The organism is Acinetobacter sp. ESL0695 (genome assembly GCF_029392135.1).
Lineage (GTDB): Bacteria > Pseudomonadota > Gammaproteobacteria > Pseudomonadales > Moraxellaceae > Acinetobacter > Acinetobacter pollinis.
On record NZ_CP113932.1, the window covers coordinates 1,211,100 to 1,672,472 of the forward strand.

The following is a 461,373-nucleotide window of genomic DNA, read 5'->3' on the forward strand; positions in this document are numbered from 1 at the left end:
CACTAAGCTTAATCGTTTTAGAGCTGACAGCATAAATGAGCCTTTTAAAGTCTTCAGTGTTTTAGCGATTTAAAACAGGTATTGATGACTTCTATCTAACGGTAAACGGAGAAGAGTTGTAGGGGGAATACTTTTACTTAGAAAAAAGAGATATTTCAATTAAATTAGAACGATTTGATTATTATGTATTCTATTTTAGGTAAAAAAAGTGAAATTTGACGCTTTTATGTGCTAGATATCATTTTTATAAATACTGGTATAAAAAATAAAAATGATATAGCCATGAGAGAAATTATTGTCTAATTTCTCTCATGGTTTAGGTATGAATTATTGATAGAATTGTGAAAAACGATTCAAAATAGTATTGAAGCGTTGATCTTTGATTGAGTAGTAAATCTGTTTTCCTGCACGTCTTGTTGATACAACGCCGTTTTTACGAAGAATCATCAATTGTTGTGACAACGTAGGTTGTAATATTTTTGTTTTTTCCTCTATTTCAGAAACATTTAATTCTTCTATAAGTAGATGGCTTAAAATGACTAAGCGATCTTTGTTCGCTAAGGACTTTAACATTACAACGATATCGTCTGATTGATCACGAATAACATTCATGCTCATGTCAAGAGTTGCTTCCATTTTTTAATCCTTTTTCTAGTGTATTTGAATATGAGAACAATATACAAAAGATCTATGTATAAAAAATGGATTTAATGCATAAGTTGTAAGATAACTATGGTTTTATAATATATATATTATTTATTTTATGTGAAAGGGTTTTTTATTTTTCTATAAATAATTGATAATATTAAAATATTAACTTATATGTGCTTTTTTTTTAGATTTTTTTTATATAAATATTTTAAAAATATAATAAATTTCACGTTTATTTTTTAAGTTATTGATAATTATATTTAAATTTGTTTATTTTCTCTTTTTTAGTGATAATGTTTCTCATCTTTTGTTTAAAATATAATCTTTTTTATGAATTTTTTTTTACAAAAAGATATATAAAATGATTTGACTAATTTTGAATATTTTTCTGAGAAATAGAGATGAGTGGTTTTGGATAGGCTTTTTTGATCATATATCTCTATAATTCACCGTGTGGTGATAGGATGTTAATTTTAAATTCAAAAATATCTCAGATTTAAATAAACTGATTATAAGCATATATAACAACTGTTTATGTTTTGATGATACGTGCTATGGAGAATAAATTTTAATAAACCATTATTAAAACTGAATTTGTATATTATTAAGGCAAATATCTCTTTTTTTTTTAATATTTAAATGCTTGATGGCATATATTTTGCATTACATATTCAATACCAGAAATTTTTAACCTATACGATAAATGTATAAGGGGCAATATTATGAATAAAGATACAGATAAGTCCATAAATGTTAAAGGTGATCTATTTGGGGGGCATCTTGATAACGATGAAGAAAAACTACAACGATCATTAACCAATCGCCATATTCAATTGCTTGCTATTGGTGGTGCAATTGGTACCGGACTCTTCATGGGTACAGGAAAAACCCTGAGTCTATCTGGAACATCTATTGTTCTAACTTATATGATTATTGGTTTTTTCTTTTATTTTATTATGAGAGCAATGGGTGAGTTATTGCTTTCGAATTCTAACTATAAGTCATTTGCAGATTTTGCTACGGCTTATTTAGGTCCTTGGGCAGGTTTCTTCCTTGGCTGGTCTTATTGGATGCTTTGGATTATCGTAGCGATTACAGATATTATTGTGATTGGTGGGTACTTCCAGTTTTGGTTCCCCGACATATCTCAATGGATTCCTGCATTCATTACAGTTGTTACACTGACGACATTAAATCTGCTTACAGTTAAATTATTTGGTGAAACAGAGTTTTGGTTTGCGCTGATTAAAATTGTTGCCATTATTGCATTCTTATTGGTCGGTATTTATTTGATCGCAACTGGCTTTACATCGCCAAATGGTGTGAAAGCATCACTTTCACATATTGTTGAGGCTGGATCTATTTTTCCACATGGTTTTTCAGGATTCCTTGCTGGTTTCCAAATTGCTGTATTTGCGTTTGTTGGTATTGAGCTGATTGGAACAACAGCAGCAGAAACTAAAGATCCGAACAAAACGTTACCTAAAGCAATTAACTCTATACCACTACGAATTTTATTGTTCTATGTGGGTGCTTTGATTTGCATTATCTCTGTGACTTCGTGGGCAAAAGTAAGTCCAAGTCAAAGTCCATTTGTGCATATGTTTACATTAATTGGGTTACCAATTGCGGCAACTTTGGTCAATTTTGTGGTTACTACCTCTGCTATGTCATCTGCAAACAGTGGTATTTTCGCAACCAGTCGTATGATGTATGGTTTAGCTGTTGAAAAAGATGCACCAAAATACTTTAAAAAGTTATCTAAAGGCAGAGTACCTGTAAATAGCCTCTTATTTTCTATGGGGTGTATTGTTATTGGTACAAGTATGCTTTTCATTATTCCAAACGTAATGACTGCTTTTACAATCTTTTCTTCTTTAACTACTGTACTTATTCTTTTTGTCTATGGAATGATGTTAATTTCATATCTTGCATACCGTAAGAAAGCACCAGAACTTCATAAGAGCTCTGTGTATAAAATGCCAATGGGTGTAGTTATGTCATGGGTATGTCTTGCATTTTTAGTGTTTGTTGCAGTGGTATTAAGTTTAGATCATGATACTCGTATTGCAATTTATTTCTCTCCAATTTGGTTTGGTGGACTTTATATTGCATATCGTTATCGTGCTAAAAGAAACGCCGAACGTTCATGGATTCTTCAACACGGTAAGCGTATTGAACGTGAATAATTCGAGATTTAATCGTATTTAATAATAAGGTCAACATTTGTTGGCCTTTTTTTAATAATTTTTTTTTAAATTTTAACTAAAATTAATAAGAAAATAAGCTTAAAAACTAACTTATGGAAAAAAATACAGATAATTATTTTTTTTGTAGAAAATTTTTTAAAAATACGTCAAAATTTATTTTATTTAGGAAAATAATTCGATTCGGTTAGCGCTATATTATAAATCAGGGTGTGATGGGGATCGAGAAGAAAGTCAGTTAGATTGGGAGATTGCTGACATAACTCAAAAGGTTTATTCTCGGCTTTAAACACAGTAAACCAAAAGTTGATCTGCAACAGCAATATGTTAACCATATATTGCCGTTTAAAGTAAACAATATGTTTTCCCTTGACCCTTAAAATTTATGCCTACCTCGATATATTTTCCAAAAAAAACTTAACTATAAGGGAAAATATGCAACTTGATCGTTTTGATAAACAGATTCTTGAAATTCTAACTCACGAAGATTTAAATTTAAATGAGCTCTCAGAGCGCATTAATTTATCTGTCAGTTCTGTGCATCGCCGTATTAAACTATTAATCGAAGCAAATGTAATGACAAGTCTTAAACGAGAAATTAATTACGCAAAGTTAGGTTTTAAATTACATATTCTTCTACAAGTTTCTCTAAGCAAGCATGACAGTGAGACATTTGATGTGTTTCTGGCAGAAATTGAATCAATTGCAGAAGTGATTAACGCATATTTAGTGACAGGCCAAAGTGCAGATTTTATTGTAGAAATGGTTGCAAAGGATATGGAAAATTATAGTGAGATTTTATTACGCCGAATTGCAAAAATTGATAATGTAACCGCACTTCACTCAAGTTTTGTCATTAAGAAATATGATGTATTTAACTGTCATAGTATGTTAAGCCATATTTAATTTTAATAAAAATGGGGAGAGATTCTCCCCATTATATGACTATAAAATATTTTTCAATCTTCGAGCTACTTCTTCACATTGCTGTATGTCGGCTACAAGTGCCATACGAACATGATTTTCGCCTGGATTTCCTTCTTTTGTATCTCTAGATAGATAACGTCCCGGAAGGACTTTTATGTTTGCTTCCTTAAGAAGTTTTTTTGCAAAAGCTTCATCATTATCTACTTTCAGCCAGTAGTAAAATCCAGCATCTGGTTTCTCAAGTGGTAAGAGGTGGCCGAGCTCATTTTGGAACAGGTCAAACTTTTGACGATATTGCTTTCTGTTTTCTTCTACATGGCACTCATCATTCCACGCCACAATGGAGGCCAATTGGTGCTGTACAGGCATTGCTGCACCATGATAGGTCCTATACTTCAAATATGGTGCAAGTAAGGTTGAATCGCCCGCAATAAAGCCAGAACGCATGCCTGGCAAGTTAGAACGCTTCGAAAGTGAATGAAATACAACACAGTTCTTATAATCATTTCGCCCCATTTTGGCGCATGCTTCAAGTAATCCTACAGGAGGCTGTTCAAACCAAAGCTCTGAATAGCACTCATCTGATGCAATAATAAAATTATATTGATCAGAAAGTTGAATAAGCTGTTGTAGTTGTTCTGTTGTGAACGTTGCTCCTGTTGGATTACCCGGTGTACAGATAAATAATAGAGAAGTCTTTTCCCAAACTTCAGCAGGAACACGGTCAAAATCACCTAAGTAATTGTTTTCAGCAGTACAGTTTATAAAATAAGGTGTACCTCCCGCGAGGATGGTTGCACCTTCATAGATTTGGTAAAACGGATTTGGCATAACAACGTAAGGGTTTTCCTCACGATTTATGACGGCTTGAACGAATGAAAAAATGGCTTCTCGTGTACCAGACACAGGAAGCACTTCTGATTCGGCGCTGAGTTCATTTAGGTGGAATCTTTGAATTAACCAATTCGAGATCGCCTGACGTAATTCTGGTAAACCTTTACTACTTGGGTAAGTTGAGAGATGTTTAAAGTTTTGTTGTAAAGCATCTATTACAATTTGTGGCGCAGGGTGTTTAGGTTCACCAATTGAAAGTGGAATAAGTGGTAAATCTATAGGCTGAATGCCTGAAAAAAGCTGATTTAGCTTTTCAAATGGATAAGGATGTAATTGTGTTAAATGATGATTCATAAATATGATTACCGATGTTGAATAGTCACTTGATTAGATGCTTCATCTAAAGCAGCTTTTAACTGTTGAGTAAGAAGAAGAGATTCTTCTTCAGAAAGTGGAATGTCATCTTTTTTAGTGACGAAGAAAATATCTTCAGCCTTCTCGCCAAGTGTGACAATTTTTGCAGAATGAATATCTAAGCCTTGCATCATGAATAAACCGCCAATTTTGGCAAGTAGTCCAGGATGATCGAGTGTAGAAATCTCGACAATATTTTTTTGTAAAGATGTATCAAAACGAATAGATACCTTATTTTCTATATTGAAGTGTCTTAATTGTCGAGGAATACGCCGTTGCATAAGATTTGGATACTGGTCTAAATGACTTAAAGCTTCTAAGAGTGCATTTTTTACAGTATTTTGTCGTTCGGGATCATTCAATAATGTACCAAATCGATCTAATACAATGTAAGTATCTAAACTAAAATCTGTATTTGCTGTAATAATACGTGCATTTTGCACATCAAGATTCATTCGATCGAGTACAGCAACAGTAGTTGCAAATAAGTTTGGTTTATCTTGTGTATAAATAAAGACTTGAACGGCATCTTGAGCGGCTTGTCGTTGCGCTCTTAACAAGATTAGTGGAGCAGAGTTATTTCCATGTTCTAGTATTGCTTTCGTATGCCAAACAATTTCATCTGCAGATTCTTTAATGAAATACTCATCTCCAAGAGCTTGCCATACTTGCTCAACTTCACTTAAAGAGAATTCATGTACTAATTTTTCACTTGCTGTAAATTTAGTGTCTTCAATGAGCATTTGATAATCTACAGGGCGATCTAAACCATGGCGAATGACTTCTCGTGTTTGGGTATAGAGTTGGCGCATAAGAGAAGCACGCCATGTATTCCATAGTTTTGGATTAGTTGCGTTGATGTCTGCAACTGTAAGCGTATATAGATAATTCAGATAATCCATATCTCCAAGCTGATCGGCGAACGCTTTAATAATATCTGGATCTGAGATATCTTTCTTTTGCGCTGTAAGTGACATTAAGAGATGGTTTTGTATAAGCCAGACAATCAATTTTGTATCTGATTCTGAAATTCCATGAGCCTCACAAAAATCATATGCATCTTTTGCACCAAGCTCACTATGATCGCCACCGCGTCCTTTGGCAATGTCGTGAAATAGTGCTGCAATCATAATAATTTCTTTACGTTGCAGACGTTGATATACCGAGCTGACGACTGAAAAAGATTTTGCAAACTCTGGTTCTTGGAATCGTTCAAGATTTCTTAAGAGAAGGAGTGTATGTTGATCCACCGTGTAAATATGAAATAAGTCATATTGCATGAGACCCATAATTTGTCCAAAGGCAGGCAAGTAATTACCTAAAATGCCGTAGCGTCGCATATGAGAAAGCGTTTCATAGAGACGATTTGATGAACGAATAATTTGAATGAAAATTTCACGATGGGCTGGATTATCCCTAAAATTCTGATCAATACTCTTGGCTGCTAACACCAATAAGCGTAATGTACGTGCTCGAATACCTGTAATTTCAGGATGTATACCAATTAAATAAAATATTTCTAAAATTGCACTTGGGTGTTCTGCAAATACTTTGTGATGCTGAACGGCAATCTTTCCATCAATAAGTTTGAATCGCTCATTCAGTACAGTGGTATGTTTTTGTATTTCATCTTTTGGCTGAATTGCAACTTGATTAAAGTAATCAAGGAGAATTTCATTGAGCGTAAAAACTTGTTGCGCCATTCTATAATAGCGCTTCATGAATTGTTCAATCGGATAGTTATGATGCTGATCTATGTCATTAGAATATCCAAACTTTGCAGCAATCTCTCGTTGATAGTCAAATAAAAGTCGATTTTCATCTCGTTTGGTAAGTTTGTGCAGATAGTGTCGAATTTCCCAATAAAATGTTTCTGCTTGCTCTAGCATTTCTAGCTCAAATTCGGAAATAAAACCCAAATGAACTAAATCATAAATACGATTCACTCTAAAATGTCTTTTGGCAATCCAACCGATTTGATTCATATCTCGAATGCCGCCCGGCGCATTCTTGATATCAGGTTCTAAGTTGCTCTCAGTATTATTATGTTGTGCATGTCTATTTTTTTGTTCTTTCATCTTTGCATCAAAGAAATCTCGATCTGTCCATACTTCATTTACAGTACGCCGTGGCCATTTGGCCAGCGTCTCATTACCAATAATAAGTCGAGCCTCTATAAGCGAGGTTGCAATAGTAAGATCTGATTTGGCTTGTTCTACACACGATTGGAGTGTTCGTACGCTAACACCAGGTTTAAAGTTAATATCCCATAAAAGAGCAATAAACTTAGATACTTTTTCTTCTTGTATTATATTTAGGTCAGATGTAGATAAAATCATAATATCTACATCTGAGTAAGGAAGCATTTCTTTGCGACCATAGCCACCCACAGCAAATAATGATATTTCACTTTCTTCAGACAGTTTGGTCATATGCCATAAGAATGTTAAAGCATCATCAATTGCATTTGATCGAGCCAATACAATGTCACGTATGCTATAACCATATTTTTCAAAATTTTGATCAAGCTGATTTTCTATATCATTTCGCCATTGTTGTAATGATGAAATATCTTGGTCATGTTGAATATATTCAGTTAAAGCGCGCATTTCTACCATTGTATTTGCCTTTTTAATTATACGGTTACATTCACTTGTTGTGCAGATTCTCTTGCGATTTTGCGTGCTTCATCCGTCGTTGATGCACGTGCAGTAATGACACCCATACGACGTTTATCAAATCCTTCAGGTTTGCCAAAGAGTCTTAAATCTGTAGTTGGGTTTGCTAGAGCAGTTTCTAAATGTGTAAATGAAAGATTTTTACTATTTACTCCTGCGTAAATAACAGCACTTGCGGCTGTACTGTGTTGTTGTGTATTTACGGGTAAGCCAAGAATAGCACGTGCATGCAGTTCAAACTCATTTTGAAATTGAGATGCAAGAGTAACTAAGCCTGTATCATGCGGACGAGGAGAAACCTCGCTAAACCATACTTGATCACCTTTTACAAACAGCTCTACACCAAAAATACCGCAACCACCAAGCGCCGTAGTAATTTTATCTGCAATGTCCTGTGCTGTCTTTAATGCTTTAGGTGACATGGGTTGTGGTTGCCAGCTTTCAATATAATCGCCGTTTTCTTGTTGGTGACCAATTGGATTGCAGAAATGGGTTTCGATTTGACCCGTTTTGGGGTGTTTTGCACGAACAGTGAGTAATGTAATTTCAAAGTCAAAATCGATTTGAGATTCAATAATGACTTTACCTTGATTGACACGTGCAGATTGTAAAGCGTATTCCCAAGCAGCATCAACTTCATCAAAACTTTTTATGTGTGATTGTCCTTTACCTGAAGATGACATAACCGGTTTAACAAAGTTTGGGTAACCAATATCATCACACGCTGAACGAAATGCAGATAGGTTGTCTGCAAAGCGGAAATTTGAAGTGGGGAGGCCTAACTTATCTGCTGCTAAGGTACGAATACCTTCACGATTCATTGTTAAATTAACTGCCTTTGCTGATGGGATAATTGTTGTTGTATTTTGTTCTTCTATATGGACTAAAAGCTCAGTAGCAATAGCTTCAATTTCAGGCACGATTAAATTTGGTTTAACTTGATCTATGAGTTCTTGTAGTGCTGTTGGATCCGCCATGTTTAAAGTATAGGAAAAATGGGCAACTTGCATTGCGGGCGCATCTTTGTAGCGATCTGCTGCATGAACTTCAACGCCTAAACGCTGTAAGGAGATTACAACTTCTTTTCCTAGTTCGCCTGAACCTAATAATAATACTTTGAATGCGGATGGTTGCAGTGGTGTACCAATGGTAATAGTCATGTCTTATTCCTTATTTCAGGTTATTTTAGAATAACAGAACTCAGAATAGTGTTAAGTACGTCAGCGTATATTTTTTGAATAAAATGACCAATTTAGTAAGATTTTTTCAAATTGTATTCATTTGATGTATCTTATACTGTCGTGTATTGCATGACTAAGAAGTGAAGTGGACATGATCTTGTATAAAAAACAGTATATGGTTTTAACCTTGATGGGTGTTATGTTGGCTTTAAGCGCATGTAACAATAACAATGGGCAGAAAGTTGAAATTAAACCTGCACCAAAACTGAGTAAAGATGCGACAGCATATGCCAAAAAATCTTGGGAGCTCATGAATCAGGTTGAACCCTTGGTTGAAAATCGTGCATTGGCTCAAATTGACAATGAGGTACGTAGACCCTTACGTGAATTAGGGAGTCAATGGATGATTAATGTAAAAATGGGTGATTCAGTTGCTGAGGGAAACTTTGCCTTATGTAGAAAGGCAATGGTAAGTTTAGATACTTGGGCACGTGCTGTGCAAGCAAAGAGTAATTCAGAAAATGAGGATAAGCTTAACTATCTTCATAATAAACAGTTATGTAAAGATGCTTTGGATCATCCTGCTTTAGGCAATAGTTAAAAAAAAGAAGGTGATTATCACCTTCTTTTTTGTCTGTTATGATTTTTTTGGCATTGACATATTTGACATTGAGTCATGACTCATTTTTTTCTCTGTTTTTGCTGTTGAACCTGATTTAGTAGCAACGCATTTTCCACCTTTATGATGTGGTCCAGTACCACCTTGTAAAGATGTACCTTTAGGACATGCCATAGCGCCAGCACTTACAGCAGCTAAACTTAAAGCGATAATAGATGTAGAGAGGAGTTTTTTCATTGTATTTTCCTTATATAGGATAGTAAATATTTAAACAATATAAGGATAATCAATTAAAAATGTGAACTGCAAGCAATTATTGGTTTTTTTCTTGAGATTTTTTGAACTTAATTTGTTATTTTTAATGTGGTTTTAAAAGAACTAGATAAATCTAGTTCTTTTTTATTTTATTTCAACTTGGCGAAATTTAGCATCAATCATTGCCCATACAGAGAATGCAACAGATACCGCAATGGCATATAAGAATTGTTCAGCTTTTAAATTCCCATTGATAACACCTTGAACACTGAGTGTAGCTAGAAGTGCTATCGTCATCATCATATAAATGGCAATGTTTGGATTGAATCTAATATTTTTATTCATGTGACCTCCAAAACAGTAGTTAAATAATGCACTTATCATGAAGTGCAGACTAATAATTATACATTATAATTTTAAAAGGTCAAATTTTCTAGCAAATTTATATTACTGTTTTATGACAATATGAATAAAACTAAAAAAATACCTGCATTAATTGCAGGTATTTGTATTTTATATCAATTTTTTTATTGTCTTATTTTATCGATAACAACACATAAAACTAAGAGTATCAAACATGGAATGATCCAGTCTAAATTTTGTGCTGCAAGTGGAAGTTGATTAATAATATCTGGCACAAATGACTTTAACTCTGATGATCTTAAACCTTCAAATATACCGATGAAGAATGCCAGTGCTGCAACAGGGAGAACAACTTGTTTTGGTTTATTTAACTTTTGAATAAATAACCCAGATAAAATAACAACAATCGCAGGTGGGTAAATGGCAGTAAGGATAGGTACAGAAATAGAAATTAGTTTAGTTAAACCAAAATTAGCAAATACTAGAGAAAATAGTACGAAAACAACCACTAATATTTTGTATGGAATCTTTGTCATTTTATGAAAGTATTCAGCACACGAACACGTTAAACCAATCGCTGTTACGATACATGCTAAGAAGATGAGTAAGCTTAAAAACCAAGATCCTGTTTGACCTAGTGTGTTAAATACATACGCATGTAAAATTTCCGCACCGTTGGTTGCATTTGGTAAAAATGCATGGCTTTGTACACCAAGTCTGAATAGACATAGGTATAAAATAGTTAAGCCTATACCAGAAATGATGCTAGATATAATTGCATAGCGTGTAATTAATTTATGATCCGTCACACCACGTGATTTAATGGCTTGAACAATTAGGATACCAAAAACCAAAGCTGAAAGTGTATCTAGTGTGAGATAACCATTCACTAAACCCTCAGAAACAGGATGCTCTATATAGTTGGCTACAGGAGCAGGAACATGAATAAAGGGAACGAATAAAGTAACTATACATAAAACAGCAAGTGCAAAGATTTTTACTGGTGCCAATACATGTCCAATACTATCTAGAAGCTTATTAGGGTTCATTGAAACTAATGTGACAATAACAAAATAGATTAAGCTATAGATGAGGAGTGGTGTTTGTGGATTCTGAAAATGTGAAGATAAACCAATTTCATACGAAACAGAAGCCGTTCTTGGAATACCGAAAAGTGGTCCTACAGATAAATAGCATGCAACAGCCAAAGCAATACTTGCAAATTTTCCAATAGATGATCCTAACGTTTCAATAGAACCTTGTACTCGGCCGAGCATAATAATACTTAGAACGGGTAAACCAACAGCAGTGACTAAAAAGCCCAAAGCGGCTAGCCAAACGTGTTCGCCTGCCTGATATGCAACAATCGGTGGAAAAATAATATTTCCTGCCCCAATAAACAATGCAAAGGTCATAAAACCTAATGCAAATGTATCTCGAACATTTAGCTTAGTCATAGAAAATTAACGGTATGTAAAACTAGAAAGAGAGGATTCTAAGACAAAAATAGAAATTTAAGAAATATTCTTATTAAATTTATTTGTTTTTTGAAAAAATGGCTCAGAATTTATGTTCTGAGCCAAATATTTATATCTTTAAACTGTTTTTTTCAGTTTATCTACAATAGCTGTAATCAGAAGTACGATAACACATGGGATAACCCAAGCTAAGTTTTGCTCAGCTAATGGAAGTGTTTGTAAAAATGAAGGTACAATGCTTGCAAATGAAGATGCTTTTATTCCTTCAACAACACCAAAGATAAGTGCAACACCTGTTACTGGAATAAGAATAACAGATGGTTTATTAAAGAACTTCCAAAAGAAACTTAAAACAATAACAACAATCGCAGGTGGGTAAATTGCAGTTAAGACTGGTACAGAGAATGCGATAAGTTTAGTTAAGCCTAAATTTGAAATAATAAATGCAAATCCAACCAAAAGTAAGACGAGCAATTTATATGGTAACTTAGTTAAGCCATGGAAGTATTCAGCACATGAACACGTTAAGCCAATTGCTGTTACTACGCAGGCTAAGAAAATTAAAATACTTAAGAAAATTGAACCAAGGTCACCAAATGAGTGTTGTACAAAAGCGTGTAGAATAACCGCGCCGTTGCTTGCATTTGGAATAAATGAATGGCTCTGTATACCTAAGCGGAATAAGCATAAATAAAGGGCTGTTAAACCTACACCTGCCATAATACTTGCGATGATAGCGTAACGTGTAATTAACTTACTGTCGGTTACACCACGAGAAGCAATAGCTTGTGTAATCACAATACCAAAAACAAGTGCACCTAATGTATCCATTGTTAAATAACCATTTACAAGGCCTTCTGAGACAGGTCGTGTAACATAGTTATTAATGGGTTGTGCTGCAAAAATAATAGGTAGTACTAATGTTGTAATACATAAAATTGCCAAAGCTGCAATTTTTAAAGGTGCAAGAACTTTACCAATTGTATCGAGTAATTTAGTTGGATAAAGTGAAACAATCCCTACAATGACGAAATAAATAGCGCTATATGCTAATAACGCCGTAGATGAGCTTCCAAAATACGGAGAAAGACCAATTTCATAAGAAACTGTAGCTGTACGTGGTGTTGCAAATAAAGGGCCTACAGCAAGATAACACACGACAGTTAAAATAAGACTCGCCATTCTTCCGATAGGCGCACTTAAAGTTTCTATTGATCCACCAACACGTGCAAGTGCAATAATCGTTAGAACGGGCAGACCAACACCTGTAATTAAGAAGCCAAATGCAGCCAGCCAAACGTGTTCGCCAGCTTGCTGAGCAACAATTGGCGGGAAAATAATATTACCCGCACCAATAAACAGTGCAAAGGTCATAAAACCTAACGCAATGATATCCCGAATACTAAGTTTAGTCATAACATCTAACTAGAATAAAAATTAATGTTATATTTTAGTGCAAAAGTGTATTTTTTGAAATTATTCTTTAATTCTTTAAAAAAAAAGGGAAATATTTTACTATAGGAAGATAAAATTCATATTTTCTACCAAATAGCCTAAGTATTTTCTTTTTTTAAGAAATAATTTTCACGATATTGAAGGTTAATTACATGTATAACCCAAAAGTAGGCATTAAAACTGCTGAAGAAATTGAAAAATTACGTATAGCAGGCCGTCTAGCTGCTGAAGTTTTATACATGATAAAGAAACATGTAAAAGCGGGTGTAACAACAGAGTATTTAGATGATATCTGCAATGATTTTATTATAAATACTTTAAAAGTTGTACCTGCAAATGTTGGATATCATGGTTATACAAAAACGACATGTATTTCTAAAAACGAAGTCGTATGTCATGGTATCCCATCAAATTCAGAAGTATTAAAAGATGGGGATATCATTAATATCGATGTGGCGATTATTAAAGACGGTTATCATGGGGATACCAGTCGTATGTACGCCGTAGGTGATATTAAGCCTGAAGCAAAAAAATTGATAGATGTTACTTACGATGCAATGAGAGCGGGAATTTATCAAGTCAAACCAGGTGCAACACTTGGAGATATTGGCCACGCTATACAATCTCTCGCACAAAGCCATGGATATAGTATTGTAAGAGAATACTGTGGGCATGGAATAGGTAAGGTTTATCATGAACAGCCAAACGTACTACACTATGGTCAAAAGGGTCATGGCTTAAAATTAAAAGAGGGAATGGTTTTTACTATAGAGCCAATGGTAAATTTGGGCAAATCAGGCGTAAAAGAACTGTCTGATGGTTGGACAGTAGTTACAAAAGATCGTTCATTATCTGCTCAGTGGGAACATATGGTTGCTGTCACCAAAGATGGATTTGAGCTCTTAACACCATGGCCAGAAGGCACAGGCGAATACGCCGAAATTTAGCACTGAATAATTCGAGGACAATATTAATATTGTCCTTTTCTTTCAAAATAGCCTAAGTAAATTTATTATGAGTTATAAAAACAACGACCTTAAAAAATTAAGAGAAAACTACTGGAAAAAAAATTCAGAAAGAAATAAAAAAGAGAAGCTCTTCTTAAAAGAGCTTCTATTAGAACATCAAGTTTTTTTAGAAATAAATGAAGTAAATTTAAAAATTTTTTTCGATAGTTTACCCAGTGAAATCATTCTTAAAGCATATGGCTTAGGATTTAAAAATAATCTAATAAAAAGACTTTTAATCACACATATTGAAAAAAATAAAAATGCTTTAAAAGAAGGAAAATTAATAAAAACAGAATATAAAATAAAGGATTAATACTTTAAGTTTTTGAATACTGCCTGTAAGTTACCCATAGTTTTTTCTATTTGTAACGGCGTAAGGCCATCAAATGTTCTTGAAAGAATTGCATTAGTTAAATCATTCGTTTTTTTCAATAACGTTAATCCTTGTTCAGTAATTTTAACACGCGTAATTCGACCATCTTCTTTACAAGAGTAAGTTTCTACTAGACCTTCATCTTTAAGGCGATAAATGATTTTTGTCGTTGTAGACATCTTTAAAATAAGAGTATCTGAAATTTCAGAAATGCTAGAGCAGGGGTTAATAAGTAAAATATTAAGAATACGTTGTCTAGAATGATCGATTCCATGCTTTTTAAGCACATTGTCGACGCCTTGTACATACTGTGCATGTACCTGAGTAACCCAGTGAAAAAATAAAGAGTCCTGATTTTCCATAGTGGATGAAGGGAGAAATTTCAAATATTTTCTAGACATTTAAGATACCAGAATAAAATAAAAAGCACCCTTTAATTGTGAACTATTTCACAAAAAAATACAAATATGTAGTTTAATTTTATTTAAAATAAAATGGCCCTGATTTAGTCAGAGCCATTTCATAGAAATTGAGTATTGATTTATACATTGAAGCGGAAGTGCATTACATCCCCATCTTGCACAATATAACTTTTTCCTTCAAGACGCCATTTACCTGCATCTTTTGCACCAGCTTCGCCATTGCAATGAATAAAATCTTGATAAGCGATGACTTCAGCTCGAATAAAACCCTTTTCGAAATCTGTATGAATTACCCCAGCAGCTTGTGGAGCAGATGCACCTACTTTTACTGTCCATGCTCTTACTTCTTGAACCCCAGCAGTAAAATAGGTTTGTAATCCTAATAGACTGTATCCTGCACGAATAACAACATTTAGGCCTGGTTCTTCCATTCCCATAGCTTCTAAGAACTCTGCACGGTCTTCATCATCTAATAATGAAATTTCAGCTTCGATTTGGTTACATAGAGGGACAACAATCGCATTTTCTTCTTTTGCTAATGCTCTTACGGCGTCAAGATGTGGGTTATTATCAAAACCGTCTTCTGCCACATTCGCAATATACATCGTAGGCTTTAATGTTAACAAGCCGTATCCACGAAGTAGTTTTCTATCATCATCAGATAGGTCGGCTGCACGAGCAGGACGACCTTCATCTAGCAAAGGTAATATTTTTTCTAAAACAGCTTTGGTAGCAATCGCTTCTTTATCGCCACCTTTTGCAACCTTAGTTAGTCGAACAAGAGATTTATTCACAGTCTCTAAATCTGAAAGTGCAAGCTCTGTATTAATTGTAGCAATATCATCTAAAGGATCAATTTTTCCATTTACATGAATAACATTTTCATCTTCAAAACAACGAACTACATGTGCAATTGCATCAGTTTCTCTAATATTTGCTAAGAACTGGTTACCTAGACCTTCGCCTTTAGACGCACCTGCAACTAAACCTGCGATATCTACAAATTCCATCGTTGTTGGTAAAACACGTTGTGGATTTACAATCGCTGAGAGTTTATCTAAGCGCTCATCTGGTACTGGAACAATGCCAGTATTTGGCTCAATTGTACAAAAAGGAAAGTTTTCAGCAGCAATCGCAGCTTTTGTTAACGCATTAAATAACGTTGATTTGCCAACATTTGGTAGACCAACAATACCGCAATTAAAACCCATGCAATACTCACAAAGATGTTATATAAAATTATTGCAGATTTTACATTAAAGTTTAATTAAAGTCAGTCTATCCTTAAAATTAACAAAATTTAAAAATGAAATAGGACGAAAAGATCATTGTATTTTATAAGGTTGATTACTAAAGTAGTAAAAATTAATTATAAAGGACGTTGATATCTTATGCGTATACTTTACCAGTTTCCACTATCTCATTTCTGCGAGAAAGCGCGCTGGTTACTTGATCATAAAGAAATAGATTATGTTGCGCAAAATTTAACCCCAATTGTTCATCGAGCTTTTTCAAGAATTAAAACAAATCAAAATACTTTACCTATATTCAGAGATCATGAGGAATGGATCAGTGACTCAACAAAGATTGCTGAATATCTAGATATAAAATATCCAGAAAAGGGACTTATTCCTAAAAATACAGCAATGCGTATTTCTGTTTATGATTTGAATGATATTGCAAATAAATTAGGAGAGCATGTACGGCGTTGGGCACTTTATCATATGATTTTAAGAAATGATGAATCTATAGACACCATGATTAGAGAAAGAGGCTATTTTAGAAAATTTAGTAAATATTCAAAACCTATATTAAAAAAATTTATTACTCAAAATTTATATTTAGATCAGCACAGCGTAGATTATGACTATAAATGTATTCTTGAGATTGTGAATACACTCAGTGCTCAGATAAAGCAAAATCAAAGCTATTTAGTGGGTGACCGTTTAACACTCGCAGATATTTCAATTTGCTCGATGCTTGCACCATTGATGAATATTTATGGTACTCCATGGGAGATAGAGAGCTATAAATATGATGAACATGTATATCATATGCAAAAATTGATTAATGAAAGTAATATTGGTCAATACGTTAACCGAATATATCATACAGAAAGAAATGCGCGTGTAGACTGGCGAGGAATATAATTGAATTCAATCCAACTATATTCCAATAACCTAAAAAATTATTGCTTGTATATCTGATCGAAAATGCCACCATTTGAAAAATGAATTTTTTGAGCATTTTCCCAACCACCGAATGTAGCATCTATCGTAAATAACTGTATTTTAGGAAACTTATAAGCATATTTTTGAGCTACAGTTGTATTTCTTGGTCTAAAGTTATATTTAGCAGCAAGATCTTGACCAATCGGTGAATAGAGGAAGTTTAGATAGCCTCTAGCAATAGTTCGATTACCATCTTGATCTACCGTCCTATCGACAATAGCGACTGAAGGCTCAGCTAAAATTGATACTGACGGATATACTATTTGAAAATCTGCTTTAGGGTCTTCTTTTTGGGCAAGGAGAGCTTCATTTTCCCATGTAAGTAATACATCTCCAATTCCTCTTTCTGCAAATGTTGTTAGGGAGCCTCTAGCACCTGAATCTAGGACTTTCACATTACGGTACATTTTAGACACTAAATCTTTTGCAGTTGCATCATTACCATGAGGTTGTTTTAGTGCATAACCCCAAGCAGATAAGTAAATCCATCGTGGTGCACCACCTGTTTTAGGATTTGGTGTAATAATTTCTATACCTGGTTTCGTTAAATCATTCCAATCTTTAATATGCTTAGGATTTCCTTTACGTACAAGAAAAACGACTGTAGATGTATACGGCGCAGAATTATCTGGAAACTGTTTTTGCCAGTCCTTTCTAATAAAACCAGCTTTTGCAATCTCATCAATATCATTAGAAAGTGCTAATGTGACAACATCTGCTTTTAGACCTGTTGCAACTGCACGTGCTTGTTTTCCCGAACCTGCGTGAGATTGTTTAAAATCAATTTTCTGTCCTGTTTTACTTAACCAATATTGACCAAACTTTTCATTAAACTCCTTATAAAACTCTCGAGTAGGATCATAAGAAACATTTAAAAAAGCTTTATCTTCTGCTAATGCAAGACTAGGCGCAACAACGGAAAGACTAAGTAGTGCTGTAATAAGTATCTTTTTCATTCTTTATTCACGCTTTTAAATTTATAGGTTCATTTGAAAGTTTTATTGAATATAGCGCTAAAATAGTGATCTGTGAAATCACAATAAAGAATAAATATATTAAATTTGAACAATGGTATAAGAAAAATATATTTATAAAATTTGAATAAGCAATAAAGATTTTCTTATTTTTATCTCCTTTTTGAGAATCATACTATATATTTAATATTCATAAGTCACTGCCATTCTAATGCGTAAACAATATAAGAAGCCCCTGATTACGACATTGATAGTTTTATCATTACTTACTATTTTTTTGATATCTCAAACACGTGATGATCAAGAGACACGTATTCATAATAACAATGAAAAACCCGTTGTCATTGCTTATCAAACTGGAGTGGATCCAAGTAAAGTTGCACAAGCCAATCAAAGTTATGAAAAAGACAGTAAGCAAGCAATTGAATGGAAAAAATTTGATACAGGATCGGATGTTGTAAATGCTTTAGCATCAGGTGATGTAGATATTGGAAATATTGGATCAAGCCCTTTTGCAGCAGCAACCAGTAGAGGAGTGCCAATTACTGCATTTTTAATTACAGCAAAACTTGGCAGTTCAGAAGCTCTGGTAGTTCATGAAGGATCAGAAATAAAACAACCAAGTGACTTAATTGGTAAAACCATTGCTGTACCGTTTGTTTCGACGACTCATTATAGTCTTTTGTCCGCATTGAAACATTGGAATATTCCCGAAAATAAAGTCAAAATTATTAATTTAAGACCACCTGAAATTATCGCCGCATGGAATCGGGGGGATATTGATGCCGCATATGTTTGGGAGCCAGCCTTAAGTAAGATTAAAACGACTGGTCATGTATTTGTTGATTCTCATCAAGTAGGTGAGTGGGGAGCACCAACCTATGATTTATGGGTTGTGCGAAAAGATTTTGCAGAAAAAAATCCTGAATTTCTCAAATCATTTGTGAATACGACACTCAATCAGCTCAACAAATATAATCAAAGCCCTCAACATTTTGTAAGTGATAAAAATAATCTTAGCAAAATAGCGAATATTACAGGCTCAAAACCTGAAGAAATTCCATTATTACTTGCTGGAAATATTTATTTAGACCGAAGAGGTCAGGTGGATACATTATCAAATGAATTTGCACAAAATATTTTAGATACAGCAAAGTTTTTAAAAGGACAAGGAAAGGTCGACACAGTGAAGGACAATTATCATGACAATGTTGCAACACAATTTTTAAATAATTAGGTGGCTAGTATGAGCGTATTAACAGCTGAAAATATTGGAATAACCTTTTCACAAAGATCTCATCCTATCCTTGAGAATATTAATTTAAATCTTACAAGCGGTTCTATAACCGTTATTTTAGGGGAGTCTGGATGTGGAAAGACGACCTTACTTAATATTTTGGCAGGTTTTCAAAAACCAACAAACGGCCTGATTAAACTTAATCATATGCCACTTCATGGCCCAGATGAAACACGTGCTGTTGTATTTCAGGAGCATGCATTATTTCCTTGGTTAAATGTAGAAGAGAATATTGCATTTTCTTTAGAAATAAAAAAAGTACCTAAAGCACTGATTGCATCTCAAGTAGAACGCATTCTAAAAATAGTGGGCTTAAGTCATGCTGCACAGTTAAATATTTGGGAACTTTCTGGAGGCATGAAACAAAGAGTAGGTATTGCGCGTGCTTTAATTAGTACGGCGGAATTCATTTTATTAGATGAACCCTTTGCAGCCTTAGATGCCTTTACTCGCGAAAATATGCAAAAGTTGGTTTTAGATTTATGGATTGAGGAAAATAGAAGCTTTTTTTTAATTACACATGACATTGAAGAAGCTCTATTGTTAAGTGAACAGCTTATTATTATGCAGGCAAATCCTGGTCGTATTTCACAACGTTTAGAGTTAAATTTCTCAAAACGCTATCGCAATGGTGAGAATATTCGTTCAATCAAATCTGATCCAGAGTTCATTGAATTAAGAGAAAAGCTCTTTGCACAATTAAGCCATAATATTGAAGAGGGTTATAACGCATGACAAGCATAATAAGTAAAAAAAATACCTCCTTCACTGAGTCGAATGCTATTAAAAATAAGCCTGAACTGAAAAAGAATGAAAAATGGAAAATGTTAGCTGTCAGTCTTCTGAGTGTCGGCTTAGTATTACTCATTTGGTTTATTATTACAGCGCTTCAATGGGTGTCACCACTTTTTTTACCTAGTCCTCAAGCCGTATTTCATAAATTTATTGAAGTTAGCCAACAGGGGTTTATGAAGGCAACTTTATGGCAACATTTAGCGTCAAGTATGAGTCGCGTATTAATTGCATTATTTGCAGCAATTATCGTTGGTGTACCCATAGGATTATGGATGGGTTTGAATAAATGGGCTAGAGCAGTCATAGATCCATTGGTTGAATTATTAAGACCCATTCCACCATTGGCTTATTTACCCTTACTGGTTATTTGGTTTGGCATTGGTGAAACTACAAAAATTTTACTGATCTTCTTCTCTATTTTAGCCCCTGTTATTATTAGTAGTACGCATGGTGTACTAAGCCATCAAATTAATAGGGAAAGAGCAGCGTTATCCCTTGGCGCAAGTAAAAGTCAAATTTTTTGGCATGTCATTCTACCTACGGCGTTACCACACATTATTACTGGCATTCGTATTGGCTTAGGTGTGGGATGGTCTACACTCGTTGCTGCTGAACTCGTTGCTGCCGATCGCGGTATTGGATTTATGGTTCAATCTGCAGCACAGTTTCTGATTACAGATACTGTTATTTTAGGAATTATTGTAATTGCTATCGTTGCAGTGAGTTTTGAACTTTATTTAAGATGGCTACAAAAACAGCTATCTCCTTGGTATAGCAAACAATTGTAGGAGAAATATGAAATGGCGTTAAATATAGAAAAAATTAAACCTGCAATTGGTGCAGTCATTCATGATATTGATCTCAATACGATAAATCATGCTGACTTGAACGAGGTTCATCATGCATTAATAGAAAATGAAGTCATATTTTTTAGAAAGCAGTCTCTCACACCCGAAAAGCAAGCAGAATTAGCAAGAAGTTTTGGATCTTTGCACATTCACCCCATTTTCCCGAATGTAAAAAATGTGCCTGAAATCCTTATTCTAGATAGCCTTAAACAAGACCTAAGAGACAATGAACTTTGGCATACCGATGTCACTTTTAGTAAAACACCTCCTTTAGGCTGTGTTTTACAGGCAAAAAAAGTACCTTCTCAGGGAGGTGATACCTTTTGGTCAAGTGGAACAGAGGCTTTTGCGACACTTCCTAAACATATTAAAGAAAAAATTTGGGGGCTTACAGCAGTACATGATATTCGTCAATCATTCCCATTAGAACGCTATGCAAGTAATATTGATGAACAACAGAAATTACTACAAGTTTTTAAAAAAAATCCACCTGTTACTCATCCAGTGGTACGCACACACCCCATCACAGGGAAACCAATACTATTTGTGAGTGAAGGGTTTACAACAAAAATTAATGAACTTTCTGAAACTGAAAGTAGTGAACTACTTCAATTTTTATTTAAGCATTCAGTACAAGAAAGTTTACATATTCGTTGGCAATGGGAAGTTGGCGATGTTGCAATTTGGGATAATCGTTGCACACAGCATAAAGCATTATTTGATTATGGTGATGCTCATCGTATTATGCATAGAGCTACAATTAATGGTGATACTCCTTTTTTCATTTCTGCAGCATAAAAAAAGAAGGTCGAAAGACCTTCTTTTTTTTATTTATGTGTTTATGCAAAACTGATAAATTGCGTTGACTGATATTCTGTTTGTAAATGTTGAATCAGTCGATCTATATCTGCTTCTGTCGTATATTTACCAAAGCTAAATCGAACAGCATTTCTTGCTGTCGTTTCGTCACGTCCAAGAGCAACCAGTACATGTGAAGGGCCACCATGTCCTGAATTACATGCAGATCCACTTGAAACGGCTGCCAATGTTTTAATAGCATTGATTAAAATAAATGCGTCTTCATTAAGAAAAGATACATTTAAATAGTTTGCAACCCGATGTTGTTCATCGCCATTTAAAACAATCTCTGTAAGCTCATTTAGTGCATTAAAAAGTTTTGTTTGTAATATTTTTAATCTTGCTTGTTCAGCGCTCAGATTTGTTTTTGCGATACGAAAAGCTTCACCCATACCTACAATTTGATGCGTTGCTAACGTACCAGAACGACATCCCTGTTCATGGCCGCCTCCATGAATTTGAGGTTCAATTTCAAAACTATTTTCATGGTTTACATATAAAGCACCGATGCCTTTAGGGCCATAGACTTTATGTGCAGAAAGACTAAGTAGATCTATACCCAATTGATGTACATTAATATCGAGTTTACCAGCTGCTTGGGCAGCATCGACATGAAAGAAAATATCATGCTTACGTGTAATTTTTCCAATTGCTTCAATATCAGTAATCGTACCTATTTCATTATTTACCATCATCAATGAAACAAGCACAGTATCAGGACGAATAGCTTCTTGAACAGAAGCTGGAGAAATAAGACCTGTATTTCTTTCTGGTGCTAAATAGGTAACTTCAAAACCTAAACTTTCTAATTTACAACAACTATCTAAGATTGCTTTATGTTCAATTTGACTTGTAATAATGTGTTTACCACGCTCTGCATATCGTTCTGCAATCCCTTTTAATGCAAGGTTATTCGATTCTGTAGCACCAGATGTCCAAATAATTTCATCTGCTTTTGCCCCAATTAGATTCGCAACATTTTTTCTTGCTTCTTCAATTTCATTTTTTGCATCTGCACCAAAACAGTGTCCATTTGAGGCAGGATTTCCAAAGAGACCATCAAAGGATAAACAATCTGCCATTTTTTTTATAATTTCAGGATAAACTGGCGTTGTCGCAGCATAATCTAAGTAAATTTGCTGTTTCATTTCCTTAATGTCTCCATATATATTTTAACGATTTCTATATAAGAAAAAGTTCTAAAGTACTAAGAATATATCTCACAGCTCAATAGATCAACATAATTTTTCAATGATTTATAAAATTATATTTTGCTGTGTAATGTATTTATAAAAGAATTTATAAAGAATTAAAATGAATAAAAGAACATATATTAATGAATAATAGTGATATAAATGAATGTACGATAGGCATTTTATTGAAATAGTCATCACATATTTTAAAATACAAATAATATTCAATCATTTATACTCACAATGAAAATATTTTATTTTAGATTTCAACTAGGTAAGCGTGTATGTACCCACAAGAAAGTTTGAAAGAACTCGAAGAACAAATAAGAATAGATTTTGAAAATGCTAACTTTCCACCTAAAAACTGGATTATTGAAGAAACTAATCATGAGATTCCAATTGCAATTATTGGTGCAGGAATGTCTGCTTTATGCTTATCACTTGCTTTAAAAGCACAAGGCATCCCTTCAATCTTATTTGAGAAAAAGAAAGAAGGTGATGAAGGTCCATGGAAAGAACCTGCTTTAATGCAAACATTACGCTCTCCAAAAAATTTAACAGGTCCTGCACTCATTTCACCATCACTTACTTTTCAAGCTTGGTTTAAAGCACAATTTGGTCATCAAGCGTGGGAAAGTTTGGATAAAATTCCAAGATTGCAGTGGGATGAATATTTAAAATGGTTTAAAAAAATAACTCAACCCACAGTTTATTATGAAAGTGAGTTAGTTGATCTTCATATCGCAGATCAATTGACAGAGATTACGATTCGTCATTCAGATCAAGATAAAATATATCATGTCGTCCATTGTGTACTTGCAATGGGTATAGATAGCTTCAGCTCCCCAAATATTCCAGAATTGGTACAAAATATTCCTAACTATTTATGGCAGCATAATTATGACACTACAAATTACGAGTGTTTTAAAGGTTTAAATATTGCTGTAATAGGTGCGAGTGCGGGAGCAATGGATAGTGCTGCAACTGCTTTAGAACATGGTGCAAAAAGCGTTGAGATTATTTGTCGCTGTAATGACTTTCCTCGTGTAAATAGAAGTAAGAGTGCATCGAATGTAGGTTATTTTGCTTTTTATCCAGAATGGAGTGATCAAGAAAAATGGGATTTCCAAACTTATTTACGTAAGGAAGGAACACCTGCACCACATAGAAGTGTATTAAGAGTGGCTAAGCATAAAAATGCATACTTTAATTTTTCTGAAACTCTTCAAAATATAACGTTTGAAAACCAAAAATTATATCTTTCCACTAAAAATAGTCGTTTTGTGGTGGATCGTTTGATCTTTGCAACGGGATTTAAAATAAATTGGCATAAACATGAATGGTTATATCGGTTTTCACAGCACATCAAAATATGGAGAGATATAAATATTCAACAAGAAAAAAATTTAGATCTAGAAAATTATCCATATCTCACAAAAGATTTTGAATTTATTCATAAGAATTCTAATGAATCTTATAGTATCTATTGCTTTAACTATGCTTCAGCTCTAAGCCAAGGACCTTTGGTGGGAATGATAAGTGGATTATCTCATGGAGCGATGATATTGGCAGAAGCAATTACGAGAAAATATTACAAACGACAGTTAAAAGAACAAATTCAGCTCATAAAAGAGAGTAGGGACTTCGAGTTAAATGGAGATGAGTGGTGCATAGATCAGAAATATCGTGAGACTAAAATCTGCAAATAATAACTATAAGCTTATCTACAATGCCATATTTATATTAATTATGGCATTTTTTTAGTTTAATTTAAAAAAAATGAAATATATCACATAAAATAAATTTAGAAAAATTAACTATATATCTATTATTTTCATTTAAATGATAATTATATGTTGATATTTATAAATATGTGATGCACAATTATCACAATTTATTTTAATGTGCTTTAAGTATCAATATATTAATTAATTTTTAATCCTATCGAATTATTAAAAATATTTAACAATGTTAAATTTTAGATAAATTTCAGGATTTTTGTCGCACAAACTTATTGATTTTGTATATTTGTATATGATTTAAATATAAGTATTAAAAACAATTACTTATATTAATACAAAATACCTATATATGATTGATTAATATATTATTTTTATTCAATTTGAAATTGTTTTTTTTAATTTTAAATATAATTTATATTGGGTTTTATCTAACATCAAAGTAATAGTTTAGATTCTATGAAAAAAATTATAAAATTATTAAAAATAAGATATTGATAAATATAGTTTTAATTTAAAAAAAAGCTTTGGTTGTTTTTATATTATTGATATAAATATAAATAATATTTTTTATGTAAAATTGAACATTTTATGTATTGAATAGGAAGAGATTAAGTAGAAAAATTATTACTTAAAAATAAAAAACAAATTTATATAAAATAACACATATTTATATTTAAAAAAAATATTTATCATATATTATTACTTATTTATTACTAAAAATTATCTTAAGTGATTAATATTTATAATCTATATTATAAAAACAATTGTAATTATTCATTATTCCTGCTTATTAAGAAAGAAAAACAATATTAAAAATAATACGAGTTTTGTATTTTTACACACTTATTATTTTGGTTAAATTATCTCTATTTGATAAAAAACCTTATTTATTATTTATTATTTGTATATTTTAGTAATTCTTGTATACAAAAGTTACCGATCATAAAAAAAGCAAAAACATATACTCCGAAAATATACAAAAAGTATCTTGTGCGGAGAGAGCTATGAACAAAGTGTATAAAATTGTATGGAATACAATGCTAAATAGTTGGGTTGTTGTTTCAGAGCTTGCAAAAGGAAAAACAAAAGGATCTTCAAAAAATAAAAGTCTTACAAATATATCTTTGTTAACTTTTGCTGTATCAATAAGTGCTGTAAGTAATCATTTATACGCAGATGGGGGATTATATGTAAATGATGGTACAGATACTTCATGTTTAAAAATTATTGACAGAGGTGCTAACTCTAGTGGGGTGGAGAACGTTTCAAATGATTCCTCTGTATGTACTGCATCTGTAAATTCACAAACTAAACAGTCATTATTTTTTGGTCCAACTGGCTCTGCAAATACTGGAGATAACTCATCTTCAAGCTTAAGTTTAGGACAATTTTTATATGTAAATGGCGGTAGAATAGGTGTAACAGATGTTCTAGGTGGTACTTATTCTATGCGTTTAGGGAGTCAAGCTACTTTAGATGCATCTGCCGGACAAAATGCGATAGCAATTGGTTCTGATCAATCCTCAACTTCTAATGGCGCATCTTCTACAGCAACTAAAGCAAGTGGCGAAGAGTCAATTGCTGTAGGTAGTAGAGCAGATGCAACATATTATCATTCAATAGCACTAGGATCAGATGCTTCGGCAACAAACTCTAGTACTATTGCTATTGGAGATGGGGCTAGCTCTACTGGAAATAGAGCAACTGCTTTAGGGTATCAAACAAGTGCTGCAGGTAACTTTGCGACAGCATTAGGTAACGAGACCAATGCTTCTGGTCGAGTATCAGTGTCTGTTGGTTCTGGTGCTGCAAGTAGTGGAGATGCTGCAGTTTCCGTAGGAAATAATACAATAGGAAGTGGCAGTGCTGCAGTTGCTATAGGTGTATATTCAAAAGCCAGTGGAGATAATTCAATTGCTTTAGGTGGAAAGTCGGGTGGTGGTGGAGCACAGGCAACTGCTGATGGCTCAACTGCAATTGGCAACGGAACTGTAGCTAGTGGAGCTAATTCATTTGCTCAGGGAACAAACTCTACTGCAAGTGCTGGAAGCTCAACAGCGATTGGTAATGGAGCAACAGCAAATAGTGTTAATAGTATTGCTCAAGGTACATCATCTTCTATTGGTACTAACTCAGCCCAAGCTGTAGCTCAAGGTGCTAACACTTCTATTACATATGCACAAAATGCGTTGGCTTTGGGGAATAATGCCGCAGTAAATGGTACATCAGCAAATGTATCTACAGGTTCAATGGCAATTGGTAACAGCGCGGCTGTTGCTGCTGGAGCAACAAATGCAATTGCTCAAGGTGCAAATGCTAGTGCAAATAATGTAAGTGCAACAGCAATTGGTTACAGTGCAACAGCGAATAGCGTTAATAGTATTGCGCAAGGTACTTCATCTTCTGTGGGTACAAGTTCAGCACAATCTGTTGCTTTAGGTAATTCAACTGCTATTACTTATGCGTCTGGTGCATTAGCACTTGGTAATAATGCTGCTGTTAATGGTGCATCGGGAAATACTTCAAATAATTCTATGGCAATTGGTAATAGTGCAACAATTGCGGCTGGTGCAAAAAATTCTATCGCTCAAGGTACCAGTGCAAGTGTATCCGCAATCAATGCAATTGCTTTAGGAAGTAATACAACAGCAAGTGCAGAAAATGCAATCGCACAAGGTAATAGTTCAACAGCAAGTGGTATGAGCGCAACTGCTATAGGCTATACTTCTACAGCAAGTGGGCAAAGTGCTATATCTTTGGGTAATACTTCAAATGCATCAGGTATGAACAGCATAGCTCAAGGAACTAGTGCAGCAGCAAGTGGTTCAGGTGCAACCGCGATTGGTAATTCATCAAAATCTTCAGCTACAAACAGTTTAGCTGTAGGCAGTAGTGCAAATGCAAGTGCAGAAAATGCGATTGCTCAAGGTAATAGCTCAACCGCATCTGGCGTAGATTCAATGTCATTAGGCTATAACTCAAAAGCCAGTGCTCTTAGATCAAATGCTATTGGTAATAATGCGACTACAGCTTCATCTGATACCGTTGCACTAGGTACATCTGCAACCATAGATGCCAATTCAGCACAAGCGATTTCACAAGGTGCGAATACTTCTATTACGTATGCACAAAATGCAATTGCTTTAGGTAATAATTCAAAAGTAAATGGTACCTCTTCTAGCTTGTCAACAAACTCTATGGCTTTAGGAGCAAGTGCGACCATTGCAGCAGGTGCAACAAATGCAATTGCTCAAGGGACAAATGCTACTGCAAGTGGTGTAAGCGCAACTGCTATAGGTTATACGGCAAGTGCAAGTGCCGCAAATACAATCGCACAAGGCACAAAGGCAACTGCAAGTGGTTCAGGTGCAACAGCTATCGGTAACACTGCAAGTGCAACTGGTTCTGACTCAATTGCTCAAGGGTCTACTTCTACTGCAAGTGCTGCAAATACTATTGCACAAGGTACAAAAGCAGCAGCAAGTGGTTCAGGTGCAACAGCGATTGGTAATAGTGCCAAAGCCAGTGGTTCCGACTCAATTGCTGAAGGTACAAGCGCTACAGCAAGCGCATCTAACACAATTGCTCAAGGTATAAATGCAACTGCAAGTGGTTCAGGTGCAACTGCTATCGGTAATACTGCAAACGCGAGTGGCTCTGACTCAATTGCCCAAGGCACAAACTCTATAGCAAGTGCAACAAATACAACAGCCATTGGTAATACTGCAAATGCAAGCGGTACAAGTGCTATTGCTATGGGCACATCTACAACCGCATCAGGAAGTAAATCGATTGCTATCGGTGATAGCTCTGAAGCAACATCTGCAGAATCTGTTGCAATTGGTTCAGCAGCAGTAGCAAAAGATGGTAAGGCAGTTTCAATCGGTGCTGGAAATACAGCAAGTGGTGATGGTGCTGTAGCAATTGGTGACCCAAATAGTGCAACAGGTGCAGGTGCAGTTGCAACTGGTAAAGATAATACCTCAAATGGTGATGGTGCAATTGCCATGGGTAATACAAACACCTCAACTGGAGAAGGTTCTGTTGCATTAGGCTATAAATCAAATGTAGATGTCGCGGGTGGTATTGCTATTGGTGATACAGCTCATGCTGCTGCTGCTAATGCGATTGCTCAGGGGACTAACTCTACCGCAAGTGGTTCAAGTTCGACTGCGATTGGTAATGCTGCAAATGCAACTGCTGCAAATACAACAGCAATTGGTACAAGTGCTGGAGCAAACTCTGCATCGTCACTTGCTTTAGGCAATACAGCAAATGTAGATGCGAATTCGGCACAATCTATTGCACAAGGTAATGGTAGTAGTGTTACTTACGCACAAAATGCTTTAGCATTGGGTAGTGGAGCCGCAGTAAAAGGGACATCAAGCAGTCTTTCTACAGGTTCTATGGCAATTGGTAATAGCGCAACAATTGCAGCTGGTGCAGTTAATTCAATTGCTCAAGGGACATCAGCAAATGCAACATCAACAAATGCAATTGCTCAAGGGACATTAGCAAGTGCAACTTCGAATAACACTATTGCAGTAGGTGCAAGTGCGGCAGCAAGTGCTTCTAATGCCATTGCTCAAGGCACTGGTGCAACAGCAAGTGATGTGAATACAATTGCTCAAGGGACATCAGCAAATGCATCAGCAAATGCTGCAATTGCATCAGGCTATGCTGCTGCTGCAACCAATGACCATGCAATGGCCGTAGGAAGTAATTCAACAGCATCTGGCATTAATTCAATGTCACTAGGCTATAACTCAAAAGCTAGTGCTCTTAGATCGAATGCTATTGGTAATAATGCGACTGCAGCTTCATCTGATACTGTTGCACTGGGTACATCTGCAACTATAGATGCCAATTCGGCACAAGCGATTTCACAAGGTGCAAATACCTCTGTTACCTATGCACAAAATGCTTTAGCTTTAGGAAACAATGCAACAGTCAAAGGGACTTCTAGTAGTTTGTCTACAGGTTCTATGGCAATTGGTAATAGTGCAACAATCGCAGCTGGTGCAACCAACGCGATTGCTCAAGGATCAAGCGCTAGTGCAAGTGGTGTAAATGCAACTGCCGTTGGTAATAGTGCAAATGCAAGTGCTGCAAATACGATTGCTCAAGGAACAAGTGCTGCAGCAAGTGCATCGGGTGCAACAGCCATCGGAAATACTGCAAATGCGAGTGGTACAGATTCATTTGCACAAGGTACAAGTTCTGTTGCAAGTGGTTCGAATTCTACCGCGATTGGTAATACAGCTAATGCAACATCTGCAGGTACTATTGCATTAGGCAATAACTCTAAAGCAACTGCAAGTAATGCAGCAGCAATTGGCACGAGTTCTAGTGCAAATTCTGCAAATTCAATAGCATTAGGTAATACAACAAGCGTAGATGCAAACTCTGCACAATCTATTGCTCAAGGTAATGGCAGTAGTGTTACTTACGCACAGAATGCTTTAGCATTGGGTAGTGGAGCCACAGTAAAAGGGACATCAAGTAGTCTTTCTACAGGTTCAATGGCAATTGGTAATAGCGCAACAGTAGCAGCTGGTGCAACCAACGCGATTGCTCAAGGTACAAATGCAACTGCAAGTGCTTTAAGTGCGACTGCGATTGGTAATACTGCAACAGCAAGTGGTACAAACTCATTTGCACAAGGTACAAACTCGCTAGCTAGTGGTATAAGTGCTGTAGCAATTGGCAATACCTCAATTGCAAGCGGTGCAAACTCATTTGCACAAGGTATAAATTCAGTCGCAAGTGGCTTGAACTCAATTGCGGTTGGGAATGCAGCAAATGCAACTGCAGCAAATACGATTGCTCAAGGTACAAATTCAGTTGCAGGTGCATCAGGTGCAACAGCAATTGGTAACACAGCAAATGCGACAGGTACAAACTCTCTAGCACAAGGTACAGGTGCCATGGCAACTGGTACTAACTCTATCTCTGTAGGTAATACAGCAAATGCAACTGCAGCAAGTACAATTGCGCAAGGTACAAGTGCAAATGCAACAGCAGCAAATGCAATTGCACAAGGTAATACATCAAATGCAACAGCAGCAAATACCATTGCTCAAGGTACAGGTGCAAATGCAACAGCAGCAAACGCAGTTGCACAAGGTAATGGTGCAAATGCAACAGCAGTAAATACAGTTGCACAAGGCAATGGCGCAAATGCAACAGGCGCAAATGCAACAGCAATTGGTTATACATCAAATGCAAATGCAGCAAATACCATTGCTTTAGGTAATACATCAAATGCAAGTGCAGCAAACGCGACAGCAATTGGCTATACATCAAATGCGAATGCAGCAAACGCGACAGCAATTGGTAATACATCGAATGCAACTGGCTCTGCTGCGATTGCTTTCGGTTATGGAGCTAATGCAAGTCAAATAAATACGATTGCACAAGGTACAAACTCTGCGGCAACTGCGACAAGTGCAATTGCTTTAGGAACGACAACAACTGCATCAGGAAATAAATCCATTGCTATCGGCGATAGCTCTGAAGCGACATCTGCAGAATCTGTTGCAATTGGTTCTGCAGCAGTGGCAAAAAATGGTAAGGCAGTTTCAATAGGTGCTGGAAACACAGCAAGTGGTGATGGTGCTGTAGCAATTGGTGATCCAAATAATGCAACAGGTGCAGGTGCTGTTGCGGCAGGTAAAGATAATACAGCAAATGGCGATGGTGCTGTTGCTATGGGTAATACTAATACAGCAACTGGACAAGGTTCTGTTGCCTTAGGATATGAGTCAAATGTAGATGCTGCTGGCGGTGTAGCATTAGGTAATAGCGCACATAGTGCTGCAACAAATGGCTTAGCTTTAGGTTCTAGTAGTGTTGCAAATAATGCGAACGATGTTGCTTTAGGTTCTAATTCAAGTACAGCTGCAACGGTAGCGACCTCAAGTGGTACAGTAGCAGGAACGACATATACATATGCAGGAACGAGTCCTACAAGTACCGTATCTATAGGTAGTTCAGGTAATGAACGTACATTAACTAATCTTGCTGCTGGACGTGTTAGCTCAACCAGTACAGATGCAATTAATGGAAGTCAGCTTTATGCAACAAATCAAGCTGTAGATACCTTAAATACAACTGTAAATAAAGGTTTAAATTTCGCAGCAAATTCAGGGAATACCATTAATAAGCAAATGGGTGAAACCCTGACTATTAAAGGAACAGGAACTAAGGATGATAGTGAATACGACAGCTCGAACATTAAAACCACAACTGATAGTGATGGCAACCTAATTGTCAATTTTGCTAAAGATGCAACCTTTACTAGTGTAACTACTGGCAACACAACGATTAATAATGATGGTTTAACCATCTTAAATGGTCCAAGCGTTACATCTTCAGGAATTGACGCTGGCAGTAAAACCATTACCAATGTCGCAGATGGCGTAAACTCTACGGATGCTGTAAATAAAGGACAGTTAGATACAACCGCAACTAATCTAACTAATGCAGGGTTAAACTTTGCAGCGAACTCTGGTAGTACAATTCATAAGAACTTAGGTGAAACCTTGACCATTAAAGGAACAGGAACTAAGGATGATAGTGAATACGATAGTTCGAACATCAAAACCACAACTGACAGTGATGGCAACCTAATTGTTGGTCTTGCTAAAGATGCAACCTTTACTAGTGTAACTACTGGCAACACGACGATTAATAATGATGGTTTGACCATCTTAAATGGTCCAAGCGTTACGTCTTCAGGAATTGATGCTGGCAGTAAAACCATTACCAATGTCGCAGATGGCGTAAATTCTACGGATGCTGTAAATAAAGGACAGCTAGATACAGCAACCACCAACTTAACGAATGCAGGGTTAAACTTTGCAGCGAACTCTGGTAGTACAATTCATAAGAACTTAGGTGAAACCTTAACCATTAAAGGAACGGGAACTAAGGATGATAGTGAATACGACAGCTCGAACATTAAAACTACAACTGACAGTGATGGTAATTTAATTGTTGGTCTTGCTAAAGATGCAACCTTTACTAGTGTAACTACTGGCAACACGACGATTAATAATGATGGTTTAACTATCTTAAACGGTCCAAGTGTTACATCTTCAGGAATTGACGCTGGCAGTAAAACTATTACCAATGTCGCAGATGCTGTTAATGGAACAGATGCTGTTAACAAAAATCAGTTAGACGATGCAACAAGTAGCTTAACTAGTACTGGTCTCAACTTTGCAGCGAACTCTGGTAGTACAATTCATAAGAACTTAGGTGAAACCTTAACCATTAAAGGAACAGGAACTAAGGATGATAGTGAATACGACAGCTCGAACATTAAAACCACAACTGACAGTGATGGTAATTTAATTGTTGGTCTTGCTAAAGATGCAACCTTTACTAGTGTAACTACAGGAAATACAACACTAAATAGCAATGGCTTAACCATCGTAAATGGTCCAAGCGTTACATCTTCAGGGATTGATGCAGGTAGTAAAACCATTACTAATGTGGCAGATGCTGTTAATGGAACAGATGCTGTTAACAAAAATCAGTTAGACGATGCAACAAGTGGTTTAACCAGTACTGGTCTCAACTTTGCAGCGAACTCTGGCAGTACAATTCATAAAAACTTAGGTGAAACCTTGACCATTAAAGGAACAGGAACTAAGGATGATAGTGAATATGACAGCTCGAACATTAAAACCACAACTGACAGTGATGGTAATTTAATTGTTGGTCTTGCTAAAGATGCAACCTTTACTAGCGTAACTACTGGCAACACGACGATTAATAATGATGGTTTAACCATCTTAAACGGTCCAAGTGTTACATCTTCAGGGATTGATGCAGGTAGTAAAACCATTACCAATGTCGCAGATGGCGTAAACTCTACGGATGCTGTAAATAAAGGGCAAGTAGATAGTGCAACAAGTGGTTTAACTAGTGCAGGTCTGAACTTTGCAGCAAACTCTGGCAGTACAATTCATAAAAACTTAGGTGAAACCTTGACCATTAAAGGAACAGGCACTAAGGATGATAGTGAATACGATAGCTCGAACATTAAAACCACAACTGACAGTGATGGTAACTTAATCATTGGTCTTGCTAAAGATGCAACCTTTACCAGTGTGACTACAGGAAATACAACACTTAATAGCAATGGCCTAACCATTGTAAATGGTCCAAGCGTTACATCTTCAGGGATTGATGCAGGTGGTAAAGCAATTACAAATGTAGGTGATGGGGTTAATGCAACAGATGCAGCAACTAAAGGGCAACTTGATACAGCAATTAGTAATGTAACGAACAATATTAATGCGCTTTCTGATAATGCAGTGAAATATGACAAGAATGCAGATGGCACTGTAAATAAAGATAAAGTGACATTAGAAGGCGGTACAAATGGTACAACCTTAACAAATGTTGCAGATGGTACTGTTGCTACAGGATCTAAAGATGCTGTTAACGGCGGACAATTAGCAGGTGTATCTAATAGTGTTGCAAATGCGATAGGTGGTTCAACAACAGTAAATGCAGATGGTACAATTTCAACAAGTAACATTGGCGGTACTGGAAAAGACAATATTAATGATGCAATTGCAAGTGTGAGCCAAGCTGCTACTCAAGCAAAAACAACAGTAAGCCAAGGAGATAATATTGTTGTTACCCAAACAACAAATACCGATGGAAGTACCAATTATCAGGTGGCTACATCAAAAGATCTAAATGTAAATAGTATAGCTGTTGGATCAGTCGATATTACTGGCTCAGGAATAAACGCAGGTAGCCAGAAAGTAACAAATGTTGCAGATGGTGGTGTCTCAAGCACAAGTAAAGATGCTGTAAATGGGTCTCAGCTTTATACAGCAAATAGTAATACTGCTACATATTTAGGAGGCGGTTCTACAGTTGGCTCAGACGGTCAAGTCACAGCACCAACATATAGCGTTGCAGGTTCAACCTATAATAATGTTGGTAGTGCACTTACCGCTGTAGACAATAGAATTGGCAATGTTGAAAATAATTTAAATCAAGCATTTACATATACAAACAACCGTATTAATAAACTTGAAGATAGATTATCTGCAGGTATTGCAGCAACTGCAGCCTTAGAACAAGCACCATTTATCGCAGGAAAATGGACTTATGCAGTAGGGGCTTCTTACTACAATAGCCAAAGTGCACTAGGTGCGACATTACGTCGTACAGCAGATAATGGTCGTTGGTCTGTAACAGGTGGTGTAGCAGGAGGAACAGAAGGATCACCTCTATTCCGTGTCGGTGTAACCGGTGTAATTAACTAATTATTCAGCATTCAATCGGAGAAGAAATTCTATTTCCTCTCCGAAGCTTCTAATATTAATTTTGAGAGTACATCAACATGAAAAAAACAAATCTAACAACTTTAGTAGCCAGCACAGTCCTATTATTTACTGCAGCAACCACATACGTACATGCCGAAGACCAACAACCTGAAATAGAAGTTAAATTTCCAAAAATTTCAGATAGTTATCTTAAGCAAGTACCAAGATATGAATATGGAACTGTTGCTAATTTAGATGTAGGCTTAACAAAAGACCAATATAGACATCTTTTAGGAAATCCGCAGTTCAGCGAAGGAATCTTATTCGTTCATACTTGGAATTATGTTCTCGATATTCGTGTACCGAATACCCATACTTATAAACGATGCCAACTAAGAATTGACTTTGACAAAAAATATATTGGACAAAGACTTTCATGGAAAGGTGAAGAGTGCCAAGGATTAATGGATTGGGGGGTGAACAATACTGTAGTCGCACCAATTCCTGTTCCTGTACCTACGCCGGCAGGACCAACAGAAGCAAATGTGCTATTTGATTTTGATCGTTCTGATGTATCCTCTATTGTGGCAGGGTCTACACCAATTCCACAAATTGCTCAAAATATCCAAAAATCGAATCCAACGCATGTCAATGTAATTGGTTATACTGATAAAATTGGTTCTTACAGTTACAATAGTAAACTCTCTCAAAGTAGAGCCAATACAGTCGCTCAACAATTGGTACGCTTTGGTATTCCAGCATCTATTATTCAAGTTGTAGGGGCAAATGAAACCCAACAATTTGAAGAATGTAAAGGCACTCAGAGAACAGCTATTAATATTAAGTGTCAGGCACCTAACCGTCGAGTAGTTATTGCTTGGTAATAAATCCCATATAGTGAAAAAAGCCATTTTATTAATGGCTTTTTTGTGACTAAATATTCATAAAATGAATTAAATAAAAAATTAAATAACATAAAATATAAAAATAAAATCAATATCAACATATATAAAAATAAAAATAATACTGACAATAATTATAATAAAATAATGAAATAATCTACTCACATAATTGACGTTGGTAATAAGAAGATAAAAATAAATTTATAAAACCCATAAAATAAATAAAAATAAAATATGATTTTTCAATTAAAATTATCTTATAAATTATATATTTAGTTTTTATGTATAATATTTAAGAGAGAAATATGGAAGAAATCAAACAAGACGTCTTAGATCTATTTCGATCTGGTAAGACCTATCATTTTATTTCAAAGCATTTAAACGTACCTATAGTTATTATAGTATTAATTATAGAGCAATTTGAAAAAAATATATTAAGAAGCTATAGAGTATATCCTGATATGAAAATATCAGTAAAACAGTTATTAAAAGATATATACTTATATCCAAATTCTTTTCAGCATCAGCGCGCAATGCGTTTCAATTGCTCTCAACAAGCTATACAAAAAGCAATGATCAAACTTGGAATAACTCAAAAAAATAAATGGTTGATTATCTCCATGTTAAAAATGGGAGATTTTGAAGAATATATAAACAATACGTCAGTTATGAATTAAAAAATTGAATTATATGTTAAGTTATTTGGATTGAATAAATTAAAATAAAAAAGGGGAGTCATCATGTCAAAAAACTATGGGTTTAAGTATGTTAGTTTTTTATATAAAAAAGACCATCAAACGTTTGATGAGTTTGTAACTTATTGGACCGAAGTTCATGCTCAAATTGCAATTAAATTGCCAAAATTAAGAAAATATGTAATTAATCCTATTGACCGTCGTCAAAATCCTGAATCTCCAGTAGATGGATTTTGTGAACTATGGTTTGATTCTTTAGAAGACGCCAAAGAAGCCCTATCTTCAAGTACTGGGCTAGAAGGATTTGAAGACACTATTAATTTCGTTGAAAAGGCGATAGGGGTTAATATTATTGAAATTGAAAAATCTATTTAAAGTTAGCTGTAAATATAGCTAGCTTCATGCTAGCTATAACGCTAAGATTTAATCTCTTAAAATTAACTGCATTTCATACCATGTTTCATTACCGTGAGAAGATGCCGAGATCTGAGTAAATTTAAATCCAAATTTTTCATAAAATTTAAGGTATTCTTCTTTACACATTAAATAAATTGATTCTTTATTTAATATTTTAGCCCTCTGAATAAAATCTTTCATCATATGGCTAGCATAGCCTTTTCCTTGAAATTGAGGATCTACAACAACTGACATAATAACTAAATGTGCCCCAAGAGGATTATGTCCTATAAGCTCTTTAAAACAATCGTCTGACATAACGATTTGATCTGCGCAACCACTGTTAATAAAACCAATAATTTGTTGATCTTCTTCTAAAACAATAAATCCTTTCTGATATTTCTCAGCACGAATTTTAATTTTTTCTTTAGTTGCAGCTTCTTCAAGAGGGTAGGCGCGTATTTCTATTTCATAGCATCTTTGTATATCGTCTAAAGCCACTTGTCTAATTTTATAACACATTGAATATACCTCAAAAATTTTAGAAATATTTTAAATCAAAAATAAAGTGTATATACTGCATTTTTTACATTTCTAAAGTGAATTATATGCATTTTATTCCACATGAATTTGATCTAAATTTACTTATAGTCTTTGATGCACTATATCGAAATAAGACGGTATCAAAATCTGCAGATGCAATTCATATTAGTCCATCAGCCTTTAGTCATGCATTAAACCGACTAAGAGTAATCTTAGATGATCCGCTATTTGTTCGTATGGGAGGTGAAATGCAGCCAACGAAAAGGGCAGATGATATTGCTCCATTTATTTCCGAGATGTTGATAAATCTTTCTAGCCAAGTATTTGAGAAAAAGAAGTTTGATCCATTAACAAGCTCTCAATCATTTACGATATCTGCAACTGACTATACCGCTTTTTGTGTAATACCATCTTTGATAAAGAAATTAAAAAGTAGTGCGCCAAATATTAAATTAAAAATTATATTTCAAGATATGGCATTGTCTTTTGAGGATTTAAAACTTGGCAAAATTGATTTAATTCTCGGTTACTCAGAACAACTTGATTCTAGCTCTGGGATCAATATAACAACATGCTTTACAGATAAATATATTGTTGTTGCGCCTAAAAATAAATATGCAGCCATGAATTTACATCATTATGCTAATGCCAATCATATTAAAATAAGTGCTTGGGATGATCATGATGGAATAATTGATAACTTACTCAAAAGCAGAAATATTCACCGTAAAATTTCTTTAGAGGTTCCCAATATGATGATTGTACCTTATTTGATTGAATCAAATGATTGTATTATTACATTACCATTAAGAGCAATTTCTATTTTAAATAGCTCGGAGTTTGATATTTTTGACTTACCATTTCCAGAAATTAAATATACTGTGAATGTCTACGCTACAAAAGAAGATCCTCAGCAGTGGCTAAAACATCAAATCATTTCATTATTCGAGTAGGCTGTGAGAGATTGCAGTACACCTTATTTAACATAATATTGATTATACGAACTGCATGGTATGTAAGACAACACATAACTTATGTGTTGTCTAGACTAAATTATTCTTTAGCTATTGGTGTTTCAACTTGTTTTATTAATTGATTACCTTGAATCTGACTCACTTTTTTCTCAACTTTCTCAATCTGTGAGCGATCGCTTAATAATGAATATGTTAAATCAAAATTTACGCTTTGGCCTGGCGCAAGTTGTTTAACTCTTTTTTGTTCTCGTTCTATATTTACAGGATATGCATAGCTTGTCCCAGGCTCAATTCCTGTCACATAACCTTGCTTTAAAGTATCTGTATTTTTCCACAATGTGAGTACAGGAAGTTGTTGTGTATTAAACTCAATAGCAACACCTTTACTACTATCTTTATTTAACAATGCTGCAATGGTGTTACCATTTTGATCAGCCAATGGCTTCAGATTAAATACCATTTCATCAAAATCTTTAGTTGGTCCTAGATAGCTTTGCCAATCTTTTAATCCTTTTTTTGCATAGTCATTAAAAGGACTAACTTCGCTGACAGGCGCTATAAATTTCGCACCTTCTTCAAGTATAGGCTGTGAGAAGTTGCTGTGATAAATAATTTGATAATCATGAGCATAATCTGCATGATTCGTTAATACATCATGTAGCTTAAAAGAACTATCACCTGGCACATAAGTCAGCTGAGTCATTGTTTGTAAATCAGCTTTTTTAAAGGTACTTTCTTTAATAAGTCCTTTGACATGTATTGCAAAAGGTGGCTTATCATCAACCTCTACTGCTACATAAGACGCTGGTGTATTCTGCGCTTTACCATGTAATGAGTATATTTGACCATCAATAGTGGTTGGATGCCCCGTCCATTCATAGCCACAACGCACAATCATTTCATTAAAACCTTCAAGCCAACCAAGCCCATTTCGACTCTCTAGATTAATATAAGCAGGGTTCACTACCTCTTTGACTGGAGAGTTCCATCCAAGTCGAACCCCTTTTCCTTCAGCATGTAGTAATCCCATACCTCGGGTTGGCGATAAAGCGATCGTTAAACCTGTAGGACTAGTAATGGTAATGACTTTACTTCCCTCTTGTTTTCCTCCATGCAATACTTTTTGTTCTATAGTATAGTTTTGACCAGTAGTCTTCCAATTACCAACTTCAACGCCGTTTTCAGTATCTGTTAGAATATATGTTTTTGCATGGATACTCATTGCACTTAGTCCAATCATTGCACCAAAAATTACACTGTAATATTTTTTCATTTCATATTCCTTATGATTTTGTATGATGCCTTACAGTACATCACTTTGATATATTATTTGATCCTACCGAATTAATATATATAGCCAATTGTCTTATATCCTAAAATAAGTGAAACAAAAATGAGTGTAGAAGAGAAAATAGTTTTTAAGATATGACTCGGAATATATTTACATAATAAACGCCCTAGCATTAGACCGAATATACATGTGATTGTAAAAGCAATTGTTTCAGCATGAGGATATTTGTATCCCTCAGTAATACGTAAAAATACAGTTGATGAACCAATCAGAAAGATCACCATTAAAGAAGTGTTTGTAATGCTATAAAACTTCAAATTTGTCATTTTTTGTAATGACGGTGTAATGACAAAACCACCACCAACACCTAACAAACCTGTGAGAAACCCAGAAAAGATACCAATTGTTCCAAGAGATAGTCTTGTCTTGGTACACCAAATAAAACGACCGGTTTCTTCATTTACTGGACATAAGACTTTATGATGATGACTACAGTTTTGAGAAAATATTGACCTTAATCCGATAAATAACATGACTATACAAAGTAATATAGTCAGAATATGGACAGGTAATATTTTGCTTAAATAGATACCTAGATATATTGAAGGCAAAGATAAAATAGCAATCCACATTGCTGCTTTATAACGTACAGTCTTTTCAATCAGCCCTTGAAATGTCGCAATGCCTGACGAAATAGTAATGGCAACCAATGCTACAGGTGCGGCTTGAGTAACATTCCAATCTTGGGACCACATCAGAATTGGTATTGCCAATATTCCCCCACCTGCACCTGTAAGCCCCAATAAAGTACCTATAAATAGACCTTCAATGGCCAACAAAACTGTCATTATTTTTTCTGACCACATGCTTGGTTCATTGGCAATGCAGTATCTATCTTTTTAGGATAAGGTAAATTGAGATTACCCATAATATCAATAAACTCAGCTTCAGTTTTACCCTGTCCTAACCTGACATTTTGCTCTTTTTCTTCCTTTATGGTTGAGAACTTTTTCCCATGATAATCATGTGCAGGATAAACTATTGTTTGCTCTGGAAGTGTAAAAATCTTGGTATGAATACTTTCGTAAAGCTGCTTAGAACTACCATGTTGAAAATCAGTTCGCCCACACCCATTAATTAGTAAAGTATCTCCTGTAAAAACTATATTTTCTTCTTTTAAATAATAACTCATACATGCATTTGTATGGCCAGGTGTAAATATTGCTTCAATGCTATATTTTCCCAATTGGAAAATACAACCATCTGTAATCAATAGATCGGCACAAGTTACATTAGAGTTTCTATGTACGACAGATTTTGCTTGTGTTTTTTCTCTAAGCGGTGCTGCAGCTGTAATATGATCAGCATGTATATGTGTTTCAAAAATATAAAGAAGTTTCAAATCATAATCTTGAATCGTTTTTAAATAAATATCGAGTTCCGATTCCACAGGGTCAATAATAACTGCATGATTTTTTTCATCAGCGATAAGATATGTATAGGTACAACTCTCAGGTTCAAAAAACTGTTTTAAAAACATAAGACCTCACTTATCATAATTATTCATATATTAATCATTATATTGCATATATCATGCCACAAAACCATTTAACAAAAAAATTATATTTATCAAAAACTTATAAAATATTTGTAAAATGTGGTGTCAAAATATATGATAATATTGAAACATGAAACAAAAATTATGAAACATGAAACGTCTAAATTTTTCTACAGAGTCAAATTTTAAAAACTTTATTGATCAATATCTTGTACTCAATGCTCACCTATATAGTCATACTTATATTAAAAACGGCCATCACTTTTATATTTTTTCTCCTCACAAAATAAGTGGCCTTCCATCTAATTTTTTAAAAAATATCAATTTAATGCATTACATCGAAGCTGAAATTTATGTACAAGCATCCAATATTGGCTATTTTTGTATTATTGAAGATAATTTAGATAACAAGCATGATGAAGATGAGCTTTTTAAATATTTAACTAGTCAATCATCTAAAATGGCACAAGTATTTAATATTTTAAAGAAAGTTGCCAAAACTTCTTTTCCTGTATTGGTTCGCGGAGAATCTGGAGCAGGTAAAGAAAGAATCGCTCAACTAGTTCATCAGTTTGGTAAACGATCAACTCATCCTTTTATTAGCATTAATTGTGCCTCTCTTCATTCCAATATCTTAGAAAGTGAGCTTTTTGGGCATGTAAAAGGCGCTTTTACAGGTGCTATTCGTGACCATAAAGGTGTATTTGAACGCGCAAATCATGGCACCTTATTTTTAGATGAAATTGCTGAATTGCCTTTAAGTTTACAAGCAAAGCTTTTACGTGTTTTAGAAACTGGGGAATTTACACCTTTAGGGGGAGAAAAAACTATAGTGACAGATGTTCGTATTGTTACTGCGACACATCGTGCGCTTAGAGAAGAAGCAAAGCATGGACGTTTTCGTTATGATTTGCTTTACCGTCTGCGTGTCATCCCTATTTTTATACCGCCGTTACGTGAAAGAAAAATAGATATTCCATATTTAGTAGAAAAAATTATTAATGAATATTCAAGGGATTATCTAACACAGCCTAAAATAGATCGTGAAGTATTTAAAATTTTTGACACTTATGATTGGCCAGGTAATATTAGAGAGCTGAAAAATACATTACTTTATGCACTCACCATGGCATATGATCGTCCTTCTATTACGGTTGAAGATTTGCCTCAAGAGTTAATTTTTGAATCACTACAGCAATCTTCTGTACAGGTAAATAAATATGTAAATATTACGAAGGAACGACTTACTCAAGTGCTTCAAGAATCGGAATATGATTTAAGCCAAACATTAGATAAGTTAAATATTAGCCGAAGTACATTGTGGCGTTACCGTAAAAAATGGAATATTTAATTAAAAAATAAATGAATTAATGTTGGCCCTAAAATAACCATGAGAATGCCTGAGATTACCATCGTTAAACTGGCAATTACACCTTCTTCATTGTTTCTTTGTTGTGCACGTACCGTACCAAAGCCATGAGCACCACTTCCAAGAGCCGCTCCATTGGCAATATTAGATTTAATACGTGTAAGGGCAAGTATAAAATCACCAAAGATCATTCCAATAAGCCCTGTTAATGCTGTAAATAATGAAACTAATGTTGCAGAGCCATGAATATTTTCTGCAAGTACAATTGCAAATGGTGTAGAGATCGATCTTGCCATGAGACTATGTGTAACCTCACTATCAAATCCAAAAAGTTTGGCCATTTGATATGCACTAAACACACCTACACTCATTCCAACAATAATGGCAACGCTTAGAACAACAATATGATTTTTAATGGTTTCTCGGTATCTATATATTGGTACTGCAAAAGCAACAGTAGCGGGCCCAAGTAAATTAACAATCCACTGTGTATCTTGTGCATATGTTTGATATGAAATACCAAAAATAACCATCAATATAATAGTCACTGTAGGTACAGTAATTGCTGGAGATAACCAAGCTTTAGGATGTTTCTTATAAGTTTGTTTGGCAAATAGATATGCTACGACTGTCCAAACAAGACAAATGATTGACCATATATTCATTAACTCATCCTCTCTTATTTTATAGCATTCAATGTATTTGCAGATTTTTTCTTATTTTTGTGTTTCCATTCTTTAAAGCGATACAGAAAGTGAATGGTTAGGCTCGTACTTAACATCACTAACGCCGTTCCAACGATAATGCATATTGCCAGTTGCCAACCTTGACTGATAAAAAGCGATTTATATTGAACAACAGCAACAATAATGGGTAAAAAGAAAAGTACCAATTCTCGCAGAGCAGCATTTGCGCCTGATTCAACATGTTCAATCTTTATAATCTTAAAAAATAAGCAGAATAGTAAAAGAAATAGACCCAATATTCCTGGAGAAATTGGAAGTTGGAGTTTTTTTTGTATTATTCCACCAATAAACCAAAAGCTAAGTAACCCTAAAAGTTGTAGAAAGGTCATAAGTAAACTTTTTATATTCATCTATCTACCTAGTAATTTATCGATTAGCTTTATTTTAATGTAAGTTATATATAGACAATATGATTTATCTCATAGAAAATTATTCTAAAATGGCATAATAAAATAATTGAGTGGTGTATGGTTTCGCTAAAATTATTACAAAGTTTTGTGACTCTTGTGAAAACTAAAAGTTTTACACGTACTGCTGAAACATTACATATTACACAGCCCACTGTTAGTAAAAATATTGACCAACTTGAAAATGAGCTTCATGTAACTTTATTTGTTAAAGCAGAATTAGCAAAAAAAAGAACCATTAAACTTACAGAAATTGGTCAACGAGTTTATATTCATGCAATTAAAATTTTAAATAATCAGCAAGATTTATTAATAGATATCCAAAATTATCGAGATTTAAAAGTAGGTACATTACGCATGGGTGTTCCTCCTTTAGGCGCTCAATTATTAACATCGACCTTATTCGACTTTCATCAAAAATGGTCTAATATTGAATTGTCATTTCTAGAGGTTGGCTCTAAGGGTATAGAACAAGCACTCATTAATCATCAATTAGATGTCGGTGTTTTACTTGCTCCTATTGATGAAGAGAAGTTTTATAAAATGGAGATATGCAATTATCCACTGATGGTTGTTGTCCGAAGTGACTCTGAATGGGCAAAAAAATCAATCATTTCGCTTGAAGAATTAAAATACCAATCTTTCCTTTTATTTCAGGAAAACTTTTCATTAAATCAGCGCATTTTAGATGCATGTAAATTACATGATTTTGTACCGAGCATCGTCTGTAGAAGTAGTCAATGGAACTTATTGGCCGATATGGTATTTGCACGTATGGGAATTACATTATTACCAAAATATTATACAGATTTATTAGATCATAGATTCTCTGCAATACCACTGCATCGACCGAATATTGAATGGCATTTAGTTATGGCATGGCGTAAGGATATCTTACCCTCACCCGCCGTTAATGCATGGCTTGAAAGTATGAGACAGAATTTCTAAAAAAAGGGCAATAATTTGCCCTTTTTTATAAGTAAAATATCAATTATGCAATAGCATCTTTATAACGTCGTGCAACCTCATCCCAATTTACAACATTGTAAAAAGCAGAAATATACTCAGGACGACGGTTTTGATATTTTAAATAGTAAGCATGTTCCCAAACATCTAGACCAAGAATCGGTGTATTACCACTCATTAATGGAGAATCTTGGTTTCCACTACTTTCTACAATAAGTTTTTTCTCGGGTGTTACACTTAACCATGCCCAACCACTACCAAAACGGCTTAAGGCTGCTTTGGTAAATTTATCTTTAAAAGCTTCTAGACCACCTAGGTCGGTTTCAATTGCTTGTGCCAATTCAGCTTTAGGCTCGCCACCACCTTGAGGACTCATTACTGTCCAAAATAATGAGTGGTTTGCATGGCCACCGCCGTTATTAATAACAACATTCTTAATATCTTCAGGAACTTCATTTACCTTAGAAACAAGTTCTTCAACACTAAGCTTTTCCCACTCGGTACCTTCAATTGCGGCATTGATATTATTGATATAGGTTTGATGATGCTTTGTATGATGAATTTCCATTGTTTTTGTATCAATGTTTGGTTCTAGTGCATCATATGCATACGGTAATTGCGGTAATGTATAAGCCATTTTTCTATATCCTTGAATATAAATAATAATTACTATCAATTACAGTACGACATTTTTTTAACAAAGACAATCCGTCCATTTATAAATTATGTATGTTTTTCTGTAAATCTAAATTACATTGTCTTGTAAAACCCATGCTATCATTATTCATAAATCTTATTCAGCATCGATAATCGGTGCATCAGAATGTCTCTTATAACCTTTCGGTTAGAACTTAATTTTCAGAAATTTAAATGTACTCAAGTAAATTCTTTGCTAGGGTACGATTATGGATTTGTATATGCTCGCAAATTATAAAAAAGAATGGTTCTCTAATATTAGAGGAGATGTACTTGCAGGTCTGGTTGTTGGACTTGCACTTATTCCAGAAGCAATTGCCTTTTCCATTATTGCAGGTGTAGATCCGAGTGTTGGTTTATATGCTTCGTTTTCTATGGCTGTTGTCATTGCATTTGTTGGTGGACGACCAGCTATGATTTCTGCTGCCACTGGGGCAATGGCCTTGTTGATGGTGACTTTGGTCAAAGAACACGGATTACAATACCTTTTTGCAACAACGATTCTTACAGGTATTTTTCAAATTATTATTGGAAAAATTAAACTTGCTAAACTCATGCGGTTTGTATCGAAGTCTGTTGTTATTGGTTTTGTTAATGCATTAGCAATATTAATATTTACAGCACAATTACCTGAACTAACACATGTTCCTTACTTAGTGTATGGGCTCGTTGCTTTAGGACTCGCGATTATTTATCTATTCCCCAGAATTCCAAAAGTAGGTTCACTACTACCCTCACCTTTGGTTTGTATTGTTGTAATTACTTTAATATCTCTTCTTTTCGGTTTTCATATTAGAACTGTTGGGGATATGGGGCATCTTCCAAATAGTCTACCTATTTTCCTAATCCCTAATATTCCTCTAAATTTTGAAACATTCACTATTATATTTCCTTATGCGATTGCAATGTCATTTGTTGGATTATTAGAGTCTATGATGACTTCTACAATTATTGATGAAATGACAGAAACACATAGTAATAAACATCAAGAATGTATAGGACAAGGTATTGCTAATATAACTACTGGTTTTATGGGAGGCATGGCTGGCTGTGCCATGATTGGTCAGTCAATGATTAATGTTAAATCTGGTGGACGTGGTCGACTATCTACATTTATTGCTGGTATCTTTTTACTTATTTTGGTCGTTTTTATTAGTAGTTGGCTGAAAGTCATTCCAATGGCTGCTTTAGTCGCCGTGATGATTATGGTTTCTATAAGTACATTTGAATGGAAATCCCTTACTCAATTTACAAGAAATCCTAAGAGCAGCAATATCGTAATGATAGCAACAGTAATTGTTGTGCTATTTACACATAACCTTGCTTTAGGTGTATTAACGGGTGTACTCCTCTCCGCACTTTTCTTGGTAAAAAAACTAGAAAATCAAATGAGTGTAAATCATTTCATTCAAGACAATACGATCATCTATGAAATTAAAGGGCAAATATTTTTTAGCTCCTCAGAAAAATTTCTTAAGTTCTTTAATTTTGATGAGAAAAAAGTAAAGAATATTGTTATTGATCTAACACATGCTCAAGTTTGGGATATTACTTCTGTTTCTGTTTTAGACTTAGTGGTTGATAAGTTTAAGAAGAACGGTTTTTCCTGTTCTATTGTTGGTTTAAATGATGATACCTTATTGATTATACATAAGTATGGTAGTCATTCTAAATTATAAATTTAATTTGCTTAGGCTATTTAAATTGTTATAGAAGTTTAACTGAGGTTTTTTAATACGGATATATCGGTTATTTTCCGATACAATATAAGAAAATATATGTATTGATATATCCGTAAATCAATTCAGTGCACCCAACTAAAGGATTTTCACTATGTCTGATCAAAAAGATATATTAAAAAACTTAAAAACATCTTCTATTGATCGACGATTATCTATCGCGAAAGCATCATTTCTTGCGGGGACACGTTGGGCAACTTCAAATGCAACTTCCTTTTTCTCAAGTGAAAAGGAAAAAGAAAAAAAGAGAAAACAAGTTCTCCGAGAACAAGCACGATACCTTGTTTCTGAAATTGGTAAATTAAAAGGCTCTATTGTAAAAATAGGTCAAATGATGGCGCTATATGGCGAGCATTTCTTACCTCGTGAAGTAACAGAAGAATTAAATACATTAAATAACCAGACAATTGCATTAGACTGGTCGTCTATTTACCCTCACGTTCAAAATGAGCTAGGTAACAAGATTTCCGATTTAGAGATTGACCCCCACCCTATTGGCACCGCTTCACTTGCACAAGTACATCGTGCCAAAAGAAAATCAGATAATTTAGATGTTGTATTAAAAATACAATACCCAGGAGTGGCGAATGCAATAGATTCAGACATGAATCTATTCAAACAGATGCTAAAACTTACACATCTTCTTCCTCAGACTAGAGAGTTTGATCAATGGTTTGAAGAAGTACGTGAAATGATGCATCGTGAAGTCGATTACCAGTTAGAAGCAGCAACAACGAAACGCTTTTCGGAATATCTAAAAGATGATCATCGCTATATTGTTCCGACTGTCATTGATGAGTATTGTACAAGCCAAGTATTATGCATGACTTACGAAAGTGGTATTTCTGTGAATAATCCAGAAGTACTCTCTCTTTCACAAGAACGGCGCAATTTAATTGGTGAAGCAGCTTTAGAAGTAGCTGTAAATGAACTCTTCGTTTGGGGAGAAATGCAAACTGACCCTAATTTCGGTAATTACTTGGTTCGATTAGCCAAAGCAGATGATGAAATTGATCGTATTGTATTACTCGACTTTGGCGCTATAAGACAGTTTGATAAAAACCTTCTTTCTGTTGCACACGACTTGATCCTTGCAGGATACCATCATGATCTTGATAAGATGGTCTTAGCCATGCGTGGTTACTCGTTCTTTGAACAAATTCCAGTAAATATTAAACCAGACATGGCTAAAGTCTTTTTAGTAGCAACAGAACCATTTAGCTCTATACAAAATAATCCTGACCTACCTGAAGGTGTCATGGATACAGAAAATAGATACGATTGGAAGCGTAGCCATTTGCACAATAGAGTAATGCAACGTGCAAGTAAATCTATGGCTTCACGTTATTTTAGTATCCCTCCTAAAGAGTTTATGTTTATCAGTCGAAAGTTCATTGGTGCATATACTTTTATGACAGTGATTGAAGCTAAAACTAATCTTCGTAAAATGATACGCGTTTAATAACTGAGCCCAGAGTTAATTCTGGGTTTTTTATGTCTTTCGCTTAAATGCTTAGGCTATTTTAGGTAATTCGACTAAAGTATATGGCCATCATTATTCGCTATAAAAACGCATTAATTTTAATTTAAGTGCATGAATTACATAAAATAAATTAAAAAAACCAGCTAATTAATCTGTTTTTTCTCTTTATATCATTTCTTTTTTGAATAATGAACATTTCGACTTGTAATAGTTTTTTGAGTAAAATCCGAATTAATTGATATTTTAAGTTTTAGAGTAAAAGGATGATTCAATAATGGACGTTCACGATCACCATACTTCTGGTAAAAAACCTAAATTTTACCAGATTCTATATGTCCAAGTTATCTTCGCAATTACGATAGGTATCTTACTTGGTCACTTTTATCCTGCGGTTGGTGAAAGCTTTAAACCTCTAGGTGATGCTTTTATTAATATCGTGAAAATGATTATTGCACCTGTAATTTTCCTCACAGTCGTTACGGGTATTGCAGGCATGAATAATATGGGAAGTGTAGGACGTGTGACTGGTAAAGCAATGCTTTACTTTGTGACGTTCTCTACTCTCGCTTTGTTTGTGGGTATGATCGTAGCAAATATTGTTCAACCTGGTCATGGCCTTAATATTGACCCCGCTTCACTTCAAGGCGATAAAGTTGCCCAATATGTAGAAAAAGCACATGATTCTACAATTGTTGGCTTCTTAATGGGAATTATTCCAAAAACACTCATTAGTCCGCTTGTTGGTGGAGATATTTTACAAGTTCTTGTCGTTGCAGTTTTATTTGGTATTGCACTTGCTTCTACAAGTAAGCAATCACAGCCGATTATTGACTTTTTAAATACCTTAACCGTACCAGTATTTAAACTCGTGGGCATGCTAATGAAGCTTGCACCAATTGGTGCATTTGGTGCAATGGCTTTCACTATTGGTAAATACGGCGTAGGTTCAATTGGTAACCTTGCATTGCTCATTGCAACGTTCTATATCACATCATTATTATTCATACTTATTATTTTAGGGGCTGTCGCTAAGTATAACGGCTTCTCTATTATTAATCTGATTCGCTATATCAAAGATGAACTTTGGTTAGTATTGGGCACAAGCTCTTCTGAAGCTGCTTTACCTAATTTAATGAAAAAAATGGAAAAAGCAGGTTGTGAAAAATCGATTGTTGGTCTAGTTATTCCAACAGGTTATTCATTCAACTTAGATGGTACAAATATTTATATGACCATGGCGGCGTTATTTATTGCTCAGGCATGTAATATTGACTTAACCATTGGTCAACAATTAACACTACTCCTCGTTGCTATGATTAGTTCTAAAGGGGCTGCAGGCGTTACTGGTGCAGGATTTATTACACTTGCTGCCACTTTGTCGGTAGTACCAGACGTTCCTGTTGCAGGTATGGCACTTATATTAGGAATTGACCGTTTCATGTCTGAATGCCGTGCATTAACCAACATTATTGGTAATGCTTGTGCAACAATTGTTGTGGCACGTTGGGACAATGCTTTAGACAAAGAAACATGTGATCGTGTTTTAAAGCAACATCATGCAGATTAATACAGCCAATTAAAAAAACCGCCTGAATGGCGGTTTTTTTATGATGATAATACCCGTAATTATAAAGTGGCATTTAATATTTTTGATGATACATAGTTTTTCCATAAACCGTGTAAAGTTGGTAGATAGAATTTTTCACCTACCTCTATTAGATCAGCATCAATAAGGGCATGTAAATTTTGCAAAAAGAGATAATCTAGTTCAACAGTTTTTAGCTGAGGATGTTTCTTACTATATTCTTGTCTTTTCGCTTTTGCTTGTTTAACGAGCTTATCGGCATACGGTCTATTTTTAAATTGTGCAAGTGCAGTTAAACGTAACTCTACAACTCCCCATCCACTGACAAGCAGTTGGAAAATTTTAAAATCAACCTCTTTAGACTCCCACTGCATTTTTTCCAAGTCATTATCTTCAGGTAATACAGGAAGTAGAAGCTCCATAACACTTGGAAAGATTTTTTTAAAATTTAAGATAAATTTGACAGGATGATCACCTGGATAATCTTGAAATTGAATATGTTGTTTTGCATCTGTTAAATAAATATCAAGCATAAAATGATCATCAGCACTTAAAAATTATTACTATTGTAAAACATAAGCATAACGATTCAAAATAGCTGATGATCTTAGTGTCTATTTCACATTCGGTGAAACCATATTCTCAGGTTTGACAACTTCATCGAATTGTTCTTCTGTTACCAAATTTAATGCTACAGCAACTTCTTTAAGTGTTTTACCTTCCTTATAAGCAGTCTTTGCCACTTTTGCTGCATTCTCATAACCAATCACAGGGTTTAAAGCAGTCACTAACATGAGAGAGTTGTGTAAAAAATAATCAATCTTTTCATGATTTGCCTCTATACCCACGGCGCAATTTTCATTAAAACTATTACATGCATCGCCTAAGAGACGAATTGACTGCAATAAGTTAAATGCAATCACGGGCATAAATACATTCAGTTCAAAATTACCAGATGCGCCAGCAACATTAATTGTTGTATCGTTTCCTAACACCTGTGCAACAACCATCGTCATTGCTTCACTCTGCGTTGGATTAACCTTACCTGGCATGATACTTGAACCAGGTTCATTTTCAGGAATTCTAATTTCCCCAAACCCACACCTTGGCCCACTTGCCAACCAACGTATATCGTTTGCAATTTTATTTAGACTAACTGCCAAGGTTTTTAAAGCACCAGAGGCAAAAACTGCCGCATCTCGGCCTGCAAGCGCTTCAAATTTATTCGGAGCTGTCACAAATGGAAGGCCTGTTAGTTCAGCCAATACGTCTGCAGACTTCTGCGCATATTGAGGATGTGCATTTAAGCCTGTACCTACAGCTGTACCACCTAATGGCAGTTCATATAAACCCTGTAGAGCCTGATCTATACGTACCAATGCATGATCAAGTTGCGATACATAACCACTAAACTCTTGACCAAGTGTTAACGGCGTAGCATCTTGCAAATGAGTCCGTCCAATTTTCACAATATCACTAAAGTACTCTGATTTTTTTGCAAGTGTTTCTCTTAGAGCTTTTACTGCAGGAATTAAAAGTTCATTGATATGTAAGCTAGCCGCAACATGAATTGCTGTAGGAAAAGAATCATTTGTAGATTGCGCACGGTTTACATGATCATTTGGATGAACTGGCTTTTGGGAACCAAGTGCATTACCAAGTTTTTGATTTGCAATATTGGCAATTACCTCATTACAATTCATATTACTTTGTGTACCTGACCCTGTTTGCCATACGACAAGTGGAAATTGATTATCCCATTGGCCGTCGATAACTTCTTCAGCAGCTACAACAATATGGGAAGCCAACTCATGAGGAATCTGTTCAAGCGTTGCATTTGTTAAAGCAGCAGCTTTCTTTACAAGTCCCATACCTTTAATCATTATTCGAGGTAAGTGCTCTTGACCAATCTTAAAGTTTTGTAAACTTCTTTGTGTTTGAGCCCCCCATAAAGCATGCTCAGGAACTTCTACCTCACCCATTGTGTCATGTTCTATACGTACACTCATTGATGTTCTCACCGTTTAGTTATATCCATATGTCATTATTTTATGATAAACAATCGAATCACCATAGTAAATAATAATAATTATCATTTATTTAAATCTAAGTCGTATAAAATGCCCATTGATGTTGAATAATATCACCTATCCCTCTGTGAGGAGTCCAATCTAAAATCTGAGTAGCCCTCTGGATACTCCCATTTACTCTTTCGAGTCCATGATAATGATTAGCTTCATAAGGATGTTTCACAATAGGAATATCTACCTGTAGTGTATTTTTAACATGTTCAATAAGCTCCAAAATACTATAAATTTGAGGGTGTGTAATATTAAAAACTTCGAAAGTATGATGTCGTTTATTTGTATAAAGCCAATGAATCGCAGAGATTACAGCATCACACACATCTAAAATATGAATAAAACTTCGCTCATCTGAACCATCACTCGTTATTTTATTTTCATATAAATCGATATGAGTACGTTCATGATTTGCTACTTGCAGTAATAGACCTAAAATTGTTTTAGGGACGGGTGGAATAAACTCACCTAAAAAACCTTCCTGAAAAGCCCCTGCAACGTTTGACAAGCGAAGTACCATGACCTGCCATTCCACATCTGTTGTAACTAGATCTTTAAACATTGTTTCAATCATTTGCTGAGATTTAAGATACGGATTATTCGATATATAATTTAAAGATGTTTCTTCTGTAAACTCAGTACCAGAACTTCCATAGACCATCACACTCGATAGAAAAATAATTTTTCGAATACCAGCACGTTGCATGGCACGAATTAAACTGATAGATGAACTGAGATTATTATTATAATATTCCACAGGCTTCAGATGAGATTCTGAAACTGACTTAAACCCTGCACAGTGAATGACTAAATCAACTACATATTGTTCTATAAATTTGTTCAACGCAGGCGTATTACGCAAATCGCCATCAAAAAAAGGAATTGTATGGCCTGAAATTTGTTGCAGACGCTCTAACATATGTATATTACTATTGACCAAATTATCAACAATAATGATCTCTTTGCCCTGTTTTAATAAAGATAAGGCAAGATGTGAACCAATAAACCCAAGACCACCTGTAATTAGAATCATTATTTATTACTCCTTTGATTATTTGGTATTTATTTAATGCAAATATTCAAGGTTAGATACGGTATAAAAATATCTATACTTGTTCAGTTTGAATTTATAGATGTAATAATTTCTTTCATTTCATTTTTACACAGCTATTGATTGCTTTTCAGTCATTTTAATGATGCTTTTGGTTATAAAAACCATCGAAATGTTGAATTCACTAAAAAATTACTATCTTTACAAAATTAAATTAAATAATTATATATTATATTTTTTAAATATATAATATGTGTATTAGATGAAGTGCGCTTTATCTTTTTTGGCTGTATTTTTTATCTTTTTTTATTTATTTTTTTCAAATGGAATTTTTATGAAATCTTTCTTTATTTTTAGTATATTTGGCTTAACATCAATGACCTATGCTTATGCACAAGCACCATCATCTCTCACATCAAATATAACAATTGAAGATATCAATCACCATCAAACCAAATGGTGCGATGCGCTTATAAATATAAGTAAAACCTATCAAGACAATGGCTTGGCCGAAGCAAAAAAACAAGCATCTCAAATGATTGATGAACAATACTTAATTACAGACGGAGATCTATTATTTAAACCCACTTTATCTCAAACACCACAGACTTTTAGAACAACGAAAGAAGGTGCACTGGCCTATTTTGTAGGTGATAATCCAAACTTTCCAAACGACAAGGGATTCGCCTTAAAAGGTTGGAAAAAATGTAATATCGAAAATTATGTTGTAAAGAACTTAGGTAATACGGCGCTAGTTATGGGGAAAACACACTTAGAAGATAAATATGGAAAAACCACAAATGTAGATAAAACTTGGGGATTTGTAAAAGATCAAGCTGGCAATCTTAGAGTATTTTTACATCATTCATCTTTAGAATATCAACCTCAAAAATAATATATCGCCATACATCCTGATCATTTAAGTATTTTTAAATGATCAGGCCTTTAAAAACTTAACTTTCGCTATAAAGCTGACCACCTTGTTTTAGACGATGATTAAGATTGATCAGATTCATTGTATACTAATTACAATAGGATAATTACGGGTGAATAATTAATGAGTACACTCATTTTAATGACAACTGCACCGACTTCTTCAATTTCATGGCATGCTCTGGGACTTGCGCAATCATTAGAAAAACAAGGTCTACCATTGAGTGTATTTTTCTATCAAGATGCCGTACATATTGCAAATGCATTGAATTGGATGCCAGATGATCAACGTAACCTAACACAAGAGTGGCAAAAACTTAAAGTTCGACTTCCTGTATGCGTGAGTGCCGCACTTAATAGAGGTATTACAGACCAAGAAAATGCAATACGCCACCAACTCTCACAATCTAACCTTGCAGAGCGATTTGAGCTGGTTGGCCTTGGAGAACTTGCAGACGCCATACAATCGAGTGAACGTGTCATTCAGTTCTAAATGTATATAGATTCAAAAAAAGAGGGATTGATGTGAAAAGTGTACTTATTGTTTTAACACAACCCAATATTACGCAGTTACAAACCAATGAAAGTTTATCTGCTGCACTGGTCATGGCAAGTTTTGGATGTCAAACTACGATACTCCTCAAAGATGCAGCACTTTCATTATTGCAAGATGGCCTAACATTTAATAAAAATGAAAATATTGTGAAACCTGCTTCTGCAATGAGAGAAAGTTTGGAATTCTACGATATAGAAACAATCTATATCCAAAAACAAGATAGCAGTCATCCCTACGTTCTTCATTCAAAACAGCACATGACCTACATCGACTTCAATGTGAGTTTTCTTCAAACATTCGATCATATCTTATATTGGTAATTTTATGACGCATCGTATTTATTTAATACAAAGTGAATATATAAAGACAGCCACCCATCTATTGTCTTTAAAGGATATCGCAGAACCAAGCGACCCTATTATTTTAATGGGCGATGCTGTACTTCACATTCATTCGCCCTTGCTCGCAATGTTTGAAAATGTATATATCATTAAAACAGATCAGCCCTTAGTTGCGCATCTGCCATGCCCTAAAAATGTAGAAATTATTGACTATGATCATTTTGCTGAACTGGTTATTCACACCAAGCAATGTATTCGAATGAACTAATAGGATAGATATGAAGTTAGAGCTCGACCAAGATGGTCATTTAGTAAACTATACCGACTGGAATGAATCCGTTGCCCAGCAATTGGCAGAAAGTTTAGATCTCCATTTAACAGCATGGCATTTCAAAGTGTTAAACGGCGTTCGTCAGTTTTACCAACAGTTTGGTTATGCACCTGCAACTCGTCCGCTTATTAAATTCCTCATGAAAACGGTAGATGGTGAAATCACTAATATGATCTTACAACAACAATTCAATACAGGCTTAGTTGCACGTCAACTGAGCAGACTTGCGGGAGTGCCGAAGCCTGCAAATTGTTTGTAACCCATTAAGGTAAAATGCGCTTTAGATTTACAAAACATTGATTACCATCGGCAGAAGTACAAAATTGTAGATTATTTTGATCTTTCCAATGGACATAGTACTGTGCTACATCTGTATTCACTTCTGTTCTTTGTCCTGAACAATCTGGTTGATTGTTATCGAACTTCATTTGAATAGCTAAAGCGCCAACTTTTACATTATTGTCAGGAGACGGCTGATAGTCATATACACCCGTTGCCCACTCTGAAGCACTGTTAATGACCAAACGATTACCTGTCTTAAAGTTATAAAACTCCATACATTTTTTATTATTTGGAAGTTCAATTCCCCATAAACCATAGATTACTGGTCTAGGTACAATCGTAATATCATCAGCAGTCACATTTGGAGTGGCTTTAGGTTGTGTTGTTGCAAAAACAATTGTCGAGCTTATAAGCAATAAACTTGCTGTGAATAATTGCTTCATATTCGCCTTTTATTAAGTATTTATATAACTTTGTTTAAATTAACACAAAAACATGAAATTCCAACAAAAGATACCCGACCTTTTTGTTCTATTTTTTTAACCCTTTAAGATTGCTGTTCATCGATAAATATTAGTGCACGTTCAGCAAGTCGCGCCAAATAGATACTGCTAGGCAAAATAATATTTGTATCAATTTTAAACTTCGGGTGATGCAATGGATAAGGACCACCAGAGCCAATCATAATAAAAGCACCATCCATTTTTTCTTGATAAAAAGAGAAATCTTCTCCAATTGGACTTTTTTCAATGGTCTGACAGTCGAACTGATGATCCTGTGCAACCTCTAATGCAAAACTCGACCAATTTGCATCATTCATTACAGAAGGCGGCCCTGCTTGCCAGTCTAAATGAATATTTACAGCAAATGTTTTTTCAATACCTTCTAATATTTGCCTTATTTCATGTGCTATCTGTTCACGTACATGCGTATTAAAAGTTCGAACAGTTCCCTCTAAAAAAGCAGTATCTGGAATAATATTCCATGTTGTTCCACTATGTACCTGCGTTAAAGAAACCACTGCATTTTCACTAGAGTTAATTCTTCTACTAATAATGGTTTGAAATACCTGAATAATATGTGCAAGAACAATTAAAGGATCATTGCCATCTTGTGGTCTTGCAGCATGGGTACCTTTAGCCTGTATATGAATTGAAAATCGATCTACGCCCGCAGTTAATGCACCTGCTTTACATCCGATTATTCCAGCCGCTAAAGTTGGATCATTATGAATCCCAAAAATAGCTTGTATATTCTCTAAAACACCTGTTTGAATAATTTCCAGTGCACCCGTACCCACTTCTTCGGCAGGCTGAAAAATAATACGCACGCGCCCTTTGAGCTTATGCTCACTCTCTTTTAATAATATTGCCGCTCCCAACATTGCCGTTGCATGAAAATCATGGCCACATGCATGCATAACACCATCTTCTTGAGAGTGATAATGAACATCGACTTGTTCTTGAATCGGCAATGCATCTATATCTCCACGTAATGCAATACTATGCTCCCCCTGACCAATCTCTACCACGATACCTGTTTTTAAAGGTAAATCTAAAACGTTAATATGATGTTTTTCCAGTTCATCTTTCAGTTTTTTAGTGGTTTTAAATTCATGATTCGACAGTTCTGGATATTGGTGCAGTTCATGAAAAACTTGATGTAGATAGCTTTCTAAATGGTGTGACATAATCAACTCTCTAAGACAATACACTGGCCAAAAACTTTTGTGTTCTCATTTCAGATGGTGCAAGTAAGACCGAATCTGCTGTTCCCTTTTCTACAATCTGTCCTCGATCCATAAAAATAACGTAATCTGCAACTTCTTTTGCAAATGCAATTTCATGCGTCACCACAACCATCGTTTTTCCTAATTTTGCTAAGTTTTTAATGACATTCAACACTTCACCTACAAGCTCGGGATCTAAAGCAGATGTTGGCTCATCAAATAAAATGACTTTAGGGTCAAGTGCCAATGCTCGAGCAATCGCAACACGTTGTTGCTGGCCTCCAGACAATTGCGTTGGCCATGCATGAATCTTTTCTTTTAGTCCTACCAATGTCAGTAAATCCTCTGCTTTTTGAATAGCCCTAGATTTACTATAGAGTTTATGAGCAACTGGAGCTTCAATAATATTTTGCAATACGCTTAAATGTGGAAATAAATTGAAATTTTGAAATACAAATCCTATTGCTTTACGTTGTTTTAAAACTTCCTTTTCCTTTAGCTCATAGAGTTTATTATTTTTCTCACGATAACCGATAAATTCACCATCAATCTGAATATAACCTGCATCTAATTTTTCTAAATGATTCAAGGTACGGAGTAATGTTGATTTACCTGATCCTGAAGGCCCAATAATAACAGTAACCGATCCTGCAGGAATATCTAAGGAAACATCATTCAAAGCCACATGCTGTCCATACTGTTTAACAACATGTGTAACCTTTATATGTCCCTGAGAAGTTGGCTTATAATGGTCTTTCATACTTTTTCTCTCAGGATCGCAGACTGAATTGGCGAAGATTTTTTAAATGATAAAAGATGACTCATCGTTAAATGCGGTACGCTAGCTGTAATAGGCTGTCTTAGTTTTCTTTCAAGGGCATACTGTAAAATAGAAAAAAAGCTCGTAATAACGGTATACCAAACGGCGGCAACCATAAGTAACGGAATAACCTCTTGGTTACGGTTATAAATCATTTGTACTGTGTAAAAAAGCTCTGGCATTGCCAATACATAAACGATAGCCGTTCCTTTAGATAAATTAATACATTCATTAATCATTGCAGGTAAAATGCTACGAATCGCCTGAGGCAAAATAATACGTGTGGTTCGGTGCCACCATGAAAGTCCTAGTGCCGTAGAAGCTTCAATTTGGCCACGATCAACAGCCTGTATACCACCTCGAATAACCTCTGCAGTATATGCACTTTGTACTATGGTTAATCCAACCAATGCCGTCATAAACTGATCAAGTACATTTACAGTTTTATATTCACCATAAGACAGGTGTGTAAAAGGTATGCTTAGCGAAATATTCTCATACAAGTATGAAAAATTATATAAAATAATGAGAACCACCAATAAAGGTAACGAACGAAAAATCCAAATATACCCCCATGCCAAACTACGAATAAACCATGATGAAGATAACCGCATCATTGCAACCACACCACCTAAAATAAAACTAAGGATCATGGCAAAAAATGTCAGTTTCAATGTAATGAATAAACCATCTAAAATGGCTCGATCAAAAAACCAATGTTTAAAAACAGTCCATCCCCATTTTTCATTAAAAAAAATGGAATGTAGTATGGTCACTATGACAAAGAGCGAAAGGATTATCCCGACCCATTGCCAAGGCTTTTTATGAGGGACAATTTGATATTGTGATTGATTCATACGATGTCCCCATAAGTTAATTGTTTTTCGAATGGTAAGCTTCCGTCATAAGGGTCTTGACCATAATGATCAAAATTAAACTCACTATTGACTTCAAATAAAGGCCGATACGCTAAAGCTAAATATAATTTGACAGCTGGAATTTGCTTAAAACCTGTTGTGAGATAGATTCTTTTATATCCTGCGATTTTTGCTTGTTTTTCTAATTCCAAAACCACTTTTTCCGCAATACCTTGCTTTCTAAAGTCTGGATGTGTCCATATGCGCTTTAACTCGGCTGTTTCATGGTCATAACGTTTATATGCTCCCATAGCTATAACCTTGTCTTCATTTTTTAGTGTAATAAATAAACCATGAGGAGGCTGATAAAGCACAGCGGGTTCATATCGTTCTTGATGTTGTTTATCTTGATATATTGCTAATTTGCCATGCTTTGATAAAACATGATGATATATTTCAAAATATTCTTGAAACAGCCCATCTAACAATGGTTGTACGTGATCTGCGGCAATTGATGTCGGAATAAATTGAGTATTCATATGCTGATCTCCTTTTATTGGTCGCCCAAACCCGGTGGATTAATTTCCGAATCAGATACAGCCTCTGTTTTAACTCCCCAACGATCTAATATCTGTGAATATTTTCCATTTTGAATCACACCATTGAGTGCAATTTGAATTGGCTCTGCAAGACCACTACCTTTTTTCACAGTGACGGCAATATCTGCACGGCGTGGCCACCCCCCTTTAATTAATCCCGCCAAGTGAATTTTAGCGCCGTTTAATGCTTGCCATGCATAAATAGCATTTGGCCCCAAAATAGCATCTGCCCGCCCCGATTGAAGGGCTAAACTTGCGGATGCATTATCGTTATAGTAAAGCGCTTGAGCAGGCTTTAACCCTTTTTTCTTATTGTCCTCTATCCAAGTTAATAAAACTTTTTCCTGATTTGTGCCTGCCCCTACAATAACTTTAAGTCCTGCAATATCATCAGCGTTTTCAATTTTTTTAACCTGACTCTTATCTGAAACATAAATACCCAAAACATCTTGACGATATGTCGCAAAATCAAATTTCTCTTTTCGTTCTTTAGTTACAGTAATATTAGCCAAAACAGCATCGTATTTACCACTACTCAGTCCTAGTGGCCAATCTTCCCAAGAACTCACCACAAGTTTAAGTTTTAATCCCAAACTGTCTGCAATTAAACGTGCAATATCTGCTTCTGTTCCAATCACAGTTTTATTATCTGGCGCCATAACAGCAATTGGAGGTGATCCAGCATAAGTACCGACTGTAAAATAGCCTGCTTCGACAAAGTGATAATTCTTAGGAATTTTTGCAATCGCATTTTGGTTTATATCGGTATCGATTGGAGTCGTATTTTCCAGTAATATTTTTTGCTCGGATGTAGAGGGTGTATTTGTAGAGCTGACAGGTGATGAGACTGCAATGTCAGAAGATACTTTTTCATTTTGGATATTGTCATGATTACACCCTGTTAAATACAGACTAGTTGTAAGAATGCTTAGTGTTAAAAAGTTTTTATATAATTTCATTTTAAATTCTCTTAGGCTATTTTTTCTTTTTGTTGAATGGTTTGAAACTGATTATTAGGCCTAGACAACTGTAAATTTTCACGTAATGTTGTGCCTAAATATTCTGTTCTATAAAGCCCCTTTTTTTGTAAAATCGGTATAACTTGTTGAATAAACTGCGTTAAGGTATTTGGTGTTGCACCTTGAATAATAAATCCATCTGCTGCATTTTCCTCAAACCACTCTTCTAGCTGATTTGCAATTTCTAACGGCGTGCCAGTAAATGGAGGCTTCGGTGTCGCCCATGCCAATGCTGTCTGACGCAAAGAATATCCATTTTCCTTAGCCACGCGTTTAATTTCATCCGTAGTACTTCTAAAACTATTTTCCCCAAGCGTACCTAAGTCTGGAAATGGGGCATCAAGTTCATATCTTGAAAAATCATGATGTTCAAAAAAACGTCCCAGATAATCTAAAGCATTTTCAATCGACACCAACGTTGTCATTTGTTGGTACTGCCGTTCAATATCAGATTGATCTTGACCAATAAGCACACCAATGCCTTGGAAAATTAATAAATCATTTTCGTGTCGCCCGTAACTCTTTAATTTTTCTTTTACACTACGATAAAAGGCTTTGGCCTCTACTCGATTATGCTGATGGGTAAAAATTGCATCTGCATGTTTAGCAGCAAGGTCTTGACCACTTATTGATGCACCAGCTTGAAAAACAATAGGTCTATCTTGAGGTGTACGCTCAATGTTTAATGGGCCATGTACTTGAAAATACTTTCCTGTATGTTGAATGGCATGTAACTTGTTTGGATCAAAGAATTTTCCCGTTTCTTTATTACGAACAAAAGCATGATCTTCCCAAGAATCCCATAATCCTTTCACTACATCTAAATATTCATCTGCAATTTCGTAGCGCTGTTGATGGGCAGGATGCGGTTTATTATTGAAATTTTTAGATGTCCCTTCCAAAGGTGTGGTGACAACATTCCAACCTGCTCTTCCACCGCTAATATGGTCTAAACTTGCAAACTGACGAGCAACATTAAAGGGTTCACTATAAGATGTAGAGACCGTACCAACCAAGCCTATTTTTTGTGTAACACTTGCAAGGGCAGATAATAAAGTGATTGGTTCAAAACGATTCAAAAAATGTGGAATTGATTTTTCATTGATATATAAACCATCTGCAATAAAGACAAAATCAAACTTTGCTTGTTCTGCTTGTATCGCAATATTTTTAACAAAATCTAAATTAATACTGGCATTGGCAATCGCATCAGGGTGTCGCCATGCAGACATATTTCCACCTGCACCTTGTAGTATTGTTCCAAAATGAATTTGCCTACTATACGTATTGATAGTCATTTTATTTTCCTTATTACGATGCAACGGCATGCTTTATCTGAGTTAAATGTTGTATGAGCAAATCTAAAATATGTTGTCTTTGTTTATGATCTGCCAATGGAATATCCAGAATGAACTCATCAACTGGAAAGTTTTGATAATATTGATCAAGAGCGGATATGACTTGTTGAGCAGTTCCTTTTAAAACAGTTAAAGGTTCTTTTACTAAAGAAATTATTTTCTTATTTGCTTGTTGTGCGAAAGTATCTGCCATAGCTTTATTAAGTACTTTAAAGCGTTGACCATCTTCTAATTCAAGTGTCCAAACCTCTAAGTCTTTTGCCAATTCATTCGCATGCTTTTCTGTCTCTGCAATAATAATTTGTAATGCAATAATGGCTGTACGTTGAGGTGCTTTCTGTTTAAAAACCTGCAAAGATTTTCTGAGCTTTTCAATATCACCATTCAAATGCGCTGCAAACACAAAATTCCAATTTAGCTTTGCAGCAAGTAATGCACTTTCTTCACTGCCTCCTAGTAAAAAATACTCTGCTGGATGTTCTACTTTCGGATACACGGTTAAAGATGATTTTCCCTGAAGATAATCATTTAAAAGTGTCAACTGATCTTGAAATGTCCCTTTTTGACTCGGATTCACCGCATATTGCAATGCTTTAGTAGAAACTGGCATACCACCTGGTGCTTTTCCAACACCTAAGTCCACACGATTTTTTCCCAAAGTTGCTAAAAGGTTAAAGTTTTCTGCAACTTTATAAGGACTATAATGTTGTAGCATTACCCCCCCAGACCCCAGTCGAATAGTATGAGTTTGAGGCAATAGCCATGCTATTAATAACTCTGGTGATGTACTGGCGTATTGCTCAGAAGCATGATGTTCTGCAAGCCAATAACGTGAAAAACCTAATATTTCGAGTTTTTTAACTAACTCCAGTGTATGTTTAAATGCCTGTTCACTAGACTCATTATTTGCAATCGGACATTTATCTAAAAAACTTATATTATATTTAAGTGACATATTTATTTAAGAATAAAAATAATTTCCATTATTTAAATGGATTTTAATTAAAAACATAAATAATAAAATAATGACTTCTTATATTTAAAAATAAAATAGAACACTATTCTTATAAATAGATATATTAATAATTTATTCATATTTAACAAATAAAAATATTAAATCTAGATTGTAAATTCGAAATTATATACTGGACTCAAACTATAATGTATCTACAAAAAAATAGATTATCTCATCTTATTTACTATTCTTTATTTTTATTTAGTTCAAATATTTATGCAGAAAAAATAATTTATAATAAAAACGATGTTTTTAAAAAAAATGATACGCTTACAATAGCTTCTTCTGGTTCATTTAGATTACAGAGTCTCATTTTTGATGAATATAACAGCACCAATGATGCATTAAAATCCAGACGCGATGGATATAACTCGTTTAGTAAAATTAGCCTTTCATCTGACTACAAGTTTGCCAATGATTGGCATTTTATTATTGGCAGTGAAACCTATATTAATTATCCAAAAATTTTAAGATGGCATGGCCGTTATCAAAAATCTGATTCAACTTTAACAGCAAATCAGCTTTATACAGGGTTCAAAAATAATCGAATTGGTACTTTTAAATTCGGCAAAATCAATGATTTATTCTACGATATAGTAGGAGTAAAAACTGATTTAGCAGATTATACTCCTATTGCCCAACCACTAGATTATTCAAACCAATCTGCATTTGATGGTACTGGGTCTGCAAATAAGACGCTTCGTTATGAGACATCTTATAAAAAGCTAGATTTTTATAGTGCTTACTTATTTCAAGATACCAATACGAATTATTCTACAACCACATTTAAACGAAAATATGGTCTGCAAGTTGCAACTGAATACCATTTTACACCTAAATTTTCTTGGGCTAATGCTTATCAATATAACAATGGTAATCTTAGTAGTAATAGCTCAGGTGAACAAAAGAAATATAATGGCCATGTATTAGGGTCATCACTGTTTTATATTGATGACAAATGGTTACTCAGTCTTGGAATTAATTATACAAAGAATATATTACCAACAAAGAGCGGTATTATTCAAACAGCTTATAATAGTGAAACATTTGGTATCGAAAGCTATGCAGGATATAAATTCAACATTAACCAATATTCAGTTCAAAATATACGTCCTTATATTTTAGAAACACACTTTAGGTATATTAATGGTAGAAACTTTAAACAAAATAATTTTGGTATTGGAACAGCAGTCAAATTTAAATATGGCATAGGCTTAGATATAGAGCATTATTTTACATCTGATACAGTAAATACCCCAGACCTTACGTTACTTCGACTTAGATTCGATTATTAGGAAATAAAATGACAATTAAAATTTATGGAAGACCAAACTCTCTTAATGTACAAAAAGTCTTATGGCTTGCACATGAACTTGAGTTATCTTTTGAACATATTCTGGCAGGTAAAGAGTTTGGTATTGTGCATACCGAAGCCTTCTTACAACTTAATCCCAATGGACTCATTCCCGTTTTACAAGATGAATATACATCAATTTGGGAATCTCAAATTATTCTCCGCTACCTTGCCGAAGTATATGGGAAAGAGAAAATATGGATTTCCCATCCACAAAAGCGCTTTCAAGCAGAACAATGGTTAGATTGGTATATCACTACCTTTCTACCTCAATTTAGTATTATTTTCTATGAACTGGTACGAACACCTCATGATAAACAAAGGTTAGATATTTTACCGCCAATTATTGAAACGATTGAAAAACAACTTCTCATTTTAGAGGAGCTTCTATCCAAACAACCTTATATTTCAGGACAGCAATTTGGTATTGCAGACATTCCTCTTGGATTAGCACTACACCATTGGTTTAATTTCGACATACAACGCAAAACACACCCACATATCGAGGCATGGATTCAAAACATTCGTGAGCGATCTAGTTTTAAAAAAGTTGCTTATATTCTATAAATTAAAAATCCTAGTTTAATCGTGTTTTAAACTAGGATAGTTCTTTTGGTCTATACTTTTCTTTTATCTAATTGCTGTGAAATTTGATCGCCAATGTATTGTATAGAAACCACTAATATTACCAATAAAACAATAACTGCCAACATGATTTGTATATCGAAACGTTGATAACCATAACGATATGCAACGTCTCCTAAACCACCTGCACCAATAGCACCTGCAACCGCTGAAGAGTTTATCATCGTTACTAATGTTACAGTAAAACCAGATACAATACCTGAAAGTGCCTCAGGTAATAAAACGTGCCAAACAATTTGTTTCCGACTACATCCCATAGCTTGTGCCGCTTCAATTAAGCCAAAATCGACTTCACGCAAGCTTACCTCGGCAATACGTGCAAAGAACGGCGTTGCGGCTAAAGTTAATGGCACAACCGCAGCCCATAAGCCGTAACTTGTACCTACAATCCAACGTGTAATTGGAATAAGTGCCACCATAAGAATGAGAAAAGGAATAGCTCGTGTAATATTAACGATTGTACCTATACAACGATTAATATAGTAAGAAGGATAAATACCATTTCTTTCTGTACATACCAAAATAAGTGCCAAAGGAAGGCCAAAACAAAAAGCCAAACCAGCAGAAACCCCAACCATCACTAGTGTATCTAATAGGCCTGTCAGCAAAATATCAAACAATAGATTCGACATAACCTATCTCCTGTATATCCAATATTTCCAGTCCCAATTCTTGTTTAAGATGATGAGGAATTGTGTAATGGATTGGATAAGCTAACTGTAGCTCGCCCACATAATATTCTTGAATTTGATCAATACGGCTATAAAACAAAGCAACTGAAGACAAACGTTGTAATAAGTTTTGTAAATTAAACAATTTTCCAATAGCGTATGCATAGCGAATATTTACTACTTGATATTGATGATTATTTTGTAACTCCACATCTAGAGGTAAAGAGACAATATTATCTTCAGGATACAACAATTCCTTGGTTATCATTTTTTGAGGCGATGAAAACACTTTCCACACCGCTCCCTTTTCTATAATCTCACCTTGATCAATCACAACCACTTCATCGCAAAGATCACGAATGACTTGCATTTCATGAGTAATCAAAATAATGGTAATGCCCAATTGTTTATTTACTTTTTTCAATAATTTTAAAATCATTTGTGTGCTTTCTGGGTCTAGTGCCGAGGTTGCTTCATCACACAATAAAATTTCAGGATTATGAATCAAGGCTCTTGCAATACCTACTCGTTGTTTTTGACCACCTGAAAGTTGTGAAGGATAGCTCTCTTTCTTATTTTCTAAGCCTACCAATGCTAAAATTTTTTCAACACGTGATATAATTTCTTGAGTTTTCACACCTGCCACAATTAAGGGCAACGCCACATTCTCCCAAACGGTTTTTGTAGACATTAAGTTAAAGTGTTGAAAAATCATACCTACACGTTGTCTAAGGCGAATTAAATCGGTGTAATTTAATTCCGAAATAGTCTCACCAAGTACATGAAGCTGACCTGTACTAATAGATTCCAATCCATTTAAAGTGCGTAAAAGCGATGATTTTCCCGCACCACTTCTACCAATAACACCACAAATGACGCCCTGTTTAACTTCTAAATGAATATCTTTCAGAGCATGCACTTGGTTAGCATAATACTTATTTACGCCTTTAATACTGACATCTAAAACGGCGTTCTGATGTATTTGTGCATTCATATTATGACCACCCTCGATACCATAAAGATTGACCTAACTGTTGATCAAGTGCAGCTTTTACTTCAGGAGATTGTTGATAAATTTCGACAAATCGTTTTAATTTATCATTGTCATCTTGATAGTTATCTTTTACAGCAAAAACAATGGCATAACGTTTATCTTCATCTTTATTCAAATATAATGCTTTTTGCGGATCAATTGTCTTTGCCAGTTTCAAATATTGTGGATAGGTAAATGTAAGATCAACATCGTCTACAGCTCTTGCTGTCTGCGGTCCTTCCATTTCTATAAATTGTAAATTTTTTGGATTACTTACAATATCTTGTAAAGTGGCTAAATGATTATTGGGATCTTTAAGTTGAATTAACTTCGCTTCTTGTAATAACAATAATGCACGACCCTCATTCACAGGATCATTTGGAATAGCAACCCGAGCTTTTTGCGGAAGACTTTCTAAAGATGTGTATTTTTTAGAATATAGCCCCACACGTGAGGCCGCACCCACAGCAAATATTTTTAGATGATAACCACCTTCTTTAATTGCATTATTTAAAAAAGGCTGGTGCTGAAAGAAATTTGCCTGAATATCACCATTATTTAAAGCAATATTTGGCATTTTCCAGTCTGAAAACTCAACGAGTTTGATATGTAAACCTTGTTTTTCTGCTTGTGTAACAGCAACTTGTAGTATGGGTGTAAATGCAGGGGTAATGCCAACAACTAACTCATCTGATTTTTTGTGTCGTTGCGCATTCCAAATAAATAGGCCGGCCACCAATAGCACAAAAACACCAAGAGAGATAAATATATTTTTATTTTTCATTATTTTATACCAAAATTAAACCGCTCTTGCAGGGTGTTGAATATTTAAAAACTGACCTTTTTCAAAAAACTTATGACGTAAAGTGCCCGATATATATGTTTTTTTATAGCGATCTTGCTGTTGCCATTCAGGAATAACCCAACGAATAAAATCTTCATAAGATTCAGGTGTAACCGTCCGAGTTAAATTAAAACCATCAATTCCTGTCTCATCAAAAAAATGAATAAGTTGTTTTGCAACATTTTTACCACTACCCACAAATAATGGATAGCGTCCTCCCAACACATGCTGTTCTTTCAATGAATTAAGCGTAATTTCTTGATGTTTAAATTTTTCATTTACAGATGTAATGCTATTACTTTTTTCATAAGGAATTCGCTCGTGTTCATCGTATACAGATAAATCCTTACCCACCGAACTTGAATAGTGGGCAATGCCTGCTTCGGGACTGGCATACTGCCGATACTCTATTAATTTTTGTTGAGCTTGCAAGTCTGATTCTGCGGTCACGACTGTAATACCTACAAAAATTTTAATACTTTCAGGTTCACGTCCATGTTTAAGTGCTTTTTTTCGTATACGCTGAACATTCTTGCGAACCTCTGCAATATTCCCACCCCCAATAAAAATACACTCTGCATGTCTTGTTGCAAATGTCACTCCACGTTCAGAAGTACCTGCCTGAAATAACAGAGGTGTTCGTTGTGGTGATGGCGAAACTTGAAAAACTCCCTGACTTTCAAAAAAAGAGCCCTGATGGTCAATCGCATGTACTTTTTTAGGGTCTGTAAAAATACGAGATTTCTTATCTTGAATAACAGCGCCATTTTCCCATGAGTGCTCCCAATACTTATAACAAAGTGCTAAGAAGTCTTCTGCTTTATCATAACGTTGATCATGTTCTGCCAATGCCTTTCGACCAAATAATTTTTCCGCACTATCTAAATATCCTGTCACAATATTCCATCCAACACGCCCTTGGGTTAAATGGTCTAAACTTGCAAAACGACGTGCCAAAGGATATGGATGCTCATAGCTTAAATTGACCGTCACACCAAAACCTAAATGTGTCGTTACAGATGCCATTGCAGAAATTAATGTCATTGGATCATGGCTGGGTAATTGAACAGACTCTTTCAACGTTACATCTAAATTATTTTGATAAACATCATAGACCCCCGTGATATCTGCCAAAAAAATTCCATCGAATAACCCTTTTTCTAAGATTTTTGCCAAATTTAACCAATATTTCAGCCCATTAAACGTTATAGATTCATCACGTGGATGTGTCCATAGGCCATGATTGATATGTCCCACACAACTCATATCGAAGGCATTTAGTAAAATTTTCTTCGCCATTACAATGTTCCTCGACGTGGTGGAAGGATATGATTCAACCGATAATTTCCTAAAAAATAATACTTCCAACGCACTGGATCATGTAAAGTATGCACGCGTGCATTACGCCAATAGCGATCTAATCCCGTTTTACGTTGACTTCCTCGACTACCTGCCAATTCAATTAATTTAGACGCTGCTTGAAGTGCTGTTTCTGTACTATGTGCGCGTACTCTTGCTACATGAATAGATGCTTCAGCAATATTCTCTTTAGTTACCTTAGTTTTAATAAAATCTATAAAATGTGCTGCTTTTTTAAGGAGTAACTCGCTGGCTTTTACATCAACGGCGATTTGACCCAATTCGTATAAAGTAAGAGGATCTTGCGTCGCATACTCTATTTCTGCATCAATCCATGGGCGTGCATTTTCAACTTGGATCAATGTTTCTTCAAATGAAGCTCGTGCAATTCCCACTTCAATAGATGCATGCATAAGCTGTGCATACGGCCCAACTAAACTCGGCTTAGAAAATACAGTGCTAAAAGGAACGATATCTTCGGCATCGACATACACTTGGTCAAACTTTACAGTACCACTACCTGTTAATCGTTGACCAAAACCACTCCAGTCATCAATAACCGTTACACCTTCAGCATCTCTAGGCACAAAAGCTAAATACTCAAGGCCATTATCATCTTTTACCAAGGTAGGAATACGATGTGCGTAAATACTTCCAGTACAATAAAATTTTTCGCCTTGAATAAGATAACCATGCTGATATGGCATTAAGTAAGTATTTTTTTGACTAGCAGTTTTTGACTTAAACTCTGCCAATGCATTTCCAAAACGGCGCCCTTCTAATACCTCTTGGTAGAGCTTTTTTTTCTGTGCTTCCGTTCCAGTCGTACGCAATACTTCAAGTGCATAAAAGTGATTTTGAGGAATTTGCCCAATTGACCCATCAGTTCCGCTAAAAAGTGCAATAATTTGTGCCACCGTCCAACTTGAAACCTCTGCACCACCGTATTGTTTAGGTACAGTAATTGCCCATAAACCCGATTGGCTAAAAGCATCTATTTCTGCAAAAGGAAGCGTTCTTGTTTGATCACGATGTACTGCATCTTCTCTAAACTGCTGAGATAAAGCTTTTGCAATACTCAATGCCTCCTCATCAGATTGAATAACATGCGCAGGCTGAGTATTTACAAAAATATGTTTATAAGATGTCATAACTTCACCTAAATCCAAGCATGTGATGCAGGAAGTTTATGGTTTAAATAATAATTACCTAATGCATGATATTTCCATCTCACAGGGTCGTGTAATGTATGCACCCTTGCATTACGCCAATGCTGATCTAAATTATGCTTTGCAAGTGAAGAACGACTACCGCTAAGCTCAATCAGCTTTTCAGAAATGGTTAATGCCGCACGATGTGCATAAATTTTAGCTTCAGCAACAGCAATCGAAGCTTCTGCTGCTTGTATATCTTTCAATGTTTTTGTTTTTTCTAATTTATCTAATACATCAGATGCCTCTTCCAAAAGCAAAATGCTCGCTTCTAGAAGTACATCTAACCGACCTACTTCCTGAATTAAATAAGGTTCTTGAGTTGCCTCCGCTACATTTGCATCGGCAATTGGCCTCGCCTTTTTTACATAAGTGATTAAATCTTGAAAAGCTGCTTCTGCAATTCCTACATCAATCGCAACTTGTATTAATTGAGAGTACGCACCTCTAAAATGTGTTGTTTCTGCAAGAAGTCTTTCATCAAAAATTAAAAATGGATCTATCTCTACATTATTTAATCTAACTGTACCGCTTGAAGTTGTTCTTTGACCAAAACCATCCCAGTCATCCACAATATCAATACCTTTAGTCGTTCGATCTACCAATATCAAAGCAATATAGCCATCGGGATGCTGAGCTTTAATTGCAAGCCAATCTGCAAATGCACTACCTGTAGAATAAAACTTCTCACCATTAAGAATATATCTTTCATTGGCACGTGTTAGTGTCGTTTGAATTGTCTGAGTATCTTTTGTATTTCTTTCAGGCCCGCCATTGGCTAAAAACTTACCTGCCAATATTTCATTAAAGACAAATGCTTTTTGTTCTTCAGAACCAATAAGCAAAATAGTATTTAAAATGCCAAACTGATTTTGTGGAATCTGCCCTACATTCGCATCTGCTTTCGCTAATATACGAATCACTTGGCTTAAAGTACGGTTTGAAACTTCAGCACCGCCATATTTTTTAGGAATTCGAATTGCCGTTAATCCCTTATTTACCAAACGTCGAATAACATCCGTCGGTAAGATACGTTCTTGATCACGTAAATTTCTTTCTTCTAATGCAAAATCTGCAACATGATATGCCGCATTAATCGCTTCGATATCATTATCTATTATTCTTTGAGAATGGCTCATAGCAATCACCTATATTTTAAAAATAAGGTATGGCTTTTAGCTAAAATTTAGAAATAAAAAATATAGGAATCCTTATCAGAAAATATGCAGGAACAATCTTTCACACGTAGTATTTCAATATTAAAAATGAAAACAAACAATACATTATTATTTTTATGCGCTAAACTAGTTATTCTTTGATGCTGATAAGAGACTCAAGTGCCTACGCCTGATCACACCAATAACAACACTCAAGCAGCTACCTTAAATGAGCAATTTAAACAACAACAAGCTGCTTACCAAAATGAAACTTACCCTACCTATGACGTACGTAAATCTCGACTCAATCAGCTTTATACACTTATTTTAGATCATCAAGAACAGATTGCCGATGCTATTTCTAAAGACTTTTCAAATCGAAATCCGGACGAAACACGTCTTGTGGAAATTGTACCTAGCCTTTCAGGTATTAAATATTGCTTAAAGCACTTAAAAAAGTGGATGCAGCCCGAGTATCGTGATATCTCAGTAATTTTCCAACCTGCAAAAGCATATGTCATTGCACAACCACTTGGTGTGATTGGTATTATGGTACCGTGGAATTATCCTTTATTTCTTGCAGTTGGCCCAATGTGTCAGGCGCTTGCTGCAGGAAACCGCGTCATGTTAAAGCTAAGTGAATTCACTCCTCATTTTTCATCTTACTTTCAGCAACTTATTGAAAATAACTTTTCATCTAATCTTATTAGTGTAACTTTAGGTGATGCCGAAATTGCACAACAGTTTTCATCATTGCCTTTTCACCACTTACTTTTTACAGGCTCAACCCAAGTCGGAAAACATATATTACGTGCAGCCGCTGAAAACTTAACACCAGTTACACTTGAACTCGGTGGAAAATCACCTGCTTTGATTGCAAAAGATGCCGATTTGTTCGAAAGTGCACAACGGATTGCTTTTGGAAAAAGTGTTAACTCAGGACAAACATGCGTAGCACCCGACTACGCATTAATTCCAGCCGAACTGCAAGATAACTTTATTGAGTCTTATTTTTCTGCACTAAAAACCTTTTACCCAACCATTAAAAACAATTCCGACTACACTGCAATTATTAATGAAAAACAGCTTAATCGTTTAAAGTCATATCTAGAAGAAGCCGAAAGCCAAGGTGCAAAAATACATTATCTCTCTCATGAGATAGATGGAAGAAAACTACCACATTGTGTCATTACACACACCCATGCTTCTTTGAAAGTATGCCAAGATGAAATTTTTGGACCAATTTTGCCAATTATCCCTTACCAATCTTTAGATGATGCGATTCAATACATTAATGAAAGACCAAGACCGTTGGCTCTATACTTTTTTGGCTATAAACATGACGAACAACAAAAAGTACTTCTAAATACTCATAGTGGTGGCGTCTGCATTAATGAAACACTCATTCATGTTGGACAAGAAGACTTACCGTTCGGAGGCATAGGTATGTCTGGTATGGGAAATTATCACGCTCATGAAGGTTTTAAAACTTTTAGCCATGCAAAAGCAGTATTTGCAAGACCAAAAATTAGCTTCATGAAGTTGGTCTATCCGCCTTATGGGAAATGGCTTCAGAAAACATTATTAAAAATGTTTATAAAGTAAAGCTCATAAAAAGTCATTTTTTCTAAGATACTTGTTCAAAAAGACCAAATAAACTGAGAAAAATGGCACTTTTTAACATTGTCAATTGAAGCAAAAATTTACAAGATATACGCACTTTTTAGCTACGACTATTTGCAGTTTTTTATAAAACTTCTTCGAAATTGTAGGTTTCTAATCGTATAGTAGAATAATTTTGCAGATATCTTGCAAAACTTTAATGTCTTTTCACTGGAGCAAGTTACATGACTTCTCATATTTTGGTTATTCATGGACCAAATTTAAATTTGCTAGGAAAGCGAGAACCTGAAATATACGGTCATCAAACCTTAGAAGACATCAATCAAAGTTTGATACAAGATGCAAAAGCAAATGAATATACATTAGATGTATTTCAAAGCAATATCGAAGGTGAAATTATTCAACGAATTCACCAAGCATACGCTGAAAATATTAAATTCATTATTATTAATCCTGCAGCATTTACACATACATCTGTTGCAATACGTGATGCATTACTTGGTGTAAATATTCCATTTATAGAGGTGCATTTATCTAATGTGCATGCTCGTGAGCCTTTTAGACACCACTCTTACCTTAGTGATAAAGCACAAGGCGTAATTTGTGGTTTAGGCGCATATGGTTATCAAGCTGCCCTCCTTTATGCTATTCAAAAACTTCAATCTTCTCATTAATTTTCATAAGGAATATTAATACTATGGATATTCGTAAAATCAAGAAACTTATTGATTTAATGATCGAATCTGATCTTCAAGGTATTGAAGTAAAAGAAGGCGATCAATCCATTGCATTGACTCGTCGTAATCCAGAACCTGTTGCTGTTGCATCTATGCCAGCTGCAGCACCTGCAAGTACTCCTGTTGCCGTTGCTAAAACACCACGTGGTAGCGTAGAAACTGCACCTATGGTTGGTGTATTTTATGCAGCTGCCAGCCCTGGTGAAGCACCATTTGTACAAGTTGGTCAAACAATTTCAGCAGGTGAAACTTTAGGTATCATCGAAGCAATGAAGATTATGAACCCAATTGAGGCAACTCAAAGTGGTGTCATTGAAGAAATCCTTGTGAAAAATGGCGAAGTTATTGAATTCGGTCAACCATTATTCCGTTACCGCGCATAAGCACGGAGTGTCATAATGTTGCAAAAAGTATTAATTGCAAACCGTGGTGAAATTGCATTACGCATTACACGGGCTTGTAAAACGCTTGGAATAAAAACTGTTGGTGTTTATTCGAGTGCAGACAAAGATCTGATGCATCTACGATTTGTTGATGAAGCTGTATGTATTGGTCCAGGTGCAACGAGTGAAAGTTATTTAAACATTCCTGCACTACTTACAGCGGCTGAAGTGACAGGTGCAGATGCAATTCACCCAGGCTATGGCTTTTTATCTGAAAATGCAGAATTTGCAGAAATGGTTGAAAGCTCAGGATATATTTTTATTGGTCCTCGACCTGAACATATTCGCCTTATGGGGAATAAGGTTTCTGCAATCGCTGCAATGCGTAAAGCTGGCGTACCGACAGTACCTGGCTCACAGCATGCTGTTACACCTGCAAATGCAAAAGAAGAAGCTGCAAAAATTGGCTTTCCACTTATTGTAAAAGCTGCTGCTGGTGGTGGTGGTCGTGGTATGCGTATTGTAGAACGCATCGATACACTTTTAGAGTCTGTACAAGCTGCACAGCGTGATGCTGAAATGTGGTTTGGTGATGATACTGTGTATATGGAACGTTTTCTTCAAAAACCACGCCATGTAGAAGTACAAGTGCTTGCAGATGGAAATGGTCATGCAATTCACTTATACGATCGTGACTGTTCATTACAACGCCGTCATCAGAAAGTTTTAGAAGAAGCTCCCGCACCTGGATTACCAGAAGAAGCACGTGCAGATATTCTAAAAGCATGTGTAAATGCTTGTGAACTTATGCAATATCGTGGTGCAGGTACATTTGAGTTTCTTTTCGAAGATGACGAGTTCTTCTTTATTGAAATGAATACTCGTGTTCAAGTAGAACATCCCGTCACTGAAATGGTTACAGGTGTTGATATTATTGAACAACAATTGCGTGTTGCTGCAGGATTGGGTTTAAGCATTCAGCAAGAAGATGTTGAAGTGAAAGGTCACGCAATCGAATGTCGTATTAATGCAGAAGACCCAACAACATTTATGCCGTCTCCAGGCAAAATTGAAACATTTTATGCACCAGGTGGTGCAGGTATCCGTTTAGATTCTCATATCTATCCAGGCTACAGCATCCCTCCATACTATGATTCAATGATCGCTAAACTCATTTCACATGGTAAAGATCGTGCAACTTCTCTTGCACGTATGCGCCAAGCACTTGATGAAATGATTTTGACAGGTGTAAAAACAAATATCCCACTTCACAAAGATCTTATTCTACAAGATAAAGCCTTTTGTGAAAATGCAATGGATATTCACTATCTCGAAAAGTACCTTCTCAAACAATTAGAAGTACCTGAAACTGATAAAAAGTCTGATTAAAATTAGAAAAAGAAGTGGTAAGCCACTTCTTTTTTTATGTCTCAAGTGCAACCATTTTTACAATAATATGCTGTATCTCTTCAATCTCATCTTCAAATATTTTTTTACGGTTTAACTCTTTCGAGAGTACCTTAAACTTATGATTTTGATGCTCAACCACATCGGGAATTTCATCGAAATAATTTGCTGATGCTTTTAATTCTACTTCGTGTAGAGGGCTACCAAGTTGATATTCTTTACTTTTCAAAACAATATATTTCACAACTGTCTTCACTATTGGCTCCATTTTTTCAGTACACTTTATTTTTATATTTAACAGCTTTTATCTACAATTAAAACCATAATTTAAAATAAAAGCCTCACATAGAGGCTTTTATATCGCATCATATCTATTCAATAGGTTCAAATGGTGCTTGAACATCTGCATTTTGTGCCCGATGGCGCAAAAAATGATCCATAAGAACAATTGCCATCATTGCCTCTGCAATAGGGGTTGCACGAACACCTACACAAGGATCATGGCGTCCTTTAGTTAATACATCTGTATCTTCTCGTTGCAGCGTAATAGTTTTACCTTCTGTAGTAATACTCGCCGTTGGTTTTAATGCGATCGCTGCACGGATGGTTTGCCCAGAAGAGATTCCTCCAAGTATCCCACCTGCATGGTTCGCAAGAAAACCTTTAGAGGTCAATTCATCGCGACTTTCATGCCCAAATTGCCCAGCAACGGCGAAACCATCACCAATTTCTACACCCTTAACTGCATTAATACTCATTAAAGCATGTGCTAAGTCTGCATCTAGACGGTCAAAAACAGGCTCACCCCAACCTACTGGTACATTTTCTGCAATAATTTCTAGTTTGGCACCACAGCTTGTACCTTGCTCACGCAAAGAAGTCACAAGCTTTTCAAATCTCGGAACCGCATCGACATCTCCACAAAAAAATGGATTATTTCCGACTTCTTCCCAATTTAAGTGATGTGCCAACTCATTCCCAATTTGAGTTACATGCCCACGAATCAGAACACCAAACTTTTCTGCAAGATATTTTTTTGCAATCGCACCTGCCGCAACGCGCATTGCTGTTTCACGTGCGCTTGATCTCCCACCGCCACGATAGTCTCTAAAACCATACTTTTGTGTATATGTATAATCCGCATGGCCTGGTCTAAATGTTTGTGCAATATTTCCATAATCTTTTGACTTTTGGTCTGTATTTTCAATGAGTAGACCAATAGATGTACCTGTAGTTTTACCTTCAAATACACCAGAAATAATTTTAACCTGATCAGGTTCTTTACGCTGTGTAGCAAACTTCGAGGTTCCTGGTTTACGGCGATCTAAGTCTTTTTGTAAATCTGCTTCACTTAATTCAATTCCAGGTGGCACACCATCTACAATTGCCATTAAGCCTAAACCATGTGACTCACCACATGTAGTAACACGAAAGAGCTGTCCTATTGAATTTCCAGCCATAACCGTCTTCCTTTTAATCCTTCACTGAATCTTGAAAAATCGTTTTGTAACGACGACATTGTTCAGCAGTTAATGCGAAAATTCCTGATCCACCTTTTTGGAATTTTAACCAATGAAAATCAACAGTATTAAAGTTTTGACGCATTGCCCATTCAGAGTTTCCAACTTCAATCACAATTAATCCATCTTCAGAAAGATAATCTGCTGCCTCAGCAAGCATTTTACGCACTAAATCCAATCCATCTTGTCCTGCTGCCAATGCAAGTTCAGGTTCATGCAGAAACTCTTCAGGTAAATCTGCCATGTCTTCCGCATCAACATATGGAGGATTCGTTACAATTAAATCATATTGATTTTCAGCAGGAAGTTTACTAAATAAGTCAGACTCTAATAATGCAACCTGATATTGCATATTATGATGTTCAACATTTAAAGCAGCCACTTCTAATGCATCTCTTGAGATATCAGTCGCATCTACATCTGCTTCAGGGTAAGCATACGCCAGTGCAATGGCGATACAACCAGATCCTGTACACATATCTAAAATACGCTGAGGAGTTTTCGGTACGTCTATTTTAGGGAGTGCATTTAAGTCTTCACGCATATTTCCTGTTTCATCTAAGAAATAAGGTGCAAAACGCTGATGAATTAATTCTGCGATTGGTGAGCGCGGAATGAGTACTCGTTCATCGACGTAAAAAGGTTTATTGCAGAAATAAGCCAAATTTAGAAGATAAGATGTTGGAATTCGCTCATTAATACGGCGTGCCAGTAGGTCTAAAAACTGTGTCTTTTCACTTGGTAAAAGTTTTGCATCTAAAATTTCCTCATTTGCCTCCCAATCTAAGGCAAGTGTTTGTAAAACCAGTGCAGAACTTTCGGCAAAAAAGTCTTCTGTACCCTGTCCTAAATGCGCATCGTATTGACGTAAAGCTGTCACTCCAAAACGGATAAAATCTCGAATTGTTGTTAGATTTTCAGCAGCTTCTGTTAAATTTTCAGGATGAATTGTCAATCGCTCCACGCATTACTCCAAGTAATTATCATAATTAAAACTATATCTGCTCTATTTTATCCTGTTTTTCATCATATTGATAATCTCTAAAGCCATAATAAAAAAAGATTCAAGCATAGACAAATTACAACAAAAAATGAGCATGTTTTCACACAACTTAATTTTAGGAGATGTTAGATTATATTTTCATCAAAACCAGAGAAATATAAAAATGGCTGATATTATTAAAAAAGGTTCTGCACACTGGGAAGGATCAATTAAAGAAGGTAAAGGCACTATTTCCACAGAAAGTGGTGCACTTTCTCAGCAACCTTATGGGTTTAATACACGCTTTGAAGACAAAGTGGGTACAAATCCTGAAGAAATTATAGGAGCTGCACATTCAGCATGTTTTTCAATGGCACTTTCTTTACAACTGGGCGAAGCTGGCTTTACAGCAGATGCCATTGATACTGAAGCCGCGGTGACACTTTCGAAAGATGAGAAAGGCTTTTTTATTCGCCAAGTACATCTAACCAGTCGTGTTAAAGTAAAAGATATTGATGATGAAACCTTCCAAAAAATTGCAACAGCAACAAAAGAAGGTTGTCCTGTATCAAGACTTTTAAATGCAGAAATTTTACTAGATGCAAAATTAGTCTAACTTTACTGCCCAATGTTGTAGAGCTTCCACTCTACAACATTCATTTTAGTCATTATAAAAACCAATATAGCGCTTATAGTTCTCTACACCTAATGGCATATCATAAATAGTCACAGGTATCTTACTAGAACAGATCGCTTCAAAAACATTTAAAGATTGATCATGAATCTCATCCACTGAGTATTTCATTTTATCTTCAAAAATATCTGAAACAAATTCAAAACCTAAATCTAATGCAATAAATGCTGTATGTTCACATGGTTGAATATATTGTTCTTGAGACCAATCCAAAACAATATGTTCACAGTAAGGACAAGAAACCATGTCATGTGCATTATTTAAGTGAATGATTTTAAAACTCATTTATAAATTCCCCATATTCTCTGTAAAATATTGTAAAATATTTCTAGGCTCGTCGCATTGCTTTTATAAAAAATCGGGTATAGATTCTTATAAAAATTAACCCAAGTTTTCACTTTCATTTGATAAGGAATGTTTATGGCTAATCTTGAAAAAGCAATTGCTCTGGCAAGTAAAAAACATGCTGGGCAAGTGGATAAAGCAGGACAAGCATACATTCTCCATCCTTTACGCATTATGTTAAAAATGAAAAATGACGATCAGCGTATTGTGGCCGTATTACATGACGTACTAGAAGACACAGATACAACAGTTGTTGATCTAATTTCTTTAGGTTTTGCACCTCATATTATTGATGCATTACTGGCATTAACCAAAAAACAAAATGAAAGCCGTATTGAAGCTGCGTTTCGAGCTGTAAAAAATAGCCTAGCTAGAGAAGTTAAACTAGCAGATATTGCAGACAATATGGATCTCTCCCGCATACAAAGCCCAACCATAAGAGACAAAATGCGCTTACAAGAATATAAACAAGTACAAAAGATATTACTTACAGGTAGTTAAGCAAAGCTTGTATTTATTGTATTTAAGATTTATGGTGCTGATTTATATAAAGACAATTATAGGAACATCAAACAGTGCTAAGCGACTTAGATGATTTTTACTGTTTTGCAGTTGTAGTAGAACATGGGGGTTTCAGTGCTGCAGAACGTGCAACAGATATTCCGAAATCAAAATTAAGCCGTCGTGTTTATAATCTTGAAGAAAAGCTTGGGGTACGCCTTATTCAGCGGAGTTCTCGACAGTTTGCAGTTACCGAGATTGGTTTGAATGTGTACCATCATGCCCAGATTATGCAAAATGCCGCACAAGCAGCACATGATATGGTAGATCATTTAAGTGCAACACCTCGTGGTATTGTGCGAGTAAGCGTCCCTGTTTCTATTGCGCAAAATAGCTTTTCGAAACTTTTACCCGACTTTTTAAAAAAATATCCTGAAATTCGTCTACAAATGGTCGTCAGTAACCGCCGTGTCGATATTGTTAATGAAAATATTGATGTAGCTTTACGAGTAAGAACCAAAATAGATGATGACCCAAATTTAATTGCACGCCAAATTGGTAAAGAAGAACTTCATCTGTTTGCTAGTCAAGCCTATTTAAATGAATACGGCGAAGTGAAAAAACCTGAAGAGCTAAGTCAGCATAAAGTTTTAAGCATGTCGAATGAACATGCCGATCAGCATATGGTGTTATATAACGATCAGCAGATTCCTATAAAAATTAAAATAAATCCTACAGTTATGGCATCCGACTTACTTTTGCTCAGAGAACTCACACGTCAGGGTTGTGGAATTGCGCTTTTACCAGGATCGATCACTCAAGAATATATTCAAAATGGCGAACTTGTGCGCTTACTGTGTGACTGGAAAGTACCGCATGGTGTACTCCATGCGGTTTATGCTTCGAGAAAAGGAATGCTCCCTGCTGTTCGCGTTTTTATCGACTATCTTGTCGATCACTTACATCTGGACACAACCAGTAAAACTATTTAATTTTTACTGGTTTTAATTGCTGTAATAATACCTGATCAAGCAACATCGGTAGTTTAAGTGTCATTAAAAATGCATGGTATAAGTCTGGTTTACCATTCCAAATGAGATTAGAAATATTATTTCGTTTATCTAAGTCTTGGAACCAACTGCCATGCTTTTTATCTACCAATGAATGATGAATATATCCTATTATCTTGCGATAATAGATTTCATATTTTTCATCATTCAAACGCTTCATAAGGGTTGCCGAAGCCACAGCCGCCTCTGCATGCACCCAATGTAAGCGCTCTTTTACAACAGGCTCATTTTTCCAATCATAGGTATAAATAATGCCGCGATAAGGTTTTTCCTGCCAACCGTTTTTCCATGCTGTGTCAAAAAGCCCTTGAGCATCCTCAAGAAGCCATTTAGGAACATCAAGTCCCATCACTTGTAATTCTTGCTCTAAATTAATTAATAAATGACACCACTCAAAACCATGACCCGGCGTTACACCATACGGTCTAAAATCATCAATTAAATTATTTTTGTTAAACTCATAATCGGGCTGCCAATGTTGATCAAAATGTTCTACAACACTATAGTCATGGTTTTTTGCATGCTCGTGAATGATACGCTCAACAATAGCAAGCGATTTTTTTAACCAGCTCGAATCTTGGGTCGTTATGGCAAGTTGCATGAACATTTCTAAAGAATGCATATTACAATTTGCACCACGGTATGCTTCTAAATCTGTCCAATCAGGCGCATAACTTTCTAAAACACAATTTTCTTCTTCTGACCAAAAGTACTCATTAAATATATTTACAGCTTTATCAAATAACGCATCTGCACCCGCAATATTTGCCTGTTTTGCACTATTTGCTGCCAATAAAACGAACGCATGAAGGTAAGACTTTTTTCGATCATTGGGGCTGTCATCTACTAAAGATGAGAGCCATCCTCCATGCTTATGGTCAAATAAATGTTCGTTTAAACTTTTTACTCCCCACTCTGCAAGCTCTACACTACCTGCATAACCTCGAATAGCAGCAAGCGAATAACAGTACGTAAATCTCGCTGTATTTAAGGTATTTGGTCGCTGGTGTAGAGGTAGGCCATAACGATCTAAATCAATAAATCCGCCATACTGACACTGAGCAGCTTGATAAAAGTCTAGTAAATTTAAAGTCTGGGTTTTTAACCAGTCAATATGTGCTGTTTGATTTAACCAGCTATGTCTTACTTTTGTGAGGAGTTTCATAGATTTATCCTTTTTATGATTATTGATCTATTTAACCACCAACCATCATACCGCCATTTGGATGAATAGTTTGACCTGAAATGAAAGAAGAGTCTTGGCTAGCTAAAAATACATAAGCAGGGCCTAATTCACTTGGTTGCCCACAACGACCCAATGGTGTATCTGAACCAAAATTTTCCATACTTTCTGGGTCAACTTTACCCCAAGTCGCAGGTTGTAAAGGAGTCCACACAGGGCCGGGTGCAACTGCATTTACACGAATACCCTGACTAATAAGTTGATTTGATAAAGCACGTGTAAATGAAATAATTGCGCCTTTTGTTGCTGAATAATCAATAAGTGCTTTAGGGCCCACATATGCATTTACAGAAGCCGTATTAATAATCACATCTCCAGATGAAAACTGAGGAAGGACAGCCTTACTTAAATAAAATATAGAGTGAATATTTACTGCAAAAGTATTTAACCATTGTTCATCAGTTAATGTCGCAAAGTCTTCATTTGGAAACTGCGTACCTGCGTTATTAACTAATATATTAATTCTTTTGAAGTCTTCTAACACATGATGTACTAAGTCTTTACAGTTTTGACTTTCTCTTAAATCGACTGGATAGATCTTACAAACACCACCTTCTTTTTCAATCCAATCTTTTACCCACTCAGCATCTGCAAGTTCAACTTCAGTATCTAAACAAGTAATTGCAACTTGAGCACCTTCTTTTGCGAAATGCAGTGCCACTGAACGTCCAATACCACTATCGCCACCTGTAATAAGTGCTACTTTTCCTTTTAATTTATGACTGCCTGTATAGTTTTTATGAATAAATTCTGCGTGAGGTTTTAATTGTTCATCACTACCTGGTAAATCTTGTTCTTGTGCATGAATATTGAAATAGTTCATTTTGGATTCCATTTTTTTATTTTGTGTATAAAGAATATCCGAAAGATCATCTCGTAATGCATGGAATATGTTTTATAATTTTACCAAGTTGTAATTTTTATGATGTTTATGTTGGTGTTTAGCCATACTACATATGACTTTTTTATCTATAAAATCATAGAATAAGCTTATTTCTAATTTTAAATCATGCTATATATATAGATGTTCAACACTATGTCAAATACTCAAAAAACCATTCGAGTAGTATAAAAAGCGTACTACTCAAATGGACTATTTTATTGTTCTTCTAGTTCACGTACTAAAGGTAAAACGTGTTTGCCAAAATATTCGATTTCCTCAATGAAATGTAGAAATCCAGATAAAATTAAATCTACCCCTACATGTTTTAAATCTATTATTCTTTGCGCTATTTGTTGTGGTGTACCAATCAAGTTAGTTTTAAAACCGTCATTATATTGTACCAAGTCTTCAAAAGAAGATTTAGCCCAATTGCCTTCCCCTTCTTTACTTGCCGCACCCGCCTCTTTAGTAGCATCACCAAAAGCATGTACCGCTTCAATATTGGCTTTATAAATAATTTCTTGTAATACGGCTTGCGCTTCCTCCTCTGTATCTCTTGCAATAATAAACGCATTTACCCCTATTTTTACTTCATGATTATGCTGTTTTGCTTTTTCTTTAATATCATCAATTTGCTTTTTAATTTCTTCAACAGTATTTCCATTGGTAAAATACCAGTCGGATACTCGTGAAGCCATATCTCTTGCTGCACGTGAACTTCCCCCCTGAAAAACTTCGATCGTGGGCTTTTGTATAGGTTTTGGCTTCAATGTATAGTTATTAAAAGTATAATATTTTCCTTGAAAAGAAAAATTATCCTGCGTCCAAATACCTTTTAATGTTTTTATAAACTCTTCTGATCTAACATATCGTTCATCGTGTTCTGGCCATTCTTCACCAATGGCATCGAACTCACCTTTGAACCAACCACTAACTACATTAACGGCGATCCTTCCCTCTGTTAAGTAATCGATCGTTGCCAATTGCTTAGCTGCCAGTGCAGGTTTCCAAGGCCCAGGTAAAATAGCTGCAATCACTTTTAACTTTTCAGTTTTAGCCAATAAAGCATGACTAAAACTGACAGACTCATGTTGATTTTCCGCACCATATCCTGCTGTAAATCTAATTTGGGTTAATGCATAATCAAACCCATTTTTCTCAGCCGTTTGCGCCAGCTTTACATTATAGTCGTAGCTCCAGTCGGTACGCTGCTCGATTGTACTTACGACCAATCCACCACTCACGTTGGGTACCCAATATGCAAATTTCAGTGTATTACGGTGCGTCATCATCATTTCCCTAAGCAACAGATTGTTTTTTCTTATGAATACGAGACTCAGCCGCCGTTAAATCTGGTACAGAGATTGAAGGCAACACTTCATCTTGCTCAATTTGTTTATTAATTCCTAAACTTTCATTGGCTTGTGCTGATTTTTTCTTCGATGGTTCTTCTCTTAAGCCTTTTGCAGGTGCCCATTCTAAAATAGGTAATGCTCTTGCAACCGCCAATGTAATACGTGCTTTTAGTTCTTCACTTTTGACAGTATATTCAGGCGTAAAATCTTTATCTGTTGCATAAACACCAATAGGTAGAGTCTGTGCTTGGAAAAAACTAAACAATGGGCGTAATTGATGCTCTAAAACCAGTGCGTGTCGTTCACTTCCTCCAGACGCAGCCAACAACACAGGTACATCGACCAATGCTGTTTGCTCAACAAAATCAAAAAGATGTTTAAATAACCCCGTAAACGAAGCGCGATATACAGGCGTACCAACAATGAGTGCATCAGCAGCTTCTATTTTTGCCAAGTCATCTTGTACACGCTGTGGCAGTTGGTGACGATAAATTGCACCACCTAATAAGTGCCCAATTTCGCTAAGTTTAATGAAGTGTACTTTAATAGGCGTAGCATCTGCTAACTCATCTAAAATATTTTGAATAAGGCTTTCTGTTTTAGAGGGTGTATTTAAACCACCTGATACTGCAACTATATTAAGAACGTCATTATTGTGTTTGTAGGACATGATGATAATTACCTTTAGGATTAGAATCTAATACCTATTAAGGTTTAAAATACATGTCTTGTAAAATAAGAAAATAAATATAAGTTATATAGATTTTACATAATGAATCTTACTCATATACTTATACAATAATATTATCTATATCTTGTCTATTTTGACTTTCATTAAAATCGATATCATTACGTGTGGGTTCAAATTTAATAATAAATCCAATAATAACGATTGGAACAAAAGCAAATATTGCAATAATACTAAATACATCAGTTTGATATTTTGTCATCCATAATGGCAGAATAAACAGTGCAATTGCTTGTGCAACGCCTGTTACTGCTCGATTAAAACCAACACCAATACCACGAATTTCTGCAGGATATGCCATTGTTGGATACACCATCATTTGTGCCCCAGGACCAAATCCTTCAGCAAATAGCCAAATACCCAATAAAATAATTGCCGTATATAAGAAGAAAGTACTATGCGGATGTCCAATTAAACTCAATAAAATTAAAGCCAAAAATTGTAGTAAGAACCCTGCTAAGAGCACATGCCTAGATGCAAAACGACGAGCAAGATAGACTCCCAATAGCCCACCAGTAAATGCAAATAACAGATTTAATGCCAGTGTAGTGGTAATCGTATTTAACGTGGTGGTGTGAAAGAACCTTGTAAGAATAGAGGGAAGAAAAAAAGCAATTGTCGTGTATTGAAAAGCAACTGAAATATGAATGGTAATTGCGACAATAGTTCGTGACAAGTAGGTTGAGTTAAACAAAACTAAAAAGTTTGGCTGTGTCTTTTGTTGTTTTTTAAAATTTTTATTTTCATCTGCAACAACAGTTGTTGCAATATCGTAAGATGTACTCAATATTTTAGAGGCTTCTTTTAATCGTCCCTGATTGGCTAACCAAATTGGCGACTCTGTAAGATATTTACCACGAATAAAAATAATTAGTAATGCAGGAACTGCACCAAATACTAAAGAAGTTCTCCAGAGCCAATGACTATATTCAGGTGGTAATAGAAAATATAAAGCCAACACTAATCCAAAACATGCAGATGAAGCCGCATACCACATTGGGCACCATGCTGCGAGTCTTGAGGCTTTATTACTTTTTCCAGAAAATTTTGAGAACTCAGATAAATAGGACATTGCAACAGGTAAATCTACACCAACACTAATTCCCATAACAAAACGTGCAATAATAAGAACCCATACATTTGGAGCAAATCCTGCAACAATTGCGGCAATGACAAAAAGCACCATATCGGCCATAAATACACGATAACGTCCTATTTTATCAGTAAGAAATCCACCTACTAAATTACCAACAATCGTTCCACAGACAATTGCCGATGCAACTACACCTGTCATAATTGGTGTCAGAGAAAACTCATGAATGACTTGTTCTATACCAAATGAGAGTGTTGTTAAATCATAAGCATCAATAAATACACCTATTAATGCTAACCAAATCACTTTGTTTGTTTTACCCTTTCCAGCATGCTCAGAAATAATCCGACTTACATCTTCAGGATAACGTATTTCATAATTCTTATTAGACATTATATTTACTCAAAAATTAAGTAAATATAATGTAGTTTTTATTTTATATTTTTTGAAATACCTTATTATTATTTACAAATACTTATATATGATTTTATTTTCAATAAAATATTTAAATCTATTTTAAATTATCTTCTATACAATATACCTCTATGATTATCTGGCAAATAATCCCCTTTATTAAATAATTTTTCTCTTAATGTACCTGAGGAATATTCTTTTTGATAAACTCCACGGCGTTGCAGTTCAGGTACAATCCAATTTACTGTATCTTGAAACGATTGATGTGCAAGAATATATGCTAGATTAAAGCCATCTATTCCTGTGTCTTCTATCCACTCTTGTAGTTTATCTGCAACTGTTGTAGCAGAACCAACAAATACAGGCCCATTTCCACCCAAACTATTCCAGCGTGCAATTTCATCAACAGTCCAAACCTTGCTCGGATCTGCATTCACATAAGCATCTAGTAATGATTGTATCGCATTGGTTTTAATATATTCGACATGATCTGTTGCTTGATATTGTGAAAAATCAACACCAGACCAGCCTGAAAGTAATGTCAATGCGCCATCATAACTTCCATAAGATTGGTATTCTTCAAACTTTTTCTGAGCTTTTTCATCAGTATCATCTGTCACAATAGACACCAATGCATATATTTTTATATCGTTTGGAGAGCGTCCAGTTTGTAGAAGTTTCTCTTTTATGCCATCAACAAACTTTTTGGTAACTGCTTTAGAGGGTGCAGCTAAAAAAATACATTCAGCATTTTGACTGGCAAAAGTTTGTCCGCGAGATGATGCACCTGCCTGATATAAAACAGGTGTTCGTTGTGGTGAAGGCTCACATAAGTGAATACCTGGCACAGAAAAATACTCACCTTCGTGTGAAATTGCATGTACCTTGCTAGGGTCTGCAAAAATCCCCTGTGTTTTATCTCTTAAAACAGCATCATTTTGCCAAGATCCCTCCCAGAGTTTATATAACACTTCCAAATATTCATCGGCAATATCGTAACGATTATCATGATTTAATTGTGTTTTTAAACCAATATTTTTAGAACCACTGTCGAGATAAGAGGTAACAATATTCCATCCTAACCGCCCTTTGGTAAGATGATCGAGTGTACTTATTCGACGTGCAAATGGATAAGGATGTTCAAAAGAAATTGAGGTGGTTAAACCAAAGCCAAGATGTTTCGTTACAGCTGCCATTGCAGGAATAATTTGCAATGGATCATTCACTGGAATTTGTATAGCACCACGAAGTGCTGCATCTGCACTGTGATGATATACATCATAGATGCCTAGAACATCAGCAATGAAAATACCATCGAATTTTCCTTCCTCCAAAATCTTAGCTAAATCCGTCCAATACTCAATCTCTTTATATTCCATAGATCGGTCTTTAGGATGTCGCCATAATCCAGGAGACTGATGTGCTATACAATTCATTTCAAATGCATTAAAGCTAATTCTCTTGGTCATTTTTAATAGCTCACCCTTAGCTTGCTTTTAATGCATCGACATGACCAATACGCCACTGATACGGCGGCAATGTTCCATTGACACTAAAGTCTCCTACAATACGATCTTTATAGATTCTAGGATTATGAGAGGCAAGTGTTCGAATATTTCGCCAGTAGCGATCTAAAGCAAGATCTTTATCTGTTGCAGAAGCGCCTAAGGCATCAAAAGCAATGGTTGAAGCATTTAAGAGTAAGTCTGTAATAATGGTTTGTGCTTGAGCTGTTTCTAGTTCAGCGATAGCATTTTGCTCAGCTTCTGCTTGCAAATTTGTCTCTAAACCTGATGCAAAGGCACGTTGCAAAGCAATTGCACTTTTTTCTACAATAATGCCCGATGTATATGTTGCACTACGGACTTTACCTACAACTTGTAAAACCTGAGCATCATCACGAATATGTGTTGCATTGGCATGACTATAATTTCTCGTTCTTCTTTTTACTGCATCAGATAAACGATGCGTTAAAGAGCGACCTAAACCTACAATAATTGCCAACTGAACCAATTGATAATATGCTGCCGAATATTTAAAACGCACAGCATCTATTAAAACATCTGTTTCATCTACCTGAACGGATTGAAATGTTGCTGTACCACTGGCTGTTAACTGTTGTCCAAAACCATTCCAATCATCAACGACAGATACACCATTAGAATGTCGATTAACTAAAATAGAAGCTGATTGACCATGTAAATCTGTAATACCTACATCAATCCAGTCTGCATATAAGCTCCCAGTGGTATAATACTTTTTACCAGTAAGCTTCAAATTACCTTGATCATCTTTATAAATATGTGTCTGAAACTGATTTTGTGCCTCTTTACCACCCTCAGACCAGCCACTACCAACGGTATCACCTTGTGCTAATCTAGATAACCATTTCTCTTGAAATGCTTTATTTTTCGACAACAATAGGTCTTCACTAAAACCAAAATGTACCCTTAATATTTGCGGTAAATTAGAATCTGCTTCTGCCAATTCGACTAGCAGTGCAAATAACTCAGGAATGGTTGCATCGAATCCATTATATGCTTTGGGTAGCCTTAAACGTGTAAAACCAATGTCTTTTAACCATTGTATTTGCTCGTAAGGCAGAAGATGTTTTTTTTCACGCTCTAAAGTACCTTGCTTAATTTTTTCAAAAGTTGGTCTAAAATGTTCAGCTAGGGTTTCATAGCGTTCAGAAGGTGGGTTTGCCCACAACTGCCCTATTAAAGAGTTTTTGGAAGTATGTTGATATAAATTTTCTAGTGTAAAGTTTGACTGTAGTTGGCTCATTTTCATTTGCTCTAATAAAAATCTATATCATTTAACTTAGATTAATTTAGAGAAAATAGAATTACTATTTTTAGATAAGCAAAGAACTTTAACTCATAAATTCATCTGCTTAAACATTCAAATTGAAAGCTATGTGTTATTTTCACTTAATATAAGTTGCTTAATTTTATAAGCTTTTTCAAAATGATCTAACCGATGTGTCATAATCCACCAAGAGGCAACTTGCATTAATAATTCTGGTTCATCATTTTTATTTTTAAAAAATGCATAAAAAGAAAGGCCGACATTTTCTCCCTTCTTAGCCATTTGAGCTTCACAAATTTTTAATATTCTTTCTGTTAGTTGTGTATCCATCTATTTGTACTATTTTACCTTTTAAGCTTGTTCCATTAAAACATGAACAAGCTTAAAAACAGATAAAAATTAACTTTCATCAATAGAGGCAATAGATGTATCTGCTGTAATTGTATTTTGCGTATCAATTATAATATTTAAAAATCCACATTTATGGGCAACAATAGGTACTTCCATTTTCATCGCTTCCATAATGCCAATTATTTGCTCACTCTCTACATACTCACCTGAAGTCACATTCCATTTTGTAATAACACCACTCATTGGTGCAGCAACCATATTATAAGATGCAGTTTCTGAACTCGATGTAACATCAGCAATAGGTGCTTGCACCATATTTTTCAGTAGTGTATTTGGCAAACCTACTTCATGTAGCTTCCCATCAATTTCAATTTGAAGATACTGAATGGTACTATTTTTCTGGTATTGGCTTCGTACAAATGGCTCATAATTTGGAGTGTAGTCTTGTTCAATCCAGCGTGTATGTACTTTGAAATCCTCGCAAAAATCTGGATGCTGTAAAACATCTTGATGAAAAGGTAATACTGTTGCAATACCTTCAATCTTAAACTCACTTAAGGCACGTTTTGCACGTTGTATCGCCTGTGCTCTTGTTGGTGCAGTAATCACTAATTTTGCTAAAAGTGAATCGAAATGGCTAGAAACCAAACTTTCACGTTTTATGCCTGTATCTAGGCGCACACCTAAACCTGACGGCGATTTAAAATCATGAATCATACCAAATGCTGGAATAAACCCACGTGTTGGATCTTCGGCATTTATTCTAAATTCAATTGCATGTCCTTGTGGCTTTGGCATCGTTGTTATCGACAACCGATGACCTAATGCAATTGAAATTTGCTCAGCGACCAAATCGACACCTGTAGTTTGTTCTGTTACAGGATGTTCGACTTGTAATCTCGTATTCACTTCTAAAAAAGACAGCATCCCCGAATGACTCAATAAATACTCTACGGTTCCAGCACCCACATATTCGGCTTCTTTACAAATTGCGCTAGCAGAATCTAAAATCTGCTGAAAAATTTGCTCAGATATAAATGGTGCAGGTGCTTCCTCTACCAATTTCTGATTACGTCTTTGTAAAGAACAGTCTCTGGTTCCCAATACCACAACATTACCATGTTGATCTGCAATAATTTGCGCTTCTAAATGTCTTGGTCGATCTAAATACTGTTCAACGAAGCACTCCCCGCGACCAAATGCACTAACAGCCTCGCGAACAGCAGATTCATATAGATGCGTTACTTCATTTAATGCTCTGACCACTTTAAGACCACGACCACCCCCACCAAATGCTGCTTTAATTGCGATTGGCAATCCATAATCTAAAGCAAATTGATATGCTTCTTGAGCATTTTTTAATGGCTCAGTGGTTCCTTGAACAAGTGGTGCACCCACTTTTTTTGCAATTTTACGTGCTTCAATTTTATCACCTAAAAGTTGAATACTCTTCGGTGAGGGGCCAATCCAAATTAGTCCAGCATCCAAAACAGCTTGAGCAAAATCGGCACGTTCAGAAAGAAACCCATAACCGGGGTGTAACATTGTTGCACCAGATTTTTTTGCAACTTCTAAAATTTTCCCCATATTTAAATAGGTTTCTTCAGCAGAGATACCATGTAGTGCCCATGCTTCATCTGCATATTGAGTATGAAGGCTTTGTATATCATCATTTGCATAGATCGCAATAGAATGAATAGATAGGTCTTTACAAGTTTGTATAATTCGTACTGCAATTTCACCACGATTTGTGATAATTAGCTTATGTTTCATATTTTTACGTCCATGAATTCTGAAATTGGATGAAATTGAATACGGCATCCTGTAGGAATTTGTGCCACAAGATCCAAATGGTAATCTGCAACTGTTGCAATAACGGGATATCCTCCAGTTAAAGGATGATCGTTCATAAACAATACGGGCTGTCCATTAGGAGGAATTTGTAACGCACCAATAGCTGTTCCTTCACTTGGGAGTTCCTCATGTTTAATTCGCTTAAGTGGTTCATTTCCATGAAGTCGCAACCCAATACGATTAATATCACTTGTGACTAACCAATCTTGTGAGCTCAAAATTCGTATACTATCTGCATCAAACCAATTGAGCCTAGGCCCTAAAATGACATCTAAGATGACAATATTGGAAGATGTTGGAAGACTTAATTTTTGAAAAGAAATATTAAAAGGAATAGCGCCTACAATCGATTGCTCAACATAGACATTGTCTCCTTGTTTTAAGGGCGCTGCGCCTAACTCCGCCAAAGTGTCAAAACTTCTACTCCCCAATATCTTGGGTGCATCTATTCCACCTCGTATTGCAAGATAATTTCTTAAACCTGCACGTGGTGTTTTAATCTTAATTTGATCTCCCACATCTAATGCAATTGCTTCATAAGTTGAAGCCTCAACAGTGTGTCCATCTTTATATTGAATAGATACTTCAGCCTCTGCACCAGTGATCGCAATAACTGTGTGTTGTTGAATCTCAGCTTGAAAACTACCATTTAAAATTTCTAAAACAGCACTATGAATCTGATTGCCTACACATTCATTCGCATACTGCATCGCACGTTTATCCATGGCTCCGCCAACACCTACTCCTAAGGCAAATTGTCCATGTCTACCCTCATCTTGTATTAATGTTTGCATACCTGATTTTAAGATTTTTAGAACAGCTTCACGACCTTCTTTCTGCTCAACCGCGCCTATTTCTTTTATTGATGAAGCAACGAAAATAGAACTTCCATTTTTATTATCTTTAAAAATAACACGGCGACCGGGCAATAATAATGCTGGTGGATTACGATAAATATCCCACATTTTTTCATCCGTATGTCCAATAAGCTGCCACCCACCAGGACTATTTTTGGGATAAATTCCGCTATACTCACCAGCCAGTGCAACAGCTCCCATGGTAATTTGTTTACGCGGTGAACTCAGTCGAGGAACACTACCAAATGGTGCATTTTCACTATTTAGATAGCCAAAGCCAGGCGAAAAACCAATAAATGCAACCTTCCATTCATTTTCTGTATGTCTCTTAATAACTTCTGCGACAGTTATTCCCAATAGCTCGGCAACTGGAGCCAAATCTATACCTTTATAGCTGACAGGGATAATAACTTCCTCGCCCACCTCTGGTGTTATATCTTTAACTTGTTGTTTAGCAATCCATTCAATTAATTGCTTTTGTTCAATAAGGAATGCTGAATATTCAATAAATATTGTTTTTTCTGCAGGAATCATATCCAAAATCGCTGGATGATGCTGTTGCTTTAAATATCTAAAGAAATTCGTTGTTTCTGACAGATGACTAAACTCAATCAGAAAACTATTTGCACTTACGGATAGAAAACGCATTATTTTTCTGCCTTGAGAATTAAATTGACCATCTACGATCTGGTATATCTGTAATAAGCATATGTCCTGGTGCATGACTAATTGCAAAAGGAATCTTAGATTGTATGACTGCTGCTTGAGGTGTCACACCACAAGCCCAAAATACTGGAATTTCGTGTGGTAACATCCGAGGCATATCGCCAAAATCAGGGCGATAAATATCATTAATTCCTAGCTGTTCAGGAAAACCAATATGTACAGGTGCACCATGTACAAGAGGAACTTTTGATGTAATCTGAACAGCTTGAGACACGTGAGAGGCAGGAATGGGTCTCATAGAGACAACAAGATTACCCGAAATTTTTCCAGCAGTACGGCAAGGAATATTTGTTAGATACATGGGAACATTTGTCCGATCTGTAATATGGCGTACCTCGATACCAGCCATTAAAAGATCGTTTTCAAAAGAAAAACTACAACCAATTAAAAATGTCACCAATTTCGGATGTTTTTCCCAAATCTCTGTAATGTCTGTTAACTCATTTATTTTTTGACCATTTTCCCAGATATGATACTTAGGAAAATCAGACCGAATATCAATATCTTTACCTAATATCGTTTTAAAACCACCAGATTCAATGACGTCAAGAACAGGACAACTTTGAGGATTCCTTTGCGCATACAATAAAAAATCCCATGCCCAATCTTCAGGTACACAAATCATATTTACTTGTGTCATACCCGGTGCAAGACCCATTGTTGGAACATTTGCCCCATGTCTAATTTTAAGTCTTTCTTGATGTGCTATAGCTAACTGTGTCGGTGTGGCTTGATAATGAATACTCATATTACTGACCTCCTTTTAAGGAGGAAAAGGAACGAATTGATATATTTTCTTCGGTTAAGACCTGAGTAATCTTTTGAGCAATTTCTAATGCCCCTTTTGTATCGCCATGTACACAGATACTATCTGCTTGGATAGGAGTTAAATGACCTTCAATTGACTGTACATGCCCTGTTTTCACCATATTTACGACTCTTAACGCAATTTCATCATAATCGTGTAAAACTGCACCATCTATTTTTCGAGAAACGAGTGTTCCATCTGAATGATACGCACGATCTGCAAATGCCTCAGAAATTACAGATAAGCCTTTTTCTTTTGCAAAATGAATGAGTGGTGAGCCAGCCAAAGCGACTAAATATAGACTTGAGTTGAATGCACAAATCGCATCAACCACTGCTTGTGCCTGCTGTAAGTCTTTTGAAATGGTATTATATAAAGCACCATGGGGTTTTACATAGGTCACTTCAGCACCTACACTCTTAGCCATGCCACTTAGTGCGGAAATTTGATATAACACATCGGCATATAACTCATCATAAGATAAATCCATATTGCGCCGTCCAAATCCGACTAGGTCGGGATATGAAACATGTGCACCTATTGCAACTCCACATACATAAGCTTGTTTTATTGTTTTAAGCATACCTTGTGGATCACCTGCATGAAAACCACATGCAATATTTGCACTGGTCACAATTTTTAGAATTTCCTTATCATTGCCCATATGCCATGAGCCAAAGCTTTCACCTAGATCGCTGTTTAAATCAATATTCATCATGATCTCCTTATTATGATTCTAAGTAGTGAAAAATAGTATTGAACGAGATATACCCCATATACCAAGTCAGAACACAGGTGAGAACGCCAAGAACAGTTAACCATTTTGGATAACCTTGATGACCAATCAAATCTTTACGAAATGCTGCAACATAAACAAAGAGTGTTAAACCAATAGGGAGCACGAGACCGTTAAATCCGCCTACGAAGATAAGTAAACTGGCAGGTGTCGCACCTAAAATGACAAAGAGTAAAAGTGCAGCTGCAATAAAAATAGTGGTGCAAGTATTGCGTTGTTTTAATGAGATATCTTTTTTAAATACTGTGAAAAAAGAAACTGATGTATATGCTGCACCTATTGCACTACTAATACCCGCAGCAAAGAAAATTAATCCAAAAATTTTAAATCCAAACTCCCCGGCTGCATATTGAAATGCCTGAGCTGCTGGATTCGCATTTTTACTCGATAAATCAATCATTGCACCACTAGCGACAACACCTAATATAGCCAGAAAAAGTACATATCGAACAATACCTACGACAATAATTCCTTTAGTTGCTGCGCTCGAAACCTCTTTAATATTTTCTGGGCCAACCGCACCTTTATCGAGTAAACGATGAGCACCTGAATAGCAGATATAACCACCTACTGTACCGCCAACAATTGTTGTAATGCTGGCAAAGTCTATATGACTCGGTAAAATAGTTTGATGAAAGGCATCACCTACAGGAGGTGCAACAATAATTGCAACAATGACTACGATGAGTATTTTGACGATCCCTAATACCATCATACTTTTATCTACTACTGCAGTAGCTTGCTTTGATGCAAAAATTAAAATGGCAATGCCTCCGCTAATAACACCACCCCATTTCGTATCAAGCCCTAAAAGTGCATTTAAACCAAGCGCCGCACCTGCAATATTTCCAATATTGAAAAAGAATCCCCCCAATATAACCAATACTGCAAGTACATACCCACTGCCTGGTAAAGCTGCATTAGCAACCTCAGGTGCGCGCATCTGAGTAAGTGTGACGACACGCCAAATATTTTGTTGTACAACATAGTCAATAATAATAGAGAGTAATATTCCAAAACCAAAAGCAGCTCCCATTTTTGCGGTAAATGTTGCTGTTTGGGTTAAAAATCCTGGCCCCATAGCAGATGTTGCCATCAGAAAAATAGATGCAATTAATGCCCATTGTCTTTCTGAAAATAATTTCTTTCTATTATCTTGCATACCCTTCCCTTTAAATATGAAAAATTTCTTTTAATTAATAAATCACATTAAATACAAAAGCGACAAGCGAATAAAATAAAAAATATTGAATTTAAATATTTGATATTATTGTGTTTTTTTATAAATCATATTTTATAATGATTATAGATTAATTTTTTTAATACAAAAAAAATAATAAGCATTATAATAGTGCTTATTATGTTTTAATATAGTGCCTTATGCCATATATTGGATCATTTAAAATAAATAAAAGTTTTCACTCTTAAATTGCTGATTTAACTTTTTCATTGCTTTGCTAGAAACACTCACTGCAAGATCCGCAAGATTGTGTTTTACATTGTCATCACTTCCAATGGTGTAAACACATAAAAAATGGTAAGGCCTTAAGTAAATTTCAGAGGGCAATAAATATAACTTCTTTTCTCTTAGCTCTTTTAAGACAGAATAATGTGGTAGCACACCAATCCCCATTCCTTCTTCAGTCATCTTAATTAAAGTGGTTAATGAATAACTGGTAATTGTCTTAGGTTCTAATAACCTTAATTGATTCAATTGTTGCTTTAAATCTAAATAAGGGTGTGTATTTTTGGGATAGCTAATCATGGTCGATCTTGTTAAATCACGAAAAGTAAACGCGCCTTTAGATTGAAATCGCTTGCCAAAATCGGCAGAAACTAGAAAATTTTGTTCAAATGAACATAAAGGACGCTGAATACAATCGAAGTCACATGTATGATCTAACATAAAAACCATATCAAGCTCGCCATTTTTTAACATCTCTTTCAATACTGGCGTAATATTAATAATAATATCTAAGGTAATATAAGGGTATTCACGATAAACAACGTCAATGAAATCTACCAACCACGTATGCACAATGGTTTCTGAGGTTCCTAAACGAATTGTACTCTCAATACAACTGTCATTTTCAGCAATAGTCGATAAGAACTCTTCGTTAAGTAAAATTAATTTTTCAGCATATTTAAATGCAATTTTTCCTTTGTCTGTTAAGTGTATATAGCGTGGTGTTCTATTCAAAAGCTTGATATTCAGTTCAGCTTCCAAAGCTAAAATACGCTGAGATACGGAAGACTGTGTAGTATTGAGATGTATAGCAGCTTTATTAAAACTATTTAAACGAGCAACCCAATATAGTGTTTCTAAACCTTTATAATTCAACTGACAATCTCCAAATTTGGAAAATTAATCTTTATAATATATAGAGATATAGTGAAGTAACTCAATCTATTTCTTATTGAATAATCCACAAAAAATATTTATTAAACTCATAAAAATATATTGTTTTTATAATTGAATTAATTTTTCTACTATCGAATGACCTACTCATGATTATTAAACAAATCTGGCAGGTAAATTACTGATATGAATAACCAAGGATTCGATTATGGCATTATCCCCTTTTCATCTTGCAATTCCTGTATATGACTTAGCAGCGGCAAGAAATTTCTATGGTCAAATTTTCGGATTATCTGAGGGGCGTTCAAGCACTCAATGGGTTGATTTTGATTTTTATGGACATCAACTTGTAATACATGAACACCCAAAAACCACCACACAAGAGCATGCACATACCAATCCAGTAGATGGACATGACGTCCCAGTTCCTCATTTTGGTATTGTTCTATCATGGAATGAATGGGAGGACTTAGCAGAACGCTTAAAAGGATTTAATACGCAGTTTGTCATTGAACCATATATCAGGTTTAAAGGACAAGTTGGTGAACAAGCAACAATGTTTTTACTCGACCCTTGTGGTAATGCTCTCGAGTTCAAAGCATTTAAAGACATGGGTCAACTTTTTGCTAAATAGTTTTTTTAATTACTTCTCATAGCTACTTTTTTTAATTACATTATATATTTATGTCATAAAAGTAGCTTATGCTTACCGAATTAAAAACACTCATTGCCATTAAAAAATACGGATCATTTAGTGCTACTGGTAAAGAAATTGGTTTAACGCAAGCTGCGGTCAGCGCACAAATTAAATCATTGGAATTATATTTAGGCAGTAAACTATTTGACCGTGTGGGCCGAAATGTTCACTTAAATGCAGAAGGTTTAAGAGTAATTAACCTAGCTGAAGAGATGATGACATTAGCAGAAAAAATGAAGTTTCCTCCCTCATTGACTGAGTTTTCAGGAGAAATACAAGTTGGTGCAATATCAACGATTCAAGTCAGTTTTCTTCCACAGTTATTAAAGAAAATGATTACTTATTTTCCCAATGCTCGAATTAATTTAGTACCTGGTATATCAGAATATCTTCTTGAATCTGTGATGGAAAATCGCTTAGATATCGCATTCATTATTAAGCCACCTTTTGCTTTGGATGAAACGATAGAGTCTTATACATTAAAAAAAGAGGAATTTGTACTTATTACACATCAATCTGTTGATGAAAGTCATATTAGAGAAATTTTAGAGAAATACCCTTTTATTCGCTATAACTACAAGTCATTTGGAGGAGTTTTGGTTCAAGACTTTATCCATCATTATAAATTAAATACTAAGGACTTAATTGAAGTAGATGACATCGAAGCGATTGTTAAAATGGTAGAATCGAATCTTGGAATCGCAATTATCCCCGATGTTGGACTATGGAAAGAAAGACCAGCTCAAGTCAAAATATTCAAACTCAATAATGAATTACAGTTTTTTCGTGAAATTATAGTTATTCATAAAAAATATGAATATCAGTTTATTGCAAAGAAAATAGTAAAAGATCTGATTCAGGACCAATATACCCTCTTTTAAAATGTGAGTAATTTATCAATTAATATACATAAAGATAATTTAATCACAGTATAATCGATTTCCCTTATTTTAGTTTATATTGAAATGCTAAAAAACTTTATTTTCATTGCGTTTAGCTTTTTTGTTTCTCAGCAATTATTTGCGGACGTTGGTACTCTTAGCTTTTATGGACGTGTTGGAGGCTCAGCATATTCATATATGGGAAACTGTCCGAATGTTAGTGCTCAAGATATTTCATCTAGTAATGGTAATGTCGTGTTAGTCTCTGATGGACTATGGGACAACGGAGCAGCATGTCGAAGACTATATGATATGCGCTGTATATCAACTCCTGGCAAAAAGTCTTGTACCAGAAATGTAGAACGAGTTATGGTAGTAGGTAGTTGTCCGAATGGCCAATGTGTTGTTGCTGGGAAAAAAGTAACCATGATGGTTGCAGCTCCTCGCTATTCATCTTTCGTACAATCTAGAGATGCGTATTACGCAAATATCGAATACGTACAGAGATAAGCAATTAAACCACTTCGCTTTTCTAAAAGCGAAGTGGTAGTTATTTAAAAAACTTAAGTAAAATTACATCTTAAATATCTAAAAGAAAAACTGAAGGCAAATAATATAAAGGACAACATTACTCATTGTACTATCTCCCAAAAGGCTTGATTTGAGGTTTTAAAGTAATATTACGCATGGCAGGAATATAACCATAGTCAAGCACTTCACGTACAAAAGAGCGATCTCCTTTCAGTTCAATACGTACTGTTGGTGCTTCCGTACCACCAATACGATACTTCAAATGCTCTGATGTCTCGAAATCTACAGGTATCGTATCAATAAAAGAGGTAACTAAACCATTTGGCATTACATAATGTGAATACGTTTGATATGGCTGCGAAGACGGATTACCTAACACTAGCCCTGAACTATTCATTGGACGATATGGACCCGTTAAATCCTCACTGACAAAACCATAGACTCCATCAGGACCTGTTAACCCATCTGCATACGTGTATTTATGACTAATGGTAAATAAATAGTACTTCCCGTCTTTAAATACATAGTGAGGACGTTCTGTTTGGTCATTTACCCCAACTGCAGTCACCAGCGGCGGTAGAATCTGCCAATTCTCACCAGTAAGGTCTGTGGCAACAGCTAAGCCAATACAGCCTACTTGGTAACGTGCACCGCCCACTTCGGTATGGCCAGGTGGAACACTCCCGAGCTCGGCCGGTCCTACCGTATGCGAACCGCGATCACCTGCAACATTGCCTTCAAAGACCATATACAAACGACCATCATTTGGATCAATGAATGGACATGGATCACGGAAGTTCCAGTATGGGTTTTGTGTTTCAGTTTGATAGTATTTTCCATCGGCTGAAAATAATGATTTAACGGTACTGAAACCTTCAACCGTCACTCCTGTATCAGAAGTCACTAAACGACCACGTACTTTTGCAATCGTTGCACCTGGTGTCACACAGGTATAGTACAAATCAACATCACCTTTATCGTTTAGTAAGATAGGTGTACCTGCCCACTCACGTGATGTTGGAGAAACTCCTTCTTTCATTACACGACCGCCAAAGACCCAGCTCTTTCCATCACGGCTGTACCAAAAGCAAATACGTGCACGACCATGACGATCATTCCAATCTGCTGTGATATCATAATTACCATTAGCATCTTTAAACTCATCAGGGCTACGAGTTGCTGTCAGGGTGAAAATTACTGACCAGCCATCAATTGAAACCACAGTACCGTCTAAAATACGTAAAGGCATGGTATCCCAGATAAAGAGTTCATCATTCATCACAGGGAAATCTGCAGAAACAATCGGCTGAGTTGTTGTTGGATCATCTTCATTCACTTTTAAAGCGTCAGCACGTGTCCAAATTGTCGATTGATAGTTTGTATTAATCATCTCTAGTGATCCTTATTTTATAAATGTTTTGCGAAACCGCATTTAGAAAATAGATCAGAAGAGAAAAAATAAAAAACCAATTGAGGTGTAAAGGAACTGACACAACAAAGAGAGAAAGATTTCTTGATATTCAGTTGTTTATAGATTGGCACAACAATAAAGGATGGCGCTTTGCAGAGAAATATAGAGACTATTTGCGGCCATAAAAAAAGCTCAGCTGAAGAGACCAGCTGAGCTGAAAAACTGCATAATATGCAAATTCACTAGAGGGTGAGCCAATATCTATTGACTAAGGCCATTGTGTATAAAAAGAGCGATTTATAAAAATACTTTTATTATATAAGTAAAAACTATGAGATATTGATGTCATCAGCCTCATTAATACAATCAAGTAACTGTATTAAAACAACTTATAATTACAAAACCTAGCCATATTAATTCTTTTTTTATATATAAAGATACAGATTTGTCTGGTTAATCATTAAACATACTCAACTGCGGTGTATCTTTTACACTTATTTCCTTAGGTACATATAGACACTCAAACTCATCTACAGGAAAACCTTGTACAAATGGAGCAATATTTGTTGTTTTAAGAGATAACCAGTCATTTACTTGATGATGAGGAATTACAATAACAGATCTTTTCACATTACCTGGTTCGTGAAAATCTTTCATCATGGGATGATCAATCGCATCCATTGTTAGCATTGTTGTAGAGCGAATAATTTTTTCATCAATTTTAGAAATTTCATAAAGTGCAGCAATGAAAAATGCTTCACCATCCTTTCTTCTCACGCCCCAACGCTGGGGTTTACCATCAATATATTTACTTTCATAAAACTCAGTGACGGGAATAACACCAAATTTATATTTTTGTAAAGCTTGCTGAAAAGTTGGCTTCTGTAATAAGGTTTCCTGACGTGCATTATATGTTTTTTTAGCTATTTGCTCATCTGCAGCCCATTTAGGAACCATGCCGAAGATAACTTCCCGCCACTCTATTTCCAATTCAGAGCGAAATAGCAATGGTAACTTACCCATTGGATAAACTTCATCACTATATGAAAATTCAATTTTTGGTAGGGAACATCTTTCAACTTGATCTGCTGTAATTGGTTTAAAATTTGCACACATGATGAACCCCTATGAATCTAACAAAACGATTATATCATAAGAATCGATTGGAAATTATGAGGATTTATGCATTGCATTTAAATAATCATCAGACTGCATTTCTAATAATCGAGATCGGGTACGCTCTATTTCAAAGGCTAGTTTCTCACCCTTATATAAGTCTATAATTGAATCTTCTGAAGTAATTAATAACTTTACACCACGATCATAAAACTCATCTACAAGATAGATAAAGCGTCTCGTTGCGTCACTTAATTGATCAGTTAAATGAGGTACATTACTCACTAATACCGTTTGATATCTATTTGCAATTTCAATAAAGTCTGCAGGACTTCTAGGTTGTAAACATAATTCAGAAAAACCACACCAAATGACATCTTCACTAATGCCTAATGTTTTAACCTGTCTATGATTAATTTCTATACTATCTGTTGTTGTATGTTGTGCTTGAGTCAATGCGGTAAATCTTTCAGAAATCCAATGATCACTTTCTTCATTCAACGGTGTTTTAAATAACTGAGCTTGCTTTAATATTCTTAATCTATAATCAACACCAGCATCAACATTTAGAATCTGACAATTCAACTTTACCATTTCAATGGTAGGTAAAAACCGATCACGATGCAATCCATCTTTATATAAACCATCTGGTGCAATGTTTGATGTTGCTATTAATGTAATACCACGTTGAAATAATTTTTGGAATAAATCACTTAAAATCATTGCATCAGGAACGTTAGACACAAAAAACTCATCAAAACAAATGACTGTAGCATCTGCATAAATTTGATCTGCTACTGCATCTAGTGGATTTTGTTGCCCCGTATGACTATGTAACTCTTTATGAACATATTGCATAAAATGATGAAAATGTAGTCTCATTTTACGCTTTAAAGGCAAAGCATTAAAAAACTGGTCCATTAACCAAGTTTTTCCACGACCTACTCCACCCCACATATAAACACCTTTCGGAGAGGTTTTCTTTTTTAAAAAAGAAAAAAAACTTTTCGATGCTTCATCTTGTTCTAGTAACTGATGCCATACCCTATCTAAAGCTTCTACTGCACTATTCTGTGCATCATCGGCAATAAACTTTCCCGATGCAATCTCAGCTTGATAACGGGCCATAGGAGATAATAGTTTCATTTCGAATAAACAATCCATTGTTGTTATTTTAGAAGCCCATACTTAGATGGACTTCTATTTTCATATTAAGCAATTGAAGCAAATATATCAGCTAGCGTTTGCTTTGGATTTTCTGATTGAGTAATTGGCCGACCAATTACCAAATGTGTTGAACCATTTTCAATTGCTTGCTTTGGGGTCACAATTCTTTTTTGGTCATCAGTATCTGCACCAATAGGTCTAATACCAGGAGTAACCAATGTAAAATGCTCACCTAATTCTTCGCGTAAGAATGCAGCTTCTTGTGCTGAACAAACCACACCATCTAGTCCAGAATCTTTAGTTAATCTTGCAAGACGACGAACATGATCCATAGGATTTACATCAAGCCCAATTTCTCTTAAATCTTCTTGCTCCATCGATGTAAGCACAGTGACAGCAATTAACTGGGTTTCGTAATTCCCTTTTTTTAATCTTTCTACACACGTTTCCATCATTTTACGCCCACCAGATGCATGAACGTTTACCATCCATACGCCTAGATCTGCCGCAGCACAAACAGCTTGTGCAGTGGTATTCGGAATATCGTGAAATTTAAGATCTAAGAAAACGTCGAAGCCATGCTGATGAAGTGACTTGACAACTTTAGGCCCTTCATGAGTAAACAACTCTTTACCCACTTTAACTCTACATAATTGTGGATCTAACTGATCTGCAAGAATAAGAGCATCTTTCTCACTTTTTGCATCTAAGGCAACAATTATACTCAACGGCTTAACCTTAACAATAAATAATAAAGCCCATTATAATGGGCTTTGATTGTTTGAGTTAATATCTAAAACAGTTTTTTCGTGTCGAGTTTGAGCAACTGCATCTGCAGCCGCAGTTTTTGCAATTTCAATTTGCTCTTTTCTAAGACGTTCAATCTCTTTGTGCAAACGCTTAATTTCCCAGTGATTCTGAAAAACACGAAATACTTGAACACCAAGAAGTAAGCCTACGACTACGCCAAGTGCCAAAGTAATTAAAACAAGTAGCCCTATACGCATCTCTGGCACATGAGTAAACCATAAATCTACAGTAACAGGCGTACCATTAATGAGAACGAGCCCCAAAGAGTACGAAAATATGACGATCAGTAAAATAATTAGTATAAATCGCATCATAATATCCACCACAATTTTTTAAATTTTAGTTTTGTAGAGATTCGTTGACGGCATCTCTTAATGCTTTACCTGGCTTAAAATGTGGAACAGCTTTAGCAGCAACTTCTACTGATTTTCCTGTTTTTGGATTGCGTCCTACACGTGGGTCACGGTGATGCAAGGCAAAACTACCAAATCCACGAATTTCTATACGGTTGTCAGCTGATAAAGTATCAATCATTTGATCAATCATAATTTTAACCGCTTCTTCCACCAACGGTTCTGCAAGATGTGGATTCTTTAAAGCAATTCGTTGTATTAGATCAGATTTATTTAGTGCTTCTGTAGTCATCTACGACCTCATTGATTTCTAGCGACTTTTATTTGTAAGTTTATAATAACCTGTTTAAATACAAAACGGTAGCATAGTAAGCTTATACTACACTACCGTTTACAGTAATTAACCAATAAAGTATCAATTAGTTACACTAATATCAACTTTTTAGAATTACTTCATTTGTGCTTTAATTAAGTCACCAATTGTCTTAGGACCTTTGTCTTGAGACGCATTAGTTTGACGTAAGTTAGCAACCGCTTCACGTTGTTCAGCTTCGTCTTTCGCTTTAACAGAAAGATTGATTGTACGTGACTTGCGATCAACGTTTACAATTTTAGCTTCAACTTCTTGACCAACTTCTAGAAGTTTAGTTGCATCTTCAACGCGGTCATGGTTGATTTCAGAAGCTTTTAATTGAGCTTCAACTTCGTCTGCTAGTTTAACAGTAGCACCACGTGCATCAACTGCAGTGATTGTACCTTTAACCAACGCACCACGTTCGTTTGTAGCTAAGAAATCGTTAAATGGATCGCTATTTAACTGTTTGATACCTAGGCTGATACGGTTTCCTTCAGCATCTACAGAAAGAATAACTGCTTCAACAGTGTCACCTTTCTTGTAACGACGGATAGCTTCTTCGCCTTGCTCGTTCCAAGAAATATCAGACAAGTGAACTAGACCATCGATGCCACCTGGTAGACCGATGAAGATACCGAAGTCAGTGATAGACTTGATCGTACCAGAAACTTTTTCACCTTTGTCGTGATTCTTAGCAAACTCTTCCCATGGGTTAGCACGAGTTTGTTTAATACCAAGAGAAATACGACGACGTTCTTCGTCAACTTCAAGAACCATAACATCAACTTCATCACCAATTTGAACAACTTTTGATGGGTGAATGTTTTTGTTTGTGTGATCCATTTCTGAAACGTGTACAAGACCTTCTACACCTTCAGCAATCTCAGCAAAGCAACCGTAATCAGTTAAGTTAGTTACACGTGCTTTAACAATTGAACCTTTAGGGTAACGGCTCATGATTGCTAACCATGGATCTTCACCAAGTTGTTTAAGACCTAGTGATACACGGTTACGCTCGCGGTCAAACTTAAGTACTTTAACTGTAACTTCTTGACCAACTTCAACAACTTCAGAAGGATGCTTGATACGTTTCCAAGCCATATCTGTAATGTGAAGAAGACCATCGATACCGCCAAGATCAACGAAAGCACCGTAGTCAGTAAGGTTTTTAATTGTACCTGTAACTGTTTGACCTTCTTCAAGTTGAGCAAGTAATGCTTCACGGTCAGCTGAAGATTCAGCTTCCATTACTGCACGACGAGATACAACAACGTTATTACGCTTAGCATCAAGTTTGATTACTTTAAACTCTAACTCTTTACCTTCAAGGTGAGTTGTATCACGGATTGGACGAGTGTCTACCAATGAACCTGGTAAGAACGCACGAACAGGACCGATGTCAACAGTGAAACCGCCTTTAACTTTACCAGAGATAACACCAGTAACGATTTCGCCATCTTCAAAGATTTTTTCAAGCTTAGTCCAAGTTTCAGCACGTTTTGCTTTTTCACGTGATAAAACTGTTTGACCCATGCCGTTGTCTAAAGCTTCAACAACAACATCTACATTATCGCCAACTTGAACTTCTAGCTCACGTTGGTCATTTAAGAATTCTGCACGGTCAACAATACCTTCTGATTTAAGGCCAGTGTCAACAGTTACCCAGTCAGAATCGATGTTTACAACAACACCTTGGATGACTGCACCCTTTTCAACGTTTAAATTTAATTCGCTTTCTTCAAAGAGGGCTGCAAAAGATTCGGTCATGATATACCTGATAAATTCAGCGGTCTTGGATCAGTCAAGGCCGGTTTAGTTACGTCTATGAGCTATCTACTAAAACTGATCGAGCAGCACACAAACAAATTCTGTTAAGCAAACAATCGATCGATATGTACTTTCATCATCTGAAAGACTTCATCGATCGTCAAATCAGAGCTGTCTATGATATATGCATCTGAAGCAGGCTTTAAAGGCGCAACCTCACGTTCCATATCTCGCTTATCTCTGGCTTGTATGTTCTCTAAAATGGCCGACATTTTAGCATCACTACCCATTCCCTGCAACTGCTTATATCGACGTGTAGCTCGCGACTCAGCAGATGCTGTTAAATAGATCTTTGCGCCTGCATTTGGAAAAACAACAGTTCCCATATCTCGTCCATCAGCCACTAAACCTGGCGCTTGAGCAAAAGCATACTGCCGATCTAAAAGAGCAGCTCTTAATTGCTCGATCACTGCAACTTTAGAGGCGTACTCACCTACTTGTTCAGAGCGAATAATATTTGTAACATCATGACCATCTAATTTAACCAATACACCAAACTCATTTGGTTCAAATTGAATATCCAATTTTTTAGCAATTTCCACACACTCTTCATCATAGAGTGTTTGTAGTTTATTTCTTCTTACTAATGCTAAACCTAATAATCGATATAAGGCACCAGAATCCAGTAAGTGATACTGATAGTGCTGAGCAATTTTAGCTGCGAGTGTTCCTTTGCCTGAACCACTTGGGCCATCAATGGTAATAATATGAACTGTCATAATTTAATCTCATGAAATACTTAGGCTATTTTAGGTAAAAACTAGGCTTCTTTTTCTAGCTTTTTTTGCTCACGGCGCATTTTAAAGAAATTACTCAGCTGTAATGAGCATTCTTCTCTCATACAACCACACTGGAACTCAAATTTATGATTATAGTAACCATCTTCTAATAGCTTCCGAGCACTCATTAAAGCACCAGCTTTCGGCTCTGGAGTCGCAAAAACAACTCGATGAATTCGTGCATGAATAAGTGCACCAACACACATTGTGCATGGTTCCAAAGTCACATAGAGTGTTGCATCTTTAGGTAATCTATAATTCTTTAACTGCCGACAGGCATTTTGAATGGCTAAGACTTCAGCATGTGCCGTTGGATCATGAGAGCCTATAAGTTGATTTCTTCCAACCCCAAGAAGATGACCATTACTTACAAGAACTGCTCCAACAGGCACTTCACCCTCTGTTGCAGCGATGTCTGCCTGTTGAAAGGCTTGTTTCATCCAGTAAAAATCATCTGTACTAAATTCATTACACATTAAATAATATCATATTGCTTCAATAAATTATTCCAGCTCTCAATGGTCGTTATTGGTGGGTAATCAGACAAAATACCTTTGAGTGTATAGGCCTGTATACTTTGCCACTGTGGATTTAAATCTTTATCAATAAGACGAGCTCTTACACCCTCTATAAAATCTGGATGTTTAATTTTCCATGCAGAAATCTGCTTTTCTAAAGCAAAAACTTCTGTCCACGAATGACCCTCTTTACCCCACTTCCATAATAGCCACGTAATAGCGACGGTCACTGGCGACCCTTTTTGCAAGTTTTCACCTGCCTGTCTAAGCCAGTCACTTCTTGCTTCGCTTAAACCTAAAATAGCATCACAGTCTTGTGTAAATGATTTACCACGACATACTGTGTGAATCGCATCCAGTGAACTCTGCAAAGGACCCACAGCAACAGGGCGATGCATACTATTTAAAACATCATCTAAGGCACGGAATTTTCCAGCAGGATAGTCTTCCCAACGGATATTAAATAGTTTATCAAGTACTTTATCACGTTGTGCCTCACAAATATGTGTTGCCCATCCAATTGCATATGCACCCGCCGAAGTCATAATTGAACCTGTTAAACCTGTAAACAGACCAATTGCACCACGGTCCGCAAGAAAACGAGTTGCTCCAACATCTGGGTAGAGTCCAATATTAATCTCTGGCATTGCCAATCGGGATTCTGGTGTAACAAGCCTAAATGGAGCTGCCATAAATAGCCCCAAACCGCCTCCCATAACGTAGCCTTCTCCCCAAATTACAACAGGCTTTATATAGTTATGTAACAATAAGTCTAAAGCATACTCCTGTGTAAAAAAGTCCTCAGCAATCTTATGATCATTTTCCAAAACAAGTTGTCTAAGCTTACGGACGTCCCCACCTGCACAGAACGCTTTAGGTGTCGTAGAGTCTAACCAAACCGCTTCAATGCTATCGTCATTTTGAATATCTTCAAAAATTTGAATTAAAGCATTCACTAAAGAAATATCCAAAGCATGCAGTGTTTTCGGTCTATTTAATCGAATGACAACCCAGCCATTGATTTGTTTTTCAACTAAGATATCCGAATGATATTTTTGTATTGCACGTTGTTCTATCATGAATCCAATTGCCAATTAATAGGTTTAATATGATGCTTTTCAAGATAACTATTGGTTTTTGAAAATACTTTACAACCAAAGAAACCGCCACGATTTGCAGCTAAAGGCGATGGGTGGGCAGCAGTCAATACCAGATGCTTATCTCGTAAAATACGTTGTCCTTTTCGTTGAGCATAAGCGCCCCATAGAATAAATACAATGTTTTCTTTTTGTTCATTTAATACATCAATAATATGATCAGTAAAGTCTTCCCAACCTTGTTTTTGATGCGATGTTGGTTGCCCAGCAACAACTGTAAGCACACTATTTATTAACAATACACCCTGAGTCGCCCAATTGGTTAAATCGCCATGAATAGATGGTTTCACACCTAGGTCAGTATTTAACTCATGAAAGATATTACGTAAAGAGGGAGGCAAAGGAATACCTTTTTGTACTGAAAAACTCAATCCATGTGCCTGATTCGGACCATGATACGGGTCTTGACCTAAAATAACGACTTTCACTTGATCTAACGGCGTTAAATTCAGTGCGCTAAAGATCATTGAACTTGGTGGGTAAACTACTTTGTCTGCTTGTTTTTCTTCCAACAGAAATTGGCGTAAGTTGTCCATTTTAGAACTGACCAAAAAGTCACTTAAAGCCAATTTCCAGCTTGGATCTAACTTCACTTTTTCTAGCTTGACTTGCTGTTGTTGCGTTAATTCCATGAATAAACCGTACTTATAAAGATGTTTTAACTTGTAGCTCTACCGGAGGATTAATAAAAGCATCTCCTGCCTTCAACTTCTCATACATTTGAATATCAGCCCACTCAGATTGAATCTGTGCTGAAAACTGAATATCACTAAGAGATAGCTTTCCCATCTGCTCATTTTCAATATCTTCTATAAAGCTTTGTGCATATCCTGTATCTGTTTCATGAACAATGACCGAATACACTTCAACGTCACCTTCACCATTTTGTGTTTGAGTAGCTTGAAGAACCTGTTGCGCTAAATAGAAAAAAATACGAGAGAATTGTTCGGCAGATGGCGATACGGGTAAACTCACCCATCTAGCACTAAATTGCTGACATGCCTGAATATATGCAGCATCGTCTTTATCCCAAAAACAAATTGCATGATCAAAGCTGTCGAATAAGTCCTTAATTACACCCTTTAGTAATCCAAAATCATAAACCATTTGACCATGATCTAACCTATTGGCTTTTAATAACAATTCAAGCTTATAACTGTGTCCATGAATTGAGCGTTTACAACGATCTGATGTACAGTTTCGGACAATATGAGCATTTTCAAATTTAAATAGTTTTCGAATTAACATGGCTCAACAACCTAAATCGTGTAAAACAAAAGAGTCATTATAAAGCAATTTAAGGATTTTTTCCTTAAAGTCATCACTTTTCATCTACTCCAAAAGACAATATTACAGATAAGATTTTGGAATATCTAAAGCCTGTTTTACATAAGCACGTTTTAGAGTTTCCCTAGATCCCAAATATCTTTGATAGAAACTAGAGTTGAGTAGCATCGCAGCACCATAAACAAGCGACCATATCATTGCGATATAGTCTCTTGCAGGAATTTTACTTTTTTCTACAAGTAGATACTCATGAATTGCTGACAAGGTTTCTTTTAATCGTTGTTTCCTGACTTGATAAAGTTGGCGAAATAGTGATTGTACACCTGCCACATTGGCCAGTTTTTCTTCTAGAAGATGGTAAAGTATGGTTCTTTCTGGATGATTCAGATGATATAAAATAAAATATTCAAGTTTTTTTATAAAAGTATGAGACTGCCTTAAATAAAACATTTCCAATAGTATCTTTTCATGGCGAAGTATAAGCAACATATATAACTCATCTTTGCTTTGAAAGTGCTTATACAATGTCCCTTTTGCAAGATCAAGCTCACTGGCAAGTAAATCTAAAGTCATTCCAAGCTCTCCATTTTCTAACAGCAATCTTTCGGCTGTTTCAAAAATCATTTCTTGTCGTGCTTTAAATTGAGCTTGCCGATCCATATGGGTGCCTATATTTTGTTAAATCAAATACCTTTTAATAAATTTTCAAAATTTTGGCTTGTAATCTCTCCAATTTCTTCACGCGTGCATCCATAGACTTCAGCCAATGCTTTTGCGACGTAAGGTACATATTTAGGTTCGTTGCTTTTTCCTCTATATGGTACGGGTGCTAAATAGGGACTGTCAGTTTCGATAAGTAACCTATCTAAAGGAATTTGTTTGGCAACATCTCTAAGATCTTGAGCATTTTTAAATGAGACAATTCCTGAAAATGAAACATAATAGCCACAATCTAACACCGCTTTTGCAGTGTCTAAATCTTCAGTAAAACAGTGCAAGATACCGTGCTCTGATTTTTCATGGCGAATAATGTCTAGAGTATCTTTACGTGCAGCACGTGTATGTACCACTACGGGCTTTTTTAAAATTTTTGACGCCTCTATATGCCTTATAAAACAAGCTTTTTGTTCTGCAATAAAGTCTTGACTGTGATAGTAATCTAGACCTGTTTCACCTAAAGCCCATACCTTTTTGCCTTGACCAAGTTCAACCAAATAGTCTACAGAAGCTTTACGCATCACTTCAGGATCTTCACAAGGATGTACACCTACACTATATCCAACATCCTCATGATTGTCTGCAATTTGACTTAATACAATATGATCATCAATATTTACCGAAATACCCATAAATTTTGTGACACCAGCTTGTCTCGCTTGTGCTAATGCCTCATCAATACTGCCATTATATGGTGTTAAATCCAGCATATTTAAATGGCAATGGGTATCCGTAAACATATCTACTCCGTAATCAATTAAATGGTATAACTTACTTGTGCCGTACGACCAGCCAGTAATTTTTCAGCTTCTGCTTTATAATAAGCACCTTTATCGCCAGATAGCTGTATTGCAAAACCCTGTGGTTTAAGACCAGTTTGTCTTTGATTAATCCACACCACTTTTCCAGTTAAAGGGATTTTTTGCTTTTGTTCAGGAAGTGTTGCCAATATAAAACATTCTTGTCCCAGTTTTACGGCTTGTCTTGATGCAATAAATAAACCACCATCTATGATAAATGGCATATAACTGGCTTGTAGCATTGTTCGATCTGTAATATTGAGCTGTAAGATCCCACCCATCTTCGCTTGCATAATTATTCCCCAAATAAAAATTATGAATAAAGATACAGTTTATTTGACATTTAAGAGTAATACAAATAGATCATCAATAATTAAATGTGTTTGTACATTTTGTTGAGTATAGCCCTTAGCATGTTGTAACGTACTATAAATATTAAAAAGTGCATCGAATGAATAATAACTCGATAAATTAGAGAAATTTAAATCGATATTCCTTATGCTTTGGTTCAGCTTAAACGCAATAAGATCGGATAGTAGGTAATCAAACATAGGTTGAAACTCATGAAATGGAAGCTCCTTTGCCCACTTCATAGATAACTTCATTAGCATTTTCTTTTGATCGACCAATAATAACCAATCATCTAAAAACTCTTTTCTTTTACCTAACCAAGTTTGCTTTTGTATGTCTAAAGCTTTTAGTGGCATATCATTTGCTAAATTTAGGAGTAGCTCAATTTGAGCACCTTCGTTCACTCCTAAATTTTGCTGAAGATAATCCTGAGCATTTTTTGTTGTTATACGATCAAGCGCATAGCGTTGCACTCGGCTTCTAATTGTTGCAGGTAATTTCAAAAAATGTTGGGTAATTAAAATAATTAACACCCGCTCCCCTGGCTCTTCTAATGTTTTAAGTAAAGCATTTGCAGAGGCAGTATTAAGAGCATCTGCTGGTTGAATAACAACGACACGCCAACCATCTACAGTTTGCTGAACAAATGGTAATAAATCACGAATTTTCTCAATTTTAATTGGATTATTCGTTTTCTTACTCTCTTCGTCATTTGAAATATAAACGTAATTTGGATGAGTATCCGACTTCAACCATTGACAGCTTGAACATTTACCGCAAGGTGCATTTTTTTGTTTATCCAAACAAAGTACCCAAGCCACGAAATGATGAACAAAATCGTTCTTACCACATCCTTCTTTACCATAGAAAAGCAACCCATGACCTATACTTGGAAATCCTGCTGTGAGTAATTCCCAAATATTTTTTTGCCAAGGATAGACTTCAGGCTGTGCAAAAAACTTTTCAGACATATTTGTGTTTCATTCATTTATTTCAAAAATATAGATATATCCATTGCATTAATACGATCTAAATCTTCTTGTGTATCTACACCAGGTGGTAATTTTTCATGTGCTACGGTAATAGCAATTCGATGACCATTTTCAAGTATACGCAATTGCTCTAATGATTCTAACTGCTCTAAACTACCTTGTTGCCAAGTCACATATTCCTGCAAAAGCTTCACGCGATACGCATATAACCCTAAATGTCTAAATGCGTGATCGTGCAATGTACTTTTACGATCTCTCGCATAAGGAATCGTTGATCGACTAAAATAGAGTGCTTCATCATGTAAAGATTTTACTACTTTAACAATGCTATCTCGCTCAAACTCATCTAAAGAGGTAATCGGCTCACATAAAGTTGCCATTGAACAATTCATTTTAGATTCAAGCAATTGAGCAACTTGCTGTACTAAGTTCGCTGGTATAAGTGGTTCATCACCCTGTATATTCACCACAATATCGTCTTCATGCCATCCTTTAATATGCGCGACTTCGCTCAAACGGTCTGTTCCTGAAGGATGCGTAGATTGAGTAAGAACAACATCAATACCTTCTGCCTGACATAAATTCAAAATATCATGATGATCTGTAGCAATACAAAAATCGTCAAATCCGTTTACACGTGCTGCTTGGTCTGCAACACGTAAAATCATTTCTCTTCCATGAACCTTCAATAAAGGCTTACCTGGCAAACGTGTGCTTGCAAAACGCGCAGGAATAACAATATGCTTCATGATGACCTTTAAATTTGAATATTGAGTTTGTGCAACTGCTGTTGCAATAGTAAATAGCAAGAATCAGAGAGTATTGCTTCAACAGGTAGTACCCAGACTTCTCTGTTAACTTTTGAAGTACGGTCATTCTGCAAAATGGCTTTAATTTTTACTGCATCTTTTTCAGTTGTGATAATAGGATAATTATCATCAAAAATTAGGTCTGAAAGTGTATACTCATAATGATCTTCAAATGCATGTTTTTGAATATCTTTCACCCCAATTTGGTTTAAACTTTGATAAAACCGTTCAGGATATCCTATACCTACGACAGCATGAAACCTTTGTTCATGATGGAAAATAGTTTTTGTCTCGTTTAAACAGTATGGCTTACCAATCTGTAAATACATACTTAATGTTTTATCAGGCATTTCTGTAGAAAAATGTTCAATAACAGTACTTTTTTGCAGTCTTTCTTTAGGTTCTCTTAAAAACCCTTCAGGCAATAACTTTTCATTGCCTAATCCTCTTTTATAATCTACAACAATCCATTCCAAATCACGACCCAGCGCCCAATGCTGTAAACCATCGTCGCTAATAATAAAATCTAAATCTGGGTGGTTTTCTAAAAGTAACTCGATACTTTTCTGTCTATTTGCACCCACAGACATAGGAACATGGGTTAAACTGACAATAAGAGCAGGCTCATCACCTACTGAGGCTACAGATGTTGTTGGGTTTACTAACATTGGAAATGGACCATTTCCACCATAACCTCTACTAATTACACCTACCTTTATATTTTTCTTTTGTAAATATTTAACCAATGCAATTAATAGAGGCGTTTTACCACTTCCACCCACAGTAATATTACCAATAACCATTACTGGTATAGGGGCATGATATACCTTTTTACGACCAGAAAGATAAGCTTGCTTATTATAATCAAATGCTTTTTTATATAGATAAGCAAAAGGACGCAAAAGCACGAGCCAGTTTGATTGTTTATTCCAAGCTTCTTGTATCTTTTGCGCCAAAGACATCATTATTCCTCAAAATTACGCTGATGCAATTGGTGGTATGCTCCACATTGATCAAGTAGTTCTTGATGTGTACCTTGCTCTATAATACGGCCATGATCCATAACAACAATCACATCTGCATTTTCAATAGTAGACAATCGATGGGCAATTACAATTGTTGTCCTTTCTTCCATCGCTCGTTCAAAGGCTCTCTGGATGAAGTGTTCTGACTCATTATCCAAAGCACTTGTTGCTTCATCTAAAATAAGAACAGGCGCATTTTTTAAAATGGCACGTGCAATCGCAATACGTTGACGTTGTCCACCAGATAAGTTTAAACCTTGTGCACCGAGTTTCGTTTCATAACCATTTGGTAACTCCATAATGAAATCGTGGGCATAGGCAGTTTTTGCAGCTTGTATAACATCCTCATCAGATGCACCCTCTAACTGACCATAAGCAATGTTTTCTTTTACTGTCCGATCAAATAGAAAGACCTGCTGATTAACCATCGCAATTTGACTACGTAGGCTGTTAAGTTCAATTGTTTCGATCTTTTGATCATCGAAATAAATATTGCCAGTTGCGATACCTTGAAATCTAGGCAAGAGGTTAACTAAAGAAGATTTTCCAGCCCCTGAACGACCGACCAATGCAACTGTTTGACCCGCTTTAATATTTAAGTTGAAATTATGAATTGCTTGAGAACCATCAGGATATACTAGCCCAACATTCTCAAAACGAATATTACCTTTAAGGACAGGCGTTAATGTACCCTTATTTTCTTCTTCTGGTAAATCTAACACTTCAAAAACTGAATGTGCTGCAGCAAGTCCTCTTTGTAACTTTTCATTGACTGTTGTTAGGTTTTGAATTGGTTTACTTAACATACCAGCAGCAGTAATAAATGATACAAATTGAGCAGCAGATGTATTACCTAAAATTTCTGGTCTCAATGCCAACCACATAATAATTGCCATCGAAAAAGCCATAATCAATTGTACAATCGGTGTATTTAGTACGTTGACAACCAATAGCTTTAAACCACGCTTTAAACTTTCCAAAGAATGATAGTGAAGCTTCTTTTCTTCAAGCTGTTGACCACAGTAACTTTTAACTACAGACTGACCAAGTATAGATTCTTGCACGACATGGTTTACGTCGCCCATTTTATCTTGTACTTGCAAAGACAGCTTACGCATACGCTTTCCTGCCTGTCTGACTGTATATCCAATTAAAGGAGAAAAGATAATAATAATTAAAGTCAGTCGCCAGTTTTGATAAAACAAGTATGATAATAAACCAATTGTAATAAACCCTTCTTTTACAAGCGTTTGAACCGATTCAGACGATGCTGCCGTCAGTTGCTCGATATTAAAGAGAATTTTAGATGTAATATGACCACTTGAGTTTTCTAGATAGTAATTCGTTGGTAAACGGAGTAATTTTGCAAATACTTGTTCACGAATTGTGAAAATCAAATTTCTTGAGATAACGGCAGAAAAATAGTTACCTAAGAACGAACCAACTCCACGAACAAAAATAAGTAAAATAATTAAAAATGGGAATAACGCTGTTTCATCACTATTTTTATGTTGAATTGCATTAATAATAAATTCTAAAAGTTTTGCAATGGAGACTTCAGTAAGTGCACTTAATGCAAAACCAATGAGAACAAGTATTGCATATCCCCAATAAGGTTTTAGGTAAGCAAGTAAGCGAAAATATATCTGAACATCTTGTTTCACGAATAACCTCAAGTAGGCATTTTAGTACTAATATTGATATTTACAAAACCAAGTTGGCCAGCAACATCCATAACACGAATTACATCTTGATGCGTTGATTGTGCATCAGCCGTGATGACAAACATAGCATCATGCTTGCCTTCAGCAGCCTTTTTAATTGCAGAAGAGATATCAGAGATATCTTGCGTAGGCACTGATTGACCATTGACAGTATAATGGCCTTTCGCATCAATAATGACCTCTATTTTACGATCATATTGTCTCTCAGGTACACCCTGTGCATCAGGAAGCGTTAAATTAATACGACTTTGCTCATAAAATGTCGTAGTCAGTAGTAGAAATACCAAAATAAATAGTAAACAATCAATCAAAGGCGTGAGATTAATCTCAACATCATGGACAACTTTTCTCCGAAACTTCATTTACTTTTCCAATATTTCAATATTTTCGTCCATGTTTCTATAAAACAATTGCGCATGAAATAAGGAAGCTTGTTTCTCAAGATCAATAACATAATCATTAACAAGACGCTGAAAGTAACGGTACGCAATCAATGCAGGAATTGCTACAACCATACCTAATGCCGTGGCAATTAATGCTTTAGATATACCTGGAATCATAAGTGTTGGGCTAATATTATTGCCAAGATCTACCACTAAAAAAGCTTCAATAATACCCACGACAGTTCCTAAAAGCCCCAACAATGGAGCAACAGCACTCATCGTGCCAAGTACATTAATTCTTTTTTCCAATGTTTGAATTTCATCTGAAGCTGTACACTCCATTTGAACACGTGCAAATTTTTCAGATTCAGACTGATTTTTAAGCCCTGCAAGAAGTATACGACCTAAAGTACTATTGGCATATTGATAATTTTGTTGCAATACACTTGCAACCATTTGCGGGTTTGTCTGTACAGTCAGTTTAAGTTTACTTGGAAGAATAAGATTCGAACGTAATCGAATAAATCGCTCAATAATAATTGTTACCGTAATTATAGAGCAGATAAATAGCGGTAGCATGAGCCACCCGCCTGCTCGAATCAATTCCCACATACATAAACCCCAGTTAAAGCTTAGTCATCTGCTAAGCAAATATTTAAAATACCATCAAGTTCATCTAAAGAGTGATAGTGAATCACTAATTTACCTTTACCATGTTTATTATGATCTATTTTTACATCTGCATTAAAACGATCTGATAATTTCTGTGTAAGCTGTTCAATATCGGCAGAAATTGACTTATTGTGTTGAGCTTCCTTCGGATTATTGAATTCGCGCACCAATTGCTCAGTTTGTCGAACTGAAAGACTCTTATCAATCACAATTTGTGCAATTTTCTCTTGATCTTTTGCTTTCAAAGTTAAAATTGCTCGTGCATGCCCCATGTCAAGCACACCTTCTTGCATTAAATCTTTTACAAAGTCTTGCAAAGTGAGCAATCGTAATAAATTACTAATTGTGGTTCTAGCTTTACCAACAGTATCTGCAATTTCTTGATGACTAAGCCCAAACTCATCATGGAATCGTTGCAATGCCAATGCCTGATCAATTGGATTTAGATCTTGACGTTGAATATTTTCAATTAATGCTAAGGCAATTGCGACTTGATCATTTAGATTTCTAACAATTGCAGGAATTTCAGTCAGTCCAGCTGCTTTCGCTGCACGCCAACGGCGTTCTCCTGCAATAATTTCATAGGGGTGTTGCTCATCGTCTACAGGACGAATCACAATCGGTTGCATTACCCCATGCTTTTTAATCGAAGCCGAAAGATCGACTAACTCTTCCTCACGAATAGTGCGGCGTGGTTGATATATACCTCGTTGAAGTAAATTGACATCAATCACTTTAAGCTGACCTTGGTCGTGTGCTTGCTCTTCAATTTTTAACTTTTCTTTTTGTATTGAGCCAAGCAATGCATCTAAACCACGCCCCTTTGCTAATCCTCGCTTATTTACCGCCATGCGTGTTTACCCTTTTTTAACTTTACTTTTTTTTACGAATTCGGCTGCCAAATTTAAATATGCAACAGCGCCTTTAGAGCTTTTTTCAAAATAAATAACAGGAAGTCCATGTGCGGGTGCTTCTGCAAGCCTCACATTACGTGGAATGACTGTTTGATATAATTTAGAACCAAAATATTGTTCTAACTCTGCCGAAACATCTCGTGTGAGCGCATTTCTCGCATCATACATGGTTCTTAGTACCCCGACAATTTCAAGATCAGGGTTTAAAACTTGTTGTATACGATCAATCGTTTGTGTCAGATCTGCCAAACCTTCCAAAGCATAATATTCGCATTGCATTGGAATAATTACACCTTGTACGGCTGCCATTGCATTGACGGTAATTAGACTTAAACTTGGTGCACAATCTACAATAATAATATCGAATGTATTTTCTATACTTTTTAATGCATTTTTTAAAATAAACTCACGGCCTTCTTGTTCTGCTATCGCAAGCTCAACCCCAGCAAGTTCTCGATTTGCAGCAAGAACTTTGTAGCCAACCTCTGCTTTTATAATCGCAGTTTCAATAGCCACTTCCCCGAGTAACACGTCGGTTACCGAGTAAAGTAAATCATTTTTCTGAATACCAGACCCCATGGTTGCATTACCTTGTGGGTCCATATCTATAAGAAGGACTCTTTTTTTCAAAACAGCAAGAGAGGCAGCTAGATTTACTGCTGTTGTTGTTTTACCAACTCCCCCTTTTTGATTTGCAATTGCAATAATCTGAGCCATGTTACTGATCCAACAAATTCTTTAAAATAATCAAATGACGTTGTTCATCTAAGCGAGGAACTTTTAACTCAATAACCTGACTCTCAAAACGAGTTTTCAAACTTTCGATTTCTTCACAAGGAATAAGACCTTTCATCGCGCAGATTTGGCTCTTTTGATGCATATAAGGCATTGATGCTTCCACAAAGTCAGTTAGAGAGGCAAAAGCACGGCTTGTAATTACATCAAAATGGCCAAGTTCATTGATAGCATCAACGTCTTCTACACGCGTTTGAACAGCAATTACATTTTTAAGTTTCAAATCTGCAATAAACTGTTTTAGAAAGCGGATTTTTTTTCCATTCGAGTCTAGTAATACACATTCGCGATCTGGTTGGCATAGCGCAATAATCATTCCAGGCATACCACCGCCCGTTCCTATATCTAATAAGCGTCCATGAGGAAGATCTTTGACTATACTTAGGCTATCTAGCAAATGTTTAACTAACATTTCTTTAGGGTCTCGAATAGCCGTTAAATTATAAGCTTTATTCCATAACACCAATGCATCTTGGTATTTCAACAATAAATTCAAGGCATCATCAGTGAGCTGTAAACCTAGCTTTTCACTGCCCCGTTTTAACTCTTGAAAAAAAAGATGCATAACGAACTCTCTTATTTAATTTAGGTGAAGTATACCGATTTATCTGATCAATCATAGTGCTCAGTGATTAGTGAATACACATTTAAGCGATTTCTTGTCGCAGAAGTTCTTGATCTAATGTAGATAATCTTTCAGGAGTTCCAACATCTACCCAAGCTGCATTTAACTTCTGTGCACCCACCTTGTTCTCTAACATAGCCTGTTTTAATAGCGGTGCTAAAGGTCGTTTTCCATCTGGTAAATCCTTAAATAGGTTTGGGGATAAAATTGCAATACCGCTATATGTCAACGCTTGTCCTTCTTGACCTTGTTCAAACGTATATGCAAAGCCATCCTTAAATATAAAATCTCCCAAAGGGTGCTGAGTTGGATTATCTACCAATACCAAATGGGCTAAATGAACATCTAAATTAATGCTTAACATATTACGAAAGTCAAAATTCGTCCAAACATCTCCATTGACAAGCAAGAATGGTTCTTCTCCAAGTAGTGGAAGTGCACGAATAATTCCCCCTGCTGTTTCTAAACCATCATATTCGTCCGACCAAGAGATCTTTACACCAAACTGTGAGCCATCCCCCAACGCTTCGTGCAGTTTTTCCGCGAGCCATGCTGTATTTATAATAATTTCGGTAATACCAGCACGCGCCAAATTTTCAATATGCCATACTATTAGCGGTTTACCACCCACTGAAAGTAAAGGTTTAGGCGTATGCAATGTCAATGGACGCATTCGGTTACCTAGTCCAGCGGCTAAAATCATTGCCTTCATCTTAACTAAACCTCCGAATAACTACCGTATACTTCATTAAATTTTGCTATAACGCGATTCTTTAGAAATTGATGGAATGATTGTAATTCTGGATACTTTTCACTTTCATGAAGAACATACCACATGACACGAGGCAGATCTTTGAGATAGTTTTCTTTACCATCTCTTTTGAAAAGGCGAACAAAAATTCCTAAAATTTTAATATGGCGTTGTAATGACATCAAATCTGCATCTTTATGAAACTGTTCGAATGTACGATTCATCTTACTGTCTTCTGGCAATGCATCGTAAAACTGGCGTATCCAGCCTTCAACCTGATGTTTTGGCCATTGTACATACGCATCTCTTACCAATGACATCAAATCATATGTATCCGCCCCAATGACAGCATCTTGAAAATCAATAATTCCAAGGGCTTCACCAGATGTTAATTTCATGAGGTTTCGACTATGAAAATCTCTATGAACGAAAACTTGGGGCTGTTCAAGTGCCTGACTAGCCAATAAATAAAAAGTATTTTCTATGTTGTGTCTTTCTATATCTGTAAGTTCAATTTCTAGTGAAGGTAAAAACCAGTCTAAAAATAAATGCATTTCAGCAGATAACTTTTCACGACTATAAGCAGGAATAACCTTTTCGGCATCACTTGCCTGCATTTCAATTAACTGAAGGAAACATTGTGAGTAATACTCATTTACATTAAGCAAGCTAAGCTCTTGTGAAAGAACAATATCTCCAAAATCCTCAAGCAAAAGGAAACCATTTTCAAGATCTTTTGCTTCGATCGTAGGTACTTTCACCTTATTTTTGCTTAAAAATTCAGCAACACTCACAAAAGGCACACAATCTTCTTTATCGGGTGGTGCATCCATTAACATAAATGTTTTATTATCATAGATAACTCGTGCATAACGACGGAAGCTTGCATCGCCTGCTAAGTAATTGATTTCAAATTGATCTGAGCGCAGAACACTAGTTAACCAGTCTTTAATTAATCGTTCACGTTTTTTATTCATTTGCAAAATATCTAAATACAGGCAGAGATTTAAGGCCATAAGTGTAGCCACTTATGGAGTTTTTCTCTATGATGCAACAATAATTAATTGCAAAAAAGCATACTTGGTTAATGAAACAAATGAAGCAACAGTTTAAATTTAGTCCTTTAGCAACTGCGATTTTGACACTTTTATGTGGTAGTTCAATACAATCAAGCTATGCTGATTCAACTGAAGTCGTGTCAAATGTCAATAATCAAGAGCTCAAACAGCAAATTAATGAGAGCTATCCTGGTCAAGCATTTTTTGATCAATATTACATAGAAAAAAATAGTCCAGAAGTTACAAAGAGATCACAAAAATCTCAATTCTCTGATTACTGCGAAGGTACATGGGTAACACCTACTGCACCAAATACCACAACGACACCCCCAGCAAATTCCCCAACACATGTTACGGCAGATTATGCGCACTATAATCCACAAGGTGATTCTGTTTTACGAGGGAATGTGATTGTAGAGCAACCCGGTCGTGAAGTTCGTGCAGAAAATTTAACTTTAGATAAAACTCAGACACATGCACTTGCTCAAGGCAACGTGCAAATGGCACAAAATGGATTAATTTCCCAAAGCCAGCATATAAATTACGACCTACAAAAACAAACAGGTCAACTCAGTGATAGTTACTTTATTTCTGAAACCAATCATGCACATGGTTATGCAGGTAGTATTAATCGTACGTCTCCTACTGAAATGGTGCTCGATCATGCCAGTTATACAACTTGTGCTCCAGGGAAAAATCCAGATTGGAAGCTAAATGCACGTAAAATTCGTATTAATCAAGAAACTGGACGTGGTGTAACACGAGATACGACATTTTATGTTAAAAATGTTCCTATCATGTACTTGCCTTATTATAACTTTCCAATTGATGACCGTAGAACGACTGGACTCCTTACTCCAAGTTTCGGATGGTCAAGCAATGGCGGCTTTCGTTTAGATGCACCTGTCTATTTAAACCTAGCACCGAACTACGATGCCACCGTAACACCTCGTTATTTAGAGGAACATGGCGCCATGCTCGAAGGGAAATTCAGGTTTAAGACAGAAAATTTTGGTCAAGGCACAGTTTCTGGTGGGTATCTTCCGAATGATAGACATTATAATGATGAGGATCGTAAATCATTAAAGATCACTCACAACTGGCAGATTGATCGCTATTTCTCTACAAACTTAGAGTACAACTATCTATCAGATATTGATTATTTATATGACTTAGCAAATGACCCAAATGTCTCAACAGATTTAAACCAAAAGCGTTTATTTCAAGTCAACTTTGCTAATGCTATTCCCGGTTTAGATGCAGCATTAAAGATTGAACAATATCAAACACTAGATAGAACATTAGCAGCAGAAGATCGACCTTATGCGCGCTTACCGCAATTTTTATTAAATTATAAAACAACTAACCCACAAGGGTTTCAATTCGAGTACCATAATGACAGCGCCTATTTTAGAAAAACATTATATAATTTAGGTAGCGCAAATACATATAGCTCTGGTACACGTATTTATAATTCGATCGCAACACGATATAACTTTAGAACACCTTGGGCATTCGCTATCCCAGAGGTATCTGTACGTTCACTAAACTATATATTCAGTGAAAGTCAAACAAATAGTAAAAACCAAAATACTGTTGTGCCACAGTTTACTTTAGATACAGGACTCAACTTCCAAAAAGATGGTAAGTATCTTCAGACCATTACACCAAGATTGTTTTATGCATACTCCCCTTATAAAGATCAGACCAATAACCCTAACTTCGACACAACAACATCATCAATTAGTTATGACCAACTCTTTAGTCCATACCGTTTCTATGGTAATGACAGACTAGATGACAATAATTTCCTATCACTCGGTATCAGTTATAGTTTATTTGATCAAAAAGGACTTGAACGCTTAAAAGCAGCAATTGGGCAAAGTTTTTATTTCTCAGATCGTCGTGTACTGCTTTCACCAACAGACACCATTCAAACCAACAAAACATCAGATCCAATTCTTTCCCTGTCGAGTCAATTAAGCAATCGATTTACAGTAAGTACAAATTTGGCATTTGACGGGAAAAATGTTTCACAAGCAAACTTCCAAACTTATTACACTGGCTATAATGGACGTATTTATAACTTAGGCTATTATAAACGTGAAACAATAAATAATTCACAACAAAAAAGCTATGATCAAGTGGTTGCATCTTTAATTCAACCTGTTGATGATAACTGGCGCGTTATTGGACACGTTCAGTATGACCTCTCAAATCATTTAGCACGCGAATATTTACTCGGTGTAAATTATGAGTCATGCTGTTGGGCTGTTTCCGTTTATGGTCGTTCATACTTCAATGACCTAGATGATGTAACAAAACCTAATGTAAAACGCACTAATGCAATTATGGCCGAATTTACACTAAAAGGACTGGGTGCATTCAACAACCGATTATCATCATTGCTTGAACAACGCATCACTGGCTTTAGCAAATCTAACCAAACTTGGACACGACCTTAATGATGAACCAACAACTTAAACGATTTTTTAAAGCAACTACATTGGCTCTACTTATATCGAGTTCAGTGTCTGTTTTTGCGACAACAAACGATGAGGTTGTTGCTGTTGTGGGTGACAGTGCAATATTAAGAAGTGATTTAGATCAACTCACCACTGATTTATCACGACAGCTACAAGCACAAAAACTTCCAATTCCATCTCAGCAAGAACTACAACAGCAAGCGTTGAGTAAAATTATTTTAAATCAAGCACAACTTGAATTGGTTAAACGCTACAATATTCAACCAAGCGAAAGTGAAATTGATGCTGCAGTTCTTGATTATGCAAACAAACAAGGAATGCAAACACTTACAGCTTTTCAAAGCAGATTAGATGCACAGTACCCTGGCGCATACCAGACAGTACGTCAACGTATTGCTCAACAGCTTGCAATTAATATTCTACGCCAACAACAAATTATGTCTCGTATTCATATTAGTGACCAAGATGTCACAAACTTTTTGAATACACCACAAGGCCAAGCTGCAATTGGTAGCCAAGCTCACCTTCTTCATTTACGCGTCAGTGGCACAGATGCAACAAGTGCTGAAGCACTCTTAAGTGTTGCAAACCAAGTTAAAGCAGCATTGACATTATCGGATAACATTCCAGAAATTAGCCGACGCTTTTCTAAAGATGGTATTAAAGTAGAAGGTGCAGATATGGGCGATCGTAGTTTAGCCGATATCCCAGCAGAACTTGCTGCACGTGCCGCAGCAATTCAACCTGGTCAAACATCTGAATTAATACCAGCAAGAGATGGCATACACGTACTTAAATTGCTTGATCGAAAAGCAAGCGATAAGAAAGTGATGGTCGAACAATATCATGTACGTCATATTCTCATTCAACCATCGGAAGTACTTACAGCAGAACAAGCTAAGCAAAAAATAGATATTATTTATAAGCGCTTAAAATCAGGTGAAGATTTTGCAACACTTGCATCTACCTTCTCCAACGATCCAGGTTCTGCAGCCGATGGTGGCGATTTGGGCTGGGTAATGCCAGGGACGATGGTTCCTCAGTTTGAAGATGAAATGAAAAGTACACCAAAGGGACAAATCAGCAAACCATTTCAAAGTCAGTTTGGATGGCATATCTTACAAGTCATTGATACCCGTCAGCAAGATATGACTCAAGAGTATCAGCGTCGCTTAGCGAGACAATATTTAGGCGAACAACAATTTGACACGGAGCTTGACGGATGGTTACGTGAGCTTCGTGCAAATACTTACGTTCAAATTAAAGACCCATCTTTAGATCGTAAAAAGTCTGCTTCGATCACTCAAACACAATAATAGCTTCCATAAAAAAGACCAGCAATATGCTGGTCTTTTTTATAAACAAGATCTAATCATTAACGATTATTATTTGTTTCGTCATCTTGATGACCTTCTTCAAATTTTGACTCGTTTCCGCCTTCAAAACCTGATGACTGTTGCTGTTGACCGCCGAAGCCACCTTGACCGCCGAAGCCACCTTGACCGCCGAAGCCACCTTGACCACCGAAGCCACCTTGACCGCCGAAGCCACCTTGACCGCTAAAGCCATTTTGACCACCGAAGCCACCTTGACCACCGAAGCCATTTTGACCGCCGAAGCCACCTTGACCGCCGAAGCCACCTTGACCACCGTTATTATTAAAACCAGAAGCTTGACTATTGCTACTTGCTGGTGCGCCAGCAGGACGAGGGTTTCTTGCTGGAACAACTGTTGAAATAGCGTGCTTATAAACCATTTGGCTGACAGTATTTTTTAACAAAACAACGTATTGGTCAAAAGATTCGATATGACCTTGTAGTTTAATTCCGTTTACTAAGAAGATAGATACTGGGATGCGTTCTTTACGTAAAGAATTCAAGAAAGGATCTTGTAAAGTTTGGCCTTTAGACATGTTATTACTCCAAAAAAAATTAAAATGTAATCAGCGCAAAAACTGTCTTTAGTTTTTTAAAAATTTATAAAAAAGACAGCCTGCAAATTTTGCTTTATCTGTAGCAGTTTCGCAAGTGCTCTTGAGCCTGTTTTAGTGATAAAAAGGTGATAAATTGATGTTTTTCTCTTAAAGAACGTAACCAAGTAAATTGCCTTTTTGCCAACTGTCTCGTTGCAAATAATGCTTTATCCTCCATATTTTTCTTATTCTCGTGATTTTCCTCACAATTCGTTAGATATTCTAGTACTTGTCGGTATCCTACTGCTCGCATAGAGGGTATATCAGCATTCAAATCGTATTTTCCAATAAGAAACTTAACTTCATTAAAAAAACCAATTTCCCACATTTTATTGAGTCTTTGCTCAATTCTCTGATGTAACTCTAACCGATCAGGCATTAAAGCGTAATTATGAAAAGTGTAACGATATGGTAAGTTTTTCGACTGTTCTGCTTGTAATTGTGTAATCGGCCTACCTGTTAGACGGTAAACTTCCAAAGCTCGAACAATTCTTTGTCTGTCTGTAACAGAAAATTTTTGGCTGGCCAATGGATCAACATGTGTCAGCTCATCATATACACTCTGCCATCCTTCTGCAGTTGCTTGGTCAACAATTTGTTGACGAATTTCCTGATCTGCACTGGGCAAATTATCAGATAATCCCTCAAGTAATGCTTTGAAATAAAGCATTGTTCCACCGACCAAAATTGGGGTCTTACCTCTTAAATGTATTTCATCAATTAAGCGTGTTGCATCACTTACAAACTCCGCAGCCGAGTAAACTTCTAATGGAGTAATAATATCAATAAGATGATGTGGATATTGAGCCTGTTCCTCTTTAGAAGGTTTTGCGGTACCGATATCCATATCTTTATAAACTAACGCGGAATCGACAGATATAAGCTCAAAGTCTCCTTGCTCATATAACTCACATGCCAGTGCAGTTTTCCCACTTGCTGTTGGTCCCATTAAATTGATGACAGGTAATGAACTCGTCATATACCACTATTCTCCTCGAGCAAATAACTTATCTAATTGAGATAAAGGGAAAGAACGCCATGTTGGACGTCCGTGATTACATTGACTAGCAAAAGCGGTTTGCTCCATTTGTCTTAACAATGCATTCATTTCAGATAGACCTAACTGTCTGTGTGCACGTACAGCCCCATGACATGCTATACCTGCCAAAATTTGGTCTCGCTTTTGCTGTAAACCTGTAGCTTCATCGCTAGGATCTAAATCATTAAGCAATTCAGGAATTAGTCTTCCTAAATCTGCTTTATGCAAAACAGCAGGTACACCTCTCACAATCACTTGTGTATCACCATATAAATCTATATCTAGACCAAAACGCAAAAATTGTGCTTTCAAATCTTCTAAGCGATCGGCTTGTGTATGAGTAATACTAATTACTTTAGGAATAAGAAGTTGTTGAGATATCCAAAAATCAGGTTGATCCCAGCTTTTTTTCATTTGTTCAAGCAATATACGCTCATGTGCTGCATGCATATCTACAATAACTAGACCTTCGGTATTTTGTGCGAGTATATAAATTCCGTGCAACTGCGCAATGGCAATACCAAGGAGATACTCATCTTTTGATGGTACTTCTTGCTCGACCTCATCACGCAATGGAGTCAAATATGATTTGAGCGCACTCTGGAATTGGTCAGACGTATGAGAAGCCTGTTCTCTTTGCGAATACTGGTAATTCTGAGAGCCAGATGGTGCAACATATGCCTCATCAAATTGCGTCTTCAATTCACTTGTTGTAGGTTCATGACGGTAATCTACTTGTTTATTTTGATGTAGCTGGAATTGTTCCTGTACCTTAGGTTCTGGCTTCAAATAGCTAGGTTTTAACGCCTGAGTAAGTTCGGCAGATGCTGTCTGAAATTGGCTTAAAATATCCTTGGCTGTATGACGTACAAACTCATGTACTTCTCTTTGGTTTAAAAATCGAATTTCATGTTTTGTCGGATGCACATTCACATCGATCTGATCAGGCTCTACCTCTAAAAATATCAAATATCCTGCATATTGATGACCATGCAAAATACCATCGTATCCCATACGTAATGCATGAGAAATGGTTTTATCTTTGACAATACGTCCATTTACGTAGACATATTGCAAATCCGCTTGAGGGCGTGCATCTGAAGGATGCCCGAGCCAACCTGTCATTTTGAGTCCAGATGCTTCTTTATCAAATGTGTAGGCATTCTCAACAAAAGATTTACCTAAAAGTTGCTGTACACGCTGATAGCGCAGTGCGCCACTGTCTGCACGTGGCAAATTGAGTTTAATTTGATCATTATGTTCGAGCATAAAGCGAACATCAAAATATGTAAGCGCCAAACGGCGTACAACTTCTTCAATATGGCTATATTCCGTCGATGGTCTCTTTAGAAACTTACGGCGAGCCGGCACATTAAAAAATAAGTCTTGTACTCGAATATGTGTGCCCCGATAACTGGCTGTAGGCTGAACTTGCTGATGATCAAATGCTGTCCCATTTACTTCAACCTGATAACCCACTCCTGAATCATCTTGACTACTGGTTAAAGTTAAACGAGAAACTGCAGCAATAGAAGCCAGTGCCTCTCCACGAAATCCTAGACTGACGATAGAGTGTAAATCTTCCGAGGTCTGTATCTTACTTGTCGCATGTCGCATGACTGCAAGAGATAAATCATCAGGGTGAATCCCTACACCATTATCAATGACTTCAATAAGGGTACTTCCCCCTTGTTCAATACGAATAATGAGAGAATTTGCTCCCGCATCAATCGCATTTTCGAGCAACTCTTTTACCACCGAAGAGGGCCGTTCAATAACCTCACCTGCCGCAATTTGGTTTGCTAATGCAGGTGAAAGTGTATTTATGCGACCTTGATTATCTCTTGACATTCATATGTTCCTGCAAATGCTGGATCACTCCTTCATTGCTCGAGTGAATAAGAATTTCTCGTGCAGTTTCATCATCCGTTTTTAAAATTTCAAGTGTTAAATCTGCTTCAGGAATTTCATCTTCACCTTTAGAAGGCCATTCAAAAATAAATAATGCGTTAGGTGTCTCTAAATAATCACGTATACCCATCAACTCTAATTCATACGGATCATTTAAACGATATAAGTCAAAATGAAATACCGACTTTCCTTGAATTTGGTAAGGCTCTACTAATGTATATGTTGGACTTTTTACCGTACCCTGATGTCCAAAAGCATTCAAAAAATATCGTGTAAATGTTGTTTTTCCTGCGCCAAGATCACCGATCAGATACAGAACACCTTCTTGAAAACACTGCATGAGCGATGTTGCAAATGTCTGAGTATCACTTTCAGAAGAAATATTAATTTTGAGAGTATTTGACATTTTAGCAGACGATAGAATAGAACATCTGACTATGATAGCATTGCGTTTAATGAAAACCTACTCTTAGCCTTTGTGTGGCTATATTTATCTATGCTAGAACACACGCCTCCTATGCGAAATGGTGTTAGTCCAAGTCGTGTTTATCTTCCTGCTCATCAAACTCATACTACAATTTTTGCTTTTTTATGCGATTACTTCCCTCATATTCATAAACAAGAGTGGCAAGAAAGAATTCAAGATCAATTGGTTATCGATCAGAACTTGCAACCCATAACAATTAATACTACTTACAAACAAAATACGTTTATATTTTATTATCGTTTTTTAGCACATGAATTTTATGTGCCTTATACACATCATCATCTGTTTGAAAATGACGATCTTCTCGTCGTAGATAAGCCACACTTCCTCACTATGAGTCCTACCGGTCAATATCTACAAGAAACATTACTTGTAAGATTAAAACATGAAACTCAAAATGCTTTACTTACACCTATTCACCGTTTAGACCGTGAAACAGCAGGTGTGGTCATGTTTTCTAAACGTCCAGAGACTCGAGCCATATATCAACAACTATTTTCAGAAAAAAAAGTATTTAAGCAATATCACGCGATCGCAAAATATAATACCGATTTAGTCCTACCGAAAACTACGCAATATCACATGCAAAAAGGTGATCCTTTTTATACTATGCAAATTATTGCTCACGAACCGCCAAATAGCGAAACATATATTGAATGTTTAGAACATAATAAAATCTGGGCAAAATATTTACTTAGACCCACTACAGGAAAACAACATCAGTTACGCGTACATTTAAATGCTTTAGGCATTCCTATTAGGAATGACCCTTACTATCCGCGACTCAAACACAAAGCACAAGACGATTTTAGCCAGCCATTACAACTACTGGCAAAACAGCTTTCTTTTCATGATCCTATTACCGAAGAAAATTTCGCATTTTTTTCTCGACAAGAGCTACAAATGCCATCTCAATGTAATGACAAGGGAATGACATTTTGATTGACTTTTAATTTAAATTAATTTTATATTATCTAGAACCTATACTCTTTTTACTTTGGCTTGAACAAATGAGAAAAACAGAAGTCTACCAAGTCAGACTTGACTCACAAGAAAAAAAGCAAGCATTTGCTGTATTTAAACAATTAGGTATAACACCAGCACAAGCAGTCCGTCTTTTTTTTAAACAGGTAGTATTAACAAAATCAATTCCATTTTCTATTGAAAACCAAAATATAAATATGGAACAATTATTAAAACTCAAGAAAACTAAATCTTCACAGCACCACAGTGATAACCATGAAGATTTCTTCGATGAACTCAATGCATTACTCAATGAGAGCAATACAGATGAAATTCCAAAAACATAATTAATGTTTAATTTGCTCTATTTCATCTATAGATAAATATCGCCACTCACCTTCTTTCAAGTCATGTGGCAATTCAAATGAACCAGTTTTATTTCTATGTAACTGAGACACCTTATTACCAACGGCTGCAATCATACGTTTTACCTGATGATATACTCCTTGATGAACGGTCATTAAACATGAGTTCTCAGTAAGTCTTTTTACATCTTTAGCAATAAAACTACCTTTCTCCCCTCTTAAAACCACACCTTCTTGTAATTGCTGAAGCTGATCATCCGTCAGTGGATCTATTGTATTTACTAAGTATTGTTTTCCTACATGTTTTTTAGGATGCGTTAATGCTTGAATAAACTGACCATCATCACTAAATAAAAGCAGACCCGTAGTGTCCTGATCTAACCTTCCAATCGATTGCACCCCTCTTACATTAAATAATTGAGGTAACAACTCATAAACACTAAAGTGATGTACAGCTTGATGTGAACATTCATACCCTTGCGGCTTATTTAGCACAATATATACTTTTTCTACATATATATAAGAATGACCAGAAACCTTGAACTCTAATCCTTTAGTTTGAAATACTTGTTTGGCGTCAAGACAGATTTTTTTATCAACCTCAACCAGACCTCGCGAAATAAGATGCTGACATTCTTTTCTTGACCCAAAGCCTTGCGATTGTAGTATCTTGTCTAAACGCATATATTTACCCATATTCCAATATTTTGAATATGTTACCTAATTTTTAGTTGAACTTATTATTTTTTCTTAGATCTATAGAAGAAAAATGCCTAAAACCGTTACAATGAATATCATTTTTATATACATGACAATGATTGCTATGCCTTCTTCCTTAGATTTAAATTTAATTGCACTTTTTGTCTTACTTGCATGTGGTATCTTCAGCCATAATTCCTCGGTTACACTTGCAAGTGTGGCACTCATTATTGTAAAAATTACACCACTTTCGATGTATTTTCCATTTATACAAAACCATGCATTAAATATAGGAATTACCATTCTAACCATCGGCATGCTTGCACCAATTGCTAGTGGAACAATTGCAGGAGATACTTTGCTTAAATCTTTTGCAAGCTATAAATCTATTCTCGCAATTATTATTGGTGTATTTGTCGCTTGGTTAGGTAGCCGTGGCGTTAAACTTATGACTACCCAACCTGATGTTGTTGCAGGTTTACTTATTGGTACCGTTGCTGGCGTTGCCTTGCTACGTGGTGTCCCTGTAGGCCCACTCATTGCAGCAGGCATACTTTCATTATTTATTCACAAAGGATAATAACCTAAACTTATGACTTAAGAAGAATAATATTGACTTCTTTGTTGAGAGAATTTATCAAGTTGTTTTAAAAAACCTTCAAAATAATTTTTCTCTTTCTCTTCACTACGATAACCGGCATACAAGGTACGGCGTAGTCCTTGTGGTGCAATACAGTCTAAACGTCGACTGGTGACCCAACCCTTTTGTTCATATTCTTTTACTACCCAGTCAGGTAATGCACCAATACCTCGACCACTCGCAACAAGCTGAATAAGCATTTGCGTTAAATCGGTTGTTCTTATGTTTTTGGGTTGAATATTTGCCGGAATAAATAGGTGCGACATAATATCTAGACGATGTTTATCTACTGGATAAGTAATTAGCGTTTCATCAGCCAAGGCATGTACAGTAATTTTATCTGCGCGCACTAAAGGATGTGTATTTGATAACACTAACCGAGATTCATACTCGAAAATAGGAAAATACTCAACACCTTTTAAAGCAATTGGATCTGCAGTAATTAATAAGTCAAACTCACCATTTTGTAATAACTCGTGAGGATTAGACTCAAATGCTGGTGCAAAGTCTAAATCCACATCTGGATATTGCTGACGATATTGATTGAGCAGTGGCATCAACCAGTCAAAACAACTATGGCATTCCGATGAAAAGATAATACGCCCTGTTTGACCATGAATAATTCTGGTAATGTCACTTTGAGTGATATGAATTTGAGGCAAAATATCATCGGCAAGTTTTAATAATCGTTGTCCGACATTAGAAAACTGTACAGGCCGACTACGACGATTAACCACCTCTACCCCATACCAATGATCTAATTCTTTGAGTTGATGTGAAATGGCTGAAGGTGTTAAACATAAGTCACTTGCGGCAGCAACCAAAGAACCATGTTCTCTCAGCGCAAGTAATGTTCTTAAGTGTCTAATTTCTAGCATAATGATTTTTAAAATTGAATTTTATTCATTATAACATAGCGCTCATTAATACTGCTCAATATAACTTTAGATTAAATCTAATGCTTATCTATCAATCAGATTCGAACTTAAACCCAGTCAATCTAATTATAAATTGCTCTAATTTAGCTTTATTGTCAAAATACATAAAAATTTTAAAATACTTTCTTTGTAATTTGGTATCTTATACATATCCTGCTATCAAAATAGTCAATAAAGCATTAATAATTATACTATAGATATGCTAGTCAAAAAGCTGACAATCTATTAAGGAAATAAAAGACTATACGATCATTTGCACTACCCATAAACAAAATAAATCACTAATTAGTAATTCTTATAGGCACAACTAAAATGCTTAATCAACTTAATATTAAATATCCTATTTTTCTTGCACCAATGGCAGGTGTTTCTACACCCGCTTTAGCAGCCGCTGTCTCTAATGCAGGTGGACTTGGGGCTTTAGGCCTTGGCAGTAGTACTATTGATGACGCTATTCATCAAATAAAACAAACAAAATTACTGACTCCAAACGCATTTCAAGTCAACTTCTTTTGTCATGAAGAATACAAATTAGATAAAGAGCAAGAAAAAGACTGGATTCACTTTCTATCAAAAGAATTTTTTCGCTTAGGTAAAGAAGCACCAACCCAACTGCAACAGCTATATTCGAGCTTTAAAAATAATGATGACTATACAAATCTGCTTCTAGACACCAATCCGAAAGCTGTTAGTTTTCATTTTGGACTTCCATCATATAGCCAAATTTCTGCACTTAAAAGTTCAGGAATTATGACTATGGTTTCCGTTACTCAGCTGTCCGAAGCATTAGAAGCACAAGCTTTAGGCATTGATATTCTTATCGCTCAAGGTATCGAAGCAGGTGGTCATCGTGGTATGTTTAATCCATCTAGAGAATCAGGAATTTTTACCTCTGATTTAGTAAGCATACTTATCGAACACCCTCAGATACAACTACCCGTTGTGGCTGCAGGCGGTATAATGGCAGGAGATGCTATTCGCAAGATGTTAGATTTAGGAGCATCGGCCGCTCAGCTTGGCACTGCATTTATACAATGTGAGGAATCTGCAGCAAATCAATCCTATAAAAATGCCCTTTTTCAACAAAAAAATACGCAAATTACAGATATTATTTCGGGTCGTCCTGCTAGAGGACTTATCAGTCAATGGCATCAGATCTTAGCATCATGTCATGAAGTACAGCATTCTGGATATCCATATACTTATGATATTGCTAAAAAGTTAAGTACATTAGACCCAGCATTTTCAATATATTGGGCAGGTAGCAATGTATCAAATATACGGCGTTTAAATGCTCAAGCACTAATGGAAACACTAATAGAAGAATTATTATAAAAATCTAATGATCTTGATTAGGTTTTTGCACTCTATAAAGACCACAGTTACCCGAAAATAAATAAGCTAGCAAGCAAGTAATAATGGCATAAGTCATAATTTGTGTACCAAATAACTCTAAGCCTAAAATAATCGAAGTCAATGGTGCTTTACTTGCACCTGAAAAAAGACTAATTAAACCTAGCCCAGCCAGTAATGAAATAGGTACTGGTAAAAAAGCACCTAGTGCATTCCCAAGTGTTGTTCCTACAAAAAATAATGGTGTAATCTCACCACCTTTAAATCCCGAACCTAACGTGATTGCTGTAAAAACAGTTTTATAAATAGAATCTACTATAGGCAATGGTACATAGAATGCCGCAATAACTTTATCTGTGCCTAAACCATTAAATTGCTGAGAGCCTACCAATAACGTAAGTAGCATCAAAACTACGCCCCCAATGAAAGGTCTAAGAATCATAGATGGAACAGCTTTTTTAAAGAGTTGGCCAATAAAGTGAATGGTCATTATAAAAAGACGTGCAGCTACCCCAAATATAAGTCCAGCAACCACCAACCCTAAAAGGACTTTGATATCGAGGTCAGGAAAACTAGAAATAATATAGAATGTATGTGGATGCACAACCTGAAATGCTTCAGGAACTTGTGCTGCAATTAATGCTGAAATAAAGCACGGAAATACTGCTGAATAGCGTAGACTCCCTAATGCAGTAATTTCCAAACCATAAATTGCACCTGCCAGTGGCAAACCAAAAATACCTGAAAAACCTGCTCCTATACTTGCCATAAGAAATATTTTTCGGTTATCTCTAGATACCCCAAGTAGTTGAGTAACATGGTCTGTTAGTGCCCCAGACAATTGAACAGCAGGTGCTTCCCTACCTGCAGACCCTCCAAACAATTGTGTTAAAATTGCTGTGAAGAAAATGAGTGGGCTCATTCTCTTAGGGATAAACGACTTAGGCTGTTGAATCTCATCAATGAATAGATGTGTACCTTTTTCAATTGGTGTACCATATTTATAAAATAAGTATCCAATGAATAGTCCAGTAAATGGCAAAAAGAAAATTAACCATGGATATGTAAATCGAATACTATTTGCTAAATCAAAACAACTAAAAATAAGTGTAGACGTAAATCCTGCAACTAGACCGATCGCAATAGACGCACATAACCAATAACAAACATACTTAATAATTTGATCATATTCAGAAGATGGAAAAATTTTCATTCGTTATTATCACATCTGACCATAAAAGAGATTTATATCGAAATAATCTTAACATGTAACACAATATGTATGATCAATAATCATCAATTATTTACACAAAAAAAGCCCTTAGATATCTAAGGGCTTTTTCAATCGGAGCGTGTGATTATGCAGTCATATCCTTGATTGCATCAATAACAGCATTTACAGTAATACCAAAATGCTCAAATAGTGCTTTTGCAGGTGCAGACTCGCCATAAGTGGTCATACCAATCACTTTGCCATCTAAACCAACAAACTTCCACCAGTAATCAGCATGTGCTGCTTCAACTGCCACGCGAGCACGTATGTGTACAGGCAATACTGCTTCACGATATGCAGCATCTTGTTGCATGAAAACTTCAGCACATGGCATAGATACAACACGCACACCGTCTAATTGAGCATATGCTTGCATTGCGATGTCGACTTCAGAACCTGTTGCAATAATAATTGCTTTTAATGCACCTTTCTCTTCTGCAAGTACATAACCACCTTTAGCCACATTTTCAACTTGCGTAGAAGTACGTGTTTGGAATGGTAAATTTTGACGAGACAAAATCAATGCAGATGGACCATTCTGACGAAGTAAAGATGCCTTCCATGCAACTGCAGTCTCTACAGTATCGGCAGGACGCCATGTATTTAAGTTTGGTGTATTACGTAAAGACGCAATTTGCTCAATAGGTTGATGTGTTGGACCATCTTCACCTAAACCAATTGAATCATGTGTATATACATGAATCACACGTTGCTTCATCAATGCAGACATACGGACTGCATTACGCGCATATTCCATAAACATAAGGAAAGTTGCTACGTAAGGAACAAAACCACCATGCAAAGCAACACCATTTGCAATAGCTGTCATTCCAAACTCACGTACACCATAGTACACATAGTTACCTGCAGGGTTATCTTGAACACCTTCACAACCTTTCCAAAGTGTTAAGTTTGAACCTGCTAAATCTGCTGAACCACCTAACAGTTCAGGTAATTGCGGCCCAAATGCTTGTAGTGTATTTTGGCTTGCTTTACGTGATGCGATAGATTCCGCTTTTTCAATTGTTTCAGCAATAAATGCATCTGCTTTTTCAATGAAATTTTGTGGTAAATCACCATTTAAACGGCGTAAAAGCTCTTCAGCCTCAGTTGGATATTGTGCTTTATACTGCGCAAAAACCGCATTCCAAGCTGATTCAGCATTTTTCCCTTTTTCTTTGGCATCCCATTGATCATAGATGTCTTGAGGAATTGTAAAAGCTTCACTCTCTAACCAGCCTAATGCTTCACGAGTCAGTGTAATTTCATCTGCACCAAGTGGCGCACCATGACTTGACTCTTTACCTTGTTTATTTGGTGAACCTAAGCCGATTACAGTTTTACATACAATTAACGTTGGTTTTTGAGTTTCTTGTTTTGCAGTTACTGTAGCTTGACGAATCTCTTCCTGATTATGACCGTCTACATGTAAAACTTGCCAGCCGTAAGCTTGGAAACGCTTTTCAGTATCATCACTGAACCAACCTTCAACTTCACCATCAATTGAAATTCCATTGTCATCATAATACGCAATCAATTTCCCAAGACCTAATGTTCCCGCTAAAGAACATGCCTCATGAGAAATTCCTTCCATCAGACAACCATCGCCCAAGAAAGTATATGTATAGTGGTCAACCACTTTTAGTTCATCTTTATTGAACTGAGCAGCTAGCGTTTTTTCAGCAAGTGCAAAACCTACCGCATTAGCAATACCCTGACCTAAAGGACCCGTTGTTGTTTCTACACCTGGTGCATAACCTAACTCAGGGTGACCTGGCGTTTTTGAGTGTAATTGACGGAACTGTTTAAGATCTTCTAAAGATAAGTCATACCCTGTTAAATGAAGCAAAGCATATTGCAACATAGAACCATGTCCATTCGACAACACAAAACGGTCGCGGTTTGCCCATTGAGGGTTCGTTGGATTATGGTTTAAAAATTCACGCCATACAACATCAGCGATGTCTGCCATCCCCATTGGCGCACCAGGATGCCCAGAATTTGCTTGTTGAACAGCATCCATAGCGAGTACACGAATTGCATTTGCAATACGACGTTCATTTAAAGGGGTCGTCATAGGTCAGAGTCCAAAGTAGAAATGATTAACGAAAATGAATAAACATTCAAAACAGGTGTATTGTCTTAAAAAAAGCATACGGGGTAAAGCCTAACCGCACATTATTTATGCACTACTTTGCATAAGTTCTTCATCTACTGTTATTTTTTAATAGAAAAAACCCCTTTTTTACTATTATCTAACAATATCATTATATATATAAACGAATCTCATCATATATTTTTACATTCATTCAGACAGATAACCAATAAGATAGCCCTAATTTCAATAAATAATATGTAAGGTAAGATCATGAATAAAGCCAGTACCATTTTTGCAACTGCACTTTTATCTCTTACTAGTGTGTATGCATTTGCAGACAACAATCTTGGCAGCATGACAGATACTCTACGTACGTCAATTACTGAACATAAAGAAAATGCTGAAAAAGATTATCAAAACGTAAAGAATGCAGCTTCTGAAAAAGGACGTGATTTTAAACAAGATGCAAGTGAAAAGTTTAAAAATGCTGAAACGAAAACCAAAGACTTTGGTCACAACATGCACCAGAAAACAGAAAGCTTTAATGACGGTGCAAAAGAAAGATTTATTGAAGCAAAAGAATCCACAAAAAATGGCTATGACAGAAGTAAAAATGCGATAAAACACAGAACTGAACAAGGTAAAAACTATACAGAAGAAAAATGGGATAAAGCAAAGGTTGCATCAAAAGACAAAATGCACCATATGTCTCAGGATTTCAAACATGATAAATCTGTAGCAAAGAATAAAGCTGAAGATTTTAAAAATGATACCAAAAACAAAGTAAATACGTGGACACAGCCCTCTACAGCACAATAAAGCTTTTGTTTTTGTCAACATGGATGCTTTTTCAATCAGATTTGGGAAAGCATCCTATGTGTAATTTATGACTTCAATCATGAATATAATTAAAAAAAAATACTGTTTGCAAGAAATTTATTCAATTTATCACTCTTCTACTGGTTCTTCACGACAAGTCGATGTAACATATCGGGTCTTTTAAAATTACTGTAATAGGGCTTTCATGCGCGAGTACGCTGTTTTTACTTCGGAATCTGTAAGCGAAGGTCATCCTGATAAAATGGCCGATCAAATTAGTGACGCTATTTTGGATGCTATTTTGAAAGAAGACCCATATGCAAGGGTTGCTTGTGAAACATTAGTAAAAACAGGTGCAGTGGTACTTGCCGGTGAAATCACAACAACTGCAAATGTGGATGTTGAATCAATTGTTCGTCAAACAGTAAACGGCATCGGATATCATCACTCAGATTTAGGTTTTGATGGATCGACATGTGCTGTCATTAATATGATTGGTAAACAATCTCCTGAAATTGCTCAGGGTGTTGACCGTCAAAAACCAGAAGACCAAGGCGCTGGTGACCAAGGCCTTATGTTTGGTTATGCGAGCCGCGAAACTGACGTACTTATGCCTGCTCCAATTTCGTACGCACATCGACTTATGGAACGTCAAGCAGACTTACGTCGAGATGGTACCCTCGCATGGTTAAGACCCGATGCAAAGAGTCAAGTTACTTTTGCATACGAGAATGGCAAACCAGTACGCCTAGATGCTGTGGTGTTATCAACACAACACGATCCTGAAATTTCTCAAGCACAGTTAAAAGAAGCTGTGATCGAAGAAATTATCAAACCTGTTATTCCACAAGACATGTTTCATGCAAGTACAAAATTCCACATTAACCCGACAGGTAAGTTTGTAATTGGTGGCCCAGTGGGCGATTGTGGTTTAACTGGTCGTAAAATTATTGTAGATACTTACGGTGGTATGGCAAGACATGGTGGTGGTGCCTTCTCAGGAAAAGACCCTTCTAAAGTTGACCGCTCTGCTGCTTACGCTGGCCGTTATGTTGCAAAAAATATTGTTGCTGCAGGCTTAGCCGATAAATGTGAAATTCAAGTAAGCTATGCAATTGGTGTTGCAGAACCTACTTCTATTTCAATTAATACATTTGGTACAGCAAAAGTTGAAGAGTCACTTATTATTGCTTTAGTGCGTGAACACTTTGATCTACGTCCATACGGTATTACACGTATGCTTGACCTTGTACAGCCAATGTATAAACAAACAGCCACTTACGGACATTTTGGACGTAATGGTTCAGATCATGCATTTACTTGGGAAAAAACTGATAAAGTTGAAGCACTACGTCAAAGTAGTGGTCTATAAACCAAGTCGATGAAGCCCGTACATCACGGGCTTTATTGTATAAACCCTACGATATTATTTGATAACTTAGGTAATTTTTCTTCATTTGTATGAAAATAAAAATTACTGGCAGTGACTACAAATGCCACGCCCAAGCATGTAAAAAAACAAAAAGACCAAAAACCAAAGGGACTCTTTAAAGCATGAGAGCCACAATGAGGACACGATTTCTGATATAACTTTCTCTTCTTATTACAGCATGCACAGGTATAGTGAGATAGATACATTACAACGCCTCCTTTTCTTGGTTATATTATATTTTTCTCATTTTTAATTTTGATTACAGAACATCCACTTTTATCATATATTGTTTAATGAAAAATAGTGAGAATGAATGAAAGATTTTTGTTAAAATAAATAAAAGGCAACCTCCATGATCTTCTATGTCGCAGTTAATCAACCAAGGTAAATTTCGTGAGCGTGCTAACCGCACACGTAAATATCAACAATCTGAAAACCACGTAGCACAGCTAGAGAAAAATAATATCTATCCTAAAAATCAGACAGAACGCATTAAAAAAACACCCGAACCTGCATAAAACAATGTTCGGGTGCTTTAAAAGCTAAATGACTACTTTTATTTTACATCTTTCATTTCTATTTTCTTAGACTCAGGTTTTACTTCCCTCGCCTCACCATCAATAATTTTTGAATCTCTTCCCATTCCTGATGTACCTTGTTGCCCTTGCATTTGCTTCATTAGATCAGCGAATGGATTACCAGCTCCATTTGCTCCCCCCATCATTTTTTCCATCATGGCTTGCTGTCTTTTAGCCATTGCTGATGTGAGCGCTTGTACAACCATTTTTTGTACAGGAGGAAGTAAAATTAAAGCCGCAATTACATCCGTGATTAATCCAGGAATAATTAACAATACTCCAGCAATTGCAGTCGCAATTTTACGTGAAACCGCAGCATCACCCGACAGTTGCCCTGTCATTTGCATCTGTTGTAATTGAGGCATAATACTTGAAGTACTTGATCTAAGTAATTTAAGACCAATAATTGCTGCAAGAATAAACCAGAAAAAGACATACCATCCACTTATGAATTGAGCAACACCAATCCATACTGCAATTTCTAAAATTGCTCCGATGACAACAAGAAGAACGACTTTCATGAAATTTAGCTTATCCTTTCAACAAATATATGACTTTATGCTTTTAAGTGACATAAAAATGAACCGTTAATCTATTCAATATGGGCAATTGTATATTTTTAAAGGTAGGTTACATCATTTTATATATAGAATTTGAACAAATAGTTTTAAGGATTTAGGACTTTAAAACTTTAAATGCATATAATCGCTGTTGTACATCTTTTTAAATTTTTTATTATGTCTTTAATTATTGGTATTGACCCAGGATCTAGGCTTACAGGCTATGGAATTATTGAAAAAAATGGCAATACATTAAAGTTTATTGATGCTGGTACAATACGCACAGAAACACAAGAAATTCCTGAGCGGTTGAAACGTATTTTTGCAGGTGTTGAACGTATTGTTAAATTTCATGGCCCCACTGAAGCGGCTGTAGAACAAGTATTTATGGCACAGAACCCTGACTCTGCTTTAAAGCTGGGGCAAGCACGGGGTGCTGCAATTGCAGCATTGGTCAATTTAGATCTTCAAGTTGCAGAGTATACTGCCAGACAAATTAAACAGTCAGTGGTTGGATATGGTGCAGCAGATAAAGAACAAGTACAAATGATGGTCATGAATATTCTAAAGCTTACTATTAGACCACAAGCAGATGCGGCTGATGCTTTAGCAGCAGCGATATGCCATGCACATGCATCAGGAAGCATGAGTAAAATGGCTGTACTTAATGCGCTCGGCGGAATGGCTCGAGGCCGTAGTAGATATAGCCGCAAACGCTAATTTAAGTAAATACTCTTAAAAAATTTAAAACTTTTGGAGTATTTTGCCTTATAGGTATGATCAGTTTTCTGTATGATTATGCTTATAGAAATATTCAATTTTACACGGAAATGACAATGACTGTACGAAATGATTGGACGCGCGCGGAAATCCAAGCACTCTATGATCAACCATTTTTAGATTTGGTCTTTGAAGCTCAGCGCGTACATCGCCAAAACTTTCAAGCGAACACCATTCAGGTAAGTACACTGTTGTCAATTAAAACAGGAAAATGCCCTGAAGACTGTAAATACTGCTCTCAGTCTGTACGCTACGACTCTAAACTAGAAGCTGAAAAAAGAATTGCTGTAGAGAAAGTTATCTCAGAAGCAAAGGAAGCAAAAGCCTCAGGTTCTTCACGTTTCTGTATGGGTGCAGCATGGCGTAATCCTCATGAAAAAGATATGCCTTATGTATTAGAGATGGTAAAAGAAGTTAAAGCGCTTGGCATGGAAACATGTATGACGCTTGGTATGCTAAATGAATCTCAAGCTCAGCGTTTGCATCAAGCTGGCTTAGATTATTATAATCACAACCTAGATACATCACGTGAATACTACAGTAATATCATTAGTACACGTACATTTGATGACCGTCTAAATACGCTTGATCATGTCCGTAATGCTGGCTTAAAAGTATGTAGTGGCGGAATTGTAGGCTTGGGTGAAGAACGCAATGATCGTATTGGGTTATTATATGAGCTTGCAACTTTACCAATTCACCCTGAATCAGTACCAATCAACATGCTTGTTCCTATTGAAGGAACACCATTAGCAAATGTTGAAAAATTAGATGTAACTGAATGGATTAGAACGATTGCTGTTGCGCGAATTATAATGCCTCATAGTTATATTAGATTATCAGCAGGTCGAGAAGCACTAAGCGATTCAGATCAGGCACTGGCCTTTATGGCAGGTGCAAACTCTCTCTTCTCTGGGGAAAAACTTCTTACTACACCAAATGCAGGTGAAGGCAAAGACAAACAATTATTCCAAAAACTCGGACTCACACCTGAAAAACCAAAACCTTCAGTTTCAGAATTATCAGTAGATGCAATGTCTATATCCGCATAATTTTAAAGCATCATAAGTAACTGAGGTTACTTATGATGTGACTAAGATTCCATATTTCGCTGTAAGAAACATCCCTATACGCAAGATATCCTCACCTGCAGCGTGCCTAACAGTCCACTCTTTGCGTATTGCATCATACTTTAACTCATCAAAGCACTCATCGTATTTCATTAACCATTCAATGGTTTGTGACCATTCTTTAATAACATGTGTTTCTTTCAAAATCATCAAGCCTTACTTTTATTGTGAGATGCCATCATATAAATAAAACACCTATTATTAAAGTAAAGTTAAGCAACTTTTGGATATTGAATCAGTTGCCCTGCTCTTAAGCTTCTTAATGCTTCCTCATTGAAGAAGATTGTTAATAGATGTTTTCTGGTATTGATGTCATGGTGATGCACTAAAGTTTGATCACCAATCAATGTATCTAAATGATAGGCATCAACAATATTTAAAATACTATCCAAGTTAATTGTAAAAGATGCTCGATCATGACCAAAGATATCATCTAATGTACTTAGATGAATATTTGTTGTTATCTCATTTGGATATTTTTCCAAATGAGATTGTAAGAATTGTACAAACTTGTGAGCAAAGAAAAAATAATCAGTTTTGTGTGTATATTCCATATTCATAATGACTTTCTCCTAAAGCTATTTATTATTAATAACGCTAAGTCATACTTATAAATTAAGAATACAACCTTAAAAAATAATTAAACATTTGTAATTTTAGTTATATATTCTCAAAATAAGATTTTTCATTTAATTTATATTATAGATAAAGCTAATCATTTAAAAACTAATGAAATTGTAAGTCTTTTTATATAATATAAACAAAATATAGAATTAGTTAGGAATAACAATGAACCATCCAAATGACTTAAAATATGTAACAACACATGAATGGGTAAAACGTGACGGCGATTTCATTATTACAGGTATTACCGACCATGCACAAGATGCGCTAGGTGATCTCGTCTATATCGAAATGCCTGAAGTTGGCTCTCATTTAGATGCAGGCGTTCAAGCAGGTGTAGTAGAGTCTGTTAAAACAGCATCGGATATTCATATGCCTATTTCTGGGACAATTATAGAAGTAAACGAAGCATTAGATGAAGACCCAGATTTTATTAATGATGATCCATACGGTAAAGGTTGGATTTATAAAATTAAACCAGACAATATCAATGATATAGATTCACTTCTTAATAGTGAAGCTTATGAAGCTGGTCTGTAGAACATAAAGCATTTTACAGGGCGATTTTTTACGCCCTGTATATTACTCTTATTAAGAATTATCCAACATCTGTGCAACTTCAAGCACAATACTCTCAGTTTTCTCCCATCCTAAACAGCCATCTGTTACTGACTGACCGTAGACCATATCTTGTGTTATTTTTTGCGCACCATCAACCAAATGACTTTCCACCATAACACCTTTTACCCCAGTCGTATGACGTTCTGAAATAATTTGCTTAAGTATTGCCGGTTGTTTTAATGGATTCTTACCACTATTACCATGACTACAATCTACAACAAATACTGGTAAGTCACCCACAATTTTACTCTTAATTTGTTCAATAGATTCTGCATCATAGTTCGAGCCTGTATTGGCACCTCTTAAAATAATATGAGGAAAGAGATTGCCATGGCTACGTTTAATTACAGGCTGACCCATTTGTCCTAGTGCAAAGAAGTCATGAGATGCAGATGCAGACTGTATTGCATCTAGTGCAATTTGTACGGAACCATCTGTTCCATTCTTAAAACCAACAGCAAAAGGTAAACTACTTGCTATTTCACGGTGAATCTGGGATTCAGAAGTTCTTGCACCAATAGCACCCCAAGTAATTAAATCATCGAAGTAACCTGTAACCATCGGATTAAGAATTTCGCTTGCTAAAGGAATACCAGCTTCAATTAAACGAATATATAATGCTCTAGATTGTTGTATTCCCTGCGCAAGATCGCATTGGCCGTCTAAAGATGGATCATATAGAAAACCTTTCCAACCTACTGTTGTTCTCGGTTTTTCAATATATGCACGCATCACAATAAAGATATCTTGTTCTACTTGTTTTTGTAATTGTACTAACCTTTGCGCATACTCAAGCACTGCTTTAGGATCATGAATCGAACAAGGACCAATAATAAGTAATAATCGATGATCTTCACCAGCAAGTATTTTTCTTACAATTTCTCTGTGTTTAATCACTTGTTGTTGTAATGCGGATGATAATGTTAAATCTTCTTTTAACTGGGCTGGACTTAAGAGCGTTGTTTCTTGTTCAGTTGAAGTAGGTAAAACTAAGGTATTCATAGATCTTTCCTTTAGAGCATTCTGCTCAAATTTATCTTTTTAACAATCGTATCTGATGTAAACGTTTAAAGTTAAATACAAAGCAATATTGACCAAAAAAATATGTATTAAAGTAATTCATCATCGTAACATCCTGAAATATGAACAGATATAAAAAAACCTGATTGGTGGTTGCCAATCAGGTTCTAAATTTTCGATGGGCAACCTACTTATTTTGCCCATATGTGTATAGGGCAACTATCTAAAGTACCAAAAATACACGTATGTAAAAGTAGGTTGCTGAAATAACATATCTATTCTGTCTAAATTAAAACTGCTTAAAATTAAAATAGCGCATTTTAAATGACATATCAATCCTTTCACATTAAAAAATGCCTCATAAGAGGCATTTTTTAATTATTTAATTTTAGCGTTAGATTTTAAATAATCTACATACGCTGCCATTTCCTGTTCACCACGTGCTTGTTGATAAATTTGCTTAACCTGTTGTAACTGTTCAGGTGTTAATTTTTTTACAGCATCTTTCTCAACATGTGCTACCGCAACAACAAGTAATTCATTTGGTAATGTTGTCGTGCCAACAGACCACATATCTTGTTTAGGTACAGGTAAAGTAAATGCAACATCTGCAATTTCTTTTTTCAAATTTTGACGTGTAAAGGTGCCTGCTTTCTCAAACTTAATATCAGTCGATTTGGCTAAAGCGTCTTTAGATGTCTCGTTTGAGAAACGTTGCAATGAAGCAGATATTTTTTGTTTTGCAATATCTGACGCTTTTTGGTTAATCAGCTTTGCTTTAACTTCTTCTTTAACCTGTGCTAATGGTTGAACACCTTCTGGATAATAATTACGAACTTTAATCCAAATTGTTTCACCATTATTTAAAGCAATACTTGTAGAAACATTTCTATCACCATTTCTAACATCATCACTAAATAATTTTGCTTTAACAGCAGGATTACTTAGGTAAACATCTTTTGTCCATAGGCTCACATGTTTTGCTGTCTCTATATGTGCAACTTTTACCTGCTGAGTAATCACATCTAGTGCATCGGCACCGACAACACTATCATTTAAGTTATTGACTGTATCAGTATAAATATTGTCAACTTTTGACTTGAGCAAGTTGGCTTTTAATTGCTCTTTCTCACTCTCAAAAGATGCAATTTGTGGTGCATCTGTATTTACTTCAATCAGATGATAACCAAATTGAGTTTTGATTGGCTGTGAAATGTCACCATTTTTTGCTGACTTGACGGCATCATCAAACTCTGTAGAACCTAACGTTCCCACTTGATAACCTGCTAATAGGCCACCGCTAGATTTTGAAGTTGGATCTTCAGAATACTCTTTCGCTGCAGCAGCAAAAGATAAACCAGATTTAATTTTAGCACTAATTTCATTGATTAATTTTTTTGCATCTGCGTCTGAACGATTATCTTCCGTCACTAAAATATGACTTACATGCTTCGGTGCATTCGTTTTTTGTGCATCAACATATTGAGTATAAGCATGCTGTAATTCAGCGTCAGTAATCTGCTGGTTTTCTGCCGTAAACATAGTTGGTTTTACAACCACGTAATCTACATCTACAGATGCACTACGTCTAAAGCTATTTAAATGCTGTTCATAGTACTTTTGGATTTCCGCATCTGTTGCTACTATATTCTTTTTATAATCGTCTAGTTTAATACTTGCTAGATATAAATCTCTTTGCTCAGCTTGAAGATTTGCAAAATAATTAATATCCGTATTACTTACTAAAGCATAGTTAGAAATTGTCCCAGAAAGCATTTTCAACGCATGATCTTGTCTTAAATTTGCAATTAGCATGTCTTTAGTAATACCTCTGTTTTTTAGGTAATTACCAAACAACTCATTACTAAATTTTCCATTTACTTGAAAATCTGGAAGTTGAGAAAGCATTTGCACAAATTGTGCATCACTCATATTAATATCTAGCTTTTTCGCCTGCTGTAATAGCAGTGTTTTTGCAATGAGCGTATTTAATGCAGCCTCATGAATCGCATGCGTATTTAATAATGATTCATCTCCTTGAACATATTGTAAATACTGCTGGCGATATGCCTTCATTAACTCATCAAGATCCTTGTTTGTAATCTCTTGACCATTGACCTTTTTAGCAACATCAGCCTTATTCGAACCACCAAAATAGCCTTCAATACCAACCAATGCGACAGGTGCAAGAAAAAGTACTAAAAGAACCTTCCCTAACCAACCCTTAATAAGTTTACGAAACGAGTCCATAAATATTCCAATATTTTATTTTCGTGCAATTCTAACTGAAATCTATAAATGAATGAATGTATTCGCTTATATTTTTAGCACCAATAATAAAAAACGCGCCAAACGGCGCGCTTTTACTTCTATAGCAATTAAGCAACAGCGTCTTTTAAGCCTTTACCTGCTTTAAAGCTTGGTACTTTACTCGCTTTAATTTGAAGTTCTTCACCAGTTTTTGGATTACGACCAGTGCGAGCTGCGCGCTCTTTTACATTAAATGTGCCAAAACCAACAAGTGTAACAGTATCACCGTCTTTTAGAGCTTCTGTGATTGACGCAATAGTGGCATCCAATGCTTTACCTGCATCAGTCTTAGATAATCCCCCTTTTGCTGCAATTGCATCAATTAATTCTGATTTATTCATGAAGATTACATCCTCTAATTTCGTTTGTTTAAGATTTAAGGGTTTATAGATCTTACCGTAGTGCATTTATAGCAATGCTTTGGGGGGAAACGCAATACTGATTAATTGCTTTTCTTTCATTTTCAATTCAAAAAAACGAAAAACTCTTTAAATATTGAGCAACAATGATATTTTAGATTAATTATTAATCAAAAAGAAAACTTTATAATAAACTCAGATATGAATAAATAGTCATCATCAATCTATCGTAATAGTTGATTTTCTTGCTATAGCGCGTAATTTCATTTATTTTGTGATGATATGGTGCATGTGGATCAGGTGATGGCTTTACTATACTTATAACATCACAAACACAACCATGTTAACCAAACTAATTAAATTTATTTAAGAGTGATTGTTACTGAGGGATTTCACAATGAGTACATCGCAACAAGGGCAAAAACAACCTCATTTGTTGCTCAATTTAACTCTAATTACTCTTGAGACATTTTACAGTTTTATTTTTAAGAATGACGATTTAATAAAAAGACAGTCTCAAACATTTATTGAAGAAGAATTTGTTTTAAAAGTAAATAGCTATATCCCCTATGTAGATTTCTATGTATATTTTACAAAAAAAGGGATTCTATTTGATACAACTCCTCCTAAAAAAAATATAAATTTGGAAATGAGCAGTACCATCTTTGGTTATTTCCAAACATTGGTACTTGGTAACTCTAAAAGCGTACGTGCCATTAAATTATATGGTGAAACTGCTCATAAAGACCAAATGAGAGATTTACTTTTACAACTTTCTATTCCTCGAATTGCAAGTGACTGGAAAAATTGGCTGTCTTTTTCTAAATTAAAAAGTGATGTGACATCTTCACAAACACGAACGAGTGACCTGCTCGATAAAATAGACTATCAACGTGTAAAAATAGATAATTTACAAATCGAAGTAAAACAATATAAGCATCAAATTCGTTTATTAAAAGCAAAACAAAAACGATTAATACTCATCTTTTTAATGATTATTATAGGCTTATGCGGGGTTTTAATATACAATTGGATTTAACAATTCATACAATTTAAATAAATCATTGAAATGTTACTTTCTTTCCCCGTTAAAAAACTTGACTATTTTAGTCAGGATTCATAAAATTTATGTATCTTATCTAAACATGTGTATCGAATCATGCGCTTAACAACTCGCGGTCGCTACGCAGTGACTGCACTCCTCGATTTGGCATTGCAGTCGCCTAAAGAAACGATCACTCTTGCCGAGATTGCAACACGCCAAACAATATCAGTTGCTTATTTAGAACAACTCTTTGCAAAACTAAAACGCAACGGCTTAGTGTCAAGTGTACGCGGTGCAAATGGTGGTTATCACTTAGCAAAAGATGCAGACGATATTACAGTTTTAGAAATTATCGAAGCCGTAAATGAAACAGTAGATGCAACACGTTGTGACCATAAAGGAAATTGTCAGAACGGTGCTATGTGTCTAACCCATGATTTATGGCAAGGTCTCTCACACCATATTGCCGATTATTTAGCAAAAATCACACTTGCTGACCTCATTTCTCAAAAAAATGTACAAACAGTGGCGCTGCGCCAAAACTCAGTGAATCGCGATTCAGCCCTATTATCGGTTACAGGTATTTAACATGAAACGTCCAATTTATCTTGATTATGCAGCAACAACGCCAGTAGACCCACAAGTTGCTGAACGCATGATGGAATGCCTAACTTTTGATGGTACGTTTGGCAACCCTGCATCACGTTCACATGCTTACGGATGGCAATCAGAAGAAAAAGCAGAATACGCACGCGAGCAAGTAGCAAACCTTGTTAAAGCCGATCCACGCGAAATTGTATGGACATCTGGTGCGACAGAAGCAGACAATCTGGCACTAAAAGGGATTGCACAATTTTACAGCTCAAAAGGTAAACATATTGTTACCAGTAAAATTGAACATAAAGCAATTTTAGATACTTGTCGCGAACTTGAATCTGAAGGATTTGAAATTACATATATTGAGCCACAACCTCAAACAGGTTTAATTACCCCTGAAATGGTTGAAGAAGCTATACGTCCAGATACAATTTTAGTTTCATTAATGATGGTAAATAATGAAATTGGAACTGTTACAGACGTAGCAGCTATTGGTGAGATCACTCGCAAAAACAAGATCTTTTTCCATGTAGATGCTGCCCAAGCAGCAGGTAAAGTAGAAATTGATCTTAGCCAAATGCATGTGGATCTTATGAGCTTTTCTGCACATAAAATTTATGGTCCAAAAGGTATAGGGGCTCTTTACGTACGCCGTAAACCGAGAGTACGTTTAAAAGCACAAATGCATGGTGGTGGTCATGAAAGAGGTATGCGTTCAGGTACACTAGCAACGCATCAAATTGTTGGTATGGGCGAAGCATTTGAGTTAGCTGGTAAAAATCTAGAAGCTGAACAAAAACGCTTACGCGGACTACGCGACAAGCTTTGGAATGGTTTACAAGATTTAGAGCAAGTTTTTCTAAATGGTCATCCTACCTACAACGTTGCTAACTACTTAAATGTAAGTTTCAACTTTGTAGAAGGTGAATCACTTATGATGTCTTTAAAAGATATTGCTGTATCAAGTGGTTCTGCATGTACTTCTGCAACACTTGAGCCATCATATGTACTTAGAGCGCTAGGTCTATCAGATGAGCTTGCACACAGCTCTATTCGCTTCAGTTTTGGTAAATATACTACTGAAGAAGATATAGACTATGTAATTACAGTAACAAAAGCTGCTGTAGAAAAGCTTCGTGAACTTTCTCCTCTTTGGGATATGTACAAAGATGGAGTTGATCTTTCAACAGTTGAATGGGCTGAACATTAATTCACCCCACATTTTAATATAGAACTCAGGCAAGTCCCAGGTTTGGAGAAGTCTCATGGCATATAGCGAAAAAGTAATCGATCATTACGAAAATCCTCGTAACGTTGGCGTTTTAGACAAAAATGCAAATAACGTCGGTACAGGTATGGTTGGTGCTCCTGCATGTGGTGACGTTATGCGTCTACAAATTCAAGTAGATGATAACGGAATTATTGAAGAAGCACGTTTTAAAACATATGGTTGCGGTTCTGCAATTGCATCTAGTTCTTTAGTGACAGAATGGCTTAAAGGAAAAACACTAGATCAAGCACAAGCAATTAAAAATATCGATATTGCAAATGAACTTGCTTTACCTCCTGTAAAAGTACACTGTTCTGTACTTGCAGAAGATGCAATTAAAGCTGCGATTGAAGATTATCGTACTAAAAAATCAAACGTCTAAAACACATACGGAGTTTTCATGATTCATTTAACTGAAAGTGCAGCAACTCATATCCGCAACTTCTTACAGAATCGCGGTAAGGGCGAAGGCATTCGTATTGGTGTGAAAACTTCGGGATGCTCAGGCTTGGCTTACGTGCTCGAATTCGTAGATGATGTTGAAACACATGACCAAGTTTTTGAGCAACATGGTGTAAGAGTTTTTGTAGATCCTAAAAGTTTAGTATATCTAGATGGTTTGGAAATGGATTATGCAAAAAATGGACTCAATGAAGGTTTTGAGTTCAGAAATCCAAACCAAAAAGGTGAATGTGGCTGTGGTGAATCTTTTACTGTTTAACGCAGTCAACTATCACTTTTTCTACTCATACTTTTAAATCAATAAAACTGTATAATTATACTGTTTTATTGATTTTTTCATCATAGAATAATTGCCATGAACTACTTTGAATTATTTAACTTACCAGTCACACTTTCTATTGATTTGGATGAGTTAAAGTCTACAACATTAAAACTACAGCAAAAATATCACCCTGATCGTGCAGAAAATAAAGAACAAGCACTAATACAGTCGAGTGAAATAAACCATGCGTACAAAATACTTTCTCATGTAGATAGTCGAGCAGCTTATTTACTCTCACTTAAAAATCAAGATGAAGGTCTTGACCAATCTATTCACGATTTATTTTTCCTACAAGACGCATTAGAAGTACGTGAAGACTTAGAAAATGCAACTACAGAGTCACAATTAACTTCTGTCAAAAATCAAGTAATCCAAGCTATCGAAAGTCTCACAGTCGATTTTCAAAATAGCTATGAACATTCTGACTGGGATAATGCAAAAGATTACGTTAGAAAATTGCAGTTCTTTCAACGTGTCCTTAATGACGTCGATAAAGCCGAAGAAAAGTTATTTGATGATCAATTCGATCAAGACGATTTCTAATATTCACCATTACACACTTTAATTTAAGGATTGTATATACATGGCACTCTTGCAAATCGCAGAACCAGGACAGTCAACTGAACCGCATCAACACCGTGTTGCTATCGGTATTGATCTAGGAACAACGCACTCTTTGGTTGCTGCCGTCCGCTCAGGTGAAGCCAAAGTATTGCAGGATGAACAAAATCGTGTGCTATTACCTTCAATTGTCCACTATACAAATGCTGTACGTCACTATGGTGATGAAGCCAAATCCTTCTTATTAACTGATCCTAAAAACACAATTGTTTCAGTTAAAAGATTTATGGGTCGATCAAAAGCTGATATTAAGTTTCAACACCCTTACGAACTTTTAGGTTCAGATCGAGAAATGCCATCTTTTCAAACAACTGCTGGTGCAAAAACACCTGTAGAAATTTCGGCAGATCTACTCAAGCAACTGAAAGAAAGAGCTGAGAAAACCTTAGAAAATAATATACAAGGTGCTGTAATTACAGTCCCAGCCTACTTTGATGAAGCTCAACGTCAAGCAACTCGAGATGCTGCAGAATTAGCAGGTTTGAACATACTTAGGCTACTTAACGAACCGACTGCTGCTGCGGTTGCATATGGGTTAGATCAAGCATCAAATTTAGCTATCGATCAAAACTATGTCATTTATGATCTAGGTGGTGGAACATTCGATGTTTCTGTATTACGTTTTAGCCAAGGTGTTTTTGAAGTACTCGCAACTGGCGGACATACGGCATTAGGCGGTGATGATCTTGATAGGCTTATCGTAAAGTGGTTAAAACAACAACTTAATCTTGAAAGTCTTAGCGATGAACAATATGCTCATTTTATTCTCGCTGCTAAATTGGCAAAAGAGCAACTTTCTAACGAGCAAAGCGTTCAAATCTCTTTAGAAGACCAACAGATTTATCTAGATCGACCAACATTTGAGAATATCATTCAAATTGCATTAGATCGAACAATTCAGGTATGTAAACGAGTTTTACGTGATGCAAAACTCTCTTTAAATGATATCAAAAATGTTGTTTTGGTAGGTGGATCTACTCGCTCCTATGCAGTACAACAAGCTGTTGCAAACGTATTTGAACAAGAACCGTTATGTACTATTAATCCAGATGAAGTTGTCGCTATTGGCGCTGCCATTACTGCAAATCAATTGGTTGGCAATAGTAAAGACGGCTCATTATTACTTGATGTTACTCCTCTATCTCTCGGCTTAGAAACGATGGGTGGTTTAGTAGAGCGCTTAGTATCACGCAACACAGCCATTCCTGTTGCACGTAGACAAGAGTTTACAACATACAAAGATGGTCAAACAGCGATGCTTATACATGTAGTACAAGGCGAACGTGACCTCGTAGAACATTGTAGATCTTTAGGTCGCTTTGTTTTACATGGCATTCCGCCAATGACTGCGGGTCAAGCACGTATTGAAGTTACATTTCAGGTCGATGCAGATGGCTTACTTTCTGTTTCAGCACAAGAAACAACTTCTGGTGTACAAGCTAAAATTGATATTAAACCTTCTTATGGACTATCTGATGCAGATATGGAACGCCTACTGGTTGAAGGCTTTCAACATGCAGAAGAGGATAAAAACTTAAGACATCTACAAGAAACAAAAGTAGAAGCTCAACGTGAACTTGAGGCTCTAACACAAGCGCTTCATGTTGATGCAGATTTACTGAATGAAAATCAAAAAGATCATTTAGAGAAAGCACGCTATACACTTAGCGAGCTCCTCAAAGGTTCAGACATTAAAAGTATTGAAAGTGCTATTAAACGTCTGAAAACATATAGTGATGAATTTGCTGCAATGCGAATGAATCGTCATATCGACAAAGCCTTATCAGGCACAAAACTCGATGACTGGTCAAACTCAAGCTCTGAATAGGTAACCATATGCCACGTATTAAAGTTCTTCCTCATGCCCAATTTTGCCCAGAAGGCGCAGAGTTTGAAGTTGAGAAAAGTAGTAACTTATGTGCGAGTCTACTGCAAAATGGAATAAAAATTGAGCATGCATGTGATATGTCCTGTGCTTGTACCACTTGTCACGTCATTGTTCGTCGTGGTTTTGACAATTTAGACGAAATGAACGATGTAGAAGCAGACTTATTAGATCGTGCTTGGGGTTTAGAACCTGACTCAAGACTTTCATGCCAAGTTGTTATTGAGGATGAAGACTTAGAAGTTGAAATTCCTAAATATACGATTAACCATGCCTCTGAGAATCATTAGAAGTATAAGAGCCCAAGTTAAGACTTGGGCTCTTAAGCTAGTTCTCATCTAATTCATCTTTTTCTCTAAGTAGCGCAACGCCATTTTCAGTTGTAATACTCTTTTGCTCTTGAATACGAATCACTGCTTTTTCCAATATTGCCACTAAATCATCATATTCATAATGTTGCACTTCTTCTAAGTTTAATAATAAGTGAAAGCCTTTGTATTCATAATCAAACCACTTTTGTGCTTCTGATTTCATTCCAGTATATTTGTCTAAAACTTGCCAAGTTTCAGTTGTATTTTGCACCCCTTTTAGCTGTATAGACTGTTTTGGAATACAGATAAATTCATCCTTAATCAGTTTATAGGTGGCGCCAGCAATCAGAATTTCATCAATATCTGCAACTGCTTGTAACCTTGCAGCCAAATTCACATCGTGACCAATTACAGTATAAGACATACGATAATCTGACCCGTAGTTCCCTACGTGGCAATATCCCGTACTTACACCCATACGTACATGTAACTCTGGAAATCCCATTTTTAGCCATCTTTCACGTAGCACATGCATTTGTTGTCGCATTGTAATTGCCATCTCAATACAACGCTTGGCATCCTGCTCTATCCCATTACTATGCGGATCGCCGAAAAAGATTAAGATTCCATCGCCAATAAACTTATCGAGTGTTGCCTCATACTTTTTTGCAATTTCAGTCATATGGCTCAAGTAATCATTGAGAACGAAAGCCAAATCGTCTGGAATAAGTGTTTCAGATAATTCAGTAAAGCCCTGAATATCTGAGAAGAACACCGTCATTTTCTTTCTTTTATACTTAATTTTTGCCTGAGTCTGCCCACTCATGATAGATTGCCACAACTGATTTGGTGCGTAGCGACTCAGTTGAGTAGAAAACTGTACATATCTATTCATTTGCTCTTGATAGTAATCTTTTGTCTTCTCCAAATAGTCTTCATGTTTCTTCTTAAAATAAACACCAGATCCAAGATATAGTAAAAAGCAAAGTAGACTATAGACTGTTAGCCTTACACTATCTAGAACGAAATAATTTTCAAATCCGAAAAATAAAATAGCATTTAAATAAACAACAATGAGGGCTAGAATCAGTGAAAAACTATACGTCGAAAAAGCAATATTCGTTAAACTTTTCACACACCAAAGCATGATTAAAATTAGAGCAGTAAAGACAATTGGAAAATGTGTTGCAGACAGCGCAGCAGAAACCACAATAGTATCTAGAGCAAAGAGAACTTGCCGTGCGTAAAACTCACTAAATTCAGATTTAATATATACAAATAACTTTAAAGACAGCGGAAAAACAATTAATGACAGAATAAAAACAATAAGATGCTGAAATTGTAACGGTACAGCAAAATAGTAAAGCAATACGCCTAGAGACAGCAATATATATGCCATCAACCTGTATAAGCTTTCAATAACAAATCGGTTATTTATAATACGGTCAAATGACATGTTATTGCTGCCCTCCCAAAACAGCGTTGATCTTCAAACCATTAATCCATACGCCAGTCAAATGGCATATCACCCTGACCACGCAAAGCAAGCATCAGTGTTTGGCGCATATGTGACAATACTTCATTATTGTAAGGTACTGCTTCTGTACCCCATACTGGTTTTGGCCACGCTGTATCATTTTGATAGCGAACAACATGATGAAAATGAAGCTGAGGTACAACATTACCCAAAGCTGCAACATTCATTTTATCTGCACGAAAAACACGTGATAATTGACTAGATAACCAACTTGATTCGCGTAAAAATTGTTCTTGATCTGCTTGGCTTAATTCATATAACTCTGTTATTCCTGGTACACGCGGTATCAAGATTAACCAAGGAAATCGCATGTCGTTCATTAAACGACATGTTGACAAAGGAAAGTCGCCTACAAAGAAAGTATCTTTGGCTAACTGTGGATGCAGACTAAACATATCTTTATAAATTATCAAAATAAAAGTAGGTTAATCTTAACATATAGAATTTCTCATGAATATGAACCAATTTCATTTGTATACACATTTCAAGAGTTGCAAAGTCCATTTTGCATGCTATCGGTCTTCTTAATGAGCAAGATTTATGCTCAGCTTTTTAAACACTTCTTTAATAAAATGAATTCTCTTATCATACTCCTCAAAATTCACCATGAGTTTAATTCTTTGTCCACCATCCATACGAAATTCCGTTGGTTGTTTTTGAATCATTTGAATGATTGTTATTGCTTGAACTGGGGTATCTTGAGAAAACTCAATATAACCACCATAAGCACTCATATCAATTTTTGTAACGCCCAACTCTTCTGCTTGTAACCGTATTTCATGAACACTAAACAGTTGTTTTACAGTTTCAGGTAACAACCCAAAACGATCAATTAATTCCATTCGGATATTGTTGAGTTTTTCCATCGTGTCTGTATTACTAATACGTTTATAAAATAAGAGACGTTGATGTACATCACCCAAATAACTGTCCGGAATAAGCGCTGGCATATGTAAATTAATTTCAGCAGTTAAATTTAAAGGTGCATCAAAGTTTGGAGTGCGACCTTTTTGGATTGCTTTCGTTGCCTTTTCAAGCATCTCCATATACAAGCTATAGCCAATTGCTTGCATCGAGCCACTCTGTTTTTCACCCAACAGTTCACCTGCACCACGAATTTCTAAATCTTCAGTCGCAAGCATAAACCCTGCACCTAAATTCGTTGCGCGTTGTATTGCGTCTAAACGTTTCTCTGCATCACCTTTAAGCCCTTTAATTGAAGGTACAAGTAAATAAGCATATGCTTGATGATGTGAACGTCCTACTCGTCCTCGTAGCTGATGCAATTGTGCTAAACCTAACTTATCTGCACGTTCAATAATAATTGTATTTGCGTTAGGCACATCAATACCCGTTTCAACAATAGTCGAACACACCAAAACATTATACGACTTATGATAAAACTGCTGCATAACATGTTCTAACTCACGCTCTCTCATTTGTCCATGTGCAACTGCAACACGTGCTTCAGGAATAAGATTACGCAAATTCTCAGCCGTTCTTTCTATGGTATCTACTTCATTATGTAAGAAATAAACCTGCCCACCGCGTAGTAGTTCACGTAATACTGCTTCCTTAATTGTGGCATCCGTTTCTTCTTGAACAAACGTTTTTACAGCCAAACGCCTTGCAGGAGGTGTTGCAATAATAGATAAGTCACGCATACCACTAAAAGACATATTGAGTGTACGAGGGATGGGGGTAGCGGTTAGCGTCAGCATATCTACATCCGCACGCATTGCCTTTATACGTTCCTTATCACGTACACCAAATCGATGCTCTTCATCTACAATCATTAAACCAAGATCTTTAAACTTCACACTTTCTTGTAGAATCTTATGGGTACCGATAACAATATCAACCTTACCTTCAGCCAAGTCCTCAATTACTTTTTGGTGTGTTTTATTGGAACCAAATCGTGAAAGTACTTCTATGCGAATCGGCCAGTCTGCAAATCTATCTTTAAAAGATTCGAAATGCTGTTGTGCGAGCAATGTTGTAGGTACCAGAACAGCTACTTGCTTGTTGTTTTGAACGGCAACAAATGCCCCTCTCATAGCAACTTCTGTTTTACCAAAACCAACATCACCACAGACAAGACGATCCATAGGTTTTGCCTGTTGCATATCATGCAGTGTTGCCTCAATTGCATTTGCCTGATCTAAGGTTTCTTCATATGCAAATCCATTGGCAAATTGTCGATATAAAGCTTCATCTAACGTAAATGCAAAACTTGGCTTTGCCTGTCTTCTGGCTTGAACATGTAGCAGTTCTGCTGCCACATCATGTATTTGTTCTAGCGCTTTTCTTTTAGCTTTACTCCAGCTATCTGTTCCTAACTTATGAAGTGGTGCTAAATCTGGATCACCACTACTATAACGGCTAATTAAATGTAAGTTTGAAACAGGTACATAAACTTTTGCTTCACCGGCATAATTAAGTTGTAGAAATTCATGCTCCTGACCATCTATTTCTAAAGAAATTAATCCCGCATAACGTCCCACGCCATGATCCATATGCACAATCGGAGAACCTATTGTCAGCTCTGTCAGACTCTTTACGAGAAATTCTTCAGAAACTTCTTGCTGTCTTTTACGACGTTGCTGAACAATACGATGTTCATAAAGTTGATTCTCAGAAATAACCGCGAGATTATTTTCTAATTCCAGACCTCTATCTAAAGGCGCATGTGTAATTGATATTTTTGAATTATCTTTGAGAAAATCGGCAAACGAGGAAACACTTTTTATTAACCCAAATGCATATTTTAATGCATCTTTTAACGATTCACGACGACCTGCACTTTCAGCAACTAAAAGTACTCGAGATGACGTTGTATTAATAAATTGCTGCAAAGCAGAGAATGGCTCAGATTGTTTAATGTCTACAGGAAGTTTTCTAGGCTCACTGGTTTGAAAATTAATAACACCAGCTTTTACAGGATATGATGTTTCTGAAGTAAACACTCGACGGAATTGATTTAATTTTTCTAACGCCTGGATGGGTTGCAAAAATAAATCTTCGGGTGGCAATATTGGCTGATCAATATCATGGCGACGATCTTCATAACGACGATATACGTCTGTCCAAAACTGCCCTAATTCCTGATCAATTGAGTTATTTGTAATGACAATAGCATTACTTGGTAAGTACGATGAAATATACCCTTGTTCATTCATTACCTTCTTATCAAAAAACAAGGGTAAATAAAACTCTATACCTGAAGATACTATACCTTCTAAAACATCTTTATAAATTGGGTTTTTCTTGGGATTTGCTCTTGGAAACTCTTCTGCATAACGATCTCTAAAAATAGAGCGTGCATCTTTTAACGGAAACTCTTTTGCAGGCAAAATTTGGAATTTCTCTAACTCCTGCGTTGTACGTTGAGTTTCAGGATCGAAAAATTTAAGTGTCTCGACCTCATTATCAAATAAATCAATTCGAATAGGTGCAGTTTGTCCAGATGCGTAAATGTCCATAATACTGCCACGGACAGCGAACTCTCCATGATCATAAACAGTATCTACAAGATGATATCCAGCCTGAATTAATACCCTTTTTTGTTGCTCTAAATCGAGTGTTTGACCAACTTGTATATCGAAATGTTCGCCAAGAACCCAAGATGGCGGTGCTATACGCTGTACAAAAGTTGCTGCCGTCATTAACAAAATACCATTTGATGGCATATTTGATAAAATTGCTAAACGCTCAGAAATAATGTCTTGATGAGGTGACAAACGATCATAGGGTAAAATTTCCCAGTCTGGGAATGTAATCGCCTTCTGTCCATAAAATGCAAGCTCACTTTCTAGCTGTGCAAGATGCTGATTATTCTTTGCAATTACAACAAACAATTGGCTAGGCTGATCTGCAACGATTTCCTTAAATAGTAACGCACTTGATGAACCCAGTAGCCCACCCAGCCAACGCTTTTCATATTGTTTAAATTGATTTAAATTTAGTTGTGCAATTTCTGTTTTAAAAATAGACATGGAATCAAGATTTAATCTGTATTTCATCAGCTTTTATCTTACTATAGTTTTTCTCATTCGTCTTAAATTTACATTTTTTGGTAATTATTCACTTACATATGATCTGCGAATGAAGCTTGTTCAACCTTTTATACGACCTATTTGATCGTTTCATACTAAAAATTAATCATCTAACAGGAATTTCTATAAATAATTACAATATAGCGTTGTTTTTTTAGACGAGTATTTTATAATTCTCTCATCCTCTAAAAACTTAGCAACCCCTTATAAGGGTTGACTTCATTGCGATGTTTCATCACAATATCGCACTTGTTTACGGGCTGGTTAAACAATATAGAATTTTATTCCGTATTATGCAGCCCGCCCAGACCAATCTAATTCAAGGAGTGCAAGAGTGGCAAACTCTGCTCAGGCTAAAAAACGTGCGCGTCAAAACCTTAAAGCGCGCAAACACAACGCAAGCTTACGTTCTATGGTTCGTACGTACATTAAACGTACTTTAAGTGCTATTGCTGCTGGTGACCACGCTGTTGCTACAGATGCTTATAAAAAAGCAGTTCCTGTAATCGACCGTATGGCTGACAAAGGCATTATCCACAAAAATAAAGCAGCTCGTCATAAGAGCCGCTTAAATGCACAAGTTAAAGCTTTAGCTGCTAACTAAGTTGCATCAATGAAAAAGCCCCTACCTTGGGGCTTTTTTTGTACCCTATAACGCAGCAAAAGCCATTTGTTTATAGCTTAAACTTCGTAAGGCAATAAACTCAGCATTTAAAAGTCGATCACGCTGATTATAAGTAAAAGGACGTTGATCCATCGTAAATAATCCACCACCGATTGATTCTAACAAGTATTGACCTGCACTAGTGTCCCACTCAAACGTAGGATGAAATCTAGGATAAATATCTATTTTTCCTTCAATCATCAAGCAAAATTTATATGCACTACCACATTGAACAATTTCAACTGGAATGTGCTGAGCTATTTCATCAAAATACCTTTGATACTTGCCAACACGTGAATTAATATTCTTTTTCTTTCCTTGACTCACTGCGACTTTAACAATACTTTCACTGATCTCATCAGGTTTAAAAAACATTAACCATTGTTGGGTATCATAATCATATTTCAAAACTTTATTTTGTGGTGAAGCAATATAAATTGTACGGAAAACCGGTGCAATAATTGCTGAAAATACTGTTTTACCAGCCACAACACGACTTAAATTAATAGTAAACTCATCTCGTTTAGACAAGAATTCCTTTGTACCATCTAAAGGATCCAATAACCAAAATTCATCCCACTCACTTCTTAAATGATAATCACCTTCTTCTGAAAGAACAGGAATATTAGGTGTCAGTCCATTTAAAGCCTGCATAATATGCTGATGCGAGATAAAATCTGCTGCTGTTACAGGCGAATCGTCCTCTTTAATATTTATTTCTATATCCTCATTATTACAGTATTGAGTATAGAATTTAGCTATTAAGTCTCCTGCTTCTCCTAGTATTTTAACCACATATAAAATTTCTTCTTGTTTTGGTGAATCAGTAGCAACAAACATAGACCTTAAATCCATTTTCAAAATTTAATAAACCGTTTATAACGTGTATTCAAGTATAAATTCCATATATTTTATTTTTTTTGTTATTCTAAAATAGAAGAATACCACTTTAGCTAGCCGGTAACCGATTTCTATCCAAGGAAGTATATGAGTAAAAAAGAAGTTTCAGTAGTAACCACAGAGCAAATGCGTGTTGATAAATGGCTATGGGCTGCTCGTTTCTTTAAAACACGTTCAATTGCAAAAGCTGCTATTGAAGGTGGAAAAGTTCATCATGCATCTGAGCGCGTCAAAGTTTCTAAAGAAATTAGAATTGGAATGGAACTTACCATTCAGCAGGGAAAAGATAAAAAAACAGTCGTCATTACTGGCTTATCATCTACAAGAGGCCCTGCCAGTATTGCTCAACAACTATATGAAGAAACACCGACCAGTATTTCACGTAGAGAGTTGCTTGCTTCACAGCGTAAACTCGATAACTTAGCAAAACCAGAACACAAACCTAGTAAGAAAGATCGTAGGCAAATCAATAAATTTAAAGAACATAATACTGAGCAATTTGAAGACTGGAGCTATCATACAGATAGTTACTAGAGCGACATACTATGTCGTCCAATTCATTACTTCATCTAGTGAAAAGCCTTAAAATCTGTCAGTATAATACAGTAAATGTGAAAGCAATGTGGAGATCCCACATGCCACTTCATGGTGAATCTTATTTAGAGGTTGTAAGATGGATGAGAATAAAAGTAAGGCACTGAACGTTGCTTTAGGCCAAATTGAAAAACAATTTGGTAAAAATACAGTAATGCGTTTAGGTGATAATACTGTACAAGCTGTTGAAGCAATCTCGACAGGCTCATTGCAACTGGATATTGCGCTTGGTATTGGAGGTTTACCTAAAGGACGTATTGTTGAAATTTATGGTCCTGAATCATCTGGTAAAACTACGATGACACTTCAGGCGATTGCAGAATGTCAGAAAGCTGGCGGCACATGTGCATTTATCGATGCTGAACATGCACTTGATCCACAGTATGCACGTAAACTTGGTGTAGATATTGATAACCTACTCGTATCTCAACCCGATCATGGTGAGCAAGCATTAGAGATTGCAGATATGCTCGTGCGCTCAGGCGCTGTAGATTTGATCGTTGTCGACTCTGTTGCCGCTTTAACACCAAGAGCAGAAATTGAAGGCGAAATGGGTGACTCTCATATGGGTCTACAAGCACGACTCATGAGCCAAGCATTACGTAAAATTACAGGTAATGCAAAACGTTCGAATTGTATGGTTATTTTCATTAACCAAATTCGTATGAAAATTGGTGTTATGTTTGGTAGCCCTGAAACCACTACAGGTGGTAACGCACTGAAATTCTATGCTTCTGTTCGATTAGATATTCGTCGCGCAGGTCAAGTTAAAGAAGGTGATGAAATCATTGGTTCTGAGACAAAAATTAAGGTTGTCAAAAACAAAATGGCTCCTCCATTTAGAGAAGCATTATTTCAAATCCTTTATGGTAAAGGGGTTAATCATTTAGGTGAAGTGATTGACCTAGCAGTACAGCAAGATATTATTCAAAAAGCTGGTGCATGGTATTCATATCAAGGTAGTAAAATTGGCCAAGGTAAGAATAATGTCATACGCTACTTAGAGGAAAATCAAGCAATTGTAGAGGAAGTTGAAAAACTAATCCGTTCTCAACTACTTACAACAGCACAGCCTGTAGAAGAAAAATCATCTTCAGCTGATAATGATGTAGACCTCTAATTTAGTCCTCCCCCTTGCTTATAGACTTAAGCAAGGGGCATGTTTAAAACATATTTATCATGCTATATCGTAAAAAAAATTCGGAAAAAACATTAACAGGCAGTCGTCTAAAATCATATGCCTACGCTTTACTCTGTCGTAAAGAGTATTCAAAATCTGAACTAATAGAAAAGCTATTACAATACGCGATTGATCCTAATGAGGTAAACGAAGTTGTTGAACAACTCACTGAATATGGTTATCAAAGTGACCAAAGAGTAGCTGAACAAACTCTAAGAAGCCAAAGATTTCAAGGTAAAGGGCCTCAAAGAATTAAGCAAAAACTTCTTCAAAAGTCTGTAAATAGTTCTTATATTGAAGAGCAGTTACAAGAGATTGACTGGACAGCAGAGGCATATCAGTTAAAGGTCAGAAAATTTGGTACAGATATTGAGAAAGATGCAAAAAAAAGAGCTAAACAAATTCGATTTCTACAGTACCGTGGCTACGATCTAGATATTATTTTTAAAGTAATTGATATAAAAGAAGATGATTATATTCCATAAAAAAATGGAGGCAACCCTACTAGCAAAAACTCGGCACATCATAGATCTGCTACCGTTGCTACCTTCCGGTCCTGGCGGGGTTCACAGAGTACAATTGCGAGATAACCAGTAGGATCACCATCACGAGAATAAGTATAGAGAATTTTATATAAGATGCAAGTCTACCTTTAATGTTTTGATTACTAATAAATCAATATTAACTCAAAAACCACTTAAGCGATCACTTTTAATCCAAATCATTTAAAATGCTGAAAGTTTGTAAATACTTATTGCATTAACCACCTTAAAATTGATAAATATATCTAACTCTTTCTTGGGTTCTAATATGAATTTTTTTAAATATCGTTACGTACTTCTTCCTTTTATTTGTGTATCTTTAGCATATGCAGCACCAATTGAAAGCGTCAGTTTAAGTCAGAATGCTTCATCAACGGCATCGACTCCGTCAACAACTACAACACCTGATAGTACAGTTACGCCAGCAAATTTAAACTGGCAACTTATGCAACAAAATGAAAGACTCGAGGAAGAAGTAAGACGCCTAAGAGGTGCTTTAGAAGAAGATGAACACACCATACAGCAATTAAAAAAAGATTTAGAAAATCATTACTCTAATTTAGATCAAAGATTGCAAATTTTAGAACAGAAAGCAGACTCAGATGAAAACTCTACGGCTTCTGAACCAGCAAGTTCTGATAGTAGTACACCAGCACCAGCACCAGCACCAGCACCAGCACCAGCACCAGATAATGGCACAACAACGCCATCTAAAGATAAAAAAGAAGATACAACTCAATCTAAAAAAGTAGATAGTGAGAAAGATGCTTATACACTGGCATTAACTGCTTATAAACAAGGTGGTGCAAAACAAGCTATTTCCCCTATGGAGAGCTTCATAAAAAGTTATCCGAAAAGCGTATATGTTGCCAATGCACACTTTTGGTTAGCCGAGTTTAATCTTGCAATTGAACCAGCTAATTACAGTGTAGCAAAACAAAACTATGAGATAGTTGCTAAACAATACCCTCAATCTGAAAAATCTTCTCGAGCACTCTATCAACTCTATAGCATAGCTAAAGAAGTAGATCACAATACGGTTTCAGCAAAACTCTATAAGCAACAAATTTTATCTAAATATCCAAAATCTAAAGAAGCAACTTACTTCAAGTCTTAAAATAAAAAGGGCTAAACATATGTATGTTTAGCCCTTTTTAGATGTATTAAACGCAAATTAACGTACAATACCTCGTTTTGATTGTTCAAGAGAATCTAAAAGCAGTTGAGCTTCTTGTACATTAGGCAATATATCGTTACGAATTCGATCTATCGCTTCTTTTGTCGTTAAACCATCTTTATAAATCAATTTAAAGCAGCTTCTTAAGCCACCTATTGTTTCCTTCGACCAGTTTCTACGCTTCATCCCTTCAACATTTAGGCCAAAGGCATGAGCTGGATTCCCTGAAACCATCATATATGCTGGGACATCTTTTAATATGAGTGATGCACCACCAACCATACTATAAGAGTCTATTTTACAAAATTGGTGAATACCAGAATTTCCACCAATAACAACATGATGACCAATATGAACATGACCTGCGACACCCACATTATTTGCAAACACATTATGATCGCCAACTTGACAATCGTGCGCAATATGAGTATTTGCCATCAGTAAATTATGGCTACCTATTTTTGTAAGGCTATGATCCTGTATTGTCCCACGATGTAAGCTTGAGTGTTCTCGGATAATATTATAGTCACCGATTTCCAACCAAGTCTCTTCACCTTTGTATTTCAAGTCCTGACAAACTTCACCAACACTTGCAAATTGAAAAATTTCATTATGGGAACCAATACGAGTATATCCGCCGACAACAACGTGTGAATGAAGCTTTGTACCCGAACCAATAGTGACATGAGGACCAATAACACAATATGGTCCTATTTGTACATCTGATGCAATGACAGCAGATGGGTCAATGATTGCAGTGGGATGAATATATTCAGTATTGCTCATGCCTGCTCTATATTTTCTGATGAGAGATAATAATTTCAGCTGTTGTTGCCACAACGCCATCAACAGATGCTGTACAGCTATACTTATAAATACCACGTTTTTGCATAACAAGCTCTGATTTTAGAACCAATTGATCGCCTGCAACAACCTGTTTTTTAAAACGAATTTTTTCGGCACCTGCAAATAAGAACAATGAACCTGGTGTAGGTTTTACATCATTCATAACAAAGCCTAAAATACCAGAAATTTGTGCCAAAGCCTCAATAATTAGGACGCCTGGCATAATTGGATATTCTGGAAAATGTCCTTGTAAAAACTCTTCATTAATAGAAACGTTTTTATAGCCAACAATGCTATTATCAGAAATTTCTACAACACGATCGACCAATAAAAATGGATAACGATGTGGTAAATACTCTCGGATTTGCTGAATGCTCATTGGCAATTCAGGTTTGTTTTGACTTGTTTTTTGAGATTCTGTGACCATATTACTTACGCATCTTTAAATTTGATTCAATTGACTCTACTTGAGTCTGTATATGATCTAGGCGTTTGATGACTTTCGTCAATGGCACATCTGCTAATTGTCTTAAGCGGACAATTGTTCTTCGCCATTGACCACTTTCAAATAACCCTGTGCCAGAAGAATATGTTCCAGCTTCAAAAATACTTTTTGTGACCATTGACATTCCTGTTAATGTCACATTATCAGCAATTTTTATATGACCAGCCACGCCACATGCACCTGCTAGAATGCAGTTTTTGCCAATCACTGTACTTCCAGCTATTCCAGTTTTTGAAGCAATAGCTGTATTCTCACCAATATGCACGTTATGAGCAATTTGCACAAGATTATCAATAATAACGCCATTTGATAGAACGGTATCGTCTAATGCACCACGATCGATACTACAGTTTGAGCCAATACGTACATTATTTCCAATAATAACAGATCCAAGCTGGGCAATTCGATGCCATTGACCCTGGTAAGGTGCAAAACCAAAGCCTTCTCCACCGATCACTGTATTTGCATGGATTCTTACATTATTTCCTATCGTGGAAAACCCTGTAATTGTCACATGTGAGTCGATAAAGCAATGCTGACCTATTTCAACACCTGTATCTATCTTGCTATGTGACTCAATTACTGTCCCATCTCCAACAACACAATTTTCATTGATCACAACATAGTGACCAATATAGGCACTATCAGAGATAATTGCTGAAGGATGAATTTGTGCAGTACTTTCTATATGGAACTGTTCTCTTTTAGGCTCAAAAACATGCGTTAATGTTGCAAAAGCAAGATATGGATCTTTAACTACCAAAAAATTGGAAAAATTTGAAGACAAATGATCTTTCAATTCTTCAGTAACAATGAGTACACCCGCCTTAGAACATTTCGCTTGCTCTAAATACTTCTCGCCATTTACAAAAGAAATGTTTTTATCAGTTGCAAACGCTAAGCTTGCAAGTCCGTGTATATCTAATTCAGGATTACCAATCAGCTCACCTTGAATAAAGTGAGCCAACTGTTCTAATTTATAGTGCTTTTGATTCATTGATTATCTAATTGCATTAACCTTTTGAATCATTTTATCAGTTAAATCACTATTATTGTCGTATGCAAGTGCGGCTGTTTTATTAAGTACAACATCTAAGTTTCCTTCTTTACGTAACTGCTCTGCTGCTTGCTGAACACGTGTTGTAAATGTTTGACTTGTACTTTGTGAAGTCGATTGTACTTTTTGTTGAATACTTTGCTCTAGTGTATTAATTTCATTCACTTTCGATTCATATTGAGTTTTCAATTGTTGCACTTCAGCAGGCTTTGCATTTGCTGCTTTTTCTTGCAACTCTTGAATTTCTTTATTCAATTGTTCCGCACGTGCTGCACTTGGCTTTACAGATTGTTGTAATGTAGCATTTTGCTGCTTTAGGTAGCTGCTGCTATCAACAACACGTTGCATATCTACCACGCCATAACCCGCTGCATTTGCTAAAGTTGCCACAGTTGTGCTTGCAAATAAAATTGCTGTTGTTAATTTTTTCATTTTCGAGTCCTTCTAAAGTTAATTTATTAAAAAGGCAGTACTTTTAGAAAGTACGGCCAATTTGGAATTGTACATTTTGCGTATTGTCGCCATCTTTTTTGTTCAATGGATACGCATAACTAATTGATAATGGACCAATCATTGTGTTCCAAGTCAACCCAACACCAGCACTGTAGCGTAAATTACTTAAATCAAATCCATAGTTATCTTTACAATATTGACGACCGCTTACCTTAGTCGTTCCATCATAAAAATCTGGAATATTTTTACACTCAGTATCAAATGTTTGTCCACCTTCAACAAAAAGTGTTGGACGTACATTTTGAGCCCAGTCACCCTTCGATGGTACAGGTAGAATTAACTCAGAGCCAAATTGAACCAGTGCATTCCCACCCACTGGGTCTTTATTGTAGTCTGTCGTTTGTGTACCGCTATAGTATTCGCCTGGGTAACGTGGGCCGAGCGTATTATCTTCATAGCCACGCACAGAACCCCAACCACCTGCATAGAAGTTTTTCCAGAATGGTAAATCATGGCCATAACCCACTTTGCCATAGGCACGTGCGCCAAAACCTTTACCTATAGGGAAAAAGACTTGACCACTATAGGTAAGCTTTTGATATTCTGCATCGCCACCAGGCAATGAAACTTCTAAGTTTACTGCATGTAGCTGACCAGAGCGAGGGAACATTGGGCGATCGAGAGTATTAAAAGACCAACCTAAATTCGCTAAATAATTTAAGTATGTACCTTCATACTGGTTATAAGTACCCGCAGTTGTAGTCGTTGTATTTTTGATTTTGCCATCGTGTGCTTGTAAATAACCACCATAAGCAATTGAGCCATAGATATCAGTCGTGATCTTATTGTTTTCAATTCCTAAAGACCCACTAATACTTTGGTTTTCATCAATAGGATAAGAGAGGCTCGCACTCGCACCAAGTGCTTTAGAATAGTAATCACTTACGTGATAATCTTCATAAGGTTTGGTTTCACGGTAATAAAGATTATAACCAGCACTTACACCATCAATTGTAAAATATGGATCAGTCACTGATAAATTATAATATGTTGAATAAGAAGATTTCGTAAAATCTAAACCAACGCTATTACCTGTACCTAAGAAGTTAGATTGACTAATACCTGCTTGATACGTAATACCACCGCTCTGTGAATAGCCAATAGCAAGTGTACTGGTACCTGAATGCTGCTCTTCCACGTTTACATCTAAATCTACTTGATCAGGAACACCTGGAATTCGAACAGGTTTAATATCTACGGTCTTGAAATAACCAGTTCTTTGCAAACGAATTTTAGATAAATCAATTTTTTCATTACTTGCTAGAGCGCCTTCCATTTGACGCATTTCACGACGTAATACATTATCTGCTGTTTTCGTATTCCCCATAAAGTTAATACGACGAATAGTTACTTGCTGACCTGGGTTAATATAATAAACGACATTAACAACTTTATTCTCGTTATCAATCTGAGGTACTAAATTCACTTGTGCAAAATAATAACCAGCATTACCATACTTTCTTAAAAGTAAGTTCTTTACTGCATCAATTTTTTCTTGAGAATAGACTTCACCTTGTTTATAGACCTGTAAAGTTCTTAGCTCTTCAGGTTTAAATAGTGTGTCGCCTAAGAATTTGGTTGTACCTACTTTGAACTGCTGGCCTTCAGTTACAGAGACATTCACAAAAACTTTGCGTTTATCATCATTAATATTCAAGTCTGAAGAGTTCACTTCAAAATTAACATAACCATTATTTAAATATAATGCACGTAAAGCATCTAAACTTGCAGCCATACGTTCTTTTGCGAAGCGATCATTGTTGGTAATAATCGAATACCAGCTTCCTTCTTTCAATGCAAACGCTTGTTTAATTTCGTCATCATTGAAAACTTTATTACCCACAACATTTACTTCAACAACACGAGCAGCTTTACCTTCTTCAAAATTTAAAGTGAGGTCAACACGATTATTAGGTCTAGCTGTTTTGTCAATTGTAACTTTTGCGTCGTAACGACCTTGCTGAATATATTGTTGTTCTAATTCAGTTTCGATATTTTGCAATAAAGAAGGTTTTAAGACTTCACCTTCAGAAAGTCCCATCTTTTTTAAGCCATCTTGCAGAGCTTCTTTAGGAATAAGTTTATTTCCTTTAAACTCAACTTTAGCAATGATCGGACGTTCAACAACTTGAAACAATAAAGTTCCATCAGGTTGCTGATTTGCTTTAATATCATCAAAAAGTCCCGTGTCATATAATGTATGTATCGCGCTATTTAGCGTTACATCATTAACACGATCACCGCTTTTAATGGGTAACATACTAGCTACATTGGCAGGTACTAAACGCACTAATCCATCAAATTTTATATCACGTGCGATAAATTCATCTGCTGCATAAGCCTGTTGTACTGCTGCCATTGCACTAATCAGTGCCAGAGGCATAAAAAGATGTGTGTGACGCATGCCTATTTTTTTCCACTAAGTTGAATATTTGTTAACCCTGTTATAAGCGCATAAAATCATTAAATAAAGCTAGAATCATCATGCTACCAAGCAACACCATACCGATTTTAAGACCGATTAACTGTACTTGTTCTGAAACAGGTTTTCCTCTAATTGCTTCAATAAAATAATAAACCAGATGTCCGCCATCAAGCATTGGTATAGGTAGCAAATTTAGAATACCTAGACTTACGCTCATAAGTGCCATGAATGAAATGAAAGTTTGCCAACCCATTTCAGCACTCTGACCTGCCACCTTAGCAATTGTTATTGGTCCAGACAAGTTTTCTAAGCCAATTAAACCACGAATCATTTTCACAACAGAATTAAGCATCATGCCAGATATTTCTGCTGTTTTATTTACTGCTTTCGTAAATGCTTCCACAGGTGTATATTTTATCGTCTGTTTATAGTCATTAGGAATAGTGATCTTTCCTATATTACTTTGAACCCCAAGCATTCCGACCATATTACCCATATCATCTTTTTTACCTTGAGGCATGACTTCTAAATTGTGTACTTTTCCTTGACGTAGAATTTGAATATTTAGAAGTTTTTCAGGAGATTTTTGTACAATATCTACAACATCGAACCAATCTGGTGTTTTAATACCATTAATTGATAAAATATGATCACCTACCTGTACACCTTGCCGAATTGCCGCACCATCTTCACTTAGTTTAGAGACAATGGGTTCAACTTTAGGCCTATATGGTAAAAATCCTAGTTGTTCAATAGAAGATTGAGTTTGATTTTTAATAAAATTTTCAATAGGTAAATGATAAAGCTTTAAAGTACCATTATGTTCTGCTTGTACCTCAATACTTCCTGTTTCTCCTGCGCGACTGACCAACGCAAAATTTAAGGCTTCCCATGTTGTTACAGGCTTACCATCAATTGCTGTTATTTTATCACCAACTTGCAAACCCACTTGAGATGCCGATGTATTAGGGAGTACTTTTCCTATTTTTGTGCTCAACTGCTCTTGTGTTGGTAAGAATAATAACCAAAACAATATCACTGCAAATAATAAATTAATTAAAGGACCAGCAGCAACAATAGCAATTCTTTTCCATGGAGATTGTCTATTAAAAGCATATGGCAAATCTTCAGATGAAACTTGACCTTCTCTTTCATCTAACATTTTGACATAGCCACCCAATGGGAGTGCTGAAATTTTATATTCTATACCTGACTTTTTTGAAACCCATTTAAGTAAAGTCGGCCCAAAACCAATTGAGTATACCAAGACTTTAACACCTAAACGTCTAGCAACCCAATAATGACCAAATTCATGAATTGCAATGAGTGGCCCTAAAAGTAGAATTGCTGCTAAAACAATAAAAAGCACATTCACTAATTATTTTCCCATTTTTATAACATATGAGGTTGCCATTTTACGTGCTGCTTGATCAGCCTCTAAAATAACATCTAAAGCTTCCGCTTTTGTATTCTCTATACAGTTTAAAGTTGCTTCTACAATATATGGAATATGTGTAAAGCTGATTTTTTCTTTTAAGAAACTCTCAACTGCAATTTCATTTGCTGCATTCAATATTGCAGGTGCTGTTCCCCCAGCTTTCATTGCTTCTCTACATAAATTTAATGCTGGGAATTTTTCTAAATCAGGTTCTTGAAAATCAAGATGATGATTCACAAATAAATCTAATGGTGCAACTCCTGCATTTATTCTTTCAGGCCATGCTAAAGCGTGGGCAATCGGCGTACACATATCAGGATTACCCATCTGTGCAATTGTAGAGCCATCAATGTATTGAACCATAGAATGGATAATACTTTGTGGATGAACAACCACTGTAACAAACCGCTCTGAAATTGCAAATAGATGACATGCTTCTATCAACTCTAAACCTTTATTCATTAAGGTCGCAGAATCTACAGAAATTTTTTGTCCCATTGACCAATTAGGGTGTTTGCAAGCTTGGCTTGGTGTAACATGTTCTAGTCGATCAATTGGCATATTCAAGAAAGGACCACCTGAGGCAGTGAGCAGAACTCTAGATACACCCAGTTCAGGAACTCCACTTCTTTGGACTTGCATATATTGTTCTGGAAGACATTGAAATATTGCATTGTGTTCAGAATCTACAGGCAATAGTAATGCATTATTTCGTTTTGCCTCTTGCATCATTAAATCACCAGACATGACCAATGATTCTTTATTTGCAAGTAAAACCCGCTTACCAGTTTTAACTGCTGCCAATGTTGGCAATAGACCAGCGGCACCAACAATCGCGGCCATTACGATGTCTACATCTTTATGTGAAGCAACTGTTATGAGCCCTTGGTCACCCGTAAGTATTTCTATTTTATCAATATTATATAATTTAAATAATTGATCAGCTTCGTCTTTCTTACACTCTGGCACAACAACAACTTGCGGTTTAAATTTAATACAAATCTCAACCAATGCATTAAGTCGACTATGGGCTGTCACTGCAAATACATTATATTTTTTTGGATGCTTTTCTAAAACTTTTAAAGTACTTTGCCCTATAGAGCCTGTAGCTCCTAAGATACAAACTGACTGCTTCATAAATCAACGCCAATTAATTTAAGGAGATATACGCCTGCAGCAAAAATTGGAGCTGCTGCTAAAAGAGAGTCTATACGATCTAACACACCACCATGACCAGGTAAGATACTTCCTGAATCTTTAACGCCTACACGACGTTTAATCATAGATTCAAATAAATCTCCCAAAACAGAACCAAGTACTGTGACAATAGATAATGAGAGAAATAGAATGTGATCTCTTAGTGAAAGATGTAAATAATGTAGCTGTACGACCATCACAATGAGAACAGAAGTACACAGTCCACCGATAAGCCCTTCGATAGATTTATTCGGACTAACATTAGGCACCATTTTGCGACGGCCTAACTTTCGACCTACAAAATAAGCCCCACTGTCTGCACCCCACACAAGCAGGAACAGATACATTAACCACCAAGGTGAATTAATCCAGACATAATAAATTGAGGTTACAGCAGAACAGATAAGTACAATACCTACTGTGTTTAATCCCTTATTGTACCAACCATCAAACTTGGGATAGTTTTTCACACAGTAAATACTTAACAACCAAATGCAAATAGAAACACACCAAAGTAAAAATGCAATATCTCTAAAATAGAGCGTAATACTTGCAATAATTACCATGCAAAATGCGTAAATATAAGTAAAATTTAGATGATGGGTTTGCACTTGCCTAGGCATGAGTTTCCCCCACTCATACCCACCAACTCCAGCTGCAACTAACATTAAGGCAAGCATCGGATAATGGGATGAGGTTGCAAACATACAACTCAAAACAACTGCAACCAAGACCAATGCGGTTTTTATCCGCTCAAACATATGAATTAATTCTCAATTTTATCTTGTTGGATTTGTTCAGAGGTTTTACCAAATCGGCGCTCTCTTTCAGAAAATACAGAAAATGCTTCTTGTAAATCTTGAACACTGAACTCAGGCCACAATACTTTTGTAAAATACAATTCAGCATATGCCAACTGCCAGAGCAGAAAATTAGATATACGATAATCTCCGCCTGTTCGAATTAATAAGTCAACAGGTGGAAGATCTCCCAAAGAAATATACTGAGCCATAAGATCAGTATTGATCTGATCAACACTCACTTTTTTATCTAAAACGTCTTGTGCAATTCTCTTCGCACTATCTGCAATATCCCAGTGACCACCATAACTAATAGCTATTGCTAAAGTCATTTTGGTGAAATGTGCTGTTTTTTGCTCTGCTTCTTCAAATAATTTTTGCAAATGTAATGGTAAACAGCTGCGATCGCCAATAAAACGTAAAGCGATTTCAAACTTAATCATTCGAGGAATTTGTTCATGAATTGTTTGCTCAAGTAAGAGCATCAATAAATCAACTTCAGCCTGAGGTCTTTTCCAGTTTTCACTAGAAAAAGCAAAAACTGTAAGTGCTTGAACACCAACTTTACGACAATATTCAACAATCGGATCTAAAATTGTTTTGCCTTCTCGATGCCCATCTCCTTTTGGGAGGTGATTCTTTTTAGCAAAACGGTTGTTGCCATCCATAATGATGGCAACATGTTGAGGTAAATGAATGTCTTCAAGCGTCGTCATTCATTAAACCTTTAACAATTCAGCTTCTTTATCTGCTAGACGCTTATCAACTTCTGCAACATATTTGTCTGTGATTTTTTGAATATCATCACTTGCACGACGCTCATCATCTTCAGAAATTTCTTTTTCTTTAAGTAATGATTTAATATCACCTAATACATCACGACGTATATTACGAATAGCAATTTTTGCACCTTCTGCTTCATTACGTGCAATTTTTTGCATATCACGGCGTGTTTCTTCTGTTAAAGCTGGTAAAGGTACACGAATTGCATCTGCAGTAATTGGGTTTAAGCCCAAATCGCTTTCACGAATTGCTTTATCAATTGTAGAAACCATTTGACGCTCAAATGGTTGAACCAATAATGTACGTGAATCTTCAGCACTTACGTTAGCAACTTGGTTTAATGGAACGTCTGATCCATAATAAGACACCATGACGCCATTTAAAATAGATGGGTGCGCGCGACCTGTGCGTACTTTCGCGAAACCTTGTTCCAAAGCTTCAATCGATTTTTGCATGCGTTGTTCGCTGTCTTTTTTGAGATCGTTAATCATATGATCTTCCTTACTTTATAAAAGATAAAACTAAATTTGCCGTTAGTATAAAGAGCTTTAGCGCTCACGTACATTATTTAGTAACGTGAGTACCTTCTTTTTCACCCATCACAACTGAAAGCAATGCACCAGACTTATTCATATCAAACACATGCAATTGCGCATCATGATCACGACACAAACAAATCGCCGTTAAGTCCATTACACCTAGTTTTTCATCTAGTACCTGATCAAAAGTTAAATGATCATACTTTACAGCATCATCATATTTGCTCGGGTCTTTATTATATACACCATCTACTTTAGTGGCTTTTAAGATTAAATCTGCTTCAATTTCAATACCACGTAAACATGCAGCTGTATCTGTCGTAAAGAATGGATTACCTGTTCCTGCAACAAATACACATACCTCACCATTATTTAAATGACGGATTGCATCGCGGCTTGAATAAGACTCGACTACAGTGCCAATCGAAAGTGCAGACATTAACCGTGTTTTAATATTACGGCGAACCAAAGCATCACGCAGAGCCAAACCATTCATCACTGTCGCCAGCATACCCATTTGGTCACCTGTCACACGCCCAACGAGACCATCCTTTTGGAGCTGACTACCACGATATAAGTTACCACCGCCAACAACGATACCAACTTGTACACCGAGTCCGACCAAATGCGCAATAGATAAAGACATTTGATCAAGTACCTGAGCATCAATACCCATTTCGCGGTTACCTGAAAGCGCTTCACCTGAAAGCTTTAATAAAATACGTGAATAACGTGGGCTGTTTGTATCTGCCATTATGCTTCTCCCAAATTTCTCAATTTTCTTAATTCTTTTGAACTTCGATTAACTTTGCAAACAAGTCATATTCATCTGCTGCAGTAATTTCAACTTTTAATAAATCACCAACATGGATTTGGTTTTTATCAATATCTTCAACAAATACATTGCCATCAATTTCTGGTGCATCGGCATAAGAGCGTGCAACCGCAACTGGATAGTCTTCTTCTAGACTATCTACAAGTACTGTCATTTGCTGACCAATACGATTTTGTAGTTTTGCTGCAGAAATTTCTTGTTGGACTTCCATAAATCGCTCATAGCGCGACTGTTTCACTTCTTCAGGTACATGGTCAGGCAAGTCATTTGCTGTTGCACCTTCAACAGGCGAATATGTGAAACAACCAACACGGTCGAGTTGTGCTTCTTTTAACCACTCTAAAAGAATTTCAAAATCTTCTTCCGTTTCACCAGGGAAGCCAACGACAAATGTTGAACGAATCACAAGCTCTGGACATTTTTCACGCCAAAGTTTTAATCTTTCTAATGTATTTTCGCTGTGTGCAGGACGCTTCATCAGCTTTAAAATACGTGGGCTGGCATGTTGGAATGGAATATCTAAATAAGGAAGAATCTTACCTGCTGCCATGAGGTCAATGACTGCATCAACATGTGGATATGGATACACATAATGTAATCGTACCCAAATACCCAGTTGGCCTAATGCCTCACACATGTCATAGAATTTAGTTTTAAGTGGTTGCCCGTTCCAAAAATCAAGCTTATATTTGGTATCTACCCCATATGCAGATGTATCTTGAGAAATAACCAAAACTTCTTTTACACCAGAACGCTTTAATGCTGCTGCTTCCTCTAGAACAGAACCTACAGGACGAGACACTAAATCACCACGCATGCTTGGAATAATACAGAAGGTACAACGATGGTTACATCCTTCAGATATTTTTAAATAAGCATAGTGTTTCGGTGTTAAACGAATACCCTGTTCAGGAACAAGGTCAATAAAAGGATTATGTTTTGGTGGTGCAGGCACATATTCATGTACAGCTTCCATGACATCCTGATAAGCTGCTGCGCCTGTCACTTTAAGTACGTTTGGATGCATTTGACGAATTTTATCTTCGTCCTTACCTAAGCATCCTGTGACAATGACTCGACCATTTTCGCTCATGGCTTCGCCAATTGCATCTAATGACTCTTGTACTGCCGACTCGATAAAGCCACAAGTATTTACAACAACCAAATCAGCACCATCATAATCTGATGCTACCTGATAACCCTCAGTACGTAACTGGGTTAAAATACGCTCAGAATCTACCAATGCCTTAGGACAACCTAAAGAAACAAAACCGACTTTGGGGGACTTCATGAAACTCTGCACTCTACTAGAATGCACGTATTGTATGACGTTTCAAGCGATAAGCATAGGTTTAAAAACGACAGTTTTTTAATTGCACTAAAATAATACAGTAAAATTTATAAAAAATACTAGCGCACCATAAATGTGCAATATAAGCTAAACAAAACTCATTTATATTCCAACTTGCACCAAAAGGTAATTTTACTCATTTTAATGCACTAAAATATTAGTCTTTATTCATTTAAAAGTTGGCGTAGATATTGCATTTAGATGAAAGATTAAAATTGTAGTTTGTTCCATAACAGGGATAAAAAAACCGATTACTTTCGATATGCACCATTAAAACTCAGGACTGTTAGACATGAATCAGACACCGGTTATTGACTACCGAATGCTTGTGGATAATCTCACAACAGCTGTATTGCTTGTCGATGACAACCTAAATATTTTTTATTTAAATTCTTCGTGTGAAGCATTATTTGACATAAGTTTGCTTAGAGCATCTGGAATGCCTGCACTACAGATTCTAGAGACTCCTAACGATATATTTAACACGCAAGATGCACTCAGAAAAACACTTACCCAAGGGCAGTCTTATACACGTCGAGAAGCAATTATCAATGTTAACTTTAATGACATTCATGTAGATTATTCTGTTTCTCAAGTGCAACCCTCAAAAAATATTCCTCCATTTCTAATTATTGAGCTCACTCCAATTGAAAGGATGCTTAAAATTACAAAAGATGAAAACTTAATCCAACAACATCAAGTGACTCGTCAACTAATTCGGGGCGTGGCGCATGAGATTAAGAATCCTTTAGGTGGCATTCGAGGTGCAACCCAACTCCTCGCTAGAGCACTAAATGATAAAAAATATGATGAGTTCACAGAAATTATTATTAGTGAAGTCGATCGATTAAGAACGCTTGCAGACACTATGCTTGGTTCAAGACAGTTACCGAGTTATGTTGATGTCAATATTCACGAACCATTAGAACGTGTACGCTCTCTTGTAACCAATCAAACCAAGAAAAAGGTTCACATCATCCGTGACTACGACCTCTCACTCCCTGTGGTTAATGCAGATCGTGACCAACTCATCCAAGTGATGTTAAATATTAGTATTAACGCAGTCCAAGCTATTTTAGAGAACAAAGCATTCTTTCAAGCACAACAAACTACACCAACAATTACATTTAGAACACGTATTCAAAGACTGGTCACCATTAACGGGGTACTCAACCGCTCTGCAATTCGTATAGATATAGAAGACAATGGACCAGGAATTCCTGAAGATATTATTGAGTCGGTTTTCTACCCACTGGTTACAAAACGTGCCAATGGAACAGGACTGGGCCTGAGTATTGCTCAAAATATTATGCACCAACATAACGGCATGATTGATTGCCAATCTACCTCTGGAAAAACAACCTTTAGCTTATATTTACCTTGGGAGTCATAATATGACACAGAACAAAATTTGGGTCATTGACGATGATCGCGCAATGCGCTGGGTGTTGGAAAAAACATTTAAAGAAGCTGGTTTTGATGTGACAAGCTTTGAAGATGCTCAAAGTGCACTCGATCAACTATTAATGAACCTACCCGATGTCATACTTACAGATATTCGTATGCCTGGTATTGATGGTTTAACCTTTCTAAGCAAAGTCAAAAATAGCCATCCTGAACTGCCTGTAATTATTATGACGGCACATTCAGATTTAGAGTCTGCGGTATCGAGCTATCAAACTGGGGCATTTGAATACCTACCTAAGCCTTTCGATATAGACGAAGCACTTGCACTGGTTAATCGTGCAATTCTTCATCTTGAAAAAATTCAAAATCAAGAAACTACAAAAGTAAGTTCACCTTTACAATCTACAGAAATTATTGGTGAATCTCCTGCTATGCAGGAAGTATTTAGAGCGATTGGGCGACTCTCTCAGTCTCATATTACGGTTTTAATTAATGGTGAATCTGGTACAGGAAAAGAATTGGTTGCTCATGCACTCCATCGCCACTCACCAAGAAAGAATAAGCCATTTATTGCATTAAATATGGCAGCAATTCCAAAAGATCTCATTGAAACCGAACTTTTTGGACATGAAAAAGGAGCTTTTACAGGTGCAAATACACAGCGACAAGGTCGTTTTGAACAAGCCAACGGTGGCACACTATTTTTAGATGAAATTGGTGATATGCCATTTGAAACACAAACACGCCTATTACGCGTCCTTGCAGATGGTGAGTTTTATCGTGTGGGTGGTCATATTCCAGTACGCGTCGATGTTCGTATTGTTGCAGCAACACATCAAGATTTAGAAAAATTGGTAGAAGATGGTCGATTTAGAGAAGACCTTTATCATCGACTTAACGTCATTCGAATTCATATTCCAAAACTTGCAAATCGTAGTGAAGATATTCCAATGCTTGCACAGCACTTCCTTATACAAGCAGGTAAAGAACTCGGTGTTAGTCCTAAAATTTTAAGATCTGAAACCATTGCTTATATGCAAAGGCTATCTTGGCCCGGAAATGTGCGTCAACTAGAAAACATCTGTAGATGGCTAACTGTCATGATTACAGGTCGAGAAGTTTATCCAGATGATCTACCTACAGAGCTAAAGCAAAAACTACATGCCGATGACGTACCCGTACGCGAAGTTAACTTGATACAAAGTAATCAAAACTGGGAAGACCACTTAAGCCAATGGGCAATGGATAAGCTATCTCAGGGTGAAATGAAAATACTGGACATTGCTGTACCCATTTTTGAAAGAACATTGATTAATGCTGCACTTACACAAACCAAAGGAAGAAAAAGACATGCAGCAGAACTTCTAGGATGGGGGCGAAATACACTAACACGTAAACTCAAAGAACTCGGTATGGATGTATCTGATGAAGATGAGGAAATAACTGCATAAAACCTAGTACGCTAGAGTCTTTAAAATCATGCCAAAAGGCTCTAGCACTTACCCCTGAAAACTGATATAAATAATAATAATTATCATTTACAGTGACAATCTACTATGGGTGTTTTCCAAAATTTTAAACAACTTATTCGACAACAGGAAGTTGAAATACAACAACTCTATCAGGATGCTTGTCAAAATATTCAAGAAGGCTGTTTTGAGGATGCCGAAATAAAGCTTAAAAAAATCCAAACTATTTCCCCTAAAGATACACGTTGGATGAGAGGTTTCGGACATCTGTTTCACTATAAAAACAATCCAACCTTGTCTTATCATTGGTATATGCAAGCAGCACAATTAAATGATGATCAAGCATTTTATCATCTTGGCCAAATTGAATATCAACGCCATAACTACACCCTCGCAAAACACTATTTTAAATCATCCATTTCATATGGAAACAGCCTTTCTTTACTTACACTTGGCACCATTTATCTACACGAATATGAATTAGAAAATGCATTAATAACATTAGAGCAAGCTGTTTCATGTAATCATTACGATGCACTTATTCCTTTAGGACAAACTTATTTATTGGCTAAGGCGTATTCAAAAGCAGAAGAATGTTTCTCTAAAGCATGTGATTTTGACATTCAGTTTGCATCTCACTATTTCGCAAGAGTACAACAATACCTAAATCGTCTAGATCTAGCGAAAAATTGGTATTTATACGCTTTCCATACCGAACAAAATCTCTCCTCTCTCGAAGCATTTGGACAATTATTATGTAGTGAAGGAAATATTTTAGAGGGGGAAAATATTATTGCTATTGCACACAAACTTGAAGAGAATACAAGTCTATCTAACGAAGAAAATCAGATTTTTGAGCGTATTATGGGTACAAATCGTAATTTTAAGCTCAACTTATAAACAATCATACCTATCATACATACATAGATGTCACGAATTGTGCAATCTCTCTGCTTATAGTTTGCTATAATTAAACATCAACATGATATGTTAGATAGCTTTTCCATTATGTCAGATTCCAAAGATTGCTACTTCAATGAGCAACCTCAAACCAAACGAGGTGCAGAGCGCTGTTCTGCTTTTTTAGAAGCTGCAACTGATCTATTCATGGAAAAAGGCTTCGATGCTGTTTCTCTAGATGATATCGTACAACATGCTGGTGGTTCTAAATCATCTTTGTACAAATTTTTCGGCAATAAAGAAGGATTATTTACTGCCATTTGTGACCATCGTAGAGATATCTTTCTAAAAGAAATCTATATGAATACCGATCCAGAAGCATTAGATATTCGAAGTTTCCTCATTACTTTATTAAAAAATTTTCATCGACATCTTGTTAAACCAAATAACGCACAATTTTTTCGATTAATGCTAGAAAGAATTAAACATAATCCAGACCTAGCCGATTATTTATATACATGTGGTCCTGAACGTATATTACATGACACCTGTACATACCTAGAAAAAGCAACACAACAAGGACTTATTGTATGTGATCAACCCATGGCATCTGCAAAAGTTTTTTTAGGTTGTTTATGGAATTTCAAATGGAAAATGATGACGGGTGTCTCAATTAATGAAACAGCAAAAGAATTAGACGAATATGTGGAATATTGTGTAAATCTATTTCTTAAAGCACATGAATATAAACAAAACTTTTGAAATCTAATAACAATTTAGTATATATTCAAAGATTAGACATTCCTTTAACACACAATAAACATAGCTATAGTTGAGTCTATAGATATGTGGAGTAGCCATGGCTCTACGTCATTTTTTAACATTACGTGACTTATCTTCTGCAGAGCTAGAGCAAATTATTGAACGCGCGCAGGAGCTAAAAAAACTACAACATGCAAACCAAGTATACCAACCATTTAAAGGTAAAGTACTTGGAATGATTTTTGAGAAATCGAGTACACGTACACGAGTTTCTTTTGAGGCAGGCATGAGCCAATTTGGTGGCAGTGCAATTTTTCTTTCACCAAGAGATACTCAACTTGGTCGCGGTGAACCGATCGAAGACTCTGCCCGTGTTATTTCTAGCATGCTCGATATTGTCATGATTCGTACATTTGGTCATGACATCATTGAACGTTTTGCTGCGCAATCTAAAGTACCCGTCATCAACGCTCTTACAGATGATCACCACCCTTGCCAACTCTTAGCCGATGTACAAACTTTTGTAGAACATAGAGGCAGCATTAAGAATAAAACGGTTGCTTGGATTGGTGATGGCAACAATATGTGCAACTCATATATTGAGGCTGCTCATATGTGGGGTTTCAAACTTAAAATTGCTGCACCTCAAGGTTATGAACCAAAACCAGAATTTTTAAAAGATTTTGAACATTGTGTAGAATTGGTTTCTTCTGCTGAAGAGGCTGCAAAGAATGCCGATCTTATCGTTACGGATGTATGGGCTTCAATGGGGCAAGAAGAAGAGCAAAAAATTCGTGAAAAAGCTTTTGCTGATTATCAAGTCAATGAAGATCTCATGAAATTGGCAAATCCAGATTGTCTATTTATGCATTGCCTACCCGCACATCGCGGTGAAGAAATTTCAGAAACGATGTTAGATCATCAAAGTGCTGTTGTATGGGATGAAGCTGAAAATCGCTTACATGCACAAAAAGCCTTAATGGAATTCTTACTTTTAGAGCATTCAAAATAGTGCTTAAGTATTAGACCAAAGTACTCTTGATATTTTATGATTGAGAGTACTATTATTAGCCAAACTAGTACTACGATATAGATCTTATTTATAATTATATAAAAAAATATTACAAAAATCAAACAAATATACAAAAAAACACAATAACCCAACCTAAAATACATCAAGTTAAAACACTATAGGAAATCATTTTTTGTAAAATTATAAGTACTTGAATCTTTTCTGCTTTTTAACGTGCTAAGAAAAAATACGTGTATCTTTGCCTTTTCAACACACCTATTTTCTCTTGTCATGTAGGAATATTCATCTTTCAATTGAATTGTTTTTAGCTTAATGTTTAGAGTGAATAAAACTCAAAATTAAAAGCAATTATAAACAATTTTCATCGTAAACTTGGAATAATTACATGCGTGGATTTAGAAAGAAAAACAGGCCTGTAGATATTGATGACATTAGTATTGTTGATCAATCAAAATCAAAACAGGCAATTACAGCGGCAGCTTTAGGGAATGCAATTGAATGGTTTGACTTCGGTGTGTATGGCTACGTGGCGTACATACTTGGTAAGGTATTCTTCCCACATGCAAGTCCAAGTATTCAACTTATTGCTGCCTTAGCAACTTTTTCTGTACCATTTTTATTTAGACCTCTTGGCGGTATTATTTTTGGTCGTTTGGGCGACAAATATGGACGCCAAAAAGTTCTATCTACAACCATCATTTTAATGACACTGAGTACCTGTGCCATTGGTTTGCTTCCAGGCTACGAAACCATAGGTATTTGGGCACCCATCCTACTATTAGTCATTAAAATACTTCAAGGTATTTCAGTAGGTGGCGAATATTCTGGTGCCGTTATTTTCGTTGCCGAATATGCTCCAGACCGTAAACGTGGGTTTATGGGAAGCTGGCTTGACTTTGGTTCAATTGCAGGCTTCCTATTGGGTGCAGGCTTAGTTTCATTACTTACAGTTGTAATGGGTGCAGAGAAATTTAATGATTGGGGATGGCGTATTCCTTTCATCGTTTCTTTACCTTTAGGTCTTGTAGGTATGTACCTTCGCCATGCACTTGAAGAAACACCTGCTTATCAACAGCATAGTGAATCTGACCAAAACCAAAAGAAATTCTCATTTAAAGAATTACTTGCAACACATAAACGTAGCTTACTTTTATGTATTGGTCTAGTTTTATGTACAAATGTAACTTACTACATGGTACTAACCTACTTACCAAGCTACTTTACACATAATCTTCACTATGATGAAGCACACGGTAACTTAATTATTATCGCCGTGATGATTGGTATGCTATTTGTACAGCCACTTATTGGTTGGTTAAGTGACAAATGGGGACGCCGTCCGTTCATTTTCCTTGGTAGCTTATCTTTAATCTTCTTATCTTATCCTGCATTTAAACTATTAGGGTCTGATCAAACATCATTAATCTTTACTGGTTTAATTATATTAGCGCTTTCTCTGAACATGCTTATTGGTGTAATGGCATCTACACTCCCTGCCTTATTCCCTACAGCGATTCGTTTTAGTGCACTTGCAATTGCCTTTAATATTTCTATTGTGATCGCAGGCTTAACACCTACTCTAACAGCAGCATTTGTTGAATCAAGTGGTAACCTTATGGTTCCATCACTTTATCTTATGGTGTTTGGTGTGATTGGTGTCATCACTGCAATCAATCTTAAAGAGACTGCAAATAAACCTTTATTTGGTGCTGCTCCACTTGCAACAAGTGAAGAGGAAGCTGCAGAACTCTTAGAAGAGTTTCATGGCACAATTGAAGAGCAAATTGAAAGAGTTGATCAAAAAATTCTTGCTTTACAGAAAAAACGTCAGCGCTTAGCAGATAAACATCCAGAAATCGATTAGTTATAAAAAGGCCGTCAAATGACGGCCTTTTTATTATCTAGAGTAATAAATCACTCCACGCACTTTGTAACCTTTTTGGGGAAACTGGCATCTTCGTCTTCATTGGCTGTGAAAATAAAGAGATTCTAAATTCTTCTACCATTTTATAGAAATCATATAAACGCTCATCGCCTTTAAACTTAAATAGTTTTTCCATCCACGGATCAACTTGATCAATCGCATCTAAATCACGCTTTAAGTTATTTGGAAGACGATCTAATCTCAACTCGAGTGCTTGTAAATAACGAGGAAACTCCTGCCATAAGTTCTTTGGTTGTTCATATGCAAAATTTTCTAAGTACATCAATGCAAGTTGATCTTCTACATCATCTATACTTACACCAAAGACTGCCTCATCTAAACTTAACAGCTGACGACGTATAGACTGCCAAGTCACATAGATGTCGTTAAACATTTTAAGCGTATTTTGTCCTTCTAACAAAAAATTCTTCTTAACTTTTTGCTGTAGCATTTCAAATTCTTGTAAATTTTTTGGTAAAACCTCAATACATTGATCAAGCGTTGCATAAATCAACATATTTTCAAGTTGAGCTTTATGACCTAAAGACGAGTAAGCCAACAATAGCGGTTTACCAATTTGTTTTTTCAATTGGCGAATCATATCTCCCAATTGCATATGAAGCAGACGAATAATACCTTGCTTATGCTGGATTTGAGCTTCATGAATATCATTAAATGTCTTTATAACAACACCACTTTCATCCTTTACCTCCAAAGACTTAAAATCTTTGATTGGAGAAAGTGCTTGGTATTGCTTTACGATTACCCCAGTTACTTTTTTACTCGACTCAAATTGAAATGCTTCTGGAAAACTTTTAAATTCCCCATCAACTTGTGCGACCGCCTGTTTGGTTTCAATACGACAACGCGCCTTGAGTTCCTCTATATCTCTACCCTTTTCTATTAACTTTCCTTTTGCATCTGTGACATAAACAAACGGTATTAGATATTGATCAATCCTTTCAAAAGAAAAGTCTTGTTCTGTAATTTGTTCACCACGTAATGCAAAAGCCAAATATTTAAAGATATGCGCTTTTAAATGACGCTCGTCAATACCTTGAATAAGCTTTTCTGCTGTTGTTGGTATGGGTACGATATGGCGACGCTTCTCTTTCGGCAATGTTTTTAATAAAGCTTCAATGAGCGTTCTACGCCATCCTGGTATCCCCCATGACCAAATATTTTCATCAATTTGTGGAAGTGCCTGTACTGGTACTTTGACTACAGCACCATCTTCATCATGGCTTGGATCAAAGCGATAGACTGTTGCCAACCTTAACTCACCATTTCTTAGATGATCAGGAAACTGCTGAGTCGTTGGCCTATCATCTAACCAAAGTGTAGTTTCCTCAATATATAAATAACGAGGATCTTGACTTTCTACCGTTGCAAGCCAGTCTTCAAAACTTCTTCTACTCGCAACCTCTTCAGGAATTTTGCTAGCATAAAACTGATAAATGGTTTCCTCATCAACAACTAAGTCACGACGGCGAAGTTTATCCTCAACACGCTCGACCTCTTCTAGTTTTAACAGATTATGCTTTAAAAAAGATGGCATAACGCCCAAATGACCTGTGGTGAGCGCATCTCTTAAAAAGATTTCATGCGCGGCCTTCTGATCAATCTTTTCAAAATTCACTAATCGTTTCGGTTCTACAATAAGACCAAACAATGTAATTTGTGCATATGCATTTACAATCCCCGTTTTCTTTGACCAGTGTGGTTCAAAGTAATGGTACTTTAATAAATCTCGTGCACCCAATAAAATCCACTCTGGTTCAATTTTTGCCAATGTTCTTAAATAGACTTGTGACGTTTCAACCATCTCAAAAGCCATAATCCAAGAGGCACTTGCCTTATGTAGAGCACTTGCAGGAAAAATACGTGCTTTTTGCTGACGCACAGCCATATACACGTTTCTTTCATCAGTTTTATTGGCAACGAAAGACAGTAATCCCGTAAGTAAAGCACGATGTAAATTCTCATAACTTGCGGGTTTATCATTAAAAGAGAGCTTTAAACTTTCTGCTAAATCGACCAACTGTTTGTAAGTTTGCTTCCACTCTCTTAAACGCAACCAACTTAAGAAATGTTGTTTTGCAAATTGACGGCGTTTATTTTCACTCATCTGATCTCGGTTTGATTCAATCACATCCCACAATTTCAGATAAAATAAAAAATCAGAATCAGCTTCTTTAAATAATGCATGTTTTTGATCAGCTTGAGTTTGTTTATCCGCAGGTCGTTCACGTGGATCTTGTACAGCCAATGCACTTACAATAATTAAAATTTCTTTTAGAACACCAAAGTGGGCTCCTCCCACAATCATTCGGGCAAGACGCGGATCAATCGGCATGCGAGCCATCATCTGACCAACGCGTGTCAACTCACCTTTTTTATCGTTCAGTGCACTTAGCTCAATTAATAGCTTTCGACCATCATTCACTAATCGATGATCAGGTGGCTCGATAAAGTCAAAGTTTTCAAGATTACCTAAACCTAAACTCTGCATTTGCAAAATCACTGATGCAAGGTTAGTTCGTTTAATTTCTGGTTCAGTAAATTCAGGACGACTGAGGAAATCTTCCTCGCTGTACAAACGAATGCATACCCCTGGTGCAATACGTCCACAACGTCCTTTTCTCTGATTTGCAGCTGCTTGAGAGATAGCTTCAATTGGTAAGCGTTGCACACGTGAGCGGTAATTATAGCGTGAAATTCGAGCAAACCCACTATCAATCACATAGCGAATATTCGGTACTGTCAGCGCCGTCTCTGCAACATTCGTTGCAATAATAATACGTCGTCCTCGGCCACTTGGACTAAATATTTTTTGTTGCTCAGACAATCCCAAACGTGCGTACAAAGGCAAAATTTCTGTATGCCTTGGACCATACTTTTGTAATGTTTCTTGTAACTCTCTAATTTCTCGTTCAGTACTGGCAAACACCAAAATATCTGCATGTTCAGGATGACCTGACTTTTCTGCATCTTTAAAGCACTCTTCTACTGCTTGTACCACAGCACGAGGTAAATTTTCTTCAAAATCATCAAACTCGTCATCGTCACTGCTTCCAATAGATAAATCAGAAATAGGTCTATAACGAACTTCAACAGGATAACTACGACCCTCTACTTCAAAAATCGGTGCCTGATTAAAATATTGACTAAAACGATTTACATCCAATGTTGCTGACGTAATAATTACTTTTAAATCAGGACGTTTAGGTAGTAGTTGCTTTAAATACCCCATAACGAAATCAATATTTAATGAACGCTCATGGGCTTCATCAATAATAATTGTATCGTATTTAGTTAGAAACCGATCATGCCCTAACTCGGCAAGCAAAATTCCATCTGTCATTAGACGACAAATAGAATCTCCCGAACCCTGCTCATTAAAACGTACTTTAAAACCAATTGACTGGCCTAGTTTTTCACCAACTTCTTCAGCAATACGCTGTGAAACACTTCTTGCAGCCAAACGGCGTGGTTGGGTATGACCAATCATTCCTGTCAGACCTCGCCCTGCAAGCATGGCAATTTGCGGGAGCTGCGTCGTTTTACCCGAACCTGTTTCACCTGCAACAATAATCACTTGATGCTGCTCAATAGCTTCTATCAGCTTATCTGCATATTGTGTAACAGGTAAATCTTGATTTAATTTAATCTGAGGTAAACGTTCTATTCTTTTTCGAACCTGTATGTTCGATTTTTCAAATAACTCTTGATACTGCTGAGCATTTTTTGTTTTACCTTGACTCAACCGATTTAAACGATGCCGATCACGCGCCATAACCATTTGATCTACATTTAAATCTATTCGCACAGAGTATTTTTCCTAAATTTAAGCATTGAAGCGATCTATTTTACGCAAATCTTACTCTGATAGAAAGAATTACAAATTAAAAGTTTTCCCTGTTTCGACTTGAAATAAACTGTCATGATCACCATGTATGCTAAGAAGTAAATGACAGATACGGATATAAGTAAAATGCTTTTAATTCAATTTTCCGATTAAAAGCATTAAAAAATACTATTTCCTGAGTAGGACATTTTTTCTTATCCTATTTGCCATATAAACAAGCATGCATATCCACTAGCGGAGAATATAATGAGCTTAATTAACACTGAAGTTAAACCATTTAAAGCAACAGCATATAAAAACGGCCAATTTATTGAAGTTTCTGAAGCAGATTTAAAAGGCAAATGGTCTGTATTCTTCTTCTATCCTGCAGATTTTACATTTGTTTGCCCAACAGAGTTAGGTGATCTTGCAGATAACTACGCTGAATTCCAAAAACTTGGTGTTGAAATTTATGGCGTATCTACAGATACTCACTTCACACACAAAGCTTGGCATGATTCTTCTGAAGAAATTAAAAAAATTGAATACCCAATGGTAGGCGATCCAACTTGGACACTTTCTAAAAACTTTGAAGTTTTAATCGAAGGCGAAGGCGTTGCTGATCGTGGTACATTCGTTGTAGACCCTGAAGGTAAAATCCAAATCGTTGAAATCAACGCAGGTGGTATTGGCCGTGACGCGCAAGAACTTCTCCGTAAAGTTAAAGCAGCGCAATACGTACATGCTCACCCAGGTGAAGTTTGCCCAGCTAAATGGAAAGAAGGTGATGCAACACTTTCTCCATCAATCGATCTAGTTGGTAAAATCTAATTTTACTTCAACATAAAGATTAAGAAGGTAGTCACATTTTGTGACTACCTTTTTTATATCTAAAATAAAAAATTATGGATAATCTCATGGGTACCAATAAAAAATTATCAGAAGTGAATCAAAAAGTTTTACAAGAGAGTCAAAGCTTTCCAACAGTTAAATTAAAAGATGGTACACCTGTACAAACAGGAACGGTTGCAGCGTTGCTATATAATATTCAGCTTTATAATCAAGGAGAACGAGGACCAATCGAAGAAGAGATGAGGCTTGCCATTCCTATACTATTTAAAATTGGTTTTTTTGAGTTATTCCCACCGAATGAATGGATTTCAAAAGAAAATTTTGGGAGAAATTTTGTTGGTCATGCAGCTCAAGCATATTTAATCAATCATTCTTAATATACAAGCCAACATATTTGTGTTGGCTTTCATCTATACTTCATCAGTTAACTTTTTAAGTTGTAATCATACGGCGCTCAATAATGTCGTAGCACCACTGAAAAATAAATGTATATACCAAAATACATAAAGTCATTGCTAAATCCAGCACAAATGCTTCAAGAAGAGTAATTTTTAGTGCATAAGCGACCATAGGAATAGTGGCCAACATTAATCCGCCCTCAAATCCAATGGCATGCAAAATACGTACTGGAATAGTTCTTTTGAGTTGATACTTCTTCTCTGCTTTTTCAAACATATAATTAAATATTATATTCCAGATTACCGAAGTGACAGCCATGATTACTCCTAAAATTCCTGTAACTTCAAGTGGCATATCTAAAAAAGTGCTTAATGCAACTGCAATAATTACGAGTAAGATAACTTCATACGTCAATGCATGAATTAACCTTCGTTTTGAAATAAACATATAAATAACCTTCAATCACTAGAATATGACCTATTTTATTTTTATAATATTGATAACTCTAGTTAGAACCTTTCAGTATTTTTGATAGAAATATGAATATAAACCAAGAACAACTCTTAATATTTAAAACTGTCATAGAAACAGGATCTTTTTCAGCAGCAGCGAGAAAATTAGGGAAAGTACCATCAGCCGTTAGTATGTCCATCGCAAATTTAGAAATCGATTTAAATGTTCAGCTTTTTCAACGCATAGGTAGAGAGCCAATTCCTACAGAAGAAGCTAATCAGTTATATAAAAAAACAGAAAATTTACTTATTGAGATGAACCAATGGAAACAATATGCATTTGCCTTGGGTACAGGATTAGAACCTGCTTTGAATATTGTGATTGCTTCCGAACTTATTCATACACCATGGATAAAATACATCAATGCTCTTGAGCAGCAATTTCCTACATTAGAAATCAATATTTTCTCTGCACCTCAAGAAGATGCCATGGGCATGCTGATGCAAAATGAAGTTCAATTTGCTTTACTGTTTGAAAGAGAACTTTTAGATCATCGTGAGGCATTTATAGAACTTTTTTCAGAAACAATTGTTCCCGTAAGCGCTTTAGAACACTCACTCTCACAACAACATCAAATTACGCTACATGAGCTCTCTACACACCGACAAATTGTCGTTACTAGTCGTGATAAAGCCATTAAACCAGAGCTCGTTTTTTCTAAAGATTATTGGCGTACAGATCATTATCACTTAGCCCTCACACTCATAGAACAAAAACTTGGCTGGGGATTTCTACCACAAGTATTTTTAGATAGCTTAAAAGATAAAGAAGGAAAAAATCTAACTGTATTAAATATTACTGATTTTACTTACGATTTAAGATACTTCATCGATTTAGTATGGAATAAAGAAAATTCTATGGGAATCGCTGGTCAATATTTAATTAACTATGCAAGAGAACAACGTAATAAATAAAAACATTGTCATAGATGTAACAAAATATTGGTTAAGATATGTTATATATAAGAAAAACAGACGTAAGAAGTTAATCTAATGACTGAATCTACTTTAAAACAAATTAAAGAACTCACAACCATCGTTGTAGATAGTGGCGATCTAAATGCCATTCGAACATTTAAACCCCTTGATGCAACCACTAACCCATCATTGATTACGGCAGCAGCGTCTCAGCCTGAAAATTTAGCGCTGATTGAAAGTGCGTATGCTCAAGCTGTGAGCGAAGGCCATACATCAGATGAACGTATAGAACGCACGATTGATATTTTAACCGTTAAATTAGGGGTTGAAATATTAAAAATTATTGAAGGCCGAGTATCAACAGAAGTAGATGCAAATTTATCTTATGACACTGAAGCCACCATCGCAAAGGCAAAAGAGCTCCTCGCACTTTATAAAAGTTATGGTGTGTCATCAGATCGAATATTAATTAAAATCGCATCGACATGGCAAGGCATTCAAGCAGCAAAAGCTTTAGAAGCTGAAGGTATTCACTGTAACCTCACCTTATTATTTGGTTTACATCAAGCACGTGCTTGTGCAGATGCCAATGTAACTTTAATTTCTCCATTTGTTGGTCGTATCTTAGACTGGTACAAAAAAGCAGATAAAGTAGATAGCTATCCAATCGAAAAAGATCCGGGTGTGTTATCTGTGAAGAAAATCTTTGAATATTATAAATCTCAAGGTATTAAAACAGAGATTATGGGTGCAAGCTTCCGCAGTACTGCTCAGGTGACTGCACTTGCTGGTTGTGATTTACTAACCATCTCACCAAATATCTTAACTGAACTTGAGTCTGAAACAACTCAAATTTCGTCTCAGTTGAATAAAAATATCCCTCAAGCTAGCAAAGAAGCACCGATTTCTAAAGAAGAGTTTAAAACCCAAATTGAAAAAGATTTAATGGCTTTTCAATTACTACAATCAGGTATCGATGGTTTTATCAAAGCAAGAGAACAACTCAGCCACTTATTACACCAGTCTCTAGGTGATAGTGCTGAAATTAAAGGCTAAATTATTCTCAGGCTAGGGTGGCAAAATGCGCTCTAGCTTTCTTTTTTATTTCTATGAGTAGTTATCGTGCTCGGCATTATCAATTTATCTACTTTTATCCTTGGTACTATTTTAATTATACTATTGCCAGGGCCAAATTCCTTCTATGTATTGTCAGTTGCTTCTAAACATGGCGTAAAAGCTGCTTATCAAGCCTCATTTGGGGTTATTTGTGGCGACTTTATTCTGATATTGGCAACTATTTTTGGTGCAGCTTCTGCATTACATACTTTTCCTTTAGCTTTCCTTGCACTTAAAGGTTGCGGTGCACTTTATTTATCTTATTTAGGGATAAATTTAATTCGACATGCGTACCAGACATGGAAAAGTCGACACCAAAAAGTATCTAAAGAAACACCTATATTCAGTGAAAAAATAGAAAAAGTTACTCCTTATCGAACCGCTCTTACAATTAGTTTACTTAATCCGAAAGCTATTTTATTCTTTCTCTCATTTTTTATTCAATTTGTAGATCCCAATAGCACATCACCTTTTCTAAGCTTTTTGGTATTAGCACTTATTCTAGAAATCATCAGTCTAAGTTACTTAACACTGATTATATTTTCTGGGATTAAACTTTCACAATATTTCTCACAACATCTTCGTCTTACTAGTATTTCTGTACTTATTGTGGGCTTACTGTTCATTGGCTTTGGAATTAAACTAGCCACATCTACTCTATAAAAAGAAATAAGAGAGATCTATTTTTCTCTTATTTCTTCATCAAATGAGCGATCTATGAACGTACTTTTTGATTTACCGTGAGTAACGTTGCAGCCGCAATTAAAACGACAGCCAAAATAACGACAGCACTCCATCCATTATATTGCCAAGCATATCCACCGAGTGAACCCACAATACTAGAACCTAAATAGTAAAACAGTAAGTAAAGTGATGTTGCATGCCCCTTAAATGACTTTGCATTCGTCCCGACATTACTACTTGCTATAGAGTGAGAAATAAAGAATCCAGTTGTTACAAAAGCTACCCCAACAATAATGGCAAACAGATTCATGCTAAGAGTCATTAACGTACCGATAAACAACATTAAAAAACCAAATCGCATAATAATTTGACGACCGAGTTTTTCTACAAGGCTTCCTGCAACAGATGAAGAAATGATGCCAAAGCTATATGATAAAAAGATAAGACTGATCTGTGTCTGATTAAGCGTATACGGTTGGGCAGACAATCTAAAAGTAATGTAGTTGAACAGCGTCACAAATATACTAGTAAGTAAAAAACCAATACCATAGACTCTTAATAATTGAGGGTTTTTTAAATGTGACTTCCAAGCATTAATATGGAAAGATAGATTAACCCCCTTCTTGGCAACAAAGTTTTTTGAAGCAGGCAGTAACTTTAAAAAGCCAAATGCACATAAGAAACACAGTACACCTAAAATTGCCATTGCCATACGCCATGAAAAGTACTCAGTCAATAGGCCCATGCCTACTCTGCCCATCATTCCACCAAATGCTGTTCCCGCAATATATAGGCCCATTGTTTTGGCTAAGTGCTTAGGATTAATCTCTTCTGCAATCCATGCCATCGCGACCGCTGGCACACCACCTAAAATAAACCCTTCTATGGCACGTTCAATAAGTAATAAATGCCAACTTGAAGACATTGCACAAAGTACATTTAAAACCGCAGCAAGGCTCATCGAACAGAACATTAAACCCTTTCGGCCAAGTGCCTGCGAAAATGCACTCGATAACACAATAGAAAAAGCTAAGAAACCTGTCGTTAATGACAATGCTAAGGCACTTGTTCCAGGTGTAATATGAAATGCCTGTGTAAATGCGGGTAATAAAGGCTGTACACAATAAATGAGGGAAAAACTGGCAAAGCCTAATAAAAACAATGCAATTCCTGCCTTTTGAAAAGATTTAGTACCAAAACTAATACCTAAATAATCTTCTTGTCCTAAAGCCTGCGCATCTGCTTGCGTTTTCATTTAAATGACCTAAATTCACGAGTTTTTCATTATTCTTTAGACTATCAAGTGAATGTATATATGTATAATATATAATACTACTATACGCTATATATAAAAAATATGGACTTACGACATATTCGCTATTTCATTACTGTTGCAGAAGAACAAAGTTTTTCTAAGGCGGCTCAAAGACTTCATATGAGCCAACCTCCCTTAAGCATGCAAATTAAACAACTAGAAGAAGAAATTGGTACTGAACTATTTTATAGAACATCACAAGGAGTATCTCTTACACCCTCAGGAAAAGTGTTTCTTAAATCTGTACTTCCCATACAACATCAAGTTCAACATGCGATTAAGCAAGCACAAAGTACAGCGAATGGAGAAATTGGAGAGCTTCGTTTAGGATTTACAGGAACAGCTATTTTAAATCCACTCATTCCAAAAGCTATTCAACGATTCCAAAAACAATACCCATCCATCAACTTAGTTTTGACAGAAGCAAACTCACTTCTGCTCATTGAAGCAATTTTGCACAATGAGCTCGATATCGCTGTCATTCGACCACCAAAAACATATCCTAATGATCTTTGCATTCAACATCTGATTGATGAACATCTAGTTGCTGTTTTACCTCAGGATTACTTACTTCCCGATGAAAAATTAAGCTCACTAGAAGCCCTCAAAAATGAACGGTTTATTGTTTCACCTTACGAAGTAAGTGCTGGACTTTTTGAAGCAACTGTTCATGCATGTGCACAAAGTGGCTTTGAACCTAAGTTCGGCCCAAGTGCACCACAAATTGTTTCTATCTTATCTTTAGTTGCAGCAAATATTGGAGTATCTCTTGTACCTGAGTCGACACAGCAATTGAATATCAAAGGTATTCAATACCAAGCGCTCGATCCTAAAATTTCTAAAATTGGTTTAGGATTAGCATACAAAGTAGATCATCACTCACAACCCGCTATTAACTTTTCTAGTATTCTTCACTCGCTTCTACACCATCAATATGAGTGAATATTTATCCATACTTACGTGCAAACTGCTCGTCAGAAGAACACAAATAAATAATACCTTCAATAAATGCAATAAACGCAGGCAGGAAGGTCCAACAGAAAATTAAATATAAAAATCCTTGTCCAATACGTCCCAAATAAAATTTATGGATACCAAAACCACCTAGAAAAAATGCCAGTAATGCAGCCGCCAATTTATTTTTTTCACCCACAACAGGTGGGTTCGTCTGACGCACACCACACTTAGGGCAAATTTCAGCACGCGCATCGATTGATTGACTGCATGCAAAACAGAATTTTGTACGATTCATAATAAGCCTTACTCAACATAAAAAAAGCACTATGCAATACTACATTGCATAGTGCTCATATTTATAAAAATTATACAGATAACATACTATTCAATGTTTCAACAACATTCTTAGATTTTACAGTTTCTTTCAATTTGGTTAATTCTTCTTTAACCTCTGTACGCTTTGGCTCGGCCAGTGTATACCAGCGTGAAAGTACTTGAAGCAAGCGTGAACCTACTATTGGGTTCTTTTCATCTAAATACTGTGCAAGCTCAATAAAATGAGCTACGCCATAACTCCATGCATTGACAGGATTACTGTTTAACCCACCACTCACCGCACGAATACGGTTTGGTGTTCCCAAATCATAGTCAGGATGTGAAGTCAGATATTGAATCGTCTCTTGCGTTGCATTTGGATGTGCTGCTTGCAACATAAACCATTGATCCAATGCTAAAGGCTCATCTTTAAAACGTGTATAGAATTTTTCTAAAGCTTCTTTTGCTTGTGGGGCATCATTCCAAACCAATACCTTTAATGCACCTAAGCGTTCAGACATGTTAGAAGTAGTATCAAATTGCTGTTTTGCTAATTCAAATACTGCTTCATCTCCTTGACGTGCCATATAGCTAAGCATAATATTTTTAAGCGCGCGCTCGCCCATTGCTTGAGAAAACTCAGACTGTAATTTCGGGTCTAAACTTAAATAGGTCTCTTTAAAGAAACTGCCTAAAGCTTTTGCAAAAGCATTTAAAAGTGCATTACGTTTCTCTTGAATGACTTCGGGCTTATAGTTTTCATCAATACGACTTGCTAAATACCCTTCAGATGGTACGTCCAATAAGCGTGATGCCAATAAAGGATCTTTTTTAACAATATTTGGCAATGTATTTTTTAGCGCATCAATATATGGTTGTGCCACATGATCTTCTAGCAAAATACGCTCAAGCAATGTTTGTGTCGCTTGCCACTGGTTAAATCCATTTGTTTCATGCTCGATAAGGAAAGCCAGCGCATCATCTGTATAATCAAAATCTAGATTTACAGGTGCTGAAAAATTACGTAGCAATGAGACCACTGGCTCAGTCGTTACATTGTTAAATGTGAGTGTTGCTTCTTCACTATTTAGCAAATATACGCCATCTTTCACTTGATTTTCTACAAGATCGTCTGCATCTAATGTAAATTGCTCACCTGAGTCTTTATTGAATAATGCAAGTGCTACAGGTATCGGAAGTGGTTTTAATTCAGGATACTTATCATTTTTTCTTAATGATTGCTTAAATACCAATGTATAGCTTTGATTGACTGCATCATATTTATGGGTTACCTGCAGTTTTGGTGTACCTGGTTGGTTATACCAACGTAAGAATGCAGATAGATCTACACCTGAACCTGCAGATAAAGCTGAAATCCAATCTTCTACTGTTACAGCTTGGCCATCGTGTCTTTTAAAATATTCATCTGTTCCTTGACGATACTTTTCTTTACCCAACAAAGTCGCCATCATTCGGTTAATTTCAGCACCTTTTTCATACACGGTTGCCGTATAGAAATTATTAATTTCTACAAAATGATCAGGTCGTGGTGGGTGCGATAATGGACCAGCATCTTCAGGGAATTGATGAGACTTCAATATGGACACATCATCAATACGTTGTACGGCAGCCGACTGTAAATCTTCAGAAAAAGATTGATCGCGGAATACAGTCAAACCTTCTTTTAAACACAATTGAAACCAATCACGGCACGTAATACGGTTTCCTGTCCAGTTATGAAAATATTCATGTGCAATTACTGACTGTACACGCATAATCGCAGCATCGGTGGTGTATTCCTCATCTGCCAATACACAGGAAGTATTAAAGATATTTAAACCTTTATTCTCCATAGCTCCCATATTAAACTGACTAACAGCAACAATCATATAATTGTCTAAATCGTAAGGACGACCATAATGTTCTTCATCCCAACGCATAGAATGCTTTAAAGCTTCCATTGCAATTTTACATTTAGGAATATCTTTTTCAATTGCATAGATCTCTAATGCAACATCTCTACCTTCAGATGTGACATAACGATCTTTTAATACAGCAAGATCACCAATAACGCATGCAAATAAATAGCTTGGCTTCTTTGTAGGGTCTTCCCAAATTGCATAGTGGCGTGACGCATTAACTTCACCAGTTTCAAGTAAATTACCATTAGCAAGAAGTACAGGATATTTTTTGTCTGCTTCTACACGCGTTGTAAATACAGAAAGTACATCTGGACGGTCAGGGTAAAAAGTAATTTTTCGGAAACCTTCTGGCTCGTTTTGCGTCACAAATAAGTTCCCTGCCTGATATAACCCTTCAAGCATTGTATTTTTTTCAGGATGAATAATAACACGTGTTGTAATCACAGCTATATCAGGTACATTCGTCAGTGTAAGTTGCTCTGTATCAAGTTGATACTGATCACTTGTCAATACGACATCATTCACTTTAATTTCTTTAAGTTCGAGATCACGCCCCAGCAATACAAAGTCACCCTCTGTTTGACGCTTTACATTTAAAATACTGTCTACAATTGTATGATCTTGAAATACTTGAATATTTAAATGGACTGAATCCACTAAAAATGTAGGTTTCTTATAATCTTTTAAATATACGGTTTGATCTGCAGCTTCGACTGCTGGATTTGCAGCTATATTCATCTTTTATCCCTACGTTATCTGTCATTTAAAGCACTTTAAAATTAATATTGGGCAATAATTTGTATTTTTCAAATGAAAAATTCGTTTTTTGCTGATATATGTAAAAATAATGCAAATTCTGATCCAATTCTAATAAATATTAGTCATTTAATTGTTTTAGGTACATTTAAAAACATAAGTTTTTCGCTTCTATACATAACATTTGTATAATAGTAAGCCTTTTAAAAATATTGAGTTGGTGTGTGTTTATTCAAATCATTAAGAAACAGTTAGATAGCAGTACATTATGTCCACTCTGTCATGCTGCAATGTATTGGGTAGATGCTGAGCAGTTTGAAACAGATATAAATTTTCACCAGTGTAGTCATTGCGAGCATCGTGTTTTTCAGAGCAGTGCTTTTAGCTGTCATTGTGAAGCATGTACACAAAAGCGTAAAAAAATGCTTAAGGAAACTCGTCTGCAAGAGGTAAGAAAATTTCGTAAAAAAGACATTGAAGCACCTTCATTACACCAATTATCTTTTATAAAAAAATTATTTTTACTGGCACTCTTAGATGACTATGCACGTGAAGATGCACAACATAATGAATATATCGACTGGGATAAAATAAAATATAGACCTATTTCACCAAATATTCATTTTCAACAGCATCTTGTTAAACAATTAGAAAAAGAAAATATTTTTATACTTCACGATCCCAAAAATGAAGATATATCTAACTATTATATTAATGTACGTCTAGATGGCTATGCAGAGCCGAGTCTATTTAGTATTACACAACAACTTCGGTTTTGGTTTTATGAAGATTTAAGCCAAGGCGTACCCTTTCAAGACAGTGATGAAGTGAAACATGCGATTTATTTGATGCTATATCAAGAAATTATGCAATTTACTATGGCTGTCTGCCGCACTTGGAATATACAAATTGCAGGACATAAATCGTTTCAAACACTCTGCTATAGATTACTTGATCATTTAGCAGTCGAACAAATTTTTTATCTTATTCATACTGCACTCGCCTACTTACATGAACAAGGTGCTTTACAAGCACGTAATGATAATTTTATTAATACGCATAAGCTCAAAAAAACAGTTATACAATACCGAGAAAATGCTATAAAAAATAAATGGGAAACACCTAACTTCCCTCGCCCTGAACATTTACCTTTTAATAAAATGGGAGAAATTTTATATTTTAAATTTCTAAATTATGATCAACGTATATTAAGCCAACCGATTTGGCACTTATGGAGAAAAATTTCTCCAAGATTGAGTTTTTATTCAGACAAGCGTTGTATGCATTGTGGCTCTCATGACTTAGAAGTGGAATACGATGCAGGAGATTATGTCTCTTTACGCTGTAGACAATGTAAGCACCAAGATCACTACTTTACACAATAATTTTCTTTTAGGATAAAATCAAACCATGATGCAAGTAAACACTTTAATAGACCAAGTGATTTTTGCATGGCAACAATTACAGCAAAAATCCCCATTGGTGCAATGTATTACCAATAAAGTGGCAAGTAATTATTCAGCAAACGTACTTTTGGCCTGTGGTGCCTCACCTGCCATGATTGACAATCCTTATGAAGCAGAAAGTTTTACACGTATTACAAATGCTTTAAATATTAACTTAGGTACACCTTCTTCAGAGCAAATGCAAGCAATGAAGATTTCAGCCGCCACTGCTCATCAAAAAAATATTCCTTGGGTACTTGACCCCGTAGGCTATAGTCCTATCTTAAAGTGGCGTAGCGACATGGTAGATACCTTGCTCACATTCTTGCCTAGTGTGATTCGTGGCAATGCCTCAGAAATTTTAACCCTAGCAGGAGAATCTATACCATCGAAAGGTGTAGACAGCACTTTAGATAGTAAAGATGTATACCCAAAAGCCACGGCGTTATTAAAGTACAGTCCATGTATTGCAATTTCTGGAGCATCTGATTTTATTTTGTCACAAGAGACAGATCAGGTCATTGAAATAAAAGGTGGGTCTGTATTACAACCTAAAATTACTGCAACTGGATGTGCTCTTGGTGCACTTATTGCTGCGTATTGTGCAGTTGCCCCTATACATATTGCAACAATTGCAGCACATGTACATTTTGCAATTGCTGGAAAACTGGCTTATGAAAGTGCACCTACTTTAGGTCAATTTAATGTTGCTTTTATAGATGAGCTATTTACTTTAAATGCTGAGAAAATTAAACAACATATAGATATTCAAATACATTAATAAAAAACGGCGTATTTAAAATGTACGCCGTTTTTCTCGTTTTTAAAAATGAATCGTGGCTGATAGTTGTGCCGTTCTTGGATTCCCTAAGAACAAGTAGTCATCACCCATAAATCCACCCACATCTCGCCAGTATTGGGTATTCATCACATTATTTATATTCAAGCGAAAGTCTGTATCATAACCTGCTATTGGTAAACGATATGCAGCACCCACATTAAAAATACTATAGCCTGCAACTTTTACAGTGCCTGATCTATTTGCATATTTGCTTGAACTCGCTTGCATACCTGCTAATAGTCTTAACTGATCATTTAACACAGGTGGTTTATAAGAAAGATAACCACTAAATCGCCATGTTGGGCTATTTTGAATCTGATGCCCTGCATAGCTTTCATCAGATACATTATCTAGTCTTGCCCGAATATAACTTAAACTTGTGAGCATATCTAAACGTTCTGTTACAGCACCATTTAATGCCAACTCTACACCTTGGTTATGCTGCTTTCCTTCTTGCACAAAAGCAAATTCTTGCGGGTTTGAAGGTATTGAAATTGCATATTGATTATCTTGTTTTAAATCAAATACTGTAGCCGTAAGCAAAAATTGTTGTATCTGCTGTTTAAGACCGATCTCATATTGCGTAGAATTTTTTGGTGCAAGCGTAACACTTGCATTTTTTGCATACCATGGTGCTTCCCCACCATCTGATAAGCCTTTGGCATAGCTTGTATAAATCGTTGTATTTTCAAATGGTCTATACATTAAAGCAGCTTGTGGTAAAAACTTACTTAGATGTGTGTCTCTAGCCAATATTTCATCTTTATTGTAGCTTTGCTCATTTAAATGCAGCCATTTTGTACCTAATAATACAGACCACTGATTATTCAAGTTAACAAGATCTGAAATGAAAATACTTTGTTGATGGCTTTTTAACGCAGTATATCGACCATCTAGAACTGTTGATACAGGTAAAAAATCCACTGTATCTGTATAAATATTAGTTGTGCCTATATAGCTTCCTCTTTCTTGATCTAAATAAACTACTTTATTGCGCTGTCGATTTTTATTTGTTTCTGCAATCTCTGTACGCAGTTGATGTTTAAATAATCCTATTTCAAATTCACCATTTAAGTGGAGTTTAAATTGGTCTGTGATTCGCACATCATTTGGATCTGTATAATCAATAATATCGTAATTTCCACTTTGGTCGAATGTATTACCTAAACCCGTGTACTTGCATATATCTGAATAACAACCATAAGGGAATGCCGAATAATCATCAATTACAACACGACTATGCGATGCAGTTAGACTCATATTCCACTGAGGATTAAAAACATAACGATAAGTGATATCTGTATTTAAGCTTTTATTGGTTACAGGATTACTCCAACTTTGATAACCGAGTAATTTATCCCAATTTACATTTTGTGGTACTGCCTTTGCATCAAGAAGTTGATACCCCGGTACAGAGCGTTGTTTTTGTGACTGAGCTTCTAAATTCAACTCAAGTTTTGCTTTGTCAGTCACATTCCAATCTAATGCTACAGAACCAAAATATCGTTGACCATTTGCATGATCGACGTATGGTTTAATATCTTCATGAGCAAGGTTAATACGATAGCCAAACTGACGGTTTTCCCCAACAAATCCACCTAAATCTGTAGAAACAGTTTTGTCACCATATTGGTCTATATCGAAGGTTAATGTACGCACATCTTCAGGACGTTTTGTCACAAAATTTACGACACCACCGGGTGTAGACATACCACTTTGTAAAGCAGAAATTCCTTTTAAAATTTCCACACTTTGTTTATTTTCTAATGCAATGTTTTGCTCACCACGAACTACATTGCCATTAATTAAATAGCTAGAGGCTGTATCAAGTGCAAAGCCACGTACCATAAAGTTTGGATAATATCCTATCGCGGCATAACCATCCCCCACACTGGCATCATTTTTTACAACATCAGTTAGGAGCTTTGCATGTTGATCGGTGAGCACTGCACTCGTGATTGAAGAAATAGATGCAGGAATCTGGCTAATTTTCTGACCACTATAGCCAGTGATATCAGCGAATGAAGTACGGTATGCAGAAGATGGTTCACTTTTCACAGTAATTGTTGAAAGTTGTTCGACATCGCTGCTTTGTGCATTTACCTCAGTAATTGTTATTGAACTAAGTGAAACTAAAGCGCATCCCCATAAATGCCAATGCATTTGCTGCATAACCTGCTTCATAAATTGTGCCTAAACAAATTTTAATCGTTAAAGCGCTCTATCATAAAACGAAAAAGCGTCAATGAAAATCAGTAACTTAAGTTTCAACACGAGATATAACTGCTTTTCTATAAATTTCTTTGTTCATTTCTACAACTTCTACAGACAGATGAATTTCTTTGGTTACATCGGTATGTATGAGTTTTTGGTTATCTTTAATTTTTTGAAGCAGTTGTTCATTTAATTGCTGTAATTGTTCAGTTGTACGACCATTAAGAACACAGACCTGTAAATGTATAAATGCATTCTTTTCTAGACCATCCCCAATTAAAAACTCATCAAATTGAATCGCTCTAGATTTAATGTCATGTTTATATTCAAATAGTTGAGAATCGAACAATACTCCATGAAGTTCTAATAATAAGTCTTGCGTATCTATATCAAGATTACCACTGTATTGTAACGTAAGATTTGGCATATGTTTTCCTTGTTATATTTTATTCAATAAAAAGCCCAACATCTGTTGGGCTCTACATCATATTTATAGCTGTACAAAACTCTTAATTTTGACAACCAGATCGTCAATCTGATCTAGGTCTATAAATAGATCAGCATGCTCTTTTTGTGACTCATCAATAATTAAAAGAATACCTGTTGATTTTAGCAGTTCAATCTCATGGCGACTGAGACTCTCTTGAGCAAGAGACACTATGCCATCCGTGAGCAATACACGCTCTAATTGTGCTTTATACTCAAAAGCAGCTTTAGAAAGTGCAATCACAGCAGGTTTTTGTCCAAGTCTCGCAGCACGTTCGTCTACACTTACTGCGCGCTTTGTATCACTGAGTTGTGCAGTATCTTCAATCATCGCCGCACCAACAGTGACATTGGTTAAACGATCAATAAAGATAAAACTACCTGTAAAGCGACTGTCTTTATAGTCATCAAATACAATTGGACGGTCGAACTCTACCGTTACATCTGCAATACCGTTCAGTGCAAGTGTTTCATCCACATGCCCTTGTTCTAAAGTATTTACATCAATTGTATGATTAATCACACTCACTTTTGCAGGTACACTTTGAGTACCTACTTTCACATTATACAATTTCCCCGCAACGAGAGGCTGCTCAGCCATCCAAACTACGGTTGCTTTTACAGCGCGTGATTGCTGAGGTAATGCACTTGGATGAGCAATTAAATCACCACGGCTCACATCAATTTCGTCTTGAAGTGTAAGTGTAACTGCTTGACCAACCACCGCATTTTCTAAATTGCCATCATACGTGACAATTTCTTTGACACGACTGCGTTTACCCGAAGGCAATACTACAATTTCGTCATTTACAGCAACACGACCAAGTGCAATTGTACCTGCAAAACCACGGAAATCTAAATTTGGACGATTTACATACTGCACTGGAAATCTAAAATCTTGATGTTCAGTTTCACGCTCAATTTCAATCGTTTCCAAAATTTTCATCAGCGTTTGACCTTGATACCAAGGTGTATGCTCAGAAGGATTTACAACATTGTCGCCATTAAGTGCCGAAATTGGTACAAAATGAATATTGGTCGGCTTGCGATTACCTAAATGCGTAATGAACTCTTCATAATCTTGACGAATTTGATTAAACTTTTCTTCAGAAAATTCAATTAAATCCATTTTGTTAATGGCAACAACAATATTACGAATACCCAATAGTGCAGAGATAAATGTATGACGGCGTGTTTGTGTTTGTACACCATAACGCGCATCAATCAAAATAACTGCAAGATCACACGTCGAAGCACCCGTAGCCATATTACGTGTATATTGCTCATGCCCCGGCGTATCAGCAATAATGAACTTACGTTTATCTGTTGAAAAATAACGATATGCAACGTCAATCGTAATACCTTGTTCACGTTCAGCTTGCAAGCCATCTACAAGTAAGGCAAGGTCTACTTTTTCGCCTTGTGTACCCGATTTTTTACTGTCACGCTTTACTGCTTCTAATTGATCTTCATAGATCATTTTAGAATCATGCAGTAGACGACCAATCAATGTACTTTTACCATCATCAACATTACCGCATGTTAAAAAGCGGAGAAGATCTTTTTGCTCATGTTGTTTTAAGTATGCCAAAATATCCTGGCTAATGAGCTCGGATTGATGAGACATGTATTTACTCCACTAAATTAGAAATAACCTTCTTGCTTTTTCTTTTCCATTGACCCAGCTTCATCGTGGTCAATCATACGGCCTTGTCGTTCTGAGCTTGTGGTCAACAACATCTCTTGAATAATTTCAGGCAAAGTATCGGCTGTAGATTGCACTGCACCTGTTAAAGGATAGCAACCTAATGTACGAAAACGTACCGATCTCATTTCAGGCACTTCACCTGCACGCAACGGGAAACGTTCATCATCAATCATAATGAGTGTACCATCACGCTCAACCACGGGACGTTTTGCAGAGAAATAAAGCGGTACAATTGGAATTTGCTCAAGATAAATGTATTGCCAAATATCAAGCTCTGTCCAATTCGATAAAGGAAAAACACGAATACTCTCGCCTTTGTTCACTTTACCATTATAAATGTTCCATAATTCAGGGCGTTGGTTTTTAGGATCCCAACGATGCTTATTGTCACGGAATGAGTAAACACGCTCTTTCGCACGCGACTTTTCTTCATCACGGCGCGCACCACCAAATGCAGCATCAAACTGATATTTATCTAAAGCTTGCTTTAAGGCTTGCGTTTTCATAATGTCAGTATATTTAGAGCTACCATGATCGAATGGATTAATATTTTGTGCCATTCCTTCAAGGTTCTTATGTTCGATCAGTTCAAGCCCATGTTTTTGTACCATGTCATCACGGAACTTGATCATGTCCTTAAATTTCCATCCGGTATTAACATGCATTAATGGAAATGGAAGTTTGGCAGGGTAAAAGGCTTTCATTGCTAAATGTAACATCACCGCAGAGTCTTTACCGATAGAGTAAAGCATCACGGGATTTTCAAATTCCGCAGCCACTTCTCGAATAATATGAATACTTTCAGCCTCAAGCTGTTTAAGGTGAGTTAATCTTTCCTCAGTCATTAATATACCCAGCTAAACGGAAATTTTAAGGCAAACATATTAGCATGCTTCATCAGAGCACGTATGTGTATGTCTAATGACGATTTTTGAATAACTAAATCATTTTTTCTACTTTAGAAAAATTTTCAGTTTAAACGTGAAAAACAATAAGTATATGAATTGTAAAATGATCTTTTTATTCATATTTAAGTAATTATACTTGACCTACTCTTTATATTACTTTGGTGCGTTCACATGGATATACTTAAAGTTGCACAAACACGATACACAACAAAAGCATATAATTCAGAAAAAAAGATTCCTCAAGCAACACTCGACACCTTATTAGAAACACTTAGACTCACACCCTCTTCTGTAAACATTCAGCCGTGGCATTTTTTTGTAATTGAAACGGATGAGGCAAAAGCACGTGTTGCAGAAACGATGCCTGGAAACTATAGCTACAATGCAACGAAAGTATTGCAAGCATCACATAGCATTGTCTTTTGCACAAAAACGAATATTCCTGCTGAACATCTCGAAGCACTTTTAAAAGCAGATGATCATGCAGGACGCTTTAAGAATGAAGAGGCTCGTGAAACACAGGCCAATCTACGTGAAGGATATGTAATTAAAAAATCTATTCCCGACTGGCTTATTCGCCAAACGTATATTGCCCTTGGACAATTTTTAATAGCTGCGGCTGCTGAAGGTATCGACTCAACGGCAATGGAAGGTTTCGATACCAATGCATTTGATCAAGCATTTGATTTAAAAGAAAAAGGTTTACAAAGTTTAGTGGTGGTTTCATTAGGTTATAGAAGTGAAACTGATTTTAATGCCAAGTTACCTAAATCACGCTTACCACATGAGCTTGTATTTACGCATCTTTAAACTAAACCTTATGGAGATGACTTACAAATAAGTCATCTCAATTTCACATGGTACTCATTAAAACCAATACTGCACTTATTGCCAGCACCAAACTCAATAGCATTTGAGAGTTTATCTTTTCTCTAAAGAAAAATATCCCACCTAAAATACCAAATACAACCACAGCAATATTCATACTCGCAAAAACAATTGCAGGTGAATTTTTCAAAGCAATATGTGCATTAATATACAGAGCAATGTTTGCAAAGTTTAAAATGCCTAGACCTAAGCCTGCGAAAATATTCTTTTTACCCCATAAATTACAATTTTCTTTTAGACTGCAATAAATAAAGGAAAATAGAAAAGCAGTTATAAAAATAAGATTTAGACTTTGCGCAAAACCCTGCCCTAAACTACTATTATATTTCAAAAGAACATCTACAAGTGCATAACCAATCCAAACACATAACAGTGAAAGTACGCCTTTTTTATTGATGATCTGATGATGGCCTGTTTCACGACTCAGAACAAGTAAACTTACAGCAAAAATACCTAAAGTGACACCAATAAGTTTCACTGCTGAAAATTGCTCATTAAAAATAAAATATGCTGCAATAATTGATAAAACAGCCGATAAACGTTGTGCGATTTCTGTTTTAACAATACCTGCATCATTTAATGCACGCGAAAGTGCAAGAAAAATACTGGGTAAAATAATACCTAATAACCCAATGAGCCACCATGGCACTTGTGCCACCTGTATATTCAATAAGTTTGGCTTAAACCATAAAAAACAAAGTAAACTTGCACTCGCATAATTCCATACCACCATAGAAAGTGGATGATATCCAACGCTTGCTAATTTCTTTAGAAGGATTGATACAGCAACACTACAGCATGCAGCAAATAGAATAAAAATCAATGTCGTATACTCATGAACAAATAAAGCCCACCTATGTGAGCTTTATCTTAATCTGAAAAAGTAGGTAATTAGTAGCGTTCAACCATTTTTTCTAATGAAATTGGACGAATTTTACTTGCATTACCAGCTGTACCGAATGCTTCATAACGGCTGATACATACTTCTTTCATGGCCTCAATCGTTTTTGAAAAATACTTGCGAGGATCGAACTCTGCTGGATTTTCCGCAATAAATTGACGGATTGCACCGGTAGATGCAAGACGTAGATCCGTATCAATATTAATTTTACGCACACCATGTTTAATCGCATCAACAAGTTGATCGACTGGCACACCATACGTTTCGCCAATTGCACCACCGTGTGCATTAATGACCTTTAACCACTCTTGAGGAACAGAACTAGAACCATGCATCACCAAATGCGTATTTGGTAAAGCAGCATGAATTTCTTTAATGCGTTCAATCGCTAAAATATCGCCTGTAGGTGGACGGGTAAATTTATATGCGCCATGTGAAGTACCAACAGCAATTGCGAGTGCATCGACATGGGTATCTGCAACGAATCTTTTAGCTTCATCGACAGATGTTAAAAGTTGGCCATGATCTGCGGCTTGTTTTTCTAAACTTCCAAGACAGCCAATTTCCCCTTCTACTGAAACACCACATGCATGTGCCATTTCAACCACTTGACGTGTTACCTGCACATTGTAGTCGTAACTCGTTGGCGTTTTCCCATCTGTATTTAAAGAACCGTCCATCATGACTGAGCTAAAACCCAACTGAATTGAGCGTTGGCACACCGCGGGGCTTACACCATGATCTTGATGCATTACGATTGGAATATGTGGCCACTCTTCAATTGCTGCCGAAATTAAATGACGTAGAAATGCTGACCCTGCATATTTTCTTGCACCTGCAGACACTTGAACAATAACAGGTGAATTTGTTGCATCTGCAGCAAGCATGATTGCACGCATTTGCTCTAAATTATTTACATTAAATGCTGGTACACCATAGCTATGCTCTGCTGCATGATCTAATAACTGACGTAATGATACTAAAGCCATAACTCTCTCCCCAATTTGCGTGCGGTATTCTACATGGGCATTGCCAACAAAACTGTATTTAAAATCATCAAGCCATAAAAAAACCCTGCTATTGCAGGGTTTTCTTAAAAAAATGCTTATTTAGTGTGATTTTGCAGGAGTATCTGTATTTTTTGAATCTAATACAGGTTTATCTATCGCATCTATTTTTGCTTGCTGTTCTGGACTTGTTTCCGAAGATGTCGTTGAAGCAGAAGATGCAGGCGCACTGTTTTGTGCTTCTGTATGACTTTCATTTTTACCACATGCAGTCAATGTACCTAATGCGACAAATCCTAGTGCGATTATAAGTAACTGTTTCAAAAAAATACTCCTTTTATTTAATCATTAAGCACGATCAATGAGTGCAGCAACAGCTGGTAATGTTTTACCCTCTACAAATTCTAGAAAAGCACCACCACCTGTAGAAATATAGCTAATGTGAGAAGCAACATTGTATTTATCAATCGCAGCTAAAGTATCACCACCACCTGCAATTGAGAAAGCATCACTTTGAGCAACTGCCAATGACAATGCTTTTGTGCCTTCTCCAAACTGATCAACTTCAAACACACCAACAGGACCATTCCACAGAATCGTTTTTGCTTCTTGCAAGAACTGAGCAAATGTTGCGGCTGTTTCAGGCCCTACGTCTAAGATCATATCAGTATCTTGTACATCAGCAACTTTTTTGACAACAGCATGGCTATTACTTACAAAACTCATAAAGTCATCGCCAATATTTGATGCATCTGCAACCACAACATCGGTTGGTAAAGGAACATCAACCTTTGCAGCAATTTGTTTTGCCGTATCGACTAAATCTGCTTCATATAACGATTTTCCAACATTAAATCCAGCAGCAGCCAAGAATGTGTTGGCAATACCACCACCCACAATTAATTGATCACACACTGTCGACAACGAGTTAAGTACATCTAACTTTGTTGAAACTTTTGAACCTGCCACAATTGCAACCATTGGTTTTGCAGGTGTTTTTAAGGCACGACCTAACGCGTCTAATTCTGTTGCAAGTAATGGGCCCGCAACAGCAAGCGGTGCTTTACGTGCAACTCCTTCAGTCGATGCTTCAGCACGGTGAGCCGTTCCAAAAGCATCCATCACAAATACATCACACAATGCTGCGTATTTTTCTGCAAGCTCAGGTGCATTTTTCTTCTCGCCATGATTAAAACGCACATTTTCAAGAAGTACGACCTGTCCTGCTTTTACGTCTACGCCGTTTAAATAATCAGTTTCAAGTTCAACCGTCTGACCCAATGCATCAGATAAATACTTTGCAACAGGTGCTAGAGATTGCTCAGATTTTGGCTCACCCTCTACAGGACGACCTAAATGTGAACAGACGATAACTGCGGCGCCTTTATCTAATGCAAGTTTAATTGTTGGCAATGCTGCTCTTAGACGAGCATCGCTTGTAATTTCCCCATTTTTTACAGGTACATTTAAATCTTCACGAATAAGGACACGCTTTCCTTGTAAATCAAGATCAGTCATACGTTGAAACGTCATTTTATTGCTCCCTTGTGTTATTCACTATTTTCAATAACAATATCTTAGACGAAGATATTTAAAAGCGTTAGCTTCTTTAGTATAAGAGATGTAGAAAAACCGCTTTCGTTTACTTACCACACTCACTTATTAAATCAGAATATTTATGTCTATTCATCCAGATCCTAAAATTAATCGCCTTAATATATTTGGTGAACCACTCGCGAGTTGCTGTTTTGACCCAATTACGGGCTACTTTCGTAATGGTTTCTGCCATACATCTACAACAGATCTTGGACAGCACACCGTTTGTGCACAAATGAGTTCAGATTTTCTTAACTTTTCTCAAAAACTGGGTAATGATTTAATTACACCATTACCAGAACTAGACTTTCCTGGATTAAAGCCTGGTGACTTTTGGTGCATTTGTGTTGAACGTTGGGTTGAAGCTTATGAGCTTGGTCAAGCACCTAAACTCAAATTACACTCATGCCATCAATCTATTTTAAACTATGTGCCGTTACATGTACTCATGGAATACTCAGTTGCATGAACCGTTTAATTATTCTTGCTTCGAGCAGTCAAACTCGAAAAATACTGATGGATCGCTTACATATTCCTTATGAAAGTATAGCACCTGACATTGATGAAACACCGTACGGTGAGATTCATGCAGATACATTAGCAATGCGTCTTGCCTCGGAAAAAGCACTGGTGATTGCAAAACAATACCCTGAAGCAATTATTATTGGCTCTGATCAAGTCGCATGGTATACCAATGAACCTCACACATTCATCGGCAAGCCTAAAGATAAAGATGATGCAATCAAGCAACTAGAACAACATTCTGAAAAAACACTTTGCTTTAGTACAGGTCTAAGTGTGCAATGCTTAGCTACAAAACAAAATTGTACAGTTGTCGCACATTATGAAGTCAAATTTAGAGAACTTTCTCGTGTAGAAATAGAACGTTATATTGAAAAAGATCAACCCTTTCATTGTGCTGGTAGCTTCAAATGCGAGAGTCTAGGCATTTCTTTATTTGAAAGTATGACAGGGCGTGACCAAACGGCTCTCATGGGCTTACCACTTATTCAACTTACTCAAATATTACGCGAATTTAATCTTCAAATTCCTTAAATGACAAGGCTATACATGTCCCAACCACTTAGCGTTTTAGGCAATATTACTGCAGAACAATTTTTAAATGAGTACTGGCAAAAAAAACCATTACTTGTACGACAAGCCGTTCCTGAGGTCATCGATCTACTCGAACCTGATGATATTAAATCTCTCGCGTTAGAAGAGAATGTTACTGCTCGTCTCATTCAACAAACTGGTTCGCTTCACGATCAGTGGAAAGTTCAATCATCTCCTCTTTCTAAAAAGGCCTTTAAGAACTTACCACCATATTGGACATTGCTTGTTCAAGCAATAGATCATTACTCTATGGATCTTTCTGAATTATGGAAAAAGTTTCATTTTATTCCTCAGTGGCGTAGAGATGACATTATGGTGTCCTATGCTCCTAAAGGTGGATCCGTAGGCAAACACTTTGACTTTTACGATGTATTCTTGGTTCAAGGTTTTGGAGCACGTCGCTGGCAGTTAGGCCAATACTGCGATGAAAATACGAAATTTATTGAAGGGCAACCACTTAAACTTCTTTCAGAGATGGATATTACTTTTGATGAAGTTCTTGAACCAGGAGATCTTTTGTATGTACCTCCTGGTTTGTCTCATTATGGGGTTGCTGAAAATGAATGCCTCACCTATTCATTTGGTTTCAGAATGCCAAACTTAGCGGGTATTATTGATAGAGTGAGTGATCATTTTGCCGATGAACAACTTTTTAAAAATCCTGTAAAAGATAATGAGCGCTCACCTAACCATGCAATCGGTGAAATAACCGCTAAAGAACTCCAAACTTTAAAACATCAACTGATTGAAACATTAATGCACTCTGATCATTTCGATCATGCAATTTTATCACTCATGTCCGAACCAAAATATCCAGACAATATTCCTGAGCCAGATGAACTTGAATTAGAAGATCTTCTAGACCTCATTGGTTCAACCTATACCATTCAGCTTGAACCTGCATCAAGACTTCTATATACACAAGAAGATGAGAAATTGATGTTTTGGGCCAATGGAGAGCGTCTAAATATTCAATCAGAGACAGCAGTGATTTTAAAAGACATCGCTGATGGCCAAGTACTCAACTTTGATGCTCGATTTAATCATCATAGTTTATTAAATGATCTTCTCCCACTGATCAATGATTCCATTCTCATGCTTACCTCACCTGAGGAAAATGAAGCATAAAAATCAGGCTTACTGACGTAGTGTCGGTAAGCCACAATAAAATATTAATAATAATAACTGTTGGATTTTGCATGTAAAAATGCAGGAATTAAACCTGTTAATGCCGCACGAATATCTTCACGTTCATTAATGAGTTGATGTGAACCTTCTTCTAAAATTAGCAAGGTTTGTAGTCTAAATTTCTTCCTTACAAATTCGATATTGTAACGCCAATCGACAGTCTGATCTAATGCGCCTTGTGCCATCCAGACAGGAATTCTACATGATGGTCTCTCTTCCATAACAGCCATCCATTTGGACATTGCTAGAATCCAGTTCATTCCCATCATTTTAGGTTGTAGTGGATCTTTCAAACGTACAAAACGAAGAAACTCAGGGTTATGATTATTTCTTCGGAAATGACGAGGCACCTGTTTTTTAATTCGTCTAATAATGCCTAAACCAACTGGATTATGCCACCATGCAGATTTTGCAGGACGCAATAAAGGTGACAACAATAAAATCCGTTCAACAATAGGATTCTTCCTTTGCTCTGCATAGGCTAAAATATGATGCATTAAAATTGCACCACCCGTACTTTGACCCACACCTAACCACGGTTTTTGCAGCTGTGGTGCATTTTTAGTATAGCGATAAATTGCATGCAGAACATCTTGATAATGGTCAAAATTTTCGATATTTGCAGGTGAGCCACTACTCAAACCATGTCCTGGTAAATCAAAAGTTAAAACACTAAATCCTTGTGATAATATTTCTTCAATAATAGGTTGATAAATACCACTATGTTCTAAATAACCATGCAATAAAAAGACCGTACCACAAATATCATTTTGTTGAGGTTGAAAGACTTGTGTATGCAACTTAAATTGTTCTGTTTGTATATAACCTTGCCAGTAATCACAATCTAACACATCTAAGCCATAAAGTTTCTGATAAGACAGCAACTCATCTTTAGGCATATAAGGCTTATATAAATTGAGCGGTTGCAACTGATCCGATGTCGTTTCACGACTTGGTACAGGTAAATCTAACTGTTTGAGTGTGGTTGGTGTTAAAAAAGGTGTTTCAGGCATTAAGGAACCTCACGACAATCATTGGTCCCAAACACTACATCGCGAATGGTTGCCAATAATTCGTAATTTGCACGTCGACTATGATCATAATTGGTAAGCGCAGGCTTCCAACGTGTCAATTGCGTTGGCATAGGTGCATCTACAGGAACAGTGGCTATACCATTTTGGGCAAACAGACGGCGTGTTCTTGGCATATGATACTCGTCTGTTACCAATATAATTTTTGGCGCACCACCTTTTTTCTGAAGTAACAGCGAGCTAAATCTTGAATTCTCACATGTATTCATGCTTCTATTTTCAAGAAGCTTCGCATCTACACCATGATCTTTTAACCAAATCTGCATATATGGTGCTTCTACACCACTTAACACAATAGGTAGGCTGTTTTGTTGCTCAATCTCTAGAGTTTTCTCTAAGCGCAATCGTGTATAGCTATTAACAATAATACGTTTCGTTGTGCGATCAAACGTTAACCCTCCTCCTAAGACAACAATTGCAGAGGGCTTAGATGCATCTGCTTTTTGCTCATCTCTGACCGTATTTGCTTGTCTTAAATCTTGAGAAACTTGCTGACTGACTGGATCTTTATCATTCACTTTAACAGGATACGTCGTCAAAAACTGTGTGTATTTCTGCATAAGAAGCTGTGTATCTGCATCATTTAAACGTGCCACTTCTTGAAGTGCTTCTGGCTCAGAAGCTACTTCATCAATATGCTGATCGCTTATCTTCGGATCAGAAGATGCTGTGTCATCAGCCTCCTCTTCATCCTCTTTATTTTGTAGCTGTTTTTCTAAAATTTTATATCGTGCTTCAATTAAATTTAAACCAACTGCATCTTCTCTTTGCGCGGCTTCTTGTAAGACTTTTAAATATGCCTGACGTGCAATCCATAAATTTGAACCGGGCTCTAAATCATCATGCTCACTCAATGCAGCAATTTGCTGACTCTGTGCAGCGACCATATTTACTTCAATTGGAACAAAATGATTCAGTAAGAATAAAATGCTTTTTGAATAAAATGGCGTATAAATAAAAACAATGAGCGCGGTCAAGAGTACTAAAAGTACTGCGATCATTTTTACAAACCTTACCATAAAAGGTTGTTTTTCTGCCATATTCTTCGTCCATCTACAAACAGATTAACCCGTCTTCCCCAAATACTACAGGCTCAGGCTCAAGTAATATATTAAATTTATGTTGTACATCATGCTGTACAGCAGAGCAAGTTGCTCTAACATCTCTTAATGTTGCTTCTGCATAATTTACAAGGACAAGTGCTTGTCTATCAAACATTCCCACAGCACCTAAACGTTTTCCTTTCCATCCCACCTGATCAATTAACCAACCTGCCGCTATTTTTACTTGATCATTGGGTTGTAAATAATAAGGCATTTGAGGATATTGTTGGCTCAATTGCGTGTATTGTTCGTAACTTATGATCGGGTTTTTAAAAAAGCTACCCACATTTGGGTAGATTTTAGGATCAGGTAGCTTAGAGCGACGAATCGCAATAACTTGTTGCTGTAAGTTAAAAGGTGTCTTTTCCTCACCAACAGCTTTTAATAAATCGCCATAGGCAAGTTTTAAGTCGATATGTTTATTTAAACGAAACGTTACCGAAGTAATAATATAGCGTTGAACATGTTTTTTAAAAATACTATCCCGATAAGAAAACTGACAATCCTCTTGAGATAAGGTGCTAAAAGTCTGACAAAGACGATCATATACTGAAACAGAGGAAATAAATTCTCCAACTTCAACACCATAAGCACCTATGTTTTGCACAGGTGATGCACCTACCTTGCCAGGAATTAAAGCTAAGTTTTGTAACCCATACCACTGTTTTTGCGTAGTATATAATACAAAATCGTGCCAAATTTCTCCTGCACCAACTTGTATAACACTATAATCCGCTGTTTCATCAATACACGAAATACCTTTCATATTTATATGAAGTACACAGGCATTCAAATAATCTGAGAGCAATACATTACTTCCGCCAGAGAGTACCAGCACTGGCAACTTTTTTGTTTCAGCAAATGCCAAAGCCTCAATTAAGTCGTCTTCTGTACTTACATCTATAAAATAGGCAGCTATTGCACTTAAGTTTAATGTATTTAATGACTTAAGTTGAAATTGCTCTTTAATATTTAACACTTACACACTCTACCCAATATGATGCTTCTGAAAATAGTTAACCCAAGCATGGCTAGCCGATTCACACTGATCTAAGACATGTTCAAACCCCCTACCTTCACCATAGTAGGGATCAGCAATAGCAACATTTTGTTGTGATTGGTCATGAGCTGTCATCATCGCAATTTTGGCTTTTAAAGCATTAATTCCAAACTCAGCCTCAGCAACTTTTTTTAATCGATTAATTTGTTCTAAGTTTTGAGCATCCATCGCCAAAATTAAATCAAACTTTATAAAATCACGCGTAATCAGCTGTCTACCACGTAATGATGACAGTTCGTAACCTCTCTTTTGTGCATAGCGCTGACTACGCTCATCTGGTGCTTCCCCAATATGATAATTACTTGTACCTGCTGAATCGACCATAATATTGAGTTTACTTGCCTCAACAATATGACGAAGTACTACCTCAGCAGTTGGCGAACGACAAATATTTCCTAAACAAACACATAAAATACGGTATGGCCCATTATCAGACATAATTACCTCAAATTTTTTAAGTTTTTAGCTGAATATTATGAATTTCTGCATCAAACGTATCAATTAAAGCTTTCACACTCGGCTCTTCTTTAATTAATGTCACTGCACGTTCGTATGCTCGTTCTTTACGCGCTATTTGCAACATATATGGGGTTACTTCAGAAACTTCTTCATAGCTTATAGAGAGTACTGTGTTACTCCATTGTTGCTTTAAAGCTTCTTCTAAATTATGTTGTTGCTGATTTAAAAGCTTTTCATATTTTTGAGGAATATAAAATTGACAAGTCGCATTAATTTCGCCAGACATAATGCCATATTGTGCTAACTCTTGTACCGCAGGAGATAAATCACTATTTCTAAACCAATATTCCCATTTTTCTACAGTCCATGCTCCAGATAACTCCTGCTCAGGTAGTGATAAAATCTCTTGAGGCATCAGCTGCGTTGATGTTTCCTCAACTCTCTTTTCTTTATTAACAGGCTGAGTATTCCTCTCAACCTCATCATTACGATCTACTTCAAATGATGTGAATTGTGTACTTTCCCCATCTAGTGAAAATGGGAAGACTTCTTCATCATCCTTATCATAGTCTACACTTGATTCAATGTATTGTGAGTGAGAAGGTACAGACACCTCAATAAGATGATCTTCAGCCGCCGCATCAAATGCAACAATGGAGGCATCATCTACCTCTTTGGAGGGAATAGATGCCAGTGTTTCTTCTGTGCTACTTTCAAGTGCGACTTCTGGCTCAAAATGTTCATCATCATTAACCACTGGTATTGGCTCAGCAATCACTGGTCTTTCATGAGAAGATAGCGGTCTAAACGCGAGCATACGGAGCACACACATTTCAAAGCCTTGCTCTTGTGTAACAGCCCATGTAATTTCAGCACGACCTTTCGTTGCAATCTGATAATAGAGCTGCAAATCTTGTGCAGAAATTAATTGTGAGAGTCGCTTAATTTTCTGATTAATCTCATGACTATACTTTAAACCTAAATCTGGCAAATACTGAATGATTGCCAACTCATGTAAAGTAGAAACCAACTGATCTAAAACTAAGGCAACATCCAGTGCTTGCTTTCTAAATTGTAATAACAACAGTGAAACTTGTTTCTGATGATTTTGATGAATGGCTTCAATTAAATCGTAAATGATAGATCGATCAATTAAACCAAGCATGTCTTTTACATCGTCATGGATAATCTTACCTTGACCATATGCAATTGCCTGATCGGTCAACGAAAGAGAATCCCTTAATGAACCTTGTGCAGCCTCCGCAATTTGCCATAATGCTTCAGATTCATATTCGACGTCTTCTTTATTTAATATCTCTGTTAGATGCCCACTAATTTCTGTGATATCTAAAGGACGTAATGTAAACTGGAGACAACGGGATACTACTGTAATCGGTAATTTCTGTGGATCTGTTGTCGCAAATAGAAATTTGACATGTTCAGGTGGTTCTTCTAATGTTTTTAATAACGCATTGAATGAATGCGTAGACAACATATGTACTTCATCGATTAAGTAAACTTTAAAACGCCCTTGTGTGGGTGCATAAGGAACATTGTCCAATAATTCTCTTGTATCTTCTACACGCGTTCGAGAGGCCGCATCTATTTCTATAAGGTCGATGAAACGTCCTTCATTCACCGCACGACATGTAGGGCAAACTTCACAAGGGGTAGATGTAACACCTGTTTCACAGTTCAAACATTTTGCTAAGATTCTTGCAATAGTCGTTTTTCCAACGCCTCGTGTACCTGTAAACAGATAAGCATGGTGCAAGCGGCCACGCTCTAAAGCACTGGTTAAAGCTCTAGAGACATGGTTTTGCCCGACCAACTCATTAAAGTTACGTGGACGATATTTTCTTGCTAGAACCTGATACATGTATGCTCCCCTTTTACCCCATAAGCATACTGTTTTTTTATAAAATAGTGAATGCGATGCTTATTTGATTAAACTAAATTCAATCATTTAGTGCATTTTTTGTATTTCACTCACAGCTATATAGATTACGAAACTTTTAATTCACCAATTAAATGCGTTTTTTGATCTGATATCGATTGCAAAGCAAAGTGTACGCCATTAGAGATTTGAGCATTTTTCAATTCAACAAAAGAAGATAAATATAAAGGCTTTTTAAACTGGACAAACACTTCATAGGCTTCAGGCAAATCTAAGTTTGCAAGTACTTTAGCTTTTGACCACATCCCATGTGCAATTGTACTTGAAAATCCAAAGGCCTTTGCTCCCCAACGATGTAAATGAATTGGGTTAAAATCTCCGGAACTAAATGCATATTTAATTCCTGTATTATGTTTAACGTACCACTCTTTTACAGGTCTCAATTCACACTCATCTAAAGTAATCGATTTATTTAACTGTGGTAGTTTTTCTATAGCTATAAATTTTCTAGATAAATATCGACTACTACACGTCACAACTTCTTTACCTTCACATTCAACAACTGTAGAAAACTCTAAGACAGTCCCTCTAGCATGACCGTATACCTCGCTTAAAGTGCAAGAAAGCTTATACTGTCGATTAGCAAATAAAGTACAGTATTGTTTAATCTCATTTTCGATGTGAATCAAACCTAAAATAGGGATAGGAAGTGCTTCATTTATCATCATATGAAGTTGTAAATTCTGTGATAACACCGAAAAATAAATCGCTGGAATAATACTGTTATTTTCAAACCCACATATTTTTTTATAAGCCACTAAATTCTTAGCATCAATATAAAAATGGTCGACAACATATTTCACTTTTTGTATTTTTGAATGCTGCTCTTTTCTTTTTAACGATGCTTTTAAAACATCTGGGTAGCTTAAATACGCTTTAGGCAATTTATTAAAGTGGCAAGTTTTCATCGCAATGCACATTATTATATTTTCATAACGATTATAGTAGAAATTTAATTAAATAGATAACAACGCATACAATAATTAAATAAATGATAATAAAATCTCGATTGAGCGTATAAAAAGAGGAGAGCGAACATGCTCTCCTCTATTGCTTAATCTTTTAAGAAGTCTTTTTCCATAACACCAGCACGATCAATCGCAGCTTGCATCGCTTCATCTACAGTCTCATAAATTCCATTTTTTTCAAATACGTTTACAGCTTCAATGGTTGTACCTCCCTTAGAAGTTACATTATTTCTTAACTGTAAAAATGCCAAATCTTTTTCATGTTCAGCCAAAGACACCACACCTTTTGCTGTTTGTAAGATTAATGCCCTTGCTTGTTCTGGCTCAAATCCTAAAGCTTCTGCTTTTCTTTGCATTGCATCTAAGAATAAAAAGAAATAGCCCGGTGCGCTTCCAGCAATAGCAATAATGTTGTTAATCTGTTCTTCTTTGTCTACCCAGACCGTTTTTCCAACCGCACCCATCAAGTTTTCAGCAAAGTCTTTATCTTCTTTAGAAACATCACTCTCTGCAAATAGACCACTTACCCCTTGACCAACCAAAGAAGGTGTATTTGGCATAACGCGAATAATTTTGAGGCCATCTAATTTAAATATTTTTTTATAAAATTGAACTTGTGTGCCAGCTGCAATCGTTAAAAATAGCTTATCTGCAACATCTACATGTTCTTGGATCGGTGCACAAACTTCTTTCATAAGCTGTGGTTTAACAGCAAGAATAATTACATCTGCATTTCTAGTAGCTAGAATATTATCTGAAGTTGCTTGAATACCAAATTGTTCACTTAAACGTTTTTTACTGGTTTCACTGGGTACCGAAACTGTAATATTGGATTTGTCGTATCCCGAAGCAATTAATCCAGAAATAATGGCAGATGCCATATTCCCACCACCAATAAAAGCAATCTTGCGTTGACTCATTTCACTTCCCTCTATGTGATCATCATTTTGTATAAAATCGTGCTCTATACAACAAAAATAACATAACTAGATTTTTATTTCAGAAGATACAACTTTTAGTTTTCTGAACACATTCCTTTATATTTCGAAGCAAAATTTTGAATACTCACCTTCTTTTGTTGTTCTTCGTTCACCAATGGCGTAGCAAATGCATCATCAACCAACTTAATAAATAAATCTTTTTGCTTTGAATCATCGATATGACTAACTTGCTGTTTAAGCTGGTCGTATTGTGTACCATTTTGACGTAGTTTCATTACACCTTCAGCAGCATTTACGAGATGACTACAACTTGATTTAGGCACCACCGTTTCCGCATGAGAAATACTAATTAGAGATGTCAAAATAACAAATACAGCTTTTTTCATACCAACTTCAAACCATTGCAACAATAAACCCAGCCATCCTAACAGCGCAAACTTATAATCAACATTAATGTTTGTTTATTTCTGTTTGATTTATTTTCAGTAGCTTATATTTTATTCAAATCTTTCTTTTTAAATCTAAATATAGTGTTTCTTTAATTTCTTCCATCACAATATAACTATGCGAAGACGCTGAAGCAGGTAGTTTCTTTAGTATATCTGCCAATAAACGGCGATACGCACCCATTTCTTTCAAACGAGCTTTAACCAAATAATCAAACTCACCAGAAATGAGGTGGCATTCCAATACTTCAGGAATATCAGCCAAATTAACAGCTACATTGTCAAATACATCACCCGATTTCGCAGATAGTTTAATTTCTAAAAATACAAGTAAATTACGTTCGACATAACTTGGATTTAATCTTGCATAATATCCCGTAATCACACCATCACGCTCTAAACGTTTTACTCGCTCAGAACATGGCGTCGTCGACAAATTTACTTTAGATGCAAGCTCACTAATAGCAATTCGGCCATCTTTTTGTAAAATATCAAGAATCATATAATCAGTACGGTCAAGCTTACGCATATTTTTTTCCTTATATTACAATTTTTGTATTAAAAATTTATGGAATGCACTGAATTATAGGTATAAAAATAGTGAAATAAACTAGACAATAGTCAATATACTAGAAAAAATCACGAATAATGAACTATAAGGAATCAATATGCATGTCATCATTTTAGGTAGTGGTGTCATTGGTGTTGCAAGTGCATATTACCTTGCACAACAAGGTGTAAAAGTTACTGTATTTGACCGCCAGCCAGGGCCAGCAAAAGAAACAAGTTTTGCCAATGCAGGACAAATTTCACCAGGTTATTCGACCCCTTGGGCGGCACCAGGTATTCCTTTAAAAGCATTAAAATGGATGTTTCAAAAACATGCACCATTAGCATTAAGCTTAGATGGTAGTGCATGGCAATTACAGTGGATGTATAAAATGCTGAATAATTGTAATGCTAACAGCTATGCAATCAATAAAGAACGTATGACTCGTGTTGCAGAGTATAGTCGAGACTGTCTAAGAGACTTACGTCACCAAACAAACATTCATTATGAGCATCGTTCTAAAGGCACACTCCAAGTCTTTCGTAAAATGGCACAATTAGATGCAGTAGAGCGAGACATTGAGGTACTCAAAGCCTGTGGTGTTGAACATCAATTACTTAATCGGGAACAACTCGCAAGTATTGAACCTGCTCTACAGTTCGCACAAGATAAGCTAGTTGGTGGATTACATCTTCCTAATGATGAGACAGGAGATTGCTACTTATTTACCAATGCATTAGCAAAGCTTGCTATAAAAAGTGGTGTAACATTTAAGTTTAATCAGAATGTTGAGGCACTTACATTTGAAGGTGACCGAATCACAGGTGTTGTGGTCGATGGGCAACAATATCAAGCCGATAAATACATTTTGGCATTTGGTAGTTACTCAAGACGTTTTTTAAAACCCTTAGACTTAGACTTACCTGTTTACCCTGTCAAAGGATATTCACTTACACTTCCTATTACAGATGAGAAACTTGCACCACAATCTACAGTACTTGACGAGAGTTACAAAATTGCCATTACTCGCTTCGATCAACGCATTCGTGTAGGTGGGATGGCTGAGCTCCATGGTTTTGACATGAAACTTCGTCAAGAACGTAAAAGCACGCTTGAAATGGTGACTCAAGATCTTTTCCCTGCTGGAGACCTAAAACAGTCTACCTTTTGGACAGGTCTCAGACCAATGACGCCAGATGGCACACCAATTATTGGGCCAACTAAATATAATAATTTATTTCTCAATACTGGTCACGGCACACTAGGTTGGACAATGGCATGTGGTTCAGGAAAACTAATTAGCGATATTGTGCTCAATCAAACCACCGATATCTCTACAGAAGGGTTATCATTACAACGTTATCAACATATTGCTTGATCTGATTTGGAAGGAAACTTATCATGCCTCGCCCAATACAGGCCATTATTCACCATCATTCACTTCAACATAATCTGGCACTTGCTAGAAAAACGATTGCTTCTGACAGCCAATTATTTGCTGTGGTCAAAGCAAATGCCTACGGTCATGGTATAGAGAATGTGTATCCTGCTTTTAAAACAGCAGACGGATTTGCTTTGCTTGATATTGATGAAGCTATTCGATTAAGAGAATTGGGTTGGGAAAAAGATATTCTTCTGCTAGAAGGTCTATTTACAGAAGATGATTTAGTACAATGCATCAATCATAATTTAAAGTTTACTGTTCATAGTGATCATCAACTGACATGGTTAACCGCTTATTCTGGACCAGCTCAATTTAATATCTTTTTAAAAATGAATAGTGGAATGAATCGGTTAGGTTTTAAACCTAAAGCATACCAAGAAGCATGGCACGCTCTATCAAAGCTCCCTCATATTCAAAGCATTACACATATGATGCATTTTTCTGATGCCGATGGAGAACGATTGGGTCAAGATGGTACAACATATCAAATGAATTTATTTCAGGAAGTTATTAAAGATCTTCCAGGAAAATGTTCTTTAAGTAACAGCGCAGCCTTACTACGCCATCAACACGATGTGACTTCAGACTACATACGTGCAGGCATTTTACTTTATGGTAGCTCGCCAGACTATCCTAAACATAGTGCAAAAGATTGGCAGCTGAAGCCTGGTATGAGCCTGCGTACGGAGATTATTGCGATTCAAGAGATCCAAGAAAATGATAGTGTTGGTTATGGCTCTCAGTATATTGCCAAGGAATTTATGAAAATTGGTGTCGTTGCATGTGGCTATGCCGATGGATATCAAAGAATCTCTCCATCAGGTACGCCTATTTTAGTCAATGGAAAAAGAACTCAACTTATTGGACGCGTAAGCATGGATATGCTGGCTGTCGATCTCACCCATATAGAAAATGCAGATATTGGTAGTGAGGTTGTGTTATGGGGTCAGTCTAGCTGTGGTGCTTTGCTTTCTATTGATGAGGTCGCTGAAAAGTCAAATACACTTGGATATGAACTCATGTGCGGTGTAACTGCCAGAGTACCGTTTTATATTGATAAAGCTTGAAAAAGACAAAAAAAAGCCACGTCTAGGAAAACGTGGCTGTCCAAAAATAGGACATGTAAAACAAAATATGCAAACTATGTCACAATAATATTCACATAAGCCCACTATGTCAACTAGTTATTTATTATTTTTTTAATTATTTTAAATTCAGTATTTTGTACTTCATTGGTGATGATTCGTTGACGCTCATCATAGTGAACATTAGTATTCAAATTTCCCTGTATCAATACTACTCGCTACTGCCTCATGAAGAAGACAATAATATTTAGAAAAGACCTGAGTTCTACTTGGTTTCAACCTTTTATTTTAGTTTTTATTGCGCTATTAACGGGATGCAGCGGTCTAGGTCCACACAGTGGCTCCGTCGAAACACGATCTATTCGCCTTTCCCACGCAATCCAAAATGCCTATGCAGTACCTTCTTATACAGCAGACAGACTTTCTCCTGTAATTATTCAAAGTGCAGATCGCTATAATGTACCACCTGAACTCATTGCTGCCACTATTCGACAAGAGTCAGGATATCGAAGTGGCTTAAGGTCTGGTGGGGGCGCTGTTGGTCTTACTCAAATTATTCCAAGCTACTGGGCACATCGTTGTCCTGGTGACTTAAATAATGACTATACCAATATTCAGTGTAATGCCTATATATTGGCAACCTATTACGGCCTAGCAGGAAGCTGGTTTAAGGCATCTGCATATTACAATGTAGGTCCAGCAGGTTATCAGTCAAGTTTCTGGACAAGGCATAAAGGGAAAAAATACGCCAGATCAGTCAGACACTATAAAAAACTTCTAAAAAAAGCATTGTAATACGCTCGTATTGGCATATTTTTTGTAGCTCAGCATGGATGCTTTTTATAAATTCACAACTTTATAAGCAAGATTAATATAGACTTAATGCAACATCTTGAGAATCATCATATTATTTATATGAAATATAAATAAAGGAATATGTGCAAATTATGGCAAGACCTAAGTTTTTACCTGATAATTTTAGCCTAATGATTGTAGGCATGCTTTTGCTTGCAACATTTTTACCCATACATGGACAAGCCGCTCAAATCTTTAGTCATCTCACAGATTGTGCAATTGCGCTTTTATTCTTTCTTCACGGCGCTAAACTTTCTAGAGAAGCTGTCATAGAAGGTATTACACATTGGCGTTTACATCTTGTCATTTTTGCAGCAACGTTTGCCTTATTCCCTATTCTTGGCTTTGCTCTAAAACCCCTTATTGAACCGTTACTTGGTCAGCAACTCTATCTTGGCATACTATATTTATGCTTATTACCTTCAACTGTTCAATCATCTATTGCTTTTACATCTATTGCTAAAGGAAATGTTCCAGCAGCATTATGTAGCGCATCTGCTTCCAATATTTTGGGAATGTTCATCACTCCATTTTTGGTCGGCTTATTCATTACACAACACAACTCTGGGGAGCATGGGTCAAACTTAGGTTCTGCTTTAAATATTATTTTATTGCTTTTTGTTCCTTTTATTCTTGGACAATTATGCCGTAATAAAATGATTCCCTTTCTCACAAAATATAAATCTAGTGTAAAAATGGTGGATCAAGGCTCTATTCTAATGGTGGTTTACTCTGCATTTAGCGCAGCAGTAAGCGAGGGAATTTGGCATCAGGTTTCTGTTTCTACTTTAATTTATTTACTCATAATATGTGCAGGCTTGTTAGCAATTGCCATGATACTCATTCGTATCGGTAGTCGAAAACTTGGTTTTAATGAAGCAGATCAAATTACCATATTATTTTGTGGTTCTAAGAAGACCCTTGCTAGTGGTGTTCCCATGGCTAAAATTCTATTCGCGGGCCAACCCTTTGGCTTAATTTTATTGCCATTAATGCTTTTTCACCAAATTCAGCTCATTACGTGTGGTATTTTGGCAAATCATTTTGCAAAAAAGAACAATGCTCATTAAATCAATCATATGACATTCAGAGTTTGATCATTTATATTAAATTTAAATGATCAAATCTATAAAAATGATATAAAACAAAAAGATAATAACCTATATTCTTTTTATTCATATCAAAATTATTTTTTATTATTTTTTATGCTTAGATATCGATTGTATTCTTCTTTTCAGAACTGCAAATCATATCATCTGGGAAAAAGAAAATGCCATTAAATCAAATTAAACTAGGGGTTTTCGCGACACTAATTGGAATCTCATCTTTTAGCGTTGCTGCAAAAGATTTCCTTAACGTATCGTATGACCCAACTCGTGAGCTTTATACAGATATTAATAAAGCTTATGGTGATTACTGGAAACAAAAAACTGGCGAAGCGATTAACTTCAAACAGTCTCATGGTGGGTCTGGTAAACAAGCACGTTCCGTGATTGATGGTTTAAATGCAGATGTTGTCACATTAGCCCTTGCAGCAGATATTGATGCAATTGCAGAAAAAACAGGAAAACTTCCTTTAGACTGGCAAAAACGGTTACCTCAAAATTCAACGCCTTATACTTCTACTATTGTTTTTTTAGTGCGCAAGGACAATCCAAAACATATTAAAGATTGGAACGATCTGGTACGTTCTGATGTTGCCATTATTACACCTAACCCAAAAACTTCAGGTGGTGCGCGTTGGAATTATCTTGCAGCGTGGGCATGGGCAAAACATCAACCTAATGGTACAGATCAAAGTGCACAAGAGTTTGTACGTAAAATCTATAAAAATACAAAAGTATTAGATTCTGGAGCGCGTGGTGCAACAACAACGTTTGTAGAACGTGGTATTGGCGATGTATTGCTTGCATGGGAAAATGAAGCATATTTAGCAACTCGCGAACAGCCAGGTAAATTTGAAATTATTACCCCTTCTCTTTCCATTCTTGCCGAACCACCTGTTGCTGTGGTTGACAAAAACGTAGAAAAAGATGGTAATAAATATGTTGCTCAAGGGTATGTTAACTTCTTATATTCCCCACTAGCACAAAATATTATTGCAAAAAACTATTATCGTCCACGTAATCAAGAAGTACTTAAAAAATACAGTCAAACTTTTAAACCATTAAAATTGGTAACGATTGATCAAGAGTTTGGTGGTTGGTCAAAAGTACAAAAAGTGCATTTTGACAATAACGGGATATTTGACCAAATTGTAAAAGCAAATCAATAAAATAAAAATTGGACATGGGAGCAACTCTAATGCGTAAAGTTCATAATCTTATTGTTCCAGGTGTGGGCGGAAGTAACGAACAACACTGGCAATCTTGGATTGAAAGTCGCTTATCGAATTGCACTCGTGTCCAACAAAATTGGGATACGCCTATTTTAGACGAATGGGTTGAACAGTGGATTCAGACAGTTCAAAGTCTTGATGAACATGTAGACTTACAGGTTATTGCTCATAGCTTCGGTTGCTTAACCAGTATTGCTGCTTTAAACAAATATCCACAACTTGTTTCTCGTGTAAAAAAACTTATTTTGGTTGCACCTGCAAACCCAAGTCGTTTTGCAAAAACAGGGTTCTCTCATCATTCAGTCGAGACCTATTCATCATTTTTTGAACAATTAAAAATTACTGTACCAACAACCATGATCATTAGTGAGAATGATCCTTGGCTTAGTTTTTCAGATGCAAAACATTTTGCGAACCTTTGGAATGTAGCCACCGTAAATTTAGGCCGTGTTGGCCATATTAATGTCGACTCTGGTTTTGGGGCTTTTCCAGAGCTTATTCCACATCTTTTACTTAATTATAAACAGCGAATGCTTGAACAGAATTCATCTCTTTTATTAAAAAGTATCCAACGCCAATTTTTAGCTCAGTCAGGTTTATAAGAGTTCAAGACATCTATGCGCAACAATAAAGCAGTTTTGCCAGGATTTGGTTTATCTTTAGGATACACCATTCTCTATCTATCAATTATTGTATTTATTCCTCTCTCAGCCGTATTTTTTAAATCGATTGGGATTGGTTGGGATGGTTTCATAGAAATTATTCAAGATACAAGAATATTAAAAGCCTTACAGCTAAGTTTTACAACTGCATTGGTTGCAGCGCTGATTAATGTATTTTTGGGGCTTCTTCTCGCTTGGTGTCTGGTTAGATATCATTTTCCTGGCAAACGTATTGTCGATGCCCTCATTGACCTGCCATTTGCATTACCCACCGCAGTTGCTGGCATTGCATTAACCTCATTATATGCACCTACAGGTTGGATCGGACAATTCTTAGAACCTCATGGGTTCAAAGTTGCTTATACCTCTGTGGGAATTACACTTGCACTTATTTTTATTGGTATTCCATTTGTTGTACGTACAGTTCAGCCAATTCTTAGTGACCTAGAAACTGAACTTGAAGAAGCATCATCTGCTTTAGGTGCGAACCGATGGCAAACCATTCGCTATGTTATTTTCCCTATTATTTTACCATCGTTAATGACAGGTTTTGGTCTCGCATTTGCACGTGGTGTAGGTGAATATGGTTCCGTTATTTTTATTGCAGGAAACCAGCCCTATAAAACAGAAATTGCACCACTCTTAATTATATCTCGTCTTGAAGAATTTGATTATGCAGGTGCTACGACAATTGCCGTCATTATGCTTCTATTATCTTTTGCACTTTTATTGCTTATTAATCTTCTTCAATCTTGGGCAACACGACGTACAGGGAGAAATGCAACATGAGCCATCCTCACTCACTTGCTAAACAACTCCAAAGTAAAGATGCGACAAGAGAACCATCTTGGGTTCGCTATCTGTTACTTACCCTTGCTTTTATTGTGTTTCTTGGACTACTTATCCTTCCACTCGGTTTAGTATTTATAGAAGCATTTAAACAAGGTGTTGGCGTCTATTTTAATGCACTCATCGACTCAGATACTCGATCAGCAGTAAAACTTACCCTCATTACAGCTCTGATTGCTGTCCCCCTAAATGTTATTTTTGGGGTAGCTGCAGCATGGGCAGTTGCTAAATTTAATTTCAAGGGCAAAACCCTACTTACGACGCTAATTGATACACCATTTTCGGTATCTCCTGTTATTGCAGGTCTAATGCTTGTACTTATTTTTGGTACACAAGGTTGGTTAGGAGAATGGCTTCAAGACCACAACATGCAAATCCTTTATTCAACCCCCGCAATTATTTTAGCGACCGTCTTCATTACCGTACCTTTCGTAGCTAGAGAGCTTATTCCTCTTATGCAAGCCCAAGGCAATGATGAAGAAGAAGCTGCAATTTTATTAGGTGCATCCGGTTGGACAACTTTTTGGAAAATTACTCTACCAAATATTAAATGGGGACTTCTATACGGCATTATTTTATGTAATGCCCGTGCAATGGGTGAATTTGGTGCGGTATCTGTTGTTTCAGGTCATATTCGTGGTCAAACAAACACCTTACCATTACATGTAGAAATCTTATACAACGACTATAGCTATAGTGCAGCTTTTGCTGTGGCTTCACTCCTCGCATTTTTAGCAATTTTAACCTTAATTATTAAGACTTGGGTTGAAGTTCGCCAAGAAAATAATTCATCGACACACTAAGGGGCATGAATAATGAGTATTCAAGTTAAAAACATAGAGAAAAACTTTGGTAATTTTCATGCTCTCAATAATATTAGTTTAGACTTTCCAGAAGGTCAGCTTGTGGCACTACTTGGGCCATCAGGGTGTGGAAAAACAACATTACTACGTATTATTGCCGGACTTGAGCAAGCAGATTCAGGACAGGTTATTTTAGAAGGACAAGATGCAACAAAAACACATGTCCGAGAAAGACAAGTTGGTTTTGTATTCCAACATTATGCTTTATTCAGACATATGACTGTATTTGATAACGTTGCATTTGGGCTAAAAGTTCGCCCTAAGTCTGAGCGTCCATCAGATGCTGAAATATCTAAACGTGTTCACCAGTTACTTGAGCTTGTACAGCTAGACTTCTTGTCTAATCGTTACCCTTCTCAACTTTCAGGTGGCCAAAGACAGCGTATTGCTCTTGCACGTGCACTTGCAGTAGAACCTCGTGTATTGCTACTTGATGAGCCATTTGGTGCACTCGATGCAAAAGTAAGAAAAGAGTTACGTAGATGGCTACGCAATTTACATGATGAGCTACATATTACCTCTATCTTTGTGACACATGACCAAGAAGAAGCATTAGAGGTTGCAGATAAAATTGTAGTGATGAATAAAGGAAATATCGAGCAAATTGGCTCACCTCGTGAAGTTTACGAAAAGCCTGAAACATCATTTGTTTTTGACTTCTTAGGCCAAGCCAATAAATTCGAAGGGGTTCAACAAAATGGTAAACTCACAATAGGTGAAGATCAGCTTATTTTGCCATCTACTCATCAAAGTGGTCATCTCATCGCATTTGCTCGTCCACATGAGTTAACCATTCATACACAGGCTACAGAAAATGCCATACAAGCTACTTTTTTACGCTATGTATGGGTTGCGGGGAAAATTATTGCAGAGTTAGAAGATCGACAAGGTCATCCAATTGAAGTTTTGGTTTCCTCTGAGCAAGCCACCGAACAAGCCTTAACAGCAAATCAAACCGTTTGGGTATCTGCACAGAATTTACATATTTTTGAAAAAACGGCAACGTCTGCTTAAAGATTAGTGAGAGTAAAAAAACAATGAACTTCCAACAACTACGTATTATTAGAGAAACGGTACGCCAGAACTTCAACTTAACTGAAGCATCAGCAGCATTATTTACTTCACAATCTGGTGTAAGTAAACATATTAAAGATTTAGAAGATGAGCTTGGGGTGCAACTTTTTATTCGTAAGGGAAAAAGGTTGCTTGGCTTAACTGAACCAGGACAAGCACTTTTAGGTGTTGTTGAGCGTATGCTTATTGATGCCGACAATATTAAACGTCTCGCAGATGAGTTTAATAAAATTGATGAAGGTACACTGACAATTGCAACCACGCATACTCAAGCACGTTATGTTCTTCCACCAATTGTTAATTTATTTAAGAAACAATTTCCAAAAGTACATTTGGTATTGCAGCAAGCGAGTCCTGCTGAAATTGTAGAAATGCTTCTTCAAGGACAAGCAGATATTGGAATAGCCACAGAATCATTAACAACAGAAGAAAATCTAGCAGGCTTACCTTACTATACATGGCAACATAGTGTCATTACACCACCTGACCACCCACTCACACAGGTCAATAAAGTGACCTTAGAGGAATTGGCGAAGTACCCTATTGTTACTTACCATGAAGGCTTTACAGGCCGCTCTAAAATAGATCAAGCTTTTAAAGATGCAGGGATTGATGCTGATATCGTCATGTCTGCTTTAGATACAGATGTAATTAAGACTTATGTAGAGTTAGGTATGGGCATTGGTATTATCAATAGCATTGCCTATGATACAAAACGAGATATACATTTGTCTCAAGTAAAAACATCATTATTTGATATTAATACAACATGGATTGCTGTGCGTAAAGGTCACTTATTACGTGGATATGGCTATGAGTTCATTTCACTGTGCTCACCTGATGCCAATATTGTAGAGTTAAAAAAAGCAGCTTACCCTGAAGATTAATTATAAGTAAGACGCCCAAGTTCCCTTAGGCGTCTTTCATTATTTTAGTATTGATTAAAAAATTGTTGAATTTGTACAGGATCATTTGTTTTTGTCAAAGCTGTCATAAGCAAAATACGTGCTTTTGCTGGATTTAACGTACCTGAAACAAGACCTGGTTGAGCTGAATCGACAGGTACACTTCCTCCTCCAGTACGAGAAGATCTCACAACAACAATGCCTGCTTTTTCTGCTTTTTTAATTCCTGCATCACTTCGTACTGAAACAGATCCTGCACCCGTACCTGCATAAATGATACCTTTTACATGGTGAGCAATGGCCGCATCATAAATATATTCAGGATCATCTTGATAACCATAAATAATAACAACAGGTGGCAATTCATTAAGCTGGCGAACATCAAATATCGAATCTGTTGTATGCTTTTTCTCTACGCGATTATTATATTCAATATGACCATCAATAATCGTACCCAAATAACCTTCTTCAGGTGCTTTAAAGGTATCTAATGAATTAGCATTCGTTTTTGTCATAAAACGAGCTGCTCCAATTTTATCATTTAATACGACAAGCACACCTCTACCTTTAGATTGCTCATTGGAAGCCACTGTAACAGCTTCTAATAAGTTCATTGGACCATCAGCACTTATAGCTGTTGCAGGTCTCATAGCAGCTGTAAAGACAACAGGTTTATCACTTTTTACCGTTAAGTTTAAGAAATATGGGGTTTCGTCTAAAGTATCTGTACCATGTGTAATCACTACACCATCGACATCCTTTTGTGAAAGTAACTCATTTACACGTTTTGACAACTTCAAAATGACATCACTAGTCATATTTTCACTGCCAATATTTGCAACTTGTTCTCCAGTAACATGCGCCACTTTGTTAACCTCAGGTACAGCATTAATCAAATTTTGCACACCAATTGCGCCTGGTTTATAACCTGTTGTCTGAGTATGGCTTGTAGCAGAACCTGCAATAGTTCCACCAGTAGCTAAAATAACAATATTTGGTAATTTATCTGCAAATGTTGAACCACTCATCAAAAGTAATGCTGTTACAAAAAAAGCGCCTAGTTTCATTCTAGATCCTTAGAAATAAGATTAATTTATAAAAATATAACTGAGCTGTCATATATCCGTCATAGTCAAATAAAATAGTAATGACTTAAGCAAGAAGTTACAAAGCAATCTGCCTTATACCTAAGTCTAATAGCAAAAACTATGAGTAAAAAAAAGCGATTAAAATCAAATTAATCGCTTTTTAAACCAGAATAAAATTAGAAACGGTATCGTAATGTAAATTGGGCATTAATTGGATCACCAATTAAAGCACCCGTACTCGATAAACCATGTGCAGAAATATAATAATGTCTGTCAAATACGTTGTTTAAATTTATACCAACATCATAACGGTCACTTGTATAACCTACAGCTGCATTCATAATTGCATAACCCGGTAGTCTAAGCGCATTGTCTGGTGCAGCATATTGATAAGTTTGTGCTTTACCACCTAATGCGGCATACCAATGATCATTGAGTTTATATTTCACCCATAGATTTGCAGAGTTCTTTGGTGTGAGTGCAGCTTTAGATCCCACAGGAACAGTAGATAAAGCCGACTTCGTCATTTTCCCATCAAGATACGCATAACCTGCCAATACCGACCACTGATCTGTAATATTACCTACCGTAGTCACCTCAATGCCTTTTGTTTCTTGCTCACCTGCCACTACAGCAGTTTGTCCTGTTTTATCGGCAGGATCTTGTTGTAAGATATTATTTTGTGTCGTATCAAAAGCAGATAACGTTACATTATAATCAGGCGTAATATCCCACTTCGCACCAACCTCATAGCTCTTAGTTTGAGTTGGCTTAAGATTAGATAAATTATTATATACTGTCAGTGCATCCGACAATGGCTGGAATGACTGATTATAAGATGCGTAAAGTGATAAATTCTTGATCGGTTCATATACAAACCCAACTCTTGGGGAAACTTTATTATCTGTACGATTATAAGTTGTTAATGCATTGGTTTTTACTGTCAATCCTGAGCGTTTCTGATCTAAATTGTCATATCTCGCACCAATTAACATTTTAATTTGAGATGTAAAGCTTATGAGGTCTTGTAAATAAATACCTGTTGTGGTGCTGTTATTCTTATTATCTGTCTTTGCGGTATTTGTCAAAATAGGTGACCAGTTTGGTAAGACAATTTGATTAATTGACGTTGTATATGCAGCAGGAGATGCAAAAATTTGATCATCTTTATTTTGATGACTTACTTCAAGACCAGCTAAAGCATTATGCTCAATGTTTCCTGTTTTGAACTTACCAGAGATTTCTTGTTCAGTAGAAACTCCTTTCTCATTACGAAAACGACGAGATTGGACTAAAGAAATAACGCCTTTACTATATGAAGCATTTGAAAACTGTCTATCTAGAGAATATGTATAACCATGTACAACACCATGATACTTCCATGCATTATTAAACTCATGATCTAAAGTTGCTGTTGCACTTTTCACTTCAATATCAGTATCACCAACTTGTTTAGCATTTGCAGCACCAAGAAAAACTTTATCATTTAACTGTAAAGGTCTTTTTGTAGTTGGGTCCATAGGAACCCCTTGGTCGGCCAATCGATCATCATGTAAATAATCTGCTTGTAGTAAAAGCTTAGTTTTGTCCGAAATATCCCATAGTACTGATGGTGAAATCGCTTGACGCTGTAGAAATGCCTGATTTCGATATCCACCTGAATTTTCAACAGCACCAGTCAATCTTGCCTTTACTGTTTGGCTGATCGGTTCATTTAAGTCAAATTGCGCTCTTCTTTGTCCTAAAGTGCTGCCCATAAGATCAATTTCATGTAACGGTTCGAGCATTGGTTTTTTTGTCACACGATTGATTAACCCACCTGCTGAACCACGACCATAAAGTACAGATGCAGGCCCTTTTACTACTTCTATGCGTTCAGTATTAGAGAGATCTCGATAGTACATTGCATCATCACGAAAACCATCAACATAGTTATCGTAAACAGAGTTAAAACCACGAATTGAAACCTGATCTCGCTGCCCATCGCCTGTACTAAAACCAACACCAGGTACATTCTGTAAAGCACCTTGTATAGAGGTAACTCCTTGTTCTTTTAATATTTCTTGTGGAATAACATTCACTGTTTGAGGAACATCTTTTAACTGCATTAATCCTTTTGTTGCCGTCGATGCCTCAGTCATCTTTGCTTTTAAAGTTTTCTGCTCTGCTTTAACTTGAATACTAGGTAAATCGACTGTATCGGCATATGTAAGTGCTGAAATAGAAGATAAAATCGAGAGAATTAATGTTGTCTTTTTCATAGTTGAAAGAATACTTATATACATTTAGTGTAAAAAGGCCTACACAATAAATACACTTTCTTAAAACAATATTAAGAATAATTATCATTTAATTTATTAGTTATAAAATCTTAAAGTTTATATCAGACCATCAAAAATGATGGTCTTCCTACTAATTATGCCAAAACTTAACACTAGCTCCCGAAGGAGAGTCTTTTACCGTATATTTATAAATTTTATTAACTATCATTGATTTACACATATCAGCATTACCTCCCATTCCCATAACAATCTGAGAAAACTTCTCGCATGTTAACATCTCAACATCTTGAAATGGACCTGTGTCATTACTATATGCATTTGCATAATAGTTTTTCATAAACGCAACTTTTTTATTACAAGTATCCCCACCATTCGCATTTGCGACTTTTGCCACTAGACCATGACGTATATCTCGTTCACTTACAACAAAACATGTTCTATAACCAGACTCAGCAAATGTATTTGTTGAAAATACAACTGAACATATAACCGTCAAAATATTAAATACTGAAAAAATTCTCATCTTAAAATTACTCAAAGTATGTTTCAAAAAATGTGATTTAAATCACAAATAAATATACTTTATTTAATTTTTAATCCTTGATGCTTTTTTGTATTTAATGATTAACGACAGGAACCAATTTTCCTAATAATTCAATGAGACTTGGCGTATCTGTTACACCAAAATACTCTATATTGTCTGCATATAAAGAAAAAATGACAATATATTGATACATGTCTGGATTAACATCATGTGCTATAAGAACAGTAATATATTTCGGTGAATTCGGTGGATTAAAGTAAAGGCTAGGATCACAAATATAACCTAATCTTTCCATACCCTCTTCTGGTGTGATGGGGCCATCAGCAGTTTGCAATTCACGATTGAGCTCCGCGCTAAAATCGTATTTAGCATCTGCCCATCCTGTTCTATAGTTATACTCGTACATGAGACTCCAGTCTGTGAAATAAATAAGAGTGCATCATGCACTCTTACCTCAACACCTTTTAGTGCTGTATATCAATGATTTTATATCTAGTTTCTAATAATAAAGAACCTATTTCTCTACCTATTTCTGGACTTTCTAAAACTTGAAGATAATTACTCTCTTGAATTTTCTGATCATTTTCATCATACCACTCAACAACTGTGGTCTGTTCCCCATTGTTTTTGTTTTTAATAATTTCCTGAGTATGTACTTTCGAAGTTGAGCCGTCCAAGATCTTTTCTAGTGTAACAATCACTTCACAATTCCTATGTAAGTCTTTAAAGTGGGTTATAAATAACATAGAAATGGAATATTGTGCCGAATAAAGTGTTTCAAAGCATTGCACATGAATTCTACAATAAAAAAAACCACGCAATTGGGGTATTAACGTGGCTATAAAGATAGGTTGATAACTCCCTATCAATTAAGATTATTATATAATAAATATGAGCAATATACAAATATATTACAGAATAATTTCAAATTGATTGTTTTTAAATCAATAGATTAGAAATAAAATAAGATTCCTCACTAATCTAATACTTTATAAATTTTTGAACTTCGACTACTTTGAAAAAGTAACTCAATAGAGGGAAGAATTCTTTCACCTTTTACTTCAATAAAATGAATACGTTGTACTAAACTTTTTTTAGCATTTGAATGTTGGTGCGTGAATGGATTTAAAAAAGCTGTTGCGTCATGAATTTTATCGAACTGATCTTTAACTCTAATAAGTAAAGTTTTCATTTTGAAACTCACTGTGATGAACAGATCATTTTTATAGCATATTTAAAGTCGTATAAAAAACAAACATTGTAAGAATTTATGGCATAGTTAATAATAGTTATCAAATGTAAATGGTTCATTATTATGTTACCTACCGAAGAAACACATCCCTTATTACCTTTTTTACCAAAAACTGCCAAACTGCTTATGCTTGGTAGTTTTCCACCGCCACAAAGCAAATGGAAAATGAATTTTTATTACCCTAATTATCAGAATGATATGTGGCGTATTATGGGAATTATTTTTTATGAAGATCCTTTATACTTTTTAGACACATCACATAAAAGCTTTCATCTAAGTCAGATTAAAGATTTTTTAACGGCGCATCATATCGCAATATTTGATACTGCCTATAAGGTCAGACGCTTAAAAGGCAATGCATCAGATAAATTTTTGGAAGTTATTGAGCCAAGTAACCTGCCCCATCTGTTAAATGCTATTCCTGAATGTAAATCAATTATGACCGCAGGTGAAAAAGCAACTCAAACACTCATGCAACATTTTCCATCGAATTCTGTAGCACCAACAATTCAACAAGCTAGTCAGGTTCATTTTTTGGATAGAAATATAAATTTATATAGAATGCCATCTACATCTCGTGCTTACCCCAGACCTATTCAAGAAAAAGCTGAGGCATATCGAGCATTATTTAAGACGATTGGTTTACTTTAAAATGCATTTAATATATCTAAAACCTGCTGAAATACTTCTGCTTCAGAACATGTCGCATCTATTTTATAAATACGTTTTGGATGTTTCTCATATAAATAGGCATACCCTTCACGAACTTTAGAAAAGAAAGAAAGCTTTTCTTTCTCAAATCGATCTAGCTCACCTCGTGCGCGCGCACGCGACATTCCGACTTCGATTGGAGCATCCAACCAAAATGTAATATCTGGCATCTTAGGAACAAAGGTTTCATTTAACAGCTCAAGTTTTTGTTGACTCAAACCACGACCTTTCACCTGATAAGCAAAACTTGCATCGGTAAATCTATCACTTAAAACAACTTTCCCCTCTTTTAATGCAGGTAAAATAACTTGATTTAAGTGTTGACTACGGGCTGCATAAATAAGTAATAGCTCAGTATCTGCACACATTGTCTCAGTCTCATCGACCTGTAAGAGTAAATTTCTCACTTTCTCCGCTAAAGCTGTACCACCTGGTTCTCGTGTCAGAATAATTTCTTTATTTTTTTCTAAGAAATGGTCGTGTACACGCTTAATTAAAGTACTCTTGCCGACCCCTTCAGTACCTTCAAAACTAATAAACATTTAGGGTGTTGCTCCATTCTTCTTAGCTTTTAAAACAGACAAATAATTTTGAACAGCAGCATTGTGTTCAGATAATGTTTCACTAAACTTATGACCACCATTTCCTGTTGCAACAAAATACACATTTTTTGAATTATCTGGGTGCATCGCAGCCTCAATTGACTTGGTATCTGGCAGTGCAATTGGTGTAGGTGGTAAACCATTTATAGTATACGTATTATAAGGCGTTGGTGTACGTAAATCTTGCTTAGAGATAGAACCTGTATATTGGTCACCAAGACCATAAATCACCGTAGGATCAGTTTGTAATCTCATATTTTGTTGAAGTCGACGTACAAATACACCCGACACCTCATTCAGTTCGGTATCTAAGCTGGTTTCTTTTTTTATAATAGAAGCCATAATTAGTGCATCATATTTATTTTTATAAGGTAGATTTGGTGCACGACTTTCCCATGCTCGATCTAAAGCCTCCATCTGACGATGATAGAGATTTAATAAAATCTTTTTATCCGTTTCACCCTTATTAAAAAAGTAGGTATTTGGTGCCAGTAAACCTTCTAAGTTTTTATAAGGAATTCCTAATTCAGCCATCATTTCATCGTACGGTAAATTCACAATGGTTTTAGTCACATAAGGATCCTGACGTAACCGATCTAAAAGTTGTTTAGATGTCGTTCCATCAATCACCATAATTTTATTCATTTGTGAATTTTCAGCATTTGACATCAAGTCTAATACTTCAATGACTGTCATTCCTTTCTCGACTTCATACACACCAGCTTTTAATGTGCCATGAACCATTAATTTACGATAAATTTTCACAACTGTTGGGAATTCTATTTTATTTTGCTGTGCCAACCGGTCAATAAGTCCTGTATATGTTTCGCCCTGATTAATAGAAATAAACTGTTTTTGTCCTTCTATCGGATACTGTCTTCCAAGGCTTACGCCATAAATTCCCCAACAACCTGCAATAATGATACACAATATAGTCAGCCAGAAAAATTTTCTGGTTTTCTTACTTTCAGGTCTTTTCTTTTCCATTTTACTCATCATTATTACATTTGATCTAAATTCAACGTATTAAACAACTGCTTCGTTATTTCAATATTCAAACATTGACGATTTAATGTATGAACTGCTTGCATCGGATGTAGTGCATTACAATAAAATAAAGCTTCTATATCTTTAATCTCGCTCATATCAATATCACGTATTGCATGCGGAATATTAAATTGCAGCATACGATCTAATATTTCAGCACGCATTATGCCATGGACACCATTATAGCGAAGATCAGGCGTAACCCATTCCCCATTTAACAACAAAAAGCAATTACTGCTTATGCCTTCAACAATTCGATCATGAATATCTAAAACAAGTGCTTCATTTAGCCCTCGCTTTGTAGCTTCGGCTTTTAAAATGACTTGCTCAAGCCGATTTAAAGATTTAACACCTACCAGATGAGGCATTGTTAAACCAATTCTATTCTCCAATATATCGCTTTCATGTAATACTGAATACTTTGCAATACATGCATCGCTTGGGAAGAAAAACACATAAACATCTGCAATATTTGTAGGAGAAAAGCCATAACCTCTTTGTCCCTCTCCACGGCTAATTAATACCTTTAACGTACCTTGAGAAAATTCCTTTTGAAATAAAATATTCAACAAAATTGATTGATCAAACTGAAGCATCAACGCAGCTGATGCCTTATTTAAGCGCTCTAAGTGTCTAGATAAAAGCTGTATACGTCCATCTTGCACACATGCTGTCGTAAAACAGCCATCACCATACTGAAATGCTCGATCAGATAAAGAAACGTGTTCAACATATTTACCGTTTTTAAAGCAAAGCATATGTATTCTCATTTTTCGTTAAGTATTAGTGTAATTTTTTTATCTAAAATAAACACGTATTTTTACGAAAAGTTTTGATTTATCAAACATTAATAACAATATTTTCTACAATTTAGATCTCACAACCCACATCAAGGCTGGCAAGATATCTTTGTTCATCTTATATTAGGTATTATGGATACGTAGGAATAAATAAAATGCTGAGCTTTAAAATCCATCTTATTGATGTTCAAAATAGCTTACAAAATTATATTTGGATTCTGGAAGATACAAAAACTCATGATATTGTCGTTATAGACCCTACAGAAAGCCAAATTGTGATTGATTATTGTGAGTCTCACTATCTAAAAGTAAAACAGATTTGGGTGACACATTGGCACAAAGACCATATTGCAGGTATACCAAAACTTTTGGAAAAGTATAAAAATGTTCCTGTATATGGCCCCAAAGCAGAAGCTTCACAAATACCGACTTTATCTCATTTTTTAGATGATTCAGACATATTTCATTTTAATTGTTTTGAAGTCAATATTATTGCGACACCTGGGCACACCTTAGGTCATATTGTCTTTTATATACCAGAAATTGGCTGTGTATTTGTTGGCGATACATTATTTGCAATGGGCTGTGGTCGTGTATTTGAAGGAACACATAAACAAATGTATGAATCCTTACAACGGCTTGCCTCTCTGCCAGACAACACCGAGGTTTACTGTACTCATGAATACACTTTAAGTAATGCAAAATTTGCAGTCACTCTAGAACCAGATAATTTTTTACTTGAAGAGCGTGCAGAGCATGTCGAATACCTAAGACTACTGAACAAACCTACTCTTCCAACCACGATTGCTTTAGAAAAAGCAACCAACCCGTTCATTAGAGCAAAATCTATCGAGCAGTTTTCACAGTGGCGAACACGTAAAGACAATGCATAAATGAAATATATTGTTACATCATCACAAAAAGTGTCAATGTAAGCCTTAAAATTATATTTTTAAATTTCGTTTAATTTAAGTATTTGACTTTAAAAAGCTATTTATTATTTAAGATAATTCTTAAAAATTACGTTTTAACAAAATTTGTAACCACTGTTGTTATTTTATAACATTTTTTTTTGAAACGTAATTTTTTCACATTTATTGATCTTTTACCCCTTTAAAAATCATTGATAGAACCTTATAAATAAGAGAGTATAAATAAGGAGAGAATCCATGAAAAAAGTTGTTAAAGCAAAAAACTTAATTGCTTTTCGAATTTGGTTAGAAAAATTGGGGTATTCGGTAAAGAACTTAACAGACAATAAGGGATTTACGTTTAGCTTTAAAAAAGAGTATGGTCTTGTGACAAATGAATTGGGGGGTAACTCATTGGCAATGCAACTTGGTGAAGAGTTTGAAGATCACTTAAAAGCCTAATGAGTCGTCTTGGATCTACTCCTAGCAGACACAAAAAAAGCAAGACTCTAGTCTTGCTTTTTTAATATTGGTGGGGATGAAGAGACTCGAACTCTTACACCTTGCGGCGCTGGAACCTAAATCCAGTGCGTCTACCAATTTCGCCACATCCCCTCTTTATTTGACACTTTTAAAATATTTCTAAGAAATGGCAAAAAATAAAGGATTCAAACCTTTACGAACGGTTTTGGAGACCGTCATGCTACATACCAATCCTCTAAATTAAAACTCACATAATAAAAAAGCAAGACAGATATCTTGCTTTTAAATATTGGTGGGGATGAAGAGACTCGAACTCTTACACCTTGCGGCGCTGGAACCTAAATCCAGTGCGTCTACCAATTTCGCCACATCCCCTTTGAGTTTCAACTCAGATTTTAGAAAAACTTCTAAAAGTGGCAGAGAATAAAGGACTCGAACCTTTACGAACGGTTTTGGAGACCGTCATGCTACCATTACATCAATCCTCTACATTTTTAACAACATAATGTTATTAAAAATTGGTGGGGGCGAAGAGACTCGAACTCTTACACCTTGCGGCGCTGGAACCTAAATCCAGTGCGTCTACCAATTTCGCCACGCCCCCGATGGCTGTGTATATTATAGAGAAGTCATTTACATGACAAGTATTTTTTTTAAAACTTGTTTTACATGGACAAATAACATTCAAAACATACGCTTAGCTATTTATTTCTTATATCAATTGGATAACTTGTATCAGTTCAGCAGTTGTTTTAAATCGCAATGTTGGACTTTTTGCCAATAATCCATCAATGATCAGTTGTAATTTATTGTATTGTTGTGGCAATTCAAAAAAATATTCTTGGCAATGTAGTTGAGCCCATGCTTGATAAGATTGCGTAGCCAGTCGATGCTGAGTTAACCACTCATAAAGTACAATACCTAACGCGTATAAGTCTGTTTGAACTGATTTACAAGCCCCATGAAAGAGTTCAGGTGCCATATAGCGTGGCGTTGCAGTTAATGAAACACTATTATTATCAAAAGCAAAATGAGTATGCTCAAAATCCAATAAAAATATTTGACCGTTATAAGTTAAAAAGTGGTCTTTTTTAATATCTCCATGAATATATCCAAGTTGATGTATTTTCCCTAAACATACAGATAACTTTAGAATAAAACCTATAATCTCAAGCAAATTTAAATCAAAAGGCTGAATATCGAGCAAAGTCTTATCAGCTTCAGGCAACATTAAACAAAGCGTATCATTTTGAATATTCAATTCATCTAAAATTCTAGGGCTTACCTCATACACAGGTAGTGTGACATGATCCTTGTAATGCTTCTTGTAAAAGAATACTTCATTTTCAAAACCTTTGATGAATACTTCATGCCCCGTATAAGTTTGCGTTTTTAAATAAAAGTATTGATGAGCATTGATCAACCGATAGACTTTACGCCCATAAACCAAGCTGCTTGACTTTGAAACTACTTCAATATGTTTAAGTTTAGGAGACATTCGTTTTTTGATTCATTAAATCAGCATAAACTTGTGTCAGTGTTTTTCCAATACGCGCATAAATTTCTATCATAGACAATTTTGGCCATGTTGCCCGCTCACCTTCTTTTTGAAGTTTTTTGAAGATTTCTGGTGTTGGATTTTGAAGTAAATATCCATAATGTCTCAGGTTGTACTTACCAATAATATTAATATCCCCATAATAATATTGATCAACGATACCATACCCATGATCGAGTATACGGCGAACTTGTGGCACAGCTCCTACACGTTCACGTGTAAAGTCCATAACACCTTTTGCAAATACCTTACCTTGTCTTCTAATAATACGTTCAGGCCAACTCAGTAAATCTTGGCGGTAACGCTCCACATCACTTTGCATAAAGGGAACAACATGAGGATTGGCCTGACTAGCAATGCTATAATTTACATTATATAGGCGTGCAATTTTTTCTTGAGGAAAATCACTTCTTACACTGCCATCTACCCACCGCGTGTGTTTCATAAAAGGTACATGTTGACCATCGTGACGTTTAGCAACTAATTCAATCGGAGAAAATAAAATAGGTACGGCACAAGATGCAAGAACAGCACTCCATACCAATAAATCTGGTGATGTATAGCGATTTAATACACGAGGGTTTTGCGATGCATTATAAGGAGCAACAGCAATATTAATATCTAACCCAGATTTTTGATGTGCTTCTGCAAAAGTAAGATCTCCTAAATGCTCCTGTAAAAAACGCTTTAGATAATTAACATCTGTGAAACCACTTGGATCTTTGAGCAATGTTTTTAAAGATTTGAACTGAAAAACCTGACTATAAAATTGATCACCTGTCGACAAAGCATTAAAACGATCGCTATCTAATGTACCAAGCATCGCTGTCATAATAGCTCCTGCACTCGACCCAGAAAGTACATTTGGTAAAAGGTCATTTTCTTTGAGAGCTTTACATACGCCACTATGAAACAAACCTAAGGTCGCCCCCCCCGAAAACATTAGTGCAGGTTGGCCATAAGCTATTTTACACAACTCAAAAAACGCTATTTTTTCATCTAAGGAAAGTAAATCCTCTGATACATCTGCAATAAATTTCAAAGACTCATTAACGGTATGAATATAGTCTTCAATAATTGTCTTTGTACCCAAATAAGAGACAACAAATAGCATTGGATGACAAATATTGGCAATATCGTAGGTTAATCCTTCGTGAAGAATGGAAATAAGATCTTTAACTCTACCCTGTCTTTTATATTTTTTTAATAAAAACAGCCGATGTGTAATTACTTCGCTGTCAAAATAAATGGAATTGTTGTCTTCTTTCCATAATTGTATTCCTGACGTTTGATCAAGTTGATGTGCTATTTCTTGCCATTCTGCATAGCTATTTGCATGTGCAAGCTGTTGCTCAAGTCTTTTTATTTTATACGTTTGCTGAAAGTTGCTCGCATGTTTTGATAATAGCTTTAACATTCTACATCCTAATTTTTTACATGCATGAAAAGACGCATTATAAAAGTAAACCAATATAATGGTATCTATAAAACATTTTAGAAAATATAAAAAGAGGTGAAGTACAACTTTTATGCTTTACTTGTAAATGGTTTTTAAATATTTTAAAAGTAAGAAATTAAACGATAATATAAAATTATGGCACATATTGAACTCCCAGATGATCTGTTAGACACGCTTTCTCAGGTTCTACAACAATTAAAACATACTCTTCCTCAAGTAAAGCAAGAAACTGATTTTTCAGCCCCTGCTTATAAATGGCAAAATAAACAACTGATTGCCCTACACTCTCCCAAAGCCATGCACCTAGATGACCTCAAGGGCATTGAACGCCAAAAGAAAGTAATCATTCAAAATACTGAACAATTCTTACAGGGCCTTCCAGCAAATGATATTCTACTGACGGGTTCTCGAGGAACGGGTAAATCTTCTATTGTTCGTGCATTACTCACGCAATATCAAGATATAGGTTTAAGACTTATAGAAATTGAACGTGATGATCTTTCAGACTTACCTATTATTCAAGCACAAATTAAGCATCGCCCTGAAAAATTTATTGTCTATTGTGATGACCTTGCATTTAATGCAGAAGACGAGAATTATCGTAGTTTAAAAAGCGTATTGGATGGATCGTTACAATCAGGCGATAACAATTTTATTGTCTATGCAACAAGTAATAGACGTCATTTACTTCCTGAATTTATGCATGAAAATACACCTGCTACACGTGTCGACGTTCCACAATATACGGAGCTACACCCTCAAGAAGCGATTGAAGAGAAAATTTCGCTCTCGGATCGCTTCGGACTATGGCTTTCATTTTATCCTATGGATCAGAATCTCTATTTAGAAATCGTTGAACACTACTTAACAAAGAGTAGCTTAGAATTTAATCAGGAAGTAAAAGGTGAAGCATTGAGATGGTGTCAAATGAGAGGACAACGTTCAGGAAGAGCGGCTTATCAATTTTCTAAACATTGGATTGGATCATATCAACTTAATAAAAACTATTAAAATCAATACCCTAAAGAAAATATGGTTTCTTAATTACCTTCCAGTTAAAGGGTGATTTTTAACCATATTCACATATTCATTCATCTAAAAATACATACGCATGCTACTATAAATAAAAATGTAACTTTAAAATATATGTTTTATTACATTTTACATTGCAAGATGAATATGAAAATGGTTTAAGATTTTTCTATTCTATATTCGTATTCATTTTAATTTTTAAAATTTAATTTATTAGGAAAACAATATGCAAGCGTTCTCAATTCCCCTCATGGCAGGTGAAGTTAATGCAATTCTTAGAAAAGAAAAACAACAACTGCGCGTTCCTGTTCAACCTCAGCCAAACAATAGTGAAGATGCAAAAAAATTAAATATTCCCTTCCAAGTTGGTGACCAAATTTGGATTCAAGAAAACTGGGCTGCACACTGGTCTTATAATGATGCTTCTCCTGAAGAGTGTCAGAGCCCAAATACAGATGACGATAACTACTGGTACCAAGCAGATGGTATCGGCTCTAAAGGGTCTAAAGGTAGTCCATCATCATTAAGAGGTACATGGCGACTTGCAGAAACTATGCCTCAGTTTGTTTCTCGTTTACATCTTATAGTAGAAAAAGTTTGGATCGAGCAAATTAAAGACATTAGCGAAGACAGTGCCCGAGCTATGGGTTTTATACCTGAATTCTTTAAAAATGTGAAGCAACAAGAACTTGGGGAAGACTATCAAGCAACAGCAAAAGATGCTTTCTTAGAAGATTGGGAACAGTTCCGTGGTGAACTTGATTTATGGACATATGCCATTGAATTTAGTTTAGATGCAGATAAATCGACATTACATCCTGCCTTTTTAAATGATCGTGAAACACTTAGCTATAAAGTAGACTGTTCAATCAAAGATACTCAAACAGAAGATTTGAAAGAATTAAGTTATACCACTGAAGATAAATCCTTGGTATGTGCACTTGAACATGTATTGGTCGAAGAATTTAAAAACGATTTCAAAGATTTAAGCCACGACTTTAATAATCTTGGTGAGTTCTTTAAAATCATTGATATTGAGTCAATTCGTTATATCCAAGAGCTCAACCATATCGATTTAGACTTTGAAGTACGTGCTAAAAATAAACGTGTTTCCATTAAAGTAGAACTTCTTTCTTTATAAGTCATTGGCTATAAAAAAACCCACATTATGTGGGTTTTTTTACATGTACGTTGAATTAAGTAAGTTGTGCTGTAGCTATTTTCTTTGTATCCACATTTACAGCAGCATTTCGATACTCACCCATTTGATCAAAATTCATGTATCTATAAATATCAGAAGACATGCTATCAATCTGAGAAGCATACACGCTATATTCTTCAGGAGTTGGAAGCTTACCTAGTACAGCAGCAACAGAGGCAAGCTCAGCCGATGCAAGGTATACATTTGCACCCTGACCTAGACGGTTTGGAAAGTTACGCGTCGAGGTCGAGACCACTGTTGTATTTGGTGCAACACGTGCTTGGTTACCCATACATAATGAACAGCCTGGCATTTCTGTACGTGCTCCTGCACGCCCATAAGTATTATAGAAACCTTCTTCCATAAGCTGATGTTCATCCATACGTGTTGGAGGAGCAATCCATAAGCGTGTCGACAAAGAACCACTCGGTATTTTATCTAATAACTTACCTGCAGCACGGAAATGACCAATATTTGTCATACATGAACCAATGAATACTTCATCAATTTTTACACCCTGAACATCAGACAGTAACTTGGCATCATCTGGATCATTTGGACAGCACAATACAGGTTCTTTAATATCAGCAAGATCAATTTCATATACTTTCGTGTATTCTGCATCAGGATCAGCTTTGAGTAAGTTTGGTTCAGCCAACCACTTTTCCATATTTTCTACACGGCGTGCCATGGTACGTGCATCACCATAGCCTTGTGAAATCATCCATTTCAGCATCGTAATATTTGAACGCAAATACTCTGCTACTTTCTCTTCCGAAAGCGTAATGGCACAACCTGCAGCTGAACGCTCAGCAGATGCATCAGACAATTCAAATGCTTGTTCAACGGTCAGTTCATTTTCCATTTCAGTCAGATCAATTTCTAAAATACGACCTGAAAAAATGTTTTTCTTACCTTTTTTCTCAATAGTAAGATCACCAGCTTGAATCGCATAGTATGGAATCGCATGGACAAGGTCACGTAATGTAATACCTGGCCCCATTTTACCTTTAAATTTAACTAAAACAGACTCAGGCATATCTAACGGCATTACACCCGTTGCCGCAGCGAATGCAACTAGCCCTGAACCTGCGGGGAAAGAAATACCTAGTGGGAAACGTGTATGTGAATCTCCACCTGTACCTACAGTATCTGGAAGCAACATGCGGTTTAACCAAGAGTGGATAATACCATCACCCGGTCGTAATGAAACTCCACCACGGTTCATAATAAAATCAGGCAATGTGTGTTGCATTTGTACATCGACTGGTTTTGGATAAGCTGCTGTATGGCAAAAAGACTGCATGACTAAATCTGCAGAGAAACCTAAACATGCCAAATCCTTCAGTTCATCTCTAGTCATTGGCCCTGTGGTATCTTGAGAACCAACAGTCGTCATACGTGGTTCGCAATAAGTATCTGGACGAACACCTTGTCCTTCAGGTAACCCACACGCACGACCAACCATTTTCTGAGCCAGTGTAAAGCCTTTACCAGAATCATGCGGATGCTTAGGTTGACGGAATAATGTAGATGGTGGCAAACCTAGTGCTTCTCTTGCCTTCGTTGTTAATCCACGTCCAATAATTAAATTAATACGTCCACCTGCGCGAACTTCATCTAATAATACAGGTGTTTTTAATTCAGACTCTGCAATCTGTTCGCCATTTTTAAATGCAGTGACTTTTGCTTCTGCTTTATTAATTTTAAGCAGAATTTCATCACCCATATTCATTTCAGAAACATCAATCTCTACAGGTAATGCGCCAGCATCCTCCATAGTATTGAAGAAAATAGGCGCAACTTTACCACCTAAGCAGACACCGCCATCTTTCTTATTTGGAATGTGAGGAATATCTTCCCCAAAATACCAAAGTACAGAGTTGGTTGCAGATTTACGAGATGATCCCGTTCCAACAACATCACCCACATAAGCGACTTGATTGCCTTTTGCCAAGAGCGCTTTAATTTGTTGAATTGGGCCTACTTCACCTTGCTTTTCAGGATGAATTCCATCACGTTCATTCTTTAGCATCGCAGTTGCATGCAAAGGAATATCTGGACGACTCCAAGCATCTTGTGCAGGTGAAAGATCGTCTGTATTGGTTTCGCCTGTGACTTTAAATACAGTAATTTTAATTTCTTCTGGAACATCTTTACGGCTAGTAAACCATTCTGCTTCTGCCCATGAATTCATCACTGCTTGAGCATTTTCATTACCCGCTTTGGCCTTCTCTGCAACGTCATGAAATGCATCAAATACAAGTAATGTCTTTTTAAGTGCTGTTGCTGCTAGCTTACCTAATTGCGAATCGGTCAGTAAATCGACCAATGGTGCAACATTATATCCACCTAACATTGTACCTAGTAAGTAAACTGCACGTTCTTTTGTCACTAGCGGTGATTCCGTTTCACCTTTAGCAACAGCAGCAAGAAAAGCTGCTTTCACATAAGCAGCTTGGTCAACCCCTGCAGGAATACGGTTTTCTAGTAAATCGACTAAATATGCCTCTTCACCTGCTGGTGGGTTCTTTAATAATTCAACTAGTTCAACGGTTTGTGCATCGTTTAATGGTTGTGGTGGGATTCCAAGTGCGGCACGTTCTTCAACGTGTTGGCGGTAAGCTTTTAGCACGGTATTCTTCCTCTTTTTTCTCAAAAATTACTTACTATTCCTATTGCTGTAAGTAATGTACTGTTTAAATTTTACTAAAGTTAATTCCAAAAGTTAATGTTATTCGGGTGTTTGTTTATGATGCTCATTATTTTCTACGGAAATACTACGCCGTAAGATCATAAAAATAAAGCACTCAATGTGAGTGCTTTAGTATAGATTTATGGTTGCTGTGCAACACAACTTTCGTATCGGCCTTTACCAAAATCGGCCATTGCCTTTTCCTTTTGTGCCATCTGTTCATAAAGTGGAACGTTGTATGCCTCTTCAACAAGACTGACTAAGTAATCTCGTGCATGTTGATCCTGAATTTTTTTGGCATTTTCTAAAGCTGCGTTTTTATCAATACCTTGTTGGCGGTCTGTCATAATATTGAACGCAGCACTTGGAATTGATTTACAGAATCCTTGCCATGCTTCTTGAGGAGAAACTTGTTTATGACCACCACAACCCGTTAATACAATACTACCTAAGACAAGTAACAATAGTTTTTTCATTTCAACTCCAAGCCAATATGACTTTGATTTCAAGCGATTAGAATTTTAAAAAGTATCCTACCACTTTGCGCACTCTATATTCTATTAAAAATTAAATTCCTACAAAGCCAAATTTAAACATTATGTTGATAATTAAACAATGTGTTGATAATATCAATACACCAATATTTTGACGTTCTGCTATGGATGCACACCAATTAATTTATCACCAGAGTTCTCTGCCTTTTCCTTTTGCAAAGGCAACAGAGTTTAATCAGATTTTATACCTTTCAGGTCAAGTTTCGTTGGCAGAAGATGCTACCCCTATTTATGGTAGTGTATCTACACAAACACAACGCATTATGACCAATATCTCCAACACGCTAATTGAGCTTCAAAGTGACCTTAATCAAATTATAAAAGTAACAGTTTGGCTTTCAGATATGTCACACTTTGAAGAATTTAATAAGGCATATAGGACTTTTTTCTCTCAAGGCTTTCCTGCACGTAGTGTAGTTTGCAGTAAACTTGCTTTCGGTTTAGACGTAGAAATTGAAGTACAAGCCCTAAAAATTATTGAGATATAAACCATGCCATTACATATTAATACACCACTCATTCGTTCATCAGCACTCAGTAAATCTTTAAATAAAAATGTTTGGCTAAAGATAGATGCCTTACAACCTTCAGGGTCATTTAAAATGCGCGGTGTGGCATTGGCTTGTGAAACTTACTTAAAGCAAGGTGCAAAACGCTTCATTTCATCTTCAGGAGGAAATGCAGGACTTGCAGTTGCAACATCTGCAAAAATCTTAAATGTACCTAGTATTATTGTTGTGCCAAGAACTACATCAATAACCGCAATAAATTTATTACAGCTAGAAGATGCTGAGGTCATCGTTAAAGGAGATTCTTGGCAAGAAGCAAATGAATATGCGTTATCTTTAATTACCGATTCAGATGCTTTTATTCATCCTTTTGACGATCCTTTACTTTGGACAGGACACGCTACTCTTATTGACGAAATTGTAAATGCAGAGATTCAGCCTGATGTTATTGTGCTATCTGTAGGTGGTGGTGGCTTGCTAGCAGGTGTTGCTGAAGGACTTACTCGAAACAAATTAACTCATATTCCAATTATTGCGATAGAAACAGAAGGGACTGCCTCACTCCATTTGGCTATTCAACATAATAAACCGACTTCATTAAAAGAAATTAGAAGCATCGCAACCTCATTAGGTGCAAAGCAAATATGTGACCAAGCATTCTATGTCACAAAAACGCATCATATACATAGCATTCTTGTTTCTGACCAAGAAGCCATTCATGCATGTAAAGCATTTCTTGCAGACCATCGCATTGTCGTAGAACCTGCTTGTGGTGCAAGCTTGGCCTGTATTTATAGCAATAAAGATATACTCGACCCTTATAATAATATACTGGTTATTGTCTGTGGAGGCTCGACCATGAGTGCTGAACACATTCTTAGTCTCTAAAGCAACTGCCTATCTTTAGATAGGCTTTGTCTTTATTTCTTCTAGATAATTATAAATAGTGTAGCGCGTAACACCTAAAGCATTTGCCGCTGCTTCTACACCACCTCTTACTAAAAACAAACCTTGTGTTTGCATCACTTTTACAATCTCAATTTTTTCTGCTTTTGATCTTTTTGTATTTAAAAGATTGTGTTGCGGCAGAGCAAAATGGATAATTTCAGCAATTTTCTTTTGTAGTGTATGTTCACTTTCTTCAACAGCTAAACTTTCATCTCTAGGTAAAAGCTGTGACAATAAGTTTTTCGCTGTTTCTAATATTTTTTGATCTGCATTAAAGCACATTGCAAATATTGGTTGTTGATTCTCATCTTTATATATGACAGTAGAGCTCGTGAAAATTCGACCTGCTACTTTTGTTTCGTAGCCTTTAAATACTTGTGGATTACTGACATTTTTGTTTTGGTCAACCAATAATCCAATTGACCCCAAATCATGATCTGGAATATTTAAGACACTATCTCCTTCCTTTCTTCCAGAAAGATGTCCATTTAATATTTTAATAATTGAATGATTCGGATTCGTCAAATCATGTATAACTACTTCAATATTCTTTCCAACGATACAAGATAAAGCATCAACAATACTCATTAGACTATTTGCTAAACTTTCTTTATTCATTTTATCCATACATCAATTCTCAAATAAAAACAGCGATATACGGCGATAGTTTAACTTAAAGATTATTTAGCAGATATACTTAAGTGCTTGAAAAGAGATTTGAGTGAAAATTCATTTTAAAACTTGTAAAATAAACGTTTTTATTCGCAAAAAAACAAAGTATCGTAACACTATGATAATATTAAACTTCATATTTATCCTTTTTAAGTACATTTAGCATGAATATTAATCAGCTTTCAATTATTCTTATACCTGCTTTGACATTATCACTTTTTGGTTGTGCAGCAACTGAAACATCAAGAACTATTCAAAGTGCTCAAGTCATTTCTGCCACATCTACAAACCAATACAATGGACCTAAAACATCAGTTTCTATTGGTAAGTTTGACAATAGATCGAGTTATATGAGAGGTATTTTTTCAGATAATACGGATCGTTTAGGTGGACAAGCAAAAACAATCTTAGAAACGCATTTACAGCAATCTAGATACTTCTCTGTACTTAATCGTGACAATCTTTCAGAACTAAAACAAGAAGTAGGCTACAGCGGTAAAGCACAATCTATTAAAGGTGCACGTTACGTAGTTACAGGCGATGTCACCGAGTTTGGACGTAAAGAAGTAGGCGATCAACAATTCTTTGGTATTTTAGGCCGTGGAAAACAACAAGTTGCTTATGCAAAAGTTAATCTCAATATTGTAGATGTAACTACCTCAGAAGTTGTTTACTCTACACAAGGCGCTGGAGAATATGCATTAGGTGAACGTGAAATTCTCGGGTTTGGTTCAACAGCATCTTACGACTCAACTTTAAATGGTAAGGTTTTAGATCTAGCAATTCGTGAAGCTGTAAACAATTTAGTGAATGGCATCCAAAATAACCAATGGAAACCGAGTAACTAAGAAGATTTATCATCAATGAAAACAATATATACACTTTTTGCATTATTGCTATTAACAGGTTGTGCTGCTGGACCTAAACCATTGTATTACTGGGGCAATTTTCCAGATCAAACTTACCTCATGTATAGTGCACCTGCAAAAGCTACTGCAAGTCAGCAAATTGAAAAGTTACAAGCAGATATACAAAAAGCTAAAGCAGCTCAACTAGGTGTTCCTCCAGGGTTATATGCACATTTAGGTCTAATGTATTTAAATGAAGGCAATGTACAAAAGTCTGAAGAATACTTTAATTTAGAGCGCCAAGTTTATCCAGAATCTACAACTCTGATTAATCGTATGCTTGGTGATAAAAATAAGTTAGATCAGGGAGCACTTAAATGAATAAGTTCTTATCTTTAGTTTTTAGTGCGCTTATTTTGACTGGCTGTGCAACTACCCAACATACTCCACCAAAAGATTTAAGTGCATATAAATCACATATGCCCAAATCTATTTTAGTACTTCCACCAATTAATAACTCTCCAGATGTCAAAGCAACTTATGGCTATTGGTCGACTGTTGCTGTTCCTGTAGCAGAGGCAGGTTATTACGTATTTCCTTTATCTATTGTCGATCAATTATTTAAAGAAAATGGAATTACCAACGGAAACGATGCTCAGTCTATTCCAACACAAAAGTTACAAGAAATCTTTGGTGCAGATGCAGGTTTATATACACAGATTAAAGAGTACGGTACTCAATATAAAGTTATAGACAGTGTATCCACCGTTTCAGTTGAAGCTAAACTTGTAGATTTAAAAACAGGTACAGTCTTATGGACTGGACAAGAATCTGTACGTAAAGCAACTTCTGAAAATAACAGTGGCTTAATTGCGATGGTTGTCAGTGCAGTCGTGAATCAGATCACAAGTAGTTTAAATGATCATGCACATCCTCTATCGATGAATGTAAACAATCAGCTTTTCACACCAACACAAGATCAACAACATGGACTATTGGTTGGCCCTCGCTCTCCAAAATTTCAGCAGTAAGTAAAATAAGAAGTCTTCAATTGAAGGCTTCCTTTTCTACCTATATATAAAAAATGAGCATCTTTTACTTGATACACCCTTACAACCTACACACTAAATCATTGATATATTTTAATAAAATCTGAATATTTCCTGATCTATTTTCGCACTAATTCTGACTTTAAAACTTGATTTAAATCGCTTATCAAATACTTTAAATAATTGAAAATACGGTTTAAAATTTACTATCTTCTCTACAAAACTACTAAAAATCAAAGTTAGATCAAGACAAAAACAAATATACAATATGTCGTATAAGTTGCATTTATTAAAAAAAATAAATGACAAATCACTATTAATAAAACTTTAATTTAGGACAATAAAAATGCCAATATCATTTTATGTATTCCTATTAATAAAAATAGTTATTTCATTCACTGTTATTATTTCATACATGAATTTTATCGGAAAAACTCAGCTCACACAGTTTACAGCTGTAGATTTTTTTGGAAACTTTATTTTTGGAGCTGTCGTAGGTGGATCAATTTACAATGGAGATTTAGAAATTACGGGCTTCACGATCATGTTGCTTATGAGCGTAGGCTTTATGTTATTTTTAAATTATCTCTCTCATCATATTTTACGTATTCGAGCAGTCACTATTGGAGAGTCTATTCCTGTTATTAAGCATGGTAAATTTTTACTTGATAAAATCGAGCAAAAGCGTAGAAAAATAGATATGTTAAGGATTCTATCTCAACTTCAATGTCTTGGTTTTAGCTCATTTCAAGAAGTGTATTATGCCGAGATACAACCCGATGGCCAATTGGCTGCTATTAAAGATAAACCAGTGTTACCCTCTGAAATTATTATCCTTCGGGGTGTCTTCTTCGATACCCTTATTGATGAACAAGAGATTGACAAAGAACGTTTAGAGCTTTTATTAGAAACAAACCGTATCGATGTAAGTGCCATTTTCCTCGCAGAATATTACGAAGATAAAATTTTTATTACATTTAATGACGGAAGTGAAAAAACTCTCGAAAGTTATTCAATTAAAAAATAACTTGTTTAAATGATGTCATGTATTTGATTAGAGTATTTATTTCAGCATTCATTAAGACTAATACTCTAATCAGATTTAATATCTGAATAAATTTTCACATTGTTGAATGTCAGTCAGATCATAACGGTAGTAGCATAAATTTCTAAAATCTTTTTGACTTTTCGAATTCAAAAGATCATATTCAATAAAATCTGATGTCCCCTATAAAATAGGATTTCTAAGAATAGATAACGTTGTTGGATGCTTTTTTATAAAATAATATCTATCACCCTCTATTGTCGCAGTCTAGACTCATGTAAAACAACTCAACTCTAGAGCATTCTTGAAATTTTTGGCATGTAATATTGGTACTCTTCGGGTCAATAAAATCAGTCTCTGAATTCTTAACTTTATAAGCATATACATCTTCTATACTTCCTTTCTCCGTAGCAATTTTTCCTTCATATAGTCCAGTTTCTATATTGTAGTAATAACCATTTATTTAATATCCCCAACAACATGAGTTTGTTGAGGCTGTATTGTTGCTCCACATGTTAATTTATCACCTTCATAAGCAACAGGCTGACCAAACATAATCATATGGTCATGGCTTCTCACAACGGTAGACCAACATTTGCATTTTGGACAGTAGTGTCCATCTCCAGCCCTTACAAAGGGATTTCCCTCTTGAAACACATTTGAGAGTGTTGATGGGATAGCACCACCATGATCGGTCGGTGCATTATGAATAGCAAAGCCTTTCATATGTAGAATAATTCACATAATAATATATATTATATAAATATATCACATTTATATGCCTAGTGAAATTTTATTCTAATAGCCTCATATCAATTTTGTACTACTTATCATTTGTTATTATTTTAAGAATGATTTAATCACAATATTTTTAAAATTTTGCATATAAAAACCACCCGAAGGTGGTTCATTTCTAGTTATGCCAAAAACTTAGATTTCCATTGGATATGTTACTTTCATTTGTAGATGTATGATATCTATAGATTTTATTTACTTGCATAGACTTGCACATATCTACCTTTAAGCCAATAGCACCCGAAAAATCTTCACACGGTATCATTTTAAATACACTACTATTTGTTATACCGCTCTGACCAGGGTATGCATTTGAATAATACTGAGTCATGAAGTTTATTTTTCTACCGCATGCATCTCCACCATTTTCTTTAGATACTTTAGTAATAAGGCCTTTCGTTAAGTTTGCACCACTACCTTCTTTCATAATTGCACAAACTCTATACCCTGATTCTGCATGAGCACCCGCTACAGCGAAAAAACCAAGAACCGTCAAAGCACCTAAACAAGATAATATTTTCTTTCTCAAAAAATTCATAAAAAACTCTAAAAACCAAAATAAAGTGACTTATGTCACAAAAACAATCTACTATATTTTATATATATCATTTATATTTATTTTGTATTTAACAAATCAAACTGTTAGGTATTTATTAACTTAGCTACACTATATCAAAATTATAAACCTTATTACCTGAATACCTCTTGTCTATACTTGTAATATAATCTGCAATGGCTTTACAACGAACCCTTACTAATAAGTTACCTACAGTCATCGTTTAGCCTGCTGAAGCTCTTAAAAAACTATTACCGAAAATTAGATGCCTGAATTACACACAGAACATCTAGTTTTCTACAAGCTATGAGCATGCATATTTATATGATTGAACTAAAAACGCCAGTTATAAAATACATCAATAGCTCTTTCAACTGACTCACTTGCTTCTAAATACAACCGTCTATTCATTTGATAACGTAATGTCAGTGTATTTACTGCAGTAAATACGCCTACACCATAACGAAGATATAGATCTGGAGTAATATAACCAGTCACACTAACTTGAGTATCGCTACCAGTACCTTGGGCATCTAATGCTAAACCACTTAAGCCAAAAGCATGACCTATCTGGTTTGTGAATGCACGTGTCCCACCCAGTCCTAGACTAATCCCTGCCGCAGCCAACGTGTTATTTACATCAGACTTAAAGCCCTCAGTTTGACTTAGGCTACTACTTCCCTCATTAATACGACCTGTAATTAACGCATTCAATGCTTCTTGTTCAGATAAGCCACCATCATTATAAATTTGAATATTAGGTGTGGTTGCTGTACCCGTAATTCTTACACCGACGGTCGTATTTGAGATTTTTTTCGTGGTATCAATATCTAAAGTTGGGTTTGCCAAAGGGCCATTAAAACGTGCAATCGCACGATTAAGATCTAATGATTGACCATATGCTTCAATCTTCACTTTCTGACTGACGCCAATAGCTCCATTAGCACTCATAGCAATTTCACTACCACGCTGAGATAAATATAATCTTCCCGTTAAAGGAATACGGCTATTGAACCCTTGGAAGACCACGCGGTCACCTAAAGACAAATCAATATCAGCTTGTATATTCCAAGGTTTAGATGCTTTAAGAATCGCGATTAGGTCGTCTCCAGAATGAACAACGCGTGCATCTGAAGAAACATTAATTACATCTGGGCTTGTCTCTGGCATATTAATAATCGCACGAGGAATATCAATTTTTCCATTCACGACAACACTACGAGACATTGGATAAATATCTAAATCGACTTTAGTGTTCACCAAAGCAGTGACAAGTGGTGTTTGTTTAACAAGTAAATTATCACCCTGTACTTTTAGTTGGACATGTAAATCATTTGCCCAATTTACAAAACCATCAATTTTTCCTGTACCCGGCCCACTGTTAAAAATACCCATAATTGTTGCTTGATTTTGCCGAACAGCAGAATACATCTGAATATTTGTCAGATTCACAGGCATAGAGATCATACTAATAGAACCATCTTTTAGCCTTAAATCACCCGTTGCTAGTGGCTTAGAAAGTGTTCCTCCTACTTTTCCAGCAAAATCTAATGTACCACCTATACTTCTCACATCTTGAATGAATGGTTTTAAGAATTTTAGGTCAACATTTGAGAATGCTAGTTCACCCTGCATTGGCAAATTCTGATCATACGGATTAATGACCACACTTGCATAACCATTACCAATGTTTGCCGTTTTGACATCAAAACGCATAAGTAGACCTTCAGTTACACTCTTTGCAATAAGACTCATTTGCTGATAACTGGTTGTTGTCGCTGGATCATCAGGATCATCCGATGCAACACCAATCTGACCATTTTTGGCAATAATACTTGCATCAATATTTGGTTTATGGCCTTCTGACCAATGTGCTTTAGCATAACCATCAACTTCCCCAGTCATAGCTAAACCACTTGGCATAAATGCAGAGAAATCATTTAAGTTCAAATTGTTTGCAACGAAAGAAACATCTCCACTTGTTGGACTAATTTGAACTGGCTTATCAAAACACAATTTACTTTGATTACTTGCCCAACAATGCTCACCAATATAAAGCTGTTTAGTGCCTGTACGGTAAACGACATTGGCATTCGACTGTTGATTCAGCACCGCACGAACAGAGTCAAAAGTTCCTTTTTGAATTTGTCCTAACCAATCATTATTTGCATTAAAACCACCTGCTAATTGGACATAAAACTTTGAATATCTATTCCATGCTTGCAAGCTTACAATATGTGAAGAACGTGTACCCGAAAGTGTTAATCCACCATATTGAATTTGTCTATTGCCATAATTTAGGTTAGTCAGCTCTGCTTTTAGCGTACTTGGCGTCGTTTCTGAAGTCGGTAACTCACCACGAATACGTACTTTCTCAACATTTAATTGGCCACCGTACACCAAACGATCTATATTAATATTTGCAATTGCTTTTAAATTTGGTTGAGTTTTTAGATGTAATGTACCGTAAGCATTTCCAGACAGCCCACCATATATATTAGAAAGCGAAGGTGCATTTAGTTTTACATCTAAATCTTGCGCATTGCCCGTAACCTGAACTTGATTCCCAGCATAAGCAAGGAATAAATTATTTGCTTCAAACTGTTGTGGTACAAGAGTATTATTTTTGGTATTAAGTACTAAACTAAGTTTCCCTTTACCGCGAAGAATCTGGCGATTAATAATCCCTGCTAAATTTAAATCTTCTATAGAGATACGTTTTGCCTGATCAGACCAAACCCCTTGTGTTTTAATAACACCTGAAACTTCACCTTGAACCTTAGAAACAAAGTATTGAGGTTTAAACTTAACCAATGAAGCATTCATATTCCAACCAATGCCATTGTGTAAACTTACAATACCATTTGCCAAGATTTTTCCTGCTGTTCCTTCATGTTGGAATTGATTCACTTGAATACTATCTGAAGTACCAGCAATCTTTATATTTAATGCGCCATTGGCATCTGGATACTGACTAGATTTTAAGTTTCCATGATAAATGACACCATAACCACGTAACCCACCACCATGCTTTTCATCATTCATTAGAATAGAAGCTGTGGTTTCTCCTGTTAATTGAATAGTTTCTTTTTGCTGTGCCATTTTTCCAGTTAAATCAATCGCTTTTAACTGTATAATTTGTGCATCTTTCTCTGCATAGCCATTCGCTTTAAATGAGCCATTCAATAAATCAACAGGTGCAGCTTCTGCGACAGTTTGTGGATTAAAGTTTTTTGCTTGTAAATTAGCATCCCACTTCAAGAGTCTTTTTTCAGTAGGCAGTAAGACTTTAGCATCGCCAACTAATCCACCTTGCGGTGTAATATACTTAAACTCAGGTATATTTAAATCATTACCGTTAAGTAAAACATTTGCTAGATATTGTCCTGTTGGTAACGTTCCTTTCGGATTTTTAATAACATCTAAATTTGTATTTACCGAAGTTTTTTGTCCATCAAGTACAATATCTGCTTGCCCTTTTGGACTATTTAACCAACCAATATAAGGCATTGCACGATTCATATCAGACCATGAAACATTCATTTTCATAGGTGGTGTTACTTTCGGGTCTGTTGGATTTTGTTCTGATTGTGCTAACTTAAAATTGATTTTTTCGTATTTATTAAAATTAATAAATGCATTTAAATGTGTTCCCTTATCTAAGTCACCTACAGCACCTAAAGTACCATCCATATCTGGAGGTAAAAAGTCTTTGATTGATGCTGGAATTGATTGATCTGAGGCTTTTAGACCATTTAAATTGCCTTTTACATCCCAACGTAAAGCTTTTTCCCAGTTTAAAATTCCTGAAAGGTTAATAACACCTCCCATTAAATTTCCTTGGAACTGGTTAATCTTCATTTGATGCACATAATCTACATATAAGTCTGCTCTATAGCTTCCTTTAGGTACATCCTTGCCAGATAATTCTGCATTTAAATTGATAGACATATCCGAAGCCGAACCATTTAAATATGCAGTTCCAGATGGAATAAACAGTTTTTGATCTGTCGCAAATGGTAAATGATAGTTTTTAAAGTTCAATTGCCCTTTCATTGGAACATTTTCACGCACAGGGTGAACAATCATTCTACCGCTCAGTAAATCTGGTGTATTTGTTGCAAACCCTGCAGCAATCGAATCTAGTGTTCCTCTTGCATCTACCGAAATATTTTTTATATTAATGGCATGCAATGATGGAATATCTACCTGTGCTGTCACATTCAATGGATATTTTTGTTTAAAATCCATCATCCCTTTGGCTTTATGAATAGCAACATAATCACCAACTTTTAAGTTAGCCTCTTTAAAAGTGAGTTTAGTGCCCTTCCATAAAGTGTCTTTAAGGTGCAAATCTTTCAAATCTGTACTAGATGTGGTTGTTTTGATTCTTAATACATCTAGATTCGCCTGATCCAACCGCAATGTAACAGGCATATTAATATCACTAAATTCAAATGGCTTATTACTTGGCGGTTTTTTATCAATAATTTGTAATTCTTGAATATTGGCACGAGAAAAATGAACCTCTTGCTCTAAAACAGCACGCCACCCAATGACTAAATCGGCACGCTTAATCTTAATTTCGAGTGCATCTAAGTTCACATCAACATTATTTAAAATAAGACCGTCTAGAAAACTACCACGCTCATATTGATATTTCAGCATACTTTGATGTGAGAGTACGCGGTCTAATAAAAACTTACTGCCTCGCTCTGTTGAAAACATGATTGCCAGTGCAGCCAATAACACTACAAAAATCAATAATAGAGAAATAAAAATTCTTTTTAACCAACCTGATTTTGGCTTTTCTTGTTGTACCGTCATGTTATCTCATCCAAAAATCAAAGTTCAGAACCAATAAAGAAATGCAAACGAATAGGATGTCCTGGATCAGAAATACCAGAGGCAATATCTAAACGTATAGGTCCAATCGGTGATTGCCAGCGAATTCCTGTACCAATACTGTATGCAATTGGATTACTAAAATTTTTGTTATATGCATTTCCAAAATCAGTAAAAATTGCTGCACGCCACCCTTCTTTAAACTGATAGTTATATTCTAATGAACCGACTGCCAATCCTTGACCACCAATTTTATAACCATCTTCTTCAGGAGATAGGGCTTTATAATCAAATCCACGTAAACTCTGATCGCCACCAGCAAAGAATCTTAAGTTATATGGAACATTGGCAAAATCATCTGTAAAGATATATGCCAATTTTGCACCACCAATAAACTGATGATTATAATTTTTTCCAAGTGAATAAATAAAATTCCAATCAGCATTTAAAATTGCCATATTTGCATCAGACACGACTGATTTTGAACCAAGTTGAAGCTTATAGGTTTGTTTAAAACCTTTCACAGGATTTACAGGATCATTACTATTGGTTTTTGAAAGTTGATATCCCAATAGTAATGCCTGTTGCTCAGGGCTTGAACCTGGTCTTAAAAATGCTGCTGGCACATCATCGGTATTTACTTGACCAATTTGGTGAATTTTATCTAAACGATAACGGAATCCAAAAGACTGTTGCCATCCACCAAAAGGATTACGAATAATTCTTTCCGCACCTGCAATCGCTGTTTCTGTGGTCAGGCTCATATTTGGGCCCACACCATCGAACTGATTACGTTCATAACCAGAAACTAAATTAAAATAATCATTTAATGGATGTTTATATGGAATTGTATAGTGCGCATCAATAGCTTGACGAATCTGGGAAACTTCCATATTGGCATCAAACGAATGGCCAAAACGGTTTACGATTGCACGGCGATATTGTGTACGTACACGCACACCCGTGTCTGTTCCATAACCCAAACCGAGTTCAGCACTGTTCAATTTATCTGCATTAATAGTCACGATCACAGGCACTTCTTTTGTTTCTCGTGCCTGAGCTTTTAATTTATTTTGCTCAGTATTTTGTGATTTTTGTGAATCGACTTGTCCATCTTCTTTCTTCGTTTTATCTTCAGTACCGGCAAATTGCTGCTCATCTACTACGTGTTGTTTAACCTCTTTAGATGAAGCTGTGGTATTGGTTTCTTTAGATTGATTGGATGTATTTTCAGACTGTGCTTCACTCAATGTAATTTTTTGCTGGTCAACCAATGCTTGAATATCAGGTGGTAACTCTAACGGTTTTGTAACTGGATCAGGTTTAACCGTTTCGACAAGACTCCAGTTAAAGTATCTGCTGTTTGTTAAGTTATTCGCCAATGTGTTCACACGCCAAAATGCATAATCATCCCCCTTATCCCAAGGCACCATACTTTGTAGGACTTTCATATTTAGAGGAAATGGCTTTGTCGGATCACTCATTCGGAACTCAACATTCGATAATTTATATCTCTGTCCAGTTTCATAACGTAAATTAATATCTGCTTTATTTTCAGGAAGCTGAATTTTTAGATCGTGTAATCGCCAATAGGCATCAAAATATCCATTATCGCTTGCTGCTTCTACAATTCGAGATTTAGTTTTTTCATATTTTCCTTGGTTTAAAATATCACCAATATCTAAATCAGGAATTAAACGAATAATTTGAAACTGGGGTGTGCTAGAGCCTTCGCCTGTGAATTCAATATCTTGCTGAGCAACCTTAACAGGTTCGTTCGGAGTAACAATGACTCGAACCTTACTGCTACTTATCTTTTGAAATTTAAACTGAGCATTATAATAGCCAACAGCCTGTGCTGCTTGCGTCGTTTGCGTACGTAATTGTGGTAATGCCGAACTATAATCTTCAAAAGTTTCTTGCGTAAACGTAGATAACTTATTTTTTATATTTGTTTCAAGAATAGGCGGTGCACCTTCCACTTGAACTGAAATTTTTGGTGTAGAAACAGCAGTACTGTCACTACGAGGTTTAAAACGATGAATTAGACGTTTAAAGAAGCCCTTTTCTTCCTCCTCAGGCTGAACGTCAAAAGTCGCATCATCAAAAATGGCACCTTTTTTCTGACTACTATTTATTTGTGCCTGAGTAAGATCATTTTTATGCGCAGTTTCAATAGACTGCATGACCTCATTCACATTAACAGTATTGTTTTGAATCTGTGTAATCTGGGCTGCTGTTTGTGGAGGGATTTGCGTATTTGTCACAGGTAGGTTTTTTTCTCTACTCATCTGTGCTTGTTGTTTGGCCTGATCTGCATCTTGCATGATTTCTTGCGACATACTCGCATCAACAGAGGCACTTGGTATATTATCTAAATCCTTTAAATCTATAGGTTTAAAGTCAGTTAAAGTAGGATTCTGTTGCTGTTGTTGTAAAAGCTGCATACTGTCGAGCTGAGTTGCATTATTTATTGTTTTCGACGAAGTACTATTTGTATCTGCTGTTTGCGCAACACTATATGAACAAAAACCAAATAACAAAGTGGTGCATATTAAACGCTGAATATCATTCACCTTTAATATATTTTGTACATGTTGAACAAGAACCAACTTTTTAAAATGTTTTTTTAAAAGCATAGAGAGCAACAACCAGTTTTTTTATTGTCGGAATGATGCTGCGTTTGTAACAAAACATGCAACAAAGGGGCAGTTCCATCAAGTTTGATCTATCATACATCATTTTAATAATGAGATAATCCATCATCTATCTATAATTCTACAGTTTTTTTTGAGCGTATCTACAATATGGAAAAAAAACAAACGTTACTAACATCACGGCGCTTTCTTCCAATGTTTTTAACACAATTTTTTGGCGCCCTAAACGATAACGTATATAAACAATCATTGTTGCTCGTCATTACTTATGGACTCATTCAAAACACAAGCAATAATATCAGTATTTTAAATAATTTAGCGGCACTATTGTTTATCTTACCCTACTTTATCTTCTCTGCCACAGCAGGACAAATTGCAGATAAGTTTGAGCGATCGCAGTTAATTCGTTATATCAAGCTACTTGAAATTGGCATTATGATTATTGGTTCTTGCGGTTTTCTCTTAGGGCATATATCACTTTTACTATTTTCATTATTTTTAATGGGTGTCCATTCCACCTTTTTTGGCCCAATTAAATATGCAATCTTGCCCGAGATTTTAAAACCAAATGAGTTGATGACAGGAAATGCACTGTTTCAAACAGGTACATCTCTTGCTATCTTATTTGGTATGATTTTAGGTGGTGCAGTCATTTCTATTTCACATGATCATCTAATGTGGGTATGTGTTACTGTCTTAACCATTGCTCTCTTAGGCTATATCTCTAGTCGATTTATTTTAAAACAGCCTCTAAATGATGACCATCTGACCATAGATTGGAACTTTTTCCGTACCAGCTGGCAGACCATGGCCTACGCAAAAAGCATTCCTCTAATTTATCTGATTCTTTTAGGAAATTCATGGTATTGGTTTTATGGCGCCTCTTACCTAACGCAAATTCCTGAACTGACACATAAATACCTCAATGCTTCTGAAAATGTTGTTAGTTTATTACTCACCTTTTTCTCTGTGGGTATTGGTATTGGTTCACTACTATGCAGAAAAATTGGTGGTTCTGAAGTGAATATTAAAATGGTCCCGATTGGTGCTTTTGGGTTAACGGTATTTGCATTTTACCTTGCAGGGGCGTTGTATTTCGTACCTGAACAAGCCGTGACCTTACAGCTATCAGATATATTCACACATGGGTGGGTATATTACCATGTCATGCTTGCCATTATTTTACTGGGCATAAGTGGTGGCTTCTACATTGTTCCACTTTATGCACTCATGCAAGCTTATTCACCACAATCACATCGTGCGCGTATCGTTGCGGCAAATAATATTTATAATGCAATATTTATGGTAGCTTCTGCCATATTTTCTATACTCATTTTAAGTGTACTTAAAATAGACATGAAAGTTCTTTTCTGTATTACAGCAATACTCAGTGCTATATTTAGTTTCTGGTTACTTAGAAAAATTCAGCCATTAATGAAAGAACACAGGCCTTCTGAGGATAAGACTAATGCGTAATTATTCAGGTATCGATAAAATTATTCAGTCGTTTGACCAAGGTTTACGTAGCCTTGTTCCGGGTGCAACAACAGCACACCGTAAAAACCCTGCTGAAGACAGCATATCTTCACTTTCTATACGTGAGGCTCGACATGTCGCAGGACTCATGCGAGTCAATCATAGCGGAGAAGTATGTGCACAAGCACTTTATCATGGACAAGCTTTAACCGCTAAGCTTCCAAATGTGAAAAAAGAGATGGAACAAGCTGCCATTGAGGAACAAGATCATTTGGCATGGTGTGAAGATCGCCTAAATGAATTAGATAGCCTACCTAGTTTTCTTAATCCTATTTGGTATACCTTGTCTTTTACAATGGGTGCAGTTGCAGGAATTGCAGGTGACAAATACAGCTTAGGTTTTGTTGCAGAAACAGAACGTCAGGTAAGTTTACATTTGGAAGATCATATACAACAGCTTCCGAACCAAGATATACGTTCTAGAAAAATTCTAGAGCAAATGAATGAAGATGAATTGCATCATCGTGATACTGCACTTGAGGCAGGTGGTGTTGTTTTGCCACCACCTATTTGCGTCATTATGACCAGTGTGTCTAAACTGATGACAAAGACCAGTTATTATATTTAGATCATTGATGATGACTTTTCTGGAAATAGCTTAATCGTTTGATATGCTACTTGGTCATGAAACATAAGCGTTGGATGCTGAATAAGCTCATATAAAGGGATTTTTACATCTAACGCAAATGGCATCTTTTTTTTGTTAAAGTTCCAGTCTATATCGCTTACATCACTTCCCTTCCACGCAATTAAATCTATATCTAAAGAAATTTGATGAGATGGTCTAATTCTGCCAGAAGTTTCTTCAAGTTGTTTGAGTAATGGAGCTAAATCCTCTAAAGATATTTGCGCTGTATGTAATAAACAAGCACAGTTTAAATAGTCTGCGCCAATCCCATCTCTACATGGAATTTTAAATACTTTAGAAATTGTTAAATTCCCGTATTTATCTAGCGCTTTAAGTGCCCAAGCTAAATTAGCTTGAGCGTTTGAGTTACTCGCTAATGCGAGAGCAAAAATCATTTCGTTGGCGTTCAAGACGAATTCCTACTGAATTTGCTTGCGCGATAATCGCAGGCTTACGAATGGTAATACTGATTTTTTCAATACCATCAAATGTTTTAAATAATTTTTCTAATACAAGTTGTGCAGCATGTTCAATTAACTGAGGTTTTGCAATTTGTATAACCTCAGCACTTAAATCACAAATTTGCGCATAATTAATCGTATCTTGCAAATCATCAGATACTGCGGCATTTGATAAATCGTAATAAATGGTTAAATCAAGTAAGAGTGGCTGATGAATTTGTCTTTCCCAAGCAAAACACCCAATGACTGTCTCTACTTTTAAACCTTCAACTAAAATAATGTCCATATTTAATCAATAACCGCGGAGGATTGAATCATTTTTAAACGTTCATCTGCATAGATATCTGTATAAGGTGCAAGTACTTTCATAAACCGGTCGAAATATAAAATTTGCTTAAACAGCAGTGCAAAATCTCTCGGAAAATGAATGCCATGTTTTTCTCCAACTGCCACAATATCAAGCATAATTTCATTTAAGTCTGCAGGGTTACTTGCCAATATCTTTTGAGGATCAGTAAGTACAACACCATTAAATAAACGCTCTATATCTTTAGCTAACTGTTGGATATCTACTTTTCGATGTGTCATCCCCATATCTAGCATAGCAGCCGCCATACTTAAATACTGGGTATGTTGTAATGCATCCATAAATGAAATACATGCTTGCCATACCTGAGGCTTTAAAACACCAACGATACCAAAATCAATAAATCCAACACGTCCATCTTCCAACAGCATCAGATTTCCTGCATGTAAATCTGCATGAAAACTCTTACACATCATTAAACTACCAAACCACGTATTCATAATTGTTATGAGTGTTTGAGAGGCATCTTTACTGTATTTTTCAACAAGTTTAAAGTCTGTAAGTGGCACTCCATATAGACGTTGCATTGTAAGTACACGGCGAGTTGTATGCTGCTGATACACTTTAGGCGCAACCACATCATGGTTATGCGTGGCATGCAAGTATTGAACAAAATCTTCTAGATTATTTGCTTCCTCTAGAAAGTCAACCTCACGTATCATACGTGTTTTTATTTCATCCACGATATCTGCCAAAGAAGCAAATTTAAGTTTTGGAATGAACCTTTCTAAGATTTTAGTAGACCAATGCAACACGTTCAAATCGGTATATAAAATATTTTCAACCCCAGGTTTTTGTACCTTAATGACAACATCTTCACCTGTTACTAACTTTGCAGCATGTACTTGTGCAATTGAAGCGGATGCCAAAGGATTGGGATCAATAAAGGAAAAAATATCATCTAAAGATTGATTTTTAAACTCTTCTTTTAATACAGATTCAATATAGCTAAATGGAAGTTTAGGAGTCTGATCTAAGCAGCCTTGAAACTCTTCAACAAACTCTCTAGGAAACAGAGATGGCGTACTTGCAATAAACTGGCCTAGTTTAATATATGTTGAACCTAGCTCTTCAAACGTTTCCCGCATTAATTTTGCAGTACTTGGTTTTTCAGTTGCATACTTAATCCCTGCTTTTGCTGCCACATAAGTGGTTTCACTCATACGTGCGATCGATTGCAGACCATTTAATAACAGGCTTTTCTTCATATATTTGAACGTTAGCTAGAATGGGGTTAGTTTAACAAAAAAAATAATTTAATCATATTTTTAATCGGCAAACAGTACATTCTTCATCTTTTTCAAATTTGACAATACGTTGTGTCATGTTTAAACCATTCCACAAAAGAAGTTTTTCTAGTAAAGGCATCTTACCTAATCCTAAGTAGATTAGTGCATGGTGTGCTTGTAAAGCTCCCATCACATTTGGAACAGTTGCCAGAACACCTGTATCACTACAGCGTTTTGCTTCATCTTCTTTTATAGCATAAGGGAATAAACACTCATAACAGGCAGAAGGTGGATGTATCATAAATAATTGTCCATCATAACCAATTGCTGAAGCACTTAATAAAGGTATTTTGAACTGATAAGCAAATAAATTAGTAAGATAGCGTGTTTTAAAATTATCACACCCATCAAGAACAATATCCTGCCCTGTAAATAAAGAAGTTATATTTTCTTCTGTTAAAGGATGCGTTACTGCAATAACATTAATATGCGTATTTATTTTTTTTAGTTTATTAGCAACGACTTCGGCCTTAAAAAATCCAATGTCTTCTGAATTAAAACCTATCTGTCTTTGTAAGTTGCTTGAATCTACCTGATCATGATCTACAAGAGTAATTTTACCTACACCAGCACGTGCGAGTAATTCAGAAACTATACACCCAATTCCTCCAGCACCAATAATGATTACATTCGCTAGTTTAAGTTTTTCCTGTGCTTCAATGTCCCATCCATCTAAGAAAATTTGTCGACTATATAATTGCATTTCTTCATCTGAAAGCGTTTGCCAAACTTCTGTGAGATGGTCAGTCATATGGTATTCCATAATGTGTATTAAAAACATTATAAATTATACGCAGTATTTTGATCACAATGGGGTATTCCGTTGCTCAGATAAATTTTCTTGATTATATTTTGCTTAAATCTCAACCATATAATTCATATGAGCAAGCATTTATCTTGTTTTTCTTTTTGCTACTCGCTATTATCCACTACATATAGGCGTATAGCTCAGTTGGTTAGAGCGCTACGTTGACATCGTAGAGGTCTCCAGTTCAAATCTGGATATGCCTACCAATATAAAACAAGGGTTTACAAGCAATTTCAATGACTTGTAAGCCCTTTTTTAATGCTTAGAGATTAATGTTATTTATATCAATTCCAATTAGTGCTCTTCTAAGAATTAGAATAATAACTAATTTTAATCTAGATCAGTGAAGTTTTTTCAACTAAGAAGTAATAAAACAGTAATCAAAAGTGAACTGGCTATGCAGATATTCTGAACTTGCTTTTTATATTTAAATTTTGAATTATTCGCAAACAGATTAATGCAATTTAAAACAAATATTAGAGTCAATAGAGTTGTTACATCCATAAATCATATATAGCTCATTAATTTATAAGAAATAGTATCCTAATCTACTGAAAGAAAAAATAGTTATTCTTGTCTAAATAGAAATTAGCCTTAATATTCCAAAATATTGAATAATAATTCTTCAATTTATATATCTTTATCCAACTTAAGTTCCATAAATCTTGAATTCCAACCTTTTATATAAATAGTAGTAGGTATGAAATAGAATACTCCCATACCAAAATGGGCTACAATGGTTTATAGAGAGCTTTTATAGTTTAATTAAATATTTTTTATACCCTTTCAAATATATTTATATTTTTAAAAATACTTATATTTCAAAACTGTGCAAAACTTTTTTATTTTTCTTATAGCAACTTACAACATAGCACCACATATACACTTACCATCAAAAGTATGTTATATTTAGAAAAAATATATCAATTAAACCATATATGTATCAATGTAAGATATTCAAAGCATATTTATGTCAATTCTTAAATATTGCATGGCAAATATTATACTTTGTAGGCTTCTGTATAGTCTTTATAATCATCATTTTAGGTTTTTTCTCAGGAAGCTCAGTCTCAATAAGTGATCTACCACCAGCTAAAATCAACTTCAATGACATCCCAGAAGCAGACTTTTGGAAAGTCATAGCATTATTAGTATTAATAATCGCTACTATCACTGCCCTAATTTGCATGAGCATAGCATATCGCTGATGGAACCATTAAACAAAAAGCGTTTAACTAGTCTATTTTATATTTGATAAAAAACCTATAAGACATATTTTTTTAATAACGATTTATAAACTTCTCAAATAATATTTTTCAGATTTTATTTAAAATTCCTGCATAGCCTATTATGATGCTTTAACAAATTCAATCGCCTTTAAATAATCGTATATTTATAAATAAATATTTTCGCTACAAACAGTTTTTAAAATCTTTTTATATATATACATTCGTAGAATCTAAAAATTTAGGTATAACTTTCATAAGTATACGCTAAATCTTCTATGAACATAAAAGTGATAGTTCATCGATTTACTCTGTTATATTATTTTATCTCATATTTAAAAATTTATTGTTAACCACTCCATTGAATATCATAACTGATATTCATTCTTAAGTTGACGAACTATGAAAAAATTAGTGGTGTAAATTTATTCTTATTTTTAAAATAATAAGTTTTTGGCTGAAATATTGTTGATAATACAGGCTTAGTCAAAAACAATATTTAAGACTAAGCCATTGTTATATATTATTTTATTTATCTACTGATGCTTCAGTTGTAATATTTACAGTGATCTTATCACTCACATTAGGAACATAATTACCTATACCAAACGCAGAGCGATCAAAAGAGGTTGTAGCGTTAAATCCTATTGCTGCTACTTTCTTCATTGGGTGAACACCTTGTTTGTTTAAAGTTGCATTTAATACAACTGGTTTTGTTGTTCCCTTTACAGTTAAATCACCAAAGATTTTAAAATGTTTTTTATCTTTGGTTTCTACACGTGTACTTTTAAAAGTAATATTTGGATATTGTGCGCTGTTAAACCATGCTGCTTCTTGAAACTCTTTATCCAATGCAGATACATTTGTATTTACACTGCTTACAGGAATCGTTACGTTTACAGATGATTTTTCTGGATGTGCTTCATCCACTTGGATATCGCCTTGGATATCTGAGAAATTCGCTGTTGGTGTAGAAAAGCCAAAGTGATTCCAAGAAAAGAGTGTTGCCGTATGTGCAGGGTCTATTTTATAAGTTATAGGTGCTGCAAATGTAACAGCGCTCATTAAACCCAAAGACAATCCCAATAAAGCTTTTTTATTAAACATCGTTTTATTCCATCAATAATTTCTTGTTTTTATCTTAACGATATAAAATGTAAGAATACATTGTAATTTATAAAACGTTTTGTCCTAAAAATAGAACAACTTTTTAATATCTTAAATTATTTATGAATTATTTGAGTAATCAATTTGACTTACTTGTACGAGTACTTAAAATAACGCTTTTCTAATTATTGTAATGATTCCAAAGTTATGAATAACGATCAGCTTGAACCTCAAATTATAGAATTAGATAATTTGCATGAGCACCGTGAGATTGTAACATTTATGCGCCGTTCATCTCCGCTAAATACCTCACAGACTGCCGCTTTAGAACAATATCGTGATCTAATTTTGGAATATCCAGTTGGAGATTTACGCCAACATTTCGAACACCCAGAACGCCCTCTTACTGTTGAAATTGGTTTTGGCATGGGCCGCTCTTTAGTATTAATGGCTAAAGCAAACCCCGAACGCAATTATGTAGGTATTGAAGTCCACGTCCCTGGTATTGCTCAATGTGTGTATGAGGCAGGTATTGCAGAAGTAAAAAACCTAAAAGTATTAGATGCGGATGCAATTAAAGTTTTAAAAGAGATGCCTGATAATAGTATCGACTGTATCCAACTTTATTTCCCAGATCCTTGGCAGAAGAAAAGACACTTTAAACGCCGTTTTGTTGCGCATGAACGTATGGAACTTGTAGAAAATAAGCTTGCTCTTGGTGGTACATTTCACAGTGCTACAGACTGGGAACCTTATGCAGAATGGATGCTAGATGTTTTAGATAATCGCCCTCGTTTAGAAAATTTAGCTGGTAAGGGAAATAGTTATCCTCGCCCAGAATGGCGACCACTCACAAAGTTTGAACGACGTGGATTAGAATCTGGCCACAAAATTAATGACTTTATCTTTAAGAAAATTCAGTAAGTCTCTATAGCCCGACTCATATGTCGGGTTTTTTATGTCTTGTTTTAATCTGATTACTTAATACTTGATATACCTCTAAGAAATCTTTTTGGTTCTTTTGCGCCATCAAGTCCTTATGCAAACTTAATATTGTATCATCCTGACGTAATGCAGGGCCAGTTTGTACTTTACTAGGTATAAACTGTGTAGCTTTTTTTGCCGTTTCAAGAATTAAAGGAGATAAAAGAGAAAAATCTACTTTTTCTTGGGCAACAATTTGTTGTGCAATATCATAACAATAGTTTGAAAAGTTACAGGCAAAAACCGCAGCAAGGTGTAAACTTAGACGCTGTTCGGAGTTATAAATATGAATATTTGAAGAAAGTGTTTTTGCCATTTCTTCAAGTGATTCAAGATCGTGATGATGGGCTGTTTCTATAAGTAAAGGAATTTCTTTCCAATCTACTTGTTTCTCTAGACTAAATGTTTGCAAAGGATACAACACACCAGCTCTAGGAAAATACTCTGTAAGTACATTGAGGTGAGTACTACCAGATGTATGTAAAATACAGGCTTTAAGTTCCAAGGTCGACAAAGCGTATGCCACTTCTGGAATCGCTGCATCTGTAACAGCAATAATAATAAAATCTATATTTGGATCTAAATCTTGGTAGTTATAAGCCACAATGGCATTTACCTTCCGAGCCAAATATTCTGCACTGTTCTGATGATGACTATATACTTGTATAATATGATGACCAGCATCAACCAAAGCCTTTGCTAAATGATTGGCTACTCGGCCAGCCCCAATTAAACTAATACGCATAACTCAAATAACTCAAAAAATAAAGCGCCATACGGCGCTTTAAAATATAGCTTAAGCTTCTGGTGCAGCACTGTGCTGTTCAATTAATGGCTTTAACTCACCACTTTGGAACATTTCCAAAATAATGTCACTACCACCAATCAGCTCCCCTGCAACCCATAGTTGTGGGAAAGTTGGCCAGTTTGCAATCTTAGGTAAAGTCGCACGAATATCCTGATTTTCTAAAATATTCACATAAGCAAATGGACGTCCAATTTGGCTTAGCGCTTCTACTGCACGTGCAGAAAAACCACATTGTGGAAACTGTGGTGTTCCTTTCATATAAAGTAATACGGCATGCTTAGCAATTTGCTCACGTATTAATGCTTCAGTATCTCGTGCTTGTTCAGTCATAGATAAATCCTCAATTATTTGCGTGTATTATACCCAAAGGTTGTTAATATCGCTTGTCTGACTACGTCCTATTGTATAAGCCTTTTGCATAAACAGATACCTTTAGACGTAACATTTCACTTCAAATTGTTGTTTTTTTAAACTATTTATTGAGAATAGTATTATTTTAAGCTGCCTTAATCGAATTTCAAATGAAGCACTCAGCCAACTAAAGCTGAGTACTTCTATTTGGCCTAGCTTCCTGAAAGGATACGTGCAGGATCTATTGCCTTTCCTTCTGCTCTAATTTGGAATTCGAGCATCACACGATCTGTACCAGAATTACCCATTTCAGCAATTTGTTGACCCGCTTTGACATGGGCACCACTTTTTACCAACATCTTACTATTGTGTGCATATGCACTAATATAACCATTGCTATGTTTAATAAGAACTAAATTACCAAACTCTTTTAAACCATTATCTGCATACACCACTTGTCCATCTGCTGCCGCATAAATAGGATCGCCCATTTGTCCGCTATAACGAATTCCTTTAATGTTACTGGCCGGATTGTAGCTCGCAATAACTGGATTATTAGATGGTTTAACCCAACGTAGGCCTGCTACTGTAGAGGTCGTTTGGGTCTGAATAGCTGGCGCAGTTGCCACAGGTTTAGGTGCAATAGCAGGTGCATTATTTTGAGATGGTAAAGGAATACTTTGTGTCTGGATTGGTGGTACACTTGGCGTAGAACGTACAACATTACTCGCGGTTGATACAACCGGCTGAACACCTCCCCCTTTTATCCTTAAATTCTGACCAACAAATATCGTATAGGGCGCAGGAATATTATTCATTTGTGCCACAGTAAGATAATTCACCCCATAACGCGCTGCAATACCGCTTAAAGTATCTCCGGCTTTTACCGTATATAAATCTGGAGCAGGCAAAGCACGCGTAGTCATCACTTGCGGTTTTGATGCACATCCTGTAAAAGCAAATACAGACAAGGTTAAACATGATACAAGCACAGGCTTTAATGTTTGTTTATGAGTACGAGTAAACTGCTCTTTTAACATCTGCATTGACGTCCCTCTTCATCTCAATGATTCATTTAATTTTATAATGGGCTAAAATTACTCAGAAATTGTATAGTAAAACTGAACTGTTTTTTATTATAAAACAATAAGCCAACGTTTAATATTTTAATTGATCCTCAAGTTGTTGGAGAATATTATAATTTGTCGCATCCATTTGAATTGGAGTAATACTGACAAATCCATGATTAATGGCATAAAAGTCGGATACATAACCTGAATCATCTATGCTCGGTTCTAAAATAGCCTCACCTGATAACCCAATCCAATACACATGATGACCACGCGGATTTATTTGACTGGTAATTGGTTTAGATTGCATACGGCGCCCTTGGTACGTCACCAATGCACCTTTAATTTCATCAATTTCAGGAACGTTAATATTTAAAATATGTCTCTCTGGAACCTGTGGCAAACCCTTTTGTATAAAATCTGCCATCCATTTAGCAGCCTTTCTAAAATTTTCAACTGAAAGATAATGACTCGGATCTTGTCCCACCAATGAAACAGCAACGGCTGGTTGCTTCATTAGTCGCCCCTCAAATGCAGCACCTATAGTTCCCGAATATAAAACATCATCACCTAAATTTGCTCCACTATTAATTCCACTGACCACGAGATCAAATTCAAAATCAAACAGCCCATTCATTGAAAGATAAACACAGTCTGCAGGTGTACCATTGACAGACCAAATATCTGGCATAATTTCAATTGGACGTAATGGTCGATCCAAAGTTAAGGCACTTGAGAATCCACTTCTTTCCGATTCTGGTGCAACAATAACTACGCGACCTAAAGGCTTTAACGCTTCTGCTAAAGCTTGAATACCGGGCGCAAAAACACCATCGTCATTTGAAACTAGGATATTCATTTAAATCTATTTCACTCTCTTTTTACCAGCTAAGCATTGATAAATATTATTTTTCCATTAAATAATAGATTCCCATATAACACCATGGGGCTCCTTTCCACAAAGACTTTAAAATCTGTATGATTCAAATAGTCAAAACCTTATACCCTATAATGACTGAAATATTTATAAGGCTAGTCATTCTAGTATTATATGATCAACTACAGTTTGTGAACCCACAATACAAAGTTGATTTTTCATGTCAGTTTAATCAGATCAACTATAATTCTATATATTATTATTCATCGTAAAGCATTCAATGCTCTCGTCTATACCACATGCTTGTCTTAAGCAAGGTTATTCACTCTAATATCATAAATTATAAAGCAACAAATATGTATTAAAAGTCACAAAAAAATAGCAATGTTTTATAAGAGTCACACCCTAAAACATAGGAAAATTTATGCAGCGCCTATATGGCTTTTCACTCATCTCAACACAATATGAATAAAGATATATTTCATTCATTTTATACACCTTTTATACAGTTTATTGCTTTCATTATTAGAAAATTTGTTTAAGATCCTAAGTATGTTGAAAAAACTAATGTTTAAAACCTTATGATGATATCCCAAATAAGTAAACGCCTCCTGACAGTATTATTTGCAGGTCTGATTGCGACTACAGCTTCTACGCTCACTTTAGCAAAAGAAAAAAAATCGAATGATGATGCAACAAATATCGATGTTACACCGAATCAAGGTGGTGTAACACAAGAGGAACTTGCAGCGATATATGTTTTATCTGAAATTTGTCCAGGTTACGGTTTTAAAAAAGATGAAGCATACCAATCTGGCTATGCAGAACTTGTTAAAGAAAATATGCCTGGTATACAAGACCCTGTGCGTGCCTTACAAATTCGAGCAAAACAAAAAGATTTTAAACCATTTTTAACTCAAGCACGCGCTGATGCAAAAAAAGCGGGTGACAATCAAAATAAAGAAATATGTAAAGAAATTACAACGCTAAGTAAAGGTTCATAACTCCTTTACAATACAATGTAAAATAAGTGTGTACTGCGTATGGCAGTCCACTTATGTTTAACCTAAAATGCAAATTCACATAGACGCTAACCATTGGAATGACCCTAAATGAGCAGAAAAAGTACCTTTGCTGCCCTTCTCCTTTTACCTTCATTTAGCTTTGCAGCAACTGTCTTATCTTCGCCACCTGAATTAGATAACAAGTCGTATGTCTTAATGGACTACCAAACGGGTCAAATTTTAGCAGCGAAAAATGAGAACGAAAAACTCGCACCTGCGTCCATGACAAAAATGATGACAAGCTACATCGTGGAGCAAAAACTTCTTAAAGGACAACTTACAGAAAATGAAAATGTCCGTATGAATGAAGATGCATGGTGTCGTGGCAACAGATCCGAATCATGTATGTTTGTCCCACTCAATGGGACTGCAACTGTTATGCAAATGTTACGAGGAATCATTATTCAATCTGGCAATGATTCAGCAAAAGCAATGGCTGAACACATCGCTGGAAATGAAGGTACCTTTGCCTACATGATGAATCAAGAGGCAAAACGGATTGGTATGGTTAATACCAACTTCGTAAACTCTACAGGCTTACCAGCAGATGGACATTACTCTACTGCAAAAGATATGGCTGTTTTAGCACAACATATTATTCATGATAGTGCAAAATATTATCCGATCTATTCTGAAAAAGAATTTACTTTCAATAATATTAAACAAGGTAACCGTAACCCACTTCTTTACACAGACCCTACCGTAGATGGATTAAAAACAGGACACACAGATGAAGCTGGTTATTGTTTAACTACATCTAGCAAACGTGGTCCAATGCGATTAATTACTGTCGTTTTTGGTGCACCAAGTATTAACGCACGTGCAACTCAAACACGTGAACTTCTCGCTTGGGGTTATGCAAACTATGAAACTGTAAAAGTTAAATCTGCAGATCAGTCATTAAAGAATGTAAAAGTTTGGTTTGGTACAAAAAATGAAGTACCTGTAGGTCTTGCTGAAGACTTCAGTGTAACAATGCCAAAAGGCCAAGCAAGTGACATTAAAACAGATTTACAGATTTCACAGTCAATTAATGCGCCATTACAAAAGGGTCAAGTCATCGGTAAGTTAGTTGCATCACTAGATGGCAAGGTTATTTCGGAAAAACCTGTGGTCGCTCTAGAAGCAATTGAAGAAGCAGGTTTCTTCTCTCGAATGATTGATCATATTAAACAATTCTTTAGCAACCTTCTTTAAACTTAAAATAATTTTAAGTTTTCGGTAAGAAACATAGCATCATGCATTCAAATTGCGTAAAATACGTTTTTTGAATCATGATGCTTCTTTTTTATGGCAATTGACTGGACTGCACACGTTACTGTTGCAACAGTAATTAAAGAATCTGATCGTTATCTGTTTGTCGAAGAACATTCAGAGGGATTTGTGCATACAGTATATAACCAACCTGCTGGTCATGTTGAATGTGGTGAAACACTCATCGATGCTGCCATTCGAGAAACGTTTGAAGAAACAGGCCACACTGTAGAAATAGACCATCTGATTGGTATTTATACTTACCGCCCTCCTATGGCACCGCACAAAACTTTTTTTCGTTTTTGCTTTGCAGCACATATTGTCAAAACTGCTATTGACCCTGTTTTAGATAAAGATATCGTCAACACCACATGGTTTTCTTTAGATGAACTCGATGAGTCTGCACGTGCTCGCAGCCCTTTAGTGAATCAAGCTATTAAAGATTTTGAAGCAGGAAAGAAGTACCCCCTTTCAATTATTCATGAACATCCTTTCACTCCCCTTTTAACTCCAAATTTGGATGCCTAGTCATATGCAACAACGCGTCATCGTCGGTATGTCAGGTGGTGTAGACTCTTCAGTTTCCGCTGCTTTATTACTTCAACAAGGATATCAAGTTGAAGGTCTTTTCATGAAGAATTGGGAAGAAGATGATGGAACGGAATATTGTACTGCACTCGAAGATCTTGCAGATGCTCAAGCCGTTGCAGATAAATTGGGAATTAAATTACATACAGCAAACTTTGCAATGGAATACTGGGATCGTGTTTTTGAACATTTCCTTGCAGAATATGCTGCTGGTCGCACGCCAAACCCAGACATTCTATGCAATAAAGAAATTAAATTTAGAGCATTCATTGATCATGCATTGACTCTTGGTGCAGATTTCATTGCAACAGGTCACTATACACGTCGTGGTCAAACACAAACAAATAGTTATGGCGATCAATATGCTCCGCTTTTACGTGGTCTAGATAATAATAAAGATCAAAGTTACTTCTTACACGCCGTACACGGACGTGAAATTAACAAAACCCTATTTCCAGTAGGCGAAATTGAAAAGCCAGAAGTAAGACGTATTGCTGAGGAGCTAGGACTTGCAACTGCTAAAAAGAAAGATTCAACAGGTATATGTTTCATTGGAGAACGTCGCTTCAATGATTTCCTTAAGCAGTATTTACCCGCTCAGCCAGGTAAAATTGTTTTAGAAAATGGTGAACCCGTTGGTGAACATCATGGCTTGATGTATTATACGCTGGGTCAGCGCGGTGGTATTGGCCTAGGTGGTATGAAAAATGCACAAGAAGGTGCATGGTTTGTGCTACATAAAGATATTGCAGGAAATCGACTAGTTGTTGGACAAGGACATGAGCATCCGTTAATGCAAAGTACAACACTATGGAGCAAGGACATTGACTGGGTTGCAGGTGAACAACTTATTCCAGAAGAAGGTCTGCGTTGCACTGCGAAAACACGTTACCGTCAGCCTGACCAAGCATGTACTGTCTTTAAAGATGAGAACTGTACAAATGGTATTCGTGTTGTCTTTGATGAGGCTCAACGCGCTGTTACACCGGGTCAAAGTGTCGTATTTTATACAGATGAAATTTGTTTAGGTGGCGGGGTTATTCTCCATACAGATGCACCAAAGCCAAGTTTTTTATAGAATCAAGAGGAAACATAAGGCATGGTTGATATACCCTTTCAACAGCCTAAAGACTTAACCCGTCGTCAGAATCGACTTTTGGCGTTAGCTGGCGTATTTCAAGCTGCTCAGCTAACCCATATGACTGCGATGACAGGTTTAAGCAAAATGAATGAGAATGGCACATTCTATTTTGAACAACTCATTAAAGCCAGTCTGAATATTCGTCCAACTGACCTCGAGCAAGGAAAAGTCTTAAATACGTTAGACTTTTTCCATGAAATCAATGATCTTACACTTGGTTTAAAAAATTTAGAGGACAGTATTCATATTCCTTTTAACAAAAGGACAATTCGTAAAATACCCAAGCTTCCTGTAGCGCGTCTTCCAACCAGTTATGCCCTTTCACTTCTGCAATTAGAAAAAAAAGTATATCAAAATCCACAATTTGTAAAAATAATTAATCAGACTCAAGAAAAAATATTAAAACAACTCTCTTTCTTTGATTACAACTATATGCACCCTAGTATTATTGCAAATCTCGCGCAAGCTTATCTAGAGACTGCAGCACAAATTGAACCACGTATTTTAGTCCGTGGAAATCCCGAAGCATTCAAAGATAGTCAGCATACCAATCGAATTCGTGCATCTTTATTTACTGGCCTACAGATGGCACATTTATGGCGTCAGGTCGGTGGTCGCTCTATACAACTTGTTTTTGGAAAAAATAAGATTGTTAAAGATATCCATACTATTGCACGTACACAATTTCAACTTTTAGAGAAGTAACCACTTTCAAGTGTTTGCCCCCATTTCAAAGGAAACCTTATGAACGCTTTAACTGCTCTTTCACCATTAGACGGACGTTATGCTAGCAAGTGCGATGCTTTACGCCCTTACCTATCTGAGTATGGCCTTATTCATGCACGTGTTACAGTTGAGATTCGTTGGTTGCAAGCTCTCGCAAAACATGACGAAATTACAGAAGTAAAAACATTCACTGACTCGACCAACCAATTTTTAGATGCAATTGTTTCTGATTTTTCAGAAGAAGATGCTTTACGTATCAAAGAAATTGAACGTACAACAAACCATGATGTAAAAGCTGTTGAATATTTTCTTAAAGAAAAAATTGCACATCTTGATGAACTTAAAGACTCAGGTGAATTCATTCACTTTGCATGTACTTCAGAAGATATTAACAACTTGTCACATGCGCTTATGCTGAAACAAGGTCGTGATGTTCTAATTCAATCGATGAAAGAAATTTTAAATGCAATTTCAACACTCGCAAAAACACACGCTAGTCAGCCAATGCTTTCTCGCACACATGGACAAACTGCAAGTCCAACAACATTAGGGAAAGAATTTGCTAACGTTGCATACCGCTTAGCACGTCAAATTAAGCAGTTCGAAAACGTAGAACTACTTGGTAAAATCAATGGTGCTGTAGGTAACTATAATGCACACCTCTCTGCTTATCCAAACATTGACTGGGAAGCACATGCTCAAGCATTTGTAGAATCTCTAGGCTTAAGCTTCAACCCATATACCACTCAAATCGAACCACATGATTACATGGCTGAGTTGTTTGATGCGTTACGTCGTTTCAACACGATTCTCATCGACTTCAACCGCGATGTTTGGGGTTATATCTCTTTAGGCTACTTCAAACAACGCCTGAAAGAAGGTGAAGTTGGATCATCTACTATGCCACATAAAGTAAACCCTATTGATTTTGAAAACTCAGAAGGTAACCTAGGAATTGCGAATGCTGTACTTGCACATCTTGGCGAAAAACTTCCTATTTCACGCTGGCAACGTGACTTAACTGACTCAACGGTATTACGCAATATGGGTGTTGGTTTTGCACAAAGCTTAATTGCATTTGAAGCATGCTTAAAAGGCGTAGGTAAACTAGAATTAAATGCACAACGCCTTCTAGAAGATCTTAATCAGTCTCAAGAAGTTCTTGCAGAGCCAATTCAAACTGTAATGCGTCGTTATAATGTTGAAAAACCATACGAAAAATTAAAAGCACTTACTCGTGGTCAAGCAATGACTCGTGAAATGATGGTAGATTTTGTCAATGGAACAGAGCTAACTCAAGTTCCGGCTGAAGAACGTGCTCGTCTTGCTGAGCTTACTCCTGCAACTTATACTGGTAATGCAGAAGATCAAGCACAACAAATCGATAAACATATTCAAAATATCAAGTCATAAAACTGACTCAAAGGCTGAGTCAATTTATGGCTCAGCCTTTTTTATATTTTCATTAAAACTATAAACTTTATTCTTTTGTCTGTTTTAAATACAATTTATTTAAATTAAATTTAAACTCATTATATAAAACTTGCTAATATACAAACACAATTAAGCGAAATGAATGAACGCTTAAGCACTGTAAATGAATTTATGGTGTCAATAAGTAATAGGTTATGGATATTAAAAAGGATCATTTAATGAAGGCAAAAAATATCTTTCTTGCGGGATTTGCGGGGCTAACTCTTTGTGCAACTGCAAGTGCAGCGACACTTACAAGTAAACCATATGGTACAACGCAAGATGGGAAAGCTGTTGAACAATACACCATGACCAATAAAAATGGTGTGTCAGTATCATTTATTAGCTTTGGTGGTGTGATTACACAAATTATTACCCCCGACTCAAAAGGTCAAAAAGAAAATATTGTTTTAGGATTCGATAACTTACATGGATACGAAGTAACAGATACCAAAGAAGGCATTCATTTTGGTGCTTTAATTGGACGTTATGCGAACCGTATTGGTCAAGGAGAGTTTCAACTCGACGGTAAAACATACCAACTAGAAAAAAATAATGGACCAAATACACTTCATAGTGGAAATCCAGGCTATGACAAACGTGTATGGGATGTAGAACCAACCATTAAAACAGGTTCTACTGTACAGGCTGTACTCAAGTTAACCAGTCCTGATGGCGACCAAGGTTTTCCAGGTCAATTAAACGTTGAAGTGATCTATAGCTTATCAGACAACAACGAATTCAAAATTGAATACAAGGCGACTACAGACAAACCTACTGTTGTGAACCTTACAAACCACAGCTATTTCAATCTTTCTGGTGTAAAAAATAGTCCGTACGGCGTATTAGACAACCTTGTACAACTAAATGCAGATCATACACTTACTACAGACGAAAATTCACTTCCAACAGGAAAGCTTGCACCTGTTGCAGGTACACCTTTTGACTTTAGAAAACTTAAAACAATTTCTAAAGATATTCGTCAGGGCAATGAACAGTTGGCATATGGCTATGGCTACGATCAAACATGGGTATTAAAGCAAGAGAATTCCAATAAACTTGTGAAAGCTGCTTTAGTTGTCGATCCTAAATCTAAACGTACCTTAGAGATCTCTACAACACAACCAAGTATTCAGTTCTATACTGCCAATCATCTATTGGGTAATGTAATTGGTGCCAATAATACGCTTTATCGTCAAGCAGATGCGTTTGCATTAGAAACGCAGCACTACCCTGACAGTCCAAACAAGTCGAATTTCCCTTCAACTCGCTTGGAACCAGGACAAACTTATGACAATGTCACAATCTTTAAGTTTGGTACAACAAAGTAATTAAAGTACACCAATGATGAGCTAGCTATTAGCTCATCATCTATATTTCTTCGTACTATAAATAGAACAATATGTTTTATCCATACCATTTAATCAGTATAAAAAAAATATAAAAATAGACAATAAGAAATAAATAATGATTGAGAGTAATTATGAAAACCTACTTACATCGTAGTGAAGATCGTGGCCATGTCCAAGCAGGTTGGTTAAATACCTATCATAGCTTCTCTTTTGGAAATTGGTATGACCCACGTTTTATGGGTGTGAGTGCATTACGCGTCATTAATGACGATACTGTTGCTCCACATAATGGTTTCGGAACGCATCCACACGATAATATGGAAATTCTGACTTGTGTTTTATCAGGCACAATTACTCATAAAGACAGCATGGGTAATGAAGGTCATATTCGTGCTGGTGAATGGCAGTTAATGAGTGCAGGTACTGGCGTTAGACATAGTGAAATTAATGATCAGGACACTCCTGTACACCTATTACAAATATGGATTCAACCCAATATCAAAAATGCAGCCCCGACTTATCAGCAGATTAAATGTGATCCACGCGAGCATCCAAATGAGTGGCATATCATTGCAGGGCCAAATGACAATGCACCGATGCATATTCGTCAAAATACGGAAGTCAAAACAGCTCATTTAAAACAAAACTCTAGATTGGATGTTAAATCTAACCACGGTTTAAATTATGTACATATTATTTCAGGTAAAGTAAGTATACATAACGAGATTCTTTCTACTGGAGATGCTTTAGCTTTTACAGAACTTTCAGAAATTGTTGCTCTAGAAGATACTCAAATGATCTGGTTTGATTTACCTAAAGTATAAACTTGGATGGGAGGTATAACATCCCTCCCCCTCCCATACTCTAAAAAATTGAAACAGTATTTTTTCCTAAACTCTTAGATCGATATAATGCCTGATCTGCATGCGCCAATAAATTTTTAAAATTATCTAGTGATAGCTGATGCTCAAATAAAACTGTATAGCCTATACTTAATGTTACCGCCATTTCAAATTCTGCATAACATGCATCTATAAATTTAAAGCTAAAGTCCTCAAGCTCATGCTGATATTTCTGTTCAGGCTCTAAATTCATAATAAGAATAAATTCATCTCCTCCATAACGATATAAGCCTGCATGGGAAAAGAACTGATTTAAATACTCTGCAATAAATATAATGACTCTATCACCCATTAAGTGTCCAAATGAATCATTAATAACTTTAAAATCATCAATATCAATAATTGCCAATAAAATTGAATCAGATTTTCCTAGGAACCTCCCAGTTTTAATATCTTGAATTAAACCTTTTCTATTCCAAAGTTGAGATAAATCATCTGTCCATTGTGATTTTCTCAATTTTTCTTTAATCATTTCATTATTATTAATTAATACAGCAATAAACAAAGCACTTGACACAGCTGCTACAATAGAAATTCGATAATAATTTAAACTTGTAAAAATAATACTATCATTTAAATAACTACCAGTTTTTATTAACCCATATGAAATAAGAAATATTAAAAAAAATCCATTTAATGTTACCAACCATGAAGTTATTCTTAAATTATAAAAAATTGCACATAAAATAAGAATTGGAACAATTAAACAAATATTAACAGCAACAGGAAAATTTAAAATAAATACATAATACAAAACTAAAGCGAGTAAAGGATAAATATTAAATTTATTTTTTGGATAAAAATGAGTCTGATACATTAATAATAATGGAATAACTAATATTGCTGTAGATGATTGCACACAAATCCATGTTGCCATCGAAATCAGAAAGTTTCCCGATTCAAATGCTGTCATTCCCCCCACAACACCTGTAATCATCGAAGTTAAAGTAATAATAGCAAAAATCTTTAATAATTTAATTTCAGATAGAAACTTTAAATCAAGATCAAGCTTTTTAATTCCTATTGCCGTTGTAATTACAAAAATTAGATTAGGAATGTTAATATAAAATGGATTTAATCGAGGAGAAAATATAAAATCGAATACCGAAAGTAGTAAATAAAAAATGAATGAAAAAGCAAATTTATCACTCATTTTAGAATTTAAAATAAGAACCACAATAATGGCATTAGCAGGAAGAAATGCTGAAAGATCTTCATAAGGCCGTGCAAGGTATCCCAAGAAATAACATATACTTGTTATTACAAATATCTTTAATACAGTGATTAAAAATTTGTGATCACTTGCTATAAGCATTTATTCGCCTTATGTTAATACAATATATCGACATGATATTTATTTTTGGTTTATTTAAACATCTCAACACTTATAAAAATCTCACAGATTCGATCAAATGAGAGACAAATTTTACAAAAAATATAGTTCTAAGCTTTAAATATAGCTACTTTAGATAATTTAAGTTTAGAGTCATATTTCATTAAACTTATACATATTCAGTGTTTTTAAATCAATATGTAATATGTGATCTTGTTTAAACCTATTCAACAAATATTCAATTGTAATTCTGACACGAGATGCAATGAAAGAGCGATGTGGATACTGTAAAACCATTTCATAAATGCCTCCTTCATGTTCATTCATTAATACTGTATTTAAACGTCCTGCTTTTAAATGCTTTATTGCTTGATGAACACCCACTTGAGCAATCCCAATACCTGAACAGGCTGTATCGACCAGAGCTTCTGGCTCAGAAAGTGTTAATACAGAAAAATCAGGCTCATAAGTTATTAAAGAACCATCTTCACTTCTAAAATTCCAAGGCGATATTGTTCCCCCTAAAAATCGTCTTATAATCAATCTATGGTTTTTAAGTTCTTTATAGTTTTTAGGTACGCCATACTCAGAAAGATAATCTGGAGAAGCAACTAATACCATACCTAATTGACAAATAGGTCGTGAAATTAATGATGAATCTAAAATTCTTCCACCACGAATAACAATATCATATTTTTCACTGACCACATCCACAATACGATCATCAAAATCAACTTCTACCTTCAATAAAGGATAGATACTTAGTAGATCAGTTATAATAGGTAATAAATGATTTTTTCCAAAAGAGGTACTCGTAGAAATGCGAATATGCCCACTAATATCCGTTTTCTTCTCTGCAACCAGTTCTACTGCCTGATTTAATGCATTTAATGCAACCCGTGCTTGAGATAAAAATACAATTCCTTCTTCAGTAAGGCTCATCTTTCTTGTTGTTCTATTAATAAGACGGACACCTAATGCCCTTTCTAACCCAGCTACGTTTTTACTAACGGCAGCAGGACTGACTTCTAATTTTCTTGCTGCTACTGCAAAACCGCCTAAATTTGCTACCTCCACAAAGGATAAAATTGCACGTACGTGTTGCGAAACCTCCATATTCTACCCTCTACCAAAATTATAAACTTAAAGTTAATTATATTTTAACATTATATAGTATTCTAGTTAATAATAACTTTATTCATAATTTCCCTATTCAAATTTATAGGGACAAAGAATATGAACCAACAAAAACCAGCCTATTTCATTTTCAATGTGATTATTCATCATTTAGAGGAAATGAAACCTTATCAAGATAAAGTCACACAAACATATTTACCCTATGGTGGAGAGTTAATTGTCCACGATGCACATGTTTACACCCTTGAGGGAGAGCCCCCTAAAGGACATTTAGTTATTTTACAGTTTCAAACATTAGAAAAAGCAAAAGCTTGGTATGCATCAAAAGAATATCAAGACATCGTTCCCTTCCGCGAGAAAGCTTCTACAACCCATGCATGGCTTGTAGAAGGCATTTTTCATCCAAACACAAATAAAGAGGCTTAAATGATGAAGACACTTGTTATTACTTCACATCCTTATTTACATCAATCTAGAATCATTAAGCATATTGAAAATGCAATGAAGCATTTAGAAAATGTGGAAGTAAGAAATCTTGAGAAAATATATGGTAATAATTCAGCAGCCTTTGATATAGCTAAGGAAAAAGAAGCATACAAAGGCGTAGATCGAGTTGTATTTTTATTTCCTATTCACTGGTTTAATATTACTCCAATGATCAAGTCTTATTTAAATGAAGTCTGGACATATGGTTGGGCTTTTGGTCCAGATGGACATGCTTTAAAGAACAAGGAAATGCTAATCATTTCTTCAGCAGGCGCAAGTCAATATACATATTCTAAACAAGGAATTATTGAAAGTAATATTGAAGAAATATTTACTCCGATGAAAGCGAGTGCCTTATATGTAGGTATGAAATACACTTCATCTATTGTTTTATATGATGCCATGAATAAAACAGATGATGAACTTTCTCTGTTTACAGATCAAGTCATTCAAATACTGAAATAAATATAGGACTATTTATGTGTAATACCAAAGAATCAAAAGTCGCACTCATTACAGGTGCAAATAAAGGTATTGGTTTTGAAATTGCAAAACAACTCGGTCTAAAAGGAATCAAAATTTATATTGGAGTACGTAATGCTAATTACGGCGAAAGTGCTGTTCAAAAACTAAAAACGCTTGGATTAATGCAAGTTCAGTATATTCTACTTGACTTAAATGACCAAGAAAGCATTAGCAACGCATATACATATTTAGAACTGCACGAACATAAACTTGATATTTTAGTTAATAATGCAGGTATTTTGAAGGCAGATGACGGTACTCCGAGTACAACAAGTATCAATACAATTAAAAAAACATTTGATACTAATTTTTTTGGAACATTCAATGTAACTCAAATAATGTTACCGCTTATCAAAGCATCTCATGCTGGACGTATTGTAAATATTTCTAGCGGATTAGGCTCACTAACCCTTAACCAAGATTCTTCATGGGAACATGCATCAACTAAACTTATTGGTTATAACTCTTCTAAAGCTGCCTTAAATATGCTCACAATCCAACTCGCATGGGAGCTCAAAGACACACCAATTAAAGTAAACTCTGCTAACCCAAACTTTACAGCAACAGAACTGATTGCAGATACAACAGGAGGACGTCCAATTTCTGAAGGTGCAGCAATGGCGGTTCAACTTGCTCTTTTACCTGAAGATGGACCATCAGGTAGCTTCTTTGAAGATAATCAGGTATTACCTTGGTAAGCATATAAACAAAAAAACTCGTAAAGCTTTGAAACTTTACGAGTTTTTAGAATTTGGCGGAAGCGGTGAGATTCGAACTCACGGAGGGCGTAAACCCTCGTCGGTTTTCAAGACCGGTGCATTAAACCGCTCTGCCACGCTTCCAATGACGGCTATAATATCAATTATGAAAAATTTAGCAACTATTTTTTCAAAAATATCAAACAACTGAGTAAAAATAGTACGGATTATTTTTTATATTCTAAAGAAAGATACACAGAATTAATTTTATCTATCTCAAAAAACATTTAGATACACTATGACAGATTATTTCTAATTCACTCTTTTAAAGCATTTAGGCTAAGTTTTTTTATTTTTTAAAACTCATGTAAAAACTGTAAGTTAGCAGAACAATCGTATATCTCAATAAAACTTGGACTTATTATTTGTTTGACATTTCGTTTTGATCTATTTATTATTCACACTTTAAGTTAATCGTATGTTTTTTCGCCTATGCTTACGATTTGTTACAGACAAATTAAAAAAGCATAGACCCTCTGTTAAATTTGCATCATTTATTTTAATGATGACTCTACCCCTTCCTTACTTTTTCGATTGCACATTTAAGCAATATTTTGGGTCACTTTCTTGATCTTAGGGGTTATTTTCTGTTTCGGAGCCACTATGCATAGTAAGTCAGCGAAAATTTCAGGGCGCTTGCGCCTTAAATTTAAGTCAAACTCACTCCCTGTTCGTTTATCCATTATTACAGCTGCAATGCTTCCACTTCTTCCACTACATGCACTTACTGGAAAAAAAGAGGAAACAACACAATATGCACACGTGATTGATTCAAATCGTTTAACCGTTGTTGCTGTTAAAAACCCAAGTACTGTTTTTAACAATGGCCAAAATTTGCATGGTTTTGGTTACGATCTTATGCGTAACTATGCAAAAAGTTTAAATGTACAACTAGATTTTAAAGTCGTAAATGACAATACTGCGGCATTAGATCTTGTTGCACAAGGTAAAGCCAATATCGCTTTAACAAACGCCACAATGAATGATATCGAAGCAAAGAAATTGAGCTTCTTCTCTGCGACATGCGGAAACTTTAATGCTTTATCAGAAAATGGCTTAGATACCAATATCAACTTGGTTGTAAATAATGCTGAAGATCCTATTGCGCAAACAGCAACAGGTTTTACATGTCAGGCAAAAAATGATGGGTCAATTGATCAACTTGCCTCTTTCTACAATCATAATATTGTAGAACCCAATGCATGGGATATTGTAGAGCGTGACTTAAAAGCACGCATGCCAATTTATAAAGCAAGCTTTAAACAAGAAGCAAGCAAATACAATTTAGATTGGCAGTTTTTAGCGGCAATGGGCTATCAGGAATCTTATTTAAAATCTGATTCAGTTTCTCCGACTGGTGTTCGTGGTCTTATGATGCTAACAAACAGTACAGCCAAAGCAATGGGTGTCACCAATCGAAATGATCCTAGACAAAGCATCCAAGGCGGTGCAAAGTACTTAGATCAGTTGTTAGAGCAATATGACACTATTCCATACCCTGACAGAGCATGGTATGCATTAACAGCATACAATATGGGTCCAGGTGCTTTATCAAGCATTCAAAACAAAGTTGAAAAGCAAGGTAAAAACCCTGAAGAATGGATTAATGTTTATAGCTATTTGCAGAAAAATCAGAATGCAAATTCTAAATATAAACAAGCACTCCAATACGTTACACGTATACGTGCGTATTTAGAGCACATTCAGCAGGCAAATGAACCTCAACCTATAGAGGTTTAGTAAAAAGGCGAACATTTATGTTCGCCTTTTTATTATTCAGTATGTGCCAATATTTCTTTAAATAATGCTTTTTGTTCTTGGCTTGGTTTAGCTGTTTGTAATGTCATTAATTGAGACATATCACCTTGAACTTTTATCTTACCTGTCATAAATGCTTGCATAGCAGCTGTCATATCAAATTGAAGAAATACTTTTTTTAATGTATCTGCATCCATATTTAATGTTGTTTTTGCATTATCTGCTAAACCCTTTTTAAACTTGCCACTTGCAAGGGATAGTTCTGTCACGCCTTTTGCTACATCACTGACAATAAAATTAATTGCTAAACTTTGCAGTGCTGGTGATAAATTTAAATCTCCAGCTTGAGTTGTTAACTCATCAACTTTGGAAAACCATGCTTCTGTTAAAAATGCTGGCATTATTCTTCCTCTAAATGTTTATTCCTATGATATTACAGCGCAATATCTCATTTCAAAATTTAACATACTATTATTATTCATCATAAAATATAAACGATGATCATTATAATATTTAGATTTAGGTGTGATCTTCAAAGATCACACCAAATGAAAACTCATTATTCGGCTGCAAATCCTAAATTTACAACATCTAGTCGATTCTTCATTTCTTCAGGATTTTTAAGATCGAACTCTCGCTGTTCATCAAGTTTTTCAAAATCAAATAGATCACGATCTGCAAGTTGGGAAGGAGAAACATTTTGCAACGCACCAAATATGCTATGCAAACGTTTAGGATATTGCTTGTCCCACTCTCTTAACATGTCATTTAACATTGCACGTTGCAGATTTTCCTGAGAACCGCACAAGTTACACGGAATAATTGGAAACTTTCTCATCTCAGCATATTTAATGATATCCTTCTCTTCAACATAAGCTAAAGGACGTATTAAAATATTCTTTTTATCTGAAGATAATAATTTCGGTGGCATCGCTTTTAAGCTACCGCCATGAAACAGATTTAAGAAGAATGTTGCAATAATATCATCACGATGATGTCCTAAAGCAACCTTAGTTGCTCCTATTTCTTGTGCGAACCCATATAATGAACCACGGCGTAATCTCGAACATACTGCACAATATGTTTTACCTTCTGGCGTTAACCGTTTTGTAATGCTGTAGGTATCCTTTTCCAAAATATAATATGGAATATTGTTTGCTTCTAAATAAGCAGGCAAAACATCTTCAGGAAATCCCGGTTGCTTTTGGTCTAGATTGACCGCAATTACATCAAAGTTTACAGGTGCAACACGTTTAAAATTTAGCAGAATATCTAACAATGTATAACTGTCCTTACCACCAGAAATACATACCATCACCTTATCACCCTCTTCGATCATTTGATAATCACGAATGGCATGACCAACTTGGCGACGTAGCTTCTTTAACAACCGGTAATAAGATGAACTGGTCGGTAGCTCTGGTTTAAAATTAAATCCTTGTTTGGACTCAATTGGAGAGTACATAGACGATACAAACCCTTAAAAAAATATCGCACGATTCTATATGATTCCTATCAAATACGCATCTATGCAACATGAATTATTACGATAATTTTTTTGCCTATGCCTCCTTTGACAACTATTGCATCTAGAGAACCAATTCAATCTATTTCATTAATCGTTCATATTTAAGGCTTTATAATGTACGTTTTTACTTCAAATATGAGAACATATTTAAGGGGAATGAGTATAAAAGTAGTTTTCCACAAAACCTGTGGATAAATTTGTGGACTTTTTACTTCTTGACAAAACTTTCCCTAGTCCTAGTAAGGGTTTCGATTAAATTGATTAATTTTTAATCATAAATAAAATACCATAAAAATCAATTACTTAATTAAGTCAAGATTAGATTAATGAAAAAAAAATAATTTTTTTTAGTTGACTCTTATAATTGCTTTATTTGTAAACACAATTACAATATATAGTGTATTTTTTAAACAAATATTCCGTAACATTATTAGTTAAAATGACTATTTCTTACAAAGTTGTTACTAAATCTATCAGTACCTACTTAAAGAATTTAATAAAAATCAATAAGCCAACACATTAAATTTAATCTATTGAAAAATATAATCTTATTTTAAAATAAAGTTTATAAAACTCAATAAAAAAAATAATCAAAGATTTAAAATCCTTCTCGAAAATATATAAAATAAGTACATTTTACAACCAATGATAAATTTTAATTTTCTAATCTTGTGATAAGCTAAAAACGAGCAAAAGAACCTCAATGAGGAAGGAGTAAGTTTGAATAAGCCCACGCTTAGATCTGATCCACCGAGTTCATGGTTACATTTAGGTGCAAGCGCATTTTTTAGAGCGCATCAAGCATATTACCTAAATCTGCTACACCAACTCGGTGACACATCATGGGAAATGCATCTAGCGAATATTCGCAATAGTAGTTCCCAAGATTTGTTACAGCAACTTAAAAGCCAAAACGGTACCTATACCTTAGAAGTTATTTCACCCGATGGTGAGATAAGTTATCAATCAATCAGTTGTGTTAAAAATATTATTCTTTGGAATCCCTCTATTTCTAATACAATAGAGATCGGTATCCAGAAAAATACTAAAATTATTTCATTCACTGTTACTGAGACAGGATACTATCTTACAGATCAAGGAAGTTTAGATCTCTGCCATCCAAGTATTCAAAATGATCTAAATGCAAAGAATGAAGTTGAAACATTATATGGTGCCCTTTACCCAATTCTTAATGAGCGTATGCATCAAAATGCGCCAATCACTCTCTTGAGTTGCGATAATCTCAGAAACAATGGAGATAGTTTTAGACAAGGTCTTATCGATTTTGTTAAAGCAAAAAATAATGAAGCACTTCTACTCTGGCTTTCTGACCACGTAGCCACACCTAACAGTATGGTTGATCGGATTACCCCTAAATTCGACGAAAGTACTCATGCACGTATGAAGAGCCATGGGCAACCTTACGATGCTGCACCAGTTACATGTGAACATTATTCAAGATGGGTTATTCAAGATAAATTTGCAGATGCACATCCATCTTTGGCGCGTGTTGGCGTCGAATTTGTTAAAGATGTTGCGCCTTACGAAGAGGCAAAAATTCGACTTCTAAATGCGAGTCATAGCGGTTTAGCATGGATGGGAGCTCTCACTGGGTATAGCTATATTCACGAAGTCTTAAAAGATCAATATATTAAAAATCTTATTCAAGAATACTCAGAAAAAGAAGTTGCTTTCGCATTAAAAAGCCATGGAATCGAAATCGACACTGCTTTTGAATGCAAAGGTATCTTAAATCGCTTTAGAAATCCCTATGTTAAAGATACAGTAGCGAGAGTTTCTTCAGATAGTATTTCTAAGTTGCATGGTTTTATTGTTCCTACAATTAAGGATTGTCTGAATCAAAATAAAATACCTCATGCCGCACTTAAAATTGTAGCACTTTACTTTTTATTCCTAGAGAAGGCTTACCGCCAAGCTTTAACTTTCGCTTATGAAGATCGTGAATTTGAAACATTAGATCTTGAAGCTATCTTTACTTCGCCATCGCCAGAAATCGCTTTTACACAAACTGAGGTACTCTTTGGTTCTCTTACGACAAAAGCAGAATTCCAGCAACATTTAGTTAATGCTATACATGAAGTTAAACACCATTTTTTTGTATCGAGGCAAGAAAATAATGAGGATGTAAAAAATGAACAGTCAATATAAAAAAGATATTCTTCTTATTATTGGAACGATTATTGCGGTTACGATTTCTGTAATTTCACTTTACCATTGGCCTGTTGCTCTTGGTGCTCTTGCAGCATGGATCACAACAGGGTCGTTCTGCTTACAAGTCATACATATGATTCGTAAAAAAGATACAACAGGCGTTTCATTAGGCATGTATGCAGCTTTATTTTTTGGTGTGACCAGTTGGACTTTTTATGGTTATAAAATGAATGATATTCCTGTTATGTCTGCAAATGGTATCACTGCAATTTTAGCAATTACTGTCATTGTACTGAAACTTTATAACGAACGCCCGATCAAACAGAAAAAAGCAGCAAAAACGCGCTTAATGAAAAAATCTAAAGTGCGTGCAACTGTAAGACAGCAAATTGGTTAAAATTCATAGATATAGTGCTGTGAGTATTTGACATACTCGTAGCACTATTCGTCACTAACAAAATTTTGCTTGCTTTTTTCCTCTAAATTGCTAAAAATCCAACATAGTTCACAATTTTACTGAATCCTTGAATGCACATATTTAAGTTACTTTTTTCTATAATTTTATATCTGGGGATAAATATGCTAGCGCATGCTGGGCAGATTTACACCTATCAAGATGAAAAGGGTGCTTATTTATTTACTAACCAAGCCCAGAAAAACACACTATTAAAAACTGTTAAAATTACCTATTACCCAGACAGTAATATACACTCATATCGCAATTGGGGCGGTTCAGAAGCATCTGTCTTGCCTAGTTTTAGTAAAAATAAAAACTTATTTGATGTACTTATACACCGATCTGCTCAACAGCATGGTATTCCTGCTGGGTTAATTAAAGCAATTATGCATACAGAATCTGGCTTTAATGTGAGAGCCACTTCTCCGGTAGGTGCTCAAGGGCTTATGCAACTTATGCCTGCAACTGCAAAACGTTTTAACGTCAAAGATAGCTATAATGCTGAAGAAAATATTCATGGTGCAGCGCAATATTTAAGTGTTCTTCTCAAACGATTCAATGGAAATACCACTCTTGCACTTGCAGCGTATAATGCAGGTGAAGGAAATGTACAGAAATATGGCGGTATACCACCTTTTAGAGAGACTCAAGACTATATAAAACGTGTTTTAAACCGTTACAATAATCTCTATCGTGCAGAGCTACAGCTTACAAGCAGTCAGAACCAGACAGAGCGTTTGCAAGCACAGTCACTGAATACAACACGTATTACTCCTACCATCAAACACGAGTCAAAAATCATACAATTATCCGATGGTACATATACCTCAGTAACTGTACATAATTAGCAATTTAATACCAATTTATTGAAAAAATACTTGAATTTTAAAATATCAAACTACATATTAGTAGAGAGAACACTCTCCTACAAGAGTGTCTATTTTTTATTATAAGAGGATATACTCAATGATGCGGATTGGTTTGTTTTTGCTAACCAACCTCGCGGTACTGGTTGTCGCTGGTCTTATTTTGTCAGTATTAGGTGTCGGAAGTTATCACGGTGCCGGTGGTTTAAAGCTCGGTAATTTACTGGTCATGTGTTTTGTATTTGGCATGGTTGGTTCCCTCATTTCTTTGTTCATGTCGAAGTGGATGGCAAAGATGTCAACAGGTACGGAGCTGATTAACCCCAATGCACCACGTAACCAAGCAGAAGTATGGTTATTACAAACTGTTGCTGAATTATCGCAACGTGCTGGCATTAAAATGCCTGAAGTAGGTATTTTTCCATCGTATCAGTCTAATGCCTTTGCCACAGGTTGGAATAAAAACGATGCTCTCGTTGCTGTTTCAAGTGGAATACTTGAAAACATGAGTCAAGACGAGCTTCGTGCCGTAATTGGTCATGAAATTGGCCACGTTGCAAATGGTGATATGGTTACCCTATCTTTAGTACAAGGTGTTGTAAACACGTTCGTCATGTTCTTTGCACGTGTTGTGGGAGATTTTATCGATCGTAACTTGCTTGGTCGTGAAGATGGAGATCCACCTGGAATTGCTTATTTTGTGATTACAATGGTGTTAGATATCGTCTTTGGTGTACTCGCAAGTGCAGTTGTAATGTGGTTCTCACGCTACCGTGAATATCGTGCAGATGAAGCAGGTGCACAACTTGCAGGTAAACAAGCTATGATCAACGCTTTACTACGCTTAAAAGCAGAAAGTGGTATGCCAGATCAAATGCCAAAAGAGATGAAAGCACTCGCAATTACAGAAGGAAAAAGCGAAGGATTCAGTCTAGCTGCTCTCTTTCAAACGCACCCAAGTATTGATGAAAGAGTTGAAGCTTTACAACGCTATAACTGCCCATAATATTTATCGTCTGAATAAAAGCCTCCATTATTGGGGGCTTTTTATTTATAAATTCTGACAAAAAAAAAGCCATACTCTGTCAGTAGGAGTATGACTCAAAAATAGGAAATACAGCAGAATTCCTATGGTTTTCACTATAAAATTGTTAACTTAAAAAAAACTTAATTTAATGTATTTTATGACTTATTCCTCTTTATACTGTGAAAAAATATCTATCACTTATTCATATCAACTATAAATATTCTTTAATGATAGATTACAAAATATTATTTATTGTTAATTGGCTTATTTTAAAGAAGCTATTTTTCCACATCTGACTTGGATTTGTCTAAAAATAAATTTAATGGCTTTCATGTAAGCTTAGGTTATTGAAATTAATAAGATAAATAAAGAATTTAGCTTTACCTAACAATCATAATTAAACACTGTAATAATCAAAAAACATACATTATTTTAAGGTTATTTTAATGACAGAATATACACATAGTTATATTCATAGATCACATATAAGTATTTAACGTATATATGGGCTTACTTTGACCAAGCTTATGAATATATTTAAATCAAAATAGTGATGGGTTCATATGGAATTTAAAGTTTTAGGAAAAACACTATATTCAGAAGACTTAGTATCTGGCTTAATTGTTTTTTTAGTTGCACTCCCCTTATGTTTAGGAATTGCACTTGCCTCAGGTGCACCACTTTTTTCTGGAATTATTGCAGGTATTGTTGGAGGTATTGTTGTTGGCACATTAAGTGGATCACATCTAAGTGTTTCTGGACCTGCTGCAGGGCTAACTGCAATTATAGTTACACAACTTGATGCTCTAAATGGTAACTATCAAGCATTTTTAGTTTCAGTCGTATTGGCGGGTGTTATACAAATCGTATTTAGTGTTCTTAAACTTGGTGCTTTTGCAAATTATATTCCAAATAGTGTCATTATCGGACTCCTTGCTGGTATTGGTTTAATGCTTATTATTGGCCAAATTCCTCTACTATTTGGTTTAGATCGGTTAAATCAACTAAATGCACAAATGCTAGATCATCCGTTCGATATTGGTTCAGCAATTATTGGTATATTTAGTTTAATATTTATTCTCGTATGGGATAGCTCAAAATTTAAAAAGCTCCCTATTCCATCAATGCTGATTGTAATTATTTTAGCTGGGCTTCTTAATTTTCTTTTTATCCAATCTAACTCTAGTCTAATTATATTTGATGAAAATTTAATTAATTTACCTCAAATATTAAATTCTCATGAAAAGTTATTTTTCTTTCCAGATTTTTCTTTTTTAAATTCTAGCCAAATATATATTGGTGCTTTTACTCTGGCGATTATTGCTTCCTTAGAAACTATATTAAACCTTGAGGCAGCTGATAGGATGGATCCATATAAACGTACCTCTCCCCCAAATAGAGAACTTTTTGCACAGGGTATTGGAAATACTTTTTCTGGTTTTATTGGTGGAATGCCAATTACATCTGTTATTGTGCGTAGCTCTATTAATGCAACAAGTGGTTCAAAAACTAAGTTTTCAGCTATTACACATGGTTTATTACTCATAATCGCAGTTTTATTCCTCACACCACTACTCAATTATGTTCCACTATCTACTCTTGCAGCTATTTTACTTCTTACCGGCTATAAGCTTTCAAAGCCAGAACTTTTCATAAATTTTTATAAAAAAGGATGGAAGCAATTTCTTCCATTTATAACTACAGTAATTATTATTGTTACAGTCGACTTACTAGTTGGTGTTATATTTGGCATCGCCGTCAGCTTAGCGTTTATCTTATATCATAATCTTCACAGTGGCATTCATACTAGCTATGAAATAAATCCAAATGGTAATACAACGCATATTCAGCTATTAAGTCATGTCAGCTTTTTAAATCGAGCCATGCTAAGTAAAGTATTATCAAAAGTAAAAGAGAATGAATATGTTATTATCGATGCATCTCAGATAAATGAAATCGATCCAGATCTTTATATTGTTATTGAGGGCTTTAAAAAAGATAAAGCAAAACTTAAAAATATTACAATGCAAATCATAGGTTGTAAAAAAAATAGCTTTGAAATGGTCTAACACCAAAATTAAAAGAAAACCCTCGACTTAGAGGGTTTTCTTTATTTTAAAATACGCTGGGCGAATTACATCATTCTGAACACTATAATAATCTTAACTAATCTTCTATAATCTGAGCAAAGCCATTTTTTATCTTATATGACATTATTCTAATTACATCTAATCTTTTATAATGTGACATAAGAGAATTTTGTGAGTAAGATTGTGAGTAATCTAAACTAAAATAATCCTTACTCACACATCATGCTAAATGATTTAAAAATCAAACGCCTAAAGCCTACTGACAAAATGTATCGAGTTGCTGACCACTCAGGACTCTGTCTTGAAATACGTACAACTGGTAGTAAGATTTGGCGTTATCGCTATCGTCACTTAAATACTGCAAAAATGGTGACAATTGGAAAGTATCCAGAAATTAGCTTAGCTTATGCTAGGGCTAAAACACTAGAATATCGTGAACAACTAGAAAAAGGAATAGATCCTTCAGAATATAAAAAGAATGAAAAAATATTGGCCATACAAACTAAACAAGAGACCTTTCAATTTGTTGCTGAAGAATATCTAGAATTCAAGAAGTCAGTTAAATCTGCAGAATGGCTATCATTAAGAAATCGTTATCTGCCTAAAGATATCTACCCTGTTCTTGCAAAACTACCTGTTAAAACTATTACATCCCTTCATATTAGAACTGTTTTAGATAATGCAATTCAACGTATTCAAAAATCAGGCCGTGGTACTGGAGCAACCAAGGGTAATTTGATACGTCAAATTATGTGTGAAGTCATGCAATATGCAATTATGACCAGTCGAATTGAGACAGATCCAACCTATGCACTTCGTGGGTATTTGAGTAGACCGGATGTTCAACATGCTCAACCAGTCGACAAAGAAGATATAGCAAAACTTTTAAGCGCTATACCTAATTCAAAAAGTTCGCAAAGTGTTAAAAATGCATTAAAGTCTGCAATATATACGATGTTGAGAACTATCGAGATTAGAAGATCTAAAAAAGAGTTTATTGATTTTGAAAATAGAACTTGGACTATTCCACTTGTATCTAAAGCGGATTTAGATGCAGGTCATCGAAATATGAAAAAGAATAGAACTCATGTTATTCCCCTGTCCGATCAAATGATGACGATTTTAAAAGAGCAATTTGCACTCTACCCTGAAAGTCCTTATATCTTCCCTGGTACAGATCGTTACTCCATGATTGGTAAAACTACTTTAAATAATACGATTAAAAGCATGGGATTACCGCACGTTACTATGCATGATTTTAGAGCTACAGCATCAACTCAATTACATGAAGCTAATTTTAATACCGATTGGATTGAATTGCAGTTGGCTCATGTTAAAGGAGACCGTACACGCGCATCATACGATCATGCTAAATGGTTAGATAGTAGAAGAGAAATGATGCAGGCTTGGGCTGATATGATTGATGGGTGGAGAATCTAAGATATGAAAATAAGTAAAGATAAATTAAAGATTCTCTTATTGTCTTCAATACCTTTAGGTATTGGTTTTTTTCTTGCTATCGTTATCATAAAAATAATACCCGCATACAATAAAGATAATGCGGCAATATTTGCTGCTGCAATTTCTGCAATTACAGCGCTAATAGGCTCTGTAACAACTATTATTACCGTTATGGTTACTAATGGACGCTCTCTCAGACTACAAATGGAAATACAAAAAGAGCAGTTAGACCTAAAAAAGCATGAAATATTATATCAAACTGTTCAAAATGAAAATCAATTGATATCTGAGATGCGTCAAGAATGGATTAAAGAAATACGTCAACATTTTTCTGATTATTTTTTTGAATCTAGGAAAATTCAAAAATGTTTTTTAGATTTCAATAAAGCCAAATTTAATAATTCAATCAATGCAATAGAAACCCCTACAGCGGAACTCCAAGAAAAAGAAAATAAAATGGATATTAACTATGAGAAACTCATTAACTTAAGATCAAAAATTACAATCATGTTGAATAATAAATATGAAAAACCTGTAAATTCAATAATAAAAAAAATGGAATCTATAGAACAGTATGCTATGAAAATGGAGTTAAGTTTTTCTGGACATACAATTGAAGAATTAAAAAATAATGAGGATTATAAAAATATGGCCGCCAATAGAGAGGATTTTCTTGAATTATCACAGATCTTCCTAAAAAATGAGTGGGAAAAAATTAAAACAGATCTGTCTAAATCACAAGAATCAATTAAAATTTGGGTAAATAAAACTTGATATTAAGATATTTTATTTAAAATTATCATGTGGTTATGCTTGATTTTGCAGTCATTATATTTCTTCACTGTATCCACCGACCAAAGAATCCACGCCCTTCCTGTATTTTCATCTAATGTTTGAAGATCAGGACAAGGCTGTAAAAGGTTACTTGGTATCTGTACTGGTGGCTTGACTTGATTTGATGAGCTCATTGAGCTGCACCCGACCATCATCATCGATGCACACATTACGATAGACAGGGCGATCAATGTATTTATTGATTGTCCTTGTGACATATTCAACTTTTGTTGCTTGCTCAGATTTAAGTTTTTCATAGTCTGCACTCACCTTATTCATTTCGATTTGCTGTTGTTGAGCAGCTTCTAAATATTTCTGTTTTTGTTCCTGCACATAACTAATATGCTCTTGCTTCAGTTTCTCAATACTGTGATCTTTGTGATTCAAGATCATGAGTAAGCACAGAATTAAAAAAGCGAGTAATGCAATTAAGCATTCTCGCCAGTACTTCAAGGCCAGTAATAGATAAGTCATCGGTTCACCTCTAAACACTTTTCAATTCGCCATTTCTGACGATTCCAAACACCACGACATTTCGAGTTGATTCGACAATCCACTTTGACTTTACCTACTCGACTAAAACGCCATTTCTCTAACGCTCTGCATGCTTGAACATACTGGCCATGATGTAAGTGTCTAAGCATCGATGACTCGTTCCAAGCATCAATCCCATACTGATAAACGAAATCTGCATAGATATCGTATTCAGTCTGAGATAAGCGAATGTTGCGTAGAGAGTGATTAAATACTTTTTGATGACGAGCGATATGTGCATGTAAATAGTGCAATGCTTCTTTTTTAGAAATCGCCTTGTCTGTCATCTTGATACGTGACCCATCTGGTCTAAATGTAGAACCATGTCCTTGTGTGACTACACCTCCCGGATCTCGATAAGGTTTAGCACGATAACCCTCATGCTGTGCAATTTCTTGTTCACCATGTGGACTTACACCAGTCAAGTAATAAGCCGAAGGCACACCTGTTATTGCGGCAACAATCGAACCCAAAATAAGATATTTATTCTTGTCCATGCCATTTCCCTTCTTTCATTAACTGCATTTTGACGATGTGAATTTCTTGCTCGCGCTTATCTTGTTTGTACTTATATCGCCAATTCATCAAGAAGCTTAAAATCGTGATACTGAGTGTGATTAGGCCAATACATAAGAAAATCTGTGCAACCAAATCAATCTTTGAAAGTGCCGATATAATCCCTGCACCTGTACTTGTATATGCGCCAATCTGGGTTGTTTTATTGGTAAAGACCGTGTTTGCTGTATCTACCAGTTGTTGCCGATCTGTCATGCTTGCCTCTAGTGTGTCTATTTTTTTAGTGATTTTTAGGTATAAAAAAAGCACCTCGAAAGGTGCTTAGGTAGATGTATGATTTAAGGGGTTAAGGTGGTTATCCCTTCAGGAAAAGGACAATAGATCAGCGTTTCAAAAAACTGATTTAACTGTGCATTGGTATTGGAATAAGTCACCACATGCTCGGCTTTAATATCAATCTTGAGCGTATTTGAACTGACCGTGAATGTAGGATAGTAAAAGGTGAAATCCACTGACACCCCTTTATTATTGATGTTGTCTGCACCGTAATACGGTAATGGACTTTTACAGCTGATAAAAAGATGATCTACATTCAAATTGGTGGGCAATGTGACCGAGTAAGACCCTGCAATACTGACACTGCTCCCGACCTTAATCCCACCTGATAAGGTTTTTACATGCTGTAAGTATCCTTTCGTACCATCGAATAAGAGTTTGCTCTGTGCATTAAAAACCAAAATGCCACTACTCGCTGGAATTAAAGGTGCTGTGGTATATAAGGCAATCAAGGCTTCAAAGTTTTGTACGTTGGCATATAACAAGATTTGTAGTTCGTAATACCCATCACTGCTCTTATACACACCAAACTCTTCAGCACGATAACCTGATGTTGCCATCTTAAATCTTGGTTTCACATCCAAGCTATAACCTGAATTAGCCGTAATCGGTTTGATAAAGATCAGAATGTTTGATGCAAACTCACGAACGCTATCATCTGTGGTATCCATATCCACGCCGATACTGCGTAGATCCTTAAAACGCATAAAAGTATAGACATTGCGATATGGCAAATACTTTTGATAATCGAGCCTTAAAAGATAATCTCCTGCAGGTGTTGCTGCAGAAGATGAGTCTTTGGCAGTAACACGATACTTGGCCAAGAACTTCGGGCATTCAAATTGATCATCAATGGCAACCTCACCACTCGCGCCATTGACTTGAAAATAGGTTGTCATTTATGCCCCTCGATAGCCCACAACAAGCAGTTGCATACTGTCTCTCATGATTGGATCTGGAATATCTACCGTACTCATATTGCTTTCCCGGTAATTGGCCACCAACGTCACGCGCCATTTGCTACTGCCTAAATCTTCCATATAGAAATTGACACTTGGTAAATAACGTAAGTTGGTGGGGTTACTGGTTGAACCCATACGAAAGCCCGGATCGCCTTGCAAGTAGAAGGTAGGATTCTTAATACTTGGATCAATATTAAACTCGTATGAGGCTTTGTCCCCGGTACGATTTTTATTGGGTAGTTGAACTTTAGTTGCGATATAAGAAATCGCTAAGTCAAATTCTAGTGGTGAAAACAACTCACCACCGATATTACAAACCAATTTATCCATTACCAAATCCCCATCTTGACACGAACCACGCCATTGGTGTCTTTTACTTCAATACTTGTGCCTTGAATCGTCATCGTGCCTTTATCGTTTGATGTTGTGAATGTACCTAAATCCGCAGAGAGTGCACTCAGCTTCTGTACATAAATTTTACTAGCATCAATCTGGTCGATATAAGCACTATCCAAATACAAGCCTTTTGGAATCACGGTACCATTTGGCAAAGTAGTCGCTGTTGCTCGATACACAAACATATATGCTGGTGTTTGATCCGTTGCCGTAACTGGTGGTGCAATGGCAAAGCTATTTACACGCCAAATGGCATCTACTGTTTTGCTATTGTTTTCAACTAGCACACCACCGAGTACATTACCCGATTCTAATTTAAAGCCTGCCCTTGCAGTTAAACCATCAATAGAAGTTTGCTGTGATTGGATAGATGCTGTATTACCATTCACAGTGGTTTGTAGGGTATTCACAGACTGAGCCGTTGCTGAAGTACTACTTGCAACTGCAGTGACTTCTTGCTTAATCGCAGCAATGCTTTGCTGTAAATCTGTACCGACTTGTGCTTGCAGTGTGTTGATTTGCTGACTGAGTGCATTATCTCCATCCACAATTGCAGATTGAATCGTCCAACTTGAAGCTTGATTGCTCATGCTATCTGCAGTGAGTGTTGTCGAGTCTGCAGTAATTGGTGTGACTTTCGCATATACACCATCTAATTTCTCAGACTGTGCTTTTTGCTGGGTTGTCAGTGTATCGATTGACAGCGTCGCCCCTGCCACCGCTTTATCATTCTGCGACTTGTAATCACTTAAGGCTTTCGCATTGGCTGTATCTGCATCCACACGTGCATTTTGCTCTTGCACAATTGCAGAGGCATTGCCATCGGCTTTGGCAGAAATCGTATCAATACGTTGACCAAGTGCTGTATCAGCATTGGCACGTGTGGTTGATTCAGTGGTAATGAGTGATTTAGCATTGTCTGCTGTGCTTTGCGCGGTATTGATTTGCTGTGTCAGTGTGGTATCTGCATCAGTTCGTGCTTTTGCCTCCTGTTGAATTAACGATGCGTTGCTTGCAGTACTGGCTGTCACGGTATCAATACGAGTGGCCAGTGCTGAATCTGCATTGGCACGTGCAGTTTGTTCAGACTGGATTAAGGCTTTGTTATCGGCAACACTGGCTTGCGTTATATCGATACGCTGACCAAGTGCATTATCACCATCTGCAATAGCGGATTGCACTGTCCATGAGGACGCTTCATTGCTCATGCTATCGGCTGTGAGCGTTGTTGAATCAGCCGTAATTGGTGTCACTTTGGCATACACCCCATCAAGCTTTTTAGCAGTGGCGGTTTGTGCTGTTGTGACCAGATCAATTGAAGATTGTGCAGCTGCTAAACTTGTGTCTGTGCTTTCCTTATAGGTTTTTACCTCAGTCAGAATTTGAGTATCTGCATCGCTCCTTACTTTTTGCTCTTGAGTCAAACCATCATTCAAAGTGCTGATTGCAGCAGTACGTTGCTTGCCTTCCTGATCAAGCGAGTCTTGCAAACCTTGAACTGCAGTTGCACGATCTTGCGCTTCTTGCTGTGCTTTGGATAAAGCACTGTCAGCCGTTTGCTGTACCTCATTCACTTTATTGATGATGTTGCCCACATCACCATCAAGCCCTGCAATGGTATCGATCTTATCAATCTGAGATTTAAGATCTTTATCAAGTTGGGATCTAGTGATTTGACCTGAAAGCGCATCTAAAATATCAGTCGTTTGTGCAGTAGATGTGCCACTGGTCCAATCCGACCAATCGCCTTTATTACCAATACGATCAATCAAGCGACCTCGGTACCAAAGGGTTAAATTGCCTGATAATCCTTGTTGTTGCATCATCGTGGTTGGATAGGCATATGAACCTAACACCTCACCATTTGCACCGTTAGAAGTTGTTGAATATTCAATCTCTGTATAGGCTGTATCTAATGCTCCTACATTTGGAAAGCCCCACTTTACTTTCATACCAAACATGGTGCCTGTGGCTTGAATGTATGCCAGTTTGGGTGGTTTACCCTGTTTACCTGAAAGAGCAGTCAAAACAGAAGTTGTTGGCAACGATGCATTTTCAAAAGCTGAATAGGCAGTAATCCGAGCCATATAACTGCCTGCATACACACCAGGTACTTCAACCGATGTATTGCCAGTCAGTGGCATTTTAATCCAAGAGCCATCATCTTTTTTCCACTCCACCAAGTATTTGACGGCATAGTCTGCTTTGTCCCAAGCGATGATCATAGTTGCAACATTAATACCTTGTTGCACTTGGTCATACGATGAAATCGTGACATTTTTAACGCTAGCTTGTGTACTTGGGCTAACCACTGAAATCGGTGCAGTATTGTCAATGTAGGCACCACGATCAATCGCATCATATTTCTCATACTTATATTCGAGTGCAGATATTGAGAATTGATGCTCTTCATCTTGTTTCACACTGAGTACACGAAACTTTTGTGTTGCAAGAATACTTGAGTCAATGGTCCATACATTTTGTACTGCAATTGAACCTTGATCAAAAGGCTGTGTAACCGTAATCGTTGTACCATTTACACTGGCAATATACCGTGTGGTGGCTTGCCCTTGCTCACTATTGACCAGAAACTTATCACCATTGATTGCTGTCACTTCACGATCTAAGGTGATGGTTTTTAAATCCTCTGAAATAGCTCTGATACGTCCACCAATGAACCGCCCGGCATAATTGTTATCAGCAACAGAAATCACTTTACCCGGTACAGGAATATGACCATCTAAGCCGACTTTAAAATGAATCGTTTGGGTTTCTAACTGCTCAGATTTTAAAGCCCAATGTCCTGCACGTTGTGCCTGACCACGTGAGGTACAACCCCAAGCATCCACCTCAACCACATTAATCACACGTTGCTTACTGATCGCCTGTTCATCACGAATGATTTCATATTCAGTCTTATAACGGTTTTGTGGGTTTGACCAAGCCACTTTGGCCACGTTGTGACGATCTCGGTAAGGTGTACCTGAGCGCTCAAAATGCCCATCGATGACATTGGCATTGGTGTAGTTAAAAAACACATCCTGTGGCATATCGCCATCACACATAATCGCGTTGCCATCCCAATAAGAAATGGCACGAAATACCCCTGCCAATTTACTTAAAATAGAATAGGCATCTTCAGCAGATTGAATATAGATATTGCAAGTAAAGCGTGGCTCTTGACCGCCTTGACCATCACTGACTAGCCCATCACAATATTGTCCCAATCGGTAGAGACTGGCTTTATCAAGCATTTGATCAGTGATTCTATCGCCTAAGCCATAACGTTTAGCAGTGCATAAATCAAAGTAGATCCACGCTGGATTGTTAGAATAAGCACGTTTAAATGAACCGTCCCAAATGCCAGTGTAAGTACGTGTTTCAGGGTTGTAGTTGCTTGGTACCCGAATCTTAAGACCTTTTAAATCGACAGATACTTTAGCAACACTTGAGAAATTTTCAGCATTATATTGCAAGCCCAATAAGGCTGTATTTGGATAACGTAGCTTGGCATCGATCACTTCAGCAATTGATGCAACATACATCTGATCTGTCACATAATCAGAATGTGCCGGTGGTGTGAGTCGTCTCACGCGAATATTCCAACCGCTAGTGGCTTGCGGTAAATCAATGCGATGTGCACGTTCATAATTATCTGAGGTCTTGTCACTGATTTTTGCATTGACCATTTCAACATAAGCACCGCCATCAGTACTTACATCAATGGCGTATTGAATAGTGACACCAGTGACATCACCATTACCTGAATTGGTCGTTCTGAGTGCACCAAAGCGTAAACGTACCCGAACTGCATTAATATCGAGATTGGTAATTGAACGAACCCAAGGATTGGTTTTTAACTCCACCCCTGCATCAATTTCATTGGATACTTCAGGAAAACCCTCAATATAGGTTTGATCATTGGTTCCTGGTCGAAAGCTTACCGTCACTTCTTTAAAGTTATTATTGCCATTACTATCTTGTAGTGGTGTGTCTGACAAAAACACAGACTGCAACCCATTGGCCAAGCCCTCAATTTCACCTTCAGACATACCGAACAGTTCTTTCATGTAGGTTTTTGACTGTGCAGAATCGTCTGCAACTACGGCTTGGCGTGTACTGCCTGAACCTGCTTTTGCGCCTTGTACTTTCATTGAATTTTCCCAATAAAAAAGACGCATAAAGCGTCTAATCATTTCATCTATTTATTTACAACATATCTTCAGGATATTGCCCTGCACTGATAATGAAACCACCAACTTCACGTTGGCCATACAGAATCGGTACTGGGTTGCCTTGGGCAACTGTCGTAACCGCAGAACCAAAACCGTAATTGGATTTATTAGAATCATTGGCATCAGAGGTATTGGCTTTGGGCATCAGCATTGAAGTCACACCACCAATGGCCATGCCTGCCCCTGCACCGATCAACGCCATACCGACAACTGTACCTGTACCAAAAGTGAATACACCCACACCGATCATGATTGCACCGAGTACCGTTTGCAGTGCACCGCCAGCACCTTCGACAATTGGCACAATCCGAATCAGTTCAGCGTTGTTCTGCATATCCAATTCTTGTTCAGAAATGGTGGCGCGATGATCGATAAAGATAGCAAAGCGTAAGCCCTTTAAATGTGCATTTAAAAAGAACTGTTCAAGCCCTTTGATCTGCACCGAAAGCAGTCGCATACCCTCTTGAACCGAGTCCACTTGCAACCGCCATTCTTTACCGAATTGTTCACGTAATACACCATGAAAACGAATCGTTTTAAAGCTCATAACTCACCTTTTAGATAATAAAAAACCACCTATTTGGTGGCTTTGAGTTCTTCAAGGGCTTTCCTTTCTTCACGAATCGCCTTATGGTGCTCATCGACCATATCACTCAACTTAAAAACTTCCATTCTTAAGTCAAACCCTCGTGCAAAAAAACCTTGGCAAATTAGCCGTGTTTTCTCGTCAGCATAGCCCTCTCCATTATCTCTAAGTGTGATATCCAAACCCTGTGATAATGCGTATTCTTCAAAGTTTTTTTTGCAATATAAATCATACTTAGACTTTAAATGTAGCATTTGTTTACCGTAGTCTGTAGTCATCAACTTACTCCTTTATGACGTAATACTTTCACAGTTCTTTCTAACCAATTCGGGCCATAGATTTCACGCTTAGAGCTTTGGTTATATGGGTGATGTAGAAATAGACTATTGCCATGACACGGATCTGTTGTTTCAGTCTTTAACTGCCACTTCTCACCCAACCAAATCAGTGCGTGATTTGGGTGTTCAGTTCGTCCAACATTGCACAGCAATACATCACCATATTGTGGTTCACTCACCTCAACAAAGCCTGTCTTGGCATAGTTTTCCACATACAATGAGGCGTGGTCTTTGGCTTCCCACCAACGATCATCACGCTCAAAATCAAGTAGCTCAATCCCCATTTCACGACTATAAAAGTCACGAATTAAGGTATAACAATCTTGCCAACCGTGGTGATACAAACGTCCAACAAGAGGTGCTTGATAGCCACATGGCTCATATGTTTGAATGTCGGCCGCTGGATAGGCACAGATGATCCAAGTCTTACCGTGCAGTTCAATCTGATGCTTATCCAGTGCTGAAGCAATCGCTGTACCATCTGGGTGACTATGCACATACGCTTCAATCTCTCCTCGATCTTCTAATCGAGCTAGTCCTTTTGGATCCATTTCAAAGTGTTCTTGTGGACGTTTAGAAACATTGTCCAAACGAATAAAATCACCGTCCACTACCACACCACACATTTCATCAGGATAAGCATCACGACTCGCAATAATGATTTGCTGTCTCAGACTTTCAGAAATATTCATATCACTTTCCTATCAAGCTCGATGCAGGGAAACCGCCATAGTTGGATTCGTTATAACGACTTTTACATGCTCTAAAATCACCACGACATTTGTCTTGGCTTGGGTCATCCGTAGGTTCATTTTTATCTGTAAAGTACTTCATGCCTGTGTACTGACATTGCTCACCTCTGTAGCCATCAATGGCCCACTGGCAATAACCTGTAATATTACGTACTGGAATTTTTAAGCCTTGGAAGTCAATTGGGTTAGACAGCTCAAATGCCACGGTTTGAATATTTTCAGAAGTCTTTTGCTCGATGTACCACACTTGTGTTTTAGACTCATTCACATTGGCATGCGGATTGCCCTGGCTAAAGTTTTCACTGTCTAAGTATTTCGCAAAGGTACGAATCACTTTTAGCTTTGCACCGGCAAAATCATCAAAGTTTAAACAGTAAGCAGAGACTGCGCCTTGTACCCCATTAATGCTGTTGGCCATCGTCAGTGTGGGTGTGGAGGCCTTACCTGTTGAACTCATTTCTAAGCCATCAACCTGTAGTGCCATTGGCTCATAGGTTTGACCATCAAAGATGATGTTTCGGTACCAGACTTGCTCACCACCTACATCAAATAACTTATCAGCATGAATTGAGGTTGAATCTGCAGTGATACTTGTACTATCGACTGTTGAATAAATGCGTTGCCAATCCTGATAAGAGATATGGCCATGAAAGCGCAGTACACCAGCACCCAAATTGGTGGCATCCAATTCAAACAGTGTAATCAGACCATCAATATACAGTTTTTGTACATCAGAAGTTAACGACATGATGAACTCCTATTAAAAAAGCCACTGTTTAAGTGGCTTGTAGTGATACTGGCAAATCGCCCGATCCATCGGTTTTAAGATAGGCCCTTAAAGATTTTCGGTAATCTGTCCACATGTTTTTCGTAGACTCGAGTGTTTTAATATCACCATCTTCATCTTCGATTTGTTGTGAGAGTGCATCAATCTTTAATGTGGCAATGTCATATTCAGACTGTGCTTTTTGTAAATTGCCATCTTTTTTAATTTGAAGCTTTTGTTCATCAGTTAAATAGTTCTGAGGATTCAAGTGGCGATCAACTTCATCAGCCGTCATTAAGACCATATCTGATGTGATGTAATCGTCTTGAGAGCCATCATCTTCAAATGCGTAAACTTGATCATCTTTTTTATAATATTTCATGAGAGTTCATTCCATTCTTCAATTGAGAAGTCATTTGGCAGTGTTCCAGCCAAAAGTTTTAAGCTGTAAGATTGTGCATTTTCAACAATACAGAATAATCCAATTCCTCTCGCATTAAGTTGATAGGCCTGTTGCTGCAATTGGCTCCCGGTATAAAGTCCAATCCTTACATCACCAATTCCGTGAAAAATAGATTCAAAACGAATTGATACTGCAATTAAACGCCCTGTTGTATTGACATAAGTCGTGTCCATTGAACGGTTTGTTTTAACTGAGCGCCATGTCTGTCCTGCACCAAGTGTTGCAAGTTTGGCAGCAGCACCTTCAGGTGTTGTAGCACCAGTGCCTCCTTTAGTGAGAGGTAATGCATTTGGTAGATTCCCATTCGCATCTGCCCCAAGCTGACTATATAACTCACTGTCATTTTGATTCAGCTTATTAAATGCTGAACGTGCAGCATCCCCTGAACCATCATTGGCATTTGCACCAATATTTACGGTTTGCTTCGCCATATCGACTCCAAATTTTTGGCATAAAAAAAGCACCTTTCGGTGCACTGATTGATTTGATTTTAAAACTGCTGTTTAAATGTGGTTGAGATTCGCCAGACGCTACCGCCTAAGCATGTAGGCGTATAACTGGTATCTGTTTTAACTCGGACTGTGCCATCTAAAGGCGATTCCCAGATAAATGAGTCTGCCCCCTTATGATCATCAAAGAACGACTTAATCGCTAAGATTTCATCTTTTAACGCGGTTCGTTGATAACTCCACTGCCCTTTTCGATTATTGATCCCGACAGATGCATCTTGCTCATACCCATCACCAAACACATTAGACAGTGTGTTAAAGGTTTGGGTATTTGAGTTGCCATCTAAATCAGATTTGAATGTGAATTGTCTGTCGCTCATGATTTTTACTCATAAAAAACCACCCGAAGGTGGTCTTTAATTTGATTTAAGCTACAAAGAGAAGTCCTACTCAGCCAGATCAATGACACAAGTAGGATTTATTGGTTTGAAATAAATTAGTGAAAAAGATTTTCCCAATTTGTTGGTAAGAATTGCCAGTCTTTCTCTTCTATTTTCCCAGAAGAGATAAGATTAATGTTTTCTGCAACTAAAATTAATTCTATTGATGTCTTATTAAATATAAAATTAAATGTGAATTTATCATCTAGCAATTTTTCAATAATTATATCAGTAATGAAAAACTGCCCATTGGATAAATCATTATTAATACTTAATTTAGTGATTGAAGCTCTTTCAAATACCACTAGTGCTTTTTCAAGTGAATATAAATCACTGTCGCAATCGTAATCAGAAAAGATTTGCACATATAGGATTAAATTTAAATCCATTGTATTTGGGTTTATATCTAAAAGAAAACCAAACAGTCTTGCATCATGTAACTGAGAAATGATTTTTTCAATTTTATCTATCATAAAGGTATTTCACAATATAGGAATAAAATCTTAACTAACTAGATCAGTAAGGCTTTATTTCTGTGATTATTAAAAGAGTGTTATTCAAATTTGAATGATTGAATTTGAGTTAAAGCGATTTGAATTTTTTCTTTATCAAACTCATCAACAGTATCTAAACCCATTAAATACTTTAAGAAATCTATCAGTATACTAAATTGTTTTTTACTAAAATAATTTAACAGCGTATTAAAATCTTCTGTTTTAAAAATTAGTGTACTTAACCAAGAATTAAAACTAAATCCATCAATATAATCTGGGTTACATAGTTTATGAATCATTATTGATGGTGTGTAAAATAAATATGCTTGGGGTTGTAAAAATATAAAACCTTCTCTATACCTATTTAAATATTCAACAGAAACATCTAGTGGATTAGGAAACTTATTAGACATTTTCCTTTTTCCTTTAATAGCTTCAATAGCTTCTTCAATTTCCTCCAGTAGCCACCAACGGTGCTCTGTCATTCCCTCAATTTCTCGCTTATCCCATTCTTCACGGGTTAAATTAGAATCGATATGTTTTTCATCAAAATGCCAATGACTAGTATCGTAATAATCTTCTTCAGCTAGAGTATAGGCATCACCTAAAGTGACATTTTTGAACTCTTGGCTTATTTGTGCTAATAGATCTTCTTTGTTCATAAAACTGTTTAACCATTAGTTCTAAATTTATTAAAATTCCTAAGCCCTACTTAGCCAGATCAATGACACAAGTAAGGCTTTGTTTCGATGGTTCTCAGAAATCACTATTTGTCTTGATTGTGATTTACGAATGTTATTTCCTCTGTAACTTGAGGATAGTGAATTAATCCTGCTTGATCGGATAAAACTAGTAATCCATATTCTAAATAATCCCACTCTTCTTTTGGATATAATTTAGAATATTTAGACTCCTGAATGATAGCAACAACAATACCGAACACATTACTGCTTAATTCAACATAATCCTCAAGTTCTATTGACTCTCTAGTATAATATTTCATTGTTTTCCTTAAGATTCTTTATTCCACTATGGTTATTTGTGGTGCTTGTTGACTTAAAATTTCTATAACTTTTTCTTGAGTCAATATTATACAGTGTTGGTATTTTCCTTTATGAATATCAGAGCTTTGTCCGTTAAACCAATCAATTAATTCAGAATCTTCTGAAGTAAAAAACCAAGCTGTACCATCAAAATTTTGTTCATCCAATATTTTAAACGCATCACTTTCATTTATGGTTCTGAGTACCAAGTAACTATCAAAACTAACAATTTTTTTACTCTCATCAAAATAACATTCAAAAAATAAACCATCTTCTGCATCAAAGGTGAATTTATCCAAAAATGGTACATCTAAGTATCTGTTAAACTCTTTTTTTTGCCAATTCTTCATATTTGTTGTTCACTTCAAAACTACCCATCAGTGTATAAAAAAGCCACCTTCTTCTAGTTGGTGGCTATTCATATATTGAGTCTACTACTCAGTAGAAATAATTTTAGGGTATGACTCGCTAAGATGTTCATCACTAAAGATGTCTATAATCTTTTCTTGAGTAATTATTATAAAGTGCTGACAAACACCTTCATATGTACCGTAGTTTTCTTCATTAAACCACTCCATTAAATCAGATTTTTCAGATGTAAATAACCACGATTTGTCATCTAAATTTTGTAATTGTATATTCCTATCCATTACTCTCATTAAACGAGGAAATCCAAATTTTATAAGTTTGGTTCCAGATGTGAATTGTAATTTTAAAAATAGTCCTCTTTCATCTTCAATTGCACCACCTTTTTCTATAATATCTTGTAAAAATGGGATATTTACTAAGCCATTAACGGTGTGTTTAGTCCAAGACGATATCATCAATATTTCTCCTTATGAAAATTGGCTAAAGAACTTTAGGTGGATTCCTAGCTAAAACTTCAATAACATCATCTTGGCTAGTAATTACGTAGTGTTTATAAGTACCTTTAAATAACATATTACTCTGTTGATCAAACCAATCAATTAAGCTAGATTGGCTTGTTGAAAATAATCGGGTTTTGTTATGAAAATCTGATACATTTAGAGTATTTAAAGCAAAACCTTCATATATTTTTCTAAAAAATATATGATGCTCAAAATGTAGCCTCAGTTTTTTTTCAGAGTCTTCAAAGCAAAAATCAAGATATAACTCATCTTTATTTAAATAAAATTTTGATAAAAATGGACAGCTTAAATCTTTTATTTGATCAATATCGTGTTTAACCCAAATAGACATATGTGATCTCCTTTATCAGTATCGAATTTTTATATTTCTTTTTGCTATTTCTAAAGTAGGACGACCATCTTCACTATAAGAACGAGCTGTTACCCATTGATTATTCCGAAGTTGACCAATAGTCACCGTATCATTTGGGTTAGAACGCACTGTACGAATATTCTTTAATCCTAGTGAATTAAAGTCTTTCATAACTTGATCGAAACCACCATGTCCAATTCTTTCATAAATATTATTATTTGTTGATTTAGCATCTTCAGGTGCTTTTTTCACCTGATTTGTCTTTTTCAGCAAGTTATCAATCTTCTGATTAGCATCTTCCTCATCATCATTATTAGGAGGTGTTGGGTTGGCAGTCGTTGAGTTTCCAGAAGTGGAAGGAACAGGCTTAGTAGCAGAATTATTGCCACTGTTGCTATTCCCCCCATTATTGTTGTTTCCGTTATTGCTTCCAATGCTCTGTGCTTCTTTTAATTTAGCATCTAACTGAGCTTCTAAAGATTTTCTATAATCTTCATCATGCTCAAGCATATCTTGTACTACAGAGGCAATATAGGCTTTAGCGTCTGGATTCCCTTGTTCTGCTAAATTGATGATCTGTGTGGCTAATGTGGTGAGAGGAATTGTTTTATCAGCAGAATCTTTATAAGTACCCTCATACTTTCTACATACTTGTGAATAGTCCCTACTATCTCCACGACTATCATTGTAAGAAATTTCGAAATAACCAGGACATCCTTGTAATTTGCTTAGGTCATTATCTGCGTATTCAAGAAATTTAACCGTCACTTTGGTGTTCCGGTAATATTTCTGTGCACTAACTGATAAATTGTTCATTAATGTATTTATGGAAGAAGCATAACCTAATTGTGGCCAATTACTAGTAAAATAAGAGTAGCGTATATAAATACATGAAGAACTATTTACGCAAGTTTTTAGCTTGTATTTTAATTCCTGTTTAGCAGGATCCATTACATAATCAACACCATCGAGTAGAGCCTGTGTCACAGCACTCATTGCTAAACCAACTAATCCTCCTTTAACTAGGTTCTTAGCCACTTGTGCAGAACTAGGCGAGATAGCTACTGTTGACCTCACACCATTCTTTACAGCTTCCCATGTGGTTGTTGCGCCATTTACCACAGAATTACCCAGTGACCAACCGCCACCTATAGCCACAGAGGCGTGAACAGATTGAAACTGCATCACAAAGATTAATGTGATGGCTAAAAATTTCTTAAAATAACTCACTTTCATTTCTTAAATAGTTATGTGGACAATAAAAGTAATGGATTACGCTTTTATAATCAATATATACATAATATTAACAATTAAATTATATTAAGATAATTAAATCACACTATTTAGGAGTAAGCCTCTTAAAAAGTGGCCTACCTCCTGTCATAAACTACTTACTCAGTAGCCCTCCTTGTCGTTGTTCTTGCCGAATGATTGTACGCACTGCATTTCCAATCATTTGCCCTAGCTGTTTTTGATTGTCAGTATTTCCACCTGATGTTGCTGTACCTGAACCTGTGACATTTACTTCAATATTCACATCACCCTGTTGCTGACTACCACTACTTAACTGGTTTGAAATTGAACTAGAAGCACCACCAACCACACCACCATCAGAATAGCCTTTAATACCCTTTCGGATACCTTCAACCGCAGATACACCACCTAGTCGAGCCACATCAGCTTGCGAGAATACAACCTCACCTTTATGCACCACACCTGCTGTTTCATATTTACCGCCCGAGCCTGTATAGCCACCTTCTGAGAAGCCTGCTATGGTCTGAGCTGCGATAAGTCCTGCATTTGCATAACCCATACCTGTAATCATGGAAGCATATGTCATTTTCTGAGCTAATGTTAATGCACTTGGATCTGCTAAAACTTGTGCAGCAGCTAAATGAGTCGATACTAGCGTTGAAGCAATAGAGAATGCCTGTTGGGCTGCTAAGGCAATTTTATAGGCAGTAGATTGCTCCCCACTTGCATCTTTCACTGATTGAGTAAGTTGAGACCAAGTATTCTGTCCCTGACTAAGTAAAGACCCCCAGATCTGTAACTGAGATTGATACTCAGACTTTTGTAACTCTTTTGCTTTATCAGCATATTCAGCTTGAATAGCAGCTTTATTTTCCTCATGAGCTCTGACTGCATCTTCAATCAACTTGTCATATGTCTGCTGATCTATAAGTCGTTGCTCTAATTGAGACTTATAATCTTCATCCTTCTTCTTAAGTGACTCATCATTTGACGTGTATGCCATATTCTCAGAATTAACTAAATCCTGTCCTTTGCGTTGACTTGATGATAAAGAGTAATACAGTACCTTTTGCTTTGCCTGAGCTAACTCTTTTTCATTTGTTTCATTCAGTACACGAAGTTTTGCATCTTGTGTCTCTGTATATTTGGCCAACTCATAGATAGCTTCATCATTGATACCATTGATTCTTTCTTGTTTTTGCTCCTCTGTAAGATCAGTCGATGACCGCATTAACTGTTTCTTTACTTCAGCATCATTTGCTATTTTTTGCTGTCCAACCCAAGCCCAACCATTAACTTGTTGATCAAACTGCATTTTAGATAACTGCGTTTGAGCTTCATAGTTTGACTGCTCTTGTTTCATTTGGTCAGTTAAACCATATTTTTGCAAATCTGCCATGCGCTTAATATGATCAGTCTGACGCTTCCCATCAGCCGTATCATATTCTTCTTTCAGTTTTTTAATATCATCTTGTGATTTCTGAATCAGCTTAATTTGATCACCTAAAGATGAATTAAAATCTTTCGTAGAACCACTGTAACCATTAATACCAGCTAAATAGCTATAAGCATCTTTGACATATTTATTGTTTACCGAACCAAGTTTTGTACCACGTTCAACATTTCCCTCACCTGCATGATAGGCACGTACAGCCTTTTCTAAGTTTCCATTAAACTTTTCGAGTAGATAACTTAAATACTTTGCAGCACCTTCGGCAGCCTGACCTATATCAAAGCTATTTTTCACCCCATATTGCTTTGCCGTGCTTGGTAACATCTGAAATGCTCCCTGTGCACCACTTGAGGCATTATAAGCTTTGGCATTACCACGACTTTCATTCATTACAATTGCTGAAAGTAATCCATTTGTTAGGCCATGTTTCTGCTCTATTCCTGAGAAATTATATTGCTGTGCTAACGATCGAACTTTTGAATTGACTTGTAATATTTGCTGTTGCTTTTCAAGTTCTTTCGTTTGATTACGTTTTGCTTGGGTAATAGTGTCTTCTTTGTCCTTAAGCGCACTAGTTACATCCATTGCTTTTTTGATGTTATCTAACTCGGAGGTTGAAACTATTGCAGTTGTACCTTGAGGTGCGACTTTTTGTTTTGCTTCCTGCAATTCAGCAACTTTATCCGCTACTTCTTTCGTGTAGCCAGCATTCAATAAAGCAAGTTTAAATTTAGCTTCGTCTGTATCGGTATTTAGCTTATCGAAAAAAGCCTTCTGTGCTTTCGCTGCATTTGTTGCTGCAATCGTATTTTTATCTAATGAATCTGAGTTCTTATCAACTAAAGCACTTGCATTTTGCGCTTTGTTACCTGCCATCTCAGTTTTGATACCAAAAAAGCTTAAAGCCTCAGAAGCAGCATTAACTAAACCTCTTTTTTCCTCATAAGTATCATTGTCCTGTTGAAGCTGTCGCAATTGATCTGGTGTTACATAGTCAAGCTTGTTCAACATTTTTATAGCATCTGATTGACTAAGCGTACCTTGTCTTACTCGATTAGAAATATCAGCGACTTGATTACTAAACTTATAGGTATTTTGTAAATCAATAATATGTCCATTAAAAATATCATTTGCTTCTTTGAGTGCTTTATTTTGACCTTCAAAAGATGATTTTAAATCATCGACTGCTCCTTTCTTTTGAACACCTTGTAAAGCTAAAAGCTCCTCTCTTGTTTTACGTGCTGTCTTCGTTTGTTCCGCTAATTTCTCATTTGTTTCTGATGTACTATCTCTCATAGCAAAATAAGAAGCTGCGGCACCTGCAACAGCAATACCTAAACCAACTGGCCCACCAATTACACCAATTAATGAACGACCCAAAGTAAAGGCTGTCATTTTTGCTGCGTTGTTTGCAAGTACAGCACGTGTTTCTAAATTCCACTGCACAATACTTTGTGTCATGGAAATGGTTTGTTTTACAATCTGTGTTGTAATTAAACCCATTAGTGTCACAACACCTAAATTGGCGAAGGTATTAAAATTATTTGCGATAAGTTGAATACCATCAGCCAATGATTTTGCAGTACCACTGCCCTTTCCTGCCTCACCCACAAACTTAGTAACTTCATTATTCAATATTGTGAATGACTGACCAATTGTTGAATCTGTTCTTGAGAAAAGCTCATCTACAGATTTTTTAGATTTATCTAGAGCTTTAATAAGTGCTTCAGATGTAATAGATCCCGTAGCGGCAACCGTTCTCAATTGACCAACTGTAATTCCCATCCCTTCGGCAATTGCTTTTGCAAGTCCGGGAGCCTGTTCCATGACTGAATTAAGTTCTTCACCGCGTAATGTCCCTGCGGATAAAGCTTGATTGAATTGAACCAATGCCGCTTCTGCTGATGCTGTACTTGATCCTGATATAGCAACTGCTTTAGAGACCGTTTCGGTTAAGCTTGCAGTATGCTCCATACTCAAGCCAAGAGTTTTCGCATTATTGGCAAAGCCTTGATAAACCTGAGCAGCACTTTCCCACGATTGTCTCGTATTTTGTGCAATCTTAAAGGTGTCATTCATTGCTTGGTTTAGCTCAATTTGACCTCTCGTTACAAGTTTTAGTCTATTTTGTAGACCTGTATACATATCAGATTTATTAATGGCTTCTGAAATTGAAATATAGCCACCCATAACTACAGCAAGCTTTTTTGCAGATGTAGCAAGTGCTCCCACACCTTGGCTAGATTTATTCGCATTTTCACCAAAGGTTTTTACAGCCTTACTCGCATCATCTCCACTTTTGGTTGTTTCTTTCAAAGCAGCAGCTAAAGCTTCCGCATTTCTTTTAGCATTTTCACCACTAATTTCAATTACCAAACGGCTTTTAGCTTCTGCCATGAGTTGTATCTCCAAATTTTAGGCAATAAAAAACCCACCGTTTGGTGGGCTGTAATGTTGTAATAGGGGTTTAAGAGTTTGAATTCTTGTACATTTCCATACAACTTAACATATACTTGTCTGCAAAATCTGAACGAGCATTATCTTTATATTCTTGTGATGCATATTTAGTCTGCTTATAAGCATCTACAACTATTTTCTTTCCAATATCTCTCTGTCTTCTGTCAGTAATACCATTAGCAATGTCAAGTGCTTCAGATAAAGTTGTTCCATTTTGTCTGGCACCCATCGCCATATATGCAAATGCAGAAATTGATTTGCAGTTTTCTTCATGTTGATCTTCACTGACATGAGGGGGTTTAGCAAAAGTGTTGCTAACTATAAGAGAAACAAAACACCCTAAAATTATTTTTTTCATATTCACTCCTAATTATTAAAGTGAATATAATTTATTAGGCAATAAAAAACCACTCGAAGGTGGTCTTTATAATCTTAAATATTAGAAATTATATCTAAGACCTACATTATAAGTGACCCCATTAAAATCACCTGCTTTGTCATTATAATGATTAATTCCACCATTAGATGAACAAGTACCACGACCTGTACTATTTGACTGTGTACCATTATTACACGTCGTTGGCTTAGTTACTTCCCATAGGAATTTATAACCAAGACCACCATATACAGAAAATCGTTGTGTCAGACTATAACCTGCTTCCAAACCAACAGGTAGAGTAATGAAATTTACATTGTTCTGTAAAGCTGAACTACTTGCAGTCGCAAAACCTAAGCCTAATTTACCTAAAAGGTAAAAGTCATCATTTGCTATAAAGTTATACTGAACACCGCCAGCAATATCAAAGTAATCAACATCATTTTTACTTGCATGTTGGTACTGTGTTTTAGCCCATAATCCATGATTTGTAGGATTACTAGATATACCTAGACCAATACCATTTAAATTAGATGTTCCATTATTATCTTGGGATTTTGCATTCATACCAGTGTATTCAAGTGATACTGATGCAGCATTAGCAAAAGAAGTTATAGCTATTAATGATAATCCAGCGAGTATTTTAGTCATTGTGTAACTCTTTGTTAAATTTCGCCCGAAATATAACAACAATGTGAATATATAGTAAAGAAATATTCTTTTAAATTTTGAATAAAAAAACCACCCGAAGGTGGCTTTTTAATAGCTTGATTTAATAACTCGGAACGTGTGTTCCCTCTTCTCCAGTATAAGGATTTGTATTTCCTATGCTGCTATAATTATCTCTTTGAGTATTATTTTCCGAACTACGATGATATGGCTCAACATATGTTCCATTACTACGCGTATAACCTGATACTTCAGTATCATGACTACCATAAGAGTAGCCACTATAAGAAGATCCATTACGAGCAAATGAAGCTGTTGTTATTACACTTAAAATAGTGATCAGTAGTATTTTTTTCATTTTTAAGACCATTCATATAATGAGAAGTAAACTTAGCATTCTAATCTTAAATTAAATACTTTCTTTCCTAACCTTATAGTGCTTATGATTAAATAAAAAAAATCCCTCAAATGAAGGATTCTTTTTATTTAAAATTCTTATTTTAAAAGATTAGCACGTGCCATTATTTCTTGAGGAACATCCTGTTTTAAAACAACAGTTAGAGACTTTGTATTGGCAGTCGTTTTAACATTATTTGCCTCTAAAACAGCATTAACATCTTCAGGACTTAAGTTATACATTGCACCTGTTAATGGATCCACAATTAATAGACCAATCAGACCACCAAATAATAAGTTTGCTACATACCAACCACTCACACCACCAGTAACCATAACAGTTTTTGTCTCATAACCATCTTTCGAGAAAGTTACCTGATACTGTTCTGATTTAAAGTAACCAGCTCCTTTTTTTAACGTAACTGTTGCTGGAGTTTGACCTGTATGAATCTTTTCACCATTACGGTTAGTAATTGTAATTTTAGAATTATCTGGTACTGATTTAAATGACAACGTTTGAGTTGATCCTGAAATAATACTTGCACAGCCAGTAAAACATAATGTTGTTGAAATTAGAGAAGCTGTTAAAAAACGTTTCATTTGATACTATCCATTCATAATATACATTAATTATCATATATTATAAGCATTGTTACAAATTTTACAATTTACACCTACAATCTTTCAAAAATTTATCATCTAAAGCAAGAATACTTTCTACAAATACCACCGTTTCAATATCACAGCCGTATACCTGAAAGTACGCCTGAATATCTTGTAGTGATAGATCAAGAGGTATTGCTTCGATATAACGACGTGATCGAGAAATAATGTTAAACGCACCTAAAATATAAGATGCGGTAAAACTTGGCTTGATTGGCTCAGACGCTTTAAGCCCCAAAGCCTCACGTTGTTTTCTTTGGTGCTCAGTCGTTATTCCGTACTTTCTTTGCTCGTAGAGTCTGAGGACTTTCCCACCTCTTCAGCCAGTGTAGTTGTATAATCCTTTTCAAGCTCAAATGCTTTATTGATAACAAATGTCGCTATCTCTAATGACTCTTGCGTTTGTGTGCATAGAATCTCAGCATTTTTAGCACTGTACTCAAATGGTTTGTTTGGTTCTGCATCAATACCAGTCCAGCCAAGTAATAGATGTGAGATTGCACGATTAAAGGCTAACTTAGAGCCTTCTGCCGTATCATCTGTAATTGCTTTTGCACCTTGCAACTCTTGTTCAGCTTGCATGTTATTCAGTTCAAGTGCGCGGTTAAATGATGGCTTATTTGAACTGGCAATGAGCAGTCGAACTCCATCTTTATAATCACACCAAACTTGTGAAAACTCAGCTTTAGGCGGTTGTTCAATCTTGATTAGCATATATTAACCTCCTGTTTTAGCTAACGTACGTGTGATGGTTGGTGACACTTTGATATGGTTATAGTTGATGCTGACGTTAATCATATCTTCCGCACCACCGTCAGGGTGATTGGCTTCTGCAACCTCAAGCTGTGGGAAGTCAAAGGCATACTTGTTGCCTTTTGGATCTGCAATTTCAAAGTGCACTGGCATCGTTGCGCGAGTTTTGATGTAGTCGATGTAGGTCGCTGACTGAGCCGAAAATGAGTACGACGTATTCAATGTAATATCAACCATCTTTTTTAAATACGTTTGAGCAGATAGCTTTTGACTACCGATACAGCGAATTGCTTCAAGGTTATTATTAACGGTCAATTCAGCCGATTGTAGACAAGCTGTACCCACAACACTTTGACCATTTACAGTCAATGCACCTACATTCAAAGCCGATACAATGACAGAATCAGCAACAGGTTGAGGGTTGGTGACTGGATTTGCTGATGCACGTTCAAAGTCAGTACCCATCAAGTTGAACTTCGTTGAAACCTTACCTGTGGTTTGAATACTAATTGTTGCTTGGTTGAAGCGTACACCACGGTAAATAAAGACCTGACCAATATCATCAAAGACTTTGACGAAGGTAAATGTTTTACGTGTATTACCACCGAAATTGAGTACGTCACTGTTCCAATCATTCATTGCCACTGCTGACAAGAACTCATCGAATAGACCCACGGATAATTCGACTTCTAACGTACCTGTAATTTCAGATTCAGTGGCCATACCACCTTGACGGAATCGTGTATCGACAACACTGTCAGATTTTGCAGTGGTGACATTCTCAGTCAGACCATCATTAACACGACGTACAGTTTTCCATACTGGTGTGCTTGGGGTTGTGCCTGGTGTATCTTCGGCACAGTAATAAAGTTTAATACGAGCACCTGAGCTCATGGCATTCTCCAAATGTTAGGTATAAAAAAACCGCCTAAATGGCGGTATATTTTTGCTGTGGGATTACTTTACGGTTTTTTGGGTTTTGGATATTTCATGCAGTGAATTTTAAGAAGCCCTTTTTGAAGTGGCAAGTTTTGGCTTTGACAAACACTAAAATTAGGAAGATTTTCAGTAAGAATCTTTTTTTCAATATCAGCGTCAGGCCATTTATTTAATTTTTTTAAAATATCTTTCACGCATTTACTGGCTGGTTTTCCAATACAATATATAGATAAATTATTGGATTTTAAAAATACCTTTTTTAAAATAGATGTATTTAAGGAGTTTGATTCATTACATTCAACATAATGTCTCCCTACTGTCCAATATTTGCTATTTAAAAAAAGGATACCTTCCTCTTCCAAAAGGCGATATGCAAAATTTGAGCTAGTTTCACCATCTTTTGGAGTGTATTTATTACACAAAATATCTTCAAAGACCAATTTTCCTATATCTTTTTTTAAAGTATCAGTAAATTTTTTTAAAAGAATAGGTATTGCTAAAGCCTCAGTAAAATAAGGATCTTGAGCAAAAATAATTATTTTCACATTAGAAGATAATATTTTTTTAAAGTAGTTAGCATCTAGTTTAGAAGTAGAGTTTTCAATAATGCTTTTTAATTGTTTTTCTCTCGCTTTTGAGTCTATTACATTATTTATTAGGTTATTTAAATTACACATTTTTAGCTCGTAATCACAGATTTAATTAATCCTGAATGGTACTCGAATATACCGTATCACAAAATCAGTATTTTCATCTTGTACAACTTCACCATTCAAACATTCAAGCTGATCTACTTGGTAATACTCAAGATGATTTAGCTACGAATCAGCCAAATTGTTTAGCTCTAACAAACCTGTATTCGGCCTTGCATAGCATGTAATCTGAATGATTGATGTTCTACGTGTTTGTGGACCATCAGCAATGCCACTCATCAGCGATTGGCTTGCAAGAATATCAACTGAACACCACAGACCACTTGTTGGTACCGTAAATGGCTGTTTGCTTTGTGGGTATAAAATACGGCTTTGATCTATACCAGTGAATTGACTCACACGCTCAAGTAAAGCGGTATGAGCCTGTGTGAGTGTCATCATTTATATTTCTCTTGTACGAGTTCGAATGTAAGACCGTATAAGCCTTGAGGTGCTTTCTTTGAATAACCATTAATTGTTTTAACCGTTTCAGGCTTTTCAGTGAATGCACCGTATTCAATCTTCATTGCCTGCGGTGCATTGGTTTGAATATATACCGTGGTAAATGGCACAAGACCGTTAAGTTTAGATATCCCCTTCGAGATGGTGGCTTGTCCGGTCTTATCGGCATTATTGGGGTTGTAGTTATAATCAGGTTGTCCAATACTTAGATTGTGAGAGCCACGAAATACGCCCTTGTCTACAGGCGATTGGTACACGATTCCTGTCAAAGCAGTCAATGCAATAGCTCGTTGTCTTTCAGTGAGATCAGATTCAATCATCTTTGAAAATTCACTCGGATTTAGTGTCCAACCCATGACTATGCTTTCCTCAACTGAACTTTCCAAATACTGTCCGTTGTGTCGGCACCAATATTAATAATCTTAAAATTACCCTTACTGGTTACCCAAACATCATTTATTTGAGGTTCTGCCGTGACTTCATTTTGTAGAACTGTGGCTTTTGCATCATCAGCCTGATAATCGCTCGGCTTTACTAGGTCTTTTTGGTACGAGCCAAACAATACCCCACGACCTTGATATGTTAAGGTTTGCTCACCTTCATATTGTTCAGTGACAGGATTGTATTTGCCTGAGTAAGTCACTTTTGAACAGGTAAAGGTATTTATGGCATCAGCCAAATCATCATTAAAAGCTTCTGCTAGTTCTGATTGAATATCATCACGAATACCCATGATTAGTTCCTTGTCATTGGCAGAGTAAACATTGGCTTTCTGATCTGCTCAGCATCAATTAATGCCAGTGCAATCTGTTCAAACTTAGAAACTTTACGACTATTTTCAGCAAAGGTTTTGGCAACACTGGTTCCTGTTTGTGCAGATACTGTTTTACTTAAAACCTTTTCGGCCTGACCTGCATATAGATCCCCTGATAGAATTCCCTTAATGATTTCAGATGCAGCAACTTTTAAGTTGTCGGAAATTATCTTCGGCTCAAAACCAATTTGATTTTTCATCCAAGTGTTTGCAAGTAGAACTAAATGAGCTTTATCACTGTCCGGTGCAAAGCTCATCCCTAAAATATTATTTGCATCATCAATTGAGATAAAGCCCATACTTTTAACCCTGCAATAGCGTAATCAGTTCATCTTTTAATGCACCTGACTTAAATTCGATACCCTTTGATGCGAGTAGTGCCTTTAAGTCATCAATTTTTAAATCGTTGTAATTTGCAGTTTCAAGCAAAGCAACTCTCGCTTTCATAGCATCAACATCATTCTGAAAAGTCACAAATTCAGATCGAGCCATCGTCAGTTGTTGCTCTGTCTCCTGTAACTTTTTGGACACTGCATCAAACTGCTCAAGTGGTACAAATCCTTCTGTATCAAAAGTAGGTACTGTATTCTTATACTGCTCAGGTACATCACCACCGACTTCATCGCACACTTCCACTGTATCTGAGGCATGACAAGCGGATGCTTTACGCAATAACCAACCTTCTGATTGTTTTTCTGCGATATATTCTGGTGAGAAATCATCGGTAAACCAAAGTTTCTTTTTCATTATTCATATTACCCATTAAAAAAGCCCCTTTCGGGGCAATGTATTACTTCGACTTAACCAAAACACCTGCAGTATCTTTAATACTTGAGGCTGTTAAATCCCAATTGGTTGGCGTTGCAATTGCTGTATCACTTGGTGATTTACCACCATTGGCTTGATCCCATGCATAACCTTTCACCCCGACGTTATAGGACCATTCAGCCTGATAGGTATATTTAAGATTTTCACCACCTGTTGTTGGTACCAATTCAGCATTAAAGTCTTGGTTATCACTAATCACCAATGCACCTTCAACAAGACCAAGAGTGTTGTAATAGGTATTTGCACTTGCAGTGGTTGATAGTGCTGGAGAATCTGTCACAACGAATACACGGCCAAATGGATCTCGTACAACATTGATACCATCGTAAGAGAACAAGCGCTCTGTATTGGTTAATGCATTATCAAATAAGTTATGCATTGTCGTTGAGTGAAGAATCCAAGAGCGTAAAGCACCTGAACGGTCTCCCATACGTGAAGCACCTTTATTTAAAAGTCGGAAGCTTGGATCAGATGTCCCATCACCTTCTACAGCTGCAGCATTTCCTGAGATAGCCGATGCTGCACCTGATAGACCAGCATTTAACATATCGCCTAGTTTTGCCTTAGCAAGTTGCTCACCAATCATGAGTGCAGCTAATTCAGGGTTTTGTTGTACCCATAGATATTGCTGCTTTTCATACTCGATAGGTGGTGTTCCTGCTGCGACTTTCACTGCAACATTCAACAGTTGTTCTAACTTTTTGGATTGTACTGTACCATCACCATAGGCATTACGACGACGCACTAAACCGCTGATGTTTTTAAATGATGCTTCGATATCGAAGTCACCATTCGTTGCTTTGTTTAATAGAACAATTGAGCCTTGTGAGCTTTCATTGAACTTATCTACATCTTGAGCAATCGTTTCAGTCATTGCGAGATAAGTTTGTTTATTAAATACCTGTAAATCAAAAGGCATCTGCCTTCTCCTTCATTAAATTATTGGTTTTCTGTCGCTTGCTTGAGATAAGCAACTTTTTCGTCTTTCGTTTTGCATTCGCTTAATGATTTTGGTCCATGAGATTTGCTCCCCTGCCCACTAAAACCGCCACCTGATGACTGATTGCCTTTAAGAATTGAGTCCTTATATTGGTATCCACTCACTAAGGTTTCTAATGCTTCATCAAAGCCTGCGATTTCTCCTGGGCGAGTACGTGAATAGAGTTTTTGACCATTTGCGTCATAACCCACCACTTTGCCATCTTCAATTTTGAAGTTATTGCCAAAAGTGGCTTGGATCATGTCAGTAGGAATCGCGATATTGTCTTGAATAAACTTAGATCGGGCGAAACCACCACCGATTAACTCTTGGTGTAATTGGTTTTGCACTTGATCCCGTTCTTTTGTGAGTTGTTGAAGTTGAGGTTCATACGTTTGTTTGAGTGCTTCTGTGAGTTCAGTTTTCACTTTTTCGATTTCACCTGCATCCACAAGTTTTTTAGCATCAAGATTTTGAACGGTTTGTAAGGCTTGTTTTGCCTTGCTTGCATCTAAGCCTTCAAATGCTTTGAGTGAAGTTTCAGCCTGTTCTTTGGCTTCACGATGGTTTTTTACTTCCGCATTCAATTGGCCAATTTTTGCAACTGTTTGCACAGCATCAAAGCCAACCTCTTTACCATCATCATGTATATAAACAGGCAAACCTTGATCATTTAAGACCGCGTATGATTTGCCTTCAATTTCAACTGTTTTGATTTTCATGGGTTATCCAACCTTTACTATTTAATGAGTATCCACTCGGTTCGCTGTCGGCATCCGCTTTCAGTAGGCATAAAAAAACCACCCTTAAAGGGTGGTTTTTAATTTCAATAACTATCTTGTCTGTCTATTTCTAAAAAAATCTATCTTGTCATGACTATTTAAGTCATAAGGCAAGTCTTCAAGAATTTGTAAACTTAACTTTCTTGCATCTTGTCCTAGAATAATAGATGCAATGAATGCTCCATCAATAAAATGATCATTGATGTGTCCTGCCATTCTTGGATTAATTAATCTAAATGCATCAGAATAGCACCGCCACCAAGCAGAAACCCAAAACATACTATGAGCTAATGCTTTAGCATTATTTGTAAATATCTCATTATTGGGTTTAATGGCGGTACTATATAAAGCAATCAGTTGGTGAACATACTCGACTGCTATAGAAATAGCATCATAAGGTATCTCATCAATATGCTCTACATTAAAACGTTGGTGCACAAGCTTATATGCATCGCTGTAGTTGAGATGCTTTGTTTTTGCCACAAGTAAATTTACCGCACTTGTTAATGGTGCTCTTTCTTCTTTGTGGGTCTTAGCAACTGCAACAGGTTTACCTGAAACTTTGTCTAAAACATCAAGTACCCATTTGCGAAATGCTTTTGCCACATCTGTACGAGCAAACATGGCAATAAGGTGACAGCCACGAGAGTTAAATATCCGCATACCCAAATTGGGTAGCTGAGGATTCTTAATAACTTTCGTCATTTCTTCACTAAATTCATCGGCATTTCGATTAAAGATTTTACTAACAGCATTTTCTTGTTTATAACCTAATGCCCTTGCCAATTCAGAAGCTGTTAGCCAAATTTGATTGTCATTTTGTACAGGTGAAAAGTTCACATCATTAAATGATAGTGCTAGACTTGTCATATCAGTTTTCTCGCTGAAGATTGATAACTCGCCCCGCTATCCGCCAAGATGTTCGGGGCGTTTTATTTTTGACATAACTTTTATGTCATTGACAACACAATGCCATAGCACTATTCTTATGTCAAATAGTTTTTGAGATACGAAAATGGCTGAAAAAATTAGACCTCAAAACCAAGATGACTGGAAAAGAACTCAAATTCGAATCCCTCAAAATCAATACCAAGAAGTTTTAAAATATGCAGAAGGTGAAGAACTTTCTTTAAATTCTGCATTAATTGATTTAATTGAAAAGGGCTTAACCATTAAGAATAGTAGTGTTAGTGCTGAAGAAATTGATATTAAATTTATTAAATTACCAAATGGAAAAAAGCGCTTAGTATTTGGAAAGCTATTAGGTGCTTTTAGTGGTATAGACTTTACTCAAGATTTTAGTGAATTAAAAGATGATATAGAAAGATCTCTAGAGTTCTTAGAGCAAACCAAATTGAAGTATAAGCTTGCTTTTTTAACAAAGAAGATCTTTGTTTATCAGGGAAATAACCACCTTGATATTGTTGATGATGGTGTAGGAAGCCTTAACTGGCTAATTGTTGAAGACCATCTAACAGAAGAATATATGCAAAAATTGCATAATCGTAAAAATAATTTTTAGCCTAACACACTTGACCATCAATTTAAGGGTTAGGCTAAAATTAATACCATTGTTAAAGTTATTTATAAATTTTTTGCGCTGTTGCTTGAGAAACACCACCCAATAAGTGGTGTTTTAAATTTTTACAAATCCTTTCTTCGTATTTTCTTTTCTAACAAATGAATAATTTTTCTCTTCTTCAAGAAAAATTCAAACAGTTTCATTGCAAAGAATACAATTATTAAAAATATAATAAATATTAAAAACCCTAAACCTATTAAATATTCCTTAGTTAAATGTATTTGAGAAATTTGATTTAGAGTGAATATAAGTCCTAAATAGTCTAGGCTTACTATTAAAAAATAGAGGATTGTACCTATCCATACATTTTTATTTGCACTTTTTTTAAACTTTTCATCAATCAAGACTTTTGATACAAATTTCTTTTCCTCTGTATCGAAATCAATTACATTACCACAGGCTTTATATAAGCGAACAGCATACTTAGTATTTTCAAAACCATGTAAATATTGTAAAACTGGCAATCTATCTTCTAAATTTAAGATTTTTTCTAGCTCTAATTTCTCCAAAGCATACCTTAGTTCTTTCTTTGTAGATTCACAAACATATTCTGCACCTAGTGCCTGTAAGTAAATTTTCTTTTCTCTATTGTATTTTTTCGAAGCAATTATATCCTGCATAAATAAACTAGTTCTGATTTTTGCATAAAGAGATAAAAGGCCAATAATTACCGCAACAAATAGAGAAGAAACTAGCTTACCTGCATCAAAAAAGTCTTTAATTCCTGAAATATCCATAATGATTTATCAAAATAAATATTCATTATAAATTATATTTAATTATCTAAGGCTTTTAATTCTTTCAACGTAAAAACTTGCCCCGACAACGGATCAACAAACTTGTCTAAGCTGTACTTACCATCTTTATATAACTTATACCGTGCAGGCCCTAACCAGTTCTTTTGAAACGCTTCATCTTGTTTATTAAACCATTCCTTAAATGATGTATTGCTATCCACTGTTTTAATGTCTTTACCATTATTTGATGGACGTTGCCCTATCGTTTCACCTGACGCATCTACACCAACCAAAATAGACCTACAATGGGGATGTAAAGGTGGCTTTCTTATATCAGGATCTCCGACTCTCCAAATCATGCCATCAAGATTTGCACATATTTTTGATGTTCTGCTATCAAGTACAGATACAAACTTAAGATACTTCGCACCAAGCGCTTCAAAGGTACTAACGTATGCAACATTTGAGACGTGGCTTCTTGCTGTCCTTACCATAGCATCAATACTATTTCGAGATTGGTTTAACAACCCATCTTGATAGTTAAACTGCTTTGTACCTCGTATACGTTGCATTATTTGCTGATTCGTCTGTCCTTGGTTAATCCCATCACGTAATACATTTTCAACCTTTAGCTTTGTATCATCTGCAATCTTACTAAACAATGAATCAACCAAAGCTCCACCCGTTAATGGCATATTTTGAACCTGACTCATTAGAGCTTTTCCATCTGCCTTAATTGCCTGATCTGCAAACTTTCTTGCAATATACTGTGCCTCATAGATTGCTAATGCTGTCGCACTGATATTAAAGCCATCAAGTAAGACTGCACTTAACTTTTGTTGCCATTCTTGGATTAGAGTTTGAATGTCTTTTAGGTTATTGGTGGTGTACTGGCCTGACATTAATGCGGTCTTTTCGGCATCACTTAAATCATCAAGCAAATCTCTCAATTGTGAAAGCATCTGACTCGTATTGCTATCAAATGCCTTTAACAATGTCACGACTTCACTTGAAGACAGACGATATAGATATGCTTGATGTTGTATTAGATCATTAAGATTGTCCTGATCCATTGCTTACTCCATTAGGCTGATAACCACCAAGTGGCGCATTGACCCGTTCTTCCTCAAGCAATGCTTGTACTTCTTCCCAAGAATAATCAGGCACTACACCAGTACGCTGATACTCATACCAACCTTTGTACGGATAGCGATTGGATAAACACGCTTCCCATAATTGCTTGGCACGTTCAGGATCAAATTGAGGCTTACTAAAATCTTGATCGATACTAAACATGAGGTCTTCACTGTTCAGACTGTCGCTATTTGGCAACATAAACCGAGCTATCCACCCCAATGCTTGTGTAAATGCACTGCTGATATTGACTGTACATAAAGATAAAACTGAATGCTGCACAGCATCATCATTATTAGCTTGTGTTGCTGTTTTTGTTGCAGAGCCTTGCTCAATCAGACGTGCACCAATTTCCTTCATTTGTTCCCACTTCTTATCCATGGCAGTTTGCGACAGTGTATTTGGCTGTGCTTGGACCATTTCAATTTTTGTGGGAAACGCATTTTTACAACCGATATATAAGCCATCTTTTTTAATGAGCTCATACATATCCTCAGTAACATCAGGCATTGAGAACTGAGGTTGTCCTACAAAATAAACGGACTCTTGAAAGTCCGCCGAATCTTGGTAATGAGCAAGGTTTAAATCGACTAATTCCAATAAAGGTGGATTATCTAAAGCTGGTGAATTGTCTATAGCACCAATAAAGGTAAATGGAATGTAGTTCCATGTATTGCCGTTATAGTCTCTAGGCGTGTACTTCTCTTGAGGTGAGAATAGACTGTCATCTGTGCTTTTATAAACTTGTATCGTAAAGACATACTGACCATTTAAGTTTTCAAGACGCAATACTCTGTACTGGGCTGATGTAGTCATCTCAAACTCATCATTCTCACGTACAGTCACTGTTTCTTTGATAACAACCAATGAAAGCTTTTGCTGATTTCCCACCATTACTGTATCCCAATTGATTACAGCAACAGCAGGTAGAACATGCATCATGGCATAGGCGTTCTTTTGCTTATCATCTTGGCGTGTTTTGGACGGCTCAACCTGAGGAAAGTCTACATATAACGCACAACGATAATGCTTTAATAAGTAACGTAGAGCCGTCTGTGTCAGTTGATAGACACTCATACCTTGCCCATTCGCATTTACATCTAAGTAATCGAGTTCATTCGGTCTTTGGAAGTCTGGGAGTTTTGCGTATGCAGCACCAACCAAACTACCTAGTGTTTTTCCTGTCACACCATAGAAAACTGCATGTTCAAGATACGTCTTATATTGTTGTTGTGCTTCAACTGATGTGTCTTGCTTGTTATGTCTAGAAAGGTAGGTTTCACCTTTCTTTTTAACTTGGCTCTGCCCCTGACAGACATCATCAACCTTAACCCATATTGGTAGGTTAGCAATATAGTCAGGATGCGGAAATGAAACGTCTGTCATCGTGCAAATCCTATTTTTAATGAAGTTAGTTTTTTCGGCTTATTCATTGCCACACCAAACATACGAAACGCATCTGCACCGTGCGAGGTATGATCATGCAATGGATTGTCTTTCCAGCACCCTGCTTTATCATTCCACTCTTTACGATAATTCTCTAAGTGCGAAATCCCTTGCTCACATTTATGCTCATCAAACTCGCAGTACTTTAAGATTTCCCTTGTTTGCTCAATGCCATCCATCACACCAATACTTTCAACGACTTCAAACTTTACTGAATACAGCTCACCATCAATCATGTAGCCCTCTTTTGCCACATCAAGGCGAGACTTTGCATCGTTCAATAAGGATCTGTTTTTAATATCGTGCGGTGCGTAATGTTTAGAATATTTATAAGGTTTGTCTTTAAGCACTTTGAAATAATGCCGTAAGCCTTCACCTGAGTTTTCGTAGTAATCAATCACCTGGTAACACGTATCTGAAAGTTTACGAATAAACCAAATAGCCATCGAGTCAGATACACCCAAATCCCAAAAGGTCATTACTGGTAAATGTGAGTTGTCAGGCAATGCGCCAATACGGTCATCTTGATAGATCGCTTTAAACTGATTCTTGTAGTACGCACCTTCAACACTCTGAGCAAAGGCTTCTGCAGGAATACTTGGGTATTCACGCTTCATATCCTCACCAAGTGTTTTTTCTTTCGAGTGATACCACGCCTTTTGACGTTCAGTGACTACAACGCCATGCTTTACTTCTAACTCACTAAAGTAAGCCACTAGCCGTTCAGGTAATGGCTCAATAACATCAATCGCATATTGTGGATTCTTCCACCATGAGAAAAAGAAAAACTTCCAATCTAGGGGACTTAAAGCCTTTTTGAGCAAAGCCATCTTTTCAGATTCTTGGCAGTAGTTATAAAAATAACCTTGCTTACCTTCTGCTGTGCTTTCTAAAGTGATCTTTCCACCCAATGGCACCGCTTCAAATGCACCTGTAACAATCTCTTTTGCCTTTTGTGGATACTTAGCACAGATTTTCCCAAACTCAGATACATGCAAGCTATACAGCGTTCCACCTCGAAATGATGTTGATACAGTGACACTGCCACCCTTTTTAAATACAAGCTCACTGGTATTGGCTTTAACAATTGGATTTGCTTGTTTTACATCGCCAGGAAGTCGTTCATAAGCGTATTGTGTTTTATTACGAAATAGACGCTCAGCATCAGGAAGTGAGTGTGCAATCAAAGCACAGTGTTTTCTATGAAATAGTGCGAGGTCAAGTTGCATGATGCACATTTCAGTCGTAAACCCTAACTGACGTGCTTTTAAGATAATGTTCCGATCATGCATGTTATCGAAGTATTCGATCTGTTCAGGTGTCATCTTAAAAGTGATACACTTGCCAGTCTTATCTTCAATCTTATAAAGATGGTTTAAGCGCCAATAACGATTTTTAAGAAGTTTCTTCTGCTTATCTGTGAGCATAGATCCTCCTACAAATCATCATCTCCTATATCGTCCATTAGGTCAGCAACAGACGATACTGTAATACCGCCACTGTGCTCGACTTTGTCTTTAAATGCACCGACAGAAACATGCTTACCAATTAGTTCAAGATTTTTAACCTTATCTGGCCATTTGATTTTTTTAAGCCAACCAGACTGCGTTCTATCCTCACCAGAACCTTCAAACTGTTCAAGGTTCTCAATATTTGAAACATACTGTCGCCAAATCTTAGGCCAATCACCTATTGGTTTAAAATTATATTCATTATCCATAATGTCTAAGACATCCATCTGGTCAATTTCAACCAAGCGTCTTAGTACATAGTCCGCATCAATGGCTGTACGTTGTTGGCGGTTTTGGTTGGCATCTGAGATGGCTTTTTGAATTTCAGGTTTTATAAGGTTTTCAGCTCCAATTGAATGTGCTGTCTTTTCACTATACCCTGCTCGAATTGCTGCTTGAGTTGCATTCAGGTCTATCAAATACTCATCGACAAACCTTTGCTGTTTAGGCGTGAGGTTCGCCATACTATTCTCCAAATTTTAGGTGTAAAAAACCACCCGAAGGTGGTTTATCTTATATTGAAATCTAATTAACAACCGTATATATTTCCCCATTACTACTCTCATAATATTTGTTAGAGTTTCTATATAATTTTTCTCCATCAAGAATTATGTAAGAAGTAAAATTTGCTAATGGTATATTGCCTTCCTGATAACTTTTAATTTCTACCCATTCTTCTTGAGAAGGTTCACAAAAAGCATATTTTTCAACTTTCGGTTGTTTTTCGTTTAATGAATCTTTATCAATTTCTACAATTGTGATTTTATATTGTTGCATTATTAAAGTACTCCTTATCTATTTTGAACATATTGCTGTTAATGATGTTGAATCATAAATTTTCAACCACCCACCGCAAATCATCAGGCGTTTCCAAATACTTCCCCTTCACCATACAAAAATCATGAATGTTATTTAAATACTCGCTCATCTGAGCAACACTTGCTTTTGTTGTACTGGTCATACGAATGACATGCTGAGCTATTGCTTCATACTCTTCCTGCTCATTATTTTTAAGCCGCTTAATCGCCTGACACATCTCAGCAAATTCAGCATCATCTCGGTTATATATCCCTATGAGAAACTTCTTTTTAAAATAGAAATGCTCTGAGTCTTTATCCGATCCAATATGCTTGGACCATTCATTAAGCCATTTCCAGTACAATCTATTTTGTGCTGTGCTTCGATCTTCTTGCTTAGTTGATATTTTAACAATGAGAGGTGTCTTATTTTCTAAAGCTTCCTCTCTGTTTCTGCTTAAGCAGTCTTGAACTCGTAACTGGTCGGCATGTGACTTAATGACGAATGTTTGTTTTAGATCCATCGTCATTTCTCCACGTTTAGTTACCCGGTTACTTGTCTTCTAATTGTTGCTTCACAATCTTATAAGGTACGCCACGAAATAGGATAGTCTTTCCATTTTCAGCAGACTCTCTAAAATCTGCATAGCAATATGTAAAACCCACAAAGAACGCTATAGCAAGTAAAAATAAAACACCTAATACCTCTAACATCAGAACACCTCACTCTCATCTAGACTAAGCATTCGATTCGTCTTAGCTAACATCTGTTCAAACCACAACTTCGACTCATCACGTTTCATGCTTGAGTACGTATCGAATTCATAATGGCACTTATGGCAAAGCGGTATCGTAAATTCATCACTGGCCTTAATACCTCGACCTTTCCCATGTTCAGTAAAATTACTATGTGCTGCTTGAGAGTAAGGACTACCACACTTCACACAAGGCAATGATCTAACCGCGTTTAAACGTTGGTTACTTCGCATCAAGCTGTTCTCTAATGTTCGCTATACACTTCTTGAAATAAGTAATCTTCTTGTCTGTATGAATTAAATCGTCATAGCTCATTAATTCACGAGATAAGCTTTGGTATTTGTTGAGTTCTACTTGGTATTTTTTTAAGTGCTTACGTGCTTCTATGATGTTCATAAGCACTCCTTTACTATTGAGTGAGACAGATTGTTAGTGACAATAAAAAACCACATTAGCAAAACTGGAAATGTGGTTTTTAAGTTCAAATTATTTTTAAAAAGAGCTTTCTATTTTTTCACAAAATTTTTTAATTTCTTGTCTAGGTTCGGTGTAAATGACTTTGCTTTTATCTTCTTCATAACCAAAATCCAAATTTTTTATCTGGTCTTGCAATTTAACTTTCTCTAATATTAAAGCCATGTGTTTTTTTAGGGGATCTTCATTACGAATATTAAGCAAGGAGCTAAGCTTTTGTACATAATATTTATAGTCCTTAAAAATGTTTGTCATAGATGCTGATTTTTCGTAAACATTTTGCGTACCATCTTTTTCTATTAAAAAATAACTTAATAATATTTCATAATAGATATCATCATATAAGGAATTATAATTTAAGATTTCTTTGCCAAGTTTATCCATTACTTGACTTGTAAACTCTATGCTTTCTTGATGATTACCTTTCTTACCAATGCTTTCATATAGTCTATGTATTTTTTGGATTGAACGCTCATATTTAATATAAGTATGAAATACCTTTTCAGCCCTTTCTTTGCACTTTTTTATTTTTTCACTTTTTTCAGCAGTCTGATTCTTTTGGCCTTCTTGCCATTTCCAAACATATATACCAAAAATTAATGTCATGGGGGTTGTTAATGGTGAAATAAAACCGCTGAAATTATTTATCAACAAGACCATAATGATTACTATGTAGGCTATATAACCCATAATCACTATACCTAACGAACATTTTAATTGAATCCAATCAGTTATCTTTTTCATCTATTTTTATTGATAAAAATGCATTATTTCAATTATACATTAATTAAAAAACCGCTCTACAAAAACTGATAGCACTATTACCCGTATCTTCTGATATACCTATCCCTAATTTTATTTTCATCTAAATATGCAGAGCTATACTCATTTGATTAATATAAATAAATATCTGAAAAAACAATATGACAAGCATAAAATAAATAGTTATTATAACAAATATAATTTCTAATACTAATCGTTTGCTTACCTTCCAAATCTTTCTAATGTCCTTAATATCAAAGAATTTTTCTCCATTCGAGTTATAACTAACACAGTCAACTCTTTCAGATAAGCATACATTGAAAAAACTATTCCAGAAGTTTTGAATATTTCCTATAATCCAAAATATTGCTATAAAAATAGATAATATTGCGCTTATAAATACGGTACTGGCCTGTACAGTAAACCCCATAGTCGTTGCTTTATATAAAAATAATAAACATGTACCACTTAAAACTACCTGCGATAGTGTAGTTTTAAGAAATTTATCAAAAGCCTCGTAACCTTCTTTTAAAATGATCATTAAACTAAACCAATTTTTTTAAAATTAAGGTTTAAGCTTAAATGAATATCATTGCATTATTAATAATAATTTTTTTAAAGAGACGTTAATTTTTGAAAAATAAAAAAGCCCACCATACGGCGAGCTTTAATAAAGATCAGTAAACATCTAAATATAGCTTGTCTACTTTTACACAAATATGCCATAACCCGTGCGCACACTCAAGTGTTTTTTTTGGAAAGTTTCAAAACTAAAACTAGGATATCTACTCTTAATATAAGCAAGACCGCATTTCACATCCTGACGGATCTGATTAACACTTGTATCACTAGCCTCTGCTATACGGCGAAACGAGTTACCTAATACATGATGTGACCAGACGGAGGATATCCAATCATTTAAAATTTCATCATCAATTACACTAATATCTATGAATATACGATGTATTGCTCTAGCCTCATTACAATCCATATTGCAACAAGTACCTTTTTTATGATCAAAGATCATATCAATTAAACTTTTATCGCCCATATACATCGCAAGTAGTTTTTCCCTTTGCTTTTGCGTAATGCGCTTTGTCGGCATAAATTTAACAATTTTAATCATTCGTTCACTGTCACCGTTAATCCATGCACCAAGTTGACGACACCATTCTTCAAAAGTGTATTTACTCCACTGAGTTGCTTGCATAATATTTTGTTTAATGGTTCTACCCTCTGATGTTCCATAGCTTACTGGATACTTTTCTGCAGACATAAAAAAGCCCTCATGGTGTATAAGGGCTAATTTAAAATGTAGATTGATTAGGTTTGTTGGGTATTATTTTGAATCATCTTTTTTAGAGTCTTGATCAGATTTTACATCTTTTAAGCTTTTTACCATTTCAGTGGTAGCTTTTGCAATATCAATGCTCATTTTGGCCTGGTCTTGGACTATGTCGGCTAACTTATCGTTCTGAGTTTGATCAACTTTCTGACCAAAATACTTTGTTGCTAAATCTTTATATATATCATACCTGTCTTCTTCTCTAAGGCCTTTCATAAACAGAGGTAAAGCTTCTAACTCCAATGATGTTTGATGGGCTTGCTGTGCTATTTTTCTGTAGTGAGATGCTCGTCTTAAAAAGAAGGTAATTAATAAAATAAATGCAGACAGAAAAAATAACCTTGGTAGAAGTGATTTAACTATTTCTAATGAATTATATGGAAATACTGTATTAATTGTTTCATATATGAAAAAACCAGTAAAAATTACAAGTAAAAAACCTGACTCAAAAAACCTTGCTCGATTTCTATGATATTTATATGATGTATTATAAGCTTCTTCTGTTCTCTTGCTTTCATAATATCTTTTAGCAATACCTAACTTCTCTATTTCTTGCTCTTGGAAATATTTTCTATGTTCAATATCCTTTAAACGTGCTTCAGCCAAACTATTAAAAAATTTAATTCTATAGTCTGAAATATATTCAGATTGTCTTTTAACTTCTGAAAACATATTATCTATTTCATGTAATACAATCATCCTCAGTTGATTATAAAGTAAATCAATCTCATCCTGATCCTCATCATCCAGATCTTTTATTTGTGTATCAATCATATATATTGATTTTATTATTTCTTTTAAAATTTTAATATAGGATTGTAGCATATCTAAAATAGATTCATTCTTGTTGCGATAAGAAGAACAAAACGTACCTTTCGTATCATAGATATGTATCATTGTGGATATAACTTGATCGAATTTAATTTGATATCTATCAATATCTTCAGCCATTTTAGCAAAAGGAATTGGTAAAGTTAAAAAATGACTGTGTATTTCAACAAGAATACCCTTTATTTCTTTCAGCCGCATATCTAATAAAGTCTTTTTACTTCTTAAATCCTCATCTTCCACCACACCACCCCCAATAAATTTTATCCAATCATATTATAACTTTTACTAGTCATCAAAAATTAGCTATTAAAGCATTAGCTTAAGGTTTAGATTCAGGTTCAGAATTAGATTTTTTAGCTTCACTTACAGTTTTAATTGCTTGAGCAGCTGACGCTATAACCTCAATATTCATTTTCATTTGATCTTGAACAATATCAGCTATTTTATGATTTTGTGTTTGATCCAACTCTTTACCAAAATACTTCTCAGCGAGATTGGTATAAATTTCATGATGTTTCTCACTATCTACATTTCTCATAAAAAATGGTAAAGCCTCTAACTCCAGTGATGTTTGCTTAGCCTTAAAACCAAGACTGCTATAATGTGAAGCACGCCTTAAAAAAAATGTTATTAATAAAATAAATACCGAGGCAACAATAATTTTTTGTATGATAGGGTTAGCAATATGCTCAGCATCGATTGGATAAAGGATACTTAAAGTTATACCCGTGGCTAAACCAATTACAGCAAATACATAGAATGCCCATGTCATATGCTTAGCTTGTTTTAAGTAAGTATTAGCTGCTGCTGAATAGGCTCTTTCTGCATATTTATTTATTTTTTCATTTTTTAGTTCTGATAATTCTTTCTTCTCTGATTCAACTTGATCTAATTTTTCAGATAGAATCTTCTCTTTCTTAGAATAACTTTCCAATTCCTTAGCAAGATTTTGCTTCTTTTCATCAAGATTATTATATTCATCATCTAAACTTTGTTGTGAAGAAGCTAAATTACTTTTTTGGGTATCAATATCTGCTAGCTCTTTTTCAATATTCTTTCCACTTATTCCTTTTTCAATAAAAATAAAGTGCATGACTAGATCTTGAAGCAATTTACTATTATTAAATTTTTGTACAACTTCAAATACAATATTATTAGCATTAATCGAATCATCAACTGTTAACATATTATTATTTTTTAACTTATTATTAATAGTTAAGTTTGCTTCGGAGAGTTCATATTTTACATGCTCAAGCTTATCTAAAAAATTTTTACCATCAATTTGAGTTTTTAACCTATCCTGATCTACGCTGTAATGTTCTTTGATATATTCAAGATAGAAATTTAAATGTGTAATATGAACAACAACCCCATTTATTATATCATTTTTTGTTTCTGATATATATTCTAGATTTACTTCTCTGCAATGCTCTATTAACGTGTCACCTGATTCTGTTACTTTTAAGAACAAACTAGTTAACATTTCTTTATCATAATTTGTATTATCTTTTACCATTATTCTATCCAAATATTTTTCCGCTATCATACTACAAATAAACAGCTCCTAATTAAGATCTAACCCAATTTGTTCCGCAAAATCATCAAGTAATTCATTTAATGATTCAGGTTTATTTTCCACAATAGCTTTATTCGCCGTTGCAAAATAGATCTGATGTCCTGGTATGCCTAAGCCCAGTTGGCCAATATCATATTGGTACTCTCTTTCACCCTCTCTAGGGAAGCGATCTAAACGTGTCTGGTCTTTCCATAACTCAATAAACATATCTCCATGCTCGTAGAAAGGGCGTGTACCAGTAGCCCATGCACTCACAGTTGATGAACTGCTTACATCAAGCACAACGGCGATCTTTTCATGTGACCAACCTAGATTTCGTAGATCCAAAATCATACGTGCGAAGTCAGGACATTTATAATTACGCTTCATTTTTAAGAATCGCTTTGCTTTTTGACGTGCTTCTACAAAACGTGTGCAAGGAGTATCTAAACAAGCGAGATCATCTACTATTAAATTACATTCATCCATTGCAAATCTCACTGACAACAAGACGAATCAAACCACCTTTAATCACATTCCCACGCTTTACTAACAACTCATCAAACTGTTCATCATCTTTGCATAGCCCACATTTCACTAGACTATCTATCGTTGCTTTCAAATAATTATCTATATCTCTACACCGCTTATTTGGAAAATGAAAAGTTACATTTAACTTTAAGCGTGATGTCGATTGATGACTGGGTACAATTTGACGTACAACCTCATGGAACTTACGTGCTCTTTCACTTAAATATCTTCGTTTTCCACTTGCTAGCCAATAGTGATTAACAGATGGTGGAATAAGACCAATTTCACAATTTAAAATTATACTTCCTCTTTGAATACTCGTTTGGCGTGTAGCCCCTTGTTTGAACTGATTAGCTACACTGATGCCATTTTCTACATTTTGTTTAACTATGGATGTTATAAGTTTATTCTCGCGTCTATTTAAATGAGCTTCAAGCTGTTGTTCACTCCATCTTAGTGAATTACTCATGTTTTCACCATGAAATTTCCGTTTTTGTAAATACCACCACACCCAGCTTTTCTAAAACTTCACAAACAACGTTTTCAGGGACAGGCATACCAACCACTAGATCTACAAGTAATTTATACGGCGTTTGAATCTGCTCTGCAATTTGATCTAAAGACCAGTGACCAAAAAGTGATTCGATGGCTTGTTTTGCAGTTTCTTGTTTTTGAGCAGTCAATGCTTGTGAAATACTCGTTTGATAAATACCCATGATTACGCCCCTCTACCACTTTGCTTGTAACCCACTTGCTTGAGGTACGGCATTAAACTTTTAAATCCTTGGTCATCGTGAAGTTTGTCAGAAATACGATTTGCGAAGTCTTCATAGCTCTCACCAACTTGGCCATGTTTACCAGCGTATTCAGGTAATCTAGAAATCTTTTGAGCAAACATGGAAATCTGTTTCTCAGAAAGTTTCGCCGTGCTTGGTTTTTCAGAAGATGATTTTCGATTCTCTGCTGGGTTGCTCAGTGCTCGATATTTCGCTACCGCTTGAACAAGTTTGTCAGCGAAGTGATAAATCATCATATCGTCACTCAGATTCGTTTCAGCATTGAAATTTTCAAACGCCGTTTTTTCTCTTTCGAACCAAGATGATTTTTTGATCTCATCGATCATGTTTGGATCTTGCAAATACGAAAGTTCAAATTCTAATTTTTTCCAAGAGAACCAGTCTTTTTTATTTTTAGATTCTATTGAGAGATTCCTTGGGAGGTTCTGTGTCCCAATTTTGGTACTGGTCTCGGTACCGTTTTTGGTACTGGTTCCTGTCCCGTTTTCGGTACTAGTACCAATATTGGAACCTGTACCTAAATTGGAACAAGTACCGTTTTTACCACTAGTCCCCTTTTTGGTACTAGTTAAACCATCTTCTCTACCCGATACATCCAGCAATTGATAAACTTTTACGCCATTACCTACAATTTGACCTGTGAACTTAATAAAGCCTTGTTGTTCTAAATCATCTAATACTTTAATGATGGTTTTACGATTCATTTTCGTATCTTTAACCATACGTACAATACTTGGATAACACTTATGGTTCTCACCTGCACGATCTGCTAGTGAAAGCAAAATTAAACGCTGTGTAGAACTAGTTACTTCGGCTTTCCAAGCCCAAATAGTTGTATCTAAACTCATGCTTGCACCGCCTTAAACTTATGTGTTTCTGCTGTATCTTGAATACTCAGCGATTCTTGTGCTAAATTACCTTGCATATTTAATTTCTCTTACCGTGAAGTTGAATTGAAAAGCCTGATCTAGTCCATCAGGCTTTTTTATTGCGTTCTTTCCGTACGGATTGTTTACTTTGTTCAAATAATTCAAAGCGTTCTCTAGGTATTCCCGATACTTCCGCCATAAGATTCTTATCATCTTCACAACGTTCCATATCTTCTATGGCTAACCAACGTAAATACTGGCTATTTGACCAGTGGCGCTCATACGCTTCTCTTGCAATATGCTCTGCAACTTCTTCAGGTAGATGTGTAGGCATACAAACTGACTTCTTTTTACTCTTAACTACTTCTTCAGTTAAGTTGCTTCGACTTCTCATATGTCATTCCAATCTAGTTTTGTTTAAGCAATTAGCGGTTGGCTTCGCAAATATCCAAAATCAACACCTGGGCAAAGCTCACTACATGAGATTTTTCCCTTACTTGCTTTTTCAATTTCAATTGCTAAACCTGCACCACATTTTTTATTTACATAAATAACTTGGTTTAAGTTGCCAACAGTTGTTCCACACTTTTCAGCAAATACTTTTCGATCGTTAGGTGTCATGTTTGCAAGATAATTTTTGAGGTTTTCTATGTTCGTAAAATGCATGTTGTTTCTCCATTACATTATTTAGTAAATACTAAATTTAACAAACAAAGAAGTCAAGATTAATTTAGCAAATACGAATTTACTTTTTACTAAAAACTATATGAAATACTAATCATGGATATCATCGCTTTAAGACGCAGAAATTTGCGCGCAGTTATAGATACTGCTATCAATTCAGGGAAATCTAAATCGGATGCAGCCTTCTGTGAGCACTTTGATTTAAACCCTAGTCATATCTCTCAACTTGTTAAAGGTCATGGAAGTTTTGGTGAAAGAGCTGCTAGAAATTTAGAAAAGAAAATTGGATTGGAAGTAGGTTTCTTGGACAAAGAAAACACTCCATCAACTGAAATAGAAAAATTAGATAACAACATAGTTCCAGTAACATCAAAATTATTGCCAGTACTCTCTTGGGTACAAGCAGGTACGATGACTTCTGTTGAAACAGTAAATAGATCAGAAATTAGTGACTGGTTGCCACCTTTAAGCATGGATGATCCTGAAGAGTGCTTTTATTTAAAAGTTGTTGGCATTAGTAATTTCCCAACATACATGGAAGGCGATTACATTCTTATAAACCCCAGCCTATGCACTTCGGAGCTTATATCAGGTGATCTAATCGTTGTACGCCACAATACTGATGCAACATTTAAAAAATTAGTTATAGAAACTGATGGGCGTAAATACTTACAAGCACTTAACCCTAATTTTCAGCCGAATATTATTGAATTTGAAGAAGGTACTGAGTTGGTTGGTTTAGTAATTGATGCCTTTAGACCACTAGGTGGTTCAAGACCAAAACGTGATAGACGAAATTAATAATAATCTTTAAATACAATATCGTGATTGGATTACTCGGAAGCTATAGCAGAAAAAGGAAAATATTATGGGTATAATTGTGCTACCAGAATCGTCTTACTTGACTTCACATGAGATGGTAACTGAGGGTCAGATGGGGGTGACCAGAAAAGCTAGCATTGAATGGGACGATGGAACAATACGAAAATGCTATGTAAAGGTATATCCATCTATAAATAGAATAATGAAAATTTGTAATGAATTAACTGGTTTTTTACTTGCAAAAACACTTGGATTAAAACAGCCTGATAGTGCTGCCTTAATACCGTTAAATAAAATATATTACTCAGACTACCTACCAGCAATAGATATAAATAATACTGAAACTGTTTGGGCTTGGATTACAACAGAATGTGGCTCTAGTATTAAAGGTGTTTTTCAACTTAATAATATTGAAGAATTATACGAACAGGATCCTATTGGAACCCAACAAAAAATTGCCCATGCATTTAATTTGATTTGCGATCAAAAGAATCTACCAGAACTAATCGCATTTGATGACTTTATTGCAAATAATGATAGGAATATTGGTAACCTCGTTATGGTAGGTGATGGTGAAATGGGAATCATCGATCATGGCGAAATCTTAGGGCGGATAGATTGGATTAAAAACTTACCTTCCTTAGATAAAAAGCAAATTTTTAACAATCACTTGCTAAATATATTAGATGGACAAGCTACATCATCAAAAGATTTTTCTAAATTTAATTTAAAACACAAAGCTGTTGAGTCAAAGAATCACCATAAGAATTGCTTTATTACTACTCAAGAACTCTTAATAACTTGGTGGGGAAATTTGCTAGAGGTATCTAATATACCGATTAATGAACATCAGAAATATATAGACACTCTTCATGAATTCCTACATTATCGCAGTCATCAATCAAGCATCATATTTGCTAACAGAATAGGACTGGTGGCTTAAATGTCAATACTAGAAAGACTTGCTAATAACTCTTCTACTCCTAATATTTGTGGTGAATGGATGACAATAAAATGGACTCCTGATCTTACATCAAGGGAATGTTTTAATCTGGGTGTAGTCTTAAAAACAGAACAAGAAATTTTTGTAAGAACAATTGATGGCGACAATTTTGATCGATTCAAATGCCTTTTTGATGAAGATATGAAGTACCATGCTCAAAGAGTTACAAAACTTGCAGAAATGTGGGCTTATGATGGATGCCTAGAGTTATCAAAACAATTATGTTTTGAAAAACATGGGGTTATTCGTGGTAAAAGCGGAAGTAAATTAATAGAACATTTATTTGATATCGCTGTACCTTTAGGTCGAGCTAAAACACCTCAAAAGCGTAATAATGCAGGCTTTCATTCATTAAATCTACAGCAACTAAGCAACAATCTTATCGATGAATTGAAAAGGCTAGATTCAACTGGAGATATTTTTGATACTCTAATACCGCCTTCAAGATTAGTAGAAATTAATAAACAAAATATCCATATCCCTTTACGCCCCACTCACAGAAAAACTATTGGAAATTGGGCTAGTGTTGTATTTGCTGATCCTTCAAGAATTAAGGCTGATTATCTACAAGCTATAAATGATTTACGAACAGCATCATCTGAACTTAAACGAGACCCTGCTTTATTTTTGTTAAAACCAAATCAGGATAATTTATTATCGTTAAAACAATCTAGAATTGATCGAATTGATGAAGTTGTAGATAAAATCGATAGTACTTTAAAACCTCAAGGTATTGAGCTTTATACATCAACATCATTTGAAGGATTAGCTCATGAAATTCTTAGGTGGAATAAAGAAGTAGCCTAAAACTTATCAACTTCTATTCAGCCCTGCACTATGTGGGGCTTTCTTTAGTAGTATAATGATTATAGTTAGAGAAATTATATAGAATTAATGGGTCTAAATATTTAGTTCATTCAAATGGAATACATTGTAAAAGTAAGACCACAAAATGTGATTTATCAAAGGATCACACCACAGTCTAGTAATAAGGTTGAGCATACTAATTTTGAGTGCTTAGCAAAACAGTTAAATAAAAAAGATAAAATCCCCAACTATTGGATCTACTCTTCTGCTATCTCTGTAATTATATTAATGGTTCTTATTTTAATTTATGATGTAAACTCTCCTCAAGTCTTATCATCTCTGATCTTATTTATATTTTTCAATATAGGTATATATTTCTTCACTACATTAAGAAAAAAAATAAGTCTTATCTATAGCTTCCTAGATGAGCAGAGCGCAGAAAACTATTTAGATCAACTTAATGGTATAAAGAATATAACTAAGTCAAAGAAAAAGTGGTTTGTAACTTCAAATTTACTAGATCCAACCCCCAAATACACTAGTATTGCTAGATACTGTTTGACATACAAAAAATTAAAAATAAGAAGAATAAAATCTACCACTTCATTGAGATGCAATTTGGACTTTTATACAATTAAATCCAATAAAAACTTATTTATATTCCTGCCAGATCAATTACTAGTAAAAACTGTTGATGGCTATATCTCAAAACCATACACAGATTTAATTACCAAGTTGGTGTTTTATAGACGTATAGAAAAGTTAAAAAATATTCCCAAGGATACTCAAATACTTGCACCGGTATATTATGAACATTTGGAAAAACACTTAAAGAAGAAGTTTAGAAAAACAGACAAGTTATTTCTTGTACAATATCGTATGAGGACTTTACAACTAAGGCATACTAATATTTATGAGCAACTGATCTTTTCAAGTTTGAAGGGTACTGGATTTATGAGATACGGTTTATCTGAGAAATAGCCTATATGATCTAAGCAATTAACCTTATAGTTAAAAATTAAAATTACTCTATCAGCGCAAAGCCCTATCTCTCACCAAGATGGGGCTTTCTTTTGGGGTATATTACCAAATACTAAATAACAAAAGTAAATAAATTTAGTAAACACTATTGACATAGTATTTAGTAAATACTAAATTATATCTCATCCAGACAACAAAAAGCCCACATCAGTCGCTAAACAATCGTGGGCTTTTCATCGGAACGAGGTAATTATGCAACAGAACAATCTAGCAAATCAACAAGGATTAGTTAAAAAGCTAATCCGCAATCAAAACAAGAAGTTATTTAAAAAGCGTCTGATTGAGGATGCTAAAACTCTAACGGCCTTCTCTATTTTGGTTTCTATCGCTGTGTTTTTGGGAGTGAATTTCTAATGAATGTTCAAGACTCTCAAGCACAACACGTTCTTAACGTATTCAAAAACGATACGTGGCAAGAAAAACAAGCCGTTGTCGAAACACTCTACATGCTTGGTCACTTAACCAATGCTGAGCATACCAAGCTCACCCAAGAATCGATGCACATTAAAAACCAAGTGCGTCAACAAGAAGAAGCTGAACTATTTGGTGAGGTGTACGCATGAACGCATTAGCTAAAAGATTTTCAAGTACTGAATCATATTGGGATTTCATGTCTAAGTTTGGCATGTATCCAGGTAGCAAAGACGAAGCAACTCACTATAGAACTCTTGGTGACAAGACTGTGTTTCTAAAAGTTGAAAATGGTCAAACCTACTTTTGGCTTGAGTCTGGTGGTTATTGGGAAAAGAACCATCACTACAAAGAGGATTGTATGACCCTGATTGGTCAAGAAGAGCCTGTGATCTATGGCCCACCTAAGCCTGAGCGCATTGTCCTTGCTCCTACTCCTATTCAACAACCTGAAATCTACTCAACAAGAAAATATAAAGGAGATTAATCATGGAACACTTTGTATTTACTAAGGCTGAGCGTAAAAAAGCGAAATTAAAGCTTAACCTGAATGGCCCATCAGGTAGTGGTAAAACCTACTCTGCACTTACTTTAGCAAGTGGTTTAGGTCAGAAAATTGCAGTTATTGATACAGAAAATGAATCGGCTTCTTTGTACGCCAATGAGTTTGTTTTTGATACGTTGCCACTACGCCCACCCTACACACCTGAGCGATATGTCGGTGCGATCCAAACCGCACACAACATGGGTTATGACGTTCTTATTATTGACTCTGTAACACACGAATGGACTGGTACAGGTGGTTGTTTAGAAATCAATGACGAAATAGCTAGAACACGTTTCCGTGGAAACTCTTGGAGTGCATGGTCTGAAACTACGCCACGCCATCGTAAGTTTATTGATGCGCTACTTCAAACGGATATGCACATCATTACAACTACACGTGCCAAAACTGAGACGGTACAAGGTGAAGGTAAAAAGATTCTTAAGCTGGGTATGAAAGCTGAGCAACGTGATGGTTTTGAGTATGAGTTAACAGTCGCATTGGATGTTGTTCATGATGGTCACTCTGCTCTAGCTACAAAAGATCGTACCAAGCTATTTAGCACAAATGGTGAAGTTATTACAGCTAAAACAGGTGAACGTATTCTTGCTTGGCTTAATGATGGTCGTAGCCAAGAAGAAGCGATGCAAGCTGCATTCGATGAAGCAATTCAACGCATAGAAACAACATCAGATGTGGCTGAACTTGGAATTATCTACTCACAATTCAAAAACACCGATTACGAAGCGGAAATTGTAAGTGCATGTAGCAATAAGAAGCAGTCATTAACTCAAACTCATGGCAACGCTTAGATGAAATTTGAATACTGCTTTCACTGTAAAGAGCTTATGGAATGTGACACAGAAGGTCGATGTGTCACTTGCTATACATACATTGTTTTTGGAAGTTAATTATGAGGCACAAGCAAAGGGTCGAGGCATATTTTAGTATTTGCCTAGAAACGATACAAATTGTGAAAAACAACCCTGTTTGTACTTCTAAATTAGTATCAGAAAAAACTGGCATGTCTAAAAGAAGTGCTCAAAGACATTTAATAGTATTAGAAAAATTAAACATTGTCCGAAAAATTGGAACTATTGAGTATCGATGGTTCTTAACTGAAAACGGGAAACAGATCTTCAAGAATTAAATAGGAGTGTTGGCATGATCGAAGCAGTGGAGAAAGACCATGAATAAGATGATGACTCAGTTTCTACCTGATGAACTCATTATCGACAACTTTGCAGGTGGTGGTGGAACAAGTACAGGTATTGAGAGTGCTTTTGGTCGTCCAGTCGATGTTGCTATCAATCACGACCCTAAAGCTTTGGCTATGCACAGAATTAATCACCCTGGTACAAAGCATTACTGTGAGTCGGTCTGGGATATTGACCCTATTGAAGTAACAAGAAATCAACCTGTCGGTCTTGTTTGGCTCTCACCAGATTGCAAACATTTCTCTAAAGCAAAAGGTGGAAAACCTGTTGAAAAGAAAATACGTGGTCTAGCTTGGGTTGCACTGCGTTGGGCATCAAAAACACGCCCTCGAGTTATCATGCTTGAAAATGTGGAAGAGTTTAAGACTTGGGGGTTATTGGGTAAAGATGGTAAACCGTGCCCGAATAGCAAGGGAAAAACCTTTAATAGTTTTGTAAATGCATTAAAAGCTCAAGGGTATAAAGTTGATTACCGTGAATTACGTGCTTGTGATTATGGATCACCAACCATTCGTAAACGCTTTTTCTTAATCGCAAGACGCGATGGACTGCCAATCAAATGGCCCGAACCAACACATGGCAACCCACATAGCTTTGCAGTAAAAAAAGGAAAATTAAAACCATGGCGTACTGCAGCTGAATGCATAGATTGGTCTATTGAATGCCCAAGTATTTTTACACGTGCACGCCCATTAGCTAATGCAACATTAGAGCGTATTGCAGGTGGATTAAAAAAGTTTGTTTTCGACAATCCTGAACCATTTGTTGTGAATAATATTGCACCTGTTCTCACTGAATGTGCCAATGCATCGAATAAACGTTGTATGCCGATTAATAAACCGTTGCGAACAATATGTGCTCAAACAAAAGGCGGCCATCATGCTCTGATTGCTCCTAGCTTAGTTGTTAATACTTCAGGACATCCTGGTAATACGTTAGCCAACCCTTTACATACTATAACAACAGGTAATCATCATGGATTGGTCTCAGCTTTCTTAGCTAAAAACTACACTGGTGTAGTTGGTAGTTCTATTAAAGACCCAGTACACACGATTACAGCTAAAGACCACAACTCACTTGCTATTAGTCATTTATCAAAAATGAAGAATAACTGCACTGGGCAGAGCTTAAACGAGCCATTACATACGATGACGACTGTCAATCAGTTTGCTGAAGTTCGTGCATTCTTAACCGCATTTTACGGTAATGAAAAAGATGGAAATTCCGTAAATGAACCTTTAAGAACTATTCCCACACGTGATCGATTTGGGCTAGTTAAAGTAAATGAAATTGAATATCAAATTGTAGATATTGGTTTTCGTATGCTTCAACCGGTTGAACTTTTCAAAGCTCAAGGCTTCCCAAAATCATATGTATTTGAGAAAGGGCTAGATGAACATGGCAATGAAATCAAATTAACTAAAACAGAGCAAACAAGAATGGTTGGTAATTCGGTATGCCCTCAACTATCGCAAGCCTTAGTTGAGGCCAACTTTAGCCATGAAAAAGAATATAGAGGTGTGGCATGAGTAAATACATCCAAACCGAACTCGGCACAGAAAAACAATGTATTCACTGTGGCGAGTACTTCCCTGCCACGAAAGAGTTTTTCTACGGCACTGGTTATATTAAAAAAGATGGCACCTATAGCTTAGAAGCGAATTGCAAAGACTGTTATAAGCAACGCTTCAAGCCTTGGGTGAAGAAATGTAATAACGTTAGTTATCGGTATGCGTGAGGTATGAAATGGGATTTATGATTGATTTGTCAAATACAGAACGACGTGTATCTACTGCTGAATTTGCCATGCGAATGAATATTAGTGAAAATGAGCTATATACTAGAGTAAGAGATAAACGAATCGCTCAGCCATTAAAAGATGGTCGTAAGAATTACTGGCTTAATAGTTATGTACTTACATGTATCACACTAACAGAAGTGGAAATCGCAAGTTAATGAAGAAAGATAAAAAAAGACCACGTTATGTGGTCTTTTTTTGTTGATCTATTAATTTGTGAGTAACAAAGTGAGTAACTTTGCTTTATATTTAAAAATAATTAAATATTATCAATAATTTAAATCAACAACAAGTGGCTTACATCATTCCACCCATTCCGCCCATTCCACCCATATCAGGTGCAGCAGCAGGTTTTTCTTCAGGAATTTCTGTAATCATTGCTTCAGTAGTTAGCATTAAACCTGCAACAGATGCAGCATGCTCAAGCGCAGAACGCGTTACTTTCGCAGGATCTAAAATACCCATCTCGATCATATCGCCATATTCACCAGTTGCAGCGTTGTAACCATAGTTACCTTCGCCTTGCTTAATTGCATTAATTACAACTGATGGTTCATCACCCGCATTTGCAACGATTTGACGTAAAGGGGCTTCAATTGCACGGCGTAAGATATTAATACCCGCTGTTTGATCGTCATTTGCGCCAGTTAAACCATCTAGTGAGTTTACTGCGCGTACAAGTGCAACACCACCACCCGCAACAACACCTTCTTCAACTGCAGCACGTGTTGCATGCAAGGCATCGTCTACACGGTCTTTTTTCTCTTTCATCTCAACTTCTGTCGCTGCACCAATTTTAATTACAGCAACACCACCAGCTAACTTAGCAACACGCTCTTGTAACTTTTCACGGTCATATTCAGAAGTTGATTCTTCAATTTGTGCACGAATTTGTTGAACACGCTCATCGATCATTGCTGCATTACCAGCACCATCAACAATTACAGTATTCTCTTTAGATACAGTTACTTTATGTGCAGTACCTAAATCTTCTAAAGAAGCTTTTTCTAAAGACATACCCACTTCTTCAGAAATAACATTTGCACCCGTTAAAATTGCAATATCTTGAAGCATTGCTTTACGACGATCACCAAAGCCAGGTGCTTTTACTGCACATACTTTAATAATACCGCGCATATTATTTACAACAAGTGTTGCTAATGCTTCACCTTCAACATCTTCGGCAATAATTAATAAAGGCTTACCTGTTTTAGCTACTGCCTCTAAAGTTGTAATCAACTCACGGATATTGCTAATTTTTTTATCAACTAGAAGAATAAATGGATTTTCTAGTTCAGCCGTTAAGGTTTCTTGCTTATTAGAGAAGTACGGGCTAAGGTAACCACGATCGAACTGCATACCTTCAACAACGTCAAGTGCATCTTCAAAGCCTGAACCTTCTTCAACAGTAATTACACCCTCTTTGCCTACTTTTTCCATTGCTTGAGCAATTAATTTACCCACAGTATGGTCAGAGTTTGCAGAAATAGAGCCCACTTGTTCAATTGCTTTAAAGTCATTCGCAGGCGTTGAATTCTTACGGATATTTTCAACAGCAACTTTAACCGCAATATCAATACCGCGTTTTAGATCCATTGGGTTCATGCCTGCAGTCACAGACTTAACACCTTCATTTACAATCGCTTGAGCAAGCACAGTCGCTGTTGTTGTACCGTCACCAGCTACATCATTTGTTTTTGAAGATACTTCGCGCACAAGTTGTGCACCCATGTTTTCAAACTTATCTTTTAATGTAATTTCTTTTGCAACTGTCACACCATCTTTAGTGATGTGTGGTGCACCAAAAGAACGATCAATCACAACATTACGACCTTTAGGCCCTAAAGTTACTTTTACCGCATCTGCAAGTACATTTACGCCTGCAATCATTTTTGAGCGCGCTGAATCACCAAATTTTACGTCTTTAGCTGACATGATATTACTCCAAAATCTTTGATTTACTTGATCTGATACAAATGAGAGTGTTGTCTTATTAGCTTTCTAAAACAGCTAAAATGTCAGACTCTTTCATAATTAATAACTCTTCACCATCAACTTTAACAGTTGTACCTGCATAAGTACCAAAAAGCACTTTATCGCCAACTTTCACATCTAAAGCACGCACACCATTTTCAGTAATTTGACCATTACCTACAGCAATGACCTCTCCTTCAGATGGTTTTTCTGCTGCTGAACCAGGTAGTAAGATACCGCCTGCTGTTTTTGTTTCTTCTTCAACACGGCGAATAACGACACGATCATGTAATGGGCGAATGTTGCTCATATGTAAAACTCCATCAGACTAAGTCTTGTTTCAAAAATTAATAGCAGCCTTTTCAGTATGATTTATACCACTATTAACACATTGTTCCGATGACATTTTTTTGGGGGTTTAAATAAAAGCTTCAAGGGCAAAAAATAAAAAAAAATATCTTTTGGATTTTTTTTAATCACTTTATGTTTTTCTTAGAATAAATTCGCTATTTTCTTCATCAAATACATAGTGTTCAATACAGCCATTTTTAAAAATAACATTAAAACCATTTGGTTCTTGCTGACGTAATCTCCACGAGGTGGATGTGCCTGAGTGAATATCAAAAATAGAACAAGCATCCAATCGATAAATTTTTGTTAAATCATAAATGCCTGTTAAGTGTAAATGTCCGTGCAACAAACCAAATAAATCGTATTTGCACCATTGCTCCAACGCAGTTTGGGCATATTTGGGACAATCTTTATAGCCATGCCCTTTGTCTTGTGCGACATAAAATGGCTGATGCACTACAATAAGTTTTAACTTATTTTCAGGAGCATACTTTAATTTCTCTGAAACATCATTTAATTGCGCCAAAGAAATAAATCCCTTCGTATGATAGCGAGGACGAATACTATTTATACCGATCAAATAAAAGTTTGCAGTTTCTAAAATATTTTCAGTTTTTCCAAAAAATGAACAATAACCACTAAACGGCTTAAAAATACGATTCCATATATGATAAAGAGGAATATCGTGGTTGCCAGGCACAACCAAATAAGGAATATTTAATCCATCCAAAAATGTTTTACAATTTAAAAATTGATTTCTTCTTGCTCTTTGTGTGAGGTCACCACTTACTGCAATAATTTCGACCGGATGTTTTTCACAAAATTGTTTGATTGCCAACAAACACTCTTGCTTTTCTGCACCAAAATGCAAATCAGATAAATGAACTAGCATAAGACGCTCTTACTACTCAATTTTTATACAATATATTAAGCATGTAAGCTAAAATGAATCTTAAACAATAAAATCTAGAGATTAAAAATAATTAAAAAAGTTATTGTTTTTTATAAATATTTAAATAATAAATGAATTATTTTAGCTCATAAATAAAAGAAATGTAAGTTGTTAAAATAAAATAAGTGTTTGTTTCTATTTCTTATTTATTTTACTGATTTAGATAGACTTGAACTTATACTAAAGTTTTACATATTAATTTTCAACGTTGAGTGTGCTCTAATATTTATAGATTTTATATACCACAGATTTATACTTATTTAGGGTAAAACCATGATGCAATTGAATACACCCAAGTTTGTTCACCATCCTAAACTGATTGCTTGGGTGGAACAAATTGCAAAGCTAACTCAACCTGCACATATAGAATGGTGTGATGGTAGTGAAGCTGAATACAACCGCCTTATTCAACAGATGATTTCTAATGGCACAATGCAGAGCCTAAATGAAGAAAAGCATCCTGGTTCATATCTTGCAAACTCAGATCCATCAGATGTCGCACGGGTTGAAGATCGCACATTTATTTGTAGTAAAAATAAAGAAGATGCGGGTGCTACAAACAATTGGGAAGACCCAACTGTTATGCGCAACAAGCTCTCTAATTTATTCGAAGGTTGCATGGCAGGACGCACCATGTACATTGTTCCCTTTTCCATGGGACCTTTAGGTAGTCATATTGCGCATATTGGAATTGAAATTACAGATTCACCTTATGTAGTTGTTAGCATGCGCAAAATGGCTCGTATGGGTAAAGCAGTATATGATGTTTTAGGTACAGATGGCGCGTTCATTCCTTGTGTACATAGTGTAGGAATGCCACTTACTCAAAATCAAAAAGATGTTGCATGGCCGTGCAATAAAGAAAAGTACATTGTCCACTACCCTGAAACACGAGAAATCTGGTCTTTTGGTTCTGGCTATGGTGGAAATGCATTACTTGGCAAAAAATGTCTTGCATTACGTATTGCATCCGTTATGGGGCGTGAACAAGGTTGGCTTGCAGAACACATGCTTATACTAGGCATCACCAACCCTCAAGGTAAAAAGCATTATATTGCAGCAGCTTTTCCATCTGCTTGTGGTAAAACGAACTTTGCGATGCTTATTCCACCAAAAGAATATAATGGCTGGAAAATAGAAACCGTTGGGGATGATATTGCTTGGATTAAACCAAGTGAAGATGGTCAACTCTACGCGATTAATCCTGAAGCGGGTTTCTTTGGCGTTGCACCAGGTACAAATACAAAAACCAATCCAAACTGTATGGCAACCTTGCATAAGGATGTGATTTATACCAATGTTGCTGTATCTGATACAGGTGAAGTATGGTGGGAAGGTCTTACCAAAGAAGTACCTAACAATCTAACAAATTGGAAAGGTCAACCACATCAAGACGGTGAAAAAGCTGCACATCCAAATGCTCGTTTTACAGTTTCTGCATCGCAATGTCCATCCATTGATGCCGACTGGGAAAATCCAGCGGGTGTACCAATTTCTGCCTTTATTTTTGGTGGCCGTAGAGCTGATACCATTCCTTTAGTTTCAGAGGCATTTGACTGGGTTGATGGTGTATATAAAGCAGCTACTATGGGTTCTGAAACAACTGCAGCAGCCGTTGGACAACAAGGTATTGTACGTCGTGACCCATTTGCTATGTTGCCATTTACAGGATACAACATGGCAGATTACTTTGACCACTGGTTACAAATCGGCGATCAACTAGAAAAACAAACGAAAATTCATGGGACAAAAGTTCCAAAAATATTTAATGTAAACTGGTTCCGTCGTGATGATCAAGGCAATTTCATCTGGCCTGGTTTTGGTCAAAACATGCGTGTACTCGAATGGATTATTCAACGTTGTGAAGGTCAAGCGAATGCAACTGAAACACCAATTGGACTAGTTCCAGAATACGAAGATCTAAATTGGACTGGAAGCAACTTTTCTGAAGAACAATTTGAACAAGTGACCGATCTTGATCAAGCGCTTTGGATTCAAGAGGTTGAAAGCCATCATGCGCTTTTTGAGAAGCTAGGTCATAAACTTCCACAAGCTTTAATCGAAAGACAGCAAACTTTGTTAGAAAAATTAAAAGAAAATATATATGCTTAATATTTTAAACATATAGCAGTAAATTATGGCCACATTATCGTGGCCATTTTTATAATATCTCTATAGAAAATTTAAATATTTAAGCTTAATATGCTTTCACGTCCTACAACAATAGATATGGAAAACTTATGATGAAAAAACTAATATTTACAACTTCATCAATTGCCTTACTCTCTCTTACGGCTTGCCAAAATGTACCTCAAAAATACAATGGTAATGCAGGCTATCAATTAGAGAGCAAAACAAATAATAGTGCGATTATTAGCTACACCTTAGCGGTACAACCAAATCATGCATTTAATCAAACTAAACTTGAAAATGCGTGTAAGAAAACTTTAGGTCAAAACCAAAGCTACAATGTAAAAATTCTAAGTACAGATGAAATTATTAACCCTGCCAATACAAACCCATCTAACGGTATTAATATTGGACATAGCAAAACAACTTTTGGACTTGCTAACACCAATACAGGCGACAACAATATGGCTTCACGCACAGCATTAGGTACACATCCTAATACCTTAACTGTCGTACGTTATCAATGTACTCCTAAATAAAAAGCACAGCTTTGCTGTGCTTTTTATGAAATCAACCGTTTAAGCCAATGCTTTCTCAGCAGCTTCTACAGTTTGACGGATCAATGTAGTAATCGTCATTGGTCCAACACCACCAGGTACTGGAGTGTAAGCAGAAGCGATCTCTTCGATACCAGCCAACTGAATATCACCTACACCACCATTTTCACGAGGATGGAATCCAGCGTCAACTACAACAGCACCTTGCTTAATCCAGTCTTTCTGAATAAGCTCTGCTTTACCTACAGCACCTACAATAATGTCTGCTTGTTTTACAAGTTCAGCTAAATTCTGAGTACGAGAATGACAGATTGTAACAGTTGCATTGGCCTGTAAAAGCATCATTGCCATAGGCTTACCCAAAATAGCAGAACGACCAACCACTACCGCATGCTTTCCTGAAATCTCAATATTATTTTCTTGAAGAATTGTCATAATTCCTGCAGGTGTAGCAGAACCATATGCAGACTCTCCCATTGCCATACGACCAAAACCAAGACAAGTCACGCCATCGACATCTTTTTCTAAACGAATAGCATCAAAGCATGCACGCTCATCAATTTGTGCAGGTACAGGATGTTGTAATAAAATACCATGAACATCTGGATTAGCATTTAATTTTTCAATTTCAGCAAGTAACTCTTCCGTCGTTGTACTTTCAGGAAGCTCAATTTTTAATGAGTCCATTCCAACACGACGACATGCATTTCCCTTCATACGTACATATGTTGCAGATGCGCCATCATCACCAACTAAAATTGTTGCTAATATTGGAGTACGCCCAGTTTTTGCCTTAAGTACCTCTACTCGTTGAAGTAAGTTACTCTCAATTGTTTTTGCTAATGCCTTTCCATCTAGAACCAGTGCCACGGCGCATCTCCACAGATCATTTTTAAACTAATAACGCAATAATACATGATTATTTTAGCAATTTTATTTTATATGTTGATTTTATGAACATATATCCACAATTATCTATTGTGTTTTTTCAAAAGGTTGCTAATATGTGCATCACCAAGACATGGCGGGGTGGCAGAGTGGTCATGCAGCGGACTGCAACTCCGTGTACGCCGGTTCGATTCCGACCTCCGCCTCCAATCTTGGTAAAGCCCGGGTGGTGAAATAGGTAGACACAGGGGATTTAAAATCCCCCGCCCACAAAGCGTGCCGGTTCGAGTCCGGCCCCGGGCACCATTTTAAAACACCTAAAATGGTGCCAAAATTAACCAGCTATAAGCTGGTTTTTTTGTATCTTATTTTTATAATTTAATGGGCTATGTGATGATAGCCCACTTAAAATATATTGTTAGGTTAATGCCAATACAACAACAGCAAAACACATACAATAAATGCCAAATAAATGCCAACGTCCACTTTCTAACCATGAAGATAGCCATTTTAATGCGGCTAAGCCTGCAATAAAACTTGCCACCATTCCTACTAAACTAGGCACAATGAACTGACTCATATGTACATGCATTCCAGCTTGTGTATGTAATAAACGTACAAATTCTTTAAGAATAATGACTGGTGTAAGCACAACAGCTAAAGCAAAACTAAATTCTTCAACTTTTTGACGAGATAATCCAAGCAATAATCCTGTAGATATGGTAGCACCTGAACGTGAAAAACCACGGAACGGTAAACAAAGCGCTTGGACTGCTCCAATAATAGAAGCCTTTTTTAGATCTAATTCATATTTTTGATCTTGCTTTAAACGAGATGACAAAATGATAATAATACCTGAAGCAAATAATGCTGTTGCCATGAGTTTAGAGTTACTAAAAAGGTGTTCAATCTCAAAACTTTCTGCATTGCCAAAAAATACATGTTTAATAAACGATTGTAATGCCAATCCTAAGCATCCAGTTACTGCTGTCGCAGCAATAATATAAAATGCTTGCTTTTTAAAGTTCTGTACCGATGAAAAATATGTTTTCTTCCATGAACTCCAAAAATAAACAATAACTGCAAACATCGTTCCTGTATGTAACATAACCAATAAGAATGTCATCTCAGGTGCCGAAGGATCAAAACCCATCAATTTTTCAGCTAAAATCACGTGAGATGAACTTGAAACTGGAAGTAACTCTGCAAGCCCTTGAATAATTGCTAGTATAATGACATGGAATAAATTCATTAAAATACTCTTTTTAAAATTCTTGGGGGTTTTATACGAACCATTTCTTATAAAGACATTAAAAAAAACAATTCATTTACTATCTTATTAATTTTGATTTTATTTTATACACCTATTTTCGATTTGAATAAAACATCAGCAATAAAAGAAATAATCTCTTGCTATTAGTTATATAATTCTCTAAGATTCATCACACATGCCCGGGTGGTGAAATAGGTAGACACAGGGGATTTAAAATCCCCCGCCCACAAAGCGTGCCGGTTCGAGTCCGGCCCCGGGCACCATTTTAAAACACTTAAAATGGTGCCAAAATTAACCAGCTTATAGCTGGTTTTTTTATTTTTCTAGCATCCAATCTATAGCTGCATCAAATAAAACATAACCCTCATTAGATAAATTATTAAATGTATCATTGCTTAGAAAGAACATTAAACGACGTGCAGGCGCTAGACTTTCATAATCCATAGTACTCCCCTTTTCATAACCCCAAATCGCAGGTTTTTCAGGCTGTCCATAAATTGTAGCAATAATTATTGCACCTAATCCTGGCTTTCCCCAACTCATAGGTGCTTGAGCCTTATAGACATTCACTACACCAGCATTTAGATGAGCAGACAATGAATGTGGTTGGTTTACCAACCAAAGATATCTTTCTTTCTCTACTTCACCAAAATCTAAATGAATACGTTTACCAGTCATCGCTAAATCATCAAGATAATCGTTTTCCCAAGTCATTAAAGGAATAGGCAATGTCTTCCATCCCATCTTTAAATTCTTAGCTGCAACTGTAGAAGAAATAAGTACTAAGTCTATATTTTCAATTTTTGATGGATCAATTGACTGATCGACTAGATCAACCGTATTTCCCTTTTTCTGTAAATATGCTTGAATCGTACGATCGGACTTTATATCAACACCATTCATCTGAGAAACCAGCATAATATGTACAGCGTGGGCTTGTGATATAAAAACAACAATAAATGTTAAAAAAATATAACGTAATAATGAGAGCATATATATTCCTATATAGAAATAAACCAAGAATAGGGAGAAATTCTTGGTTTATGATTAGGTATAAGTTAAAACTTCATGGTTGCTCTGAGTGCAAATTCTCTCGCATCGCCTCGAGATACATTTAAGTAAGCAGCTCCATCTAAACCTGTAGTAGAGGTAAAATAATCTTTATCAAATAAATTATTTACATTGAACTTCAGATTCAAATTCTTTCCAGCAAGCAATGTGTCATAACTAATAAATGCATTTACTAAAGTATAGTCTGGAAGTTTAAAATTATTTGACTGATCACCTGGACGATTGCCCACATAATTGCTACTTGCACCAAATCTTAACTGTCCATTTGCAAATTGGCCATAATCGTAAGACAACGACAATGATGCAGTATTTTTTGCAACATTCGGCAAGTATTTCCCGATCGCAGTCACATTCGTAGAGTCTGTTACTTTTGCATGTGTATAAGCATAAGTTAGAACAGCATCAACTTTATCCGTCAAACGCCCTGAAATATCTAGTTCTACCCCTTTAGATCTGGCATCTTGTGCAGTTGAAATATTCAAAGAAGTATCATTATCAATGATATTGGTCTTCTTAATATCATACAGTGCTAAATTGGCAGTAAGACGGTCATCCATCTCATACTTGAGACCAATTTCATAAGATTTTGCTTGTTCAGGCGGGGTTGCATTGTTTAATTGCGTTTTATACCCTGCAATCGTCCAACTTGGCTTCAATGATTCAGTGTAGCTGGCATAAGTAGAGATTTGGTCATTAAATTTATAAACCAAACCGGCTCTTGGTAACCATTTACCATCGTTAGTATCAGTGTTTACATTAAACGGGCGACCTTTCCCTGCAGTTTGTTGCCAATGTGTATAACGTGCGCCCAACACTGCAATCCATTGATCAGTTAGATATACAGAATCTTGTAGGTAAAAGCCATAAGTGTGTAAGTTATTGGTTTGATCACTTGCTGTAGCATCAATTGTAGATGGTAAGACAACATTTGAACCAGATAGCGTCTCGTAATTGATACTTTTCTGATTAGCAGCAACAGTACGCCATAAATCTTTACGATAATACTGTACATAAGATGCTTCAGTACCTATCTGAATATCATGGCGTAAACCAAAAATTGAGGCTTTACCATTAAGATAAATATTTCCAAAACTCGAAATACTTTCTGCACCTGTCGTGGCATCATTACTGCGTTTTAATGTATGGGTTGTGGTATTTAAAGAACCTGGTACGGCTCTCATTTGTCCCGCATCATATAATTCTTTATTATAGCTATAACCTGCATGTAGCATCCAATCTGCATTTAAATAATGATCTAAAGTCAATTGAGCAAGATGATCCTCACCTTTCATTTGATTAGAAGCTGTATCTAAACGCATATATTTTGAGATAGGAAGTACCTTACCTGTTCCAAAACGGTCAATTATAGTAGAACGATCAAAAGGTACATCAAACTTATGATATTGATAACTTGCATTTATCTTTGTTTGACCGTTATCCCATTGAACACTTGGTGCAATAAGCTGCTGATTATTGTATCCAAAGTTTCTCCAATAATCTTTTCTCGATTGGTCAGCGATCAGACGATAAGAAAACTGACTTGTTCCAATTTGCCCTGTCGTATCTACACTTGCACCTACCCCATTTTTTCCACGTGCATAACTCGAGCCATAAATAGAAACCTCTGTACTTTGTTTCTGTTGGGGCTGTTTAGTTACAACATTCACAATCCCACCCGGATCCATAATCCCATATAACAATGTTGCAGGTCCTTTCAACACCTCAATTTTACTGACCGCCGCATTCATGGTACGCCCTTGAACAATTGGCATACCATTTACCATAATTGAACCGTCACGGTTATCCCCAAAGCCTCTTTTCATAACCGTATCTTGTGTACCTGCCAAGGTGTTTCCTTGCGTAATACCGCTCACCTGTGTGAGTGCATTATCCAAATTTTCTGGCTCGTAGTCTCTAATATACTGAGGTGGTACGACATTCACCGTTTGCGGTGTATCAAGATTCTTTTGTGTACTACGTAAAGTCGACATATCACTTTTTGCGACATAATGCTGTGCATTTTCATCTTGTGAAGACGAAGTAATTGTAGGAAGCATTAAAGAATCATTTGCATGCGCATATGTAATACTAAGTAAAGAAACTGACAGAAGAGTCTTTGAGAATCGAGAAGTGTTTTTCATATAACTAAAAGCAACAAAATTTAAACTAAACGATACATATAATAATTCTCATTTTCAATAAATATAAGCGATTTTTATATAGGAAAATTCTATTAATTATTTTTTGAGAAAGATTTATCTTATAAAAATTGTATAAAATACCTACATTTAAGCACAAAATTACTTGCATTCCTCATTCATTTTATCTATTATCTGCCACATGCCCGGGTGGTGAAATAGGTAGACACAGGGGATTTAAAATCCCCCGCCCACAAAGCGTGCCGGTTCGAGTCCGGCCCCGGGCACCATTTTAATATTTTGAAATGGTATCTAAATTAAACCAGCTTAAAGCTGGTTTTTTTATTGGTGCTGTTAACAAATCAATACAACAGAATATATTTCTTCATAAAAATAAATGAAATCCCAAAATACAAGCACTTATCATCATGAAGGTGAAAGTGCTATATTGTCGCGTATTAAAATTATGGAATAGATGAATCATGAAAAAATTAATGCTTGCTACACTTTGTGCTTCTACTCTTGTACTTGGTGCATGTGCAAAAAAACCAGAATCAGCTCAACACAATGATTCTCAAGCACAACAACAAAGTGCTCCAGCAACACCAACATATAGCCAAGACAATGTTGCGGATATCAAAGCAGATTTAAAAGCACTTCAAGAACTGTCTAATAAAAAAGCTCAAGAAGGTGTGAAATTCCAAGAAGAAGCTGTGGCAGCAGAAAAATCTGGTAAAGAAGACCAAATTCAAGCCATAGTTGGAAAAATGAAAAGTTTTGTTGATGGCTTTAATACGGAACTGACTTCACTTACGCTCAAAAGTGCTGAAGTAAATAGCTTACGCATTAAAATGGTAGAATCAAACAATTATGGTCTAGAGCTTGCTCAAGAAAGTATTGCAAAAACACCTGATGAAAAGAAAATGACCGATCTTCAGAAAAAGGTCAATGATGTACAACAACAAATGTTAGACATCATGCAAAAACTTCAAGCAAAAGTAGGTAACTTACAGCAAGCTGCCTCTGAAGCTCATACAACACCAAAAACTGAGAAATAATTTATATTCTACAATATGAGCAGATGAGTTTATTGTATAAACTTATCTGTTCACTATGTCATAGCGTCTCTTTCTATGTCTTCTCTGCATTCCATACGACAGCAACTTAGAAAACAAAGAAAATTGCTTACCTCTTTTCAGCAAAAACAAGCAGCATATGCATGTTTATCTAAAATCATGCACCTCAGTCAATTCCAACACGCAAAGCATATTGGTTTATATCTAGATGCCTTTGGAGAAATTGAAACTCGTCTCTTTTTTTTATACTGTTTTAAGCTTAAAAAAACAGTGTATCTTCCAAAAATATGTGAAATGAACCAACGCTTAACATGGGTGAAAGTTACAAAGAATCAATACCTCAACTATCGATTTAGCAAGCATCAACTTGGCATGTATCAACCACAAAATCATAGAGGTATTCACACACAAAACTTAGATTTATTGTTTATGCCACTGCTTGGATGCGATGCTTATGGGACCCGACTCGGCATGGGTGGTGGGTTTTATGATCGAACCTTAGCTGATTGCCCAACCACGCCTTATAGAGTAGGTTTGGCACATGATTTTCAGTTGATCTCTACACCATTAGTACGTAGAGCATGGGATCAGCCGATTGACGCTTTATGTACCCCATCTCATTATCATAAGTTTAACTCAAAGAGGTATAATTAGTTGTTTTTTTCGACGAATCCCGAGTTTTTTAGTCTTTTTTAATATATTCCCCTTGTAATTTAAAAAAAGTGCATCACTATAAAAATATATGGCAACAATGTTGTCACTCATTAGGAGTGCCCCATGACTGAACAAATTATGAATAATGAAAGTTCTCATGAACTTAAAAATATTCCAAACGAATTACCTCTTTTAGCGTTACGAGATGTGGTGGTTTATCCTCACATGCAAATCGCACTTTTTGTTGGTCGTGAAAAATCGATTAAAGCTGTTGATGTGGCGCGTAACAGTGACAATTTAGTATTTGTAGTTGCGCAAAAAGATTCCCTAACAGAAGATATCGACCAAGAAAACTTATATCAATACGGTACAGTTGCAAAAATTGTTCAAGTTGTTAATCACGAGAATGATGAAAACTGTATTAAAGTATTAATTGAAGGTTTATATCGCTCAAAATTAGAAAGTATTTCAGAGCAAGAAAGCCACTTTACTGCACAGCATAATCCAAGCCCAATTCATGTTGGCTTAGATGAAGAAGCGCAATCAGATCGCCTACAAGAGCTTAAAGGTCTATTTGCCCAATATGCAGAAGCAAAACTGCGTAATGCACGTGAACTTATTGCAGCAGCAAATAAAATAGATGACCTACTACAACTTCTATTTTTTGTAGCAACACGTGTACCGCTGAACATTGCTGTAAAACAGAACTTTTTAGAAGAAGACCTATTTGAAGCTCACTTAAAAGAGCTGATGACTTACCTTCTTCAACAGTCTGAAGAACAGCAAATTGAGCAAAACTTACATGAAAATGTAAAACGCCAAATGGAAAAGAACCAACGTGAATACTTTCTAAATGAGAAAATGAAAGTTATTCAACGTGAACTTTCAGACATGAATGGCGGTGCAGACGATGAAGTTGCTGAGTTAGAAAAACGTCTTAGTGAGGCAGACCTGCCAGAACATGTTCGTAAAAAGGCAGAAGTTGAATTTCGTAAGCTCAAGGCAATGCAACCTGCATCAAGTGAAGCTGCTGTCGTTCGTAATTATCTAGATGTTATTTTAGATACGCCTTGGAACAAGGCGAGCAAAGTTAGTATTAACTTGAACAAAGCACAAGAAATTTTAGATAAAGACCATTATGGCTTAGATGAAGTTAAAGCTCGTATTGTCGAATATCTAGCTGTTCAATCGCGTGTGAAAAAATTACGTGGCCCTATACTCTGTCTGGTAGGTCCTCCTGGTGTGGGTAAAACCTCTCTTGGTGAATCTATCGCTAAAGCTACAGGCCGTGAATTTATTCGTATGGCATTAGGTGGCGTGCGTGACGAAGCAGAAATACGTGGGCACCGTCGTACATATATTGGTGCGATGCCAGGAAAAATTGTGCAATCTTTAACAAAATCAGGTGTGAAGAATCCTCTCTTCTTACTCGATGAAATTGATAAGATGGCTCAAGACTACCGTGGTGATCCTGCTTCTGCACTTCTTGAAGTACTTGATCCATCACAAAACAGTAAGTTTAACGACCACTATTTAGATCTAGACTTAGACCTATCTGAAGTCATGTTTATTTGTACTGCAAATAGTATGAATATTCCCGAAGCCTTACTAGACCGTATGGAAGTTATTCGTCTACCAGGTTATACAGAAGAGGAAAAAGTAAATATTGCTTCTCGCTATTTGGTTCCAAAAGCAGTGAAAGATAATGGCTTACGTCCAAAAGAACTCACTGTACATGAAGAAGCAATTAGAGATATTGTACGTCGTTATACACGTGAAGCTGGTGTTCGTAGCCTCGAGCGAGAAGTTTCTAAAATTGCACGAAAAGTGGTCAAAGAAGCAGTTAGTAAAAAGGCGAAAAACCTGCATATTGATGTAACAGAGTCAAACTTACCTGAGTTTTTAGGTGTACACAAATTTGACTACGGCGTTGCAGAAGAAGAAGCTCAAATTGGCCGTGTAAATGGCTTAGCTTGGACATCTGTTGGTGGTGAGCTATTAACCATTGAAGTCGCTACAGTTAAAGGAAAAGGAAAATTTGTTACAACAGGTTCTCTCGGCGATGTAATGAAAGAATCTATTACTGCAGCAATGACTGTTGTAAGAACACGTGCAGACGAACTCGGTATTGAATCAACACGTTTTGAAGAAACAGACGTGCATGTGCATTTACCAGAAGGCGCTACGCCTAAAGATGGACCATCAGCAGGTTTAGCTTTAACAACAGCACTTGTATCTGCCTTTACAGGTATACCAATTCGTGCAGATATCGCAATGACAGGTGAAACCTCACTACGTGGACACGCGCTACGTATTGGAGGATTAAAAGAGAAATTACTCGCGGCTCATCGTGGCGGTATTAAGCTCGTATTTATTCCTCAGGACAATGTAAGAGACTTGGCTGAGATCCCTGATAATGTTAAAGAAGGACTAGAAATCAAAGCTGTGAAAACAATTGATGATGTTCTTCCATTTGCATTGACAGAGATGCCAAAGCCTTTACCTACCCCTTTGGCAAAACCTGTTACCGAAAACAAAGTGACTAGACACTAGTCACTCAAGAATAAAAAGCCACTCATAAGAGTGGCTTTTTATTCTCATCTATAAATTAATGGTGTAGTAAAATACTTGCTATAACACCTGTTGCTGCTGCAACTAAAATATATTGACCATCTACATGTAACCAACGATGTCCGCTTGGTGGTGGTGGTAAACCATTATCACGCCAATTGTCTACGCGATAGTTTCTTCCCCAATATGATTTAGGTATATGACCACCCTGTTGCCATTGACCACCTGAAGGCGCATGGTAGTAATTTGGATATCCACGCATATCTTGTTGTTCATTACGTCCAACATCTCGGTCTCTATGACCACCATGACGCTCTTGATTTTGCATTGGAGCTTGACGACCTTCTGGTCCTGGTCCTCGATCGTCTCCGCCACGATCCCATGGATCTGCAGAAGCCAATCCGCTCATGAGTGTCGCACCACAAAGTAAAGTGACAGTGAAAAAACGTTTTTTAAATTTCAACATGTTAAAGCCTTGTCTAACTCTTTAGATCTACTTTAACCTTCAATATGAGAGCTTCAATGAATAATCATGTTATAGGCTGTAAACAATTAAGTAAGAAATGTATAATATGCATATATTTTATAAAAAGCTTGTAGATCGTGTAATTGATCTATCTTCGGTCTAAATATTTAAGATTCTCTATTTCTCACGTTATAATTATCGGCTTTTAGTCAAACTGTCTTTCTCTCTATGAAAATTAGAATCCTTACTATTGGACAAAAAATGCCTGCGTGGGTACTTACAGGTGTAAATGATTATCTCAAACGTATTCAACCTTTTGTACAAACCCAATTTGTAGAATTACCTATGGCAAAACGAGGAAAAAATGACTCAGATGCAGATATCTTTAAATACTGTCAAATCGAAGGCGAAGCCATTTTAGGGGCATTAAAGCCCAATGAAATTTTGATTGCACTTGAGGTCAATGGCAAGGAATTAAGTACTGAAAAATTGGCTCAAACAATGAAAGATTGGATGCTAGAAGGTCAAGATATTGCTTTAGCGATAGGCGGTCCCGATGGATTAAGCGATCAAGTCCGTCAAGCAGCAAAATGGCATTGGTCATTATCAAAACTTACTTTGCCTCACCCACTTGTTCGTGTCATGCTCATCGAACAGCTTTATCGTGCAATGAGTATTAATCACAACCACCCATATCATCGTGCTTAAACAATTTGCTTATGGGTGTATTTATTTTTAAGGATACGCATGAACCGACAAACACTTCCAGGTTTATTTATTTCACATGGTTCCCCAATGTTGGCACTTGACCCTGAACAAGTTGGTCCTGCATTACATCGCTTAAGTATAAACCTTCCCCAACCTGTGGCAATTATTGTGATGTCAGCACACTGGGAAAGCGAAACACTTGAAGTAAGCACTGCAACTCGTCCTGAAACTTGGCATGATTTTCGTGGTTTTCCCAAAGAACTATATGATATTCGCTATCCTGCACCTGGTGCAATTGAGCTTTCAGAGCGCTTACTGACTCGTTTTGCGGATGCAGATATTCATGCGAATGCAAATAGTACAAGACCTCGGGATCACGGGGTATGGATGCCTTTATTGCATATGTACCCTGATGCAGATATTCCTGTTATTGAAATTTCTCTACCAATGACAGGAAGTGCACATGACATATACACCATTGGCCAAATCCTTGCAGAATTACGCCAAGAACAAATCTTATTAATTGGTTCGGGTAGCATCACGCATAACCTGTCAGAATTGTCTTGGCAAAAACAACATTTAGATACACCGCTTTGGGCCTCTAAATTTAGAAACTATATTGTTCAAAAGCTACAGCAACAAGATTTTGAAGCAGTCTTGAATTGGGAAAGCTTACCTCATTTAGAGAGAAACCATCCCACATTAGAACATCTTGCACCATTATTTTTTGCTATGGGTACAGGGCATCGCTTTAGTATTGTACACAGTAGCTTTTCTATGGGCACTTTAGGAATGGATATTTATCGTTTTGACTAATCATAAGTGACCAAATTGAAAGCCTGATACAGATATTCCACCAAGAAATTTGGATTCATGATAATTCCTGATAGCCTGTTCATTTTCTGCTGCACCTACCGCAACCATAATCGGAAGTAAATGTTCTTCTCTGGGGTGAGCAAATCGTGCAGCAGGGGCATTTTCCCAATGAATTAAGCGTTGATTCCGTATATCCGTATCATAATTCACCAAAGTTTCATTCAACCAAGTGTCGAATAAACCTGATTCTTTTTCTGCTGTTGCATTAAACTGAGATAAATTATGGTAGGTCAAACCACTTGCAATAATAAGAATATTTTCTTCACGTAATTTTGCCAACTGCCGACCCAATATAATATGTGTCATTGGATCCAAACCTTTTTTTAATGAAAGTTGAACCACAGGAATATCCGCTTTGGGGTTAATAACTTGCATAGGTGCAAACATGCCATGATCATAGCCACGTGAGTTATCAATAGAAACATCAATATTTGCAGCTTGTAATTGTTCGACAACACGTTTCGTAAGCTCGGCGTGACCTGAAGAAGGATAATCAATTGCATAGGTTTCTTGAGGAAAGCCATAATAGTCGTACAACATCGTTGGATGTTGTGCACCTTGAACAGTAAAAATACGCTCTTCCCAATGTGCAGAAACCATTAAGATAGCCTGAGGTTGTTGCGTTAGACCTTTCAGAATCTGAGAAAGTGACTGCTCGAGTTGCGTATATTGTTTTCTTAATACTGGCATCCATGGCCATGGCCCTCCCCCATGTGAAACAAAGAAGACGGGTTGCCGTATTGAATGACTCTTCATTTTATGTATCCTAAAATTTCTATTACTTAGTAAAAAGTATGAAACTTTGAAATACATAGAACAATTCAACAAATAGAACACTCCAATGAATGATTAGAACGATCAAATTAAATTCCGACAAATTTACTAGGTTGAGTCTATACTTCAGAGGCAATAAAATAATCCCCTATTTTTTTTAAGACTTTATTTTAACCATGAAAACAGAGCTTTTATCTCCTGCCGGCTCACTTAAAAATATGCGCTATGCCTTCGCTTATGGTGCCGATGCAGTATATGCAGGACAGCCCCGCTATAGCCTTCGTGTTAGAAATAATGAGTTCGACCATGAAACATTAAAGATTGGTATTCAGGAGGCACATACCTTAGGCAAAAAATTCTATGTCGTGGTTAATATCCAACCCCACAACAGTAAATTAAAAAACTTTCTTGCCGACCTAAAACCAGTTATCGATATGAAACCAGATGCTCTCATCATGTCTGATCCTGGTTTAATTATGCTTGTACGTGAAAATTTTCCCACTATAGATATACACTTATCTGTACAAGCCAATGCTATGAATTGGGCGACTGTTAAGTTCTGGAAAAACTACGGACTAACACGCGTTATTTTATCTCGTGAATTATCTATAGAAGAAATTGAAGAAATAAAAAAATATGTTCCTGATATCGAGTTAGAAATATTTGTACATGGCGCACTTTGCATGGCCTATTCTGGACGCTGTATGCTTTCAGGATATATGAACAAGCGTGATGCAAATCAAGGGGCTTGTACGAATGCTTGTCGTTGGGAATATAAAGTATTGGATGTTCAAGAAGATCACCTAGGCGACATCATTCCTACAAAAGAAATTCAAAATACACAATCTATTTTATTACAACGTAACAATGAAGATGCTTTTGCAGCAGAAGAAGATGAGCATGGAACATATTTTATGAACTCTAAAGACCTACGTGCAGTCCAACATGTAGAGCGTTTAACAAAAATTGGAGTGACTTCATTAAAAATTGAGGGTCGTACTAAATCTTATTTTTATTGCGCGCGAACAGCTCAAATTTATCGAAAAGCGATCGATGATGCTTTAAATGCTAAACCATTTGATACACAGCTTATGTATCAGCTCGATGGGCTTGCAAATAGAGGATATACAGAAGGTTTTTTAAGACGTCATGTGCATAGTGAATATCAAAACTACACTCATGGTTCTTCAAAATTTGATTATCAACAATTTTGCGGTGAAGTCATTCAATATGAAGATGGATATCTCACGATTGATGTCAAGAATCGTTTTACGATTGGCGATACATTAGAGCTTATGACACCAAAAGGCAATATATCCTTTACACTCAAAGAAATGCTAAATAGGAAACATGAAGCGATCGAAAGTGCAAAGGGCTCAGGACATATTGTAAAAATACCAAGTCCACTAAAAACATTAGACTGTCAGTTTGCACTTCTCATTCGAAATTTGCCCCATCGTGTAAATGATATACCTTCATCATCATTGGCATACAACATTCAATAGCATGGCTTTAATCATTACAACAGACTGTATTAATTGTGATATGTGCTTACCTGAATGTCCCAATACAGCAATATCAGAAGGTAAGAAAATTTACGAAATTGATCCTGTACGCTGCACAGAATGCGTGGGATTTTACGATCATCCAACATGTATTGCAGTATGCCCGATTCACTGTATAGAACAGCATCCTTCATATTACGAAACAAAAGAAGCTTTACTTGTTAAGTTTCAGGCACTCAATATTCTATAAATCTCTAGCCTATCATCATACGTGATAGGCTAGAATTTTTTAAAATATATCGAATTATTTGTATTAAGATATTTTAAATAAAAAAAAGAGCTAAAGAATAACTCCTTAGCTCTTCTAGCAACACAGAATTAGTTTCCTGAGCGAATAATATAATCAAATGCAGATAGCGCTGCTTTAGCACCTTCACCTGTTGCTATAATAATTTGCTTATAAGGCACAGTTGTACAATCGCCTGCTGCAAAAACACCTTTTACATTGGTTTCATTGCGTTCATTAATTACAATTTCCCCACGTTTAGACAGTTCTACAGCACTATTTTTAAGGAAGTCTGTATTTGGTAATAAACCAATTTGGACAAAAATACCTGCCAGTTCAACGGTATGTACTGCTTCAGTTGTACGATCTTTATATTTTAGACCTGTAACTTGAGCACCGTCACCTAAAACTTCAGTTGTCTGAGCACTCATAATGACTGTTGAATTAGGTAAGCTGTGCAATTTATCTTGTAGTACTTGGTCTGCAAGTAAATGGTCACTAAATTCGATCAGTGTTACATGCTCAACAATACCAGCTAAATCAATTGCAGCTTCTACACCCGAGTTACCGCCACCAATAACAGCAACATGTTTGCCTTTAAACAAAGGGCCATCACAGTGTGGACAATATGCAACACCACGTGTACGGTATTCTTTCTCACCAGGAACGTTTAGCTCTCTCCAACGTGCACCTGTAGAAAGAATTACAGACTTTGATTCAAGTTTTGCACCATTTTCTAGCTCTACAGATACCAGTCCATTTTCTGTTTGATCTGCACCAATAATTTGGCTTACACGCTGTAAATTCATAATATCAACATTATATTCACGAACGTGTTTTTCCATGTCACTCGTAAATTGAGGCCCAACCGTACGCTGTACCGTTGTAAAGTTCTCAATATCCATCGTATCCATTACCTGACCGCCAAAGCGTTCAGCAACAATACCTGTGTTAATCCCCTTACGAGCTGCATAGATTGCAGATGTACCGCCGGCAGGCCCCCCACCTACGACGAGTACATCAAACGCTTCTTTCGCATTTAATTTCTCAGCTTCTTTTTCAACAGAGTGAGTATCCAATTTAGCAACGATCTCCTCAAGAGTCATACGACCTTGACCAATGTGTTGATTGTCTTGAAAAACCATTGGTACGGCCATAATTTTTCTTTCTTCAACTTCATCTTGGAAGAAAGAACCATCAATCATCGTTGCTGTAGTATTTGGATTATAAATGGCGATTAAATTCAGTGCCTGAACAACGTCAGGACAGTTATGACATGTTAAAGATACAAACACATCAAAGTTAGCTTTTAAATTTAAACCTTTAATTTGATTTAGAATTTCATCTGAAACCTTTGGAGCATAACCAGAAACTTGGAGTAATGCTAAAATGAGAGATGTAAATTCATGTCCCATTGGAAGACCTGCAAAATATACACGTGGCTCTTCACCTGCTTTTGCAATACCAAAACTTGGACGACGAACATTTTGACCATCTAAACGAACAGTAACTTGATCAGACAACTCTGCAATCTCAGTGACTAGCTCTTTAATTTTAATTGCTTTATCAGATTCATCTAAAGATGCAACGAGCTCAACAGGGCTTTCTAAACGTTCTAAATAAGCTTTTAACTGTGCTTTAATATTTTGGTCTAACATTATTTAGTCTCCAATGGAGTAATTTTTTAACTAAGCAAATCATACATAAATTAGACCTATAGTTAAAACAGAATATTTTTATAGCTACAATCGTTTTTTCAAATTAAATCTTATATTACAACTATAAATATATACTTTTTATAAAATAAAAAGCCAAGCATTATGGCAATACCTGGCTTTTAGTAACTAAAAAATTCTATTTAAATGTCTTGAAGCGTGCATCATCTTCCATGAATTCTTTTTCACCAGCAGGTGCTTCAATAGAACCAAAGACCAATTGTGCGCGTAGTTTCCAAGTTTCAGGCACACCAAACGCTTTTGCTGTTTCTGCATCTGCTATCGGATTATAATGCTGTAATGAAGCACCAACATTAACTTCAGAAAGTGCAGTCCAGACAGCAAATTGGGCAATCGCACTTGAATGTTCTGACCAAATTGGAAAATTGTCAGCATAAGCTGCAAATTGCTCTTGAAGGCCTTTTACAATATCTTGGTCTTCATAAAATAAAACCGTTCCTTTGCCTGCTGCAAAACTGCTAATCTTATTGTTTGTTCCCTCAAAAGCAGATTCAGGAACAATTTGACGTAAGGTTTCTCTTACAATTTCCCAAAACTTCTTATGTGAGTCATCAAATAAAATAACGGCTCTAGAAGATTGTGAATTAAAAGCAGAAGGACTCAAACGAATGGCTTTTTTAATAAGTACTTCTAATTCTTCGTTAGAATGTTGAACATTACTTCCAATAGCATAAATCGTACGGCGTTTTTCAATTTCTTGAATAAATGACATTTTCTTCTCCACACTATAATATTATGTCGTTAAACGAACCTATTTCTTAGAAACTATTTTATAGAGAACGTCTATCATAAATATATGATATTCAATCAACGCAGTGTCCTATTTTTGCAATAATAAAATAAAAAAGCGCCAATTTATTATTGACGCTTATCGACTAATCAGTTACTACAGTGAACTATTTCTCTGTTTCAAACAATGCAGCAACAAATGATTTTGCAGAAAATGGACGTAGGTCATCAATTTTTTCACCAACACCAATAAATCGAATTGGCACATGTGTTCTACTTGCGATATTAAACAATACGCCACCTTTGGCAGTACCATCTAATTTTGTAATCGTAATACCTGTTAATCCTACAGCCTGATCAAACTCTTGCACCTGATTGATCGCATTTTGACCTGTACCCGCATCTACAACGAGCATAATTTCATGCGGTGCCGTTGGGTCAACTTTCTGCATTACACGTTTTACTTTTTTCAGTTCTTCCATTAAATTGCTTTTATTATGCAAACGCCCTGCTGTATCTGCAATAAGCACATCTACACCTTTAGCACGTGCACTTTCAAAAGCATCATAAATAACAGATGCGCTGTCTGCACCGTGTCCTTGGGCAACAACAGGGATCTCATTACGCTCGCCCCATATTTGAAGTTGCTCTGTTGCTGCTGCACGGAATGTATCACCTGCGGCAAGCATGACCTTTTTACCTTCACCTTGTAACTTTTTGGCAAGCTTACCAATGGTTGTCGTTTTACCTACACCATTTACACCTACCATTAAAATAACATAAGGATTTTTTTGGCTGTCAATTTGAAGTGCTTCAACGCGTGGCGCCAATAGGTTCACAAGTTCTTCTTGTAACGCTTTATATAAAGCATGCGAGTAAATCAGATCACCACGTGCTGTACGCTCAGTCAGATTCGCAATAATCGTTTTTGTTGCATCTACACCAATATCTGCAACTAATAATTGTTCTTCAACTTCTTCTAGCAGTTCATCATCAATCTCTTTACCGCCGATAAGAATATTCACCATTCCATCAGTGAAACTCTTTCTGGTTTTGGTCAAACCTTCTTTCATACGGCTGAAGAAACCACCTTTTGGCTTATCTTCATTCTCTGAATCTATAGGTTCAGGAGATCGTGTTTCAGATACTTGAACAGGCTCGGTTTTTTTTGTATCTACAATTGGGACATCAACAGCAGGTAAATTGGGTAATGTGACATCATCATCACCAATTTCTTCATCAATTAGAAACTTATGAGATACATTATTTTGCTCTTGCATGCTGATCCCTTGAAAAACAGTGCATAATTTAAAAGATTAATTTTAACATAAATTTAATATGATCACTTAAATAGGTCATATAAATCAGACTTAACGCCCTTCTGGTGGATAGACTTTTATATTTTTAGTTTCAAACTGATAAGCTCTTACTAAACGAAAATAGTCATTTTTACGAATAACTTCATTGGTAAGTAAGTGATAAGCCATTGTCTGCGTTTGTGGATAGTCGATTTGCTTTGCCATCGTCTGAATTTCACGGTATTGCTCTTGTGTGACATCGCTTGAAAGTAAAATACCTGAAAAAATAAGAAATATGCCAATAATAAAACATACTCCAACAGCAGGGAGTAATTGTATAGAAAGATTAAAATTCGTTTTTTGCCGACAAATGTGAAAAAAGTTCTGGATTCTGTGCATGACCAACCTCTACTCACGTCAGTGTAAGTCGATCATGCACGTAGTACAATACTTAAAATTATATAATGATGTTAAAAAAATCAGGTTGTTGGTGTGATATGAGCAACAAAGGCAAAATACAGAACTACGGCTACAATAGCGAGCCCCACAAATAAAATAAATGGATTCATTTCTTTCTCATGTGAATGACTGTCTGCAGGGGTATCATCGAATCCCGCGAGACCTTTTAGTTCGTTATTATAAGTGTCGTAAAAATGAGAACGGCTTTGTGAATCTAGAGAAGTTAAGAATGCCGCGATCTTTGCGCGCTGTGAAATACCAACGCTACCAATTTGCTCATTTTCATGATATACTGCGTTATGCAATTGCTCTCTGTGAAACTTCGCAAGCGCTTTGATCTGTTCTGTATTTAAAGGCAAATCAAAGTTGAATCCATCAATTGTATAAGTACTCATTATTATATACCCTCTGTTGTTAGTTAAATTTTTTTAATCTTTATATTTTTACTATACACCTTTTTATTCTATTTAGTAATGAGTCAAATAAACTTAAAAATACTTACATAAACTTATTTTTCTAGTTGACAAATTCTTTCAAATGTAATATTTGTTTAACAAACTGAAGTTAAAATTGTAAGTACATAGGGCTCATGAGATGCCCTAAATCATAATTAAAATAAGGAGCTTAATATGATTCAACAACTTTCTCAACACGACTTAGAGAATGTATACGCAACTGCGGTACATACTATTCAATCGCAAATGAACTTTTCAGATGCGGTTACCGACTTAGAAAATGCTGCACGTGCAGGTCATGGGAAGGCTGCTTTATTCTTAGCAGAGTTATATAACCAAGGTTTCCGTGTAGAACGTGATAGCTACAAAGCACAGTATTGGCAAAAGATGGCAACCATGGTTGCTTAATAAAACGTCACCTAGGTGGCGTTTTTTTATGTGTTTTTATTCTGTAAGAATTTCAATAAGAAGAATCCGACAACTAAGCCCAAACCAACAACAAACAAAATTGAAGCCGAATTTACCCAAATTAATGCCTGATCCTTTGTTACCACACCAAAAAGCAAACCAAATATTGCTGGCGATAGCAATGCATTTGTACCTTCAGAAATTGTAGGCGTAAAGAAACATGCAAACAAAACTAAGGTGGAAATAGAACAAAACTTCGAATAAGGTTTTGTCATTAAATACCAACACAGTAAAATAATAAATGCGCCTACACCATATACGGCGATCGCTATTGTTTCCTCTGGAAATACATCAAGTACAGAAAGTACCTGATGTAAAATCCCTATATTTTCATTAGGCACCACGTAAGCCCTCTGGTGCAACAGCATTCGGATTAATTAAACCTTCAGGAGGCATTTGAAGAAAAAATCCTTTCGTCTCCAGTGAATCTATTACATGTAATACATTTGCACGTGCTAACTTACGCCCTTCATGTAACTCAAGATGCATTACAAATGTTGCACGACCAAATGCCTGACGAACAGCATCTGGTACATTTTCGAGTGGATCGCTATCTTCTGACTTCGTTTCATTCATATTTGATGTCACATAAATGTACATTTCATCTTTTTTACTTGAACGATAAATATCACAATGCATAAATAGTGCTCTTCGTATTTTTAACTTTGAATCTAGTATTTATTGTAGCTGAAATTTCTTTATTTGCGTATTTTCATTTGCTGTGCCAAATTGTGTTTATCAGCTTTTAAAACTTCTAATAATGGCTGAACCAATAGTGGATAGCGCCACCCTTTCAAATAGCAAGATAAATGGTTGATATCTTGATGATAAAAAACTACATGATGATACAACTCATTCAACCATTTTTTTCTCATAAGTACTGCTCGAGGAATACCTGTTTCAAAAGAAACTCTCTCGATAATGGTTTCCACTTGCTCGGCAATATCTTTAGAAATTTGTTTTACAGGCCTTGCCAAATTTAAAGGCCACTCTTCTTTTTCTGGTAAGAACTGTAAAAGATCCAAGATAACTTTACCATATTCTCGAATAATATTCGGACGCATCCCTTTAATGTGAGAAAGTTGAAATTGATTCCTTGGATTTTTCTCTACCAATTCAATCATTATATTATTTTTAAGCACAAAACTGCGAGGAATATTCAGTGCTTTCACTAATTGTTCTCGCCATACACTCAGTTGTTGTAATTGCATTAACTGTTTACGAGAGTGACGATAGTTTCCTACATCCCGATAGAGTTCTTCGGTAGATGTTTCTAAACTAATTTCATAAGCCAAGCTTTGGCAGTCTTCTTCAACATAAGCCAACAAGTTTTTATGTTGCAACTCTTGTTTAATTTTTTCTGCTAAATGAGGTAAAAACTCTACATCATTTGCAGCATAGCACAGTTGTGCTTGACTCAGCGGTCTGGCTGTCCAATCCGAACGTGTATGATCTTTTTCTATGTCTACACCCAAATACATTTGCAAAGCATTTTGATAACTTACCTGTAAACCATGTCCTAAAAATGACATCGCAAGCTGAGTATCAAAAATATTCTTGAGTGGTTTAATTTTAGAATAGCAGTAGAAAAGATCGACATCTTCACTACAAGCATGAAAAATATTTTGTTTTGCTTGAATCAATTTTTGCCAAAATAGACTTAAATCTAAATGAACACCATCAAGCAAATATACTTCACCATCTAAATTTATCTGAAATAAACCCAATTTAGGCCAAAGTGTATCCACCTTTACAAACTCAGTATCTAAGGCATATATAGATGTGGGTTTCATCTTATCTAAAATAGAAAGAAGCTCACTTTGATGTTGAATAAGTTGATACATGCCTTATTGATTACCTAGCTATTAATGAAAATTCTTAATCTCACCACAGGCATGCTTATTCAGGCGAATAGATCATGTTGGGGTATTTTAGTAATTGTAATGAAATTGTGCCTAATTTTATTCAATTGCATCTTAAAATTTGCTTTTTATTACGTCAATATACAAAAAAAGAGATGCTTTTGTATATTTTTATATCAATAATTAAAGTTAACTATTTAAATTGCATTCTTTGATGCACTGCTTGGCTAAGTGTATGACTATCTACGTATTCAAGCTCCCCTCCTTGCGGCACACCTTGAGCAATTCGTGACATACGAATTGGCAAATGTTTACAAGCTTCTAATAAGTAGTGTGCTGTAGCCTGCCCTTCTACAGTTGCATTGGTTGCCAAAATGACTTCTTCAATAACACCTTCTTTAAGACGTGCAAGAAAACGAGGAATACCTATTTCTTCTGGCCCAATTCCGTCTAATGGCGATAAATGGCCACCAAGTACATGATACTTACCATTAAAACTTCCTGTTTGCTCAATTGCCATAACATCAGCAGGCGATTCAACAACACAAATTAATGAGTCATCTCTATTATGTGCAGTACAAATATCACAAATATCATTTTCTGTAAGTGAGTTGCAAACCGAACAACTATGAATATGCTGAGCAGCTTCACTTAAAGCGTTTGCAAGTACCATTGCACCTTCACGATTTTTCATCATCAAATGAAGTGCCATGCGCTGAGCCGATTTTGGCCCAACGCTTGGCAAACGGCGTAATGCGTGTACTAAGTCATCAAATTTGTGACTAAACATGCATAACCCCTTTCAATTAGAATAAACCTGCTAAACCAGGAGGAAGTCCCATACCTGAATTGGCATCTTTCATTTTCGCTTCAGAAATTTCTTCTGCTTGACGAGCAGCATCATTCATTGCAGCAGCAATCAGATCCTCAACCATATCCGCATCATCCTGTAATAATTCAGGATTAATTTCAATACGCTTTACCACATGACGACATGTCATGGTTACTTTTACTAAACCGCCACCTGCTTCTGCATGAACTTCAGTTTGTGCTAGCTCTTCTTTTGCCTTTTTAGCATTCGCTTCCACATCTTTTTGCATGCGCTGCGCTTGTTGCATCAGCATATTAATATTCATACCAAAAGCTCCAACTTTTAAATCAAATCTAAACCACGAGATAAGTCACGAATAATATCATGAATATCTTCTAAACCAACAGAAAGTCGAATTAAGCCCTCGCTAATCCCTGCTGCTGCTTGTGCTTCTTTAGATAGTTTCCCATGCGTTGTTGTTGCAGGATGTGTAATTGTCGATTTTACATCACCTAAATTTCCTGTAATAGAAATAAATTGTGTACTATCGATAACTTTCCATGCTGCGTCTTTTCCACCCTTGACTTCAAAGGAAACAATTCCACCAAAGCCAGATTGTTGCGATTTTGCCAAAGCATGTCCTGGATGGCTTTCAAGGCCCGAATAGTAAACACGCTCTACTTTGTCATGACTTTCTAACCAACCTGCAACTTGTTGTGCACCTTCACAGTGGGCCTTCATACGTAACTTTAACGTTTCTAAACCTTTCAAAAAGACCCATGCATTAAATGGACTCATTGATGGACCTAATGTCCGAACTACACCAAAAACTTCTTCAAGCAAATCATGTTTTCCAACGACTGCACCACCTAACGCTCTCCCTTGACCATCAATATATTTGGTTGCTGAATAAACCACGAGATCTGCACCAAATTTAATTGGTTGCTGTAGTATAGGTGTACAGAATGTATTATCTACAACCAATAGGGCATGATGTGCATGGGCAAGTTTTGCTACAGCCGAAATATCCCCAATCATCGCTAATGGGTTTGAAGGCGATTCTAAAAAGAAAAGCTTTGTATTGTCACGTACTGCATTTTCCCACTGAGATAAATCTGTTAAATCAACATACGTAATTTCTACGCCAAATTTTGCAATGTAACGATCAAATAACCCTACAATTGAACCAAAAATATCTCTAGAACATACGACATGATCACCTGCTTTTAAATAAGCCATCATGATCGCTAAAATGGCTCCCATACCAGAACCTGTCGCCACTGCTCGTTCACCGCCATCTAATGCAGCCAGTCTTTTTTCAAACATACTCACTGTTGGATTGGTAAAACGAGAATAAATATTTCCTTTCTCTCTACCTTGAAATTTATCAGCAGCTTCTTGTGCATTTTTATAGACGAATGATGAGGTTAAAAAGATAGGTTCGCCATGTTCACCTTCGTGTGTACGAGTGTGTCCTGTTCTAATGGCTAAAGTATCTATTTGAAATTGGTCGTATTCTTCTTGATTCATACACTTTTACTCATGCGTTCTTCACTTACATTCTTTTCATTGTGAGTGCCAACTTACAAGCTGGTCAAGTAAAAAAGAATAAAGGTTTTACTAATTTAGAAAAATTCATGTTTAAGTGTATAAAAATGAAATAAATTATAAATATAACTTAATGATTGTTGAAAAACACTCAATTCATTAGACTGAAAATATAATATTCAAATAACCTAAAACCAATTACTAGAGATAATTATGACCCAAACTCTTTCTTTCATTGGACTTGGTGCAATGGGCTACCGAATGGCAGCACACCTACCAAAAAAATTTACACAAGTCCTCGTATGGAACAGAACTTCGAATAAAGCACAAGCGCATGCAAAACAATATGGTACACAAGTAGCAACATTAGAAGAGGCTGTTCAAGCCGATATTATTTTTTCTTGCTTACCTACCAGTGCAGATGTAGAAGCCTTAATTAAACCACTCTCCATTAAATCTGGTGCAATTTGGGTAGACTGTACAAGCGGTGTCCCTGAAAGTGCAAAAAAACTAAAAATCGAGCTGCAAGAAAAAGGAGTTTCATATCTAGATGCACCTGTTAGTGGTCAAACTATTGGGGCAGAAAATGCAACACTTACGTTTATGGTAGGTGGAGATCCTACTGCTTTTAAACAAGCACTACCTGCTATGCAAGTACTTGGAAAGCTCATTAAACATGTCGGTGACTCAGGTTCAGGGTTTGCTGTAAAAGCTGTGAACAATATGCTTATGGCTGTCCATTTATGTGCAGCATGCGAAGGAGCATCTACACTCAAATCACATGGTGTAAATCTGCAAGAAGCATTTGAATGTATTAATGCTTCGAGCGGACAAAGCACGGTTACTTCTGCTGTATTGCCTCAACGTATTTTTAACCGTAGTTTTCCAGATACTTTTGCCCTTTCTCTTTTGGCAAAAGATACAGGAATTGCTTTAGATCTTGTCCAAAGCGCGAAGCTTTCTGCACCCGTCATCGCAGCATCACAAAGCCTTATACAAGCAGCAAGCAATTTGGTAGAGCACCAAAGTGATTTTTCTAACGTTGCAAAAATGTATGAAATGTTCAACAAAGTGACTATTGAATAAACAGCTTGATTTTACGTATTCTTTCCCCATATAAAGAGTATGTGTTATAAAAACACAATTCATTTGTTTGAGGAAACGCTTATGAAAAAGTTATCTGCTGTCATCATTGCAACTGTGCTTGGCTCATTCGGCACATACGCAGTAGCAGCACCTGCAACTCAGGCGTGTCAAAAACTGGAAGATGACTATAACCTTATTTATGCAGCTAAAGGCTTTTGTTTCAAAGATGCAGAAGCTAAAGCTAAATACGGCAATGACAACTGCTACACGACAAAACCTAAATTTTCTGAACGTGAGCAAGAACGTTTAGATCAGATTAAGGCACAACAAAAATCGCTAAACTGCGATTAATACTATTTTGTAAGGTTCACTGCAAATGCGGTGAGCCTAGACTTCCCTCTTCCCCCTTACATCATATACTCTATTGTTTTAACCTTATAAACTAGTGCTAAAACATGTCTATACATTACGATACTCAAAATATTTTTGCCAAAATACTTCGTGGTGAAATTCCTGCAATTAAAGTCTATGAAGACGATCGAACTTTGGCATTTATGGATATTATGCCTCAAGCACAAGGGCATACGCTCGTTATCCCAAAAGCAGAAGCAGTGACTTTATTAGATTTATCTGCCGATGATGCTGCTTATACCATACAAATTGTACAAAAAGTTGCGCGTGCGATTGAAAAAGCTTTAGATGCCTCAGGTATTGTACTTATGCAACTTTCGGGAGAAACTGCAGGTCAAACAGTACCGCATGTACATTTTCATCTTATTCCAAGTTCTATACATGAACTACGCAAACATGCTGCTGAAATGGGAGATCAAGAAGAAATTAAGGCAACAGCTGAAAAAATTAAACTTGCTTTAGAACAACTATAATGAGGTAACGGCTAGGTAGTTTCATACCTAGCCGAATTGGCTTATTTTCCTACAAGTGCTTCGTTAATAACTTGGAAAACATCCGTATTATCAATATAACGACCATCATTCATTTTTGTATATTTGGCATACCCAGCATCAATACCTTTTACATGACTTGTAAATCGTTCCGATCCTGCACCTTTAGCCCATAATGGCACCAATGCATTTGAATGATCGCCTGTAGGTCTAAAAGTAAATTGTGGTACTTTTCCTTTGCCTTTATTCTCAATTAATTGAAACGGTTGGGTGTTCGCTTGCGCACCCATTGGCATACCATTGTCATGATCCGTTGTCACAATCACTAAAGTTTCATCCCAACTGCTATTTTTCTCGACCCAATCAATTGTTGCTTTAACGGCATCATTAAAATCTTTCGTTTCTTCCATGAGTCGACCATACTCAGGCTCATTGGTACAGGTGCCATAATTCCATTGCGAACTACATGAGCTAGTATGCGCAGACCAATCTGTTGCCCCACCTTCAACCATTAAAAAGAAACCCGCAGGATTCTTACTTAATTGATGGATAGCACCTTTAGTCATAATACTCAATGTAGGTACAGTTTTAATATAGGCATCACCCGACGGGTTCTTAATATCTTTACCAACAATATTCGCTTGTCGAGCCTGCTGAAGTGTATTAGCAACTTTTGGAGAGGCAAAAACAGGCCCATTATATGTTTTTGTTTTATTCGCTAAAGCATTAAAGTCTTCCACATCACGAATGACATTCCACGCCACAGTACTATTTTGTGGAATAATTTGACCATGACTCAACTTATTCCAGTCATCGGCAGAAATATACGTAGATTTAGATTTTTCATCACATCCTGCTGTGGATTCATTGGTTACCAATTGACTGCATGATGTACCGTTCACATTATAATCAGGTGCACCCGTTCCCATAATCAGGTCTAAATGACCTTGATAAAGCATTTGATGTGCAATAGCATGGTAATTATTTCTTGAAATGTTTTGTGCACCAAAAGCAGCTGGTGTCGCATGTGAAAAGGGTACTGTTGTAATCACACCTGTCGATCTACCCTCTTTCTTTGCAGTTAAAGTAATAAAATCTATAGGATTGCCATAATTATCATAATTAATTGCATTATTAAATGTCTTTTTACCCGATGCGAGTGCTGTACCTGCTGCCGCACTATCTGTTGGATTTTTTGACAAATACTCATAGCCTTTAAATGGCAACTTTGTAGACTGTGTAGGCGTAACATCCCATGCCTGTTTTGCATCGTAATTAACCAGTGAATCTGCATTATTCGTTGGACTTTTTGATGTATTTAATGGGTACGTTGTCATGGCATATTTTGCAGGGAAATTTGCATAAGGTGTTTTGTCTCTGCCACCATATTGCCAATTTGCTGTTGCATCCCATGTTCCTACACCTGCACCATCATTAATAAGAACAATAATATTTTTTGGTTTTTTAGGCTCACTGACATTCGTTTTACTGCTATTTACTAAGTGTTGCTGCCCACAACCCACCATCATTATAGACAGCGTTAATAATGTAAGGGAAAGTGCTTTTTTATTCATTAACATGATCGATTTTTCTTAAAAATAATACTTACCTTTAAATAATATTAATTTTACGTTTAACTTTTGTGAAAAATAGATTTATTTGCATTGAGCTTTGCCTTCATAATTAAAAGCAAAGCTCTAAAATAATTTAATACTTAAATTTAAGTGTAAAATTAATTTGACGTGGACTACCTAATGCAACCAATCGGTTCGTATTATCTTTATTTGCAATACTGCCCGCATAGTATTCTTTATCAAACATGTTCAATACAGACAATTGAGCCCCCCAATGTTGAGCCTCATATCCAGCCTCAGCATCAAATACTGTGTATGCAGGTACATCTATTGAAGCATCACCCGTAATTGGTTTTGCACTTTCACCACGCACTCCAGTTCCAAGATACCATCCTAAAGAATCACTCACTGGGTAATAACGCATAGATAGACTATATGTATTCTCGGGGGTGTTTTCTAAACGCTGTCCAATTTTATTTCTATTCGTATCTTTGCTAATTTTTGCTTCGTACATATGGCTAAACGAAGCATTTAAACGAAGCCGATCAGAAAGATTCGCTGTTAATTCGGCTTCTACTCCTTTCGTTTTCTGCTGTCCATCTTGTACCTGAAAACTAGCATTGTTTGGATCTGTGACCAAGACATTATCTAATACAAGGTTATACCAAGACAGTGTTGCTTGTATATTCTGAGCTTCATTCTGGAATTTAAAACCTGCTTCTAACTGTTTTCCTGTTTGAGGATCAAATGCTTGACCTTGACGATCTGTACCCGATGTCGGTGTAAACGATGTCGAATAGCTTACATAAGGTGCAACCCAATGATTAATGTTATATAAAGCAGATGCACTTCCAGTAAATGCATGATGATTCTGACTTGTACTTTTTCCCGTAATTAAATTATCTGTAGCTGTTTTTGCCCAATCGTGTCGACCTGCAAGATTTAGAATTAGATTATCTTGAATTGTAAGTTGATCTCTAAGATAAACACCAACATATTCAGTTTTGGAAACTGTCGATTTAGGCGACAACTGTTTACTACAGTCTACATACGTATTATAAATCGGTTTATAAAAGTTAAAGTTATCTATTTTACAATTAAAGTTACTTTGCTCACTGCGATCTTTCATTGCATCAACACCCATTAAGATGTTGTGTTCCATACCATAAAATCGAAATGTATTTTTTAACTGGTTGTCGATGGTATAGTTCAAATTATTATAATGTTGTACATTCGCTTGGCGTGTGATGGTTGTAAAGTTAGAGGTTGGTACCCATTGCACCATTGAAACAAAGCGACCATCCATAATTGCCTTGCGCACTGCTGCATTTTGTTCAAAATTCCATCCATTTTTAAAGGCATAGTTAAATGTATAACCTAAACGATAAACATCGCCTTTATATGGGCCAAATGATGGCTCTCCAAAGAATGTAGAACTTGCCAACTGCCCATTTGGATTCGGCTTAAGCGTACCAATGACAGGTAGTCCTTGCATACGCAAGTATTCACGATGCTGATAGCTAGCAACTGTAGATAGTTTTGCCTGATCTCCTAAGTCAAAATTATAAGATGGAGAAATCGAAAAGTTTTTAAAATAAACTTGATCTACAGGATCGTTCTGGTCTGCAATACGCCCAGCTAATCGAAAAGCACCTTCTTTAGTTTCATTCGGACTATAATTAAGATCGAATTGAGCTTGTCGAAAAGCATAACTTCCATAAGTTACATCTGCATTTGCAAAGCTCTTCGCCTCTGGACGTTTAGATACTAAATTTACAATACCGCCTGGAAGTGCCTGACCAAAATTCACCGATGCAGGTCCTTTAATTACCTGTACCTGATCCATTCCAGATAAATCAATCGCAACATCTGAGCTTGTACCCTGACGTAAACCATCTATAAAGACTTGGTTTGAAGCACTTTGCCCACGAATAATAATGTCATCCCACCCTCTTCGGCTACGATTGCCAGCTGACACTCCAGCAATTCCTTTTATTGCATCTGTTAGTGTAAAAGCTTGTTTTTGATTTAACTGTTCACTTGTCACAACACTTACTGATTGTGCTGTTTGAAACAAAGGAGTATCTGACTTTAGGCCTGATACTGCTTTTTTTGCGATATGCTCTTCTTTCTCCTCAGATTTCAACTGAATTGTTGGAAGATTTTGTGCATTATTAGAATTTGCATATACTGAAGAGACTGACAATAAAATAGAGGACACAACAGAAAAATATAAGATGTTATAGCGCATTTGAATCATAGTTATATCTTAATGATAATAAGAATTCATCACATTACCATATAATATATATTTAATTTATATTTAATATATATCTAATTTTCAACATACTTTTAAAGCACCATCCTTGACCTAACTCTTTCAAGCATTACACATAGACCTATTTTTCATATTTATTTTTTCTAAAAAATATAATATTAATTATAAAAATAAACGATTAATTGAAAAATATAATCAGTTTTTTTAATGAAATTTTAATTTTTATAATTAGGGAGAAATTTAATCATGTATTACCTAGTAGGGAAGTTCATAATTTATTTAACATAAATATGAAAACCAATCTTCATTCCAATATTATATTTCACAAAAAATAATTAAATCATAAAGTCACCTATATCTTGGAACAATTATTGCATCTATAAAATAAATAATAATGGCATATTGAGAATAACCATGTTTCGATTACTCAGAAAAAACTTATTTTTACAAGTGGTCATTGCGCTAGTGGTTGGTATTGGTCTTGGTGTAACAACACATCAATTCGCACTTAACCTAAAACCGCTTGGTGATGGTTTTATCTCTCTTATTAAAATGCTCATTGCACCTATTGTTTTTTGCGTCATTACTTTGGGTATTTATGGTGCTGGCGATATTAAAAAGATGGGACGTGTCGGTTCAAAAACAATTCTTTATTTTGAAATTGTTTCAACGATTGCATTGGTGCTCGGCATTGCAGTGGCTTATATTTTCAAGCCTGGCGCAAATATGAATATCCAACTAAGTAGTTTGCATAGTAATGATTTAACAACGTATGTACAGCGTGCAGAACACCTTCAATCTATTCCCGATTTTTTCCTACACCTCATTCCAAGTACTATTTTCGATGCTTTTACTAAAGGAGATATCTTACAGGTTCTAATTATTGCAATCTTATTCGGTGTAAGCATGCTCTTAGTCCCTAAAAATATCGCAACGCCAACCAAAGCATTTCTCGAATCTATTTCAGAAATTCTTTTTAAAATGATGGGATTAATTATTCGTTTAGCACCATTAGGTGTACTCGGCTCTGTTGCCTACACCACGGCGCAATTTGGTCTAGGTTCATTATTTAAATTAAGTTACCTCATTATTTTATTCTACCTCACTTGCATAGTGTTTGTAGTTTGTATTCTTGGTTCTATTTTAAAACTTTCAGGACTAAATATTTTTAAGTTCTTACAATATTTCAAAGAAGAATTATTAATAGTCTTAGGCACAGCTTCTTCTGATGCTGTACTTCCACAAATTATGCAAAAATTAAAGAATCTAGGTGTAAAAGACAGTACAGTTGGCCTAGTTATACCAACAGGATATTCTTTTAATCTTGATGGTTTTTCTATTTATCTTACTTTAGGTGTTATTTTTATTGCTCAAGCTTGTAATATCGATTTAAGTCTTTCGCACTTATTATTAATCCTTTTTGTTTCGCTTTTGACCTCTAAAGGTGCACATGGTGTTCCAGGATCAGCCATTGTTATTCTAGCTGCAACACTTTCAATCATTCCAGACATTCCAACCATCGGCCTAGTACTACTTTTATCAATTGATTGGTTTATTGGAATTGTTAGAGCAATGACAAACCTTATTGGAAACTGTGTTGCAACTGTATTTATTGCAACATGGGAAAAAGATATCGACCTTGTAAAAGCAAAAGAGATATTAAAATCTCCACAAAAAGCCTCTCCTATTCCTATAGTACAGAAATAAAAAAAGGTGGCGTAAAGCCACCTTTTTTTTATTTTGAAAACTATTTTAAAAAGCCTGAAACCATGCCTAAAACTTTCTGGATATCATCATTTGCTTCTTGACTATTGGTTTGTTCACCTTTTGGTGTTAAGGCATTAATAATTTGTGGAAGGACTGTACCGATTGCACCATATACATCTTGCTTTTGTGTTTGCGTTTGTTCAGCCACTTGTTCAACATCCTGATCATTAAATAAGTTTTGAACATGATCATTCGCGACATCATCATGGCTTGAAGTTGATGGATCAACCCAATTTTGTACCTGACTGGTTAAACCCGAACCACGCAATTTATCTAAAGCAGCTTGTAAACCACCTTGTTGCTGAATCCAAGATAAAATTAAAGGAACAACTGCAACAAGCAAAGACTGTGTACCTGAGCTAGAGTTTCCAGCTTGCTCACTTCCACTATTTGAGTTTCCACCAGTGAGCGACCCGAGTACACCACCAAGCATACCACCCAAACCACCTGAAGATGAGTTACTTTGTCCACTACCAAGTTGTCCCAATACTGAACCAAGCATCCCCCCCAAACCTGAATTATTCTGGTTTGCCTGACCACCTAGTGCTTGTTTAGCTAAACTTTCTACAATACTTGTTAAGTCTGTCATTTTATTAACCTCTATAATTTATATTTAAGTTAGATCTAAAAAACCTTATCTTATTTTATATCGCTCTTCTGTTCATTTTTGATAACATCAATGAATCAGTTAGATAAACCTCTACGTAAGTATATTATATTGCACTATAAAGGATACACTGCCCATAGCAGATTCTACTATGATTATCTAAAGACTTATTACCAACGAAATTTATTCCAATTCTCAGGATTTGCCCAGAATTTTGAATTAAGCCAATCTGGCGTACTTTTATAATCTAAAATATTAAACTGCCAGAGTTCAAGTATCGGACTATCTCCTTCTCCTTGTTCACGCAACATCTGAGAGAATCCCAATTCACGCATTAAATTGGTATATCGACTTGAACACATGACCACCACATGTTTTGCCCATAAATCTCTTAGCTTTACAATTAAATGTGTCTGTTCCGATAGAGATAATCGTTCTACTTCATCATTAAAAACAACGAAACTCAAGTCATAACGCTGAGTAAATGGCAGATTTAATACCTCAATTACGTTAAAATATTGCCATTGTATTTTTTTATTGACGTTGTATTGCGTCATATTTTGCCCAATACATATTGCAGTTCTAATCGACTGCGCTTGAGTCAAATCATCTAGCAAAGACGTAATGACGTTCTGCTCACTCATAAACTACACCTTTAAGTCTTAGCGAGAATTTTGTATGGAATTTCAAGGCGTTTGCCATAAAATGCATGCTAATTTAGCCAACCACAGTGTTACACCAAATCATACTGAGCAGGCAAATGTTGAATATACATTTATTTTAGATCGCTCAAAAGTAGATATTCCTTTTTCATTGGGTCAATCTATTGAAATTTCTTGGACAGGAAATATTTATTGCACATCATGCGGAAAAAAAACACCTAAATCTTATTCACAAGGACATTGTTTTAAGTGTTTTAAAACAAAAGCTGAATGCGATATGTGTATTATGAAGCCAGAAACTTGTCATTACCATATGGGTACATGCCGAGAAGAAGATTTTGCACAGCGTGTATGCTTTCAGCCACATATTGTTTACCTTGCCAATTCGAGTGGACTAAAGGTCGGTATTACGCGTATTAGTCAAATGCCAACAAGATGGTTAGACCAAGGCGCTAGCCAAGCTTTACCAATAATGAAAGTCGGTTCACGCCGTTTATCAGGTCACTTAGAAACCATGTTCGCCGAACAAGTTGCTGATAAAACAGATTGGCGAAAGCTTTTGAAAGGTTCCCCTGAACCACTTGATCTTTTGGAAATTCGAGATGAGTTAATTGGAGAATTCCAAGATCAAATTGAAGAAATTAGTAATGAATTTTCACTGAATTTAGATTTTAATGAAGATGTAGAACTTCTTTTATCTGAAAAGCCGAAATCATTTATTTATCCGATTGCACAATATCCTACCAAAATTAAGTCTTTAAACTTGGATAAAACACCAACTATACAAGGGATACTACAGGGGATTAAAGGCCAGTATCTCATGCTAGATACCGGCGTGATTAATATTCGTAAATATACAGGATACGAACTCATTATTCGCTTTCATTAAATTTAACGCTATCTTACCGTGCCACTAAGTTTAAAATAGCTTCAACTGGATTTTCAGTATTTCCTGAAATCAATTGCTTATGTGCGGTGAGATGTTGCATTTTTTGAATCTGCGCAGCCTCTTGATTCACTAGTTTTTTTAGAGCTTGTGCAAGGGCTTCAGTCGTTGCATGGTCTTGTACAAGCTCATCAATTATTTTTTTACCAGCAATAATGTTAGGTAATGAAAAATAAGGAATTTTGACCATTCTTTTTGCAATCTGATAAGTAAACCAATTGAGCTTATAAAAAGTAACCATGGGTTTATGTAACAACATACCTTCTAACGTAGCCGTTCCAGAGGCGAGTGCGACAATATCACTCGCTGCCATAACTTGGCGACCTATTTTCGATTCAGTTTGTGTATTTTCTAAAATATGTACTTTACGCTGAAAATCTAAAGAATAGGATGACAATACTTCTTCAATCTGGATTTTTCTTTTTTCATTAATTGCAGGTACCAAGTATTCGTAATTCGGATAATCTTTTTGTAAAATTTCTGCCGCACCAAAAACCAAAGGTGCTAGACGCTCAACCTCTCCACGGCGACTACCTGGTAATAACCCAATATAAGCCACATCTTTGTTTAGATTTAATTCTGTTTTCGCCTTTAAAGTATCATTTTCTAGTGGCATTTTTTTCGCAAGTGGGTGCCCAACAAAAATTGCAGGAACGGCATGTTTTGCATAAAAGTGTTTTTCAAATGGGAATAAACATAATACGAGATCAATTGTTTTTTGAATTCCTAAAACACGTTTTTGTCTCCATGCCCACACAGATGGACTTACATATTGAACAGTCTTAATAGGAAGTTTTTTTTGCTTAATTTTTTTAGAGAGTCTCAAATTAAAGTCAGGTGCATCAATACCAATAAATACATCTACAGGTTTTTTTGTCCACGTTTCAACTAAACCATCACGTATGGCAAACAGTGCCTTTAAATCTTTCAAAACTTCAACAATACCCATTACAGATAATGTTTCCATTGGATAAAAACTCTCGAATCCCTCTGCAATCATTTGTGGCCCACCTACTCCCTCAAAAATTGCATCAATACCTTGTGCTTTAAATTGACGTATAAGCTCTGCCCCAAGCGTGTCTCCAGAGACCTCACCAACGACCATACCAATTCTTAAGGGTTGTTTTTGCACAAATATAATTCCTTACTGTATTCAACTCCTATTATACGCATTCAGCATAAGACATAAAGTAAGTACATTTTTTAAAAGATACTGATAATCATTATTGATTAAGAACAAGATCTCTATATAATCACCCTTTATTTTTGGGGAAGTGATAATGAACAAGCACTTACTTTATATTTGTATTTTTAGCTCTATATACCATACCGCTTTTGCGGATGATCAGGTTCTTCCAACCATTTCTCTACAATTTCAGCCAAATACGCAAACATACTCAGACTATCAATCAAATACTTCAACACGAACACCAACATCTATTCAAGAAACACCACAAGAAGTAATCATCATCAATAAAAATATTTTGAATGATATTCAAGCAACACGATTGTCAGATGGTTTAGATATTGCGGGTATTGGCCGTGGTAATAACTTTGGAGGTCAAGGTTTAACCACATATACAGTTCGTGGTTTTACAAGTGGTGAATATTTTAAAAATGGTTTTCCAATTAATCGTGGTTACCCTAATTCACCAGATAGCAATACCATTGAACATATTGATATTATTAAAGGGCCTGCCGCAACATTGTATGGTCGAACTGATCCTGGGGGAACATTCAATATCGTAAGTAAAGCCCCTCAAAATAAGCAATCTACAGAGCTCGGTGCACTTATAGATAGCGAAGGATTATTTAGAAGCACTTTAGATACAACAGGCCCACTTAGTAAAACATTTAGTTATCGTTTAAATGCTATGTCTGAAACAGGTGACACCTATAGAGAGGGTGTTAGAACCAAAAGATGGGATATCTCCCCTGTCCTACAATGGCAACCTTCTGATCAAACCAAGGTTATACTTGAAGCTGACTTCTTAAGGAATCAACACCCTTTAGATCGAGGCTTTACAAGATACACAGGACAAAGCAAGACAAATTTTGATTCAAGCACAAACTGGTGGGAATCAGGCAAAGATAGAAATGAGTTAACCAATAGTAACGACATGGTTCAACTACGCTTAGAGCAAACACTTAGTCCAAACTGGAAACTCAATATTGGTGGGCAATATTTAAAAGGTGACTTACAGGGCTATGCTGTAGAAGCTTATGGTTTAAAAGCCAACACCAGTGGTAATGTCATTACACGTAACTACAATTGGCGTCATTTGTCTTGGGAAGATAAAGACCTCCAAGTAAATATTACAGGTCAATTTGACTTATTTAATATGCAACACACGCTTATTTCTGGAGTAGAGCTTGAAGAATATGACTATCGCTCCTTTATTATTCGCTCTCCTAAAAGTGCTAATTTTGACTTAAACATAAATCAACCTACACTAGGTCAAACACTTCCTGCACTAACAAGTGTAACCACACATGATCATGAAACGTTAAAAAGCCAAGCATACTTTGTTCAAGATCAAATTGCCTTATCTTCACAGTTAAAGGCATTATTGGGTCTACGTTATGAAACGTATAAAGATAACTATACAGATTTTTTAGCTTCTTCGGGTTGGACAGCCAGTGAAGATGCGCTCATACCTCGATTTGGGCTTATTTTTACCCCAAACAATGATTTCAGCCTTTATACCAGTATAAGTAAATCCTTTAAGCCAAATATAGGTGCAGATCGATTTGGTAAAGGTTTCTCACCTGAAACTGGCATGTCATATGAGCTTGGATCAAAGTGGCAGATTATTCCAAATCGCTTAAATATAGATGCAGCAGTATATTATACCAAGAAAGAAAATGTACTTACTTTAGACCCACTAGATACAACCAAGTCAATTGCAGCAGGTGAAGTATCTAGTAAAGGGTTTGATTTCAATATTACTGGACAAATTACAGACTCATTCAAAATTATTGGAAACTATGCCTATGTAGATGCTGCTGTGCTTAAAGATAATACTTTGAAGAAAGGGACTCGCCTTGCCAACATCCCAAAAAACAGCCTAAATATTTTAGCAATGTATGACATTCAATTAGGGCAACTCAATGGGTTAAGTTTGGGAATTAATCAACACTTTATTGATCGAAGAAAAGGACTGACTTCAAATACAAGTTATGATATGCCTGCTTACGCTACTACAGACTTACTTGCGACATATAAAGCAACTGAGAATCTAAAATTTAGTTTAAACATCAGAAATCTTTTCGACAAAAACTATGATAGCAGTGCATTTAATATGTATGTTTATCCGGGACAAGGGAGAAATGCACAGTTTGGTGTAACCTACAAATTTTAATTTCATAGATACCTCATATACTTAAAGCAATATGAGGTATCTTAAAAGATAGATTAAAAAATCTTATCGCCTAATTATAAATAATTCTCATTTGCTTTTTATTTTTAAAGATAAGCAAATGAAGAATCAAGACAACTCTTTCGCAGAAAAAATCATAAGATATGCATATTTTAAGATATTGGCATAATCATCATGTATGACGCGATTCAATTTATACTCGCAGGTATGCTCGTTGGCTTTTGTGTCGGCATTACAGGCGTTGGTGGTGGTTCACTTATGACGCCTATGCTCATCAGTTTATTTAAAATTGAACCCCATATTGCCATTGGTACAGATCTCATTTATGCCTCTATCTCAAAGTTTTGTGGTTCTTTGGTCCATGCAAAAAAATTAAATGTAGTATGGCCAATTGTACTTTGGTTATCTCTTGGCAGTATTCCTGCATCTTTTGCTACGCATTGGGTTCTAGAAAATTATCTGAGCCAATCCAATACCTATAAGGCAGTCTTAACAATGGTACTGGGCTTTATGCTCACACTTACAGGTATCTCAATTATTTTTAGAAATAAGATTGAGCTCTTTTTTAAAAGATTTCATCATCAAGATACGTCTCATTTTGAAATTGGTCGTAAGAAACGCGTTTATATTATTCTTATGGGTATTATCTTGGGCGTATTTGTTACCCTCTCTTCTGTAGGTGCTGGGGCTTTTGGGGTAATGGCACTCATTTTACTTTTCCCTAATTTGCCGATGATTCGTATCATTGGTTCAGATGTTGTGCATGCCGTCTGTCTAACCTTTGTGGCGGGTTTAGCACATATGAGTTCAGGTAATGTCGACTTTAAACTATTGGGATGGCTTTTAGTGGGCTCAATTCCTTCAATTGTGATTGGGACACTCATTAGCAGTAAAATGCCAGAACAGTTTATTCGTAAAGTTTTAGGAATAACTCTATTTCTTCTCGGAATTAACTTTATGCTTCATCCAACCAAAACGAAGCCTGTGAAAGCACAACAGAATATAGAACTCTCACAACCTCAGACTAAAACAACTTAACCATGAAAATGAATCGACATTCGCACAACAATAATATTTGTTTTTTTCATACGCGCGCTTTATAGTCTAAAGCATTCTTAACCTTTTTAAATTAGATCATTAACGGCAATGAATACTGAACAACACAATTCGACCATTTCAAATGATATTGATGATGTCAATATTAGTAGCATGCAACCACTCATTACACCTGCACAGCTCAAAGCAGAATTACCACTCTCGAACAAAGCACACGAAACTGTTCTAAAAGGACGTGAACAAGTACGTAAAATTCTAGATGGTGAAGACAAGCGTATATTTGTGGTTATTGGTCCTTGTTCTATTCACGACCCTCAAGCAGCACATGAATATGCAGACCGTTTAAAAGCATTAAGCGAAAAGGTCAAAGATACGCTATATATTATTATGCGCGTTTATTTTGAAAAACCACGAACAACAGTCGGTTGGAAAGGTCTGATTAACGATCCAAATATGGATGACTCATTCGATATTGAAAAAGGCTTACGCATTGGCCGTAAACTGCTTTTAGATTTAAATGAAAAAGGATTACCTTGTGCAACTGAAGCACTTGATCCAAACTCGCCTCAATATTTACAAGATCTTATTTCATGGTCAGCTATTGGAGCGCGTACTACTGAAAGCCAAACACACCGTGAAATGTCTTCGGGACTATCATCACCTGTAGGTTTTAAAAATGGTACAGATGGAAGCTTTACCGTTGCGATTAATGCAATGCAAGCTGTGAAACATGGCCATAATTTCTTAGGCCTAAATAATGATGGACAAGTATCTATTATTAAAACACGTGGTAACCAATACGGTCATGTAGTTCTTCGTGGTGGTAATGGCAAACCAAACTACGATGCAACCTCAGTTGCTGCTGCTGAAGATGCGTTAACGAAAGCCAAAGTTGCACATCATATTATGATCGATGCGAGTCATGCCAATTCAAACAAAGACCCATATTTACAGCCATTAGTGTTAAAAAATGTTACCGAACAAATTTTAAATGGTAACCGTTCTATCATTGGTTTAATGGTGGAAAGTCATCTAAAAGGTGGCAGACAAGATATTCCTGCGAACTTATGTGACCTTGAATATGGAAAATCTGTAACTGACGGCTGTATCGATTGGGATACTACAGAAAAAGTGCTTTTAGAAATGCACCAAGCATTAAAAGATGTTTTACCAAAACGTTAATATAATGCACACTATACGCCATCTATGATGGCGTTTTTTATATAAATACTTATGAATAATCTTGAAAATGCACTAAGTCAAATCCCCCAATTCCAGTATGTTCACGAACATCTATTTTCTTCGGGACAACCTACAAAAGATCAACTACAACAAATTAAAGAATATGGAATTCATACCATTATTAATTTGGCACTAAATAGTTCGACAGAACACTTAGATAATGAAGATCAAATTTGCTTAGATTTAGGATTAAATTACATGCAGTTTCCCATCTGTTGGGATACGCCAAATACAGACCAAGCATTATTTGCACTAGATACAATTAACTTTCTTGTACAAGATCAGAAAGTTTGGTTACATTGTGCCCAAAATAAACGTGCAAGTGCCTTAATATTTCTATATAGACAATATTATATGAACATTGATATTGCAGTTGCACAGCAATACTTAGAAGAAGTGTGGGAACCCAATGAAACATGGACAGGTTTAATACATAGTGTTGCCTTGCAACTTAAAGGAAGAAAGGCAACACAAGAACTACAACAGGCGCTACAAAGTAGTGATGGCCCTATTGTTGATGAATAAGTACTGTTGCGGTTGCTAAGATACCTTCTTGGCGACCTGTAAAACCTAACGCTTCGGTTGTCGTTGCTTTAATACTAATTTGAGAAACATCTACACCTAGAACATTTGCAATACTTTGGCGCATTTCCAAATTATGCTTAGCAAGCTTAGGTCGTTCACAAGCTACTGTAATATCAGCATTACCCAATATATAACCTTGATTTACAATTAGCTCATACACATGCTTTAATAACACTCTACTGTCAGCACCTTTAAATTCTGGATCAGTATCAGGGAAATGTTGTCCAATATCGCCTAAAGCCAATGCACCTAACAATGCATCACTTAACGCATGCAATACAACATCGCCATCTGAATGTGCTTTTAATCCCTGTGTATGTGGAATTTTTAGTCCAGCCAAAGTAACAAAATCACCTTCTTCGAATGCATGGACATCTATACCCTGACCAATTCTAATTTTTGCAACCAATGTAAAACTTCCTTTCATATAAAATGATATCTTGTCTTTCTACTCAATCTTTCGCTATATTACCTTTAGTACTACATAACCAAGTATAAGCGATGATGTCGTTTCATAATTCAAATCTCATAAAGAATACTCTTTTTATCACACTTGCAATTGTGCCTACCATAACATTTGCCTATACCATAGCACCTGAAAAGATATGTGATACACACGCTAGAGCGCTCTTTTGTAAAGACAACTATAAAACACAAAGAGATCAGGTCTTGAGTTTATTAGATACCACCCAACAAACCACTAATGCACCTCTACATTTAATTAATGAAACACAGAATTTATGGTTACACCGTATTTATAAATGTAAAGCCGACAAATGCATTCAAAATGAATTATCGAGCCGAATAGATGAGTTAAATACTTATTCATCACTAAATCAAAGTTTAACGCAACATTTTTTCAAATATACTCAAGGTAAAGTCGCTACACCAAACACCTATTTACAAATACATCAACTTGATCAAAAAAGAATTAAGGTCGAAGGTTTGTCTTATACACACAAGCATCATGAAAAAGGTCAACATTTTCTTATCGCCTATAGCAACAACACTACTAACGAATCTATTCAACTAAAAAATACAGATGATCAGTGTATTTATGAATTAAAACAATCAAAAGCACTGCTCACATTAAAAAGCGATCAGCCAACATGTCAACATTTTAGTGGCATTTATCGACTCTATGATTAACTGATCATAGATCTAGATTTTAAAACAAGTTGGGCAAATTCTAAATCTTCAGGATAAGTAATTTTAATATTATCTGAACGGCCTTGTACAATATGTACAGGCATCTGTGAAAGCTCTAAAGCACTCGCTTCGTCGGTAACAATAAGATTGTTTGCTAAGGCGTATTCTAATGCATCAATTAAATGCCCGATTTGTGCCATTTGAGGCGTTTGAGCTTGCCATAAACCTGTACGATCTACAGTTTGTGTAATCTCTAAATTACACGCACGTTTTAGCGTATCTCGAACAGGAGTAGCTAAAATGGCGCTTACCTTATTTTTTGAAACATATTCGGTTAATGCTTTTAAGCTATCACTTGAAATACATGGTCTTGCTGCATCATGAACCAATACATAGTCTGTTTCAGCTGAAAACTGCCGAAGATAATAAAGTGCATTTAAAACAGAATGTACTCGCTCTTGCCCACCAAAACAGAAATGAACTTTGTCTTGCTTTTTAAATTTCTGCGATTGTATATGAGTATCATTTGGGCTTACTGCTAAAACACATCCCTCAATACGAGATAAACTAAGAATCGCATTTACTGTATGTTCCAAGACAGTATTACGCTCAATCATCTGATATTGTTTAAGTGCTGTTTTAGAAAAACGACTGCCTGAACCAGCCGCTGGCACAATTGCCCAAATTTTAGTGGAGGTCTGGGCTGTCTTCATCTTCGCTATCTGTATTTTTACTTTCTACAGGTGAAATATAGTTTTCCTGCATTTGTGGTGATGTAAGTGTACTCATTTGAACAAATGTTTCATTTGGCTTAATTAAACCTAAATCCAGTCTGGCATGTTCTTCGACGGCTTCAGCACCATTTTTTAAATCATAAACTTCAGCGCCTAATATACGATTTCTTTCTTTTAAATCCTTATTCGTATCTTCTTGTTGTTGAATTTGTTGCATTAATTTTTGATGATCGTAATAACCACCTTCTCCAAACCAGTACATATATTGAAAGCCTGCTATTAAAATAATAGCAAGCCCCAATATAAGTCGACTTGAAAAAGAGTTAAAAGCCTCTTTTATAAAAGTCAGCATAAATTTTAGTTTAGACCTTTAAACTCTGCACGGCCACGGTATACCGCTTTGGTTAATTCTTCGATGCGTAGTAACTGATTATACTTTGCAACACGATCCGAACGTGATAAAGAACCTGTCTTAATTTGTCCTGCTGCTGTACCTACAGCAAGATCAGCAATTGTAGAGTCTTCAGTTTCACCCGAACGGTGCGAAATAACAGTTGTATAACCATTTTGTTTAGCAAGGTAAATAGCATCAAGCGTTTCACTTAACGTACCAATCTGATTATATTTAATCAGGATTGAGTTGCCTATTTTCTCATCAATACCACGCTGTAAAATTTTTGGATTCGTTACGAATAGATCATCACCAACCAATTGAATTTTATCACCTAGAATTGATGTTAAATACGACCAACCTTCCCAGTCAGATTCATCTAAGCCATCTTCAATTGAAATAATTGGATATTGTTTTACAAGCCCAGCTAAATAATCAGAGAATTGGTTGCTTGTGAACGCTTTATTCCCTTCACCTGCAAGGATATACTGGCCATTTGAATAAAACTCAGAAGCTGCGCAATCTAGTGCAAGCATAATATCTGAACCTGATTTATAACCAGTTTGTTCAATTGCTTCTAAGATCACTGTAATTGCTTCTTCATTAGAGCGAAGGTTTGGCGCAAAGCCACCCTCATCACCCACTGCAGTATTCAAGCCTTTTTTCTTTAGAACAGATTTTAAAGCGTGAAAAGTTTCAGCACCTGCACGTAAACTTTCTGCAAAAGAAGTAAATCCAACTGGTTCAATCATGAACTCTTGAATATCTACGGTATTATCTGCATGCGCACCACCATTGATGATGTTCATCATAGGCACAGGCATAGATAAAGTTTTTTGTCCACGTAGATTTGCAATATATTGGAACAATGGAGTTTTTTGTTCTTCTGCTGCGGCACGTGCTGCTGCAAGAGAAACCGCCAAAGTTGCATTCGCACCAAGCTTAGATTTATTTTCTGTTCCATCTAATGCAATCATGACATCATCCAGACCTTTTTGATCAAATACATCATGACCAACAAGTGCTTTTTTGATTTCAGTATTTACATTTTCGACTGCTTGACGAACGCCTTTACCTAAATAACGTGATTTATCACCATCACGTAATTCTAAGGCTTCACGTGAGCCTGTTGATGCACCAGAAGGTGCGCAAGAACGACCAACAACACCAGATTCTAAAATAACGTCTGCTTCTATAGTCGGATTACCGCGTGAGTCTAAAATTTCACGTGCGCGAATATCAACGATTTGGCTCATAAAAACTCCTATGTATTATAATGCTAATGCATTCAGTGCATTAGTGCGTATCTAATTTATCAAACCCTTTTACCAACGTATCTAATTCTTTAGTCTGTTCTAAAAATGGCTCTAACTGAGAAAGTCTTAATGCACATGGACCATCACAACGCGCTTTATCTGGATTTGGATGTGCTTCTAAAAATAAACCAGCAAGACCAGTTGCCATACCTGCGCGTGCTAAAGTACTAATTTGAGCACGACGACCACCTGCAGAATCTGCACGCCCACCTGGTGTCTGAAGCGCATGAGTTACATCAAAAAATACAGGAACATTCATTTCCTTCATGATGTCTAAGCCAAGCATATCGACCACAAGATTGTTATAGCCAAAAGCAGAACCACGTTCGCATAAGATGAGCTTATCATTACCTGCTTCTAAACATTTTTGCAAGATATGATCCATTTCTCTTGGTGCTAAGAACTGTGCTTTTTTAATATTAATGATCGCGCCTGTTTTTGCAATCGCTTCAACAAGATCTGTTTGACGACTTAAAAATGCAGGAAGTTGAACTATATCTGCGACTTCAGCAATTGGTGCTGCCTGATATGGCTCATGTACATCTGTAATAATAGGAATATTGAGTTGCTTTTTAAGTTCGCCCAACCATTCGATACCTTTTTCTAGACCTGGTCCACGAAATGAGTGCAAGCTAGAACGGTTTGCTTTATCAAAACTTGCTTTAAAAACGTATGGAATTTCTAAACGTTTACAAATTTCGATATAAGATTCTGCAATTTCAAATGCTAAATCTTTAGATTCAAGTACATTCATTCCGCCGAATAGTACAAATGGCAAGTGATTTGCCATTTGTATATCGCCTAAACGTACAATTTCCTGAGGTTTTAATTGTGACATTTAAACTTCCTAAGTAACCTTATTTGCCTTTTTGATTTTGCTTTTTTGCAGCATCAATAAAACTTGCAAATAATGGGTGTCCATCACGTGGTGAACTTGTAAATTCCGGATGGAACTGTACAGCAATAAACCATGGATGTGCAGGAATTTCAACTGTTTCTACTAAATGTTGTACAGAAGAATAACCTGATACACGCATACCTGCTTTTTCTAATGGTTCGATGAAACGATCATTCATTTCATAGCGATGGCGATGACGCTCTGTGATTTCAGCTTTACCGTAGATTTCACGTGTTTTTGTGCCTGCAACCAGTTCAGATTTTTGTGCACCTAAACGCATAGTACCACCTAGATCTGACTCTAAGTTACGCTGCTGTAATTCACCACGTTCATCTAACCATTCTGTGATTAAACCAATCAATGGATATTTTGTAGCGCGATTAAATTCGGTAGAACTTGCCTCAGGCATTTGTGCAACGTGGCGTGCATATTCAATTACTGCCAATTGCATACCTAGACAAATACCTAAAAATGGAATGCCTTTTTCGCGCGCATAGCGAATTGCAGCCATTTTACCTTCAGTACCACGCTCACCAAATCCACCCGGTACCAAAATAGCATCAGCTGTATCTAAGATTGCAATATCTTCGCTTTCTAATGCTTGTGCATCTACATAGTCAATTTGCACTTTCACACGGTTTTGAATACCTGCGTGTAGTAATGCTTCATTAACAGATTTATATGCGTCAGGAAGCTCTACATATTTACCAACCATTGCAACACGAACGGTATACTCTGGGTTGAAAAGCGCTTCACACACTTGATCCCAATCAGACAGGTCAGCTTTTGGTAAGTCGTTATAACCAAAACGTTCACAAATTAAATCGTCAACATTTTGCTCGTAGAAATTACGTGGAATTTGATAAATCGTTTTCGCATCTTTACATACGACAACGGCACGTGCCTCAACATTGGTAAACAATGCGATTTTACGGGTTGTATCCGCATCAACATCATGCTCTGTACGACAGATTAAGATATCTGGTTGGATACCAATAGATAAAAGCTCTTTTACAGAATGCTGTGTTGGTTTTGTCTTCAACTCAGCAGCAGAGCTAATATATGGAAGCAATGTTAAATGCATTAACATACTACGTTTATGGCCAAGTTCTACCATAAGTTGGCGAACGGACTCCATAAACGGCAGCGACTCGATATCACCAACCGTACCACCAATTTCAACAATCGCAACGTCATAGCCTTCGCCAGCGCGAAGTACACGTTCTTTAATGTTGTCGGTAATATGAGGAATGACCTGAACAGTACCACCTAAGTAGTCACCACGACGTTCTTTATTCAAAACATCTTGGTATACACGGCCACTGGTAAAGTTGTTGAGTTTGGTCATTTTTGCACGGCGTAAGAATCGCTCGTAATAGCCCAAGTCTAAATCTGTTTCTGCACCATCTTCGGTTACAAAAACTTCACCATGTTGAAATGGACTCATTGTGCCTGGATCGACATTAATATATGGATCCATCTTCACCATAGTGACACTCAGGCCACGGGCTTCTAAAAGTGCAGCAACCGAAGCGGCTGAAATACCTTTACCTAATGATGATACAACACCACCGGTAACGAAAATAAAATGGGTCATTCGAGTTCTCGTACAATCAAGCCTAAACAGGCATGCAATGCTGGGCAATTTTACTTTACTCTGCCCCTATAAAGCAAAGTCATTCAGCATCTATTCACATAACAATTCACAGTTGCGCATATTATCACCGATTTATTTTAATTTGAATGCGCAAACTGAATATTTGCAATCTCGTTTTTCTTGTTATAATAGTAAGTTCGTAATGTAAATTAGAAACGTATAAACATGAACAGAAAGCTTCTTATTTGTGGTGCTATCATGGTAGGTTTAGTTTTAACCGCCTGTTCTAAAAAAGAAGCACCCGAAAATAACGATAAACAATCTCCAGAGCAAACAACACAACAAAATGTCGCTTCGGAACAATTACAATCAATTAATAAAGATGGGGACAATGCATCTGCACCTATGGCAGAGCCTGAGCATAAACATGCACATGATGTTCCACCAGAGCATCATAGTAAGATAAATGCAGAACAACCACCTAAAATGGTTGAAGTTGAACGCGAACAGACTGCAAATACAACCACTGAAATTCGCAGAGAATATAAATCTGAGACGCCTAAAAAGTCAGATAAAGATACAACACCTGCAACTTCTCCTGAAGTTCACGTAGAAAAAGTATCAACTGCTTCTGCGCCTGAAGTAGTGAAACCAAAACATCATCAAACAGCAAAACCACAAAGTGGCAACTTGTCAGAAGATGATGCCGTCGCTGCTGCAATGTCTGCTGCTAAACCAGCACTAAACTAAACCTATAAGATAAATAAAAAAGCCAAGTTAATAACTTGGCTTTTTTTGTTTTCTCGTTCTTGAGCTTAGCTTACTTGTACCACTTCTTCATCTGGAATAATTGAAATTTCTGAAACTAAGTTTTCAAATTTAAAAATTTCATCAAGCTCATCTTTTGAAAGCAAACCACGCTCTAAAACAACTTCAGGAATTGTTTTATTTTCCGCGATACATTGTTTACCAATCTCATCACACAATGAATGACCCAATAAAGGATCAAGTAAAGTTACGATCCCTACACTACGCATTACTTCATCACGACATACTTCTTCATTGGCAGTAATGCCTTGAATACATTTCTCATCTAATGTACGAATTGCTTGTGTCAAAATTTGAATAGATTCGTGTGTTGAATAAGCAATTACAGGCTCCATTGCATTTAACTGCATTTGCCCTGCTTCAGCACCAAAAGTAATTGTTAAATCATTACCAATCACTTTAAATGCAATTTGATTGACCACCTCAGGAATAACAGGATTCACTTTTGCAGGCATAATTGAAGAGCCTGCTTGCATCTGAGGTAAATTAATTTCATTTAGACCCGCACGTGGACCAGAACTTAATAGACGTAAATCATTACTAATTTTTGAAAGTTTTACAGCTAAACGTTTTAACGTACTCGAAACAATAATAAAGACACCACAGTCACTGGTTGCCTCGACATAGTCTGCAGATGGTTTAACATTTAAACCTGTGACTTGCTCTAAATGCTTAGTAACCAGTTTTGCATAACCAGGTACTGTATTTACACCTGTTCCAATAGCTGTTGCACCCAAATTGATTTCTAAAAGAAGCTCACGAGTTTGTTTAATTAAGCTCATATCTTCTTTGAGTAATGTTGCAAAGGCATGGAACTCTTGACCCAATGTCATCGGTACAGCATCTTGTAATTGAGTACGCCCCATTTTAATTACTGTTTTAAACTCAAGTGCCTTTTGGCTAAGAGATGCAATTAAATGTTGTAGCTTTTCAAAGAGCTCATCTAACACGCTGTAAGTTGCCAGACGTAATGCTGTTGGATATACATCATTGGTCGACTGTGATTTATTTACATGATCATTGGGATGAAGTACATCGTACTTACCTTTACGATGCCCCATCATTTCTAAAGCAATATTTGCAATGACTTCATTGGTATTCATATTAATTGATGTACCAGCCCCACCTTGGTATACATCTAATGGAAAAGATGCTTCCCAATTTTCAGGATGATCAATTAACAAGTCGCAGGCTTTTTGAATAAGTTCGCTTTGCTGTTCGCTCAGTCTTCCAACGGCTAAGTTTGCTCTTGCAGATGCTTTTTTAACTTGCGCAAGGGCACGAATAAAATGTGTTTGCTGACCAATGGTTAAAGTTGAAATATTAAAGTTTTCTAACGCTCTTAACGTGTGGATACCATAATAACGATCTGCTGGTACTTCTTTTGTTCCCAATAAATCCTTTTCGATACGAATCAATGGCGACGTATTCATAAATTACCCTTTTGGTATTGTACAGTCATAACAACTCGAAATAGTTATCATGATATATGAAGCCCATAAACAATAAAGTGATTTTCTTCACTTTATGCAATAAATTCCATATTTTCATTGGTCTATGGGTATTTATTTTAAAGAACTCCATTTTAAGGTAGTTAAAAAAACTACCTTTTTGATGTTTTTTTTCACTGAAATATAAAAAAAGAGGTTAAAACCTCTTTTTTAGTCATTTTTAGCTTGGCAAGTTCATCAAATTTAAATTAAAAATGAAGCTTTTTTATAGACTATGGTCGTAATTTTTCAGCTTTTGTATTCAGTTTAAGTTGGTGAGTTTCCTTCACCATTTGCATGACAGGATAACTTCTTGTTTCCTTCACCCCGGGTAATTTCCAAAGCACTTGACCCGAAATACGGCGAAAATCTTCCATATTTTTACTGCGTACTTTTAATACAAAATCAAAGCCACCACTGGTCATATGACACTCAAGAATTTCAGGAAAGCTTTTCACCGCTTCAACAAAATCATCCAAAACATAAGATGTTGTTTTATCTAGCAAAACCTCAACGAAAATCAAAAATCCTGCGTTTAATTTTTCTGGATTAAGATGTGCGTGGTAGCCCAAAATATACTTTTCAGAAACCAGTCTTTGTACGCGTGCTAAAACTGCTGTTGCTGATAAATTTACCAATTCAGCAAGTTTAGTATTAGAAATACGACCATCTTTTTGTAGTAAGTCTAATATTTTCAAATCGATTCGATCTGGTTGGAAGTTAACTTCAGGCATAGCATAATTCTCTAAAAAGAGCCCAAAAAATAGTGAGTTATTCTGTCACGATTTTGCAATGATTCGGCTTATTAAGCAACGCCAATTTGTCACATATTTTTAGGACGTGATGATATGAGTACACAACGCCACAATGTATTTTTTCGCCCTGCTACTTTCGAAGATATTACCCCTCTTCATGGCAAAACATTGCTTGAAAATGCCATTAATTCAAATTGGCGTCGTACAGAGACTGAAGCCGTTGAAACATTATTAAATTTCACGCAAGTTTCGTCCGAACTCGATAAGAAAATCTATGATTTGGCTTTCCAACTTTCACAACACCTCCGTGAAAATAATAAAGCATCTGGAAAAGCAGGTATTGTTCAAGGACTACTACAAGAATTTTCGCTTTCTTCACAAGAAGGCATCGCACTTATGTGTCTTGCAGAAGCATTATTACGTATTCCCGATACAGCAACACGTGATCAGCTCATTCGTGACAAAATTAATCAAGGAAACTGGAAGTCTCATGTAGGACAAAGTAGCCTTGTTTTTGTAAATGCAGCTGCATGGGGTCTAATGCTTACAGGAAAACTAATGGCACCTCCTGCGCAAAAAAGTTTATCAGGTATGCTCACTTCTCTTCTTGCACGAAGTGGACAAGGCATTATCCGTAAAGCTGTAGACGTTGCAATGCGTATGATGGGTGAACAGTTTGTTACTGGTGAAACCATTGGCGAAGCACTAGAAAAATCAAAAATACTTGAAAAAGAAGGCTTTCTTTATTCTTACGATATGCTTGGTGAAGCCGCACTTACAGATCATGATGCGAAGCGTTATATGGCAGATTATGTCAATGCTATTCATGCAATCGGTAAAGCTTCTCAAAATAAAGGCGTTTACAAAAGTGCTGGCATCTCGATTAAACTTTCTGCAATTCACCCACGTTATTACCGTGCACAGTACGATCGTGTACACGATGAACTGTACCCACGCATTGTTGAACTTGCAAAACTCGCAAAACAATACGATATTGGCTTAAATATTGATGCCGAAGAAAGTGAGCGATTAGAACTTTCACTAGAGCTTTTAGAACGTCTTTGCTTCGAACCTGAACTTGCAGGCTGGAATGGAGTTGGCTTTGTAATTCAAGCTTACCAAAAACGCTGTTTCCCACTTGTAGATTACATTGTTGATCTTGCAAAACGCAGTGAAAAACGCTTAATGATTCGTTTAGTGAAAGGTGCATACTGGGATAGCGAAATTAAAAAAGCACAAGTCGAAGGTTTATCTGACTACCCTGTGTTTACACGCAAAGTGCATACAGACCTTTCATATATTGCCTGTGCAAAAAAATTATTGGCTGAACCTGACTATATTTACCCTCAGTTTGCAACACACAACGCACAAACGCTTGCGACTATTTATGAACTGGCTGAACCCGAAAAATATGTCGCAGGACAATATGAGTTTCAATGCCTACATGGTATGGGCGAACCTCTATACAAACGTGTTGTCAATAAACTCGGAATTCCGTGCCGTATCTATGCACCTGTAGGCAATCACGAAACGTTATTGGCTTATTTAGTACGCCGTTTACTTGAAAATGGCGCAAACACGTCGTTTGTCAACCGTATTGCAGACAAGACCATTCAAATTGATGAATTAATTCAATCCCCAACTGATGATATTCAGCGTCAAGCAATGCAAGAAAAAGTCATTGGTGCAAAACATCCTAATATTCCTTTACCACAAGATTTATATGGTCAGGACAGACTCAATTCGGCAGGTACAGACTTAGCAAACGACCATTGTCTATTTGAACTGAATGAAGTTGCAAAATCTTTATACGAACATCAATGGCTCAGCAAGCCGCTCATTGCAAATGTAGAGATTGAAAAAGTTACGCAAGGAAAACCTGTCGTTAATCCTGCTCAACATAACGATGTTGTTGGATCAGTGATTGAAGCAGATGAAAACGATGTTGAACATGCTTTAGTTCAAGCTGAAACTATGCAGTCTACTTGGGCACATATGTCTGTGTTAGCACGTGCAAAACATTTAGAAACCGCAGCAGATGCGATGCAAGCTCAACTTCTTGAGCTGATGGTTTTACTTTGCCGTGAAAGTGGAAAAACTTACATGAATGCAATTGCAGAAGTACGTGAAGCAATTGATTTCTTACGCTACTACGCAAAACAAGCAGAAACATTCTCTGCGACACAACCAATTAAACCATTAGGTACGATTTTATGTATTAGTCCATGGAATTTCCCATTGGCTATTTTTACAGGTCAAATTGCTGCTGCACTGGTTACAGGAAACTGTGTCATTGCAAAACCTGCTGAACAAACGCCACTTGTTGCATACGAAGCTGTTAAAATTTTACACGAAGCTGGTATTCCTGAAGCTGCTTTGCAATTTTTACCAGGACAAGGTGAAACTGTAGGGGCAAAACTCAGCGGAGATTCACGCGTTCAAGGAATTATGTTTACAGGCTCGACAGAAGTTGCAAAAATTCTTCAAAAAACAGTGGCTAAGCGTCTTACTCCTGAAGGTAATCCAGTCACGCTTATTGCAGAAACTGGTGGACAGAATGCCATGATTGTCGACTCATCTGCACTTACAGAGCAAGTCGTGCTTGATGTCGTTAGCTCTGCATTTGACAGCGCAGGACAACGCTGTTCAGCTTTACGTATTCTCTGTGTACAAGAAGATTGTGCAGAGAGTGTCATGACGATGCTTAAAGGTGCAATGAAACAACTTCGCCTAGGTAACCCACATTATCTAAAAACAGATATTGGCCCTGTAATTGACGTTGAAGCGCAAGAAAACATTGAACGCCATATTGCAAAAATGAAATCTAAAGGTTATGCAATCCATCAACTTACTTTAGATGAACCATTGCAAAAACAAGCAATTGAACAAGGCACATTCATACCACCGACAATGATTGAATTGCCAAACTTAGATGATTTAGAGCGTGAAGTTTTTGGACCTGTTTTACACGTCATTACTTACAAACAAAATGAGCTTGAACAACTTATTGGCCGTATTAACGATAAAGGTTATGGGCTTACCATGGGTGTTCATACACGTATTGATGAAACCATCCAAAAAGTGATTGACCTTTCAGAAGTGGGGAACTTATACGTTAATCGCAACATTGTAGGTGCTGTTGTTGGTGTGCAACCATTTGGTGGCGAAGGACTCTCAGGCACTGGCCCCAAAGCAGGTGGCCCACTCTATGCATATCGCCTAACACAAGGTCATGCATTTAAAAATGTTCAAACACCTTTTGCAGTAAAACGTGAAATGACCGAAACACCAAAAGAGTATTTTAGTCATTTCCATACGTTTAAAGCATGGGTAGAAAAAACATTCCCTACATTAGACATTCAACAGCATCAGCCATTTATGGTTGGCCGTACATATGAGCTTCAAGGGCCTACAGGTGAAAGTAACCATTACACTATGCAACCACGTGAAAGAGTTTTGAGCTTAGCAAACACAGATCAAGAATTTGTAGATCAACTACTTAGCATCTTTGCTGTAAATGCACAGCCTGTAATGAAAAAAGGAACTCCTTTTTTTGAAAAATATCAGACCCAAATGCCAAAAGAAATTGTTTCACGTATTGCAGTCATTTCATCACTCCATGAAGAAGCTTTCGATGCCGTTCTACATCACGGCGATGAAGAGCAATTGATGCAAACACAACAAGCGATTGCCTCACATCAAGGTGCGATTGTTTCGATTCATCATCTAGCATCGGAGAGTCGTGATATTCCTGTAGAGCGGCTCGTCATAGAACATGCAGTCAGTATTAATACGACAGCTGCAGGTGGTAATGCGAGTTTAATGACCATGGAGGAGTCTGCTTAACTTAAGTTTTACTCCTTGGAGGCAATGTTTTCAAACGATAGATGACTAGGCGTAGTTCACGTTGTTTGTTAAGATTGCCTCTCTTTTTTTCTAGCATGTAATCATCCATTTATGACATCTGCATATCAGCAACAACTGCAAGCCAAAATTGAGCGTATTACAGCCCAGTTTGAAGCATTTAATCCGCCAAAATTAGAAGTTTTTGACTCCCCTAGTGACTACTTTAGAATGCGTGCAGAATTTCGTATCTGGCATACAGATGACGATATGTTCTATGCAATGTTTGAACGCGATGAAACAGGAAAGAATAAAAAAGCCGTTCGTGTCGATCATTTCCCTATCGCCTGTCATGCAATTAATGACCTTATGCCGAAGCTCCTAGACGCACTCAAGGGGCAGAAAAATTTACACCATAGACTCTTTGAAATCGACTTTTTAGCAAGCTTAAGTGGTGAAATGCTCGTCAGCCTTATTTACCATCGTAAACTTGATGAAGACTGGCAAAACCTTGCACAAGCCCTTTCAAAACAGCTGAATATTAAAATTATTGGTCGCAGTCGTGGTCAGAAACTCGTTTTAAGTGACGATTTTGTGGTTGAAAAATTAGATGTAGACCATCGAACATACTTCTATAAACAAATCGAAAATGGCTTTACTCAGCCAAATGCAATTGTTTGCCAAAAGATGTTGCAATGGGCATCGGATGTTGCAGACACATGTCAAGGTGACCTACTTGAACTTTACTGTGGTAACGGAAACTTTACATTGCCATTATCTACAAAATTTAACCGTGTTTTGGCAACAGAACTTGCAAAATCTTCTGTACATGCTGCCGAATGGAATATTAATAAAAATGCTATTCATAATATTCAAATTGCACGACTTGCTGCGGAAGAGTTTACGCAAGCTTTCCACGGTGAACGCGAATTTAGACGCCTCCAAGAAGCAAGCATCGATATTTCTAGTTATGACTTTGGTACAGTTTTCGTCGATCCACCACGTGCAGGTATAGATCTCGACACATTAAAGCTATTACAAAACTTCAAACACATTATCTATATTTCATGTAACCCAGACACATTGGTAGAAAATTTAGACATACTCTGCCAAACACATCATATTCAACGCTTTGCATTATTTGATCAATTTCCGCACACACATCATGTAGAAAGCGGCTTACTATTGACTAAAAAGTAATGCCAACTGGAGAGAGTATAAAAATAGCTACTCTCTCTTTCTTCTTGATATATCAACTTTTCTGATCATTATCAAATCTATTTATCTAAATTACTTTTAATTGAAAATTACGATAATTTTTTGATTTTATTAAATTGTTTCAAAATATGAATAAAAAGACATCATTTTAAATCATTAATTACTTGTTTTTACGATAGTTAAACTTTTGGACCCATTTTAAATAGAAATAATGTACATTTGTATAAGAAAACAGACTTCTTGTATTTTTATTTTTTTTATTTATATTTCAAGAAATGTTAGGTTGCAATGAACGCTCTTATGAGTATTTGGCAAAAATTATTTAATTCGAAACATGAGCAAAACAGTCAGAAAAACAATATGGCCTGTATTGAAAATGACTGCTCATGTAAAAGTAATGAACAGTTGATTCAAGCCTTAAAAGCTGCACATGATGAATATGTGGTAAGGGGTATTAAACGTGTTCTTATGTCTAGAGGCTTTAGTCGTAAAGAGTTAGATCAATTTAAGCAGCATACTATCCATTAAACAAAGATAAGCGGTCTAAAATAGATCGCTTATTAAAATCTACTTTTCACCACTCCCTATATATCCCAATTTTCGTTACAATAGATTGAATTAACTCCCAAACAATTAGGTTATTTGCGTGAAGTGGCTACAAATCCATATTACTGTTGATCAAGCAGATGTTGAATCAACAGAAACACTCCTACTTTCTTTAGGTGCTGTCAGTGTCACACTAGATGATGCAGAAGACCAAGCTTTGCTTGAACCTTTACCAGGTGAAACGCCTTTATGGAATAAAGTAATCGTTACAGGCATCTATCAACAAAATGATGAAGCACCTATTGACGTCAACTCATTAGTTGCATTTGCTCAATTACAACTTCCAGCAAATACTCAGATTTCACACGATGAGCTAGAAGACCAAGTTTGGGAACGTGCTTGGATGGATTACTATGAACCTATCCAAATTGCTGAAAACTTCTGGATTGTTCCTGAATGGTTAGAACCACCAGAAAAAAATGCAGTTAATTTAAAGCTAGACCCAGGATTAGCATTTGGTACAGGAAACCATGCCAGTACATTCTTATGTCTACAATGGCTAGGTAAAACCGATTTAAAAGACAAAGTCGTTATTGATTATGGCTGTGGTTCAGGTATTTTAGGTGTCGCAGCTTTGCTTCTTGGTGCAAAACAAGTTTATGCAACAGATATAGATCCACAAGCGGTATTGGCAACAAAACAAAATGCAGAACTCAATGGCGTGGTCGATAAACTATTTGTAGACTTACCAGATGCATTTAACCAAACAGTTCAGCAAGAAGCGGATGTACTTATTGCCAATATACTTGCTGCACCATTAATTGCACTTGCACCAGAATTTAGCCGCCTTATTAAACAAGGTGGCGAGTTTGCTTTAGCTGGTGTAATTGAAGAACAAGTGGAAGAAGTGAGCGAAACATATCAAGCGTTTTTTAATATTACAGAAATAGAAAAACGTGAAGAATGTTGGTGCAGAATTTCAGGATATCGTCATCACAATTAAGTTTTCTCATGGAACATATAAAGACCACTTGCCCAACATGTCAAACAAAGTATCTTGTTTCTATGATGCATTTGTCTGTTGCACAAGGAAAAGTGTGTTGTAGTCATTGCCGTTCCACATTTAATGCCTACCATCATATGATGCGTGGGCATCTCAATGAAGAAGAACTTTCACAGTCAAACTTTTTAAACATTGCGAAATATTCTGCTTTAGAAGTATTTCATACACGTAATGCATCTTCTAGCATTAACTTACTCACTCATCTCAATCATACACGTCACAGTGAAGTAAATATTCGGGCGACAACATCGCGTACACCACATAAAAGACGACCTAAATGGGCATCTTTATTGCTGATTGCACTCGGTAGTGTACTTATTCTCATTCTTCTTTTTAATATTCTCACACACAATACAAAGGTTTTACATCAATTTCCATTTTGGAAATCTATCACAGCAAATAACTGCGCAAAAAAATCATGTTCATCAACCACGCAAGATATGGTTCAAATTCAAGTCTTAAAGGTTGAAGAAAGCTCGCCTTATGTCACAACAGTTACAGGATTCATTCAAAATCTGAGCCCAGATGTACAACAGTTACCACAAATTGAGCTGAACGTGCATTTAACAAAGACAAGAATTAAACCTTTCCAATTCTCTCCAGAAATGTATTTACCCTACTATTTTAGACATAAAAATGTATTGCTGAAAAAACAAAGAGTAGATTTTAGACTTGATGTTCCCTTTTCTTACAACAATGTTCATTCTTTAGAAATTAAGCAGTCGATGAAATCTGATGCTATTACTTTATCTAAATAATTTTTTCATCATTCTTAAACATATCTCGCTATATAATATCAATCAAATAATATCTTTTATTTTTATACAAAAACAAAAACAATAAAAAATGAAATTTAATTCAAAAAAACGATTAAAAAAATAAAAAAAATTGCCTCATATTTACTCACTTTTCTGTCGAGAGTGTTATTATACGCGCCACTAATGCTTGACCAAACATATATCTCGTATAATTCCCATAACTAAAGAAATTTCTAAATGTGCATTTTTTATTGCGCATTGAGTATTTTTTTTGTTTCTGAAAATTCTTGCTGTAACAAATTCTAAATATTTGTTACGCTTATTTTTCAACCAAAACGAGTAGAATATGCCAAGCTGTATTGAATTTTATAAGTACATCACCTTGTGTGATTCTTATACTTTACCCCTTTAAATATAACCACTCTCCCACCCGAAGTGGTTTAGATTAATTTCGGATTAAAACGCATGAATAGCAAATCTCCTATTTTTACTGCACAATCTGATGTAGCGCTTCGCATCCATGTGGACCGCGCGGTTCGTCACTATTTTGCATCTTTGCAAGGTGAGCAACCATCTCAGGTGTATGACATGGTGCTAGCAGAAATGGAGAAACCTCTTTTGTCTGTAGTTCTCGAATACACCCGTGGCAACCAAACACGTGCAGCGGAAATTTTAGGACTAAACCGTGGTACTTTACGTAAAAAGTTAAAAGCTCACGGTTTAATGAGTGAATAAATGATAAAATGCTCACGTCTTCGTGGGCATTTTTTTTGCCTTTTGTTTTCTAACTTCAAAGACTAAATATATCATGACAATCAAACGCGCTTTAATTTCCGTTTCCGACAAAACCGGTATTGTTGAATTTGCACAAAATCTTTCCAATTTAGGGATTGAAATTTTATCTACGGGTGGAACGTATAAACTATTAAAAGAAAACAACATCGCTGTTGTTGAGGTTTCTGAACATACAGGTTTCCCTGAAATGATGGATGGCCGTGTAAAAACACTACATCCTAAAATTCATGGTGGAATTTTAGCACGCCGTGGTATCGATGAAGATGTTATGCAAGCACACAATATTGCTGCTATCGATCTTGTCGTTGTGAATCTTTACCCATTTGCAGCAACTGTGGCTAAGCCAAATTGCTCGCTTGAAGATGCTATAGAAAACATCGATATTGGTGGCCCAACTATGGTACGTGCAGCAGCGAAAAACCATGCTTCTGTAGGTATTATTGTAAATGCTTCAGACTACACTGATGTCGCAAACGAACTCAAAACATCAGGTGCTTTATCACAAGCAACTCGCTTTGACTTAGCTGTAAAAGCATTTGAACATACAGCTCAATATGACGGTATGATTGCGTCATATCTTGGTGCACGTGTTGGTAAAAATGAGGGTGAAACAGCAGATATGTTCCCTCGTACCTTTAATACACAACTTAATAAAGCACAAGATTTACGCTATGGCGAAAACCCACATCAAGCAGCAGCATTTTATGTAGAGTCAACAGCAACTGAAGCTTCAGTATCTACATCTAAACAATTGCAAGGTAAAGCGCTTTCGTACAACAACATCGCAGATACAGATGCTGCACTAGAGTGCGTGAAATCTTTTGTTAAACCAGCATGTGTTATTGTTAAGCACGCAAACCCTTGTGGTGTGGCTGTTTCATTAGATGGTATTCAAGCAGCATACGATCTTGCTTATGCAACTGATCCAGAGTCAGCATTTGGCGGTATTATTGCATTTAACCGTGAGTTAGATGTAGACACTGCAAAAGCAATTGTTTCACGTCAATTCGTTGAAGTGATTATTGCACCAAGTATTGCAGATGGCGTATTAGATGTTACAGGTGCGAAGAAAAATGTCCGCGTACTTACATGTGGCGAACTTCCTGCAATCGATGCGCGCGTGCAACAGTTAGACTATAAGCGTGTAAACGGTGGCTTGCTTGTTCAAGATCAAGATTTAGGCATGATTACAGCAGATGAGCTGAAAGTTGTTACAAAGCGTGCACCGTCAGAACAAGAAATTGAAGATCTGATCTTTGCATGGAAAGTTGCAAAATACGTGAAATCAAACGCAATTGTTTATGCAAAAAATCGTCAAACGATTGGCGTAGGTGCAGGTCAAATGAGTCGCGTGAACTCGGCACGTATTGCAGCAATTAAAGCAGAGCATGCAGGTCTTGTGGTTGAAGGTGCTGTTATGGCATCAGATGCTTTCTTCCCATTCCGTGATGGTATTGATAATGCTGCTAAAGCAGGTATTAAATGCATCATTCAACCGGGTGGTTCTATGCGTGATGAAGAAGTTATTGCAGCTGCAGACGAAGCTGGTATTGCAATGGTATTTACTGGTATGCGCCACTTCCGTCATTAATAACAACAATTAACACTCATACTTAAGAGAAACATCCTCATATTCATACATTGAGGATGTTTCATTTATGGAGATTCATCTATGAATATTTTAGTTTTAGGTAGTGGCGGACGTGAGCATGCACTTGCATGGAAAATTGCTCAAGATAGCCAAGTCAGTCAAGTATTTGTAGCACCTGGCAATGCGGGTACTGCAACAGAGTCAAAATGCAAAAATATACAACTAGATATTTTAAACAACAACGCAATTATTGATTTTGCAAAAGCAAATAATGTTGATCTCGTTGTGGTTGGTCCTGAAGCACCACTTGTTAACGGTGTTGTCAATGCTGTACAAGATGCTGGCTTAAAAATTTGGGGGCCTACTCAGTACGCAGCTCAATTGGAAGGATCAAAAGCATTTGCAAAAGATTTTCTAAAAAAATACAACATCCCAACTGCATTTTATGAAGTATTTACAGAAATTGCTCCTGCAAAAGCATATGTAGAAAAACATGGTGCGCCTATTGTAATTAAAGCAGATGGGCTTGCAGCAGGTAAAGGTGTGATTGTCGCAATGAACAATGACGAAGCTTTTGCAGCAATTGATGATATGCTTTCTAGTAACAAATTTGGCGACGCAGGTAGCCGTGTTGTTATTGAACAATTCTTAGCGGGCGAAGAAGCAAGTTTCATTTGTATGGTCGATGGTAAAAATATCTTACCAATGGCAACATCACAAGATCACAAACGTATTTTTGAGGGTGATCAAGGACCAAACACAGGTGGTATGGGTGCTTACTCCCCTGCTCCAGTCGTTACACCTGAAATTTTTGAGCGTGTAATGAATGAGATTATGCGTCCAACTATTGAAGGTATGGCAAAAGATGGTCATACATACACAGGCTTCTTATACGCAGGACTCATGATTGATGAACAAGGGCAACCACGTGTCATCGAATTTAACTGTCGTTTTGGTGACCCTGAAACACAACCAATTATGATGCGTTTACAGTCTTCTCTTGTAGACCTTATTCTTGCAGGTGTTGAAGGAAACTTACCAAGTGAAGCTCAGTGGGATGAGCGTAAATCAATTGGTATTGTTCTTGCTTCGGAAGGTTATCCCGAAACAGCACGTAAAGGTGATGTTATCTCAGGTTTAGGCCAATCTCCAGAAGGAACAAAAATATTCCATGCAGGTACATCAACCACAGCAGATGGTCATGTAGTAACCGCAGGTGGCCGTGTTCTTTGTGTGACTGCATTAGGTGATACTGTTTTAGAAGCACAAGTTAATGCACTTGAAGTATGTGGTCAGGTCACATTCGATGGTATGCAATATCGTACCGATATCGGATATCGTGCAATCGCACGTGAAAATAATATTCAGTAATTTGTAATAAAAGAATAGCTTTCACAAGAAAGCTATTCTCGCAAACTGCCTATCTAAATGAAAAAAATTCATAAGTATTGTGAATTTTATTGTTTTGACTTATATAACAAACACTTTATACTCCGCCTTATTAAGAAATTTTTAACACACAGAAATGCTCCTCAAAAGGAATAGATTTGCTTAACTTGTACAACGCAAAGTACAATCATCTCTATATTGCATGAAGATTTCTTGGTATGATAACGGCAACTTTATACTGATTTCGCACTATACTTGTTATTTATTGATATTCATCTAGGATGCTAGATATTCATTGTCTAATATACTCAAACTATTGAGATACAGACATGAACAAAATATTAAAGAAATAGCTTGCTTTACTCAGTCATTATTTTTGTACTTACAAACATTTTTATCAGGATTATTACCCCTCATGAAAAAATTATTGGGTGTTGTATTATTAGGTGCAGGTCTTACTCTTGCTGCAGGTTGCAGTAAAACTCCATCAGACCAAGCTGAAAATAAAACAGCAGATGGCAAAGAATTAAAAACAATTGTTCTAGGTTCAGATGGTTCAGATACAGATGTATGGCGTTATATAGCAACACTTCCTGCAACAAAAGACGCTGGTATCAAGCTTGACGTAAAAAATATGCCTGACTACGTTGCAATGAATAAAGCAACGGCTGCAGGTGAAATTGACGTAAATGCATTTCAGTCTTACAACTACCTTGTTGCTTATAATACGCAAAGTAAAGAAAAGCTTGTTCCTATTGCGACAACTTACATTGAACCAATGGGAATCTACTCAAGCAAATACAAGAAAATAGATCAAATTCCGAATAACGCAACTATTGCTATTCCAAACGATACCTCAAATGAAGCACGTTCACTCTCTTTATTAAAAGCTGCAGGTCTTATTCAGCTTAAAGAAGGATTCGATCCAATCCATGGCGACCTGAAAGATATTACAGCTAACCCAAAAAACTTACAGCTTAAGCCAATTCCAATGGCAACTGCTGTACGCGTAATGGGCGATGTAGATGCTATTGCTCTAGGCAATACATTGGCAATGGAAGGTGGACTAAACGTACTTAAAGATGCTTTATTTTACGAACCTGTTAACCAATCTACAAAATTAAATATTAATTTACTTGTAACTTCTGAAGCGAAAAAAGATGATCCGACCCTGCAAAAACTTGCACCGATCTATCATAGTGAAGAAGTGAAAAAATTCATTGCTGAACGCTTTGGTGGTACTAAAATTGACGTTAGTAAACCAATTAGCTATTTAACTGAAAATCAGCAGTAATCATATTCCACTAAAACAGGTAAGGTATTTCTACTTTACCTGTTTTTATTTTTAGCATAGTTTTTAACCAAATGATTCAATTTAAAAACATCTCAAAGCACTATAAGCTGAAAGGACAAACTGTTCATGCGCTTAAACAAATTAATCTCGAAATTCCTGAAGGGAGTATATTCGGGATCATTGGTTATAGTGGTGCAGGAAAAAGTACATTAATCCGCTTAATTAATTTACTTGAACGTCCAAGCGAAGGTCAGATCATTATTAACCAAAAAGATTTTACCGCTTTAGATGCAAAATCATTGCGTCAAGAACGCGCTAATATTGGTATGATTTTCCAACATTTTAATTTACTGCAAACAAAAACCGTTGCAGAAAATATTGAAATGCCTATGCGTTTACTTGGCTATAGCAAAACAGAACGTGAAAAGCGTTTAAACGAACTATTGCAGTTTATCGATCTCGAACACAAAAAAAATGCTTACCCCGATGAACTTTCAGGTGGCCAAAAACAACGTGTAGGCATTGCGCGTGCACTTGCTAATCATCCTAAAATCTTACTTTGCGATGAAGCAACATCTGCTTTAGACCCACAAACGACTCAATCTGTTCTAGATCTACTAAAAAAAATTAATAAAGAACAAAACATTACTATTGTTATGGTCACCCATGAAATGGATGTTATTGAGAAAGTCTGTGACCATATTGCAGTGATGGAGGCAGGTCATGTTATCGAACAAGGTTCTACAGTTGAGCTATTTAGCCAGCCTAAACATCCAACCACACAAACATTTATACAAACCGTATTACAGCAACATTTACCGACCAACATTCTAAAACAGCTAGAAAACCAGCATCACCACAGCATATATCGTCTACAGTTTTTAGGAAAATCTGCACAGGAACCTGTAATTCAATCCATGATTAAAGCATTTGATGTTAGTTTAAATATTTTATTTGCTTCTATGACTGAAATTGATGGTACAGTAATTGGTCAAATGTTTGTTCAAATTCTTGGAGAACCTTCAGCAGTTGAAGGGGCAATTCATCATTTAGAAAAATATGGTGTTTCTGTTGCGTCACAAGCAGGAGAGCAAAAATGAGAGATGCTTTTGTTGCATGGTTAGCGCAAATTACACACCCTTTTTGGAATAGTATTGTCTCTGTAGATGACTTTGTATCTGCGCTCCAGCAAACCATTTATATGGTCATTATTGCATTCTTTTTTGGTGCAATTTGGGGCTTTCTACAAGCAATTACCCTCTTGGTTACACGACCAACAGGAATATTGCCTAATCGCTTTATTTATCAAATTTTGAATCCTATCGTCAATGGACTACGCTCCTTACCTTTTGTCATTTTAATGATTGCAATCATTCCAATTACAAAGTTTATTACTGGTAAAACGATCGGTACTGCTGCTGCAATTGTACCCTTAGTTGCATATATTGGCCCATATATGGGAAGACTAATCGAAATCTCATTACTTGAAGTGAATGAAGGAATTATTGAGTCTGCACAAGCAATGGGAGCTTCTCCAGCGCAAATCATTTTCAAGTTTATTTTGCCTGAAGCACGTAGTTCACTCATTCTTAACTTAACCAGTGCCAATATTAGTTTAATTGGTGCAACCGCAATGGCTGGTGTAGTTGGTGGCGGTGGAATTGGAGATCTTGCCTATTCGTATGGCTATCAAAGATTTGATACCTTTATCATGATTGCAACAATTATTGCTCTACTGATTTTAGTTCAAATCGTACAGATGGTTGGAGACTGGCTGTCTAGATTGCGATAAACATCTTAAATAAAAAAGCACCTTTCTAGGTGCTTTTTTAATATTAAAATTTATAAATGATTCCGATCTTTGCAACAGGTAACCACTGATATTGATGCTCATTTTTTAATTGATTCGCTATATAACTCTGATCGGTATCTACATGGGGTTGCCCCAAATAATATGCTCCTATTTCACCAAAAGCCCCCCAATGCGGCGTAAGTAGTGGCCTTATACCCAAACCCACGTAAGGAGATATTGAGTGGCGATAAGATACTGGCACATTCCGATTATCAATATTTAAAGAATAGCTTTTACGAATATACCCTGCACCACCTGTAATATATGTCGACTGAATAATCGTTTTTTCGCTTCTACCCCATGGGTAATAAATCGCATTTATATAAGTGTTAGCATAATGATGTTGATGAACCTGATATTTATTTTCTGAAATATTGACATGGTTCTGCCAATTTAAATCTCCGATACCATGTTCATAGCCTAAAATAAGATTTGTATGGCTACCTAAATCCCAATTTATTGCAATACCTAGACCATTTAGACCAACATCTGCACTTAATGCACTTGGAATATATTGTGCAGCAGTAGACTCTCCGCCCTGAATAACTTGTTCATCGGCAAATGAGTTGGTCATATTTAGAGCACTACATACAACGATACAAAAAAGGAATTTATTCACACTATACTCAATATTCAACTTTCATCATCACTATTATTTAATTTTTTCTAAGAAGTACTAAACATCAGCTTTTTGAGGTTTACTCTATTGTATCGTGCAATATGCTTAAAATCTTGGTTGTTTAAGTTTAAATATTTACATTTTGTAGTAGATAGGTTTAAACGCCTATTTTATGAAAATATTCAATTTTTTCTAACTAATGAATTGACTTTTCTAAATATAAACGCACAATCAAAAAAGCCTCTTTCATGAGGTATGATAAAATTTACAGTCCCCCACGGACTGTTTTTAGTGTAAAATTAAGATAGTTTTTAAATTAAACAAGATTTGGAAGAATATTATGTCTGAACTTTCAACGATAATTGAACAAGCTTTTGAGAATCGTGCGAATTTTACAGCTGCAGATTGCCCTGCAGAAGTTCGTCATGCTGTTGATGAGGCACTTAAAGGTTTAGACAATGGTTCATTACGCGTTGCTGAAAAAATTAATGGGGAATGGACTGTTCATCAATGGTTAAAGAAAGCTGTTCTACTATCATTTAAGTTAAATGACAACAAACCTGTTGAAGCAGGTGATCTTGCATTCTTTGATAAAGTAGACACTAAATTTGCAGGTTGGACGGAAGCACAATTTAAAGAAGCAGGTGTTCGTGTTGTACCACCAGCTGTTGCACGTCGTGGTAGCTTCCAAGCAAAAAATGTTGTACTTATGCCTTCTTACGTAAACATTGGTGCATATGTAGACGAAAACACTATGGTAGATACATGGGCAACTGTTGGCTCATGTGCTCAAATCGGTAAAAATGTACACTTATCAGGTGGTGTTGGTATTGGTGGTGTATTAGAGCCATTACAAGCAAACCCAACCATCATTGAAGATAACTGCTTCATCGGTGCACGTTCAGAAATTGTTGAAGGTGTTATTGTTGAAGAAGGTTCTGTTATTTCTATGGGCGTATATATTGGTCAGTCAACACGTATCTATGATCGTGAAACTGGCGAAATTCATTACGGCCGTGTACCAGCAGGTTCTGTGGTTGTTCCGGGCAGTCTTCCATCTAAAGATGGCAAATATAGCCTATATGCAGCAATCATTGTGAAAAAAGTAGATGCACAAACTCGTGCAAAAACTAGCTTAAATGATTTACTTCGCGCCGACTAATTTTCGTATCTATTGAGTCTCTACAACCAATAGGTTGTGGAGATTTTTCTTTTTTAATATGGTTGATTTTGCTATGAACTCTCCCCTTCGCTCAACAACAATTCCTGTTACGGATCCTTCATCTGGACTACGTATTACAGAGATTTTTTACTCATTGCAAGGTGAAGCAGATACAGCAGGATTACCCACCGTATTTATTCGTCTAACAGGTTGTCCTCTACGTTGCACATATTGTGACACCACCTATTCATTTGAAGGTGGAAAAAGACAATCCTTAGAAAGTATTATTGAAAAAGCCAAGTCTCATCATACCCCTTACATCTGTGTAACAGGTGGAGAACCACTGGCTCAACCAAATTGTATTCCATTACTAAATGAATTATGTCATTTAGGGTTTGAGGTTTCACTCGAAACAAGTGGTGCACTCAGTGTCGCACAAGTAGATGCACGCGTATCTAAAGTTCTAGATTTAAAAACACCAACATCTGGTGAATCACATCGTAATTTAATTGAAAATTTTGAATATTTAACTGCAAAAGACCAAATCAAGTTCGTTATTTGTAACCGTGAAGATTATGAATGGTCAAAAGAACAAGTTAGAAAGTATCAACTTGAGAAGAAGGTCAATACCGTTTGGTTCTCACCTGCATTTGCAGTAGAAAAAGGCAATGCCAAACTTCCTGCCTTTGCAAGAAATCTCGCTCAATGGATCTTAGAAGACCGACTTCCTGTCCGCTTCCAATTACAGCTACATAAGCTACTTTGGCAAGACGAAACAGGACGTTAATTCAACCCTACATATACTTTGGAGAAAATACATGCGCCCTCGTGCTATCGTTTTATTGTCTGGTGGATTAGACTCAACAACCTGTTTAGCTTGGGCGCAATCCAATTATAACTGTATTGCACTAAGCTTCCAATATGGTCAACGTTCTTCTACAGAACTTGAAGCAGCAAAACACTTAACTGAAAAAGCCAATATCCCTCATCGTATTATTAATATTGATCTTGGAAATCTTGGTGGTTCCGCTCTCACAGACCATAGTATTGATGTGCCAGAAGAAGCACAATCAGGTATTCCAATTACCTATGTTCCTGCAAGAAACACGATATTTTTGTCTTATGCCTTAGCAGCAGCAGAAGTTTTCCAAGCAGAAGCCATTGTAATTGGTGTTAATGCTGTAGATTATTCTGGCTATCCAGATTGCAGACCTGAGTTTGTTGAAGCTTTCGCACATTTGGCTGCTTTAGCAACAAAAGCAGGTGTTGAAGGGAAACCACTTAAAATTGAAACACCTCTGTTACATTTATCCAAAGGGAATATTATACGTTTAGGCATCGAACATGGTGTAGACTACAGTCAAACTGTTTCTTGCTATCAAGCAGATGAACAAGGACGTGCTTGTGGTAAGTGTGATAGTTGTCGCTTACGTAAAGAAGGATTTCTCGAAGCGAAAGTTGATGACCCTACACGCTATGTTTCATAAAAAGGTAAATTATATGAATTTGTTAAAATCAAAATTAATTCTCTCAACATTATTTGCTTCAGTTGCTTTTACAGCAACAGCTTCGCATGCTGCTCAAGATCCATCTAAAAGTACAAACGTACATGCAGCACTTGTAAGTAACTGTAAAGAAAGTGCAAGCAAAGCGGGTAAACTAACTGCTTCTGAAGCAGATAAATTCTGCCAATGCCAAGTAGAAGCAGAAGGTAAAATTACAAAAGCTCAAGAATGGCAAATTATTAGCACAGTGAACCAGAAAAAGAGCCCAAGCACTCTACCTTTCATCCAACAACAAAACAAAGAAATCCAAAACTGTTTTGGCCCTCAGTTAACTGCTAAACTTAAAGCACTTACTGAAGAAGCGATGAAACAACAGGCTCAAGCAGCTTCTAAATAATATCGTTACATACAAAAACTAGCCACTTTATGTGGCTAGTTTACTTTTCGGAGATAACTTTTTTATGTCAGAACAAATAGATTTACCTAACCAAGAATTTGCAACAACTTCTGGCCATATCAACCTATCTGAATACCTACATGAATGGCTAATTATTTATTTTTACCCTAAGGATTCGACACCTGGATGTACAACACAAGCTGTTGGATTTTCTTGTTTAAAAGATCAATTCAACGCACTAAATACTCAGATCATTGGAGTATCTCGTGACTCTGTAAAAACACATCAGAACTTTACTACAAAGCAAAATCTCACGATCGACCTGATTAGCGACAAAGAAGAAATTCTATGTAAGCATTTTGATGTGATTAAAGAAAAAAATATGTATGGTAAGAAAGTCTTTGGTATTGAGCGATCAACCTTTATTTTTCATGAAGGAAAGCTTGTAAAAAGCTATAGAAAAGTTAAAGCTGCTGGCCATGCAGAACAGGTTTTAGAAGATTTAAAAACACTGCAATCAATATAAAGTAAAAGTCAGTACTCTCATACTGACTTTATTTTTTAACCAATGAACCATCTACAAAGATATCAACATGATCGGTTAAAGAACCAAATTTAGACTGCATTGCAAAATTCTTTGTCTGTATTTGTGTAGCAGCTTTAAAGTCGAATGTTCCGTCACTATCAGGTTCAATAGTGGTATAGAATACAACTTGTCTGGTTTTACCCTTAATCGTCAAGTTACCAAAAACATTGTATTTGTTGCTTCCTAGAGACTGTATTTGTGTACTATCAAATGTTATTTCTTTATATTTAGCAACATCAAATAAATCTTCACTCAGTAGCATATCATGCAAGGTACTATTACTTAGGTCTATGCTATCTACCTGAATGACAAAGTGAATTTGTGTTTGATCTAAATGATTTGGATCAAATCGAATATTAGATTCAACTTGTTGAAAATCGGCATCAATGACTTTCATTCCCAATTTTTTAATGAAAAATCCGACTTCCCCATCATCGGCAAATTTTAAATCTGCTGCGTTTACAATACTCGTGCTTGCTATTAAGCAAAATAAAGAAACTATAGATAGGCATCGAATCATTGCCTTTTTTATATTAAGCACATGCTGCCCCAATCATAAGTACACACCATAGTTTAGTTAGATTTTCCAACCTGATCCTTAAAAAATTGTGTCCTAAGCGTATCATACATTGGATTTTTCATGAAAGATTTTAGAAATTTGATCGTTCCATGAGGAAAATATTGTTCCTGAATTTCACCTGCATAAAAAGCTTCCCTAATAGGTGTTGCCGACAAAGCATTTTCTAGACTGTCTAGCTCGACCAATTTCCAATCTGGAAAAAGTGCCAAATAATATGACGAGTTATCTTTAAAATGACCAATCAAACCAATTTTCTGATTCACTCCTGTTTTTTCTAATACTTTCTCCTTGACCAACGCGACCCATTTTTTATCATCATATACATCGACAATATGTACAAATATAATCCTTTTACAATCTTCTTCGTTAAAATTAGATAAGATAATCTGCTCACGTTCTTGTACTAAAAATGGATTCTTGGTAGTACGCTCTGGTTGTGCAGAGCCTAAAGCAATAATAACGTATTTACTTTGTTCTAAAGCCAACTCTACTGTTTTCATATGTGCCAAATGAAATGGCTGAAACCTTCCAATGAAAACGAGATAATCTAAAGTATCCATAAGTATTTTTTCAAAAATCGTTTTTTTATAATAAAAAATATATCCAATGCAAGCAAACATATTATTTTTTCAGTGAGTATAGCGCTATTAATTCAAATGCAGGCTCTTCATATGGATGTGCTTCTACTAATCTCTTGCATATATGATCAGCAAGGGTTTCATCAATCAGAATCTCTACTCTCCATTCTTCTAATGTGGTTAACTCCTCAAGGTTTCCAATAAATGGTTCAGCACCTTTTGCAGGCTTAAACTGTCCAATTCCTTTGGTCTGCCAAGCACATTCTCGGTAATGATCACTACATCCCCCACCTGCATCAAAAATAGCATTTTTAGTTATTTCTAAATGAGAGGCCGGTACAAAATAAATAAGTTTTAACATAATTTAACTTAGCTTCCTACATTAAAAAAGCCCCTAAGTCTTAGAGGCTTTACAATAAAAAAGCGATTCTTAACCAAAACGACCAGTAATATAGGCTTCAGTCAATTGATGGTCTGGTTGAGTAAATACTTTCTCGGTAGAGTTTACTTCTATTAGATCACCTAAATGGAAATATGCTGTACGATTCGATACCCTTGCTGCTTGTTGCATTGAGTGTGTCACAATTGCAATTGTATATTGTGTAGATAACTCAGAAATAAGCTCTTCAATTTTTGCTGTAGCAATCGGATCCAATGCAGAGCAAGGTTCATCCATAAGAATAACGTCTGGACTAACTGCAATGGTACGCGCAATACATAAACGTTGTTGCTGACCACCCGATAAACTTGTACCAGGTTGGTTTAAACGTTCTTTAACTTCTTCCCAAAGTCCTGCTTTTCTTAGGCTATTTTCAACAATCTCTTCTAAGTCGTATTTATTACGTGCTAAACCATGGAGTTTTGGTCCATATGCAACATTATCGAAAATCGATTTTGGAAATGGGTTTGGTTTTTGAAATACCATACCCACCTGAGCTCGCAGTAAAACGACATCTAAGTTTGGATCATAAATATCTTGCTGATCCAGCATCACTTTTCCAGTTACCTTACAGCTTTCAATCGTATCGTTCATACGGTTGAGCGTACGAAGAAATGTAGATTTACCACAGCCTGACGGACCAATAAAAGCAACAACTTCGTTTTGATAGATATCTAAATCTATTCCTTTAATTGCTTCACTTTCGCCATAATATACGTGTACATCTTCTGTACGCAATTTGATTTTCTTTTTTGCATCATTCGATGATGGCGCAACGCTTGGTTGTTCAAAACTACCAATACTAATACGAGATTGTGCTTGATCTGTTGTCATATCTTTTTGATTCTGCTCTGTACGAGTTGGATTTAATGTATTCATAATAGACGCTCTCCAATTACCAACGTACTTCAAATTTCTTTCTTAGCCAAATAGCCAAACCATTCAAACCGATCATCATTGCTAACAATACAATAATCGCTGCTGCGGTTCTTCCTTCAAAGAAATTACGCAACTCATTACCTTGCCATAAGAAAATTTGTACAGGTAATGCTGTTGATTGATCTACTGGTGTTGTCGGAACACTTGCAACGAAAGCACTCATTCCAATTAATAATAAAGGTGCTGTTTCGCCTAATGCTTGTGCTACACCAATAATTGCACCCGTCAAAATTCCCGGTAGCGCTAAAGGCAACACGTGATGAAACACTGTTTGTACTTTAGATGCACCTAAGCCTTGCGCAGCCTGACGAATTGAAGGCGGAACAGCTTTTAAAGATGCACGTGTTGTAATAATTACTGTAGGTAAAGTCATTAAACTTAATACTAGACCACCTACTAACGGTGCAGACAGTGGTAAATGCATCCAACCGATAAAAATAGCTGCACCGAGTAAACCAAATACAATCGATGGTACAGCAGCTAGGTTATTAATATTAACTTCAACGATATCTGTTAATACACTTTTTTTCGCGAATTCTTCAAGATAAATTGCACTTGCTACACCGATAGGAATAGAAACAAAGATTACAATAAGCATCATGAATAAAGAGCCAACAAATGCACCAGCTAAACCACTGCTTGCAGGTGAGCTCCGCGAATCTGTATTGGTAAAAATCTGAAAATTGAACGTATTTTGTAAAATATCTTTTGCTTTTAACTCATCTGCAAGTGATCTTACTTCTGGGCTTAATTGCTGTTGCTCATCTGGTAAAGAGCGATCAATTTTCCCAGACAACCATACATCTACGTTCGCATCTGCAAGTAGCTTTACCTCAACTGTTTTACCAATCAAACTTGGGTCTGCAAAAACCATATCTCTTAGGCGATAGGTTTCTGAGCTTGTATAAATGCTACTAAGCTCATCCTGCTTGCTTTGGATATCTTTATGCTGTGCAACGACTGATTTGGCGATAATACCATCCCAATCGACCATGCCCATTTTTGTTTGCCAATCGACATAGCGCTCATTAAATACCGCTGGCGATTCATTGCTTTCTTTAACTGGTGGTGCACCTGCATCAATAATTTTTGGATCGAAATACACTGGTACAGTTAAACTGGTTTGCCAAAATGCAGGTAAACCTTTATATAAAATGCTACCAAATAATATAGCAACGAACATCAAACCAATACAAACTGCACTGAATCCGAAGATCTTAAACCGCTTCTCTTTTCTATGACGCTTACCCAAAGACTGCATAATCAATTTTTTTCTTTGATCACTTTGCTCTTTCACTGTAAGCGTTTCCGCAGATGTAGATGTATTCATAGTATTCATGCTCATTCGTATTGCTCGCGATATTTACGCACGATATACAGTGCAACAATATTTAAGCCCAAAGTAATTACAAATAAGGTCAGACCTAATGCAAAGGCAACCAACGCTTGAGGACTTGCGAAATCAGTATCTCCAGTCAGCTGATTTACAATCGTTACTGTCACTGTTGAAACTGCTTCCAATGGATTAATTTGAAGCAACGGGCTATTTCCTGCTGCGAGTACAACAATCATTGTCTCACCAATGGCACGAGATGCAGCCAATAAAAATGCTCCGATAATACCGGGAAGTGCTGCCGGCAGAACCACTTGGCGAATCGTTTCAGACTTTGTTGCCCCTAAACCTAAAGAGCCATCACGTAAAGTTCTTGGTACCTGAGTAATAATGTCATCCGATAATGAAGATACAAATGGAATAATCATTACACCCATGACAAAGCCTGCGGTAAGTGCACTGGTCGCATTAATATGTAAACCGACACTGTCTCCCAACATTTTAAAAAATGGCCCTACTACCATTAACGCAAAGACACCATAAACAATTGTTGGAATACCTGCCAAAATTTCAATTGTTGGTTTCGCCCATGCTCTTAAACGAGGTGATGCATACTCTGCAAGATAAATTGCAATAAATAGTCCAATTGGAATCGCGACCAAAAGCGCAATAATACTGACTAAAATAGTACCCCATAACAATGGAAGTAAACCGTAACTTCCCTCAGCATTTCCTGTCGTACTAAATCCAGGGTTCCATTCACGTCCAAAGAAAAAGGCTGATGGCTCTACAAAGTGGAAAAATCTCAATGCTTCACTCAGCATTGACATTACAATCCCGATTGTCGTTAATATTGCAACACCAGAACATAATGCCAGACTAATACTAATCATTCGTTCAACGTAATTACGTGCACGAAAACTTTTATTTATTTTTCTATTTGCAAAAACAAGACCTGCCAGTGCAATAGAAATAACCACTACAAATTGTGCGTAGTTTCCAATGCTCAATGCTTCTGCATATTGTTTTGCTATTGCAAGTTCATACGGTTGTGCTTGATCAGTTACGCCAAAACCCGATGCAATTGCTTTTACACGATCCAATAGAACAGATTTTCCTGCTGGATCGAGATGAGACAAAACATCTGCTGGTACTTGACTGAAAACCATATGACTTAACATCATTGGCTCAAACAAGCTCCATAATATAAAAATCAAGCATGATGGAATACCACACCATAAAGCAACCAATGAACCATAGTAACCAGGTCTTGAGTGCAGTACAGCCGAATTATTTCCCTGACCCGCTATATTACGACTCTTTTTCAGACCAAGCTGATAGCCTATTGCAATAAAAGCAAGTAATACACCTATAAGAAGCAGATTCATCTTCTCTCCGCTATTTATTTCTAAAATATAAAAAAAGGTGAAAGTGAGCCCCCTCACTCCACCTTTTTAAAAGCTAATTACTTAACAGACTTTCCTGCTTTAAAGTCAGCTAATATTTGAGCACGCTCAGCATCTGACATAGAAATTAAGCCTGCTTTATCAAGCTTTGAATTTTTTCCTGAGATTTTCTTATTTAGGAAAAACTCTACATACTGAGGTAATCCTTTAATTACTTTCGTATGTTCTCCTTTTACATAAAAGTAAAGTGGACGAGAGACAGGATACGTACCATCAAGTACAGTATGCTCACTCGGAGTAACATTGTTCACTGTTGCTACACGTAAACGATCTTTGTTTTGGTCATAGAAACCTAAACCGAATACACCAACTGCATTTGGAGAAGTTTTTAAACGTGCTAATGTTTCTGTGTAATCACCTGCAATTTCTACAACGCGGCCATCTTTACGGAAGTTAGAACATGCTTTTTGCTGTGCATCTTTTGGCAATCCTTTGAAATAGCTGTATGTTTCACAACCTGCTTCAACCATTTTTTCTTGGAAAACTTCACGTGTTCCATGATTAGATGCAGGAATGACCAATGTAATTGGCTCATTTGGTAAAGCAGCATCAATTTGATTCCAATGTGTATATGGGTTTGGTACTAGTTTCCCATTAGATGGCAATTGAGCAGCCAATGCAGTAAATACATGATATGGTTTTAGATGAAAGGCTGGCTTTGATGCATTCGATGCAAAAACAATACCATCGTAACCAATTTTAATTTCTTGTATTTTTTTCACACCAGCTTTATGACAAGTTTCAAGCTCTGATTCTTTAATTTTACGAGATGCATTTGCGATATCAATCGTATTGTCGCCCACACCTTGGCAGAATTGTTTTAAACCACCAGATGTACCACCAGAACCAACTACAGGTGTTTTAAATTGTGGAAAGGTGTTACCGAACTCTTCTGCTACAATACTTGCATAAGGGAGTACAGTTGAAGAACCAGCGATTTGAATTGTTTCACGTGCTGCATTTGCATTAAGTGCACATGCTGCGCTAGAAATTGCTAATGCGATTGCCGCATATTTCTTACTTAATTTCATTGTCATCTCTCAAAACCTAAAAGTGATATCGCTGGTGCTACTGAGCAATATCTTGTCGTATTCTCTTGGAATCTATTTTGGTTTCTTTAAATGACAGTTTGGTTACATCTTTATGACACTTTAATTATAATTTATAGTCTTATACAAAATTCTAATTATTTAATATTAAATCCACCTTAATCATGCACAAAATATTATCATAAAAAAAGGCCACTTACGTGACCTTTTTTACTTTATTATCAATCAATTGGTGGTGTATATGTACCTGCCACAATTTGATCTTTAATACGATTTGACTCAGATTTAATTTGATCAAGCAAGCTTTTTACATTTTCTAATGTTACAACAGGACTTAATAGCGTCATTTTTAAAGACTGTGTATCACCCACTTTTGTTACACCGACATTTGCCTCACCACGCGCAAATAATTCATCTGCAACGTTTTGATTTAAGCTATCGATAAACTCTTTTGGATATCCTGTCGGCACTAATCTAAATAGCACAGATGCAAATTGTGGTTGAACCAACAATTCTAACTCATCGTCTGCTTGAATATAATCTGCAACTTCACGAGAAAGTTTAATACCATGATCAATCATTGAACCATAGAGTGTTTCACCTAAAGCTTCAACAGTCATCCATAGTTTCAGCGCATCAAAACGACGCGTTGTTTGCAACGATTTAGAAACAAGATTAGGTACGCCATGTTCTTCATCATAGGCAGAGTTTAAATATTCTGCTTCATAGTGCATGAAACGATAGTTCGCTTCATCCTTTAATAAGAATGCGCCACAACTAATCGTTTGGAAATAATGCTTATGGAAGTCTAATGTGACAGAATCTGCAAGCTCTAATCCATCTAACCAGTGGCGATAATCATTTGAAAGAATAAGTGCACCGCCCCATGCTGCATCTACATGCATCCATGTACCATAGGCTTCAGTAATTGCACGAATTTCTTTAAGAGGGTCAATTGCACCAGCATCAGTTGTACCTGCGGTTGCAACCACACAAGCTACAATTTTCCCTTCAGACTTCAAATGGGCCATCGTCTTTTCAAGCGCTTGGGTATCCATCTGAGCATTTTCATTTACAGGAACAGTGACTACAGACTGAAAGCCCATACCCATTAATGCCATATTCTTTTGTACAGAAAAGTGTGCATTTTCAGAACAAATGACTTTGACATTCTTCATCGCGTCACTTGGAATACCATCACGCTGTACAGAATGACCATTCCAGTGAGTTGCAATACACTTATCTCGTGCAAGCAAAACGCCCATCAAGTTAGACTGTGTACCACCTGAAGTAAATACACCTGCTTGCCCTGCGCCATAACCTACTTTCTGACGTAGCCAGTCAATCAGCTGGACTTCCATCAGGGAACCCGCAGGACTTTGATCCCACGAATCCATAGATTGGTTTGTTGCATTAATTAAAACTTCTGCAACTTGGCTAACCACCATTGTTGGACAATGTAAATGTGCCAAAGAGTGAGGATGATGTACTTTTAAACTTTTGTTGAGAAAAAGTTCAATCATACGTTGCAATGCAACTTGTACACCTAAACCTTCTTTGGTTGCATTAAATGAAATTGCAGAACGCAACTCTTTAATACTGCCACCTGTATACATTTTATCATTTTGCAACCAAGCACTTACCGCTTCAGTTGCTTTTTCCATTGCCGACTCATAGTCGGCAATGGATTGTGCATCATTGCAAAGCAATGATTGACGATGTTGTGCAAAATCAACCATTGGTTAAGCACCTCTTACAGAGGTAAGAGCCTCAGCAAGTGCTTTTTTGAAGCGCTTAATCAGTTCTTCAGTTTCTTCTTGCGTAATAATAAGTGGGCAAAGTAAACGGATAACTGTTCCGTTACGTCCACCTTTTTCAAGCAAGAGTTGATTATTGAAACATGTTGCTTGGATTGCTGCAGTCAACTTAGAATCTGCAGGGAAAGATCCCATATGGTCTGCAGGTAAACGTTCATCAACGATTTCTACGCCAATCATTAATCCACGACCACGCACGTTACCAATACATGGAAACTCTTGTGCAAGCTTTTTAATTTCAGCTTGGATATAGTCGCCACGCTCTTGTGCATTTTGTGCCAAGTTTTGCTCTTTAATCACTTGTAAAGATGCAAGGCCTGTACCCATTGCCAATTGGTTACCACGGAATGTTCCCGTGTGCGCACCAGGTGACCATGCGTCAAATTTACGTTTAATACCTAATACAGCCAATGGCAAACTACCGCCAACTGCTTTTGACATCACAATAATGTCTGGTTCAATTCCTGCATGTTCAAATGCAAACATTTTACCTGAACGCGAGAAACCAGCTTGCACTTCATCGAGAATTAAAACGATACCATGCTTTTCTGTCACTTCACGGATTTTACGTAACCATTTTGTTGGTGCAACAACAACACCGCCTTCGCCCTGAATCGCTTCGAGAATAACAGCAGCAGGCTTTGTTACGCCACTTTCAACGTCTTCAATAAACTGTTCAAAGTAGTATGTTAATGCGTCTACACCCGCTTCTCCACCTAAACCAAGTGGGCAACGGTATTCGTGTGGATACGGTAGGAACTGTACACCTGGCATCATATTGCTTACGGCATTTTTTGCGCCTAAGTTACCTGTTACAGATAACGAACCATGTGTCATACCATGATAGCCGCCAGAGAAGCTCACAACAGCGCCTCTACCTGTATACGTTTTTGCAAGTTTCATTGCAGCTTCTGTCGCATCTGCGCCAGACGGGCCACAAAACTGTAAGCAGTACTCTTCTTTACCGCCTGGTAAATGAGAAAGTAAAGTTTCAGTAAATTTATCTTTTAAAGGTGTAGTCAAATCTAAAGTATGTAATGGAACACCACTTGCTAGGGTGTCTTGAATACTTTGGATCACTGCAGGATGATTATGGCCTAAAGCCAACGTTCCTGCCCCAGCTAAACAGTCAAGGTATTCTTTACCTTCAACATCCGTAACCCAACAACCTTGTGCTTTCGCTATTGCTAACGGCAATTTACGTGGATAACTACGAACATTCGATTCCATCTGACTTTGGCGAGTCAGGTAGTATTCGTTAGTAGAATTATTAGTGGCAGGATTCACAGAATTAACGCTCATATCGGATTACCATCTCTGATAAGGGTTGAAAGAAATAAGTCTGGTGACGTGTGGTCTTTTGACTCGGCGCTTTTAAGATTTCTAGTTAAGTATAAAGATATATAACTTATAACTAGGATAGGCGATGATACGCTTTTTTATATAAAAATAAAGACCCTTAAAAACTTTATTTTCATTAAATAAAACGATCATTTTTATTTACTTCTTCTCTAGTTTAAACATGAATGAGTTCAATCTTCAAATCAAAGATTTTCATTCGTCCACTGCTAAAACGAAAATTGTTCATCAAATCACAGAACAGATAAATAGAAATATTTAACCTATTGTTTATCATATGCTTTCTAGCATTTCATTTTTATTAAAACTTATCAAAAATCTTACAAACCAGCTACAAAAAAAATCGTTCTTATCTAAAAGACTCAGTAATATTTTAGATGATATACATAGGATTATTTTATGAGATTTTTAATTTTATCTGGATTACTTTGTGCTGTAACAACATCAACATTTGCTGTAGACAACGCGCCATTAAACTACGATGTGATTAATATACAAACAGATGCATCTAAAGAAGTAAATAATGATCAGATGCAAGCCGTACTTTTCATTGAAAAAAGCAGTAAACAGCCTTCAGATTTAGCAAATCAAATTACTTTAGCAATGAATAAAGCAAGTCAAATTACCAAAAACTATGCTCAGATTCAGACACAAACAGGTGGTCAAAGTACCTACCCTATTTACGACGATAATCAAAAGTTGAAAGAATGGCGTAGTCGAGCAGAAATTCAACTAAAAAGTAGTGACTTTAAGGCCATGAGTTTAGCAATTAGTGAGCTACAAACAAGTTTCCAAATTTCATCTATTCACTTTAACGTTTCAGATGCACAACGTAAAAAAGTAGAAAATGAGTTGGTATTAGAGGCATCAAAAAACTTCCAAGAACGTGCTAATGCTTTAACACAAGTTTGGAGAAAAAACACTTATCAGCTAATTAATTTAAATATAGATACCAATAATAATCAGCAGTTTGCACAGCCCATGATGTTACGTGCAAGTTTTGCAAAAGCTGCAGCAGTCAATGCAGACACTTCACAAAATTTTGATGCTGGAAATACTAAAATTACTGTAAATGCAAACGGTAGTATTCAACTTAAATAACGTGTTCAGTATGGGTCATTAAAATTCTAATGACCCAACTTCATGAGCTAAAAATTGAACTTCTGAGGATAGTTTTCTAAAGCCCCAGTTAAAGATGAAAGTAGAACAGTTTTAACTTCGATCGATATTTCAGCTTGATTCGTCATCCATGTTAATTGTTGTGTTCCCATTTTTTCATTAAACTTGGAATAAACTGCTGACGTTTCTTTTGTAGAGGGTGCATAAGCTACAACCACTTGTTCTGCAAAACAATTATGTGGTTGGCATACGTTAAATATCTGATAACTTTTATTACCAATATTGACTGTTTTTGTCGCAGATGTCGTCCCTTCTTGCTTGGTCCAACGAGGTAATGCCTTATTCAAGCTTATTTTTTTAAATTCAGCTTGCGCGACTTTATCAGATAAAAGCTGGTTTGGTTGTGCAGCATTTAGCTGTGTTACACCCATTATAGTAAATAAACCCAAAGCAATCAGATTCTTTTTTATCATTTGTATTACCCTTATATTGTTTTTCATCATTTTATTATTTCATTAAATTACGATTGAAATTTTATATTTATGTATTGTTCTTTCTCATGTCTCATAAAACATATTAATTTTTTATTCTTTTTTCTCATTCACGGTACAATATCAATATCATAAACTCTTTTTTAAAATATGAAATACTTTCACGCTCATCATATTAGCTTCACTGAAGACAGCTCATTATCAACTATAGCATTTTACGATGATGTAGATGACCCAATTGATTTCATCATTCTTAGTCAAGGTATAAACCATGAGCTTATACTCACTTTAAACGATACCGACTGTGAATTTATAAATGTAATTGAAGAAATTAAAGTGCTTCATCAGACAGCCATAGTAAAAATTAAATCTGAAGAGCAAGACAATGTAGATTACGACTATATTGAAATTGAATTTGATGAACCTACCAATGATATACGGTCATTCATTAAAAAAGTTTGCCATACCTATTGTACAGTTTCATAAAAAAGCGCAGTTTAAACTGCGCTTTTAAATACTTACTTTTTAAATGGAAAAGCATATTTTAAGATACGTCCCATTACTTGGCTAGACTGTTTAAACAAGCTTGCATTGTTATAATTTAATCCATATTTTTTACAAACGGCCTCTACTTTTGGAGCCATGGTTCTGTAACGACGTGCCGGAACATCTGGAAATAGATGATGTTCAATTTGATGACTCAAGTGACCTGTAAGAATATGGAATAATTCGGAACCCTTTAAATTAGATGATCCACGAATTTGACGCATATACCAGTGTCCTTTGCTCTCATTTTGCAATACTGTTTTTGGGAACACCTCAACATCTTTCGTAAAATGACCGCAAAAAATCACGCTAAATGTCCATACATTACGAATTCCATTGGCAACAAAATTACCAAGCAATACAGGTAACGCACTTGGGCCAGCAATCAATGGAAAGAATACATAGTCCTTAAACAATTGTTTAGCAACTTTATCCTGAACAGGCTTCCACTCATCCCACAGCTCTTTTTTTGTTTTACGTCCTACAAAGAACTTTCCTAACTCAAGATTTTGTATTGCTACACCCCATTGGAATAACATACAAAATGGAAGGCTGTATAGTGGTTGCAATAAGTGGCCTTTTTTCCATCTTTGCTCAGGGAAAAGACGAAGTAACCCATAACCAATATCGTCATCCATACCTTTAATATTGGTATAGGTATGATGTGTATAATTATGTGTTTGACGCCAGTTATCTGCCGTACCTACAATGTCCCACTCGTAATTTTGACCCATAAATTTTGGATCATTCATCCAGTCATATTGTCCATGCATGACATTATGACCAACTTCCATATTCTCAATAATCTTAGACACTCCCAGTAACCCTGCTCCTAAAACAAATGCTGGCGGAAACCATCCAGCAAATAATAGAGCACGTCCTGCGATGCCTGTATAGCGTACTGCCGAATAAACTTTTCGAATATACTTTGCGTCTTTCTCGCCTAAGTCATCTAAAACTTCTTGCTTAATCTGATCTAATTCTTGAGCCAAAGCATCTAGTTCTGCTTGTGTTAACTCACGATTTTTAGGATTTTTAAAAAATTGTGTCTTTACCTGCATATTCATGATATGGCTCTCTTTATAAATCTAAAACAAGGTCAGACTTTGCTGAATTTACACAAATTCGCAATAAACTTCCCGGCTCTGAATTTTCTGCTTGTGTTGCTACATTTTTAGTCGTACCTGTAACTTTATGGCATGCACATTTATTACAAATACCCATACGACAGCCTGAAATTGGTTTCTCATTTGCATTTTCAAGTGCATCTAAAATTGACTGCCCTTTAGGAATTTCTAACACTTTATTAGAACGCGCTAAAGTGACTTGAACCGTACCTTCTTCAGTATTTTCTATAGGAGATAAACTAAAAGCTTCACTATCAAAAAGTTTTGCATCTTGAAATATCTCTTTTGCCAATTGAACAAAACCAGATGGTCCACAAGCAAAAACAACTTTATGATCGAGGTTTTCAATCTCCTGAGCATGCTCTTCATTTAAGCGTGAAGCCGTTGATGTTTCGGACTGTGTATAAAATACATCATATTTAAAGTGAGGATATTTCTGCGACCACTCATCAAAGATATCTACAAAAGCAGCCTGATCTTCATATTTAACCCAATACAATAAATGAACTTGATAATTGGCTAACTCTCCCGATTTTGCCATTGCATATAACATGCTATACATCGGGGTAATACCACTACCTGCTGCCAGTAAAATTAACTGTTTATCATCATAATTCTGCGGCAACATATCCCCATATGGCATACCAAATTCGATAACATCACCAATTTTGGAGGTATCACAAAGCCATGTACTGACAATACCATTTGGCACTTTTTTTAATGTCAGCTTCACATGTTCATCATCTAGCTGTGTCAAGCTATATGTTCTTTCTAAACGACGACCATCAATTTCAACAATAACAGGATGATGCTGACCAGCTAAACCAAACTTCATACGTTTGCTGCAACGAATTTTCAAAGAAACCGTATCGGCAGTAATATATTCTTTTTGGCAAATTTGTCCTAACATCTGGTGTGTTGACCATAATGGATTTAATTTTTGCATCCAAAAATTTAATAAATTACTATCACAAACACTGCCAGATAAAAAATTTAAGGCTGTATTTTTTCGCTGTACTACATGCATCTAGGTCATCTCTAATTTATGACTTTTTAATTATTATACACATGTATATATATATGTATAGTATTTAATGAGCATCAAAACATTTCGTTACTCTATTCCTTATTCCATCCATATAAGGCTATAATCCAAGTAAAGATCATTTACCATGGATAGTATGGCCTCCTCATCAACAACAACTTCACATCCAATTGATGTATCGGTTACACCCATAAAAACTTCGGCACGTACAGTGGGTCGAAAAGCGACTATTACAAAAGAAGAATTATTCCAAGCAACACTTAACCTCATTGGGCCACAAAAAAGTATTGCATCTCTCAGCTTACGCGAAATTGCGCGTGAAGCAGGAATTGCACCCAATAGTTTCTATCGACACTTTAAAGATATTGATGAACTGGCCATTGAACTTATTAATCGTGCAGGTCTTGTATTACGACAGATTATTCGTGAAGCCAGATTACAAGCTACTCAGCAAGACAGTATTATCCGCTCGTCTGTCGAAATTTTTTTACAGCAACTCGATACAGATGAAGGCTATCTAAGTTTACTTTTACGTGAAGGTTACACAGGCTCCATCTCTTATAAACAAGCAGTGGAACTACAACTGAATTTTTTTCAACAAGAATTACAAGAAGATCTCATCCGCTTAGAAGACTTGCATAACAGTAAAATGGCTCATCCAGAGATTGTTGCCATTGGTATTACTCAACTGGTCTTTAATATGGGTGCAAAAGTCCTCGACCTATCGTCAAAGGAGCGTCGTAGAACAGCTGAACAAACCATGCTTATGATACGTATGATCTTAGAAGGTGCGCGTATGCTTGAACAACAACATAAGTAACTTTGCAAGCATATAAAACCAACGATTGTTTTTTATTATTTTTAAATTAAAAGCCGATAAATGATGAATCTATTCAGTGACCGCCAGTGTGTTATTGCAAGTTACATTCTTATACTTGTTGCATTAATTTGTATTATTCCCCTGCATTTACTTTCGAGTTTTTTTGCAGGATTTCTAATTTATGAAATCATTCGCTCAATGAGTGCAATTATTGATCGATACACCAAAAGCAATAAAACTAAAATTATTTCAAGTATTGTGCTTAGCGTTATCATTGTTTCTATTCTTATTTTAGGGCTAACGAGTCTAGTCAGCTTCGTATTACATGATTTACAAGGCTCTGGCCTTACAGCTTTTAGCAACCAAATCGATAAAACACTGGCCAGTATTCAACAAGAAATTGCACATTATTTACCAAGTTACATTCCTGAAGATGTTTCTGATACCAAAGATAATATTGTAGACTTTTTAAAAGACAATATTGAAACATTGCGTCATGCAGGTACTGATCTTTTACATAATATCGCAACAGGGTTAATTGGTCTTATTATAGGTATCTTGGTTTCTTTGCAAACACGCAACAAAGAAGATGAACCTGCTTTCAAAGCAGCTATGTTCGATCGTATTAGTTACTTGGCTACATCTTTTCGTAATGTAGTTTTTGCACAAATTAAGATTTCTCTTATTAATACCGTTTTATTTATTATTTTTGCTTTTGTTATTTTACCTATTTTTGGTGTTAGCCTACCATTTATTAAAACATTAACTATTCTTACATTCATTTTTGGGTTAATTCCTATTGCTGGTAATCTGATTTCCAATTCACTGATTGTAATTGCAGGATTAACCATTTCCTTACCTGTTGCAACTGCATGTTTAGTATATTTAGTTCTTATCCATAAACTAGAATATTTTATTAATGCACAAATTATTGGTACAAAAATTAATGCTAAAGCTTGGGAAGTTCTCTTAGCAATGCTTATTTTCGAAGCAATTTTTGGTATGGGTGGCCTTATTGCAGCACCAATCTTTTATGCATATTTGAAATTAGAGTTGAAAGAAGCAAAAATGATTTAATAAAAAAAGCCCTCAAATATGAGGGCTTTTTTTATTGTTCAAAACTATGCTTTTACAGTTACTAAAATTTGAATTGCTTCTGGAACTACAGAAAGATGATCAAGTAGACTCAAGCCTTCCGCTTGTAATTTCTGTAAACGTTCAATTTCATCTTGACGAATACTTGGATTAAAAGCTTTTAAATAAGTTAAACGATCAATCTCATACTGCCACTGCTTTGAATAATTTTCCTTTGCCTGTATTTTAAATGCAGGTAATTTCTCTTTAGCTAGGCCTAACGCTTGTTCATAACGCTCTTCAACTGTATCACGACGCGCTTTAACAATTTGACGGCAACTATTACCATCTAAATGCTTAAGATGTGGACGTAATATTTCAGGTGCTATTTTCCCTGATAAATCTTGCCCATTCTCACTAAGCAATACACGAATTAACTGTGTTGGCAAACTTGCAGGTAAATTCAATGCTTTTGGTGCAATCACATCAACTTTAAACCACACCTCAACCAATACAGCACCTGGTTTAATCGCATTTGATTTAAGTAGAGCGACATTCGTACTTCCAAACGATTGTGTACGAATCATTTCCATCATACTTTCAATAAATGGATGCTCTAATGTCAAATACTGTGCATCTTCACGAATTTGTGCTTGATCACGATAAAAAGTTGCCGTCATACCATCTTCTTCAAGAGTTAAACCTTGAACTTGCATTTGATCTGTCGGCTTAATAATTACTGTACCATTGCTTTGTTCATCAAAATCGATATTTGTTGATGACATAAATCTTTTTACAAACATAGGTAAAGTTGAATTATCATCATAATCATCTAAAGCCTGCACAATATTTTGTGCAACCACAGGACGGCATGAGTTATATTCAAGTAATCGATCTCGACCTTCTTGTAACTCTTGCTCTAGTGCCTGACGCTGAACCGTAACACGCGATAGAAGATCCTCAAATACTTCACCTTTATCTTCAAGTAAGCAATCTTTTAACTCTACAATAAAGTTTTCTTGTAGAGTTTGTGCTGTTGGTGAAATATGGTTAAAAATATTTAATGCTTCGTTATACCAACGGAACATTCTTTCTTGTGCAGTACCTAGCAAATAAGGCACATGAATTTGAATACGGTTTTCTTGACCAATACGGTCTAATCGTCCAATTCGTTGTTCAAGTACATCTGGATTTGCAGGTAAATCGAATAAAATTAGGTCGCTTGCAAATTGAAAATTACGTCCTTCAGAACCAATTTCTGAACACAATAAAATTTGTGCTCCGCCCTCTTCAGCAAAATATGCCGCAGCCTGATCTCGCTCTAACAGACTCATGCTTTCATGGAACATTGCCGTGCGAATGCCTGCATGTAAACGCAATGCGTTTTCTAAAGCCTCTACGACAGGACCACTTCTTGCAATTAAAAGCACCTTTTTCTGTTTAAGGTCTTTACGCAAAATATCCATAAGCCATTCAACACGTGGATCATGTTGCATCCAAGCACCGTCTATCTGTGCCTCTTCTGGCCACATTTGCTCACGTAATTTACCATCTTTCGACCAGTTTTGTGGTGCAGGCAACGGTGCAGGCTGACAATCTCGACCAGGAAAGCCTTGAATTGCTTCACGTGTATTTCTAAATAAAATACGCCCTGTACCATGACGATCAAGTAACTCTTGAATGGCTTGATAACGCTGATCTTCTTGATCTTGTATGCGATGACCCAAAAGTTTTTCTAAAACTTGTAAATGGTCTTCAGTCAGAGGTGTATCAGACATTAATACTTCTGCAATTTTCGCAGTATGTTGATACTTCTCTTCTTCATCTAAAAAGCGATCTAAACTACTAAAACGCTGAGGATCTAATAAGCGTAAGCGTGCAAAATGGCTTTCAACACCCAATTGTTCAGGTGTTGCAGTCAGTAAAAGTACACCAGCAGTTTGTTCAGCAAATTCATCTACAAGATCGTAACGATCGTTACCACCCTCTTCTTCATTCCACATTAAGTGGTGTGCTTCATCGACTACAAGTAGGTCGAATCCTGCTTCTAATGCCTGTTCACGTAAATCTTCGTGATCTACCATTAAATCAACACTTGCAATAATACATTGCTCAGTTTGGAATGGATTAAGCTCAGGATCATGCTCACGAATAGCAGCAGTACGTGTCAAATCAAAAATAGAGAAATTCAAGTTGAAACGACGACGCATTTCAATCATCCACTGATATTGTAATGAATCAGGGACAAGAATAAGTATACGTTCAGCACGTGCTGTTTTAAGTTGCTGGTGAATAATTAAACCCGCTTCAATGGTTTTTCCTAAACCCACTTCATCGGCTAACAAAACACGTGGAGCAAAACGCTTACCTACTTCATGCGCAATATAAAGTTGATGTGGAATTAATCCAACACGTGCACCAATCAAACCACGCAATGGGTTGGTTTTCATGTTGGCTTCCATCTGCAAAGCTTCTATACGTAAGTCGTACCAAGACTTTGCATCAACCTGACTTGCGAGTAGTCGATCTAAAGGTTTTGAAAGCTGAATATGTGCACCTAAGCGAGTTTCGTTTAACGTCTTTTTTTCAATCTCGCCATTTTCAAGAGTACGTACAGCATGATAACGAATTACCCCAAAACGCTCTTCAGCAGATTCCACCGTCCATGTCAGACCTTCTTGATCATGTAACTCATCTTTTACATTAAAAATAATACGAGATAATGGCGCATTTGTTTTTGCATAAACACGTGTTTCATCACTTTTAGGAAACAAAATGCTTACAGAACGCTCATCTACATCAATAACAACACCCAATCCAAGTTCTGTTTCTGTATCGGATAACCAACGCTGACCAATAGCGAACTGTTGCAATTTTCTCACCTTTTTTAAATTCATACTAAAAACAATACATTTGCTTTTAGTTTTAATACAAATATTTTCGCATAAAAACCACAAAAAAGTGAGTTTGAAATACGATCAATTTTTTAAAATATGTTAAAACGGTACAGCACATTCAAAATGTAACTGCTCATTTGTTTGCGGATGGTAAAACCCTAATTGATATGCATGTAAGCACAATCGATCAGACCATTGTTGTTGCTCAAGTGATGCATATAAGGTATCACCAACAATTGGATGCCCTAAATATTGCATATGAACACGTAATTGATGGGCGCGACCAGTAATCGGTGTCAATTCAACACGCGTCACTCGATGTCCATTTAATTCAAGTTGCTCTAGAACTTTCCAGTGTGTAATTGCTGCTTTATGATGCGATTGATCTACAATATGCAGTGGCGGTCGTGTTTCATCGTAAATGACAGGAATATTAATCTCTCCCTGTCCATACAGTTCACCAGCGACCAATGCTTGATATGTTTTTTCTGTTTGGCGCTCTTGAAACTGTCTAGAAATTTTATTTTGACCTAATCGTGTTAATGCGAATACCAGTATGCCTGATGTATCTCGATCTAGACGGTGAATTAGTAACGTGTTGGGCTCAAGAGTTTTTAAGCGAGTCAGTACACTGTCATACAGAGCATCCCCACGACCGGGTACGCTAAGTATACCTGCTGGCTTATGAATGACCATGAAGTCTTCGTCACGATGAATCAGATGTTTGGTTAAAAAATCAGTCAAATTTTAATCCCAAGCGAATCGCGAAAATAAGGCGTGCCATGATAAAAAGCTTAACCTAGAAATACAATAGAAAATCACGGACTTCTCTGTTTTTTTCGTCATTTAGGGATATTTTTTTAGAATTAAAGTATTTTTCATTGTAAATAAAAAAAGCCACTGAAAATCAGTGGCTTTTTAGAATTTGGCGGAAGCGGTGAGATTCGAACTCACGGAGGGCGTAAACCCTCGTCGGTTTTCAAGACCGGTGCATTAAACCGCTCTGCCACGCTTCCATGTGGCGTATATTATAAATATTTTTTCCACCAAGCAAGTGCTTTTCCAAAAAAACACACTTAACTGGATATTGTTTCATCAAATTAAAGAAAGCTGACTAAAAACCAAACATCTTAATGCTGTCTTGGGAGCAATTTCGAACTATGGTGCAACTTTGCAACAGAAAATATGTATAAACAAGAAATTAGACTAAGTACTGCAGAACTCATAAGCCAAAAAGCTGGTGTACTCTGACTTCCCGTCTGTTGCACGATATATGTTGAAATTACAGGCGTTAAACCACCAAAAACTGAGGTCGCTAAACTGTAAGCAATAGAAAAACCTGCCGTACGTACAGATGCAGGCATAATCTCAGTCAATGTAACTACCATCGCACCATTATAAAAACTATACATTAGAGAAAAACAACCTAAAACAATGAGCATACGTGTCAAACTAATTTCAGTTGTTAACCAATTTAACAATGGATAGGCACAAAATAAAATAAGGATGGTCATAGTCATTAACATGATTTTACGCCCAAACTTATCGGCAAGTATGCCTCCAATAGGTAAAAGCACAAAATTACTGACACCAACTGCAATCGTTGCAATTAAACTCTGTTTAGTGCTCAGATGTAGTACTTCTTTACCGTATGTTGGCGTGTATACCGTAATGAAATAAAACATAGTTGTTGTCGTTGCCACCATAAGCATACCTGCAATAACAACTTTCCAGTTACTAAGTAGGGTTGCAAAAATTTGCTTAGTCGTTGGACTTTCTTTACGATTTTCAAATGCTTGTGTTTCTTTTAAATTTCCACGTAAATAAAAAATTGCAGGAATAATAACGCATCCAATAATAAACGGGATTCGCCATGCCCATGCAGACACTTGTTCTACGGTAAAAATTTGATTCACACCAAAACCAAGAAGTGCTGCAAAAATGACGGCGATTTGCTGACTAGCAGACTGCCAACTGGTAATAAAACCTTTATTGTGATCATCAGCGATTTCAGAAAGATAAACAGACACACCACCTAACTCGACCCCAGCAGAAAAACCTTGTGCTAGTCTCCCTACTAAAATAAGTAACGAAGCTGCGATACCAAGTGTCTCGTACCCTGGTGTAAATGCAATAATTAAAGAACCAAATGCCATAATGGTGAGCGTTACCATAAGTCCTTTTCTACGCCCAATTCGGTCTACATATGGACCTAATACCAACGCACCAATCGGTCTCATAAAGAAACTTACTGCAAAAACTAGAAATGTCTTAATCAGTGCTGCATATGTACTGTCAGAATGAAAGAAGGTTTCTCCAATAAACTTTGCATATAATCCAAAAAGGAAGAAATCGTATTGTTCTAAAAAATTTCCGCTTGTAACATTAAAAATATCACGTATGCGAGATTGCTGACTTCCTGCTTGCATCTCGACTCTCCTTAGCCTTTATACTGGGTTCACTTCAGTTAAGCGTATTCTTATTTTTTAACCAAACCTTAAAGTAATCTTAATTTCAGACTAAAGAATAACTCCAAATAGACCAAAGTATAACTACATAAAAAAGGATGGTATTTACCATCCTTTTTTTCTATTTTCTTAATTAACGGCGATCTAAAGATAGATGACCAGGCCCTGTAATTGCCAATAATAAGAATCCACCCATAATACTTACATTTTTATAAAAATTGATCATATTCATTTGTACAGCATCCCCTGTCATTGACCAATATGCATGACCAATTATTGCTGTCCCTAAAGTATATAAAGCAAAAATAACAGCAAGTGGACGCGTATAAAAACCAATGAGAATAAGAATCGACCCTACAACTTCCATTAAAACAGCAACTGCTGCAGCAACGGTAGGTAAAGGTGTATGCATTGATGCCATATACGCCACAGTTCCACTAAATCCTGTTATTTTTGGCAAACCAAAAAGCAAAAATAAAACGATTAAAAGAATGCGTGCAACCAGTAATACAAAAGATTTTGATGATCCAAAATCAAAATAACGTAATGTATTCATTTTAATATTCCTATTATTTAATCTATAATGTCTGATAAATTAATTTTATTTTTTCTTTATTTTAAATAAAATATTATAAAAAGTTTTTTATGTTCTATTTTTAGAACAATATAATCATTTTTAGTGCTTATCTAGCATTAATGTACGCCACCCATTTGTACGAGACGAGTAATTCCTGTCACAATCATATCAATTGCAATTGTACCTATGAGTAAGGCAGACAAACGCCCGACAATATCAAAGTAATAATCGACATATTTAGCATGCTTATAACGTAAATTATCGTGTAGAAATTTCATGAGTATTAAAATAGACGATGTAAGTACCAATGTTACTGCTATAACTGCGATCGCACCCCAAAGTTTAATATCCATTCCCATTACAACCGCGGCACTAATCGTACCTGGTCCTATCATAAATGGCATGGCTACAGTTCCTGCCAAGTGTTCAGGCGCACCACGAATTTCTCCAATCGTATCTGCACCCTGAAACACATAGCGATAACCAATCACCAAAAAGATGATACCTCCAAAAATTTGAAATGATTCAAAACGTACATTTAAGTACTTATTAAAAATCGCTTCACCACCCCATGCAAAAAATACAAAAACAGCATAAGCAATAAAGCTTCCTTGTATTAATGCTTTATTAAATATTTTCGCATCTGTATTTCTAATCATTCCAACCATGTAGATACTCATGAGGAAAGGATTTAGAAGCGAAAATAATAACGCAAACGAGTGAATATAAGAGGTTAACATCTTATGGCGCTACTCAAATTATTGGTCTTTAGGATCTGGGAAACTGAGCGTTTTACCTACCGTCGTTTCACGATTCAAATGCAAGAATGTTAAATGGCGTTCATATTTATCTAGAACATCATTAATCACTTGCTCTTTACCGTAGCCCATAAGGTCATTCCCTTGACTACCTTCGAACAAGAATGTTTCTAAGCGGTAGTAATAGGTATTTCCTAATTTGCTACGTTTACTAAATTCAGGTGCATGATAACGCTGTGGCCAAATTTGGTAAACAAAGTTTTGCTCGGCATGTAAGTCTACCGTCAGATCGATATGATATAACTCGCTATCTAGATCTTCTTCCATTTGAGTTTTAGATAAAGTGACTTGAACACCCTTCTCTTTTAGTTCTTTCATCACCTCTTCTAAAGCAGGATCACATACATCATTCAACATCTGTAATGTTGCTTTTTTCCCAGGATGATGCATCACTCGAGATAAACGTTGTTTCCAGTTTAGAATATCAACATTACCCACCACAGGTGCAGCATTTAACAAAGCACTTTGAGAACGATGATCTTCTAACCGCAACGATTTTAAAATACCGATCATCACAAAAATCATGACAAAACTAAAAGGTAGCCCCATAATTACCGTTGCTTTTTGTAATGTGCTAATCCCATTTGACATAAGCATTGCAATGGTTAACACACCAATCACAACTGACCAGAAAATACGAATCCAATTCGGTGCATCACTGTTCACATCTTTTAAACGATAGCAGAAACTTCCAAGTACAATTGCACCAGAGTCTGCTGATGTTACATAAAATAATAATCCAGTAATAAATGCAAGTACTGCAGTAAATGAGAACCATGGATAAAAAGATAACAGCTTATAAAAACCGAGCTCAGGCTTTGCCAGAATTTCTTGTGCGAACTGAAGGTTCCCATGAATGATTTGGTACAATGCGCTGTTACCCATAACCGATAACCATGCAATAGTAAATAAAATAGGAATAATTAGCGTACCAACAACAAACTCACGAATTGTACGACCTTTTGAAATTCGTGCCAAAAACAGTCCTACAAATGGTGCCCAAGCGATCCACCATGCCCAGAAGAAAAGTGTCCAATCACGCACCCACTCTGTAGTATGTTTATTTTGATCTTGGTTATATGCAAAAGTATCTAATGTCATTGAAGGAAATTTACTAATGTAATCTCCAATGTTCAATACCATACCGTTTAATAAAAACTTGGTATCGCCCAAAAACAAAATGAATAGTAACAACCCGATTGCAAAGTAAATATTCAATTCTGCAAGGAATTTTACGCCTTTATCGACACCTGTTGTTGCAGAAATAATACTAATACAAACCGCAAAAACAACCAACCACGATTGTACAGTTAAACCTTCATGCACACCAAAGATGAGTGATAAACCATAGTTTAACTGTACAACCCCAATCCCACAGGTTGTTGCAAGTCCAAAAATTGCACCTAAAATTGCAGCAATATCGACAAGGTGACCGATCATACCATTCACTCTATCTCCAAAAATTGGATAAAGTGCAGAGCGTACGGTTAAAGGTAAGTTATAACGGTAAGCAAAATAGCCCAGTGCAATACCAATTAAGGCATACATACACCAACCCGTTAGTCCATAATGGAAAATTGTAAATGTAATGGCTTGACGCGCAGCTTCAATGGTTTGACCCTGTCCAACAGGAGGTTGCATATACTGTGTAATCGGTTCTGCAACAGAGAAAAACATCAAATCAATCCCGATACCAGCAGCAAAAAGCATAGATGCCCAACTCACCATACTAAACTCAGGTTTAGAATGTTTAGGCCCTAACTTAATATCACCATAGCGGGAACAAGCAAGAAAAAGAACAAAAGCAATATATAAAGAAGCAATTGCAAAGTAATACCAGCCAAACGTAGATGTTACCCAATCTAATACGACGTCTAAAGCTTTAGACGCTTCAGCATTAAACAAAATCGTGAATAGGGAAAACACCACCACAAGACCCGCAGAAACATAAAATACAACATGGTTGAGTTTATCTTCAGTGGGCACAATCTTGTGCTGCGTACTGGAGGAGTTATCTTGATTCATACAATCCTCTTTTTTATTCATAAAAATAACTTTTTACTTCGCGTAAAAAGTTTTAAATGCACAAATCTGTGTCTCATTTTTAAATACATATTTCATCATCATGAAGCATGTACTTATACATTCGATGCAGTTATTGCACTTTATTTTTCGAAGATGTCACACATCTAGGACAGGTATATCAACCTGATGGTTCATCTAAAAGCGAGAAATGAATGAATCTTTCATATTTATAATGGCATTAGCTCGCTGAGCTAAAACTATATAACAACGATATGAGAGAATATAGAATCATTTAAAAAAAGATTGTTAAGTACAATAACATTCCTCTGACTCTACTCGGCTTATACCGACTTTATGCCTCAATTGCATAAAGGACAAATTATGGCATACAGTACATCCTACTGTATTGAAAAACCCTCACAACCTTAAATGTTCCACCTAAGTTTTTTAAATCACTTAGCCCAATAGAAACGAAAATATACAGTGAATAAAATGACAACGACATTTTCATGGTCGATTATACACCAATTGATTGAACGTTCAATCAATGATATATTATTATGCAAATTAAGCGATATTCTGAATATGAAAATGGCATTAGGGTCATATGAATACAAGTCGAGTAAAACCTGAACACGTGCGCCGAGAGCAGATTATCAATGCCTCTTTCGATGTCATTTATGAACTTGGTCTAACCAATACAACAATTGCCAAAATTGCAGCAAAAGCAGGCTTATCTACAGGAATCGTCAGTCATTACTTTGGTGATAAACAGGGTCTGATTAATGCATGTATGCGTGCAATGCTAAATGAATTAAGAATTCAAACAGAGCAGTACCGAGAAAATTCAGATAAAGCTCCTGCCGAAATTATTAAAGCAATTATTGACTCAAACTTCGATGCAAGTCAGACCAGTGCGAAGGCTATGCGTTTATGGTTAGAGTTTTGGGCAGCCAGTTTACATACCCCTGAATTACAGCGTTTACAAAGAGTAAACGATCAACGGCTATATTCAAATTTAAGATATTATTTTCTTAAATTACTACCAAAACAAAAAGCAGATATTGCAGCACGTGGTATGGCTGCACTCATTGATGGTCTTTGGTTACGTGGCAGTCTAATGAGTTATCAAGACACTTTCGATGCAGAACAAGCACGCCATATTGCTTATAACTATTTAAATACACATATTAAGTTGCAGGAGATTGAATCATGAGTCATGCACCCGTTCATCCACTTTATATTCACGGCGAATATGTCAACTCAACACAAGAGAAAACCTTTGAGACAATAAACCCTGCAACTGGCGAAGTAATTGCACATATTCACAGCGCATCTCAAGAAGACATTGAAAAAGCTGTTCAGAGCGCACAAAAAGGGCAAAAAATTTGGGCAGCAATGACTGCAGTAGAACGTTCACGTATCTTACGTCGTGCTGTCGATCTGCTTCGTGAGCGTAATGACGAGCTGGCTAAACTAGAAACGTTAGATACAGGTAAAGCTTATAGCGAAACATCGACTGTAGATATTGTTACGGGTACAGATGTACTCGAGTATTACGCTGGTCTAGCAACTGCTATTCAAGGTGAACAAGTTCCTCTACGTGACTCTAGCTTTTTCTATACACGCCGTGAGCCTTTAGGTGTTGTCGCAGGTATTGGTGCTTGGAACTACCCTATTCAAATCGCACTTTGGAAATCTGCACCTGCCCTTGCAGCTGGTAACGCTATGATTTTCAAACCAAGTGAAGTCACACCACTGACCGCTTTTAAACTTGCAGAAATTTATACCGAAGCAGGCCTACCTGCAGGTGTATTTAATGTTGTTCAAGGTTTTGGGGAAGTCGGTGCTATGCTTGCCGAACATCCTGTCATTGAAAAAATCTCATTTACAGGCTCTGTCCCTACAGGTAAAAAAGTCATGGCAACTGCTGCAAGTTCTTCTTTAAAAGAAGTGACTATGGAACTTGGCGGCAAATCACCACTAATTATCTGTGAAGATGCAAATCTTGATCGTGCAGCCGATGTCGCTATGATGGCAAACTTCTTTAGTACAGGCCAAGTATGTACAAATGGTACACGTGTCTTTATTCCTAAATCACTCAAAAATGATTTTGAACAAGCTCTTCTAAAACGCGTTAAAAATATTCGTCTTGGGCAACCTATGGACGAACAAACCAATATGGGACCTCTCGTCAGTTTCCCACACATGGAAAAAGTACTGTCTTACTTAGAAAAAGGTAAAACACAAGGAGCTACCCTTCTATGTGGTGGACAACGTGCAACAACAGGCGAACTTGCTCAGGGTGCTTTTGTAGAACCAACAATTTTCACTGATTGTTCAGATGAAATGGATATTGTAAAAGACGAAATTTTCGGTCCTGTGATGAGTGTCCTCACTTATGAGACAGAAGAAGAAGCTATTACACGTGCAAATAACACACACTTTGGTCTAGCAGCAGGTGTAGTCAGTGAAAATATAGCGCGTGCGCACCGTATTATTCATCAACTTGAAGCAGGTATTTGTTGGATTAACACTTGGGGAGAATCCCCTGCGGAAATGCCAGTAGGTGGCTATAAACAATCTGGTGTTGGTCGAGAAAACGGTATTTCGACTTTGGAGAACTATACGCGCATTAAATCTGTGCAAGTTGAGATGGGTGAATACGCCTCTATTTTCTAAAACACTCCTCTCCCATAAAGGCATACATTCATTATGTATGCCACTTCCCGATTACCGCTAAACAATAAGGATAGAATGATGGCAAATCAAGAATATGACTACATTATTGTTGGTGCCGGTTCTGCAGGTAATGTACTTGCAACACGCCTCACAGAAGATAAAGATACCACTGTTTTGCTTTTAGAAGCTGGTGGACCAGATTACCGTGCAGACTTTCGTACACAAATGCCAGCCGCATTAGCTTACCCATTGCAAGGTCGACGCTACAATTGGGCATATGAAACTGACCCTGAGCCACATATGAACAACCGTCGTATGGAATGCGGACGCGGTAAAGGCTTAGGTGGTTCATCTTTAATTAATGGTATGTGTTACATTCGTGGTAACGCCATGGATCTAGATGGCTGGGCAAAACTTCCCGGCTTAGAAGATTGGTCATACGCAGATTGCTTACCTTATTATCGTAAAGCTGAGACACGTGATATTGGGCCAAATGATTACCATGGTGGTGAAGGTCCTGTTAGCGTAACTACACCAAAAGCTGGAAATAATGTTTTATTTCATGCCATGGTAGAAGCTGGTGTAGAAGCTGGTTATCCACGTACAGATGACCTCAATGGCTACCAGCAAGAAGGCTTCGGCCCAATGGATCGCACTGTAACAAAACAAGGCCGTCGTGCCAGTACAGCACGTGGATATTTAGATACTGCAAAGAAACGCTCGAATATTACGATTGTTACTCACGCGGTTACAGATAAAGTTTTATTTTCAGGTAAACGCGCAACAGGTGTCCAATATCTTCAAGGTGAAAGCACCACACCGACCGTTGTAAAAGCACGTCGTGAAGTACTCATTTGTTCAGGTACAATTGCATCACCACAAATCTTACAACGCTCAGGGGTTGCAGATCAGGCATTTTTAGAAGAACTTGGTATTCCTGTTGTTCATCATTTACCGGGTGTTGGTGAAAATTTACAAGATCATCTAGAACTCTACTTACAGTACGCAGCAAAGAAACCTGTATCTCTCTACCCTGCTTTGCAAATGCATAACCAACCTGCAATTGGTGCAAAATGGTTATTTCTAGGTGAAGGTATTGGGGCATCAAATCAATTCGAAGCCGGTGGTTTTATACGTAGTCGCCCTGAATTTGAATGGCCAAATATTCAGTACCACTTCTTGCCTGTTGCCATTAACTACAATGGTAGCAATGGCGTACAAGAACACGGCTTCCAAGCTCATGTAGGTTCTATGCGCTCACCATCTCGTGGTCGAGTACGCATTAAATCATTGAATCCACATGACCATCCAAGCTTATTGTTCAACTACATGTCTACAGAACAAGATTGGCAAGAATTCCGCGACTGTATTCGTCTAACACGTGAAATTATGCATCAACCTGCTTTAGACGAATATCGTGGTCGTGAAATTAGTCCGGGTAAAGATGTCGTTACAGATGAGCAACTTGATGAATTTGTTCGTAACCATGCTGAAACGGCGTACCATCCATGTGGTAGTTGTAAAATGGGTACAGATGATATGGCCGTTGTAGACCACGAGGGTCGTGTACATGGCTTAGAAGGCTTAAGAGTCGTCGATGCATCCATTATGCCTATTATTATTACAGGTAATCTAAATGCAACTACTATTATGATTGGTGAAAAAATTGCAGATGCCATACGTGGACAAAAGTTACCACGTTCAACTGCGCCATATTATAAAGCAGATGATAAGCCTGTACGCCAAGCACCAAAGCGTGAATTTAACGAAGAGATGATGCAGTAGTTTTCATCACTGCCATCAAATAAAAAAGGACTGCACAGGCAGTCCTTTTTGTTATCTGTATATTAATCAGCTAGAACCTTTGCAATAGATTCAGCAACATAATAAACATTTTTCTGATTCAAACCAGCTACACACATACGGCCACTGCGAAGTAAATAAATTGCATAATCATCACGTAATGCATCTACTTGCTCTGCCGTTAGTCCCGTATAACTGAACATACCGCGTTGTTTTACAAGGTAGTCAAAGTTTTTACCTGGGAGGCGTTGAACAAGCTCATCACGTAAAATGGTACGCATTTTAGCAATACGCTCACACATACCTTCTAATTCTTCTTCCCAATCAGCACGTAATGTATCATTTTCTAATACAGCATTTACCAGTAACGCACCAGTTGTTGGTGGGTTTGAGTAAACACGGCGTACTGTTGCTTTTAACTGACCAAATACATTTTCAGCACTTTCAGCATTTTCTGAAACAATAGTTAAGCCACCAACACGCTCGCCATAAAGAGAGAATATTTTAGAAAAAGAGTTGCTTAAAATAAATTTTGCGCCTGCCTTGTCTAATGCACGAATCAGATAAGCATCTTTATCTAGACCTTCAGCAAAGCCTTGGTATGCAATGTCTAAGAAAGGAATAAGTTTACGTTCAAGTAATACTTCAATCACCTGATCCCATTGCTCAGGAACTAAGTCTGCACCTGTTGGGTTATGGCAACAAGGGTGTAACAGTACGATATCATTTTCAGGAAGTTGTTTTAAACAATTCAACATTTCCTCAAATGCAACACCATTTGTCTGTGCATCAAAATATGGATACTCTGCTGTTTCAAACCCTGAGCCTTGGAAAATAGCAATATGATTTTCCCAAGTCGGTTGACTTACCCATACTTTCGACTTTGGAAAGTATTTTTTAAGGAAATCTGCACCAATTTTTAATGCGCCTGACCCACCCAATGTTTGAATTGTCACAGCACGTTTTTCAGCTCTTGCCGTACTTTCTTCACCCAACAACAATAATTGTGTGGCATCGCAATAACTTTTTAAGCCAGACATTGGTAAGTAAAGCTTTGCTTTATCTACATTCTTACCTATTTCTAAAGCGGCTGTTTTTACTGCATTAAATTGCGGAACAATGCTGTCTTCGTTGTAGTATAAGCCAATACTTAAATTAACTTTATTATCACGCTCATCTTTTTGGAATTTTTCCATTAAACTTAAGATTGGGTCGCCCGCATACGGCTCAACATGCTGAAACATAATTCACTCTGTCCACTCTATGGTTTCATCATTATATACATAGATTTATACTCAGGTGTGCATAGATTTCACACAAACACAAAAAAATATGCTCAACTATAGTCTTATTGTTTTTATAAAAAACTTGGCCTACTTTGTAAACCAAATGCTTTTTTCTCCTTGCTCAATTTTGTTTAAAATTGGACAATCTGCTTTTTCATTTCCTGAACAACAGGCTGCTGTTTCTTGCAATACTTCAACCATATGCTCTAATTGCACAATCTGATTTTTAAGCTGTTCAATATGTTCAAGCGCTAGATGCTTTACTTCTCCACTATGGCGATCTTTATTATGCCATAATTGCAAAAGTGCCTTGGTTTGGTCGGTAGAAAAGTTTAATGCTTTAGCATGTAAAATAAAATGCAATGTTTGAATATGAACAGTATTGTAAATGCGATAACCCGCCTCAGTACGTTGTACTTTAGGTAAAAGCCCAATCGACTCATAGTAACGAATCATCTTATTAGACAATCCTGTTTGTTTTGAAACTTGTCCTATATTCATATAATTATTACGCTCCGCCTTTAGACTCCGAATAATGAAAACGTTTTAGACGCAGTGCATTGGTTAAAACAAAAACTGAAGATAAACCCATCGCCAAAGCCGAGATCATTGGTGACAATAAAATATGATAAAAAGGATATAAAACCCCTGCTGCGATAGGAATAAGTGCAATATTATAAATAAATGCCCAAAATAAATTTTGCTTTATATTACGAATAGTTGCTTTACTTAATGCAATTGCATGTGTGACTGTTTGTAAGTTCCCAGACATCAATACAACATCTGCAGACTCAATCGCAACATCTGTACCTGTTCCTACAGCTAAACCAATATCGGCTGATGCTAAGGCAGGTGCATCATTTATACCATCTCCTACATAGGCAACTTTGCCATACTCTTTTTGTAGTTTCTGAATCGCATTTACCTTACCTTCTGGTAATACTTCTGCAATCACGTCATCAATTTTTAATTTTTTCGCAATTGCACGCGCAGTTTTATAGTTGTCGCCACTAATCATAACAACCTTTAGACCAAGTTCATGAAGTGACTGAATCGCTTTATAAGTAGATGGTTTAATATCATCTGCTACTGCTACAATTGCAGCTACCGTATTCTCAACTGCAATATAAAAAGGCGTTTTCCCATCTTGTGCAAGTTGTTCTGATTTGACAGCAAATGTTTTGACCTCTAAACCTAATTTTTTCATAAAACGATCTGCACCAATACAAATACGTTTCTGATTCACAAAGGCTTGAATACCATAACCTGCAACAACTTGTATTTCATTTGCTTCAAACAAGGTAATTTGTTGGTCTTTGGCATAATTGACAATTGCCTGTGCAACAGGGTGCTCAGAATACTGCTCTACCGATGCCATATACCGTAAGATATCTGCTTTATTTTGATTATCTATGGTCATTAAATCAGTTAATTTGGGTTTACCCTCGGTCAACGTACCTGTCTTATCAAAGGCAATAACTTCTGCTTCTTTTAACGTTTGTAATGCTTCGCCTTTTCTAAACAAAACACCCATTTCTGCACCACGCCCTGTACTTACCATAATAGATGTAGGCGTTGCCAAACCCATGGCACATGGACATGCAATAATTAATACTGCTACAGCATTTACAAGTGCGAATGAAAAAGCGGGACTTGGTCCAAACACCAACCAAGCAATGAAAGTAATCACTGCCAGAACAATAACAACGGGAACAAACCACATGGTGACTTGATTAACCATCGTTTGAATTGGGAGCTTTGAGCCTTGAGCTTCTTCAACCAAACGAATAATTTGTGCCAATACCGTATCACTTCCAGTCGCACTTACCTGAATATGTAAAATGCCTTGTTGATTGACTGTACCAGCAACAACGTGACTGTCTTTATCTTTTTTGACAGCAATAGGCTCTCCTGTAATCATGGATTCATCAACAAAACTATGACCCTTTAAGACCGTACCATCTACAGCTATTTTTTCACCAGGCTGAACAACAACTGTCATTCCAGCCATCACTTGTTTAATATCTACTTCAAGTAACTCACCTGCTTTTAAAATACGTGCTGTTTTAGGTTGTATACCTATTAAACGTTCAATCGCTTGGGAGGTTTTTCCTTTTGCTTTTGCTTCTAAATAGCGCCCTAATAAAATTAATGTCACAATCACAGCAGCAGCTTCAAAATAAACATTTACTGTATTTTCAGGAAGTAACCATGGTAAAAATGTCGCGATACATGAGAAACCATATGCTGCTAGCGTACCCAAAGCTACTAAAGAGTTCATATCTGGCGCTAAACGAAATAGAGCAGGTAATCCCTTTTGGTAAAATCTACGGCCTGGGAATATAAGTACACAAGTTGTTAATGCAAACTGAATATACCAGCTCAGCGACTGGCCTAAATAACTAAGAACCAAATGATGAAAAGACGTGGAAATATGTGTTCCCATCTCTAAAACAAAAATAGGAAGTGTACAAATTAGAGCAATTATTAAATCGCGCCTGAGTACTTTGGCTTCTTTTTCTCTTCTTTGTGTTAATGACTCTTCTTTATCCTCACTTTGATTATTTTTAATTTCTGCCTGATATCCTGCTTTTTCTACAGTCTGAATAAGTATTTCAGGAGAAATATTTTTCTGCAGATGAACTTGTGCAGATTCAGTAGCAAGGTTAACAGATACATCATCTACCCCTTCAACTTTTAGCAAAGCCTTCTCTACACGTCCAACACACGATGCACAAGTCATACCTCGTATATTTAAATCTATAATATTTTCAGTATGTTGATTTTTTTCATAAGATGCACCATAACCAGCACGCTCTACAGCCTTTACTAAATCTTCAGTTTTTAAACCAGTAACACCTTCTACTACTGCTTTTTCTGTTGCCAAATTTACAGAAACGTTTTCTACACCTGCTATTTTTTTTAAGACTTTCTCCACACGCCCAACACACGATGCACAAGTCATACCGTCTATATTCAGAACAATACGATTGGTTTTTGGTAGTACCACATCGTAGCCTGCTCGCTCAATAGCAGACCTAATTTGTGCTTTATCTAAATCTTGTCCAGATATGATGACCTTCTCTGTTGCCAAGTTTACATTTACTTCTTCAATATTTTCTTGTTTTTTTAAGACTTTCTCTACACGTCCAACACACGACGCACATGTCATCCCTTGTACGGTCAGTTCCAGTGTCTCATTTTTTTGAGCGCTCATCATACGCCTCTGTATCCCTGATTATTTAATTTTAGTTTAAACCTTTACATCATGTTAAGGTCAAGCTTGACCTTCTCCCTATGGGAAGGTTTAAACTCTTTACACATCATCAACCCAAAGGGGTGCAAAATGCAATTTGAAATTCCGAATATGACTTGTGGTGGTTGTGCGCGTGGTGTAACTGCAATTATTAAATCACTCGATGAAAATGCACAAGTTAATATTAACTTAGACACAAAACAAGTTGAGGTAAATACAGATTTACCTGAAGCTAAAGTTCGTGAAGCATTAAATGAAGATGGCTTCCCACCTGCTTAAAATAATAAAATATCTACAGATAATAAAATATCTTATATTATCTGTAGACCTTCTTATTTAAATATCCCCACCATACCTATATAATAAAATCGCATTATTAATATTAATTAATTTTTTAAAATATTATTATTTTATATTTTAAATAAATATTAATAATTAATAGATAATACTTAATAAAAATATAAATGACTTTTATGTTTTTTAATTAAATATTTTTTAAGAAATATTTAATAAGGTAAATAATCTCCTAGGAGGGTTATATGGAAATAGAAACAACAAAGGGTAGCTCTGTCCCCGTTAAAATATTTGCAATCATTTTAACATTATTCGCTTTACCTCTACTGTTTGGTGGTATTTATCTCACTACACTCGGTGGTTCTTGGTATTATTTAATATCAGGCTTGGTACTGGTTTTCTCAGGCATACTACTATTTAAAAACAAACTCATGGGTGCCAAACTCTTTGGCGCCTTTTTTATTGCAACAATCATCTGGACAATATACGAAACTGGATCACGCTTTTGGGGCTGGGTTCCTCGTCTTGCTGTATTTGCTGTATTTGCTTTTTTCCTTACACTATTATTGCCACAAATTGGCCATGGTGTAAGTAAAAAATTATCTCGTATTCTCACAGGAATTATTGTTGTTTGCTTTGCAATTGCATTGGTTTTGGCATTTGTACCGCATGATAGCTACAGTTCTGGACAAGAAATTTCAAATCAACCATTGGTAAGCGGAGACATCAGTAGCGACCCAACACAATCCGACTCTGATTGGAAATATTATGGTCGTGATGCAGATGGCACACGCTACTCTCCATTAAAACAAATTAATGCAGACAATGTAAAAAATTTACAACGTGCATGGGTATATCACACAGGTGACTTACCTCCTGCGGGCAAAAAAGATGTATGGGCTGCTGAGCACACACCAATTAAAGTCGGTAACGGTCTTTATGTTTGTAGTGCAACCAATAATGTTAGTCGCGTAGACCCAGCAACAGGTAAAGAAGTATGGAAGTTTAAATCAAACGTTGCTTATGAAAGCATTCCATATACTGCTGCATGTCGTGGTCTCACATATTACGAATCTAAAGTTATTCCTCGTGGTCAAGCCTGCCATACACGTATTGTGTTAGGCACGTTAGATATGCGTTTAATTGCTTTAGATACCGAAACAGGTGAGCCATGTGCAAACTTTGGTGATCATGGTACAACAAATCTAAATACAGGTCTTGGCCATACAGTGCCAGGTTTTGTTTCAGTCACATCACCTGCAACAATTGTAGATGATACTGTGATCGTAAACCATGAAGTACGTGATAACCAACGTCGTTGGGCACCATCTGGTGTAATTCGTGGCTACGATGCGGAAACGGGTAAATTCAAATGGGCATGGGACATGAAACGTCCAGATGACCATAGCGAACCAAAACCTGGACAAGAATATAGTCGTGGTACACCAAACTCTTGGGCACCAATGATTAGTGATGAAAAATTAGGATTGGTTTATATTCCTATGGGTAACGCTGCTGCAGATCACTATACTGCTATGCGTAGTCCTGAAGAAGAAAAAGTAAATGCTTCATTGGTTGCTTTAGATGCAAAAACTGGTGACTTGCGTTGGACTTTCCAAACTGTACATAAAGATGTTTGGGATCAAGATTTAGGCTCACAGCCAACACTGATTGATTATCCAGATGCAGATGGAAAATCTGTTCCAGCAATGTTAGTACCAACAAAACTTGGCCAAACATTCTTATTAAATCGTGAAAATGGCAAACCATTGTCACGTGTGGAAGAACGTCCTGTTCCAACAACAGGCGGTGTAAAAGATGATCCTCGTTCTCCGACACAACCTTTCTCAGTAGACATTCCACGCTTAGGTTTCCCAGATCTAAATGAAACGAAAATGTGGGGTATTTCACCAATCGACGAAATGATATGTCGTATTAAATATCGTAAAGCCAACTATCAAGGGATCGACACACCACCTAGTCTAGATAAACCATTTATCATGTACCCAGGAAATAATGGTGGTAGCGATTGGGGAAGTTACTCTTATGACAGCAATCGTGGTGTGATTATTGCGAACTGGAATAATAACCCAATGTACGGTCAGCTTATTACACGTGCACAAGCCAATAAAGATGGCTTAGAATCGATGGATGCTAAAAACTATAAACCTGTAGGTGGTATTGGTCGACCAATGGCAGATACACCATATGGTATTGAAATTAGCGCATTCTTTAGTCCAACAGGTATGTTATGTAGCGAACCACCATACGGTATGATTACTGCTATTGATTTACACAATAAATCAATTTTATGGCAACATCCGCTAGGTAGTGCTGAACGTAATGGTCCATTTAATATGGCGACACACATGCCTATTAATATTGGTACACCAAACAATGGTGGTCCAATTACTACAGCAGGAAATATTATCTTTATCGCTGCAACTACAGATAATAAAATCCGTGCATTAGACCTACGTACAGGTAAAGAGCTATGGAGTGACACACTTCCTGCAGGTGGTCAAGCAACACCTATGACGTACTCAATTAATGGTGAACAATATCTTGTCATTATGGCAGGTGGACATCACTTCATGCGCACAGGTGTAAGTGATGCTCTCGTTGCATATAAACTTCCAAAGAATATGCAATAAACTTAAATAGAAGACTTAAAAAAACCAGCATAAATGCTGGTTTTTTATTTAACTTCGATTAGAAATTATTTGGATTTTCCAATTTACTCATCTCAACCACTTTATTTGGATCATGTACTGCAGCAACACCATCTGCATCAATCACATCAATATTTTGTTCAGGGTTATAAATACTAATGGTTTCATTACCTTCCGTATCTTCTCCAACAATATATTTCACGCCTGTGCGATTCATCTTATGGCATAAACGTTGATACCAACCCTTTAATCCAGTCATTTCCTCATTAGGGTTGTGATAAAAAGCATTCATTACAGCAGGTAAGCCTAGCCCACATACCAATCCAGACATTAATACACTAATAAAAGTATAGCCAATGAGAATACTACTATAAGGACTTAATGATGGATGGTTAGCTACAGCAAGAATCAAGGCCAGCGAAATACCACCACGTACGCCTCCCCAACTTAAAATAGTTAAACTTCCGTTATAACTATTTTTTCTAAATGCAGGAATAAAGGCAAAAGACAAAAAGTTTGCT

457 protein-coding genes, 12 tRNA genes, 1 other RNA gene and 2 pseudogenes (2 of these 472 running past the window's edge) are annotated in these 461,373 nt (G+C 36.2%); 186 read left to right on the forward strand and 286 right to left on the reverse strand.

All coding sequences use genetic code 11. The annotated features are described in order from the left end of the window. A protein-coding gene (gene sstT / locus OZX61_RS05700; protein ID WP_277095587.1) for a serine/threonine transporter SstT crosses the window boundary here: on the reverse strand, positions 1 to 33 show its start. It extends 1,170 nt beyond the left edge of the window; 33 of the gene's 1,203 nt are visible here — the first part of the coding sequence; the start codon lies at positions 31 to 33; its stop codon lies beyond the left edge, outside the window. A 294-nt stretch (positions 34 to 327) separates the two neighbouring features. Then, entirely contained in the window at positions 328 to 636 is a 309-nt protein-coding gene (locus tag OZX61_RS05705; protein WP_195774112.1) for a metalloregulator ArsR/SmtB family transcription factor, read from the reverse strand. A 737-nt stretch (positions 637 to 1,373) separates the two neighbouring features. On the opposite strand from OZX61_RS05705, the gene OZX61_RS05710 reads away from it, so the two are divergent. Continuing rightward, positions 1,374 to 2,840 (forward strand): amino acid permease, encoded by a 1,467-nt coding sequence (locus OZX61_RS05710; protein ID WP_195774042.1) that lies wholly within the window; start codon positions 1,374 to 1,376, stop codon positions 2,838 to 2,840. A gap of 453 nt (positions 2,841 to 3,293) precedes the next feature. After that, a complete protein-coding gene (locus OZX61_RS05715; protein WP_195772690.1) occupies positions 3,294 to 3,764 on the forward strand; it encodes an Lrp/AsnC family transcriptional regulator in 471 nt (156 codons plus the stop codon). Positions 3,765 to 3,803: 39 nt separating this feature from the next. On the opposite strand, the gene dapC is transcribed toward OZX61_RS05715, so the two are convergent. The 3 genes from dapC to purT are packed head-to-tail and all read right to left on the reverse strand — an operon-like array spanning position 3,804 to position 8,871. Then, on the reverse strand, positions 3,804 to 4,973 hold the full coding sequence (gene dapC / locus OZX61_RS05720) for a succinyldiaminopimelate transaminase (protein ID WP_277095588.1): 1,170 nt from the start codon (positions 4,971 to 4,973) through the stop codon (positions 3,804 to 3,806). Between the two features lie 8 nt (positions 4,974 to 4,981). Beyond that, a complete protein-coding gene (gene glnD, locus OZX61_RS05725) occupies positions 4,982 to 7,651 on the reverse strand; it encodes a [protein-PII] uridylyltransferase (protein WP_195772692.1) in 2,670 nt (889 codons plus the stop codon). Between the two features lie 17 nt (positions 7,652 to 7,668). After that, entirely contained in the window at positions 7,669 to 8,871 is a 1,203-nt protein-coding gene (gene purT / locus OZX61_RS05730) for a formate-dependent phosphoribosylglycinamide formyltransferase (RefSeq protein ID WP_277095589.1), read from the reverse strand. Between the two features lie 178 nt (positions 8,872 to 9,049). Here purT and OZX61_RS05735 point away from each other — a divergent pair, with 178 nt between their 5' ends. Next, positions 9,050 to 9,493 carry a hypothetical protein gene (locus OZX61_RS05735; RefSeq protein ID WP_323127186.1) on the forward strand — a complete coding sequence of 148 codons (444 nt, stop codon included), beginning with the start codon at positions 9,050 to 9,052 and terminating at the stop codon, positions 9,491 to 9,493. Positions 9,494 to 9,577: 84 nt separating this feature from the next. Here the strand turns inward: OZX61_RS05735 and OZX61_RS05740 are convergent. From OZX61_RS05740 to brnQ (OZX61_RS05755), 4 genes and pseudogenes are all read right to left on the reverse strand, one after another. After that, a pseudogene (locus OZX61_RS05740) lies at positions 9,578 to 9,748 on the reverse strand (hypothetical protein); the annotation flags it as partial. A gap of 162 nt (positions 9,749 to 9,910) precedes the next feature. Beyond that, complete coding sequence (locus OZX61_RS05745; protein WP_277095590.1) at positions 9,911 to 10,111, reverse strand: hypothetical protein; 201 nt, start codon at positions 10,109 to 10,111, stop codon at positions 9,911 to 9,913. Positions 10,112 to 10,293: 182 nt separating this feature from the next. Further along, positions 10,294 to 11,586, reverse strand: a complete 1,293-nt coding sequence (brnQ, locus tag OZX61_RS05750) for a branched-chain amino acid transport system II carrier protein (RefSeq protein ID WP_277095591.1) — start codon at positions 11,584 to 11,586, stop codon at positions 10,294 to 10,296. A 138-nt stretch (positions 11,587 to 11,724) separates the two neighbouring features. Beyond that, positions 11,725 to 13,023 carry a branched-chain amino acid transport system II carrier protein gene (brnQ, locus tag OZX61_RS05755; RefSeq protein WP_277095592.1) on the reverse strand — a complete coding sequence of 433 codons (1,299 nt, stop codon included), beginning with the start codon at positions 13,021 to 13,023 and terminating at the stop codon, positions 11,725 to 11,727. A gap of 191 nt (positions 13,024 to 13,214) precedes the next feature. Here brnQ (OZX61_RS05755) and map point away from each other — a divergent pair, with 191 nt between their 5' ends. Further along, positions 13,215 to 14,009 carry a type I methionyl aminopeptidase gene (map, locus tag OZX61_RS05760; protein ID WP_195772699.1) on the forward strand — a complete coding sequence of 265 codons (795 nt, stop codon included), beginning with the start codon at positions 13,215 to 13,217 and terminating at the stop codon, positions 14,007 to 14,009. A 67-nt stretch (positions 14,010 to 14,076) separates the two neighbouring features. Continuing rightward, the gene (locus tag OZX61_RS05765; protein WP_277095593.1) at positions 14,077 to 14,385 is read left to right on the forward strand and encodes a hypothetical protein; all 309 of its coding nucleotides are present in this window, start codon (positions 14,077 to 14,079) and stop codon (positions 14,383 to 14,385) included. Here OZX61_RS05765 and OZX61_RS05770 read toward each other — a convergent pair. Next, positions 14,382 to 14,846, reverse strand: coding sequence for a MarR family winged helix-turn-helix transcriptional regulator (locus OZX61_RS05770; protein WP_195772701.1), 465 nt, complete (start codon positions 14,844 to 14,846; stop codon positions 14,382 to 14,384). The genes OZX61_RS05765 and OZX61_RS05770 overlap by 4 nt on opposite strands. Before the next feature lie 140 nt (positions 14,847 to 14,986). Continuing rightward, a complete protein-coding gene (gene ychF / locus OZX61_RS05775; RefSeq protein WP_277095594.1) occupies positions 14,987 to 16,078 on the reverse strand; it encodes a redox-regulated ATPase YchF in 1,092 nt (363 codons plus the stop codon). Between the two features lie 180 nt (positions 16,079 to 16,258). On the opposite strand from ychF, the gene OZX61_RS05780 reads away from it, so the two are divergent. Then, on the forward strand, positions 16,259 to 17,017 hold the full coding sequence (locus tag OZX61_RS05780) for a glutathione S-transferase family protein (protein ID WP_277095595.1): 759 nt from the start codon (positions 16,259 to 16,261) through the stop codon (positions 17,015 to 17,017). A gap of 38 nt (positions 17,018 to 17,055) precedes the next feature. Here OZX61_RS05780 and OZX61_RS05785 read toward each other — a convergent pair whose 3' ends face one another. Further along, on the reverse strand, positions 17,056 to 18,054 hold the full coding sequence (locus OZX61_RS05785) for a sulfate ABC transporter substrate-binding protein (protein ID WP_195772704.1): 999 nt from the start codon (positions 18,052 to 18,054) through the stop codon (positions 17,056 to 17,058). Positions 18,055 to 18,283: 229 nt separating this feature from the next. Between OZX61_RS05785 and tauA the strand changes: the two genes are divergently transcribed. Genes tauA through tauD form a run of 4 tightly spaced genes read left to right on the forward strand, consistent with a single transcriptional unit; the run spans position 18,284 to position 21,810 of the window. Beyond that, entirely contained in the window at positions 18,284 to 19,309 is a 1,026-nt protein-coding gene (gene tauA, locus OZX61_RS05790; protein ID WP_277095596.1) for a taurine ABC transporter substrate-binding protein, read from the forward strand. Positions 19,310 to 19,318: 9 nt separating this feature from the next. Next, complete coding sequence (locus OZX61_RS05795) at positions 19,319 to 20,104, forward strand: ATP-binding cassette domain-containing protein (RefSeq protein ID WP_277095597.1); 786 nt, start codon at positions 19,319 to 19,321, stop codon at positions 20,102 to 20,104. An 8-nt stretch (positions 20,105 to 20,112) separates the two neighbouring features. Then, positions 20,113 to 20,952, forward strand: coding sequence for a taurine ABC transporter permease TauC (gene tauC, locus OZX61_RS05800; RefSeq protein WP_277095638.1), 840 nt, complete (start codon positions 20,113 to 20,115; stop codon positions 20,950 to 20,952). A 12-nt stretch (positions 20,953 to 20,964) separates the two neighbouring features. Then, positions 20,965 to 21,810 carry a taurine dioxygenase gene (gene tauD / locus OZX61_RS05805; RefSeq protein ID WP_277095598.1) on the forward strand — a complete coding sequence of 282 codons (846 nt, stop codon included), beginning with the start codon at positions 20,965 to 20,967 and terminating at the stop codon, positions 21,808 to 21,810. A gap of 41 nt (positions 21,811 to 21,851) precedes the next feature. Here tauD and OZX61_RS05810 read toward each other — a convergent pair whose 3' ends face one another. Continuing rightward, positions 21,852 to 23,018, reverse strand: coding sequence for an aminotransferase class V-fold PLP-dependent enzyme (locus OZX61_RS05810; protein ID WP_348521174.1), 1,167 nt, complete (start codon positions 23,016 to 23,018; stop codon positions 21,852 to 21,854). A 329-nt stretch (positions 23,019 to 23,347) separates the two neighbouring features. Between OZX61_RS05810 and OZX61_RS05815 the strand changes: the two genes are divergently transcribed. From OZX61_RS05815 to OZX61_RS05835, 5 genes are all read left to right on the forward strand, one after another. After that, on the forward strand, positions 23,348 to 24,772 hold the full coding sequence (locus tag OZX61_RS05815) for a SidA/IucD/PvdA family monooxygenase (RefSeq protein ID WP_277095599.1): 1,425 nt from the start codon (positions 23,348 to 23,350) through the stop codon (positions 24,770 to 24,772). Between the two features lie 1,037 nt (positions 24,773 to 25,809). After that, complete coding sequence (locus OZX61_RS05820) at positions 25,810 to 35,100, forward strand: ESPR-type extended signal peptide-containing protein (protein WP_277095600.1); 9,291 nt, start codon at positions 25,810 to 25,812, stop codon at positions 35,098 to 35,100. A 77-nt stretch (positions 35,101 to 35,177) separates the two neighbouring features. Further along, positions 35,178 to 35,984 carry an OmpA family protein gene (locus OZX61_RS05825; protein WP_277094151.1) on the forward strand — a complete coding sequence of 269 codons (807 nt, stop codon included), beginning with the start codon at positions 35,178 to 35,180 and terminating at the stop codon, positions 35,982 to 35,984. 323 nt (positions 35,985 to 36,307) lie between these two features. Beyond that, on the forward strand, positions 36,308 to 36,679 hold the full coding sequence (locus tag OZX61_RS05830) for an IS630 transposase-related protein (protein WP_196337864.1): 372 nt from the start codon (positions 36,308 to 36,310) through the stop codon (positions 36,677 to 36,679). Between the two features lie 63 nt (positions 36,680 to 36,742). Then, complete coding sequence (locus OZX61_RS05835) at positions 36,743 to 37,072, forward strand: EthD family reductase (protein WP_277094152.1); 330 nt, start codon at positions 36,743 to 36,745, stop codon at positions 37,070 to 37,072. A gap of 48 nt (positions 37,073 to 37,120) precedes the next feature. On the opposite strand, the gene OZX61_RS05840 is transcribed toward OZX61_RS05835, so the two are convergent. After that, entirely contained in the window at positions 37,121 to 37,615 is a 495-nt protein-coding gene (locus OZX61_RS05840) for a GNAT family N-acetyltransferase (protein ID WP_277094153.1), read from the reverse strand. Between the two features lie 86 nt (positions 37,616 to 37,701). Here OZX61_RS05840 and OZX61_RS05845 point away from each other — a divergent pair, with 86 nt between their 5' ends. Continuing rightward, the gene (locus tag OZX61_RS05845; protein ID WP_277094154.1) at positions 37,702 to 38,589 is read left to right on the forward strand and encodes a LysR substrate-binding domain-containing protein; all 888 of its coding nucleotides are present in this window, start codon (positions 37,702 to 37,704) and stop codon (positions 38,587 to 38,589) included. Between the two features lie 100 nt (positions 38,590 to 38,689). Here OZX61_RS05845 and OZX61_RS05850 read toward each other — a convergent pair whose 3' ends face one another. The 3 genes from OZX61_RS05850 to OZX61_RS05860 form a co-directional block, all read right to left on the reverse strand. Then, a complete protein-coding gene (locus tag OZX61_RS05850) occupies positions 38,690 to 39,883 on the reverse strand; it encodes an aldose 1-epimerase family protein (RefSeq protein WP_277094155.1) in 1,194 nt (397 codons plus the stop codon). 71 nt (positions 39,884 to 39,954) lie between these two features. Next, positions 39,955 to 40,767, reverse strand: a complete 813-nt coding sequence (locus tag OZX61_RS05855; RefSeq protein WP_277094157.1) for a sulfite exporter TauE/SafE family protein — start codon at positions 40,765 to 40,767, stop codon at positions 39,955 to 39,957. After that, a complete protein-coding gene (locus tag OZX61_RS05860; protein ID WP_277094158.1) occupies positions 40,749 to 41,441 on the reverse strand; it encodes an MBL fold metallo-hydrolase in 693 nt (230 codons plus the stop codon). Before OZX61_RS05860 ends, OZX61_RS05855 begins: the two co-directional genes overlap by 19 nt. 169 nt (positions 41,442 to 41,610) lie before the next feature. Between OZX61_RS05860 and OZX61_RS05865 the strand changes: the two genes are divergently transcribed. Beyond that, the gene (locus tag OZX61_RS05865) at positions 41,611 to 42,810 is read left to right on the forward strand and encodes a sigma-54 dependent transcriptional regulator (protein WP_277094159.1); all 1,200 of its coding nucleotides are present in this window, start codon (positions 41,611 to 41,613) and stop codon (positions 42,808 to 42,810) included. On the opposite strand, the gene OZX61_RS05870 is transcribed toward OZX61_RS05865, so the two are convergent. Together OZX61_RS05870 and OZX61_RS05875 are read right to left on the reverse strand one after the other, a co-directional pair. Then, positions 42,807 to 43,493: an LrgB family protein gene (locus tag OZX61_RS05870; protein WP_277094160.1), complete on the reverse strand. Its 687-nt coding sequence runs from the start codon at positions 43,491 to 43,493 to the stop codon at positions 42,807 to 42,809. The two genes, OZX61_RS05865 and OZX61_RS05870, sit on opposite strands and share 4 nt — an antisense overlap. Positions 43,494 to 43,507: 14 nt before the next feature. Next, positions 43,508 to 43,924, reverse strand: a complete 417-nt coding sequence (locus OZX61_RS05875; RefSeq protein WP_277094161.1) for a CidA/LrgA family protein — start codon at positions 43,922 to 43,924, stop codon at positions 43,508 to 43,510. Between the two features lie 117 nt (positions 43,925 to 44,041). On the opposite strand from OZX61_RS05875, the gene OZX61_RS05880 reads away from it, so the two are divergent. After that, positions 44,042 to 44,929 carry a LysR family transcriptional regulator gene (locus OZX61_RS05880; RefSeq protein WP_277094162.1) on the forward strand — a complete coding sequence of 296 codons (888 nt, stop codon included), beginning with the start codon at positions 44,042 to 44,044 and terminating at the stop codon, positions 44,927 to 44,929. 43 nt (positions 44,930 to 44,972) lie between these two features. On the opposite strand, the gene OZX61_RS05885 is transcribed toward OZX61_RS05880, so the two are convergent. Continuing rightward, entirely contained in the window at positions 44,973 to 45,584 is a 612-nt protein-coding gene (locus OZX61_RS05885; RefSeq protein ID WP_195772610.1) for a superoxide dismutase, read from the reverse strand. 280 nt (positions 45,585 to 45,864) lie between these two features. Here OZX61_RS05885 and OZX61_RS05890 point away from each other — a divergent pair, with 280 nt between their 5' ends. The 3 genes from OZX61_RS05890 to OZX61_RS05900 all read left to right on the forward strand — a co-directional run bounded on the left by OZX61_RS05890 (position 45,865) and on the right by OZX61_RS05900 (position 50,432). Continuing rightward, a complete protein-coding gene (locus OZX61_RS05890) occupies positions 45,865 to 47,322 on the forward strand; it encodes a SulP family inorganic anion transporter (protein WP_277094163.1) in 1,458 nt (485 codons plus the stop codon). Positions 47,323 to 47,476: 154 nt separating this feature from the next. Further along, positions 47,477 to 48,844, forward strand: a complete 1,368-nt coding sequence (locus tag OZX61_RS05895; protein WP_277094164.1) for an AarF/ABC1/UbiB kinase family protein — start codon at positions 47,477 to 47,479, stop codon at positions 48,842 to 48,844. A gap of 295 nt (positions 48,845 to 49,139) precedes the next feature. Beyond that, positions 49,140 to 50,432, forward strand: coding sequence for a dicarboxylate/amino acid:cation symporter (locus OZX61_RS05900; protein WP_277094165.1), 1,293 nt, complete (start codon positions 49,140 to 49,142; stop codon positions 50,430 to 50,432). Between the two features lie 59 nt (positions 50,433 to 50,491). Here OZX61_RS05900 and OZX61_RS05905 read toward each other — a convergent pair whose 3' ends face one another. The 3 genes from OZX61_RS05905 to OZX61_RS05915 all read right to left on the reverse strand — a co-directional run bounded on the left by OZX61_RS05905 (position 50,492) and on the right by OZX61_RS05915 (position 53,564). After that, positions 50,492 to 50,983, reverse strand: a complete 492-nt coding sequence (locus OZX61_RS05905; RefSeq protein WP_277094166.1) for a hypothetical protein — start codon at positions 50,981 to 50,983, stop codon at positions 50,492 to 50,494. 81 nt (positions 50,984 to 51,064) lie between these two features. Further along, positions 51,065 to 52,459: a class II fumarate hydratase gene (fumC, locus tag OZX61_RS05910; protein ID WP_277094167.1), complete on the reverse strand. Its 1,395-nt coding sequence runs from the start codon at positions 52,457 to 52,459 to the stop codon at positions 51,065 to 51,067. A gap of 97 nt (positions 52,460 to 52,556) precedes the next feature. Beyond that, the gene (locus OZX61_RS05915; RefSeq protein ID WP_277094168.1) at positions 52,557 to 53,564 is read right to left on the reverse strand and encodes an SDR family NAD(P)-dependent oxidoreductase; all 1,008 of its coding nucleotides are present in this window, start codon (positions 53,562 to 53,564) and stop codon (positions 52,557 to 52,559) included. Positions 53,565 to 53,916: 352 nt separating this feature from the next. Here OZX61_RS05915 and OZX61_RS05920 point away from each other — a divergent pair, with 352 nt between their 5' ends. The 5 genes from OZX61_RS05920 to OZX61_RS05940 all read left to right on the forward strand — a co-directional run bounded on the left by OZX61_RS05920 (position 53,917) and on the right by OZX61_RS05940 (position 56,002). Then, positions 53,917 to 54,477: a hypothetical protein gene (locus tag OZX61_RS05920; protein WP_277094169.1), complete on the forward strand. Its 561-nt coding sequence runs from the start codon at positions 53,917 to 53,919 to the stop codon at positions 54,475 to 54,477. A 162-nt stretch (positions 54,478 to 54,639) separates the two neighbouring features. Then, on the forward strand, positions 54,640 to 55,008 hold the full coding sequence (gene tusD / locus OZX61_RS05925) for a sulfurtransferase complex subunit TusD (RefSeq protein ID WP_195772602.1): 369 nt from the start codon (positions 54,640 to 54,642) through the stop codon (positions 55,006 to 55,008). A gap of 32 nt (positions 55,009 to 55,040) precedes the next feature. Further along, positions 55,041 to 55,391, forward strand: a complete 351-nt coding sequence (locus OZX61_RS05930) for a hypothetical protein (RefSeq protein ID WP_195772601.1) — start codon at positions 55,041 to 55,043, stop codon at positions 55,389 to 55,391. Between the two features lie 4 nt (positions 55,392 to 55,395). Then, positions 55,396 to 55,680 carry a DsrH/TusB family sulfur metabolism protein gene (locus OZX61_RS05935; RefSeq protein ID WP_195772600.1) on the forward strand — a complete coding sequence of 95 codons (285 nt, stop codon included), beginning with the start codon at positions 55,396 to 55,398 and terminating at the stop codon, positions 55,678 to 55,680. A gap of 10 nt (positions 55,681 to 55,690) precedes the next feature. Continuing rightward, positions 55,691 to 56,002, forward strand: coding sequence for a TusE/DsrC/DsvC family sulfur relay protein (locus OZX61_RS05940; RefSeq protein ID WP_195772599.1), 312 nt, complete (start codon positions 55,691 to 55,693; stop codon positions 56,000 to 56,002). Positions 56,003 to 56,006: 4 nt separating this feature from the next. Here the strand turns inward: OZX61_RS05940 and OZX61_RS05945 are convergent, their stop codons facing one another. From OZX61_RS05945 to OZX61_RS05980, 8 genes are all read right to left on the reverse strand, one after another. Beyond that, entirely contained in the window at positions 56,007 to 56,468 is a 462-nt protein-coding gene (locus OZX61_RS05945; protein WP_195772598.1) for a hypothetical protein, read from the reverse strand. Between the two features lie 104 nt (positions 56,469 to 56,572). Beyond that, entirely contained in the window at positions 56,573 to 57,715 is a 1,143-nt protein-coding gene (locus OZX61_RS05950; RefSeq protein ID WP_277094170.1) for an amidohydrolase, read from the reverse strand. 10 nt (positions 57,716 to 57,725) lie between these two features. After that, complete coding sequence (locus OZX61_RS05955) at positions 57,726 to 58,514, reverse strand: amino acid ABC transporter ATP-binding protein (RefSeq protein ID WP_277094171.1); 789 nt, start codon at positions 58,512 to 58,514, stop codon at positions 57,726 to 57,728. Next, positions 58,511 to 59,431: an amino acid ABC transporter permease gene (locus tag OZX61_RS05960; protein WP_277094172.1), complete on the reverse strand. Its 921-nt coding sequence runs from the start codon at positions 59,429 to 59,431 to the stop codon at positions 58,511 to 58,513. Before OZX61_RS05960 ends, OZX61_RS05955 begins: the two co-directional genes overlap by 4 nt. After that, positions 59,428 to 59,970 (reverse strand): GNAT family N-acetyltransferase, encoded by a 543-nt coding sequence (locus tag OZX61_RS05965; protein WP_277094173.1) that lies wholly within the window; start codon positions 59,968 to 59,970, stop codon positions 59,428 to 59,430. Before OZX61_RS05965 ends, OZX61_RS05960 begins: the two co-directional genes overlap by 4 nt. Positions 59,971 to 59,984: 14 nt before the next feature. Next, positions 59,985 to 60,989 (reverse strand): ABC transporter substrate-binding protein, encoded by a 1,005-nt coding sequence (locus OZX61_RS05970; protein ID WP_277094174.1) that lies wholly within the window; start codon positions 60,987 to 60,989, stop codon positions 59,985 to 59,987. A gap of 11 nt (positions 60,990 to 61,000) precedes the next feature. Next, positions 61,001 to 62,347, reverse strand: coding sequence for an LLM class flavin-dependent oxidoreductase (locus tag OZX61_RS05975; protein WP_277094175.1), 1,347 nt, complete (start codon positions 62,345 to 62,347; stop codon positions 61,001 to 61,003). A 13-nt stretch (positions 62,348 to 62,360) separates the two neighbouring features. After that, complete coding sequence (locus OZX61_RS05980; protein WP_277094176.1) at positions 62,361 to 63,362, reverse strand: MsnO8 family LLM class oxidoreductase; 1,002 nt, start codon at positions 63,360 to 63,362, stop codon at positions 62,361 to 62,363. Between the two features lie 206 nt (positions 63,363 to 63,568). On the opposite strand from OZX61_RS05980, the gene OZX61_RS05985 reads away from it, so the two are divergent. After that, the gene (locus OZX61_RS05985; RefSeq protein WP_277094177.1) at positions 63,569 to 64,717 is read left to right on the forward strand and encodes a hypothetical protein; all 1,149 of its coding nucleotides are present in this window, start codon (positions 63,569 to 63,571) and stop codon (positions 64,715 to 64,717) included. 8 nt (positions 64,718 to 64,725) lie between these two features. After that, positions 64,726 to 65,343, forward strand: a complete 618-nt coding sequence (locus OZX61_RS05990) for a glutathione S-transferase family protein (protein WP_277094178.1) — start codon at positions 64,726 to 64,728, stop codon at positions 65,341 to 65,343. A gap of 50 nt (positions 65,344 to 65,393) precedes the next feature. Here OZX61_RS05990 and OZX61_RS05995 read toward each other — a convergent pair whose 3' ends face one another. The 6 genes from OZX61_RS05995 to OZX61_RS06020 are packed head-to-tail and all read right to left on the reverse strand — an operon-like array spanning position 65,394 to position 71,678. Next, a complete protein-coding gene (locus OZX61_RS05995) occupies positions 65,394 to 66,053 on the reverse strand; it encodes a methionine ABC transporter permease (RefSeq protein ID WP_277094179.1) in 660 nt (219 codons plus the stop codon). Next, entirely contained in the window at positions 66,034 to 67,086 is a 1,053-nt protein-coding gene (locus OZX61_RS06000; RefSeq protein WP_277094180.1) for a methionine ABC transporter ATP-binding protein, read from the reverse strand. Before OZX61_RS06000 ends, OZX61_RS05995 begins: the two co-directional genes overlap by 20 nt. 1 nt (position 67,087) lies before the next feature. Further along, entirely contained in the window at positions 67,088 to 67,909 is an 822-nt protein-coding gene (locus tag OZX61_RS06005) for a MetQ/NlpA family ABC transporter substrate-binding protein (RefSeq protein WP_277094181.1), read from the reverse strand. A 15-nt stretch (positions 67,910 to 67,924) separates the two neighbouring features. Next, complete coding sequence (locus OZX61_RS06010) at positions 67,925 to 69,268, reverse strand: LLM class flavin-dependent oxidoreductase (RefSeq protein WP_277094182.1); 1,344 nt, start codon at positions 69,266 to 69,268, stop codon at positions 67,925 to 67,927. After that, a complete protein-coding gene (locus OZX61_RS06015) occupies positions 69,268 to 70,479 on the reverse strand; it encodes an SfnB family sulfur acquisition oxidoreductase (RefSeq protein ID WP_277094183.1) in 1,212 nt (403 codons plus the stop codon). Before OZX61_RS06015 ends, OZX61_RS06010 begins: the two co-directional genes overlap by 1 nt. An 8-nt stretch (positions 70,480 to 70,487) precedes the next feature. Beyond that, positions 70,488 to 71,678: an SfnB family sulfur acquisition oxidoreductase gene (locus OZX61_RS06020; protein ID WP_277094184.1), complete on the reverse strand. Its 1,191-nt coding sequence runs from the start codon at positions 71,676 to 71,678 to the stop codon at positions 70,488 to 70,490. Between the two features lie 198 nt (positions 71,679 to 71,876). Here OZX61_RS06020 and OZX61_RS06025 point away from each other — a divergent pair, with 198 nt between their 5' ends. The 4 genes from OZX61_RS06025 (at position 71,877) to accC (ending at position 75,828) form a co-directional block, all read left to right on the forward strand. After that, positions 71,877 to 73,301 (forward strand): coniferyl aldehyde dehydrogenase, encoded by a 1,425-nt coding sequence (locus OZX61_RS06025; protein WP_277094185.1) that lies wholly within the window; start codon positions 71,877 to 71,879, stop codon positions 73,299 to 73,301. A 242-nt stretch (positions 73,302 to 73,543) separates the two neighbouring features. Continuing rightward, the gene (gene aroQ / locus OZX61_RS06030; protein ID WP_195772756.1) at positions 73,544 to 73,993 is read left to right on the forward strand and encodes a type II 3-dehydroquinate dehydratase; all 450 of its coding nucleotides are present in this window, start codon (positions 73,544 to 73,546) and stop codon (positions 73,991 to 73,993) included. Positions 73,994 to 74,016: 23 nt separating this feature from the next. Beyond that, positions 74,017 to 74,439 (forward strand): acetyl-CoA carboxylase biotin carboxyl carrier protein, encoded by a 423-nt coding sequence (accB, locus tag OZX61_RS06035; protein WP_195772757.1) that lies wholly within the window; start codon positions 74,017 to 74,019, stop codon positions 74,437 to 74,439. Positions 74,440 to 74,454: 15 nt separating this feature from the next. Further along, a complete protein-coding gene (gene accC / locus OZX61_RS06040) occupies positions 74,455 to 75,828 on the forward strand; it encodes an acetyl-CoA carboxylase biotin carboxylase subunit (protein ID WP_195772758.1) in 1,374 nt (457 codons plus the stop codon). Between the two features lie 34 nt (positions 75,829 to 75,862). On the opposite strand, the gene OZX61_RS06045 is transcribed toward accC, so the two are convergent. The 3 genes from OZX61_RS06045 to prmB all read right to left on the reverse strand — a co-directional run bounded on the left by OZX61_RS06045 (position 75,863) and on the right by prmB (position 78,330). Beyond that, entirely contained in the window at positions 75,863 to 76,102 is a 240-nt protein-coding gene (locus tag OZX61_RS06045) for a hypothetical protein (protein ID WP_195772759.1), read from the reverse strand. A 115-nt stretch (positions 76,103 to 76,217) separates the two neighbouring features. Then, positions 76,218 to 77,306 (reverse strand): chorismate synthase, encoded by a 1,089-nt coding sequence (gene aroC, locus OZX61_RS06050; RefSeq protein ID WP_195772760.1) that lies wholly within the window; start codon positions 77,304 to 77,306, stop codon positions 76,218 to 76,220. A 13-nt stretch (positions 77,307 to 77,319) separates the two neighbouring features. Then, positions 77,320 to 78,330, reverse strand: a complete 1,011-nt coding sequence (gene prmB / locus OZX61_RS06055; RefSeq protein ID WP_195772761.1) for a 50S ribosomal protein L3 N(5)-glutamine methyltransferase — start codon at positions 78,328 to 78,330, stop codon at positions 77,320 to 77,322. Positions 78,331 to 78,532: 202 nt separating this feature from the next. On the opposite strand from prmB, the gene OZX61_RS06060 reads away from it, so the two are divergent. Beyond that, positions 78,533 to 78,964 (forward strand): OsmC family protein, encoded by a 432-nt coding sequence (locus tag OZX61_RS06060; protein WP_195772762.1) that lies wholly within the window; start codon positions 78,533 to 78,535, stop codon positions 78,962 to 78,964. Positions 78,965 to 79,009: 45 nt separating this feature from the next. Here OZX61_RS06060 and OZX61_RS06065 read toward each other — a convergent pair whose 3' ends face one another. Continuing rightward, positions 79,010 to 79,327: a hypothetical protein gene (locus OZX61_RS06065; protein WP_195772763.1), complete on the reverse strand. Its 318-nt coding sequence runs from the start codon at positions 79,325 to 79,327 to the stop codon at positions 79,010 to 79,012. Between the two features lie 135 nt (positions 79,328 to 79,462). Between OZX61_RS06065 and OZX61_RS06070 the strand changes: the two genes are divergently transcribed. Continuing rightward, positions 79,463 to 79,888, forward strand: coding sequence for a guanosine-3',5'-bis(diphosphate) 3'-pyrophosphohydrolase (locus OZX61_RS06070; RefSeq protein ID WP_195772764.1), 426 nt, complete (start codon positions 79,463 to 79,465; stop codon positions 79,886 to 79,888). A gap of 74 nt (positions 79,889 to 79,962) precedes the next feature. After that, entirely contained in the window at positions 79,963 to 80,880 is a 918-nt protein-coding gene (locus OZX61_RS06075) for a LysR substrate-binding domain-containing protein (RefSeq protein ID WP_195772765.1), read from the forward strand. Here OZX61_RS06075 and OZX61_RS06080 read toward each other — a convergent pair. From OZX61_RS06080 to OZX61_RS06145, 14 genes are all read right to left on the reverse strand, one after another. Next, entirely contained in the window at positions 80,873 to 82,123 is a 1,251-nt protein-coding gene (locus OZX61_RS06080) for an AGE family epimerase/isomerase (RefSeq protein WP_195772766.1), read from the reverse strand. The two genes, OZX61_RS06075 and OZX61_RS06080, sit on opposite strands and share 8 nt — an antisense overlap. A 31-nt stretch (positions 82,124 to 82,154) precedes the next feature. Then, a complete protein-coding gene (locus OZX61_RS06085; RefSeq protein WP_348521168.1) occupies positions 82,155 to 83,036 on the reverse strand; it encodes an SDR family oxidoreductase in 882 nt (293 codons plus the stop codon). A gap of 263 nt (positions 83,037 to 83,299) precedes the next feature. Next, positions 83,300 to 84,373 carry a dimethylsulfone monooxygenase SfnG gene (gene sfnG / locus OZX61_RS06090; RefSeq protein WP_277094190.1) on the reverse strand — a complete coding sequence of 358 codons (1,074 nt, stop codon included), beginning with the start codon at positions 84,371 to 84,373 and terminating at the stop codon, positions 83,300 to 83,302. Positions 84,374 to 84,383: 10 nt separating this feature from the next. Beyond that, a complete protein-coding gene (gene msuE, locus OZX61_RS06095) occupies positions 84,384 to 85,109 on the reverse strand; it encodes an FMN reductase (RefSeq protein WP_195772769.1) in 726 nt (241 codons plus the stop codon). A 121-nt stretch (positions 85,110 to 85,230) separates the two neighbouring features. Beyond that, entirely contained in the window at positions 85,231 to 86,673 is a 1,443-nt protein-coding gene (locus OZX61_RS06100) for an MFS transporter (protein ID WP_277094191.1), read from the reverse strand. A gap of 128 nt (positions 86,674 to 86,801) precedes the next feature. Beyond that, on the reverse strand, positions 86,802 to 88,163 hold the full coding sequence (locus tag OZX61_RS06105; RefSeq protein ID WP_277094193.1) for an LLM class flavin-dependent oxidoreductase: 1,362 nt from the start codon (positions 88,161 to 88,163) through the stop codon (positions 86,802 to 86,804). Between the two features lie 16 nt (positions 88,164 to 88,179). Continuing rightward, positions 88,180 to 89,481: an acyl-CoA dehydrogenase family protein gene (locus tag OZX61_RS06110; RefSeq protein WP_277094194.1), complete on the reverse strand. Its 1,302-nt coding sequence runs from the start codon at positions 89,479 to 89,481 to the stop codon at positions 88,180 to 88,182. 129 nt (positions 89,482 to 89,610) lie between these two features. Next, positions 89,611 to 89,835, reverse strand: a complete 225-nt coding sequence (locus OZX61_RS06115; RefSeq protein WP_277094195.1) for a DUF6500 family protein — start codon at positions 89,833 to 89,835, stop codon at positions 89,611 to 89,613. 69 nt (positions 89,836 to 89,904) lie between these two features. Further along, on the reverse strand, positions 89,905 to 91,629 hold the full coding sequence (locus OZX61_RS06120) for a biotin carboxylase N-terminal domain-containing protein (protein ID WP_277094196.1): 1,725 nt from the start codon (positions 91,627 to 91,629) through the stop codon (positions 89,905 to 89,907). Next, positions 91,626 to 93,215, reverse strand: coding sequence for an urea amidolyase family protein (locus tag OZX61_RS06125; protein WP_277094197.1), 1,590 nt, complete (start codon positions 93,213 to 93,215; stop codon positions 91,626 to 91,628). Before OZX61_RS06125 ends, OZX61_RS06120 begins: the two co-directional genes overlap by 4 nt. A gap of 19 nt (positions 93,216 to 93,234) precedes the next feature. Next, positions 93,235 to 94,041 (reverse strand): putative hydro-lyase, encoded by an 807-nt coding sequence (locus OZX61_RS06130; RefSeq protein ID WP_277094198.1) that lies wholly within the window; start codon positions 94,039 to 94,041, stop codon positions 93,235 to 93,237. Between the two features lies 1 nt (position 94,042). Then, on the reverse strand, positions 94,043 to 94,816 hold the full coding sequence (locus tag OZX61_RS06135) for a 5-oxoprolinase subunit PxpA (RefSeq protein WP_277094199.1): 774 nt from the start codon (positions 94,814 to 94,816) through the stop codon (positions 94,043 to 94,045). A 13-nt stretch (positions 94,817 to 94,829) separates the two neighbouring features. Further along, positions 94,830 to 96,059 (reverse strand): NRAMP family divalent metal transporter, encoded by a 1,230-nt coding sequence (locus OZX61_RS06140; protein ID WP_277094200.1) that lies wholly within the window; start codon positions 96,057 to 96,059, stop codon positions 94,830 to 94,832. 237 nt (positions 96,060 to 96,296) lie between these two features. Further along, positions 96,297 to 97,238 (reverse strand): LysR family transcriptional regulator, encoded by a 942-nt coding sequence (locus OZX61_RS06145; protein ID WP_277094201.1) that lies wholly within the window; start codon positions 97,236 to 97,238, stop codon positions 96,297 to 96,299. A gap of 226 nt (positions 97,239 to 97,464) precedes the next feature. Between OZX61_RS06145 and OZX61_RS06150 the strand changes: the two genes are divergently transcribed. From OZX61_RS06150 to OZX61_RS06160, 3 genes are all read left to right on the forward strand, one after another. Next, entirely contained in the window at positions 97,465 to 97,890 is a 426-nt protein-coding gene (locus OZX61_RS06150) for a VOC family protein (RefSeq protein WP_195772972.1), read from the forward strand. A 68-nt stretch (positions 97,891 to 97,958) separates the two neighbouring features. Beyond that, positions 97,959 to 98,834: a LysR family transcriptional regulator gene (locus OZX61_RS06155; RefSeq protein WP_277094202.1), complete on the forward strand. Its 876-nt coding sequence runs from the start codon at positions 97,959 to 97,961 to the stop codon at positions 98,832 to 98,834. A gap of 198 nt (positions 98,835 to 99,032) precedes the next feature. Beyond that, positions 99,033 to 99,344 carry a hypothetical protein gene (locus OZX61_RS06160; protein ID WP_277094203.1) on the forward strand — a complete coding sequence of 104 codons (312 nt, stop codon included), beginning with the start codon at positions 99,033 to 99,035 and terminating at the stop codon, positions 99,342 to 99,344. A 130-nt stretch (positions 99,345 to 99,474) separates the two neighbouring features. Here OZX61_RS06160 and OZX61_RS06165 read toward each other — a convergent pair whose 3' ends face one another. The 26 genes from OZX61_RS06165 to OZX61_RS06290 all read right to left on the reverse strand — a co-directional run bounded on the left by OZX61_RS06165 (position 99,475) and on the right by OZX61_RS06290 (position 121,680). Next, positions 99,475 to 100,755, reverse strand: a complete 1,281-nt coding sequence (locus OZX61_RS06165; protein WP_277094204.1) for a glycoside hydrolase family 68 protein — start codon at positions 100,753 to 100,755, stop codon at positions 99,475 to 99,477. A gap of 474 nt (positions 100,756 to 101,229) precedes the next feature. Then, on the reverse strand, positions 101,230 to 101,892 hold the full coding sequence (locus tag OZX61_RS06170) for an SOS response-associated peptidase family protein (RefSeq protein WP_277094205.1): 663 nt from the start codon (positions 101,890 to 101,892) through the stop codon (positions 101,230 to 101,232). Positions 101,893 to 101,946: 54 nt separating this feature from the next. Further along, positions 101,947 to 103,038, reverse strand: a complete 1,092-nt coding sequence (zapE, locus tag OZX61_RS06175; protein WP_277094206.1) for a cell division protein ZapE — start codon at positions 103,036 to 103,038, stop codon at positions 101,947 to 101,949. Positions 103,039 to 103,103: 65 nt separating this feature from the next. After that, the gene (gene pyrF / locus OZX61_RS06180) at positions 103,104 to 103,787 is read right to left on the reverse strand and encodes an orotidine-5'-phosphate decarboxylase (protein ID WP_277094208.1); all 684 of its coding nucleotides are present in this window, start codon (positions 103,785 to 103,787) and stop codon (positions 103,104 to 103,106) included. A 33-nt stretch (positions 103,788 to 103,820) separates the two neighbouring features. Then, complete coding sequence (locus OZX61_RS06185) at positions 103,821 to 104,180, reverse strand: LapA family protein (RefSeq protein ID WP_195770867.1); 360 nt, start codon at positions 104,178 to 104,180, stop codon at positions 103,821 to 103,823. 28 nt (positions 104,181 to 104,208) lie between these two features. Next, positions 104,209 to 104,514: an integration host factor subunit beta gene (locus OZX61_RS06190; protein WP_195770714.1), complete on the reverse strand. Its 306-nt coding sequence runs from the start codon at positions 104,512 to 104,514 to the stop codon at positions 104,209 to 104,211. A 156-nt stretch (positions 104,515 to 104,670) separates the two neighbouring features. After that, positions 104,671 to 106,344 (reverse strand): 30S ribosomal protein S1, encoded by a 1,674-nt coding sequence (gene rpsA / locus OZX61_RS06195; protein WP_023272084.1) that lies wholly within the window; start codon positions 106,342 to 106,344, stop codon positions 104,671 to 104,673. 104 nt (positions 106,345 to 106,448) lie between these two features. Then, positions 106,449 to 107,123, reverse strand: coding sequence for a (d)CMP kinase (cmk, locus tag OZX61_RS06200; RefSeq protein WP_277094209.1), 675 nt, complete (start codon positions 107,121 to 107,123; stop codon positions 106,449 to 106,451). A 41-nt stretch (positions 107,124 to 107,164) separates the two neighbouring features. After that, positions 107,165 to 107,659, reverse strand: coding sequence for a tRNA adenosine(34) deaminase TadA (gene tadA / locus OZX61_RS06205; RefSeq protein ID WP_277094210.1), 495 nt, complete (start codon positions 107,657 to 107,659; stop codon positions 107,165 to 107,167). Continuing rightward, positions 107,659 to 108,780 (reverse strand): enoyl-CoA hydratase/isomerase family protein, encoded by a 1,122-nt coding sequence (locus OZX61_RS06210; protein WP_277094211.1) that lies wholly within the window; start codon positions 108,778 to 108,780, stop codon positions 107,659 to 107,661. The genes tadA and OZX61_RS06210 overlap by 1 nt, the downstream gene beginning before the upstream one ends. Then, positions 108,777 to 109,490: a uracil-DNA glycosylase gene (ung, locus tag OZX61_RS06215; protein ID WP_277094212.1), complete on the reverse strand. Its 714-nt coding sequence runs from the start codon at positions 109,488 to 109,490 to the stop codon at positions 108,777 to 108,779. Before ung ends, OZX61_RS06210 begins: the two co-directional genes overlap by 4 nt. A 13-nt stretch (positions 109,491 to 109,503) precedes the next feature. Beyond that, entirely contained in the window at positions 109,504 to 110,106 is a 603-nt protein-coding gene (locus tag OZX61_RS06220; protein ID WP_277094213.1) for a 6-carboxytetrahydropterin synthase, read from the reverse strand. A gap of 102 nt (positions 110,107 to 110,208) precedes the next feature. Then, positions 110,209 to 110,805, reverse strand: a complete 597-nt coding sequence (locus OZX61_RS06225) for a TetR/AcrR family transcriptional regulator (protein WP_277094215.1) — start codon at positions 110,803 to 110,805, stop codon at positions 110,209 to 110,211. Positions 110,806 to 110,828: 23 nt separating this feature from the next. Beyond that, the gene (locus OZX61_RS06230; protein WP_277094217.1) at positions 110,829 to 111,602 is read right to left on the reverse strand and encodes a TatD family hydrolase; all 774 of its coding nucleotides are present in this window, start codon (positions 111,600 to 111,602) and stop codon (positions 110,829 to 110,831) included. Between the two features lie 17 nt (positions 111,603 to 111,619). Then, on the reverse strand, positions 111,620 to 111,955 hold the full coding sequence (locus OZX61_RS06235) for a PilZ domain-containing protein (RefSeq protein WP_195770722.1): 336 nt from the start codon (positions 111,953 to 111,955) through the stop codon (positions 111,620 to 111,622). A gap of 39 nt (positions 111,956 to 111,994) precedes the next feature. Next, positions 111,995 to 112,984: a DNA polymerase III subunit delta' gene (locus OZX61_RS06240; RefSeq protein WP_277094219.1), complete on the reverse strand. Its 990-nt coding sequence runs from the start codon at positions 112,982 to 112,984 to the stop codon at positions 111,995 to 111,997. Between the two features lie 17 nt (positions 112,985 to 113,001). Next, a complete protein-coding gene (gene kdsB, locus OZX61_RS06245; protein WP_195770724.1) occupies positions 113,002 to 113,754 on the reverse strand; it encodes a 3-deoxy-manno-octulosonate cytidylyltransferase in 753 nt (250 codons plus the stop codon). An 8-nt stretch (positions 113,755 to 113,762) separates the two neighbouring features. Continuing rightward, positions 113,763 to 114,776: a tetraacyldisaccharide 4'-kinase gene (gene lpxK, locus OZX61_RS06250; protein WP_277094222.1), complete on the reverse strand. Its 1,014-nt coding sequence runs from the start codon at positions 114,774 to 114,776 to the stop codon at positions 113,763 to 113,765. 2 nt (positions 114,777 to 114,778) lie between these two features. Then, entirely contained in the window at positions 114,779 to 116,503 is a 1,725-nt protein-coding gene (msbA, locus tag OZX61_RS06255) for a lipid A export permease/ATP-binding protein MsbA (protein ID WP_277094223.1), read from the reverse strand. Between the two features lie 8 nt (positions 116,504 to 116,511). After that, the gene (locus tag OZX61_RS06260) at positions 116,512 to 116,925 is read right to left on the reverse strand and encodes a biopolymer transporter ExbD (protein WP_195770727.1); all 414 of its coding nucleotides are present in this window, start codon (positions 116,923 to 116,925) and stop codon (positions 116,512 to 116,514) included. Next, a complete protein-coding gene (locus tag OZX61_RS06265) occupies positions 116,926 to 117,558 on the reverse strand; it encodes a MotA/TolQ/ExbB proton channel family protein (protein WP_195770728.1) in 633 nt (210 codons plus the stop codon). A 20-nt stretch (positions 117,559 to 117,578) separates the two neighbouring features. Further along, positions 117,579 to 118,469, reverse strand: coding sequence for a ParB/RepB/Spo0J family partition protein (locus tag OZX61_RS06270; protein WP_277094224.1), 891 nt, complete (start codon positions 118,467 to 118,469; stop codon positions 117,579 to 117,581). Between the two features lie 6 nt (positions 118,470 to 118,475). Further along, a complete protein-coding gene (locus tag OZX61_RS06275; protein ID WP_195770730.1) occupies positions 118,476 to 119,249 on the reverse strand; it encodes a ParA family protein in 774 nt (257 codons plus the stop codon). A gap of 1 nt (position 119,250) precedes the next feature. Next, positions 119,251 to 119,892, reverse strand: coding sequence for a 16S rRNA (guanine(527)-N(7))-methyltransferase RsmG (gene rsmG / locus OZX61_RS06280; protein WP_195770731.1), 642 nt, complete (start codon positions 119,890 to 119,892; stop codon positions 119,251 to 119,253). An 82-nt stretch (positions 119,893 to 119,974) separates the two neighbouring features. Next, entirely contained in the window at positions 119,975 to 120,664 is a 690-nt protein-coding gene (murU, locus tag OZX61_RS06285) for an N-acetylmuramate alpha-1-phosphate uridylyltransferase MurU (RefSeq protein ID WP_195770732.1), read from the reverse strand. A 5-nt stretch (positions 120,665 to 120,669) separates the two neighbouring features. Further along, positions 120,670 to 121,680, reverse strand: coding sequence for a phosphotransferase (locus OZX61_RS06290; RefSeq protein WP_195770868.1), 1,011 nt, complete (start codon positions 121,678 to 121,680; stop codon positions 120,670 to 120,672). A 119-nt stretch (positions 121,681 to 121,799) separates the two neighbouring features. Here OZX61_RS06290 and lptD point away from each other — a divergent pair, with 119 nt between their 5' ends. Together lptD and OZX61_RS06300 are read left to right on the forward strand one after the other, a co-directional pair. Next, complete coding sequence (gene lptD / locus OZX61_RS06295) at positions 121,800 to 124,226, forward strand: LPS assembly protein LptD (protein WP_348521169.1); 2,427 nt, start codon at positions 121,800 to 121,802, stop codon at positions 124,224 to 124,226. After that, a complete protein-coding gene (locus OZX61_RS06300) occupies positions 124,226 to 125,563 on the forward strand; it encodes a peptidylprolyl isomerase (protein WP_195770734.1) in 1,338 nt (445 codons plus the stop codon). The genes lptD and OZX61_RS06300 overlap by 1 nt, the downstream gene beginning before the upstream one ends. Positions 125,564 to 125,622: 59 nt before the next feature. Here OZX61_RS06300 and hfq read toward each other — a convergent pair whose 3' ends face one another. The 4 genes from hfq to tsaE form a co-directional block, all read right to left on the reverse strand. Next, complete coding sequence (gene hfq / locus OZX61_RS06305; RefSeq protein WP_277094226.1) at positions 125,623 to 126,159, reverse strand: RNA chaperone Hfq; 537 nt, start codon at positions 126,157 to 126,159, stop codon at positions 125,623 to 125,625. A 94-nt stretch (positions 126,160 to 126,253) separates the two neighbouring features. Then, positions 126,254 to 127,198: a tRNA (adenosine(37)-N6)-dimethylallyltransferase MiaA gene (miaA, locus tag OZX61_RS06310; RefSeq protein ID WP_277094228.1), complete on the reverse strand. Its 945-nt coding sequence runs from the start codon at positions 127,196 to 127,198 to the stop codon at positions 126,254 to 126,256. 6 nt (positions 127,199 to 127,204) lie between these two features. After that, positions 127,205 to 129,109, reverse strand: a complete 1,905-nt coding sequence (gene mutL, locus OZX61_RS06315; RefSeq protein ID WP_277094230.1) for a DNA mismatch repair endonuclease MutL — start codon at positions 129,107 to 129,109, stop codon at positions 127,205 to 127,207. Then, on the reverse strand, positions 129,096 to 129,575 hold the full coding sequence (tsaE, locus tag OZX61_RS06320) for a tRNA (adenosine(37)-N6)-threonylcarbamoyltransferase complex ATPase subunit type 1 TsaE (RefSeq protein ID WP_277094231.1): 480 nt from the start codon (positions 129,573 to 129,575) through the stop codon (positions 129,096 to 129,098). The genes mutL and tsaE overlap by 14 nt, the downstream gene beginning before the upstream one ends. Positions 129,576 to 129,665: 90 nt before the next feature. On the opposite strand from tsaE, the gene OZX61_RS06325 reads away from it, so the two are divergent. Together OZX61_RS06325 and OZX61_RS06330 are read left to right on the forward strand one after the other, a co-directional pair. Continuing rightward, positions 129,666 to 130,598 (forward strand): pseudouridine synthase, encoded by a 933-nt coding sequence (locus OZX61_RS06325; RefSeq protein ID WP_277094233.1) that lies wholly within the window; start codon positions 129,666 to 129,668, stop codon positions 130,596 to 130,598. A gap of 68 nt (positions 130,599 to 130,666) precedes the next feature. Then, entirely contained in the window at positions 130,667 to 130,966 is a 300-nt protein-coding gene (locus OZX61_RS06330; protein ID WP_195770739.1) for a type II toxin-antitoxin system RelB/DinJ family antitoxin, read from the forward strand. Here OZX61_RS06330 and OZX61_RS06335 read toward each other — a convergent pair whose 3' ends face one another. Further along, positions 130,967 to 131,668, reverse strand: coding sequence for a 16S rRNA pseudouridine(516) synthase (locus tag OZX61_RS06335; protein ID WP_277094235.1), 702 nt, complete (start codon positions 131,666 to 131,668; stop codon positions 130,967 to 130,969). Positions 131,669 to 131,807: 139 nt separating this feature from the next. On the opposite strand from OZX61_RS06335, the gene OZX61_RS06340 reads away from it, so the two are divergent. Continuing rightward, on the forward strand, positions 131,808 to 132,263 hold the full coding sequence (locus OZX61_RS06340) for a DUF441 domain-containing protein (protein WP_195770870.1): 456 nt from the start codon (positions 131,808 to 131,810) through the stop codon (positions 132,261 to 132,263). Positions 132,264 to 132,280: 17 nt separating this feature from the next. Here OZX61_RS06340 and OZX61_RS06345 read toward each other — a convergent pair whose 3' ends face one another. Then, complete coding sequence (locus OZX61_RS06345; protein ID WP_195770741.1) at positions 132,281 to 133,201, reverse strand: LysR family transcriptional regulator; 921 nt, start codon at positions 133,199 to 133,201, stop codon at positions 132,281 to 132,283. 372 nt (positions 133,202 to 133,573) lie between these two features. Between OZX61_RS06345 and OZX61_RS06350 the strand changes: the two genes are divergently transcribed. Then, complete coding sequence (locus tag OZX61_RS06350) at positions 133,574 to 134,596, forward strand: nitronate monooxygenase (RefSeq protein WP_277094237.1); 1,023 nt, start codon at positions 133,574 to 133,576, stop codon at positions 134,594 to 134,596. A gap of 4 nt (positions 134,597 to 134,600) precedes the next feature. Here the strand turns inward: OZX61_RS06350 and OZX61_RS06355 are convergent, their stop codons facing one another. Next, on the reverse strand, positions 134,601 to 135,827 hold the full coding sequence (locus OZX61_RS06355) for a chloride channel protein (RefSeq protein WP_195770743.1): 1,227 nt from the start codon (positions 135,825 to 135,827) through the stop codon (positions 134,601 to 134,603). Positions 135,828 to 135,972: 145 nt separating this feature from the next. Next, the gene (gene tkt / locus OZX61_RS06360; RefSeq protein WP_277094238.1) at positions 135,973 to 137,964 is read right to left on the reverse strand and encodes a transketolase; all 1,992 of its coding nucleotides are present in this window, start codon (positions 137,962 to 137,964) and stop codon (positions 135,973 to 135,975) included. 291 nt (positions 137,965 to 138,255) lie between these two features. On the opposite strand from tkt, the gene OZX61_RS06365 reads away from it, so the two are divergent. The 3 genes from OZX61_RS06365 to OZX61_RS06375 all read left to right on the forward strand — a co-directional run bounded on the left by OZX61_RS06365 (position 138,256) and on the right by OZX61_RS06375 (position 140,754). After that, entirely contained in the window at positions 138,256 to 138,804 is a 549-nt protein-coding gene (locus OZX61_RS06365) for a hypothetical protein (RefSeq protein ID WP_277094239.1), read from the forward strand. A 205-nt stretch (positions 138,805 to 139,009) separates the two neighbouring features. Then, complete coding sequence (metK, locus tag OZX61_RS06370) at positions 139,010 to 140,176, forward strand: methionine adenosyltransferase (protein WP_195770746.1); 1,167 nt, start codon at positions 139,010 to 139,012, stop codon at positions 140,174 to 140,176. A gap of 422 nt (positions 140,177 to 140,598) precedes the next feature. Next, entirely contained in the window at positions 140,599 to 140,754 is a 156-nt protein-coding gene (locus OZX61_RS06375) for a hypothetical protein (RefSeq protein ID WP_277095665.1), read from the forward strand. Between the two features lie 38 nt (positions 140,755 to 140,792). Here the strand turns inward: OZX61_RS06375 and OZX61_RS06380 are convergent, their stop codons facing one another. Continuing rightward, positions 140,793 to 141,335 (reverse strand): FxsA family protein, encoded by a 543-nt coding sequence (locus OZX61_RS06380; RefSeq protein ID WP_195770748.1) that lies wholly within the window; start codon positions 141,333 to 141,335, stop codon positions 140,793 to 140,795. A gap of 216 nt (positions 141,336 to 141,551) precedes the next feature. Between OZX61_RS06380 and ruvC the strand changes: the two genes are divergently transcribed. Both ruvC and bioB read left to right on the forward strand, forming a co-directional pair. Beyond that, positions 141,552 to 142,094, forward strand: a complete 543-nt coding sequence (gene ruvC / locus OZX61_RS06385; protein WP_195770871.1) for a crossover junction endodeoxyribonuclease RuvC — start codon at positions 141,552 to 141,554, stop codon at positions 142,092 to 142,094. Between the two features lie 116 nt (positions 142,095 to 142,210). After that, on the forward strand, positions 142,211 to 143,206 hold the full coding sequence (gene bioB / locus OZX61_RS06390; RefSeq protein ID WP_277094240.1) for a biotin synthase BioB: 996 nt from the start codon (positions 142,211 to 142,213) through the stop codon (positions 143,204 to 143,206). Positions 143,207 to 143,236: 30 nt separating this feature from the next. On the opposite strand, the gene OZX61_RS06395 is transcribed toward bioB, so the two are convergent. Beyond that, positions 143,237 to 143,434, reverse strand: coding sequence for a hypothetical protein (locus tag OZX61_RS06395; protein ID WP_277094241.1), 198 nt, complete (start codon positions 143,432 to 143,434; stop codon positions 143,237 to 143,239). A gap of 62 nt (positions 143,435 to 143,496) precedes the next feature. Continuing rightward, a complete protein-coding gene (locus tag OZX61_RS06400) occupies positions 143,497 to 143,844 on the reverse strand; it encodes a hypothetical protein (protein WP_195770751.1) in 348 nt (115 codons plus the stop codon). Between the two features lie 229 nt (positions 143,845 to 144,073). On the opposite strand from OZX61_RS06400, the gene gcvH reads away from it, so the two are divergent. Continuing rightward, complete coding sequence (gene gcvH, locus OZX61_RS06405; RefSeq protein WP_277094242.1) at positions 144,074 to 144,448, forward strand: glycine cleavage system protein GcvH; 375 nt, start codon at positions 144,074 to 144,076, stop codon at positions 144,446 to 144,448. 51 nt (positions 144,449 to 144,499) lie between these two features. Here gcvH and OZX61_RS06410 read toward each other — a convergent pair whose 3' ends face one another. From OZX61_RS06410 to OZX61_RS06420, 3 genes are all read right to left on the reverse strand, one after another. Beyond that, positions 144,500 to 145,531, reverse strand: a complete 1,032-nt coding sequence (locus OZX61_RS06410) for a 3-deoxy-7-phosphoheptulonate synthase (protein WP_277094243.1) — start codon at positions 145,529 to 145,531, stop codon at positions 144,500 to 144,502. A gap of 396 nt (positions 145,532 to 145,927) precedes the next feature. Beyond that, positions 145,928 to 147,799, reverse strand: coding sequence for a SurA N-terminal domain-containing protein (locus OZX61_RS06415; protein ID WP_277094244.1), 1,872 nt, complete (start codon positions 147,797 to 147,799; stop codon positions 145,928 to 145,930). Positions 147,800 to 147,927: 128 nt separating this feature from the next. After that, complete coding sequence (locus OZX61_RS06420) at positions 147,928 to 148,200, reverse strand: HU family DNA-binding protein (protein WP_195770755.1); 273 nt, start codon at positions 148,198 to 148,200, stop codon at positions 147,928 to 147,930. A 415-nt stretch (positions 148,201 to 148,615) separates the two neighbouring features. On the opposite strand from OZX61_RS06420, the gene OZX61_RS06425 reads away from it, so the two are divergent. The 8 genes from OZX61_RS06425 to fdx all read left to right on the forward strand — a co-directional run bounded on the left by OZX61_RS06425 (position 148,616) and on the right by fdx (position 154,710). Continuing rightward, positions 148,616 to 149,257, forward strand: a complete 642-nt coding sequence (locus tag OZX61_RS06425; protein ID WP_277094245.1) for a hypothetical protein — start codon at positions 148,616 to 148,618, stop codon at positions 149,255 to 149,257. 120 nt (positions 149,258 to 149,377) lie between these two features. After that, positions 149,378 to 149,851, forward strand: coding sequence for an Rrf2 family transcriptional regulator (locus OZX61_RS06430; RefSeq protein WP_195770757.1), 474 nt, complete (start codon positions 149,378 to 149,380; stop codon positions 149,849 to 149,851). 1 nt (position 149,852) lies between these two features. Next, a complete protein-coding gene (locus OZX61_RS06435) occupies positions 149,853 to 151,070 on the forward strand; it encodes an IscS subfamily cysteine desulfurase (RefSeq protein WP_195770758.1) in 1,218 nt (405 codons plus the stop codon). A 55-nt stretch (positions 151,071 to 151,125) separates the two neighbouring features. Next, positions 151,126 to 151,512 carry a Fe-S cluster assembly scaffold IscU gene (iscU, locus tag OZX61_RS06440; protein WP_195770759.1) on the forward strand — a complete coding sequence of 129 codons (387 nt, stop codon included), beginning with the start codon at positions 151,126 to 151,128 and terminating at the stop codon, positions 151,510 to 151,512. Positions 151,513 to 151,530: 18 nt separating this feature from the next. Continuing rightward, positions 151,531 to 151,851 carry an iron-sulfur cluster assembly protein IscA gene (gene iscA, locus OZX61_RS06445; protein ID WP_195770760.1) on the forward strand — a complete coding sequence of 107 codons (321 nt, stop codon included), beginning with the start codon at positions 151,531 to 151,533 and terminating at the stop codon, positions 151,849 to 151,851. Positions 151,852 to 151,947: 96 nt separating this feature from the next. Continuing rightward, on the forward strand, positions 151,948 to 152,457 hold the full coding sequence (hscB, locus tag OZX61_RS06450; protein WP_195770761.1) for a Fe-S protein assembly co-chaperone HscB: 510 nt from the start codon (positions 151,948 to 151,950) through the stop codon (positions 152,455 to 152,457). A gap of 40 nt (positions 152,458 to 152,497) precedes the next feature. Beyond that, the gene (gene hscA, locus OZX61_RS06455) at positions 152,498 to 154,363 is read left to right on the forward strand and encodes a Fe-S protein assembly chaperone HscA (RefSeq protein WP_277094246.1); all 1,866 of its coding nucleotides are present in this window, start codon (positions 152,498 to 152,500) and stop codon (positions 154,361 to 154,363) included. A gap of 8 nt (positions 154,364 to 154,371) precedes the next feature. Continuing rightward, positions 154,372 to 154,710, forward strand: a complete 339-nt coding sequence (fdx, locus tag OZX61_RS06460; protein ID WP_195770763.1) for an ISC system 2Fe-2S type ferredoxin — start codon at positions 154,372 to 154,374, stop codon at positions 154,708 to 154,710. Positions 154,711 to 154,747: 37 nt separating this feature from the next. Here the strand turns inward: fdx and OZX61_RS06465 are convergent, their stop codons facing one another. The 3 genes from OZX61_RS06465 to mfd form a co-directional block, all read right to left on the reverse strand. Continuing rightward, positions 154,748 to 156,187, reverse strand: coding sequence for an adenylate/guanylate cyclase domain-containing protein (locus OZX61_RS06465; RefSeq protein ID WP_277094247.1), 1,440 nt, complete (start codon positions 156,185 to 156,187; stop codon positions 154,748 to 154,750). Between the two features lie 41 nt (positions 156,188 to 156,228). Next, on the reverse strand, positions 156,229 to 156,663 hold the full coding sequence (locus tag OZX61_RS06470; RefSeq protein WP_195770765.1) for an HIT family protein: 435 nt from the start codon (positions 156,661 to 156,663) through the stop codon (positions 156,229 to 156,231). Positions 156,664 to 156,792: 129 nt separating this feature from the next. Then, on the reverse strand, positions 156,793 to 160,257 hold the full coding sequence (mfd, locus tag OZX61_RS06475; protein ID WP_277095639.1) for a transcription-repair coupling factor: 3,465 nt from the start codon (positions 160,255 to 160,257) through the stop codon (positions 156,793 to 156,795). A gap of 400 nt (positions 160,258 to 160,657) precedes the next feature. Here mfd and rpsT point away from each other — a divergent pair, with 400 nt between their 5' ends. After that, a complete protein-coding gene (gene rpsT / locus OZX61_RS06480; RefSeq protein WP_195770766.1) occupies positions 160,658 to 160,927 on the forward strand; it encodes a 30S ribosomal protein S20 in 270 nt (89 codons plus the stop codon). A gap of 45 nt (positions 160,928 to 160,972) precedes the next feature. Here rpsT and OZX61_RS06485 read toward each other — a convergent pair whose 3' ends face one another. Beyond that, positions 160,973 to 161,827, reverse strand: a complete 855-nt coding sequence (locus OZX61_RS06485) for a 3'(2'),5'-bisphosphate nucleotidase CysQ (RefSeq protein WP_277094248.1) — start codon at positions 161,825 to 161,827, stop codon at positions 160,973 to 160,975. 186 nt (positions 161,828 to 162,013) lie between these two features. On the opposite strand from OZX61_RS06485, the gene OZX61_RS06490 reads away from it, so the two are divergent. The 3 genes from OZX61_RS06490 to OZX61_RS06500 all read left to right on the forward strand — a co-directional run bounded on the left by OZX61_RS06490 (position 162,014) and on the right by OZX61_RS06500 (position 164,146). Further along, a complete protein-coding gene (locus tag OZX61_RS06490; protein WP_195770873.1) occupies positions 162,014 to 162,421 on the forward strand; it encodes a S4 domain-containing protein in 408 nt (135 codons plus the stop codon). A gap of 139 nt (positions 162,422 to 162,560) precedes the next feature. Then, positions 162,561 to 163,601, forward strand: coding sequence for a recombinase RecA (recA, locus tag OZX61_RS06495; RefSeq protein ID WP_195770768.1), 1,041 nt, complete (start codon positions 162,561 to 162,563; stop codon positions 163,599 to 163,601). A 59-nt stretch (positions 163,602 to 163,660) separates the two neighbouring features. Then, on the forward strand, positions 163,661 to 164,146 hold the full coding sequence (locus OZX61_RS06500) for a regulatory protein RecX (protein ID WP_277094249.1): 486 nt from the start codon (positions 163,661 to 163,663) through the stop codon (positions 164,144 to 164,146). A 14-nt stretch (positions 164,147 to 164,160) separates the two neighbouring features. On the opposite strand, the gene ffs is transcribed toward OZX61_RS06500, so the two are convergent. Beyond that, positions 164,161 to 164,257: signal recognition particle sRNA small type (ffs, locus tag OZX61_RS06505), an RNA gene on the reverse strand. Between the two features lie 214 nt (positions 164,258 to 164,471). On the opposite strand from ffs, the gene OZX61_RS06510 reads away from it, so the two are divergent. Next, the gene (locus tag OZX61_RS06510; protein WP_277094250.1) at positions 164,472 to 165,320 is read left to right on the forward strand and encodes a YbgF trimerization domain-containing protein; all 849 of its coding nucleotides are present in this window, start codon (positions 164,472 to 164,474) and stop codon (positions 165,318 to 165,320) included. A gap of 57 nt (positions 165,321 to 165,377) precedes the next feature. On the opposite strand, the gene lpxA is transcribed toward OZX61_RS06510, so the two are convergent. The 12 genes from lpxA to rimO form a co-directional block, all read right to left on the reverse strand. After that, a complete protein-coding gene (gene lpxA, locus OZX61_RS06515; protein WP_277094251.1) occupies positions 165,378 to 166,166 on the reverse strand; it encodes an acyl-ACP--UDP-N-acetylglucosamine O-acyltransferase in 789 nt (262 codons plus the stop codon). Between the two features lie 7 nt (positions 166,167 to 166,173). After that, positions 166,174 to 166,653, reverse strand: a complete 480-nt coding sequence (fabZ, locus tag OZX61_RS06520) for a 3-hydroxyacyl-ACP dehydratase FabZ (protein ID WP_195770772.1) — start codon at positions 166,651 to 166,653, stop codon at positions 166,174 to 166,176. Position 166,654: 1 nt separating this feature from the next. Further along, positions 166,655 to 167,728, reverse strand: a complete 1,074-nt coding sequence (gene lpxD / locus OZX61_RS06525; RefSeq protein ID WP_277094252.1) for a UDP-3-O-(3-hydroxymyristoyl)glucosamine N-acyltransferase — start codon at positions 167,726 to 167,728, stop codon at positions 166,655 to 166,657. A gap of 3 nt (positions 167,729 to 167,731) precedes the next feature. Continuing rightward, entirely contained in the window at positions 167,732 to 168,220 is a 489-nt protein-coding gene (locus tag OZX61_RS06530; protein ID WP_277094253.1) for an OmpH family outer membrane protein, read from the reverse strand. Positions 168,221 to 168,263: 43 nt separating this feature from the next. After that, on the reverse strand, positions 168,264 to 170,705 hold the full coding sequence (gene bamA, locus OZX61_RS06535; protein ID WP_277094254.1) for an outer membrane protein assembly factor BamA: 2,442 nt from the start codon (positions 170,703 to 170,705) through the stop codon (positions 168,264 to 168,266). 40 nt (positions 170,706 to 170,745) lie between these two features. Continuing rightward, positions 170,746 to 172,101 (reverse strand): RIP metalloprotease RseP, encoded by a 1,356-nt coding sequence (rseP, locus tag OZX61_RS06540; protein ID WP_277094256.1) that lies wholly within the window; start codon positions 172,099 to 172,101, stop codon positions 170,746 to 170,748. Between the two features lie 3 nt (positions 172,102 to 172,104). Continuing rightward, the gene (ispC, locus tag OZX61_RS06545) at positions 172,105 to 173,301 is read right to left on the reverse strand and encodes a 1-deoxy-D-xylulose-5-phosphate reductoisomerase (RefSeq protein ID WP_277094257.1); all 1,197 of its coding nucleotides are present in this window, start codon (positions 173,299 to 173,301) and stop codon (positions 172,105 to 172,107) included. Then, the gene (locus OZX61_RS06550) at positions 173,298 to 174,122 is read right to left on the reverse strand and encodes a CDP-archaeol synthase (protein ID WP_277094259.1); all 825 of its coding nucleotides are present in this window, start codon (positions 174,120 to 174,122) and stop codon (positions 173,298 to 173,300) included. Before OZX61_RS06550 ends, ispC begins: the two co-directional genes overlap by 4 nt. Before the next feature lie 5 nt (positions 174,123 to 174,127). Beyond that, positions 174,128 to 174,877: a polyprenyl diphosphate synthase gene (gene uppS, locus OZX61_RS06555; protein ID WP_195770779.1), complete on the reverse strand. Its 750-nt coding sequence runs from the start codon at positions 174,875 to 174,877 to the stop codon at positions 174,128 to 174,130. A 3-nt stretch (positions 174,878 to 174,880) separates the two neighbouring features. Then, complete coding sequence (frr, locus tag OZX61_RS06560) at positions 174,881 to 175,435, reverse strand: ribosome recycling factor (RefSeq protein ID WP_195770780.1); 555 nt, start codon at positions 175,433 to 175,435, stop codon at positions 174,881 to 174,883. A 73-nt stretch (positions 175,436 to 175,508) separates the two neighbouring features. After that, complete coding sequence (gene pyrH / locus OZX61_RS06565; protein WP_195770781.1) at positions 175,509 to 176,237, reverse strand: UMP kinase; 729 nt, start codon at positions 176,235 to 176,237, stop codon at positions 175,509 to 175,511. Between the two features lie 28 nt (positions 176,238 to 176,265). Then, a complete protein-coding gene (rimO, locus tag OZX61_RS06570) occupies positions 176,266 to 177,609 on the reverse strand; it encodes a 30S ribosomal protein S12 methylthiotransferase RimO (RefSeq protein ID WP_277094261.1) in 1,344 nt (447 codons plus the stop codon). Positions 177,610 to 177,961: 352 nt separating this feature from the next. Between rimO and glnL the strand changes: the two genes are divergently transcribed. The 6 genes from glnL to proP all read left to right on the forward strand — a co-directional run bounded on the left by glnL (position 177,962) and on the right by proP (position 185,104). Next, a complete protein-coding gene (gene glnL, locus OZX61_RS06575; RefSeq protein WP_277094263.1) occupies positions 177,962 to 179,062 on the forward strand; it encodes a nitrogen regulation protein NR(II) in 1,101 nt (366 codons plus the stop codon). A 1-nt stretch (position 179,063) separates the two neighbouring features. After that, a complete protein-coding gene (gene glnG, locus OZX61_RS06580; RefSeq protein ID WP_195770784.1) occupies positions 179,064 to 180,527 on the forward strand; it encodes a nitrogen regulation protein NR(I) in 1,464 nt (487 codons plus the stop codon). A 105-nt stretch (positions 180,528 to 180,632) separates the two neighbouring features. Next, positions 180,633 to 181,445 (forward strand): hypothetical protein, encoded by an 813-nt coding sequence (locus tag OZX61_RS06585; RefSeq protein WP_277094265.1) that lies wholly within the window; start codon positions 180,633 to 180,635, stop codon positions 181,443 to 181,445. A 108-nt stretch (positions 181,446 to 181,553) separates the two neighbouring features. Further along, the gene (locus tag OZX61_RS06590; RefSeq protein ID WP_277094267.1) at positions 181,554 to 182,207 is read left to right on the forward strand and encodes a TetR/AcrR family transcriptional regulator; all 654 of its coding nucleotides are present in this window, start codon (positions 181,554 to 181,556) and stop codon (positions 182,205 to 182,207) included. A 97-nt stretch (positions 182,208 to 182,304) separates the two neighbouring features. Continuing rightward, positions 182,305 to 183,219, forward strand: a complete 915-nt coding sequence (gene argF / locus OZX61_RS06595; protein ID WP_195770787.1) for an ornithine carbamoyltransferase — start codon at positions 182,305 to 182,307, stop codon at positions 183,217 to 183,219. A 406-nt stretch (positions 183,220 to 183,625) separates the two neighbouring features. Continuing rightward, positions 183,626 to 185,104 (forward strand): glycine betaine/L-proline transporter ProP, encoded by a 1,479-nt coding sequence (proP, locus tag OZX61_RS06600; protein ID WP_277094269.1) that lies wholly within the window; start codon positions 183,626 to 183,628, stop codon positions 185,102 to 185,104. Between the two features lie 37 nt (positions 185,105 to 185,141). On the opposite strand, the gene hrpA is transcribed toward proP, so the two are convergent. Continuing rightward, complete coding sequence (gene hrpA, locus OZX61_RS06605) at positions 185,142 to 188,993, reverse strand: ATP-dependent RNA helicase HrpA (RefSeq protein ID WP_277094270.1); 3,852 nt, start codon at positions 188,991 to 188,993, stop codon at positions 185,142 to 185,144. A 285-nt stretch (positions 188,994 to 189,278) separates the two neighbouring features. On the opposite strand from hrpA, the gene ahpC reads away from it, so the two are divergent. Then, positions 189,279 to 189,842: an alkyl hydroperoxide reductase subunit C gene (gene ahpC / locus OZX61_RS06610; RefSeq protein ID WP_195770790.1), complete on the forward strand. Its 564-nt coding sequence runs from the start codon at positions 189,279 to 189,281 to the stop codon at positions 189,840 to 189,842. Between the two features lie 74 nt (positions 189,843 to 189,916). Beyond that, complete coding sequence (locus OZX61_RS06615; protein WP_277094272.1) at positions 189,917 to 190,240, forward strand: hypothetical protein; 324 nt, start codon at positions 189,917 to 189,919, stop codon at positions 190,238 to 190,240. Positions 190,241 to 190,295: 55 nt separating this feature from the next. Here the strand turns inward: OZX61_RS06615 and aceI are convergent, their stop codons facing one another. Then, the gene (aceI, locus tag OZX61_RS06620; protein WP_195770791.1) at positions 190,296 to 190,709 is read right to left on the reverse strand and encodes a chlorhexidine efflux PACE transporter AceI; all 414 of its coding nucleotides are present in this window, start codon (positions 190,707 to 190,709) and stop codon (positions 190,296 to 190,298) included. Positions 190,710 to 190,801: 92 nt separating this feature from the next. Here aceI and OZX61_RS06625 point away from each other — a divergent pair, with 92 nt between their 5' ends. The 3 genes from OZX61_RS06625 to leuE all read left to right on the forward strand — a co-directional run bounded on the left by OZX61_RS06625 (position 190,802) and on the right by leuE (position 193,471). Next, positions 190,802 to 191,689: a LysR family transcriptional regulator gene (locus OZX61_RS06625; RefSeq protein WP_277094274.1), complete on the forward strand. Its 888-nt coding sequence runs from the start codon at positions 190,802 to 190,804 to the stop codon at positions 191,687 to 191,689. A gap of 78 nt (positions 191,690 to 191,767) precedes the next feature. Beyond that, positions 191,768 to 192,748, forward strand: a complete 981-nt coding sequence (gene tal / locus OZX61_RS06630; protein WP_195770793.1) for a transaldolase — start codon at positions 191,768 to 191,770, stop codon at positions 192,746 to 192,748. A gap of 66 nt (positions 192,749 to 192,814) precedes the next feature. Beyond that, a complete protein-coding gene (gene leuE, locus OZX61_RS06635; protein ID WP_277094275.1) occupies positions 192,815 to 193,471 on the forward strand; it encodes a leucine efflux protein LeuE in 657 nt (218 codons plus the stop codon). A gap of 52 nt (positions 193,472 to 193,523) precedes the next feature. Here leuE and OZX61_RS06640 read toward each other — a convergent pair whose 3' ends face one another. After that, on the reverse strand, positions 193,524 to 194,747 hold the full coding sequence (locus OZX61_RS06640) for an MFS transporter (RefSeq protein ID WP_348521170.1): 1,224 nt from the start codon (positions 194,745 to 194,747) through the stop codon (positions 193,524 to 193,526). A 102-nt stretch (positions 194,748 to 194,849) separates the two neighbouring features. Between OZX61_RS06640 and OZX61_RS06645 the strand changes: the two genes are divergently transcribed. Next, a complete protein-coding gene (locus tag OZX61_RS06645; RefSeq protein WP_277094277.1) occupies positions 194,850 to 195,749 on the forward strand; it encodes a LysR family transcriptional regulator in 900 nt (299 codons plus the stop codon). Positions 195,750 to 195,753: 4 nt separating this feature from the next. On the opposite strand, the gene OZX61_RS06650 is transcribed toward OZX61_RS06645, so the two are convergent. Together OZX61_RS06650 and pepN are read right to left on the reverse strand one after the other, a co-directional pair. Continuing rightward, positions 195,754 to 196,059, reverse strand: a complete 306-nt coding sequence (locus OZX61_RS06650) for a TM2 domain-containing protein (protein ID WP_277094279.1) — start codon at positions 196,057 to 196,059, stop codon at positions 195,754 to 195,756. A 70-nt stretch (positions 196,060 to 196,129) separates the two neighbouring features. Beyond that, positions 196,130 to 198,739, reverse strand: coding sequence for an aminopeptidase N (gene pepN / locus OZX61_RS06655; protein ID WP_277094281.1), 2,610 nt, complete (start codon positions 198,737 to 198,739; stop codon positions 196,130 to 196,132). Between the two features lie 242 nt (positions 198,740 to 198,981). Between pepN and OZX61_RS06660 the strand changes: the two genes are divergently transcribed. Both OZX61_RS06660 and thiM read left to right on the forward strand, forming a co-directional pair. Continuing rightward, positions 198,982 to 200,142 carry a hypothetical protein gene (locus OZX61_RS06660; RefSeq protein ID WP_277094283.1) on the forward strand — a complete coding sequence of 387 codons (1,161 nt, stop codon included), beginning with the start codon at positions 198,982 to 198,984 and terminating at the stop codon, positions 200,140 to 200,142. A gap of 25 nt (positions 200,143 to 200,167) precedes the next feature. Further along, positions 200,168 to 200,983, forward strand: coding sequence for a hydroxyethylthiazole kinase (gene thiM, locus OZX61_RS06665; RefSeq protein WP_277094285.1), 816 nt, complete (start codon positions 200,168 to 200,170; stop codon positions 200,981 to 200,983). Between the two features lie 42 nt (positions 200,984 to 201,025). On the opposite strand, the gene OZX61_RS06670 is transcribed toward thiM, so the two are convergent. The 4 genes from OZX61_RS06670 to cysD form a co-directional block, all read right to left on the reverse strand. Then, on the reverse strand, positions 201,026 to 203,227 hold the full coding sequence (locus OZX61_RS06670) for a TonB-dependent siderophore receptor (protein WP_277094287.1): 2,202 nt from the start codon (positions 203,225 to 203,227) through the stop codon (positions 201,026 to 201,028). Between the two features lie 76 nt (positions 203,228 to 203,303). Beyond that, complete coding sequence (locus OZX61_RS06675) at positions 203,304 to 203,684, reverse strand: 5-carboxymethyl-2-hydroxymuconate isomerase (RefSeq protein ID WP_277094288.1); 381 nt, start codon at positions 203,682 to 203,684, stop codon at positions 203,304 to 203,306. Between the two features lie 63 nt (positions 203,685 to 203,747). Further along, complete coding sequence (cysN, locus tag OZX61_RS06680) at positions 203,748 to 205,370, reverse strand: sulfate adenylyltransferase subunit CysN (protein WP_195770802.1); 1,623 nt, start codon at positions 205,368 to 205,370, stop codon at positions 203,748 to 203,750. Positions 205,371 to 205,387: 17 nt separating this feature from the next. Beyond that, positions 205,388 to 206,296 (reverse strand): sulfate adenylyltransferase subunit CysD, encoded by a 909-nt coding sequence (cysD, locus tag OZX61_RS06685; RefSeq protein ID WP_237412801.1) that lies wholly within the window; start codon positions 206,294 to 206,296, stop codon positions 205,388 to 205,390. Between the two features lie 234 nt (positions 206,297 to 206,530). Between cysD and nfsB the strand changes: the two genes are divergently transcribed. Further along, positions 206,531 to 207,169 carry an oxygen-insensitive NAD(P)H nitroreductase gene (nfsB, locus tag OZX61_RS06690; protein ID WP_277094290.1) on the forward strand — a complete coding sequence of 213 codons (639 nt, stop codon included), beginning with the start codon at positions 206,531 to 206,533 and terminating at the stop codon, positions 207,167 to 207,169. A gap of 43 nt (positions 207,170 to 207,212) precedes the next feature. Here the strand turns inward: nfsB and OZX61_RS06695 are convergent, their stop codons facing one another. The 4 genes from OZX61_RS06695 to OZX61_RS06710 all read right to left on the reverse strand — a co-directional run bounded on the left by OZX61_RS06695 (position 207,213) and on the right by OZX61_RS06710 (position 210,688). Continuing rightward, positions 207,213 to 208,070 (reverse strand): DMT family transporter, encoded by an 858-nt coding sequence (locus tag OZX61_RS06695; protein WP_277094291.1) that lies wholly within the window; start codon positions 208,068 to 208,070, stop codon positions 207,213 to 207,215. A 68-nt stretch (positions 208,071 to 208,138) separates the two neighbouring features. Continuing rightward, the gene (gene fba / locus OZX61_RS06700) at positions 208,139 to 209,137 is read right to left on the reverse strand and encodes a class II fructose-bisphosphate aldolase (RefSeq protein WP_277094293.1); all 999 of its coding nucleotides are present in this window, start codon (positions 209,135 to 209,137) and stop codon (positions 208,139 to 208,141) included. Between the two features lie 120 nt (positions 209,138 to 209,257). Further along, positions 209,258 to 209,479 (reverse strand): hypothetical protein, encoded by a 222-nt coding sequence (locus OZX61_RS06705; protein ID WP_195770807.1) that lies wholly within the window; start codon positions 209,477 to 209,479, stop codon positions 209,258 to 209,260. 24 nt (positions 209,480 to 209,503) lie between these two features. Continuing rightward, entirely contained in the window at positions 209,504 to 210,688 is a 1,185-nt protein-coding gene (locus OZX61_RS06710) for a phosphoglycerate kinase (RefSeq protein ID WP_277094295.1), read from the reverse strand. Positions 210,689 to 210,833: 145 nt separating this feature from the next. Here OZX61_RS06710 and OZX61_RS06715 point away from each other — a divergent pair, with 145 nt between their 5' ends. From OZX61_RS06715 to OZX61_RS06725, 3 genes are read left to right on the forward strand one after another with little or no spacing between them, the layout of a single operon-like run. Beyond that, positions 210,834 to 211,220, forward strand: a complete 387-nt coding sequence (locus OZX61_RS06715) for a DUF2237 domain-containing protein (RefSeq protein WP_277094296.1) — start codon at positions 210,834 to 210,836, stop codon at positions 211,218 to 211,220. After that, on the forward strand, positions 211,217 to 211,807 hold the full coding sequence (locus OZX61_RS06720) for a Maf family protein (protein WP_277094297.1): 591 nt from the start codon (positions 211,217 to 211,219) through the stop codon (positions 211,805 to 211,807). The genes OZX61_RS06715 and OZX61_RS06720 overlap by 4 nt, the downstream gene beginning before the upstream one ends. A gap of 15 nt (positions 211,808 to 211,822) precedes the next feature. Further along, a complete protein-coding gene (locus OZX61_RS06725; protein ID WP_277094299.1) occupies positions 211,823 to 212,995 on the forward strand; it encodes a cupin domain-containing protein in 1,173 nt (390 codons plus the stop codon). Between the two features lie 44 nt (positions 212,996 to 213,039). On the opposite strand, the gene OZX61_RS06730 is transcribed toward OZX61_RS06725, so the two are convergent. The 9 genes from OZX61_RS06730 to OZX61_RS06770 all read right to left on the reverse strand — a co-directional run bounded on the left by OZX61_RS06730 (position 213,040) and on the right by OZX61_RS06770 (position 221,609). Beyond that, complete coding sequence (locus OZX61_RS06730; protein WP_195770812.1) at positions 213,040 to 214,068, reverse strand: alpha/beta hydrolase; 1,029 nt, start codon at positions 214,066 to 214,068, stop codon at positions 213,040 to 213,042. Then, a complete protein-coding gene (locus OZX61_RS06735; RefSeq protein WP_277094300.1) occupies positions 214,068 to 215,186 on the reverse strand; it encodes a YdcF family protein in 1,119 nt (372 codons plus the stop codon). Before OZX61_RS06735 ends, OZX61_RS06730 begins: the two co-directional genes overlap by 1 nt. Positions 215,187 to 215,199: 13 nt before the next feature. Next, positions 215,200 to 216,228 carry a UDP-N-acetylmuramate dehydrogenase gene (gene murB / locus OZX61_RS06740; protein ID WP_277094301.1) on the reverse strand — a complete coding sequence of 343 codons (1,029 nt, stop codon included), beginning with the start codon at positions 216,226 to 216,228 and terminating at the stop codon, positions 215,200 to 215,202. A gap of 9 nt (positions 216,229 to 216,237) precedes the next feature. Further along, on the reverse strand, positions 216,238 to 216,747 hold the full coding sequence (locus OZX61_RS06745) for a low molecular weight protein-tyrosine-phosphatase (protein ID WP_195770815.1): 510 nt from the start codon (positions 216,745 to 216,747) through the stop codon (positions 216,238 to 216,240). 16 nt (positions 216,748 to 216,763) lie between these two features. After that, positions 216,764 to 218,647, reverse strand: coding sequence for a DNA polymerase III subunit gamma/tau (gene dnaX, locus OZX61_RS06750; RefSeq protein WP_277094302.1), 1,884 nt, complete (start codon positions 218,645 to 218,647; stop codon positions 216,764 to 216,766). Positions 218,648 to 218,772: 125 nt separating this feature from the next. After that, positions 218,773 to 219,633, reverse strand: coding sequence for a MaoC/PaaZ C-terminal domain-containing protein (locus OZX61_RS06755; RefSeq protein ID WP_277094303.1), 861 nt, complete (start codon positions 219,631 to 219,633; stop codon positions 218,773 to 218,775). A 146-nt stretch (positions 219,634 to 219,779) separates the two neighbouring features. Next, positions 219,780 to 220,613: a pyrroline-5-carboxylate reductase gene (proC, locus tag OZX61_RS06760; RefSeq protein ID WP_277094304.1), complete on the reverse strand. Its 834-nt coding sequence runs from the start codon at positions 220,611 to 220,613 to the stop codon at positions 219,780 to 219,782. Between the two features lie 95 nt (positions 220,614 to 220,708). Continuing rightward, positions 220,709 to 221,041 carry a hypothetical protein gene (locus OZX61_RS06765; protein ID WP_195770819.1) on the reverse strand — a complete coding sequence of 111 codons (333 nt, stop codon included), beginning with the start codon at positions 221,039 to 221,041 and terminating at the stop codon, positions 220,709 to 220,711. Between the two features lie 94 nt (positions 221,042 to 221,135). Further along, positions 221,136 to 221,609 (reverse strand): Lrp/AsnC ligand binding domain-containing protein, encoded by a 474-nt coding sequence (locus tag OZX61_RS06770; protein ID WP_195770820.1) that lies wholly within the window; start codon positions 221,607 to 221,609, stop codon positions 221,136 to 221,138. Positions 221,610 to 221,748: 139 nt separating this feature from the next. Here OZX61_RS06770 and OZX61_RS06775 point away from each other — a divergent pair, with 139 nt between their 5' ends. The 10 genes from OZX61_RS06775 to OZX61_RS06820 all read left to right on the forward strand — a co-directional run bounded on the left by OZX61_RS06775 (position 221,749) and on the right by OZX61_RS06820 (position 231,687). Next, complete coding sequence (locus tag OZX61_RS06775; RefSeq protein WP_277094305.1) at positions 221,749 to 223,008, forward strand: D-amino acid dehydrogenase; 1,260 nt, start codon at positions 221,749 to 221,751, stop codon at positions 223,006 to 223,008. Between the two features lie 23 nt (positions 223,009 to 223,031). Next, a complete protein-coding gene (gene alr / locus OZX61_RS06780; RefSeq protein WP_277094306.1) occupies positions 223,032 to 224,141 on the forward strand; it encodes an alanine racemase in 1,110 nt (369 codons plus the stop codon). 246 nt (positions 224,142 to 224,387) lie between these two features. Beyond that, entirely contained in the window at positions 224,388 to 224,954 is a 567-nt protein-coding gene (locus OZX61_RS06785; RefSeq protein WP_277094307.1) for a lytic transglycosylase domain-containing protein, read from the forward strand. A gap of 152 nt (positions 224,955 to 225,106) precedes the next feature. Next, entirely contained in the window at positions 225,107 to 226,084 is a 978-nt protein-coding gene (locus tag OZX61_RS06790; RefSeq protein WP_277094308.1) for a bile acid:sodium symporter family protein, read from the forward strand. Between the two features lie 200 nt (positions 226,085 to 226,284). Next, on the forward strand, positions 226,285 to 227,289 hold the full coding sequence (locus OZX61_RS06795) for a sulfate ABC transporter substrate-binding protein (protein ID WP_195770825.1): 1,005 nt from the start codon (positions 226,285 to 226,287) through the stop codon (positions 227,287 to 227,289). Positions 227,290 to 227,318: 29 nt separating this feature from the next. After that, positions 227,319 to 227,954, forward strand: coding sequence for an alpha/beta hydrolase (locus OZX61_RS06800; protein ID WP_348521171.1), 636 nt, complete (start codon positions 227,319 to 227,321; stop codon positions 227,952 to 227,954). A gap of 15 nt (positions 227,955 to 227,969) precedes the next feature. Next, positions 227,970 to 228,803, forward strand: a complete 834-nt coding sequence (gene cysT, locus OZX61_RS06805; protein WP_195770827.1) for a sulfate ABC transporter permease subunit CysT — start codon at positions 227,970 to 227,972, stop codon at positions 228,801 to 228,803. Continuing rightward, a complete protein-coding gene (cysW, locus tag OZX61_RS06810) occupies positions 228,800 to 229,666 on the forward strand; it encodes a sulfate ABC transporter permease subunit CysW (protein ID WP_195770828.1) in 867 nt (288 codons plus the stop codon). Before cysT ends, cysW begins: the two co-directional genes overlap by 4 nt. 12 nt (positions 229,667 to 229,678) lie before the next feature. Further along, positions 229,679 to 230,740 (forward strand): sulfate ABC transporter ATP-binding protein, encoded by a 1,062-nt coding sequence (locus OZX61_RS06815; protein ID WP_195770829.1) that lies wholly within the window; start codon positions 229,679 to 229,681, stop codon positions 230,738 to 230,740. 23 nt (positions 230,741 to 230,763) lie between these two features. Then, positions 230,764 to 231,687 carry a CysB family HTH-type transcriptional regulator gene (locus OZX61_RS06820; protein WP_277094309.1) on the forward strand — a complete coding sequence of 308 codons (924 nt, stop codon included), beginning with the start codon at positions 230,764 to 230,766 and terminating at the stop codon, positions 231,685 to 231,687. A 44-nt stretch (positions 231,688 to 231,731) separates the two neighbouring features. Here the strand turns inward: OZX61_RS06820 and OZX61_RS06825 are convergent, their stop codons facing one another. The 6 genes from OZX61_RS06825 to OZX61_RS06850 form a co-directional block, all read right to left on the reverse strand. Then, positions 231,732 to 232,772, reverse strand: a complete 1,041-nt coding sequence (locus OZX61_RS06825; protein WP_277094310.1) for a type II asparaginase — start codon at positions 232,770 to 232,772, stop codon at positions 231,732 to 231,734. 197 nt (positions 232,773 to 232,969) lie between these two features. Continuing rightward, entirely contained in the window at positions 232,970 to 235,054 is a 2,085-nt protein-coding gene (locus tag OZX61_RS06830) for a TonB-dependent siderophore receptor (RefSeq protein ID WP_277094311.1), read from the reverse strand. A 151-nt stretch (positions 235,055 to 235,205) separates the two neighbouring features. Then, positions 235,206 to 235,598, reverse strand: a complete 393-nt coding sequence (locus OZX61_RS06835; RefSeq protein ID WP_195770833.1) for a hypothetical protein — start codon at positions 235,596 to 235,598, stop codon at positions 235,206 to 235,208. A 94-nt stretch (positions 235,599 to 235,692) separates the two neighbouring features. After that, entirely contained in the window at positions 235,693 to 236,025 is a 333-nt protein-coding gene (locus OZX61_RS06840) for a hypothetical protein (protein WP_195770834.1), read from the reverse strand. A 58-nt stretch (positions 236,026 to 236,083) separates the two neighbouring features. Continuing rightward, positions 236,084 to 236,320 (reverse strand): hypothetical protein, encoded by a 237-nt coding sequence (locus OZX61_RS06845; RefSeq protein ID WP_195770835.1) that lies wholly within the window; start codon positions 236,318 to 236,320, stop codon positions 236,084 to 236,086. Between the two features lie 275 nt (positions 236,321 to 236,595). Then, positions 236,596 to 236,811, reverse strand: a complete 216-nt coding sequence (locus OZX61_RS06850) for a hypothetical protein (RefSeq protein WP_195770836.1) — start codon at positions 236,809 to 236,811, stop codon at positions 236,596 to 236,598. 123 nt (positions 236,812 to 236,934) lie between these two features. On the opposite strand from OZX61_RS06850, the gene OZX61_RS06855 reads away from it, so the two are divergent. Then, positions 236,935 to 237,522 (forward strand): uracil-DNA glycosylase family protein, encoded by a 588-nt coding sequence (locus OZX61_RS06855; protein ID WP_277094312.1) that lies wholly within the window; start codon positions 236,935 to 236,937, stop codon positions 237,520 to 237,522. Here OZX61_RS06855 and tmk read toward each other — a convergent pair. The 3 genes from tmk to pabC are packed head-to-tail and all read right to left on the reverse strand — an operon-like array spanning position 237,519 to position 239,989. Continuing rightward, the gene (gene tmk, locus OZX61_RS06860; RefSeq protein WP_195770838.1) at positions 237,519 to 238,124 is read right to left on the reverse strand and encodes a dTMP kinase; all 606 of its coding nucleotides are present in this window, start codon (positions 238,122 to 238,124) and stop codon (positions 237,519 to 237,521) included. The two genes, OZX61_RS06855 and tmk, sit on opposite strands and share 4 nt — an antisense overlap. Beyond that, on the reverse strand, positions 238,125 to 239,180 hold the full coding sequence (gene mltG / locus OZX61_RS06865) for an endolytic transglycosylase MltG (protein WP_277094313.1): 1,056 nt from the start codon (positions 239,178 to 239,180) through the stop codon (positions 238,125 to 238,127). Positions 239,181 to 239,185: 5 nt separating this feature from the next. Next, positions 239,186 to 239,989 carry an aminodeoxychorismate lyase gene (gene pabC / locus OZX61_RS06870; RefSeq protein ID WP_277094314.1) on the reverse strand — a complete coding sequence of 268 codons (804 nt, stop codon included), beginning with the start codon at positions 239,987 to 239,989 and terminating at the stop codon, positions 239,186 to 239,188. 197 nt (positions 239,990 to 240,186) lie between these two features. On the opposite strand from pabC, the gene gloB reads away from it, so the two are divergent. Beyond that, positions 240,187 to 240,924, forward strand: a complete 738-nt coding sequence (gene gloB / locus OZX61_RS06875) for a hydroxyacylglutathione hydrolase (protein WP_277094315.1) — start codon at positions 240,187 to 240,189, stop codon at positions 240,922 to 240,924. A gap of 276 nt (positions 240,925 to 241,200) precedes the next feature. Further along, positions 241,201 to 241,404, forward strand: coding sequence for a hypothetical protein (locus OZX61_RS06880; protein ID WP_195770842.1), 204 nt, complete (start codon positions 241,201 to 241,203; stop codon positions 241,402 to 241,404). Between the two features lie 68 nt (positions 241,405 to 241,472). On the opposite strand, the gene OZX61_RS06885 is transcribed toward OZX61_RS06880, so the two are convergent. The 7 genes from OZX61_RS06885 to OZX61_RS06915 form a co-directional block, all read right to left on the reverse strand. Continuing rightward, positions 241,473 to 241,557, reverse strand: a tRNA-Leu gene (locus OZX61_RS06885). A 35-nt stretch (positions 241,558 to 241,592) separates the two neighbouring features. Beyond that, positions 241,593 to 241,662 (reverse strand) — tRNA-OTHER (locus tag OZX61_RS06890). Positions 241,663 to 241,715: 53 nt separating this feature from the next. Further along, positions 241,716 to 241,800 (reverse strand) — tRNA-Leu (locus OZX61_RS06895). A 39-nt stretch (positions 241,801 to 241,839) separates the two neighbouring features. After that, a tRNA-Trp gene (locus OZX61_RS06900) sits at positions 241,840 to 241,913 on the reverse strand. Between the two features lie 31 nt (positions 241,914 to 241,944). Further along, positions 241,945 to 242,029 (reverse strand) — tRNA-Leu (locus OZX61_RS06905). 108 nt (positions 242,030 to 242,137) lie between these two features. Further along, positions 242,138 to 242,923, reverse strand: a complete 786-nt coding sequence (locus OZX61_RS06910) for a protein kinase (protein WP_277094316.1) — start codon at positions 242,921 to 242,923, stop codon at positions 242,138 to 242,140. Beyond that, positions 242,913 to 244,400, reverse strand: coding sequence for a DUF3336 domain-containing protein (locus OZX61_RS06915; RefSeq protein ID WP_277094317.1), 1,488 nt, complete (start codon positions 244,398 to 244,400; stop codon positions 242,913 to 242,915). The genes OZX61_RS06910 and OZX61_RS06915 overlap by 11 nt, the downstream gene beginning before the upstream one ends. 177 nt (positions 244,401 to 244,577) lie before the next feature. Between OZX61_RS06915 and OZX61_RS06920 the strand changes: the two genes are divergently transcribed. Beyond that, entirely contained in the window at positions 244,578 to 245,453 is an 876-nt protein-coding gene (locus OZX61_RS06920; RefSeq protein ID WP_277094318.1) for an ATP-binding protein, read from the forward strand. A gap of 247 nt (positions 245,454 to 245,700) precedes the next feature. After that, positions 245,701 to 246,615, forward strand: coding sequence for a hypothetical protein (locus OZX61_RS06925; RefSeq protein WP_277094319.1), 915 nt, complete (start codon positions 245,701 to 245,703; stop codon positions 246,613 to 246,615). Positions 246,616 to 246,670: 55 nt separating this feature from the next. On the opposite strand, the gene OZX61_RS06930 is transcribed toward OZX61_RS06925, so the two are convergent. Continuing rightward, entirely contained in the window at positions 246,671 to 249,310 is a 2,640-nt protein-coding gene (locus OZX61_RS06930; protein WP_195770847.1) for a bifunctional aconitate hydratase 2/2-methylisocitrate dehydratase, read from the reverse strand. A gap of 200 nt (positions 249,311 to 249,510) precedes the next feature. Further along, a complete protein-coding gene (locus OZX61_RS06935) occupies positions 249,511 to 249,846 on the reverse strand; it encodes a hypothetical protein (RefSeq protein ID WP_277094320.1) in 336 nt (111 codons plus the stop codon). 182 nt (positions 249,847 to 250,028) lie between these two features. Between OZX61_RS06935 and OZX61_RS06940 the strand changes: the two genes are divergently transcribed. Both OZX61_RS06940 and OZX61_RS06945 read left to right on the forward strand, forming a co-directional pair. Next, positions 250,029 to 250,412 (forward strand): RidA family protein, encoded by a 384-nt coding sequence (locus OZX61_RS06940; RefSeq protein ID WP_277094321.1) that lies wholly within the window; start codon positions 250,029 to 250,031, stop codon positions 250,410 to 250,412. 3 nt (positions 250,413 to 250,415) lie between these two features. Continuing rightward, positions 250,416 to 251,321 carry a pyridoxal-phosphate dependent enzyme gene (locus OZX61_RS06945; RefSeq protein WP_277094322.1) on the forward strand — a complete coding sequence of 302 codons (906 nt, stop codon included), beginning with the start codon at positions 250,416 to 250,418 and terminating at the stop codon, positions 251,319 to 251,321. A gap of 15 nt (positions 251,322 to 251,336) precedes the next feature. On the opposite strand, the gene OZX61_RS06950 is transcribed toward OZX61_RS06945, so the two are convergent. Next, entirely contained in the window at positions 251,337 to 252,008 is a 672-nt protein-coding gene (locus tag OZX61_RS06950) for a PAS domain-containing protein (protein WP_277094323.1), read from the reverse strand. A gap of 209 nt (positions 252,009 to 252,217) precedes the next feature. On the opposite strand from OZX61_RS06950, the gene OZX61_RS06955 reads away from it, so the two are divergent. The 4 genes from OZX61_RS06955 to OZX61_RS06970 all read left to right on the forward strand — a co-directional run bounded on the left by OZX61_RS06955 (position 252,218) and on the right by OZX61_RS06970 (position 254,977). Continuing rightward, complete coding sequence (locus tag OZX61_RS06955) at positions 252,218 to 252,901, forward strand: CsgG/HfaB family protein (protein WP_277094324.1); 684 nt, start codon at positions 252,218 to 252,220, stop codon at positions 252,899 to 252,901. Positions 252,902 to 252,916: 15 nt separating this feature from the next. Continuing rightward, a complete protein-coding gene (locus tag OZX61_RS06960; protein WP_195770853.1) occupies positions 252,917 to 253,282 on the forward strand; it encodes a DUF4810 domain-containing protein in 366 nt (121 codons plus the stop codon). Further along, a complete protein-coding gene (locus tag OZX61_RS06965) occupies positions 253,279 to 253,932 on the forward strand; it encodes a GNA1162 family protein (RefSeq protein WP_277094325.1) in 654 nt (217 codons plus the stop codon). Before OZX61_RS06960 ends, OZX61_RS06965 begins: the two co-directional genes overlap by 4 nt. Positions 253,933 to 254,365: 433 nt before the next feature. Further along, complete coding sequence (locus tag OZX61_RS06970) at positions 254,366 to 254,977, forward strand: YetF domain-containing protein (protein ID WP_195770855.1); 612 nt, start codon at positions 254,366 to 254,368, stop codon at positions 254,975 to 254,977. Between the two features lie 486 nt (positions 254,978 to 255,463). Here the strand turns inward: OZX61_RS06970 and OZX61_RS06975 are convergent. From OZX61_RS06975 to OZX61_RS06990, 4 genes and pseudogenes are all read right to left on the reverse strand, one after another. After that, a pseudogene (locus OZX61_RS06975) lies at positions 255,464 to 255,721 on the reverse strand (PAAR domain-containing protein); the annotation flags it as partial. A 187-nt stretch (positions 255,722 to 255,908) separates the two neighbouring features. Then, positions 255,909 to 256,328 carry a hypothetical protein gene (locus OZX61_RS06980; protein ID WP_195770857.1) on the reverse strand — a complete coding sequence of 140 codons (420 nt, stop codon included), beginning with the start codon at positions 256,326 to 256,328 and terminating at the stop codon, positions 255,909 to 255,911. A gap of 351 nt (positions 256,329 to 256,679) precedes the next feature. Continuing rightward, positions 256,680 to 261,173: a translocation/assembly module TamB domain-containing protein gene (locus tag OZX61_RS06985; protein WP_277094326.1), complete on the reverse strand. Its 4,494-nt coding sequence runs from the start codon at positions 261,171 to 261,173 to the stop codon at positions 256,680 to 256,682. A gap of 17 nt (positions 261,174 to 261,190) precedes the next feature. Next, a complete protein-coding gene (locus OZX61_RS06990; RefSeq protein WP_277094327.1) occupies positions 261,191 to 263,830 on the reverse strand; it encodes an autotransporter assembly complex family protein in 2,640 nt (879 codons plus the stop codon). A gap of 168 nt (positions 263,831 to 263,998) precedes the next feature. Between OZX61_RS06990 and OZX61_RS06995 the strand changes: the two genes are divergently transcribed. Together OZX61_RS06995 and coq7 are read left to right on the forward strand one after the other, a co-directional pair. Then, positions 263,999 to 265,324: an MFS transporter gene (locus OZX61_RS06995; protein ID WP_195772896.1), complete on the forward strand. Its 1,326-nt coding sequence runs from the start codon at positions 263,999 to 264,001 to the stop codon at positions 265,322 to 265,324. Next, the gene (gene coq7 / locus OZX61_RS07000) at positions 265,317 to 265,952 is read left to right on the forward strand and encodes a 2-polyprenyl-3-methyl-6-methoxy-1,4-benzoquinone monooxygenase (protein WP_277094328.1); all 636 of its coding nucleotides are present in this window, start codon (positions 265,317 to 265,319) and stop codon (positions 265,950 to 265,952) included. The genes OZX61_RS06995 and coq7 overlap by 8 nt, the downstream gene beginning before the upstream one ends. Here the strand turns inward: coq7 and OZX61_RS07005 are convergent. The 4 genes from OZX61_RS07005 to OZX61_RS07020 are packed head-to-tail and all read right to left on the reverse strand — an operon-like array spanning position 265,949 to position 268,880. Beyond that, positions 265,949 to 266,422 carry a 2-amino-4-hydroxy-6-hydroxymethyldihydropteridine diphosphokinase gene (locus OZX61_RS07005; protein WP_277094329.1) on the reverse strand — a complete coding sequence of 158 codons (474 nt, stop codon included), beginning with the start codon at positions 266,420 to 266,422 and terminating at the stop codon, positions 265,949 to 265,951. The genes coq7 and OZX61_RS07005 overlap by 4 nt on opposite strands. Continuing rightward, a complete protein-coding gene (gene folB / locus OZX61_RS07010; protein WP_195772893.1) occupies positions 266,379 to 266,759 on the reverse strand; it encodes a dihydroneopterin aldolase in 381 nt (126 codons plus the stop codon). Before folB ends, OZX61_RS07005 begins: the two co-directional genes overlap by 44 nt. 2 nt (positions 266,760 to 266,761) lie before the next feature. Continuing rightward, positions 266,762 to 268,048, reverse strand: a complete 1,287-nt coding sequence (locus OZX61_RS07015; protein WP_277094330.1) for an AarF/UbiB family protein — start codon at positions 268,046 to 268,048, stop codon at positions 266,762 to 266,764. A gap of 52 nt (positions 268,049 to 268,100) precedes the next feature. Further along, entirely contained in the window at positions 268,101 to 268,880 is a 780-nt protein-coding gene (locus OZX61_RS07020; protein WP_277094331.1) for a HesA/MoeB/ThiF family protein, read from the reverse strand. 186 nt (positions 268,881 to 269,066) lie between these two features. On the opposite strand from OZX61_RS07020, the gene OZX61_RS07025 reads away from it, so the two are divergent. Next, positions 269,067 to 269,143: transfer RNA gene (locus OZX61_RS07025), tRNA-Val, on the forward strand. Positions 269,144 to 270,691: 1,548 nt separating this feature from the next. Here OZX61_RS07025 and OZX61_RS07030 read toward each other — a convergent pair. Next, a complete protein-coding gene (locus tag OZX61_RS07030) occupies positions 270,692 to 271,270 on the reverse strand; it encodes a YceI family protein (protein ID WP_195772511.1) in 579 nt (192 codons plus the stop codon). A gap of 207 nt (positions 271,271 to 271,477) precedes the next feature. On the opposite strand from OZX61_RS07030, the gene trmB reads away from it, so the two are divergent. After that, positions 271,478 to 272,194, forward strand: coding sequence for a tRNA (guanosine(46)-N7)-methyltransferase TrmB (gene trmB / locus OZX61_RS07035; protein ID WP_277094333.1), 717 nt, complete (start codon positions 271,478 to 271,480; stop codon positions 272,192 to 272,194). 16 nt (positions 272,195 to 272,210) lie between these two features. Here trmB and OZX61_RS07040 read toward each other — a convergent pair whose 3' ends face one another. From OZX61_RS07040 to surE, 4 genes are all read right to left on the reverse strand, one after another. Next, positions 272,211 to 272,999, reverse strand: coding sequence for a Rossmann-like and DUF2520 domain-containing protein (locus OZX61_RS07040; RefSeq protein WP_277094335.1), 789 nt, complete (start codon positions 272,997 to 272,999; stop codon positions 272,211 to 272,213). 51 nt (positions 273,000 to 273,050) lie between these two features. Then, complete coding sequence (gene grxD / locus OZX61_RS07045; RefSeq protein ID WP_195772514.1) at positions 273,051 to 273,392, reverse strand: Grx4 family monothiol glutaredoxin; 342 nt, start codon at positions 273,390 to 273,392, stop codon at positions 273,051 to 273,053. Positions 273,393 to 273,625: 233 nt separating this feature from the next. After that, positions 273,626 to 274,459 carry a peptidoglycan DD-metalloendopeptidase family protein gene (locus OZX61_RS07050; protein WP_277094336.1) on the reverse strand — a complete coding sequence of 278 codons (834 nt, stop codon included), beginning with the start codon at positions 274,457 to 274,459 and terminating at the stop codon, positions 273,626 to 273,628. A gap of 112 nt (positions 274,460 to 274,571) precedes the next feature. Further along, a complete protein-coding gene (surE, locus tag OZX61_RS07055; protein WP_277094337.1) occupies positions 274,572 to 275,342 on the reverse strand; it encodes a 5'/3'-nucleotidase SurE in 771 nt (256 codons plus the stop codon). A gap of 599 nt (positions 275,343 to 275,941) precedes the next feature. On the opposite strand from surE, the gene OZX61_RS07060 reads away from it, so the two are divergent. The 8 genes from OZX61_RS07060 (at position 275,942) to OZX61_RS07095 (ending at position 283,782) form a co-directional block, all read left to right on the forward strand. Then, the gene (locus OZX61_RS07060; protein ID WP_228284809.1) at positions 275,942 to 276,364 is read left to right on the forward strand and encodes a hypothetical protein; all 423 of its coding nucleotides are present in this window, start codon (positions 275,942 to 275,944) and stop codon (positions 276,362 to 276,364) included. 108 nt (positions 276,365 to 276,472) lie between these two features. Further along, positions 276,473 to 277,621, forward strand: coding sequence for a D-alanyl-D-alanine carboxypeptidase PBP5/6 (gene dacC, locus OZX61_RS07065; RefSeq protein WP_195772517.1), 1,149 nt, complete (start codon positions 276,473 to 276,475; stop codon positions 277,619 to 277,621). 93 nt (positions 277,622 to 277,714) lie between these two features. Continuing rightward, entirely contained in the window at positions 277,715 to 278,206 is a 492-nt protein-coding gene (locus OZX61_RS07070; RefSeq protein WP_277094340.1) for an NUDIX hydrolase, read from the forward strand. 4 nt (positions 278,207 to 278,210) lie between these two features. After that, positions 278,211 to 279,344, forward strand: a complete 1,134-nt coding sequence (gene mnmA, locus OZX61_RS07075; RefSeq protein WP_277094341.1) for a tRNA 2-thiouridine(34) synthase MnmA — start codon at positions 278,211 to 278,213, stop codon at positions 279,342 to 279,344. A gap of 21 nt (positions 279,345 to 279,365) precedes the next feature. Beyond that, positions 279,366 to 280,112, forward strand: coding sequence for a DUF489 family protein (locus tag OZX61_RS07080; protein ID WP_195772520.1), 747 nt, complete (start codon positions 279,366 to 279,368; stop codon positions 280,110 to 280,112). Between the two features lie 39 nt (positions 280,113 to 280,151). Further along, positions 280,152 to 281,546 carry an adenylosuccinate lyase gene (gene purB, locus OZX61_RS07085; protein ID WP_277094342.1) on the forward strand — a complete coding sequence of 465 codons (1,395 nt, stop codon included), beginning with the start codon at positions 280,152 to 280,154 and terminating at the stop codon, positions 281,544 to 281,546. A gap of 239 nt (positions 281,547 to 281,785) precedes the next feature. Beyond that, positions 281,786 to 282,937, forward strand: coding sequence for an aldose epimerase family protein (locus tag OZX61_RS07090; protein WP_195772535.1), 1,152 nt, complete (start codon positions 281,786 to 281,788; stop codon positions 282,935 to 282,937). A 152-nt stretch (positions 282,938 to 283,089) separates the two neighbouring features. After that, positions 283,090 to 283,782 carry a pirin-like bicupin family protein gene (locus OZX61_RS07095; RefSeq protein ID WP_277094344.1) on the forward strand — a complete coding sequence of 231 codons (693 nt, stop codon included), beginning with the start codon at positions 283,090 to 283,092 and terminating at the stop codon, positions 283,780 to 283,782. A 40-nt stretch (positions 283,783 to 283,822) separates the two neighbouring features. Here the strand turns inward: OZX61_RS07095 and OZX61_RS07100 are convergent, their stop codons facing one another. Together OZX61_RS07100 and OZX61_RS07105 are read right to left on the reverse strand one after the other, a co-directional pair. Continuing rightward, positions 283,823 to 285,100, reverse strand: a complete 1,278-nt coding sequence (locus tag OZX61_RS07100; protein WP_277094346.1) for a sensor domain-containing diguanylate cyclase — start codon at positions 285,098 to 285,100, stop codon at positions 283,823 to 283,825. 246 nt (positions 285,101 to 285,346) lie between these two features. Then, positions 285,347 to 286,309 (reverse strand): LysR family transcriptional regulator, encoded by a 963-nt coding sequence (locus tag OZX61_RS07105; protein WP_277094348.1) that lies wholly within the window; start codon positions 286,307 to 286,309, stop codon positions 285,347 to 285,349. A 120-nt stretch (positions 286,310 to 286,429) separates the two neighbouring features. On the opposite strand from OZX61_RS07105, the gene OZX61_RS07110 reads away from it, so the two are divergent. The 3 genes from OZX61_RS07110 to OZX61_RS07120 are packed head-to-tail and all read left to right on the forward strand — an operon-like array spanning position 286,430 to position 288,039. After that, entirely contained in the window at positions 286,430 to 286,756 is a 327-nt protein-coding gene (locus OZX61_RS07110; protein ID WP_277094349.1) for a DUF1330 domain-containing protein, read from the forward strand. Beyond that, a complete protein-coding gene (locus OZX61_RS07115; RefSeq protein WP_277094350.1) occupies positions 286,757 to 287,281 on the forward strand; it encodes an NAD(P)H-dependent oxidoreductase in 525 nt (174 codons plus the stop codon). A gap of 14 nt (positions 287,282 to 287,295) precedes the next feature. After that, on the forward strand, positions 287,296 to 288,039 hold the full coding sequence (locus OZX61_RS07120; protein WP_195772526.1) for an SDR family oxidoreductase: 744 nt from the start codon (positions 287,296 to 287,298) through the stop codon (positions 288,037 to 288,039). A 54-nt stretch (positions 288,040 to 288,093) separates the two neighbouring features. On the opposite strand, the gene OZX61_RS07125 is transcribed toward OZX61_RS07120, so the two are convergent. Beyond that, positions 288,094 to 288,183 (reverse strand) — tRNA-Ser (locus OZX61_RS07125). Positions 288,184 to 288,702: 519 nt separating this feature from the next. Here OZX61_RS07125 and OZX61_RS07130 point away from each other — a divergent pair. Further along, a complete protein-coding gene (locus OZX61_RS07130; protein WP_277094352.1) occupies positions 288,703 to 289,839 on the forward strand; it encodes a transglycosylase SLT domain-containing protein in 1,137 nt (378 codons plus the stop codon). 32 nt (positions 289,840 to 289,871) lie between these two features. Here the strand turns inward: OZX61_RS07130 and OZX61_RS07135 are convergent, their stop codons facing one another. Next, the gene (locus tag OZX61_RS07135) at positions 289,872 to 290,258 is read right to left on the reverse strand and encodes an SCP2 sterol-binding domain-containing protein (RefSeq protein ID WP_195772528.1); all 387 of its coding nucleotides are present in this window, start codon (positions 290,256 to 290,258) and stop codon (positions 289,872 to 289,874) included. A gap of 158 nt (positions 290,259 to 290,416) precedes the next feature. Continuing rightward, positions 290,417 to 291,322, reverse strand: coding sequence for a tRNA 2-thiocytidine(32) synthetase TtcA (ttcA, locus tag OZX61_RS07140; RefSeq protein WP_195772529.1), 906 nt, complete (start codon positions 291,320 to 291,322; stop codon positions 290,417 to 290,419). Between the two features lie 783 nt (positions 291,323 to 292,105). Here ttcA and OZX61_RS07145 point away from each other — a divergent pair. The 7 genes from OZX61_RS07145 to OZX61_RS07175 all read left to right on the forward strand — a co-directional run bounded on the left by OZX61_RS07145 (position 292,106) and on the right by OZX61_RS07175 (position 300,232). After that, positions 292,106 to 293,554 (forward strand): mannitol dehydrogenase family protein, encoded by a 1,449-nt coding sequence (locus tag OZX61_RS07145; RefSeq protein WP_277094354.1) that lies wholly within the window; start codon positions 292,106 to 292,108, stop codon positions 293,552 to 293,554. Then, a complete protein-coding gene (locus OZX61_RS07150) occupies positions 293,538 to 293,954 on the forward strand; it encodes a SemiSWEET family transporter (protein ID WP_195772531.1) in 417 nt (138 codons plus the stop codon). Before OZX61_RS07145 ends, OZX61_RS07150 begins: the two co-directional genes overlap by 17 nt. A 131-nt stretch (positions 293,955 to 294,085) precedes the next feature. Further along, positions 294,086 to 294,862: a lytic transglycosylase domain-containing protein gene (locus OZX61_RS07155; RefSeq protein ID WP_277094355.1), complete on the forward strand. Its 777-nt coding sequence runs from the start codon at positions 294,086 to 294,088 to the stop codon at positions 294,860 to 294,862. 118 nt (positions 294,863 to 294,980) lie between these two features. After that, positions 294,981 to 295,886: a protease HtpX gene (htpX, locus tag OZX61_RS07160; RefSeq protein ID WP_195772533.1), complete on the forward strand. Its 906-nt coding sequence runs from the start codon at positions 294,981 to 294,983 to the stop codon at positions 295,884 to 295,886. A gap of 584 nt (positions 295,887 to 296,470) precedes the next feature. Further along, a complete protein-coding gene (locus OZX61_RS07165) occupies positions 296,471 to 297,976 on the forward strand; it encodes a solute carrier family 23 protein (protein ID WP_277094357.1) in 1,506 nt (501 codons plus the stop codon). A 243-nt stretch (positions 297,977 to 298,219) separates the two neighbouring features. After that, the gene (locus tag OZX61_RS07170) at positions 298,220 to 299,437 is read left to right on the forward strand and encodes an integrase arm-type DNA-binding domain-containing protein (protein WP_277094359.1); all 1,218 of its coding nucleotides are present in this window, start codon (positions 298,220 to 298,222) and stop codon (positions 299,435 to 299,437) included. Positions 299,438 to 299,440: 3 nt separating this feature from the next. Further along, on the forward strand, positions 299,441 to 300,232 hold the full coding sequence (locus tag OZX61_RS07175; RefSeq protein ID WP_277094360.1) for a hypothetical protein: 792 nt from the start codon (positions 299,441 to 299,443) through the stop codon (positions 300,230 to 300,232). A 147-nt stretch (positions 300,233 to 300,379) separates the two neighbouring features. Here the strand turns inward: OZX61_RS07175 and OZX61_RS07180 are convergent, their stop codons facing one another. From OZX61_RS07180 to OZX61_RS07360, 37 genes are all read right to left on the reverse strand, one after another. Beyond that, positions 300,380 to 300,766 carry a hypothetical protein gene (locus tag OZX61_RS07180; RefSeq protein ID WP_277094361.1) on the reverse strand — a complete coding sequence of 129 codons (387 nt, stop codon included), beginning with the start codon at positions 300,764 to 300,766 and terminating at the stop codon, positions 300,380 to 300,382. After that, positions 300,763 to 301,323 carry a glycoside hydrolase family protein gene (locus tag OZX61_RS07185; protein ID WP_277094362.1) on the reverse strand — a complete coding sequence of 187 codons (561 nt, stop codon included), beginning with the start codon at positions 301,321 to 301,323 and terminating at the stop codon, positions 300,763 to 300,765. Before OZX61_RS07185 ends, OZX61_RS07180 begins: the two co-directional genes overlap by 4 nt. Then, positions 301,310 to 301,597 (reverse strand): hypothetical protein, encoded by a 288-nt coding sequence (locus OZX61_RS07190; RefSeq protein ID WP_195772422.1) that lies wholly within the window; start codon positions 301,595 to 301,597, stop codon positions 301,310 to 301,312. The genes OZX61_RS07185 and OZX61_RS07190 overlap by 14 nt, the downstream gene beginning before the upstream one ends. A gap of 83 nt (positions 301,598 to 301,680) precedes the next feature. Further along, the gene (locus tag OZX61_RS07195) at positions 301,681 to 302,577 is read right to left on the reverse strand and encodes a hypothetical protein (protein ID WP_277094363.1); all 897 of its coding nucleotides are present in this window, start codon (positions 302,575 to 302,577) and stop codon (positions 301,681 to 301,683) included. Continuing rightward, positions 302,578 to 302,961: a hypothetical protein gene (locus tag OZX61_RS07200; protein WP_277094364.1), complete on the reverse strand. Its 384-nt coding sequence runs from the start codon at positions 302,959 to 302,961 to the stop codon at positions 302,578 to 302,580. Positions 302,962 to 302,969: 8 nt separating this feature from the next. Next, a complete protein-coding gene (locus tag OZX61_RS07205; RefSeq protein WP_277094366.1) occupies positions 302,970 to 307,190 on the reverse strand; it encodes a phage tail protein in 4,221 nt (1,406 codons plus the stop codon). 55 nt (positions 307,191 to 307,245) lie between these two features. Then, entirely contained in the window at positions 307,246 to 307,818 is a 573-nt protein-coding gene (locus tag OZX61_RS07210; RefSeq protein WP_277094368.1) for a tail assembly protein, read from the reverse strand. Positions 307,819 to 307,847: 29 nt separating this feature from the next. After that, complete coding sequence (locus OZX61_RS07215; protein WP_277094369.1) at positions 307,848 to 308,135, reverse strand: hypothetical protein; 288 nt, start codon at positions 308,133 to 308,135, stop codon at positions 307,848 to 307,850. After that, positions 308,135 to 308,887, reverse strand: a complete 753-nt coding sequence (locus tag OZX61_RS07220) for an NlpC/P60 family protein (RefSeq protein WP_277094370.1) — start codon at positions 308,885 to 308,887, stop codon at positions 308,135 to 308,137. Before OZX61_RS07220 ends, OZX61_RS07215 begins: the two co-directional genes overlap by 1 nt. Position 308,888: 1 nt before the next feature. Beyond that, positions 308,889 to 309,695, reverse strand: coding sequence for a phage minor tail protein L (locus OZX61_RS07225; RefSeq protein WP_277094371.1), 807 nt, complete (start codon positions 309,693 to 309,695; stop codon positions 308,889 to 308,891). A 28-nt stretch (positions 309,696 to 309,723) separates the two neighbouring features. Further along, positions 309,724 to 310,095 (reverse strand): hypothetical protein, encoded by a 372-nt coding sequence (locus OZX61_RS07230; RefSeq protein WP_277094373.1) that lies wholly within the window; start codon positions 310,093 to 310,095, stop codon positions 309,724 to 309,726. Further along, the gene (locus OZX61_RS07235) at positions 310,092 to 310,607 is read right to left on the reverse strand and encodes a hypothetical protein (RefSeq protein ID WP_277094374.1); all 516 of its coding nucleotides are present in this window, start codon (positions 310,605 to 310,607) and stop codon (positions 310,092 to 310,094) included. Before OZX61_RS07235 ends, OZX61_RS07230 begins: the two co-directional genes overlap by 4 nt. Before the next feature lie 59 nt (positions 310,608 to 310,666). Then, a complete protein-coding gene (locus tag OZX61_RS07240; RefSeq protein ID WP_277094376.1) occupies positions 310,667 to 311,005 on the reverse strand; it encodes a phage tail protein in 339 nt (112 codons plus the stop codon). Between the two features lie 116 nt (positions 311,006 to 311,121). Beyond that, positions 311,122 to 311,538: a hypothetical protein gene (locus OZX61_RS07245; protein WP_277094377.1), complete on the reverse strand. Its 417-nt coding sequence runs from the start codon at positions 311,536 to 311,538 to the stop codon at positions 311,122 to 311,124. An 80-nt stretch (positions 311,539 to 311,618) separates the two neighbouring features. Further along, on the reverse strand, positions 311,619 to 312,221 hold the full coding sequence (locus tag OZX61_RS07250; RefSeq protein WP_277094378.1) for a hypothetical protein: 603 nt from the start codon (positions 312,219 to 312,221) through the stop codon (positions 311,619 to 311,621). 104 nt (positions 312,222 to 312,325) lie between these two features. Continuing rightward, positions 312,326 to 312,562 (reverse strand): hypothetical protein, encoded by a 237-nt coding sequence (locus OZX61_RS07255; protein WP_277094379.1) that lies wholly within the window; start codon positions 312,560 to 312,562, stop codon positions 312,326 to 312,328. An 18-nt stretch (positions 312,563 to 312,580) separates the two neighbouring features. Next, entirely contained in the window at positions 312,581 to 312,952 is a 372-nt protein-coding gene (locus OZX61_RS07260) for a hypothetical protein (RefSeq protein ID WP_277094380.1), read from the reverse strand. Positions 312,953 to 313,036: 84 nt separating this feature from the next. Continuing rightward, positions 313,037 to 313,426 carry a hypothetical protein gene (locus OZX61_RS07265; protein ID WP_277094381.1) on the reverse strand — a complete coding sequence of 130 codons (390 nt, stop codon included), beginning with the start codon at positions 313,424 to 313,426 and terminating at the stop codon, positions 313,037 to 313,039. Positions 313,427 to 313,451: 25 nt separating this feature from the next. Next, entirely contained in the window at positions 313,452 to 313,823 is a 372-nt protein-coding gene (locus tag OZX61_RS07270) for a hypothetical protein (protein ID WP_277094382.1), read from the reverse strand. A 15-nt stretch (positions 313,824 to 313,838) separates the two neighbouring features. Next, positions 313,839 to 315,074 (reverse strand): hypothetical protein, encoded by a 1,236-nt coding sequence (locus OZX61_RS07275; RefSeq protein ID WP_277094383.1) that lies wholly within the window; start codon positions 315,072 to 315,074, stop codon positions 313,839 to 313,841. 157 nt (positions 315,075 to 315,231) lie between these two features. Further along, positions 315,232 to 318,948, reverse strand: coding sequence for a tape measure protein (locus tag OZX61_RS07280; protein WP_277094384.1), 3,717 nt, complete (start codon positions 318,946 to 318,948; stop codon positions 315,232 to 315,234). 70 nt (positions 318,949 to 319,018) lie between these two features. Further along, entirely contained in the window at positions 319,019 to 319,366 is a 348-nt protein-coding gene (locus OZX61_RS07285; RefSeq protein ID WP_277094385.1) for a hypothetical protein, read from the reverse strand. An 81-nt stretch (positions 319,367 to 319,447) separates the two neighbouring features. After that, a complete protein-coding gene (locus OZX61_RS07290) occupies positions 319,448 to 320,035 on the reverse strand; it encodes a hypothetical protein (RefSeq protein ID WP_277094386.1) in 588 nt (195 codons plus the stop codon). 121 nt (positions 320,036 to 320,156) lie between these two features. Beyond that, complete coding sequence (locus tag OZX61_RS07295; RefSeq protein ID WP_277094387.1) at positions 320,157 to 320,411, reverse strand: hypothetical protein; 255 nt, start codon at positions 320,409 to 320,411, stop codon at positions 320,157 to 320,159. A 137-nt stretch (positions 320,412 to 320,548) separates the two neighbouring features. Then, on the reverse strand, positions 320,549 to 321,049 hold the full coding sequence (locus OZX61_RS07300; RefSeq protein WP_277094388.1) for a hypothetical protein: 501 nt from the start codon (positions 321,047 to 321,049) through the stop codon (positions 320,549 to 320,551). Positions 321,050 to 321,110: 61 nt separating this feature from the next. Continuing rightward, positions 321,111 to 321,350 carry a hypothetical protein gene (locus tag OZX61_RS07305; protein ID WP_277094389.1) on the reverse strand — a complete coding sequence of 80 codons (240 nt, stop codon included), beginning with the start codon at positions 321,348 to 321,350 and terminating at the stop codon, positions 321,111 to 321,113. 32 nt (positions 321,351 to 321,382) lie between these two features. Continuing rightward, positions 321,383 to 321,826, reverse strand: coding sequence for a hypothetical protein (locus OZX61_RS07310; RefSeq protein ID WP_277094390.1), 444 nt, complete (start codon positions 321,824 to 321,826; stop codon positions 321,383 to 321,385). Between the two features lie 3 nt (positions 321,827 to 321,829). Beyond that, positions 321,830 to 322,759: a phage tail tube protein gene (locus tag OZX61_RS07315; protein ID WP_277094391.1), complete on the reverse strand. Its 930-nt coding sequence runs from the start codon at positions 322,757 to 322,759 to the stop codon at positions 321,830 to 321,832. A gap of 68 nt (positions 322,760 to 322,827) precedes the next feature. After that, positions 322,828 to 323,481 carry a hypothetical protein gene (locus OZX61_RS07320; RefSeq protein ID WP_277094392.1) on the reverse strand — a complete coding sequence of 218 codons (654 nt, stop codon included), beginning with the start codon at positions 323,479 to 323,481 and terminating at the stop codon, positions 322,828 to 322,830. A gap of 141 nt (positions 323,482 to 323,622) precedes the next feature. Beyond that, entirely contained in the window at positions 323,623 to 323,898 is a 276-nt protein-coding gene (locus OZX61_RS07325) for a hypothetical protein (RefSeq protein WP_277094393.1), read from the reverse strand. Further along, entirely contained in the window at positions 323,895 to 324,314 is a 420-nt protein-coding gene (locus OZX61_RS07330; RefSeq protein WP_277094394.1) for a hypothetical protein, read from the reverse strand. Before OZX61_RS07330 ends, OZX61_RS07325 begins: the two co-directional genes overlap by 4 nt. 2 nt (positions 324,315 to 324,316) lie before the next feature. Continuing rightward, a complete protein-coding gene (locus OZX61_RS07335; protein ID WP_277094395.1) occupies positions 324,317 to 324,691 on the reverse strand; it encodes a glutamate 5-kinase in 375 nt (124 codons plus the stop codon). Positions 324,692 to 324,693: 2 nt separating this feature from the next. Next, entirely contained in the window at positions 324,694 to 325,071 is a 378-nt protein-coding gene (locus OZX61_RS07340) for a hypothetical protein (protein ID WP_277094396.1), read from the reverse strand. Positions 325,072 to 325,075: 4 nt separating this feature from the next. After that, a complete protein-coding gene (locus OZX61_RS07345) occupies positions 325,076 to 325,519 on the reverse strand; it encodes a hypothetical protein (RefSeq protein WP_277094397.1) in 444 nt (147 codons plus the stop codon). A gap of 43 nt (positions 325,520 to 325,562) precedes the next feature. Beyond that, positions 325,563 to 326,519, reverse strand: a complete 957-nt coding sequence (locus OZX61_RS07350; RefSeq protein WP_277094398.1) for a major capsid protein — start codon at positions 326,517 to 326,519, stop codon at positions 325,563 to 325,565. 20 nt (positions 326,520 to 326,539) lie between these two features. Further along, entirely contained in the window at positions 326,540 to 327,301 is a 762-nt protein-coding gene (locus OZX61_RS07355) for a DUF6651 domain-containing protein (RefSeq protein ID WP_277094399.1), read from the reverse strand. A 111-nt stretch (positions 327,302 to 327,412) separates the two neighbouring features. Then, a complete protein-coding gene (locus OZX61_RS07360) occupies positions 327,413 to 328,231 on the reverse strand; it encodes a BRO family protein (protein ID WP_277094400.1) in 819 nt (272 codons plus the stop codon). 145 nt (positions 328,232 to 328,376) lie between these two features. Here OZX61_RS07360 and OZX61_RS07365 point away from each other — a divergent pair, with 145 nt between their 5' ends. Then, positions 328,377 to 328,883, forward strand: coding sequence for a hypothetical protein (locus tag OZX61_RS07365; protein ID WP_277094401.1), 507 nt, complete (start codon positions 328,377 to 328,379; stop codon positions 328,881 to 328,883). A 122-nt stretch (positions 328,884 to 329,005) separates the two neighbouring features. On the opposite strand, the gene OZX61_RS07370 is transcribed toward OZX61_RS07365, so the two are convergent. The 21 genes from OZX61_RS07370 to OZX61_RS07470 form a co-directional block, all read right to left on the reverse strand. After that, on the reverse strand, positions 329,006 to 329,680 hold the full coding sequence (locus OZX61_RS07370; RefSeq protein ID WP_277094402.1) for a hypothetical protein: 675 nt from the start codon (positions 329,678 to 329,680) through the stop codon (positions 329,006 to 329,008). A gap of 38 nt (positions 329,681 to 329,718) precedes the next feature. Further along, complete coding sequence (locus OZX61_RS07375) at positions 329,719 to 330,753, reverse strand: minor capsid protein (RefSeq protein ID WP_277094403.1); 1,035 nt, start codon at positions 330,751 to 330,753, stop codon at positions 329,719 to 329,721. Beyond that, positions 330,734 to 332,200, reverse strand: coding sequence for a DUF4055 domain-containing protein (locus OZX61_RS07380; RefSeq protein WP_277094404.1), 1,467 nt, complete (start codon positions 332,198 to 332,200; stop codon positions 330,734 to 330,736). The genes OZX61_RS07375 and OZX61_RS07380 overlap by 20 nt, the downstream gene beginning before the upstream one ends. Next, positions 332,197 to 333,687, reverse strand: a complete 1,491-nt coding sequence (locus OZX61_RS07385; protein ID WP_277094405.1) for a terminase — start codon at positions 333,685 to 333,687, stop codon at positions 332,197 to 332,199. The genes OZX61_RS07380 and OZX61_RS07385 overlap by 4 nt, the downstream gene beginning before the upstream one ends. Positions 333,688 to 333,695: 8 nt before the next feature. Beyond that, positions 333,696 to 334,235 (reverse strand): terminase small subunit, encoded by a 540-nt coding sequence (locus OZX61_RS07390; protein ID WP_277094406.1) that lies wholly within the window; start codon positions 334,233 to 334,235, stop codon positions 333,696 to 333,698. A gap of 61 nt (positions 334,236 to 334,296) precedes the next feature. Then, positions 334,297 to 334,548, reverse strand: coding sequence for a hypothetical protein (locus tag OZX61_RS07395; protein WP_277094407.1), 252 nt, complete (start codon positions 334,546 to 334,548; stop codon positions 334,297 to 334,299). Between the two features lie 52 nt (positions 334,549 to 334,600). Continuing rightward, complete coding sequence (locus OZX61_RS07400; protein WP_277094408.1) at positions 334,601 to 335,092, reverse strand: hypothetical protein; 492 nt, start codon at positions 335,090 to 335,092, stop codon at positions 334,601 to 334,603. 28 nt (positions 335,093 to 335,120) lie between these two features. Beyond that, positions 335,121 to 335,282, reverse strand: a complete 162-nt coding sequence (locus OZX61_RS07405; RefSeq protein ID WP_195772394.1) for a hypothetical protein — start codon at positions 335,280 to 335,282, stop codon at positions 335,121 to 335,123. Next, positions 335,282 to 335,557, reverse strand: coding sequence for a hypothetical protein (locus tag OZX61_RS07410; protein ID WP_277094409.1), 276 nt, complete (start codon positions 335,555 to 335,557; stop codon positions 335,282 to 335,284). The genes OZX61_RS07405 and OZX61_RS07410 overlap by 1 nt, the downstream gene beginning before the upstream one ends. Further along, entirely contained in the window at positions 335,547 to 335,720 is a 174-nt protein-coding gene (locus OZX61_RS07415; RefSeq protein ID WP_277094410.1) for a hypothetical protein, read from the reverse strand. The genes OZX61_RS07410 and OZX61_RS07415 overlap by 11 nt, the downstream gene beginning before the upstream one ends. 96 nt (positions 335,721 to 335,816) lie before the next feature. Next, a complete protein-coding gene (locus OZX61_RS07420) occupies positions 335,817 to 336,488 on the reverse strand; it encodes a hypothetical protein (RefSeq protein ID WP_277094411.1) in 672 nt (223 codons plus the stop codon). Positions 336,489 to 336,663: 175 nt separating this feature from the next. After that, a complete protein-coding gene (locus OZX61_RS07425) occupies positions 336,664 to 337,101 on the reverse strand; it encodes a hypothetical protein (RefSeq protein WP_023271842.1) in 438 nt (145 codons plus the stop codon). Between the two features lie 168 nt (positions 337,102 to 337,269). Continuing rightward, on the reverse strand, positions 337,270 to 337,836 hold the full coding sequence (locus OZX61_RS07430; protein ID WP_277094412.1) for a hypothetical protein: 567 nt from the start codon (positions 337,834 to 337,836) through the stop codon (positions 337,270 to 337,272). Positions 337,837 to 337,899: 63 nt separating this feature from the next. Continuing rightward, positions 337,900 to 338,979, reverse strand: a complete 1,080-nt coding sequence (locus tag OZX61_RS07435; protein ID WP_277094413.1) for a hypothetical protein — start codon at positions 338,977 to 338,979, stop codon at positions 337,900 to 337,902. A gap of 76 nt (positions 338,980 to 339,055) precedes the next feature. Further along, on the reverse strand, positions 339,056 to 340,252 hold the full coding sequence (locus OZX61_RS07440; protein WP_277094414.1) for a hypothetical protein: 1,197 nt from the start codon (positions 340,250 to 340,252) through the stop codon (positions 339,056 to 339,058). A gap of 48 nt (positions 340,253 to 340,300) precedes the next feature. Further along, positions 340,301 to 340,780 carry a hypothetical protein gene (locus OZX61_RS07445; protein WP_277094415.1) on the reverse strand — a complete coding sequence of 160 codons (480 nt, stop codon included), beginning with the start codon at positions 340,778 to 340,780 and terminating at the stop codon, positions 340,301 to 340,303. Further along, positions 340,773 to 341,291, reverse strand: a complete 519-nt coding sequence (locus tag OZX61_RS07450) for a RusA family crossover junction endodeoxyribonuclease (protein ID WP_277094416.1) — start codon at positions 341,289 to 341,291, stop codon at positions 340,773 to 340,775. The genes OZX61_RS07445 and OZX61_RS07450 overlap by 8 nt, the downstream gene beginning before the upstream one ends. A 4-nt stretch (positions 341,292 to 341,295) precedes the next feature. After that, a complete protein-coding gene (locus tag OZX61_RS07455) occupies positions 341,296 to 341,538 on the reverse strand; it encodes a hypothetical protein (protein ID WP_277094417.1) in 243 nt (80 codons plus the stop codon). 2 nt (positions 341,539 to 341,540) lie between these two features. Then, a complete protein-coding gene (locus OZX61_RS07460) occupies positions 341,541 to 342,467 on the reverse strand; it encodes a helix-turn-helix domain-containing protein (RefSeq protein WP_277094418.1) in 927 nt (308 codons plus the stop codon). 127 nt (positions 342,468 to 342,594) lie between these two features. Further along, positions 342,595 to 342,882, reverse strand: a complete 288-nt coding sequence (locus OZX61_RS07465; RefSeq protein WP_196337978.1) for a hypothetical protein — start codon at positions 342,880 to 342,882, stop codon at positions 342,595 to 342,597. 23 nt (positions 342,883 to 342,905) lie between these two features. Beyond that, positions 342,906 to 343,154: a YdaS family helix-turn-helix protein gene (locus OZX61_RS07470; protein WP_196337979.1), complete on the reverse strand. Its 249-nt coding sequence runs from the start codon at positions 343,152 to 343,154 to the stop codon at positions 342,906 to 342,908. A 114-nt stretch (positions 343,155 to 343,268) separates the two neighbouring features. On the opposite strand from OZX61_RS07470, the gene OZX61_RS07475 reads away from it, so the two are divergent. The 10 genes from OZX61_RS07475 (at position 343,269) to OZX61_RS07520 (ending at position 350,973) form a co-directional block, all read left to right on the forward strand. Then, complete coding sequence (locus OZX61_RS07475; RefSeq protein ID WP_277094419.1) at positions 343,269 to 343,973, forward strand: S24 family peptidase; 705 nt, start codon at positions 343,269 to 343,271, stop codon at positions 343,971 to 343,973. A 67-nt stretch (positions 343,974 to 344,040) separates the two neighbouring features. Further along, positions 344,041 to 344,937, forward strand: coding sequence for a hypothetical protein (locus OZX61_RS07480; RefSeq protein ID WP_277094420.1), 897 nt, complete (start codon positions 344,041 to 344,043; stop codon positions 344,935 to 344,937). After that, positions 344,938 to 345,804 carry a hypothetical protein gene (locus OZX61_RS07485; RefSeq protein WP_277094421.1) on the forward strand — a complete coding sequence of 289 codons (867 nt, stop codon included), beginning with the start codon at positions 344,938 to 344,940 and terminating at the stop codon, positions 345,802 to 345,804. Positions 345,805 to 345,918: 114 nt separating this feature from the next. Then, positions 345,919 to 346,785, forward strand: coding sequence for a hypothetical protein (locus OZX61_RS07490; RefSeq protein ID WP_277094422.1), 867 nt, complete (start codon positions 345,919 to 345,921; stop codon positions 346,783 to 346,785). Between the two features lie 252 nt (positions 346,786 to 347,037). After that, positions 347,038 to 347,199 carry a hypothetical protein gene (locus OZX61_RS07495; protein WP_196337947.1) on the forward strand — a complete coding sequence of 54 codons (162 nt, stop codon included), beginning with the start codon at positions 347,038 to 347,040 and terminating at the stop codon, positions 347,197 to 347,199. Then, positions 347,199 to 347,408 carry a hypothetical protein gene (locus OZX61_RS07500; RefSeq protein ID WP_277094423.1) on the forward strand — a complete coding sequence of 70 codons (210 nt, stop codon included), beginning with the start codon at positions 347,199 to 347,201 and terminating at the stop codon, positions 347,406 to 347,408. The genes OZX61_RS07495 and OZX61_RS07500 overlap by 1 nt, the downstream gene beginning before the upstream one ends. Next, entirely contained in the window at positions 347,405 to 347,743 is a 339-nt protein-coding gene (locus OZX61_RS07505) for a hypothetical protein (protein ID WP_277094424.1), read from the forward strand. The genes OZX61_RS07500 and OZX61_RS07505 overlap by 4 nt, the downstream gene beginning before the upstream one ends. A gap of 2 nt (positions 347,744 to 347,745) precedes the next feature. Next, the gene (locus OZX61_RS07510; protein ID WP_277094425.1) at positions 347,746 to 348,612 is read left to right on the forward strand and encodes an ATP-binding protein; all 867 of its coding nucleotides are present in this window, start codon (positions 347,746 to 347,748) and stop codon (positions 348,610 to 348,612) included. Between the two features lie 377 nt (positions 348,613 to 348,989). After that, the gene (locus OZX61_RS07515) at positions 348,990 to 350,546 is read left to right on the forward strand and encodes a DNA cytosine methyltransferase (protein WP_277094426.1); all 1,557 of its coding nucleotides are present in this window, start codon (positions 348,990 to 348,992) and stop codon (positions 350,544 to 350,546) included. A gap of 217 nt (positions 350,547 to 350,763) precedes the next feature. Next, positions 350,764 to 350,973: a hypothetical protein gene (locus OZX61_RS07520; RefSeq protein ID WP_196337625.1), complete on the forward strand. Its 210-nt coding sequence runs from the start codon at positions 350,764 to 350,766 to the stop codon at positions 350,971 to 350,973. Between the two features lie 139 nt (positions 350,974 to 351,112). On the opposite strand, the gene groL is transcribed toward OZX61_RS07520, so the two are convergent. The 3 genes from groL to OZX61_RS07535 all read right to left on the reverse strand — a co-directional run bounded on the left by groL (position 351,113) and on the right by OZX61_RS07535 (position 354,032). Continuing rightward, positions 351,113 to 352,750, reverse strand: a complete 1,638-nt coding sequence (gene groL / locus OZX61_RS07525; protein WP_277094427.1) for a chaperonin GroEL — start codon at positions 352,748 to 352,750, stop codon at positions 351,113 to 351,115. Positions 352,751 to 352,808: 58 nt separating this feature from the next. Continuing rightward, positions 352,809 to 353,099: a co-chaperone GroES gene (locus OZX61_RS07530; RefSeq protein ID WP_195773091.1), complete on the reverse strand. Its 291-nt coding sequence runs from the start codon at positions 353,097 to 353,099 to the stop codon at positions 352,809 to 352,811. A gap of 171 nt (positions 353,100 to 353,270) precedes the next feature. Then, the gene (locus OZX61_RS07535) at positions 353,271 to 354,032 is read right to left on the reverse strand and encodes a metallophosphoesterase (RefSeq protein WP_277094428.1); all 762 of its coding nucleotides are present in this window, start codon (positions 354,030 to 354,032) and stop codon (positions 353,271 to 353,273) included. Between the two features lie 333 nt (positions 354,033 to 354,365). On the opposite strand from OZX61_RS07535, the gene OZX61_RS07540 reads away from it, so the two are divergent. Next, on the forward strand, positions 354,366 to 356,204 hold the full coding sequence (locus OZX61_RS07540; protein WP_277094429.1) for a phosphoenolpyruvate carboxykinase (GTP): 1,839 nt from the start codon (positions 354,366 to 354,368) through the stop codon (positions 356,202 to 356,204). Between the two features lie 128 nt (positions 356,205 to 356,332). Then, positions 356,333 to 356,761, forward strand: coding sequence for a hypothetical protein (locus OZX61_RS07545; RefSeq protein ID WP_195771269.1), 429 nt, complete (start codon positions 356,333 to 356,335; stop codon positions 356,759 to 356,761). Positions 356,762 to 356,800: 39 nt separating this feature from the next. Here OZX61_RS07545 and folD read toward each other — a convergent pair whose 3' ends face one another. Next, a complete protein-coding gene (folD, locus tag OZX61_RS07550) occupies positions 356,801 to 357,649 on the reverse strand; it encodes a bifunctional methylenetetrahydrofolate dehydrogenase/methenyltetrahydrofolate cyclohydrolase FolD (protein WP_195771270.1) in 849 nt (282 codons plus the stop codon). 153 nt (positions 357,650 to 357,802) lie between these two features. Between folD and OZX61_RS07555 the strand changes: the two genes are divergently transcribed. Together OZX61_RS07555 and OZX61_RS07560 are read left to right on the forward strand one after the other, a co-directional pair. Continuing rightward, positions 357,803 to 357,876, forward strand: a tRNA-Cys gene (locus OZX61_RS07555). Between the two features lie 11 nt (positions 357,877 to 357,887). Further along, positions 357,888 to 357,973: transfer RNA gene (locus tag OZX61_RS07560), tRNA-Leu, on the forward strand. A gap of 112 nt (positions 357,974 to 358,085) precedes the next feature. On the opposite strand, the gene OZX61_RS07565 is transcribed toward OZX61_RS07560, so the two are convergent. After that, positions 358,086 to 358,919 (reverse strand): undecaprenyl-diphosphate phosphatase, encoded by an 834-nt coding sequence (locus OZX61_RS07565; RefSeq protein WP_195771271.1) that lies wholly within the window; start codon positions 358,917 to 358,919, stop codon positions 358,086 to 358,088. Between the two features lie 198 nt (positions 358,920 to 359,117). Here OZX61_RS07565 and OZX61_RS07570 point away from each other — a divergent pair. Then, positions 359,118 to 359,203, forward strand: a tRNA-Leu gene (locus tag OZX61_RS07570). Positions 359,204 to 359,255: 52 nt separating this feature from the next. Here the strand turns inward: OZX61_RS07570 and OZX61_RS07575 are convergent. Beyond that, entirely contained in the window at positions 359,256 to 359,933 is a 678-nt protein-coding gene (locus OZX61_RS07575) for a hypothetical protein (RefSeq protein ID WP_277094430.1), read from the reverse strand. Positions 359,934 to 359,998: 65 nt separating this feature from the next. Beyond that, positions 359,999 to 362,152, reverse strand: coding sequence for a TonB-dependent siderophore receptor (locus OZX61_RS07580; RefSeq protein WP_277094431.1), 2,154 nt, complete (start codon positions 362,150 to 362,152; stop codon positions 359,999 to 360,001). Between the two features lie 201 nt (positions 362,153 to 362,353). On the opposite strand from OZX61_RS07580, the gene OZX61_RS07585 reads away from it, so the two are divergent. The 4 genes from OZX61_RS07585 (at position 362,354) to lon (ending at position 366,432) form a co-directional block, all read left to right on the forward strand. After that, positions 362,354 to 362,439, forward strand: a tRNA-Leu gene (locus tag OZX61_RS07585). A 192-nt stretch (positions 362,440 to 362,631) separates the two neighbouring features. Continuing rightward, the gene (locus tag OZX61_RS07590) at positions 362,632 to 363,207 is read left to right on the forward strand and encodes a hypothetical protein (protein WP_277094432.1); all 576 of its coding nucleotides are present in this window, start codon (positions 362,632 to 362,634) and stop codon (positions 363,205 to 363,207) included. 75 nt (positions 363,208 to 363,282) lie between these two features. Next, on the forward strand, positions 363,283 to 363,879 hold the full coding sequence (locus tag OZX61_RS07595; protein ID WP_277094433.1) for a 5-formyltetrahydrofolate cyclo-ligase: 597 nt from the start codon (positions 363,283 to 363,285) through the stop codon (positions 363,877 to 363,879). Positions 363,880 to 364,002: 123 nt separating this feature from the next. Beyond that, positions 364,003 to 366,432, forward strand: coding sequence for an endopeptidase La (lon, locus tag OZX61_RS07600; protein WP_277094434.1), 2,430 nt, complete (start codon positions 364,003 to 364,005; stop codon positions 366,430 to 366,432). Between the two features lie 55 nt (positions 366,433 to 366,487). On the opposite strand, the gene OZX61_RS07605 is transcribed toward lon, so the two are convergent. Continuing rightward, positions 366,488 to 366,916: an RcnB family protein gene (locus tag OZX61_RS07605; protein WP_277094435.1), complete on the reverse strand. Its 429-nt coding sequence runs from the start codon at positions 366,914 to 366,916 to the stop codon at positions 366,488 to 366,490. Positions 366,917 to 367,144: 228 nt separating this feature from the next. Here OZX61_RS07605 and rlmH point away from each other — a divergent pair, with 228 nt between their 5' ends. Next, positions 367,145 to 367,624, forward strand: coding sequence for a 23S rRNA (pseudouridine(1915)-N(3))-methyltransferase RlmH (gene rlmH / locus OZX61_RS07610; protein WP_277094436.1), 480 nt, complete (start codon positions 367,145 to 367,147; stop codon positions 367,622 to 367,624). A gap of 39 nt (positions 367,625 to 367,663) precedes the next feature. Then, a complete protein-coding gene (locus OZX61_RS07615; protein WP_196337632.1) occupies positions 367,664 to 368,440 on the forward strand; it encodes a class III extradiol ring-cleavage dioxygenase in 777 nt (258 codons plus the stop codon). On the opposite strand, the gene OZX61_RS07620 is transcribed toward OZX61_RS07615, so the two are convergent. Continuing rightward, entirely contained in the window at positions 368,441 to 369,256 is an 816-nt protein-coding gene (locus tag OZX61_RS07620) for a class III extradiol ring-cleavage dioxygenase (protein ID WP_277094437.1), read from the reverse strand. 194 nt (positions 369,257 to 369,450) lie between these two features. Between OZX61_RS07620 and yegQ the strand changes: the two genes are divergently transcribed. Both yegQ and OZX61_RS07630 read left to right on the forward strand, forming a co-directional pair. Further along, positions 369,451 to 370,779, forward strand: a complete 1,329-nt coding sequence (yegQ, locus tag OZX61_RS07625; protein ID WP_277094438.1) for a tRNA 5-hydroxyuridine modification protein YegQ — start codon at positions 369,451 to 369,453, stop codon at positions 370,777 to 370,779. Position 370,780: 1 nt separating this feature from the next. Then, on the forward strand, positions 370,781 to 371,029 hold the full coding sequence (locus OZX61_RS07630) for a YfhL family 4Fe-4S dicluster ferredoxin (RefSeq protein WP_195771282.1): 249 nt from the start codon (positions 370,781 to 370,783) through the stop codon (positions 371,027 to 371,029). A 128-nt stretch (positions 371,030 to 371,157) separates the two neighbouring features. On the opposite strand, the gene ahpF is transcribed toward OZX61_RS07630, so the two are convergent. From ahpF to OZX61_RS07655, 5 genes are all read right to left on the reverse strand, one after another. Further along, positions 371,158 to 372,723, reverse strand: coding sequence for an alkyl hydroperoxide reductase subunit F (gene ahpF, locus OZX61_RS07635; protein WP_277094439.1), 1,566 nt, complete (start codon positions 372,721 to 372,723; stop codon positions 371,158 to 371,160). A 196-nt stretch (positions 372,724 to 372,919) separates the two neighbouring features. Continuing rightward, entirely contained in the window at positions 372,920 to 373,513 is a 594-nt protein-coding gene (locus OZX61_RS07640; protein WP_195771284.1) for a nitroreductase family protein, read from the reverse strand. Between the two features lie 184 nt (positions 373,514 to 373,697). Further along, positions 373,698 to 374,810 (reverse strand): signal recognition particle-docking protein FtsY, encoded by a 1,113-nt coding sequence (gene ftsY / locus OZX61_RS07645; RefSeq protein ID WP_195771285.1) that lies wholly within the window; start codon positions 374,808 to 374,810, stop codon positions 373,698 to 373,700. A gap of 90 nt (positions 374,811 to 374,900) precedes the next feature. Next, complete coding sequence (locus tag OZX61_RS07650; RefSeq protein WP_195771286.1) at positions 374,901 to 375,227, reverse strand: hypothetical protein; 327 nt, start codon at positions 375,225 to 375,227, stop codon at positions 374,901 to 374,903. Positions 375,228 to 375,307: 80 nt separating this feature from the next. Further along, positions 375,308 to 375,682 carry a hypothetical protein gene (locus OZX61_RS07655; RefSeq protein WP_195771287.1) on the reverse strand — a complete coding sequence of 125 codons (375 nt, stop codon included), beginning with the start codon at positions 375,680 to 375,682 and terminating at the stop codon, positions 375,308 to 375,310. A 234-nt stretch (positions 375,683 to 375,916) separates the two neighbouring features. Here OZX61_RS07655 and OZX61_RS07660 point away from each other — a divergent pair, with 234 nt between their 5' ends. Next, positions 375,917 to 376,150, forward strand: coding sequence for a hypothetical protein (locus OZX61_RS07660; RefSeq protein ID WP_195771288.1), 234 nt, complete (start codon positions 375,917 to 375,919; stop codon positions 376,148 to 376,150). 26 nt (positions 376,151 to 376,176) lie between these two features. Here the strand turns inward: OZX61_RS07660 and OZX61_RS07665 are convergent, their stop codons facing one another. From OZX61_RS07665 to OZX61_RS07690, 6 genes are all read right to left on the reverse strand, one after another. Further along, on the reverse strand, positions 376,177 to 376,578 hold the full coding sequence (locus OZX61_RS07665; RefSeq protein ID WP_195771289.1) for a hypothetical protein: 402 nt from the start codon (positions 376,576 to 376,578) through the stop codon (positions 376,177 to 376,179). Further along, positions 376,544 to 376,849 (reverse strand): YcgL domain-containing protein, encoded by a 306-nt coding sequence (locus OZX61_RS07670; protein ID WP_195771290.1) that lies wholly within the window; start codon positions 376,847 to 376,849, stop codon positions 376,544 to 376,546. The genes OZX61_RS07665 and OZX61_RS07670 overlap by 35 nt, the downstream gene beginning before the upstream one ends. Before the next feature lie 59 nt (positions 376,850 to 376,908). Beyond that, entirely contained in the window at positions 376,909 to 378,054 is a 1,146-nt protein-coding gene (locus tag OZX61_RS07675) for an HRDC domain-containing protein (RefSeq protein WP_277094440.1), read from the reverse strand. Positions 378,055 to 378,265: 211 nt separating this feature from the next. Next, positions 378,266 to 378,862 (reverse strand): recombination mediator RecR, encoded by a 597-nt coding sequence (gene recR, locus OZX61_RS07680; protein ID WP_195771292.1) that lies wholly within the window; start codon positions 378,860 to 378,862, stop codon positions 378,266 to 378,268. 16 nt (positions 378,863 to 378,878) lie between these two features. Beyond that, on the reverse strand, positions 378,879 to 379,208 hold the full coding sequence (locus tag OZX61_RS07685; RefSeq protein ID WP_195771293.1) for a YbaB/EbfC family nucleoid-associated protein: 330 nt from the start codon (positions 379,206 to 379,208) through the stop codon (positions 378,879 to 378,881). A 17-nt stretch (positions 379,209 to 379,225) separates the two neighbouring features. Beyond that, entirely contained in the window at positions 379,226 to 380,413 is a 1,188-nt protein-coding gene (locus OZX61_RS07690; protein ID WP_277094441.1) for an O-succinylhomoserine sulfhydrylase, read from the reverse strand. 231 nt (positions 380,414 to 380,644) lie between these two features. Between OZX61_RS07690 and OZX61_RS07695 the strand changes: the two genes are divergently transcribed. The 3 genes from OZX61_RS07695 (at position 380,645) to OZX61_RS07705 (ending at position 382,401) form a co-directional block, all read left to right on the forward strand. Next, positions 380,645 to 381,517 carry an NAD(P)-dependent oxidoreductase gene (locus tag OZX61_RS07695; protein ID WP_277094442.1) on the forward strand — a complete coding sequence of 291 codons (873 nt, stop codon included), beginning with the start codon at positions 380,645 to 380,647 and terminating at the stop codon, positions 381,515 to 381,517. Positions 381,518 to 381,598: 81 nt separating this feature from the next. Beyond that, positions 381,599 to 381,868, forward strand: a complete 270-nt coding sequence (locus tag OZX61_RS07700; protein ID WP_195771296.1) for a YARHG domain-containing protein — start codon at positions 381,599 to 381,601, stop codon at positions 381,866 to 381,868. A 110-nt stretch (positions 381,869 to 381,978) separates the two neighbouring features. Further along, a complete protein-coding gene (locus tag OZX61_RS07705) occupies positions 381,979 to 382,401 on the forward strand; it encodes an HIT family protein (RefSeq protein ID WP_195771356.1) in 423 nt (140 codons plus the stop codon). Between the two features lie 41 nt (positions 382,402 to 382,442). Here OZX61_RS07705 and OZX61_RS07710 read toward each other — a convergent pair whose 3' ends face one another. Beyond that, on the reverse strand, positions 382,443 to 383,999 hold the full coding sequence (locus OZX61_RS07710) for an alkaline phosphatase (protein ID WP_277094443.1): 1,557 nt from the start codon (positions 383,997 to 383,999) through the stop codon (positions 382,443 to 382,445). Between the two features lie 127 nt (positions 384,000 to 384,126). Beyond that, on the reverse strand, positions 384,127 to 386,253 hold the full coding sequence (locus tag OZX61_RS07715; RefSeq protein WP_277094444.1) for a TonB-dependent siderophore receptor: 2,127 nt from the start codon (positions 386,251 to 386,253) through the stop codon (positions 384,127 to 384,129). 432 nt (positions 386,254 to 386,685) lie between these two features. Here OZX61_RS07715 and dctA point away from each other — a divergent pair, with 432 nt between their 5' ends. Next, the gene (dctA, locus tag OZX61_RS07720; RefSeq protein WP_277094445.1) at positions 386,686 to 387,978 is read left to right on the forward strand and encodes a C4-dicarboxylate transporter DctA; all 1,293 of its coding nucleotides are present in this window, start codon (positions 386,686 to 386,688) and stop codon (positions 387,976 to 387,978) included. Between the two features lie 40 nt (positions 387,979 to 388,018). Here the strand turns inward: dctA and OZX61_RS07725 are convergent, their stop codons facing one another. Together OZX61_RS07725 and OZX61_RS07730 are read right to left on the reverse strand one after the other, a co-directional pair. Then, the gene (locus OZX61_RS07725) at positions 388,019 to 388,627 is read right to left on the reverse strand and encodes a YidB family protein (RefSeq protein WP_277094446.1); all 609 of its coding nucleotides are present in this window, start codon (positions 388,625 to 388,627) and stop codon (positions 388,019 to 388,021) included. A gap of 188 nt (positions 388,628 to 388,815) precedes the next feature. Then, complete coding sequence (locus tag OZX61_RS07730) at positions 388,816 to 389,289, reverse strand: DUF6231 family protein (protein ID WP_277094447.1); 474 nt, start codon at positions 389,287 to 389,289, stop codon at positions 388,816 to 388,818. Between the two features lie 34 nt (positions 389,290 to 389,323). On the opposite strand from OZX61_RS07730, the gene OZX61_RS07735 reads away from it, so the two are divergent. After that, the gene (locus OZX61_RS07735) at positions 389,324 to 390,196 is read left to right on the forward strand and encodes a DUF2797 domain-containing protein (protein ID WP_195771302.1); all 873 of its coding nucleotides are present in this window, start codon (positions 389,324 to 389,326) and stop codon (positions 390,194 to 390,196) included. Between the two features lie 13 nt (positions 390,197 to 390,209). Here OZX61_RS07735 and lpxB read toward each other — a convergent pair whose 3' ends face one another. Next, positions 390,210 to 391,385: a lipid-A-disaccharide synthase gene (gene lpxB / locus OZX61_RS07740; protein WP_277094448.1), complete on the reverse strand. Its 1,176-nt coding sequence runs from the start codon at positions 391,383 to 391,385 to the stop codon at positions 390,210 to 390,212. Positions 391,386 to 391,533: 148 nt separating this feature from the next. Between lpxB and OZX61_RS07745 the strand changes: the two genes are divergently transcribed. The 4 genes from OZX61_RS07745 (at position 391,534) to OZX61_RS07760 (ending at position 396,456) form a co-directional block, all read left to right on the forward strand. Further along, a complete protein-coding gene (locus tag OZX61_RS07745; protein WP_277094449.1) occupies positions 391,534 to 393,615 on the forward strand; it encodes a TonB-dependent receptor in 2,082 nt (693 codons plus the stop codon). Between the two features lie 192 nt (positions 393,616 to 393,807). Further along, a complete protein-coding gene (locus OZX61_RS07750; protein WP_277094450.1) occupies positions 393,808 to 394,671 on the forward strand; it encodes a sulfite exporter TauE/SafE family protein in 864 nt (287 codons plus the stop codon). 108 nt (positions 394,672 to 394,779) lie between these two features. After that, positions 394,780 to 395,871, forward strand: a complete 1,092-nt coding sequence (locus OZX61_RS07755; RefSeq protein WP_277094451.1) for a 3-deoxy-7-phosphoheptulonate synthase — start codon at positions 394,780 to 394,782, stop codon at positions 395,869 to 395,871. Positions 395,872 to 395,922: 51 nt separating this feature from the next. Next, the gene (locus OZX61_RS07760) at positions 395,923 to 396,456 is read left to right on the forward strand and encodes a protein tyrosine phosphatase family protein (RefSeq protein ID WP_277094452.1); all 534 of its coding nucleotides are present in this window, start codon (positions 395,923 to 395,925) and stop codon (positions 396,454 to 396,456) included. On the opposite strand, the gene ispF is transcribed toward OZX61_RS07760, so the two are convergent. Then, positions 396,440 to 396,925: a 2-C-methyl-D-erythritol 2,4-cyclodiphosphate synthase gene (ispF, locus tag OZX61_RS07765; RefSeq protein WP_195771358.1), complete on the reverse strand. Its 486-nt coding sequence runs from the start codon at positions 396,923 to 396,925 to the stop codon at positions 396,440 to 396,442. The genes OZX61_RS07760 and ispF overlap by 17 nt on opposite strands. 260 nt (positions 396,926 to 397,185) lie before the next feature. Here ispF and OZX61_RS07770 point away from each other — a divergent pair, with 260 nt between their 5' ends. Beyond that, positions 397,186 to 397,665, forward strand: a complete 480-nt coding sequence (locus OZX61_RS07770) for a hypothetical protein (protein ID WP_277094453.1) — start codon at positions 397,186 to 397,188, stop codon at positions 397,663 to 397,665. Here OZX61_RS07770 and ispD read toward each other — a convergent pair. Genes ispD through OZX61_RS07795 form a run of 5 tightly spaced genes read right to left on the reverse strand, consistent with a single transcriptional unit; the run spans position 397,662 to position 402,601 of the window. Then, entirely contained in the window at positions 397,662 to 398,378 is a 717-nt protein-coding gene (gene ispD, locus OZX61_RS07775; RefSeq protein WP_277094454.1) for a 2-C-methyl-D-erythritol 4-phosphate cytidylyltransferase, read from the reverse strand. The genes OZX61_RS07770 and ispD overlap by 4 nt on opposite strands. Next, positions 398,353 to 398,751 carry a cell division protein FtsB gene (ftsB, locus tag OZX61_RS07780; RefSeq protein ID WP_195771309.1) on the reverse strand — a complete coding sequence of 133 codons (399 nt, stop codon included), beginning with the start codon at positions 398,749 to 398,751 and terminating at the stop codon, positions 398,353 to 398,355. Before ftsB ends, ispD begins: the two co-directional genes overlap by 26 nt. A 5-nt stretch (positions 398,752 to 398,756) precedes the next feature. Beyond that, complete coding sequence (eno, locus tag OZX61_RS07785) at positions 398,757 to 400,046, reverse strand: phosphopyruvate hydratase (RefSeq protein ID WP_195771310.1); 1,290 nt, start codon at positions 400,044 to 400,046, stop codon at positions 398,757 to 398,759. Positions 400,047 to 400,086: 40 nt separating this feature from the next. Further along, positions 400,087 to 400,944, reverse strand: a complete 858-nt coding sequence (gene kdsA / locus OZX61_RS07790) for a 3-deoxy-8-phosphooctulonate synthase (protein ID WP_195771311.1) — start codon at positions 400,942 to 400,944, stop codon at positions 400,087 to 400,089. A gap of 19 nt (positions 400,945 to 400,963) precedes the next feature. Beyond that, positions 400,964 to 402,601 (reverse strand): CTP synthase, encoded by a 1,638-nt coding sequence (locus OZX61_RS07795; RefSeq protein WP_195771312.1) that lies wholly within the window; start codon positions 402,599 to 402,601, stop codon positions 400,964 to 400,966. 225 nt (positions 402,602 to 402,826) lie between these two features. Between OZX61_RS07795 and OZX61_RS07800 the strand changes: the two genes are divergently transcribed. After that, on the forward strand, positions 402,827 to 403,351 hold the full coding sequence (locus OZX61_RS07800; protein WP_277094455.1) for an internalin: 525 nt from the start codon (positions 402,827 to 402,829) through the stop codon (positions 403,349 to 403,351). Between the two features lie 65 nt (positions 403,352 to 403,416). On the opposite strand, the gene aspA is transcribed toward OZX61_RS07800, so the two are convergent. Next, entirely contained in the window at positions 403,417 to 404,862 is a 1,446-nt protein-coding gene (gene aspA / locus OZX61_RS07805; RefSeq protein WP_195771314.1) for an aspartate ammonia-lyase, read from the reverse strand. A 290-nt stretch (positions 404,863 to 405,152) separates the two neighbouring features. Further along, a complete protein-coding gene (locus tag OZX61_RS07810; RefSeq protein WP_195771315.1) occupies positions 405,153 to 405,653 on the reverse strand; it encodes an Lrp/AsnC ligand binding domain-containing protein in 501 nt (166 codons plus the stop codon). Between the two features lie 114 nt (positions 405,654 to 405,767). Here OZX61_RS07810 and putA point away from each other — a divergent pair, with 114 nt between their 5' ends. The 11 genes from putA (at position 405,768) to OZX61_RS07865 (ending at position 419,963) form a co-directional block, all read left to right on the forward strand. Continuing rightward, positions 405,768 to 409,520 carry a trifunctional transcriptional regulator/proline dehydrogenase/L-glutamate gamma-semialdehyde dehydrogenase gene (gene putA / locus OZX61_RS07815; RefSeq protein WP_277094456.1) on the forward strand — a complete coding sequence of 1,251 codons (3,753 nt, stop codon included), beginning with the start codon at positions 405,768 to 405,770 and terminating at the stop codon, positions 409,518 to 409,520. A 111-nt stretch (positions 409,521 to 409,631) separates the two neighbouring features. Further along, positions 409,632 to 410,717, forward strand: a complete 1,086-nt coding sequence (gene trmA / locus OZX61_RS07820) for a tRNA (uridine(54)-C5)-methyltransferase TrmA (protein WP_195771317.1) — start codon at positions 409,632 to 409,634, stop codon at positions 410,715 to 410,717. Between the two features lie 318 nt (positions 410,718 to 411,035). Then, on the forward strand, positions 411,036 to 411,263 hold the full coding sequence (locus OZX61_RS07825) for a hypothetical protein (protein WP_195771318.1): 228 nt from the start codon (positions 411,036 to 411,038) through the stop codon (positions 411,261 to 411,263). 118 nt (positions 411,264 to 411,381) lie between these two features. After that, on the forward strand, positions 411,382 to 412,284 hold the full coding sequence (gene prmA / locus OZX61_RS07830; RefSeq protein WP_195771319.1) for a 50S ribosomal protein L11 methyltransferase: 903 nt from the start codon (positions 411,382 to 411,384) through the stop codon (positions 412,282 to 412,284). Between the two features lie 8 nt (positions 412,285 to 412,292). Continuing rightward, complete coding sequence (locus OZX61_RS07835) at positions 412,293 to 413,102, forward strand: MJ0042-type zinc finger domain-containing protein (protein WP_277094457.1); 810 nt, start codon at positions 412,293 to 412,295, stop codon at positions 413,100 to 413,102. 465 nt (positions 413,103 to 413,567) lie between these two features. Then, positions 413,568 to 413,837, forward strand: a complete 270-nt coding sequence (fis, locus tag OZX61_RS07840; RefSeq protein ID WP_005014868.1) for a DNA-binding transcriptional regulator Fis — start codon at positions 413,568 to 413,570, stop codon at positions 413,835 to 413,837. 73 nt (positions 413,838 to 413,910) lie between these two features. Next, positions 413,911 to 415,488: a bifunctional phosphoribosylaminoimidazolecarboxamide formyltransferase/IMP cyclohydrolase gene (gene purH, locus OZX61_RS07845; RefSeq protein WP_277094458.1), complete on the forward strand. Its 1,578-nt coding sequence runs from the start codon at positions 413,911 to 413,913 to the stop codon at positions 415,486 to 415,488. 81 nt (positions 415,489 to 415,569) lie between these two features. Further along, complete coding sequence (purD, locus tag OZX61_RS07850) at positions 415,570 to 416,859, forward strand: phosphoribosylamine--glycine ligase (RefSeq protein WP_277094459.1); 1,290 nt, start codon at positions 415,570 to 415,572, stop codon at positions 416,857 to 416,859. A 433-nt stretch (positions 416,860 to 417,292) separates the two neighbouring features. After that, positions 417,293 to 418,171 carry a MetQ/NlpA family ABC transporter substrate-binding protein gene (locus OZX61_RS07855; RefSeq protein ID WP_277094460.1) on the forward strand — a complete coding sequence of 293 codons (879 nt, stop codon included), beginning with the start codon at positions 417,293 to 417,295 and terminating at the stop codon, positions 418,169 to 418,171. 71 nt (positions 418,172 to 418,242) lie between these two features. Continuing rightward, positions 418,243 to 419,271, forward strand: a complete 1,029-nt coding sequence (locus tag OZX61_RS07860) for a methionine ABC transporter ATP-binding protein (RefSeq protein WP_195771324.1) — start codon at positions 418,243 to 418,245, stop codon at positions 419,269 to 419,271. Further along, positions 419,268 to 419,963: a methionine ABC transporter permease gene (locus OZX61_RS07865; protein WP_277094461.1), complete on the forward strand. Its 696-nt coding sequence runs from the start codon at positions 419,268 to 419,270 to the stop codon at positions 419,961 to 419,963. The genes OZX61_RS07860 and OZX61_RS07865 overlap by 4 nt, the downstream gene beginning before the upstream one ends. 43 nt (positions 419,964 to 420,006) lie before the next feature. Here the strand turns inward: OZX61_RS07865 and OZX61_RS07870 are convergent, their stop codons facing one another. Next, positions 420,007 to 420,642, reverse strand: coding sequence for a hypothetical protein (locus tag OZX61_RS07870; protein ID WP_277094462.1), 636 nt, complete (start codon positions 420,640 to 420,642; stop codon positions 420,007 to 420,009). A gap of 340 nt (positions 420,643 to 420,982) precedes the next feature. On the opposite strand from OZX61_RS07870, the gene dapD reads away from it, so the two are divergent. From dapD to OZX61_RS07895, 5 genes are all read left to right on the forward strand, one after another. Further along, the gene (gene dapD, locus OZX61_RS07875) at positions 420,983 to 421,804 is read left to right on the forward strand and encodes a 2,3,4,5-tetrahydropyridine-2,6-dicarboxylate N-succinyltransferase (protein ID WP_195771327.1); all 822 of its coding nucleotides are present in this window, start codon (positions 420,983 to 420,985) and stop codon (positions 421,802 to 421,804) included. 73 nt (positions 421,805 to 421,877) lie between these two features. After that, positions 421,878 to 422,591 (forward strand): 7-carboxy-7-deazaguanine synthase QueE, encoded by a 714-nt coding sequence (gene queE, locus OZX61_RS07880; RefSeq protein WP_277094463.1) that lies wholly within the window; start codon positions 421,878 to 421,880, stop codon positions 422,589 to 422,591. Between the two features lie 31 nt (positions 422,592 to 422,622). Continuing rightward, on the forward strand, positions 422,623 to 423,291 hold the full coding sequence (gene queC / locus OZX61_RS07885) for a 7-cyano-7-deazaguanine synthase QueC (RefSeq protein ID WP_277094464.1): 669 nt from the start codon (positions 422,623 to 422,625) through the stop codon (positions 423,289 to 423,291). Between the two features lie 13 nt (positions 423,292 to 423,304). Then, positions 423,305 to 423,706 carry a hypothetical protein gene (locus tag OZX61_RS07890; RefSeq protein WP_195771330.1) on the forward strand — a complete coding sequence of 134 codons (402 nt, stop codon included), beginning with the start codon at positions 423,305 to 423,307 and terminating at the stop codon, positions 423,704 to 423,706. Positions 423,707 to 423,770: 64 nt separating this feature from the next. Further along, entirely contained in the window at positions 423,771 to 424,232 is a 462-nt protein-coding gene (locus OZX61_RS07895; protein WP_277094465.1) for a peroxiredoxin, read from the forward strand. A gap of 28 nt (positions 424,233 to 424,260) precedes the next feature. On the opposite strand, the gene OZX61_RS07900 is transcribed toward OZX61_RS07895, so the two are convergent. The 9 genes from OZX61_RS07900 to OZX61_RS07940 all read right to left on the reverse strand — a co-directional run bounded on the left by OZX61_RS07900 (position 424,261) and on the right by OZX61_RS07940 (position 433,795). Continuing rightward, positions 424,261 to 424,833, reverse strand: coding sequence for a YceI family protein (locus tag OZX61_RS07900; protein ID WP_195771332.1), 573 nt, complete (start codon positions 424,831 to 424,833; stop codon positions 424,261 to 424,263). 32 nt (positions 424,834 to 424,865) lie between these two features. Continuing rightward, a complete protein-coding gene (locus tag OZX61_RS07905) occupies positions 424,866 to 425,432 on the reverse strand; it encodes a nicotinate-nicotinamide nucleotide adenylyltransferase (RefSeq protein ID WP_277094466.1) in 567 nt (188 codons plus the stop codon). Positions 425,433 to 425,493: 61 nt separating this feature from the next. Next, positions 425,494 to 425,811: an NGG1p interacting factor NIF3 gene (locus OZX61_RS07910; protein ID WP_277094467.1), complete on the reverse strand. Its 318-nt coding sequence runs from the start codon at positions 425,809 to 425,811 to the stop codon at positions 425,494 to 425,496. A 69-nt stretch (positions 425,812 to 425,880) separates the two neighbouring features. Continuing rightward, the gene (pstB, locus tag OZX61_RS07915; RefSeq protein ID WP_277095640.1) at positions 425,881 to 426,771 is read right to left on the reverse strand and encodes a phosphate ABC transporter ATP-binding protein PstB; all 891 of its coding nucleotides are present in this window, start codon (positions 426,769 to 426,771) and stop codon (positions 425,881 to 425,883) included. Positions 426,772 to 426,784: 13 nt separating this feature from the next. Continuing rightward, positions 426,785 to 428,167, reverse strand: coding sequence for a phosphate ABC transporter permease PstA (pstA, locus tag OZX61_RS07920; protein WP_195771335.1), 1,383 nt, complete (start codon positions 428,165 to 428,167; stop codon positions 426,785 to 426,787). 2 nt (positions 428,168 to 428,169) lie between these two features. Then, positions 428,170 to 429,549 carry a phosphate ABC transporter permease subunit PstC gene (gene pstC, locus OZX61_RS07925; protein WP_195771336.1) on the reverse strand — a complete coding sequence of 460 codons (1,380 nt, stop codon included), beginning with the start codon at positions 429,547 to 429,549 and terminating at the stop codon, positions 428,170 to 428,172. Between the two features lie 77 nt (positions 429,550 to 429,626). Continuing rightward, positions 429,627 to 430,658: a substrate-binding domain-containing protein gene (locus OZX61_RS07930; RefSeq protein WP_195771337.1), complete on the reverse strand. Its 1,032-nt coding sequence runs from the start codon at positions 430,656 to 430,658 to the stop codon at positions 429,627 to 429,629. 239 nt (positions 430,659 to 430,897) lie between these two features. Further along, positions 430,898 to 432,415 carry an aspartate aminotransferase family protein gene (locus OZX61_RS07935; RefSeq protein WP_277094468.1) on the reverse strand — a complete coding sequence of 506 codons (1,518 nt, stop codon included), beginning with the start codon at positions 432,413 to 432,415 and terminating at the stop codon, positions 430,898 to 430,900. 3 nt (positions 432,416 to 432,418) lie between these two features. Continuing rightward, entirely contained in the window at positions 432,419 to 433,795 is a 1,377-nt protein-coding gene (locus OZX61_RS07940; protein ID WP_277094469.1) for a diaminobutyrate--2-oxoglutarate transaminase, read from the reverse strand. Positions 433,796 to 434,251: 456 nt separating this feature from the next. On the opposite strand from OZX61_RS07940, the gene OZX61_RS07945 reads away from it, so the two are divergent. Then, positions 434,252 to 434,953, forward strand: a complete 702-nt coding sequence (locus OZX61_RS07945; protein ID WP_277094470.1) for an SIMPL domain-containing protein — start codon at positions 434,252 to 434,254, stop codon at positions 434,951 to 434,953. 47 nt (positions 434,954 to 435,000) lie between these two features. Here the strand turns inward: OZX61_RS07945 and OZX61_RS07950 are convergent, their stop codons facing one another. Next, positions 435,001 to 435,444, reverse strand: coding sequence for an Ivy family c-type lysozyme inhibitor (locus tag OZX61_RS07950; protein ID WP_277094471.1), 444 nt, complete (start codon positions 435,442 to 435,444; stop codon positions 435,001 to 435,003). A 168-nt stretch (positions 435,445 to 435,612) separates the two neighbouring features. Between OZX61_RS07950 and OZX61_RS07955 the strand changes: the two genes are divergently transcribed. Next, positions 435,613 to 435,948 (forward strand): hypothetical protein, encoded by a 336-nt coding sequence (locus OZX61_RS07955; RefSeq protein ID WP_277094472.1) that lies wholly within the window; start codon positions 435,613 to 435,615, stop codon positions 435,946 to 435,948. 32 nt (positions 435,949 to 435,980) lie between these two features. Here the strand turns inward: OZX61_RS07955 and OZX61_RS07960 are convergent, their stop codons facing one another. Both OZX61_RS07960 and OZX61_RS07965 read right to left on the reverse strand, forming a co-directional pair. Continuing rightward, positions 435,981 to 437,075 (reverse strand): acyl-CoA desaturase, encoded by a 1,095-nt coding sequence (locus OZX61_RS07960; RefSeq protein WP_195771343.1) that lies wholly within the window; start codon positions 437,073 to 437,075, stop codon positions 435,981 to 435,983. A 13-nt stretch (positions 437,076 to 437,088) separates the two neighbouring features. Then, complete coding sequence (locus OZX61_RS07965) at positions 437,089 to 438,162, reverse strand: iron-sulfur cluster-binding domain-containing protein (RefSeq protein ID WP_277094473.1); 1,074 nt, start codon at positions 438,160 to 438,162, stop codon at positions 437,089 to 437,091. A 154-nt stretch (positions 438,163 to 438,316) separates the two neighbouring features. Here OZX61_RS07965 and fabR point away from each other — a divergent pair, with 154 nt between their 5' ends. Next, entirely contained in the window at positions 438,317 to 439,000 is a 684-nt protein-coding gene (fabR, locus tag OZX61_RS07970) for an HTH-type transcriptional repressor FabR (protein WP_228284744.1), read from the forward strand. Between the two features lie 63 nt (positions 439,001 to 439,063). Next, a complete protein-coding gene (locus tag OZX61_RS07975) occupies positions 439,064 to 440,077 on the forward strand; it encodes an AI-2E family transporter (RefSeq protein ID WP_195771360.1) in 1,014 nt (337 codons plus the stop codon). 44 nt (positions 440,078 to 440,121) lie between these two features. On the opposite strand, the gene rapA is transcribed toward OZX61_RS07975, so the two are convergent. The 7 genes from rapA to betT form a co-directional block, all read right to left on the reverse strand. Further along, complete coding sequence (gene rapA / locus OZX61_RS07980) at positions 440,122 to 442,956, reverse strand: RNA polymerase-associated protein RapA (RefSeq protein ID WP_277095641.1); 2,835 nt, start codon at positions 442,954 to 442,956, stop codon at positions 440,122 to 440,124. 114 nt (positions 442,957 to 443,070) lie between these two features. Beyond that, positions 443,071 to 443,715 carry an RluA family pseudouridine synthase gene (locus tag OZX61_RS07985; RefSeq protein WP_277094474.1) on the reverse strand — a complete coding sequence of 215 codons (645 nt, stop codon included), beginning with the start codon at positions 443,713 to 443,715 and terminating at the stop codon, positions 443,071 to 443,073. Between the two features lie 182 nt (positions 443,716 to 443,897). Beyond that, positions 443,898 to 443,987: transfer RNA gene (locus OZX61_RS07990), tRNA-Ser, on the reverse strand. 114 nt (positions 443,988 to 444,101) lie between these two features. Beyond that, complete coding sequence (locus tag OZX61_RS07995; RefSeq protein ID WP_277094475.1) at positions 444,102 to 445,400, reverse strand: MFS transporter; 1,299 nt, start codon at positions 445,398 to 445,400, stop codon at positions 444,102 to 444,104. A gap of 172 nt (positions 445,401 to 445,572) precedes the next feature. Next, the gene (locus tag OZX61_RS08000) at positions 445,573 to 445,995 is read right to left on the reverse strand and encodes a DoxX family protein (protein ID WP_195771347.1); all 423 of its coding nucleotides are present in this window, start codon (positions 445,993 to 445,995) and stop codon (positions 445,573 to 445,575) included. 137 nt (positions 445,996 to 446,132) lie between these two features. Continuing rightward, positions 446,133 to 446,756 (reverse strand): MarC family protein, encoded by a 624-nt coding sequence (locus OZX61_RS08005; RefSeq protein WP_277094476.1) that lies wholly within the window; start codon positions 446,754 to 446,756, stop codon positions 446,133 to 446,135. A gap of 18 nt (positions 446,757 to 446,774) precedes the next feature. After that, complete coding sequence (betT, locus tag OZX61_RS08010; RefSeq protein ID WP_277094477.1) at positions 446,775 to 448,859, reverse strand: choline BCCT transporter BetT; 2,085 nt, start codon at positions 448,857 to 448,859, stop codon at positions 446,775 to 446,777. A gap of 607 nt (positions 448,860 to 449,466) precedes the next feature. Here betT and betI point away from each other — a divergent pair. From betI to betA, 3 genes are all read left to right on the forward strand, one after another. After that, the gene (betI, locus tag OZX61_RS08015; RefSeq protein ID WP_277094478.1) at positions 449,467 to 450,075 is read left to right on the forward strand and encodes a transcriptional regulator BetI; all 609 of its coding nucleotides are present in this window, start codon (positions 449,467 to 449,469) and stop codon (positions 450,073 to 450,075) included. Continuing rightward, positions 450,072 to 451,541 carry a betaine-aldehyde dehydrogenase gene (betB, locus tag OZX61_RS08020; protein ID WP_195771351.1) on the forward strand — a complete coding sequence of 490 codons (1,470 nt, stop codon included), beginning with the start codon at positions 450,072 to 450,074 and terminating at the stop codon, positions 451,539 to 451,541. The genes betI and betB overlap by 4 nt, the downstream gene beginning before the upstream one ends. A 78-nt stretch (positions 451,542 to 451,619) precedes the next feature. After that, the gene (betA, locus tag OZX61_RS08025) at positions 451,620 to 453,326 is read left to right on the forward strand and encodes a choline dehydrogenase (RefSeq protein WP_277094479.1); all 1,707 of its coding nucleotides are present in this window, start codon (positions 451,620 to 451,622) and stop codon (positions 453,324 to 453,326) included. 62 nt (positions 453,327 to 453,388) lie between these two features. Here betA and OZX61_RS08030 read toward each other — a convergent pair whose 3' ends face one another. From OZX61_RS08030 to OZX61_RS08040, 3 genes are all read right to left on the reverse strand, one after another. Then, positions 453,389 to 454,588 carry an amino acid aminotransferase gene (locus tag OZX61_RS08030; protein ID WP_277094480.1) on the reverse strand — a complete coding sequence of 400 codons (1,200 nt, stop codon included), beginning with the start codon at positions 454,586 to 454,588 and terminating at the stop codon, positions 453,389 to 453,391. A 129-nt stretch (positions 454,589 to 454,717) separates the two neighbouring features. Next, entirely contained in the window at positions 454,718 to 455,131 is a 414-nt protein-coding gene (gene cueR / locus OZX61_RS08035) for a Cu(I)-responsive transcriptional regulator (RefSeq protein WP_277094481.1), read from the reverse strand. A 7-nt stretch (positions 455,132 to 455,138) separates the two neighbouring features. Continuing rightward, on the reverse strand, positions 455,139 to 457,847 hold the full coding sequence (locus tag OZX61_RS08040) for a heavy metal translocating P-type ATPase (protein WP_277095642.1): 2,709 nt from the start codon (positions 457,845 to 457,847) through the stop codon (positions 455,139 to 455,141). Positions 457,848 to 457,976: 129 nt separating this feature from the next. On the opposite strand from OZX61_RS08040, the gene OZX61_RS08045 reads away from it, so the two are divergent. After that, complete coding sequence (locus OZX61_RS08045) at positions 457,977 to 458,165, forward strand: heavy-metal-associated domain-containing protein (RefSeq protein WP_196337637.1); 189 nt, start codon at positions 457,977 to 457,979, stop codon at positions 458,163 to 458,165. 260 nt (positions 458,166 to 458,425) lie between these two features. Beyond that, complete coding sequence (locus tag OZX61_RS08050; protein ID WP_196337638.1) at positions 458,426 to 460,834, forward strand: membrane-bound PQQ-dependent dehydrogenase, glucose/quinate/shikimate family; 2,409 nt, start codon at positions 458,426 to 458,428, stop codon at positions 460,832 to 460,834. A 58-nt stretch (positions 460,835 to 460,892) separates the two neighbouring features. On the opposite strand, the gene OZX61_RS08055 is transcribed toward OZX61_RS08050, so the two are convergent. Further along, positions 460,893 to 461,373: the final stretch of a cation:proton antiporter gene (locus tag OZX61_RS08055; protein ID WP_277094482.1), read on the reverse strand. The gene runs 1,019 nt beyond the window's last position; 481 of the gene's 1,500 nt are visible here — the last part of the coding sequence; the start codon falls outside the window, past its right edge; the stop codon is at positions 460,893 to 460,895.

Excerpts from the sequence above, each read along its gene's own strand:
- OZX61_RS05705 (WP_195774112.1), bottom strand. The coding sequence starts at position 636 with ATGGAAGCAACTCTTGACATGAGCATGAATGTTATTCGTGATCAATCA.
- OZX61_RS05710 (WP_195774042.1), top strand. The coding sequence starts at position 1,374 with ATGAATAAAGATACAGATAAGTCCATAAATGTTAAAGGTGATCTATTT.
- OZX61_RS05715 (WP_195772690.1), top strand. The coding sequence starts at position 3,294 with ATGCAACTTGATCGTTTTGATAAACAGATTCTTGAAATTCTAACTCAC.
- dapC (WP_277095588.1), bottom strand. The coding sequence starts at position 4,973 with ATGAATCATCATTTAACACAATTACATCCTTATCCATTTGAAAAGCTA.
- glnD (WP_195772692.1), bottom strand. The coding sequence starts at position 7,651 with ATGGTAGAAATGCGCGCTTTAACTGAATATATTCAACATGACCAAGAT.
- purT (WP_277095589.1), bottom strand. The coding sequence starts at position 8,871 with ATGACTATTACCATTGGTACACCACTGCAACCATCCGCATTCAAAGTA.
- OZX61_RS05745 (WP_277095590.1), bottom strand. The coding sequence starts at position 10,111 with ATGAATAAAAATATTAGATTCAATCCAAACATTGCCATTTATATGATG.
- brnQ (WP_277095591.1), bottom strand. The coding sequence starts at position 11,586 with ATGACTAAGCTAAATGTTCGAGATACATTTGCATTAGGTTTTATGACC.
- brnQ (WP_277095592.1), bottom strand. The coding sequence starts at position 13,023 with ATGACTAAACTTAGTATTCGGGATATCATTGCGTTAGGTTTTATGACC.
- map (WP_195772699.1), top strand. The coding sequence starts at position 13,215 with ATGTATAACCCAAAAGTAGGCATTAAAACTGCTGAAGAAATTGAAAAA.
- OZX61_RS05765 (WP_277095593.1), top strand. The coding sequence starts at position 14,077 with ATGAGTTATAAAAACAACGACCTTAAAAAATTAAGAGAAAACTACTGG.
- OZX61_RS05770 (WP_195772701.1), bottom strand. The coding sequence starts at position 14,846 with ATGTCTAGAAAATATTTGAAATTTCTCCCTTCATCCACTATGGAAAAT.
- ychF (WP_277095594.1), bottom strand. The coding sequence starts at position 16,078 with ATGGGTTTTAATTGCGGTATTGTTGGTCTACCAAATGTTGGCAAATCA.
- OZX61_RS05780 (WP_277095595.1), top strand. The coding sequence starts at position 16,259 with ATGCGTATACTTTACCAGTTTCCACTATCTCATTTCTGCGAGAAAGCG.
- OZX61_RS05785 (WP_195772704.1), bottom strand. The coding sequence starts at position 18,054 with ATGAAAAAGATACTTATTACAGCACTACTTAGTCTTTCCGTTGTTGCG.
- tauA (WP_277095596.1), top strand. The coding sequence starts at position 18,284 with ATGCGTAAACAATATAAGAAGCCCCTGATTACGACATTGATAGTTTTA.
- OZX61_RS05795 (WP_277095597.1), top strand. The coding sequence starts at position 19,319 with ATGAGCGTATTAACAGCTGAAAATATTGGAATAACCTTTTCACAAAGA.
- tauD (WP_277095598.1), top strand. The coding sequence starts at position 20,965 with ATGGCGTTAAATATAGAAAAAATTAAACCTGCAATTGGTGCAGTCATT.
- OZX61_RS05810 (WP_348521174.1), bottom strand. The coding sequence starts at position 23,018 with ATGAAACAGCAAATTTACTTAGATTATGCTGCGACAACGCCAGTTTAT.
- OZX61_RS05815 (WP_277095599.1), top strand. The coding sequence starts at position 23,348 with ATGTACCCACAAGAAAGTTTGAAAGAACTCGAAGAACAAATAAGAATA.
- OZX61_RS05820 (WP_277095600.1), top strand. The coding sequence starts at position 25,810 with ATGAACAAAGTGTATAAAATTGTATGGAATACAATGCTAAATAGTTGG.
- OZX61_RS05825 (WP_277094151.1), top strand. The coding sequence starts at position 35,178 with ATGAAAAAAACAAATCTAACAACTTTAGTAGCCAGCACAGTCCTATTA.
- OZX61_RS05830 (WP_196337864.1), top strand. The coding sequence starts at position 36,308 with ATGGAAGAAATCAAACAAGACGTCTTAGATCTATTTCGATCTGGTAAG.
- OZX61_RS05835 (WP_277094152.1), top strand. The coding sequence starts at position 36,743 with ATGTCAAAAAACTATGGGTTTAAGTATGTTAGTTTTTTATATAAAAAA.
- OZX61_RS05840 (WP_277094153.1), bottom strand. The coding sequence starts at position 37,615 with ATGTGTTATAAAATTAGACAAGTGGCTTTAGACGATATACAAAGATGC.
- OZX61_RS05845 (WP_277094154.1), top strand. The coding sequence starts at position 37,702 with ATGCATTTTATTCCACATGAATTTGATCTAAATTTACTTATAGTCTTT.
- OZX61_RS05850 (WP_277094155.1), bottom strand. The coding sequence starts at position 39,883 with ATGAAAAAATATTACAGTGTAATTTTTGGTGCAATGATTGGACTAAGT.
- OZX61_RS05855 (WP_277094157.1), bottom strand. The coding sequence starts at position 40,767 with ATGTGGTCAGAAAAAATAATGACAGTTTTGTTGGCCATTGAAGGTCTA.
- OZX61_RS05860 (WP_277094158.1), bottom strand. The coding sequence starts at position 41,441 with ATGTTTTTAAAACAGTTTTTTGAACCTGAGAGTTGTACCTATACATAT.
- OZX61_RS05865 (WP_277094159.1), top strand. The coding sequence starts at position 41,611 with ATGAAACGTCTAAATTTTTCTACAGAGTCAAATTTTAAAAACTTTATT.
- OZX61_RS05870 (WP_277094160.1), bottom strand. The coding sequence starts at position 43,493 with ATGAATATATGGTCAATCATTTGTCTTGTTTGGACAGTCGTAGCATAT.
- OZX61_RS05875 (WP_277094161.1), bottom strand. The coding sequence starts at position 43,924 with ATGAATATAAAAAGTTTACTTATGACCTTTCTACAACTTTTAGGGTTA.
- OZX61_RS05880 (WP_277094162.1), top strand. The coding sequence starts at position 44,042 with ATGGTTTCGCTAAAATTATTACAAAGTTTTGTGACTCTTGTGAAAACT.
- OZX61_RS05885 (WP_195772610.1), bottom strand. The coding sequence starts at position 45,584 with ATGGCTTATACATTACCGCAATTACCGTATGCATATGATGCACTAGAA.
- OZX61_RS05890 (WP_277094163.1), top strand. The coding sequence starts at position 45,865 with ATGCTCGCAAATTATAAAAAAGAATGGTTCTCTAATATTAGAGGAGAT.
- OZX61_RS05895 (WP_277094164.1), top strand. The coding sequence starts at position 47,477 with ATGTCTGATCAAAAAGATATATTAAAAAACTTAAAAACATCTTCTATT.
- OZX61_RS05900 (WP_277094165.1), top strand. The coding sequence starts at position 49,140 with ATGGACGTTCACGATCACCATACTTCTGGTAAAAAACCTAAATTTTAC.
- OZX61_RS05905 (WP_277094166.1), bottom strand. The coding sequence starts at position 50,983 with ATGCTTGATATTTATTTAACAGATGCAAAACAACATATTCAATTTCAA.
- fumC (WP_277094167.1), bottom strand. The coding sequence starts at position 52,459 with ATGAGTGTACGTATAGAACATGACACAATGGGTGAGGTAGAAGTTCCT.
- OZX61_RS05915 (WP_277094168.1), bottom strand. The coding sequence starts at position 53,564 with ATGATTCTAATTACAGGTGGTCTTGGGTTTATTGGTTCACATCTTGCC.
- OZX61_RS05920 (WP_277094169.1), top strand. The coding sequence starts at position 53,917 with ATGAAATCTTTCTTTATTTTTAGTATATTTGGCTTAACATCAATGACC.
- tusD (WP_195772602.1), top strand. The coding sequence starts at position 54,640 with ATGAGTACACTCATTTTAATGACAACTGCACCGACTTCTTCAATTTCA.
- OZX61_RS05935 (WP_195772600.1), top strand. The coding sequence starts at position 55,396 with ATGACGCATCGTATTTATTTAATACAAAGTGAATATATAAAGACAGCC.
- OZX61_RS05940 (WP_195772599.1), top strand. The coding sequence starts at position 55,691 with ATGAAGTTAGAGCTCGACCAAGATGGTCATTTAGTAAACTATACCGAC.
- OZX61_RS05945 (WP_195772598.1), bottom strand. The coding sequence starts at position 56,468 with ATGAAGCAATTATTCACAGCAAGTTTATTGCTTATAAGCTCGACAATT.
- OZX61_RS05950 (WP_277094170.1), bottom strand. The coding sequence starts at position 57,715 with ATGTCACACCATTTAGAAAGCTATCTACATCAAGTTTTTCATGAACTG.
- OZX61_RS05955 (WP_277094171.1), bottom strand. The coding sequence starts at position 58,514 with ATGAAAGACCATTATAAGCCAACTTCTCAGGGACATATAAAGGTTACA.
- OZX61_RS05960 (WP_277094172.1), bottom strand. The coding sequence starts at position 59,431 with ATGAATCAATCACAATATCAAATTGTCCCTCATAAAAAGCCTTGGCAA.
- OZX61_RS05965 (WP_277094173.1), bottom strand. The coding sequence starts at position 59,970 with ATGAATACTCAATTTATTCCGACATCAATTGCCGCAGATCACGTACAA.
- OZX61_RS05970 (WP_277094174.1), bottom strand. The coding sequence starts at position 60,989 with ATGAAATTATATAAAAACTTTTTAACACTAAGCATTCTTACAACTAGT.
- OZX61_RS05975 (WP_277094175.1), bottom strand. The coding sequence starts at position 62,347 with ATGACTATCAATACGTATAGTAGGCAAATTCATTTTGGAACAATACTA.
- OZX61_RS05980 (WP_277094176.1), bottom strand. The coding sequence starts at position 63,362 with ATGTCACTTAAATATAATATAAGTTTTTTAGATAAATGTCCGATTGCA.
- OZX61_RS05985 (WP_277094177.1), top strand. The coding sequence starts at position 63,569 with ATGTATCTACAAAAAAATAGATTATCTCATCTTATTTACTATTCTTTA.
- OZX61_RS05990 (WP_277094178.1), top strand. The coding sequence starts at position 64,726 with ATGACAATTAAAATTTATGGAAGACCAAACTCTCTTAATGTACAAAAA.
- OZX61_RS05995 (WP_277094179.1), bottom strand. The coding sequence starts at position 66,053 with ATGTCGAATCTATTGTTTGATATTTTGCTGACAGGCCTATTAGATACA.
- OZX61_RS06000 (WP_277094180.1), bottom strand. The coding sequence starts at position 67,086 with ATGAATGCACAAATACATCAGAACGCCGTTTTAGATGTCAGTATTAAA.
- OZX61_RS06005 (WP_277094181.1), bottom strand. The coding sequence starts at position 67,909 with ATGAAAAATAAAAATATATTTATCTCTCTTGGTGTTTTTGTGCTATTG.
- OZX61_RS06010 (WP_277094182.1), bottom strand. The coding sequence starts at position 69,268 with ATGGCGAAGAAAATTTTACTAAATGCCTTCGATATGAGTTGTGTGGGA.
- OZX61_RS06015 (WP_277094183.1), bottom strand. The coding sequence starts at position 70,479 with ATGACATCTTATAAACATATTTTTGTAAATACTCAGCCTGCGCATGTT.
- OZX61_RS06020 (WP_277094184.1), bottom strand. The coding sequence starts at position 71,678 with ATGAGCCATTCTCAAAGAATAATAGATAATGATATCGAAGCGATTAAT.
- aroQ (WP_195772756.1), top strand. The coding sequence starts at position 73,544 with ATGACTTCTCATATTTTGGTTATTCATGGACCAAATTTAAATTTGCTA.
- accB (WP_195772757.1), top strand. The coding sequence starts at position 74,017 with ATGGATATTCGTAAAATCAAGAAACTTATTGATTTAATGATCGAATCT.
- accC (WP_195772758.1), top strand. The coding sequence starts at position 74,455 with ATGTTGCAAAAAGTATTAATTGCAAACCGTGGTGAAATTGCATTACGC.
- aroC (WP_195772760.1), bottom strand. The coding sequence starts at position 77,306 with ATGGCTGGAAATTCAATAGGACAGCTCTTTCGTGTTACTACATGTGGT.
- OZX61_RS06060 (WP_195772762.1), top strand. The coding sequence starts at position 78,533 with ATGGCTGATATTATTAAAAAAGGTTCTGCACACTGGGAAGGATCAATT.
- OZX61_RS06065 (WP_195772763.1), bottom strand. The coding sequence starts at position 79,327 with ATGAGTTTTAAAATCATTCACTTAAATAATGCACATGACATGGTTTCT.
- OZX61_RS06070 (WP_195772764.1), top strand. The coding sequence starts at position 79,463 with ATGGCTAATCTTGAAAAAGCAATTGCTCTGGCAAGTAAAAAACATGCT.
- OZX61_RS06080 (WP_195772766.1), bottom strand. The coding sequence starts at position 82,123 with ATGAAACTCCTCACAAAAGTAAGACATAGCTGGTTAAATCAAACAGCA.
- OZX61_RS06085 (WP_348521168.1), bottom strand. The coding sequence starts at position 83,036 with ATGGAATCCAAAATGAACTATTTCAATATTCATGCACAAGAACAAGAT.
- sfnG (WP_277094190.1), bottom strand. The coding sequence starts at position 84,373 with ATGACGCACCGTAATACACTGAAATTTGCATATTGGGTACCCAACGTG.
- msuE (WP_195772769.1), bottom strand. The coding sequence starts at position 85,109 with ATGTCCTACAAACACAATAATGACGTTCTTAATATAGTTGCAGTATCA.
- OZX61_RS06100 (WP_277094191.1), bottom strand. The coding sequence starts at position 86,673 with ATGTCTAATAAGAATTATGAAATACGTTATCCTGAAGATGTAAGTCGG.
- OZX61_RS06105 (WP_277094193.1), bottom strand. The coding sequence starts at position 88,163 with ATGACCAAGAGAATTAGCTTTAATGCATTTGAAATGAATTGTATAGCA.
- OZX61_RS06110 (WP_277094194.1), bottom strand. The coding sequence starts at position 89,481 with ATGAGCCAACTACAGTCAAACTTTACACTAGAAAATTTATATCAACAT.
- OZX61_RS06115 (WP_277094195.1), bottom strand. The coding sequence starts at position 89,835 with ATGGATACACAACTAACAGAAAGAATATTAAAAATTTGTGAAGCTCAA.
- OZX61_RS06120 (WP_277094196.1), bottom strand. The coding sequence starts at position 91,629 with ATGAAACATAAGCTAATTATCACAAATCGTGGTGAAATTGCAGTACGA.
- OZX61_RS06125 (WP_277094197.1), bottom strand. The coding sequence starts at position 93,215 with ATGCGTTTTCTATCCGTAAGTGCAAATAGTTTTCTGATTGAGTTTAGT.
- OZX61_RS06130 (WP_277094198.1), bottom strand. The coding sequence starts at position 94,041 with ATGAGTATTCATTATCAAGCCACACCGACACAGTTAGCTATAGCACAT.
- OZX61_RS06135 (WP_277094199.1), bottom strand. The coding sequence starts at position 94,816 with ATGAATATTGATTTAAACAGCGATCTAGGTGAAAGCTTTGGCTCATGG.
- OZX61_RS06140 (WP_277094200.1), bottom strand. The coding sequence starts at position 96,059 with ATGCAAGATAATAGAAAGAAATTATTTTCAGAAAGACAATGGGCATTA.
- OZX61_RS06150 (WP_195772972.1), top strand. The coding sequence starts at position 97,465 with ATGGCATTATCCCCTTTTCATCTTGCAATTCCTGTATATGACTTAGCA.
- OZX61_RS06155 (WP_277094202.1), top strand. The coding sequence starts at position 97,959 with ATGCTTACCGAATTAAAAACACTCATTGCCATTAAAAAATACGGATCA.
- OZX61_RS06160 (WP_277094203.1), top strand. The coding sequence starts at position 99,033 with ATGGGAAACTGTCCGAATGTTAGTGCTCAAGATATTTCATCTAGTAAT.
- OZX61_RS06165 (WP_277094204.1), bottom strand. The coding sequence starts at position 100,755 with ATGATTAATACAAACTATCAATCGACAATTTGGACACGTGCTGACGCT.
- OZX61_RS06170 (WP_277094205.1), bottom strand. The coding sequence starts at position 101,892 with ATGTGTGCAAATTTTAAACCAATTACAGCAGATCAAGTTGAAAGATGT.
- zapE (WP_277094206.1), bottom strand. The coding sequence starts at position 103,038 with ATGAAACTATTATCTCCTATGGCCCGTTATCAAGCTGAGATTGCATCG.
- OZX61_RS06185 (WP_195770867.1), bottom strand. The coding sequence starts at position 104,180 with ATGCGATTTATACTAATTATTTTACTGATCGTCATATTTTCGTACTCT.
- OZX61_RS06190 (WP_195770714.1), bottom strand. The coding sequence starts at position 104,514 with ATGACTACAGAAGCACTAAATAAATCTGATCTAATACAACGAATTGCT.
- rpsA (WP_023272084.1), bottom strand. The coding sequence starts at position 106,344 with ATGACCGAATCTTTTGCAGCCCTCTTTGAAGAAAGCGAATTAAATTTA.
- cmk (WP_277094209.1), bottom strand. The coding sequence starts at position 107,123 with ATGACAGTTCATATTATTACCATTGATGGCCCAAGTGGTTCAGGCAAA.
- tadA (WP_277094210.1), bottom strand. The coding sequence starts at position 107,659 with ATGTGTAATGAATTTAGTACAGATGATTTTTACTGGATGAAACAAGCC.
- OZX61_RS06210 (WP_277094211.1), bottom strand. The coding sequence starts at position 108,780 with ATGATAGAACAACGTGCAATACAAAAATATCATTCGGATATCTTAGTT.
- ung (WP_277094212.1), bottom strand. The coding sequence starts at position 109,490 with ATGGAATTAACGCAACAACAGCAAGTCAAGCTAGAAAAAGTGAAGTTA.
- OZX61_RS06220 (WP_277094213.1), bottom strand. The coding sequence starts at position 110,106 with ATGTTAATTCGAAAACTATTTAAATTTGAAAATGCTCATATTGTCCGA.
- OZX61_RS06225 (WP_277094215.1), bottom strand. The coding sequence starts at position 110,805 with ATGGATCGGCAAGCTCAATTTAAAGCACGACAAGAAATGATTTTTGAA.
- OZX61_RS06230 (WP_277094217.1), bottom strand. The coding sequence starts at position 111,602 with ATGTTTACGGATACCCATTGCCATTTAAATATGCTGGATTTAACACCA.
- OZX61_RS06235 (WP_195770722.1), bottom strand. The coding sequence starts at position 111,955 with ATGCAAGCGAAGATGGGTGGGATCTTACAGCTCAATATTACAGATCGA.
- OZX61_RS06240 (WP_277094219.1), bottom strand. The coding sequence starts at position 112,984 with ATGTCTGAAAAGTTTTTTGCACAGCCTGAAGTCTATCCTTGGCAAAAA.
- kdsB (WP_195770724.1), bottom strand. The coding sequence starts at position 113,754 with ATGAAGCATATTGTTATTCCTGCGCGTTTTGCAAGCACACGTTTGCCA.
- lpxK (WP_277094222.1), bottom strand. The coding sequence starts at position 114,776 with ATGTCTTTGGCGCAAAAGATACAAGAAGCTTGGAATAAACAATCAAAC.
- OZX61_RS06260 (WP_195770727.1), bottom strand. The coding sequence starts at position 116,925 with ATGAAGTTTCGGAGAAAAGTTGTCCATGATGTTGAGATTAATCTCACG.
- OZX61_RS06265 (WP_195770728.1), bottom strand. The coding sequence starts at position 117,558 with ATGTGGGAATTGATTCGAGCAGGCGGGTGGCTCATGCTACCGCTATTT.
- OZX61_RS06270 (WP_277094224.1), bottom strand. The coding sequence starts at position 118,469 with ATGGCGGTAAATAAGCGAGGATTAGCAAAGGGGCGTGGTTTAGATGCA.
- OZX61_RS06275 (WP_195770730.1), bottom strand. The coding sequence starts at position 119,249 with ATGGCTCAGATTATTGCAATTGCAAATCAAAAAGGGGGAGTTGGTAAA.
- rsmG (WP_195770731.1), bottom strand. The coding sequence starts at position 119,892 with ATGCATCTTTTTTTTCAAGAGTTAAAACGGGGCAGTGAAAAGCTAGGT.
- murU (WP_195770732.1), bottom strand. The coding sequence starts at position 120,664 with ATGAAGGCAATGATTTTAGCCGCTGGACTAGGTAACCGAATGCGTCCA.
- OZX61_RS06290 (WP_195770868.1), bottom strand. The coding sequence starts at position 121,680 with ATGAATAAAAAACGTGAACGATTAATTAAAGACTGGTTAACTAGTGTT.
- lptD (WP_348521169.1), top strand. The coding sequence starts at position 121,800 with ATGAAGCAACAGTTTAAATTTAGTCCTTTAGCAACTGCGATTTTGACA.
- OZX61_RS06300 (WP_195770734.1), top strand. The coding sequence starts at position 124,226 with ATGATGAACCAACAACTTAAACGATTTTTTAAAGCAACTACATTGGCT.
- hfq (WP_277094226.1), bottom strand. The coding sequence starts at position 126,159 with ATGTCTAAAGGCCAAACTTTACAAGATCCTTTCTTGAATTCTTTACGT.
- miaA (WP_277094228.1), bottom strand. The coding sequence starts at position 127,198 with ATGACGAGTTCATTACCTGTCATCAATTTAATGGGACCAACAGCAAGT.
- mutL (WP_277094230.1), bottom strand. The coding sequence starts at position 129,109 with ATGTCAAGAGATAATCAAGGTCGCATAAATACACTTTCACCTGCATTA.
- tsaE (WP_277094231.1), bottom strand. The coding sequence starts at position 129,575 with ATGTCAAATACTCTCAAAATTAATATTTCTTCTGAAAGTGATACTCAG.
- OZX61_RS06325 (WP_277094233.1), top strand. The coding sequence starts at position 129,666 with ATGCTAGAACACACGCCTCCTATGCGAAATGGTGTTAGTCCAAGTCGT.
- OZX61_RS06330 (WP_195770739.1), top strand. The coding sequence starts at position 130,667 with ATGAGAAAAACAGAAGTCTACCAAGTCAGACTTGACTCACAAGAAAAA.
- OZX61_RS06335 (WP_277094235.1), bottom strand. The coding sequence starts at position 131,668 with ATGCGTTTAGACAAGATACTACAATCGCAAGGCTTTGGGTCAAGAAAA.
- OZX61_RS06340 (WP_195770870.1), top strand. The coding sequence starts at position 131,808 with ATGCCTTCTTCCTTAGATTTAAATTTAATTGCACTTTTTGTCTTACTT.
- OZX61_RS06345 (WP_195770741.1), bottom strand. The coding sequence starts at position 133,201 with ATGCTAGAAATTAGACACTTAAGAACATTACTTGCGCTGAGAGAACAT.
- OZX61_RS06350 (WP_277094237.1), top strand. The coding sequence starts at position 133,574 with ATGCTTAATCAACTTAATATTAAATATCCTATTTTTCTTGCACCAATG.
- OZX61_RS06355 (WP_195770743.1), bottom strand. The coding sequence starts at position 135,827 with ATGAAAATTTTTCCATCTTCTGAATATGATCAAATTATTAAGTATGTT.
- tkt (WP_277094238.1), bottom strand. The coding sequence starts at position 137,964 with ATGACGACCCCTTTAAATGAACGTCGTATTGCAAATGCAATTCGTGTA.
- OZX61_RS06365 (WP_277094239.1), top strand. The coding sequence starts at position 138,256 with ATGAATAAAGCCAGTACCATTTTTGCAACTGCACTTTTATCTCTTACT.
- metK (WP_195770746.1), top strand. The coding sequence starts at position 139,010 with ATGCGCGAGTACGCTGTTTTTACTTCGGAATCTGTAAGCGAAGGTCAT.
- OZX61_RS06375 (WP_277095665.1), top strand. The coding sequence starts at position 140,599 with ATGTCGCAGTTAATCAACCAAGGTAAATTTCGTGAGCGTGCTAACCGC.
- OZX61_RS06380 (WP_195770748.1), bottom strand. The coding sequence starts at position 141,335 with ATGAAAGTCGTTCTTCTTGTTGTCATCGGAGCAATTTTAGAAATTGCA.
- ruvC (WP_195770871.1), top strand. The coding sequence starts at position 141,552 with ATGTCTTTAATTATTGGTATTGACCCAGGATCTAGGCTTACAGGCTAT.
- bioB (WP_277094240.1), top strand. The coding sequence starts at position 142,211 with ATGACTGTACGAAATGATTGGACGCGCGCGGAAATCCAAGCACTCTAT.
- OZX61_RS06395 (WP_277094241.1), bottom strand. The coding sequence starts at position 143,434 with ATGATTTTGAAAGAAACACATGTTATTAAAGAATGGTCACAAACCATT.
- OZX61_RS06400 (WP_195770751.1), bottom strand. The coding sequence starts at position 143,844 with ATGAATATGGAATATACACACAAAACTGATTATTTTTTCTTTGCTCAC.
- gcvH (WP_277094242.1), top strand. The coding sequence starts at position 144,074 with ATGAACCATCCAAATGACTTAAAATATGTAACAACACATGAATGGGTA.
- OZX61_RS06410 (WP_277094243.1), bottom strand. The coding sequence starts at position 145,531 with ATGAATACCTTAGTTTTACCTACTTCAACTGAACAAGAAACAACGCTC.
- OZX61_RS06415 (WP_277094244.1), bottom strand. The coding sequence starts at position 147,799 with ATGGACTCGTTTCGTAAACTTATTAAGGGTTGGTTAGGGAAGGTTCTT.
- OZX61_RS06420 (WP_195770755.1), bottom strand. The coding sequence starts at position 148,200 with ATGAATAAATCAGAATTAATTGATGCAATTGCAGCAAAAGGGGGATTA.
- OZX61_RS06425 (WP_277094245.1), top strand. The coding sequence starts at position 148,616 with ATGAGTACATCGCAACAAGGGCAAAAACAACCTCATTTGTTGCTCAAT.
- OZX61_RS06430 (WP_195770757.1), top strand. The coding sequence starts at position 149,378 with ATGCGCTTAACAACTCGCGGTCGCTACGCAGTGACTGCACTCCTCGAT.
- OZX61_RS06435 (WP_195770758.1), top strand. The coding sequence starts at position 149,853 with ATGAAACGTCCAATTTATCTTGATTATGCAGCAACAACGCCAGTAGAC.
- iscU (WP_195770759.1), top strand. The coding sequence starts at position 151,126 with ATGGCATATAGCGAAAAAGTAATCGATCATTACGAAAATCCTCGTAAC.
- iscA (WP_195770760.1), top strand. The coding sequence starts at position 151,531 with ATGATTCATTTAACTGAAAGTGCAGCAACTCATATCCGCAACTTCTTA.
- hscB (WP_195770761.1), top strand. The coding sequence starts at position 151,948 with ATGAACTACTTTGAATTATTTAACTTACCAGTCACACTTTCTATTGAT.
- hscA (WP_277094246.1), top strand. The coding sequence starts at position 152,498 with ATGGCACTCTTGCAAATCGCAGAACCAGGACAGTCAACTGAACCGCAT.
- fdx (WP_195770763.1), top strand. The coding sequence starts at position 154,372 with ATGCCACGTATTAAAGTTCTTCCTCATGCCCAATTTTGCCCAGAAGGC.
- OZX61_RS06465 (WP_277094247.1), bottom strand. The coding sequence starts at position 156,187 with ATGTCATTTGACCGTATTATAAATAACCGATTTGTTATTGAAAGCTTA.
- OZX61_RS06470 (WP_195770765.1), bottom strand. The coding sequence starts at position 156,663 with ATGTTTAGTCTGCATCCACAGTTAGCCAAAGATACTTTCTTTGTAGGC.
- OZX61_RS06485 (WP_277094248.1), bottom strand. The coding sequence starts at position 161,827 with ATGTTTGTTGCTACTGATTCACCAAAACAAGAAGAAATTTTATATGTG.
- OZX61_RS06490 (WP_195770873.1), top strand. The coding sequence starts at position 162,014 with ATGCGTGTTGATAAATGGCTATGGGCTGCTCGTTTCTTTAAAACACGT.
- recA (WP_195770768.1), top strand. The coding sequence starts at position 162,561 with ATGGATGAGAATAAAAGTAAGGCACTGAACGTTGCTTTAGGCCAAATT.
- OZX61_RS06500 (WP_277094249.1), top strand. The coding sequence starts at position 163,661 with ATGCTATATCGTAAAAAAAATTCGGAAAAAACATTAACAGGCAGTCGT.
- OZX61_RS06510 (WP_277094250.1), top strand. The coding sequence starts at position 164,472 with ATGAATTTTTTTAAATATCGTTACGTACTTCTTCCTTTTATTTGTGTA.
- lpxA (WP_277094251.1), bottom strand. The coding sequence starts at position 166,166 with ATGAGCAATACTGAATATATTCATCCCACTGCAATCATTGACCCATCT.
- fabZ (WP_195770772.1), bottom strand. The coding sequence starts at position 166,653 with ATGGTCACAGAATCTCAAAAAACAAGTCAAAACAAACCTGAATTGCCA.
- lpxD (WP_277094252.1), bottom strand. The coding sequence starts at position 167,728 with ATGAATCAAAAGCACTATAAATTAGAACAGTTGGCTCACTTTATTCAA.
- OZX61_RS06530 (WP_277094253.1), bottom strand. The coding sequence starts at position 168,220 with ATGAAAAAATTAACAACAGCAATTTTATTTGCAAGCACAACTGTGGCA.
- bamA (WP_277094254.1), bottom strand. The coding sequence starts at position 170,705 with ATGCGTCACACACATCTTTTTATGCCTCTGGCACTGATTAGTGCAATG.
- ispC (WP_277094257.1), bottom strand. The coding sequence starts at position 173,301 with ATGAAGCAGTCAGTTTGTATCTTAGGAGCTACAGGCTCTATAGGGCAA.
- OZX61_RS06550 (WP_277094259.1), bottom strand. The coding sequence starts at position 174,122 with ATGTTTGAGCGGATAAAAACCGCATTGGTCTTGGTTGCAGTTGTTTTG.
- uppS (WP_195770779.1), bottom strand. The coding sequence starts at position 174,877 with ATGACGACGCTTGAAGACATTCATTTACCTCAACATGTTGCCATCATT.
- frr (WP_195770780.1), bottom strand. The coding sequence starts at position 175,435 with ATGATTAACGATCTCAAAAAAGACAGCGAACAACGCATGCAAAAATCG.
- pyrH (WP_195770781.1), bottom strand. The coding sequence starts at position 176,237 with ATGGCAGATACAAACAGCCCACGTTATTCACGTATTTTATTAAAGCTT.
- rimO (WP_277094261.1), bottom strand. The coding sequence starts at position 177,609 with ATGAAGTCCCCCAAAGTCGGTTTTGTTTCTTTAGGTTGTCCTAAGGCA.
- glnL (WP_277094263.1), top strand. The coding sequence starts at position 177,962 with ATGAATCAGACACCGGTTATTGACTACCGAATGCTTGTGGATAATCTC.
- glnG (WP_195770784.1), top strand. The coding sequence starts at position 179,064 with ATGACACAGAACAAAATTTGGGTCATTGACGATGATCGCGCAATGCGC.
- OZX61_RS06585 (WP_277094265.1), top strand. The coding sequence starts at position 180,633 with ATGGGTGTTTTCCAAAATTTTAAACAACTTATTCGACAACAGGAAGTT.
- OZX61_RS06590 (WP_277094267.1), top strand. The coding sequence starts at position 181,554 with ATGTCAGATTCCAAAGATTGCTACTTCAATGAGCAACCTCAAACCAAA.
- argF (WP_195770787.1), top strand. The coding sequence starts at position 182,305 with ATGGCTCTACGTCATTTTTTAACATTACGTGACTTATCTTCTGCAGAG.
- proP (WP_277094269.1), top strand. The coding sequence starts at position 183,626 with ATGCGTGGATTTAGAAAGAAAAACAGGCCTGTAGATATTGATGACATT.
- ahpC (WP_195770790.1), top strand. The coding sequence starts at position 189,279 with ATGAGCTTAATTAACACTGAAGTTAAACCATTTAAAGCAACAGCATAT.
- OZX61_RS06615 (WP_277094272.1), top strand. The coding sequence starts at position 189,917 with ATGGATAATCTCATGGGTACCAATAAAAAATTATCAGAAGTGAATCAA.
- aceI (WP_195770791.1), bottom strand. The coding sequence starts at position 190,709 with ATGTTTATTTCAAAACGAAGGTTAATTCATGCATTGACGTATGAAGTT.
- OZX61_RS06625 (WP_277094274.1), top strand. The coding sequence starts at position 190,802 with ATGAATATAAACCAAGAACAACTCTTAATATTTAAAACTGTCATAGAA.
- tal (WP_195770793.1), top strand. The coding sequence starts at position 191,768 with ATGACTGAATCTACTTTAAAACAAATTAAAGAACTCACAACCATCGTT.
- OZX61_RS06640 (WP_348521170.1), bottom strand. The coding sequence starts at position 194,747 with ATGAAAACGCAAGCAGATGCGCAGGCTTTAGGACAAGAAGATTATTTA.
- OZX61_RS06645 (WP_277094277.1), top strand. The coding sequence starts at position 194,850 with ATGGACTTACGACATATTCGCTATTTCATTACTGTTGCAGAAGAACAA.
- OZX61_RS06650 (WP_277094279.1), bottom strand. The coding sequence starts at position 196,059 with ATGAATCGTACAAAATTCTGTTTTGCATGCAGTCAATCAATCGATGCG.
- pepN (WP_277094281.1), bottom strand. The coding sequence starts at position 198,739 with ATGAATATAGCTGCAAATCCAGCAGTCGAAGCTGCAGATCAAACCGTA.
- thiM (WP_277094285.1), top strand. The coding sequence starts at position 200,168 with ATGATGCAAGTAAACACTTTAATAGACCAAGTGATTTTTGCATGGCAA.
- OZX61_RS06670 (WP_277094287.1), bottom strand. The coding sequence starts at position 203,227 with ATGAAGCAGGTTATGCAGCAAATGCATTGGCATTTATGGGGATGCGCT.
- OZX61_RS06675 (WP_277094288.1), bottom strand. The coding sequence starts at position 203,684 with ATGCCAAATCTTACGTTACAATACAGTGGTAATCTTGATATAGATACG.
- cysN (WP_195770802.1), bottom strand. The coding sequence starts at position 205,370 with ATGTCTCATCAATCCGAGCTCATTAGCCAGGATATTTTGGCATACTTA.
- cysD (WP_237412801.1), bottom strand. The coding sequence starts at position 206,296 with ATGACTGAGGAAAGATTAACTCACCTTAAACAGCTTGAGGCTGAAAGT.
- nfsB (WP_277094290.1), top strand. The coding sequence starts at position 206,531 with ATGGATATACTTAAAGTTGCACAAACACGATACACAACAAAAGCATAT.
- fba (WP_277094293.1), bottom strand. The coding sequence starts at position 209,137 with ATGGCTTTAGTATCATTACGTCAGTTATTAGATCATGCAGCAGAGCAT.
- OZX61_RS06710 (WP_277094295.1), bottom strand. The coding sequence starts at position 210,688 with ATGACGTTTCAACGTATGACTGATCTTGATTTACAAGGAAAGCGTGTC.
- OZX61_RS06715 (WP_277094296.1), top strand. The coding sequence starts at position 210,834 with ATGTCTATTCATCCAGATCCTAAAATTAATCGCCTTAATATATTTGGT.
- OZX61_RS06720 (WP_277094297.1), top strand. The coding sequence starts at position 211,217 with ATGAACCGTTTAATTATTCTTGCTTCGAGCAGTCAAACTCGAAAAATA.
- OZX61_RS06725 (WP_277094299.1), top strand. The coding sequence starts at position 211,823 with ATGTCCCAACCACTTAGCGTTTTAGGCAATATTACTGCAGAACAATTT.
- OZX61_RS06730 (WP_195770812.1), bottom strand. The coding sequence starts at position 214,068 with ATGCCTGAAACACCTTTTTTAACACCAACCACACTCAAACAGTTAGAT.
- OZX61_RS06735 (WP_277094300.1), bottom strand. The coding sequence starts at position 215,186 with ATGGCAGAAAAACAACCTTTTATGGTAAGGTTTGTAAAAATGATCGCA.
- OZX61_RS06745 (WP_195770815.1), bottom strand. The coding sequence starts at position 216,747 with ATGTCTGATAATGGGCCATACCGTATTTTATGTGTTTGTTTAGGAAAT.
- dnaX (WP_277094302.1), bottom strand. The coding sequence starts at position 218,647 with ATGTATCAGGTTCTAGCAAGAAAATATCGTCCACGTAACTTTAATGAG.
- OZX61_RS06755 (WP_277094303.1), bottom strand. The coding sequence starts at position 219,633 with ATGAAAACTTGCCACTTTAATAAATTGCCTAAAGCGTATTTAAGCTAC.
- proC (WP_277094304.1), bottom strand. The coding sequence starts at position 220,613 with ATGAGTCAACGCAAGATTGCTTTTATTGGTGGTGGGAATATGGCATCT.
- OZX61_RS06770 (WP_195770820.1), bottom strand. The coding sequence starts at position 221,609 with ATGCGTAAGCTTGACCGTACTGATTATATGATTCTTGATATTTTACAA.
- OZX61_RS06775 (WP_277094305.1), top strand. The coding sequence starts at position 221,749 with ATGCATGTCATCATTTTAGGTAGTGGTGTCATTGGTGTTGCAAGTGCA.
- alr (WP_277094306.1), top strand. The coding sequence starts at position 223,032 with ATGCCTCGCCCAATACAGGCCATTATTCACCATCATTCACTTCAACAT.
- OZX61_RS06785 (WP_277094307.1), top strand. The coding sequence starts at position 224,388 with ATGAAGAAGACAATAATATTTAGAAAAGACCTGAGTTCTACTTGGTTT.
- OZX61_RS06790 (WP_277094308.1), top strand. The coding sequence starts at position 225,107 with ATGGCAAGACCTAAGTTTTTACCTGATAATTTTAGCCTAATGATTGTA.
- OZX61_RS06795 (WP_195770825.1), top strand. The coding sequence starts at position 226,285 with ATGCCATTAAATCAAATTAAACTAGGGGTTTTCGCGACACTAATTGGA.
- OZX61_RS06800 (WP_348521171.1), top strand. The coding sequence starts at position 227,319 with ATGCGTAAAGTTCATAATCTTATTGTTCCAGGTGTGGGCGGAAGTAAC.
- cysT (WP_195770827.1), top strand. The coding sequence starts at position 227,970 with ATGCGCAACAATAAAGCAGTTTTGCCAGGATTTGGTTTATCTTTAGGA.
- cysW (WP_195770828.1), top strand. The coding sequence starts at position 228,800 with ATGAGCCATCCTCACTCACTTGCTAAACAACTCCAAAGTAAAGATGCG.
- OZX61_RS06815 (WP_195770829.1), top strand. The coding sequence starts at position 229,679 with ATGAGTATTCAAGTTAAAAACATAGAGAAAAACTTTGGTAATTTTCAT.
- OZX61_RS06820 (WP_277094309.1), top strand. The coding sequence starts at position 230,764 with ATGAACTTCCAACAACTACGTATTATTAGAGAAACGGTACGCCAGAAC.
- OZX61_RS06825 (WP_277094310.1), bottom strand. The coding sequence starts at position 232,772 with ATGAAACTAGGCGCTTTTTTTGTAACAGCATTACTTTTGATGAGTGGT.
- OZX61_RS06830 (WP_277094311.1), bottom strand. The coding sequence starts at position 235,054 with ATGAAAAAGACAACATTAATTCTCTCGATTTTATCTTCTATTTCAGCA.
- OZX61_RS06835 (WP_195770833.1), bottom strand. The coding sequence starts at position 235,598 with ATGAGAATTTTTTCAGTATTTAATATTTTGACGGTTATATGTTCAGTT.
- OZX61_RS06840 (WP_195770834.1), bottom strand. The coding sequence starts at position 236,025 with ATGTACGAGTATAACTATAGAACAGGATGGGCAGATGCTAAATACGAT.
- OZX61_RS06850 (WP_195770836.1), bottom strand. The coding sequence starts at position 236,811 with ATGAAAACTTTACTTATTAGAGTTAAAGATCAGTTCGATAAAATTCAT.
- OZX61_RS06855 (WP_277094312.1), top strand. The coding sequence starts at position 236,935 with ATGTTACCTACCGAAGAAACACATCCCTTATTACCTTTTTTACCAAAA.
- tmk (WP_195770838.1), bottom strand. The coding sequence starts at position 238,124 with ATGTTTATTAGTTTTGAAGGTACTGAAGGGGTCGGCAAGAGTACTTTA.
- mltG (WP_277094313.1), bottom strand. The coding sequence starts at position 239,180 with ATGAGTAAAATGGAAAAGAAAAGACCTGAAAGTAAGAAAACCAGAAAA.
- pabC (WP_277094314.1), bottom strand. The coding sequence starts at position 239,989 with ATGCTTTGCTTTAAAAACGGTAAATATGTTGAACACGTTTCTTTATCT.
- gloB (WP_277094315.1), top strand. The coding sequence starts at position 240,187 with ATGCTGAGCTTTAAAATCCATCTTATTGATGTTCAAAATAGCTTACAA.
- OZX61_RS06880 (WP_195770842.1), top strand. The coding sequence starts at position 241,201 with ATGAAAAAAGTTGTTAAAGCAAAAAACTTAATTGCTTTTCGAATTTGG.
- OZX61_RS06910 (WP_277094316.1), bottom strand. The coding sequence starts at position 242,923 with ATGTCTCCTAAACTTAAACATATTGAAGTAGTTTCAAAGTCAAGCAGC.
- OZX61_RS06915 (WP_277094317.1), bottom strand. The coding sequence starts at position 244,400 with ATGTTAAAGCTATTATCAAAACATGCGAGCAACTTTCAGCAAACGTAT.
- OZX61_RS06920 (WP_277094318.1), top strand. The coding sequence starts at position 244,578 with ATGGCACATATTGAACTCCCAGATGATCTGTTAGACACGCTTTCTCAG.
- OZX61_RS06925 (WP_277094319.1), top strand. The coding sequence starts at position 245,701 with ATGCAAGCGTTCTCAATTCCCCTCATGGCAGGTGAAGTTAATGCAATT.
- OZX61_RS06935 (WP_277094320.1), bottom strand. The coding sequence starts at position 249,846 with ATGAAAAAACTATTGTTACTTGTCTTAGGTAGTATTGTATTAACGGGT.
- OZX61_RS06940 (WP_277094321.1), top strand. The coding sequence starts at position 250,029 with ATGGATGCACACCAATTAATTTATCACCAGAGTTCTCTGCCTTTTCCT.
- OZX61_RS06945 (WP_277094322.1), top strand. The coding sequence starts at position 250,416 with ATGCCATTACATATTAATACACCACTCATTCGTTCATCAGCACTCAGT.
- OZX61_RS06950 (WP_277094323.1), bottom strand. The coding sequence starts at position 252,008 with ATGGATAAAATGAATAAAGAAAGTTTAGCAAATAGTCTAATGAGTATT.
- OZX61_RS06955 (WP_277094324.1), top strand. The coding sequence starts at position 252,218 with ATGAATATTAATCAGCTTTCAATTATTCTTATACCTGCTTTGACATTA.
- OZX61_RS06960 (WP_195770853.1), top strand. The coding sequence starts at position 252,917 with ATGAAAACAATATATACACTTTTTGCATTATTGCTATTAACAGGTTGT.
- OZX61_RS06965 (WP_277094325.1), top strand. The coding sequence starts at position 253,279 with ATGAATAAGTTCTTATCTTTAGTTTTTAGTGCGCTTATTTTGACTGGC.
- OZX61_RS06970 (WP_195770855.1), top strand. The coding sequence starts at position 254,366 with ATGAATTTTATCGGAAAAACTCAGCTCACACAGTTTACAGCTGTAGAT.
- OZX61_RS06980 (WP_195770857.1), bottom strand. The coding sequence starts at position 256,328 with ATGAATTTTTTGAGAAAGAAAATATTATCTTGTTTAGGTGCTTTGACG.
- OZX61_RS06985 (WP_277094326.1), bottom strand. The coding sequence starts at position 261,173 with ATGACGGTACAACAAGAAAAGCCAAAATCAGGTTGGTTAAAAAGAATT.
- OZX61_RS06990 (WP_277094327.1), bottom strand. The coding sequence starts at position 263,830 with ATGCTTTTAAAAAAACATTTTAAAAAGTTGGTTCTTGTTCAACATGTA.
- OZX61_RS06995 (WP_195772896.1), top strand. The coding sequence starts at position 263,999 with ATGGAAAAAAAACAAACGTTACTAACATCACGGCGCTTTCTTCCAATG.
- coq7 (WP_277094328.1), top strand. The coding sequence starts at position 265,317 with ATGCGTAATTATTCAGGTATCGATAAAATTATTCAGTCGTTTGACCAA.
- folB (WP_195772893.1), bottom strand. The coding sequence starts at position 266,759 with ATGGACATTATTTTAGTTGAAGGTTTAAAAGTAGAGACAGTCATTGGG.
- OZX61_RS07015 (WP_277094330.1), bottom strand. The coding sequence starts at position 268,048 with ATGAAGAAAAGCCTGTTATTAAATGGTCTGCAATCGATCGCACGTATG.
- OZX61_RS07020 (WP_277094331.1), bottom strand. The coding sequence starts at position 268,880 with ATGACTGACCATCTCACAGAAGTTTGGCAAACGCTTTCAGATGAAGAA.
- OZX61_RS07030 (WP_195772511.1), bottom strand. The coding sequence starts at position 271,270 with ATGTTTAATAAAAAAGCTTTATTGGGATTGTCTTTGGGTTTAATGAGC.
- trmB (WP_277094333.1), top strand. The coding sequence starts at position 271,478 with ATGAATAACGATCAGCTTGAACCTCAAATTATAGAATTAGATAATTTG.
- OZX61_RS07040 (WP_277094335.1), bottom strand. The coding sequence starts at position 272,999 with ATGCGTATTAGTTTAATTGGGGCTGGCCGAGTAGCCAATCATTTAGCA.
- grxD (WP_195772514.1), bottom strand. The coding sequence starts at position 273,392 with ATGACTGAACAAGCACGAGATACTGAAGCATTAATACGTGAGCAAATT.
- OZX61_RS07050 (WP_277094336.1), bottom strand. The coding sequence starts at position 274,459 with ATGCAGATGTTAAAAGAGCAGTTTACTCGTACTCATAAACAAACATTA.
- surE (WP_277094337.1), bottom strand. The coding sequence starts at position 275,342 with ATGAATATCCTAGTTTCAAATGACGATGGTGTTTTTGCGCCCGGTATT.
- OZX61_RS07060 (WP_228284809.1), top strand. The coding sequence starts at position 275,942 with ATGATGATATCCCAAATAAGTAAACGCCTCCTGACAGTATTATTTGCA.
- dacC (WP_195772517.1), top strand. The coding sequence starts at position 276,473 with ATGAGCAGAAAAAGTACCTTTGCTGCCCTTCTCCTTTTACCTTCATTT.
- OZX61_RS07070 (WP_277094340.1), top strand. The coding sequence starts at position 277,715 with ATGGCAATTGACTGGACTGCACACGTTACTGTTGCAACAGTAATTAAA.
- mnmA (WP_277094341.1), top strand. The coding sequence starts at position 278,211 with ATGCAACAACGCGTCATCGTCGGTATGTCAGGTGGTGTAGACTCTTCA.
- OZX61_RS07080 (WP_195772520.1), top strand. The coding sequence starts at position 279,366 with ATGGTTGATATACCCTTTCAACAGCCTAAAGACTTAACCCGTCGTCAG.
- purB (WP_277094342.1), top strand. The coding sequence starts at position 280,152 with ATGAACGCTTTAACTGCTCTTTCACCATTAGACGGACGTTATGCTAGC.
- OZX61_RS07090 (WP_195772535.1), top strand. The coding sequence starts at position 281,786 with ATGAAGGCAAAAAATATCTTTCTTGCGGGATTTGCGGGGCTAACTCTT.
- OZX61_RS07095 (WP_277094344.1), top strand. The coding sequence starts at position 283,090 with ATGAAAACCTACTTACATCGTAGTGAAGATCGTGGCCATGTCCAAGCA.
- OZX61_RS07105 (WP_277094348.1), bottom strand. The coding sequence starts at position 286,309 with ATGGAGGTTTCGCAACACGTACGTGCAATTTTATCCTTTGTGGAGGTA.
- OZX61_RS07110 (WP_277094349.1), top strand. The coding sequence starts at position 286,430 with ATGAACCAACAAAAACCAGCCTATTTCATTTTCAATGTGATTATTCAT.
- OZX61_RS07115 (WP_277094350.1), top strand. The coding sequence starts at position 286,757 with ATGATGAAGACACTTGTTATTACTTCACATCCTTATTTACATCAATCT.
- OZX61_RS07120 (WP_195772526.1), top strand. The coding sequence starts at position 287,296 with ATGTGTAATACCAAAGAATCAAAAGTCGCACTCATTACAGGTGCAAAT.
- OZX61_RS07130 (WP_277094352.1), top strand. The coding sequence starts at position 288,703 with ATGCATAGTAAGTCAGCGAAAATTTCAGGGCGCTTGCGCCTTAAATTT.
- OZX61_RS07135 (WP_195772528.1), bottom strand. The coding sequence starts at position 290,258 with ATGCCAGCATTTTTAACAGAAGCATGGTTTTCCAAAGTTGATGAGTTA.
- ttcA (WP_195772529.1), bottom strand. The coding sequence starts at position 291,322 with ATGTACTCTCCAATTGAGTCCAAACAAGGATTTAATTTTAAACCAGAG.
- OZX61_RS07150 (WP_195772531.1), top strand. The coding sequence starts at position 293,538 with ATGAACAGTCAATATAAAAAAGATATTCTTCTTATTATTGGAACGATT.
- OZX61_RS07155 (WP_277094355.1), top strand. The coding sequence starts at position 294,086 with ATGCACATATTTAAGTTACTTTTTTCTATAATTTTATATCTGGGGATA.
- htpX (WP_195772533.1), top strand. The coding sequence starts at position 294,981 with ATGATGCGGATTGGTTTGTTTTTGCTAACCAACCTCGCGGTACTGGTT.
- OZX61_RS07165 (WP_277094357.1), top strand. The coding sequence starts at position 296,471 with ATGGAATTTAAAGTTTTAGGAAAAACACTATATTCAGAAGACTTAGTA.
- OZX61_RS07170 (WP_277094359.1), top strand. The coding sequence starts at position 298,220 with ATGCTAAATGATTTAAAAATCAAACGCCTAAAGCCTACTGACAAAATG.
- OZX61_RS07175 (WP_277094360.1), top strand. The coding sequence starts at position 299,441 with ATGAAAATAAGTAAAGATAAATTAAAGATTCTCTTATTGTCTTCAATA.
- OZX61_RS07180 (WP_277094361.1), bottom strand. The coding sequence starts at position 300,766 with ATGACTTATCTATTACTGGCCTTGAAGTACTGGCGAGAATGCTTAATT.
- OZX61_RS07185 (WP_277094362.1), bottom strand. The coding sequence starts at position 301,323 with ATGGACAAGAATAAATATCTTATTTTGGGTTCGATTGTTGCCGCAATA.
- OZX61_RS07190 (WP_195772422.1), bottom strand. The coding sequence starts at position 301,597 with ATGACAGATCGGCAACAACTGGTAGATACAGCAAACACGGTCTTTACC.
- OZX61_RS07195 (WP_277094363.1), bottom strand. The coding sequence starts at position 302,577 with ATGACAACCTATTTTCAAGTCAATGGCGCGAGTGGTGAGGTTGCCATT.
- OZX61_RS07205 (WP_277094366.1), bottom strand. The coding sequence starts at position 307,190 with ATGAAAGTACAAGGCGCAAAAGCAGGTTCAGGCAGTACACGCCAAGCC.
- OZX61_RS07210 (WP_277094368.1), bottom strand. The coding sequence starts at position 307,818 with ATGAGCTTTAAAACGATTCGTTTTCATGGTGTATTACGTGAACAATTC.
- OZX61_RS07215 (WP_277094369.1), bottom strand. The coding sequence starts at position 308,135 with ATGACTACAGACTACGGTAAACAAATGCTACATTTAAAGTCTAAGTAT.
- OZX61_RS07220 (WP_277094370.1), bottom strand. The coding sequence starts at position 308,887 with ATGAATATTTCTGAAAGTCTGAGACAGCAAATCATTATTGCGAGTCGT.
- OZX61_RS07225 (WP_277094371.1), bottom strand. The coding sequence starts at position 309,695 with ATGTCGTTAACTTCTGATGTACAAAAACTGTATATTGATGGTCTGATT.
- OZX61_RS07230 (WP_277094373.1), bottom strand. The coding sequence starts at position 310,095 with ATGAAATATTATAAAAAAGATGATCAAGTTTACGCATTTGAAGATGAT.
- OZX61_RS07235 (WP_277094374.1), bottom strand. The coding sequence starts at position 310,607 with ATGGCGAAGCAAACCGTAAATATTGGTGCAAATGCCAATGATGGTTCA.
- OZX61_RS07240 (WP_277094376.1), bottom strand. The coding sequence starts at position 311,005 with ATGAGCGACAGACAATTCACATTCAAATCTGATTTAGATGGCAACTCA.
- OZX61_RS07245 (WP_277094377.1), bottom strand. The coding sequence starts at position 311,538 with ATGATAGATAAAATTGAAAAAATCATTTCTCAGTTACATGATGCAAGA.
- OZX61_RS07250 (WP_277094378.1), bottom strand. The coding sequence starts at position 312,221 with ATGAACAAAGAAGATCTATTAGCACAAATAAGCCAAGAGTTCAAAAAT.
- OZX61_RS07255 (WP_277094379.1), bottom strand. The coding sequence starts at position 312,562 with ATGAAATATTATACTAGAGAGTCAATAGAACTTGAGGATTATGTTGAA.
- OZX61_RS07260 (WP_277094380.1), bottom strand. The coding sequence starts at position 312,952 with ATGAAGAATTGGCAAAAAAAAGAGTTTAACAGATACTTAGATGTACCA.
- OZX61_RS07265 (WP_277094381.1), bottom strand. The coding sequence starts at position 313,426 with ATGATATCGTCTTGGACTAAACACACCGTTAATGGCTTAGTAAATATC.
- OZX61_RS07270 (WP_277094382.1), bottom strand. The coding sequence starts at position 313,823 with ATGTCTATTTGGGTTAAACACGATATTGATCAAATAAAAGATTTAAGC.
- OZX61_RS07280 (WP_277094384.1), bottom strand. The coding sequence starts at position 318,948 with ATGGCAGAAGCTAAAAGCCGTTTGGTAATTGAAATTAGTGGTGAAAAT.
- OZX61_RS07285 (WP_277094385.1), bottom strand. The coding sequence starts at position 319,366 with ATGAAAAAAATAATTTTAGGGTGTTTTGTTTCTCTTATAGTTAGCAAC.
- OZX61_RS07290 (WP_277094386.1), bottom strand. The coding sequence starts at position 320,035 with ATGACTAAAATACTCGCTGGATTATCATTAATAGCTATAACTTCTTTT.
- OZX61_RS07295 (WP_277094387.1), bottom strand. The coding sequence starts at position 320,411 with ATGAAAAAAATACTACTGATCACTATTTTAAGTGTAATAACAACAGCT.
- OZX61_RS07300 (WP_277094388.1), bottom strand. The coding sequence starts at position 321,049 with ATGAAACGTTTTTTAACAGCTTCTCTAATTTCAACAACATTATGTTTT.
- OZX61_RS07310 (WP_277094390.1), bottom strand. The coding sequence starts at position 321,826 with ATGCTAATCAAGATTGAACAACCGCCTAAAGCTGAGTTTTCACAAGTT.
- OZX61_RS07315 (WP_277094391.1), bottom strand. The coding sequence starts at position 322,759 with ATGAGCTCAGGTGCTCGTATTAAACTTTATTACTGTGCCGAAGATACA.
- OZX61_RS07320 (WP_277094392.1), bottom strand. The coding sequence starts at position 323,481 with ATGTGTAATTTAAATAACCTAATAAATAATGTAATAGACTCAAAAGCG.
- OZX61_RS07325 (WP_277094393.1), bottom strand. The coding sequence starts at position 323,898 with ATGATGACACTCACACAGGCTCATACCGCTTTACTTGAGCGTGTGAGT.
- OZX61_RS07330 (WP_277094394.1), bottom strand. The coding sequence starts at position 324,314 with ATGGGTTGGACACTAAATCCGAGTGAATTTTCAAAGATGATTGAATCT.
- OZX61_RS07335 (WP_277094395.1), bottom strand. The coding sequence starts at position 324,691 with ATGGGTATTCGTGATGATATTCAATCAGAACTAGCAGAAGCTTTTAAT.
- OZX61_RS07340 (WP_277094396.1), bottom strand. The coding sequence starts at position 325,071 with ATGGGCTTTATCTCAATTGATGATGCAAATAATATTTTAGGGATGAGC.
- OZX61_RS07345 (WP_277094397.1), bottom strand. The coding sequence starts at position 325,519 with ATGAAAAAGAAACTTTGGTTTACCGATGATTTCTCACCAGAATATATC.
- OZX61_RS07350 (WP_277094398.1), bottom strand. The coding sequence starts at position 326,519 with ATGCCTTTTGATTTACAGGTATTTAATAAACAAACTTATCTCGCAATG.
- OZX61_RS07355 (WP_277094399.1), bottom strand. The coding sequence starts at position 327,301 with ATGAAAATCAAAACAGTTGAAATTGAAGGCAAATCATACGCGGTCTTA.
- OZX61_RS07360 (WP_277094400.1), bottom strand. The coding sequence starts at position 328,231 with ATGACAAGTCTAGCACTATCATTTAATGATGTGAACTTTTCACCTGTA.
- OZX61_RS07365 (WP_277094401.1), top strand. The coding sequence starts at position 328,377 with ATGGCTGAAAAAATTAGACCTCAAAACCAAGATGACTGGAAAAGAACT.
- OZX61_RS07370 (WP_277094402.1), bottom strand. The coding sequence starts at position 329,680 with ATGGATATTTCAGGAATTAAAGACTTTTTTGATGCAGGTAAGCTAGTT.
- OZX61_RS07375 (WP_277094403.1), bottom strand. The coding sequence starts at position 330,753 with ATGGATCAGGACAATCTTAATGATCTAATACAACATCAAGCATATCTA.
- OZX61_RS07380 (WP_277094404.1), bottom strand. The coding sequence starts at position 332,200 with ATGACAGACGTTTCATTTCCGCATCCTGACTATATTGCTAACCTACCA.
- OZX61_RS07385 (WP_277094405.1), bottom strand. The coding sequence starts at position 333,687 with ATGCTCACAGATAAGCAGAAGAAACTTCTTAAAAATCGTTATTGGCGC.
- OZX61_RS07390 (WP_277094406.1), bottom strand. The coding sequence starts at position 334,235 with ATGGCGAACCTCACGCCTAAACAGCAAAGGTTTGTCGATGAGTATTTG.
- OZX61_RS07395 (WP_277094407.1), bottom strand. The coding sequence starts at position 334,548 with ATGCAACAATATAAAATCACAATTGTAGAAATTGATAAAGATTCATTA.
- OZX61_RS07400 (WP_277094408.1), bottom strand. The coding sequence starts at position 335,092 with ATGGATCTAAAACAAACATTCGTCATTAAGTCACATGCCGACCAGTTA.
- OZX61_RS07405 (WP_195772394.1), bottom strand. The coding sequence starts at position 335,282 with ATGTTAGAGGTATTAGGTGTTTTATTTTTACTTGCTATAGCGTTCTTT.
- OZX61_RS07410 (WP_277094409.1), bottom strand. The coding sequence starts at position 335,557 with ATGCGAAGTAACCAACGTTTAAACGCGGTTAGATCATTGCCTTGTGTG.
- OZX61_RS07415 (WP_277094410.1), bottom strand. The coding sequence starts at position 335,720 with ATGAACATCATAGAAGCACGTAAGCACTTAAAAAAATACCAAGTAGAA.
- OZX61_RS07420 (WP_277094411.1), bottom strand. The coding sequence starts at position 336,488 with ATGGGTTATATAGCCTACATAGTAATCATTATGGTCTTGTTGATAAAT.
- OZX61_RS07425 (WP_023271842.1), bottom strand. The coding sequence starts at position 337,101 with ATGATCATTTTAAAAGAAGGTTACGAGGCTTTTGATAAATTTCTTAAA.
- OZX61_RS07430 (WP_277094412.1), bottom strand. The coding sequence starts at position 337,836 with ATGTCTGCAGAAAAGTATCCAGTAAGCTATGGAACATCAGAGGGTAGA.
- OZX61_RS07440 (WP_277094414.1), bottom strand. The coding sequence starts at position 340,252 with ATGGTAAAAGATAATACAAATTATGATAAAGAAATGTTAACTAGTTTG.
- OZX61_RS07445 (WP_277094415.1), bottom strand. The coding sequence starts at position 340,780 with ATGGATGAATGTAATTTAATAGTAGATGATCTCGCTTGTTTAGATACT.
- OZX61_RS07450 (WP_277094416.1), bottom strand. The coding sequence starts at position 341,291 with ATGAGTAATTCACTAAGATGGAGTGAACAACAGCTTGAAGCTCATTTA.
- OZX61_RS07455 (WP_277094417.1), bottom strand. The coding sequence starts at position 341,538 with ATGGGTATTTATCAAACGAGTATTTCACAAGCATTGACTGCTCAAAAA.
- OZX61_RS07460 (WP_277094418.1), bottom strand. The coding sequence starts at position 342,467 with ATGAGTTTAGATACAACTATTTGGGCTTGGAAAGCCGAAGTAACTAGT.
- OZX61_RS07465 (WP_196337978.1), bottom strand. The coding sequence starts at position 342,882 with ATGAGAAGTCGAAGCAACTTAACTGAAGAAGTAGTTAAGAGTAAAAAG.
- OZX61_RS07470 (WP_196337979.1), bottom strand. The coding sequence starts at position 343,154 with ATGCATTTTACGAACATAGAAAACCTCAAAAATTATCTTGCAAACATG.
- OZX61_RS07475 (WP_277094419.1), top strand. The coding sequence starts at position 343,269 with ATGGATATCATCGCTTTAAGACGCAGAAATTTGCGCGCAGTTATAGAT.
- OZX61_RS07480 (WP_277094420.1), top strand. The coding sequence starts at position 344,041 with ATGGGTATAATTGTGCTACCAGAATCGTCTTACTTGACTTCACATGAG.
- OZX61_RS07485 (WP_277094421.1), top strand. The coding sequence starts at position 344,938 with ATGTCAATACTAGAAAGACTTGCTAATAACTCTTCTACTCCTAATATT.
- OZX61_RS07490 (WP_277094422.1), top strand. The coding sequence starts at position 345,919 with ATGGAATACATTGTAAAAGTAAGACCACAAAATGTGATTTATCAAAGG.
- OZX61_RS07495 (WP_196337947.1), top strand. The coding sequence starts at position 347,038 with ATGCAACAGAACAATCTAGCAAATCAACAAGGATTAGTTAAAAAGCTA.
- OZX61_RS07500 (WP_277094423.1), top strand. The coding sequence starts at position 347,199 with ATGAATGTTCAAGACTCTCAAGCACAACACGTTCTTAACGTATTCAAA.
- OZX61_RS07505 (WP_277094424.1), top strand. The coding sequence starts at position 347,405 with ATGAACGCATTAGCTAAAAGATTTTCAAGTACTGAATCATATTGGGAT.
- OZX61_RS07510 (WP_277094425.1), top strand. The coding sequence starts at position 347,746 with ATGGAACACTTTGTATTTACTAAGGCTGAGCGTAAAAAAGCGAAATTA.
- OZX61_RS07515 (WP_277094426.1), top strand. The coding sequence starts at position 348,990 with ATGAATAAGATGATGACTCAGTTTCTACCTGATGAACTCATTATCGAC.
- OZX61_RS07520 (WP_196337625.1), top strand. The coding sequence starts at position 350,764 with ATGGGATTTATGATTGATTTGTCAAATACAGAACGACGTGTATCTACT.
- groL (WP_277094427.1), bottom strand. The coding sequence starts at position 352,750 with ATGTCAGCTAAAGACGTAAAATTTGGTGATTCAGCGCGCTCAAAAATG.
- OZX61_RS07530 (WP_195773091.1), bottom strand. The coding sequence starts at position 353,099 with ATGAGCAACATTCGCCCATTACATGATCGTGTCGTTATTCGCCGTGTT.
- OZX61_RS07535 (WP_277094428.1), bottom strand. The coding sequence starts at position 354,032 with ATGCTAGTTCATTTATCTGATTTGCATTTTGGTGCAGAAAAGCAAGAG.
- OZX61_RS07540 (WP_277094429.1), top strand. The coding sequence starts at position 354,366 with ATGATGCAATTGAATACACCCAAGTTTGTTCACCATCCTAAACTGATT.
- OZX61_RS07545 (WP_195771269.1), top strand. The coding sequence starts at position 356,333 with ATGATGAAAAAACTAATATTTACAACTTCATCAATTGCCTTACTCTCT.
- OZX61_RS07565 (WP_195771271.1), bottom strand. The coding sequence starts at position 358,919 with ATGAATTTATTCCATGTCATTATACTAGCAATTATTCAAGGGCTTGCA.
- OZX61_RS07575 (WP_277094430.1), bottom strand. The coding sequence starts at position 359,933 with ATGCTCTCATTATTACGTTATATTTTTTTAACATTTATTGTTGTTTTT.
- OZX61_RS07580 (WP_277094431.1), bottom strand. The coding sequence starts at position 362,152 with ATGAAAAACACTTCTCGATTCTCAAAGACTCTTCTGTCAGTTTCTTTA.
- OZX61_RS07590 (WP_277094432.1), top strand. The coding sequence starts at position 362,632 with ATGAAAAAATTAATGCTTGCTACACTTTGTGCTTCTACTCTTGTACTT.
- OZX61_RS07595 (WP_277094433.1), top strand. The coding sequence starts at position 363,283 with ATGTCTTCTCTGCATTCCATACGACAGCAACTTAGAAAACAAAGAAAA.
- lon (WP_277094434.1), top strand. The coding sequence starts at position 364,003 with ATGACTGAACAAATTATGAATAATGAAAGTTCTCATGAACTTAAAAAT.
- OZX61_RS07605 (WP_277094435.1), bottom strand. The coding sequence starts at position 366,916 with ATGTTGAAATTTAAAAAACGTTTTTTCACTGTCACTTTACTTTGTGGT.
- rlmH (WP_277094436.1), top strand. The coding sequence starts at position 367,145 with ATGAAAATTAGAATCCTTACTATTGGACAAAAAATGCCTGCGTGGGTA.
- OZX61_RS07615 (WP_196337632.1), top strand. The coding sequence starts at position 367,664 with ATGAACCGACAAACACTTCCAGGTTTATTTATTTCACATGGTTCCCCA.
- OZX61_RS07620 (WP_277094437.1), bottom strand. The coding sequence starts at position 369,256 with ATGAAGAGTCATTCAATACGGCAACCCGTCTTCTTTGTTTCACATGGG.
- yegQ (WP_277094438.1), top strand. The coding sequence starts at position 369,451 with ATGAAAACAGAGCTTTTATCTCCTGCCGGCTCACTTAAAAATATGCGC.
- OZX61_RS07630 (WP_195771282.1), top strand. The coding sequence starts at position 370,781 with ATGGCTTTAATCATTACAACAGACTGTATTAATTGTGATATGTGCTTA.
- ahpF (WP_277094439.1), bottom strand. The coding sequence starts at position 372,723 with ATGTTAGACCAAAATATTAAAGCACAGTTAAAAGCTTATTTAGAACGT.
- OZX61_RS07640 (WP_195771284.1), bottom strand. The coding sequence starts at position 373,513 with ATGTCATTTATTCAAGAAATTGAAAAACGCCGTACGATTTATGCTATT.
- ftsY (WP_195771285.1), bottom strand. The coding sequence starts at position 374,810 with ATGCAAGAGCAAAATAATGTATCTCATAAGTTTCTAATTGATGAAGAA.
- OZX61_RS07650 (WP_195771286.1), bottom strand. The coding sequence starts at position 375,227 with ATGCACAGAATCCAGAACTTTTTTCACATTTGTCGGCAAAAAACGAAT.
- OZX61_RS07655 (WP_195771287.1), bottom strand. The coding sequence starts at position 375,682 with ATGAGTACTTATACAATTGATGGATTCAACTTTGATTTGCCTTTAAAT.
- OZX61_RS07660 (WP_195771288.1), top strand. The coding sequence starts at position 375,917 with ATGATTCAACAACTTTCTCAACACGACTTAGAGAATGTATACGCAACT.
- OZX61_RS07665 (WP_195771289.1), bottom strand. The coding sequence starts at position 376,578 with ATGCTGTTGCACCAGAGGGCTTACGTGGTGCCTAATGAAAATATAGGG.
- OZX61_RS07670 (WP_195771290.1), bottom strand. The coding sequence starts at position 376,849 with ATGCATTGTGATATTTATCGTTCAAGTAAAAAAGATGAAATGTACATT.
- OZX61_RS07675 (WP_277094440.1), bottom strand. The coding sequence starts at position 378,054 with ATGTATCAACTTATTCAACATCAAAGTGAGCTTCTTTCTATTTTAGAT.
- recR (WP_195771292.1), bottom strand. The coding sequence starts at position 378,862 with ATGTTTAGTCACAAATTTGATGACTTAGTACACGCATTACGCCGTTTG.
- OZX61_RS07685 (WP_195771293.1), bottom strand. The coding sequence starts at position 379,208 with ATGAATATTAATATGCTGATGCAACAAGCGCAGCGCATGCAAAAAGAT.
- OZX61_RS07690 (WP_277094441.1), bottom strand. The coding sequence starts at position 380,413 with ATGAATCAAGAAGAATACGACCAATTTCAAATAGATACTTTAGCCATT.
- OZX61_RS07695 (WP_277094442.1), top strand. The coding sequence starts at position 380,645 with ATGACCCAAACTCTTTCTTTCATTGGACTTGGTGCAATGGGCTACCGA.
- OZX61_RS07700 (WP_195771296.1), top strand. The coding sequence starts at position 381,599 with ATGAAAAAGTTATCTGCTGTCATCATTGCAACTGTGCTTGGCTCATTC.
- OZX61_RS07710 (WP_277094443.1), bottom strand. The coding sequence starts at position 383,999 with ATGTTAATGAATAAAAAAGCACTTTCCCTTACATTATTAACGCTGTCT.
- OZX61_RS07715 (WP_277094444.1), bottom strand. The coding sequence starts at position 386,253 with ATGATTCAAATGCGCTATAACATCTTATATTTTTCTGTTGTGTCCTCT.
- dctA (WP_277094445.1), top strand. The coding sequence starts at position 386,686 with ATGTTTCGATTACTCAGAAAAAACTTATTTTTACAAGTGGTCATTGCG.
- OZX61_RS07725 (WP_277094446.1), bottom strand. The coding sequence starts at position 388,627 with ATGACAGACTTAACAAGTATTGTAGAAAGTTTAGCTAAACAAGCACTA.
- OZX61_RS07730 (WP_277094447.1), bottom strand. The coding sequence starts at position 389,289 with ATGAGTGAGCAGAACGTCATTACGTCTTTGCTAGATGATTTGACTCAA.
- OZX61_RS07735 (WP_195771302.1), top strand. The coding sequence starts at position 389,324 with ATGGAATTTCAAGGCGTTTGCCATAAAATGCATGCTAATTTAGCCAAC.
- OZX61_RS07745 (WP_277094449.1), top strand. The coding sequence starts at position 391,534 with ATGAACAAGCACTTACTTTATATTTGTATTTTTAGCTCTATATACCAT.
- OZX61_RS07750 (WP_277094450.1), top strand. The coding sequence starts at position 393,808 with ATGTATGACGCGATTCAATTTATACTCGCAGGTATGCTCGTTGGCTTT.
- OZX61_RS07755 (WP_277094451.1), top strand. The coding sequence starts at position 394,780 with ATGAATACTGAACAACACAATTCGACCATTTCAAATGATATTGATGAT.
- OZX61_RS07760 (WP_277094452.1), top strand. The coding sequence starts at position 395,923 with ATGAATAATCTTGAAAATGCACTAAGTCAAATCCCCCAATTCCAGTAT.
- ispD (WP_277094454.1), bottom strand. The coding sequence starts at position 398,378 with ATGAAGACAGCCCAGACCTCCACTAAAATTTGGGCAATTGTGCCAGCG.
- ftsB (WP_195771309.1), bottom strand. The coding sequence starts at position 398,751 with ATGCTGACTTTTATAAAAGAGGCTTTTAACTCTTTTTCAAGTCGACTT.
- eno (WP_195771310.1), bottom strand. The coding sequence starts at position 400,046 with ATGAGCCAAATCGTTGATATTCGCGCACGTGAAATTTTAGACTCACGC.
- kdsA (WP_195771311.1), bottom strand. The coding sequence starts at position 400,944 with ATGTCACAATTAAAACCTCAGGAAATTGTACGTTTAGGCGATATACAA.
- OZX61_RS07795 (WP_195771312.1), bottom strand. The coding sequence starts at position 402,601 with ATGACCCATTTTATTTTCGTTACCGGTGGTGTTGTATCATCATTAGGT.
- OZX61_RS07800 (WP_277094455.1), top strand. The coding sequence starts at position 402,827 with ATGAACAGAAAGCTTCTTATTTGTGGTGCTATCATGGTAGGTTTAGTT.
- aspA (WP_195771314.1), bottom strand. The coding sequence starts at position 404,862 with ATGAATACGTCGCCATTGATTCGTATCGAAAAGGATTTATTGGGAACA.
- OZX61_RS07810 (WP_195771315.1), bottom strand. The coding sequence starts at position 405,653 with ATGCCTGAAGTTAACTTCCAACCAGATCGAATCGATTTGAAAATATTA.
- putA (WP_277094456.1), top strand. The coding sequence starts at position 405,768 with ATGAGTACACAACGCCACAATGTATTTTTTCGCCCTGCTACTTTCGAA.
- trmA (WP_195771317.1), top strand. The coding sequence starts at position 409,632 with ATGACATCTGCATATCAGCAACAACTGCAAGCCAAAATTGAGCGTATT.
- OZX61_RS07825 (WP_195771318.1), top strand. The coding sequence starts at position 411,036 with ATGAGTATTTGGCAAAAATTATTTAATTCGAAACATGAGCAAAACAGT.
- OZX61_RS07835 (WP_277094457.1), top strand. The coding sequence starts at position 412,293 with ATGGAACATATAAAGACCACTTGCCCAACATGTCAAACAAAGTATCTT.
- fis (WP_005014868.1), top strand. The coding sequence starts at position 413,568 with ATGAATAGCAAATCTCCTATTTTTACTGCACAATCTGATGTAGCGCTT.
- purH (WP_277094458.1), top strand. The coding sequence starts at position 413,911 with ATGACAATCAAACGCGCTTTAATTTCCGTTTCCGACAAAACCGGTATT.
- purD (WP_277094459.1), top strand. The coding sequence starts at position 415,570 with ATGAATATTTTAGTTTTAGGTAGTGGCGGACGTGAGCATGCACTTGCA.
- OZX61_RS07855 (WP_277094460.1), top strand. The coding sequence starts at position 417,293 with ATGAAAAAATTATTGGGTGTTGTATTATTAGGTGCAGGTCTTACTCTT.
- OZX61_RS07860 (WP_195771324.1), top strand. The coding sequence starts at position 418,243 with ATGATTCAATTTAAAAACATCTCAAAGCACTATAAGCTGAAAGGACAA.
- OZX61_RS07865 (WP_277094461.1), top strand. The coding sequence starts at position 419,268 with ATGAGAGATGCTTTTGTTGCATGGTTAGCGCAAATTACACACCCTTTT.
- dapD (WP_195771327.1), top strand. The coding sequence starts at position 420,983 with ATGTCTGAACTTTCAACGATAATTGAACAAGCTTTTGAGAATCGTGCG.
- queE (WP_277094463.1), top strand. The coding sequence starts at position 421,878 with ATGAACTCTCCCCTTCGCTCAACAACAATTCCTGTTACGGATCCTTCA.
- queC (WP_277094464.1), top strand. The coding sequence starts at position 422,623 with ATGCGCCCTCGTGCTATCGTTTTATTGTCTGGTGGATTAGACTCAACA.
- OZX61_RS07890 (WP_195771330.1), top strand. The coding sequence starts at position 423,305 with ATGAATTTGTTAAAATCAAAATTAATTCTCTCAACATTATTTGCTTCA.
- OZX61_RS07895 (WP_277094465.1), top strand. The coding sequence starts at position 423,771 with ATGTCAGAACAAATAGATTTACCTAACCAAGAATTTGCAACAACTTCT.
- OZX61_RS07905 (WP_277094466.1), bottom strand. The coding sequence starts at position 425,432 with ATGGATACTTTAGATTATCTCGTTTTCATTGGAAGGTTTCAGCCATTT.
- OZX61_RS07910 (WP_277094467.1), bottom strand. The coding sequence starts at position 425,811 with ATGTTAAAACTTATTTATTTTGTACCGGCCTCTCATTTAGAAATAACT.
- pstA (WP_195771335.1), bottom strand. The coding sequence starts at position 428,167 with ATGAATACTATGAATACATCTACATCTGCGGAAACGCTTACAGTGAAA.
- pstC (WP_195771336.1), bottom strand. The coding sequence starts at position 429,549 with ATGAATCTGCTTCTTATAGGTGTATTACTTGCTTTTATTGCAATAGGC.
- OZX61_RS07930 (WP_195771337.1), bottom strand. The coding sequence starts at position 430,658 with ATGAAATTAAGTAAGAAATATGCGGCAATCGCATTAGCAATTTCTAGC.
- OZX61_RS07935 (WP_277094468.1), bottom strand. The coding sequence starts at position 432,415 with ATGGTTGATTTTGCACAACATCGTCAATCATTGCTTTGCAATGATGCA.
- OZX61_RS07940 (WP_277094469.1), bottom strand. The coding sequence starts at position 433,795 with ATGAGCGTTAATTCTGTGAATCCTGCCACTAATAATTCTACTAACGAA.
- OZX61_RS07945 (WP_277094470.1), top strand. The coding sequence starts at position 434,252 with ATGAGATTTTTAATTTTATCTGGATTACTTTGTGCTGTAACAACATCA.
- OZX61_RS07950 (WP_277094471.1), bottom strand. The coding sequence starts at position 435,444 with ATGATAAAAAAGAATCTGATTGCTTTGGGTTTATTTACTATAATGGGT.
- OZX61_RS07955 (WP_277094472.1), top strand. The coding sequence starts at position 435,613 with ATGAAATACTTTCACGCTCATCATATTAGCTTCACTGAAGACAGCTCA.
- OZX61_RS07960 (WP_195771343.1), bottom strand. The coding sequence starts at position 437,075 with ATGAATATGCAGGTAAAGACACAATTTTTTAAAAATCCTAAAAATCGT.
- OZX61_RS07965 (WP_277094473.1), bottom strand. The coding sequence starts at position 438,162 with ATGCATGTAGTACAGCGAAAAAATACAGCCTTAAATTTTTTATCTGGC.
- fabR (WP_228284744.1), top strand. The coding sequence starts at position 438,317 with ATGGCCTCCTCATCAACAACAACTTCACATCCAATTGATGTATCGGTT.
- OZX61_RS07975 (WP_195771360.1), top strand. The coding sequence starts at position 439,064 with ATGAATCTATTCAGTGACCGCCAGTGTGTTATTGCAAGTTACATTCTT.
- OZX61_RS07995 (WP_277094475.1), bottom strand. The coding sequence starts at position 445,400 with ATGCAAGCAGGAAGTCAGCAATCTCGCATACGTGATATTTTTAATGTT.
- OZX61_RS08000 (WP_195771347.1), bottom strand. The coding sequence starts at position 445,995 with ATGAATACATTACGTTATTTTGATTTTGGATCATCAAAATCTTTTGTA.
- OZX61_RS08005 (WP_277094476.1), bottom strand. The coding sequence starts at position 446,756 with ATGTTAACCTCTTATATTCACTCGTTTGCGTTATTATTTTCGCTTCTA.
- betT (WP_277094477.1), bottom strand. The coding sequence starts at position 448,859 with ATGAATCAAGATAACTCCTCCAGTACGCAGCACAAGATTGTGCCCACT.
- betI (WP_277094478.1), top strand. The coding sequence starts at position 449,467 with ATGAATACAAGTCGAGTAAAACCTGAACACGTGCGCCGAGAGCAGATT.
- betB (WP_195771351.1), top strand. The coding sequence starts at position 450,072 with ATGAGTCATGCACCCGTTCATCCACTTTATATTCACGGCGAATATGTC.
- betA (WP_277094479.1), top strand. The coding sequence starts at position 451,620 with ATGGCAAATCAAGAATATGACTACATTATTGTTGGTGCCGGTTCTGCA.
- OZX61_RS08030 (WP_277094480.1), bottom strand. The coding sequence starts at position 454,588 with ATGTTTCAGCATGTTGAGCCGTATGCGGGCGACCCAATCTTAAGTTTA.
- cueR (WP_277094481.1), bottom strand. The coding sequence starts at position 455,131 with ATGAATATAGGACAAGTTTCAAAACAAACAGGATTGTCTAATAAGATG.
- OZX61_RS08040 (WP_277095642.1), bottom strand. The coding sequence starts at position 457,847 with ATGAGCGCTCAAAAAAATGAGACACTGGAACTGACCGTACAAGGGATG.
- OZX61_RS08045 (WP_196337637.1), top strand. The coding sequence starts at position 457,977 with ATGCAATTTGAAATTCCGAATATGACTTGTGGTGGTTGTGCGCGTGGT.
- OZX61_RS08050 (WP_196337638.1), top strand. The coding sequence starts at position 458,426 with ATGGAAATAGAAACAACAAAGGGTAGCTCTGTCCCCGTTAAAATATTT.